Genomic DNA, 461,373 nt, shown 5'->3' with positions numbered 1-461,373 from the left:
GCAGGTGGTATCACGCAGCATATCGGAGCGTACCAAATCGATATTAACGGAAAACCGATCACATTCTTGGATACACCAGGGCATGCGGCGTTTACAAGTATGCGTGCTCGTGGAGCGAGTATCACCGATATCACGATCTTAGTCGTTGCGGCTGATGATGGTGTGATGCCGCAAACGATCGAAGCGATCAACCACGCGAAAGCGGCGAAAGTGCCGATCATCGTAGCGGTGAACAAGATCGATAAACCAGGTGCGAACCCACAACACGTGATGCAAGAATTAAGCGAATACGAATTGATTCCTGAAGCATGGGGCGGCGATACGATCTTTGTTGAGATCTCAGCGAAGTTCAACCAAAACATCGATGAACTATTAGAAATGATTCTGTTAGTTGCTGAAGTGGAAGATTTGAAAGCTGATCCGACACAACACGGAATCGGAACAGTTATCGAAGCTCGTCTAGATAAAGGTAAAGGACCCGTTGCAACGCTATTGGTTCAACAAGGGACGATGAACGTCGGAGACCCAATCGTTGTCGGGAACACGTATGGTCGTGTTCGTGTGATGACAAATGATATTGGTCGTCGTGAAAAATCTGCAGGACCTGCGACACCAGTGGAAATCACTGGGTTGAACGATGTTCCGCAGGCAGGCGATCGTTTTGCGATCTTCGATGACGAAAAAACAGCTCGTGCTGCAGGGGAAGAGCGTGCGAAACGTGCATTGCTTGAACATCGCAGTGCCAGTGCCCGCGTCACCTTAGACAACTTGTTCGAATCCCTTAAAGAAGGCGAATTGAAAGAAGTTAACGTCATCATCAAAGCAGACGTTCAAGGTTCGGCTGAAGCATTAGCGGCATCATTGAACAAAATCGATGTTGAAGGCGTACGTGTGAAGATCGTCCATTCTGCTGTTGGTGCCATCAACGAAAGTGATGTTACCTTAGCTGCGGCAAGTAACGCGATCATCATTGGATTTAACGTTCGTCCGACACCGCAAGCAAAACAACAAGCAACTGCTGAAGAAGTAGATATTCGTTTACACCGGATCATTTATAAAGCAATCGAAGAAATCGAAACAGCGATGAAAGGGATGCTTGATCCTGAATACGAAGAAAAAATCACTGGTCAAATGACCGTTCGTGAAACGTACAAAGTTTCTAAAGTCGGAACCATTGCTGGTTGTTACGTTACTGAAGGCTCGATCCAACGGGACAGCGGCGTCCGTATCATCCGTGACGGCATCGTTATCCTTGAAGGCAAACTTGCAAGTCTGAAACGTTTCAAAGATGACGTGAAGGAAGTCAAGATGGGCTTTGAATGTGGTGCGATGATCGAAAACTTCAACGATGTCAAAGTGGACGATGTTATTGAAGGCTTTGTAATGGAAGAAATCAAACCAAAATAATCTCTGTTTTCTGCTAGCGTGCTTTACCTAGCAGAGCGGAAAACTAACAAAACGAACAAAGGAGCAATCGATATGCCAAATTATCGCGATCGTCGTCTCGCTCAAGAAATTCTGAAAGAAGTCAATGACGTCTTACGGAAGAAAGTTCGTGATCCGCGGGTCCAAGACGTGAACATCACCGATGTTCACGTCACTGGAGACTTGCAGCAAGCGACGATTTATTACAGTTTATTGTCTGATAAAGCTTCAGATAAAGAAAAAGCGCAAGAAGGATTGACGAAAGCAAGTGGCTTGTTCCGTCGTGAATTGGGCCATGCTTTGTCTATCTATAAGACACCGGAATTGTTTTTTGAATTGGACGAATCCGTTGAATACGGTTCTAAAATTGATCAAATGATCCGCAACTTAAATAAAGAATAAATTTGTTAGAACCTGGAAAATTTTTTCGGGTTCTTTTTTGCAATATTGAGTAAATCCTGTTACAGTGTATGATGTTTGTTAGTAATCCTTTTGCTGGATATTGTCAAGGAGGCAAAGTCTAAAATGACTACAGAGTTTGAAGAACGGATGAAGGCTCTTCATAAGGAGTTTGAAAATTTAAGTCCGGAAGAGCGTAAAGCCGTGAAACAAAAAATTAAACGAATCAGTGTTTTGACTTCACGCAAGTTGGAACGAATGAAGCATGAATTGTTACGTATGGAAACGAAACGGGCCCAGCTTTCATTAGATGGTGAATCGAAAGAATTAACGGAGCTTGAGGACCGTATTATCAATAAAAAAAGAGAGTTTTTAAAATTATTATTCAAGGCAAAAGAGAATTGTTCCAAGAGGTGAGTGAATGGGCTTAATTGAGATCATCATCATTTTAGCCATTGCCATAACCTTATCGAATGTTTTAGCAAAAGTTTTTCCGTCTTTTCCGATATTTATGATTCAGATCATTGTTGGGATCATTCTTGGCTTCACCGAAGTCGGCAATTCCATCAACTTTGAACCAGAAGTATTTTTAGTAATGATCATCGCGCCGCTGTTGTTTCGTGAAGGCGAGACGGCAGATATCCCATCGATCTTGAAGCATTTCAAATTGATCTTGGTTCTTGCATTTGGCGGCGTGATTTTCACGTTGTTTGGTCTAGGCTATGTATTGCACGGGATTATTCCTACGATCCCTCTTGCCGCCTGTTTAGCGTTTGGGGCGTCGTTAGGACCAACAGATGCTGTTGCAGTCAATTCGCTGGCTAAGCGTCTAAACATTCCTGAATCGGTCATGCACGTCTTAGAGGGCGAGGGTCTGATCAATGATGCGACGGGTGTAACCGCCTTTCAGTTTGCCGTGGCGGCGTTGCTGACAGGCCAGTTTTCTGCCGCGGATGCGTCGATTTCCTTATTGGAATCGAGTATTGTCGGCGTGCTGGTTGGATTAATGATTATTTGGATCAAAAATGAAATCATAAAGATCATTGAACGAATTTCGGCACAGGATGTTTCGGCGTATTTATTGATTGAATTGATTTTGCCCTTTGCGGCGTATTTCATTGCAGAGCTGTTTCACGCTTCAGGGATCATCGCAGCGGTCGTGACAGGCGTACTGCAGGCCACGGGATTCCGTCGAGTCAATTTATTCGAAGCGCAGTTGTCCAATGTAACAGAAATTTCATGGAACACCATCAGCTTCATGCTGAATGCATTAGTATTTATCTTTTTAGGAATTGAGCTGTCACAAGTATTTTCACCTGTGTGGAATAGCAGAAATTATTCAAATTTCCATCTTTTGGAAATCGTATTGATGCTGACAGTACTTCTCTTTGTTCTTCGTTTTTTATTTGTCAGTAGTTTTTATTTCTTTACACAAGGCTGGAAGAAAAGTCATGAGCAGTTAAGAGATCGATTGTTACTGACTTTTGGCGGAGTAAAAGGGACCGTCAGCATTGCGACGATTTTTATTTTACCAACGTCTATCAACGGCATGGATTTTCCTGAACGATCATTGCTGCTATTCATTACGGCAAGTGTGACGTTTTTGACCTTGATCATCGGGATGATCTTGTTGCCGATCCTCTCTGAAGGGGAGGTCGTTCCTCCTACCGATCCAAAATTAATGTTGATTCTTCGAGAAGTCACCAGTGAGCTATATGGCGACTTAGATACGAAAAAGCTTAGTGAAAAAGAACGCTTTGCTTTGTTGGCCGTTATTGCGAATTATCAAGGACGGATTCAGCAAGTCTTCAATAATTCAATGCCCGAAAGTGCGCAGCAAGAATTTCAGGAGATTCAAGCGTTGATCATTTCCGTCGAACGGGATGGGTTGGATGAAAGCTTTAGAAGACATCAAATCGATTCGGGTGCCTATCGTCTGTATTCTCGTTTTATCTCGAATGTTTCGGAATCTGTGACCACTCAAATGCTTTCTCTGCTTAGTTTTTGGTTGATTTTTGTGCGGCGGATCATCCGCGTGATCATGCATCCGAAAATGTTTTGGGAACGGCGTCAAAAGCGGAAAGAAACCGTGGACAACCAGGATATTTCCTCATTGAGAAAAATATTTATTCGCAATAGTGAAGCAATATTAGACAGTTTGGAAAACTTGAGAGATGTGTATGACGAAGAATTGATTGATTTCTTCGTTGATGAGCGAAAGAATTTGATGCATCAGGTGAGCGGACATGGGTTGTTCGGAACGTATTTGATCCAACAGGACCCATTGTACGCAAAAGAACTGATTCGCGGCTTTTACTTGGAGAGAAAGATCATTGATGAATTCGAGGCGGAGGATGAGATCACCAATATTGCGGCGAATAATTACCGCCATCAAGTGAATCAGTTGGAATCCTATGCGATGCAGCAGCCCTCAGAACCAAGTATTACCTTTGCGATCAACCGTCGACGACAAAAGAAAAAAGCAAAAGAGAAGCATTATTAAGCTCAACCGTCATTTAGCGATGACGGTTTTTTTGCGTTTCAAATGAAAAGTAAATCCTGTTTTTCCTTTTCAAATGTAAAGTTATCGGGTCGAATACCTTTCATTTGGAAAGTGGTTAGAGAAAATCCTTTTCATTTGTAAAAGCAGATAAGCTGTTCAAAAGTCTTTGTGAAGTGTTTTTCTCGCAGCAGGTCTTTATCAGTAGAAAACCTGTTTGCTGCGGTCACGACTTGCCAATTCTGAGATCAGCTATGCTATAATGGGAACGTTGATTATAGAAGGAAATGAGGAAACAGCGATGGACGGTATTTTACCGTTATGGAAAGAGCGCGGTATGACGAGTCATGACTGTGTCTTTAAATTAAGAAAAATCTTACAAACAAAAAAAGTTGGTCACGGAGGAACATTAGACCCTGACGTGGATGGTGTCCTGCCGATCTGTATTGGAAAAGGAACGAAGGTAATCGAATACCTGCAATACAGCGGAAAGATTTATGAGGGAGAAATTACTCTGGGCTTTTCCACTACTACGGAGGATCGCAGTGGCGAAATCGTAGAGAAAAAAGCGGTAGAGGCTCCGTTGACCGCTGAGGAAATTGATCAAATGATGGCGACTTTTATCGGTACCATCACACAAATACCGCCAATGTATTCTGCTGTCAAAGTCAATGGGAAACGCTTGTACGAGTATGCTCGCGCAGGCGAAGCTGTAGAGCGTCCAACACGTGAAGCAGTCATCGACCAGTTTCAGCGAACGACCACGCCAGTATACGATGCTGAGAACCACACGCAAAGCTGGCGCTTCCAAGTGACCTGTGGGAAAGGGACCTACGTGCGGACTCTGGCTGTCGATCTTGGTTCAAATCTTGGATACCCGGCACATATGTCTGACCTGACTCGGCTAGCGAGCGGCGGATTTTCAGCAGGACAGGCAGTCACATTGGCAAAAGTCAGTGAACTGATGGAAGAGGGACGCATTGATCAGGCCTTGCAGCCGATCGAAGAGGCGATGAAAGACTTTCCTCGAATTGACTTGAGCGACGAGGCGTGGCAAAAAGTGAAAAACGGGCAGGTCTTGCCTTTAAAAGCATTCGGCTTAAAAAGCATGCCCGATGAGCTGATCGCTTTTTTCTATCGAAATCAATTAGTTAGTTTATATAAACAGCATCCAGAAAAAGCAGGGCTTTTAAAGCCAAGTAAAGTGATTCGAAATGAGGTATAGCACATGGAAATCGTAAAGCTGCGTCATCCGTATAAACCAGAAGAAATTCCCGCAGGAGACTGCGTATTGGTACTGGGTTTTTTTGATGGCGTGCATAAAGGACACCAAGAAGTCATCAATAGAGGAAAACAAATCGCGCAGGAGAGACAATTGAAGCTTGCTGTAATGACCTTCAACCAGCATCCTGCGGTCGTATTCCAACAGGTTCAAAGCAAGCCGATCCAATATCTTTCTACATTGAAGCAAAAGGAAAAGCGGATGGCGAAATTAGGCGTGGACGTATTGTATGAGGTAGCCTTCACTTCGTCATTTGCAGCTTTGAAGCCGCAAGCATTTGTGGATCAATACATTGTAGGGCTCCACGCGAAAGTAGCTGTTTCAGGCTTTGATTATAATTTTGGGAAAGATCAAACAGCGGATGCCAAAAACTTGCCTAAATATGCGAAGGATCGGTTTGATTCTATTATTGTGGCTAAAAAGACCGAAGAAAATGAATCAGAAAAAATCAGCTCTTCGCGGATTCGACGCTTGCTTTCCGAAGGACGCCTAGATGAAGCGAATCATTTATTGGGCTACGTGTATGAAACGACAGGAACGGTGATACACGGAGAAGCACGCGGCAGAACGTTAGGATATCCTACAGCGAATATCCAGGTTCCAGAGGATATGAAGCTGCCAAAAGAAGGCGTCTACGTGAACCAAATCAAAGTCGGCGAACAGTGGTATCCGGCAATGGGGTCTATCGGACACAACGATACCTTCGGGACCAACCGGATGCTGACAGTTGAGATCAATATTTTGGATTTTAACGAAGATATTTACGGGGAAAAGGTTGTTGTTCGCTGGTACCATATGCTGCGGGGACAAGTGGCCTTTGAATCAGCAGAAGGTCTGATTCGTCAGTTGGAGCAAGATGAACAAGCGACCAGAGACTATTTTGAACATTGAGCAGGGAGTCAACTGTAAAGTATTTTTGATTAGCACTTACTATATGTAAAGCCAAACACCTTTTTACTTTTCAAATGGAAAGTAAAAGAGCGTTTGGCTTTTTATTTGGAAAATCAGATACTTTTGACCTCTGGGTATCCTGAAGACGAGGGAATTTGATATCATAAAATAAAAAGGAGTGTTTCGATGGAAAATCGGTGGTATATCCGCGCGTATCAGAAAGCGGATGAGGAGGCGCTGTTCTCAATGATGAAAAGAGAGACCGATTGGGAGGCGTATTGCTTTGGCGAGGGAAGAAAAAAGTATACACGGGCGTTGCAGACTTCTTTGACCTATCTTCTTTTTGAGGAAGAAAAACTTTGCGGCTATGCACGGTGTCGGGAGGATGATGGGTTCGGCGTGTATGTTTATGATCTGCTGGTTGACGCCTCCTGCCGAGGGAAAAACTTTGGACGCTATTTAATGGAGCAAGTGTGCACAGAGTATCCAGAGCAAACGGTCTATGTCATGAGCGATGTCGATCCGTATTATGAAAAACAAGGCTATCAAAAAGAAGGAACGATCTTTATAGTTATCCCCCGTGAATAAATTTTTTACGCCTCTATCCCCAAAGCCTATGCCGCAACAATAAAATTCATTGAAGCAAACGGGTATGAGATCGCAGGTCCTGTTCGAGAAAATTATATTGATGGCATTTGGAACAAAGACAGTGAGTCTGAATGGCTGACAGAAGTTCAGATTCCTGTAAAGAAAATCGACTAGATAAATCACTTTTTTCACTATATTTACAAATGCGATGGCGATGAACAATTGTTTGTCGCCATTTTTCATGGTAATCTGGCCTTGCTTATAACGTTTTATAACATGAAAGGGGGAGTAAGAAATGGCAAAGGATCGTTTTGTAAAGGTTTATTCTCAAGGGAAATTGGATGCACTCACAATTTTTGTTGATCGGGAGACAGGTGTGAATTACCTATTCAATAAGGTAGGGTACGCTGGTGGTTTAACGCCCTTGCTAGATCAAGAGGGCAAGCCAGTAATCACTGCAATCAATGAAGTAGAAAAGCAATAGAGAGCACTGGGGAACAAGCCCGGACCTCATTCTTATGCTAGACTTTTAATAGAAAGATAAAACGGTCGGGCATGACAAGGAACCTGAATAAGAATGTCTCTTCAAGGTTTCCTGATTGTATGGAAACAAGATCACTTAAATCTTGAGTCATTTTTTGATAGAAAGAGAGTCATTGGATATGTGCCGGTACTTGAAATCTTTTTATGACAAGGAGGAATGAAGATGCACGCTTGGGAAGCTATTCAAAAATCAGTGGATCATATTGAAGACCATATCAAAGAAGACGTAACGATCGAAGAATTGGCAAAAGTGTCTTATTTATCGATGTATTATTTTCAAAAATTGTTTAACCGCTTAGTCGGAAAAACGGTACATGAATACATCAAGGCACGAAGAGTCGCAAAGGCAAAACCGCTCTTAAAGGAAACGAATAGGCGAATTGCTGATATTGCTCTTGAGTATGGGTTCAATAGTCACGAGACATTTACGCGAGCCTTCAAAGAGTTGTACGGGGTAACACCTGAAGCCTATCGTAAGAATAAACTGTTACTAACGGATTTTTTGAAGCCTGATCTCTCGATTCATTATACAGTGGTCGATGAACATGTTCCGCTGATGGTGGATGACATGGTATTGGAAATCACGCAACGGCAGATCGATGAAAAGGAATACTACACAGGGGTATCGAAGCAGGTCGATTCGAAAGAGATGACTCAGGTGGGTGTCAATACGCTGATCGAATTATGGGATGCCTTTCACGAGAAGAAGGCATCAATCCCAAACTTAGTTTCAGAGGGCGTAGAGATTGATTATTTTACCTCCGATACTACACCCGGGAAGGTTCGGTATTTTGTGGGTGGCAGATCGGATAGTAGCAGGATCGATGCCTTCCATTTACTTAGTATAGAGCCGGGCACTTATTATGTATGTGCTTTCGAAGCCGAAAACTTTAAATACTTAGTAGAAGATGCGCTGTATAAGGCAAACCGATATTTCTTTGATACATGGCTCAAAAGACAAGGGATCGAGATGGAGGACATGGAGCCTTTCTTGATTCAAAAATATATAAATGTGACGGATTAACCAAAAATCGAAATCTGGATCAAACCGACAAAAACATCAGTAAATGACTAACAAAAACCTTCGGATCATTAAAAAGATCCGAAGGTTTTATTGTCTTTTTTCTTTGCTTAATGAGACGGGTTGTTCCTTTTGAAGGATATAACCCCAGAAGATCCCCGTCAATTGCGTGATCAAAAAAAGAGCGATCAGCGGGATTGCGGTGGTGAAGGGCGATGAGGAATGGTAAAGGCTGATTAGCGGACTCTTAAAAAGAATCAAGCCGCAGCTCAATAGAATATTGATGATATTGCCGAAAATCAATAGCGTAAGCTGCTGTGTTAGTTTTGCATAAAAGCCAACCGCTACTGTGAGCAATAGGAACAAAAAGATTCCTACGATTGAGTCAAATAAATAATCTATAGCCAATGACAAATGGGTGTAAGGAATCAGGTAAAACAAAAAGGGTAGGCGCATAACGAGTTTCTTTTGCATCACATCCAGCCTCCATAAAACTCTTAGTATGGTTATTTTATGACTGATAAATGGTCAATTCAATGAAGAATCGGAAATTAGCATAAATTATGAAAGTTATTTTATGTGGCTATCAATAAACCGTTACCTGTTTAGAAGAGAACTCTCGCCTTTATTAAATGAAACCTTTTCTTCGCAGACGGAATGAAGAATCCCTCCCGCTTACAGACCGCAAATAGAACAAACGATTAGAGGTGAAAAGAGTTTCCCCTTTGGCAGTACGGGAAAAGAGTGAAGAAATATTTTTTCTTTACTATCTGAGTGATTGTGATAATATGATTAGAAATGGAGGGGTTATATGAATAAATTGCATGATCGATTTAACAAAAATGTGTATGAAATTGCCGTCTCTTTGATTCGTCAATTTGATGAGAAAGTGTCGGGAATTCCGAATATGCTGAAGCTCACACTGGGAGAACCGGATTTCAACACCCCTGAGCATGTAAAAGAAGCAGGGCAGCAAGCGATTAAAGACAATTTCAGTCATTATACCGGGATGTCCGGGTTGATCGATGTTCGGGAAGCAGCGAGCCGCTTCATGTCTGAAAAATACGCGGTTCATTACGAACCGACAACAGAAGTTCTAGTAACGGTGGGAGCGACAGAAGCATTATCTGCTAGTCTGCTGTCGATTTTAGAAGCCGGCGACAAAGTATTACTGCCTGCACCCACTTACCCTGGCTATGAGCCGCTGATTCTATTAGCAGGGGCAGAACCTGTCTATATTGACACGCGGGAAACCGGATTTGTTCTCACACCGGAGCAGATCGATCGGGCGATGGAGGCGCACGGCGACAAAGTCAAGGCCATCATCATTACGTCACCATCTAATCCTACGGGGGTTGCGTACAATGAAGCAGAAGTATCTGCACTGAGCGAAACATTGAAAAAATATCCGATTTTTGTCATCAGTGATGAAATATATAGTGAATTGAATTACGAAGCAGCACACGTTTCATTTGGGAAATACTTGCGGGACCAAACGATTTTGATCAATGGTCTCTCAAAATCACACGCCATGACTGGCTGGAGAATTGGCTTTATCTTCGCTCCGGCAGAGCTGGTTGAGCAGATCATCAAAGTTCATCAATATTTAGTTACGGCCGCTTCGACGATCTCGCAAAAAGCAGCCGTCCGAGCTCTAGTTCAAGGGATCTCAGATGCTGAAGTGATGAGAGAAGAGTACCGTGAACGCCGTGATTTTGTTTATCAAGCCATGACGAAATTAGGCTTTGAGGTCGCTCGTCCTTCGGGTGCCTTCTATATCTTTGCCAAGATTCCTGCGGGACAGCAACAGGATTCCATGGCGTTTTGCGTAGAACTAGCAGAAAAAAATCAACTTGCGATCATTCCAGGGATTGCTTTTGGACCAGAGGGCGAGGGCTATGTCCGAATCAGTTATGCCGCTTCAATGGAAACCTTGGTGGAGGCCATGAATCGCTTAGCTGCCTATATCGAAAAATAAAAAGAACGATCAAATCTGAAAAAGATTTGATCGTTTCTTTTTATTTGTTCAAGTAATTGAATAATCCGCTGATCGTTTTGTCTTCCAAGCTGATTTCTTTTCCATCGACTGTTGCTTCCACAACATGATAATAGTCAGGAAGATCAGGCACTTCTTTTAATTGAGCAGCCACAAAATCATTGGCACTGGCATAGGTTTTTTCTTTTTTTGCATCGTTCATTTCATAAGTAATCACTAACATTGTTTTCGCTTCTCTCATGTGTAATTTTCATTGCAAAGTTATTGTACACCAAAGCTAATATAAAGTAAGTTATTTTGTCTTTACCTAATATTTACAGTTCTTTACGGATCATTTACATCTCTTCAACAAGATATTTACGTTCCATTGGTAAAGTAATCATGTACTAAAGATAAGGAATACGACGCAGTCAAAACGGTCGATTTCTTAAAAAGGAATGCAGTATCTATTATAAGGAGTGTACAGGATGAAAAAAATTATTTTGGCATTGGCTTTTTCAGGAATTCTATTAGCTGGGTGTGGAACCAGCAATGCAACGAAGGATTCTAGTTCAACAAAAGAGGAGACAGCGAAAATTACCGCGGTGGGCTCGACGGCATTACAACCGTTAGTTGACGCGGCTCAAGAAAGCTATACTCAAAATCACCCCAATGTTCAAATTTCTGTTCAAGGCGGCGGCAGCGGGACTGGATTGAGCCAAGTTGAAAGCGGCTCAGTGGAAATCGGAAATTCAGACGTGTTCGCTGAAGAAAAAGACGGTGTCGATGCAAGCAAACTTGTCGACCACAAAGTAGCGGTCGTTGGTTTTGTGCCAGTCGTTAACAAAGATGTAGGCGTGAAAAACGTGACGAAGCAACAATTGATCGATATCTTCACAGGAAAAATAAAAAATTGGAACGAACTTGGCGGAAAAGATGAAACCATCCAAGTAGTGAACCGTGCATCAGGCAGTGGTACTCGTGCCACTTTTGAAAAATGGGGCTTAGACGGAAAAGAACCGATTCAGTCACAAGAACAGGATTCATCGGGAACGGTGAAAAAAATCGTGGCGCAAACACCCGGTTCAATCAGTTATCTTGCCTTATCATACGTAGATGACAGCTTACAAGCGTTAGAATTAGACGGTGTCACAGCGAATGAGAAAAACATCACCACGAACAAATGGCCAATCTGGTCTTATGAACACATGTATACAAAAGGAAAACCTGAAAAAGCATTAGCAGATTTCTTAAAATACATGACTAGCGATGAGGTTCAATCAGGTCCAGTTAAAGAATTAGGTTACCTGCCAATTACTTCAATGAAGGTAGAACGTACTTCAGACGGCACAGTCAAATAACTCTCTTTTTAAGAGTGAGAGAGCAAGCAGTACCCCTTCCCCTAAATAATTGCTATAAAAAGAAAAACGCCTATTTACTTTCTTTATTGAAAGTAAATGGGCGTTTCGCTTTTCATTTGTAAAGTGAGCAGCAATAATTCTTTTTACGTGTTACTTATTAGGAAGCGTAATCGTGAAGGTCGAGCCAAGTTTCGGGTGGCTTTCTACGGCGACTGTGCCACCAAGGATCTCGCTGTACTCTTTGACGATGGCTAATCCTAATCCAGTGCCGCCGGAGTTTCTGGCGCGCGCCTTATCTACCCGATAAAAGCGTTCGAAAATACGTTTTTGATCGTCTTTTGACATGCCGATGCCGTGGTCAGTGACCGTTAGGACCAACTCATCTGCTAGACGATAGCTTAGCGTGATGTCACTATTTTCTGGTGAATACTGCACCGCATTTTCTAACAGATTTTTGATGATCGGTTGGAAGAAGGTCAAGCGTGTCTGGTAGAAGCAATTCTCCGCGCCGTCAATCGTTACGGTGATCTGTTTGTTCTTCAAAAGATGCTGATACAACCCAATTTGCTGTTGTAAGAAATAATGAAGCTCGATCGTTTGGCGATCCTCTGACAAGTCTTCGCTGTCCTTAGATAATTCAATAATGTCTTGGATCAATCGCTGCAAACGTTTCGCATCATTTTGCATGATCGTTAAAAATTCTTCGGTTAATTCAGGGTCGTCCTTCGCCCCATCCAATAATGTTTCCGTAAAACCTAATAAAGAAGTTACAGGTGTTTTTAACTCATGAGAAACATTTCCGACAAAATCGCGTTGAATTTTTTCCAAACGTCGAACATGAGTCAAATCGTAGACGGTTCCCATGATTTGGTCGCCTTTGATCTCATTTTCAATGTAGCGCAAGCGGATATCCAAGTTCATCGAGGTAGGCAGCTTTGCGGAAATTTCTTGATGTACCTGGTTTTTATCCACCAACACCTGTTGGATCAATTGGATAAAGCGATTGTCTTCAATGACTTGCCAATAATAATGGTGTGCAGCACCGCCAATCTGCAATAATTCTTCCATCGCCGGATTCACCATGACAAAACGGCCGTCCATATCAATAATAAAGACACCGATCGTCAATTCATGGAAGAGGGTAGAAAATTGCTCCTCTGTAGAAGTGTAAGCGGCATAGGTCTCATTCAATTGTTCACTGATCTGATTGACCGTCACATAAAGTTCTTGCCATTGTGTCGAATTCTGCATCACGTAGTTGCTCTTTTCAGGCTCCTTCAGCATACGTTGTAAAACAGGCAGCACCGTTTCGATCGGACGGTTGCGTTGATAGATCAGGTAGCAAATGATCAAATAAATAAAAACATAAAATAAAAGCAAGATAATAAAGATCGTACGCTGAAAATTACGTGTTTTCGGTTGAAAAGCGGAGGTTCGTTTTGCGACCCGTAGGATTCCGACGGTTTGATCTTCCGAACGGATAGGCTGCGCAGTATAAAGCAGTTCTGTTTTTAACGTCGTACTGTAGCGAACGGAAGAACCGACAGCGTTACTGTTTAAAACAATTTTTACCTCTGGACGATTCTCACGGCTCCCTGAAAGTGTAGGCTCCGTGCTGTCAAAAAGGATTTTTCCTTGCGCATCGAGTAAGGTAATTCGATCGTGGGCTTCCTTAGAGAATGTTTCAATGGCAGCCCGATTTGTCTCAGAATCCAGCTGATTCAAATCCAACCGATGGATGATCAATTCACCATTGCTCGTCAGAAATTCTTCCTGCTGCTCCAGCAATTCCTTGGTGTAAAAATGATTGGCTAATTTCCAACTGCCGAAAAAGAGCAGGCACAGAAGGACTAGCGGGACAAAATAGTCAAGGTATTTCCGCTTCATTGGACGGGCACCAGGAACTTGTACCCGAACCCACGAACCGTTTGCAAGTATTGAGGATGCTTCGGATCGACCTCGATTTTTTCTCGCAGATGCGACACATGGACATCGACGATTCGGCTTTGACCAGAAAAATCATATTGCCAAATTCTGTCCAACAGTGTATCACGGTCAATGACCCGCTCCTTGCGCTTCATGAAATAGACCAGCAGTTCAAATTCCTTAGGCGTCAATTCGATTTTCGTACCTCGTACAGTGACTTGATAATTTGAAAGATCGGCCTTGATTTCACCAGCGGTCAAAAATTCGTGTTCCTCCTTTTCTTGACGCGGTTCGACGCGGCGAAAGATCGCCTTCATGCGAGCCAATACTTCACGTGGAGAAAAGGGTTTGGTCAAATAATCATCTGCGCCGATCTCTAATCCAAGAATTCGATCAATAGCGTCATCTTTGGCAGTCAGCATCAAAATGGGGGTGTCGATCTTTTCCTGCCGTAATTTTTTGGCGATTTCCAACCCATCCATTGAGGGGAGCATCACGTCCAAAATAATAAAATCAAAATTTTCATTCAAGGCCAGCTCATAACCGTCTTTTCCATCCTCAGCGGTGGTTACCCCATAGCCTTCTTTTTCCAGATTGAAGCTCAATAACTTTACGATTGAAGGTTCATCGTCTACGACTAGTACACGTTTCATAAGTGTCTCCTTTTTTTAAAAACTTTTCATTTGTGAAAGACTATTTCCACACCTGAATAAATGGTATAATGGGAAGGCAGTTTTGTCACCTATTATCTATTAATTTGATGGGAGAATCAATGATGTTAGGTATAAGCGCTTGTTTAGGCGGCGTAGCTTGTCGTTATGACGGCGGATCGAATGAGATCACGGCGTTAAAAAACTTTGTTGAAACAGGGCAAGCAGTCCTGATTTGTCCAGAAGTTCTAGGTGGTTTGCCTACACCCCGTTGTCCGGCTGAGATACAAGGCGGCGATGGCTTTGCTGTGTGGCAAGAGCAGGCGAAAGTTTACGATACTGAGGGGACCGACCTGACGGAAGCCTTTAAACAAGGAGCCATCACCGCTTTTGAAGAACTAAAGAAGTTGCAAATCACGGCATTGGTGCTAAAAGAAAGAAGTCCTTCTTGCGGCAGTCGTTTGATCTACGATGGCAGTTTTTCCGGCAATCGGATCGAGGGTGTCGGTGTGGCAACAGCGTATTTTATCCAACAAGGATTACCCGTTTATTCTGAAGAAAATTGGCAAGAAATGAGGATGACGTAATGGAGATCGAAAAAACGAATCGCATGAACGCGTTATTTGAATTCTACGCGACGCTTTTGACTGAAAAGCAGATGAATTATATGGAATTGTATTACGCCGACGATTTTTCACTAGGTGAGATCGCCGAGGAATATCAGGTGAGTCGACAGGCGGTTTATGATAATATCAAAAGAACAGAAAAAATCTTGGAAGATTACGAGCGTAAATTGCATTTGTTTTCTGATTATATCGTCAGAGAAGAGCAGTTAGACAAATTGGAAGTGTATGTGACGGAGCATTATCCAAAGGATGAATTTTTAGCCGAAGCAATCACAGGCTTGCAGGATTTAGATGAATAGAAGTGCCTCTCGTTTTTAGGTTGGAGCACTGATCGAATGAGTTATCCGAATAAAAAGATGAGCAGAAGACGCAGACAAGAAATTTCTTGAGGGAAATGTGTATTTTAAGAGGAGAAAGGAAAATCATTAATGGCATTTGAAAGTTTAACGCAGCGCTTGCAAGCTGCGATGGGAAAACTACGCAAAAAAGGAAAAATCACAGAAGCTGACGTAACCGAAATGATGCGTGAGATTCGTTTGGCGTTATTAGAAGCCGACGTTAACTTGCAAGTAGTGAAGCAGTTTACGAAAGAAGTGCGGACGCGTGCGTTAGGAGCGGAAGTATTAGACAGCTTATCACCCGCGCAGCAAATCGTCAAAATCGTAGACGAAGAATTAACGAAGACTTTAGGATCAGAAGCCGTTGGTATTGAAAAATCACCGAAGATCCCAACTGTGATCATGATGGCCGGTCTGCAAGGGGCAGGGAAAACGACCTTTGCCGGAAAACTAGCCAATCAACTGATCAAAAATGAAAAAGCGCGTCCGTTGATGATCGCAGGAGATATCTATCGTCCAGCCGCGATCGACCAATTAAAAGTATTGGGTCAACAATTAAATGTTCCAGTCTTTGATATGGGGACGGATGTGAGCCCTGTCGAGATCGTACGCCAAGGGATGGAACAAGCCCGTGAAAACAAAAACGATTATGTGTTGATCGATACGGCAGGTCGTCTGCATATTGATGAAGCACTGATGGATGAATTAAAACAAATCAAAGAAATCGCGCAGCCAAATGAAATTCTTTTAGTTGTCGATGCCATGACTGGTCAAGATGCGGTCAATGTGGCTCAAAGCTTCAACGAACAATTAGGAATCACCGGGGTCGTTATTACGAAGTTGGACGGCGATACTCGTGGTGGTGCGGCGCTATCGATTCGTGCAGTCACAGGCGCACCGATCAAATTCATCGGGTCTGGTGAAAAGCTGACGGATCTAGAAGTCTTCCATCCAGATCGGATGTCTAGTCGAATCTTAGGTATGGGGGATATGCTGACTCTGATCGAGAAGGCCCAACAAGATTACGATGAGAAAAAAGCCGAAGAATTGGCTCGTAAGATGAAGGAAAATACCTTCGACTTCAATGATTTTATTGAACAATTGGATCAAGTAATGGGTATGGGACCTATTGAAGACTTGTTGAAGATGATCCCCGGCATGAGTCAAATGCCCGGTATCGAAAACATCAAAGTAGACCCGAAGGATGTAGAGCGTAAAAAGGCAATGGTGTATTCAATGACCCTTGCTGAACGAGAAAATCCTGATTTGTTGAACCCAAGCCGCCGTCGCAGAATCGCTGCCGGTTCAGGAAACTCCGTTGTGGAAGTCAACCGGATGATCAAGCAATTTAAAGAATCGCGGAAAATGATGCAGCAAATGAGTAAAGGCAGTATGCCAGCCGGAATGGATCAAATGTTCGGCTCCGGGATCAAAGGCAAGATGGGTAAAATGGCGATGAATCGCATGGTCAAGAAAAACAAAAAGAAAAAGAAAAAACGTAAATAATAAAAATAGCGTCTGTCTCAAAAAATGAGGCAGACGCTATTTTTATAAGAAGAAACGCCAATGATAAAGGAAGAATACGCCAGCAAGACTAAGAAGTACATAGATCAATGGTTCTTGTCGTGGGAACGAATGGATTTCCTTCGGCATTTTTTTGAATAAAAGCTGGTAAATTTTCCAGAGTAGGAAGCCCAGCAAAGCTCCTAACGTATTCATTAATAAATCATCAATATCTGTTGCTCGTCTATTAAACAATTGAAGAAACTCGATCAACAAGGAAAACTCAAAACCTAAAAGAACAGTGATCGATAGCTTACGAGACTGTTCCCAAATTAGAGGCACTAAAAACCCAAAAGGCATGAACATGATAATATTCAAGATGTTCTGTATGCCGAATCCAGATGAGAAAGGAAGGACGTTTATTTCTTCTGGTCGGATCACTTCCGGGTAGCTAAGGAGATCTTCGAGTGTACCGATGCCTGTAACGGATACGACTAAATAGAGATAGAAGATAAATGTCCAACGCCAAATCATAGATGTTAGTAGAATGCTTTCTTGCTTCCGCCTCAAAACAAAATATTGATAGATCAGACAGGGGAGGAAGACACAGGCAATTTGATACATAGGAAATAGGATAGCCAAGTCACTCACCCCTTTCGATGAGCGACTTTTTCAAGAGTCTTCACTGAACGACTCGTCACTTCTTGGAAAAAGACGACCAATGCACAAATACAGCCGACGATAAGAAAGACTAGGATGTTTGACATGATTGGAAGCATGATTGAATTTTCAATATGATTGATTCGATTGTTCAAATAGATGATCCAGGGATTAAAGACATTGAGACTAAGAATGAAAGAGGTAAATAGTGTCATTATTGCCCAAATCGGCCAGCGGGATTCCTTGTGAAGCAAGTAAGCATTATCGTTTTCCAAAGATAAGGTCTGATATTTTCGATAAGCCCAAAGCAGCAAAAGAAATCCAAGAGTGATCATCATCAGATTTACCAACAGATCACCGCCAGTTTTTCCAACAGAATCAACAAAAAGAGTTCTTGGAAGCGGATCATCAAAGGTGCCCCGCCAAAGCGTGAGGATGTCTCCAAAAGAGTAAATCGCATTTGGCAACCAGCTTCTTAAAAATAGAAAGACAACAAATGTCAATGGCCCGAAAAACGCATTCCCCACCATTGAGCCGATAAAGGCACTCGCACAAAACAAAAAGAATAGTAAAGAAAAATTGCTAAGGACGGATGTAAATAATTGTCCCAGCGTGGCATTCATATAAGGCGCTGGAATCAATGTATGAATCAGTAGCGCGTATAGAAACTGACCAACCAGTGTGGCTAGCAGAAAAGGCGCGGCGACAAACTGTATTTTTTTTCGGAATAAGTCCTTGCGGGACGTTCCTAATGAAAAAAGAAATTGGTTGAAGCCGGTTTTTTGATCGACAAAGAAAAGCAAGAAGCCCATCAATGGAACGATCAGCAACAGAGCGCTATTGAAATAGGTGGCAAAGTTTGATTGATAGGCAACGGCCTTAGAATAGTCGGAAGCGGTGACTATTTTCGGGTACGATTCATACGACCGATAAAAAATCAGTTGCGCATTTTGATATTCCTTATAAGAAGAAAAAGGAACGTTGTCCTCCTTTTCATCGTCCCAATAGGTGATCTCATGACGATGCTTCTCAAAATTTTCTTTACCGTGGGGATCATTGTAGACACTTTTCCACTGATTGTTTTCAATCACTACGTTAAAAACGCCAACGCCGATCACGAGCAAACACGCAGTAAGCAATACTTTTTTATAGCGCTCCGCAAAAATAGAACGAATCATTTCAATAGCCCCTTTCTACGTGGTTTTAAATTTGCTTCGAAAAGATCTTCCAAGGTCAAAGGCAGCTCCTCGTATACAAGAGGGTCCTGTTCCTTGATTGCCTCTTCAAGTTCTACTGAAAAGTCTTCAAAGACGACAGTGACGACCCGCCCTTGAAAATCAATCAGCTTAGAATGCTCCTTTACTATAGAAGGAACTTTTTTTGTTTTGAACACTAGCTGAAGCTTCTTGGCTTTTTGCCGCATGTCTTCTAAACGATAATCTTTAATGATCGTATGCTCTTTTAAAAGGAGAACGCGATCGATCAAGCTTTCCAACTCTAATAAATTATGAGAAGAAATCAACGCGGTGCGGGAATGCTCACTTAAATGTTCCATCAGCAAACCGATGATTTCTTTTTTTACAATAATATCCAATCCATCAAAGGGTTCATCTAGTAATAAATAGTGTGCGTTTGAACTCACAGCTAAAATGATCTGATACAAGGCTTGCTGCCCTTTAGAAAGCTGCCGATAGTTTTTGGATAAGACAAAGGCGTGCTTGTTCACCAGCTCTGTAAATAAAGTTGTATCAAAGTTTGGATATGCCAATTGATAAAAGGCTGAAATTTTTTTAAGAGAATACGTACGTAGAAAATTTTCTTTTTCATCAATGAAAAAAAGTTCTTGCTTCATTTCTGGATATTCAAAAATGGAGCGCTGGTCAATGGTAATATCTCCGGCATCTGGAAGATAGTGCCCAGCCATCACACGTAAAAGGGTCGTCTTTCCAGAGCCGTTGCGACCAACAAGTCCTACGATTTCATGTTTAGCTAATTCAAGCGTAATATTTTTTAAAACCACACGCTGATCCATTTCTTTATTTATATTCTCGATTATCAAGATGACGAACCTCCTAAGCTTTCTTCTGATTCTTTGACCCAGTGTATTAACTCTTCTTGCGAGATCTGTAAATGACGGGCTTCGATGATGAGTTCATTCAGTGTCTGCTTCAGCTCTTGGACACGAAGCTCATCACGGGGACTTTCTTCGATGGCACGAACAAATGTCCCTTTACCTTTGACCGTGACAAGGACGCGTTCATTTTCTAAGACTTTATAGGCTTTACTAATGGTATTTGGATTCATCAATAGCTGCTTCGCCATTTCTCGAACAGAAGGAATTTTGTCTCCGGGCTGTAAGATTCCGTGTAAAATATCTTCCTTGATCCCTAAAACCAGCTGCTCATAGTAAGCGCGGCTGCTATTTTTATCAATACGCACCATTTTATCACCACTTTCATGTAGGGTGTCTTCGTGTGTACTAGTATACATAGTACACTGAGAATAAGCAATGACTTTTTTTGAGTTTCTGCTATACTAAAGGGGAGCGTACGTTCGTGTTAAAATAAAAAGTAGGAGTGAGGACGATGTATCGATGTCAATGGTCTGGAAATAATGAAAATATGCAGGTGTATCACGACACAGTGTGGGGTGTGCCAGAATATGAGGATCAGCGCCTTTTTCGCAAGTTGATTTTAGACATGAATCAAGCAGGGTTGAGTTGGCAAACGATTTTGAACAAAATGGAAAATTTTGATCAAGCCTATGACCAGTTCGATATTGAAAAAGTAGCACGTTATGATGAAGAGAAAGTGGCATCACTGATGCAAGATGCAGGAATCATTCGCAATCGTCGGAAAATAGAAGCGGCGATCATCAATGCACAGAAAGTGTTGGAGATGCAGGCAGAAGGTCTCAGCTTTTCTGATTATTTGTGGGGCTTCGTCGATCACCAAGTCGTTGATAATAAAATCAGCGCGGTGTCAGAAATACCTGCTAAAACCGAATTGTCCGATACGATCGCAAAGGACTTGAAAAAAAGAGGGTTCAAATTCGTCGGAAGTACGACGATCTATGCCTTTTTGCAAGCAGTGGGAATCGTTAATGACCATGAAACGGCTTGTTTCCGCTATCAGGAGCTAAGCAAGAAAGTGTAACTACGCGACGCTGATTGGTACAATGAGGAGACAAAGAGAAGAGGTGCAGTCGTGGCAAGAGTAGTATTTTACGGAGCGATCAGTTTAGATGGCTACCTAGCAGATAAGGAAGATAGACTCGAATGGTTGTACCACCAAGAAGGCGGGGAACACATTCCCTATGATTCCTTCTATCAAACGGTGGACTATACGATGATGGGCCGCCGAACCTATGACGTGGTAAAGCGCGATGCCGAAATGGAAACCATTTACCCGGAGAAAGAGAATTATATTTTTAGTCATTCAAAAATCAGCGTGGACGATAACATGCAGGTAGTTGATGAAGATCCAGTAGCCTTTATCCAAAATCTCCCAGCAGATAAAACCGTTTGGGTCGTTGGCGGCGGTGCGTTGTTGCAGCCAGTGATCGAAGCAGGTCTCATTGATGAATGGTGGATTCAAATTGTACCGATTCTACTTGGTGAAGGCTTTCCGTTGTTTTTACCGCAAACGAATCAGCAAAAACTGCGTCTGATTGAAACAGAGCAGTTTGGTCAATTTGCGCAATTGCACTTAAAGAAATAAGAAATGGTCGGTAGACAATTACCGCCAAGAAAAAAACCGAACGATTCTCTACTATCCTTTTGCATAGTAAGAGGTCGCTTCGGCTTTTTTTAACGGAAAATTTCTCAATAGACTTTTTCGTCACGCTCATTTACAGCAGCTTCAAATGCTGCTTGGTGAGGGAGGACCCGTTTCTCTTTTTCAGGGAATGTTTGATCGTAGGCTGCTAGACCATCCGGATCAGGATACATTCCTTCTGAGAAAATTATGGTGCCATGCACGTGATCAAGTGCGCCTTCTTTTAAAGGAAGAGCCATGATCCCGGTGTAAAACTGTCCATCGGGCATAGAAATGTTGTATTTCTTTGATCCAACAAAACCATAGGGATGGTAGTGGTAAGGAAAGCCGGCAATAACGATTGCCTCATACCCAAGATTTTTTGCCTCAGCGATGGCGTGCTCAATCAGCATACGACCATAGCCTTGCCGGTGATACTCAGGTGCGATACTGACTGGACCAAAGGAAATCACCGGATAGTTTGTACCAGTCTCATCGACGACTTTTGCCTTGCTGAAAAAAATGCTGCCAATGATTTTTTCATCTATCTCAATGACAAAGGTAAGTTCTGGAATAAAATCCGGGTGCTTGCGGAGCATGTGAGCAATGTAGTGTTCCTCAGCGCCGGGGACATATAGATTCCAAAAAGCCTCCCGTGTGATTTCTTCTACGATTCGATAATCCTTTTCTTCCTCTAATCGGATAGTAACAGTCAAAACATTTCCTCCAATCTCTTTTCTCACTTTAGTATAGCATGGCAGACGTCCTATAAAGAATAAAACAACGACTGCAACATTCATTCAATAATGAAAGCTGCAGTCGTTGTTGTTACGAATTCTATTTAACCAACTTGTTAAAGAATTCGATGTATTTATCTGTAATTGTCTTGAAGAATTCTACCGTTCCATCAGCGATATGACCATCGTTATCTACTAAGTTCATAATGCCGCCAATGTAGGCCTCAGGTTGCTGCAACGTTGGAACATCCAAGAAAACTAATGATTGACGTAAGGCATGGTTTGCACCGAATCCACCAGGGCCGCCAGGAGATACTGTTACTACTAGACCAGGCTTGCCGCCCCAAACACTGCTTCCCATTGGACGAGAGCCAACATCTAGCGCATTTTTCAATGCCGCTGGAACTGAACGGTTGTATTCAGGTGTGACAAAGAATAATCCATCGACTTCGCCAACTTCTTTACGGAAACGATCCCAGGCTTCAGGAACAGCCCCTTCAACTTCAAGATCTTCATTGTAGAAAGGCAGGTCATCGATCTTAATGAAGGTTGATTCAAACCCTTCAGGTAATAATTCTGCAAATTTTTTCGCAACCATTTTGTTGTAAGAATCTTTACGCAGGCTGCCGACTAAAATACCAATTTTTTTTGTCATGATAATTCCTCCTCATTCGATATAGCATTACGTTTGTTATCGTATGAATCTATCTTACAAAAAATAAGTAAAAGGTGCAAAAGATATGCTTTGAAAGAAAAATTAGACTGTAAAGAAAAAACTCTTTACAGCTACTCAAAAGCGTGTTAGACTACATCTTGTGATTAATTATATGGAGGTGTAGTTATACAATGGCAGTTAAAATTCGCTTGAAACGTATGGGTTCTAAAAAGAAACCTTTCTACCGTATCGTTGTTGCTGATTCTCGTTCTCCTCGTGATGGACGTTTTATCGAAACTGTGGGTACTTACAATCCTTTGAAAAACCCAGCAGAAGTCGTATTAAAAGAAGAAGATGTTTTAAACTGGTTACAAAAAGGTGCACAACCTTCTGATACAGTTCGTAACATTCTTTCTAAAGAAGGCATCATGCAAAAACACCACGACGCTAAATTCGCTAAGAAGTAAGGAGGGTCAATCATGCAAGATTTAACGAACCTTGTGTTGACCATTGTTCACCCTTTGGTGACAAAACCTGATGAAGTGAAGTTAGAGATCGAGGAGTCTAAAGATTTCTTGGAGCACAACTTAACAGTTGCACCTGAGGACATTGGCAGAATCATCGGAAAACAAGGCCGAGTAGCCAAAGCGATCCGCACGATCGTGTACAGCGTTCGGACGAATGGCCCGAAAAAAGTTCGTCTCAACATCGTGGATGGTAAATAAAGTTAGAACACTCGAGTCAGTTTGATTCGAGTGTTTTTTTGTTAAAAGTACGGTAAAATTAGGGTGGAGGTGTTTCATGATGAAAAAATTTTTGTTCTTGTTTAGCGCGCTATTTGTTTTAGCTGCCTGTAATTCAGGAAATAATGATTCAAACGATAGCACCACGAAATCGACTGCCACAGCAACTACAAAAAGCAGCACATCACATTCGACAGCAAGCAGCTCAAGTACGAGTAACCAGTCGTCGGCCAATTCAACGACAAAGACACAAGCTAGTTCAACACAAACGGATTCGTCTCACAGCGATCATGCGATGTCTGCACTAGATGAATTGAAGGCCAATTATCCTAACGATCGTTTTCCTGATCCTGCCTCTTTTAGCGGAGGGAAGCCCGTCGGTATTATGGCTTCTGAGGAGCAAGGGACTTTGAAGGTGACATATTATGCTGTTGCTGAGGAGACGCCTTTTAATGATCCCGCTTTAAGTGGACAAACGCCCATCGCACAATTCCAACGCCATACGTTTGATTCAAAAGAAACGGCACAAAATGAAGTTGGTCAGACCTATGACCCGAACGGACAGCAAGTCGATCTCGGTCATAACATCACAGGATATCAAAGTGCCGGTGCTGGTTCTGTCTATTTAGGCTGGAAGGAAGGCAACTGGAGTCTGACTGTACGCGGAAATAATTTGGAACAAGAAGATCCTGTTCCATTGGCAAAACAGACAGTGGACTATTTAGAAGGAGCATTCTTACCGGTCCCTCATGACGCAGGGCAAATCACCCTAAGAGTATCACCCGGAGAGTTTCAAACAAATACAGTCGTTTGGCAGAATAACCAGACTGTCTATACGATCATGAACGGTGATGCAATGACTAGTTTGAAAATGGCTGTATCAATGGCAAAATAGATAAAACAGAAAGAGGAAACTACGTGACTAATTATTATAAAGTTGGAAAAATCGTCAATACACATGGCATCCGCGGAGAAGTCCGGATCATTTCTACGACAGACTTTACGGAAGAACGGTATCAAGTCGGAGAAACGCTTTACTTGTTCCGTGACGGCCAAGATGTTTTGACCCTGACGATCGCCAGCTATCGCAGACACAAGAATTTTGATTTATTGAGCTTTGAAGGGTACCCAAATATCAATGATGTCGAAGCTTTTCGTGACGGTATTTTAAAAATCTCTGAGAAACAGCTAGGGGCACTCAACGAACACGAATATTATTATCATGAGATCATCGGATTGACGGTCGTAGATGATGAAGAGAATGAAATTGGTAAAATCACTGAGATTTTATCTCCTGGCGCAAACGACGTCTGGGTAGTCAAACGCAAAGGCCAAAAAGATGCGTTGATTCCCTACATTGAATCCGTGGTAAAAGACATTGATCTCACTGAAGGTGTCGTGCACGTCGAGATCCCAGAAGGGTTGTTGGACGATGCGAATTGATGTCTTAACACTTTTTCCAAAAATGATCGAAGAACCTTTAGGTGAATCAATCATTGGGAAAGCTGTTGAAAAAGAGTTATTAGAGATCAATGTTCATGATTTTCGCCAATACTCAGATAATAAACACAAACAAGTGGATGATTATCCTTATGGTGGCGGAGCAGGAATGCTTTTGAAAGTCCAACCGATTTACGAGAATCTAAAAGCGATCGAGGAAGAGTCAGGAAATCAAAAGAAACGCGTGATTTTACTTGATCCAGCGGGAAAACCCTTCAATCAAAAAATGGCAGAGGAATTTTCTCAGGAAGAGCAGCTCGTGTTTATTTGTGGACACTATGAAGGCTATGATGAACGGATTCGGTCACTGGTGACAGATGAAGTCTCACTAGGAGATTATGTTCTGACTGGCGGTGAACTTGGGGCAATGGTCATGATCGATGCCACGGTACGCCTCTTGCCAGATGTCTTAGGAAATCAAACATCTGCAAAAACAGATTCGCATTCGACTGGACTATTGGAGCATCCGCAATACACACGTCCCGCGGAATTTGAGGGGATGGGCGTGCCAGAGGTTCTGATGAATGGCAACCATCGTTTGATCGAGGAATGGCAATTGAAGGAGTCTTTACGACGGACGTATTTGCGCCGACCAGATATGCTGGAAAAAGTAACTCTGACACCAGAAATGGAAACATTTTTAGCAGAAATTAAACAAGAAGAATAATTTCTGGGGAAGCCTTTTAGAAATAAGAGGCTTCCTTTTTTGACCTATAGCACTAAGAATGAGAAGCGCGGGAAGTTCCTTGTTTCTATGCCATCGAATCATTTAGCCATGTATACTGCTCAAAATTAAAGTTCCTCTGACAAGAATTTTGTCTTTACAGATAGAACTTCCTCTGTTAGAATATTCAGGTGAGTGTAAAACTCATCTATTATACGATGTTCCGCTGGGGCTTCTGTCCTAAGAATGTTTGGAATAAGGAGAATGATAAATATGAATCCATTGATTCAAGAACTAACTCAAGAACAATTACGTACTGATATCCCAGCATTCCGTCCTGGGGACACTGTTCGTGTTCACGCGAAAGTTGTCGAAGGAACTCGCGAACGTATCCAGTTATTCGAAGGCGTTGTAATCAAACGTCGTGGAGCTGGCATCAGCGAAACTTACACTGTACGTAAAATCTCTAACGGTGTTGGTGTGGAACGTACGTACCCACTACACACACCACGTGTTGCGAAAATCGAAGTTGTTCGTTACGGTAAAGTGCGTCGTGCAAAACTTTACTACCTACGTGCATTACACGGAAAAGCAGCTCGTATCAAAGAAATTAGAAGATAGTCCATTCAGAGATTGTCTGTCGAAGCAAAACTTGCGAAATCCCTTGTATATCAAGGGATTTTTCTTTTACCCTTTTGACTAAAAAATCGTTTTTTAGGTGCTTTTACCCTAGATTGCCTCAAATTGTCCCACTTTGACTACCTATGCAGTCAAAAATGGGTGATTTTTAGGTAGTCAGCTGACTACGAAAGTCATACCTAAAATACCAAAACGATGCTCGAATTGGTTAAGTTTGAAATCTGGTTTAACCAAACCGAGAAAAATACCAAAACAGGTAATGACTATAGTCAAAAGGTACAAAGTCGCAATTTCTATAAATACTTTTATGGAGAGTTTGCTATGGCAGTTAAAGACAATCGAATTATATGGAAAGAAAAAAGTAATTTATTTTTGTTGAACACAATCGAGAATTTCTTGACTAAATATGAAATTAAGACAGTTCGACAATATCAAAAAGAGCTTGGCGATCACCCAAAGGAAGCGCCTAGTCTTTGGTTCATTAACGATACTTTTGGTTCTTGGGACAAGTTGCAATTGGAGTTAGGAAAGAAGCCTTATGACAGATACAGATGGGATAGATTACCTGACCAAGAACTTTTTAACTTGGTTGAAGATTTCATAGTAGAAAATGATATTAAGTCCTATCGTCAATATGAGAAACTGAAAGTAAATAGTGACTTACCCTCCATCTCTACTTTAAAAAAACGATTTTTGAATCTTGATATTTTCTTTAAAGCAAAGAGAGAAAAAGAAAATGCCCGTAGCGATTTTGAATTGTTGTCAGCATTGAGAGATGAGATTATTCGTTTAAAATTAGAGAGCAGCTTATCAAGAACCGCTTTTGAAAAATCTTTTAATCGAAACAATGTTCCAGCACCTCAAGTTCTCATGAGAAGAATGAACAAAACATGGGAGCAGCTATTAAAAGAAATAGGCTTTGATTATCGAGAGGTCAAACTCGATAAGTTATCTAAGAATCTTAAAAATCAAAATTGAATAGGTACTCTATTAAAGGATCAGAAAAACAATCTGGTCCTTTTTTTTGTGTTTTGAAGGGAGTAGAGAAATATTCTAGTAAAAATTCGTTTTCCGCCTTAACGACATTTTAATATCAAGGATAAAAAATCGAGAGGAGAAAAAAATGAATACATCAAAATTAAAAAATTGGCGAGTAGCTGTGGTCGTGTTTACGATCATTCAACTACTCGCTTCTTTTGTTTCTTCAATCGTTGTTCACGCGGATATCAATCATCCCGAACAAGTATCGATTGAATATGGCGTTGGAACTGGGTATCGCTTCAAAGGAAAGAAAGCGAATGGTGAAAACTTTGAAACAATTTCTTCACCGTTGACGGCTGTCAGTGGAGGAAATCGAACACCTGTCTTTTGTATTGAACCTGGTGTTCCGATTAATGGACCATCGAGTGGTGGATACGTGAAGAATCCACTACCGAATATGTCGCAAAAGGCAAAATTAGTTTCTGCTTTATGGAATCAAACGGGAAACAACACGGATTATCAAATGGCTGCACAAGCGATGGTTTGGGAAGAAGTGAACCATTATACCACTGCGGAAATCACAGATTTAAGTTCTGGACGTGTGATTGATTTAAGTGGTATCAAAACAAAAATCAATCAAGCCATTGCGGATTACCAAAAGAAACCAAGCTTTGACCAAGCAACTGCGGAAGTAACTTTAGGCAAATCCATTACGTTAACCGATCAAAACAATAGCCAGTTAGCGAGCTTTGACCATGTGTTGAAAAATACTGCCAATGTGAACTATCAGCTAAATGGAAATAATCTGATTATCACACCAAAAGCTGATTCCAATGAAAGTGGAGAGTTAGTTTTTGAGAAATCCATTCACGCCGGTACACCAGTTGCCTACAAGAAAGCTGGCGAACAAACGGTAATGGCTGGCGCGATTGACCAAACGAATCAATACACCGTGAAAATCAAAGTCCAAAAGAATGGTGACTTGAAAATCGTGAAACGAGATAAGGAATCCGGAGCGTTAGTGCCAAACACTGTCTTCCAATTAGACTTTCAAGGGAAGTTACCAAACAAAGAAGTGACAACAGGCAGTGATGGTTCGGCGACTTTAAAAAACATTCCTCATGGGACAGAAGTCATCATTACTGAAAAATCAGTACCTGCACCCTATGTCATTGATCAAACACCAATGAAAGCAACGATTAAAGCGGGTGAAACGATTGAAGTGACTTCTCGCAATCTGCGAGCCAAAGGACAAATCATTGTCGATAAAGTCGGCAAAGAGACGGGAACGAATCTCTGGAATGAACACTATTCCTTAGCGGGCAATCAATTCGAGATTCATAAAGATAAACCAGATGGTGCCATCGTTCAAACGATTGTGACCAACGAAAAAGGTCATGCCGAAACACCAAAATCACAAGGGGATGCCTTGGAGTTAGGAACTTATTACGTGGTTGAAAGTAAAGCCAGCAATGGGTTTGTGAATACTTTTGAACCAATCAAAGTGGAATTAACTTATGAAAACCAAACTGTGCCATTGGTTATCCAATCCGTAAAAGGCACCAATCAAGAAGTAACAGGTGAAGCGATTCTAACTAAAGTCGATAAAGAGACTGAAGAAGAAACACAAGGATCGGCAACGTTTGAAGGCGCAGAATATACCCTCTATTACGGTGAAGATATCGGAACTCATAAATTAGGTTCACCAGTGAAATGGACGGATAACTTCAAGCCAACTGTATTAAAAGGAACAAAATCTAAAACACCTGTTTCAAAAGATGCCGTGACCTTAGTGATTGATAAGAATCGTCAAGTGAGTGTGGGACATCTTGCCGTGGGAAAATACTTCTGGCTAGAAACCAAAGCACCAGTTGGTTATACAGAGGACCAGACGAAATACACCTTTGAAATTAAGAAAAAGGATGATGTCCCGTCAAATGCGATTGTAACCGAAGCTGTCACAGGTAAAGAACAAGTCATTCGCTTTGGTTTTGATTTTTTCAAATTCGCTCAGTCAAGTAATGGTTCCGCAAGTAGTGGTTTCAATGACCTTGAGTTTAAGCTAACGCCATTAGAAGGCACGAAGGAAATCACTGGCGCAGAAGATACGGCAACCACTCATTGCCATGAAGGACTTGGCTTTGATGGCTATGGGAAGTTTGAACAAATTCCGATTGGGGACTATCTCTTTGAAGAAATTGAAGCGCCAGTTGGCTTTCAAAAGATTCAACCACTAGAAATTCATAGTCGTTTTGAAGAAAACAAATCGGATTACCGTAAGAGTCAGTATATCTTCACCATCACGGAAGTGGACCAAAAAGAAACGATTAAGACCGTCAAAGTCCCTTATGAGAAACTAACAGACAAAGCCTTTACTGTCAGTTTGAATCGTTTAATGTTGTATGACTTACCAGAAGAAAAGAATCAACTCACTTCCCTTGCCACATGGGAAGATGGGGAAAAAGTTCTCGAATCTTTAGAGAAAACCAAAGCCATTGATACCGTCAGCTACAAGTTGACTCAAACAAAAAAAGATTGGTTCTTAGTTTCCCAAGTGATAGATGTGGATGCCACAAAAAAAGCGTTAGAGAAAGATAAAAAAGCAGAACCTGTCGTAATTTCTGAACAATGCCATACACTAGAAAATGAAACCAAAGAAGGCAAATGGGAAATCAAGCAGGAATTGGAGCCGTCAAAATTAAAAGGAAAAAATTATGTGCTATTCAATTTCCTTTACGCTTCTGAAAAAGCCTATAAAGATGGCGAAGACCCTGTTGCGTTGGATAATCGTTTAGACAATCAAGGGCAAATGCTAAAAGTCAATTTAAAAAAATCAGTAGCCATCAATACAAAAGCGCATTTGAAAGATGGGGGCAATACTTTTACCTATGGGGATGTCGTTGATATGTACGATGACGTGGAAATCACTCACAGTGAACTGGATGGCACAAAAGAAGCTTTTGAAACAATTTTAGTGGCACTGTTTCCTGATGGTAAGAGTGAAGAAATTTGGAAGTCTGGGCTTATCGATTATGTGGTGAAAGATGACCTCTTCACCAAAACCATCGTGACGGAAAAGGTAGACACTGGTAAATATCCAAAAGGTACCAAATTCACGTTTAAAGAAATCAACTATGACCAAGAAGGTGAAATCAATGCCAAACACAATGAGGACTTACAAGAAAAAGATCAAACACTCTACCCCAAAGAAGTTGAACAACCGAAAACTCCCGAAACGCCAGATGTACCACAAGAGAAGTCGTTGCCGCAAACAGGGGAACAAGTAAACTCGTTATTCTTAGTGGTAGGAACGGTTCTGATTTTACTAGCAGGTATGGTTTATCTGATGAAGAAACCCACTAAGTAAGTGAAGCCAATGAATCAAAATCAACAGATACGAGCGCCAACATGAAGAGTGGAACCCCAATCAACTAAAAAAAGAAAAGAGGAAATGAAATGGAACTAAAATATGTCGTCCCAAACATGAAAGAAACTTTTGGCAATTTAGAATATGCTGGCGAAGGAAAAGTGACCCAACGCCGCATCAATGGTCGTTTAGCGGTGGTCAGTCGGAGCTATAATCTCTATTCTGACAAGCAACGAGCCGATGATATTGTGGTGGTCTTGCCAGAAAGTGCTGGTGAGAAACATTTCGATTCAGAAACGCCCGTGAAGTTAGTTAATCCACGCATCACGGCAGAAGGCTACAAAATTGCCGAGCGTGGGTTTACCAACTACATTTTAAACGCCGATGATATGGTGAAAGCATAAACGAGGAGGAAACAAGAAATGAGATTAGCAGAAGGTATTGTGATTGATAAAGAAAAAACGTTTGGGGTTTTAAAATTTTCCGCTTTACGTCGTGAGGTTCGTCAAACCAATGAGGATGGCACAGTCAGTGATATCGTCAAAGAACGCACCTATGATTTGAAATCATTGGGGCAAGGTCGAATGATTCAAGTCAGTATTCCCGCTAATGTGCCACTACGAGAATTTGATTATAATGCTGTCGTAGAAATCATTAATCCAGTGGCGGATACAGTTGCCAATGCGACGTTCCAAGGAGCAGATGTTGATTGGTATGTGAAAGCGGACGATTTGGTGTTGAAGAAAACAGGAAATCAACAACCAACACCGAAGCAAAATAATCAACCAAAATAAAACGTCAAAACTAAAAACTAAATAAGTAGATGGACTCAAAATCAGAAACCACGATTTTGAGTCCTTTTTTAATTGGAGGAAACGTATGTTTAAAAACAAAGGCCACCGAATTCGTGCGGGAGATAAACACTTAGTAGTGACCACTTATTCAAGCATCACAATTGGCTTATTCCTAATCTTCTTTATTGGTGTCTATGGGAAATCAATTTTTGATCAAAACTTTAATGCCATTGTCTTGAATGATAGGAGCCTTCTAATCGCACCATCCTTTTATATCGTTCTATTCGTTTGGCTAGTCATCGCACTGTTCCTTTTTTACTGGTTGCGATTCAAACAGGTTGATTTCTATAAGCAACTTCTTCATCGGCAAAAAATGGCGCAAATGATTTTAGAGAATCGCTGGTATGAATCCGAGTCAGTTTCGGTAGAAGGTTTCTTTAAAGACCTTTCCCCTTCCAAGTCAAAAGAACGAATTCTGTCTTTCCCAAAAATCTATTATCGTGTGGAAAATGGGCTGATTCATATCCTAGTGGAAATCCGTATGGGGCAATACCAAGAGCAATTGTTAAAGCTAGAGAAAAAATTAGAGAGTGGTTTGTATTGCGAACTGGTAGAGAAGGAACTGAAAGAAGGTTTCGTGGAATACGTCTTATTCTACGATATGATTGCCAATCGTTTATCTATTGAAGAATGCGAGTCTAAGCCTGGTGCCTTACAACTAATGAAAACTATTTGGTGGGAATACGATCAATTACCTCATATGTTAATCGCTGGCGGAACAGGTAGTGGAAAGTCGTACTTCATTTTGACGTTGATCGAGCACCTTTTAAAAACGGAAGCCACCTTGCATATTCTTGACCCAAAGAACGCCGACTTAGCCGACCTTGCCACTGTCTTACCAGATGTGTATTCCAAAAAGGAAGAAATCATCACGTGCATTGATTCTTTCTATGAACGCATGATGGCACGAAATGAGACCATCAAGCAACTATCAAACTATCGCACGGGGGAAAATTATGCTTATGTTGGACTGCACCCGGAGTTCCTGATTTTTGACGAATACGTTGCGTTTATGGAGCTCTTGAATACAAAGGAAACCGTTGCGGTATTAAGCAAGCTGAAACAAATCGTCATGTTAGGTCGTCAGTCTGGATTTTTTCTAGTCTTAGCTTGTCAGCGACCGGATGCGAAATATCTTGGGGATGGGATTCGCGACCAGTTCAATTTTCGAGTAGCGCTAGGTCGTATGAGTGAGCTTGGGTACACGATGATGTTCGGTGAAACCAATAAAGATTTTTTCTTAAAACGAATTAAAGGTCGTGGCTATGTAGATGTGGGTACAAGTGTGATTAGTGAGTTTTATACGCCACTTGTACCGAAAGGACATGATTTTTTAGCCGTGATTCATGCGTTGTATCAAGCGAGAAAAGAAGAACAATTCATTGAAACAAATGAAAAGGAAGAGGACCAATGACTTTTTTAGATTTATTTGCGGGTATCGGTGGTTTTCGCTTAGGTTTGGAACAGGCAGGTCACGAGTGTCTTGGCTTTTGTGAGATTGACGCCTTTGCCAGAAAAAGCTACAAAGCTATCCATGATATTAGAGGGGAGGTGGAATGGCATGACATCACCACCGTTACAACTGACACTCTTCAACGAATGCGACAGCCCGATATACTCGTTAGCGGATTTCCATGCCAGGCTTTCAGCGTTGCGGGAAAAAGGTGAGGTTTTGGCGATACTCGAGGAACTTTATTCTTTGAGATTGCACGCTTGGCATCTATACTCCGACCTCGGCTTCTATTCCTTGAAAACGTCCGAGGACTCCTCCATCACAACCGAGGGGATACGTTCGAGACAATCTTGCGAACCTTGGATGGATTGGGGTATGTCGTGGAATGGCAAGTGCTTAACTCTAAAGACTACCTTCCCCAAAATCGAGAGCGGGTTTTCATTATTGGACATGCTCGAGGAACAAGTTTCACCCAAGTATTTCCTTTCCAAAGAGAAGACAGCAACCTTCTTGATTCAGAAAAAACAGCGTTAGGAATTCAAACGTTAGGAAATATCAATCCATCTGGAAATGGGATGAGTGGAAAAGTCTATCATCCAGAAGCGTTATCGCCAACGCTAATGACAGGCTCAGAAGTAAAAATTGCGATTCCGAGCAAACGTAGTGAGAATGGCTTAATCGTAGCTGGTAGTCTTGAAGGGAAGTATGCACAAAGTAATCGTGTATTTCGAAAAGAGGGGAATGCCCCAACACTAACCACCAAATCAGATGGACTAAATATTTTAGTGAAGGAAGCCACTAGAAAAGGTTATCAAGAAGCACAACCGGGAGACTCTATCAATCTTTCCCATCCAACTTCTGAAACTAGACGAGGCCGCGTGGGAAAACAACTAACCAATATATTATTAATCAGTGAAGAACAAGCCGTTGTTACAGAGAACCCTCAAATCAGAAGACTCACCGCAAAAGAGTGTTGGCGTCTCCAAGGGTTTCCTGACTGGGCCTATGAACGAGCAGCCAAAGTCAATTCAGAGCATCAACTATATAAACAAGCTGGCAATTCTGTAACTGTTCCGGTTATTTATGACATTGCTAGACGTTTAAACTGAAAGAAGGGCTATTTTATGGCGTTTGATGAAGTCATTTACACGATTTCCTCGATCATTCGACAATCGAAGGATGGGGAATTAAAAGAGAATTTGATGGCGTTAAATTGGGAAGTAAAAAAGAATGGGATTCCTACGTCGTCAGAAGATACGACAGAAACATCTTCTTTTTCACGACTCATTCAAGACCTCGAACAATTGTCAGAACAAGCCAACGACTATTCTGACCGCATTCATCTCAATGAGTTAAAAGAAGAGTTACTCTCTGATGGCATCGAAGTGTCTTAACACTTAACGGCTCCCTCCGCTGGCGGCTGCGGAGCTAATGCCGTCAGTGGAGGGAAAGCCGATTGGAAAGTGGTTTTTGCTTTCCAATCTTTTGTGCCCCCGTTATCTAACAGGGGGGCACAAAAACAGTAAAAACTACCCACTAAACCGCCTCGATACTAGATGGGAGTAAGGAAACAAGCGATAAAAACAACCTGTCCACTTTCTGAGAAAAGTTGACACGATATGGGAGGGATAACTTTTGAGTGCAGTCTTTAACTACCAAAGACTAAAAGAAACACGAGTAGACTATGGCATTTCGCAAAATCAATTAGCTACAGCTTGTGGGATTTCACGACAATACCTCAATAGCATAGAAACAGGTCGCAAAATTCCCTCGCAAGCCTTAGCGATTTATTTACACGACACACTAGAACGATTCAATCCTGATTTACCATTAACGTTATTGATTGACTATGTACGGATTCGTTTTCCAACAACTAATGTTAAGAAAATCATCGAAGAAATCTTGCGCTTGAAGTTTAGCTATATGTTAAATGAAGAGTATGCTTTTTATGGCTACCAAGAACAATTTGTCATGGGAGATATCATCGTGATGTTTTCCAATGATGAAGAGAAGGGTGTTTTACTCGAACTGAAAGGTCGTGGCTGTCGTCAATTTGAAAGTTTCTTACTGGCACAATCTCGAAGCTGGTACGATTTTTTCATTGATTGTTTGGCAGTCGGTGGTGTGATGAAGCGCTTGGATTTAGCCATTAATGACCGAACAGGTATTTTGGATATTCGAGAACTCACGAAAAAATGTCAAAACGAAGAATGTATTTCATTGTTTCGTAGCTTCAAAAGTTATGGCTCTGGTGAGTTGGTTCGAAAACAGGAAAAGGAAGGCATGGGTGAAACCCTTTATATTGGAAGTGTCAAAAGCGAAGTGTACTTTTGCCTGTATCAGAAGGATTACGAACAACTGATGAAGTTAGGCATTCCACTGGAAGAGGCAGAAATTAAGAATCGTTTCGAGATTCGCTTGAAAAATGAGCGCGCCTTATTCGCGGTACGAGATTTGATTCGTTATCGCAATGTGGAACGAACGGCATTTTCGATTATCAATCGTTATCTGCGCTTTGCGGAAAAAGACGAAACCAAGCGACGAAGTCAGTGGCAAACCAATGAACGTTGGGCGTGGTTTATTGGCAAAAATCGACAAGAGCTACGCTTAACCACCGAACCAGAACCTTATACTTTAGAACGAACGATTCGTTGGATTGGTCGGCAAGTGGCACCAACTTTAAAGATGGCGCAAATCTTAGACAAAATCAACGACACGACCATTGTTAAAGATATTATCAAACGAGCAGAATTAAGCAAACGGCACAAAAAGATTATTGAGCAACAAGTCGCAGGGATTGAGAATTTAATTGTTATACCTAATACAAGAGAGGATGGATAGAAATGAATTTTGGGCAGAATTTGTTTAACTGGTTTACCACCAATGCTCAGTCGCTTGTCTTATTAGCGATTGCGATTATTGGTGTTTTTCTTGGTTTCAAACGGGAGTTTTCCAAGTTGATTGGCTTTTTGATTATTGCGGCGATCGCCGTTGGATTGGTTTTTAATACAGCGGGTGTGAAAGATGTGTTGTTGCAACTGTTTAATCGGATTATTGGTGCGTAATAAAAAGAAAATTTAGTTATGATATACTCAGATAAAACGCTATCGGAGGGAAATCATGGCTAAATCCAAAAGAAAAAAAACATCATCAGAAAAAATTATTCCTTTACTTTATAAGAGTATGTTACAAGAAAAAAATGGTGGAAAATTCAAAAAGACCCTATTTCATATTCACACACCTGCTTCACATGATTACATCTTGATTGATGAGCATACTCAAAAAGAGTTAGGGATAAATAAGGTGGAGTGTTGGACTGAACTTTCTGATGACGAAATGTTGAAGATTTTAAGTCATCTGAAAGTTTCAATTTTTAAAGATCATAGTATAGCTGATTTTAATCAACTACTTACAAAAGAGTATACTGACGTAAAGGAATTGTTAGCATACTTAATTTTAGGGCATAGTTTATTGAAAGAGAAAATTGAATTTTGCATTGTCACCGACCACAATAGCATAGAGGGATTCAAAAAATTAGATAAGGCGATTAACATCCTTTTGAGACAACGAGCTGATTATGAAGTAAAAACAAGAATTGAGTTAGGGATAGAAATATCTTGTTCGGATAAAAATCATATCGTTGCAATCCTGGATAAACGGAACAAGCAACAAATTAGAAAATTGTCATTCTGGATAGAAGATAATGTTTTGTCCTCAAAGGATGGTACGATGAGAACTTCATTCGATGTTTTCAAGAAAATGAAAGAAATCGGGGCTATTAGTTACATTGCTCACATTAATTCTTCAAATATTTTCGATAAAAATTACCTATCTGGCACCTATAAGAAAGAATTATTCAACTCGAATCTATTTAATATAATTGGAATCACCGATGTTAGGCAAATCGACTCAATTAAAAAGAACTTGACTACCTATACGAAAAGAAAGTTTGATTTCGTTATTGATAACGATGCGCATTGTATTAACGATATAAGAACTAAATTCTTCTATATAAAAGGAGATAAGCTCAATTTTACAACACTCCAATCAGCTTTAAAAGATTTTGCTTTATCTATTTGTTATGAATTGGTTGAAGAACCAAAACAATTTATTAAGGCTCTGTATGTTGATGGAAACGAGTTCCTCCGAGGTAAAGAACAGGACTATTTAATTGTCAATTTTTCGAGTCAAATGAATTCAATTATAGGTGGCAGAGGTACTGGTAAAAGTACTCTTTTGAATGTATTAGGTTTTCTAGCTTCTCAATATGCAGAAACTAAACTTGATTTAGAAAAAATTTTAGCTCAAGGAACAAGTTGTATGGTTTACCATTATGATTATACAGATTATTATGTTTTTCTTCATTCGACAAATGAAGAAAATAATAAAATTTTTGTGGAAAATTACTTTAACCAAACGCAAAATTATCTTCAAAACACAGAAGAGGATGAAGAAAAAACAAGAAAAACAGCGATTAGCGATAGAATTCAAGTATTCACTTATGACGGGAAAACTATCAGAATACCACGTAACCAAACGGAAATTTTGAAGAATATTCTCACTCGTAAATTTACTATTAATGATTTGGTCCGCATCGCTGGCAGTGAGTATGAGCTAACTGAATTTTTTAATAAAATGTTGTTCGAAAATAAGGATATAAGAAACCGACAAAATTATTATAAATATGGGAACGGATTTGAGGGGCTGTTTAAAAAATACTCTCAAAAGGAAGATATATTAACTAGAAGAAAAGAACAGGTCAATAATTTGATTTACCCTTTTAATAAGACTGAGTTAGGCAAATTGCGTGTAACCTTTTCACAAAAAAATATTGACGATAACTATTTTAATTGGACGGCTGCATTAGGCATTACAAGATATGCAAGAAGCAACTATTTTAAAAAGTATGCAGTTCTTTATAGTGATATAGTTGATTACTTGGCTTCTATATCAAAAAAAGTAGGCGGTTCTATTGAACTACTTCGTCTCTTTCATAATGAAGAGTTTGAAAAAATAATCAACATTGTTCCTATCAGAAAGCTTTTTGTTGAAGCAAGCAAAGAAACGACTGATTTAGAGTTGAAGTTCCTTAAAAATGGAGAAGAAATTTTGGAATTTTATCATATTTTGAGAAATGCTCTTATTACTAAAGCTTGTGAAAAATATGCGAAAGATTTTTTAACTAATTACTTCAGGAATAGTGAGAATTTCTCTTTAGAGTTCAATATCAATAATAAAGAATCTATTGAGACTAGAGCCGTTGATTATAGAGATATATCGACTCTTTCTTTGGGACAGAAAGTAGTAGCAGTTTTATCCTTTCTTTTATCTTATAGTGAATATACTAATGATTATTCGCCGTTCATTGTAGATCAACCTGAAGACAATCTAGATAATCCATATATTTACAAAAACTTAGTAACGGACCTCAGAAAACTGAAGGCAAAACGACAAATTATTCTAGCCACGCACAATTCTACAATTGTAATGAATAGTGGAACTGAACAGGTTATTGTTATGGAATCAAATAATAAAAATGGTTGGTGTGAAACGAGTGGCTACGTATCTAACCCAAGAATTGTAAATCATGTTTTAAATATCTTAGAAGGTGGGAAAAAAGCCTTCTCAGATAAATTCTATTTGTATAGAGAAAAACTTTCGAATAACTTACCAGAAATTACTTCTGATTACCTGCCTGCTAGGGATAATGAACAAAATATTTTAGATTGCATTCGTGAAATTCTGTACTCTAATGTTTCTTTGCAAGATCAAGATAAAATAAATGATATATTAGATGAACTAGGGAAATTACTGTGAGGGATAGTTAAAATTACTATCCTTTTTTATTTGGAGGTGAAAAAATGGCAGAAATGCGTGTCTATATCGCAAATCTCAAAAAACACAACGAAGGCGAACTCGTGGGCGCTTGGTTCACGCCACCTATTGATGAAGATGAAATGGCAGAACGAATTGGGCTGAATGAATCCTATGAAGAATATGCCATTCATGATGCAGAGTTACCTTTTGAGGTTAACGAATACACGTCCATTAGTGAACTTAACCGCTTATGTGAAATGGTCATGGAGCTAGAGGGTTCGCCTATCTATGATGAACTCAAAGAAATTCAAGGTATGTGGTTTAGTTCTCTTGAAGATTTACTTGAACATCAAGAGGATATCATCTGTTACTCGGATTGCGATTCGATGGAAGATGTCGCTCATTATTTCGTAGAAGAAACTGGACAACTTGGAGAAATACCAAGTAATTTACAAAACTATATCGACTACCAAGCACTTGGTCGGGATATGGAAATTGAGGGGAACTTCCTTGTAACTTCTCATGGGATATTTGAATATATTGGATAAGGAAATCAGGCAGATCAATCATGGTCTGCCTTTTTTCATTTTTAGGAGGAAAACATGTACAACTACATCATCAAAAATCCAGAACGTCTGGAAACAGAAATCGACAACTTACTGTCCTTTCAAAATCAGAAAAACTTATTGAAGCACACACTGTTTGCGAAAATCACGGAAGATGCCAAAGAAAATGTTGGGCAAATTACACCAGAACAATTATTTGACCCACAACGTTATGGTGTATGGTTTCATTCAAAGTCATACCCAGCTTTTGCTTCCAATACCGCTCGTTACGACACGTATGTTGGCTATTCTTGCCAACTTGCAGACAATCGCAAAGATGTACTCATCACACTCGAATAGGAGGACCTATGAAAAAAATCAGAAGCTATACCAGTATTTGGAATGTGGAAAAAGTGATTTATGCCATCAATGATTTGCAATTACCCTTTCCGATTACCTTTACACAAATGACGTGGTTTGTGTTGACCTTGTTTCTCGTCATTTTCCTAACCAATGTCCCGCCACTTTCTTTCATCAATGGTGCCTTATTAAAGTATCTAGGCATACCGGGATTTATTGCGTGGTTCATGTCGCAAAAGTCATTTGATGGAAAGAAACCAGTTGGATTTGTCCGTTCGATTTATCGCTACTACACAGAACCAAAAGTCACTTATGCCGAAAAGAAAGTCAGTGAGCAACGAATTGTTCTGCAACCAAGCGTCACGTATGTAAGGAGTGAAATTGTGTGAAATATCCGATTAAATATATTGAAAACAACTTAGTCTTTAACGAAGAAGGGGAATGTTGGGCGTACTACGAATTAATCCCCTACAACTATTCCTTTCTGAGTCCCGATGAAAAACTGAAAGTCCATGACAACTTTCGTCAACTAGTGGCGCAATATCGTGAAGGGAAAATTCATGCCCTACAACTAAGCACTGAATCTAGTATCAAAGAAGTCCAAGAACGCTCCAAAGCAACCGTCAAAGGAAAACTAAAAGAAGCAGCTTTGCAACATATTGACGGACAAACAGAAGCATTAGTCGAATTAATTGGGGAACATCAGGTCGATTACCGATTTTTTATTGGCTTTAAATTATTGCTAACAGACCACGAAGTCAACTTGAAAAATATTTGGAATGAGTTTGTGTTAGGCATTCAAGATTTTGTGCATGGGGTCAATACGAAACTCATGGGGGATTTTGTTCAGTTACCAACCAGTGAAGTGTCTCGATTTCAAAAATTGGAACAGTTGTTGGAGAACAAATTATTACGCCGTTTCAACTTCCGTCCATTAACCAAAGATGATTTTGGCTATCTGCTAGAACATTTACATGGTAATGATGGCATGGCCTATGAGGATTATTCATTTCATTTACCTAGCGAGGAAGTTGAGGGTAATAAGCGAGTCAAACGCTACGATTTGATTAAGCCCACTCGTTGTTTGATTGAACAAAAGCAACGTTACTTGAAAATCACCAATGAAGACAAGGAACTCTTTGTCGCTTACTTTACCATTAACTCGATTGTGGGGGAGTTGGAATTCCCTCAAAGTGAACTCTTTTATTACCAGCAACAACAATTTTCTTTCCCGATTGATACTTCCATGAATATTGAAGTCGTCCCGAATCGGAAAGCTTTGACAACGGTTCGCAATAAGAAAAAGGAACTGAAAGATTTAGACAATCACGCATGGGAAAGTGAGAATGAAACGGCAAACAATGTGGTGGAAGCTTTGGATTCCGTCAATGAATTAGAGTCTACGTTAGATCAAACCAAAGAATCCATGTATAAATTAAGCTACGTTATTCGAGTGACAGCACCAAGTTTGGATGAATTGAAAAAGCGGTGCAATGAAGTTCGTGATTTCTACGATGATTTCAACGTGAAGTTGGTCCGTCCTTTTGGCGATATGTTGGGGTTGCACAGTGAATTTATCCCATCTGCCAAACGATTTATGAACGACTATGTACAGTATGTGACCAGTGATTTTATTTCTTCACTAGGGTTTGGCGCCACCCAAAATCTTGGAGAACGAGAAGGAATTTACGTGGGCTTTAATGTGGATACAGGGAGAAATGTCTTTATCAAACCTGACTTAGCGGCGCAAGGAATCAAAGGCACGACGACTAATGCACTAGCAGCAGCTTTCTTAGGAAGTTTAGGTGGTGGAAAGTCCTTTTCCAATAATTTGTTGGTTTATTATGCCGTTCTCTTTGGCGGAAAAGCAGTCATCCTTGATCCAAAATCGGAGCGAGGCGATTGGCAAGAGGATTTGTTTCATATTGAAGAGGAAGTCAATATCATTAATCTCACCAGTGAGGAAAAGAATCGAGGGTTGCTTGATCCCTTTGTCATTTTGAAAAATGTCAAAGATTCGGAAAGTTTAGCGATTGATACCTTAACCTTTCTAACAGGGATTTCTTCTCGTGATGGGGAACGATTCCCAACTTTACGAAAAGCGATTCGAACCGTGGCGCAATCAGAACAACGAGGCTTACTTCGGGTTATTGACGAATTACGTCAGGAAGATACGACAATTTCTAACAGCATTGCCGATCATATTGAATCGTTTGTAGACTATGATTTCGCTCAACTATTGTTTAGTGATGGGCAAGTCGAGAATACCATCAGTTTGGATAAACTACTGAATGTCATTCAAGTAGCGGATTTAGTTCTACCCGATGCCAATACGACAATGGAAGAATACACCACGATGGAAATGTTAAGTGTGTCCATGTTAATGGTTATTAGTACCTTCGCTTTGGATTTTATTCACTCAGATACGTCCATTTTTAAAATCGTTGACTTGGATGAGGCGTGGAGTTTCCTTCAAGTTGCACAAGGAAAAACCTTATCGATGAAGTTGGTTCGTGAAGGACGTGCCATGAATGCCGGGGTGTACTTTGTAACACAAAACGCCAATGACCTGTTAGACGAAAAGATGAAGAATAATATCGGGATGAAGTTCGCTTTTCGTTCGACAGATATCAATGAAATTAAAAATACGTTAGAGTTCTTTAGCTTGGATAAAGAAGATGAAGGGAATCAGAATCGTTTGCGTAATCTTGAAAACGGGCAAGCGCTGTTCCAAGATATTTGGGGACATACAGGGGTGATTCAATTCGATTATATCTTTGAACACTTGTTTGAAGCCTTTGATACCCGACCACCGATTTATGCTGGAGGTGATTAGGTTGAATAAGAAGAAAGTCTTTAAGCTACTGATGATTCTAGTCGGTATCTTTTTTCTTTTGTCCATCCTATCCACTTCGGTGAATGCGGTGGGTTTGATTGATGAAACGATTGATGCTAGTAAGAACTATTCCAAGTATCCCGTTGATAATTATCAGTTGGATTATTTTGTGGATTCCAGTTGGGATTGGTTACCGTGGAATTGGGGAGATGGTATTGGAAAATCCGTAATGTATGGGATTTATGCTCTTACCAATTTACTCTGGTTGTTCAGTATCTATTTGTCCAACGCCACAGGTTATTTGGTAGGTGAAGCTTATTCGCTAGATTTCATCAGTGACACTACCGAAGCGATTGGGCGAAATATCCAAACACTAGCAGGGATTAATGAACATGGGTTTATGAATCAAGGTTTCTATCCGGGTTTGTTGCTTTTATTGGTTCTAGTGTTAGGAATTTATGTGGCTTATACAGGATTATTCAAAAGAGAAACCACCAAAGCCGTCAGTGCCGTAGTTAGTTTCTTAACGATTTTTCTATTATCCTCATCCTTCATTGCCTATTCCACTAGTTACGTTCGGCGAATCAATGAATTCAGTTCCGATATTAGTAACGCAGCATTAACAATTGGTTCAAAAATGACGGTGCAAGATTCGGGAAGCAGTGGAAAAAGTAGTGTGGATGCCATTCGAGATTCCTTGTTTGAAATTCAAGTGAAGCAGCCGTGGATGATTTTACAGTATGGTGATTCCAATCTTGAAACGGTAGGGAAAGAACGAGTGGAAGAATTGGAAAGTACGAGTCCCTTTCAAAACAAAGGAAAAGATCGCACAGAAATCATCAAAAAGGAAATCAATGATTTGGAAAATGACAATATGACCATCACTAAAACGGTAACTCGATTAGGGGTGACGATTTTCATTATCTTATTCAATCTCTTCATTTCGGTTTTTGTCTTTATTCTGACGGGCATCATGATTTTCTCGCAAGTCCTGTTTATTATTTTTGCGGTGTTTCTACCGATAAGTTTTCTCTTATCCATGATTCCTACCTTCAATCATTTGATGAAAAAGACGATTATGCGCTTGTTTAATGTCATTATGATGCGAGCGGGAATTACCTTAGTGTTGACCTTAGCTTTTTCACTTTCTTCGTTGGTTTATGGCTTAACGGCATCGCAACCATTCTTTATTGTAGCGTTTATGCAGATTGTGATTTTTGCGGGAATTTTCTTTAGACTCAATGACTTAATGGGCATGATGGCTTTAACCAGTGCGGATTCGCAAAATATGGGTAGTCGTGTGATGCGCAGACCACGGTGGATAGCTAATCGAGCAATTCGAAAAATATCTGTTGGTGGATTGTTGCTAAAAGGCTTGGGACATTCTCGTAGTAATACAAAAAAGAAATCGGGAGGAGAAGGTAAGAATAACTCTGAAAATAAACAGACGAATTCTTCAAATAATCGTCAAAAACAAACGGAAACCAAAACGTCCACAGAAAAGAATAAGCAGAAACGTTTAGATAAACCAAAAGAGAAAAGCAAACAGCCTGATTCAAGAAAACCTGATGATAAGCAACAAAAGAAAAAAGCTCTCGAACAAAAGAGTGCCAGTCAACAGAAATACGGGACACCAAAGAAAAAAGTAACAAAACGAGGAGAATCTCGAAAACGGACACTAGGACAACGGAAACAACCGGTATCACCACCATCACCTAAACGACCAAGTAATCCTAACCAAGGAAAGACTTTAAATCATCCACCTAAAAGGCTGATACCAAAAAATCATGAAAATCCTTCATTCCACCAAAAACAAGAGCGCCAACTTCAAAATGGCGAAACCTTCAATCGAAAACTTTATGCAAAACGAACGGTTGAGGAAAAACGACAAGAGAAAAGTAAAGAAGTCAAAGAATTACGTGGCAAAGGAATGAAGCGCCGATGAAGACGATATTTAAGCTTTCAGCGCCAGTGATCGGCTTATTTGGATTGATGTTTTGTTTCTTATTCGGCGTCATCTTAACAGGAGAAGAAGACCAAAGTGCCTCTCCTTCTGTTGAGGTGGGGTTAAATCTTTCCCCAGAAGTGTTGAAGCATCAAGCAATGGTGGAGAAGTATTGTAAGGAATTTGGCATTCCAGAACATGTCAAAACCATTCTCGCCATTATACAAGTAGAAAGTGGTGGAACAGCTGAAGACGTGATGCAAAGTTCGGAGAGCTTAGGCTTGCCACCCAACTCACTAAGTACCGAAGCTTCCATTAAGCAAGGTTGTAAGTATTTTTCTGAGCTGATTCAAGGGATTAAGGCGCATGGTTGTGACGAAAGCACTGCCATCCAAGCATATAATTTTGGCGGCGGCTTTATAAATTATGTAGCAAATCATGGCAAAAAATATTCTTATGAATTGGCTGAAAGCTTCTCCAAAGAAAAAGCTGGTGGGAAGAAAGCTGATTATCCTAATCCGATTGCCATTCCTATCAATGGCGGTTGGCGTTATGCATATGGAAATCAATTTTACGTGAAACTAGTCGAACAATATTTAACCAGCACACCAACTAAATTTGATGATGAAACTGTGCAAAAAATTATGGATGAAGCATTGAAATATCAAGGGTTCCCTTATTGCTTTGGTGGGAGTTCACCGCAGACTTCCTTTGATTGTAGCGGTTTGATTCAATGGTGTTTTGCCAAAGCAGACATCAATCTCCCACGAACAGCACAAGCGCAATACAACGTGACGAAGCACTTACCACTAAGTGAAGCAAAACCAGGTGACTTGGTGTTTTTTCATTCCACCTATGCCACTGCGGATTTTGTGACACACATTGGGATTTATGTTGGGAATAATCGTATGTACCACGCGGGTGATCGTGCGAGACGTTCCTAACTGAAAAGGTTAGGCAGTTACAACCTCGCAAAAACAAAAGTTGTAACGAGAACTGATAATTCGAAAAGTCGAATGACGGAGTAACGCCCTGAAAGGCTTTAGCTAAAACTGCGACAGGCGATAAATTATTAAGGATTTCATGGTCTGGAGCTCGCAGAAGTCGACTGAGAAGACGCCCTAATCGTATTTTGAGAATACGAAAGGAAATGCGAACTAGAGGTAGTCGAGTGTCCGATAGGTCGGGCTTCCATAAAATACTCATGGTAAGAATGTGCGAAAAGCACTGACGAAATTCTGAATGTACGTGTCTACACCGCGAAGTTGTCTAACGGCAGCTACTACAAATCGTAGGGTTTGTGGGGTGGAGTAAAACTGGTCACTATGAAACTCCCTATATCGTTACAGGCGATATCAAGCAAACAGGCACAGAGGGATTACCTAAAAGTATGATGTACGGATAGAATTATCGGAACGTCGTAAGCTGAAAACACGGATACGCTTATTCGTAAATGAAGTGTTTGTAAGGAAAAGCTTTGACTATAACTTACATTAATTTCAGTGAAAGTGGTGGCACAGTACCTACGAAACAGTGATAACAAGCTGTGGAGGGATAGCCACTAGTCAACAGTAATTCAATCTATTTGACTGTTCATGAATTAGGTTCGGGTAAGACTAAGATAGGAAAACTTCATTATTACGGAAGGAACCAACTAATGACAGTCAAAGTTAGTAACAAAAAGGCACTGAGGTTCAATGAGTATTACGATACTCAGAAAATTCAAGACGAACTCTATCAATTATCTGCCGAAGGCAGTCATGTGTTTAGAGATTTAATGAGCTATATCACACAAGAAGAAAATATTTTATTGGCTTATCGAAATATCAAAAGCAATAAAGGCAGTAAAACTGCTGGAACAAATAAAAGAACGATTATTGATGTTGGTGAAGAAAACCCATATCAATTAGTTCAATACGTTCAAAATCGATTTAACAACTTTCAACCTCACTCCATCAGAAGAGTCGAGATTCCAAAGCCAAATGGTAAAACCAGACCGCTAGGAATCCCAACAATTGAGGATAGATTAGTACAGCAATGCATAAAGCAGATCCTTGAACCAATTTTGGAAGCAAAATTCCATAAGCATTCTTATGGATTTCGACCAGAAAGAAGTTCGCACCATGCCATAGCGATATTTCAGCAATGGACATTTAAAGGATTTCACTATGTAGTGGACATTGATATTAAGGGCTTCTTTGACAATGTAAATCATGGAAAATTGCTTAAGCAACTCTGGACAATGAAAATTCGAGACAAGACATTTATTTCAATATTGTCGAGAATGCTTAAGGCAGAGGTAAAAGGCATTGGAAAATCAACCAAAGGAACCCCACAAGGTGGTATTCTTTCTCCTCTTTTAGCTAATGTGGTGCTAAACGAATTAGATTGGTGGATAGATAGTCAGTGGGACGGATTTCCAACCAAAAGAAAATACAGTAGTCTGCTGAGTAAAACTCAATCAATAAGAAAGTATTCAAACTTGAAAGAAATCAAAATTGTCCGTTACGCAGATGATTTCAAAATCATGTGCAAAGATTATCATACTGCCCAGAAAATTTTCCTCGCAACAAAACAATGGTTAAAAGTACGACTTGATTTAGACATAAGTCCTGAAAAGTCAAAAGTAACTAATCTGAGAAAAAATTATTCTGACTTTCTAGGATTCAAGTTGAAAGTGAAAAAAGGAAAAGCAAACGGATATACCAATCGAAGCCGAATGTGTGATAAGGCAAAGATTAATGCGGTAGATAAACTAAAGAACAATATCAAAACAATCGCCGCTAATCCAACTGTAGATAATGTCAATAAGTACAACTCTGTTGTTCTAGGTTTGCATAACTATTATAAAATTGCGACTCTGGTCAACTTAGATTTTGTAGATATTGCTTTCACAGTAAATAAAAGTCTTGATTGTCGAACCAAAAATATTCGCAATAAGCACGGAACGCTAACCAGTACCTATCAAAAATTCTATAAACAATATAACTGGAAGAAACGATTCATAGCGAACATGATTTTATTTCCAATAGCCGGGATAAAATTTACAATGCCAAGAATCTTTCCGAAGGACTGGAATCGATATACGCCTGAAGGTAGGCTGTTTATTCATCAAAGATTAAAGATGGATATGCATACCGTTTATTACCTGCTGGAAAATTCCAATCCGAATAAGTCTGTAGAATTTAACGATAATCGAATCTCTCTGTTCATAGCCCAACAAGGAAAATGTCATGTTAGTGGTGAAAATTTATCAAAAGATAATATGGAAGTTCATCACATTAAGCCGTTATCACTTGGTGGGAATGATAACTATAAGAATCTTGTGATTGTTACAAAAGAAACACACAAATTGATTCATGCGACTAAAAGAGAAACGATAGTTCATTATTTACCTTTGGTATTAAAAAAGGAAAGATCATTAGAAAAGCTGAATAAATTACGTGCTTTAGCTGGGAATAGTGAAATAGAAATGAATTACTGTTGATGGAACGCCGTGTGAGGGGAAACTCTCATGCACGGTGTGAAGCGGGGGAAAAGATGGAGATAACCTCAAAGTCTTACCTATCGCTATCCATTGGTTATACAGATTTAACCGATTCCTATTGGCAAGCTCACTTGATCGGAGCAGGCAGAGTCAACTAACGAAAGGAAATGATAAAAGAGATGAAAACGAAGAAGATTGGATTACGGAGAAAAACAACAACTGGATTATGGCTACTTTTGATTGGTAGTGTCCTTTTTGGTGTGTATAAAAATTTCACCGCCATTGACCAGCATACCATCCACGAAGAGAAAATCATTGAAACCAAAGTCGAAGACACCCATTTGATGACGAGTTTCGTGGAAGACTTTGTCAAAGTTTATTATAGCTGGGAACCGAATAAGGAACAGTTAGAGAAGCGTAACGAGCAGCTTAAAAACTATTTGCCCGAACACCTACAACAATTGAACCAAGAGATGATTCGCTCAGATATCCCCACAAAATCAACTGTAACTAGTATCAAAATTTTGAATGTGACACCGATTAATGAAACAGATTATTCCGTTCGTTATGCATTGAAACAAGCTGTTGAAGAGGACACTGGTAAAAAGAAGGAAAACCGAGAAGTAGCTTCGGCATTTTCAGTCAATGTACGAACCAATCACAACAATCAGATTAGTATTTTAAGTAATCCAGTGCTTTCGGCATTACCAAAAAAGATGGCGATTAAAGAAGAACTTGTTCAAGATGATATGAGTATTGATCAAGAAACTAAAGGAGACATCAAAGAATTTCTAAGCACCTTTTTCAAAATCTATCCAACGGCTAAGAAAACAGAACTGGGTTACTATGTGAAAGATCAAAATATCAAAGAAATAAATAAGTCTTACACCTTTTCGGAAATCCAAACGATTAACTACTTCAAATCAAAAAATGGCGTCAAAGTCAAAGTTGTCGTAATTTACTTGGATAAAGAAACTAAAGCCATTTTACCACTAGAATATGAATTGGAATTACAAAAGGTTGAAAGTAAATGGCGGATCACGAATGAATTTTAGGCTTACAAAATCATCGTCTTGCGGTAGAATAAATGAACGATTAACAGAAGAAAAGGTGACGTTATGACATTTCATTTCTATTTTGCATGGCTACTTACGGGGCTCATCGCCAGCTTTTTTTACCGAAGGCTTCATAAGACACCTAGATGGATTCTTGCACCACTATACTTTGGGTTGTTCTTGCTTTTCGGCGGCTCATTTTTGTTTGGGCTATGTATTGTGTTTTATGAAAAAGTGTTGAATTAAGGTTCTTAAATTACTAGGAATAGTAAACCAAGCGGAGAGAGGGGGATCTTTGTTTGGTTTACTTTTTGTCTTTGAATCTTATGATAAGGACTCAAATCCAGAACTTGTTTGATTTTTTTCCAATCTCTCAATCAAATTCAATCTGTGTTGACAATTACGATAAGGTACTTATATATTCTTTTTTACCTTTAATGGCATTCTTTACTACAAATCTTTCTCGTGATATTTGTTTCTTATACATTTCTATTATTATTAACGATATTTTTATCGGATGTTCCGCTGTTGGTGACACTCTGAAAATCCTAAGTAACCCTGTTGTCTAAAAAAAGGACAATAGTTAGTGGTGCATTCTCATTCTTTATAATTGATCATCAATAAGGCCTTCAAGGAAACCATCTATAATTTTATCTTTACGTGACTTGTGGACTAACATAAATTTATTTTTGACTCTGACTAAAGGGTTATCAATCTTTTCTTGTAGTTCTGTATTGGTGCCCTTAATCAAAGCAATTGCTTGTTGATAGCCGAAATTATTCGTTTCGATTGGACTATAGTGAAGTGTTGTGCTGTACAGTTCAATAGCGCTACCTTTTTCAAGTAAGAATGTCTCCATTAAAGAGGCGTCGTACTGGTTATTTTCAATGTCATATCGATGCCCCACTACTAAAATTGAATCAGTAACTGCAACAATAACTTCGCTTCCTTGATGAAATTCTACAGCTGTAATTGTTTTGTTGTGACCAGCTCCCGAACCAAATTGAATTGGTAATCCGCCGAAAATATTTTTTCTTATCCAATCAAATTCGGGTAGATTCTCAATCGCTGGAACGGAAGCTATATATTGATTTCCAGATTCAGGAATGCTAATCAGATTCTTTTCGATGATTTCATCAATCATTTGTGAAAAATTATGATTTGTAATCACTTGTCCGTAATATTTGAAACTTCTGTGGTTTATTTTTTTCATAATATCCTCCATCTCGACTCTCTCTGCTCCGCTAGTAACTATCCTCTTAACTGAAATCGTTATCAAAAATATTAATCGACGAAAAGTTTGATAATGTTTAATTATTAGCTAATAATACGCAAAAACATTCTTGTCGTCAAACAAAAAAGAACTCAAAGCAACATTTTGTGTTGAATTAAGTTCGATAATGTTTTATCATAGGGGTGTGGAGGGACAATGTATGTTGAAAACAGAGCGTCAACAATCAATCTTAGCCATGTGTGATCGCTATGGGACGGTCACGGTTAAGTTTATTCAAGAGACCTTAGGGGTTTCTGATATGACCATTCGGCGAGACCTAGAGGAACTCGCGCAAAGGAAGCAACTTCTGCGTGTTCATGGTGGCGCGCAGAAAATGAACAATCAGGAAAACGCGACTACTCACATAGAAACAAACGAACTTTCTCATAAAGAGAAGAAAAAGCTACACACTAAGGAAAAGGAGTATATCGCCAAAAATGCGGCGGCGTACATTACCAAAGAAGATGACACCATCTTTCTTGGCTCAGGAACGACTATCGAGCTGATGACGCAGTATATCAACGCCACTTCCTTGCGAATCGTGACCAATAGTCTACCGGTGTTCAATCTATTGAGTGATACCAAAAGCTTTGAGCTGTACTTGATTGGCGGACTTTACCGAGAAAAGACCGGCGCTTTTGTCGGCTCGATTGCCAATGAGGCAGTCCAGAAAATCGGAATTAAGAAAGCCTTTGTCGGTGTGAACGGGCTAAAAGGGACAGAAGTTTCGAATTTCAGTATTGAAGAGGGGACGTTGCAGAAGATTGTGTTAGACAACGCCGCCGAGAAATGTTTGGTTTCCGATGCCAACAAATTTGATCATAGCGATTTTTACACTTTCTATGATTTGCGCAAGATTGATGCACTATTTACGGATACTACTCTTTCAGCCGAACTGAAGAGTTATTATCAGCAATACACCAAGATTATTCAATAAATAGGAGGAACGAACAATGCGTGTAGTGATTGGTTCAGACAGTGATGGAATGAGATTAAAGGAAGTCATAAAGGCAGACTTGCTTGAGAAAGGCTTTACTGTGGTAGATAAAAGTGAAACTGCTTCGGCAGATTTCGTGGAATCGACCTTGGCGATTGCCAATGATTTGAATGAAAACGAAGGGAGCTTAGGTATTGCTATCGATGGCTATGGTGCCGGTAGCTTTATCACGGCGGTCAAGGTAAAAGGTATGGTGGCGGCTGAGGTTTCCGATGAACGTAGCGCCTACATGACACGGGAGCATAACAATTCACGCATGATTACTCTAGGGGCGAAGATTGTCGGTGATGAGCTGGCGTTGAATATCGTCAGTGAATTTTTACAAGCGAATTACGATGGCGGTCGTCATCAGATTCGGGTCGATATGTTAAACAAAATGGCGTAATCAGAAAGGATGAATAAAATGAAAATCGCAATCGGCTGTGACCACATCGTCACAGATACAAAAATAGCTGTGTCAGATTTCTTAAAATCAAAAGGACATGAAGTATTGGATATGGGGACTTATGACTTTACCCGAACCCATTATCCGATTTACGGAAAAAAAGTCGGGGAAGCGGTCGCAAATGGCGCAGCGGACTTAGGTGTTTGCTTGTGTGGGACCGGTGTTGGTATCAACAATGCCGTCAATAAAGTTCCCGGTATTCGCAGTGCGTTGGTTCGTGATATGACCACTGCCATCTACTCGAAGGAACAATTAAACGCCAATGTGATTGGCTTTGGCGCACGAATTACTGGCGAGTTTTTAATTTGTGATATCTTGGAAGCTTTCATTAAGGCAGAGTATCAACCAACCGAGGAAAACCAGAAGCTCATCGCTAAAATTGACCATGTTGAAAAAGCTAGCGAAAATCAGTCCGATCCGCATTTCTTCGATGAGTTTATCGAAAAGTGGGATCGTGGCGAGTACCACGATTAAGAGGGCGGAGCGATGATTCTTACGATTACAATGAATCCTTCAATCGACATCTCCTATCCTTTGGAAGCCTTCAAGCTAGATACAGTCAATCGAGTGAAAAATGTTCGCAAAACCGCCGGTGGTAAGGGCTTGAATGTGACACGTATTTTAAAACAATTAGATACAGAGGTAGTTGCTAGCGGGTTGATTGGCGGAGCCTTAGGTGAAGAAATCAAAAAAGATTTAGACCGCAATGGCATTGCCCATGATTTTCTACCGATTAGCGGAGAGACACGGAACTGTATCGCCATCTTACACGAGGGACAGCAGACCGAGATTTTAGAAAGCGGACCGGTGGTTTCAGCACAGGAAGCCGAGGCTTTTCTGAAGCACTTTGAAAAGTTAGCGGCTCAGGCGGAGATTATTTCCATTTCAGGGAGCCTGCCGGAAGGACTGCCGGTTGATTTTTATCGTCAAATGATGCAGGTGTGCCACGGAAAGCCAGTGGTTTTGGATTGTTCGGGTGAAGCTTTGGCAGAAGTGCTTAAAGGGGACGTTAAGCCATCTTTGATTAAGCCGAACGCTGAGGAGCTGGCGGGGTTATTAGGGCGTAGTATTTCTACCAATGTAGATGACTTAAAAAATACGTTGTCAGATGCAATGTTTTCAGGTATCGAATGGATTGTTGTTTCGCTAGGGAGTGCGGGAGCCTTCGCCAAACACCAAGACAAATTTTACCGTGTAACGATTCCGAAAATAGCGGTCGTTAATCCAGTCGGCTCTGGCGATGCGACTGTCGCTGGTTTGACGGCGGCTATCGCAGAAGCTTGGTCGGCAGAAGCTATTCTCAAACAAGGCAATGTCTTAGGAATGTTAAATGCACAGGAGGCAACGACCGGACAGGTTGAATTAGCCAATTACCAAGCATTATTCGACCAAATTCAGGTAGAGGAAGTATAGGAGGATATGGATATGAACGAAGAAAAGCGTCAATTTATCAAGCAATTATGCAACGAAGAGGGTGTAATCGGTGCCCTAGCCATCGACCAACGTGGCGCATTAAAGAAGATGATTACAAAATTCAAAGGTAGTGAAGCCGAGGATGCAGAGATTGTCGAATTTAAGAAAATCGTTTCGTCTCAATTAACGAAATACGCATCATCGATTTTACTAGACCCAGAATATGGCTTGCCCGCAGCCGAAGTGCGCACGGACAATGCAGGTTTGCTACTCGCCTATGAAAAAACCGGCTACGATGCGTCTACACCGGGACGGTTGCCTGATTTACTGTCTATCTGGTCCGTTAAACGCTTAAAGGAAGTTGGTGCGGACGCCTGCAAGTTCCTGCTGTACTATGATGTGGACGAGGCTGAAGAGATCAATAAGCAAAAACACGCTTTTATCGAACGAATCGGTTCAGAATGTCAGGCGGAAAACCTGCCGTTCTTCCTAGAGCTAGTATCCTATGATGCGACTATTTCCGACGCAACCTCAAAGGAGTACGCCAGCAAAAAGCCCCACAAAGTTATCGAAATGATGAAAGAATTTTCCGACCCCCGCTACGGCGTAGATGTCCTGAAAGTGGAGGTGCCGGTTAACATGAATTATGTTGAAGGCTATGCTACGAGTGAAGTTGTTCATACCAAAGCCGAAGCCGCCAAACTTTTCAAGGAACAAGCCGAAGCAACGAATCTGCCATTTATTTTCTTGAGTGCTGGCGTGAAAGCAGAGCTATTCCAAGAAACACTCCGCTTTGCGAAAAAAGCGGGTTCCACCTTTAATGGTGTACTTTGCGGTCGGGCAACATGGGCAGATGGAGTAGAAAGCTATATTGTTGATGGCAAAGAAGCTGCCGTCGATTGGATGAACACCCAAGGACGTAAAAATATCGAAGAATTAAACGCAGTGCTGAAAGAAACAGCAACTTCATATCAGTTAGATTAGTTATGAAGAAAGATAGTTTATTGAGGTAGATTTTCTTTTCTGCTTTTCTATTTTTAAAAGAGAAGAGAGTGATATATTTGAGCTATTACGTATTGGAAAACCATGAACTAAAAGTAAAGATAGCTAATAAAGGAGCAGAATTAAGAAGTATTAAATCAAAAGTCGATGGAACTGAGTATCTTTGGCAAGCTGATGTTGTTTTTTGGGGACGTCATTCGCCAATTTTATTCCCGATTGTTGGTAAGTTGAAGGAGGATTGTTATAATTTTGAAGAAAAAAGTTATAACATGAATCAACATGGCTTTGCAAGAGACCGTGAATTTTCAATTAGTAAAAACGAACCTAATACCATATCATTTACATTGACTGATGATGATGAAACTCTAAAAATCTACCCTTTCAATTTTGAATTGACGATTGAATATAAGTTAATGAATAATAGTGTGCTTGTAAATTATCTTGTCAAAAATATTTCTGAAAAGAAAGTGATGCCTTTCAGTATTGGGGCTCATCCTGGCTTTAATCTTCCTTTAGATGATAGAACTTCGTTTGAAGATTATTATTTTGAAATATCTCCAAAGAGAACCCGTAAATATATTCCAGTTTCTGAAGATGTATTACTACAGATGAATAACGCTGAACTAGTTTCAAAGAATGTCTATGATTTAAAAAGGGAGTTATTCTCAGAAGGAGTATTGATTTGGGAAACATTGGGTAGAACTCGCATAGCGTTAAAATCAGATAAAACTGACAAGACAATTATTCTTGACTATGATAGTGTACCCTATTTAGGTGTTTGGTCCACTTACCCTCAAGAAGCTTCTTTTGTTTGTATAGAACCGTGGTGTGGTATTGCCGATACCATAGACTCAAATGGCGTTTTAGATGAAAAAGCAGGGATAAACATTTTGAGGCCACATGAACAATTTCAGACTAATTTCAAAATGACTTTTAAGTAAATCTAAGTGAAGGATAGATTCTAGTGTTTATTGATGTCATATCTTTTTTGGCAAAAATAGTAAAGAATGTTACGAACAGATAGTCGATTCACGAATACATCAGGGGAGCAAGTCACATTTTTGATAGGAAAAAATTTTGAAAAAGAGGGACGAAAAGCGTTTACATTTAAGATTGATGATGTTATACTGTGATAGAAATGACACATAAGAGATAACTTTTGTTTGTTGTGGAATGTAACTAATTCGATTAGGCATGACCACAAATCAAAATGCTTTCGGGCGCTTTGATTTGTGGTCTTTTTGTGTCTTCAAAAGGGGGAAAGAATATGTTTGTGATCAAGCAAATTTTCAATAATAATGCCGCTTTAATTCAAATTGATGAACAGTCACAAGCAGTTGCAAAGGGAAAAGGGATCGCTTTTGAGAAAAAAAAAGGGGATTTTGTAGATGTGAAACAAATAGAAAAGTTATTTACTCTAGATTCGGAAACATCAATTAAAAATTTATATTTTTTATTGAAAGATATTCCTATTGATGTGGTTACTGCTACTTATGAAATTATTCAAATGGTACGTGAAGATTATGGAATCAAAGTATTGGATTATATATACATTACCATAAGTGATCATATCTATGGAGTTTATCGCCGATATAAGGATGGTAAGTATCAGGAAAGTATGTTGCCAGATTTTTCCAAGGAGTATCCAACTGAGTATAAAGTAGCAGAAAAGGCACTGAATATCGTGAATAGAAGTCTTGAGATCAGCCTTCCGAAATCAGAAATAAAAAATTTAGCGCTGCATTTCATTAACGCTGGTGGTGAAGTAGAAGAAGAGAGGGAGTTGAACAAACAAGGAGATGCGAAAGCTTTGGTAGATATCGTAAAAACGGTTCTTACAAACCATGGTATCTGCCGAAAAAATTCTAGCGAAGATTATTATGATCGCTTGATGATTCACCTACAATATCTAATTGAAAGAATTCTGGAGAGCAAGGGAACTCAAGCTATGATTAGTTCACAGATTGTTGCAGATGTAAGAAGAAATTATCCTGAGTCCTTTGAGATTGCGACAGAAATCTTCAATGAGGTTAAAGAGAAATTGAATCGAGATGTTGGAATCGATGAACACTTTTATTTCATTATCCATATTCAGCGAATTATCTCAGAGATGCCGTTGAATAACAAAATTTAGTATAACTTGGGAGGAACTAAAATATGACAACAAGAGAAGAAGTATCAATGATTGGATTTGCTATTGTGGCTCATGCTGGGGATGCTAGATCAACTTTATTGGAAGCTATGGATTGTGCAAAGGGAGGTGATTTTACTCAAGCCCGAACATTAATTGAAGAAGCAAACGAATCCATCGTGGCGGCCCATAAAGAGCAAACAAAATTGTTAAGTGAAGAAGCTGGTGGCTCAGATTTAGAAGTATCTTTTATTATGATACACGCACAAGATACATTAATGACTACAATGCTCTTCAAAGATCAAGCCGAGTATTTTATCAATAGCTATGAAAGAATTACACAGCTTGAAGAAAAACTTAAATAGAAAAATATTGTAAAACTATAATAGTTGAATAAGAAGGAGTTACTTAAAAATGTTGAATCGTGTTAAAGAATTACCGAAAGGATTTGTTTGGGGAGCCGCAACAGCTGCTTTTCAAGTTGAAGGTGCAACCTCTATTGAGGGAAAAGGAAAAACAATGTGGGATGATTATTTAATTGAGCAAGGCAGATTTTTGCCAGATCCAGCTTGTGATTTCTATCATCGTTATGAGGAGGACGTGAAACTAGCTAAAGAAAGTGGTTTGGATGCGCTGCGAATCTCTATTGCTTGGTCGCGTATCTTTCCTGACGGTACAGGTGAACCGAATCCGTTAGGAGTCGATTATTACCACCGAGTATTTGCCGCATGTCATGAGAATAGTATTGAACCTTACGTTACACTGCACCATTTTGATTCTCCTAAAGCAATTTTCGATAAAGGAGATTGGTTAAATCGTGAGAATATTGAGGCTTTCGTATACTATGCTGAGTATTGTTTTAAAGAATTCTCAGAAGTTGAAAATTGGTTTACGATTAATGAACTGTTTGCATTGGCAATGGGGCAATATATCACTGGAATTTTTCCACCGTGTCATCACTTTGATGTGACCAGTGCTATTCAAGCACAACATAATGAGTTGTTAGCTCATGCGAAGGCAGTCAACCGTTTCAAGGAGCTGGGGATACCTGGGAAGATTGGCTTGATACACTCTCTACATCCGGTTTATCCGTTAACAGACTCTGAAGAGGATAAACATGCTGCAAAATTAACAGATGCTTTCCGAAATCGCTTTTTATTAGACGGTTCATTTCTCGGTTACTATTCGGAAGATACGATGGAGGCTATCAATGAGATACTATCGTTAAATGATGCCGAACTTGAAATTTTACCAGGAGATTTGGATATATTAGCGAGAGCTGCTATCCAAAATGATTATTTTGGTTTGAATTATTATCAAAATGATTTTGTCAAAAGCTATGAAGGAGAAAGCGGAAATACCTTCAATGGTACAGGAGAAAAAGGGACGTCTTCTGCGCTTCGATTTAAAGGGATGGGGCAGATTGTCAAAAAGCCAGGTATACCGACAACTGATTGGGATTGGAATATTTTCCCTCAAGGAATGTACGATATTCTGAAGGACGTATCTGACAGCTATCCGAATTGTCCGACAATTTATGTGACTGAAAATGGTTTGGGCTATAAAGATGTTTTAAAAACAGATGGCACTGTATGTGATGACGAAAGAATTGATTTCATTGATCAACACGTTGCGGCAATCTTGCAAGCGCGGGCTGACGGAGTAGATGTGGAAGGATATTTTGTTTGGTCTTTGCAAGACCAATTCTCTTGGGCTAATGGTTATAACAAGCGCTATGGTTTAGTGTATATAGATTTTGATACTCAAAAACGCTATTTAAAGAAAAGTGCGTTTTGGTTCAAAAAATTATCTGATACAAGATCGTAAAAAAAATCAGTGCTGAGTAGCACATATCAAATTGAAAAGGAGATGAAATATATGAATGCAATTATTTCACGTATTGAAAAGCATCAAGCGTTTTTTGAGAAAGTTTCTCGAAATATGTATCTGCAATCTGTTAAGGATGGATTCCTAGCAGTTATGCCAATTATTTTATTTTCAAGTGTTTTCTTACTTGTCGCGACACTTCCTAAAGTATTTGGGGTAGAATTGCCAGAATTTTTTACTGTTGGTTTGATGAAAATCTACAACTATACGATGGGTGTTGTTGGAATGATGGTGGCTGGAACAACTGCTAAATGTTTGACTGATTACATGAATCGTAAAATGCCTGAAGGCAGAGTCATTAACGGGACGTCTGTTATGATTGCAGCGATGTGTGGTTTTTTATTGTTAGCGGTATCTACAACTAAAAATGGTAATTTCACGGTAGGAAATATGGGGACAAAAGGCTTATTATCAGCATTTGTTTCAGCGTTCATCATTTCCAATGTGTATCGCTTCTGTATTTCAAGAGATATCACAATCCATATGCCAAAAGAAGTTCCAGGAGCGATTGCGCAGAACTTTCGCGATATTTTTCCGTTTTCTTTTTCCGTATTAGCTTGTGCAGTAATCGATATTCTTGCTCGGAATTTTCTAAGCGTACCTTTCGCAGATATTTTGATTAAGTTGTTCGAACCATTGTATATTGGTGCAGAATCTTATCTAGGGATTACGGTTATCTGGTTCTTGATGTCAATGTTTTGGTTTGTCGGAGTTCATGGACCATCTGTTGTCAAACCAGCAATCCAAGCGGTATTACTTTCAAATACAGCAGATAACATGGCTCAGTTTATTGCGGGGGATAAACCTAGTCACGCCCTGACTGAAAATTTCAGTAATTTCGTAGGAGCGATGGGAGGAACTGGAGCAACGTTTATCGTACCATTTTTGTTAATTTTTTTTATGAAATCAAAACAGCTGAGAACGATTGGTAAAACTTCGGTTATTCCTTGTATTTTTGCAGTGAATGAACCACTATTATTTGGAGCACCAATGATTTTAAATCCATATATGCTAATACCATTTGTGGTGGCGCCAATCGTAAATGTATGGATCTGTAAATTTTTTGTGGACAATTTGATGATGAATGGATTTATCTACGTACTTCCTTGGGCAACACCTGCGCCAATCGGAATTTTCTTAGATACTAATTTCCAGCTGATATCAATCGTATTGATCGTGTTGTTGCTAACATTGGATGCTTTCATCTATATGCCATTTTTGAAAGCTTATGACAAAGTATTGCTAAAACAAGAAGCAGCACGTACTGAAGGTGAGGCTATTTCTGGTGGGATAGTAGCAGAGAAACCTATTGAGGAAATGAAATCAGCTGATCCTGACCCAGAGATTAGCCTACAAATCAACAAACTTTCAGATAGGGAAAATTCTTTAAAAGTATTAGTTTTATGTGCAGGAGGAGGGACCAGTGAACAACTAGCTAATGCGTTGAAAATTGGAGCGGAGGAAACGAAATTCAATTTAGTTTCAAAAGCTGCAGCTTATGGGAATCACTATTCATTATTGCCGAATTACGATGTGGTTGTTTTAGCCCCTCAAATTAAGTCTTTCTACAAAGATATAAAACAAGACACAGATAAACATGGCATTTTATTGATTCCGACAAAAGGTTTTGAATATATTGAATTGACGAGGGAACCTGCAGGGGCTATTAAATTCATTACGGAAAAATTAACAGATTCAAAATTGAAGGACGAGCTAGCGTCGTATCTTTCATAATGGAATCATTATCGATCAATTGTCAGATTACGAAAATTTCAAAAGATAGAAGGAGTTCAAATGAAGATTACGGGATATAAAACGTATATGGTGCCTCCTAGATGGCTATTCTTAAAAATCGAAACGGATGAAGGTATTGCCGGTTGGGGCGAACCCGTTATTGAAGGAAAAGCGGCAAGTGTCGAAACAGCAGTTCATGAGTTTATGGATCAGTTGCTAGGTGATGATCCATCAGCTATTGAAGGCTGTTGGTCAAAAATGTACCGCAGCAGTTTTTACCGAGGTGGTCCCATATTGATGAGTGCTATTGCGGGTATTGACCAAGCACTTTGGGATATCAAAGGGAAAACAATGGGACAGCCGGTCTTTCAATTACTGGGTGGTGCAGTCCGAAATAAAATCAAAGTGTATTCTTGGGTAGGAGGTGATCGTCCTCACGATGTAGGGGCAGCGGCACTAGAAAGAAAAAATTCAGGATTCAAAGCAATTAAAATGAATGCAACAGAAGAAATGCAGATTATAGACAGCTATGAAAAAATCGATGAAGTAGTGCATCGCATTGAGGCGGTCCGGGATGCTTGTGGTCCGTATTTCGGTATAGCAGTTGACTTTCATGGTCGAATCCACAAACCGATGGCAAAAGTGTTAGCGAAAGCTATAGCACGCTTTAATCTGTTGTTCATTGAAGAACCGGTATTGTCAGAAAATAATAAAGCACTAAGTGCGATTACACAACTGGTGGAGACCCCAATTGCGACTGGCGAACGGATGTTTAGCCGCTGGGATTTTAAAAATATTTTAGAGAGCAACAATGTTGATATTATTCAACCGGATTTATCACATGCTGGAGGGATTACTGAGTGTAAAAAGATCGCAAACATGGCAGAAGCGTATGATGTTGCTGTAGCCTTCCATTGTCCGCTAGGCCCGATCGCTTTAGCTGCGTGTCTGCAGCTAGATGCTGTTGTTCAAAATGCATTTATTCAAGAACAAAGTCTTGGAATCCATTACAATGATGGCAATGATCTGATGGACTACATTAAGAATCCAGAAATTTTCGAGTATGAAGACGGTTATGTAAAAATCCCACAGTTACCAGGATTGGGTGTTATCGTGGATGAGGAGTTGGTGATTGAAAAATCAAAAATCCCTCATAATTGGCATAACCCCGTTTGGCGACATGAAGACGGAAGTATCGCGGAGTGGTAGATGAATATATGATAAAAGATATTATTACTATTGATGTAGGAACAACAAATACTAGAGTTAGCTTGTGGCGAGATGAAGAATTACAGGAAGTTTTTGTCTATTCACAAGGTGTTCAGAAAGCATCATTGGCGGGGAATAATGATACGGTGAAAAAAATTTTGGAGTGTTCAATCAAAAAATTGTTCAAAAAATATAATATTTTGGCGGAGAAAACAGTGATTATCGCTTCAGGAATGATAACTTCTGCTTTTGGACTTGTTGAGATTCCTCATTTGAATGCACCAGTAGGAATTCAAGAATTAGCAATATCGATGAAGCAATTTTCATTTCCCGAGGTTTGCCCGCAGCCTATCTGGTTCATTCCTGGTGTAAAAACTCAATGTCAAGACAAGTCACGGCTTTCTTCGATTCAATATGATGTGATGCGGGGAGAAGAAACAGAGGCGATGGCAGTATTTTCATTGCTGAAACCGACGATTTCTGATGAGCATATCTTTGTAATGCCTGGAACACATACCAAGTTTATCAAACTGGATAAGAACGGTAGGATTGTTAAATCAAAAACTGCTACCACAGGGGAGATACTTTCATTATTGACCAAGAAATCGTTGATAGCTACAGATGTTCATCATCGTTTCTATGATGAATTAGATGAGTCATATTTGTTATCAGGATTTCATTCTGCTAGGAGTAACGGTATTGGCAGTGCTGTATTTGATGTACGCATATTGGGGCAAACTCATAATGCTTCGCGGAATCAGCGAGCAAATTATTTGTTGGGGGCCGTACTTTCTTCGGATATCCAACTATTAGAAAATTTTTTAGAACCCAATGAAACAGTAGTACTGACTGGCAAAAAGGAGCTTAGAGAGGCGATACATGTCATTCTCAATGACTTAGATAATTTTAGCCATCCTATCATAATCATTGAAGCTAACGATTTAGCTGGTCGAGGTGCATTATTGGCTGGAAAAAAAAGGGGATTGTTAAGAAAAGAGGGATAAATTAATGGAATTGGAAAATTACCCAAAAGCGACCGCTATCCTGCGTGGATATACTTATGAAGAGGCAATGCTAATTATTCGTGTTCTAAGTGAGTTTAAGCATTTTATAGGAGTCGAAGTTACAACAAATAATAGTGACCACTTAAAAATTATCCATGATGGAAAAAATAGATTTGGGGATAAAATTTCGATTGGTGTTGGAACAGTCGTAACTGTCGAACAAGCAGAGGAAGCAATAGAAGCGGGTGCTGAGTTTATGTTAGGCCCGCAAAAATTTAATGACAAAATTTTTAAACTAGCTAAAAGAAAGGGTGTTCTAACAATTCCTGGGGCCATGTCGCCCACAGAGATATTCAAAATGTTTGAGATGGGTGCTGATATTGTTAAGGTGTTCCCCGCCAACTGTCTTGGACCGGAATATTTCAATCAAGTGCAAGCCCCTTTAGGAAGTTTACCTTTGATGGCTGTAGGAGGGGTAGATCAGACTAATGCACAAAACTATTTGAACAATGGAGCCTCTTATGTAGGAATTGGTTCAAAATTTTTTGAAAAAAGTGCTGTTCACCAACTAAATTACGAGAGGCTAATGGAGTTGGCTGAATCTTTTATAGATAGTTTAAGAGTTGAATAGAACCCATTTGCGGAATACAACTTGTTTTATAATATGGCGTTATCTGTATAAAACATAGTATCACAGTGAATGAGATTGAACTGGTAGATTGATTTTTCGACCAGTTCTTTTTGCGCGCTCTGATGCTTGATATATTCCCAACGAGATAAAAAATCCCCCAAGATACTAAGATGAAGCGTTTATCCAACCTCATACTTAGATAAAAAGGAGGAAATGTTCTGAATGATAAACAAAAATTAGCGCGCACAATTTGGCGATGAAAAAATCATATTGTATTTACGTCAAAATATCACCATCAAATTATTTATGGAAAACATAATAGGCATAAACCCGATTGCTCGGCTACTATGTGGACACAATTATAGTTTTAAAGATAAGTTTCAATTACTTATTTTACACCTCTTCTTTAGGGATAAAACTTTTCCTAACGGTCAATTTTGCGCCGATTAATGTTTTCTTTGATATGTCCCGCGAATATACCAGTTGATCACTTAATAAATCTACACAGGTTTTAGCTATCTCTTCGATATCTATCTTAAAAGTTGTAAGTGGTGGTGCAACGAATTTTGCGATGTCGTCATCATTAATACTTATTACTGCCATATCTTTAGGGATGTTAATACCCAATTCATGGCAGCCCTGAAGAACGCCGGCAGCTATAGTGTCAGATGGTATGAAACATGCTTCGGGCATATCTTCATTTAACTCAGCTTTCATTTTAAGAGATAATTGATACCCTTCGTCAACAGTAAATGATCCTTGGGAGAAAATATACTTTTCATTGAGTAGTCCGCTCTTTTCTAAATGATATCGGAAGGCATATTCACGGCTATCAATCTCTTCTTTACCCGTTTCTAGGTTAAAGAAATTTCCTCCAATAAATCCAATTTTTGTGAAACCTTCATTAATAAAGTAGTTAATTGCTTGTCTGGCCATTTCGTGGAAATCAGGTTCTACAGTATCGAAGTGTTCAGGTAATGGGTTTATTCCTCGGATTACCCCCTTATACCCTTTTTGATTTAAGTAGTACAATTCCTTTTTTGTCAATTGTCCTATTGCGATAAATCCAGTAATATCGTCAGGAATGCTTTTTACACCATCGTTTTTAGAGATGAAAATCAAATCTAGATTAGCTTTTTTACTATATTTTTTCAAATCATCTTTGACATGTTGATAGTAGACATCCTCTTTTAACTGTTCCTCTGAGATCCAAAAAAGAATGGCAATCTTGTACAGAGTAGTCTTAATTTTTGTCAGATCATATCCTAAAGATTTGGCTGTAACGATTATTTTGTTTTTAGTATCAGATGTAATAGAGAGTGACTCATCACCTTTAAAAAGTCTTGATATAGTAGCCGTTGAGTAACCGGATTTTTTTGCAATATCTCTAATAGTAACCATTGTTCATCCTCCTAGGGATATAATAATCCTTTTCTTTGTTAAAGTAAATCGAAACTGCTCTTTTAGTAACTTAAATTACTTTTTCTAGCAGGAAACGAAACTCTGATATTCGCAGAGAGCCTAATCCATTAACAGAGAAGATTGAATCGATAATGGATAGCCACTTGGAGAATGATTAGTAGGTGGGATTGATTTTTAGTGGGAATCAGTCCGTTTTCTTGTTTCGTGTAAATTAAATTAGTAAAAAGATAAATTTATTTTACGAAAAACGTTTACAAAGTGGTTTTTGAATGGTATATTTATTTTACATCAAGGGATATAAGTGCTTGTATATCGCAATAAAATAGATATTCGAGGTCGATTTTTCGTTGTGTAAAAAAATTTACTTATACATGTTAAAATTATGCTGAGGTGATTTATGGATTATTGGCATATTGATCAAACTAATTTTCAAGGAGAGATTAAAATGAATTTTAAAACTTTACCAGAAGACTTTATTATGGGAGGAGCTACGGCAGCTTATCAAGCAGAAGGCTCTACAAAAGAAGGTGGAAAAGGGCAAGTAGCGTGGGATACTTTCCTTGTAGAAAAGGGACGCTATACTGCTGATCCAGCTAGTGATTTTTATAATCAATATCCAGTTGATGCTGAATTATGCAAAAAATTTAAAATTGATAGTATTAGGATGTCTATTGCATGGAGCCGTATTTTTCCAAAAGGCTATGGGGAAGTGAACCAAACAGGAGTTGAATATTATCATAAGGTATTTGCTGAATTGAATAAGCAAGGTATTATTCCTTTTGTAACTCTTCATCATTTTGATACCCCTAAAGAACTATTTGATAATGGAGATTTTTTAAATCGAGAAAATGTTGAACATTTCGTAAACTATGCACAGTTCTGTTTCGATGAATTTTCTGAGGTTCATTATTGGAGTACATTTAATGAGATTTATCCAGTAGCTTCAAATCAATATTTGATCGGATCGTTTCCTCCAGAAGTTCAATTTGATATAGAGAAGACTGTAACTTGTTTACACAACATGATGTATGCGCACGCAAAGACAGTAAACATTTTTAAAGATGGTGGATATAAAGGGGAAATTGGTGTTGTTCACTCGCTAGAGACAAAATATCCAGCAAGTGACAAAGAAGAAGATAAGCATGCTGCGAAATTAGATGATGCGTTATCAATTAAGTTCTTATTAGATGCTACTTATTTAGGGTATTACTCAGATGAAACAATGGCACATATTAAAGAGATTTTAGCAGCAAATGGGCAATCTGCAGATATTGATTCTAATGATTTTAGAGAGATGAAAAAAGCAGCAAATCGAAATGATTTTCTTGGTATCAATAACTATGGTAGCCATTGGGTTAAAGAGTACAAAGGAGAAAGCACACTTCACTACAACACTACCGGAGAAAAAGGTAGCCAAGTCTATTGCATTAAAGGGATTGGCGAGAGAATCGTGCGTGAGGATCTTCCGAAAACTGATTGGGATTGGATCATTTATCCAAAAGGGTTATATGATTTACTTGTACGAATCCAAGACGAATATCCAAATTATAATAAAATATACATTACTGAAAACGGGCTAGGGTATAAGGATAATTTTGAAGATGGGATTATTCTAGATGATGATCGAATCGATTATTTACGCCAGCATTTTAATGCGATTTCCGATGCTATCAAAATGGGAGTTAATGTAAAGGGGTATTTCATTTGGTCATTAATGGATGTTTTCTCTTGGGTTAATGGATACACTAAGCGTTATGGACTATTCTATGTAGATTTCGATACACAAAAAAGATATCCGAAAGAGTCTGCATATTGGTATAAATTTGTTAGCGAAACAAAAACGATAATATAAAAATAGTTAGGAGGACAAGGAAATGGATAGGAAAGAATTGCAATTATTAGGATTTGAAATTGTTGCTTATGCAGGAGATGCCAGAAGTTCATTATTAACAGTGTTGAAGGAAGTGAGAAAAGGTAATTTTGATAATGTTGAACGATTATTAGCGGATGCTGATGAAAATTTAACCTTAGCGCATAACTCACAAACGAAATGTTTAGCTGAAGAAGCGTCAGGGAACGAAATGGAAGTAGGCGTAACTTTTATTCATGGGCAAGACCATTTAATGACAACGATTCTATTAAGAGAACTTATCAATGATTTTGTTGAATTGTACAAAGAAAAATTTGCTAAAGCATAGGAGGAGAAAAATGAATACGATTATTAAGCAAATTGAGAAGGGAAAACCGTTTTTTGAAAAAATCTCACGTAATATTTATTTAGGGGCAATTCGCGATGGCTTTTTAACTGCTATGCCAGCTATTCTATTTTCAAGTATTTTTATTATGATTGCGGCTGTTCCAGAAGTATTTAACGTGACGTTACCAGAGGCATTCTCGACGTGGCTTTGGAAAGTTTATGGTTATTCAATGGGATTAGTTGGTCTTTTGGTTGCTGCTACAACAGCTCGATGTTTAGCTAATTCAATGAACCGTCAATTATCTGATTCAGGTAAGCAGATTAATGAAGTTTCTGTTATGTTAGCGTCAATTTGTGGTTTTGTAATGATGGCAGCTGATCAAATTGATGGTGGGATAGCTACTGATTATTTAGGGACAAAGGGATTATTAGCAGCTTTCGTTTCTGCGTTTGTTACTGTAAATGTGTATAAATTCTGTGTTAAAAGAGATTTGACGATCCGTATGCCAAAAGAAGTTCCCGGAACAATCACACAGATGTTTAGAGATATTATCCCCTTTTCAATTGCAGTATTTATTGCCGTTTTGATTGATACGGGAGTTCGTCAATTTTTTGGAACATCATTTGCAGCAGGTGTAATTCAATTATTGCAGCCATTATTTGGTGCTGCTGATGGATATGTCGGTATTGCAATCATTTGGGGAGCCATGGCAATGTTCTGGTTTGTTGGTGTTCATGGACCATCGATTGTTGAACCAGCGATTGCTGCAATTATTTATGCGAACGTAGAAACTAACTTTGAATTATTTAAAAACGGTGCACAAGCCTCAAAAGTATTAACAGTTGGTCTAGGAAACTTTGTTGGAACGATGGGTGGTACTGGAGCGACACTAGTTGTTCCTTTTCTGTTCATGTTGTTCGCTAAATCAAAACAATTGAAAGCAGTTGGTAAAGCTTCATTTATTCCAGTTTCGTTTGCGGTAAATGAACCGTTACTATTTGCTACTCCTATTATTTTGAATCCGTACTTTCTAATTCCATTTTTATTAGCACCAATCGCTAACGTATGGATATTCAAACTTTTTGTCGATGTCTTGGGGATGAATAGCTTTATATCCGTATTGCCTTGGGCGACGCCCGCACCGATTGGCTTGGTTTTAGGAACCGGGTTTAGTGTGTTGGCGATTGTATTAGCGGTAGTATTGATTGTTGTCGATGCGATTATTTATTTACCTTTTGTTAAGGCCTATGATTCTGAATTAGTAGAACAAGAGTTAAAAAACATTGCTGCAGAAGAAGTAAAAGAAGAATTGGTCGAAGAAATCCAAGAAGTTGGTGCAACTGCGGCAGTTATAGTTGATGAAGCAAAAGCATCGGTTGGTGAAGGAAAGCGCGTTTTAGTACTTTGTGCTGGTGCCGGAACGAGTGCAATGTTGGCTAATGCATTAGAAGAGGGCGCAAAAGAGACAGGTGTTAATCTTTCTGCTAAAGCAGGAGCTTATGGTTCTCATTATGATATGATGAAAAATTTTGATTTAATCGTTCTAGCACCTCAAGTGAATTCCTATTTGGATGATCTCCGTAAAGATGCAGACAAATTAGGGATAAAAGTAATTGCAACTAAAGGTGCAGAATATATCAATTTAACACGTGATCCTAAAGGAGCAGTTGATTTTGTATTGAAGCAATTTTAGAGCTTGCTTAGATTAATAAAGCGCTAGCCAACTTAGCTAGCGTTTTATCTTAAACACAATGGTAAGCGCTATCTTTTTTTGCTATTTAAATTTCGGGTGTTCTTTTTGAGGATAAAAAAATTAAAGTGGTGGTGCCTATAATAGAAATGTCGTAGATCGTGTTTTCAAATTAAAAAAGAAGGAGTTAAGTTAATGAAATTAAAAAAAATACTATCTGTTGCTATATTGTCATCATTGAGTTGTGGACTAATCTTAGGTTTAGGGAAGACGATGGAGGCCAACGCAAATTCTGACGAATTTTATATTGAAAAGGTTGACAACATGCCGGAGGATTTCATTAAGGGAGCAGACATTTCAACCTTAATTGCTCAAGAACAAAGTGGAGTTAAGTATTACAATGAATCGAATCAAGAAGAGGATTTATTCACAATTCTTAGTGAAAATGGTGTAAACTATGCGCGAATTCGTATTTGGAATGACCCCTATAATGCAGAAGGCCAAGGATATGGTGCAGGTAATTGCGATGTAGATAAAGCGATAGAAATGGGAAAACGAGCAACATCTGCCGGGATGAAAGTCTTGATTGATTTCCATTATTCTGATTTTTGGGCAGATCCAGGTAGACAATTAGTTCCAAAGGCTTGGAATGGATATTCTGTAACTGAAAAAGCGGATGCATTGTATGCATTTACTAAAAATAGCTTGGAAAAAATCATTGCTGCGGGTGTTGATGTTGGAATGGTCCAAGTTGGCAATGAAACAACTGGAAGTGGAATATGTGGTGAGTCGGGAAATGGCAGATATGATTTATTCAAAGCGGGTTCAAGAGCAATTCGTGAAGTGGACCCAAACATATTGATTGCTTTGCATTTTACAAACCCTGATCGGACAAGCACTATTTTGAATTATGCGAGAGACTTGAAAAATAATAATATCGATTATGATGTTTTTGCTACTAGCTACTACGCATTCTGGCATGGGTCTTTGGAAAACTTAACTTATGTATTAAAAACCGTTTCAGATACTTATGGAAAGAAAACGATGGTTGCTGAAACAAGCTACGCATATACATTGGAAGATGGTGATGGTCAGAAAAACGTTGTAAATTCAGTTTCTCAGACTACCACTGGTGGCTATGCTGCTTCTGTCCAAGGTCAAGCTGATTCGTTACGGGACGTAATGGATGCTACCGTCAAAGCTGGAGAAAATGCTTTAGGAGTCTTCTATTGGGAACCAGCTTGGACTCCTGTTGGTTCAAGTGATCGTGATGTTAATATGCCTATTTGGGAAAAATTTGGTTCTGGTTGGGCATCAACAGCAGCAATTGGCTATGACACGGCAGTGAATGAATCAAATTATGGAGGGTCTGAATGGGATAATCAGGCATTGTTTGATTTTAACGGAAAAGCATTAGACTCTCTGAAAGTGTTCAAATATGCAGATCAAGGTCTAGGCACGGTACCAAAAGAAGAGAGTCTTTTAAAAAATGGAAGTTTTGAAAATTCTGATTTAAGTGATTATTCGATTTCACAGAGCTATGTCACAAGAAAGGCCGATACGCCCAAATCAGGTAACTATGCACTTCATTTTTGGAATAAGACGGCGGTTGATTATTTGGTAGAGCAAAGTATTGACTTGCAGCCAGGAACATATCGCTTTTCCCTTGCGGTGCAAGGGGATGAGACTGGAGCTTCCGAGGATATTTTCGCCTATGTGAACATCGGAGAAGATACTTTAGGAAAAAGTAATCCATTGCAATTAACTGGACTATCAGAATGGAAGGAAGGAAAGGTCGAATTTACGTTGACCGAACCGACGACTGTTAAAGTCGGATTGAGCGTTAAAGCAGACGCCGGAGCCTGGGGAACAACTGATGATTGGAAATTAGTTGAAATTGAAGCACCCGAAATTGTAGAAGTAGACAGTATTAAACTCAATGTAAATAGCTTAAATATCTTAAAAGTAAATAAATCTATCAATCTATCACCACAAGTACTTCCAGAAACGGCGACAGATAAAACGATAACCTATACTTGCGATAAAGAAGGAATTGTACAGATAGATAGTAACGGCACGTTGACTGCGAAAAAAGCAGGAACTGTTAAAGTGACTGCTTCAAGCATAAATGGAAAAACGGAAAGTTTCACTGTCAGAGTAACAAAATAAGGAGCGTGTACTGAATGGGGAAAATGAAAAATATCTTGGTGACTATGCTGATTTTATTATTTTTTGGTACTTCTCAAATTAGCGAGGCTGCTGGTTATCTTGTATATGAAGTATCTTTCCCTTTAGGGACGTATACTAGTAGTAATGATTCTTCAAAAGAAGAAACCAAAAATGCAGGAGCTTCTCAATCAACTACTGAGGGCTCCGATAAAAAAGAGAATTATTCTAGTTCTGCTTCTGAGGAAATTTCAGCAAACCATAGTACGGAAAGTCCCCATTGTATTGAGGAAAGCAGCTTTTCAGAAATGATAGTGGATTCTACTGTAAGTTCTAGTGACCAGAAAAAAGAGTGAGGATATGAAACTTTTTAGTAAGCTTCTTTCCATAATTTACATTGGAGTAATGCTTTTTTTGATTGCTTTCTTTACTATGATTCAATTAGGTGGAGAATCTTTTCCATTACAGTTAAAAACAGTTCTGTCGGGAAGTATGGCACAAAGTTTTCCTCAAGACAGTTTGATCATTGTAAAGAAGGGAAAAATTAGTAATCTCAAGGTTGGTAACATAATCACCTTTGAGAAAAATCAAGATGAAGTTAGCCACCGAATTACTGATATCAAAAAGAGAGGAAACGAGTATTTATTTGAAACTAAAGGTGATAGTAATTCAGCTATAGATAGTGATCTAGTTGATCCAAAAGCGATTAAGGGAAAAGTATTATTCTCTCTGCCAAAAGTTGGACGTGTTTTGTTGATAATCCAGACTCAAGCAGGGAGAATTGCTTCTGTTTTAACCTTTTTAGATTTAATTTTATTGGAGCAGTTTATCCGTTTACTTTTTGCTTCGCAAAAAAAATCAAAAAGCATTGGAATAAGAAAGGTGAAAAGATGAAAAACAAAAATATCAAATTGATTTTAGCAGGTTTAGCAGTTTTGTTAGTAACAGTTGGAACGACTTACGCATGGTGGACAGCATCTCAAAGTGTTACTCAGAAGGTTACAATGGGAAATTTGAATATCAGTGCAACCTTTGATGAATTAGAAGATCCAATAAATTATGAGCCAGGACTAGATGTTGAACAAGATGGAAATATAGAGAATACTGGTTCTATTGCAGCTATAGTAAAAGTTGAAAATACTTCACAGATTAAGTTTTCGGGGGAGTCAAATTTTCAAGAGGCTGATAAAACAGCAGTACAATTTAGTTTGAAACCTAACGGTGGAGAAGGGTATTGGTATAACGATAATTCAGGAAATGTTTATGTATTGCTAGATCCGGCAGAGAAAGCCAACGTTTCCGGTTACACTTACTTTAATGGTGAGAATATGGGGAATGAGTACATGAATGCAGAAGTGAAAGTTTCAGGAAAACTCAAGGCTACTCAAGTAATAGATGGAGCAATCAAAACAGAATTTGGTATTGATGCGTCAGAACTGAGAGAATATAGTGATCCTTCTTCGCAAGTATTGAATGCTCGTAAAGCAACTACTGCAAATTCGGAAGCGATGAACAAATTGCACGAATTGTTAAATCGTGGAAAATGAGCGATTATTAGCAACGAGTATACTTCTAACGGCATAACGAAATAACAGGAAACTTGTTTATTAATGGACAGTTGTATCAATCACCTGCTTTTGATATTCCATCAATTGTAGATCGAGTTGGTGGCGGTGATGCTTTTGCTTCAGGAGTATTGCATGGACTTTTATCAGACGAGTCACCTCAGACGATTATTGATTTTGCAACCTTGGCAACTGCAATGAAGCATACAGTTCATGGAGACGTCAATCAATTCTCAGTTGAAGAAATCCAACTATTAATGAAAAATGGGACTAAAGAAATTAAGCGCTAATCAAATAAAGGTGTATACTGTGTAATTTGTTCAAAATTTTCTAATGTCTTCTAAAGTGGCGATTCGATGAATTGTCACTTTTTTTTGTATTTTGGTTTCATTTCTATTTTACGAAGTTTACTTATTTATGAAGGTAAACTATGGAAGGAGATATGAAATTGAACATATGTGAAGAAACAGAAATTATTTATAACTTGATGAAAGAAATCATTGCTGAAAGAAGAGAATTAAGTAGGCAATATTATGACCTAAAAAACCGTTTGGATGAACTAAAGAAGCCATCTGTTAGCTCACCAAATCAGACTGCCGAAAACTCAAAAGTAGAAAACAGTCAGGGTGAGAAAGAAAGTGATTTTTTCAGTATAGTTTCTAACCGAACGAAAAAAATGCCGTTTGAAAGAATAGCTTTCTACATTATTGAGATACTTAGAAATTCAACAGAACCAGTTAACAATAAGGATATTATCAGTATTTTATCTAGTGATTACGGAGTTTATCTAAAGTATTCAAATTTAGTTAGTAACATTTTGCCTCGTATGGGCCAATCCAAAGATTTTAAAATTGAAAAAGTTTCAAGGGGTTATTGGCAATATAATGACGGAGGGCAAAAGTGATATGGTTGATGACAAAGGCATAAATTACCGTTTTATTAAATATATCTATCAAGCGATGTTGAATGAAAAGATGAATTATATTCGCTCCTCAAAGAAAAAAGGAATTGTTGTTGTTCATGATAAAACTCTTCTCGAAAATGCGCAGTATCAAAACGAACAGCTTTTGGAACAATTAACAGAAGATCATGCCTTCAACTTAGAGGAATATGTAAATGATGTTGATTTATCCAACTCTATCGCGAAGCTCACGGATAGAGAAAAATACATTGTGTATAAAAGATTTATTGAAGGAGAAAAAGACCCTGCAATAGCCAAAACACTAGGTATTAGTAGCCAAGCTGTATCAAAACAGCGCAGAAAGATTATGAAAAAACTGAAGACTTACTTCGAAATGGCTCCATAAAAGCTTTAACAAAAAATAGATCTCCTCCTTATGCTCAATCAAAATAAGCATAGAGAGGAGAAAGAATGGAAAACTATGTAAATCTATTACCTTTGATTTCTAAAGCTAAGGATGGTGACAATGAAGCAATGGAAAAACTGCTCGAACAGTTTCAAGGAATGCTAATTAAGCTTTCCAAAAATTACTATGGCTTCATTGATGAAGATTGCTATCAAACGCTTGCTGAACGATTTGTTAAAGCAGTGAGACAGTTTGATGTCAATTACAAAAACCAACCAAAGAATTAAATCATAATAGAATAGAGTAAGTTTTTTCGAGTAGCAGCTCGTAGAAACTTGCTTTATTTTTTTATAGTTTTCCAAACTCATTTTACTCCATATTAAGAAAAAGTCACAAAAATTCTCTATGTCTGCTGAGAATAGAATGAGCTTCCGTTTTCAAACTAATTTTTCCTTTTCGTTTTTTCTATATCATATCTGAATTGACGAGCATAATTTTCAATATCGTCCTTCTAGTCAAACCTCCCAAAATTAGTAGTCGTACAACCTTACCACATTTTACAACAAATGAAAAAATCAGAAGTTGGTTTCATTTTCTGAACCAAATGTTTATTTACTATACGAAAGCTACATCGTTCCTTGAAAACTGAATACAATCTGTTAGACACGTTTAATTCCAAGTTGAGCGACAATCAAGCTTACGCCATGAAGTTCAAAAAACTGAGCGAGAATTAAGTTATGATTATCTGCGGGCACGCTACCGTAGAAGCGATGACGCTTGGAATGATAATGATACTTCTGTAAAGCTCGGCGTAAATTGCGGAGAGGTGAGAGTCCTATGTTTCCATTTCAGCAAATGGAAAGTCTAACAGCTAACAAACTTACATCACAAAGGAGAATGACTAAAATATCAGTATTATCGCCTATTACAATTTTCTTTGGAGGAATTATCGGCGTTAGCTTGATGTGTATTATTCAAGTTAGAGATACTTCGGAGAAAGAGTTTTACGCAGAAACAAAGTCTTCAACGGTACAAAATAATAGAGAGTGGTTGTTCTCAAAAGACAAATCTACTCTCTCCAAGTTACAATCTCAGCAGACAAATTTCTATTGGCATACTCAGTCAGTTTAATTGCATCAGTTAGGTTCATTCGTTCTATTGAACGTTCGCCACTTTTCCATTTTTTTATATTGCTGAGACTTATTCCAGTATTATCAGATAGCTTCTTTGCGGTAGATTGTTCCAAAATTTTTTGAATTTTAACAATATCAGCAATCCCTTTATTCATAGGCAATTGCACTCCCTCCTACTTTTCACTAATCATACCACTAGAGTGGCATTTTTAAAATAGGAGAGGGTACTAAAGTGGTTTTTTATGATTTTGAGAGATAGTAATAGATTTATGTGTAAAAACAGTTCCAAAAGTATAGGCAATAAAAAAACAGTAACGTGATGGGAGGAAACCAAGATGAGTATTTTTGGAGGAATTGCACTTTTCTTTTTAGGAGTCTTGTTTGGAGTAATAATCATGTGCTTACTTCAGGTTAGTTCCGCAGCTGATGATCAATATTATGAGCTTGAGGTAAAACGAATTCGAAGTGAAAAAAATGATGAATGAACAACTTGAACTATTTCTAAAAAATGAACTTTATCCCCTGCTTCAAGAGGGTTTAGACAACTACACTGAAAAAATCATTGCTATTCACAAGTTACCTTTAGTCTTAACCAACGAAGATTTAAAAAAGGAATTCCAAATCAGCGAAAGCACATTGAATCGTTTAATGAAGCTAACGGATTTTCCAGAATGTTGGTACGGGATTCGAGGTCACTATTCAAAGGAAAAAGTGTTGCAATGGTATCGAGAAATGAATTATCAAGAGTTTATTGAGAAAAAAAGAGAATTGCGTTCTTTGTAGCGTTTATTTTTCGAAGGGAGCGTATTATAATAGACAGTATAGAATTGCTTCGGCGTCATTTTTTAATGGATTCAGATTTCCTTCGGTAATATTAGGAGGGAAAAATGGAAAAAAAAACAAGATTCAAAAAACAAATAAACTCTTATGGGAAAGTCACATGGTCTTTTCAAGCATTTCGAACAACTAGAAGAGGTTTTAAAACAAAGCGTGAAGCTCAATTAGCTTATTTAGAATTGGAAAAGGTACACCGATCCAGAAAAAATTTGGTCGGCTTTCGAGAAAAATTTTCAGTAGTTGGCGAACAATGGTACAACTACTATCGACTTCTCGATGAACAAAAGGAATCCACATATATTAAGCGTTGGGAAATGCTCCAAATATTAAATAGGTGGATTGGTGATATGGAATTAATCGAACTATCACCAGATTATTTAGAAGAGCTTTTTTTTCAACTGAAGAAAAAAGGAATTGACGGGTCTTCTCAAGGCTATGCCAAAAACACGCTTTATAGTATAAGGCAGACATTGAATATGGTTTTAAAGTATTGTCTCAAAAAGAATATGCTCAATGTAAATCCGTTAAGTGGATTGCCAATGCCTAAGTACAAAAAGAGTGTCGATGATTTAAAACAGTCCCTAGAAAGCCTAGATAACAAATACCTAACTATTGAAGAGCTAAGAACGTTGTTAAACTACTCTACTGTTCATGAAGAATTACCTTTATCCACTTTGTTTTACGTTCTTTTTTATACAGGCTGTCGGATTAGTGAGGCTTTGGCGATTCAGCCAGAGGATATTGACTTTGAAAAAAATGAAATACTTTTCTATAAGCAAACAGCCACTAAAGGAAAGCAAAGTGATTTCAAGATTTCAACAACTAAGACTGATAGTTCAGCAAGAAGAGTTGTTGTCACCCCTCTAGTTATGGAGAAACTAAAAATCTTGATTGATGCTTTAGAGGACATGAGGAAAAAGGTTAACTTTGATGTAGAGAGAACTTATCTATTTGTTTACTTGGAACCAAACAAAAGAGGGCTTCCTTTCCGAAAAGAGTACGTGAATGACCACATAAAGAATTGTGTAGAACGTTGTGGAATTTCAAAACCTTTTCACACTCATTTAGCAAGGCATACAATGGCTAGTTTAGTTGCACCTCATTGTAGTTGGGATGTGCTGAGAGCCAGATTGGGTCACGCTGATAAATCTACATCAGAAATTTATCGTCATTTGACTGCGGATGAGCGGCTTAAACCATTGAAAGCTTTTGCTGAATTGGAGAGCTAAAATAGCCGATTTTTGCAGTCAAAATGTAGTCAGCTAAATAAAAAGGTTGATATATCAGCCTTAAATCGATTTCGCAAGTATCAAAGAAATCCGTCGTTAATTCGAAAGATGTCTTTCGAACCCTTGAGAAATCAAGGGTTTTTTTATACCAAAAGAGCGGCCTAATTCTATAGGACCGCTCTCTTTTTAGCTATTTATCTGGCTGTTGCCCCTCATGAGCAGGCCATTGACAGTCTGTTAGCTGCATTTTTGTAAAAACCGCTTTAAATGAAGAGTCTTCGGGGGAGCAAGCATAGATGCCAAAGCGCACTTTACCATTTCCATTGATCAGATGGCAGATACGCATCTGCTGAAAGTTTTCCCCATCCACAGAGCATTCAATGCGATAATCATCTTCTCGTCTGCTCAATCGGTACCACATGGAGTGGATAGAGGCCTCTATTTCCGTTGTCGCCCAATCGGAATACCCGTTATTCGTCACGACGCTTCCTAAATGCTGATAGGAGTCGTTCTCATATTCGATAGAGCCCTTTAACCAATTTTCGCTGTCTAAATACAGAACGATCCCGCATTGATCAAAGCGATGATGACTTTCTGAAAACTCTGTTTTTACAATAAAACTGAAGTATTTTTCTTCGGTTTCCATTTGGAAAACAGGGGCATTGTCGTTTTGAAAATGATAATAGGTATTTTGCCAAAGGTCTGTGTGAGGCTTTGTGACGACCTCAATCCCCTCTGTTAACAAGGTGAAGCTTTCTGGGAAACGCGTCCAGTTAAAATTTTTTAAATCCATCAAACGAAGCCCTCCTGACAATTGTCTTATTAAAAGGGTAGCAAAAATCGACGCGATTCGCTAAGAAAAAGTTTATGCAAAGTAAGAGAAATCAACCACATCGAGACAAAACTTTGCAAACAATCCGCTAAATGCTATTCTAAGTAAATGGAGAACGGTTATTGGGAAGGGTGGAATGTATGAAGAAAACACGTGTACTCTATTTAGAAGTTGCGGAGAAAATAAAAGAGGATATTTTTTCTGGAACGTATCCAGTTGGAACGATGCTGCCGACCGAAACGGAGCTGGAGCAGCTTTTTAATGTAAGTAAGATCACCGTGAGAAAAGCGATTGAGCTACTGGCAGCAGATGAATACGTAGAGAAGAAAAGTGGAAAAGGGACGACTGTTTTGAGTGAGCGTCCTTATAATAAATTATCGAAAGCGATCAGCTTTACTCAGATTTTGGAAAATTCGAACTTAGCAGTCAAAAAGGTGATTTTGGATGTAAAGAAAGTAGCGTTGACGGATAAGGACAACGCGTTTAAGTATTTCGGCTCAGAGGCGATTTGCTTTCAACGGATGTATTCGCTAGATGGGAAACCGTACATTTATTTTACGCATTATTTGCCTACGGGATTGAAAAGGGTTACTAAAGAAGCGCTCGAGCAGGAATCACTGTATAGAATCCTTTATCAAAATGAATTGGATATTGAACGGTTTATGGATGATTTTGTGGCGATTGCCTTGACGCCAGAAGAGCAGACGCTTCTTCAAACAGAGGAACAGCTTGCGTTGAAAAGAATTCGGAAATCCTACGATTACAATGGAAAAGTGATTGAGTATTCAGAGGGGCTTTATAATACCTCTGATCATGCATACCAAATTGAATACGAGACATAAAACTGTGATGATTGTTCATCACAGTTTTTTTAATCGGATTAAAATCGCGAATATTCTTGTTAAAATGAAGGGCTAAGCGCGGTTGTTTTAGTTATATTCATTCAATATTTATAGAAATAAAATAAAAAATAAACTTGAAAAGCGTTTACAGCAAAAACTGAATATGGTACTATTCGTTTGTAAACATTATAACGTTATAAACGGAGGTTAAAAAATGGACAGATTAGTAAATTCGATTGAACAGAAATTGATGCCCTTTGCGAACAAGATTGGAACGCAGCGACACATGATGGCGATCAGGAAAGGAATCGTCGCGACGATGCCGTTGACGATCGTCGGATCATTCTTCACGATCTTTTTAAACTTCCCAATTCCTTCAGTTGCGGCAATGATTGAACCGTATTTAGCAATTTTAGACATTCCTTTTCGTTATACAGTAGGTATTTTGGCACTTTATGCAACATTTGGGATCGCATCTCAATTGGCGAAGAGCTATAAGGTCGACTCTCTGACAGCGGGCATCTTGTCTGTGATGGCTTTTCTCGTAACAGCGGCTCCGCCGATTCGAGTATTTGACAATGTGGAGGGTGTCATTGATGCAGGACGGTACTTGAACATTGCCAATCTTGGCGCGGCTTCATTGTTTGGGGCAATTGTGACAGCACTCATTTCTGTTGAAATCTATCGTATTTTTATCGAAAAGAACATCACGATCAAAATGCCGGATGGGGTTCCGCCAGAGGTAACGAACTCATTTATGGCATTGATTCCTGGGGGTGCGATCTTAGTTCTATTTTGGGTGATTCGACACATGATCGGATTTGATATCAATGGGTTCTTGAGTAATTTATTAATGCCGTTTAAAGATGTGTTAGCTGGGAATAGTTTGTTTGGTGGTTTGTTGACTGTATTCTTGATTTGTTTCTTCTGGGTGTTAGGGATTCATGGACCAGCGATCATGGGACCGGTTATTCGTCCATTCTGGGAATTATCGATTGCTGAAAATATGGAAGCTTTTGCGGATGGTGCAAGTGCAACTGCAATGCCAAATATCTTTACGGAACAATTCTTACAATGGTTTATCTGGATTGGTGGCGCGGGGACGACCTTGGCATTAGTCGTATTCTTTATGTTCTCAAAATCGAAATACTTAAAGAGTTTAGGACGTCTATCTTTCTTGCCAGGCTTATTCAATATTAATGAACCGATGATTTTTGGGGCGCCGATCGTCATGAACCCGTTATTGGGAATTCCATTTATCGTAGCACCGTTAGTGACAACAACCCTTTCTTATTTCTTAACCATTTCAGGGGTGATCCCAATGATGGTCGCTCGTTATGGCTTTACCATTCCAGCACCGATCGCCGCTTGGATGAGTACGGATTGGAGTATTGCCGCAGCAATTCTGGTCATTGTGAACTTCCTGATCTCCATGGCTATCTATTATCCGTTCTTCAAAGTGTTTGAAAAGCAGCAATTGGCACGTGAAGCGGCAGAATTGGAAGCGGAAGAGAAAGCGAAAAAAGAAAAAGCTGCAAACCTACAGGGTGCAACTTCGAATTAGAAAAGAATTATTCAATCGTAGAAAGGAGAGAGGATGGTCAAAGGACTATCCTCTTCGGTGATACTATGAACTTTATTTATTTAATCTTTCTTTTTCTAGCGAGTCATATTTATCTGGAAAAGGGAAAACTACCAGCAAAACTTGAACAGATGAAACTTCGCTACATTTTACTTGGTTCATTGGCAACTATCCTGTTTGCCGTAGTGCTAGGTGTAGCGCTGAATATTGCGTCTTTCTTAGTAATGACAGTCACTGTTTGTACAGCGTCATTGATTGCGTACAAATACCGGTCAAAAATCGATGAGATGGAAAGAGGAAAAAGTGTATGAAACGTGTATTAGGAATTTCGGTTTATCCGGATCATAGTGATATCAACCAGGATAAAGCGTACATTGAATTGGCCCATAAGTATGGCTTTGGTCGTATTTTTATGAGTATGCTGGAAGTCACTGAAGGCAAAGAGGTCGTTAAAAAGAAATTTAAAGAACTGATTTTCTTTGCGAAGGACTTAGGCTATGAAACGATCTTAGACGTTGCACCGAATATTTTTGAAGAACTAGGAATCTCTTATGATGACATGAGTTTCTTCCATGAATTAGGAGCAGACGGGATTCGTTTAGACTTGGGATTTGATGGAAACAAAGAGGCGATGCTCACATACAACCCATTTGGTGTAGCAATCGAATTGAATATGAGTAATGATGTGGCCTACTTAGATAACATCCTGACCTATGAAGCCAATACGCCTTATTTGTATGGGTGCCATAATTTTTACCCTCAAGAAGGAACCGCACTGCCCTTTGATTTCTTTGTAAAATGCAGTGAGCGTTTCAAAGCTAAGGGTATACGAACGGCAGCCTTTGTGACTTCACAAGTAGGAACGATCGGCCCATGGGACATCAATGATGGGTTGCCAACTCTAGAGATGCACCGCCATTTACCAGTGGAAGTTGCGACAAAACACTTATTTGCGACAAAATTGATTGATGATGTGATCATCGGAAATGCCTATGCCTCCGAAGAAGAGTTGAAGGCAATGGGCGACGTCGATCGTTACCAAACAGAATTTTCTGTCGAATTTGTTGCAGGAATCAATGATGTAGAAAAGCAGATCGTATTGAATGAACAACATTACCGTCGTGGGGATATCACGGATCAAATGGTTCGCTCAACATTCGTTCGTAAAAAATATGGTCAAGAAGCAAATGCTCCCCATGACAATGAGATCGAATTTCAACCGGGGGACATCGTGATCGGAAACGATGACTTTGGCAAATACAAGAATGAGCTGCAAGTGGTGCTAAGCGCCCATAAAGATTCACGCAAAAATAAAGTCGGACAGATTGTTGCAGATGAGCAACTCTTATTACCGTTTATTCATCCTTGGTCAAAATTCAAATTTACAGAAAAGTAGGAACGCGAAATGTTGGATTTAGTTGTACGAAATGGCAAAACGATTGACGGAAAGAAAATGGAAATTGGTATTTCTGATGGCAAAATAGTCGCATTAACAGAAAAAATTGATCAAGAGACCCGCAAAGAAATTGTTTTGACAGACGATCAATATATTTCTGCCGGATGGATCGATGATCATGTTCATTGCTACGAAAAAATGACACTGTATTATGATTATCCAGACGAAGTTGGCGTCAAACGAGGCGTAACGACAGTGATCGACGCTGGAACGACAGGCGCTGAAAATATTGGTGACTTTTGCGAGTTAGCAAAAAAATCTAAATCCAATGTTTATGCATTGCTGAATATCTCGAAATGGGGGATCGTTGAGCAGGATGAATTAGCCGACTTAACGAAAGTCCAACGGGATGCAGTAAGGACTGCGATAGAAAAATTCCCCGAATTTATCGTTGGGTTAAAAGCTCGCATGAGTAAAACGGTGATTGGTTCAAGCGGCATCGAGCCTCTTCGGTTAGCAAAGCAATTTCAACATGAATACGGCGAGTTGCCGTTGATGGTACACGTTGGTTCCGCACCACCTGAATTGTCCGAAATTCTGGATCTGATGGAAAAAGGTGATGTGCTGACGCACTGCTTTAATGGAAAAGAAAATGGTATTTTTGATCGAGAAAAACAGCAAATCAAGGATTTTGTATGGGATGCATATACGAAAGGCATTGTTTTTGATATAGGTCATGGGACAGACAGCTTTAATTTTGACGTGGCGAAACAAGCGTTGCGTGAAGGAATGAAGAGCACATCTATTAGTTCAGATATTTATGTGCGAAATAGGGAGAATGGGCCGGTTTACGATTTAGCAACGACGATGGAAAAACTTTTCGTGGTAGGGTATTCTTGGGAAGAGATTCTTACGCAAGTGACAGAAAGACCTGCTGAAAATTTCCATTTAACTACTAAAGGGAAATTAGCTGTGGGCTATGATGCAGATATGACGATCTTTACGATCAAACATTCAGAAAAAGAACTGATCGATTCCAATGGAAACACGCGTAAGGCGAGTCAGGAGATTCTTCCTATGGAAACGATCATTGGAGGTCAGGTCTATGACAATTAATTTCGACAAACTTGGATTAAAAGAAGTCATCAATGCTTCTGGGCGCATGACGATTTTAGGCGTTTCAAAGGTATCTGAGTCCGTAATGGCTGCTCAACGGTTTGGCGGCGAGCATTTTTTTGAAATGGCGGATCTAAGCGAAAAAACCGGCGCGTATATCGCAAACCTTTTGGATGTGGAGGATGCACAGATCGTTTCTTCTGCTTCAGCGGGAATTGCTCAGAGTATTGCGGCAGTGATCGGTCAAGGAGCGGTCTATCATGCCTACCATCCTTACACGGAAAAAATCACGAAGCGGGAAGTCATCTTGCCTAAAGGACACAATGTGGATTACGGGACGCCTGTTGAAGTCATGGTAGAACAAGGCGGCGGAAAAGTTGTCGAAGCTGGTTATGCAAACGTGTGTTCAGCCGAGCATCTGGAAATGATGATCAGCGAAAACACCGCGGCTATTCTCTATATAAAAAGCCATCACACGGTTCAAAAAAGTATGCTGAGTGTGGAAGAGGCGGCGGAAGTTGCGAAGAGATATCACGTGCCATTGATCGTGGATGCGGCTGCCGAGGAAGATTTATTCTTCTATTATAAAGCAGGTGCTGACCTAGTTATTTATTCTGGAGCAAAAGCGATCGAAGGACCGAGTGCCGGCTTAGTGATCGGAAAGAAAGCACCGATTGAATGGGTTCGCCTTCAGGGGAAGGGGATCGGCAGAGCGATGAAGATCGGCAAGGACAATATCCTTGGTTTTACGCAGGCGATCGAAGACTATTTAACAAACGGCAGCGAATCGGGTAAATCAATGCAGGCACGATTAAAACCATTTACGAAAGCAATCAATCAAATCAATCATCTAACCGCTACAGTCGTTCAAGATAGTGCCGGACGAGATATTTATCGAGCAAGTGTTCACGTATCGGGAGAGCATTCAGCGAAGGATGTAATCGCAGCGTTGAAAAAGGAATCACCAGCGGTCTACACGAGAGAATATCAAGCCAACAATGGTATCATTGAATTTGATATTCGCTCGGTGAACGAAGAAGAAATGAATAAAATCGTGGCGCGTTTGCACGATATCATGGAATAAGAGGGGATCAGGAAATGTCAGTAGAACCAAATTATTTAGAGGATCGAATTTGTTTAAATGTTTTGGCGAATTCTGTTGAGAATGCCAAATCTTGCTATGAAGCGGCGGAAGGACACGTGGTTTTAGGCGTACTGTCGAAAAATTACGAGAGTGATGAAGCAGCCATCAAAGATATGAAAAAATATCAGGAGGCAACGAACAATGCCCTGTCTGTTGGTCTAGGTGCTGGGGACCCGAATCAGAGTCAAATGGTCTCGCGTATTTCTGGTGAGCTTCAGCCGCAACACGTGAATCAAGTATTTACTGGCGTGGGGACCTCAAGAGCGCTATTGGGTCAAGAAGAAACGATCATCAATGGATTGGTTTCGCCAACAGGAAAAGTCGGCTATGTCAATATCGCGACAGGGCCTCTAAGTTCAAAAGGGCCAGAAGGCGTCGTGCCGATCGAAACAGCGATTACGTTGCTTCAAGATATGGGTGGTAGTTCAATCAAATACTTCCCAATGAAAGGATTGGCCCATAAAGAAGAATTTAAAGCAGTTGCGGAAGCGTGCGCCAAACATGATTTCTATTTGGAGCCTACTGGCGGTATTGACTTAGAAAATTTTGAAGAAATCCTTCAAATCGCTGTTGATGCAGGTGTTAAGAAAATTATTCCGCATGTGTACAGTTCGATCATTGATTCTGAAACAGGAGACACACGTCCTGAAGACGTAAAACGATTGCTTGAAATGTGTAAAAAAACATTGGCTTAAAGAAGGAGCAGAAACGATGAAATTTGCGGCTTTTGGTGAAGTGATGCTGCGATTGTCACCACCGGAGTATTTATTGTTAGATCAGACGAATGAATTGCGGATGGATTATACTGGGACGGGTGTCAATATTATGGCTAATTTGGCGCAATTTGGCTATGATTCTTCGTTAGTGACCGTGCTTCCTGAGAACCGTCTGGGACAGGTCGCTAAATCAGCGTTGGCAAAGTATGGAATCAAAACAGAGCTGTTGTCATTCGCCCATCATCATATCGGCAGCTATTTTGCTGAAAATGGGTATGGACAACGTCCAACACACGTTACGTATCAAAATCGTCACCATAGTTCCTTTGGTGTCAGTGATCACACAGCCTATAACTTTGAGAAGGTGGCGGCTGAAAATGATCTGATCCATATTTGTGGAATTTCTTTGAGCTTGACCGATGCTACTCGGGATGCCGCACATACATTAGCACAAGAGGCTGCGAAGGCAGGAAAAAAAGTCTGCTTTGACTTTAATTTCCGTCCCAGTCTGAACACAGAACCGAATAAATTGGCTTTTATGAAAGAACAATACGAGAAAATCTTGCCTTATTGCGCTATTGTTTTTGGCAGTACGAGAGATTTGCTGGACCTGTTACAAGTCCCAAAAACGGGATCAGAGGATGAGATGATTTGGCAATTTATGGAAAAATACGCGATTGATTGGTTTGCCGGGACACGAAGAACGACTGCGGACAGTCGCAAACAAATGCAAGGATTTTTATATAATCGTAAAGAGCGCGCAGTCAGTGCTGTGAGAGACCTGGTTGCTTTGGATCGGATTGGCGCTGGCGATGCTTATGCAGCAGGAATCTTAACGGGATATGCTGAAAACTGGCCCTTAGTCGAGACAGTTGAGTTTGCAACAATGAACGCGGTGTTGGCGCATACGATCCATGGTGATGTGCCGTTGACAACAAAAGAACAGGTTTTCACAGTATTAAAAAATCCTGAAATCGATTTGATCCGATAAACACGAAGTGAATCGTCGGGAAAAGAATGAGTGGCATTTTTGCCAGTCATTCTTTTTTTTTCCTATTAGAAGGATAAAAAAGAAATTTTAGGCTTTTCTAAGGATATTACAGTTTTTTTCCGTAATGATGCGGAAGTTTTAATGTTGAACCGTAACCGTTTACATTCTATTCTTGGAGTGTACTAAGAACGAGAGATAACAAAAATAGGAGCGTGTGTAAGATGAAAAAAGCATTGATTATTTGTGCAGCAGGAATGTCTTCTTCAATGATGGCAACCAAAACAACGGATTACTTTAAACAGAACGGAAAGGACATTTTTGTGGATGCCGTTTCAGCAACAGAAGGCGACAATATGATAAAAACGAGTGATTTTGATTTATTCCTGATCAGTCCTCAAACAACCATGTTTTTGGATAAATTTGTTAAGCTAGGAGATACCGTCGGTAAGCCTGTAGTGAGCATCCCATTTCAAGCGTATGTCCCGATTCCTACTGGGATACAGAAAATGGCTGAGGTTATCGAGGAAAATATTTAGCTGGGAGAGAGTAAGATGAAACAGAAGGAAAAAGCTTTGTTGAATCGTTTGATCGATCATAAGAATGAATTTGTGACCAGCAAAGACTTAGCTTCTGAATTGTCGCTATCCGATCGTACGGTTAGAAATTATTTGCAAGATTTAAAAGTGCTGGTGGAAAAAAATGGAGGAGAAATTCTAGCAAAGCAGGGACAAGGCTATCAATTGAGAATTGTTCATAAAATGGTTTTCGATTTATTTTTGAGTCACGAGAACTTAGTAGATCCCTTTTATAGAAATGCGAGTGAATTTTCCGAAGTGGAGGATCGGCAAAAATATATTTTGAATAAGCTATTACTTGAGGATCGAGTAATTGTTATAGATGATCTAGCGGAAGAACTTTTTATTAGTCGGTCGAGTTTAGCGAAAGATATCCAAGAAATAAAAGAGAAATTACAGGAATATTCTCTCGTGATCGTGTCAAAACACGGCAAAGGGTTCTGGGTAGAAGGTGAAGAAAGAAACAAACGACACTTTATCATGGATACACTTTTCGGCAAAACGTATGCCAACTCAATGAAGGAATATTTAGGAAACAGTCATTTTTTTAATGAAATCACGTTTGAAGAATTGACGATCATTATTTTAGATGAGACGCGAGAGGCAAAGCTAAAAGTATCTGATGTGGTGATCCAAAATTTGGTCTTGCATCTTTCTTTAGGAATCAAACGCATGCGTGAAGGTTTTGAGATCAAAGATTTAGGACTGCAGCAAGATTTATTAGGACGAATAGAGTACCAAGTGGCGGAAAAAATCGTTGAACGAATTGAAACGGTCACCAATGTGGTGTTTCCGATCGAAGAGGTGTCTTATCTAACGATCCATCTGATGGCAAAATCCAACCACGAGGCAACAACAGAGAACCAAGAGCTTTCTTATGAATTAGACAACGTCATCCAAAGCATTTCTCAAGTGATCGGCTATCCGCTGATGGAAGACTATCAGTTAAAAAGCGGGTTGCTGGGGCATTTAGGTCCTTTGCTGATTCGATTAAATCGCGGAATCACCTTAGACAATCCTTTAACGACAGAAATCAAAGAAGGCAATTCAGAAGCATTTGAATTAACGAAGCATTATTTTGCTGAAATGCCGATGCTGAGAAAATTTGTTATAAGTGAGGACGAATGGGCCTATCTTGCGCTTCATTTGCTGGCAGCTTTAGAAAAGGTCAAAGACACACATAAAGTGCGGGCGTTGATCATCTGTGCAACAGGGTATGGCAGCGCACAATTGTTGAAGAACCGAGTCTCGAATGAGTTTGGCAAACATATAACGGTCGTCAATGTGAAGGGCTACTATGAAATCAACGAAGCGACGTTGAAGGGCATCGATTTGATCATCTCTTCTGTGGATCTATCAACCATGGTCTTTAAAGTTCCTGTGTTGCATGTCAGTGTCTTTCTAAATGATGAAGATGTCCATAAAATACGTAAATTATTGGATCGTCTGATTTCACGCCCTACAAGGATCGAAGAAACCCATCGCTTGCCGCTTAATGAGCGGAAACGCTATTTTGAAACGCAATTATCAGAACAATTTTTCAAAAGATACGAAACAGCGCCCACGAAGGAAAGTGTCGTGGATGATTTATTAGATGTGTTAAGTGTGAATGAGGAAGAAAACTATCCAATAAAAATGAAGCAGCAGATTTCGCAACGAGAGATGATGGGACAGATCGTGTTTAGTGACACCGTGGTCGTTCCCCATCCAGCGATTCCAGTAGGAGTGTCGACGAAGATTGCTGTTGCCTTGATTCCTGATGGGATGACGTGGGATGAGAAGGAAACGGTGAATTTTGTCTTTCTGATCTCGCCTTCATATATTGAAAATGAGGGGATCACGGTTGTGACAAAAGCAATTGTTCAGTTGGTCGATCGGCTGGATATCCAGCAGGCAATTTTAGCTGAACCAACATTTGAAAACTTTAGTAATGAACTTATAAAGATTATTTGATAAGGAGGGAGCCATGTGGCTGAACAAATGAATAGTGAAGAATTACAGGTAGCCGCTTTTGAAATTATTCTTCACAGCGGAAATGCACGAACGGTCATTCATGACGCATTCGCTTCGATGCGCAAAAAAGAAGATGAGAAAGCGAAGGAACAATTGGAGGAAGCCAACGAGCAGCTTTTGAAGGCGCATAAAGCTCAGACACAGCTTCTGAAAGAGTATGCCGGCGGAAAAAAAATTGAAATGGAAATAATCATGGTCCATGCACAAGATCACCTGATGACGACAATGACGTTGTTGGAAGTCGCCAATGAGATGCGCTATTTGTATCAGCAGCGCACGGAATGAACGGAGGGACACTATGAATGAGGATAAGAAAAAATTGCACATGGAAAAGCAGCAATTTAGTTTAAAAAATATGTACTTTAACCGTTATTTGATCGTGCGGTATTTGACAGCACTGTTCTTTTTCATCAATCTTTACTGGCTGATCTGTCTGTCATTGTCAAAAAGTATCTGGCTCTGGCTCCCGTTAGCGTTGATCGTCGGAGTGATCCCAGTAGCTGCGGAACAGTTTCAATTGTATCGCAAGCATCAAAATAATGTGCCGAATACAGACCGCTACTTCCTCATTCAAGGAATACTCAACCTCGTTTTGATGTTCGTAACCGTAACGCCGTTGTTTTCTGGATTCTTTCCTTTTATGAATGATGATGGGCAAGGACGTGTGTTTATTTCTGTATTAATGGCTAGCGGATTACTCCTGTGTGTGTTTGTTAGGAGACGCTTAAAAAGAATTCGTACCAATCGTGACAAGCATTATGATCGCATTCAGCAATACGAAAAAGCAGTACAATAAAGAGAGGAGCACAATGAATGTTTAATTTCTTGCAGAAGTATTTAATGGGACCGATGGGTAAAATTGCCCAGTTAAAAATTGTCCGCGCCGTTATGGCGGCTGGGATGGCATCGATTCCCTTCACGATCGTAGGGTCCATGTTTTTAGTTTTAAATGTTTTGCCCGTATCTTTTCCATTTTTAGAGGGATTCTTTAACGCGACATTTTTTAAAATAAGTGATCTCTATATGATCGCCAACACAATGACTATGGGAATTCTTTCCGTTTATTTTGCAATCGTTTTCGCTTATGAGTTAACCTCTATTGAAAGAGATGAACAAAACATCAATGTCAATCCATTGATGGGCGCGTTATTATCAGTATTTGCCTTCTTTATGTGTATACCAGAATTAATTCTCGACGGAGGGAAAATTAGCTTAGTTTCTTCAATGACAGATACAGAAACAATCGTCAGCGGGATTCGTATGGGAGCCTTTGTGGATAGACTGGGGACTTCCGGTATCTTTACGGGAATCATCATGTCGATCATCGCTGTTGAATTGTACTGCATGTGTGTAAAGAGAAATTGGATCATTAAAATGCCGGACGTAGTGCCGCCAGGTGTGTCACGTTCCTTTACAGCATTGATCCCAACATTCGTCATTGCGTTTGTCGTAATGATCATCAATGGCGGTTTAGTTGCTCTTGGAACAGATATCTTCAAAATGATCGCGATCCCATTCAGCTTCGTAACCAATTTGACAAATACATGGCTTGGAATCATGGTCATTTATTTCTTGATCCATGCACTTTGGATCGTTGGGATTCACGGGGCAAACATCATTACGTCTTTCTTAACACCGATCGTGCTGGCAAATATGGCAGCAAATGCAAACGGTGCCAATTTTCCGCTCGCTGGTGAATTTAACAATTCGTATGTTACTGTTGGGGGATCTGGGGCAACATTAGGGCTGATTATCTTTATCGCCTTTATGGCTAAATCGGACCAATTGAAAGTTTTAGGAAAAGCATCGTTGGTTCCAGGGATTTTCAACATCAACGAACCGATCATTTTCGGGATGCCGATCGTCTACAATCCTTATCTAGCGATCCCATTCTTTTTAGCACCTATGGCCTCAGCGTCACTTGCGTATTTCGCAATCAAATTAGAGATCGTTCGACCAATGCTGGCCCAAATGCCATGGCCGTCACCAGTAGGACTCGGTGCCTTTGTTGGTAGCGGGGGCGACTGGAAAGCAGCGGTATTGGCAGTGTTATGTGCGGTATTGGCCTTTGCGATCTGGTTCCCATTCATCAAGTTTTATGACAACAAATTACTTGAAGAAGAAAAAGTAAAAGCAGCAGAACTTGCCGCAAATCAAGCATAATCACTTGTTGCAGAAGCAGCGTTTAAAGATCCTTGGTGAACCAAGGGTCTTTTTTTTATTTCAATTTTTAGTACAGAATTTTTAAAACTGGTGCGCGTCTGCCCCATACTTCTGATACAATAATTATAGACAGACGAAAGCGCTATTTTTAGTGAGAGTTAAATTAGGAGATTGACTATGAAAAGGAAGGAAGTGAAAGGATAACTATTTGTGAAATAAACTACAAATAGAATTTCCGAAAATATGAATCGTAAAGCATTATGGGTTTCGCAAACGGGGGTATTATTAGCATTATTGATCGTTGTCCAGGCGGTGACATCGGGATTAGGCAACACGTTGGTAACAGGTTCTCTCGTAAATTTGATTTTGATTGTTTCTGTCACAACAGGAGGGTTGGCGAGCGGCTTGACCATCGCTTTATTGTCACCGATCTTCGCGTTTATCTTTGGGATCGGTCCAGCATTTCCACAAATCGTTTTCTGTATCGCTATTGGGAATGCGGTCTTAGTGACGATCTGGCATGTCCTCGCAGGCTTCAATACCAAGCAGGCAATCACGAATTTTGTCTTGGCGACGGTTGTCGGCGCAGTCGCAAAGTTTGGTGTATTGTATCTGACGATCGTACAATTTGTCGTTCCTGTTTTGCTTAAAATGCCGGCTCCTAAAGCCGCGATGGTATCAGGGGCATTTTCAGTTCCGCAATTGATCACAGCGTTGATTGGCGGCGGGTTGTCCATTTTAGTCGTTCCAGTCCTTTCAAAGGCATTGCATCTTCAAAGAGTTCGGTAGAAGAAAAGAAGCCTTGATCGATAACTTATCGATCAAAGCTTCTTTTTTATGCATTCACGTCCATGCGGTCGCGATAGCTTGTGTGGAGAATGTGGTGTGCTTTTAAGCTGCCCGGTTTTTCTAAAAACTCTTGATAGATTTTTTGGACGATCGGGCTTTCGTTTGATTTGCGTAAGCCTTTGTCTTTGTCTTCTGAGTATAACGCAGCGGCACGTTTTGTTTTTAAATCAACAAAGTTGCGTACAGAAGCTGGCTGGACAGGTTGACCACCGCCATTGATACAGCCGCCAGGACAACCCATGATCTTGACAAAGTGATAGAATTTTTCGCCAGATTCGATTCGTTCTAACAATTTCTTCGCGTTCCCGATGCCAGAGGCGACCGCAACATTGATGGTTGCGCCGCTCATTTCATAAGTCGCTTCTTTGATCCCCTTCATGCCGCGCACTTCTGTGAATTCTACTTGTTCCAAGGAATGACCGGCCAATGTTTCAGCGGCTGTTCTTAATGCCGCCTCCATCACTCCGCCTGTGGCGCCGAAGATATAGCCTGCACCGGTCGCTTCACCTAATGGATTGTCAAAAGCTTCGTCTTCTAATTCTACGAAACGGACACCGGCTTTATCGATCATACGTGCCAGTTCACGGGTCGTTAATGCGACATCACAATCCGAGTAACCAGCGGCATCTTCGTCCTCCCGTGTGACTTCAAATTTCTTCGCGGTACAAGGCATGATTCCTACCACAAAGATATCTTTTGGATCAATGCCTTCTTTTTCGGCGTACCAAGTTTTCGCCAGCGCGCCAAACATTTGCTGCGGCGATTTACAGGTCGACAGGTTAGGGATCAATTCTGGATGATACGATTCACAGTATTTGACCCAACCTGGTGAACAAGAGGTAAACATTGGGAAGGGGCCATTGTTTCCAACACGTTCTAGGAACTCATTGGCTTCCTCCATGATCGTAAAGTCCGCCGCGACGTTGGTATCAAAGACGCGATCAAACCCGATTCGCCGCAAGGCTGCCACCATTTTGCCTTCGACATTCGTACCGATCGGCATGTTGAAGGCTTCGCCTAATGTGACTCGAATCGAAGGGGCAGTCTGTACGATCACGTGTTTAGTAGGATCTTCTAACGCATCCCAAACTTCTTGGGTCTGATCTTTTTCGTGGATCGCACCTGTTGGACAAACGACGATGCACTGACCACAGGAAATACAAGGAACGTCTCCTAGATTTTGCTCGTAGGCACTTCCAATATGGGTGTTGAAGCCGCGATCATTTGGCCCGATCACTCCGACAGCCTGCCATTTTGAGCACGCGGCGACGCAACGGCGGCAAAGAATACACTTATTGTTGTTTCGGACCATATGCACGGCACTGTCATCAAATTCGTATTCGCAGTTTTCGCCGTTGAAGTAGTCTTCATCCGCGACGTTGAATTCTTTACATAGCTTTTGCAGCTCGCAATTGCCGCTGCGGATACAGGAAAGACATTTCCGTTCGTGGGTCGATAAAATCAATTCCAAGGTAACTCTGCGAGAATCAAAGACTTTCTTGGAATTCGTCGTGATTTCCATCCCTTCAGTGACTGGGTACACACAAGCCGTTACAAGACTGCGGGCACCTTTCACTTCAACGACGCACATACGACAGGCGCCGATTTCGTTGATTTCTTTTAGAAAGCAGAGGGTAGGGATCTCAATATTGTTGATTCGTACTGCTTCGAGAATGGTCGATCCTTCTGGAGCAGTACAGATTTTTCCGTTAATAGTAATCATAACTTCTTTCACTTGCTCCACCTCCTATATGACTGTGATTGCATCATAGCGACAAGTATCAATACACAAGCCGCATTTCGTACAGATCGACTGATCAATTTCATGCACTTGTTTCACTTCGCCGCTGATGGCACTGACTGGGCATCCTTTGGCACAGGCACGGCAGCCGGTACGATCCGGTACTGAATCAAGTTTTTACAGACACCAGAAGGACAGCGTCGTTCTTCGACATGTGCTAAGTATTCCTCTTTGAAATAGCGGAAGGTGGAGAGTACGGGATTCGGAGCTGTTTGCCCAAGCCCGCAGAGTGAGTTTTCTTGAATATGGTGGCAAAGTTCTTCCATTCGATCTAAATCATCCAACGTTGCTTTTCCCATCGTGATTTTATCAAGGATTTCCAATAGCCGTTTTGTTCCGACGCGACAAGGCACGCATTTTCCGCAGCTTTCTTCTACTGTAAATTCTAAGAAGAACTTTGCGATGTCCACCATGCAGTTGTCTTCGTCCATCACGATCAAACCGCCAGAACCCATCATTGAACCGATCTTTTTCAGATTTTCATAATCGATCGGCACATCATAATGCTCTTGTGGAATACAGCCGCCAGAAGGGCCGCCTGTCTGAGCAGCTTTGAATTTCTTCCCGTTAGGAATACCACCGCCGATGTCTTCTACGATCTCCTTAAGTGTAGTTCCCATCGGAATCTCAACAAGACCGGTGTTTTGGATTTTGCCGCCAAGGGCAAAGACCTTGGTTCCTCTTGATTGTTCTGTTCCGAAACCGGCAAACCATTCTGGTCCTTTAAGGATGATTTGAGGAATGTTCGCCAATGTCTCCACATTATTAACGATCGTTGGTTTTCCGAATAAGCCTTTGACTGCTGGAAATGGCGGTCGTGGACGCGGTTCTCCACGGTGGCCTTCGATACTTTCTAGTAAGGCCGTTTCTTCGCCACAGACGAAAGCACCTGCACCTAAACGCAGATCCAAATCAAATGAAAAATCACTGCCGAAGATGTGCTGCCCTAGAACGCCTTCCTGCCGAGCTTGATCGATCGCGATTCGTAAACGATTCACAGCGATCGGGTATTCTGCGCGCACGTAGATATAGCCTTGGTTGGCGCCAATCGTGTAGCCTGCGATCGCCATCGCTTCAATGACCGCATGAGGATCTCCCTCTAAGACGGATCGGTCCATGAATGCTCCCGGGTCGCCTTCATCGGCATTACAAATCACATATTTTTGATCTGATTGACTGGCCTTGGCAAAGGACCATTTCATGAATGTTGGGAAGCCGGCGCCGCCTCGTCCCCGCAGTCCAGAGGTTTCCAATGTTTGCAGCACCTCGTCGCGAGAATACGTATTTACCACGGCAGCCAAGGCTTGGTACCCGTCAAATGCAATGTATTCTTCAATTTTCTCTGGATCGATCCGACCGCAATTTCTCAAAGCAACACGCTTTTGCTTGTGGTAGAAGGGCGTATCCATCAGCTTATTGATGATTTCCTTAGTATCTGCATCATGATAAAGCAATTTCTCGACCAAGTTGCCTTTGATCAAATGTTCCGAAACGATTTTTTTCGCGTGCTTTGGCTGAACTTGATGGTAGAAGACCGCTTCTGGATAGATGATCACGATCGGTCCTTGGGCGCATAAGCCGAAGCAACCGGTTTTTACGATATTTACTTTCTCCGTTAATTGGTTTTTCGCCAATTCTTCTTTTAGTGCATCGACAAAATCGCCGCTTTTAGAGGAGATACAGCCGGTACCCGCGCAGACGAGGATTTCTTTCTCATACTCATTTTCTGAGACCGCATCTTCATCTAACCGCATCATGACCGCGTGACGATACGTGTCTCGAAGTTCTTTTAACGCATTCCAATCTCTCATATTTTTACTCCTGACTCTTGAGGCTTCGTCTGACAACAACAAAATTCCAAAATTCTTTTTAACATCAATAGGAAGGGAATCTTTGGAAAAGGCGGTTCATGATCATTCTTTCTTTTGATACGTAACCAAGACTTTATCGGCTTTTTTCTTTGTCAAACGACCATAGACTTCTTCATTCACCGTCAATACAGGTGCGAGTCCGCAGGCGCCGATACACCGGCAAGATTCTAAAGTAAACTTGCGATCGGCAGTTGTTTCCCCGGGATCAATAGCCAGATCCGTCGCATAAGAATCTAAAATGTCGCCGGCACCTTTAACGTAGCAGGCGGTTCCCATACAGACACTGATGGTATAGTCGCCTTTAGGCACAAAGGTAAACTGTGCGTAGAAGGTCGCTGTGCTATAAAGTTCTTCCATAGGAATAGCTAATTCTGTAGAAAGCCTTTTCATTATTTCGATAGGCAAGTACCCATAAATTCGTTGTACCTCTTGCAGGGCGGGCATCTGGGCACCGCGTTGTCCTTTTAAGTTCTCGATGCTGGATTGAAATTCTTGGTGTTGACTTTCTGTTTCAATAAATTCAAACACTGCTTCAGTATTCATCTGTTTTTATGTCCTCCTTTCTTGCCTCAATTATTCTAAATAATTACAAAGTAACTCCAAAAAAATTATTCTATTTAAAATAAGTATATCAAAAAAAGGTACAAGTTTGTGATTAATTATACAAATGAGAATGAGAACTGTTCTCGAAGTAGAATAGTTAGATGGAAAATAATTAGAAGAGTGTCCCATTCGATTTCTGGCGTCGAATGGTTGTTTCCATAACGTTATAAAAAAAGACAAGGATATGCTAGAACGTTAATTTTAAGCTATTCGTTAAAGATGACGGGTGTTTAGTTGGTTATTTTAATTTTTATGCGTAGAAGGTTCTAATCAAAGAACGTGCAATGAATGCTTTAGGACACACATTCTAAGATAAGAATGGCTGTTGCTGTGGCGAGAAAATGGAGGATGCCCGTCGGTCTCCGTAAAAAAGCGGCAAAAAATAGTTGACATGGGACGCGTCCCATCGTTTATAGTGAATACAGGATCTATAAGGAGGGGAGTTCATTGGTAACTATCCGAGATATCGCTAAGATGGCAGACGTTTCGAAGACCACCGTCTCACGAGTGATCAATAACCATCAATATGTTTCAGAAGAGATTCGGGAAAAGGTCCAACGTGTGATTGAAGAGACAGGGTATGTGGTCAACGGCAACGCGATCAAGCTAAGCAATGGCAAAAATTATACCTTGGGTGTGACGCTGCCTTATAATAGCTCCTGTTATGATCGTCTCGTGAACAGCTTGTTGTTTCATGCTAGAGAAAAGGGCTACCAGGTGCTTCTATTGCCCACCTACTATGATGAGCAAACAGAGAATGATTACTATGCTTTACTGGAAAAGCGGATGATCGACGGCTTGATTTTGGTTTCGCGGGCGAAAGATCTAGGAAACTGGAAAAAGATCAAGTCAAGAGGCAGGATCATTTCTACAGAAAAAGTAGCTGAACCAAAAATACCGATGATCTATCCCAATCGAAAAAGTGCCTATGAACAGGTGTTTAAGGAACTTTCGCAAGAAGGCGTCTCTAAAGTCAGCTTTACGAATAAGCGGCCTTTATCGCAAAGTACCAGTGCTCGCGACAAGGCGGAATGTTATGAACGCTACTTTGGCGAGGTCAGTGAAGGAACCAATTTTTTTACTGGTATAGAGGGCTATGAGGAAGGGTATCATTGGGCAAAAGAAACGTATAAAAAGTTGCCGCTTCCTGAAGTGATCTATGCGAACGCCGATGATACCGCGGCTGGGATCATTCATGGGCTGCAAGAGCTAGGCTTCACTCACAAAAAGGAGTTCCGGCTTATTGGGGAAGGAAATTTACCCTATAGTCAGCTTCTGGAATTCACAACGATTGATTTTTTACCTGATGAGATTGGACCGAAAGTCATTGATTACCTCTTATCGGATCAAGAAACAATAGATCTAGCGCTGGAACCGCGGATCATAAGAAGATAGACGAAGGTTTGAAAAAAGAAAGGATTGTTTAAATATGCATATTGAACATGTAGCAATTTGGACCAAGGATTTAGAAAAAATGAAAACATTTTACGAAACATATTTTCAAGTCAGCAGTACAGAACGTTATCATAATAAGAAGACCGGGTTTATGTCGTATTTTCTCAGCTTCGATTCTGGCAGCCGGTTGGAATTAACCTCCAAGCAGCATCTATCGAATCGTGTGGCTGATAGCTTGGGCTATACTCATTTGGCGATCTCTGTTGGAGGAAAAGAAGATGTCGATCGGTTTGTTGAACAATTTCTTGCCGACGGCTTTCCATTATTGAACGGCCCAAGAACTACAGGCGACGGGTATTATGAAGCGGTCATTCAAGATCCAGAAGGAAATTTGATTGAATTAACAACGGATTAAAGGATAGGGGAGTGTCTCGCATTTTTCGAGAGACTTTCTGTTTGGAAAGTAAATGCCGTTTTTACTTTTGATTTGAAAAGAAAATCCTCTAAAAACTTTACGAATGAAACGTTTGAATAGATCTTAGACAGAGAAGGCAGCGTCCAATAGGCACGCTGCTTTTTTTTGCTTGCGTAGATTTTATAAAAAATAAGTCATTTAGGATTGACTCGCACGCTACGTGGGACTCTATACTATAGGTAAGCTAGCAAAACAAGAAGGAGAGCAGACAGATGTTTAAAATTGGAGAATTCTCAAAACTATCAAATACGACCGTCCGGACACTGGATCATTATGCCGCATTGGGCTTACTGACACCGGAAAAAATTGATGAGCAAACCAACTATCGCTATTATTCCGCAGGTCAGTTGTCCCGCTTGAATCAAATCAAACTGCTGCAGCAAACCGGATTGCCTTTAAAAACGATCAAAGAGATTATTGAAATGAATGATTTAGAGTTTTTAGAACAACATTACAAGCTGCAGGAAGTGCGGGTGCAGGAAGAGTTATCAGAGCTTGTGAAGAAACAGCGCATGATCGCACTTCTCCAGCAGCAAATGAAAGAAGGAAAGAAAATGTTAAACTACCCTGTCGTAGTAAAAGAAATCCCAGAACGAACGATCTTAAGTGTGCGGGAAGTCATTGCTGATTATTCGCTGGAGGGTGACCTGTGGCAAAAGCTGCAGCACAAGATGGAAGCCGCCAAGGCAAAAATGACACAGCCGCCAATGAATCTGACTGTCTTTCATGATGTGGAATACGTTGAGAAAAATGCGGATGTGGAGGTTCAAACAACGATCGTGGATGAAGCTGGAAACGTTGGGCGTGTTGACTATAAGAAGGAGCCAGCTTTTACGCTAGCATCGGTCACCTTCAGCGGCAGCTTTGATCAAATGCCAAAGGTCACACAAACCATTGGGGAATGGCTGGAGGCGAATGGGTATTCGATCGTCGGACCAATGATCAATATCAGCCATGTCTCTCCGGCAGAAGATCCAAATCCAGACAATTGGGTCACCGAATCTGGCTTTGTCGTAGCTAAGGATTAAACAGGCGCGCACGGCGGATTTAAGCAACGCTCAAAAGACCAAGTAAGTTAAAAAAAGGAAGTTCGGAATGGTCCATTATCCGCTCTTCCTTTTACTTATTCATTTAAGTAAGCCAATTGCTTGATCAAGGTATTCATCCTGTATTCTTCGATCTTCTTGCCTAACGCAGTTAAATTTTTAACAGAGGGAACATCCTCCACAACAAATAGCCGTTCCTTGGGTATCGCTGGGGTTGAAAAATTCGTGACGTAAAGATCGGAGCGTAACGATTCCGGTGACTCATTGGAATAAATTTTTTCAGGACGTATATCCAGAGCGACTTTCTCTTGGTAATGCTTCTTTAAATAGTAGGCCAAGAGCTGGGCATGCTTTGCGCCCAAATCGCTGCAGATCTCTGTCGTGACGGGTTTTCTAATGGCGTCTAATTGTTCGGGCAAATCTTCCCAGTAGATGAATAACCTGAATAAGATCAGATGATAAAACATAGAGTACCAAGGAAACTGAGTCTTTGCTTCTTGGTCACGCAGTGTTTTTTCGAGGACTCTGCTAAAAACAGAGAAATCTCTTTGAACATTCAAACTATTGTAAAGGTCTCGGTTGTAGGCAATGTATTTCTCATAAGAATAAGCTTTGTAAGACGCGTAGACAGATTTTAGCAATTGCAGGCAGTTCTCTCGACTCGTGTCAGATATGCCTACGTTTAACGCGTCGATAATAAGATCGAGAATATGATTGCACAGCCGTTCGATGCGCAGCGTCTCCTCAGCATTGTCCCAAGCGAAATCATACCAAAAAATGGTTTGGCACAGATCATCCCGTTCCTTTTCTGTCAACGGTTCTCGAAATTGAGCGACTAATTCATTGAGCGGCTGTTCAAACGCTTCGAAGTGGGCGATCGACAGTTCGTTTTGTCTAAGATGATTGAAAAATCCTTGTTCTTGCCGAATCAGTGAAACTGCCAATAAAAAGGCACATTCAGTCTTTTGATAAAAATTCAAGCTTAAACCAAATTGGTCGTCCAGTTGATCAACGGCTTTAAGAATCCTCTGCTGATCCATTTCAAACGGCCATTCATAGCAATCATAGACCTCCATAAAATAGCCCGCCATGAAAAAGCGAACTTGTCCCTCATCCTCTCCAACAAGCTCCAGATGATTTCGATCGATCTCCAATCCGCGCATTTGCAGCCCTTCATTTAATTTCACGATCCGTCTGTATAAACTTGAAGAACTAAGAAATAATTCTTTTTCAAGATCGGTACGCAATTTCCCCGGTTGAAAAAAAAGCACTTCTAAGAGTTGAAAGGAGGGGGATTCCTTTAGAATATCTGAAAAAATCTCGTGTACGGTGTGGTTGTCTTTTTCGGTGAGATGGAACTCACCAGAACTATTTTTTTCGATTTGAACAATGTCGCTCCATTGGTCCTCGATTTCTTGACAATCGTTGATGATCGTTTTAGGAACGGCGTCTACTCGTGCAGCTAATTTTTTCACGGATACATAATTATTTGCAATTCGCAGCAGTTCAATTAATTCAATTTGACGATTTTTAGTAGAAGATAATGCATGTCTCATGGGAAACCTTCTTTCAATCAATTGATAATATTAGTATAAATCAAAAAAAGTTCACTGAAAATAATAAACATAAAATTATAAGCAAACTATTTTTTAATAAATAGAGATAGTATTGTGAAATCATCTGTGTCATGCTTGTAGTATCAAGGAATGAACGAGGAGAAAGCTATGACTAAAACAGTTGATACCTTTTTAGCAACTAGCTACCGCTTTAGGAGTGCTTTTGGTGATCCCTCTGCTTGTCAGTTATAATGGAAAAAGGGGCTACTCCCCGGAATATCCTCTATTGAAGGAATTCTTGTATCAAGCAATTTTCCAACGGGATGAGAATGCGTTGATTCCCAGATCCGTACTCAATGACCCTTCGATTGCTGTTTATATCCGCGATTTTGGTAAGGAAGAGGACGACCTGTGCTTATGTGCGGAGGTTGAGATGAATGTTATCGGTGCTGTTTAGGTAAGAAACATTGAGGGCTTTGGTTCGATCGATGCCGGTACGCCTGAATTTGCGCTCTCTCTTTATCCGACATATCGAGGATATGGTATCGGAACAGCATTGATGCGGAGAATGCTGGAAAAATTAGAAAAAGCGGGATACGAACAAGCATCATTGGCTGTTCAAAAAGAGAACGCCGCGAAGAACATGTATCTGCGTCTCGGGTTTGAAAGTTGTGATGAGAATGAAGAAGAATTTATTATGGTCTATAGGTTTGGTTGATTGACTTTCTGAAGCGATTCAGAACGTGTAAAAAGAGGATGCCAGTCAAAAAGGGAGAGAATAGCAATGACAAAAAAGCTTATGTTAAGTGTGTTTTTAACGATGGTCGTCGGGTTAGCAGGGTGTTCTGCCCAGCCAAATGAGACTAGTGAGTCGACCACAGCCTCACAGGAAACGAAGCAAACGAAAGATCACCAATCAAACAGTGAAGGGAGTGGCGATCCTAATGTAAAGGTGAGCGTCGAGGAGGCGATCGGTGCTTATCAGGAGGCGTATCCAGACAGTGACATCACATCGATCGAATTGGACACGTCTTTTGGAAAGTATCTTTATAAGATCGAAGGCGTCGGCGACAAAAAAGAGTATGAGCTCCACGTGGACGCGGAGACTAAAAAAGTTTCCAAGGAACACGAAGAAACGCTGGATAGAGACGAGCAAGAGGGCGTAAAAAGAAACGAAGACAAAATAGATGCAACGAATCTCTTGAGCATTAAAAAAGTTTCTGAGATTGCCGCTGATCATGTGGGGAAAGGAAAGGCTTCTGAGTGGACGTTAGAGCAGGAACTTGGCACGACGTATTGGGAAGTCAAGGTAGTGGATGGACAGACTGAGACAGAGGTCAAGGTAGATGCGCACTCTGGCAAAATTTTAGAGACAGAATCAGGCGATTAAGTAGAAGAAGGTCACTTTAAAAGATCCGAAGAACGGCAGTATCGTTCTTCGGATCTTTTTTTGGTTTGGAGGATACCTGCTGAGGAATAAGCTCTCTTAAAAAGCAATAGTAAAGCAAATAGAAAGCAAATAGGAAAAATACATTTCAAATGTAAAGTATTTTCCGCATTTACTTTCTATATGAAAAGTTTTTTGCTCATTTACTTTCCATTCACAGGAGAACTATGAAGTTATCCGTTGGCTTCTTCCTTCAGGCTATCTAGGGTGATTAAGGTGTGTGTTTCACCAACGCCTCGAACCTGCTTTACTTTCGTCGATAAAAAAGTTTCCAATCCAGGAATATCCGCCGCCTCGATCTTCAGTAAATAATCATAGGCACCTGTTACTTTGTGGCATTCCAAAACAGAAGGATATTTAGTGAGGGTATTCTTGAAATTACTGGTGTTTCCTGTACGGTCTATTTTCACTAAGGTAAAAGCAAGGATCGAGCGTCCGCAGCTTCTTCGATCCTTTTTGATCGTGTATTGCTGGATCGTCCCGTTGCTTTCTAATTTCCGTATTCGCTCTGTTACGGCGGGTGCGGTCAAGCCCGCCAATTCACTGATCTGTCGGGCAGACATCCGACTATCTTTTTTTAAAATATCAAGTATTTCCAAATCATGCTTATCCATCTGATTGCTCCTTTTTGTTCGTTTTGTTCACTTACTATGCTATCAAACAAAGGGGCAAAGTACGAATTCAATTTAATAGAGATATTTAAAAAATAAGCGAACCTTTTTTAGAAAAAATACAAATGGACAGTCGTCATCGCTGCGGAAAAATAGGATGGGCAGAAACTTTAATAGTAGGTTAATGTTTCTTATACATTCGGGAAACCCTCCTTCTTTATAGTTGAGATAGAAAGAATGGAAGCGGGTAGGAGTGAGCGGAGATGTTTGGAAAAATCATAAAAAATGATGTACGGGAAAGTAAGCTGATCACGGCTGTGCTGACGATTTTCATTACGGCAGCCGCACTGTTTGTTGCGTTGGCGTCGATATTAAGTGTGAATTTGGCCGGGTCGATTGATACATTGATGGAAAAATCGCAATCTCCTCATTATATGCAGATGCATACAGGAGAGATAGATAGCGAGCGCTTGGCAAGCTTTGTAAAAACACAGGGGAATGTAGAAAACTATGAGGTCACTGAATTTCTAAATCTCAACGGTTCGGACATTGAACTGGGCGGGCACAGTTTCGCGGACAGTGTGGAAGACAATGGACTCGCTGTCCAAAGTACAAAGCTCGATTATTTATTGGATATGAACAATCAGCCAATTCAGCCAAAGCCCGGAGAATTGTATGTTCCGGTAGCCTTCAAAAAGCAAGGAATCGTCAAACTTGGAGATTCTGCGACGATTGCCGGAAAAGCCTTTACCGTCAGTGGTTTTCTTCGGGATGGGATCATGAATTCTCAAATGGCTGGGTCGAAGCGTCTGCTGGTTCATCAAAAGGAATACGACGCGCTGTTTTCTAAAGGAAAGCTAGAGTACATCCTCCAATTCCGTTTAAAGGACCCTAGTAAGCTGAATCAGTTTGAGGCGGATTATAAAAAAGCGGGACTAGAGGTCAATGGGCCAAGCGGCAGCCATCGCTTATTTAAATTAGGTAACGCGATGTCTGATGGCGTGATGATCGGCATCCTTTTAGTGATCAGCTTATTGATCGTTTTGATGACGTTTATGTGTATGCGATTCACACTATTAGCAAAGATCGAAGAGGATTACAGGGAAATTGGTGTAATGAAAGCCATCGGATTGACCGTCACAGATATCAAGAGAATCTATTTAGCGAAATATGCAGCAATCTCAGTGATCGGCAGCGTATTTGGTTACCTGCTTTCCATTCCGGCCAGCTATCTTCTATTGAAAAATATCAAACTTTTTATGGGAGAGAGCAGCAACGAAGGGTTGAGTTGGATAATGGCGGTCGTTGGAGCAGGTGTGGTGATGGCATCAATGATTCTTTATGTATCTGTTCTCTTGAATCGCTTTAAAAAAGTGTCCGCAGTAGAGGCACTGCGCTTCAGCGGGGGAAATGAGAAGATCCATACCAAAACACGGGGAAGCCTGCAAAAATTTTTATTTTTATCTCCCAATGTTCGAATCGGACTTATTGACAGTTTGAATCGAAAAGCGCTCTATGGGACGATGCTGCTGGTTTTTATCCTAGCGACCTTCATAATGATCGTTCCGGCGTTGGTGTATCATACGACGGCCTCTGAAGCATTCGTTGAAAGTATCGGTTTTGGGCGAGGCATTGATATCAGTACCAGCTTGTATCAATCAACGAATACAGACGAAAATCAGAAAAAAATCGAGACCTATCTGGCGCAGGATACCGATGTAGCAGGCTTCAGTAAACTTGTTACGAAAAACATTCAGGTCAAAGAAAAAAATAAAGCAGACAGTGTTCTCGCTGTTGAGTTAGGCGAACATCAAAAATTTCCAGTGGACTATCTGAAGGGAAGAGCACCTAGAACGAAAAAGGAGATTGCCTTATCGACCATCAATGCCGACGAGTACAACAAGAAAACAGGAGATTCGATGGTTTTGGTGGTCGATGGGAAAGAAGAGACGGTCACCGTGTGCGGCATCTACGCCAATCTTTTCAATGGAGGAAAGACGGCGAAGGCTACGTTTGACGATACGACAGCACCTACTATTTGGACGGACATCTCCATCAAATTGAAACACCCAGAAACAGTCCCCAAAAAGCTGGAGCAATACAAACGAGATCTGCCTTTCGCTAAAATGAACAATGCAGAAAAATTTCGTGACCAAACCTTCGGCGCGACGATCCAATCGCTGTTTTTCGTTTCGATCGGGGCCTTGGCTGTCGCACTACTCGTCACCTCATTGATTACAGCGCTATTCATAAAGCTTTTGTTAGCGAAAGATAAAAGGGAGATCGCGATTTTGAAGGCCACGGGTTTCACCAACCAAGCGATCGGAAAACAATACCTTTCCCGCAGTCTGATCACACTTTTTTGCGGAGTAGGACTTGGCACGCTCTTCGCGATGACGGCAGGCACGGCGATGTCCGGTTTTGTTTCCGCCTTGCTGGGAGGTGTCACTATCCAACTTACGGGGAGCGGATTGATCTACCTAGGTTGTCCGTTACTGATGCTGATGGTCACAACGGTCACAACAAAAATAGTCACGGCACACGCAGGAAAAATCAGCCTTGCTGAGAATCTTAAAAACTAAAAAAGGATGTGGAGAAGCATGGCTATGCTTATTGAAGGAACAGCGATCACGAAACATTTTGGCGGTGAGGATCAAGCCGCTGTCTTGAATAGACTTACGATCAACATACCTAAAGGACAATTTATTTCGATCATGGGTCCTTCCGGTTCTGGAAAATCCACGCTGCTGTATGCACTCAGTGGGATGGATACGATTGATTCAGGTACGGTGCGTTTTGAGCAGCAGCGACTCGATCAATTAAAAGAGGAACAGCTTGCGGAGGTGCGCAGAAAACAAATGGGGTTTGTCTTTCAGCAGCCAACGTTCCTGAAGCATCTTTCGTTGATCGACAACATTATTTTACCTAGCCTCAGTAAAAAGAAGCCGATGAAGGTGCTAGTCGATCAAGCAGAACGGTTAATGGAACGTGTGGGAATTCTTGAATTGAAGGATCGAAAAATCACACAAGTGTCTGGCGGACAACTGCAACGAGCGGGAATTTGTCGTGCCTTGATGCATGCCCCCAGCGTTGTCTTTGGTGATGAACCGACGGGCGCGCTGAATTCAACAGCCGCACAGGAAATCATGGATATTTTGCTTCACATCAACGAACAAGGCACGACCGTCGTGCTCGTTACTCATGATGTGAAGGTCGCGGCTCAGAGCGAGCAAGTGTTCTTCATGGAAGATGGTCAGATCAATGAGGAAGTGTATTTAGGGAAATACATTGGACAAAACCTAGAGAAACGAATGGAAATAATCAATTCGTATATGTTGGCAGCCGAAGGGGGAGAATCGCCGACTGTTCTTCAGAAGGGGTATGGTAAAATTAATAGAAAGGATGAAGAAGTCTAAGGGGGCGCATTCGACAGATGGCATACAATATTTTACATGTGGATGATGAAAAGGAAATCATCAAATTACTGAAAATGTACTTAAAAAGTGAAGACATGGTTCATTTTGAGGCAGTCAGTGGACGTGAAGCGCTGGCTATTTTAGCTGCGACTGACATGGATTTGGTGATTGTGGATATCATGATGCCGGAAATAGATGGGTTTGAATTGATTCGCACACTTAGAAAGAGCAGCAATATCCCTATCCTAGTCCTTTCCGCACGAATCGAGGCTTCCGATCGCATCTTTGGTTTGGAGCTCGGTGCCGATGATTATTTGACCAAACCCTTTGATCCTCACGAAGCGATCGCTCGAGTGAAGGCGCTTTTAAGAAGATACCATGACTTAGGTGTTTCAAGCCACGCTCAAAATATGCGTTTAACAGTGGGCACTCTCGAATTGGACACAAAAGCTTGTATTGGGTACGCCGAAGGACAACGCATCGAGCTGACAGCCGTAGAATTCCGCGTGCTGAAGCTGTTGATGGAACAGCCTGGGCGCGTATTCACCAAGGAACAGCTTTATGAACAAGGGTGGCAAGACCCTTTGACCGGGGACAATAATGTTCGCGTAATGATGAGTAAGCTTCGAGATAAAATCGGCACTGAGCGCATCAAAACGATACGAGGATTGGGGTATCGATTGGAGGCCGTTCATGAAACAACTTAGAAATGCTATCATGCGTGCCTTCATTGTGTACTTTTTAGGACTGTCGATCGTTGGAGATGTAACGAACGAGTTGATCACGGAACTGGATAGCTGGTTTTTTGGTGCCGAGTATCAAGTGATTACACCAATGATCGCTGGAATGCTGCAAATCCTGATGGTGCTCTTGTTTTCTTTTTTATTTTACCGCAGCTTGAACAAGAAAATCGAGAAAGAGAGTCAACGGCGGGCAAAAAAGCAAAGCACTTTATTTGCCAATATTGCCCACGATTTGAAGACGCCCTTGACCAGCATCACGGGGTTTTCCAAAGCGCTGAATGAGGATATCGTAGAACCAGAGGAAATCAAAGAGGTCACAAGTATTATTCATCAAAAATCGGTCACGGCGAATGAACTCTTAGACCTGATGTTTCAGTACACCAAATTAAACTCGGCTGACTTTCATTTAAACAAGCAATCCTACGCAGTGAATTTGTTATTGAAAGAAACCGTAGCCGCGTATTATGATGTGATCGAAAAGCACCAAATCAACTTCACCTTTGACATCCCAGAGGAGCCGGTCATACGAGAAATAGATCAGCTTGAGATGCGAAGGGTGTTCTCCAATCTTTTGATCAACGCCTGCAAGCACAACCCAATAAAAACAACGTTAGCGATAACGATGGTAAATAAAGGAAACAAAGCGGAGATCATCTTTGCGGACAACGGAACTGAGATCCCTCAAAAGGATCGAGCGCAGCTCTTTCACCCATTCGTCAGCGAAAATGAAGTGGAACGATCGTTTCAAGGCAGCGGATTGGGGCTGGCAATTGTCAAAACGATCATTGACAAGCATGGATTTACGATCGATCTGCTTGATGACGATGAATACACCAAGAAATTTGTGCTGACGGTCTGATTAAATAAGAATAAGCTGAAACTTAAACGAATGAGATAGGAGATCAAGATGAAACAGTACATTGCCTTATTGCGAGGAATCAATATCAGCGGCAAAAATAAAATTTCTATGCCGTTGTTAAAGGAAGCTTTTGAAAAGAAGGGCTTCTCCGAGGTAAAGACATACATCAATAGCGGAAACGTTCTTTTTTCAAGTGAAGATCGGGATCAAGAACGATTGATCCGTGCCTGTGAAGCCTTGATTGTCGAGGCATTTGATTTAGTTATTCCAGTTGTAGTAGTCGAGGTCGAGGAGTTGCGCCGTTTGCTGGAAGAAGCGCCTGAATGGTGGGATCAAGAGAAGGAAACGATCCATTATGTTATTTTTATGATCCCTCCCATGACGGTATCGCAGGTTTTTGAAGCAGTAGGAGAAATAAAGCCTGAGTATGAAAAAATCGCTCATTCTGGCAACGTGATTTTCTGGTCGGCACCGCGGAAAACATTTAATAAAGCACGCTGGTCAAAAATCGCGAGTTCTTCAGTGAATCCCCACGTGACGATCCGCAATGCAAATACGGTCAATAAGCTGCTGCATCTAAGTACAATAAAATAGTCTTATCACGCAATCAACTAAAAAGCCAAACGCTCGTATACTTTTCATTTGTAAAGTATAAAGAGGTTTGGCTTTTCGCTTGTAAAGTATTTAGTGGAAATGCTTTACATTTAGTCGATGGGGTTAAATGAGGGGAAGAAGCTCATTTTGGATAAAATCAATTCGATCAAAGACGTTTTCTTTGAAGAGTGCGGTGATCGCAACGACAAGCTGCTTCTCATGATCGATGTACAACACGTTTCCGCCATCTCCCATAGCTGCCACAATTGGTTTAGAGGAATCCAAGACCCACCATAGATAACCGTAATCCAACTGTTCTTGCTCCCAATGGCTGTGAGGCTGCTGCATCTGCTTTAACCAATGGTGAGGAATGATCTGCTGCTTGTTCCAGCTTCCTTTGTTTAAAATCAATTGCCCAAGGGTAATCAAATCTCGCGTGGATAATGTTAGCCCCCAGCCTGCGGCATTGAGCCCTGTGTGGTCAGCGACCCAACCGTTTGATGTCAGTGATTGATTAAAGAGCGTTTGTTCCTTCGCGGTTTTTAACTGAATCGAAGGTCCAACAGTTATTCCTAACGGGTCGAACAATTCTTTCTGCGCAAACGTTAGGATACTTTGATGTGTCCTGCGAGTCAGCAGGGCCGACAAGAGATCAGGACCAATCAACGGTGTATAGTAAAACTGGCCCAAAGGCTGTTTGCCGCCTAGTTGTTTTAGGGTGAATGTGGTCCAATCCTTGCTCATAAAATACTTGATATAGGCAAGAGGACCAGGACGGTACGCATAAGGGACCGTCATCGTCAGTAAATTTTCCAGTGTGATTTTTTTGATAGACTCATTTTTCGTTGTGAATTCTGGAAAATAATCCAAGAGCGGTTCTTCAAGCGTATCGATAAATCCCTGTTCCTGAGCGATACCCAGCAGCAAAGAAAGAATACTCTTCGTTATGGAATAAATATGGATCTTGCTGGTTTCTGTGCAGCCGTTGAAATAGTCCTCGTATAGCCGCTGTTTATTTTTTTGCACAATGATCCCTGTGATGTTGGTATGTTCCTGGTTGATTTTTTGCTGGATTGGTTGAAATTTTTCTTCGTTCATTGGTTTCCTCCATTTCCGAAGGCGCCTTCTATCTCTAGAGTAAGGGGATTTAAAATCATAATCAAGTGTTATTTTAAAAATAATGAAACTGCTCATTTTTTATTTTTAATATACTAGATGAAGAAGGGAAGATATTCTCTTTTTTTTCAGGAAAATTGTCTGTTTTAATCGGGAATTTTTAAAATGAAAAAGAAAGCTCGTGTTGAAAGCGCTTGTTAAACTGTGTACAATGTCACTAACGAAGGGGGTTGGGGTAATGGGTAGAAAGGACAGTGTGTATACTTTTTTATGTGAACAAACAGAAATTTTTCTTCAAGATACGGGCGTTCCAAAATTAGAGTCCACCAGCATTTCAGAGGCAACTGGAATCGCTCGCTATAACGTAAGTCGTGATTTAAATCGATTAGCAGAGGAAGGAAAAGTCCTCAAGCTTTCTGGCAGGCCCGTTCGATTTTTGACGAAGGAGCTGGTCGAAGCAGCGATCGGTAAAGGATGTTCCTTGAAGGCATCTTTGACAGTGGAAGAAGTTCGAGGATTGCTGGAAAATAAAGATTCCTGTCCTGGGGACTACCCTTTTACGGAGCTGATTGGGTATGATGGCTCGTTGGAAAATGCGGTGCGACAGGCAAAGGCAGCACTGCTTTATCCACCCTTTGGACTGCATTCGTTGCTGACGGGACCCTCTGGCTCAGGAAAGACGACATTTGCACGATTTATGTACCAATACGCAAAACATGCCGGAAAGCTGCAGGAGGATTCTCCTTATATCGTATTCAACTGTGCGGATTATTCTAATAACCAGCATCTGCTATTGGATCATCTTTTTGGTCACGTTAAGCATGCCTTTACTGGAGCAGAGACCGATAAGGATGGACTGATCGCCGCAGCGAACAATGGCATTCTTTTCTTGGATGAGATTCATCGGTTGCCGCCAGAAGGACAAGAGATGCTGTTTTCGATCATGGACCGCGGGGAATATTATCGCCTGGGCGAATCCTCCAACCCTCGAAAGGTTCGTGTGCTGATTATTGGTGCTACGACTGAGGCGATCGAAGGGAATATCCTGTCTACTTTTTTACGTCGTATTCCATTGAAAATTTTTATGCCGAGTGTAAAGGAACGAGGATTGGCTGAAAAAATCAAACTGATTTATTTTTGTTTTAAGCAAGAAGCTAAAAAGACCGAGCGCAAACTGCAAGTAAACGAAGATGTGATCCGGTTCTTTTTACAATACGATCCAGTCGGAAATATCGGACAAATGAAGAATGATATTCAATTGTTGTGTGCCAATGCGTTAGTCGACAGTATCTCCAATCACTCCCAGGTCATTCAAGTAAAACTGTCCCATTTATCGACCTATTTGATCGACCAGTTCTATTATGCCCATTCTTCTGAGATCAACGCTGAGATGCGAGAAAAACTGAAACTGCTGCAAATTGACGAATTTGTTTTCACACCTGAAGAGGAGCGGGATTCGGACCCATTTCTTCTGGTAGATGAGGAAGAAAGTGTGTCCCACGATGTTTTGGAGACGTACCACAAGTATCTGGAAGGGAAAGGCTCGCTTTCTCCCCTCAAGTCGATCATACAGGGCAAAGCACAGCAGTTAGCAGAAAAGCAAGGCAATCAGCAGCAGGCCATCTTCAAAATCGTTTCTCGTAAAAATTATGAAATCACCGTCAATATTTTAAAACGTGTAGCGCAGAAGAAGCATTATCACTTAGACGACAGCAACATCAAAAGCTTGGCTTTGCATCTGGATACCTTGATCGAAAAAATCACGGAGGGCTATTCCTTTAGAGACAATTCTTTTTTAGAACATAAAAAACCGAACGAATTGGCTATGGAAAAAGAAATCGAAATGGCTGAGCAGATTTGTCGAGAAATCTCTGATCAATTAGAAGTTCAATTGCCTGAGAGTGAAAAATATTTTATTTCTTTGTATTTAAAGGCAATGAATGAAAAGTATACAGAGAAGAAAACTGGTGTTTTGATCTTGATGCACGGGACGACCGCGGCGACAGATCTGGCGAACACGGCCAATCAATTGTTAAATGTCGAGCACGCAGTCGGATTAAATATGCCGCTGTCGCAATCCGTTGGCGATACCTTGGAAAAGGCCACTTCTTTGGTACAAAAGATCGATCAAGGCAAAGGTGTCGTGATTCTTAGCGATATGGGGTCGCTCAATATGTTCGGCGATATTATTACGAAGAAAACAGGCATCCCCACACAAACGATCAAGATGGTGACGACACCAATGGTCATTGAAGCGACGCGTAAATCCCTGCTTCCAAAAATGTCCATCACTAAGCTGTCTGAAGACATCGTCGAACAAAGCGCATATATTGGGAACAGCGTAGAAGACTTTCAAGACAAAGCGATGCAAGACGATACCAATCCCTTCACTGATGATCGACGAAGCAAGATCATCTGTATTTTAGAGGAGAGCTTGATATTTTTAGATGGGGCGACGATCTATGATTTGTTAGAGATCGAAGCGAAGAAAATCGCAGATAGCTATAGCATTGAAAACTTCGAGGATTTTTGGATCAAGTTTCTTTTCCATACAAGCAACATGATCGAACGGTCGATTCGCAAGGAGCAATTTTTACGGGAGGATGCGGAGGAAATCATCCAAAGCGATCCGGCGTTGTACAGCTACTTAAAGGAACTTCTTATCCCTTTAGAAAATCGGTACGCGATCGTGATTGAAGACAGCGAGATCAGTTATATGATGGAACTGATCGAAGTCAACACAAGCTTGATGTATTGACAGCACACTAAATTTTAATTGACAGCACACTAACTAAATAAGTTGTTCATTCAAAAGCATCAAATCATTTCCGTCTGTTTAACGTTGATTTGATGCTTTTTTTCTATTGTTCAGTAAATTGGCACGCTTATTGCAATATATAAAAGCGAGGAGGTGGAAGAATGATCGGTGTATTACTATTGACCCACGGAGAGCTTGCCGCCGGATATCTCTCCGCATTGAGACTAATTACAGGAGAGGCGGAGAATATCGACACATTGGGTCTTTATCATGAGACAAGTATCGAAGCATACAAAGAAGAGGTTGCAGAGAAAATGCTGGAGTTGGAGCAGGGGCAAGGGGTTTTGGTCTTTTGTGACATTTTTGGAGCTAGTCCTTACAATGTGACTGCTCAAAACTACCAGACGCTGAAAGGCAAAGTAGACTATCGTTCTGTAACAGGGGTGAACCTGCCGATGGTGATCGAAGCTGTATGCAGCAGAGAGACGATGGATTTGGACGAATTAACAACCTATATCCAGACAGTCGGAAAAGACGGCATCAAAGAACTTTTTGAAAATTATGGGAAGGATGAATAACATGAGCGAAATCGTATTAACGCGAATTGACGATCGATTGATCCACGGACAGGTAATGACAGCGTGGGTGAAGAAAACACGAGCAAATCAAATTTTGATTATTGACGAAGAAGTCGCAAAAGATGATTTTATGAGTGAGATATTGAAAATGTCTGCTCCTTCAGGCATCGACATCATCGTAAAAGGATTGGAGGATGCGGTCACCTTTTTGAAAGAACAGGAGTCAGAAAATAAACGCCTGATTATTTTAGTGAAAGCACCAGTCACCATTGATGCGCTGGTCAAAAACGACATCGCGATCGATAAGCTGGTTGTCGGCGGTATGGGGGTGAAAGCCAATCGACGCGTCCTTTATAAAAACATTTCGGCATCGGATGAGGAACGTACCACCTTTAAACAACTGATCGACCAAGGGATTCCAGTCGTGATTCACATTATTCCCGATCAAAAAGAAACTGATTTGTCGAAATATTTATAAGCAAGAATTCATTCATTACTAGGAAAAAGGAGGAAAAAAAATGCTTTTATCCGCAATTTTAGTTGCTATTATTTCAACGGTTTGTAATTGGTGGCCGAGTCATTTGATTACGCGCTCGTGGTTGTATCCGATCTGGTCGGGATTCTTGGTTGCTTTGGCTATGGGTGAGCCATTGATAGGGATGCAGGCAGCAGCGTATATCAACTTGGCGTATCTCGGTTGGATCACTGCGGGAGGAACGATGCCGGGGAACTTGCCGGTGGCCGCTGTTTTTGGTACAGCGATGACGATTTTATCAGGGGCAGACCCAAGTTTGGCAGTCACTTTTGCTGTACCATTTAGTCTATTCGGTATTCTGACCTTCCAGTTGACGATGTCGATCAATGCGTTATGGGTCCATCGTGCAGAGAAATTTTTGGATAACGGAAATATTCGCGCGATGCGCATGATGAATTATGTACCTTCGGGAATTTTGAATTTTATCATTACGGGAGTACCTGCGTTTATCTTGGTTTACTTTGGTGCAGAGCCGATGAAAAATCTTTTGAACATGATTCCTGATTCCTTTGTAGATGCGATGCAAGTCGTCGGGGCAATCATGCCTGCATTAGGGATCGCCATGCTGATCAGCTTTATGGGAAATAAAAAGATCATGCCCTTCTTCTTCTTCGGCTTCATATTGGCAGTTTATTTGAAATTGGACGTTATGGCAGTAACAGCGATCGCTGCCATCATGGGCTTTGTGTTCTACAATACTGGATTTCTTGACATGAAACCTGCTGGAAGGGAGCAATCATAAATGGAAGCAAAATTAACGAGAAAAGAATTACTAAAAAACTGGGCGCTGACCTATTCGAGTGAAACGGCTTATAACTATGAACGATTGCAGGCGTTAGGCCAAGCAAATGCGATGGTGCCAGTCATTCGGAAGCTCTATCCGGAAGACAAAGAACGGCAAGTGAAAGAATTGAAAAAATATTTTGTGTTCTATAATACGGAACCGTCCTTTATTGGAACGATGATTCCAGGTGTTGCGGCCGCAATGGAGGAGCAGCGTGCCAATGGCGCGGAAGACATCACAGATGAAACGATCAATTCGCTTCGGACAGGGCTGATGGGGCCTATCGCAGGGATCGGCGATACAGTCAGTCAAGGGATCGTTTATCCGATTTTAGCTGGTATTGCTTGTTCACTGGCAATTGACGGCAGTTATGTCGGGCCAATCTTCTTTGAGATTGCCTACAAGATTTGTTTGATCGGCTTTGGCTGGAACATGTACCGCTTAGGTTATCAAAAAGGAAAATCCTTCATCTTAACAATGCTGCGTGAAGGCACGATCGCTCGTTTGACGGAGATTTTCAGTATGGTGGGATTGATGGTGGTAGGGTGTATGACTGCCTCCCGAGTGAATATTGAGATTCCGTTGATTTTGAATATCAAGGGCGTCAAATTAGGAATTCAAGAGCAGGTTATCAATGCCTTGATGCCAGGGCTCGTTCCATTGGGGATCACCATGCTGGTCTACTGGCTGGTACGGAAAAAAGTAAATATCAATTTGATTATTTTGATCATTTTTGTTCTGGGAATCTCCCTGTCGTATCTAGGCGTTTTAGGGATTCCAAAATAAGTGGGAGTGAAGGAAAACATGAAGGCAGTTGAGTTAAAAGCAATCAATCAGTTGGAACTCGTTGAAAAAGAAAAGCCCGTGCCGAAAAAGGGCGAAGTGTTGGTCCAGGTCATGGCTTGCGGGATTTGCGGCTCTGACATCCCGCGGGTATACGTGACGGGTTCGTATCATTTCCCAACAGTATTGGGGCACGAATTTGCCGGAGAAATTGTTGCTGTCGGAGAAGAAGTCAGTCAAGAATATTTAGGAAAAAAGGCGGCAGTATTTCCACTGCTGCCCTGCAACGAATGTGAATTCTGCCAATCGGGCTATTACGCACAATGTAAAAAGTACAATTACTTTGGCTCAAGAACAGATGGCGGGTTTGAAGAATACTTAGCTGTTCCATTATTTAATCTAGTTCTTTTAGAAGATCACGTGAGCTATGAAGAAGGGGCAATGGTAGAGCCTGCGACGGTTGCCCAGCACGTGATTAATAAGGCCGACCTGAATGTTGGCGACACTATTGTTATTTACGGAGCAGGACCGATTGGTATAATGGTCGCTCAGTGGGCACAAATCAATGGTGCTGGGAAGGTATTGCTGGTGGATATTGATCCGACTAAAGTCGCTTTTGCTCGTGAATTGGGTTTTACGGATGTCTGTAATAGTCAAGAGCAGGATGCGGAAGCCTTTATTTTAGAAACTTTAGCTGGCAAACTAGCCGATGTCGCAATCGAAGCAACGGGTTCCAGTGCAGCTTTTGATCAATGCGCAAAATCGATTCGGACATTTGGTCGGGTGGTCTTATTGGGTAATCCTCATTCAGACATGGTGATGAAACAGAAAACCTACGATCAGTTTATGCGTAAGGAAGGCACGATCGTTGGGATGTTCAATAGTATCTATGAACATTTTCCCAAAAATGAATGGCAGGTTACAGCTCAAGCGATAGCGAACAAACAATTGAATTTGAAGCCATTGGTCACTCATAAAGTTCTGATTGAGGATTTGATTTCAGCGTTCGATATGATTCATGAGAAAAAAGAATTTTACAATAAGGTGTTGATGGTGAATGAGAAGTTATGGTGAGTCAAGTAAAGCTGTAATGGACGAATTGAGCCTGCTGCTAGGAAAAGTTTCTAATGAGGAAATCGAGGCCTATGTAGAGGCATTGCTCGGTGCGCGAGAGGTGTTCTTTGTTGGTGTTGGAAGAGTTCGATTGTCTTTAGAGGCTGCGGTGAAGCGTCTGACTCATTTAGGAATTTCCTGTCATATGGTGGGTGATCTGAATGAGCCGCCGATTACGAGTGACGATCTTTTGGTTGTCGGCAGCGGCTCAGGAGAGTCAGTCATTCCGCTGGAAATAGCAAAAAAGGCTAAAAGCTATCAGGCAACGATCGTCCACCTGACTTCTAGTCCAGAGAGTTCGATTGCGCAGTTGTCCGATTCAGTGGTTACATTTGAAAGTCCATCTAAAAGCAATCAAACCTTTACGTCGATTCAGCCAATGACGACGGTCTTTGAACAAGGACTTTTGATATTTCACGATGTATTGGCGTTACGATTGATGGAAGAAAAACAGATGACGATGGAGGCATTAAAGAGCCGCCATGCAAATCTAGAATAGAGGGAAGCTGAAAAATGAGTGAAGAAAAGAAGGTCGCATTTATCACGGGGGCCGCTGGCGGGTTGGGTACAGCAGTCGTCACGAAATTACTTGCTAAAGGATTCACAGTGTTAGTAAATGACAATAATAGCGAGAATGTCCAAGCTTTGCTAGACCAGTTTAAAAACAAAGAGATCCATGCCTACTGCTTCGATGCAACAGACGAAGACGCGTGGCTGCGTACGGTCGCTGACATCAGCGAAAAATATGGCAAGGTGGATGTGCTGTTCAATAACGCAGGCATCTTTAAAATCGAGACGATCGAGGAGACAAGCGTAGAGCTTTGGAAGAAGACGATGGATGTGAACGCATTAAGTATTTTCTTAGGTGTAAAAACAATGTCGCCACTGTTGGGTGAAGGCAGTAGTGTCATCAATACGAGTTCCATCGCGTCCTTTTTAGGATCGAAAAATCGAATTGCCTATGCTGCGTCAAAAGGTGCGGTATCCGCATTGACAAAAGCAGCAGCAATTGAGTTTGCGCCGCGGGGCATTCGGGTAAATTCAGTACATCCCGCCTACATCAAAACACAGATGGCGGCACATGCAGCAGAGGCTACTGAACGGACGATGGAAGAGATGGGCAGCCGAATTCCTTTGTATCAACGCATCAGTACAGCAGATGAGGTGGCAGATGTCGTAGTTTTCCTAGCTTCAGAAGCATCCCGATTCATGACGGGGTCAGAAGTGGTAGTGGATGGCGGACAATCTGTAAACTAAAGAATTTACGAGGAGAGAGGAACCGAAAATGGTAAAAATTGCTCCATCATTAATGTGTATGAACATTAGTAAATTTGCAGAACAAATTAATTGCTTGAATCAAACGGTGGATTATTACCATATCGATATTATGGATGGGCATTATGTCAGTAATATGACATTGTCCCCTTGGTTTATTGAACAATTAAACAACCACACGACGATTCCGATGGACGCGCATTTAATGGTCACCAATCCAATCGATTACGTAGAACCATTGCTGGATATTGGTGTGGAAGTGATCAGTATTCATGCTGAATTTTTGAATGGTCATGCGTTTCGATTGAGTGAAACAATCAAAAAACGAGGGAAAAAACTAGGCGTTGTTCTAAATCCAGAAACCCCCTTGAATCTGATTTTTGATTACATCCATTTGATTGATATCGTGACCGTAATGACTGTTGATCCGGGCTTTGCTGGACAAACATTTATATCGGAGAGTTTGGAGAAAGTCAAAAAATTAACGGTCTGTCGAAAAGAAAATAATCTTGGGTTTGACATTCAAATCGATGGTTCGTGCAATGAAAAAACCTATCAAACAATGATTGAAGCCGGAGCAGATATTTTGATCGTAGGAACAAGCGGTCTATTCAATCTGAACGAATCCATTGAAAAATCAGTGGAGATTATGCAAGGACACCTTGATGCAGCCGTAAGTGAAACGTAAGATGAACACTAGAAATTTGTGAGAATATCCAAAAAAAGACCTCGTAATGATCCATCATTGACGAAAAAAAATCACGTTTCTGATATATCCCATAAAGGGAGGCACAGCAACGTTTGAAGCATTAGTCAATGGGGAACGGAGGTCTTTTTTAGCGGTGAAGTGTTGATCAAAAAGCGTATTCGCAGAACCCAATCTAGTACAATCAACTGTTAAGCCTTTTAATAAAAAACCCTGCATATGAAAAGTAAAAGAGGAATTTACTTTATAAATGGAAAGTTATTTGTTGTTTGACTTTTCATTTGTAAAGTATCTTTTTGAACACGAAGCGGTAAGCCAGTCAAAAAACACACTAATCTGCACAAAAAACCAGCCAACGGAATCGTTGGCTGGTTTAGTGATTAACGTTTTATGAAATGATGCGGGATGCAGCGTTTCTCATGCTTGTTGAAATAGAAAGCTTCAAAGGCCTTCTTTCCACATTCCGCTAAATGATGATCAATGGTGGAAAAGCCCATTACTTCACTAATCAATTGTTTTTCTCGCCCAATGACCAATGGCTTCTTCCCGTCATAATTCTGCAAGATCGTGGCTGCGATATCGTCGCCAAAGGTCAAGATCCCGTCTACCTTTTGTTTCTCAAAAAAGCGCGCACCTTGAACCCCATCCTCCGCCATGATGCAATCCCAAAAAATATTGGCTTCGTCAAAATCAGGGTAACTCTCCTTCGCTATCCGAATAGAGAGCTTTGAGTTGTGGCTGATATTTTTACTGCGCCCCAAAGTCATTCCTGGTCGTTTGATCCCCTGTTCCTTCATATAGGAAAAAGCTTCCTTCAATGAATTTTTCAAGTTGATATAGACAGTGCTGACATCCGCATCTGGAACCTCTTCACAGAAAATAATCGGACCGTATTGGAAATAGTCAAAAAAGGCCTCGATCGGGTTTGACTTGGTCGTGACGATCAAGCCATCGAATGAACGCGTGGCAAACTCAGCCAAATAAGTCTTCTCCAACTCTTGATTGTAATTTGTGGGCAGCAAACTGATTTGATAGCCATGATCAAAAGCGGCCTGCATGATGCCGCTAAGCATCTGATCGTAGTATTCATGATTGACAAAGGGCAAGATCACACCAATATTTTTGGTTTTCCCATAACTTAAATTTTGAGCAGAGCGGTTAGGGACATAGTTCAACTCCTGCATGACCGCCAATACGCGAGCGCGTTTTTCGTCATCGACGTAAGGATGATTATTGATGACGCGTGAGATCGTAGAGACGGAGTAACCAGTGATTTTTGCGATATCGCGGATATTTGCCATGGGGGACACACCTCTTCACGTTTGATTAAGCGACTAAATGCTCTTTTAAATATTCAATGACAGCAGGGCCAAATTGGTAAAATGTATAGCGGCGATCCCGATAAAAGAAGCTGACGATCGGGCTGCCCATTAATTCGTTGATATATAAATGCTTGATTTCTGTTAGTTGAAGGTTTTGGATCGTCGGACGTCTAAACCCTCGGCTTCTGAAAAGTCTTAGCTGGTCTTCAGAAAAATGCAAAGAAACTTGAAAATGTTCTTGTGTATTTTCTTGCTGAACGGTCACATACGTATTCATAAAAAATTCCTCCTTTTTCTTTACAAGGGAAGTATAAGTTATGAAACGAGTTTCAGAGCAAGCGTTTTAGTTCATTTTTTTTAAAATAATGACAGCTGCTCTCGTTTGTCTTCAAATTCGTGTAAATACTGAAACACGTCATCTGTCCTCCAAAGAATAGCATGTTTTTCGCATGTTTCAATAAAAAGTTTCATGAGCTGTTCATGATTCGGACTATTACAGACATAGCTATCACCAAAAGCATACTGGTATTTTTTCTTCATTCCGGGAAAATGCTTGTCTAATTGCTGATAGAAATAGTCACGATTCCCCGCCCGCATCGTCACGCCAAATCCGAAACACAGAATCCCCTTGACGCCTGCTTGGATACAATAGTCTAAAAGCCCGCGTAAATTCTCCTCGGTATCATTGATAAAGGGTAGGATAGGGGATAACCAGACGACTGTGGGGACACCGACTTCTTTAAAGGCCATCAATGTTTCAACACGTTCTTTCGTTGTAGAAACATAAGGCTCCAAAATTTTACAAACTGTCTCATCGTAAGTCGTCAAAGTCATTTCGACTACCGCTTTCGTTTTTTTATTGATGGAAGACAATAAGTCCAGATCACGTAAAATTCGATTGGACTTCGTCTGGATGGCCACACCGAATTCATAGGTATCGATCAATTCTAATGCGCCTCGAGTAATGTTTAGTCGGGACTCCAACTGGATATACGGGTCTGTCATCGCGCCAGTTCCGATCATGCACGGTTTTCGGCGCCGTTGCAGCTCCTGTTCTAAAATTTCTAAAGCATGGGCCTTTACTTCGATATCCTCAAAAGGATGATTGATCTGATAGCAATCGCTGCGACTGTCGCAATAGATACAGCCATGAGTGCAGCCGCGAAAAAGGTTCAAGCCGTTCTTCGCGGACAAGATCGATTTATATTCTTTATAATGCATCGTGTACCTCCCGAAAACCAGAATTAAGAACAAATGTTCGTATATCTATTATCCCATATTTTTTAGCTGTTAACAATCAAAAGTATCGGTATAATAAGGAATGGAGGTGTTTTCATTGCTGAAAATCGGTGAGTTTTCTCGCTTAGGACAAGTATCGATTCGCACGCTGCGTCATTATGATGAAATTGGATTGCTCCACCCCCAGTTAGTCGAAGAGGACTCTGGGTATCGTTATTATTCAGTAAAGCAGCTGGAGCGGCTCGCACAGATCGTTTTATTACGAGAATTGACCTTCTCATTAAAAGAAATCCAGCAGCTGCTTCAGGAGGACGCGACGAAATTTACTGCGGCGCTGGAAAAAAAGGAGCAGGAAATCGAACAGGAGATTCAACGGGATCGTTTTCGCCAGCAGCAGATCCATCAAATGATGCAGCGGATGCAGCATACCGAGGAATACCCAGTAACACTTAAAAAAATTCCTGCCTGTTCTATCGTCAGCCTAAGAAGGACAGTCAAAAGTTTCTACCATGAAGGATTGCTTTGGGAAGAGTTTCTGACGTTGTTAATTAGTCAAAGCGTTACTTTACCGACAGCAGCGGATCAGTTTTTGACGATTTTCCATGATGAGGAATATTTGGAAGAGTGGGTAGAAATAGAAGTCGCCATTGTTTCCGATCACCCTGTTCAGCCGCCGTTGCAAAAAAGACAGCTTTCCGAATTAGACCCTGCCGCGATCATAATGGTTGAGGGAAACTATCATCAGTTACCAGAGGCGTATCGCTCCTTTGCTAGATGGCTGGAGGAGCATCCTGAGTATGAACTGCTGAAAGCGCCTCGGCAAATTTGTCATGTGGGTCCTGAACACACGTCTAATCCTGAAGACTATCTAACAGAACTACAATTGCCATTGATTCCTCTTGACTCTCACCTAACGTGAGGCTGTATCTTCATATCAGAGGTCGCGACTCTAAAAAAGTCTAGGAGGAGTCATCATGAAAATTAACGAGATCGGTAAAGTAAAGCAAACAGAATCAGGTGTCTATTTGGAGCTGTCTCCTGAATATCAGGAAGGACTGATCGGACTGTCTGACTTTAGTCATTTGTATGTTCTGTATTGGTTTCATCACCTCGATATTACTGAATTACGGGGAACGACGGTTGGCAAGCCGTATGTTCACGGACCAGAAAAATTAGGAACCTTTGCGACTAGGGGACCGGTCAGACCGAATCCTATCGCTTTATCAGCCGCGAAAATCATTAAAATAGAAGAGAACCTTGTTTATCTTGAGTATCTTGATGCGGAAAATGATAGTCCGATTCTGGATATCAAGCCTTATACGGCCAGTTCAGATGTAATTGAAAATTTTGAAGGACCTGCGTGGTGCAGTCATTGGCCGCAAAGCTATGAACGTTCAGGTGAGTTTGATTGGTCGGCGGAATTCAATTTTACTGAATAATGCGAGAAGTCTCAGAAATGAGGCTTCTTTTTTTGGATTTTGATAAAACAATTATTCGTGATGTTTCATCGTTGATAAATTAATAAATTGATGCTATATTAACGAATGTAAGTGATACAGATTTTAAGGAGATGTAATACAGTGAGTAAAAAAGGTGCAGAAATCATTGTTAATAGTTTAGAAAACCATAACGTGCCATTTATCTTCGGAATTCCCGGTGCCAAGATCGACGGCGTATTTGATACATTAGAGGATCATGGGCCACAATTGATCCTAGCTCGTCATGAACAAAATGCGGCGTTTATGGCACAAGCCATTGGGCGTTTGACGGGAGAACCGGGTGTAGTGATCGCCACGAGCGGTCCCGGTGCAAGTAATTTAGCGACTGGATTAGTGACAGCTACAGCAGAAGGAGACCCTGTTCTTGCATTAGCAGGACAAGTAAAACGTTCAGATCTTTCTAAGCTGACTCATCAAAGTATGAAAAATACAGAATTATTCGCACCTATTACAAAATATAGTTCAGAGATTCAAGATCCTGAAATGCTATCGGAAAATATCGCGAACGCCTACCGTATCGCTAAGACCGCTAAAAAGGGTGCAAGCTTCTTATCCATTCCTCAAGATGTGACGGATGGCGAAGTGAAGGGTGAAGCAATCAAACCAATGTCAGCCCCAATTTTAGGGTCTGCCTCTGATGAGGATATCGATGATTTGGTGAAACGAATCCATGAGGCAAAGCTGCCCGCTTTGTTAGTCGGAATGCGCGCTTCAGGTGAAAAGGAAACGGCAGCGATTCGCAAACTTGTTGAAAAAACAGGGCTGCCAGTTGTTGAGACCTTCCAAGGAGCGGGAATTATTTCTCGGGAACTAGAAGATCATTTCTTCGGCCGTGTCGGACTTTTCCGCAATCAGCCGGGAGACATGCTGTTAAAACGCAGCGACTTAGTTTTAGCGATCGGCTATGACCCAATCGAGTACGAAGCGCGAAACTGGAATGCTGAAAAAGATGCGCGTATTGTAGTAATAGATGAAGTGCCGATGGAAATTGACCAATACATGCAGCCAGAAGTAGAATTGGTCGGCAGTATCGCCAAAACGATCGATCGATTAGGAGATGCCATTTCAACGTATCAATTATCAGACGATGCACAACACTATCTTTCAACGCTGCAAGAAAAATTAACGAATGGCAGACAAAAGAGTGAAACGACGGAGGGGCGTGTGCATCCACTAGAAGTCATTGATACGCTGCAAAAAAATGTCACCGATGAGATGACGGTCACGGTGGATGTCGGTAGTCATTACATTTGGATGGCTCGTCATTTCCGCAGCTATGAACCACGCCATTTGTTATTCAGTAACGGGATGCAAACACTGGGTGTAGCCTTACCATGGGCGATTTCCTCCGCATTGGTTCGTCCGAATACACAAATTTTCTCTGTTTCTGGAGACGGCGGATTCTTATTCTCCGCTCAAGAGCTTGAAACAGCGGTGCGTTTAAAACAAAAAATCATCCACTTGATCTGGAACGATGGCAGCTACAATATGGTAGAGTTCCAAGAAGAAATGAAATACGATCGTTCTGCGGGTGTCCACTTTGGACCCGTTGATTTTGTAAAATATGCTGAAGCCTTTGGCGCAAAAGGATTACGGGCGACATCGCAAGCCGAATTAGAAGCAGCGATCCAGGAAGGCTTGGCAACAGACGGTCCCGTGATCATCGATATCCCGATTGATTATTCAGATAATAAGGAATTAGGAAAAACCATTTTACCCGATCAATTTTATTAAGAAATCCGTAGATACACGACAGTCAGAAGAGAGATAGAAGGGGATTGTACATGACAGTGAAGACAAAAAGTTATATCTACCAACACGGTACACTTGGTGGATTGATGCAAGATTTGATGGATGGTACTGAAAAAATCGGTGCCTTGTCCAATTATGGCGATTTTGGCTTGGGCACACTTGAAGGATCAAATGGAGAAGTGCTTTTTCTAGACGGTGTGATCTATCATACAGATGAAACAGGGAAGGTAAGACGACTGACCGGCGACGAATGGACACCTTATGCAGCAGTGACTCGTTTTGATTCAGATCAAGAATTTTCACTTGAAGCAGTGTCTGATGAGCAAGTGAAATCAGAAGTCCTAAAAAAAATCAGCCACAATTTATTTGCGGCTGTTAAAATAGAGGGAACGTTCAAGCACATGCATGTGCGAGTTGCCCCGAAACAAGAGAAACCGTATCCGAGATTCGTAGAGATCGCTCGCAACCAGCCTGAATTTGAAGCAGATAACCTGCGGGGTACCATTGTCGGGTTCTTTACACCAGAGCTGTTCCACGGTGCGGCCTCTGGGGGGTTCCATTTACATTTTATTAGTGACGATGAAACCTTCGGCGGCCATGTATTGGATTTTGAATTAGCCGATGGACGCATTGAATTAATGGAATTAGCGGAATTCCGTCAACATTTCCCAACAGAAAATGCAGATTACTTAAACAATGAAATCAAACTAGATGAAATCGCAAAAGACATTTCAGAAGCAGAATAAAAAAGGTACAGAACAAGAATCAGAATTTCTCTGACCATTGTTCTGTACTTTTTTGTTTTGTTTAAACGCCTAATAGTGGAGCAGGATTAACAAACCCAGACCACAATGCAGTGGAGACACCAAAGTGTAAATGCACACCTGTAGAATTACCAGTTGTTCCCATGCCGCCTAATACTTGTCCAGCGCTAACCTCTGAGCCTACGCCGACACTTGGGGCTGAAACCATATGCATATAGTATGAATAGTACCCATCTGCATGCTGGATCACTACGTGGTTCCCAGCGGACCAATGAAATCCTGACTCAACCACTTTTCCACCTTTAGAAGCCATGATCGGTGTTCCCGCGGCACCGGCAAAATCGACGCCATCATGTTGAGAACCAGATGCACCTGTTGGATCTTGGCGCTGACCAAATGGGCTAGTTACTACTAAGCCGATGGATAGAGGAGAAGCCCAACCGCTGCTTGTTGCAGCAGGAGCTGCTGGTTTTTCTTCACTAGCGCTTGGTGTTGCTGCTGGTGCTACCGGGTTTGTAGTAACCTGAGTAGCACTCGTATCAGTAACAGTCTGAGCTTGTTCTTCTTGTTGTTTTGCTTGTTCTTCTTGCTTCTGAGCTTCCAATTGCGCGATCTCAGCTTCTTGCTTTTGTTTTGCCGTCTCTGCAGCAGCTGCTTGCTTTTCAGCGTCTTCCGCTGCTTTTTGCGCTTCTTCTGCCGCTTTCTTCGCTTGTTTTTCAGCTTCCGCTTGCGCTTTTTCACGGGCTTCCGCTTCTTTTTTACGTTGTTCTTCTAATGCTTTCAACGCTGCTTGTCGTTTCTTTTCAGCGTCTTCTTTTTGCTTTTCAAATTTCTCTTTTTCGCCCTTTTCTGTAGCGATACTTGCTTGGATATCATTGATTTTTACTTGCTGATCTAACTTGGCTTTTACAAGCTGTTCTTGCTTGCCTTTTAGTTCAGCAGTTTTTTTATTGATTACTTGCAGGCGCTGCTCGGCTTCTTTTTCAAGCTTTTGAAGCTCTGCCTTGTCTTTGGTCTGCTGTTCCATGATATTTTTACTAGCTGTTAAAATGGTTGAAACAGCCATGGTTTTCTTCACAGCATCGCCAACAGATTTCGCATTGATCACGACGTCAACGATTGATGCAGAATCGTGTTTTGTCTGCACGTCACGCGCTTGGTTTCTGATTTGTTCGTCACGTTTTTGGATTTTTTCTTGAAGAATAGCGATTTTAGCAGTTAAGTCGCTTAATTTCTTTTCTTCAGTCGTCTTTTCTTTTAAGACTGCGTTGACTTCTTTTTCTATTGCGGCAACTTCTTGCTCTAACGCCGCTTTTTGATCCTCTACAGATTGTTCAGTTTGTTGCAGTTCAGAGATTTTTTTATCCTGATCAGCAATTTTTTGATCGTATTCATCTGCTAAGACGCTTATTGGTGCAGTAGTCAATGTCAAGGCACACAAAGTCAGTGCCGTATATTTTTTCAACTTAATCAATGGTTTCCCTCACTTTTTTCATCTTTCGGATTCAATTATATAAGAAGATATGAGAAAAAAGTTTAAAGTAGTTGATTCTTCATGCAACCGTATATTTTGTAATACGAATGAAATATTAATTAGAAGAATTAAGGCTTTATACCCTTGACAAATCGTAAATAAGACGAATGAAATCGTTCTAATGGCTTAAATAAAGGCTATTTTTAAAAATAGCGTTCTTGCTGTAGTTAGGGTAGAATAAACCAAAAGTTCCTTATTTTCTAATGTTACTCGATGAATGAGGAATTATTATTGGAGGAAAAGACTATGAGTTGGAAAAATCAAGAAGCAAAAGAAGAGGCGTATAAATTATTATTGATGCAGCAAAAAGCACTACTGGAAGGGGAAACAGATCTGATTGCGAATCTGGCAAACTCATCAGCTTTATTGAACCAGACATTGCAAGAAACAGTTTTCGCTGGATATTATTTGTTCAAAGAAGGCGAACTGATTCTGGGACCTTTTCAAGGAAATGTCTCATGTGTGCATATTGCAATGGGAAAAGGGGTTTGCGGAGAGTCTGCTGAGAAGAATCAAACACTGATCGTCGAAAATGTAATGACGCATAAAAACTACATTGCTTGTGATTCTGCGGCGCGATCAGAAATTGTTGTTCCTATGAAGAAAGGGGATCAGTTGATTGGTGTGCTGGATTTGGATAGCTCTGAAGTAGGAATGTATGATCAAATCGATCAATTTTATTTAGAACAATATGTGGCGTTATTGTTAGAAAACGTGGAATAAAATTACGTTCGTTGCTTTAAAAAGAGGCTTATTTAATAAATAACACCTTTAAAATGGTTTTTTACTCCACTTAATGCTACTATATAAGTGTAGTATAAAACATGAATGAGGTGGTTGAATGAATAAAGAAGCGATTATTGTTGGAGAAAGCTATGAATGCCGTAAAACGGATTTTGCTCGGCCGATCATTGGGGAAGTAATACGTAAAGAAAAAAATGGCTGTATTGTAAATGTAGAACGTTTTTACGGGTTGGATGCAGATAGGATTGACCAAGTAAATGGTCAAGTATTAATTAAATATGCGGAAGTAGCAGGTATCGTTTCTAAAGAATGTTTCTTTAGTTAAATCGACCGTCCTATTACAAAGCTCACCTAAAAGACCGATTATCGGCTTTTGGGTGACTTTTTTTGTCTTGATTTGAATATCCATAAAAGGACGGATAATTAAATAACGCAGTTTTTTTCTTATGAAAGCTAAAGAAAATGGGTTCTAGTTCAAGAAATATAAAGTAAAAATCCCTGATGGAATAAGCTCGATCTGCTCTCCATCAGGGATTTTTTAAATAGTTTGAATCAGATACTCTGCGAATTCCGAAGTTGAAAGCGCGTCAATTGCTAACATCTGTGCGAAATCATGTGTCATCTGTTTATTTTGAAGTGCCTCTTCAATGGCTTTTGGAATTTTTTTACCCGCTTCAGACCAGCCGAGATACTCGAGCATCATTGCGGCTGAAAGGAGTAGGGAGCAAGGATTCGCCCAACCTTTTCCTGCAATGTCCGGCGCTGTTCCATGTGTTGCTTCAAAAATTGCGTGTCCAGTGCGGTAATTGATGTTTGCCCCTGGTGAAATCCCGATACCTCCAACTTGTGCAGCTAATGCATCTGAAATATAGTCGCCGTTCAGATTCGTTGTAGCCACTACTTGGTACTTCTCAGGATAAAGCAAGATTTGCTGTAAAAAATTATCCGCGATGACGTCATCAACAATGATTTTTCCATCTCCTTTGGCTTCTTTCAATGCGCTCTCTGCTTTTTCAGGCCCTATTTCAGCGGCGATCTTTTTATAGTCATTCATAGTGAAGGCCTGAGGATAATTCTTTTCAATGAAATCGTAGCCCCAATTTTTGAAGCCGCCTTCGGTAAATTTCATGATATTGCCTTTGTGGACCAAGGTTACTCGTGTTTGCCCTTGATCTACCGCATAATCCAAAGCCGCAGCAATCAGGCGTTCGCTACCTTCTTGCGAGATCGGTTTGATCCCAAGCGCGCTTGTTGCAGGGAAACGTACTTTCGTGACCGATAGTGCATCTGTCAAAAAGGCCAAAAGCTGTGCGACTTCTTTAGAGTCTTTTGCAAATTCGATCCCCGCGTATACATCTTCAGTATTTTCTCTAAAGATAGTCATATTTGTTTTTTCTGGTTCCTTCAACGGAGAAGGGACCCCCTTAAAATAACGAACAGGACGAACGCAAGCATAAAGGTCCAGCTCTTGTCGCAGGGTGACATTCAATGAACGGAAGCCTTCTCCAATAGGTGTGGTCAGAGGTCCTTTGATAGCAACCTTGTGCTCCTTGATGGCAGCTAATGTTTCTTCTGGAAGCCAAGTGCCGGTTTGGTTGAAGGCTTTTTCCCCAGCGAGAATCTCGAGCCAGTGAATCTTTCGACCATCTTCATACGTGGAAGCGACCGCTGCATCAACGACTTTTTGTGTTGCTTGCCATATTTCTGGACCAATACCATCGCCTTGAATATAAGGAATGGTCGGATTTAAGGTAGTTGTCATTAGGCCTGCTCCTTTTGCATTTTTTTATTTATGACTAAAGACAGAATGTCTTTGTTTTTCCAGTAAGCAATATCTGCCTCCGAATCAAAGCGCAGTTTTACTTGGAAATGCTGCTCGTTTTCACCCTTAGCAGTCACAGCGATCAGCTGATTGATCACAGGTTCTGTTGGAAAATCAAACGTATAAGTTTCCAATCCAGTCAGGCCTAAAGATTCGGCAGATTCACCTGGAAGGTATTCGAAAGGAATCACACCCATCATTACTAAATTGCTGCGGTGAATACGTTCATAACTTTCTGCTAAAACGGCTTTGACCCCCAATAAATTTGTTCCTTTGGCAGCCCAGTCGCGAGAAGAGCCCATGCCATAATCTTTGCCAGCAAGAATCACTGTACCGATTTGGTCCTTTTGGTACTGCATAGCGGCATCATAGATAGACAATTCTTCACCATTTGTGGCTAGCTTCGTGTACCCGCCAGTCGTTTCAGGAGTTAATTGGTTTTGAATTCGGATATTTCCAAAGGTCCCTCGCATCATTACCTCATGATTGCCTCGACGAGAACCGAATGAATTGAAGTCCTTATAAGCCAAACCATGTTCTTTTAAATAACGGCCTGCAGGCGATTGCATCCCGATGTTTCCAGCAGGTGAGATATGATCCGTAGTTACAGTGTCACCAAATTTGGCTAGAACGCGCAAGTCGGCCAACGGATTTTCTGTGTTTTCTGTTTGGTCAAGATCCGTAAAGAAAGGAGGATTTGCTATATAGGTTGACGCATCATCCCATTCGTAGCATTCTCCTTTTGAAGTCTCAATTTGATTCCAGCGTTCATTCGATTGATAGATATTTTCATAGGCGGCACGAAAGTCTTGAGGATTTAAAAAGTCATTGATATAGGTATTGACCTCTTCTTGAGAAGGCCATAAGTCTGCTAAATAAATATCCTTTCCCTCGATCGTCGCAAGGGCTTCTTTCGTCAAATCTTTTTTAATCGTACCAGCCAAAGCATAGGCGATCACAAGCGGCGGAGATGCTAAATAATTCGCTTTGATCAAAGGGTGGATTCGCCCTTCAAAATTTCTATTTCCTGAAAGGACAGCGGACACAACCAAATCGCTCTCTTTTAAAGTTGCTTCTATTTCTTCTTCCAAAGGACCGGAGTTTCCGATACAGGTCGTACAACCGTAGCCAACGATGTCAAACCCTAATTCGGCAAGTGGTTCCAGCAGATTGCCTTTTTCTAGATATTGAGTGACGATTTTTGAGCCGGGGGCAAGGGAGGTTTTAATTGTCGAAGGCACCTCAAGTCCCAATTCAACGGCTTTTTTAGCCAACAGCCCCGCGGCCACCATTACAGAAGGGTTGCTGGTATTTGTACAACTAGTAATTGCCGCTAATGCAAGGTCGCCGGTTTCAATGACTTGATCGGTTCCTTTTGTGGTTTCTTTCCGATTCAGCTCATCAGGAGACAATCCGAATCCCTTTGGTCCGCTTGGATTTGTTAGCGATGTTTGGAAGTTTTCAGCAACTTCGGCTAACGGCACCCTATCTTGAGGACGTTTGGGCCCAGCAACAGACGAATGGACCGTCGATAGATCTAATTGGATCACTCGTGTGTAGAGAGGTGTCTCTGATCCATCATAAAAGAGATGATTCTGCTTTGCATAAGCTTCAACTAGTTTGACTTGCTCTTCCTGACGACCTGTCAAACGAAGGTAATTCAAGGTTTCTTCATCAATTGGGCAGAAGCCGCATGTCGCACCATATTCAGGCGCCATATTTGCGATCGTTGCACGGTCAGAAAGGCTCAGGCTCTTATAGCCTGTTCCGAAATACTCAACGAATTTTCCAACAACTTTTTCATTGCGCAAAAGCTCAGTGAGGTAGAGAGCCAGGTCAGTGGCAGTTGCTCCAGGGCTCAAGCTTCCAGTCAGCTCTACACCGATGACTTCGGGAGTCGGGAAATAGGAAGCTTCTCCTAAAATCGCTGCTTCTGCCTCAATACCGCCGACACCCCAACCGAGTACGCCTAGTCCATTGATCATCGTTGTATGAGAATCTGTCCCTTCTAGGGAATCAGGGAATAGTAAATCATCGTCATTTTTTAAAATGACGTCTGATAAATATTCCAGATTGACCTGGTGGATGATTCCTGTTTCAGGAGGAACAACTTCAAAATTATCAAAGGCTTGTTGTGCCCATTTAAGAAATTGATAGCGTTCATGATTGCGCTCAAATTCTTTTTCCGTATTGAAGGACAGGCTTTCCTTTGTTCCCGCGGAGTCTACTTGAACAGAATGGTCAACTACTAAAGTGACGGGAATTTCCGGATTGATTACTTTAGGGTCTCCCCCTAACTTAACGACTGCATCTCGCATCGCTGCCAAATCCACGACTGCTGGAACGCCAGTAAAGTCTTGTAAGACAACCCGTGAAGGGCGGAAAGGAACAACGCCTGCAGGTTTTTTTGCATCGAATGCTATCAAGTTCTCCAAATCTGCGTGCTCTTGATGGCGTGCCAAGCTTTCTAATAATACGCGAATGCTGTATGGATAATCAGTAATATTTTTTTTATACGTATCGACAATCGATGAAAGATCAAAGTATGTATAATGTTCGTCATTGACGACAAGCTCTTTTTTCCAGTTCATTCCAAAATCCCTCCTGAATACGTTATCGTTTAAAATCAGATGGGTTTATTATACGAATAAAAAAAAAGAAAGTAAATGAAATTATTAAAAGTATTTCATTTTACGCCAATGGTGTTATAATGTTTCTTGACTCGATTGTTAAACAAATGATGGTTAGGAGGACACAATGATGTTAGATTTGAACCAAATGGCTGAGATATGCCGAAAAGAGGACTATTTAGACGCTTCTTTATATAGGAAACATAATGTTAAAAAAGGACTGCGAGATCTTGATGGTAAAGGCGTTTTAGCTGGTTTGACCAATATCTCCACGATTCATCCGCAAATTATGGATGGAGACAAAGTCATCTCTAAATATGGAGAATTGCGGTATCGCGGTATTGATATCAATGAGCTGGTGAACGGGTTTGTATCCGAAGGGCGTTTAGGGTTCGAAGAAATCAGTTATTTGTTATTATTTGGCTCGCTTCCGACCCAAGAAGAGTTAGTGGAGTTCAACACTTTAGTAGGTAAAAGACGAACACTCCCAACCAACTTTGTACGTGATGTTATCATGAAAGCACCTTCGCATAATATTATGAATATGATGTCTCGAAGCGTTCTTACATTAGGATGTTATGATAAGAAAACGGATGACGTCAGCATTGAGAACGTATTAGATCAATCATTGTCGTTGATCGCTACATTTCCGATGATCGCGGTCTATTCCTATCATGCTTATAATCATTACACTAAAGGGGAGAGCATGTACATTCATCGTCCAGATGAGAGATTGAGTACAGCAGAAGCCATTCTAACTATGCTGCGTCCTGATAAAAAATACACATTTCAAGAAGCACAAACGCTGGATATGGCATTGGTTTTACATATGGAACATGGCGGGGGAAATAATTCGACGTTTACGACTCGTGTAGTTACTTCTAGTGGTACAGATACCTATTCAACCATCGCAGCGGCATTAGGGTCTTTAAAAGGACCAAAGCACGGTGGCGCAAACATCAAAGTGACCCGTATGATGGAAGATTTAAAAGCGACTATCAATGATTGTGAAGACGAGAACGAGATACGCGACTACTTAGAAAGAATCTTAAATAAAGAAGCCTTTGACAAACAGGGATTGATTTACGGAATGGGCCATGCTATTTACGCGGAATCCGATCCGCGGGCAGAAATATTCAAACGCTATGTGGAAAAATTAGCAGCTGAGAAAGGATCAGAAGCTTCAGCAGAGTTTAATTTGTACCGCAAAGTAGAGCGGTTAGCTCCTGAGATCATTTCTGAAAAGCGTAAAGTTTATAAGGGCGTTAGTGCCAATATCGATTTCTTCAGCGGGTTTGTTTATCATATGTTAGATTTGCCGCCAGAATTGTATACCCCTATGTTTGCGATTGCTCGAATCGTAGGGTGGTCGGCGCACCGCATTGAAGAACTGGTCAACGTGCAGAAAATTATACGTCCGGCATATATGGAAGTCTCTACGGATCAAAACTATCAGACAATCAACGAACGTTAAAAAAATTCCGCCAAGAGTTATTTGGCGGAATTTTTTTATTCGGTGATCAACCCTAACTCAACACAGGCATTCCAGATGCCATTGTCTGATACGGAAGAGGTGATATGGGCAGCTTTTTCCTTTAGTGCTGGCGCTGCGTTCCCCATAGCAACAGGAAATCCGACTGCTTCAAACATAGTGAAGTCATTTTCTTCGTCTCCAAATGCCAAAGCTTGTTCAGCTGTGATCCGCATGGACGCGCATATTTTGTGGATACCTTCTGCCTTCGTGCCGGTTTTCAGATGAATATTGGCTGCGACAGGTGCTACCTTTTCAGCAATTAACGGGGAATGTGGATCTAGTTTAAAGTCTATCTCTTCTGTCCAAGGAACAATCAATTGAAGAACGTTCTCAGGTAAAGGATCATTTTCCTTTAGAAAAGTTTTTTCTGCGGGATGGTCTCCATGATATTTATTACTTTCATAGCAATAGATACCACGAGAAGTCTCAATTAAAAATTCGATGTCTTGCTCTCGAAGATGGTCGACGAGCTGAGTCAGTAACGTTGGCGGGATACTATTTTCATGGATCATTTGGCCACGATAATGGACGCAATTGCCATTCGAAGAAATAATGCTGTCTACGCCAAGTGTTTCGGCTAATTGAGTGATCGTCTGATAATGACGGCCGGAAGCGATGACCGGTTCAATATTCTTTTCTTTTAATTTTTTCAAAGCAAGTTTTGCTGAATCGGGGACACGCTCAGCGAAAGGCAAGTGATGGGGCAGATGATTATCTGCTAAAGTACCATCAATATCAAAAAAAGCAACACGATAAGTTTCCATTTCAACACTCCTAAATGAATTCGATTACACTAAGTATAAAAGAAATCGCTGAAAACATCATTACAATTTTGAAGGAAAGTGCATTTGGTTTCATTGTAAGATAAACTCTCAAGACCAAAACGAACGATCAAGAATGCGTCTTTATTTTCTATTATATGAAAGAATAGCTGCCAGCGGCGGTGTTTTTAGAGTAGTTCCTTTCCATTCGGTACGAAATTCGCTAAAATGAGTAAAAAGACAGTTGGAGAAGCACGGATGAAAAAAATCACGATTAAAGAGGTTGCCGAAGAAGCAGGTGTCTCAAAAACAACAATCTCTCGATATTTAAATAATAACTTTGGAAATATGTCAAAAGAGACAAAAGAAAAAATCGCTGAGGTCATTCAACGGCTGAATTATCGGCCCAGTCGACAAGCACAGGCGTTGAAATCAAAGCACAGCTATTTAATTGGTGTAGTCGTAGCCGATATTTCTAATATGTATTCGTCATTGCTTCTAAAAGGCATCGGTGAAGTATTGGAACGAAGTGGTTACCAAATGATCATTATGGATGCCGCAAATTCAGTGGAACAGGAAAAGCATCTTTTAGAAAAACTAGTGGATCAGAGTGTTGAAGGGATTATTTTGCAGCCGTCCTCTCGCCAGTCAGCCAACTATGTGTATATCTCAGAGCGAAACATTCCTCTTTTATTAGTCGATCGGCAAACAGAGCCGGAACAATGGTCATCCGTTTTAACGAACAATCGCGCTGCGACCAAAGAGATTTTAGAAAAAGCATTGGCGCAGGGCTACGAGAAAGTGGTCGTTGTGAGTGAACCAATCAAAGATGTCAGCACGCGGGAGTTGCGTTACGAGACAGTAAACAAGGTCGTAAAAGCTGCTGGAAAAGAGTGCCGATTGCTGGAACTCCAGCATGAAGATCAATTAAGCCGCGACTTAGCAGAGATTCTGAACAATGATCAGACACGAACACTGCTCTTTGCATCAAATGGACGTACACTAATGGATGTCCTATCTTGGTTGATCCATCAAGGAATAAACATTCCTGAACAAGTAGGCGTGACAGGATTCGATGACTGGAATTTGACTGAACTTGTTGGGCCGGGGATCACGAGTGTTGAGCAGCCATCCAGAAAAATCGGAGAAGCGGCAGCGGAACACCTGCTTGAAAAACTTGCACAACCTTCAATGGAAACGGAAGAGGTCATCGTTCCGTCAACTATACGTTGGAGAAATTCTGTTTAGAACGTTATTAAATGAAAAAAACAAAACAAAAATAAGCGCCATGTGGAAACCGGTTTCCATGTGGCGCATATTTTTTTATAGCTCGGCAATGTTTTTTAATTATGAAACCGTTGACAATTCATGGAAACCGGTTTACTATTTGTTTTATAGAAACCGGTTAACTAATTGAAGGGACGGGTATTATGAGTGATGATAAATTAGTGCTAAATTTTTTAGTTTTTTCCGATAAAGTAGAAAGCGGAGTGCTTCAAAGCGACTTGTTGCAGGAATCAGCAGATTTAGGATTTCAACAAGTAGAAGTTCGACGTGAGTATTTTAAGGATCTTGAAAATGAGATTCATGTTATTCAATCTGAAGCACAGCGATTAGGGCTGACGTTGTTTTACAGTGTCCCTGATGACATTTATGTAAATGGAGCCCTGAATCCTAAATTAATGGCTTATTTAAAAGAAGCAAAACAAATGGGAGTGAAGCATATTAAATGGAACATCGGGGACTTTGATGGAGAGCTTCATGAACAAGAATTGAAAGCGCTTGTTGACGAGGGAATAGAAATATCTATCGAAAATGATCAAACGCAGACCTCCGGCACGATAAAGGCAATCGATGCTTACATGAAGGCTGTGACAAATGCTGGAATAGCGATCGGTTATGTGTACGACTTAGGGAACTGGCGCTTTGTCGGTGAGAATGAAGTACGAGCTGCCGAAACATTGAGAAACTATGTTCATTATATTCATGTAAAGGATGTTCGATATGAGGGGCATCAGCCGCAAGCTGTTGGTTTAGATCATGGTGAAATTGACTGGCGAAATGTGCTAAAACAACTGCCGCAGAATGTTCCAGTTGCCATTGAATATCCAACGACCGAAAATGCGGAAATAGTAGAAGCAAAAGAATTATTGGAGGGTGAACTCTAATGACAGATCAACAAACAAAAATCGATCCTGAAACATTTGCGTATCATTTTATGGAAACGATTCATCGACCTGAGATCGATAAGGAAAATATGGAAACTGCTGCGAAAGAAGCATTAGCAGCGTATTTAACTGGGTATTACCTCATTCAAAAATTTAACCACATGGAAAATGATTTCTTTGTGGAGGACCATGCAAAACCAGTGTCAAAATATCAACGTATTTTAAGCGAGTTGAATAAATACTAGGAGGTGAACAAGCATGGGGAGTGCGATAACAGGGATTTTACTAGCAGTAACCTTTATCATTTTTGTTTTATACGCGATGAAAGGTGGAAACTTAACCGTTGGCTTCTTCGTAATGGCAATTTTGTGGACGATCATCGGAATGGTACCCTTTAACACCGCTGTAAAGGAAATATTTACTGAACCGGTTCTGAATTATGGGAAGACAGCGGCCTATATTATCTTTGGTTCTTGGTTTGGCCGAGTCCTAGTAGATACTGGAATTGCAGGAAGTATCAGTCGGAGAACTGAAAAGGTTGGGAAAAAGAGTCCCGTATTGGCAACAATTCTAATCGCTCTTGTAATCGCTTTAATTTTTACGAGTTCTTACGGTGTTGGGTCAGCCATCGCTGTTGGGGTCATCTTATTTCCGATTATGTTCTCGATAGGCGTACCAAAGAATATTGCCGTTTCGATTTTTACGCTTGCCATTGGTGCTGCAATGTACGTAAACAATGTACTGTTTGTCCAATTTCAGGTGTTCTTTCCTAAAGTAGAATGGGGTCCTCATTATCAGCGCTTCGGCTTCGTTGCAATGGGTGTCCAAATGGTCATCTTGATCTTGTTCATTTTATTTAATGCGAAGAAAATTCGTAACGGGAAACCTGAGATCGTAGAAAGTGATACGGAAGAAGAAATTGTAGATGTTCCAATGTGGACCTACATTTTGCCAGTAATGCCTGTAGCACTAAGTATTTTTGCCAAATGGGATGCCGTACCGGCCCTTCTTCTTTCAACGATTATCGCATTTGCGGCGACTGGAAATATGAAACGCTACAGCAAATTTGTCACGATGATGAACGAAACCGCTAAACATGCGATTAGTGATATTGCAGGATTATTGATCATGTTGTTCGTCTTAACGATGTTCCAATCTGCAGCGGTACATGCGATGTCTGGATTTACCAGCGTTTTCCAAGCAATCATACCTGATAGCAAACTTGTGATGATCATTATTATCGCCATCATCGCTCCGCTATCTTACTTCCGTGGTCCGTTGATGCTTTATGGAGCAGGGGCTGCCACCGCAGCGATCTTAGTTGGAACAGGGATGTTTGACCAATATTTCTTGTATGGGTTACTAGTTGTTCCATCCATGATGGGTGTCTCTGCGTGTATCACGCAATCTTGGAATTTATGGTCTGTACAATACGCGGGATTGGATACAAAAACATTTCTACTCACTGGCTTGCCATGGGCGTGGGCCGCAACGGTATTGAATTTGATTGCTGCGTATATCTTACTTTAACGAAAAAATACATTAAATTGAAAAAGGAGTAGTGAACATGAGTGAATTTTTAACGATTGGTGAACCGATTGCTTTGTTTGGATCAGAGGAAGTAGACAAGTCTTTGAAGGATGCGTGTCATTTTCAAAAATTTTTAGCTGGAGCGGAGGTTAATGTGGCTGTTGGGGTTTCTCGATTAGGACATAGCAGCGAATACATTACACAAGTGGGAAAAGATCCCTTTGGTGAATTTATCATTGACCGTCTGCACGAAAATGAGATCGGTACTGATTATATCTCAGAAAGTGCTGATTTTTGGACAGCTTTTCAATTGAAGGATCGTGTCAGCGAAGGCGATCCAAGTATTTTCTATTTCCGCAAGGGTTCAGCAGCGGCACATTTCGACCAATCCGTATTAGATACGATTGATTTTTCGGATGTTAAGATGGCCCACTTGTCGGGGATTTTCCCGGCGATCTCGAAGGAAGCGCGTGAAGCTTTCCGTTATTTGATCCGTTTATTGGAAAAAAATCACATCCGTACAACTTTTGATCCTAACTTACGCCCTCAACTGTGGGTAAGTACAGAGGAAATGGTAGAAACAATCAATGAACTGGCTGCTCATGCGGAAATTGTTTTGCCTGGCATCAATGAAGGTGAAATTCTGATGGGCAGTCGTGATCCAGAAGCCATTGCAGATTTTTATTTAAACAATGGCGAAGCGACACAAACTGTGATTGTTAAATTAGGAACGGAAGGCGCCTATGTTAAGCAAAAAGACGGCACACAATTCACAGTTCCAGGTTTTAAGGTTGCTAAGGTAGTAGACACAGTCGGTGCAGGAGATGGGTTCGCTGTCGGATTGATTACTGCTTTAATAGAAGAAAAAACGTTGAAGGAAGCAGTAGTGCGAGCAAACGCGATCGGAGCGATGGCAGTCCAATCACCCGGCGATAACGATGGCTACCCAACACAGCAAGAGCTGGAAGCTTTTTTACAACAACAGGAAGTGAACGCATGAAATTACAAGCAGCAATCGACCGTGTTCCGCTAGATGACGCAATTGCATTAGCGAAACAATTAAATGGAAAGACAGATATTTTAGAGATGGGAACATCACTCGTCAAAGATTATGGGAATTTGGCGATTGAGAAATTGAGTGCGGTCTTAACAGAATCGCTTCTACTGGTAGATAGCAAAACTATTGATGAAGGTGCTTATGAGTTTCGTCAGGCTTTTCGTTATGGTGGAGAGATCGTCACTGTGATGGGGGCAGCATCTGTAGATACCTTAAAGGCCTGTTATGACGTAACTCAAAAAGAAAACAAAACAATGATGATCGATTTACTTGAAGTGACCGATGAGAAAATTGAACAGATCAAAGACTTTCCAGAAGCGATCTATGCATTGCATCATTCGGTTGACCGAACAGATCAGTTTGATGCGGCGGCAAGCGTAGAAGCCTTTCGCCAAAAGTATCCGAGTATCAAGCGATTGGCGATCGCTGGCGGAATTGACTTGAAACAGGCTGAAGCTTTGGCTGAGCAGGGGATCATAGAAGTCATTATCGTAGGATCAAAAATAACAAAAGCGGAAGATCCGCTCAAAGCAGTAAATGAATTTATGGGAGCTGTTCACAAATGAAAACAATCAAAACGATTATGGAAGAAATCAACCAAGTAATGGCGTTAGTAGATGAAACGGAATTGGAGGAAGCATTACCGCTGTTTCAAAAAGACAAACGAATCTTTGTCATAGGTGCTGGTCGCAGCGGATTTCAAGCGAAGGGATTTGCGATGCGTTTGATGCATATTGGCTATACGGATTACGTAATGGGGGAAACCATCACTCCTTCTATTCAAAAAGGGGACACGTGGGTTGCGATCTCCGGCTCGGGTACGACAAAGGGAATTGTCGCAGATACAGAAATAGCGAAGAAATTAGGTCTGGATATTGTTGCATTGACTAGCGATAAGAATTCGCCATTAGCCAAGCTTGCAGATCAAGTGATCGTGGTTCCGGGTGCTACAAAAACGGGTGCTGGAATCAGCTCCGTCCAATTATTATCGAGCCTATTTGATCAGACCGTGCACATTACGTTGGATGCCTTGACCTTAAAACTCGCGCAGCGGGACCAAACATCAAATGAAGATGCCCTTCATGAACATGTCAATGTCGAGTAGGTCGATCAAATGAAAAAGGTGGATGTATTAAACCGGATAGAAAAAGCAGGAATCGTTGCAGTGGTTAGAGAAGCATCGGAGGAACAGGCTCTTCAAGCGGCGGAAGCTGTTATTAAAGGCGGGATCAAAGGAATCGAGGTCACATTTTCTGTTCCTCATGCAGATCAAGTGATTGCAGAACTGAAAAAGAATCATGAAGCAGACGCTGCTGTAATTATCGGTGCTGGAACGGTTCTTGAGGCAGTCACAGCGCGCTTAGCGATCTTGGCTGGAGCGGAGTTTATTGTCAGCCCCTGTTTCGATCAAGAGACAGCGGAATTGTGTAATTTGTACCAAATCCCTTACATGCCAGGCTGCATGACAATTACGGAGATGCGACAGGCAATGAGAAGCGGAGCGGAGATCGTCAAATTGTTCCCAGCAACTAGCTTCACGCCACAAATGATTCAATCAGCAAAGGCCCCGTTGCCACAAGTAACCATTATGCCGACTGGCGGAATCAATTTGGATAATTTGTCAGAGTGGAAACAAGCAGGAGCACTCGTTGTGGGTGTGGGCGGCAATTTATTTAAAGGTGTAGCAGCCAGTGATTTTAACTTGGTGACAAAAACTGCGGAGGAATATATGAAAAGATGGGACGAACAATAATCCTCGCTTGAAAATAGTTTTCCTGGGTCCTTCTGGAGACCAGGAAAACTATTTTTTTGTTATATGAAAAGGTGTCTTGACTATTTAATAAAAATTCGCTGTATTTTTATCTAGCAATGAAGAAATTTCTAAAAAATTCCTATCTATTTATTTTGTAAATAAAAATTAATAATTCTGTTTTTTTATTTTTTAGAAACCCTGTAGCGATGAGGTGAAATGTGCTATTATTTATTCAACAAATCATTTTATTCTTTAGGGGAGGAAAATATGAAGAATTTTGCAGAAAATTTGTTAAGGGCAATTGAATCAAAAAAGGAGCGCATGATTGAGATCCGACGTTATTTACATGCGCACCCGGAGTTATCTTTTAAGGAACAGAAGACGGCTGCATACATCACGGATTTTTATCAAGACTTGGAATGTACAGTGAAAAAGAATGTTGGCGGTTACGGGGTGGTCGTGGAGATCGACAGCGGCAAACCAGGGAAAAATCTTGCTTTGCGCGCGGATTTTGACGCATTGCCGATCCAAGAGGAAACGGGGCTCCCGTTTTCATCTGAAAATCCTGGAGTGATGCACGCGTGTGGTCACGATGCTCACACTGCTTACATGTTGATTTTGGCAGAAAGCTTGATTGAGCTGAAGGATCAATTGACAGGAAAAGTAACGATTCTGCATCAACCTGCGGAAGAAACACCACCAGGGGGAGCGATTCAAATGATCAAAGATGGCTGCCTTGAAGGGGTAGATCATGTGATTGGGTGTCATGTGATGTCAGGCTTTGATCTTGGCACGGTCTATTATCATGCCGGTCCTACTCAAACGGGGCGTGCGACCTTCAAATTGAAAGTGCAAGGAAAAGGAAGTCATGGCTCTATGCCTAACGCCGGGATTGATGCGGTTTTAGTCGGCAGCCAAATTGTCGTAAACTTGCAAAGCATCGTAAGTCGTCGCGTGAACCCATTCGATATGACGACATTGACAGTGGGATCTTTTGATGGAAAGGGATCTGCCAATGTCTTAAAGGATGCCGTTTATTTGGAAGGGGACATTCGCATGATGGACGAAGCCAGTCGTCCTATTATCAAAGAGGCCTTCGAGAGTGTCGTCAAAGGGGTTTGCGAAGCTTATGGCGCGACTTTTGATTTGGATTATGCAGATGATTATCCTGTTTTAATGAATGATCAAAAACTGACTGAATTTGTTGCGAATAGTTTACAAGAGCACTCATTTTCTGAATTAAAAGCAGTTGTTGACAGCGGCCCGATCGCTCCATCAGAGGATTTTGCCTATTACTGCCAAGAACGGCCAAGCTGCTTCTTTTATATTGGTGCGACTGGAGAGGGACAAGTTTCTTATCCCCATCACCATCCGAAATTTGATATTGATGAAGACTCTATGCTGATTGCTGCGAAGTCGATGGGAACGATCGTGTCAGATTATTTTGGTCAGGAGAGCTAATATGAAAGAAAAGAAGCTGTTTTATGGATGGAAGGTCGTTTTTGGGTGTGTTTGTATCACCGCGACGATTGTTCCGATGGTTATGTCTTTAGCCAATGTCTACTTATTATCAGTGACCGACGATTTAGGGATTTCTCGTAGTGCATTTACCCTGGTCAACACGATCACGCAATCAATGGGGATCATTTTTTCGCCTTTTGTAGCGAAAAAATTAGCGACAGGAAATTTGAAGAAAATACAAACGATCGCCTTACTGTTTTTCATTGCGGCGTATTTCAGTTTTTCTTTTGCTACTGCGGCATGGCAATTGTACTTGCTGGCGATTGTATTAGGAATTGCGTATACGAGCAGTACCTTGATCCCAGTCAGTATGATCATCACCAACTGGTTTGAAGAAAAGCGCGGCTTAGCGATGAGTATCGCTATGGCGGGGATTGGTCTGGGCGGATTTATTTTCAGCCCGGTACTAAGCTATTTATTAGCAAACTTCGGCTGGCGGGCATCTTACCGGATGATCGCGTTCCTTTTGCTGATCATCACGCTTCCAATTTCATTATTTGTTTTGAAGAAAAGTCCTGCCGAGATGGGCTTAAAGGCTTATGGTGCAAGCAACCTAGCTAGTCCGACAGAAAAAACGGAACAAAAGACGTCATTGAACATCCAACAGTTAATCAAACAACCGATCTTTTTGATGTTGGTTATTGGAATTTTTTGTAATGGGCTGTTGAATTCCGGTTCTTTAGGACAATTTCCTCCTGCTTTAGAAGAAATGCACGGAGTCGTGGTGAAATCTTCCATCATTTCCTTGTATTCGTTGGTAGGGATTTTTGGTAAATTGATTTTAGGCTGGATCGATGATCGCTTTGGTACGGTGAAAAGTACCATTTTCGGTTGTGGATTCATGACGCTGGCATTTATTTTATTGTTAAATGGTCATCAACTGGTGATGATTTATTTAATGGCTTTCTGTTTTGGATTGGGGACTCCGATCGGGACAGTCTCGCCTCCATTGATCACTGCGCGTATTTATGGAAGAGAACACTACGCAGAAGTCTATGGGATCATTAGCAGTATTACCCAAGTCGGATTGACACTTGGCTCATTGATGATCGCCACTATTTATGATCAGACCGGTTCTTATCAACTAGGATGGCAGCTCTTGATTGCGCTGACAGTCATCACAATGGTGACGTGGATTTTCTCTATGAAAATGGCGAGAGGAAAGAGCGGCGTTTTAGAAACAAAATAATTCTTATAGAATGAAGCAACCCTCGAACACAGTCCTTACGTGTTCGAGGGTTGTTTGTTAATCAATTTGAATGACCTTTACGCCCGCATTCCTAATTTCATTTACTATATTTTGCGAAGAAAATTTGTCCGTAATCAAGTAATCAAAAACTGAGATATCAGCGATTTTAAATTTTGAGGTCAATCCAATTTTTCGATGATCCGCAACTAAAATTTTACATTTGATGGTTTTATTGATCATCATTTCATTGATGGTAGATTCGTTTAGGATCTTTGTAGTTACGCCATTTTCTAAACTGACGCCGCTGCAGCCGATCACACAGACATCCGCATTCATCGAAGAAATGGTGTGCAGAGCAATATCTCCAACGAGTGCTTCTTTTGGAAAACGCATTTCCCCACCTGTCAATATGTAGTTGCAGTTGTCTTTATGGGGAGAGTAATTAACTTTTACATTATTTGTCACGACGGTTAAATGATTCGAATGGATAAAATCGAGTGTTTTTAGTGCAGTCGAGCTTGAGTTGATAAACAGAGTGTCGTAATCACTCACATATTTACTAGCTTCTCTGGCGATCGCCTGCTTGATCCGCTCTGGGCCAGACTGATCAAAGTCCGTTTTGTTCTCATAATTGTAGGAACAGTAACCATAGTTTCGAATAATCTCATTTTTTTCTTCCAATAAATTTAAATCTCTTCGAACTGTACTGATGGATACGTCTAAGGCTTTTGCCAATTCATCAGTCGTCATTTGTTCGGTCAATTGCAGTAGTTCCAAAATATTCTTTTGACGTTTATTGATATTGATGAGCGAGTTCTTCATTATTTGACCTCCTAAAGGAATGTTCCGTTGAATAAATGATTGTGTTTAGCGAAAAGTTCATTTAAAATTCTTTAACCGCTTACATTATACTAAGAAAATCATTAAAAATGGATAGAAAATCATATAAACTGTAGAAAGTCATATAAAAGGGTTTTCATAATGTCGAATACGCTTTAAGATTTAATTGTAAGTCATATCAAATTTATGTGAGGAGCAATTATAATGGGCAAAACAGTCAATGACGTAACGAAAGAAAGCTGGGTATTAGATACTTTTCCTGAGTGGGGTACCTATTTAAATGAAGAGATTGAAGCAGAAAAAGTGAAGGAAGGCACCTTCGCAATGTGGTGGTTAGGCTGTACAGGCATCTGGCTAAAGAGTCATGAAGGAACCAATATTCTATGTGATCTGTGGTGTGGCACTGGAAAAAGAAGTCACGGAAACGGCATGATGAAAAAGGGACATCAGATGATGCGCATGAGCGGTGTTCAGAAGATGCAACCAAATTTACGGACACAGCCCTTTGTGATTGATCCATTTGAAGTGAAAAATGTGGACGCGTTGGTAGTGACCCATATTCACTCGGATCACCTTGACATCAATACCGCTGCTGCGGTGCATCAAAATTGTCCAGAGGCTAAATTTGTAGGGCCTAAGGAAGTTGTCAATACGTGGTTAAAATGGGGAATTCCAAAAGAGAAAACGGTGATCGTTAAGCCAGGGGATGAAATCAAGATCAAAGATATCAACGTGGTTGCCTTAGAAGCTTTTGACCGGACCGCTTTGGTTACTTGTGAAGATCCAGAGGTCACTTTAAAAGGAAAGATGCCTCAAGACATGGATGAAATTGCGGTGAACTACTTGTTTGAAACCTCTGGAGGCAGTCTTTATCATGCAGGAGATTCTCACTATTCAAATATGTTCGCGAAGCATGGGAACGAGCATAAAATTGATGTTTGTTTGGGAGCCTACGGGGAGAATCCAAGAGGTATCACGGATAAGGTAACGTCGGTCGACATGCTGCGGATGGCGGAATCTTTAAATGCGAAGGTAGTTATTCCTGTTCATTATGATATCTGGGCGAACTTCATGGCCGATCCAAAAGAAATAACAGAAATTTGGAAATTTAAAAAGGATCGATTGAAGTACGCGTTTAAACCGTACATTTGGCAAGTAGGAGGCAAGTTTACGTATCCGACAAATAAAGATGATCTTGAATTTAATTTCTATCGCGGCTTTGAAGATGCCTTTTCTGTAGAAAATGACACCCCATTCCCATCATTCTTATAAAAAGAAAGGAGACTCTCATGCTTAACTATTTTTATGACAACGGATTGATCAACTATTCCGACAAAGAGATCACGGATTGGCGAGAAGCGATTGCGGAAAGCTGCCAATTATTATTGGATAAAAAAATCATCGATCAAACGTACGTAGACGAAATCATTCGATGTGTCGAAGAACATGGGCCGTACATTGTTATTGTGCCAGAGGTCGCTATGCCGCATTCCTCGGAAGAAAGCGAAGGCGTCTTCGGAACAGCGATCTCATTTACGAAAATGAAGCATTCGGTGTCCTTTGAAAGTGCCGACGAAGAAAAATCTGCGGTCTTATTTTTCACTTTAGCAGCCAAAAATCCAGAAGAGCATATGGAAAACATTCAAAATTTGTCTGAATTATTGATGACGGAAGGGCTGATCGAACGGTTAGCAGAAACACAATCAATCGAGGAGTACAAAGCTGTGATGAAAGAGTTTAACGTATAGGAGGAAAAAGGAATGGGTGACTTTTTGTTAAGTATTTGGACATATTTTGCGACAAACATTTTGACACAGCCGGCGTACCTGATTGGATTTATCGTGTTGCTGGGGTACATTTTGTTAAAACGGCCATTGTATGAATGTGTCGCGGGTTTTCTGAAGGCGACCGTTGGGTACTTTATTTTGACGGTTGGTTCAGGCGGCTTAGTAAACAACTTCCGACCAATCTTAGTTGGATTAAAAGAACGGTTTAACTTGAATGCGATGGTAACCGATCCCTATTTCGGACAAAATGCGGTGGATGCTGGATTGATGGAAACCTTTGGTCGAACCTTTGGCGATGTCATGATTCTGCTATTGATCGCCTTTGTCATGAATATTTTGCTGGTTCGTTTCCAGAAATACACGAAGCTGCGTTCTGTTTTTACGACAGGAAATGTGCAGATTCAACAGTCGGCGACAGCCTTTTGGATTCTCCTGTTTTGCTTTCCTGATTTAGGCAGAGTGCAGGTATTGATTTTCATGGGATTGATCCTAGGCTGTTATTGGGCAGTCGCTTCCAATTTAACTGTAGGAATTACGCAGGAGCTGACCGAGGGCGCGGGTTTTGCCGTTGCCCATCAGCAAATGTTTGGAATTTTCATCTTCGCAAAATTAGCGGAGTGGATGAAGAAACGCGATGAAAAGAAACACAAGTCTGAAAAAATGGACAAAAAACTTGAGGATATCGAACTGCCAGGGTTCTTATCGATATTCAATGAGAACATGGTGGCGACTTCGTTACTGATGCTGTTCTTCTTTGGAATCATTCTATTAGTATTAGGTCAGGATTACCTTGTACAGGCGAAGTTTATGGAGGAAGGGCAAAGTTTCTTATTTTACATTATGACAACCTCGCTGAATTTCGCCGTGTATCTAGCGATTTTACAATTAGGCGTGCGGACCTTCGTGGACGAATTGACACAGTCTTTCCAAGGGATATCCAATACGATCTTACCTGGTGCGGTGCCTGGGATCGACGTGGCTGCGACCTTTGGGTTTGGTTCGCCAAACGCTGTAACGATCGGCTTCCTGTTTGGTGCTTTAGGACAATTCTTAATGATCGGGTTATTGATCTTATTAAAATCACCAACGATCGTCATTGCCGGATTTATTCCATTGTTCTTTGACAATGCGGTCATTGCCGTCTTTGCGAATAACCGCGGCGGATTTAAAGCGGCTTGTCTATTTCCCTTCTTATCAGGGATTATCCAAGTGGGGGGGTCGGCATTATTTGCCACATGGATCGGTATGTCAAAATACGGCGGCTACATTGGAATGTTCGACTGGGCAACTGCTTGGCCGGTGTTCGCCGTGATCATGAAGGTTCTCGGATATGTTGGAATCGCAGTGGTAGTAATTGGGCTCCTGATCATTCCGCAATTGCAATACCGCAAGAATCCAGATGGCTACTTCATGATCGTAGAGGATTACGAACAGTATGCAGAAAAATACCAAGAACAACAGTAATTAGTTAAGACAAATAAGGAGGAAAATATAATGAGAATATTAGTATCTTGCGCGAATGGCTCTGGAACAAGCTTGATGATGATGAGAAGTGTGGAAAAGGCGATGAAGGAATTAAGTGTCCCTATTACAAAAATCCACCATTGTGCGATCTCAGAAGGAAAAAGCTCTGCAACGCAATACGATGTGGTTTTTACACCTGTAAACTTTCTTAATATGTTCACTCAAGCGGAGAAAAAGGGCGTGACGGTTATCGGCATCAAAAATGTCATGTCAGCGAAGGAAATTGGTGAAAAATTTTCGGAATCAGCATTGTATCAAAAAACTAAGTAAAAGAGGAATTCAAGATGAGCAGACCGAACTTACAGATTGCATTGGATCATAACGATTTGGAACATGCGTTGGCGGACGTTTTTAATGTTGGCGCGATCGTTGATATTATTGAAGTGGGAACGATTTTGTGTTTACAGGAAGGGCAAAAAGCCATTCGCTGCATTCGCGGGATGTACCCTGAAAAGAAATTAGTCGCGGATACGAAATGTGCGGATGCTGGCGGAACCGTGGCGAAAAATGTCGCGGATGCAGGTGCGGATTTCATGACAGTGATTTGCTGCGCGACGATCCCGACAATGGAGGCCGCAAAAAAAGAAGTAGAAGAATTGCAAGTTGAATTGTATGGTGATTGGACCTATGAACAAGCAGCGGCGTGGCGTGAGATCGGCATCAAACAAGCGATCTACCATCAAAGTCGGGATGCCTTACTCTCTGGTGAAACCTGGGGAGAGAAGGATTTATCCAAAGTAAAAAAACTGATCGACATGGGATTTAACGTTTCTGTTACTGGCGGATTGGATGTGGATACCTTGAAGTTGTTTGAGGGGATCGATGTTTATACCTTTATTACAGGTCGTGGCATTACCGCAGCGAATGATCCAGTGCAGGCCGCTCAAGACTTCAAAGATGAGATCATTCGTATTTGGGGGCAATAATATGGCTCAAATCGGTATTTATGAGAAAGCTTTGCCTAAGGATCTTTCATGGAAAGAACGGTTTGCCTTGGTGAAGGACATGGGGTTTGATTTTATTGAGCTGTCGATCGATGAGACTGACGAACGGTTGGCGCGTTTAAATTGGACTGAAAAGGAAATCCAAACGCTGAGAAATGAGATGTTCGAAGCGGATGTTCGAATCAACTCTATTTGTTTAAGCGCCCATCGCCGCTTCCCCTTTGGTTCCCGTGATTTGGAAAAACAGCGAATGGCTCACGAGATCATGCAAAAAGCGATTCATCTGGCGCATCAATTGAGTATCAAAGTGATCCAAGTTGCTGGTTATGATGTCTATTATGAAGAAAAGTCAATGAATTCGAGGGAAGATTTCATTGCAGGAATGAAGGAAAGTGTGAAGGAAGCTTCTAAATACGGCATCATTCTCTCCATCGAGATCATGGATGATCCTTTTATGAATTCTATTTCAAAATTTCTAGAAATCAAAAAGCAGATCCACTCGCCTTATCTGCAAGTCTATCCCGATCTGGGGAACCTGTCGGCTTGGCCGGAAAATGATCCAGCGCACGAGTTGGAAAAGGGAATCGACTGCATCACGTCGATCCATTTAAAGGATACGTACCCTGTAACGGAGGAATCCACTGGGCAATTTCGAGATGTTCCCTTTGGCAAAGGCTGTGTTGATTTTCTCGGATTGTTAAGAAATCTAAAACGATTGGATTATGACGGGACCTTTTTGATCGAGATGTGGAGTGAAAAAAGCCAAGATTTTCGAGCTGAGATCCAACAGGCAAAAGCCTATCTATATTCAAAACTAAAGGAGGCAGGGTATGATGTCGCGTGAAGAAATAATCAACGCAATGAAGCAACGCGTTTTTGAAGCGAATGTGGAACTGCCTCAATACGGGCTAGTGAAGCTGACGTGGGGCAATGTCAGTGAAATCAATCGTGAGTTGGGCGTTATCGTTATCAAGCCCAGCGGTGTAAAGTACGAAAACATGCAGGCTGATCAAATGGTCGTAACAGATTTAGCAGGAAAGGTGCTTGATGCCCAGAGCTTAAATCCATCATCCGACTTGCCGACCCACGTCGTCTTGTATCAGGCTTTCGAGGAAGTGAAGGCGATCGTTCATACACATTCGACCCATTCGGTGATGTGGGCGCAAGCGGGACGTGACTTGCCTGCATACGGCACGACACACGCAGATGCTTTTTATGGAACCATCCCCTGTACACGCCAGTTAACGGAGACTGAAGTCAAAGAGGCTTATGAAATCAATACGGGACATGTGATCGTTGAAACCTTTAACGAGAGAAAGCTGAAGGCAAGCGAAGTGCCGGGTGTCTTGGTGTATGGGCATGGACCATTTACGTGGGGTGAGTCGCCAATGAAAGCAGTCGAAAATAGCTTGATCTTAGATGAGATTTGTTTGATGGCGAAAGAAAATGAGCAGATCAATCCCGATATTTGTGAGATTCCTCAATATTTATTAGACAAACATTATTACCGTAAACACGGTGCCCACGCCTATTATGGACAAGGGTGATCCTTGAAAAAATGCACAAATCAGGATAATGAAAAAGAAAGTCAAAAGGTGAAATACTTTCCATTTGAAAAGTATTTCTTGATTTGACTTTCTTTTTGTATTGTTTTTTTGCTAAATACTTTCCAAATGAAACGTCATTTGTCTTCGAAAAGTTTTTTGAACAGGCGTTGCTCTCTCTTTTCGCTCAAGCGATAAAAGACATTAAAAACACTGATCGCTAAGACAAACACAACCGCGATGACCAGTCCCCATACAGAGAGATGTGGGAAAAATTGTTCTATCAGCGCATGAGTCGCTGCGATTCCTCCCAATAGTCCTGCCAAGGAGACAAAAAACCAGGCGGTTGCTCGATCGAAAAAGAGCAGCATTTGCTTCATTTGCTGCTGACTGAGTGCGGCATGACGCATGATGGTCAGTGCACGTTTTTTTTCTAAGGATAGTTTCCAAAGCGGCAGCAGCCAATACCAGGGTGAGACTTTTTTATAGTCTGAATTTTGTTCCGTAAGAATGTCGATCGTATTCGCTTGTTCCTTCATTTCAAGACATCCCTGAAAAAGTGGAAACGTAAAAAGCAGCCAGTTGCCAAAAAAAGAAAAGAATAGCATTAAATTGTCCATTTGCAACACCTCCTAGCAAGGGCAACTATTATTCATAAAGAATGCTGTCCTTATAGATACCGTCACCCCAGATCTCGGCTTCCGAAAGAGTCGTTTCAATCAGCTCGATGGGTTGCTGGTTCACTAAAATCATGGCGCAGCGGTAATCAGCGAAGGGCTGGTACAAAGGCATTAAGATTGTTTGTCCGACCAATGCTTTGTCAATATCGCTGACTTTGAATGCGACATGGGGTTCCTTTTGGATCAAGGGGTCAAGAGTAGAATTTGGTCCGAAAGCATGTAGCTCAATCGGTAAAGAGAGGTCATTCTTTTTATCCAAAGAGTACATATCAAAGAGCGGACTGTATTTTACATCCGGGTGGTTCTTAAGTTGTTCCAGAGGGACAGGTTTTCCAATATGGTGAAAAGATAAGTGAGCATCGTTCATTGTCATTCCTCATTTCTTGAAAAATAGTGTACCAGAAGACGGAGAAATAGAAAAAGGATAACCAATCGCATCTAAGGAATCACCATTGACAAGCAGCCGCTTCTTTGCTATTTTTATAACAATCGATGAAACGCAGTGAGAAAGAAAGTAGAGTAATTACATTTGCCAAAGAGAGTTCCCGTCTGGTGAAAGGGAATGCAGATTGATTAGTTGAAAATGGCTTTTGAGCGGATTTCCCGAACGTTTAAGGGAATACGGATGCCCCCGTTAGCAAGGCACAGTCTCCGAAATCTCTATTTTGGGTACTGATTGAGGTAAAGTCTGCGAGGATTTTACGTATAAAGGTGGTAACGCATGTTAAATGCCCTTAGCAATTTTTTGCTGAGGGTATTTTTTTGTGTCTGCACTCAAGCGATTGCGTGGATTCGAGGAACAATGTTTAAAAAATCAAGTTGGAAGGTGGAAAAGTTATGGCAGGTTTTTTAGTAGTTCAAACGGATTTTGGTTTGCAGGATGGTGCGGTGAACGCAATGTACGGGGTGGCGTATCAAGTGGAGGCCTCATTGACGATCAACAATTTAACCCATGAGATCGAGCCCTATAATATCCACGATGCAAGCTACCGGTTGTTACAGGCAGTGACCTACTGGCCGGCAGGAACGGTTTTTGTGTCAGTGGTTGATCCTGGTGTGGGCTCAACGCGACGCAGTGTGGTTGCAGAATTGCAGGGGGGACAATATGTGATTACCCCTGACAATGGCACATTGACCTATCTGGCACAATATGTGGGAATCAAAGAAGTCCGTCAAATTGATGAGGAAACGCAGCGTTTGCCGGGATCATCAGAAAGCCACACATTCCATGGGCGTGATGTCTATGTTTACAATGGCGCACGACTTGCCAGCGGAAAAGTACGATTCACAGAATTGGGTTCGATTATTCCAACGAATGAGCTCGTAACGTTCCCATTGATCGCACCGATGCAGAATGAAAATAAGATCGCTGGGACGATCGATATCACAGATATTCGTTTTGGCTCGCTATGGACGAACATTCCCGTGGACTTTTTCAAAAAATGGCATGTTGAATATGGACAAAGCCTGCTAGTAAAAATATACTATCAAGGTGTGGTGCGTTATCAAGATGACGTCGTCTTCGGACGGTCCTTCGCACAAGTGGCGCCAAAAGAAGCGGTATTGTATATCAATTCATTATTAAATGTAGGGTTAGGGATCAATTTGGATTCATTTTCTACAGTGTACAAGATCGGAACGGGGAATGATTGGACGATCGAGTTCACGAAGATTCAGCAATCATAAATGCAGCATGTTGTAGTTTAATAGAAGAAAAAAATAAGAGTAACAAAAAGGAGTAGGACAAATGAATAATAAATTTACAGTAAAACACATTGTCGCGATTGGTATTGGTGCAGCAGTCTTCTTTATTTTGAAGCGTTTCGTGACGATTCCAACAGGTATTCCAAATACAGACATTGCAACAGCATACCCATTTTTGGCTTTGTTGGGTGTCGTATATGGTCCGGTCGTAGCTGGTCTGGCCGGCTTTATCGGACACGCATTGGGTGATTTGACCACTTACGGTGCTTGGTGGTCTTGGATCGTGGCGTCAGGAGTCCTTGGCGTTTTCTTCGGTCTGCTTGCGAAGCGTATCCCGATCGAACAAGGAATATTTGGCAAGAAGCAAGTCACGACATTTTTAATCGGAGAAACGATTGCTAATTTGATCACCTGGATCATCATTGCACCGATCGGAGATATTCTGATCTACGCGGAAGCACCGAGCAAGGTCTTTACTCAAGGCGTCGTAGCGGGAATCACGAACTCCGTGGTTACAGGGATCATCGGATTTATTTTATTGAAGGCTTACGCACAGACGAAAACGAAAAAGGGCAGTCTGAATAAAGAAGCCTAGAACGTGAGGGCATAGAATGATCGAGTTTCGTGAGTTTACATTTCAATATGATAGTCAAGCAGAGCCGACATTGAAAACTATCAATCTGACCATCGAACAAGGGGAAAAAGTGTTGATCATGGGTCCAAGCGGTTCTGGGAAATCAACGTTAGGAAAATGCTTGAATGGGATCATTCCGCAGAATGAGAAAGGGAGCTTCACTGGAAGTTTGACGATCAACGGCAAGACCTTCAGTGAGGCGTCGATCTATGACCTTTCGTTAGATGTGGGAACAGTATTGCAAGATACCGATAGTCAGTTTGTCGGCCTGACCGTCGCAGAAGACATCGCGTTTTCTTTGGAGAATGAGATGGTAGCGCAAGTAGATATGCGAAAGGCCGTTAATTATTGGGCTGAAAAAACCGATCTGGCGACACAACTGGAAAAACGGCCGCAGTATCTTTCTGGTGGACAGAAGCAGCGCGTAACGATGGCGGGGGTTCTGATCGATGAAACGCCGATCCTGCTGTTTGATGAACCTTTAGCCAATCTTGATCCTCAGACTGGGTATGAGGCGATCCAAATGATCGATCAATTGTACCAATCGCAAAAATTTACCACGATCATTATTGAGCATCGGCTAGAAGAAGTATTGGCCGCGCCCATTGATCGAGTGATTTTGATGGATGAGGGGACGATCATTGCGGATATGGCACCGACCGATTTGTTGAAGAGCGATCTTCTGGCAGCCTATGGCATCCGCGAACCTTTGTATATCACAGCGTTAAAACGAGCGGGGATCTCGCTTGCAGATATTCCAGATTTAACACAAGTGGATCAATTGGTCTCACCGGAAATCTCCGCGGCTTTAGCACGATCACGGGGAACATTCAAGGAAGCTTTGCAAAAAGAGCAGCCGCTGCTGTCATTAAAGCAGGTTTCTTTTGGTTTCGGGCAGGAGCCTGTCATCAAGATGATCGATGTTACCCTTTACGAAGGAGAGATGGTCAGCTTAGTCGGACACAACGGTGCGGGAAAATCCACATTGTCTAATTTGATCACAGGATTCTACCCATTGCAGACGGGGGAATTGCTTTGGAAGGGTGAGTCGATCGCGAAGGAGAGTATCAAAGAGCGGGCGGATAAAATCGGCTACGTTCTGCAAAACAGCAATCAAATGCTGTCTAAGAACATGATTTTTGAAGAAGTCGCTTTGGGGCTGGAAAATCGTGGAGTTGACCCCGAGCGTATCCAAGAAAAAGTCTTTGATACATTAAAGGTCTGCGGACTTTATGAATTTCGCAATTGGCCGGTCTCAGCTTTGAGCCATGGACAAAAACGACGTGTGGCAATCGCCGCAATTTTAGTGCTGGAGCCTGAATTGCTGATTCTCGATGAACCTACAGCGGGGCAAGATTATTACCATTACAATGAAATGATGCTGTTTTTGCGCAAATTAAACCAACGAGGGATCACTATTCTGATGATCACTCACGATATGCATTTGATGCTGGAGCACACTGAAAGAACCCTTGTTTTGAAAGAAGGGCAGATTCTCGCAGACGAAACACCTGCAATGGTATTGTCTTCGGCGGATTTAGTGGCTTCTGCCAGTTTGCGCGAGACGAGCCTGTATCGTTTGGCTGAAAATAATCAGCTGCCGGATGCCACAGGGTTCGTGTCAGCATTTATCCAACATGAGGAGGGACCTTATGGCGGACAGTAATCTAATCGGCTATTTGCCGAAACATACACCGATCCACCAACTGAGCGGCTTTACGAAATTGCTGTGCTTCTTGATGATCTCAGTGGTAGGAATGATTTCCTATGACACGCGATTTTTACTTGTATTGGCGGTCTTTTCCGTCATTCTGTTCCGAACAGCAAAAATCAGTTATCGAGAGATCTCATTCGTCGTGAAATTCATCGCGTTCTTCTCCATCTTGAATTTGTTGACCGTTTATCTGTTCGCGCCGGAATATGGGGTAACGATCTACGGAACGCGCCACGTGATTTTTGAAGGCATTGGCAGGTACACGCTCACGCAAGAGCAATTGTTTTATGAATTCAATTTGCTGATAAAATATTTTGTAACGATTCCGCCGGGTCTGATATTCATTTTGACCACAAATCCTAGTGAGTTGGCATCCAGTATTCATCGGGTGGGCGGTTCTTACAAGATCGCATACGCTTTTTCCTTGGCGTTACGCTACATTCCAGACATCCAAGAAGATTTCCGAACGATCTCAAAAGCGCAACAGGCTCGAGGAAACGAACTTTCCAAGAAAGCGTCATTGATGAAACGTGTCCGAGGGAGTTTAACGATCGCGATTCCATTGATTTTTTCAAGTCTGGAACGAATCGAGACGATTTCTTCTGCGATGGAGCTTCGACGCTTCGGAAAGAAAAAGGGACGAACCTGGCTATTGGCTAAGCCATTGAAGCGCAAGGACTACATCGCCTTGTTCCTCGTGCTTCTGCTCTGTTCAGCGGGTATTTTATTATTAATAGTCAATGGAGGACGGTTTTATAATCCGTTTCGCTAAAAGAAGAAGTACTCGAAGCTTTATTGAAAGGCTACAAAGAGTATAAGCAAAAAGTTTCCTATAAGCTGATTCCACTGATTATTGAGTAATTTTTTAGCACACAAAAAAAGCTCTTGGCTTGCAAGCCGAGAGCTTCTTTTGATATCTATTGTTCATGATCTTAGTTGTTCAACAAAAGACCAACGGATTTATTCAGTGCGATTCGCAATTCCAGGGATAAATTTTAAACAGTAAAGCGCACATAGTCCGACCACGATGTAAATAATTTTAGCAAGGATCGCTGTGCTTCCACCAGATATTGCTGCAACTAAATCATATTCAAAAAGACCTACTAATAACCAATTAATGCCACCGACAATCAACAATATAAGCGCGATAATATCTAGATATTTCATCTGTAAACCCTCCCTTCTGATTGGTTCAACAGTACCACAGTTACTAGAAGCGCCATATTCATATGCTCATAATAGAAATTTTTTTATTTTATAAGACAAAAAACCGCAGAAAAGTTATGAGAGACTGCTGTTGTCCTTTGGTCTAAAAGGCTTTTATCTCATTTGCGGCAAAAAAGGGCGGTGGTACTGCTGTTTTTTATGAGGTCACGAGAAATAAAAAATCTTTTATTTAATAAAACGTACTTTTTTTAAGAAATGAAATGTTCGGCTGTCTTCGCGGGTATAATGGAGGTAAGAAAAGATACGAAAGAAAGGGAGCGACGAAAATGCTGAATCCATTTATCAATGCTGGTTTGGAGGTTGCTTTAAAGGAGTTGTTTCACGGGAACCCTGGAACGGAGCAAGTCTATCCAGCACTTGCAACAGATGTCTCCAAAGAACGGTTGATTGTGTATGTTTCTCCCCATCAGCTGCAATTTTTCTTCGTAGAACTAGAACAAGAGGTGCTGCAGGAAGTTGAAGAATAACGTATTAGAAAGAGCAACGAAGGCGTGTTTAAAGTAAGAGACCTCATACAAGAGCCGAACAACCTAGCTGTTGTTTGGCTCTTGTTTCGTAAACAATCCAAAATAAAAAACGATCCGATCCCGAGTAGCAAAGGATCTGAATCGTTTTGAAATGGATCGAACTCTTTAATGGAGACGGCGGGAGTCGAACCCGCGTCCAAACACATCGACACCTAAAAATCTACGCTCATAGTCATACTATTTAAATTTCGCTTTGCCCTCTGCCGCATGACAGGCCGCGGACATTGCTAGTCTGATAGGCTCTTTATCAACTTACAGACGGAAAGTTGATACGTATCCCACTTAGAATAGGACCCTTACTCGAGCACATGGGCGATACCGAGAGGATCTACGCTAACTGTTTTTAGGCAGCTAAAGCGTAAGAGTTATTGTTGTTTTTAGCAGTTATATTTAACTGTAACGTTTTTACGTAGACGTAACCTACGAAGCGCAATTCAGGCTCAAACTATGCCTGTCGAATCCGTAACGTCCCCTTTATGAATAATTTTACTGCAAGAGAAAGTATACCATCCCGTTATAAAAAATGCAAAGATGTAAATGATTCAAAAGAAATTTTTCAGATTCCTGTGAAAAAATTGAAGAAAAAACAAATTGTTAATGAAGATACGGGTAAGGTAATGGTTGAAAAAAATGAAATAGAGTATACTTATAATGAGAATCAGACGATATCAGGGGGTTAATGTATGAATATTTTAATGATCGAAGACAACGAGTCCGTTTCTGAGATGATGCAGATGTTTTTTTTGAACGAAGGTTGGGAAGCAGAATTTAAATACGACGGAAAAGAAGGGCTAGACACCTTTAAAGCGGACCCTGAAAAATGGGATATGATCACGCTTGATCTGAATTTACCAGGGATGGACGGCATGGAAGTCGGTCGTGAGATTCGCAAAGTTTCTAAAACAGTGCCGATCATCATGCTGACAGCAAGAGATTCTGAAAGTGATCAAGTCATTGGATTGGAAATGGGCGCGGACGACTATGTCACGAAGCCGTTCTCACCGCTGACATTGATTGCACGAATCAAGGCGTTGCACCGTCGCAGTGAATTGACGTCAGAGCCGCAAAAAGAGTCCGCGACATCAAGCGACAGCTTTGATATCCAGACGGATCATTTTAAAATGAATTTAAAAACTCGGGAAGCCTATTTAGATGATCAGCCGATTGAAGGGCTGACACCGAAAGAATTCGACTTACTGTATACGATGGCGAAAAAACCGCGGCAAGTATTTACCCGTGAACAATTGCTTGAGCTGGTTTGGGATTATCAGTACTTTGGTGACGAGCGTACAGTGGATGCGCATATCAAGAAATTGCGTCAAAAAATTGAGAAGGTCGGTGCACAAGTCATCCAAACTGTTTGGGGCGTAGGCTACAAATTTGATGACACCGAGGTTGGTCGATGAAATACCTTTACCAACAATTGCTGGCTTTTGGCGGGTTGATCCTATTGATTTTGCTGACGCTGGGGCTGTCGTTTACGCAGTTCACCCGCAAGACGCTGGAGGACAATAACTACAAGGAATTGCTGGGCTATGCGGAATCGATGGAGAAGAATAACAATTCCTTGAGTCGAGACATTCGTTTTGAAGGCATGTCCAGCAATGAAATCTTCCAATTTGCGATCGGCGTGACTGAATCAAGTCTTAATCAACAGGATGTTTCCTTTGTTTTTATCGATAAGGATCGGAACGTGCAATACCCTGAGAAATCGGGGAAAGTCAATCAGCATTTGGTAAGTGACGAACAATGGAAGGCATTGAAGGTCGGGCAGCAGCAGAAAGAGACGAGTTCAAAAAATGTCATGGGGCAGAATCAAACAACGTCCTATGCCATGGTGCCGTTTTTTACAAACGGTGAATTTTTCGGTGTTCTACTGGTGAGTCAGCCGGCGATGAATGTCGAGTCGAGTGTCAACTCGATCGTGACCGATTTGTTCAAGGCGTTTATCATCGCCTCGATCATTGCCATCATAGTTAGTTATTTCTTTGCCACGCAGCAGGTGAAGCGGATCAATCGGATGCGCTCGGCAACAAAAGAAGTGGCATCAGGAAACTTTGACGTGATCGTTCCGAACCGAAATCGCGATGAGTTTGATGACTTGGCGGATGATTTCAATCAAATGACGGTCTCTTTGAAGGCGTCACAGGAGGAAATCGAACGTCAGGAAGAACGTCGGAAGCAATTCATGGCGGATGCGTCTCATGAGATGCGCACCCCGTTGACGACGATCAATGGGTTATTGGAAGGATTGCAATACAATGCGATTCCTGAGAACCAAAAAGAGAAGGCTATCAAACTGATGCAAAACGAAACGTCTCGGCTGATCCGATTGGTCAATGAAAATCTGGACTATGAAAAAATACGCACCAACCAGATCAGTGTTGTCTTGCAGAAATTCAACGCGACGGAGGCCGTCTCTACACTAGTTTCTCAATTGCATGGGAAAGCGGAGGCTTCAGGGGATGAATTGATCTTACAGGCGGACGCGCCGATCGATGTGTATGCAGATTATGACCGGTTTGTTCAGGTGCTGGTAAATCTGATCCAAAATGCGATCCAGTTTACCACGAATGGAACGATCACTGTGGCCATCAAGAAGCTGGAAAAGGCGACAGAGATCAGTATTGCAGATACCGGCATCGGAATGACGGAGAACCAGGTGAAAAATATTTGGGATCGTTATTACAAAGCCGATCCGTCACGGAAAAATACAAAATACGGGGAATCGGGGTTAGGATTATCCATCGTACAAGAGCTTGTTCGCCTCCACAATGGAACGATCGAAGTGGTGAGTGCTTTGGACAAAGGAACGACGTTTACGGTCGTCTTTCCAGATAAACCTGAGGACACGGATCAAAATGAAGAGAAAAAAGAATCGTCACCCGCTTAATGGGAGACGATTCTTTTTTTGTTTGTAAGGATGTTTCTCTACAGAATTGCTAAGATGATAAAGTTCATGATGAATAAAATATCTACGACCCAAAGAATAGGCGAAATTTCTTTTGTTTTTCCTTTGATCACTTTAACGATGGTGTAGAAAATGAAGCCGGCAGCGATCCCGTAAGAGATGCTGTAGCATAATCCCATAAAGACACTGGCAAAGAAAGCAGGAACCGCTTCTTCTAAGTCTAACCAGTTGATATCAGCGAAAGAAGCCAGCATCATGACACCGACCAAGATCAATGCAGGAGCAGTTGCTTGCGCCGGAACTACGGCGATCAGTGGTGAGAACAAGCTGCTTAGGGCAAAGAGAAGTGCAACGACGATCGACGTCAGACCAGTCCGTCCGCCAGCGCCGATCCCAGCAGCCGATTCAACATACGTTGTCGTGTTTGATGTTCCAAAAATCGCACCGATAGATGTTGCGATCGCATCTGCGAATAAGGCTTTATCCATTTTCGTTTTAAACCCGCGAGAGTCATTTTCAAGTGCGTTTTCGTCTTCTTTTGAGAAGATTCCTGTCCGACGGCCCGTACCGATGAAGGTTCCGATCGTATCGAAAGTATCAGAAAGACTGAAGGCCAAGATCGTCATTAACACTTGCGGTAATTTTGCAGAATTTGAAAACAGAGAACCCATACCTTCAGAACCAAAAGCGGCACCAAAGGTCGTCCCTAATTCTTGGATCGAGCTGCCTAATGAATTGGCGTGCCAATCAATTGCGCCTAATTGAACCACACCCATAGGAATTCCTAATAAGGTCGTGACCACGATCCCAATCAAGATCGCTCCACGAACGTTTTTTACGACTAAAATAGTTGTCAGCACCAAGCCGATCACAGCTAACAAGATCGGTGCATTGTTGAAGTTTGCTAACGCAGGAACGATTCCGCTGTTGATAGTCACATTGGTCGCTTTGCCGCCTTCAACAACACTGCTGGTAATAGCAGAAGAATCAGCACTAAAGGAAAGAAGTCCCGCATTTTTGATCCCCACATAAGCGACAAAGATCCCGATCCCACCGCCGATTGCATGCTGCATACTTTCTGGAATTGCATGAATGATCAGTTTACGAATCTTTGTAACAGTGATCAAAATATTAATGATCCCACAGATAAACACCATTGCTAACGCTTGTTGCCACGAATAACCTAGTCCGAAAACGACGGTATAGGTGAAGAACGCATTCAATCCCATACCGGGTGCTTGTGCGTAAGGAACATTGGCAAATAGTCCCATGACTAACGTGCCGATGACCGAAGCGATGATCGTTGCCAAAAATACTGCTTGGAAAGGCATCCCTGAAGCAGACAAGATGGTCGGATTCACGAATAAAATATAACTCATAGCAAAGAATGTAGTGATTCCTGCCATTACTTCAGTGGAAATGTTGGTGCCGTGCTCTTTCAATTTAAAGAATTTCTCCATTATAATTAAACGCTCCTTAAGAATAAGTTCATTATATCGGTAAAAACCGAATACTTTTTTAGTATAATGAAGGAACGATCGACTTTCAATCATAACTTTTAGTAAAGAACAAATTTAAAGGCGAATGTTCGTGTTTAACGGACATTCGCCTTTTTGAAGGAAGTATTTATCAGATAGAAGGAGAGGATCAATACGCAAAGAGAGAGAAAGATATAAGAAACAGCTTTGAAAAGCGAGACGAAGAATAAATCCAGCAATGTCGTAGAAGATAATTCAAACGAAAGAGAGGAACGGATCGAATAGGCAATGCCGCTCGTCCCATTGCTTAACACAAAGTTGGGCAATTCTTTCATCTGGTTTAACGCCTGATGGTAGAACGATTGCAGAATCGTTTGGTAAAGTGGTTCAAAAAGAGTAAACAGCAAAACGAGACAAATCGTAGCGATCATCAGACCGATGAAGAATTCCAAGCCAATCGCATAGAATATTTTCTTTTTCGGAAGGGGCTCCTTTTTTTGTTGGTGTACTCTGTAGCCAAAGAAGGCCAGCAAGAGTACAAAAAGAATAAGCCCACTGATCAGCAGGCGGTCAGAAAAATACCGCTGCAATTGATCAATTTCTTTTGCTGTAAATAATTGAATTTGATTGGAGGAATCTAATTGATACAAGACCAATTTCAACATACTGAAGCTCGTCAGCACAAAGAGAGCGACCAGACAGATCACCCAAGATAGTGAAAATTGCAGACGATGCCGTTTAATTGTTGAAAGTGTCGTTGAAATAAGTTCCATAGAATGCCACCTCTTAAGAATAAGTATAAAATCCTAATTTGAAAGAAGTATGAATTCTATCGGAAGAAATACGTGCAGATAAAAGAACCCCCTTCACATCTAGGTGAAGGGGGTTCGAATTCAACTTATTGTTGTGGAGTTTGTTCTTGGTATTGCTTGTATGTCTCGGTTTTGTAAAGATCCTGTGTGGATTTCTTTCCGTGCTGATCAAAGATGCTGGTTGATTTGTCACCTAGTTTGTTTTCGATTTTTTCCATCTTATTCAATCCGTCTTTGTAATCAAATTGAGAGGCATCGATTGGTTTCAAACCACTAGCTGAATAGAAGCGGAGCAGGTCGCCATTGTTGATATTGTCTGACGTATGCAATTGCTTGGAGACAGCTTCTTTCCAACCGTCAGCTTGTCTTTGAAGGATCTCGCTAGGTTCAGAGATCGGCATGCCGTTTTTATTGTCATACAAGTTTCCGCTGTAATACGTGTAGTTCGGTGTCACATAATCCCCATCACGGAAGGCAACGATTTGGCTATTGTCTTTAGACAACAAATCTTGTCCTAGCTGGATGTACTTGCTCGTGTCTGTTCCTAACAGATGAAGCAACGTTGGCAAGGCATCGACTTCACCACCATAGGTATGGTTGATGCCGCCTTTTTCTTGACCAGGAATGTGAACCATATAAGGCACACGCTGCATTTGTGCGTTGTCAAAGTTTGACCACGTTTCTTTAGACTTGCCTAGTAATGGTGCCAAATCAGGATTTCTTGAATTCGAGATCCCGTAGTGGTCGCCGTACATAACAATGATCGAATTATCATACAAACCAGAAGCTTTTAGATAATTGAAGAATTCTTCGACAGCTTTATCTAAATAGTTCGCTGTGGCAAAGTAGCCGTTGATTGTTTCATCGCTCGTGTTTGCCATAGGGAATCCAGCTTCGTCATTCTTGAATTCACTGTATGGATAGTGGTTCGATACGGCGATAAATTTTGAGTAAAATGGCTGTTGCAGACGTTCCAAGTACTTCACAGATTGTTGGAAGAAGGGTTTGTCATGCAAGCCATATTGGAATGAATTTTCGTCATTTACATCATAGTAAGAAGAATCAAAGAAATAGTCGTAGCCGAGATTTTTATACGTTTCTGAACGGTTCCAGAAGCTTCCTGAGTTCCCATGGAATGCCGCACTCGTATAGCTTTCTGTCTGCTTCAAGATATCTGGAGCTGCTTGGAAGGTGTTTTTCCCGCCTAATTGCGAGAACAGCGAGCCTTGGTTCAGCCCAAACAATGAATTTTCCATCAGGGTCTCAGCATCGGAGGTTTTTCCGGCTTTTACTTGGTGGAAGAAATTGTCAAAGGCAAACGTGCTGTTGCTATGGAAAATACTGTTCAAGAACGGTGTAACTTCATGTTCTTGTCCGTTTTCATCCTTCAATTTGTAGTCGATCACAAATTGCTGCAGGCTTTCTAAGTGGATCGTGATCACGTTGCGTCCTTTAGCAAGTCCAAAATACTCACTATTCGGTGCCGCATGATGTTCTTTTACATAATTCTCAACTTCTTTTAAGTCATTCGGACTTGCTTCGGCGCGGACTTGGTTGGTCTTATACGTTTGGATACCGTCATAAACAGTGAAGGCATTAACACCAAGATATTTGATCAAATAGTCGCGAGAGAAGGTACGAGTCAGTAATTCTGGACGATCTGCTTCGGCTAAGAAAAGATTTCCTGAGAAGATCATGATCGAAAGAGCCGTCATTGCGAAGGCCATTCGTGCACGAACAGGACGTTCTTCTTCTTTGATTTTTTTACGCCACAATAGAATCGGTAAAATCACGATATCGATCAGGTATAAAAGATCAAACGGACGAAAGAGTCGAACCGCGCTTTCACCTAGACCGCTGGCAACTTTCCCAGCGCCTAAAAAGGTGTTGACGGTGATGAAGTCGGTAAATTCACGATAATATACGACGTTAGCAAACAATAAAATACTTGCCAGTGCGTAAATGATCATCATCGTTAAATAGGATGCTTTCGAACGTCGAACATATAAAGCGATCGACAGTAGAAACATTGTCGATGCGATCGGATTAATAAAAAGGATGAAATACTGTGTCAGACTTTCGATCCCTAAATTGAATTCAAATAAGTATGCAAAAATACTTTTCGCCCATAATAAGAATGTCAGTAACGCATAAAAGCCGAGACGTTTATTCAAAAATGCAGGAGCTTTTAGTTTTTTCAATAGTAACTTCCTTTCTGCCGCAAAAAAAGCGGAATGTTCACTTGTTAACAGTTTACTCGCTTCCATCAACCCAGTCAATTCATATTAAAAAGAGAGCAATGATGCTTAAAGAAAACTTTATAAGCGAAAAATACAATTTTTTTTTGCTATACTAGATAAGAAAGCAGGGATGAGAGTGAAAATTGAAGTAACAAACTATGGAATCAAACGAATTCGACAAGGAAATCCACTAATCAAAGAGGAAGATTTAGCAAAGAAACCAAAGGAGCTTCCTTTAGAGTGGGTCGAGTTTGTTGATCAAAAGCAGGCCTACGTTGCTACCGGATACTTGGGAAAACAAAACAAAGGGATTGGCTGGGTCCTTGACCAAACGAGACGGCCCATCGATCGCTCTTTTATAAAGGAAGTCTTTCTTCAAGCCATTCAAATGCGGCAAGCTTTTTTTTCAGATGAAGGAACGAACGCATTTCGTTTATTTAATGGCGAAGGGGACGGCTTTGGCGGTGTCACGGTGGATTACTATGCGGACTATTTGGTGATCTCTTGGTACAACGAAACCATCTATCATTTTCAAAAGCTGATCGTTGACAGCTTGCTAGAGGCGTATCCTCATGCAAAGGGCGTCGTTGAAAAAATCCGCTTCAAGAGCGAATTGAAGGAGAGTCGCTGGCTGGCGGGAGAAAAACCGGAGGAACCGTTATTAGTAGTGGAAAATGGCGTTTCATATGCCGTATACTTAGATGAAGGCTATATGACTGGAATTTTCTTGGATCAAAAAGACGTGCGCGGGCGTTTGACGGAGGGTCTAGCAGCAGGACAAAGGGTCTTGAATATGTTCAGCTATACGGGGGCCTTTTCCGTAGCGGCAGCGTATGGTGGCGCGCTTGAAACGACCAGTGTTGACTTGGCGCAGCGGAGTTTGCCAAAAACGCAGGAACAATTTGAAGTAAACGGACTGCCTTTGGAACAACAGAAAATTAGAGTAATGGACACTTTTGATTATTTCCGCTATGCATTAAGAAACAACTTAAGTTATAATTTGATTATCTTGGATCCGCCAAGCTTTGCTCGGAATAAGAAAAAAACATTTTCTGTTGCGAAGGATTACGGGCGGTTGATCGAAGACAGTGTGGACATTCTCTCAGATGAAGGAATGATCATCGCTTCCACCAATGCGGCGAATTTACCGATCAAAAAGTTTAAGCAGTCGATCGAAACGGCTCTGAAGAACAAAAAGGTCGCGTATCAATTAGTAGAAACGCACCGGCTGCCGGCTGATTTTCCTAGCGGCAACTTCGAAGAGAGCGATTATTTAAAAGTATTGTTTTATCAAATAAGCAAGGCGTAGCGAACGCGCCCTATGGTTGTTCGTGAAGCTGAGATCAGAAAAAAATGTCATAAAGAAGAAACTGACAAAGGGACTTTACGAATAAAAAAATTGGAAAGCGGGATGGGATGCTTATGATGGATATTCAAGTAAGAGAGGTGCGCTTTGATGCAGGAAAACCTAAAATCTGCGTGCCGATTGTTGGAAAGACTTTCGAGGAAATCATCGAACAAGCGAATGAAGCGAAGAAGATCGCTGAAGTGATCGAATGGCGCGCTGATTATTATGAAGACGTGTTGGACGACGACAAGCTGAACTCTACGCTGTTGGCTTTACGGGACGAGATCAGGAACATTCCCTTGATCTTCAATTTGAGAATGGCAGAATCTGGCGGAGAGATCGACATTACTCTCAATCAGTATCGCCATGTCAACGAGTTCGCGGTATCTTCACGCGCGATCGATTTAGCGGATGTAGAAGTATCGATCATCGACCAATTATCCACGACCTTCATTAAATGGATGCAGGCCTTGGATGTGCGGGTCATCTTGAGCTACTATAATTTTGAAGAAACGCCAGAAGACGCAGTGATCCTGTTCCGTTTGAATTTGATGGAGCATTGGGGTGCGGATATCGCAAAAGTAGTGGTCCAACCGCAAAATGAAGCGGATGTTCTACGTCAGATGGAGATCGTCATGAAGGCCCAGACCTTCGTTTCACTGCCTGTGGTATCGGTCTCGTTGGGACGATTGGGCAAGTTTTCGCAGGTCAGCGGATCATTAGACGGGTCTTGCATGACTTACGGCTGTTTAGAAAACCATCCTTCTCCTGATGCACAGATCGAGGTAGAGAAATTGGCTTTGATGATCGACGTACTGAGATAATGTTTACTCATTGAACAAAATCAAAAAGAAAGCGGATCGCTGCGAAACTATCGATTTGGATAGTCAACGAGCGATTCGCTTTCTTTTTGTAAAGAATTTCCTGAAAAAACTTTACACTTGCTAATTCGTGGTTACTTCATGACATCAATGTCAAAAACCTCAATGTTGTCTAGGCCACCGTAAATTTCATACCAAGGCTTAGCATATTTGCCTAAGATGTCATTTAATTCATTGATATTTTCACGGCCTTGCGTATCCAGCCAATCGATCAAAGCGTCTTTGCCGCCGTCAGCATATACTTGAACACCGTCGCGCCAAGTTGCACGACCTCCGAGGATGCCGCAGTAATTTGCACCATGCTCACCAGCGAAAGTCAGTTCTTCACGGAAAACATCCGCAGGCACACCCGCGCTCAAATAGATAAAAGGTCGTGTCGCTGCTTCTCCTGCTTCTTTGAAGTAGGCGGCCGCTTCTTCTTGCGTGTAAACGACAGGATCATTGCCTTTGTTAAAGCCTTCGACATACTTAAAGAGAACAGGAACTTCTACTTTCAAGACATCGATATGGTATTTATCCTTCGTGAATTCCTTAATGGTGTCGATCACCTTTTGCGGTTTGATCTCTGCGAATTCAGGGGAGTGATCGTCAGTGATTTTCGTATCGTAGACGATCGGTTCAACGAATACAGGAATGTCCGCCGCAAGGGCTTCTGTCCCTAAACGTTCTAAGAAAGCGTGCTTGACGTCCAAAATTTCTTTTGGTTCATCTGGATCATAATAGACGAGAACCTTCGCTGCATCCGCGCCTTTTTCTAATAAGCGATCCAACGATTCGTTTGGCAACAATTCTGGGAGACGACCGGGGGTATTGGCATCGTAGCCGGTTTTTTCATAAGACAGAATCAATCCGCAGCTTGGGTCTTTTGCTTGGATGCCCTTGAAGCCATATTGTTCGTCTAGCAGGATCGCGCTAACGTGTTTTGTCAATTCTTGTGAGACGAGCTCTTTGAATTCGTAAACTTGATCCATTGAAAACTTGTCTTCACCGACAGCCGTTTGCATCATCTTTTTCATAGAGCCTCGTTGATCGATCGCTAAGGCCGCAATGACACCTTGATCATTTGACAATTGTTGCATCTTCTCAAACTTTCCTCTTGAAATTCTTTTCATGATGAATGCATCCTTTCTCGTACAAATTCAGTGTAGAACTTTTAAGAAAAAAGACCAAACAAAACGACCGATTTGTCTCACTTTCGCTTTTTTGCTAGACTTTAGAAAACAAATGAAGTGAGGGATTGATTTGGCTAAGAAGAAAATTCAAAAGACCAATGCGGTTCGTTTAGTGGAGCAAAAGAAAATTGCTTATAAGGAACATGAATACGCATGGAGCGAGGATGACTTAGGGGCAGGGCATGTCTCTGAACAGGTCGCGATCGCTCCTGCGCGCATCTTTAAAACACTGGTGGCTGTTGGAAACAAAACAGGTCCTGTCGTAGCGGTCATTCCCAGCGATCATGAATTGGACTTGAAGAAAATTGCGAAGGCCAGCGGCAACAAAAAGGTGGAGATGCTGCATCTGAGGGATCTGGAGGCAACGACAGGGTACATTCGCGGCGGCTGTTCACCGATCGGGATGAAGAAGCTGTTTCCAACTTTTGTGGACGCTTCAGCTGAAAATTTTGAGGAGATCGCCATCTCTGCGGGCCGCAGAGGGCTGCAAATAGAAATTGCCCCCGACGCCATCGTAGAGCTGACGCGAGGACAATTTACTGAGCTGACACATTAACCAAATGCGTGATAGGCAGCATTTGTACCTGCCACATAGCCGGTACAAAAAGCCGTCGTAATGTTGTACCCGCCTGTATACCCATTGACATCTAGCACTTCCCCGGCAAAATACAGGCCGGGGATTTTTTTGCTGGCTAATTCCTTTGGATTGACCTCTTTTAGCTCGACCCCGCCGCCGGTCACGAAGGACTTTTCCAAGCCGAACGTCTTGTTGGCGGTCATCGTCCAGTTCTTACAATAGGAAACAAAGGTCTCTATATCCTCTTTTGATGTTTGCGCATACGTTTGTTCGCTGATCCCGATCTGTTCTAAAAAGAAGAGCAGCAAGCGCTCTGGTAAAAAGCCGGTCAAGGCATTCTTTAAGTGTTTTGTAGAGGATGCGGCGCGTTCGCGAATGTCCGCCATTAAGTCAGAGGCCGAGGTTTCAGGGAAACAATCAAGTGTTAAGGTTGCTGTTTCTTGTGTGCGCAATAATTGGTTTACAAAGCTGGAACAGCGTAGAGCGGCTGGTCCTGAGACACCGAAATGCGTAAAGAGCAGATCCATCTCATGGCTGGTCACACGCTTGTTTTTAGCGTCGAGCACAGAGAGCCGAACGTCTTGCAGTGAAAGACCTTGCAGCGTTTTTTCTTCAACGAAAGCATCCGTCAGAAAGATTGGAGACTCTGTCGGGTATAACGGCGTGACATGATGTCCGACACTCTTAGCAAAGCGATAGCCGTCGCCTTGTGAGCCGGTGGAAGGATATGTGATGCCTCCGGTCGTAATGATCACGCTTTTAGCGGAGTAATCGCCTTCTGAAGTACGGACACCCTGAATGGCAGCACCGTCACTGATGATTTTTTCAACGGGTTCTTTAAAGTGCAGGGAGACGTTTAATGTTTCCAGCTCTTCTTTTAATGTATTGACGATGGTGGCAGATTTGTCCGAGACAGGGAAGATACGCCCGTGATCCTCTTCTTTCAAAGCGACCCCGCGTTCACTGAAGAAACGCATGACATCTTGGTTGTCGAATTGCGAAAACGTACTATATAAAAAGCGCCCGTTGCCGGGAATATGGACGATCAAATCATCCACGGATCGATTATTGGTCACGTTGCAGCGGCCGCCGCCCGTCATCAATAATTTTTTTCCAAGTCGTTTATTCTTCTCAAAAAGAGCCACCTGAGCCCCGTTCATTGCGGCAGTGATTGCGGCCATCATCCCAGAAGGGCCCCCGCCGATCACGATGACATCGAATTTTTTACTCATTTAGTTATCCTCATTTATCTGTAAATTTATAGTTTCTATCTTACTTTAAATCCGAACGATTGACATTCAACTTGCAGTGTATCATGAATTTCTTTCCACTTTTATTAAAAAATGATGTAAACTATGAGTATTAACTGTGAGGAGGAATTTGATGGAAGTAAAAGAATATGTTGAACAGGTTCAGAAAAACTTAGAGGCAAAAGATCCGAATCAGGAAGAATTTTTACAAGCGGTGGATGAATTTTTACCAACGGTGATCCCGTTTCTTGAAGAGCATCCAGAATATGTAGAGAAAAATATTTTAGGCATGATACTGGAGCCGGAACGTATGGTCCAATTTCGTGTGCCTTGGCAAGACGATGAAGGAAATTGGCAAGTCAATCGCGGCTACCGTGTCCAATTTAACTCAGCGATCGGCCCATATAAGGGTGGTCTGCGTTTCCACCCAAGCGTAAACTTAAGTATTTTAAAATTCTTAGGTTTTGAGCAAATCTTTAAAAATAGTTTGACTGGCTTGCCGATCGGCGGCGGTAAAGGCGGATCGGATTTTGATCCAAAAGGAAAATCTGATTCAGAAGTGATGCGCTATTGTCAAAGCTTCATGACGGAATTGTCGAAGCATATCGGGCCAAATCTGGACGTACCAGCAGGAGACATCGGTGTTGGCGGACGCGAGATTGGTTATTTGTTCGGTCAATACAAGCGTCTGCGTGAATACGACATGGGCGTGCTGACTGGTAAACCTTTAGGCTTTAATGGCAGCCTTGGACGGACGGAAGCGACAGGCTACGGGGCCGTTTACTTTGTGAAGCATCTATTGGAAGACCGCGACGATTCTTTCGAGGGCAAAAAGGTCCTTGTTTCAGGAAGCGGGAACGTGGCGATCTATGCGATTGAAAAGGCACAGGAATTAGGTGCAACAGCGATCACGTGTTCAGACTCGAATGGCTATATCTATGATAAAGACGGCATTGATGTGGCCTTATTGAAAGACATCAAGGAAGTGCGTCGTGAGCGTTTGACTGAATATGCAAAAGAGCGTCCAAATGCGGAATACCATGAAGGTTCTGTCTGGGCGTTTGAAACAGAAGCAGACATCGCGCTGCCATGTGCGACACAAAATGAGATCGATGATGAAAAAGCGGAGATCTTAGTGAAAAATGGTGTGAAAGTGGTCGCTGAAGGCGCGAATATGCCTAGTACGAACGGTGCAGTGAAATTGTATCATGAAAATGGCGTGCTTTACGGACCAGGAAAAGCAGCGAATGCTGGGGGCGTAGCAGTATCTGCTCTAGAAATGAGCCAAAACTCGCAACGTTTGGCTTGGACCAAAGATGAGGTCGACGGAAAATTAGACGACATCATGAAAAATATTTATGAAACCTGCCGCGATACCGCAGCAAAATATGCTGATAAAGATAATTTTGCAGCGGGGGCAAATATAGCTGGTTTTGAGAAAGTCGCTGCTGCGATGTTGGCGCAAGGAACTGTCTAATATTTAATGGTTTACGCTTGAAAAATAGTCAAAAGAAACGTAAAGTATAGATTGTTATGAACTGACTTTCAAGGAGGAAAAACAATGGCACACATACATTTCGATTATTCGAAAGTAGCACCATTCGTGAGCGAACATGAAATGGACTACATCAAATCTGAAGTAGCTCTAGCTCACAAAGAATTACGCGAAGGAACTGGCGCAGGAAATGATTTCCTAGGCTGGATCGACCTTCCAGTAAACTATGACAAAGATGAATTTGCTCGTATCAAAAAAGCAGCTGAAAAAATTCAATCTGATTCTGAAGTATTAGTCGTAATCGGAATCGGTGGTTCATACCTTGGAGCTCGTGCAGCAATCGAATTCTTACACCAAACGTTCTTCAACGTGTTAGACAAAGAAGATCGCAAAGCACCGCAAGTATTCTTTGCAGGAAACTCAATCAGCTCAACATATATCGCTGACTTGATCGAAGTGATCGGCGACCGTGATTTCTCAGTTAATGTGATTTCTAAATCAGGAACGACGACTGAGCCAGCAATCGCATTCCGTGTCTTCAAAGAATTATTGATCAAAAAATACGGTGAAGAAGAAGCAAACAAACGTATTTATGCGACAACAGATAAAGCCCGCGGCGCAGTTAAAGTTGAAGCAGACGCAGCAGGTTGGGAAAGCTTTGTCATTCCTGATGATGTTGGCGGACGTTTCTCTGTATTAACAGCAGTGGGTCTATTACCAATCGCAGCCAGCGGCGCAGACATCGACGCCTTGATGAAGGGTGCAGCGGATGCTCGCGAAGCTTACTCAAGCGAAAACTTAGACGAAAACGAAGCGTATCAATATGCCGCTCTTCGTAATATTCTATACCGTAAAGGGAAAGTGACTGAAATCTTGGTCAACTACGAACCAGGTATGCAATATTTCAACGAATGGTGGAAACAATTATACGGCGAATCAGAAGGAAAAGACTTGAAGGGGATCTACCCATCAAGTGCCAACTTCTCAACAGACTTGCATTCATTTGGACAATATATCCAAGAAGGCCGCCGCAACATCTTTGAAACGATCGTGAAAGTGGAAAACCCTCGTAAATCAGTGGCGATCCCTTCACAAGAATCTGACTTAGATGGCTTAGGCTACTTAGAAGGCAAAGATGTTGACTTCGTAAACTCTAAAGCGTACCAAGGAACGTTATTAGCACATACAGATGGCGGTGTTCCGAACTTCGTATTGAACATCCCTACAATGGATGCTTACACTCTAGGCTACGCAATGTACTTCTTTGAAATCGCAGTGGGTATCTCTGGCTACTTGCTAGGTGTGAACCCATTCAACCAACCAGGCGTGGAAGCATACAAGAAAAACATGTTTGCTTTGCTTGGCAAACCAGGATTTGAAGAGTTAGCAAAAGAATTGAACGATCGTCTGTAATCCATTAAGGAAGAGACGCACGTTAAATGAAACTAAAAAGCACCGCCGCTATCGGGATACGTCCGGACAGCGGCGGTGTTTTTGCGCAGCTCAATAATAATTAGAACAGTTCCTCACAAAGAAAGGACTGCTTTTTTTCCAGAAATTAAAACTTTAGCAAAAGAAATGGGTTTAGATTTGTCGCAAATCAGGAGGAATCTGGGTGGGAAAAGAGGCGCTTTTGATTGGTATACTAAAAATAATGTGTGACTAATCAAAAATAATGATTAAAAGCATAAGTATCGCACAATGAAATCGTTTTTAAACAAATAAAGATAAATAGAAAATGAACGTAAGATTAAAAATAACCGCAGTTGTTTAAGTTGATGTTTTACGAATTTTCTAACTATTGTGACATCTCCCTTGCTACAAAAGCAAAAAAAGTAATAAAAAACGTTTTCAATTTTTTCTCATTGTGTTATTATAAAAACGTAGAATTAAAGGGGGATTTATTATGGAAACTATTGAAATTGGTCTTACTTATCAATGCCGAGCGATCGGAATAGAGAAAGAAGTTGTAGGGGCGGTCGAACAACTCTACAATAATACCGTTTTGATCAATGTCGTGACATGTGATGCAGCAGATCGCGCGACAGTCATCGAACTACAAAATCGCTTATTAGTGAAATACGAAGATATCTTAAGCTGTATCGAAATCGAATGTACAGCATAATCGTTTGCAAACATGTGAAAGAATTATTTTGACAGGAAGGAGACCCGAATCATTTTTTGATTGGGGTCTTTTTTTGAAACAAAAAAACTGTGAAGAGACTTTCAGGGAGGCTCTTCACAGTCGATTTGCTTAATTGAATTGTAGAATACTGGCAGTTTTTCCTTTTATATCGTCTCCGTAGTGGGACAAAAGGCGAAGGTCATCTGTCAGAAGCCCATTGACGTGCAAGTATGGGTAAATAGACGCTTGCTGCTTGGAATGGATCGACCAGACATATACTTGTTTCTTTTGGTGCTGCAAATTCCGAATGAGCTCACCGTTGGCAGTCCGCGCTTCGATGTTCACGAAATCCAAGTTGTTCTTTGGTGCGCCTAAGAGATCAAAGGGCAAGATGTAGCCGACCTTCCAAGTAGGGAAGCGTTCCTTTAGCTGATTGGCAATGTCTAGATCCATACTTTGCAATTGATGATCCGCGAGCTGCTCTTTTAAAGGCAGCAGCTGTTGAAGGATCGTCGCCTTCGTTTTATCGGTGACTTTCAGCTCGATCAGTAGTTTCTGGTTGATCTCGTTTGCCGCCGCCAGATAGTCGGAAAATAGCGGGATGTCGCTCGTATACCCGTTCTCTTCTAAAGTGAGCTCCTTTAATTCTGCCCAAGTCGCCTCGTCGACACGAAGCTTCTTATGGGCGAGTGCTTGCAGGTCCTCATCGTGCATCACGACCAATTGGTGATCTGCGGTTTCCTGTACGTCCATTTCAACAAGATCAGGATGGTACTGGCTGCTCGTCTTTTGCAGCGCGGCGATGGAATTTTGGACACCGTTTCGTCCTGAGACGCCCCGATGAGAAATCGATATAGGCGTATTCGGGCGTTGCGTCGTGAAGGATTGCATGTATTGCAGCGTATAAAGACCGAGACAAGCAAAAACTGTCAAACTCAACCAGACGATGGAGGCCTTATTTGGGGCTTCCTTGTCTACGACCTTCTTGTCGGAGGCCGCTAAATAAAGGAAAAAGAGCGCCCAAAGGGAATTTTGGACCACGCGATAAAGCAGCAGCAGGCACATCGCACCGCTTTGACTGACTAATAGACGCGTCAGACCAATAAAACCGAGCTTAACGAGCAGGCTCGTTGCTAAAAATGCGAACGGGATCAGGAAAAAAATGAGCAACTGTTTGACTGGTCGCTTTTTCGTTTTTTCCCGACTGAGCTGAATACTTTCCTTGAGCGTCAGTCCTCGTTTCAAATATCGTGGCACCAAGATCACCCGATAAAGACCATAGAGCAGCAGCACGTATAAAAGCAGCAGCACAGGTAAAATTTTCCAGCGATACAGGAACAGAAAAGAAAGGACATCTGCTGGAAGCGGGCGCCACACTAGCAGCAACTGATAAAAACGAAAGAAAAAGAGGGGTGACAGCACGAGCCAAAACAGAAAGCTGACAAATGCCCCCTTTAGAGAAAAATTCTGAAATAGTTTTTCATTGGATTGCAGTTGACTAAAAAAGTTCCCATAAAGGAAAACCAAGGCTAAAAAAAGCACGAAATAAAATGGGTGATAAAGCGAATTCAATAGGCTTTGCCTAAAAAATAAAAAGAGACTCTCCGATAAAAAAGGGAGACCAAAGGCAAGCAGTAAAAAATTATAAATAGAGAACGTACTAAAAAAATGCGTGATCCGTCGACGTAAATAAGTCATAGTTCCTCCTGTGGTTCGATAAGCAAATATACGATATAAAATAAAATCCTGTAAAAGTGATTGTTTGCGAATTTTTTTATGGTTGGGTTTTCCCAACAGCTAAAGAAAGTATCCCTTATTATTATCGAACTTTCAAATGAAAAATGTGTGAATTTTTCTGCTGGAAAAGTCAGAATTTCCAACTATGCCTAAAGAAGGAGGAATTTTCGCAAAAAAAAAGCCCACTAAAATTAGTGGACGAGTAGGTGAGAGAGTAACGTGCCGCCTTGCAGCAAAGCCAAGCTGTATAAAAAGATGGAGGCAGGTTTTGCTAAAAAGATGATCGCACTGTATTTTTTAAAGGACATATTCGTTAAACTAGCCATCAAACAGAGGGCATCGTCTGGTGCGACTGGCAAGAAAATCGCGAGTGCGAACCATTTGTCGAAGCGCGGATCATCCAGCCAATGCTGGTATTTCTGGTAGATCTTGTCGCTGACAAGATGCATGATCAGAGGCTTGCCGTAATGTCTGCCCATTAAGAATAAAATCAAGGAACCGATCACGATTCCGATGTAGTTGTAAGCAAATCCCCAATAAGGGCCGAAGATCAAGACGCCAGCCGCAAGACTGATGCCCCCCGGAATGATCGGGATCACCACTTGGATGATTTGGATCAATACGAAGATGAGCGGTCCGGCAATTGGTGACAGCCCGACAAGTTGTCGCAGTGAATTCATATCGTTGAATACGCCTAAGCGATAAAAATAGACAGATAAACTGATCGTTATAGCAATTCCCATTATCGAAATAAGGTTTAATAGTCTCCTGGATTGAACGACACTCATTTAATTCATCCCCTTTGTCTTTCTAAAATGAAGTATAAAGGATAAATTCACAAAATGCATACGTCTGAGGTTGTAATTTGTAAATTTCCTGTGAAACTTAAAATTTACTTAGAAATTAGCTGGGAACGCTTGCATTCTTTTATGAATAAAAAGCAGGAAATAGACTCCTGCTCCTTCGAGTTACTTTGTTCTAAAGTTCGAGCGTGTCCGTTTTAACGCCCGCTCGATCAGGTTCGTGAACATGAACCCGATGGCGATCGCTCCCGAAGTAACCAGAACAGTCACGACTTTTTCCATGGATTCAGTGAACTCCTGATTCATCATATGACGAACGGCCATATAGGCGGGGCCCCCCGGAACCAACGGAACCAAACTCGGAACGTTAAAAACGATCACCGGCATGTGCATCATACGAGAGAAAAAAATACTAATAAGACCGATCATCAAGGCGCCTAAAAAATTCGAGATCCCAATATTTTGATGAAAATACGTTTGCAAGATCCAAAAAGTCATCCAACCAGCCGCACCAGTCAGGCCGCAGGCTAAAAAAGCACGGCGCGGAATATTCGTGATGACGCTGAAGGCGATCGTACTGAACATGCTAAAAAGAAAATTGATAAGAAAATTCATGAGAGACCTCCAAGTATAGTTCGTTCTATTAAAAGAAATTAAACGCGACGATGATACCGCCGCCGATCGCACCAGCAATGAATAAAGCTTCTGTGCCACGGGCAACGCCGCTGATCAAATGACCCGCCATGATATCGCGAAAGGCGTTTGTGATAGCCAGTCCGGGCACGAGGGGCATGATGGACCCAATGATCAAACTGTTGACCTCAAGTGCAGCAGAAGAAGAGACCGCCAATAAGGATAAGCTGCCGATGACCAATGCGGCAACGAAATCATTTAAAAATTTCATATGGAGCTGGTTGCCGAAAAACGTATGGACGGCAAAACCAATCATTCCGATGACAAAGGTTGGGAGAAAATCAAACCAAGTCCCATTCAAAATGATCATAAGTGTGCTGCTGACGACACCAGCCGCAATGATTTTCCACAGGTACGGAAAATCCGGTGTAACTGAATCGACTTCCTCTAAATAAAGATAGAAGTCTGGCAAAGAAAGCTCCCCATCAGCGAATTGGCGCGAGCCCTGGTTGACCGCGGTCACTTTTTCTAGATTGATGGATTGCGGTGTGATTTGAACCACTTGGCTGTTCTGCTCCGAAGGGAATCCGACGATCAAGCCTGTGGCGGTCACATAGGTTTGTATATCATCAAGGCCTGCATTGAGAGCGATTCGTTTCATCGTGTCTTCCACTCGATAAACTTCTGAGCCGGATTCCATCATGATCTTCCCAGCTTTCAAGCAAGTATTTAAAACAAGTTGTGCGTAGTTTTGCTGTTCCATTCAGTTCCTCCCCTTTACTATTTCTATACTATAGTAGATAAAATAAATAAATTAGACAAGAAAAAGAATAATGATTGTCACTGAAGGCTCAAGAAAGTATAATAAAGTAACACCAAAATTTTTTAATGAAGAGACTCATTTTAGTTTAAAGAAACAAAAATGTCTTCAAATGTATAACGATACTTTCGTTTTTTAGTGAAATAAGTTAAAATTTACAGAAATTATAAAACGGTTCCACTCTCTTTGTAAGATAAAAACGAAGGATAACACTTCATATTTGAAGAAATATCCACTAAATTTAGATAACATCTTGCATAAGGGTTGCAAAACTAATCAGTTTTTGATTAAAATAAAATGACGATAAAAATAATAACATTCTGGGAGGAATCAAAATGAGAAGAAAAGTTTACACAAAAGACCAGATTCTAAAGGCTGCCTATGAAGTTGTCGAAAATGAAGGTTTTTCTGGATTTACTGCACGTAACATCGCCAAAAAAATGGGAATCAGTACGCAACCGATCTATTTAGAATTTAAAAATATGAGTGATCTTAAGAACACATTGTTAGATGAGATCTGCAATCACCTATATTATGATATTTTCCCAGAAGTTCGTACAGGTGATACCATCATCGACTTAGGCTTGAATTATGTTTATTTTGCAAAAGAGCAAGGCAATTTGTACAATGCGCTGTACGTTCAAGAATACGGCGGCGGGAAGAAAATGCACGACTTTTCTTACAACTACTTCCACCAATTGATGCTTGAGCATCCTAAATACAGCCAATTATCTGAAAAACGCATCAACGCATTGCATGTAGGAACGTGGATTTGTGTGACGGGGATCGCGACACTGATGTCTTCTGGTATCATTGAACCGACGCAAGATGAAATCGTTCATTTGATCAATCGTACGATTAACAATATCTTAGAAGAAGAAGACACTTCTGTATTAGATTCATTATAAAATCTTGACATTTAAACGAAAAAAGGTAAGATAAATGATGCGGAAGGTTGGCAGAGTGGTAATGCACCGGACTCGAAATCCGGCGAGCCGCAGTAATGTGGTGCACGGGTTCAAATCCCGTACCTTCCTTTTATCTTACCTAAGCCCTTAGAAATTAACGTTTCTGGGGGCTTTTTTTATTTTGACCCAGACATTGACCCAGAATTGATGTAGTCAGTCATTTGGTCGACTGTTTCACGTTTCCTTTTTTCTGTGATATGCAGATAGTGAGCGCTAGTAACAGATATATCAGAATGACCCAATCTATCTTGAATATCTTTTAAGGTAGAACCAGACTCTAGCATCATTACAGCTCCGCTATGGCGCAAACCATGAATAGTTATCGTTTTTAGGTTTTCTTGTTTTAAAATCGTGAGAAGCCATTTTCTAGGTTTGGACAATTGAATAAATGAGTTATCCAGCGCTGACGAAAAAACAAGCTGATCTGGTTTCAATGAATTGTGACCAGTAATCAAGAGTTCTTTTCTTTGTTTCTTGCGCCATTTTTTCAACCAATCCATTGTAATCTGATCCAGTGGAATATCTCTAGCTGAGCTATTCGTTTTAGGTTCTTCCAAGTAAAGCCGTCTATTTTTTCCTCTAGCAAGCGTTTGAGTGATAGATATATAATTATCCTCAAAATTTACATATCGCCATTCAAGCCCTAAAATTTCGCCCATACGAGCAGAAGACATTGAGAGCAATCTAAAGAATGTTGCTATCTTCATATTTTCGTGCTTCTCTAAAGCATTCAAGAAAGTTAGCATTTCATTCCTTGAAAAATAGTTTTCTCTCTTTTTGCTGCCAATATCTTTTTTTGCTTTTGGAATCGTGATAGATTTACAAGGGTTATTATGAATTAATCTAAGTTTGATGGCATAGTCAAAAATTCGTGAAGTGTTACTAACAAATTCACGATAGCGAGCAAACTTATTTACTTTTTCATTTGCGAATTGTTGTACCATTGCTGGAGTAATTTTTGAAATCAATGTATCCCCGAAAAATGGTAAAATGTGAACTTTGTATTGCTCTGTTTGTTTCACAAAGGTAGATTCCTTAACCGTAAGCTCATAATTACCAACCCACAAATCATAGACTTGTTGGAAGGTAAGTTTGTCAGTTTTTTTGAATCCATTTTTGCTAATGTCAACTTTTAGACGGCTCAACTCTAGTTGGGCTTCTTTTTTTGTCTTAAAACCACGTCTTGTAGTAAAACGCTGCTTTCCTTCTGAATCAATACCTAAATAGGCTTTGAACATCCATGCTTTTGATCCATTTTTCTTTTCGTACTGTTTAATCATAATCTTTCCTCCATAGTGTAACAAACCGTGGGGGCGGTAGGAGGAGGCGAAAGTTAACTTAAAAAGTTTCTTACATCGTTTTGAATATTTTGAATTAATGTATTTAATTCTTCTCTTTTCAAATTACTTGGTAATTTATCTAGAGTGTCAAAAATACTGTTATACATGTAAAGATAATCATCATTATAATTTGCTTTCAGAGGTTCAATTGCAGAAGAAAGATAAATTAATTGTATAACTGATAGCTGAGAAACATCTAAAGAACTAAAAAAAGAAATCACTTCATCTTTAAAGGTGTTTTGAAAAACCGAATCAAGATTAACTGGTGAAGGACTATTCCCTCGTCCTTTTATATAGTCATCAAGTTCTTTGTTCGGAAAAAGGTCTTTAATCGTTTTTTCTCCTTCTAATAAATACAGAGTAGAAACATGAAATTTATCAGAAAGTGTCTTGATTCTTTCATTGCTAGGAATACTGATACCTTTTTCCCATCTTGACACTATACTTTTGCTTGCGGGTGGATTAAATAATTCTCCAAATTTTTGCATAGTTAGACCATTTTTAGTACGTATGGCTCTTATCCGTTTGCCAATTTCTTTTTTTTGATTTTCGTCCAAGATAACCCTCCTTTTGAAAAAAGTTTCGTGATGTTACTTGACATTAGTTTAAATCAGTTTTAAAGTATAATCAAGATGTTACGCAAAGTAACGTCTAAAAAAATAAATATAGGTTACGCAAAGGGACGTAAAAGGAAGGAGGATATAAAAATGCAATCAATGGAAGAAACATTAGCGACTTGGCGCAAAGAAGAATTTAGCCAAGCGTTAGGAATGATGAAACGCGCAATTGAGGTTCTATCTGACGAACGAGATATTGTCAAGCAAGGCGAAGCAGCAAAGTATTTTAACGTTTCAGTAAATACATTGAAAGATTGGGTGCTGCAAGGTGCACCAGAAATTCGGTTAGATTCTGGAATGCCGCTCTATTCGAAAAAAGCAATTACAGAATGGTTATTATCAAAACAAAAGTAATCACATGCCGTGGGGGCAAAGGAATTAATAGGAGGAACTGAAATGAAAGAATCATCAAATTATAAACAAGTCATTAATTTATTAGATAAAGCGCACGACGAGGCAGACGAAAAAACGGCTAAACTTTTAACTTGTGAAGCATCCAGTCGCTTAGATGATTATTTGGAACAAAAATACAATGTTAAACAACCAACGATCACTGAGCTTGTCCGAAGTATTTTTGAATTATCAAATATAAGTTTAGTCGAATCGGACCTTAACATTGACGATTTGCAAGACTTAATAAATCGAGATGTATGGTTACTTAGTGAAATGTTAGGAATCAAACTATGAGCAAAAACTATGATCGAGAACAAAGAAAAAGCCTTATCCATAACAGTCTTGGCGGACTGGATAAAGGCAACTTAATTGGGATAAAACCCGATATTCTTTGATCCGATTATACCATAATAAAAAATCGGAGGGAATCATTATGAAACGAAACTTAATTATCGCAAGTATATTAATCGGCGGAATTTTCGGCTTATTACCAGAAATCATTAAAATAGCCATCTTTACAGGTCTAGCGGTGTATCTATTCTTCAAGTATGACGAATGGTCTTACAACTATGAGCACAAGGTCGGAGGTGCTGAATGATGAGTAAGGATGAATTAATTAGAGAAGCCAATCATTTGGAAAATTCCTTAATTGGGCTGGAGGAATACGTCTCCGATAGATGTTCAATGAGTAGTTCAGTTACAGCAGATGATCTTAGTGGATTAAACGGATTGGTAGTTGCTATCAAAGCCTTGTCAGAAAAGCATGCAGAACATTCCATTAATTATTTGGAGGTGTCCGAATGATTTATATAGGAATATTATCATCTAAAATTTTGGAGCGAGGTGAAAGTGCATGAGTAAAACTTTACTGGAAAAACAATATGATCCGACAGGCAAGCCAACTGGACGAATACTTATGGTGGATCGCTGGGGCTTCAAGGAAATTCCTATCGATACACCGATATTATCTCATGGGGCTACGGTTGGAGCTGGAAATGATATAGATAGAGAAAATACTATTTCTGTTTTAACGGATGTGGATGGTGATAGTAATCCACGATGGATCAGTTTTGAAGCCCAACAGGTGTGGCTCGTGTTTAACGATCGATTTAATGAAGATGGCACACCAAAGGCAATTTTTGCTAGTTAGGGGAGGGAAGTTTATTGGCATTATTAGCAACCGATAAAATACGTGAACCAGTTTGGGAAAACATTCCGGATGAAATGAAAAAATACAATCACTGGCTTTGTTGGAAGGCTGTTCCTGATAAAAAAGAACCAGAAAAAATGAATAAAGTCCCTGTCGATTTAAACGGGCAATTTTTATATGGGTGGCAAGAAAGGAAGCTTTTTGAATTTTCAGAAGTGAAGCGAGCTGCCAAAGCTGATTATGCTGATGGTATCGGTTTTTCTCCAATGAATACACCTTTTCAATGTGTGGATTTAGACAATGATAAAGGCATTGAATTCATCAGTGGAGAACTTCAAGCAATCGCCAACTCTAGCTATGCTGAAAAAAGTCCGTCTGGACGTGGATTACACGTTTGGGTAATTGGAAACGTTCCTAGTGATATTGGACGTAAACGCAAAACAGCGAACGGTGAAGAAATAGAATTTTTTACTAATACTGGATGGGTGACAGTCTCCGGAGATCGCTACAACGATTTAGAACCACAGAAAAGCCAAAAAATGATTGATTTTATAATTAAAGAATATGGTTTTAAAAAAGAGAAGCCAAAACCGCAACCGATGATTGTAAATTATGAACCTAATAATTTAAGTGAAGCTGAAATTATTCGAGTAATGAACCAATCAAAAGCAGGTAGCAAAATTTCTTCTCTAATGCGTGGAGATATTAGTGACTATAACGATGACCGGTCATCAGCAGATCAAGCATTAGCAAATTATTTAGCCTTTTTCTCTAAGAAAGATTATGGAATGATGGACACCATTTTTAGACAGTCGGGGCTATATCGTGAAAAATGGGATAAGAAACACCGAGGCGACGGCGCTACCTATGGACAAATTACATTAGAAAAAGCGATTGCAGATACTACAAACGTTTATGATCCTAAAAAGAAAGATAGCTATTCCATATCATTGCCAGGGCTGACAGCAGAAACTCATGAATCTATTCATATTAATAACGAATTAAGCGAGATTACTAAACAATCTGAAAAAATTATTGATCTGGAAGAAAGATCTGCTTTTGTAGAAGGTGCCACAAATCGATTGAATAATGACACACCTAAATGGTTTTGGATTTCCCCAAATATTAAAAAAGATAAAGATGGTCATGCAAGTAGCGCAACTTTTAAATATGGATTTAATCATGAGGTAATGGGAAATCTAATTATCCAAAGGCACCATTTACTACGATTTCCTAAGTTGTTAGAAGGTGCTGTTTATGAATCAGAAAAAGGTGCATGGCGGTATTTTGGTAAGAACGAGCTGGTAATGTTTGCTGAGAAAATTTGTCTTGAGGAGTTACAAATTTGGGGTTTTTACAATCAAAAATATATATCACCAGTTAAAACATATGTAAAACAAAAAACGTACGATCCTAGTTATTCAAATAGATCACCTTTTGAAGATAGTAACCCAGCGTTAGTACCATTCAAAAATGGAACGTATAACATTTTGACCGATGAAATAAGTTCCCATAATCCATTGAATTATATCCTTATCTCTTATGATTACAACTTGGATATGTCGGATAAAGCAACAAAAGCAACTGATAGATTTTTTAATGATTTCTTTGGTGAGGCAGCATTATTCATGAAACAGTTCATTGGTTATACATTCTATCGAAGTCATGCACCAGCCCAAGATTTAGTGTTTTTATACGGTGAAGGTGGGGAAGGAAAATCAAGTTTTCTGAATATGGTGGCTGAATATTATGTTACAAAAGAAAACCGTACAGCGCTAACACCGCAAGAACTAACCGAAGAAAAATTTTCGATAGTAGAATTATTGGGTAAAGCCTTCAATATTAGTGGAGATATTGATGATGACTACATTAGTCAGACAGGGATTTTGAAACGTTTAACAGGATCAGACGCTGTCAAGGGTGAATTTAAAGGGATTCAAGGGTTTACTTTTATAAGCCACGCTAAGCACATTTTTAGTATGAATGCCTTCTTTCATTTTAAAGATATAAGCCCAGGGTTTGCTGATCGTCTTACAGTTGTACCAATTACTATTGGTAATCAACGAAAAGAAGGTGCAACTTTTTGGAAGAATCAAGACTTGGAACAGATTGAGAAAGAAGCGCCTGCATTTGTCTATGAATGTATTAAAGAATTTAGAAAAATATTCGATGGCAAGAAAGCTACTTTCTCACGGTCCGAGGGTATGCGACAAACTAAAGCCGAATGGTTGTTTGATAATGACCGAATAGGGCAATTTGTTTTTGAATGCTGCAAGATTGATAATGCCGAAAATAGAGGGGAAATTGCGACTACTGTTTACTTAGAATACAAAGCGTTTTGTATGCAGAATGGATTTAAGCCGCAAAGTAAGATTGAGTTGACTAAGTACCTAAATAAAAAGTTCGATGTACCTAGAAAAAAGCATACTAGAGGTTTTAACGATGGTGGCAGTCATAAAGAACGGTATACAGGATTGAAATTAATTTCCACATACCACATAACTAATGAATAATTGTCCCTATTCTGTCCGATTTTTTTCTCTATTTTGTCTGACAGAAAACCTTATGTATCAAAGGGTTGTCCCTATTGTCCCTATTTTGTGCTAATTCTTTTAAAAAAATAAAAAAGCAAAAAAGTATCAGTAATATTTTATATAAAGAAGTAGCGTAAAAAGTCGGACAATAGGGACAATCGTTGATATACCAAGCTTTAAAAAAGTTGAACTACGGACAATGAAGGGAAAAAAGACAGACAAGCTAAACAGGAGGAAACAAATGCTAAATTTCATATCTACTAACAAAGCACCGAACTTTCAATATACAAAAGAAATCGGTCAAGTATTAATGAACACCTTATCGTTCAGTGTGGCATTGCAAACGAAAGATTATTCTACCTTTTCCCCCGAAGTGTTGGAGCAAATGGAGAGAGAACCTGAATGGTTGTATGATATTACTAATTGGCTGCAAGTGACAATCGTTAATTCTTTATTGCAGAGTGATAACTACGATAGCATAGATGAGATCGTGAGAGAGTTTAATTGTTTATTAAGCCTTTATGATGTGGCAAGACAACGCGAATTTACACCAAGTGAGAATCATTTATTTTTAAACATTCACGATAAGTTCTTGGCGTTGTTACTGACTGATGAAGAATTAATAACTTATTTATTGGAGGTAGGATAATTATGTATATGGAAAGTATTAAATACTTCAATGGTGAGAAACACATTGAGTATTCAAACACTCAAGAAGATGTAGACTTTATTAATTTTGAAGAAGATAAAATCGCTAAAGTTAATTTTAAAGATGGAACATACTTAAAGATAGTTTCGCCTTATATTGAATACAAATCAAAATGGGAACAAGATGGTTCTGACGAACGAGATCGCTTTGGTTGGTAATCTATGCCAGTTAAAAAACAATGTAATCATGCTGGGTGTAAAGTATTGGTCGATTATAGGCAAAAGTATTGTGAGAAGCACAAAGCGGAACAAACAACGGTTAAACGTGAAGAAAGAAAGCAAAGCGAAGGTAAATATTTTCAATTCTATCAAAGCAGAACATGGCGAAAAGCTTCATATTTGTATCGATTAAATCATCCAGTGTGTGAAGATTGTCTAGAAGAAGGTCTGATAAGAAAAGCTGATGTTGTAGATCATATAATTGAGATAAAAGATGATTGGACTAAGCGGCTTGATGAAAGTAATTTCCGTTCACTATGCCATACACATCATAATACTAAAACAACTAGAGAAAGAAGAAAGCGTAAAAGTGACTCCCTTTAGTTATAAGGGGGCTTGTGTGAAGTCTGCTGACAATCGATGCCTACTCATTTTGGTACAAATAACCATTGTAAAAAGGCATAAGGGTAATTACAAATAACGATTACAGTTGTAACCATAAATGAAAGAGTATATAATGAAAGTAGGAGATTTAGTGGAAAATACAGTTGTCATTACTGATGAAACAGGAAAACAACGTACCGTCACATTACCGCATTTTGGACAGGTAACCATCCAAATGCAGAACGGAAAAATCATTTATATAGATAAATTAGACAAAGAAAAATTCTGATCGAAAAACGAAGGAATGTTGGCTTAATTGCTGGCGTTCCTTTTTCTTTTGTCTGAAAGGAGGACAACATGGGACACCCAAAAATATTAGAAGATACAAAAGGCAATATATCAAGTGAAGAAAAGGCTGTCCGTGTGGACGCTAGAGAAGAATTGTTCAAGCAACAACCGTTAATAAATATCACGCCCCCCGATTGGATGGCAGCGAGCGCTAGAAGTGAATGGAATCGTGTCATCGTGGCATTAAAAAAAGATTATCCATTAAGTGAAACGGATTATGGGTCATTGGTCGCTTACTGTTTAGCTTTTTCGAGAATCAAAACAGCAGAAGCTGAGATAAGAAAATCAGGAACGTTTATCACATGCGAAAACGGAGTAAAGAAAGCTAATCCAGCAGTTCGGGTTCAATCTCAAGCTATGAGTGATTTGAAGAAGCAAGCAACTTCATTAGGTATGACTTTAGAATCACGATCAAGACTAGCTTTGAACAAGGTTAAAAATGATGAACCCGAAGACCCATTCAAAGAGTTGATGAGTTCATGAATGAATATATAGAAAAAGTCTTATCAGGCAAGCTGATTGCACCAAAAAAGATTATCCAAGCGTGTGAACGCCATATAAGCGATTTAGAGCGTTCCAAATCAGATAGCTTTCCTTATGTGTTTGATGAAGAACAAGCCAACAAAGCAATTAGATTCATTGAGTTGTTACCTTCTACGGACGGCAAAGGGATCAAGATGTTGGGTTTTCAAATGTTCATCATTGGCAGTCTTTATGGCTGGCGTACTAAAGAAGGGAATTACAGGCGATTTAATCGAGCGTTTATCAGTAAATCACGTAAAAATGGGAAGACGTATATCGCTAGTGGCATGGCTGCTAATGCGTTGATAGTGGAACAGGAGCCAGCAGAAGCAAGGCAAGTATTGTTTGTATCAAATGCTTTAAAACAAGCTAAATTGGGCTATGATATGCTGTCTAATTCACTTAGAAACGTGGTTAAATCTAGTAAGTTTTTAAGACCACAACTAAAAATTATGAACTCAAAAATTCAGCATTTACCTTCTAATTCATTTGCTATGGCACTAGCTAGTGAAACCAGTACGCTAGATGGTTTTGCACCAACAACCGCAATTCTTGACGAATGGCACGAAGCAAAAACTCGTAAAACTTACAACGTCATTAAATCAGGAATGACCCAACAAAAGAATGGTTTATTGTGTGTTATTAGCACCGCTGGGCTTGATTTAAACGTTCCTATGTATGAAGAATACGTATTGTTAGATCGGGTGTTAACGGGCGAAGAACAAGCTGACAGGTACTTCATAGCGATATGGGAATTAGATGATCCAGAAGAAATTCACGACCAAGAAAAATGGATCAAAGCAAACCCCATTTTTGAAAGTGAAGAAATCAAGAAAGTAATGATTCCAACTATTCAAGATGATGTGAACCTCGCTTTGAAACAAAACAATCTTAATTCTGTACTGGTCAAAAACTTCAATTTATGGAGACAAGCTTCAGAAGATAGCTATATGGCTACGGAAGACTGGCAAGCAACCGAAGTAGAACCACAAGATATTACAGGAAAGCCCGTTTATATCGGAGTGGATTTATCGAAAACAGATGATTTAACCAGTGTTTCATGGATTGTACCTCTAGATAACGGCGAGCTTTATTGTGATTCTCATAGCTTTGTAGCCACTAAATATGGGCTTCAAGACAAAGAAAAGCGTGACGGGTTGCCTTATAGGGAACTAGAAAAAGTTGGTGAGTGTTCCATTACTCAATTAGAAAGCGGGATTGTGGACTATGACCAAGTATTTGAGTTTATCCAAAGCTTAATCGAAATGAACGACTTAGAATGTATGGGAATTTGCTATGATCCGTATAACGCTAACAGCCTAATTTCTAAAGCTGAAAAAGCGAACTACCCAATGTTAGAAGTAAGACAGGGAACGATCACTTTAAACGTTCCGACTCGAACGCTTAGGGAACAAGTCTATGAAGGCAATGTTATTCATAATAAAAATACAATCCTCACTCATGCAGTGAATAACGCTATTTTAAAAACAGATAACAATGGGATTCAGATAAATAAATCGAAGAACAGCAACAAAATTGACCCGATAGCAGCACTTATCAATGCCTATGTATTTGCAATGGATTATTTCACCACAACGGAGGGAGCAAAAGCAGACAATGTTTTCTATACAAGTGAAGAATTTTCTTTCTAATAATATTCATACCGTCCTTTTGTTACTTGGGTTGGTGTGTATCTTAATCGCTATCACCTTACTAACAAATGTCTATTATGGCTTGTTAGCGCTGGGCGTAGTGCTTATTGGGATAGCGATTATGCTAAATATAGGACAGAAGGGAGGTTAAAAGATGGCGTTTTTTAGAGCGAGACAAAATACAATAGGAGATCCTTTCCTGGATCATGTGTTATCCATCCAATCAGATGATTACACCACCAATTTTACAAGCGTTCGTGCATTAAGAAATAGTGATGTGTTTGCAGCTATCCGAATCATTGCCAGTGATATTGCTTCTAGCCCGATTCAATTAGTCAAAAACAATATGCCACAAACAGATAATGCACTGGTGAAGGTACTAAACGAGAAACCTAATTCAGAAATGGACGGTTGGCACTTCAAGTTTGCTTTGGCGGTCAATATGCTGCTAAATGGGAATAGCTTTGCGGAGAACAAACGCAACGGTGAAAAAGTGGAAGAACTTCACTTGTTGCCTAATTCAAATGTGACAGTTACTCAATTAGATAATGGCAACTTGTCTTATCAGATTGGTGATAAAAAAAGACGTGTGAAGTCTAGTGATATTTTACATTTTAAATATTTCACCCAAGATGGATTGACAGGATTGCCACCGCTTTATGCGTTACGTGATGAAATGAAGATACAACAGGCTGGTAATCGAACATTACACAATTTCTTTGCTCGTGGTGTCAGTGGGTCAGGAATATTAAAGGTTCATAAATCAGATTTAGATGGATCAGCTAAAAATGCGATACGTGAAAAATTTGAAGAAGCCAACGGTTCAAGTAGCGGAGATAATGCACTAAGAACAATCATTCTTGATGAAACGATGGATTATAAATCTTTAGAAGTAAACACAGATGTTTTGAAGTTGGTCAATTCGAGTGATTGGACAACGAAACAAATTGCTAAAGCGTTTGGTGTACCGATTGAGCGTTTAGGCGTTGAAAATGAACACTCTAGCACGGTTCAAAGTAACTTGCAGTATATACAAAGCACGCTAATTCATTACTTTAATGTGTTTGTGAGTGAATTGGATACGAAACTTGAAACCAATATCCGTTTTAATTCCGATCAGTTGCTAGAGACTGACCCCGAAACGAAAGTTAAAAATGTGTTGGAGCAGGTCAAAGGGTCGCTACTCACAATTAATGAAGGACGTTCCAAAATGGGACTACCTCCAATGAATGGTGGGGATCGTTTACTCGCAAGTTTGAACTTTACTTACTTAGATACATTGGAAAAATATCAGCTAAAAGAACAGGAAGGAGTTACACCAATTGAATAATGAAGAAGAAAAAGAAAAACGTTTGACGGAACAGGCTGGACTATCCACAGATACCAAAGAAAATGAGCCGCCAAAAGAAGGTAAACAGACTGATAAGGGGAAAACTGTGTCAGGATATGCTTTTAAGTTCGGACAACCTTCAAAGGATTTAGGCGGATTTGTGGAAGTTATTACACCCGAAGCCTTAAAGGAAGTTGACTTGTCTAATGTGTTCTTATTATATGGACACGATTATTCAAAGCCACTAGCTAGTGTCAAAGCAGGTACGTTGAAATTGAATGTCGATGATACAGGATTACATTTTGAAGCAGAGCTAACCGACACGACCTATTCAAATGATGTGTATGAGAATATCTCAAAAGGGGTTGTTGATTCTATGTCCTTCGGGTTCGTGCTTGGATTAGATTCATTCGACAAAAAAGAAGACGGCACAATTGAACGATCAATAGATAAAATCAAAGCACTTAATGAAATTAGTATCGTGACCGTTCCTGCTTATGATTCATCAAATGTCCAAGTAAATAAGCGTTCTTATGAATCGTTTATGAGTAACTACCAAGCAAAAAAAACAAACAATAGCTTAGAATCCACTTCTAAAGCGCAAAAGGAGAGTAATAACATGGAAAAAACTTTAATCGATAACGAAAAAACAGAAATGCGTGGGTATGAAGAATATATCCGTTCACAAGGGGAAGTTCGTGATGGTGTCACTACTGTAAATGCGGCGGCAGTTGTTCCTGAAGAAGTAATCGGTGAAGTCTTTGACTTGAAACGTTCAAATTATAACTTAGCCCAATATGCAACAGTCAAAACAGTATCCAATGGGCAAGGAAAATATCCAGTAGCAACCAACCAACAAGCAGTGTTAGCAACAAAAGCTGAACTCGCTGAAATTGGAGATATCGACGCTGAAATGTTCACGCAAGTTGAATATAAAGCCGAAACACGGGCTGGAAAAATCGCCTTGTCTAATGAAGTTGTGGAAGATTCAGCAGTAAATATTGTACAAGAAGTTAAAGAACAGTTAGCAAAATTGGTTGAAAATACCGATAATAAGCATATCGTGAATTTATTGAAAACATTCACCAAGAAAACGGCTGCTACGTTGGATGATTTAAAACAACTTTATAATGTGGTACTTGAACCAGCGTTAAATAAAATGGTGATCTTGAATCAATCAGGCTATAACCACCTAGATACGCTGAAAGATTCAGATGGACGTTATATCTTACAACCGGATGTGACTGCTCCAAGTGGGAAATCATTGTTCGGCATGCCAGTGGTATTGATTGCAGATTCGTTGTTTGCCAATCCTAAAGCTGGAACATTCCCTATGGTTATGGGGGATATTGCACAATCCGTTTTTGTGGCTCGTAGAAATCAAGTGACGACTCAATGGGAAAAATTTGATTACTATTCTCAAGGTTTAGCGGTGATCGTTCGTAACGACTACAAAAAAATTGATGAAAATGCTTCAGTCTACATTGAATTTACACCAGTTGTAACACCAGAAGGATAGAAAAATATTGGGCGGCGGTTTATCCCGCTGCCTTTTTCATTAGGAGAGATAGAATGGTAAATTTGGAAAGCATAAAAAATAGCATGCGAATCGATCATACTATTGATGATTTCTTTATCAAGCAATTAATTGACACGGCAGGCGAATATATAAAAAGCGCCATTGATAGTAGCGCAACGGATAAAGATATGGATAATTATCAGCAATTTGATTTGGCAGTGTCTTTACTTGCTCAACATTGGTATTTGAACCGTCAAGAAGCCAACAGTGAACGGATACCAGTAACGGTACAAGCGTTGATTCAACAAATAAGAGGTGCTTATTATGCCGATCATTAAAAATGTAAATGAGCTGACCGAGAGAATAGCCTTTAAAAAAATGGAACGTGTGAAAGATGAAGATGGACAAATGGTGGAGAGTGAAGTAACTGTATTTGAATGTTGGGCTAATGTGCGTTCACAGTTGTTGAAAGATGTACTTGCTTCAATAGGAACCGTATTGGAAGGAACGTTGACGTTTATTATTCGATACGATCAAGATTATGAACTAACAAACGATATGAAAGTAGCTTGGAAAAACAAAAGTTATAAAATTATCTCAATTAATGAAGGAACGGCTTATAAAGACTTTACGACCATCATAGCTAAACTGATTTCTTAGACTGATTACAGTTGTAAACGTTGTAAGAATTTAGTATAATAGAGGTAGTAAATGAAGGGGGTAGCTGCCTAGATTTTGCAAGACTTAGCTAGTCGAAAGCTATTGTTGGACTGAAAATTGTAGGTGTGGTTGCAAACATGCTGGACTAGGAAAGACGATAGGTTATGAACGTTCTAAAATAGTCTACTTGAATGGTTAGGTTATTGTCTGGCGATTCAGGTGCGCTCTTTATGTAGAAATCAATTTTAGAACACGTCCTTTGTGGCGTGTTTTTTTGGTATAATAACATGAGGTGATTTAATGGATAAAGTTCAGTTTTCAAATTTTTATTGGAAATACTATCTACACTTGGAAAATGAGTTTATTAATACCACAGAATTTGTGATGCTAGATGAGAATAATTTCGAAACATTTTCTATTGAATATCAAAAGCTACTATTAGCGATTGGATCAGAATGTGAAATCATTTTTAGAGAACTTTGCGGATTTGATAGTGATGATACAAGTAAGAATATTGTTGATTTTAGAGATGAAATTAAATCAAGCAATTTAATGGATTTGAACAATCAGGTTCATATTATGGGAGTCTCTTCATTAAGCTTGATAGAACCTTTTGGGGAAACGTGGCCAAATCAAACACCAACATGGTGGAGAGAATATAATAAAGTAAAACATGGTCGTACTTTGAACTACAAAAAAGCAAACTTGGAAAATGTTTTGTATACTTTGGCAAGTCTATATTTATTAGAAGAATATTTGCATAGGAAAGTAAGAAAACAAAATGAGGAAGATTTTATAAGACCCGAATCAACTTTATTCGCACTATCGTGGGAAAGAAAATATTCTTCTATGGATAAAGTTACGCTTGAAGAAGTTGATCCAAGTTTTGTAGCTCCAATGCTTGATTATAAAAAATAAAAGAAAATTGACCCCCACGGCTTATTGAAGTTTTTGACCAGTCAGTGACCCAGACATGTTTGAAAAACGTTGATTCTGACTGATTCTATTATTATCTGAAAGGAATCCTTTTGCTTTCAAATAAGGGAATATGACAGTGTATTCAATATTTCTGTGATTCCCGTACCTTCCTTTTTATCTTACCTGTAAGCGCGGCTTTCACCGCGCTTTTTTTGTGCGCTGTTTTCAATTGTTTGCATCAGCAAGTCTCGTCTTGCTGGAGAGACTCTGTGTATTCCTTCAGCAGAGGGGCAAAATATTTTTCTTCGGCGGCTTTGCGCGCTTCAGCGGCTTTTTCGAGTGTTTTGAAGGTGCCTAGATAATATCTTTTGCCTTGGCAATCGATCCTCGCTTCATAGTGGTTGGATTTTTTATTGATCGTGACACCACGAACGCCTGTTTTACTGGATCTTGAGGGCTTGTTCGTGAGTCGGGAACGATTGTCTCGCTGAGGATTGTTCTTTTTTGCTTTGCTAGTGTCTTTTTTGGTCTTTTTCTTCGGAGCGGCTTCTGAAGGCGGCAACGTATGCCCATGGGCTCTAAGAAACGCTCCATAGGTGTCGTAGGTAGTTCTGATGGCTTTATAGTGTTTGAATTCGTTGGGCTGCGGGATGCGCTTATGTTCCGCAATGAAGGCGTCCAGTCTCTTCGCTAATTTCTCCTCTAAGGGTTGCGTTTTCCGTCCGGGAGTATTGGGCGGGAATCCTTGGCTGTGAAGAAACGCGTTATAGGAACCGAATTTTCTAACGATGGTCGTGTTCTGACCGAATTCTGTTGACGTTGGCGTCCGTCCATGTCTAGTAACGAAGACATTCAATTTGTCGATCAAGGCCTCTTTAGAAGCGGGATGGTTTCTTGAATCGAGGTAAAGAGAGGCGTAGCCACAGACTTTGATAAAGTTGATGTACGAGCCATAGTATTTATACACGTGACTGGCGAAGCCGAATTCGACGGATTTAGGCGTGCGCTTATTTTTATTTACAAATTCGTGAAGTCGTTTCTCTAGTTCACTTTTTGTCGGATGTGCAATGATTCTCGTTTTGCCAAAGCCTTGGCTTTCGAGGAACGCTGTATACGAGCCAAAAAATTTATGTATGATGCCATAATGACCGAACTCCTTTACTTTTGGGACGCGACCATTTTCTGTTACAAAGCTAGCTAGTTTTTGTATCAAATACTCTCTTGTGATTGCCACGGATGTGTCCTTCTTTCTTTTTTATTTTAAAAAACGTTATTTTATAGATTGTTGATCGACTGGCTTTTTGCTATAAGAAGACGATAGCACAAATAACCAGAGAAGACGTTGCCAACTTTTTTCTGATTTTTAATAGAAAAAAATAGTTCTTTTATTAGGTCGGCTAGTTGAAAGGAGCGTTGAATTCGCGAATCGGTACTTTTACGCGGCTTCTGCTATACTGAATAAAAGGTTTCAAAAAGGAGTGAAGGAAAATGGAAGAAACAGTATTCTTTAATTTGGGGAATGCTCTTGCTGCTAAACGGGACCCTAAAGAGCTGATGAAAGAGGCTCAGATCGTCAAAGACAACCGTGATCCCCTTGGAAAATTGGTGATCGTCGAAGGCGAGGGAAAGGAAGCCCTTATTTTGTTCGACTTGGCCGATCAAGAGGCGCCTTCTGAAAAGACCGAACCATTCAAAGTGAAAAAAATTATTGATTGATTTGACCTGTCCTCGTTGAAAAACGGGGCTTTTTTTGTCGGAAATCACCCCTTTTTACAATTTTTTTCACCTAATTATTGTTATTGATTAAGGCGATCAGGGTTGATGGGACAACAAATAGGGGAAAACTATTTTTATCTATTTTTTTTATTAAAAAAGTTGATAATGAAATATTTTAGGTTTTGATTTATCGTTGGGAGGTAGATATCTCAGACAGACAAGGAAGGAGGAAAAAGAATGGATACACAAGAGTTGACGCGGCAAAAATTGTTTGCGCTTTCTCGAAAAACATTGGAGAAACGAATCCGCAGCTATTACTTTCAAACAAACGATGGCAAGGCCACCATCGAGATGTTGATCACGCTGCAGGTTCGCGAAGAATTGACGAAGACAGATTTTCATATGGTACTGCGGTCACTGGTTCAGCGTATTTTTCTCAAGACACGTTCAACCGCCGCCATGCGCCGCTATTATCTTTATTTTTCTGATTATTTTACTAAGCAAGATTGGCACTTATTAACGGTGAAATTATTTCCCGTATTATCCTATAGCGAAGAAAACGAAGGACTTTCAGGACAAACGGTTTATGCCGCTTTAGCAGGAGCAGCCGAATCATGACAAGAAAAAGGGGAAGGAGCGTGACACTTAAAGAGAGAGGAGAAAACAGATGCACGTAACAACGACATTAGATGCGACATTCGCGCGAGGCGATGGCAAAAACCATCATTTTCGCTTAAAGGATTTTGATACAAGCAAAACCGCGGAAGACGTGAAAGCGTCTCTGACGAAATTAACGAAATTGGACTTATTTGAAAAAGACGGTGTTCGTCTGTTCAAGGAAGTTTTAGGCGCTAAGGAGATTCTCAAAAAGGTGACACCGATTTTTGATTCGGGCGCAAAAACAAAAAGAAAACCAAAGGCAAAAGATCCGTTGACACAGTTGATGGAAGCAGCCGGTGTGACGTCACAGGAAATCGCACCAGAAATAAGACCGGTTTCTGTACCGGAGAAACGTGAGAGACAGGGAAATGAGTTGGCGGCGGGTCCAGCAGCGATCGCCAACATTCGAATCCCAGAAGATCTGTCCATTGTCGAAGAGCGGCCAAAACCGGGCTGGCTGATCCAAAAGATCGCACTTCCAGCAGGTGCCGATCCGCGGGAGCTCACGGAACAGCAGGCGTTTATGCTGATCCTGGGGTGCTTGCCGCCGCATGCCTCCTTAGAGGACGTAGATGTGGATGATACTACGACTCCCGTCAGACTCCTCGTAACTGCCAAAGTGGAGGAGCCGCAGAAAATCAGTATTTCTGCAAATAAGGACTCGCCAACAAAGAAGTCTAAGAAAAAACGAAAGCGGTTACTCGATCGCGTACGTCGACGAGAATACGCATAAAGATGGCCCACGCTCCTGAAAAGTCCAACGTTGGCAGGAGCGGGGGAGCCGCAGAAAGTATTCTTGAGAGTAAAGCTTATTTAGGCTGGTTAGAAAGGCTTGATACAGGCAAATCATTCGACGCAGACCGCTTTTTTCTCTATGCTTAAAGAAAAAGATTTGAGGGATCGTCGATGATTCAGCTAAATGTAGAAATAGAGCAACACGTGACTACTGTTCGCTTTGGTGAACGAGGGGTAATGAACATTTATCGTGACTTGAAAGAACTGCCGAAACTTGAAGAAACCGAACTGCTGCTATATTTTAAGGGACGTGAACCGCAGGCGATCGACTACAGTCCAACGATCGATCCTGCGTCTCTAAAAAAAGCGGATAGTCTGGTGAAGATCTCGGTGCCGTGGGAAGTAGAAGGTCGTGACTTAGCCCAGCAAATGTTGGATGTGTGGCAGGAGAACGCGCTGAAAACGGCCGGGTTATTTGAGACGCAGAAAATTGCTACCAATCATTTTCCAACAGTGTCAGAACAGCAAAAAGAGCTCTTTGCTATTCTGGCAGCCTTTGGCTATGAAAACAAAAAAATCAAAGCCAAACCTGCGAAGGCGCAGCATCGTTGGAATAAAAAGGTCAGTGAAGTTTCTTTTTATGTGGATCACAAGGATTCAAAGGCTGAGGTGATTTGGCAAAAGCGCAATGAAATGCTGGTGAAGGCTGGTGCGAAGCTGACGCGGGAGATCCCTCTAAAAAAGGATGGCTCGATCGGATTTGACGGGCGTTTTGGGGAAAAGCTGAGGGCCGATCACGCAAAGCAATTCTCAGAGTTTACGACGACGGAAGATATCATTTTTAAAAGTGTGAATGAGACAGGACTCTTTCTTTACTTTGGCGGAACCAATGGGTGGCTGGTTCTGAAGGACAAAGATGGAAAGACGATCGACGAATACACAGTAGTGAATTAGTTCGAAAGGGGCGGCTTCTTTAAGAGGCGGCTCTTTTTTTGTAGTTGAAAAGGCCGCGCATTAAGGCGTACTATCGAAGAAAAGGGTAAAGGAGCGGTTCTTATGAAACTGGCAGTAATTTACTACAGCAAGACTGGGCAGACAAAGGAGATGGCGGAGACTATCGTAGCAGGAATGGAAAAGGCAGGCTGTGAAGGACGGCTCTTTTCAGTGGAGGAGCCTGTGGATGCCGCTTATTTGAAGGAATCCGCAGGCATTGTTTTTGGGTCCCCCACCTATATGGCGACGAGCCACTGGCGCATGACGCGTTGGCTGCTGGAGGAAAGCAAGGGAATTTCCTTTGCTGGCAAGCTTGGCGGAGGATTCGCGACTGCTCATTATGCGCAAGGGGGAAGTGACACTGCGATTCTTTCAATGCTTGGGGTTTTGCTGGTAAAGGGGATGCTGGTGTATTCCAGCGGTTCAGCCTTCGGACAGCCCTTTATCCATCACGGACCGGTGGCGTTGGATGCCGTGGGGGATCATTATGAGGAATCGAAGGCGATCTTCGAAGTCTTTGGGCAGCGCTTTGCTGAAAAGGCCATCGAATTGTTTGGAAAATAAAAAACTATGGAAGAGAATCAAAGGATTCTTCCCATAGTTTCTATAAATCAAGGTATTTCGTCAAATAGTCTGCCATACCGTCTTCGGTATTCGGCTTTTCGGTAATGTCGTTCGCAACGGATTTCAATTGGTCAGTTCCGTTTGCCATCGATACGCCCCAGCCGGCAAATTTCAACATATCGACGTCATTGTGTTCATCGCCGAAAGCAATGATGTCTTTTTGATTCATGTCGAGAGTGTCGATCACGCGCTTCAATCCGTGTGCTTTGTGAATGCCCTTAGCTACGACTTCCAAAATAGGATTTGGCCCGCCCCAAGTATTCACTTCCACCTCGTGTCCATACTGCTGCTTCAATTCTTCAGAAACGCTGCCGACATTTTCAGGCTGGCTCCGTAACAAAACAGAGGTTGGATTGGACTGCAAGGTATTGACGGTCAACAAATTCTCGTTCGTAGCAAAGTCGCTGGCGAAGAAATGCTGATCAAAGAAGTTCAAGTCGTCAATAAAGAACGTGTCGCGATTTTCCGCGGCGATAAAGTCCAATTTTAAGTTTTTCTTTTCCGACATCAGATCAAACACGATGCTCCGATTGAAGGATGTTTCTTGCTCGCCGATCCATGATTTTTCTGGCAGGTGAACGAGAGCGCCGTTAAAGTTGATCATCGGCGTAGTAAGCTGCAATTCTTGATAAAAGTTTTTACTCATGCGATAAGGGCGTCCTGTGGCGATCACAACGGAGTGACCATCCTCAATCGCGCGGCGCAGAGTTTTGGCGGTTTTATCAGTAATTTTTGAATCTTGATTCAGTGTCGTTCCATCTAAATCAATCGCGATCAATTTTTTCATAAAATCCCCTACTTCGTATTAGTGTATTTATTCTTTCAATGAAGAATAAGAATCGTTCTAAGCGTATATTTCATTCTGTAAAATGAAACAGAAAGCTTGTTTTCAATTTGTTTCAGTCTAGCACATCCATTAGAAAACGCAACCGGGGCGCTTAAAATTGATGAAAGTATTAATATTTTGTCCCGTTTGATAAGGGAAGAGAAAAGTTTTTTCTGTCTGATTCTGCTATAGTATAGAAATGAAAGAGGTAAGAAAGGGGATACAGAAGATGAAAATCAATTGGCGAAGAAATCTCTTGATTTCATGGATCGGTTGTTTTTTTACTGGTGCGAGCTTCAGTTTAGTTATGCCTTTTTTGCCAGTCTACATTGAAGAATTAGGAACACCCAAGTCGCAAGTAGATTTGTTTGCTGGACTAGCGATTTCAGTGACCGCCTTCTCTGCTGCGATCGTGGCACCTTTGTGGGGGAATTTGGCAGACCGCAAAGGCAGGCGGTTGATGATGGTCCGTGCCGCTGCTGGAATGACGATCACCATGGGCTCGTTGGCCTTCGTCTCAAATGTTTACTGGCTGTTGATCATGCGCTTCATGACTGGCGTATTGTCGGGGTATATGCCGAACGCGACGGCCTTGATCGCTTCACAGGCACCTAAGCAAAAGAGCGGCTGGGCACTGGGGACATTGGCTACTGGCGGAGTCGCCGGGAATTTGATCGGTCCGTTGATCGGCGGTCTATTGGCACAATGGTTTGGATTGCGAAATGTCTTTATCATTACGGGGATCATTTTGCTGATTTGTACGATTTTGACAGTCACGATGGTCAAGGAAGACTTTCAACCAATCGAAAAAGCGGATGTTATCAGCATGAACGAATTGCGCAAACGAATCAACTACATGCCGATTTTGATCGGATTATTCATTAGTTCATTGATCTTGCAGGTGGGTGTCACCAGCATCAGCCCTATCTTGACGTTGTACATTCGTGACCTGAGCGGCAGCAGCAGTAATGCCCTTGTCATCAGCGGGATGATCGTTTCAGTAGCTGGCGTATCGGCGATTGCTTCCTCACCAACATTAGGAAAAATCGGCGACCGCATCGGAAATCACAAGGTATTATTGGCGGGTCTCGTCTTGTCGCTGGTCTGCTTCATTCCGATGGCCTTTGTTAAAACACCCTTCCAGCTCGGTGTATTGCGCTTTTTCTTAGGCTTCTCAACCGGCGCGCTGATGCCGTCGATCAATACGTTGATCAGCAAAATCAGTCCGCCAGAAGGCGTGAGTCGTATCTTCAGCTATAATCAAATGTTCAATAATTTCGGACAAGTCATCGGGCCGATGCTAGGTTCGACGGTGGCGCATTCTCTCGGCTATCCCGCCGTCTTCTTAGTAACGAGCGCCTGTGTATTGGGCAACATTATCTTAAGTACCTTCAATTTCCGAAAATTGCTGTTAACGAATACTAAAATTTAGCTTTTGATTAGTAATTTTACTGAGGCTGTCCAATTTAGGGCAGTCTTTTTTTGTAAAAAATGGACAAAACCTGCTAATTTTTAGAGATGCATCCTAAGAGGGTGTGCGGGTGCTATACTTTAACTTGAGGACTATAAAAATTCTGGATGTATCAAAATGGGAGTGGGAAGCGATGAATAAAAAAAAGTGGTACCATCTTTTTTGGAAATCCGGCTACCAATGGATAGGCGGTGTAATTTTTCTGCTTTTTACGGATTTTCACTATAACCAATTGGTTTCGGCTGTTTGGTTCATAGTCGCAGGGATCAATTTGTATAGAGGTTTTCAGTGGTATCGAGTAGATCGTTGAGTTCTTTGGTTACATCGTTATAGGAATGATATCAGCGTCGCTTCATTCTAAACTGAAAAGCAAGCTGATTAATGGAGCGGGTAAGAGATGAAACATCGCTTATAACTTTCACTAACTCTAAATTTGAAATAAACAAAAAACCAGTTACAATAAAGTAACTGGTTTTGTTTAGGCATTGCTTTTTTTAGGAGACACAAAACGCGCAGCGATGAGCGCGATCACGCCGACAATAAGTGAAATAATCGTAGATAATTCGAAGTTATAAGAACCGCTTTGCAAGGCGCCGCCTAAATAACAAACGGCTTGTCCAATTGCGAAAGCCCAAAATAATGTCACTAAATATTTCATCCAGAGCACCTCTTTTCGCAGGGAATTCTAGGTTCAGTTTAGCATTTTTTTTGAAAATGTAAAGAAAAGACTGATGAAAGAAACTAGAAAAAAAGCGAACGATTATTTTTAAGTATAGAAAGCCATTCTGGCAGTTATTGTTCTGTTGTATAGTATGATAGACTGACAGAAGAAAGAGAATACCAGTTCTCCTTTCCTTAGCACTATGGGAAAGCAATGACACAAATACGAAGTAGGAGGAACTCATGCAAATCCCACAACTTTATACGAAAACTTCCTATTCTTTATTGAAAAGTACGTTAACGATCAGCGACTATGTGGCGTCAGCGAAAGCGCGCGGGTATACTGCTGTCGCGATCACTGATGAAAATGTGTTATACGGTGCGGTGGAGTTTTTCCAAGCGTGCCAAAAAAATCAAATGATAGGGATCATCGGGCTGGAATTGGATTTTTATTATGGGGAATCCACAGAGCGCGTGGTACTTTATGCCAAGAATGTGGCTGGGTATCAGGAATTGATGCGTTTATCCAGTACACGTATGATGGCGGAAAAACCGTTACCTTTGCAGGAATATAACTTAAACGGGGAAAATCTAATCACCGTTCTTCCCGTTGACGGACTATCTAATCCAATGGACGCTGTTTTTTCAGCCTTCGGGGAAATAGGCGAGGGTCAAAGGTATTTAGGCATCTCCCCTGCCACAAACCTGTCGTCGCTGCCGAAAAGCTTGCCGAAAATCGCGATCCATGAAGTCGCCTATTTGGAAACGACGCAAGCTTTTGCGATCAAGGTCATGAATCATATTCAAAACGGGAATCAAATTCCGCGGGAAGAACTGACCAATCAGCTCGGAGACAATTATCTGCTGGAGATGCAGACACTGGCGGACAGCTTCGAGGAGGAAGAAGCGGTGAGGCATGCGCAGCAATTAGTCGAGCAGTGTCAATTTGAGTTGCCGCTGCATCAAAAATTATTGCCTCATTATCCGGTTCCTACACAGCAGACGGCAGACGCCTATCTGCAAGAGCTTTGCTGGCAAAAGCTGCCGGAACGAATCGTCGACGTCACCGATGACTATCGCCAACGTCTGACCCGTGAATTGGGCATCATCCATAATATGGGGTTCGATGACTATTTCTTGATCGTTTGGGACGTGATGGATTATGTCCATCGCAGCAAAATCGTGTCGGGTGCTGGTCGTGGATCAGCAGCAGGCTCCTTGGTCGCGTATGTCTTGAGCATCACGGATGTTGATCCGATCAAGTATGACCTATTGTTTGAACGTTTTTTGAATCCCGAACGAAACAGCATGCCGGATATCGATTTGGATATTCCTGATAACCGCCGGAGTCAAGTGCTGCATTACGTCCACGAAAAATATGGGCATTTCCATGTCTCACAAATCGCGACATTTGGGACGATGGCAGCGAAAATGGTGCTGCGGGATGTAGGTCGTGTGTTCGGCTTATCCCAAAGTGAAGCCAATCGCTGGTCCAAAGCCATTCCCAGTCAGTTGAAAATTACCTTGCGAGAAGCCTATGACAAATCCGAACCGCTAAAACGATTGGTCGCCAGCGATGAACGCAGTGACCTGCTTTTCCAAACGGCTCTGACGCTGGAGGGCTTGCCTCGACACGTATCGACGCACGCAGGGGGAGTCGTGATCAGTGATGTGAATTTGATGTCCGTCGTGCCATTGCAAAACGGGTCTGAAGATATCCTGCTGACACAATTCACCATGACAGACGTTGAAGCGATCGGGCTTTTGAAAATGGATTTCTTAGGCCTGCGAAACCTCTCGATCATTGACAATGCGCAGCAAAATATTCGACGAGTCTACCGTGAGGAATTGAATTTAAAAAATGTCCCATTAGACGACCCGGAGACTTTGGTCTTGTTCCAACGAGGAGAAACTAGCGGTGTGTTCCAATTTGAATCGGCTGGTATCCGCAAAGTGCTGCGCAATCTCCATCCGACCTCTTTTGAGGATATCGTGGCGGTCAACGCATTGTATCGACCAGGACCGATGCAAATCATCGACCAATTCATTGCACGGAAAAATGGACGAGAACAAGTCACGTATCCAGATGTTTCTGTTGAAAAGATTTTGGCGCCGACCTACGGGTTTATCGTCTATCAAGAGCAGATCATGCAAGTCGCGGCTCAGATGGCGGGCTTTACTCTAGGGGAAGCCGACATCTTGCGTCGTGCCGTCAGTAAGAAGAAAAAAGACCTGTTAGATGAAGAAAGACGTCATTTTGTCAGTGGTGCCGTTTCCCGCGGACACAGTCAAAAAAGTGCGGAAGAAGTCTATGATTATATCGAGCGCTTTGCTAATTACGGCTTCAACCGGTCGCATTCTGTCGCGTATTCCTTTATCGGTTACCAAATGGCCTACATGAAGGTCCATTATCCGGGGGCTTTTTACACGGCGCTCATGCAGTCGGTGCGAAACGACCCTAAGAAGCTGCGGGAGTATATCGCAGAAGCGAATCGAGCAGGGGTCAAATTATTGCCGCCAGACATCAACCGCAGCAGCTACAGCTTTACTCTAGTAGAGAAGGACGTGATCCGATTCGGGCTGGATGCCATCAAGGGCATGCGACGGGATTTTGTCAGCGACGTCATCACCACTCGGAAAGAAGAGGGAGCCTTCAAATCACTGGACGATTTCCTGTTGCGAATCGAAACCCGCTGGCTGAAGAATGAATACGTAGCCCCGTTGATCTATGTAGGCGCCTTTGACGCACTCCATGCCAATCGAAAAGAGTTGGCAGATGGGCTGGAAGGCAAGATCCAAAACGTGCAATACAGCGGCGGGAGTATGTCCTTGCTGGATGTCATGAGTTTGAAGGAGCGTCCTTCCGACGATTTCTCGTTGGCAGAACGTCTGGATTACGAGGAACAATACCTCGGGTTGTATGTTTCCGGCCACCCGACTGAAAACTACCCGAAACTATTGAAGCAAAAGGATCTGCTGCCGATCACGGAGCTCACGGTGGGAAATCACGGAAAGATTCTCTTCTATTTAAAAGATATCCGTGAGATCCGCACCAAAAAAGGGGAGCAGATGGCATTTCTAACAGGGAATGACCAAAGCGGCGAAATCTCCTTGACCATTTTTCCGCAACCCTATCGACGCCTCCGCAACGAACTAGAGCTGGAAAAGGTCTATTATGTGCAAGGCAAAGTCGAACGCAGCCGGTATGACCAGGCACTTCAACTGTTAGTAGAAGAGTTGGTATTGGCACAGACGGCAGAAGATGCGATCAGCGACCGGACCCTCTATTTGAGAGTACAGGCGGAGCAAGATTCGCCTGGAATCCAACAAGGAATTGCCGAAAGATTGCAATTGGCCCCCGGAAAAGTGCCCGTAGTGATCTATTATGAAAAAAGCAAACGGAAGATTGTGCTGGATAAAAAGTTTTGGGTGGGGGTTAATGACACCCTCTTAAATGCTTTAAGTGACATATTAGGGGAACAAAACGTCGTAATAAGATGATTTCTTGTAACTTTCAAAAACTTTTTTCAAAATACGCGCTTTTCCCATAGACATCCCAAGACTTTTGGGATGTTTTTTGGTAGAATGTACCATGAATTACACGATGTATGTTTTTTGAGAATACTTATGAGGTGAGAAAATGAAACGCATTGGAATTTTAACAAGTGGAGGAGACGCTCCCGGAATGAACGCTGCTGTTCGTGCAGTGGTTCGTAAAGCGATTTTTGAAGGCATGGAAGTTTATGGCATCAATTATGGTTTTGCCGGTTTAGTCGCTGGTGATATCCGTCGTTTAGACGTTGCAGATGTCGGCGATAAGATCCAACGAGGCGGAACTTTCTTATATTCAGCTCGTTACCCAGAATTTGCTACAGAAGAAGGGCAATTAAAAGGGATCGAACAATTAAAAAAATTCGGTATCGAAGGCCTAGTTGTTGTCGGTGGTGACGGTTCTTATCACGGAGCGATGGCGTTAACAAAACACGGCTATCCAGCGGTTGGTATCCCAGGAACGATCGATAATGACATTCCAGGAACAGACTTTACTGTCGGGTTCGATACAGCGATCAACACCGTGCTAGAATCTGTCGACCGTATTCGTGATACAGCGACTTCACACGTTCGTACGTTCGTTATCGAGGTTATGGGACGTAATGCAGGCGATATCGCTTTATGGTCAGGTGTTGCTGGTGGTGCTGACGAAATCGTCATTCCAGAACACGAATTCGACATGGCGAAAATCGCGAAGAAAATCCAAGCAGGCCGCGACCGCGGGAAGAAACATTGCTTGATCATCCTTGCTGAAGGTGTGATGGGCGGAAATGAATTCGCGGATAAATTAGCGGAATACGGCGACTTCCATACACGTGTCAGTGTATTAGGTCACGTTGTTCGTGGCGGCGCTCCAAGTGCACGCGACCGTGTCTTGGCAAGCAAATTTGGTTCATACGCTGTTGACTTGCTTTTAGAAGGCAAAGGCGGATTGTGTATTGGTATCAAGGACAATGAAGTGGTTGCTGCTGATATCGTCGACGCATTAGAAAACAAAAAACACAAACCAGATCTTTCTTTATATGATCTAAACAACGAAATCTCATTTTAATCTCGTTAATAATAGTGAAAGCTATATATTATAAACAATCAAGAATGGAGCGTATTACGTAATGAAAAAGACGAAGATCGTTAGTACATTAGGACCAGCAAGCAACACGGTTGAAACAATCTCAGAATTAATTGAAGCTGGTGCTAACGTGTTCCGTTTCAACTTCTCACACGGAGATCACGAAGAACAATTATCACGTATGCACATGGTTCATGAAGCAATTGAAAAAACTGGTAAAGACGTTGGTATTCTTTTAGATACAAAAGGTGCTGAAATCCGTACAACTGTTCAAGATACAACAGAAGCAGACTATGGTCGTGCTGGATATATCGAATTTAACGTAGGCGACAAAACACGTATCTCAATGGATTCTGAATTGAAAGGTACAAAAGAAAAAATCGCTGTTACTTACCCTGGCCTATTCGACGATGCACATATCGGCGGACACATCTTATTCGATGATGGCTTGATCGACATGGAAATCGTTGACAAAGACGATGCAAACCGTGAATTGATCATGGTCGTTAAAAATGCAGGTATGCTAGGTTCACGTAAAGGGGTAAACGCTCCTGGAATCTCAATCAACTTACCTGGTATCACTGAAAAAGATGCAGACGATATCCGTTTTGGTTTGGATAACGACATCAACTTCATCGCTGCAAGTTTTGTACGTAAAGCACAAGACGTTCTTGATATTCGCGAAATTTTAGAAGAAAAAAATATGACACACGTGCATATCTTCCCTAAAATCGAATCACAAGAAGGAATCGACAACATCGATGAAATCATCAAAGTTTCTGATGGTATCATGATCGCTCGTGGAGACATGGGTGTTGAAATCGCTCCTGAATTAGTACCAATGGTTCAAAAGCGCATCATCAAAAAATGTAACTATGCAGGCAAACCGGTTATTACAGCCACTCAAATGTTAGAATCAATGCAAGAAAACCCACGTCCAACACGTGCGGAAGCATCTGACGTTGCCAACGCTGTATTTGACGGAACAGACGCTACAATGCTTTCTGGTGAATCTGCAAATGGTAAATATCCAGTTGAAGCTGTTGGCACAATGGCTCGTATCGACATGGAAGCAGAAGCTGCTTTGTCAGAACTAGGTTCATTCCAAATCAACGAATTTGACAAATCAAATGTGACTGAAACAATTGGTTTATCTGTTGCACGCGCTGCGAAGAACTTAGGCGTTAAAACAATCGTTGCTGCTACTGAATCAGGCCATACAGCTCGTATGATCTCTAAATACCGTCCAGATGCTGACATCTTGGCTGTCACATTCGACGAACATACAAAACGCAGCTTGATGGTTAACTGGGGCGTCTTCCCAACAGTTGCTGAAAAACCAACAACAACTGACGAAATGTTCGACTTAGCTGCTCAAAAAGCAGTTGACTTAGGTTTCGCATCAGAAGGCGACTTGATCTTGATCACTGCTGGTGTACCAGTTGGTGAACGTGGAACAACCAACGTTATGAAAGTTCAAATGATCGGTTCTAAATTATTACAAGCACAAGGAATCGGCGAATCAACAGTCGTTGCCCATGCAGTCGTAGCAAAATCTGCTGACGAAGCAATCAAAAATGCAAAAGACGGTATGGTCTTAGTTGTACCAACAACTGATAAAGACTATATGCCAGCGATTGAAAAAGCTGCTGCATTGATCGTTGAAGATGGCGGCTTGACTTCACACGCTGCAGTTGTCGGTATCGCTCAAGATATCCCTGTGATCGTGGGTGCGAAAGACGCAACTTCAACAGTTGTTGACGGCGAATTAGTCACTGTTGACCCTCGTCGCGGTATCGTTTACCGTGGACAAACTACAGCCATCTAAACCATTAGATCGTTGTTTTTAAAGGAAATGTGGGGACTGCGACATATTTATGTCACAGTCCTTTTCTATGAAGAATACAGAGGATGGCGCATTGTCGATATTTCTATGATACCTATAAGCTCAGCTAGCTCAGTAATAAGGTGAGAATTTTTCTGACGTAAAATTCTTTTTGTTTTCGTACGCATACCATTTTTCTAATCACGCTAAAGCGTGAAGAAAAACTGGCAAAGCTGACTAAGCTCATAAAGCTTTTAAGGGTGTCAAGAAAATTTCATTGACAAAGGTTTTTTCCACCTGTATAATATCGATTGTTGCTTAGAGGTGATGAATGATGAAATGGTCGATTGGCGAATTGCGCCGCTATAAAGAAGAAGCACTAAATTTTTCAGAAACGATCGATGTGAATGAGGCATTGACAGCCCGGGATAACGAGGTCTTAGCAGTAGCTCCGGTTGCTGTAGAAGGAATCTTATCTGTCGGAAAAAATGAATATATTTTACATTATCGTTTGAAAACTGTTGTAACTGTTCCTTCAGCCCGCTCCTTGGAACCAGTTGATCTGCCACTTGATCTTTCAGTGGACGAAGTATTCATGACACGGGAGCAATGGTCTTCTATGGAAGAAGAACGGGATGAAGAGATTCTTGTCCTAGACACGGATACGATCGACTTGACCGATTCTATCGAAGACAACATTTTATTAGCGATTCCGATGCAAGTTTTTTCTGAAGAAGAATTACGCACGACTGATTTGCCGAAAGGAAACGATTGGGAAGTCGTCAGTGAAGAAGACTACTTACAGAAAAAAGAAGAGGTCGCTGAAACAATTGATCCTCGTCTTGCGAAATTATCTGAGCTGTTCAACGAATCAGAAGATGACAAGTAAGATTGGAATAAAATGTATCACTAATGATACTTCATTTTATAAGGAGGTGTAACACCCAATGGCAGTACCAGCTAGAAAAACATCAAAAGCTAAAAAGAACAAACGTCGTACTCACTACAAATTGACCATTAAAGGATTAAACGAATGTCCTAACTGTGGCGAAATGAAGAAGAGCCATCACGTATGTGCCAACTGTGGCTACTATGATGGAAAAGATGTTATGTCTAAAGAAGCATAAGCACTTTTTAATAGAGAAAGTCAAAACCTCAAGACTAACCATGGAGTCTTGAGGTTTTTTTCTTAGATTTTCAAGCGTCAAGCGCAGGCGATGCGAAAAGAACAGTCCACTCGTTGGGCATTCTGATCAGCACCGTCTTTACTGGGTGAAAAGCCCGAACTTGTCAAATTTCGTTAAAGCCTTGGAAAAACATGGTGAAAAAAGACAAATAAAGCTTGCTTTTCTCAAAAAAACACTATTCATTTTCCATTCTCACTTTCTTAGGATATAATGAGAAACGTATTGAATAAATAAGTTGACTATGCACAGTTCCAATAAAGGAATCACTGTTTATATGAATTGTTCAAATAGTCGCGCATTTGACCTGTGGAATCATTCAGCGAGTTTACGTGGAGAAGCCATAGGGAGGATCACTCTTATTTTTTCCAATGGGAATTACAGCATGAACTAGGAGGATAACTATGTCAAAACAACAATTCGGCGTCGTAGGTATGGCCGTGATGGGAAAAAATCTAGCCTTGAATATTGAGAGCCGCGGATATTCTGTCGCTTTGTTCAACCGGACTGGGTCTAAAACTGAAGCGGTAGTCGCAGAGCACCCTGACCGTAACTTAAAAGCAACATTCTCAATCGAGGAGTTTGTAGAAGCGATCGAGAAACCACGTCGTATCCTTTTGATGGTGCAAGCAGGTCCAGCAACCGACGCAACTATCCAATCGTTGTTGCCGCATTTAGATAAAGGCGATATTTTGATCGACGGAGGGAACACCTTCTTCCAAGACACCATTCGTCGGAATGAAGAATTGTCGACTTCAGGAATCAATTTCATCGGTACAGGCGTTTCCGGTGGGGAAAAAGGCGCACTCGAAGGCCCTTCAATGATGCCGGGCGGACAAAGAGAAGCCTACGATTTGGTTGCGCCGATCTTTGAACAAATCGCTGCGAAAGCAGAAGATGGCGAACCATGTGTCACGTATATCGGTGAAAACGGTGCGGGCCATTATGTAAAAATGGTGCACAACGGTATCGAATACGGGGATATGCAATTGATCGCTGAATCCTATGATTTGATGAAACATTTGCTAGGTCTTTCTGTTGACGAGATGGCAGAAGTCTTCTCAGAATGGAACAAAGGCGAATTAGACAGCTATCTGATCGAGATCACTGCGGACATTTTGACGCGCAAAGACGATGAAGGATCAGACGAGCCGATCGTTGATATGATCAAAGATGCTGCAGGAAATAAAGGTACCGGTAAATGGACATCACAAAGCGCCTTAGATTTAGGTGTGCCGCTGCCATTGATTACGGAATCTGTTTTTGCTCGTTTCATTTCTGCCTATAAAGAAGAACGTGTCGAAGCCAGCAAAGTTCTTTCTGGACCAGCTCCTTATAAATACGAAGGCGATAAGAAAGAATTAATCGAAAAAATCCGTGAAGCCTTGTATTTCAGTAAAATCATGAGCTATGCGCAAGGGTTCTCTCAATTACGTGTTGCATCAAAAGAATACGACTGGGACTTGCCATTCGGCGATATCGCGAAAATCTGGCGTGCCGGCTGTATCATTCGTGCACGTTTCTTGCAAAAGATTACAGATGCTTACGACAAAGATGCCGATCTTGCGAACTTGATGCTAGATGACTACTTTAAAGAAATCACTGAAAAATACCAACAAGCCGTTCGTGAAGTTGTGGCGATCGCTGTACAAGCAGGGGTCCCTGTACCAACATTCTCATCTGCTATTACGTATTATGATTCTTACCGTGCGGAACGGTTGCCAGCAAACTTGATCCAAGCACAACGGGATTACTTCGGTGCCCACACCTATGAACGGATGGATAAAGAAGGAATTTATCACTATAGTTGGTACCACGAAGAATAGCAAAAGTTATTTATAACATTTAGTGATAACTAGCTATAGCTTTTTGACAGGTTTAGCCCTATAATAATAGAGGTTTAATGAAATTCAACTTGGAAAGGAACTAAAAAAATGAGTAATATTCTGATCATTGAAGATGAGAAAAATCTAGCTCGTTTTGTCGAACTAGAATTGAAACACGAAGGCTATGATACAGAAGTTCATTATAATGGTAGAACAGGACTCGAAGCCGCTTTAGAAAGTGACTGGGATGCAATCTTACTTGACTTGATGCTTCCTGAATTGAATGGTCTGGAAGTTTGCCGCCGTGTTCGTCAGGTGAAAAACACACCGATCATCATGATGACAGCCCGTGACTCTGTGATCGACCGCGTTTCTGGATTAGATCACGGTGCCGACGACTATATCGTCAAACCTTTTGCGATCGAAGAATTATTGGCGCGTTTACGTGCGTTGCTTCGTCGAATTGATATCGAAGGCGATAAGAATGTTGCTAAACAAACGACGATCACTTATCGTGACTTAACGATCGAAAAAGAAAATCGTGTCGTACGTCGCGGAAATGAAATCATTGAATTGACCAAACGTGAATACGAATTGCTATTGACGCTTATGGAAAATGTCAACGTTGTTCTTGCCCGGGATGTTTTACTTAACAAAGTTTGGGGTTACGAAACAGAAGTAGAAACCAACGTAGTGGATGTATACATTCGTTACTTGCGGAATAAAATTGATGTACCAGGCGAAGACAGCTATATTCAAACCGTCCGTGGTACTGGTTACGTTATGCGCTCATGAGAAAATTTATCAAGAAACAAAGAGAACTGAAGGGGCCCTCACTCACCATCAAGTGGGCCTTTACAAGTTCTTTCTTTATATTCGTCGTTTTTACGATCTTCGCTGTGATCACGTATAAATCCTCCGTGAATTTGATCGTCACTAAAGAAAGAACAAACGTCGAGCGAACGATCTCTGAAGTGACTTCTCGTCTGGCAAATGCGGATGAAGAGCTGACACTTGTCAATACGTATCGGACATTGACGGAAACAGACGCGCAAGACAATGCGATGTACGATCAAAACATGACATTAGAAGGCAACATGATGCGCATTGATGACTTTATTTCTGAACTCGGTCAGCGTCAATTATCTCTGGATATCTACAATTTAGATAAGAAACTGATCTTTAAAACACAAAAGGATTACCAGCCCTTAGTTCAAACGAAGCACAAAGCGCCTACGATCGTTACCGTGGATGAAAAGAACGGCTTTTTATCTGTAGAGCCGATTTATTCTAAAAAGACTCGGGAAAAGATTGGTTATGCTCAAGTCTTTTATGAGCTGTCTGATTTTTACGAGATGCGCAGCAAACTGCTGCTGACGCTGATCGTCCTGGAGATCGTTTCGCTATTGTTGAGCAGCTTTTTAGGGTTCCTGTTATCTTCCTATTTCTTAAAACCTGTGAAGATTTTACGAGACACCATGGAAATCATTCGACAAGACCCTCAAGCCGAGGTGCATGTGCCTGAAATTACAACCAATGATGAGTTATCTGATCTGGCGGTGATTTTCAACGATGTGATTGATCGCATCCGCATGTACATCGAGCAGCAGGAACAATTTGTTGAGGATGTCTCTCATGAATTGAGGACACCTGTGGCAGTCATCGAAGGCCATTTGAATATGCTGAATCGCTGGGGCAAAGACGATCCGGAAATTTTGGATGAATCGATCCAAGCCAGCTTACAAGAACTGGTTCGTATGAAGAGTCTTGTGCAGGAGATGCTTGACCTGTCTCGGGCAGAACAAGTCGATGTCTATTATGGAAACGAAACGTCGAAAGCAAAAGAAGTGACGAACCAAGTATTCAATAACTTCAAATTACTGTATCCTGAATTTACATTTACCTTGGACGACGATCTAGATGGTGAGAAGATCCTCAAGATTTACCGCAATCATTTGGAGCAAATCATGATTATTATTCTAGACAACGCTGTAAAATACTCCACAGATCGAAAAGAAGTTCATCTTTCTGTTTCATCTACTCTAAACAAGTTTGAAATCGCGATACAAGATTTCGGTGAAGGAATTCCTGACGAGGACATTGATAAAGTCTTTAACCGTTTTTACCGTGTCGATAAAGCACGCGCGCGGACCAAAGGCGGGAATGGCCTGGGACTGTCAATCGCCCATAAACTTTTAGAGAGCTACAAAGGAAGTATCAGTGTCGAAAGTTCAGTTGGTAAGGGAACTATTTTTAGAATTTTTATCCCAATGATGGAAGAAAAAACAGCCGAGTAATACTTGGCTGTTTTTTTATGCGAAAGTTGCAAAGGAATTCAAGATAAGATAGCGTTATTTTTGTTTTAAAATCGAACGTTATTTTGGAGTTTCAAATGAACGTTCGAAAAATAAAAAAGATTGAAAAAAATCACAAAAAATAGTTGCATTAATGGTTGAAGATTGCTATATTATTAAATGTTCCCAAGAGATAAAAACATCTCGAAAAAAGTTAGAAATAATTGTTGACGGATGGGAAATCTTGTGGTATTTTTATAAAGTCGCTTGAACGAAACGCGAAGCAAATTTGTTTTTTTATCAAAAAGTTTTTAAATAAAAGTTGTTGACTTTTAAATAAAAACCTGATATGATATAAAAGTTGCTGAAACAAAGCGACAAACAACGTAGACCTTTGAAAACTGAACGAATAAAACAAACCAAATGTGTAGGGCGCTTCTATTCTATAGAAGCAAACAACATAGCAAGCAATATGCTAGCAAGTCAATTATTAAATTGAGCTTAACAATCGCAAGATTGTTTCAAACACTTTATATGAGAGTTTGATCCTGGCTCAGGACGAACGCTGGCGGCGTGCCTAATACATGCAAGTCGAACGCTTTTTCTTTCACCGGAGCTTGCTCCACCGAAAGAAAAGGAGTGGCGAACGGGTGAGTAACACGTGGGTAACCTGCCCATCAGAAGGGGATAACACTTGGAAACAGGTGCTAATACCGTATAACAATAGAAACCGCATGGTTTCTATTTGAAAGGCGCTTTTGCGTCACTGATGGATGGACCCGCGGTGCATTAGCTAGTTGGTGAGGTAACGGCTCACCAAGGCAACGATGCATAGCCGACCTGAGAGGGTGATCGGCCACATTGGGACTGAGACACGGCCCAAACTCCTACGGGAGGCAGCAGTAGGGAATCTTCGGCAATGGACGAAAGTCTGACCGAGCAACGCCGCGTGAGTGAAGAAGGTTTTCGGATCGTAAAACTCTGTTGTTAGAGAAGAACAAGGATGAGAGTAAAATGTTCATCCCTTGACGGTATCTAACCAGAAAGCCACGGCTAACTACGTGCCAGCAGCCGCGGTAATACGTAGGTGGCAAGCGTTGTCCGGATTTATTGGGCGTAAAGCGAGCGCAGGCGGTTTCTTAAGTCTGATGTGAAAGCCCCCGGCTCAACCGGGGAGGGTCATTGGAAACTGGGAAACTTGAGTGCAGAAGAGGAGAGTGGAATTCCATGTGTAGCGGTGAAATGCGTAGATATATGGAGGAACACCAGTGGCGAAGGCGGCTCTCTGGTCTGTAACTGACGCTGAGGCTCGAAAGCGTGGGGAGCAAACAGGATTAGATACCCTGGTAGTCCACGCCGTAAACGATGAGTGCTAAGTGTTGGAGGGTTTCCGCCCTTCAGTGCTGCAGCTAACGCATTAAGCACTCCGCCTGGGGAGTACGACCGCAAGGTTGAAACTCAAAGGAATTGACGGGGGCCCGCACAAGCGGTGGAGCATGTGGTTTAATTCGAAGCAACGCGAAGAACCTTACCAGGTCTTGACATCCTTTGACCACTCTAGAGATAGAGCTTCCCCTTCGGGGGCAAAGTGACAGGTGGTGCATGGTTGTCGTCAGCTCGTGTCGTGAGATGTTGGGTTAAGTCCCGCAACGAGCGCAACCCTTATTGTTAGTTGCCATCATTTAGTTGGGCACTCTAGCGAGACTGCCGGTGACAAACCGGAGGAAGGTGGGGATGACGTCAAATCATCATGCCCCTTATGACCTGGGCTACACACGTGCTACAATGGGAAGTACAACGAGTCGCGAAGTCGCGAGGCTAAGCTAATCTCTTAAAGCTTCTCTCAGTTCGGATTGTAGGCTGCAACTCGCCTACATGAAGCCGGAATCGCTAGTAATCGCGGATCAGCACGCCGCGGTGAATACGTTCCCGGGCCTTGTACACACCGCCCGTCACACCACGAGAGTTTGTAACACCCGAAGTCGGTGAGGTAACCTTTTGGAGCCAGCCGCCTAAGGTGGGATAGATGATTGGGGTGAAGTCGTAACAAGGTAGCCGTATCGGAAGGTGCGGCTGGATCACCTCCTTTCTAAGGAAATAGTTCATCTTAGATGAACGTTACGGAAACTACACAGGCTTGCTTTTATTCGTTCAGTTTTGAGAGGTCTACTCTCAAATCGTTCATTGAAAACTGGATACAGAAACAAAATGTTAAACAAACCGAGAACACCGCGTTGAATGAGTTTTTTAATAAGTTCAATTGCTTATTTATTACTAAGGAACATGATCGCTCATGGAAATTAGTAAGACCCTTGACGCAAGTCAAGATAAGGTTAAGTGAATAAGGGCGCACGGTGGATGCCTTGGCACTAGGAGCCGATGAAGGACGGGACTAACACCGATATGCTTCGGGGAGCTGTAAGTAAGCTTTGATCCGGAGATTTCCGAATGGGGAAACCCAGCATCTTTTATAGGATGTTACTTTTCAGTGAATACATAGCTGAATAGAGGTAGACGCAGAGAACTGAAACATCTAAGTACCTGCAGGAAGAGAAAGAAAAATCGATTCCCTGAGTAGCGGCGAGCGAAACGGGAAAAGCCCAAACCAAGAGGCTTGCCTCTTGGGGTTGTAGGACTCCAATATGGTAGTTCAGTGAGATAGTCGAAGGACCTGGAAAGGTCTGCTAGAAAGGGTAAAAGCCCCGTAGACAAAATTTGACTGGCACCTAGGAGGATCCTGAGTACGGCGGAACACGAGGAATTCCGTCGGAATCCGGGAGGACCATCTCCCAAGGCTAAATACTCCCTAGTGACCGATAGTGAACCAGTACCGTGAGGGAAAGGTGAAAAGCACCCCGGAAGGGGAGTGAAATAGATCCTGAAACCGTGTGCCTACAACAAGTTAGAGCCCGTTAATGGGTGATAGCGTGCCTTTTGTAGAATGAACCGGCGAGTTACGATTACTTGCGAGGTTAAGTTGGAAAGACGGAGCCGCAGCGAAAGCGAGTCTGAATAGGGCGAATGAGTAAGTGGTCGTAGACCCGAAACCATGTGATCTACCCATGTCCAGGTTGAAGGTGCGGTAAAACGCACTGGAGGACCGAACCCACGTACGTTGAAAAGTGCGGGGATGAGGTGTGGGTAGCGGAGAAATTCCAAACGAACTTGGAGATAGCTGGTTCTCTCCGAAATAGCTTTAGGGCTAGCCTCAGAGTAAGAATGATGGAGGTAGAGCACTGTTTGGACTAGGGGCCCATCTCGGGTTACCGAATTCAGATAAACTCCGAATGCCATCCATTCATCTCTGGGAGTCAGACTGTGAGTGATAAGATCCATAGTCGAAAGGGAAACAGCCCAGACCACCAGCTAAGGTCCCCAAATAACTATTAAGTGGAAAAGGATGTGGGGTTGCACAGACAACTAGGATGTTGGCTTAGAAGCAGCCACCATTTAAAGAGTGCGTAATAGCTCACTAGTCGAGTGACCCTGCGCCGAAAATGTACCGGGGCTAAATAGTTTACCGAAGCTGTGGAGCACACCATGAGGTGTGTTGGTAGGAGAGCGTTCTAAGGGCGTTGAAGGTAGATCGTGAGGACTACTGGAGCGCTTAGAAGTGAGAATGCCGGTATGAGTAGCGAAAGACAGGTGAGAATCCTGTCCACCGAATGACTAAGGTTTCCTGGGGAAGGCTCGTCCGCCCAGGGTTAGTCGGGACCTAAGCCGAGGCCGAAAGGCGTAGGCGATGGATAACAGGTTGATATTCCTGTACCCGTTGTTTTTGTTTGAGCAATGGAGGGACGCAGGAGGCTAAGGAATCAGACGATTGGAAATGTCTGTCCAAGCAACAAGTCTTGATGTGAGTCAAATGCTTACGTCTCTAAGGACAAGTTGTGATGGGGAGGGAAATATAAGTACCGAAGTTCCCGATGTCACACTGCCGAGAAAAGCTTCTAGTAAGAAAACAATGGCCCGTACCGCAAACCGACACAGGTAGTCGAGGAGAGAATCCTAAGGTGAGCGAGAGAACTCTCGTTAAGGAACTCGGCAAAATGACCCCGTAACTTCGGGAGAAGGGGTGCTGATCTAACGATCAGCCGCAGTGAATAGGCCCAAGCGACTGTTTATCAAAAACACAGGTCTCTGCAAAATCGAAAGATGACGTATAGGGGCTGACGCCTGCCCGGTGCTGGAAGGTTAAGAGGAGTGCTTAGCGTAAGCGAAGGTACGAATTGAAGCCCCAGTAAACGGCGGCCGTAACTATAACGGTCCTAAGGTAGCGAAATTCCTTGTCGGGTAAGTTCCGACCCGCACGAAAGGCGTAACGATTTGGGCACTGTCTCAACGAGAGACTCGGTGAAATTTTAGTACCTGTGAAGATGCAGGTTACCCGCGACAGGACGGAAAGACCCCATGGAGCTTTACTGCAGTTTGATATTGAGTGTTTGTACCACATGTACAGGATAGGTAGGAGCCGTAGAAGTCGGGACGCTAGTTTCGACAGAGGCGCTGGTGGGATACTACCCCTGTGTTATGACCACTCTAACCCGCACCACTAATCGTGGTGGGAGACAGTGTCAGATGGGCAGTTTGACTGGGGCGGTCGCCTCCTAAAGAGTAACGGAGGCGCCCAAAGGTTCCCTCAGAATGGTTGGAAATCATTCGCAGAGTGTAAAGGCACAAGGGAGCTTGACTGCGAGACCTACAAGTCGAGCAGGGACGAAAGTCGGGCTTAGTGATCCGGTGGTTCCGCATGGAAGGGCCATCGCTCAACGGATAAAAGCTACCCTGGGGATAACAGGCTTATCTCCCCCAAGAGTCCACATCGACGGGGAGGTTTGGCACCTCGATGTCGGCTCGTCGCATCCTGGGGCTGTAGTCGGTCCCAAGGGTTGGGCTGTTCGCCCATTAAAGCGGCACGCGAGCTGGGTTCAGAACGTCGTGAGACAGTTCGGTCCCTATCCGTCGCGGGCGTTGGAAATTTGAGAGGATCTGTCCTTAGTACGAGAGGACCGGGATGGACTTACCGCTGGTGTACCAGTTGTCTCGCCAGAGGCATCGCTGGGTAGCTATGTAGGGAAGGGATAAACGCTGAAAGCATCTAAGTGTGAAGCCCACCTCAAGATGAGATTTCCCATTTCTTTAAGAAAGTAAGATCCCTGAGAGATGATCAGGTAGATAGGTCAGGAGTGGAAGTGCAGTGATGTACGGAGCGGACTGATACTAATCGATCGAGGACTTAACCAAAAAAATTGATTCACGGTAGTTTAACCGTTTCTGATCCAGTTTTGAGTGAACGACGTTTACTCAGATAAAGCATAGTGTGGTGGCGATAGCGGGAAGGATACACCTGTTCCCATGTCGAACACAGAAGTTAAGCTTCTTAGCGCCGATTGTAGTGAGGGGTTGCCCCTTGTGAGATTAGGACGTCGCCACGCGTTGTTATTCCGGCATAGCTCAGTTGGTAGTAGCGCATGACTGTTAATCATGATGTCGTAGGTTCGAGTCCTACTGCCGGAGTTTCTCATAAGAGAAATAAGAGTATTGGGCCTTTGTGCTCCTATCTTGGAGAGTTGTCCGAGTGGCCGAAGGAGCATGATTGGAAATCATGTAGGCGGGTATTCCTGTCTCAAGGGTTCGAATCCCTTACTCTCCGTAATATCTTTTTTACTGGCCCGTTGGTCAAGCGGTTAAGACACCGCCCTTTCACGGCGGTAACACGGGTTCGATTCCCGTACGGGTCATTTAATTAAATACCATGGGGGTTTAGCTCAGCTGGGAGAGCATCTGCCTTACAAGCAGAGGGTCAGCGGTTCGAACCCGTTAACCCCCATTCGGTTCCGTGGTGTAGGGGTTAACATGCCTGCCTGTCACGCAGGAGATCGCGGGTTCAAATCCCGTCGGGACCGTTTTGTTTAATTAAAAACTTTAAACTATTTATATATGGCGCGGTAGCTCAGTTGGTAGAGCAACGGATTGAAGCTCCGTGTGTCGGCAGTTCGATTCTGTCCCGCGCCACCATGGAGGAGTAGCGAAGTGGCTAAACGCGACGGACTGTAAATCCGTTCCTTAGGGTTCAGTGGTTCGAATCCACTCTCCTCCATTTGTTTCAGGGGCATAGTTTAAAGGTAGAACAGCGGTCTCCAAAACCGTTAGTGTGGGTTCAATTCCTGCTGCCCCTGTTCTTTTATTAATATGGCGATCGTGGCGAAGTGGTTAACGCACCGGATTGTGGCTCCGGCATTCGTGGGTTCGATTCCCATCGTTCGCCCTTGTAATTATTGGGGTATAGCCAAGCGGTAAGGCAAGGGACTTTGACTCCCTCATGCGTTGGTTCGAATCCAGCTACCCCAGTTTTCTTAGAAAAGTTTCAGGAAACTCTCTTGAAAAATACTTGTTCTAAGGGGAAAACAATAGTATAATGGCGGTATAGCCAAGTGGTAAGGCAGAGGTCTGCAAAACCTTCATCACCGGTTCAAATCCGGTTACCGCCTTAGTACTAGAATATTTATTGACATGCCGGCGTGGCGGAATTGGCAGACGCGCTGGACTCAAAATCCAGTGCCCTCACGGGCGTGCCGGTTCGACCCCGGCCGCCGGTATAAAGAGCTAAGATGTTATTTCATCTTAGTTTTTTATTTGAAATTAAATAGGGTAATGGCGATCGTGGCGAAGTGGTTAACGCACCGGATTGTGGCTCCGGCACTCGTGGGTTCGATTCCCATCGTTCGCCCTAGCGAAAGACTTAGCAGAAATGTTGAGTCTTTTTTTTGTTGTCCAGAATAGGAAATTTGTCTGTTTCATCTTGGAAGCTGCTTGAGTGAACAGAAGGGGAGGATGATCACAAAAACGGCGCTTCTCTCTTAAATAGAGAAAACGCCGTTTCTATAGAGGAGATTATCCTTTGAAGTTATACAATGGACGAATCACTTCATGTATTTCCATTGTTTCATCTAAATGCGTGAGGAGCTGTTTTTTAGATTTATAGGCTTTGGGCGCCTCGTCTAAGGTCTTTTTTGACACAGAAGTCGTCCAAACGTGCCGCATCATGTGCTGGTAATTCTCCAGATTGATCGAAGCTCTAGCTTGTGTCCGGCTCATCATGCGACCAGCACCATGAGGACCAGACTGATTCCATTCTGGATTGCCTTTGCCGACCCCAAGGAGGGAGCCGTCTTTCATGTTTAATGGAACGATCATTTTTTCATTCTTTCTAGCCGAAGCGGCTCCCTTGCGCAAGATCATCTGATCGGTATCAATGTAGTTATGGGGACTGTCAAAGCTCTCAATGATCTGCTTTTCCCATTTCATTGCTTTTAAAATCGTCAGCGCCATGGTTTGTCGATTGAAGGCAGCGTATTGTTGCGCGACCTTCATATCTGCTAAATAGTTTGCCAAATCATTTTCTGCAATGAAAGAAAATTCGTAAGGAATCTCCAATTCATTCAGTACATCGGCGAGGGATTGCTTCTCTAGACTAGTGCCGGCAGCTTTTAGTTGTGCGTGTATCTCTTGGCGTGCGTCAGTGAGCTTTTGATAGGCGATCTCTTGGTGATAGTCTGCAATTTCTTTTCCTAAAATTCGACTGCCACTGTGAATGACCAGATATATCCCGTCCTTGCCTTCGTTGACCTCGATAAAATGATTGCCACCGCCTAATGTTCCGATACTTCGCAATGCAGCACCCCGATGGACAGGTGCAAGCACGTGCTCCAAATTGAAAGCATATTGGGGTTTGCTGTGGGAGTGATGGCCGCTGGGAATCCGATTTCGAATGACCCGATCGAGTTTATCAAAATTTTGTTTGATCCCTTTTTTGATTTTTGTCACATGGACGCCGCAGCCAATGTCGACCCCCACCAAGCTAGGAGCTACTTTATCCGTTACCGTCATCGTCATTCCAATGACACAGCTCGCGCCGCTGTGGGTGTCCGGCATCACTCGAATCTTTTGGTCTTGTGTAAAGGGTTGATTACAAAGAGTCATAAGTTGCCCTCTTGTACTTTCTGTCAGTGCCTCTGTGTATACAGTAGCAGAGGTGTATTTTCCTTTTATTATTTTCACTATTAATCCTCTCATAGAGGAATCGAATTGTTCCTCTGGTTTAGTTTATTCTTCTTGGTATCCTTTCTTATTCCACTCATAGGAAGCACCTCCGTCGATTATTTATTAAAATCCATACAAAAAAACTGTCAACCGAATGATTGACAGTTTGCTAAATACGCTTTATTTACGAATAAGCAGAGAGTCGGTTGAAAAAGTCCCTCTATTCGAGTAAAACGACACAGCTAGATCAATCATTTGTAGGTTGTTTACTTGGTTAGTCTTAATCATTGCGCTCTCTCCCTTCGTTAGTTTTCATTTCATCCTATCATTTTAAAACACAGGGTGTCAAGGTGTTTTGTTTTACAGTATTTCGTATCATTTGTTTGGTCTATAAATTCTATTCAATCTTTTTTGTCACTGGAATCAATACTTCAAATACCTGATCCTCAGGATGCTCCGATGTGGCTTCATCTTGCCAGAGTAATTCCCAGATATCTCCATTTAAAATCAAGTGATGTTCCTTTAAATAGTTTTTAAAACGATTATTAAAGGTATTGATATAATGAATCTCATCTTTGATAAAACCAGAAACATACTCACCAGCGGGGCGTTTGATGACGCGATGTTCATCATATAGGTGTATTCGGTCTTCAGGGATTTTCACGAGGGCACGATACGGCGCATCATGAAAGTTCTCTTCGTAGAACGCCGCACCGTCGACTAAAAAGCCGATGGGGTAACCGCTAAACAGATCGCTGCTCTCTACGTAGGAATAAAACCGTCCATATACTTGAAAGGAATCAATATCATCGAAATTTTCAATAGTATCAGAAATAACAAAGGACTCTGCTTCACGGTAGGAACAAGTGATAGACTCCAAGTCAAAGTTTTTTAACGTCGTATACCGTTCGATATAGCTGTCTAGAGTTCCGCGAATGCCCTTTAACTTGTTGATTTGTTCGTCGACTTTTTGTTTTTGCCGCATGAATCCATCTAAAACATAATCCACGTTTCGATTCTTCAAAAAGGCATGAATCTCCTCTAATGAAACATCGAGGTTTTTTAATAAGAGAATGACGTCTAATTCAAAATACTGATCAATGCTGTAATAACGATACCCATTTTCGCCAATTTTTACTGGTTTGAAAAGATGGATCTGATCGTAATAAATCAGCGTTCGTCGACTGATGCCTGCGTATTTTGCTAGTTCACTGATCGTTAAATATTTTTTCATAGAAATCCTCATTTCTTGCTTGACTGTGACGTTACGTTGCACTTTATTCTAACATAGGAGAAGGAGGGAAAAAAAGATGAAACTATTCAAAATCTTTTTCAAAGAGTATCAAACGATGTTCTTGGGCACCTTCATCTTAATGATCGTGCAGGCGGTTGGAACACTTATGATTCCTTACTATGTTGCTGAAATTATTGATGAAGGTATTTTAACGCAAGATCAAGGAGCGATTTGGCGAAATGGCGGATTGATGCTGGGGATCGCTGTGTTGACGGGGATCGTGTCGATTATCGCAAGTTATTATTCAGCGATTTTGGCTGGACGCTTCGGCTATTTTCTGCGGAAGCAGCTAGTCAGCAAAACACAGCAGTTGTCCATGGCTGAAATGGATGAATTCGGGACCCCCACGTTACTTGCTCGAACAACCAGTGACATTACAAATATTCAACAAATTTTAATGATGGTCTTCCAAATGATTATTCCTGCGCCGTTGATCTGCTTGGCGTCGATTGTTTTGACAGGAATGATCTCGTGGCGCTTTGTCTGGATACCGATCGCATCGATCGTTTTATTTTCGATCGTTTCGTTTATCGTTATCAAGAAGGCTGTTCCTCTTGCAGATGTGATGCAGCAGCGGATGGACAAGATGATGCAGATTCTAAGAGAATTTTATACAGGTGTGCGAGTGATTCGCGCATTCAATAAAACGGATTTTGAAAAAGAACGTACAGACAAAACATTCTTTAACTATTCTGATGTTATGATCCGTGTCAATAAATTATTTGCTGTTTTGAATCCGACAGTGAACTTAGTCATGGGCTTAGGAATGACTGCTGTCTTAGCATTTGGCGGATTATTAGTTGTTCAAGGAAATGTACCGATCGGCAGTCTGACTGCGATCAGTGAGTATACGATCTTGAGCTTATGGTTCTTGACGATGGCAGCGATGGTGATCGTAATGATCCCGAAGGCGTTGGCTTCTTTGGAGCGTATCGGTGAAGTTTTGGATAAAGAAGAAGAAATCGTCGATGGTCCGAAGACCTCGTTTGCTAGAGTAACGGATACGCCGATTGCTGTTTTCGATCACGTTGATTTCACGTATAGCGGTGCGGAAGAAGCCGTCTTATCCGACATCACGTTTGACATTCCAAAAGGGGTGACGGCGATTGTCGGGGGAACAGGATCAGGTAAAAGTACGATTGCAAAAGCCCTTTTACGTCTACGAGATACGACCAAGGGTGAGATTCGTTTCTTGGATGAACCGATTCAAGGGGTGACACAAGAAGCCCTCAGAGATCGAATCAGCTATGTCCCGCAGAAAGCATTTTTATTTAGCGGCACGGTCAGGGACAATTTCCTCTTTGGAAATCCTGAGGCAACTGAAAAAGAAATGCAGGCGGCTGCAAAAGCTGCTCAGGCAGAAGACTTTATTCATCAGTTAGATGGACAATATGATGCGTTTGTCGCTCAAAAGGGGAATAATTTCTCTGGGGGACAAAAGCAACGGTTGAGTATTGCCAGAGCCTTGATCAAGCCAGCAGATCTTTATTTCTTTGACGATAGTTTCTCAGCACTGGATTATCAAACAGACGCGAAATTACGGAAGGCCTTGAAAACGTATTTGTCCGAGGCGGCGATCGTGATCGTTGCGCAGCGTCTTTCAACGATTAAAGATGCGGATCAGATCATTGTTTTAGAAGAAGGACGAATCGTGGGGAAAGGCACCCATGAAGAGCTGCTGACAACCTGCGGCGTGTATCAAGAATTTGCCAAATCTCAAGGAATGGAGGAGAAAAAGCATGAGCATCAAGCAAGTTGAGGAAAAAGAAGTGGTAACTGAAACACCAAAAGAGCTTAAAAAGACCAGCATTCGTCTGTTGAAGCTCTTGATGGAACAAAAAGGTCGATTTGTCATAATTGTTTCTTCGGCAGTTTTTTTCGCGGCTTTGATGGCGATCACTCCGCTGATTTTAGGTCAGGGATTGGATGCGATCATCTCCTTGATCCAAACAGGTCAGGTAACAGTCGAGAGCTTATTTAATGCACTGGTCCGTCCAGTGGCACTGCTCTTTTTGTCATGGCTAGGCGTCTCCTTGTTTTCATTGCTGCAAGAATACACTATGGCAAGTGTGGCTGAAACGTTAACACTGCGACTGAGAAAGCTGTTAACGGAAAAGCTTAACCGCTTGCCGATGAATTTCTTTGATCAGTATAAAACGGGGGATGTGTTGACACGAGCGACACTTGATTTAGACAAAGTATCTGAGGTTCTGCAAGTAGGGTTGATGCAAATGATCTCCGCTGTCCTGTCGATCGTGATTGGTTTAGGCTTGATGATTTATTTAAGCCCGCTGCTTACCTTGGGGATAGTGATCATTCTACTGATCAGTCTCTTTTTGACAAACCGTCTGGCTCATAAAAACCAAGAATATTTTTCAGAGAATCAAGTTGCTTTAGGAGCGGTGGGAACGAAAGCCGAAGAGGATTACTCAGGAAACTTGCTGATCAAGTCTTACAATCGACAAAAAGAAACGATGGAAGATTTGGATGCATTGAACGAAGCGCAATTCCAAGCCTTCAAAAAAGCACAGTTCGTCAGCTTCGCGATCAATCCTTTGATTCGGCTGATCAACCAGCTAGGCTTTGTGACGAGTGCGGTCGTTGGCGGTATCATGGTGATCAACGGCCAATTATCGATTGGTTTGGTCCAGGCCTATTTACAATACGTCAATCAGGTCTCAGAACCAATCACGCAGGTTTCTTATGTGATCAACAGTTTGCAAAGTGCATTTGCTGCACTGGAGCGAATCTTTGAGATTTTAGATCAAGAGGAAGAAAAGGAAGACGCGATCCACATTCCTGTTCCAGAAACGCTGCGGGGTGAAGTAAACTTCAAGCATGTTTCCTTTGGGTATTCTTCGGACCGTTTGCTCATGGAAGATGTGAATTTCAAAGTGAAGCCGAAGCAGATGGTCGCTATCGTAGGACCGACCGGCGCTGGAAAAACAACGATGATCAACTTGTTGATGCGTTTTTACGAATTAACCGGCGGTCAGATCGAAGTTGATGGAAAAGACGTCAGTCATTTTTCACGAGCGGCCATTCGACAAAAATTCGGAATGGTGCTGCAGGATACTTGGCTGTTTGAAGGAACTGTGGCAAATAATATTGCATACGGCAATCCTGATGCCACCAGACAAGAGGTGGTCCAGGCGGCGAAAGATGCTCAATGCCACCATTTTATTCGTACGTTGCCTAACGGGTATGACACCATCATTTCTTCAGACGGCAGTCAGATTTCCCAAGGACAGCAACAGCTGCTGACGATTGCACGGGCCATTTTAGCCGATCCGCAATTACTGATTCTGGACGAAGCGACATCAAGTGTCGATACACGGACAGAAGGGATGATTCAGCAGGCTATGGATCAGTTAACGGCAGAGCGAACAAGCTTCGTCATTGCCCACCGTTTGTCGACCATCAAAAACGCGGATTTGATTTTAGTCATGAAAGACGGGGCGATCATTGAACAAGGCAGTCATCGCAGTTTAATGGAAAAAGGCGATTTTTATGCCGCTCTTTATGATAGTCAATTCGCCGCTTAAGCTCGACACCTCGTGTCGGGCTTTTCGTTTGTAAAGTCAAAGGAACAATGACTTTTCATTTGTAAACTTTAAATGGGTTTGGCTTTACAAATGAAAAGTATCCAGGTTAAAACCCTAAAACAATTTAATTAGAAAATATTCTGAAAATTCATTGACTTTTAATCTTATGAACTGTATAGTATAAAAAAATGATTAAGATATTATTAGAAAAACGAGGAGCCGATTTTTATGCGCAAGAGTAAATACAATAATTTCGATGGCATCGTCTTATTAATTATTGAGTTGAGGACTTAGAACGCGGGAGAGTATGAACCGTTCGTTTGAGTCCTGTTTGCGTTACAAATGGGATTCTTGCAAGAGCATCCCATTTTATTGATGGGATGCTCTTTTTTTGATGGCAGGGGAGATGTGACTATGAGAAGTGATCAGATTAAAAAAGGAATTGATGCAGCACCGGCTAGAAGCTTATTGTATGCGACTGGCCAAGTAAAGAATATTCACGATATGGATAAACCGTTTATTGCGATTTGTAATTCATACATCGATATCGTTCCTGGACATGTTCACCTGCGCGAACTGGCAGATGTGGCAAAAGAAGCGATTCGTGAAGCCGGCGGGATTCCCTTCGAATTCAATACGATCGGTGTCGATGACGGCATCGCGATGGGACATATTGGGATGCGTTACTCCCTACCGAGTCGCGAATTGATCGCTGATGCAGCAGAGACAGTGATCAATGCTCATTGGTTTGACGGCGTGTTTTATATTCCGAATTGTGACAAGATTACGCCGGGAATGATTATGGCCGCTGTCCGGACGGACGTCCCTTCGATCTTTTGTTCTGGCGGGCCAATGAAGGCGGGAATCGATCCATTGGGACACCAAACAACGTTATCCTCGATGTTTGAAGCGGTAGGAACGTTCAAAGAAGGTAAAATGACCAAAGAGGATTTCCTATTCATGGAACAAAATGCCTGCCCGACCTGTGGTTCCTGTGCTGGGATGTTTACGGCGAACTCCATGAACTGTCTATTGGAAATATTGGGTCTTGCATTACCTGGAAATGGTACGATCTTGGCGGTTTCAGATGAACGCCGGGAGCTGGTAAGAGAATCTGCCAAGCACTTGATGAATCTTGTGAAGAAACAGATTAAGCCAAGAGACATCGTCACGAAAGAAGCGATTGACGACGCCTTCGCATTGGATATGGCGATGGGCGGTTCAACGAATACTGTTCTTCATACCTTAGCTATCGCCAATGAAGCCGAGATTGATTACGATCAGTCTGATATTAATGAGATTGCCAAAAGAGTTCCTTATCTTTCAAAAATTGCGCCGTCCTCCAGCTATTCGATGCACGACGTTCATGAAGCCGGCGGGGTTCCAGCGATCATCAACGAACTGGTCTCTATCGACGGAGCGATCCATTCAGACAGGATCACCGTTACCGGCAAAACGTTACGTGAGAATGTCGCTTCAGCGAAAATCAAGAACGAAGAAGTGATTCATCCGAAGACGGCACCTTATAGTGCGGTTGGCGGCCTGTCGATCTTATACGGGAATATCGCACCTGAAGGCAGCGTGATCAAAGTGGGCGGGGTAGACCCGAGTATCACTGTCTTTAAAGGAACAGCGATCTGCTTTAGTTCTCATGATGAAGCAGTGGCTGCCATCGATGATCACACTGTCACAAAAGGACATGTCGTTGTTATCCGATACGAAGGACCAAAAGGCGGTCCGGGAATGCCCGAAATGTTGGCACCAACATCTAGTATCGTCGGCCGCGGATTAGGAAAAGACGTTGCGCTGATCACAGACGGACGTTTTTCTGGAGCAACGCGGGGCATCGCTGTCGGACATATTTCACCAGAGGCAGCAGCCGGCGGACCCATCGCTCTGGTTCAAGATGGAGATGAGATTACGATTGATTTGACAGATCGTACATTGAACGTCGCTGTTTCAGAAGAAGAATTAGCAAAACGAAGAGAGCAATTAGTAAAATTCCAACCAAAAGTCAAAAAAGGCTGGTTGGCTCGTTACTCAGCGATGGTGACTTCCGCGCACACTGGCGGAGTCATGAAACTACCAGAGGAATAGGGGGATCGTGATGGAAGAAATGAAGCAAAAAGCAGACGCGGAAGAGCTGTATAGCGGCGCAGATCTATTGATCAAGTGTTTGGAAAATCAAGGAGTCGAATTGATTTTCGGGTATCCTGGCGGGTCCGTTTTACCGCTGTATGACTCCCTTTATGATGAATCGATTCCGAATATTCTTACACGGCACGAGCAAGGTGCCGTGCACGCCGCAGAGGGGTACGCGAAGGCGACAGGCAAACCTGGAGTAGTTATTGTAACCAGCGGACCTGGTGCGACCAATGTAGTCACGGGGATCGCAGACGCGATGATCGATTCGGTTCCTTTGGTCGTTATTACAGGTCAAGTAACCACACCCGGCATTGGAAAGGATGCCTTCCAAGAAGCGGATATGTTGGGGATCACCGTTCCCATTACCAAAAATAATTATCAGGTTCGAGACATTGAAGAGCTTCCCCGGATCATCAATGAAGCCTTTCATATTGCGACGACAGGAAGAAAAGGACCAGTGCTGATTGATTTGCCGAAAGACATTACGACATTGAAAGCCAATCCAGCCATTAATAAGGTCGTTCATTTAGAGAGTTACCAGCCGACGACAACACCCTCTATTTTACAAATCGAACGGCTGATGACGTTATTGAAACGAGCAAAAAAACCGCTGCTTCTTGTTGGGGGAGGTGTCGTTGCGGCAGATGGCGGCAACGAATTGCGACAATTGGTAGAAAAATACCGGCTGCCGACAGTAAGCACCTTGTTAGGGCTAGGCCTACTGCCGCATGATCATCCTAATTTTCTAGGTATGGGCGGCATGCATGGAACATATGCCGCAAATATGGCTATGATGGAATGCGATTTACTGATCAACATTGGCAGCCGGTTTGACGATCGTCTGGCCTGTTCATCTGAAGCATTCGCGCCTCATGCCAAAATTGCCCATATAGATGTTGATCCAGTAGAAATCGGAAAGATCATCAAAACAGATATCCCGATCGTCGGTGATGCAAAGATCGCGCTAAGTCAAATGCTGTCGACAGAGAGTGACGCGCCAGAATGCGAAGAGTGGCGGATGCTGTGTAAGGCACGGCAAGAAAAATACCCATTGAAATACACCTGGGATGAGAAAGTCATCAAGCCGCAAGAAGTCATCGAGATTGTTGGACGGATCACCGAAGGGCAAGCTTATGTGGCGACTGATGTAGGTCAGCATCAAATGTGGGTAGCGCAATTTTATCCATTCAAGTTTCCAAAACAATTAATCACCAGTGGCGGGTTAGGGACCATGGGGTATGGAATCCCAGCTGGCATTGGGACGAAATTTGGCAAACCAGAGGAATCAGTGGTCGTCTTTGTCGGAGATGGCGGCTTTCAAATGACCAATCAGGAATTCGCCATTTTGAATCAAAATAACTTGGATATTAAATTCATTTTGATGAACAACCAATCCCTAGGAATGGTTCGTCAGTGGCAAGAAAAATTCTTTAATGAACGCCGTTCGCAATCTGTTTTTCAAGAGCAACCGGATTTCATGAAGATGGCGGAAGCCTACGGGATAGGCAGTAAAAAAATTACTGATCCACATACGTTGGAAAAAGAATTGCAAGCAGCGTTTGCGACACCTGGCCCTATGCTGATCGAGGTGATGATTTGCACGAAAGAGCACGTATTGCCTATGATTCCGGCGGGTATGCCAAATGATCAGATGTTGGGGGTAGATTAGATGAGACGAATGATCACAGCGATGGTTCACGATCAGGCGGGAGTACTGAGTCGCATCACCAGCGTGCTAAACCGCAGACAGGTAAATATGGATAGTGTCTCTGTCGGTCGAACGGAAAGAGACGGAGAGTCGCGCATGACGATCATTATCCAAGCGGACACTTTAGCAGACGTGGAACAAGTAACGAAGCAGCTAAATAAGCAAATCGATGTTGTGAAAGTCTCTGATGTAACGGATGAGCCTCATTTAGAAAGAGAATTGGCATTGGTCAAAGTCAGTGCGCCGGCTGCGATCCGTTCAGAGATTCAAGCGATGATCGATCCGTTTCGCGCAGATGTCGTGGATGTAGGATTAAAAACGATTGTCGTACAGGTCGCAGGCTCGACGGAAAAGGTCAATGCCTGTATCGATGTACTTCGACCGTATGGTATCAAGCAGTTAGCCCGAACAGGAGTAACTGGATTTAGCAGAGGTTAAACGCAAAATAAATTTCTTGTTTTGCTATTAATATAGTTTAATAAATTGGAGGAAAAATGATGGTTAAAGTTTATTATGATGATGCAGTAGCGAAGGATGCTTTAGAAGGAAAAACAATTGCTGTAGTGGGTTATGGGTCACAAGGACACGCTCATGCACAAAATCTACGTGACACGGGTCACCAAGTCGTGATCGGTGTGCGAGAAGGAAAATCCGCTGAGGCTGCTCGTGAAGATGGGTTTGATGTATTGTCAGTAGCTGACGCAGCTAAAAAAGCCGAAGTAGTCATGATTTTAGCTCCAGATGAGATCCAAGGTGCGCTCTATGAGAATGAAATCGCACCAAACTTAGAAGAAGGCGACGCGTTAGTTTTCGCCCATGGATTCAATATTCATTTTGATGTAATCAATCCGCCGAAAAACGTGGATGTCTTCTTAGTGGCACCTAAAGGCCCTGGGCATTTAGTTCGTCGGACGTTTACCGAAGGATTTGCCGTACCTGCCTTATTCGCGGTTTATCAAGACGCAACAGGAACTGCTCAAGAATTAGCGCTGTCTTATGCTAAAGGAATCGGTGCGACACGAGTAGGTGTCTTGGAAACAACCTTTAAAGAAGAAACTGAAACCGATCTGTTTGGTGAACAAGCCGTGTTATGTGGCGGGTTAACCAGTATGATCGAAGCAGGATTTGAAACCTTAGTAGAAGCGGGCTATCAACCTGAATTGGCATACTTCGAAGTCTGTCACGAAATGAAGCTAATCGTTGATTTGATCTATGAAGGCGGCTTTGGAAAAATGCGGAATTCTATCTCCAATACTGCGGAATACGGGGATTATGTTTCAGGACCTCGCGTTATTACGGATCAAGCAAAAGCAGGAATGAAGGAAGTCCTAACAGATATCCAAAATGGAAAATTTGCGCAAGGCTTTATTGATGATAACAAAAACGGCTTCCCAGAGTTTAAGAAGATGCGTAAAGAAAGTGCGGGTCATCAAATTGAAGAAGTAGGTGGCGAATTACGAAAAATGATGCCATTTGTCAGCCGTAAAGATTAGTGGGAGGTGCAGTGATGGATTTGATCAAAGACACCGAGGTTCGCAGTGCTTATCAATTACTGAAAAATTCGGTCAATCATACACCATTGCAATACGATCGTTACTTATCTGAAAAGTATCAGGCAACCGTTTTACTCAAGCGAGAAGATCTGCAAAAAGTTCGTTCGTTTAAATTACGCGGGGCCTATTACGCCATAAAAAAACTTCCAGAAGCGGAACTAAAAAAGGGTGTTGTTTGTGCAAGCGCGGGGAATCATGCACAGGGAGTGGCGTATACATGCCATGAATTAAGAACGAAAGCCGCGATTTTTATGCCGACTACGACACCACAGCAAAAAGTCTCGCAAGTAAATTTTTTTGGTGGCGAATTCGCAGATATTCATTTAGTTGGAGATACCTTTGATGCTTCTGCTTCTGCAGCAAGAGCGTATTGCGAAGAAAATGGCATGACCTTCATTGATCCCTTCAACGACAGGAACATCATTGCCGGTCAAGGAACACTGGCTTTAGAGATGATGACCGATGCAGAAAGTGAAGGCTATAAACCAGATTATGTCATTGCAGCAATCGGCGGCGGCGGCTTGATCAGCGGCGTATCATCGTATGTGAAAAATACATCTCCGATGACAAAAGTAATTGGTGTGGAGCCAAAAGGGGCTGCATCGATGCAGGCAGCTTTTGAAAAAGAGCAACCAGTGAAATTGGCAGAGATTGACAAATTCGTTGACGGTGCAGCCGTTCAATGTGTAGGTGAAATAACGTACCTCCACAGCAAAGAATATGTAGATGAGCTGATGTCGGTGGATGAGGGATTGATTTGCTCTACGATTCTTGATCTGTACGGCAAGCAGGCCATTGTAGTTGAACCCGCGGGTGCGTTGAGTGTTGCTGCTTTGGATTTAATGAAAGAAAAAATCAAAGGAAAAACAGTGATCTGTGTCATCAGCGGTGGAAACAACGACATTAATCGAATGGCAGAGATCGAGGAACGTTCGCTGATTTATCAGGGATTAAAACATTACTTTGTCGTGAATTTTCCGCAACGTCCGGGCGCACTCAAGGAGTTTGTGTCCGAGGTATTGGGTGAAGGAGACGACATCACTCGATTTGAATACACGAAAAAAAGCAATCGCGGGACCGGCCCAGTAGTGATCGGCGTGTTGTTGAAGAAGCCTGAGACACTGCCAAGCTTATTGAAGCGATTAAATGAATTTGATTCTACCTATATCGAGTTAAGTCAAAACAAAACACTGTACAATTTGCTCGTATAGATAAATGACCTCCAGAAGATCCCTTTTGGAGGTCGTTTTGTGTTCATTTTTAGGAAATCAACTGGTAATCGTCATTAAAGTAATCTTTATAAGCAAAATACCCGGCAATGATCGCTCCCAAACTTGTAGCAGAGAGCAGCATGAAGGTCACCATGATCTGATATTTGATGGCATGGACGGGATCAAGGCCCGCAAATATCAAACCGGACATCATTCCCGGCAGACTCACAAGTCCTACCGTTTTAGCAGAATCGATCGTCGGCTGCATGGCCGTTTTGATACTTTGCTGCAAAATAGGCTTAGAGGCCAAGTTGATTGAAGCGCCTAAAGCTAATTTTTCTAATGTTTGTTGCCTCAAATCATGGAATTGGGTATTCAACGTGCGGTAACACAGACCAATCGCTACCATGGAATTGCTCGCAATCATTCCTGTAATAGGCACAATCTGCGAGGGAACAAATTTGATCGCTCCAGAAAAAATCAAGACACCCAGCGTCACATAGGTACTGATAAAAATAGCGGCAAAAGAATGGCGGTATTTCTTACGTGAACCAGGATTTCTCTTATGCGCATTCCAAGCCGCATTAAACACGATAAACAGGCTCATCGCCACTGTTAAGAAACCATTGTTTACTTGGAAAATGTATTTTAGCAAATAGCCTACTAGGATCAACTGAAGGATCGCCCGTATAATACTAAGAAAAATATCTTTAGATAGATGAAGCTTTTCTTTTGAGCTAATAAAGACAGCAATCAAAACCAAGGCAAAAGCGAGTACGAAGGAGAGGTCATTCACAGCTAAAGAATTCATTTTTTTAATCTCCCTTCTTGGAGGATCAGCAGTTCTTTTGCTGCCTGAATTTCGGATTCATCATGCGTCACCTGCATAATGGAGCAGCCTTGTTGCTGCAATTGCTGGACGAGTCGATGGATGATCCCTTTTGTCGATTCATCTAAACCGGTCGTCACTTCGTCGAGCAATAAAATTTTTGGTAAAAATAAAATGTTCCGAATCATCGCGACACGTTGGCGTTCACCGCCAGATAATTCAGTGATCTTTTTTGAGATATAGTTTGAGGGGAGATCAACTAAATTGAGGGTAGTTGCCATCTTCTCCTTATCTGGAAAAAGAGATCGGACGAAATAAGGGAAAGCTAAATTGTCTTCAACAGTATCACCGAACAAAGCAGGCTGTTGGAAGCAATAAGAAACTTGTTGACGATAGTCAGTATAGTCATAGGAACGTTGCTGCTTACCGCTGAAGAGCAGCTCCCCGTTCGTTGGCGATACTAACGAAGCGATCACGCGTAATAGGGTGCTCTTGCCACTTCCAGAGGGACCAGTGATCGTCAAAAAGCACCTTCTTCTAAATTGAAGGAAAGGTGATCCAAAATGGTATTCTGTCCCGCTTGATAACTGACATCATGTAACTCTAAAAGTGCCATCTGATTATTGTTCCTCTCCAGCAGTATAAGGAATCACGACAAAAAGATCCGGCCGTTCATCGACTACTAATTGCTTCAAGGCGAATGCTGGGTGCCTAATGATCTGGCTCTCTTGATCAAACCGTTCAATAAAATAGTCTTTAATTTGATCATCGGTCCATTGTCTGGCAGGAAAGTGCCAATAGTGATCCTTCTCCTTAACAAACACAAAACCAACACTCCAAGCTTCCTTTACTTCATCTGGAATTTGAGCCAACAACGCTTGAAAATTTTCCATAACTTCTTACCTCCATAGTGACTTATCAGGATTCTTTTGTAAATGTACTCTATTATTAAACCAATAATCCATTTTTCTGTACACTCTTTGGTTTTTATTATAGCCTATAATCTCTCATCTAAAGCAAAGTATTTAGCAACAGAAACGATGAGAAGACCGAGTTATTCCTGTCCTCTTCATGACGAGAAACATATCATTTGGAGTTTGACCAATTCTGATGTATTATACTCTCGGATGGTTACTTACAAAAAGTAAAAGTGTAAATCTTTTTCATTTCATTCAAAATGATTTACACTGTATCCGTAAGAATTTTTTAGGAGGTTTGTTTATTATGGCAAAAGAACATTATGATAGAAGTAAACCACACGTTAATATTGGTACCATTGGTCACGTCGACCACGGTAAAACAACATTAACTGCAGCAATCACAACGGTATTAGGTAAGAAAGGTCTCGCAAACCCTCAAGACTACGCTAGTATCGATGCTGCACCCGAAGAACGTGAACGCGGAATCACTATCAATACCGCTCACGTAGAATACGAAACTGAAAAACGCCACTATGCCCATATCGACGCTCCAGGACACGCGGACTATGTTAAAAACATGATCACCGGTGCTGCTCAAATGGACGGTGCGATCTTAGTAGTATCAGCTACTGATGGCCCTATGCCTCAAACACGCGAACACATTCTATTATCACGTCAAGTAGGTGTAAAATACTTGATCGTCTTCTTGAACAAAGTAGACTTGGTTGATGACGACGAATTGATCGATTTAGTAGAGATGGAAGTTCGGGAATTGCTTACAGAATATGGTTTCCCAGGCGACGATATTCCTGTTCTTAAAGGTTCTGCTTTGAAAACATTAGAAGGCGATCCTGAACAAGAACAAGTCATCCTTGACTTAATGGATACTGTTGACGAATATATTCCAACACCAGAACGTGATACTGACAAACCATTCTTGTTACCAGTCGAAGATGTGTTCTCAATCACAGGACGCGGAACTGTAGCTTCTGGTCGTATCGACCGTGGTGAAGTCAAAGTCGGTGATGAAATTGAAATCATCGGGATCAAACCTGAAGTTCAAAAAGCAATCGTAACAGGTCTTGAAATGTTCCGTAAAACATTGGATTACGGGGAAGCCGGCGATAACGTTGGTGTGCTTTTACGTGGGATTACTCGTGATGAAATCGAACGTGGTCAAGTGTTAGCTAAACCAGGTTCAATTACACCGCATACAAAATTCAGCGCAGAAGTATATGTATTGTCGAAAGAAGAAGGCGGACGTCATACACCATTCTTCAACAACTACCGTCCTCAATTCTACTTCCGTACGACGGACGTTACAGGTAATATCATGTTGCCAGAAGGCACTGAAATGGTTATGCCTGGCGATAACGTAACAATCGACGTTGATTTGATCCACCCAATCGCTGTAGAAAAAGGAACAACTTTCTCTATTCGTGAAGGCGGACGTACTGTTGGTTCAGGTATCGTTACTGAAATCGAAAAATAATTTAGACTTACTAAGCACGCAGCGTAAAAAGCTGCGTGCTTTTTTTATCATGCTGGGAAGTTTTCTTGCACCGATTTCAGCAAGTTGCTATGATAAATCAAAAAGGAGACCGCTATGGAAAAATTTTTTGCGAGTCCGATGGCTTATCGACAGGGAAAGAATGTTCTTTGGGCCCATATAGAGGATATTTTGTCTTTTGGAGAAAGAGGATTACTAGTAACGGATGCGTTTGTCTATCAAATGGTCGGAGAAGGGCTGATGAAGGAGCTGGTAAAGCAAGGGGGACAACTCACTGTCTGGTTAGTAGAAGAGGAACAGCCGACTCTGAGTTTTGATTATGTCATCGCTTTGGGTGGCGGAAGAGCGATCGATTTAGGAAAAGCATTGGCTTTTAATACGAAGAGCCGCTGCATTGTTGTCCCCACCTCAGCAGCAACCGATGCCCCTACTTCTCGAATTTCGGTGGAGTATCGAGAGGGATATTTTGAAAACTATGCCTATTATACTAAAAGCCCCGATTTGGTCCTGGTTGATACGGAGATCTTGATCCACAGTCCGGTCCACTTTTTAGCCGCGGGAATCGCAGACGGATTGTCAACGTCAATTGAAGCAAGAACAGTACGAGAAAATAATGGGAAGAATACCTTAGGAGCGGCACCTACCTTAGCAGCAGGAGCCATTGCGGAGAAGTGTCGCGAAGTGTTGTTGGAGCATGGGGAGGCAGCGTTAGAGGCCAATAAAAGACAAGAAATCACTCAATCCTTTGAAGCAGTAGTCGAGGCAAATATATTATTAAGCGGTATTGGGTTTGAATCAGGCGGATTGAGTATCGCCCATGCCTTGCACAATGCGATGGTCAGTTTGTGGGGGAGAGCGATAAAAGGCAGCCACGGACAAATCATCGCGTTGACAACGTTGCAGCAATTGCGAATCGAAGGACGAGAAGAGGAGCTTGCACAATATCAAGCGTTATTCGAAAAGTTCGGGTTGCCGATCACCTATGAAGCGTTGACCATTTTTCCCTCCGCGAGTGAGCTGAAAACAATCACCGATCTTGCATTTTCACCAGAGGACGGGATCGTTCGCAGCGGATCACAAGCAACAAAAGAGGAAGTATATAGAGCGCTAATGACATTTAGAAAAACCCGTGAAATCTAACATGATTTCACGGGCCTTTTTTAAATATTCAAAACTTTGTTCAAGAAGTCTTGTGTTCTTGGGTTGTGGGGATTATTGAAGACTTGTTCTGGTGTCCCATCTTCTAAGATTTTTCCACCATCGGTAAAGATGACACGGTCAGCCACTTCTTTAGCAAAACCCATTTCATGGGTTACGATGACCATGGTCATACCTTGCAGTGCCAAGTCCTTCATAACCTTCAAAACATCGCCAACCATTTCTGGGTCAAGAGCGGAAGTCGGTTCATCAAACAGCATCACATCAGGATTCATCGCCAACGCACGAGCAATAGCCACACGTTGCTTTTGACCACCCGAAAGGCTATCTGGATAATCATCTTTCTTCTCAGCTAAACCTACTTGCTTCAGCAATTCAACACCGCGTTTTTGTGCTGCGTCTTTTGATTCACCCTTTAGATCAAGGGGAGCCAACGTAATGTTTTCCAAAACAGTCAGGTGAGGGAACAAGTTGAAATGCTGGAATACCATACCGATATGCTGACGCACCAAGTTGATATCTGTATGTTTGTCCGTCAGGTCTTGTCCGTCAATGATGATCTCGCCAGATGTCGGTTCTTCCAAATGGTTCATACAGCGTAAAAAGGTACTTTTCCCGGAACCAGATGGACCGATGATACATACGACTTCACCTTCACTGATAGTGATATTTAAGTCATTTAAAACAGTGTTGTCGCCGAATTTTTTAACTAAATGATTTACAACGATTTTATTGCCTGCATTCTTTTCCATCTATTTCACCTTCTTATCTAAACGATTCGCTAACTTAGTCAAGATCGTGATCAAGATTAAGTACATGATTGCAATGATCAAGTAAACGTAAGAGCTTTGTGTTGTACGTGCAACGATGATCTTACCGGTTTGCAGCAATTCTACCACGCCGATTGCTGAAATGATCGTCGTATCTTTCAAACTGATAACAAACTGATTGATGAAAGAAGGGATCATGATTTTTACAGCTTGCGGTAAAATAATTTTTTGCATTGTCCGATTGTACGACAATCCTAAACTACGTGAAGCTTCCATTTGACCGACCGGAACGGCGTTGATACCGCCACGTACGATTTCCGCGATATATGCACTGGCATTTAAGGTTAAGGTTATGATCCCGGCTGCGAAGTCAGGAATTTTGATTCCTGTGATCCCTGGTAAGCCGAAGAAAATAAAGAAGGCCAGTACCATCATTGGAATACCACGGATAATATCGATATAAACACCCGCTAGCAAACGCAAACCACGTACAGGAGATACACGGAACAACCCAAAGATCACTCCTAAAACTAAGGCTAAAGCAAACGATACTAATGCTAATACGATCGTTTTCCATAAACCTTCTAACAACGATTTATAATTGTTTTTCAACAATCCGGTAATCGTGGATTCGTCCACCGCGTCTTTCTTTTCTTCCTGACCGGAGCCGATGTATTTATTGACGATTTCATCGTATTCACCGGTACGTTTCATTTCTTTCAATGCTTCAGTAAACATTTCGCGAAGTTCAGGATTTTCACCCTTCTTCACGGCAAAGCCATATTCTCCGCCGACTTCACGTTTAATTGGTGTTTTTAACGCTTGGCCTTGCTTTACAGCGTAGCCGATTACTGGATAATCGTCCATCATGGCGTCGATTGATCCAACTTTCAAAGCATCATACAATTGATCAGCGGCATCGAAGCTCTTGATCGTGTAGCCATACTCGTCTTTATGTGCTTCTAAGAAATCAGCACTCTCAGTGCCCACTTTTGCGCCTACAGTTTTTCCTTTTAGATCTTTGTAGGCTTTAATATCGTTATCGTCTTTCGCAACGGCTAATTGAATGCCGCTTTGGAAGTAGGGGTCAGAAAAATCATAATTGGCTTTTCGTTCGTCCGTAATAGTCATTCCAGCGATCATACCATCTGCTTGACCAGATTCTAAGGCCTGCATCGCAGAAGAGAAGCCAATGAATTTCATATCTAATTTGAAGCCTTGAAGATCTGCGGCACGTTTCAACAAGTCGACATCGATTCCCTTGTATTCACCATCGCTGTCCTTATATTCAAAAGGAGCAAAGGCGGAATCACTGGCAATAACATAAACATCCTTTTTAGGTTCGATTTTCTTCATGTCACCAGATGCGGCTTTATCACCTGAACCGGTAGAGATGTATTTGCTGACGATTTTATCGTACTCGCCATTCGCTTTTAAGTCTTTTAAGCCTTTATTGAATTTTTCCAACAATTCTTTATTTTCACCTTTTTTAACGGCGAAACCGTAGGAACTGCCTTTTTCTGGATCACCAATTAATTTAAAGGGCTGGCCATTCGTTACAGCATAGCCGAGAACAGGGTAGTCATCGAAGATAGCTTCCACATTCCCGTTAGTCAACGCATTATACATAGCGTCTGCGGCTTCGTACTGCTTGACCTCATAACCGTATTTATCTTTATTGTTATTTAAAAATGTGGCACTTTCTGTCCCAATTTTCGCAGCAACTGTTTTTCCTTTTAAGTCATCGTACCCTTTGATATCTTTGTTGTCGTTTTTAACAGCCATTTGAATACCGCTGTCGAAATAAGGATCTGAAAAATCAAATGTTTTTTTGCGCTCATCTGTGATGCTCATTCCGGCAATCATACCGTCCAATTGATCAGACTGTACTCCTTGGATTGAACTGTCGAAGCCCAATGGACGCAGATCCACTTTAAAATTTTGATCTTTCGCAATTTGATTCAGTAAATCAACGTCGATCCCCACGTATTCACCATCTGAGTTTTGAAATTCAAACGGGGCAAAGGTTAAATCCGTCCCGATTTTATATGTTTTTTCCGCAGCATGTGTCTTGCTGGCAAAGCCAAGTGTGAATAGACTTGCCATTAAGAAAACAACAAATGGAATTAATTTGGTTTTTCTCATAATTATCCTCCTAATTACTTATCGTTTGTTTATTATATGTTAGTTTAAGGATAAAATACAAGTAGGTTCATTGTGAGATAGAAAAAAAGCGAAATATTCATAACATGGTATGTTAAAAAAGCTAACATGATGCTTTTTAAGAACTTCTTATGGTAAGAACAATAAATGGCGAAAATATGTTCGGTATGCTATAATTTTTGATGGAAAATAATTGCTTATTTAAATCAAAAAAGGGGGATTTTGTATGATTGAAAGAATGATGGACAATACGTTCGACCTTCATTCAAAATATCAGCCTGCTGGCGATCAGCCTGAGGCCATTTCACAATTAGCTGAAGGAGTCGTTGGCGGTAAAAAGGCACAAATCCTTTTAGGTGCTACCGGTACAGGGAAAACGTATACGATATCGAATGTTATAAAGGATGTAAATAAGCCCACTTTGATAATTGCCCACAATAAAACATTGGCTGGACAATTATACGGGGAATTTAAAGAATTCTTTCCTAACAACGCGGTGGAGTATTTCGTGAGTTACTATGATTATTATCAACCCGAGGCTTACGTGCCTTCTAGTGATACGTATATAGAAAAGGATTCAAGTATTAATGATGAGATCGATAAGCTGCGACATTCGGCAACAAGTTCATTACTTGAAAGAAATGATGTCATCGTCGTCGCTTCCGTCTCATGTATCTTTGGTTTAGGTTCACCGAAGGAATACTTAGAGCAAGTAGTTTCATTACGCGTGGGGATGGAGATGGACCGAAATCAATTGCTGCGCAATTTGATTGATATTCAATTCGAGAGAAATGATATTGATTTTCAACGTGGTCGCTTTCGTGTTCGTGGGGATGTCGTGGAGATCTTCCCAGCATCACGTGACGAGCGCGCTTTACGTGTCGAATTTTTTGGAGACGAAATTGAGCGAATTCGAGAAGTTGACGCTTTGACGGGGGAAATCACAGGCGAAACAGAACATGTCGCCATTTTCCCCGCGACCCACTTTTTAACCAATGAAGGTCACATGGAAGTGGCAATCAGCAATATTCAAAAAGAGCTAGCTGAACGTTTAGAGGTTCTTCGCAACGAGAATAAACTGTTGGAAGCACAACGCTTGGAACAACGCACTAATTATGACATTGAGATGTTGCGGGAAATGGGGTATACCTCAGGGATCGAAAACTACTCACGTCATATGGATGGGCGTAAAGAAGGCGAGCCGCCTTATACCTTGATCGACTTCTTTCCAGAAGACTTCCTATTAGTAGTCGATGAATCCCATGTTACGATGCCTCAGGTCCGTGGAATGTACAACGGAGACCGTGCGCGTAAGCAGATGCTTATAGATTATGGGTTTCGATTGCCTTCAGCCTTGGACAACCGTCCATTGCGCTTAGAGGAATTTGAAGAACGGGTGAACCAGATCGTTTATGTTTCAGCCACTCCAGGGCCTTATGAACACGAGCAGACGGATACAGTAGTAGAACAAATCATTCGTCCAACAGGTTTATTAGACCCAGTCATTGAAGTAAGACCGATCATGGGTCAAATTGATGACTTAGTTGGAGAAATCAACGAACGTTCGGAGCGTAATGAACGAGTCTTTGTTACGACTTTGACAAAGAAAATGTCTGAAGATTTGACAGACTACTTCAAAGAGTTGGGGATTAAAGTCAAATACCTTCACAGCGATATAAAGACTTTGGAACGGACTGAAATCATACGGGACCTTCGCTTAGGGAAATTCGATGTGCTTGTCGGTATCAATCTTTTACGTGAAGGGCTTGATGTTCCTGAAGTTTCATTGGTTGCGATATTAGATGCCGACAAAGAAGGCTTCTTACGTAGTGAGCGGTCATTAGTACAAACGATCGGACGTGCTGCCCGTAATTCAGAAGGCAGAGTAATTATGTATGCCGATAAGATCACGGATTCAATGCAGCGGGCGATGGATGAGACATCCCGTCGTCGTGGAATTCAGCAGCAATATAACGAGGAACACGACATTGAGCCGAAGACGATTATCAAAGAGATTCGTGATTTGATCTCAATTAGTAAAGTCGCTGAGGAAACGGAAAAATACGATGCGACATCCTTTGAGGAACTATCAAAATCGGAACGTAAAGAACTGATTGCGAAGATGGAAGATGAAATGCGTGAAGCCGCCAAAACACTTGATTTTGAAACGGCTGCGACTTTACGTGATACGATTTTAGAACTCAAAGCAGCAGAATAGACAAAATTGATTCGTAAGAGTATTCTAATTCCACTTTTTGCACCGGTATTCAAGCGGTCGTAAAAAGTGGAATAATAGTATTAATAAATAAGAACATCCTCTTTTTGTTCAGAAGAAGTGGATGCAGTAAATTGAAATAGGAGAAATAAATGGCGAATGATAAGATAGTAATTCATGGAGCGCGTGCTCACAATTTAAAAAATGTTGATGTGACGATTCCTCGTGACAAAATGGTGGTTGTTACTGGTTTGTCTGGTTCTGGAAAAAGCTCACTGGCCTTTGATACTTTATACGCAGAAGGTCAGCGTCGCTATGTAGAAAGCTTATCTGCTTATGCACGTCAATTTTTGGGTCAAATGGATAAGCCTGATGTTGACAGCATTGACGGTCTAAGTCCCGCAATCTCTATTGACCAAAAAACCACAAGTAAAAATCCGCGGTCAACTGTTGGTACAGTAACTGAGATCAATGATTATCTACGTCTGCTTTATGCACGTGTGGGTCATCCTATTTGTCCAAATGATCACATTGAGATTACTTCACAATCCGTTGAACAAATGGTAGACAAGGTTTTAGAATTGCCGGAACGTACGAAAATTCAAATTTTAGCACCTGTTGTCGCTAAGAAAAAAGGGCAGCATAAAAAAGTATTTGAAATGATTCAACGGGAAGGGTACGTTCGGATGCGTGTCGATGGTGAGTTGTATGATGTTTCCGATGCACCCGAATTAACGAAAAATAAAAAGCATGACATTGAAATCATTATCGACCGAATCGTTGTCAAGGAAGGCATTCGCTCACGCTTGTTTGATTCCTTTGAAGCCGCTTTGCGGTTAGCAGAAGGCTACGCTGTGGTTGATGTTATTGGTGAAAAGGAAATGCTCTTCAGTGAACATTATGCTTGTCCTTATTGTGGCTTTACGGTTGGCGAACTTGAACCTCGACTGTTCTCATTTAACGCGCCATTTGGGGCTTGTCCTGATTGTGACGGACTAGGTGTGAAACTAGAAGTGGATATGGATCTTGTTATTCCAGATCCAAGCAAGACCTTGCGAGAAGGGGCGTTGCTTCCGTGGAACCCAATCAGCTCACAGTACTATCCTCAAATGCTAGAGCAAGCGTGCCTAAGCTTCGGGATTGATATGGATACTGCCTTTGAAGATTTGCCTAAAGAGCACCAAGAGATTATTTTGAATGGTTCAAATGGCGAGAACTTTCATTTTCATTATGAAAATGATTTCGGCGGTGTACGGGATGTTGAAGTTCCTTTTGAAGGTATTATCAATAACATCAATCGTCGTTACGCGGAGACAAATAGTGATTTCACTCGTGATCAAATGCGTTTATATATGACAGAATTGACTTGCCAGACCTGTCACGGGTATCGTTTGAACCCTCAAGCTTTGTCTGTGCAAATCAATGGCGAGAATATCGGTCAAGTGAGCGAAGACTCGATCAATGGCGCACTGGACTTTTTTGAAACAGTTGCTTTAAGCGAACAAGAAAAAGTAATCGCTAAACCAATTTTAAAAGAAATCGGAGATCGTCTGAGCTTCCTGCGAAATGTGGGTCTAGATTACCTGACATTAAGCCGAGCTTCTGGGACTTTATCTGGTGGTGAAGCACAACGTATCCGTTTAGCTACTCAAATTGGTTCAAATTTATCTGGCGTTCTTTACATTTTAGATGAACCTTCCATCGGCCTGCATCAACGAGACAATGATCGATTGATTGATTCGCTGAAGAAGATGCGTGATCTAGGAAACACGTTGATCGTAGTCGAGCATGACGAAGATACGATGCGTGCAGCTGATTACTTAATTGATGTCGGTCCGGGCGCTGGCGATCAAGGTGGTGAAATTGTCGCTGCTGGTACTCCTCAAGAAGTTGAGAACAATCCAAATTCTTTGACGGGACAGTATTTATCTGGAAAACGGGAAATCGCTGTTCCAAAAGAACGACGTAAGGGCAACGGCAAAAAAATCAAGGTCACTGGAGCAACAGAGAATAATTTGAAGAACATCGATGTAGAGTTCCCACTAGGAAAATTTGTTGCAGTGACAGGGGTTTCCGGTTCAGGAAAATCAACGTTAGTCAACCAAATTCTCAAAAAGGCACTTGCTCAAAAATTGAATCGCAACTCTAATAAACCAGGGAAATACAAGAAAATCACTGGCTATAAAACGATTGAGAAGTTGGTAGATATTGATCAAAGCCCGATTGGACGAACGCCACGGAGTAATCCAGCGACCTATACAAGTGTATTTGATGATATTCGCGATTTGTTTGCACAAACAAATGAAGCGAAAATCCGCGGCTACAAAAAAGGACGTTTCAGCTTTAATGTCAAAGGCGGACGCTGTGAAGCTTGTCGTGGCGATGGGATCATCAAAATTGAAATGCACTTTTTACCAGACGTATACGTGCCATGTGAAGTTTGTCATGGGAAACGCTATAATTCTGAAACGTTAGAAGTACATTATAAAGGAAAGAACATTGCCGATATCTTAGAAATGACGGTAGAAGATGCAGTCGAATTCTTTAAACATATTCCTAAAATCCATCGTAAATTGAAAACAATCGTCGATGTAGGATTAGGTTATGTAACAATGGGACAACCGGCAACCACATTATCTGGCGGGGAAGCGCAACGGATGAAACTAGCTAGTGAGTTGCATAAGAATTCTAACGGGAAAAATTTCTATATTTTAGATGAACCCACAACTGGATTGCACACAGATGATATTGCACGTCTGCTGAAAGTCTTGGAACGATTTGTAGATGCTGGAAATACCGTTCTTGTTATTGAACATAACTTGGATGTGATCAAGTCCGCGGATTATGTGATCGATCTTGGGCCAGAGGGCGGCGATGGCGGAGGGACTGTTTTAGCTACAGGAACTCCAGAAGAAATCGCGGAAGTAGAAGAAAGTTATACCGGATATTACTTAAAGCGCGTCTTAAAAAATAAATAACTGATAAAGCGTGATGCAAGCAAAGGATTCTCCTTTGCTTGCATTTTTCTTTATGGTATGATTATCGTTGATTTAGAATGAGAAGGTGTAAGAGAATATGAATGAAAAACAAAAATTTGTTCCAATTTTGTTAGGAAGCGACATCAACGTTTATGGTATGTCACGTTCTTTTCATGAAGCCTATGGAATCGTTTCTGAGGCTTATGCCGGCTTGCAACTGGCGCCGACAAAATATAGTAAAATAGTAAATGTACACGTTGTACCAGGATTTGATAAAGATCCTGTATTTATTGAACGAATGCGTGAGTTAGGGAAAAATACGTATAACGCCCCAGATACGAAATATTTACTAATTGCTTGTGGTGATGGGTATGCAGAGTTAGTTTCACAGCATAAAGAAGAACTTTCTGAGTGGTTTATCTGCCCTTATATTGATTTTGATTTGTTACAACGATTAATCAGTAAAGTGAGCTTTTATGAAATCTGCGAAAAATACGAGTTGCCTTATCCAAACACATTTATAATCACTGGAGATATGCTTGAGGCTGGAAAATTAAAACAAGATTTGCCGTTTGACTTTCCTGTCGCATTGAAGCCTGCGAATAGTGTGGAATGGCTGTCTGTGGACTTCGAAGGCCGTAAAAAAGCGTTTATTTTAGACACTCGAGATGAGTTTGATACTATCATAGAGCGTATTTATGAGGCGGGTTATACTAGTGAAATGATTGCTCAAGACTTTATTCCGGGTGATGACAGTCATATGCGTGTGTTAAATGCCTATGTTGATAAAGATCATCAGGTGCGCATGATGTGTTTAGGGCACCCTCTTTTAGAAGACCCTTCACCGGAAGCAATTGGGAATTATGTAGCAATCATGCCTGAATATAATGAAAAAATTTATCAGACGATTAAAGAGTTTTTAGAAAAAATCAATTACACTGGTTTTGCGAATTTCGATATGAAGTATGACCCGCGTGATGGTGAATACAAATTATTTGAAATTAATTTGCGTCAAGGACGCAGCAGTTTCTTTGTGACGCTAAACGGATTTAATTTGGCACAATATGTCACAGAGGATCGCGTATTTGAGAAACCATTTGATGAGACGATTTATGGCAAAGCTGATCCGGCTACTTCTATGTTATGGATGGGTGTACCAAAAGGTGTATTTGAAAAATTTGCAAGGAATAATGCAGATAAAGAAAAGGCCTTAGAACTAATCAAAAAGGATCAATGGGGGACGACCGTCTTTTACAAAAAGGATATGTCTTTGATGCGATGGATTTTAATGAAGTATATGTTCAGCAAATATAAAGGACGGTTTGATTTATTCTTTAAAGAGAAAGAAGGATAAAGATGGAAAATTTTTTCAGTATTCTTGGCGGCATGGGAACAATGGCTACAGAAAGTTTTATTCGGATTTTAAATCAAAGGACTCAAGCCCACAATGACCAAGAGTATTTAAATTATGTGATGTTCAATCATGCGACCGTTCCGGATCGAACAGCGTATATTTTGGATCATAAGCAAGACAATCCTTTGCCATATTTATTAGACGATATAAAGAAGCAGAATGTATTAAAGCCTGACTTCATAGTTCTGACATGCAATACCGCCCATTATTTCTTTGATGAGCTACAGGGAGCAACAGAAATTCCATTATTGCACATGCCCCGTGAAGCAGTAACAGAGGTGGAAAAGCATCATCAACCTGGTGAAAAGATTGCTGTTCTAGCCACCGAAGGAACTATAACGGCGAAGGTATATCAGAATGAGCTAGAAGCGAAGGGATTTGAAGTTCTCGTTCCTGATAAAGAACTTCAAGGAAAAGTGAATCACTTGATTTATCAAGATGTGAAAGAAAATGATTATATCAACAGTGAGCTTTACTTGGAAATTCTTTCAGATGTGTTTGAAAAATATGGTTGTCAAAATGCAGTCTTAGGGTGTACCGAACTTTCTTTAGTTCAAGAGCTGACAGAAAATGTCCCTTATTCCGTGATTGATGCACAATCGATATTAGCAGACCGAACAATTGAGTTAGCATTAAAAAACAGATCTTCTATCTAGAAGGTCTGTTTTTTTATCATGTTCAACTCTCTTATGAAAAGGTAAAGAATGACAAATAAGTAGCAAAGACACGCCTGGAATGTTATAATTTTTAAGAGGCAAAAGAGAATTGCCTTTTTTTAACGCTTAAATCAAACTTCGAAGTATTCAGTTTTTGCAAGAAGAAACGAGGGACTAAAAATTTTTATACAAGTATTTTAATTAGTGAGAGAGGAGTGACACAAATGACTGAAAGCTTACATTTGGTTGTCATTACAGGGATGAGTGGCGCAGGAAAAACAGTTGCCATTCAAAGTTTTGAGGATATGGGGTATTTCTGCGTGGATAATATGCCGCCAGGTTTGATTCCTAAATTCTGGGAGTTGATTCGAGAATCTGGAAAAGTTACAAAAATTGCTTTGGTAGTCGATTTAAGATCGCGCTCATTTTTCGAAGATATTCAAAACATGCTGATCGAAATTGAAAATACTGGATTCATTGATACAAGTATCTTGTTCTTGGATTGTTCGGATGAGGAGCTTGTTTCTCGCTATAAAGAAACTCGACGTGCGCATCCCCTTGCGATGGATGGAATGGTTTCGGAAGGCATCCGCAAAGAAAGAGCTATCTTGGAGGACTTAAAGACGCGAGCGACCTTAATGATCGATACGACCGATTTGACTCCAAGACAATTACGAGAAAAAATCAATCAATCGTTTAAGCAGCAGGACGACGTTGGGTTTCACGTTGAAGTGGTTTCTTTTGGATTCAAATACGGACTGCCGATTGATGCCGATATAGTTATGGATGTTCGCTTTTTGCCGAATCCGCATTATATACCTGAGTTGCGTCCGCAAACAGGATTGGATAAGCCCGTTTATGACTATGTAATGTCCTTTCCTGAAACAGAGAGTTTTTATACAAACTTTGTCCGATTGGTCATGGATATCTTGCCAGGGTATATTAAAGAAGGAAAAAGTTCATTAACAATTGCGATTGGGTGCACAGGTGGTCAGCATCGCTCCGTTGCATTGACAGAACGTGTTGGTAAAGCCATCAAGGATGCGAATTATAAGGTGAACATTACGCATCGTGACAAGGACAAGCGGAAAGAGACGGTGAATCGTTCATGAAAATGAAAACGTACCGTATCCGTAAGCCGAAAATTGTTGTGATTGGCGGAGGCACAGGTCTTCCCGTTATTTTAAAAAGTTTGCGAAACCAAAGCGCGGACATTACAGCTGTAGTAACGGTTGCGGATGATGGCGGCAGCAGCGGTGAATTGCGCGACTCGATCGACATGGCTCCTCCAGGAGATTTAAGAAATGTATTGGCGGCTTTATCGGATATGCCGAAATTGTATGAAGACCTGTTTCAATATCGGTTTCATGAAGATGACAAATTTTTAGCAAACCATACAATCGGAAATCTATTGATCGCTGCTTTATCTGAAATGCGAAATAGTACCTATGAAGCAATCCAGTTACTTTCCATGATGATGCACGTTGATGGGCATATTTATCCCTCATCTGAAACGCCATTGGTCTTGCATGCTGATTTTGATGACGGGACGAGTGCAGTTGGGGAATCTAAAATCGCCCTTGACCGAAAGACGATCGAAAAAGTATACGTGACTGAAAAAAATGGTGAAAAGGCTGTTCATGCCGCACGCAAAGTTGTCCATGCGATCCATGAAGCCGATATGGTGGTCTTAGGTCCAGGATCACTATTCACAAGCATCTTGCCTAATCTTGTCATTGAGGAGCTAGGTGAGGCTGTACGTACGACAAAAGCCGAGGTTGTTTATATCTGTAATATTATGACTCAAAAAGGCGAGACGGAACATTTTAGTGATGCAGATCATATTCGCGTACTGCATAAGCATCTCCAAAGTAACTTTATCAATACCGTTTTAGTCAATACTGAAAAGGTTCCTGAAGATTACATGGACCCTGAGATTTATGATGAATATTTAGTACAAGTTACTCATGATTTCAACGGCTTAAGAGAAGAAGGCTGCCGCGTTGTTTCCACTGACTTTTTGAAATTAAGAGACGGCGGTGTGTTCCACGACGGAGATAAAGTAGTGGATGAATTGTTCCGAATCGTTTTCGGAGCAAAGATTTAAAATAGAAAAGAAATAAGGAGGGCTCGTCATGTCTTTTGCAGCTGATGTAAAAAAAGAATTAACGAGTCTGACAGTCCAAAGAAATCTCGCGCAAGCGGAGCTGGCTGCGTTGATCCGCATGAACGGCTCGCTCAGCTTGAGCAATCATCAGTTTGTTTTAAATGTTCAAACGGAGAATGCGGCGATTGCTCGTCGGATATTTACGTTATTGAAAGAACATTATGATGTGCGTAGTGAGTTGCTGGTACGTCGGAAAATGAAGTTAAAGAAAAACAATGTCTATATCGTTAGACTAAAGCAAGAAACGCAGAAAATATTGTTGGATCTCGATATTATGGACGGGTTAATGTTTCAATCGCATATTGCCGATGAGATAAAGCAGTCGGACGAGAAAACGCGAGCCTATTTAAGAGGCGCCTTTTTAGCATCTGGCTCGGTGAATAATCCTGAAACAAGTCGGTACCATTTAGAAATTTCTTCCATTTACGAAGAACATAATCAAGATATATGTGATTTGCTAAATCAATTTGATCTGAATGCACGAACGCTCGAGCGGCGAAATGGATATATCACCTATCTAAAAGGCGCTGAGAAAATTGCCGACTTCTTAACATTGATAGGTGCAACGAATTCAATGCTCAAATTTGAAGACGTACGTATTGTGCGGGATATGCGAAATTCTGTGAACCGTCTCGTCAACTGTGAGACGGCTAATATGAATAAAACCATCGATGCGGCATCAAAACAGATCGAGAATATCCATTTTATTGAAACGACAGTCGGACTACAATCGTTACCCGAAAAGTTACAAGAAATCGCCGAATTAAGAATTCAAAACCCAGAAATCAGTTTAAAAGAGTTAGGCGAGATGATTCCCTCAGGAGCAATTTCTAAATCGGGAATCAATCACCGAATTCGTAAAATCAATGATTTCGCTGATAATTTGCGAAAGAAAACCGTTTGATTCTAGTCAAACGGTTTTTTTCTTATTCAGCGATATAAGCTAGTAATGTTTTTTCATCAATCGATTCGTCAAAGATGTGTTCCTCTAAAACGATGGTTGGTACAAATTTGATGTTGGCTTGCTCAGCTTCGTTGCGAATCTCAATTTGCAAGTTTTGATTGGCTTGTTGAGTAAAATGCAAGGTTTCTTCAGCGTATTTGGCAACTGCTTCAAGCCCTAAATTTCCCCATGTTGCTTGAATTTCAAATGCTTGTTGAAGCTGTATTAAAGTCTTTTTAGGATCTGCACTAATATACTCGTGCATGATGTTCCCAGGTTGCAAACTAGTCTTATCTTTATCTAATAATTTGATTACTCGTTGAACCTTTTCTTCAGCTACTGCTGTATTCAGCGTATCATAGGATTCTTCAAACCACTGCTTGCAATAGGGACACCGCAGATTAATAAATTCGATTAATCGTTTTGGCGCTGAATCTGAACCTATTTTGATGCCATTAAAATCATTCACTAAGTTTCCTTTTATAACAGAAATATCCATGTAAACAACACGTCCTTTCCTTTATTAGTGTACAAAATTTTAATGAGAAAACAAACTCTTTTCATACAAATAAGTAAAAAAGGTCCAACTCTTTATTGAAAATAAAAGTAGTTAGTTTATAATGAATCCGTTGTTATAAAGAGTATAAGAATGCCGATCCTTAATTATTGTAAAGAAATCGGAATTTTTTATTCAAAAAGAAAGTTGTTTTATAAAGGAGGAGAATTATGCGTAAGAAAAAAACGATGGATGGAAACACAGCTGCTGCTTATATTTCCTATGCATTTACAGAGTTAGCCGCAATTTATCCAATCACTCCTAGCTCGACAATGGCTGAACTTGTGGATCAATGGGCTTCACAAGGGAAGAAGAATATATTTGGTCAACCAGTGTCAATCACTGAGATGCAATCGGAAGCAGGGGCTGCTGGTGTCGTCCATGGTGCGCTAAAAACAGGCGCATTGACATCGACGTATACTGCTTCACAGGGATTGTTGTTAATGATTCCGAATATGTATAAGATTGCTGGCGAATTACTACCGGGTGTTTTCCATGTTGCTAGCCGTGCCGTAACTACAAATGCACTAAATATCTTTGGGGATCACGGCGATGTAATGGCTGCTCGTCAAACGGGCTTTGCTATGTTGCAAGAGAGCAGCGTCCAAGAAGTAATGGACCTGTCTGCTGTAGCTCACTTGGCTGCAATAGAAGGCAGCCTGCCATTTATGAACTTCTTTGACGGGTTCCGTACAAGTCATGAAATTCAAAAAATTGAAGTATTAAATTACGAAGAATTGGCACCCTTGATTGATCAAGAAAAATTGAAAGCATTCCGCAAGCGCAGTATGAATCCCAATCATCCAACGATCAGCGGGACAAACCAAAATCCAGATGTCCATTTTCAACAACGGGAAACGGTCAATCAATACTATGATGAATTACCTGCAATTGTTCAAAAATATATGTTTGAGATCAATAAACTACGTGGAACCAGCTATGATTTAGTTACCTATTATGGTGCAGAAGATGCTGAAGAAGTGATCGTAGCAATGGGCTCTGTCGCTCAAACGATCGAACAAACAGTAGACTACTTGAATGCAAACGGCCGTAAAGTAGGTTTTTTGAACATTCATTTGTATCGTCCGTTCCCAACGGAAAACTTTTTAGAAAAATTGCCTGATACGGTGAAGTCGATCGCTGTTTTAGACCGCTCCAAAGAGCCGGGTGCAGATGGAGAACCACTTTTGTTGGATGTCCAAGGGGTGATGTATGAAGCGGATGTTCGTCCTAAGATTATTGGCGGTCGTTTTGGACTGGGTTCAAAGGATGTAACACCTGATCAAATAATCGCTGTGTATGATGAGCTGTTAAAAGATAAGAAAGAAGCGAAAAAAAGATTTACGATCGGTATTGTTGATGATGTCACCCATATGTCGCTGGCGACAAAAGGCATTCTCGATTTGACCAGTCCAACCACGTTCCAAGCAAAGTTCTGGGGATTTGGCTCGGATGGAACGGTGGGTGCAAACAAGTCTGCGATTAAGATTATTGGAGATCACACGGATAAATATGCTCAAGGGTATTTTAGCTATGACTCTAAAAAATCTGGTGGGTTAACAGTTTCACATTTACGCTTTGGAGATACACCGATCCGGTCGACCTATCTAGTGGAAAGTGCGGATTTTATTGCCTGTCATACGCCTGCTTATATTCATACGTATGATCTATTAAAAGGGTTAAAACCAGGCGGCACCTTCTTAATGAATACGATGTGGAACGATAAACAGATTGATACGTTGCTTCCGGCGAAAATGAAACGCTACATCGCTGAAGACGACATTAAGTTTTACACTATCAACGCAGCAAAACTTGCGATGGATGTCGGGCTCGGATCTCGCATCAACACAGTTATGCAGACGGCATTTTTCAGTTTGACAGGCATTATTCCTTTTGATGAAGTATTAGGTATTTTGAAGGATGAGGCAGATAAGAGTTACCGTCGCAAATCGTTGGAGATTGTAGAAAAAAATATCGCAGCGATTGACCAAACGATTGAATTGCTGCATCAAGTGGATGTTCCGCAAACATGGAAAATGCTTGAAGTTCCAAATCCTGTGCGCAAGTCTCCTGTTTCTCAATATGTGGAACAAATCGTAGAACCAATTAATTCTCAACAGGGAAATGATCTAACTGTTAACGATTTAGTAGCCAATGGCATGACGGATGGGACTATACCGACGGGGACAACAAAATTTGAGAAACGCGGGGTTGCCTTAGAGGTACCTCATTGGATCAGTGACCGTTGTACAATGTGCAACGAATGTTCATTTGTTTGTCCACATGCGGCGATTCGTCCATTTTTAGCAGATGATGACGAAATGGAAGAAGCACCAGAAGGCTACATTGTTCGTGAAATGCGCGGTGCTGATGGCTTGAAATATCGCATCCAAGTATCTGTTGAAGATTGTACAGGCTGCGGCCTTTGCGTTGAAGCGTGTCCGGCAAAAGGGAAAGCATTAGTGATGAAACCCTATGAAGAGGAAAAAGAGCAGGCAATCAACTGGGCGTTCTCTATGACGTTAAAACAAAAAGCTAATCCAGCGAAAACCAATTCTGTTTTAGGCTCTCAATTTAACCAACCGCTGCTTGAATTCTCAGGCGCCTGTGCAGGCTGTGGGGAAACCCCTTATGTTAAATTGATGACACAAATGTTTGGCGATCGAATGATGATCGCAAACGCAACAGGTTGTTCTTCTATATGGGGGGCTGCTGCTCCTGTAAGTCCATATACAACTAATGAGCAAGGCCAAGGCCCTGCATGGTCTAACTCCTTGTTTGAAGACAATGCTGAGTATGGATACGGAATGTTTTTAGCAAATCAGACACGGCGGAAAGAATTAGCTGACAAAATGAATGAGGTACTAGACACGGTTTCCGTTGATTTACGAGAGTTAATGGAAGACTGGATGGACCACATGTTTGAATCGGAAGGAACGCAGCAGCGTGCGACGAAATTAACAGCAGCGCTTGAAGCGGAGGACTTATCCGACACTAAACTAGCAGATATCTACGAAAATCGAGATCTTTTTGTCAAAATCAGCCAATGGATGTTCGGTGGAGATGGCTGGGCGTATGATATTGGCTTTGGTGGGATCGACCATATTTTGGCAAGTGGTGCTGACGTGAACATCTTAGTAATGGATAATGAGGTCTATTCCAACACAGGCGGACAAACATCCAAGGCAACGCCAGCTTCAGCTATTGCGAAGTTTTCTGCTGGTGGGAAATACCAATCGAAAAAAGACTTAGGTATGATGGCGATGACTTACGGCAATGTGTATGTGGCTCAAATTGCTTCTGGTGCAAACCAAATGCAAACCATCAAAGCGTTAGAGGAAGCTGAAAAATTCCCTGGACCATCATTGATCATTGCCTATACGCCATGTATCAATCATGGTTTGCGTGGTGGAATGAGTAAAACACTGCAAGAAGCAAAAGAAGCAGTCAATTCAGGTTATTGGTCATTGTATCGTTACAATCCTTTACAACGTGAAAAAGGAAAAAATCCTATGACGTTGGATTATAAAAAACCAAATTTTGACGAAATGATTGGTTTCATGAAACAACAAACGCGATTCTCTGCTTTGGAAAGAATTCAACCAGATGACGCGCAACGTCTATACCATAAGACCGTTACTGATGCACAGACACGTTTTTATAACTATGCTCGTTTGGCAGGGCAAGAGGAAAAAATTCGTGCAAAATTAGAAGGATCAACTGTGGAGGTTGAGCAAGCAGCAGTCGCTGCAAAGCCAAAGCGTGAACGGAAAGTTGACCCAGAGGCGGAAGCTCGGCGTGCAGCCCGAAGAGCAGCTCGTGCAGAAAAACGGAATAAGTAAAATTAAAGAGTCTCAGGTTGCTGAGGCTCTTTTTCCTGCTTTATTTTATACTAGACCTTTACCACTGTGGTATAATTGTAGAGAATTTTGGATAGAAAGAGAGGTTATCTATGCCTAGTCGTCTAATAGAATTATTCAGACCGGAATATTGGCTTAGCTTTTTTTCTGAGAATCTTTCAACATGGGATATCATCGTCAACCTTTTAGATATATTTGTAGTTTGGTTTTTGATTTATCGTTTGTTTGAACTTGTTCGCGGAACGAAGGCCGTCCAATTAATTAAAGGTGTGGCGATTTTTATCGGTATCCGAATCGTGGCTGAGTTTATAGGCTTGCATACATTGTCATGGTTGATGAATCAGATCATCACTTATGGTGTGATTGCAGCGATTGTTATTTTTCAGCCAGAAGTCAGACGAGGCTTGGAGCATTTAGGTCGGAGTTCCTTCTTTAAAACAACAAAAAAAGAGGAACGCGATGACGAACGAATGATCTTGGCTTTTGACAAGGCGATTCAATACATGTCAAAAAGAAAAATCGGCGCGCTAGTAACGATTCAACGATTTACAGGATTAGAAGAATACATAGAAACAGGTATTCCTTTAGATGCTGATATTACCGGAGAGCTATTGATCAATATCTTTATACCGAACACCCCATTGCATGATGGTGCCGTTATCGTAAAAAATGGGAAGCTTGCAGTTGCTTCAGCCTATTTACCGCTTTCTGATAGTATGTTGATACCAAAGGAATTTGGGACTCGTCACAGAGCCGCAGTTGGGATCAGCGAGGTCAGCGATGCCTTGACATTTATCGTCTCTGAAGAAACCGGCGGCGTCAGTATCACTTTAAACAATGATTTCTTGCATGATTTATCACAAGAAGAATACCTAGCGGTGATGCGTAGAGAATTATTACCTGACGAAAAAAATGCTGGTAAAAAGAGCCTTTTACAAACCTTTTTAGAGGGTTTGACTAAAGGAGGCCAAAAATGAGAATCCGATTCAAAAAAAGCAATGTGCCCTATATGCTGATTTCTTTAGTATTCAGCTTGATTTTGTTTTTTAATGTAAACAGTCAAAATTTCAGTCGTTTGATCTCTTCTGAAACAAGCTATGAGGAATCCATTCAAAATGTACCAATTACAGTGCTTTATGATTCAAACGAGTATTTTGTTCACGGTTTTTCTTCTAATGTGTCCGTAAAATTGAGTGGAGCAAACCGCATTCAATTGAACAAGGAAATGGATCCCGACACGCGAGACTTCAGCGTGGTCGCGGATTTAAAAAATTTAACCTCTGGGACACATGAAGTTCGCTTAAAAACGAGAAATCTTTCAAGCTCACTTTTTGCAACCATTGAACCGGAAACAATATCGATTACAGTCGAGAAAAAAGTAAAAAAACAATTTGATATATCGCCTATTTTAAGCAGCAATACCAGCAATAACGGATTAAAAGTAGGAGAAATGACGACACAGCCGCAAAAAGTGGAGATTACTACTGGTGAAGATACAATGAAAGAAATTGATCGTGTCGTAGCCTCTGTAGACAGCAATAAGTTGACTGCAAGTCAAGATAGCTTTCAAGCACCGGTTCAAGCATTGAATGCAAGTGGAGAAGCGTTGCCTATTCAATCAGATCCGCAGAATGTGACAGTCAATTTTGAAATTCAAACCCCAAGTAAAGAGGTTTCGCTTTATCCTATTCAAGAAGGTGATCTGCCTTCAGCGGTAGAAAGTGTAAAGATTGATTTGAATCGCACGAAGGCTACAATTACTGGCGCTCAGTCTGTAATTGATCAAATAGACAGTATCGGTATTCCAGTCGATGTAAGTCAGCTTCAAGGAACAGTGAAGAAGTTTATCGATATACCAGTATCTGGTGAGTATCAAGTAAATCCTAAGACAGTAAGTGCGCAGGTGACACCTGCCTTTAAAAAATCACAAGAATCAGAAACAAGCAGTGCAAATCATCCTAGTTCGTCGACAGAAACGAGCACTCATCCGGCTAGTTCCAGCAAGTCTTCAACGACTTCGGAAACAACTAGTACTCAAAGTGACAGCGTTCAAGAAGAATCGACCAATCAATCTACAAACTAGATGAAGAAGGGAAATATAATTAAATGGGTAAATATTTTGGAACAGATGGCGTACGCGGAATTGCGAATAAGGAATTAACACCTGAACTAGCGTTTAAATTGGGTCGTTGCGGCGGGTATGTATTGAGCCAGCATCATGAAAGCGAAGAGCGCCCTCGCGTGTTGGTAGGGCGAGACACGCGGATTTCAGGAGAATTGTTGGAAACAGCCTTAATTTCAGGGCTGTTGTCAGTAGGGATCGAAGTTTTCCAATTAGGCGTTATTTCAACGCCAGGTGTCGCTTATTTAACAAGATTACAAAAAGCGTCAGCGGGAGTCATGATTTCGGCTTCACACAATCCTGCTGAAGATAATGGAATTAAGTTCTTCGGTGGAGACGGCTTCAAGCTAGTTGATGAACAAGAGGCTGAAATCGAAGCGTTGATTGATGCTGAAGAGGATACGCTGCCTCGTCCATCTGCGGAGGGATTAGGAACACTCGATGAATTCCATGAAGGACTTTTGAAGTATTCACAATTTCTAGTTCAAACGATTTCCGGTGATCTTTCTGGATTGATCGTTTGTGTCGATGCAGCAAATGGGGCCACTTCAACAAGTGTGAATCGTTTGTTTGCTGATTTAGAAACAGACTTTTATACTATGGGGACCTCTCCAAACGGCTTGAACATTAATGCGGGTGTAGGATCAACGCATCCAGAAACACTAGCGAAAATGGTCGTTGAAAAGGGCGCCGATGCTGGTTTAGCATTCGATGGTGATGGCGACCGAGTGATCGCAGTCGATGAATTAGGGAATATTATCGACGGTGATCGTATCATGTTTATTTGTGCGAAATATTTAGCAGGGCGCAAACGATTGAAAAAGGATACTGTCGTAACCACGGTTATGAGTAATCTTGGCTTCCATAAAGCAATCGAAGAGATTGGATTAGAAGATGTTATCACACAAGTTGGCGATCGTTACGTTGTCGAAGAGATGCGTAAGAATGATTATAACCTTGGAGGCGAACAATCAGGACACGTGTTGTTCTTAGATTACAATACGACTGGCGATGGCATGCTGACAGGTGTTCAATTGTTAAACATCATGAAGCAAACAGGGAAGAAACTTTCTGAATTAGCTTCAGAAGTAACGATTTATCCGCAAAAACTTGTTAATATTCGTGTGAGTGACAAGTATGGTGCGATGGACGTTCCTGCAATCAAGCAAGCTATTGAAGAAGCGGAAGCAGAAATGAACGGCGATGGCCGTATCTTAGTCCGCCCTTCAGGAACGGAGCCTTTATTGCGAGTAATGGCTGAAGCACCTACAGACGAGAAAGTCGATTATTATGTAGAAAAAATTGCGGCAGTTGTACGTGAAGAGATTGGATTAGATTAAAACTAAAGCACTCGGGTCTGAAGTGAGACCCAATAGTTAGACCATATACCGACTGGAAAAACTGGTCGGTATATTTTTATGCTGTCATTCGCTCTCGGTACTGAACTGGACTACAACCAAGCCGGGTTTTAATTCGACGATGATTGTAGTAATCTATCCAGTCCTCAATTGCCTGTTTTAAGTGCTCAAAACTTGTATATTCGACACCATGATACATTTCTTGCTTTAATAAACCGAAGAAGTTTTCTATCAGTGAGTTGTCCAAACAGTTGCCCTTTCGGGACATGCTTTGAAAGATACTCTTATTCGATAATGGTTTTCTATATTGCTTCAACTGGTAAGCCCAACCTTGGTCAGAGTGGAATGTCCGACGATAGGGACAATCTGCAGTGTAGTCAATAGCTTCTTTTTGACCATCAAGAATGGCCTTTAACGTTGGTGCCTCTGAAATTCGGTAGGACAAAATTTCTCCATTAAACATATCAAGGAACGGGTTAAGGTACAGTTTTTTGATTACTACTCCCCCCGTATTGTCCCGTTCGAAATACTTGAATTCAGAGGTATCTGTAGTGATTTTTTGATGAGGAACCGATGTATAAAAACGGCGGTGAATCCGATTTTTCGCCACTTGTCCAACAGTTCCTTTGTAAGAACAGTACTTACGAGATTTTCGTGTGAACTTCGCGCCTTTCAGTCCAAGCTTACGCATCAATCGACGGATTTTCTTTTGGTTCACTTTTAGTCCGCGTTCATTCAAGGCAATTTGAATGCGACGATAGCCATAATTCCCATTATTTTCTTCGAAAAGTTCTGTAATAATTTTTTCTAATGCGGCGTCTGGATTTTCACGATTGAAGCGCTGTTGCCAATACATATACGTTGCTTTAGGAAATTTCGTCGCTTCAAGTAGAATTCCTAATCGGAACTCTTTTCGGAGTTCGTGGATGATTCGTGCGTCTCGTTCTTGAGTCGATCCGGGATAGTCATCCCTAAAGCTCGGAGCTTTTTTATGAATGCTAGTTCTGCACGAAGTAGTTCATTTTCTCGTTCCAGCTCCTGCTCGCGCGTCAACGGTTTCTTTGGTGTTTTCTTCTTTTTCTTCGTCATGGAAGGTCTTCCTTTCGGTTTGGGTGAAAGACCTTCCATGCCTTCGCGGAGAAATGCTTGATGCCAGTGCTGGAGTAAATCTCCAGATGGCAATCCATAGTTCAACGCAACATCAAGGTAAGAGTCACCACTAGTCAAATAATAGTGTATGACATCTTGCTTGAATTGAGAAGAATAAGTTTGTTTGGCTTTTCTTCGATTTAGAGCGCTAAAGCCAAGTCTTTCAGCGGTTTTCACCCATTTTTCAACTAACGACATAGCTGGAATACCAAAGCGCCGAGCCAACGTTCGATAGCCACCTTCACCATTTTGATACGCTTCTACAACGATTCTTTTGAACTCATAATCATATTTGGCCATTAAAAAACCCCTTAAGTTAGATTTTCTGGTCTAACTTAAGGGGCGCACTTCAGTCGTGTTTAGACCGAGTGCCTTTTTTGTGTTTTTAAATATAAAAAAAGGTTGAGAGAATTCTCAACCTTTATAAAGCTATTCTACTGTTACTGATTTTGCCAAATTACGAGGCTTGTCAACATCATACCCGCGCAATAAGGTTGCATAGTAAGCAATCAGTTGTCCAGGAATCACAGAAACAAGAGGACGTAAGAATTGATGTACAACAGGTAAGATGATTTGATCGCCATCTTTGCTCAATTCTTCTGACACAATCACTAAGGTGTGTGCTCCGCGACTTTCAACTTCACGAAGATTTCCGCGCGTATGTGGTGCGGTCACTGCTTCAGTAATGATACCTATCACTGGAGTTCCTTCCTCTACAAGGGCGATGGTCCCGTGTTTCAATTCACCGGCAGCAAAGCCTTCTGCTTGGATATATGAAATTTCTTTCAATTTCAAAGCAACTTCCATTGAAACGTAATAATCTTCTGCACGTCCAATATAAAAGGCATTGCGAGTAGTTGCTAAATACGCCTCGGCAATCTCTTCGATCGTTGCTTTTTCTGCGATCATGACATCCATAGCATTCGCAGCGATTCCCAATTCTTTTGTCAAATCAAATTCTTTTGCAGCAGAAATGCCTTTCGCTTCGCCAACTGCTTTCGCTAAAACAGTCAAAGCAGCGATTTGTGCAGTGTAAGCTTTAGTTGACGCAACAGCGATTTCTGGTCCCGCATGTAAAAGCATAGTGTAACTTGCTTCACGAGATAGGGTGGAGCCCGCTACATTCGTTACTGTAAGGGAAGGGTAGCCTAAGTCATTTGTCTTAACTAGCACTTGTCGACTATCCGCAGTTTCGCCACTTTGTGTCAGGTAAATGAAAAATGGTTTTTCTGAGAGCAAAGGCATGTTATACCCAAATTCGCTGGATAAATGGATTTCCACTGGAATGTTGGCTAAACCTTCAATGATTTGCTTGCTGGCCCAGCCAGCATTATTACTTGTGCCGCATGCAACGATATAAATTCGATCGCTTGCTAGTAAACTTTGCAGTAGTTCGTCTTCGATAACGACGGTTCCTGTTTCATCTGTGTATTCACTGATGATCCGACGCATCGTAGCAGGTTGTTCATCAATCTCTTTCAACATATAGTAAGGGTATGTGCCCTTTTCCATATCTGAAAGATCAATTTTTGCTTCGTAAGGGGCACGTTGAATTTCGTTGCCGTTCTCATCTTCAATCTCAACATGGTCTTTTGTGACAATGACCATTTCGCCATCATTGATTTCAACAAACTGATTTGTTTGTTCTAACATGGCCATCGCATCACTGCAGACAACATTGAATCCGTCACCCAAACCGATGAGCAGAGGGCTCTTGTTTTTTGCAACATAGATTGTTTCACGGTCTTCTTTATCAATTAATCCAAACGCGTAAGAACCATGAATTTCTTTCAAAGCTAAACGTAAAGCTTCTTTAGTAGAAACCCCTTGATTTGCAAAGTGTTCAATTAAATGAACAACGATCTCAGTATCCGTTTCACCATAAAAAACATCGTCTGCTAAATATTTCTGCTTTAATTCGTCATAGTTTTCGATCACGCCATTATGGACCAATATGAATCGTTTGCTCTGTGACGTGTGGGGATGCGCATTTTCTTCGCTAGGCTCACCGTGTGTTGCCCAACGCGTATGACCAATCCCGATCGTTCCATGAACACCTTCATTGATTTTTTCTGCAAGTTCTTTGATTCGTCCTTGGGACTTTACTAAGAAGTCCTCCTTCTGATCTGCAACAAAAATGCCTGCTGAGTCATATCCGCGATATTCCAATTTCTCCAAGCCGTTCACTAAAATATCTGTTGCTTGCTCATTTCCTACAATCCCTACAATTCCACACATAATGCTTTCCTACTTTCCTATCATTATATGTTTCCGAGCTGTCTGATCACTTTTTTGTTCTTTTATCAAGTTTTTGTAATGATCTGTAGAGCACAGCTGCCCTGAAGCCACCCGCCGAATAATTCGATAAGCTTCTTCCTCGTCACCTTTAAAAAGGTCTGGCGCTATCTTATTGGTCTAATTAAGATTTTTTTGTTTTAATACCGGAAACAATGACTAATATAATATAAACCAAGAGGATAGTCAAATATTTTTTTATTTATATGTAATTGGTATATATGTAATTTGTGAAAAGTGAGAGCATACAGTAAATTTGCTTCTGCATTTCATCTCTCTTGATAATAAGGTAAAATAGAGAAGTATCATTCAAAAGCGCCGTTTTTTAGTTTGTTTGATATGTTTGCCAAGAAAGGCAGTCTCTTGTGAGGACCATTCTCACGGAACAATCGAGGAGGAAAGCAGAATGAATCAACCAAACAATTTAACAGTCGGTGAATTACGCAAGTTTTTAACAGAACTCGATAAAAATAAGGAAATCACTGATGAAACAAAAATTTTCTTAGATACTGGCTGGGATAGTATTCAAGAAATTAATCCGGACGCGTTAAGTATAGAAGACGCACAGGCATTTAAAATCGAGGACCCTTTAACGAAGGAGCTGTTCGGCGGCTATGCATTGCTGGAAAAAGCAGAGAAAATGAAGGGCGAAGGGCCTATCGAAAAGGTATTGATCATCAGAAATCTCTACTGATAGTTCAATGGTAGATCTTATCAAGTACGTTTCAAAGTACAAACTATAGAAAGTAGTATTATTATCGAGGAGGAAAAAGATGAATAAAAGACGTTGGATTGCAGTGGGTATAGCGGTAGTGTTAGTAATTTTTTCGGCACTATCTTCAACAATCAATAAAAAAGAAGCAAACAAAGAAGAGCTTAGCCAAGTAAATGAATTGTTATATGGTACAGGAGAGCCTCAAGAAAAAGTAGAAGAGGCTGGATCAAGCAAGGACAAGATTGCTAAATTAGTAGTAGAAGGAGCAATCATTAATGACGGTACCAGCGGATTGTTTTCAACTGGAGGCTACAATCATGCTTCTTTTATGCAACAATTAACTAAAATAAAAAATGATTCCGATGTAAAGGGGATCTTATTGGAGGTTAATTCTCCAGGCGGGGCCGTATATGAGACCGCAGAGATCACTCGAGCACTGAAGGAAATCCAAGAAGACAGAAAGATTCCAATTTATACTTCCATGGAGAGTCAGGCCGCTAGTGGAGGATATTACATCTCTGCTAATTCGGATCGCATTTTCGCTGCCGAAGATACAATGACCGGATCGATCGGGGTCATCATATCTAGCATGAATTATTCAGGATTAATGGAAAAACTGGGTATCACTGATGCTACGATCAAGAGTGGCGCTCTAAAAGATATCGGTTCTACGTCACGACCTCAAACAAAAGAAGACAAAGAAGTACTCCAAGCATTTGTAGACAGCATGTATGGTCGCTTCGTCAAGGTAGTGGCAACGGGCCGCGGCATGGACGAGAAAAAAGTGAGAGAATTAGCCGATGGCAGAATTTACGATGGGGCTCAAGCAGTTGAAAATGGATTGGTGGATGCGATTGGTTACCCAGACGAAGCGCTGGCTGCTTTACGAAAAGATAAAAAGCTGGAAGATGCGAAGGTAATTTCGTATACCGATGGCAGCACGAATTTCATGAATACATGGTTAGGAAGCAGCCTAGCCGACCTTCAAGGGATTAAACCTTCCCAAGAAGAAGTGGTTGCCAATATCGTTGAGAGTATTGGTACGCCACAAGCGCCTAAAGCGATGTATCTCTATGGAGGTGAGTAGAGATGACTGAAGAGACACCACAAAGACCTGCGGTAGGTCCAGTAACACAGTTGCTTGAGAAGAAAAGACAAAGTCCTCAGTTTCATGACTATCCAAATTATTTTTATGCAGGTTTCTGGATTCGTTTTTTTGCCTATCTTGTAGATCTGATCTGTATTTCAGCCATTACAGGAATTGTCACACGCATACCAATAGCTGTATTCGGCTTAACCAAGAGTAATGAATTGCTTAGCGCTTATGGACTAACTGCAGTGATCCTCTATTTAGCCTATTTCATTTTGCTGACGAAGTTAAACCATGGGCAAACCATTGGGAAAATGATTTTTGGCATTCGTGTGATCTGCTTTATAGAAGAGCAGCTGTCGTGGAAAACTGTTTTAGTCCGTGAAGGAGCATGCCGATTTATTCTGCGAGGCTCGTTTTTTATGCTAGGTTATCTTGTCACGATTTTTACACCTACGAAACAGCACATCGGTGATTATTTTTCAGACACAAGTGTAGTAACATTAAATTTATTAACAGCTAGAGAGGATTTTAAGTAAGGATGAATCCGATAGATTTTCCAAACAACGATCACTATTATTTATCACTTGCGGAAGAAGCATTTTCAGCAGGTAATTATTCTAAAGCATTAGACAACTATAAGCGTGCGTATCAAGAAAACCCTTCACCAAAGCTGAATCGGTTAATCGCAAGTTTAGCTTTGGAGCAAGGAAACTTCTCCGAGGCGTTAGAATATGCGCAAGAGGAGTCAGACAGTTATCTTGAGACACCGGAAACAATTGATTTGTTTTTGCAGATTCAATTGTATGCTCAGAATTTCTTCTCAGCGAGAGAATTCTTTTGGCGAGTGCAAAAAGGAGATCGTTTAACGAAAGAACAAAAGAATCTTTGGTTGATGCGAATCGATGACCAAGAGAGCTTTTATCAGCGTCAACAGCAGGCTCTCATGAAAGAATTAGAAAGAGAACTGAGCGAATTGCCTTCATTGATACCGATGGAGCAGTTGGTTTTAGTCAGAAAAGCGAAAGAACTTCCAGAGGAGCGTTTAAAAGTCGTTGCTGAGGCTTTTATGATCGACTCCGAAGTCGCACCTTTAGTACGCAGTTACTTATTTGAGAGTTTGGCTCGGGTCGGCGTGACTGAAAAAGTCCGCTACTTGACGATCTTAGATGAAATAATCGAGCTGTCTCCAGCAGACTCAGAGTTTGACGAGACTCTGCAATATCGGATCGAAGAAAAGCTAACTGAAAAATTAGAAGATGAAGATCCCGTCCTCTTGTCCAATCTCTTAGAGCAAGTCAAGTTGGAAATGGCCTTTGTCTATCCGATGCAACGCTCTTTCATGAAACCTGAGGCTTGGGCAGCGAGTTATTTATCAGAGTATTCCGTTCAATCAGAACCATTGGATGAAGGGATTGAATTTATTCGCCATAAGATTAAACAACGGATGTTCGATTATCATTAAAAACTGCCGAGAGTAAAAGCTTTATATTTACATTTCACAATCAGTAGTGTAATATTTAATGGTATGTAAAATGCAAGTATATTAGTATTCGGAGGGAACAAAAGTGACTGCAAATTTTGAAAAAACAGGCGCCAACGATGGTGTGTTAACTTTCTCAATTGAACAAACTGAGATTCAAAAAGGATTAACAAATGCATTCAACAAAGTAAAGAAAAATCTTAACGTACCTGGCTTCCGTAAAGGGAAAGTTTCTCGCCAAGTATTTAACCGTATGTACGGTGAAGAAGCGTTATATGAAGATGCTTTGAACGACGTATTACCAGTTGCTTATGAAGCAGCTGTAAAAGAAGCGGGAATCGATCCAGTTTCTCAACCAAAAATCGATGTAGACAGCATGGAAAAAGGCGAAACTTGGGTGATCAAAGCAGAAGTAACTGTAAAACCTGAAGTGAAGCTAGGCGACTACAAAGAATTAGAAGTTCCTAAACAAGAAGTAGAAGTATCAGATGCAGATGTAGATGCACGCTTGAAATCAGAACAAGAATCTCAAGCTGAATTAGTCATCAAAGAAGACGAAGCTGCTGAAAACGAAGATACTGCAGTAATTGACTTTGAAGGTTTCGTTGATGGCGAAGCGTTTGAAGGCGGCAAAGGTGAAAACTATTCACTTGAATTAGGTTCTGGTTCATTCATCCCAGGCTTTGAAGAACAATTAGTTGGTCACAAAGCAGGTGAAAACCTAGATGTAACAGTTACTTTCCCAGAAGACTACCAAGCAGAAGATCTTGCTGGTAAAGAAGCTGTATTCAAAGTAACTATCCATGAAGTAAAAGCAAAAGAATTACCTGAATTAGATGATGACTTCGCAAAAGACGTGGATGAAGAAGTAAATTCTTTAGATGAGTTAAAAACGAAGTACCGTGATGAATTGACAAAACAAAAAGAAGAAGCTGCGAAAGAAGCAAAAGACGAAGCTGCAATCAAGCAAGCCGTTGAAAATGCTGAAATCGTTGAACTTCCACATGTAATGGTGCACGACGAAGTTCACCGTTCAATGGATGAATTCTTAAACAATATGCAACGTCAAGGAATCTCTCCAGAAATGTATTATCAATTAACTGGTTCTACTGAAGAAGATCTTCATACACAATTTGAAGGTGAAGCTGAGAACCGCGTGAAAACAAATCTAGTGATGGAAGCAATCGTTGAAGCTGAAAAAATTGAAGCTTCTGAAGAAGACATCGCGAAAGAAATCAAAGATTTGGCTGAAATGTACCAAATGCCTGAAGACCAAATCAAACGTGTATTAACAGAAGATATGTTAGAACACGATATCAAAATGAAAAAAGCTGTAGAATTAGTAACAGGTACAGCAGTAGAAAAATAATCAACGAATGATTTTAAGCATGTAGCGCGTTTTGTGCTACATGCTTTTTTGTGTCTAAAGGCTGTAGATTGGGAGCCCATCAAGGGACAAAATTAGTTTTCTCTTTTTTATCGATAATTATAACGAATAACTTCAAAAAATCTCTTAAATTTGGTAAAATTGAATTATTAATGACTTTTGTTAATTGGTAATTTTATACTTTTCGAACTATTTGTGCTTTATACCTTAAGGAGGAGAAAATGAAGAAAAAAATTCTTGGATTAAGTTTTTTAACTATTTTGTGCTTAAATTTCTCAGTATCAGTCTTGGCTGAGGAAAATAAAATAGAGAGTAGTACTCAAACTACAGAAACAGTTCCTGTGGTTGATTCAAGTTCTGAGAACACACAAGAGAGAGACTTGGGGTCAACAGACTCGACAGAAAGTAGTTTGGAGCAAGACGAGGCAACCGAACAAACAGAAGAGGAGACAGCAGCTCCTGAGAGACAGATAGATACGCCGGAAGGGACGATGAACTTACCGACTGGACGCTCAGATCTTTATCCGTCGATTCAGCTATTTGCTTCATTGCCTTCAGTTTCAGCGACAAATACCAATACACCGAGTAAAAGCTTCGTAGATATTTCCTCTCATAACGGAAATATTTCTGTAGCGAATTTCCAAAAAATGATGAGTTATGGTGTTACCGGTGTAGTTGTAAAATTGACAGAAGCTACAAGTTACACAAATCCAAATGCACAATCTCAAATTAATAACGCCATGGCAGCTGGAATGAAAGTTTCGGCATACCATTACAGCTGGTTCACGAGTGATGCTCAGGCAGTAGCAGAAGCAAATTATTTTGCTGCGGCAGCGAAAAGATTTGGCTTGAGTGGCGGAACAGTCATGGTTAACGATATTGAAGAGCCTAAGATTTTAGGCAAAGGAAATCATACGAATAATTCACGAGCATTTGAAAATCGATTGAAATCACTAGGATATGGAAATGTTCGTCATTATGTTGGTTTGAATTGGTTGAATACGGGGAAAATCAATGCTGGAGTAATTGGAAATAAAAACATCTGGGTTGCTGCCTATCCGTATAATCTTTCGACAACGAATTTCTATACGCAATATGGTGCTTGGCAGTGGTCCTCTCAATTATCTTTCCCAGGCGTGAACGGGAATTTTGATATCAATGCTGATTACACCTCTACATTTAGTAATCCAACACCCAAGCCGCCAGCAAATAGTATCCAAATGTACCGCGTCTATAATCCTAATAGCGGAGAACATTTCTATACACAGAACGTTGCTGAAAAAAACAACTTGGTTTCTAAGGGCTGGAGATATGAAGGCATAGGTTGGAACGGACCGACCTCAGGCAATCCGGTGTACCGTTTATATAACCCGAATGCTGGAGACCATCATTACACACTTCATGCCTATGAGAAAGATAACTTAATCAAAAAAGGCTGGCGCTACGAAGGAGTTTCTTGGTATTCCGGTGGGCCGAATGCCTTGCATCGCTTGTACAACCCAAATGCTAAAGCAGGCTCGCATCACTACACGTTGAATACAAACGAAAAAAATAACTTAGTTAAGCATGGCTGGAGATATGAAGGATTAGCTTGGTACGCAAAATAGATCAAAAGTTCTCGATTTTTCGAGAACTTTTTTCTTTAAAATTCCTTTCTAATTTCTTTTGGATTCTTTGTGTTTTCAACGCTTTATGTTATTATAGATAAAGACTGCAATCGTGGAAACACTTGTAGAGAAAGAAGCAAGAGGTGAAAGCCATGTATGAGAGCACAGGCGCAGGTGAAACAGTCCGCTGTTCATTTTGCGGAAAGACCCAAGAAGAAGTAAAAAAAGTTGTCGCGGGTCCAGGAGTATACATTTGTAATGAATGTATCGACCTTTGTAAAGAGATTATAGATGAAGAATTCCATGAAGAAGCGATTCGTGAATTTATTGATGTGCCAAAACCAAAAGAACTATTAGATGTGTTAAATCAATATGTGATCGGTCAAGATCGTGCGAAAAAAGCATTATCTGTTGCTGTGTATAATCATTACAAGCGGGTAAATACTGAAAACGACGGCATTGATGAAGTTGAATTGCAAAAGAGTAATATTTGTTTGATTGGGCCTACAGGGTCAGGTAAAACATTCTTAGCTCAAACATTGGCAAGAACCTTAAATGTGCCATTTGCTATTGCGGATGCAACGAGTTTGACTGAAGCCGGCTATGTCGGTGAAGATGTTGAAAATATTCTATTGAAGCTGTTGCAAGCTGCAGATTACAATGTTGAACGTGCTGAAAAGGGAATCATCTACATTGATGAAATCGATAAAATCACACGTAAAAGTGAAAATGTTTCGATTACTCGGGATGTTTCCGGCGAAGGTGTTCAACAAGCGCTCCTTAAAATTCTTGAAGGAACGGTTGCCAGTGTTCCGCCTCAAGGTGGACGTAAGCACCCTCATCAAGAATTTATCCAAATCGATACGACAAATATTCTATTTATCGTTGGTGGTGCCTTTGATGGGATCGAAACAATCGTTAAAAACCGTTTAGGCGAAAAAACGATTGGATTTGGTAAAAACAATAAAAAGATCAATGAAGAAGAAAGCATGATGCAAAAGATCATTCCTGAAGATCTTTTGAAATTCGGGCTGATCCCTGAATTCATTGGGCGTTTGCCAGTGACCACAGCGTTGGAAAAACTGACTACTGAAGATTTGGTTCGTATTTTGACTGAACCAAAAAATGCATTGGTCAAACAATACCAAAAGCTGCTTTCTTATGACGACACAGAATTAGACTTCGACGCGGATGCTTTAAGTGCTATTGCGGATAAAGCTATCTCTCGTAACACGGGAGCACGTGGATTGCGTTCTATCATTGAAGATGTCATGATGGATGTTATGTTCGATATTCCTTCAGATGAATCCATTGAAAAAGTTGTTGTGACAAAAGACTCTGTTGAAGGAACAGGAAAACCTATCATTGAGTACCACAACGACAAGAAAAAAGCAGGTTAGTAAGTGAGGGTTCACAAAGTCATTTGTGAACCCTTTTTGAAAGGCGTGAAAGAATGAAAGTCCATAATGCAGAGATCGTTATTAGTGCGGTCTCACCAAAACAATACCCTGAGACGGAGCTGCCGGAGATCGCTTTGGCAGGTCGTTCAAATGTTGGAAAGTCTTCTTTTATCAATACATTAATTGATCGTAAGGATTTAGCACGGACTTCCGGCAAACCCGGAAAGACACAAACGTTAAATTTCTATCTGATTGAAGATGCGCTGCATTTTGTAGACGTGCCCGGTTACGGATACGCAAAAGTTTCTAAAACGGAACGTGCAAAATGGGGAGAAATGATAGAGACCTATATTACCAGCCGTAAGCAATTACGCGCGGTGGTCTCGTTGGTAGATGTTCGCCATGATCCTAGTAAAGAAGACGTACAGATGTATGAATTTTTGAAGTACTATAATATCCCAGTAATCGTGGTTGCTACTAAAGCGGACAAAATCCCTCGTGGAAAGTGGAACAAGCACACGAGTGAAATCAAAAAGAAATTGGACTTTGATCCCGATGATACATTCATTCTTTTCTCTTCCGAAACAAAAAAAGGAAAAGAAGAGGCATGGCAAGCGATTGAAGCAGCAATTGAAAAGGACCAGGCTTAAGCCTGATCCTTTTTTTTATCATTCTGTTCAGTTTTTGGTTTTAAGAACTTTTGAATATCTTCATCTTTTTGCACATCTTTAGTAGGATCTACGACAAATGATTCAAACAACTTGTCTAAATCATCGGTTTTTTCAAATTTTAAGCCCATTTGAACACCTCCATTTTAGTTTTAACACAATCCATTATAGTATACAATTTTTTTCTCCTTAGTAATCAATTTCATAGGGTTTTTTAAATCTTTAAGATATACTTATAATAGAGAGATGAGAAAGGGGAAAGCAATGGAAAACAATCAGAAAATTTATAGTGTCAGCCAGCTTTATGATTTGAAGCAAGCCGATATCCAATCGAAAACCAATGATTGGTTAACGATGAGTCGCCTATTGCTGGAACCAGACATGATGATTATTAACGGGAAAGAGCAGGCGTTTGACTCGATTCAATTGAAACAAAAGATTGATGGTTTTGGTGAAAAAGAGGATTCCTGGCTTCAATTGAAAAATGCGGAAGAAGAAACCACGATCCATGTATTGGGAGATACGTTGTTTGAGAAGGCTATTCTTAAAGAAAAAAATTTCTATTTTTGGGAAACTGTTTATTTGGATTACTTAAAGACGCGATTGATAGAATATGGCTTCTTTTCATACATTCGGTCGTATGAAGAATATTTGTACCACAATACGAGTGATTTGTCTAAACGTCGATCATTTGAAACCGCTGAAGAGACGAATCTTCTGCCTAAAATGAAAGGGCTTAATGGAGATGTGGTCATAGATTGCAATGCATTTCCTGGATATGATGTCTTTTATAAAGGTGTATGCTTAACCGCGTGCTGGTGGCTGTTCCTAGGAGCACCCTATAAAAAACTATTTGCAAAACAATTATTATTAGAGATCCAGCAGGTGGAACGAGTGGAGGCGCTTGGTGAGGGAGTTTTCTTCGAGCTATATAAAGATCCTTTCCAATGGAAGGAAGAAGCGAATCTAAGATTTCAGCAGCTATTTCGGGCGCAATTGGGGATCTCGCAATTGTCTTATACGAACGGCGTCGGATTGTTGAAGCAGCCGTATATCGAGTTTGCTTTTGAGGATACTGTCGTTCAAACGGTGCAATACCAAAATGAGCAGTTTCAGCCAACCGAGAAAAGCGAGGCATCCTACTTTGTGACTCGTACCTATAATTTTTTAACCAATCAATACCGCGTCAATCGCATGAAGGGTGGATTGAACGCACTGGCATATTTTCCTTGGATCGATGATGAAAGTGAACGAATGATGAATTATCATATTCTCTACCCGGAGCTGACCTTGGACAAAGGATTGGCCGCGTTTGAATACTACATTCGTGATTCCATCGAATTTGAAATTCAAGATATGCGTTATAAAGATTACACCGCTGTTTTACAATTATTTATCCCTAAAAAAGCTTTTCTGGATTTTCCTTTAGAGGAATTAAAATCGGTATTGAAAGATATGACGATTCATCAGGTTAGCCGAAAAAATGATTCTTTGACTTTTTCTTTAGAGAAAGAGGCGAAGCATTTAACCGTTTCGTTTATTGATCAAAAGAAAGTTTCTGCGAAGAATCAATTAGACATTCTCGAGATTTAAACGAGCAGTGTTTAAAAAGTATTTATAGTTGTAGGAGAAGTTCTTGTTAGGATAGATAGTTTGAAAAGTCATTCTTTAGTATGAAAAAAGGAGAGGTTAGTTATGGATCTGAGATACGTCAAAATTATGAGTAGTTGTTTACTGATTGTCGGAATGATTTTTGCTTTGCCCCTTTCGTCACTAGAGATTCCTTTAGCCATTTTAGTTTTCTTTATTGGGATGATCCTTTTTACGATCAAACCCAAACCGCAACCTGTTCGCGTTCATAGAAAAGATCGTTGGATGTAATGAACAAAAACCCCCCGCACTCTCATTGAGAATGCGGGGGTTTTGTATTTTTATTGTGCGACAGGTTTTTTAACTAAACCATAGATAACGCCTGAAACGATTGCGCCGATGGCAATGAACAGAAGGTATAACAATGGGTGGCTTAACAATAGAACCACGAAGATCCCACCATGAGGAGCAAGTAGTTTGATGCCGACAGCACCAACTAATCCGCCAGCTAAAGCAGATCCGACAACGAAACTTGGAATCACGCGAATTGGATCGGCAGCAGCAAAGGGAATGGCTCCTTCAGTAACGAAGGAAAGACCCATAACGATATTTGTCAGACCAGCATCCACTTGGCTCTTTTCAAATTTGTTTTTGAATAAGCGAGTGGCAACGAAAATAGCTAGAGGTGGAACCATCCCACCGGCCATAACAGCAGCCATAACGATCGATCCGCCTTGTGCGACAGTAGAAGCTAGCGTTGCAGTACCAAATACATAAGCTGCTTTGTTGATAGGTCCGCCTAAATCGACAGCCATCATTCCGCCAAGTAGAGCACCTAACAAGATTGCATTTGAACCGCTAAGACCAGTTAAGAAACCATTTAAGCCATCATTGATTGCTTTCATTGGAATATTGACTAATAACATCAAGAAACCAGTAATCATCAAGCCAAAGAATGGGTAGAACAAAATGGCTTTGATTCCTTCAAGTGACTTAGGCAAGTTCTTGAAGATTTTTTTCAAGAAAATAATGACATAACCAGCGACGAAACCACCGATCAATGCACCTAAGAACCCAGCACCACCAGCATTTGCTAAAGCACCAGCAGCAAAACCAGCGATGAGACCAGGACGATCAGCAATACTTGACGCGATAAATCCAGCAAGTACAGGAAGCATAAAGCCGAATGCTGCGCCGCCGATTTGGTTGAACCAGCTAGCTGCTTGGTTGTAATTCCCCAGGTTAGCAAGTTCTGATTGCGGAACACCCATAAATTGGTCGATCATGAATGACAACGCGATCATGATCCCGCCGCCGATAACGAATGGCAACATATGAGAAACACCGTTCATTAAATCTTTATAGATGCGTTGTCCAACAGTACCGTTATCACTTTTTTCTTCATTTGATGCGCTTTCTTCGCCGCTTCCACGGTAGATAGGCGCTTTGCCGCTTAATGCTAAATTGATCAATTCTTCTGGCTTACGAATCCCATCACTCACGGGACGATTCACCAATTCTTTTCCATTAAAACGATTCATTTCGACTTTTTTATCGGCTGCAACGATGACACCATCTGCTCGCGCGATTTCTTCATCTGTCAAACGATGTTTGATCCCTTCGGAGCCGTTTGTTTCAACTTTGATGTCTACGCCCATTTCTTTTGCTTTCTTTTTCAAAGCATCTTCAGCCATGTACGTATGTGCGATTCCGGTAGGGCAGGCTGTTACTGCGACGATGTACCGGCGATTGGTGTCTTTGATTTCTTCTTCTGCCGCCGCTTGCGCTTCGGCTTTTTCTTCCGCTTCTTTTGCTTTTTCTGCTTCTTCAAAAGTCGCTTGTACTTGATCCGGTGTTTCAGCAGATTTTAATTTAGCAACAAAGTCTGGATCGATCAAAAGTCTTGATAAGGCAGCCAATGCTTGCAAGTGCGTATCGTTCGCGCCTTCTGGAGCGGCGATCATGAAGAACAGGTAAGTGGGTTGACCATCTAATGATTCATAATCAACACCATTTTTGCTTTTTGCGAATAAAACAGTCGCTTCTTTTACAGCGCGATTTTTAGCATGGGGCATCGCGATCCCATCGCCTAAACCAGTTGAGGTTTGCGCTTCACGGTTTAAGATACCTTCTTTGTAAACAGCAATATCTGAGATTCGGCCAGCGTCGTACATTTTTTGAACCATTTCATCAATTGCAGCTTTTTTTGTGGTTGCTTGCAAGTCCATGATCATGGCATCTTTGATCAACAAATCTTTAATATCCATTATAATTCCTCCAAATTCTAAATTGATACATATTTTTCAACAGAAGGGAGATCCTATTACTTAACTTTAGTGATCTCTACTTCTGGTAATAATTCTTGAATAAATTCTGCAGTGGCTAGGTCATCTGAAAAGGTAGTTGCACTACCGCAAGCAACGCCCCATTTAAATGCTTCAACAGGATCTTGACTCTTCGTATAGTTGCCGACGAAACCGGCGATCATGGAATCTCCTGCGCCAACAGAATTTTTAACGGAGCGTTTCAATACGTTGGAGCGATAGATCCCGTCTTTAGTAAAGAGCAACGCGCCATCACCAGCCATAGAAACTAGCGCATGCTGCGCGCCTTCATCCAATAATCTTTGGCCGAATGGGTAGATATCCTCAACGGAGTTAAAGGTTGTTTGGTAAAGATCGGCTAATTCATGGTTATTTGGTTTTACCAATAGAGGTCCTTTTTCTAACGCATCCATCAAGTCGGCCCCGGTGGTATCAATGACAAAAGAGGCGCCTTGAGACTTGATGATCTCGATCAATTCTTGATAAAAGCCGGTTGGAACACTCGCAGGCTTGCTGCCAGATAAAACAACAATGTCTTCGGAGGATAAATGAGCCAATACTTTTTTTAGTTCATTCATTTCTTCCGCAGAAACTACTGGGCCTTGACCGTTAATCTCTGTCTCCTCTTTGGCTTTTAATTTGATGTTGATCCGTGTGTCATCGCTAACAGGTGTGAAGTTTGTTTGGATTGTTTCTCGTTCCATCCATTCTTCGATGAAGCGTCCGGTAAAGCCGCCAAGAAATCCTAGCGCGGTCGAATCATTATCAATACGCTTCAAGATTCGGGAAACATTGATCCCTTTTCCGCCGGGTAGCTTAAAATCAGTTTTCATTCGATTGACGTCGCCAATCGTAAGTTTATCAACGTGAACGATATAGTCGATAGATGGGTTAAGTGTCACTGTATAGATCATACAGAAACCTCCTTCAGGGTAGTTTGTTCTGTGATTTGATCATGAATAACCAAAGGACAGGTATCTGTGAGGATTGAAGCCGCAGACAATGGAGCGACACTGACAAAGCTCGTTTGGTTGAATTTACTATGGTCAACTAAAACAAAAGCTTCTTCAGATTGTTGAATGGCTGTCCGCTTAAGGATCGCTTCTTCAGGATCGGGCGTAGAAAATCCGCTATCGAGATGAATACCATTCATTCCCATGAAGGCCTTATTGAACCGGTATTGTTTCAACTGTTCTAAGGCTTGGGAACCAACAACGGCATCTGTTGTCAATTTTATTCGACCGCCTAAAACGATGGTTGCGATTTGCAATTCAACGAGCCGGGCAGCAAGACCAACGGAATTCGTGACGACAGTGATTGCTCGGTTTGTCAAATAGGGAATCATCTCAGAAGTCGTGGTGCCAGCATCCAAATAAATGACGTCACCTTCAACGATACATTCTGCTGCTAGTTGAGCAACAAGTTTTTTTTGTTGGACGTTTTTGGATGATTTTTCAAAAATCCCCAATTCTTGTTCCAAATGTTGAGGTCGCTTTGCGCCGCCATGAACGCGTTCCAAAGTTCCCAAATCTTCCAACTCTTGCAAATCACGTCGTATAGTTGATTCAGAAGCGTCTAAATACTGGATCAAATCTTGTGATTTCACTAATCCATCACGTTCAAGCCATTCGATTATTTTACGGTGTCGTTCTTCTGTAAGCATTTTCAATCCTCCTTCACCTGAAATACTATCACAATTATTTTCTTTTTTCAACCATAAACAGCCACAAACAGTCAAAAACATTTAAAACGGGTATTTAGGGCGTCATATTTTGAAGGATCTTTCACTTTCGGTATGATAGATATGGAGGTGAAGGTTATGAGAAAACAAACAATTTTACAAGGATTTGAATGGTATCTTCCTGCGGATGGAAAACACTGGAAAACACTGGCTGAAAAAGCAGAAGAATTACGCAACTTTGGTATCAATGCGATCTGGATGCCCCCGGCCTACAAAGGCTCAGAAGGTGCTAATGATGTAGGGTATGGAACTTATGATCTTTATGATCTGGGCGAATTTGATCAAAAGGGAAGTATCGCCACGAAGTATGGAACAAAAGAAGACTATTTGAGCAGTATTGCTGCATTAAAAGAAGCTGGCTTAAAGACTTATGCGGACATTGTATTTGATCATTTTATGGGGGCGGACGAAACGGAGGTTGTTTCGGCAGTATCTTACCACTTTGATGATCGAACCAAGCCAAGCTCTGGAGAAGAAGAAATCGAAGCGTGGACAAAATTCACATTTCCTGGCCGCAAGGGGAAATACAACGACTATCAGTGGAATTGGAAAAATTTTTCTGGTGTCGATTACGACGCACGTGAAAAGGATCATGCGATCTTTAATTTCGCCGATAAGGGCTGGGAGCCAAAAGTAGATGATGAAAACGGCAATTTCGATTATTTGATGGGGTGCAACCTCGACATGGAAAATCCTGAGACCGTTGAGCAGTTGGACAAATGGGGGAAATGGTACCAAGAACTAACAGATATGGATGGGTATCGTTTAGACGCGGTCAAGCATATTCGTTTTGATTTATTTGTTGATTGGCTATTGCACCGCCGAGGGGAAAAGGGAGAAGACCTTTTCGTGGTAGGGGAATATTGGTCGGATGAATTGGATAAATTGCAGGATTATCTAGATTCATCAGGGAATTTGATTTCCCTTTTTGATGTTCCGCTGCATTTTAATCTTTTCCAGGCATCGTCTACGATGGGAGAGTTTGATATGCGTCAGATTTTCTCAGGGACATTGATCGAGACGCGTCCAGACTGGGCGGTCACATTTGTTGATAACCATGATACTCAGCCCGGTCAAAGTTTAGAATCCTGGGTTGAAGGTTGGTTCAAACTTCAGGCGTACAGCTTGATTTTGTTGAGAAATGAAGGAACGCCCGTAGTATTCTGGGGAGACTTATATGGAACAGATAAAACGGAAGCCGTTGGTAAGGGATTGAACCGCCTAATTAAATTACGCGATACAGCGAATTTTGGAAACCAAGCGGATTATTTTGATGACTCGAATGTCATTGGCTGGACCTTGACAGGAGCGTTTGACGATGAGGATTCTGGTGCCGCGGTTATTATGACCAATGCGACAGGCGGAGAGAAAGAAATGACGATCAGTGCTATCCATGAAGGCAAGACCTTCGTAGACCTGTTAGGCAACAACGACGCACGGGTGACCTTGGATGAAAATGGACAAGGTGTATTCCCTGTCAATGATGGTCAAGTTTCTGTGTACATCAACGAAACCTTAGCCAAAAAGTTGCAGGATTGATACAAAAATAAGAAGATCTGTATTCACTTATAAAATACAATTGAAAAGTCAAACGATAATTTACTTAACAAATGAAAAGTAAAAAGTCGTTTGGCTTTTCATTTGTTAAGAATTTTATGGATTTGCTTTCGATTCAATCGCTGATTGCTTTGTCTTGTTTCTTGGCAATTGCTGCATCGGATCGCTCACGAATTTGTTTCTTGATTTTCTGGGTATACCCTTCATCCGTTAAAATCATAAGCAGGTCGCCGACTTTCATCACGGTATCTCCATGAGTGAGGATTTCAGAAGAGCCTCGCCGAATCGAGATCAACAGCATTTCTTTCGGCCAGTTGAAATCTCTTACCATGGTGCCATCTAAGGTGCTTTCTGCCGTTACGGGAAATTCAATGATCGTCTTGTTTCCTGTGATGCTTGGAAGGAGCCCTTTTAACAGCCGCTCAAGTAACGATTCATAAATCGGATTTCCGCCTAACAAATCATTCACTACATATGCAGTAAGGGAACACACAGCTAAAGGCATCAGATGAGTGATGTTTCCAACCATTTCTGTCACTAAAATAATTGCCGTCAGCGGAGCTTTCCCAATCGCTGTAAAATACCCAGCCATTGCAAAGATCGCGAAGTCCCGAATAAATTGGGCATCTAGTCCGGCCCACTGATGAAGCATTGTTCCATAAATTCCACCAATCAACGCGCCTAATGTCAAAATAGGAAGAAAAATACCCCCAGGAAGATTCGCACCATAGGACACCATTGAAAAAATGAAGCGCAATAAAAATAGAAAAATCAATAAATTCAATGAAAGATTGCGTTCACCAAGTGCTAGAACAATTTGATTCCCGCCGCCCAAATAATGCGGAAAAAAGAAGGCGATAGGAACGATCAATAAGAAAGGAACGATCCCATAAAGGTATTCTGGAAGATGGGTATGTTTATACCAACGCGGCAGAGACAACAAAACTAGTTGATAGACATAACCTAAAAGTCCCAGGAGAACCCCCAGTCCAATTAGCCACCCATATTCCTTCAACGGCAAAGACGGGACATTTGCGATAAACAGGACAGGTCTTAATCCAAAAAAGTTCAATGAAATTAAATTCGCTGTTAAGGCGGCAGTCAGAGATGTCAGCCAAATCAAAGGAGAAAAATGATGGTGGACCTCTTCAATTACGAAAAGCAATCCAGCAATTGGCGCGTTAAAGGCCGCACCTAGTCCAGCCGCAGCGCCGCTAGATATGAAAATCTTTTTTTCAGAAGTAGAGGCCTGCGTAATTTCGCTAAACCCTTGCCCAACCATCGCACCCAGTTGGATCGAAGGCCCTTCTCGACCTAAAAAGAGGCCTGAACCCACAGATAAGATCCCTCCGATAAATTTTTTCCACAAGACCGAAAACCAGCGCAACGAAATTTCTCCTTGAAGCGTTCCTTCTACTTGGGGGATACCGCTGCCTTTAATATCGGGTTCTGATTTGATCAAAAGCCCAACGATACACGCGAAGCTCAGCATTACGAGAATCCATGGGATCAGCCATAAAGGATTTTCTCGGAACCATAGATAAAAGGTCACTATATGAGCCATCATTTTCTCGATTGCGAGACGAAAAAGACTGACGATAATACCGGCAATCCCTCCGATAAGAATGCCTTTCAAGATAAAAATAACTTTCGTGCTATCTAAACGTTTGATTTCATGTTCTTTTTTCATGCTGTACCTTCTTAAGATGATTGTTTTTTTATGCCATAAAAAGTATAATTTCTGTTTACACCATTAATTAATTTAGCGCGATTTCACATGAAAAACAAGTATGAATGAATGAATCCGTTTTTTTAAATTGTTGCTAGTGTCGCGAAACTTTCCGAGATGCTATAATAAAAAAGATTGAATAGAGAAAGGACGTTTTGCATGCCAAACAAACTGGACTTGTTAGCAGGACTAAACCCTAAACAAAAAGACGCGGTTCTTCATACAGAAGGCCCGCTATTGATCATGGCGGGAGCAGGAAGTGGAAAGACACGGGTCTTGACGCATCGCATCGCTTATTTAATAGAAGAAAAAAACGTGAACCCTTGGAATATTTTGGCGATCACCTTTACAAATAAGGCAGCTCGAGAGATGAAAGAGCGGGTCAATGGTATTCTTGGCAAAGGCGGCGAAGATGTCTGGGTATCAACGTTTCACTCAATGTGCGTGCGCATTTTGCGACGTGACGTGGATGCGATCGGTTATGATCGGAATTTTACGATTTTAGATGGTTCAGACCAGCAAACCTTAATGAAAAGAATCTTAAAAGAATTAAATATTGATCCAAAAAAATATGATCCTCGATCCATCTTAGGTGCGATCAGCAATGCAAAAAATGAGTTGTTGACACCTGAAACTTATGCAGAACGCCAAGGCTCATTTTTCGAGGAAATTGTTGCGCATTGTTATGATGCGTATCAGAAAGCGTTGCGGAACAATCAAAGCATGGACTTTGACGATTTGATCATGAACACGATCCGATTGTTTGAAGACAACGCAGAAGTATTGACGTACTATCAAAACAAATTTCATTATTTGCATGTGGACGAGTATCAAGATACCAACCATGCACAATATACGCTAGTAAATATGCTGGCTGCTCGTTTCCGAAATTTATGTGTCGTGGGAGACGCGGATCAAAGTATTTATGGCTGGCGCGGCGCGGACATGCAGAATATTTTAGACTTTGAAAAAGACTATAACGATGCGACAGTTATTTTATTGGAACAAAATTACCGGTCAACAAAGAGTATTCTGGATGCGGCCAACCAGGTGATTCAAAATAACAGCAATCGCCGTGACAAAAACTTGTGGACGGACAATCAAGCAGGGGAACAAATCACGTATTATCGTGCGGATAGCGAGAGAGATGAAGCACAATTTATCGTGAGTAAGATCAAAGAGGAAATCCAAGCCAACAACCGCAGCTATAACGATTTTGCTGTATTGTATCGGACAAATGCGCAATCCCGTGTAATCGAGGATACCCTCGTGAAATCAAATGTGCCCTATACCATGGTTGGAGGTCATAAATTCTATGATCGTAAAGAAATCAAGGATATCATCGCTTATTTGAATATCATCAATAATCCTCGAGACGGCGTCAGCTTTGAACGAGTGATCAATACACCAAAGCGTGGGATCGGTGCAGCTTCTGTTGAGAAATTACGTAATTTTGCAGCGATGCATGATTGGTCGATGGTGGAAGCCTCGCAAAATGTCGATTTAGCCAATATTTCTGGAAAAGCTGGTCGGATGATCGGTGAATTCGGTACGATGATTTCGCAGTTTCAAGAAATGATCGCCTATTTACCTGTGACAGATCTTGTGGATCAAGTTTTAGAACGAACTGGCTACTTGGATGAATTGAAAAATCAGCGAACGCTTGAAGCAGAATCCCGTTTAGAAAACTTAGAGGAATTCCGTACTGTAACGAAAGAATTTGATAAGCGGAATGAGACGCAAGAAGACGATGCAGCAAATGCACCAGAAGAAAAATTGGCGATTTTCTTAAACGATTTGGCGTTAGTCTCCGATTTAGACGATTACCAAGAGGATAGCGCACAAGTAACATTGATGACCTTACACGCGGCTAAAGGCTTGGAGTTTCCAATTGTCTTTCTAATTGGGATGGAAGAAAAAATCTTCCCATTGTCTCGGTCTTTAATGGAAGAATCTGAATTAGAAGAAGAGCGTCGATTGGCTTATGTCGGGATCACCCGTGCGGAAGAAAGCCTGTATCTGACCAATGCATTTTCTCGGACGCTTTATGGGAAGACGCAATACAATCAGCCTTCTCGTTTTGTGGCAGAGATTGATGACAGCTTGTTAAATGCTGTGGGGATGCAGCCGCAGCCTAAAGCGACGTTTAGTAATCCTTTCAGTACAGCTACCACTCCTATGAAGCCTAAGTATCAGCATGCTACCCGAGAACCCAAAATGGATAAAACTGCCTCTGGCGGGGAGAACGAAAGCTGGAACCCTGGCGACAAAGTTCAACACAAAAAATGGGGTGTCGGTACTGTGGTGAAGGTCAGTGGGAATGCAAAAGATGTGGAGTTAGATATCGCGTTTCCTCAACAAGGGGTCAAACGATTGCTTGCCGCTTTTGCACCAATTGAAAAAATACAAAAATAATAATAGAAACCAATTTTAGGAGGGATATTCTTGGAAGCTATGACTTTTCAAGCAGCGGAAAAACGTTCAGCCGAACTTCGAGATGAACTAAATCAGTATTCCTATGAATATTATGTACAAGATCAACCCTCAGTGGAGGATTTTGTTTACGATAAGAAATATCAAGAACTTGTTGAAATCGAGACTGAATATCCTGACCTTATCACCCCAGAATCCCCTACACAACGCGTGGGTGGGAAAATTTTAGAGGGATTTGAAAAAGTGGTGCACGATATTCCTCTATACAGTTTGAATGATGTTTTTAACAAGGAAGAATTGATCGCTTTTGATGAACGTGTGAAAAAAGCAGTGGGACATCCGGTTTCTTATTGTGTGGAATTAAAAATAGACGGGTTATCGATCTCATTGAAATACGAAAATGGCGTGTTTGTTCAAGGGGCTACTCGTGGTGATGGCACTGTGGGCGAGAATATCACTGAAAATTTAAAAACGGTCAAGTCCATCCCCCTACGTCTGAAAGAACCCTTGTCCATTGAAGTGCGTGGGGAATGTTATATGCCTAAAGCCTCTTTTGTCAAACTCAATCAGCAACGAGAAGAGGAAGGAAAAGAAGTATTTGCCAATCCTCGAAACGCTGCTGCTGGAAGCTTACGGCAATTAGACACTCGTGTCGCAGCCAAAAGAAATTTGAGTACCTTTTTATACACACTGGCAGATTTTGGTCCATTAGAATCAACAACGCAGGATCATGCGCTCAATGAGATGTCCCGTTTAGGATTCCGAACAAATCCTGAGCACCGTGTCTGTGAGACTATTGATGAGGTTTGGGAATACATTGAGAATTTCCACGAAACAAGAGAGCAGCTAGATTATGAAATTGACGGTATCGTCATCAAAGTGAACGATTTTAGCATTCAAGATGATCTAGGTTTTACGGTGAAGGCACCACGTTGGGCAACAGCCTACAAGTTTCCGCCAGAGGAAGCACAGACAACATTGTTGGACATTGATTGGACGATTGGTCGGACGGGTGTGCTGACACCTACAGCAATTATGGCGCCGGTTCGTCTAGCCGGCACCACTGTTGGCCGGGCCAGTCTTCATAATAGTGATTATATCGAGAAGAAAGATATACGATTAAAGGACACTATTTTAGTATACAAAGCAGGGGATATTATCCCTGAGGTTTCTCGGGTGATTCTGGAGAAACGGCCATCTGACAGTGAACCCTACCCGATTCCGACGCACTGTCCGATCTGCGGCAGTGAACTGGTTCATTTAGATGAGGAAGTTGCTCTACGATGTATCAATCCAAAATGCCCCGCACAAATCAAAGAGGGGCTCAGCCATTTTGTGTCTCGGAATGCGATGAATATTGAAGGATTAGGGCCTCGCGTGTTAGCACAAATGTTTGATAAAGGGTTGGTTTCAGACGTAGCCGACCTCTATTCTTTAGAGAAAGAACAGTTACTCACATTAGAGAAGATCAAAGATAAATCTGCAGAGAATATCCTACAGGCCATTGACGCCAGTCGTGAAAATTCAGTGGAACGCTTAATTTTTGGCCTAGGAATTCGCCATGTTGGCGCAAAAGCCGCGGGTATATTGGCAGAGCATTTTGGCAGTCTTGAAGGTGTCAGTCAAGCGACGAAAGAAGAAATTGTTGGACTGAATACGATTGGAGAAACGATCGCGGACAGTTTAGTGACGTACTTTGAGAACGAAGAAGTACATGAATTGATGCAAGAGCTGAAAGATCGGCATGTAAACCTTGAGTACAAAGGCATCCGTGCTAGCCAATTAGCAGAAGTGGAGTCTCCATTTAAAGATAAAACGATCGTGCTCACTGGAAAACTCGTAGACTACACAAGGGAAGATGCAAAGGAAAAGATTCAACTGCTCGGTGGAAAAGTTACTGGCAGTGTATCTAAAAAAACAGATATCGTGGTAGCTGGGGAAGAAGCCGGAAGCAAGCTGACGAAAGCACAAAATCTTGGAATTGACATTTGGGATGAGAAACAAATGATTCAAGCAATCGAAGAAAGTCATACAGATTAAGTATTTTTGTCTAAATGACGATTGACGATTGGATTCACGAACGGGTATGATAAAAAGCGTTACATCTATTAGAAGCTGTTTTATTTGTGTTTTATTGATAAGAGCGATTTTTCAAAAAATTTCAGGAAAAAAACGTGAATTCTAATAGAGTTATGATAAAATGATTGAAAATTGACAAAAGAAAGAGGGATATTATGGCAATCAATGAAGAACAAGTGAAACATGTCGCGAAACTTGCGAAGCTTTCTTTTTCAGAAGATGAATTGACCGGTTTTACGGATCAATTAGGCAAAATAATCGACATGGTCGAACAACTTGGGGAAGTTGATACAGAAGGCGTGCCATTTACTTCCAATGTATTAGAAACGATCAACGTCATGCGCGAGGATGTAGCTGATCAAGGCTGGTCGCGTGATGAGTTAATGAAAAACGTTCCGGAACACGAAGATGGCTTTATCAAGGTTCCGGCGATCATTGACAATGGAGAGGCTGGTGCATAATGGAAAAATTATACGATAAATCAATCGAAGAATTACACACTCTTTTGGTTTCAAAAGAAATCACGGCAACGGACTTAACAAACGAAACATTCGACCGGATCAAAGAGACTGAAGAGAAAGTCGATGCGTTCATTACTTTAAATGAAGAAAAAGCATTAGAAATGGCTAAAGCGATCGATGCAAAAGGGATCTCTGATGAGAATGCCTTAGCGGGTATTCCAATCGGTATCAAAGATAACATCGTGACAAAAGGACTCTTGACGACCGCTGCATCGAAAATTTTATCTAATTTTGATCCTATTTATGATGCAACAGTCATGGAGAAGGTTTACAGCTCTGACTTGATTCCAGTAGGTAAACTCAACATGGATGAGTTTGCAATGGGAAGTTCGAGCGAAACATCTTACTTTAAGAAAACGAAAAATGCTTGGGATCAAACAAAGGTTCCCGGAGGTTCTTCAGGTGGTTCTGCCGCAGCAGTGGCTGCTGGAGAAGTCCCTGTTTCTTTAGGGAGTGATACGGGTGGTAGTATTCGCCAACCGGCAGCATTTAATGGGGTTGTCGGTTTAAAACCAACTTATGGACGTGTCTCTCGTTTTGGTCTGATTGCATTTGCTTCATCGTTGGATCAAATTGGACCCTTTACCCGCACCGTGAAGGATAATGCGTTAGCGTTAAGCGCGATTAGCGGCTACGACCCTAAAGATGGGACTTCCGCCGGTGTCTCTGTTCCTGATTTTGCGGCTGGTTTAACAGGAGATATTAAAGGAATGAAGATCGCTTTGCCAAAAGAATTTATGGCAGAGGGAATCGAACCGGGCGTCAAAGCAGCAATTACGAAAGCAGTAGAAACCTTTAAAGCATTAGGGGCAACTGTTGAAGAAGTTAGCCTGCCGCATTCAAAATATGGGGTAGAAGTCTATTACATCATCGCTTCATCCGAAGCAAGCTCTAATTTGCAACGCTTTGATGGTATTCGCTATGGGTTCCGTTCTGAAGACGTTCAAAACTTAGAAGATGTGTATGTCAACACTCGGACTGAAGGTTTTGGTGATGAAGTGAAGCGTCGGATCATGCTAGGAACATTCTCACTTTCTGCTGGATATTATGATGCATACTTTAAGAAAGCTGGACAAGTTCGGACATTGATCAAACAAGACTTTGATAAGGTCTTTGCAGATTACGATCTGATCATTGGTCCAACCTCACCAACTGTGGCATTTGGCATTGGTGAAAATATCAATGATCCGATCACGATGTATTTGAACGATATTTTGACGATCCCTGTGAACTTGGCAGGATTGCCAGGTATGTCTGTTCCTGCCGGATTCTCTGAAGGATTGCCGGTCGGTCTGCAAATCATCGGCAAGCATTTTGATGAGTCAACGATGTACAAAGCCGCCTATGCCTTTGAACAGGCAACGGATTTCCATAAGCAAAAACCAGTGATTTTAGGGGGGGACAAATAATGAACTTAGAGACAGTCATTGGACTTGAAGTCCATGTAGAATTAAAAACAAACTCTAAAATCTTTTCACCTGCGCCCGCTCACTTTGGTGCGGAAGCAAATACAAATACAAGTATCATCGATTGGGGCTATCCAGGTGTGCTGCCAGTTATGAATAAAGCAGCAATCGAATTTGGGATGAAAGCGGCCCTGGCGTTAAACTGTGAAATTTCAAAAAATATGCATTTTGACCGTAAAAACTATTTTTACCCAGATAATCCGAAGGCCTACCAAATTTCTCAATTTGATGAGCCGATCGGCCATGATGGCTGGATCGAGATCGATGTCAACGGGAAAAAGAAAAAGATTCGTATCGAACGCGTCCATTTAGAAGAAGATGCAGGTAAAAATATGCACGGTATCGGTGGCTATTCCTTTGTCGATCTAAACCGTCAAGGCACGCCGTTGATCGAAATCGTATCTGAAGCAGATATGCGTTCACCGGAAGAAGCAAATGCTTATTTAGAAGCATTGCGTTCAATCATCCAATTCACTGGTGTTAGTGATGTGAAGATGGAAGAGGGTTCTATGCGTTGTGATGCCAATATCTCTCTACGCCCCTACGGACAAGAAGAATTTGGTACAAAAACAGAGTTGAAAAACTTGAACTCTATCAGCTTTGTTAAAAAAGGCTTGACCTTTGAAGTACAACGCCAAACAAAAGTATTGTTATCTGGCGGAACGATCCAACAAGAAACACGCCGCTATGACGAAGGAACGAACAAGACCATCTTGATGCGTGTCAAGGAGGGCTCTAGTGATTATCGTTATTTCCCTGAGCCAGATATTCCCCGCTTTGAAATCGATGACGAATGGATTGAAAAAGTTGGGAAAGCATTGCCTGAGATGCCCGCTTCGCGTCGCAAACGCTATGTGGAAGAACTTGGGTTGCCTGAATACGATTCTATGGTCTTAACGTTAAGTCGCGAAATGTCTGATTTCTTTGAAGAAACATTAGCAGAAGGGGCAGATGCGAAACAAGCATCCAACTGGTTAATGGGTGAAGTTTCAGCCTACTTGAATAGTGAAAAGTTGGAATTAGCTGAAACTAAATTAACACCAAATAATTTAGCAGGTATGATCACGTTGATCTCTGATGGAACAATCAGTTCTAAGATCGCGAAGAAAGTCTTCCGTGAATTGATTCAAAACGGCGGCGAGGCCAAAGAAGTCGTTGAGGCGAAAGGACTTGTCCAATTATCTGATCCTGCACAATTACTTCCTATGATCAATGAAGTGCTTGATAACAACGAACAATCAGTTGAAGACTTTAAAAATGGGAAAGACCGAGCTGTTGGTTTCCTTGTTGGACAAATCATGAAAGCAACTAAAGGGAAAGCAAACCCTGGTGTTGTAAATAAATTACTTCAAGAGGAATTAGCGAAACGGTAAGGGGCTTGAACATGAGAAAAGCACGACTGATTTATAATCCAGTATCTGGAAAAGAGATCATGCGCAATAATTTGGCAGATATTTTGGATGCCATTGAAAAAGCAGGTTATGAAGCAAGTGCCTTTGCGACGACCCCTGAACCGAATTCAGCGAAAAATGAAGCGACTCGTGCCGCAAAAGCTGGTTTCGAACTAGTGGTTGCGGCAGGGGGCGACGGAACGATCAATGAGGTAGTCAATGGGATTGCCGGGTTAAAAAAACGGCCTAAAATGGCGATTATTCCTGCCGGAACAACAAATGATTATGCGCGCGCGTTAAAAGTGCCTCGCAACAATGTTAAGGCAGCTGCAGAAGTTATTCAAAAACAGCAAACAGTCAAGATGGATATTGGGAAAGCCGCGGAGACGTACTTTATCAATATCGCTGCTGGCGGCTCTCTAACGGAATTGACCTACGAGGTGCCATCTGAATTAAAAAGCATTTTTGGTTATTTAGCTTATTTGGCTAAAGGAGCTGAAATGCTTCCCCGTATTAAGCCAACAAAGATGCGCTTAGTCTATGAAGGCGGCGAATACGAAGGAAATGCATCGATGTTTTTCCTTGGGTTGACCAATTCTATCGGTGGCTTTGAGACGATTGCCCCCGACGCAAAACTGGACGACGGAAAATTCTCGTTGATCGTAGTGAAAACGGCGAATCTATTTGAAATCGTTCGTTTAATTACGCTTGTTTTGAATGGTGGAAAGCACGTCAATGACTCAAAAGTACTGTATGTTAAAACGAGTTTTTTAGATGCTAGTCTAATTGATACGGATAAAAAAATGATGATCAATTTAGATGGTGAATACGGCGGCGATGCGCCAATGCGTTTTGAAAATCTTCATCAGCACATTGAATTTTATGCCAACACGGATGAAATCAATGATGACGCAATTTTAGGTACAGGTGACCAAGACGATCAAAAACGCGAAGCAGGCATCGAGCTCGTGAAAGAATACGAAAAGATCCAAGACGAAGATCTAGAGAAATAAGACAAAAACGTTTCTGTCAAAATGGATAGAAACGTTTTTTGTTTGCAAGAGTATTCACTGTAAGAAAGTTATTAGTCGCTTATGCAACTCTTAAGATTATAACTCTCGGTGTTACCTTGCTTTTTCTAGTAGAATTCATTAGAATAGGTGAATCAGCCTTGAAGGAGAATATAATGACCACAGTAGAAAAAAATAAAACATATACGGTCTCAATCGACGATTTGTCCCATGAAGGACTCGGTGTCGCTCATATTGATGGCTATCCCCTGTTTATCGAAAATGCTTTACCAGATGAAGAAATGACAGTTAAAGCAGTTAAAGTTGGAAAGAAATTTGGTTACGGAAAAGTAATCGAACGATTCACTGCAAATCCTGAGCGTCAAGATGTAAAAGATTTAGACTTGTTGAGAAGCGGAATTGCACCGTTAAGTCACATGACTTATGACTATCAATTACGATTCAAGCAACAGCAGGTTGAAAAAGTATTGAAAACAATTGCAAAGTTGCCGGATTTGTCCGTTGCTCAAACGTTAGGAATGGATAACCCCTTTGAGTACCGCAATAAAGCACAGATTCCTGTACAAAAAGTCGACAATCAATTAATGACGGGTTTTTACCGTAAAAATTCACATAACTTACTACCGATTGAAGATTACTTGATCCAAGATCCAAAAATTGATCAAGCGATTCTAGCTGTTCGTGATATCTTACGACGTTTCAATGTGAAAGCTTATAATGAACGTGAAAATACGGGCTTTATCCGCCACATTATTATTCGTCGTGGGCACTACAGTCATGAAATGATGGTCATTCTGGTAACAAGAACCGAACGTTTCTTTAAAGGAATGGAAATCGCTGAAATGATCAAAAAAGAGTTGCCTGAAGTAGTTTCAGTGATCCAAAATGTAAATCCAGAAAAAACCAACGTGATCATGGGACGAGAAGAGAAGGTATTGTTTGGGAAGTCGACGATCAACGATACATTGTTAGGCAAGACATACCGCATCTCTCCTCAATCATTTTATCAAGTAAATACGCAGCAAACAGAAGTACTCTATCAAACAGCAATTGATTTTGCGGAGTTAAGTTCAGAAGATATCGTAGTAGATGCATACTGCGGAATTGGAACAATCGGTCTGTCACTAGCAGAAAAGGTGAAGCATGTTTATGGGGTTGAGGTTGTCCCTCAAGCAGTTGAAGATGCAAAAGCCAATGCAAAAATGAATGGTATCGAAAATGCGAACTATGAAATCGGAAAAGCTGAAAAAATTATGTCTCGCTGGGCACGCGAAGGGATCGAACCTTCTGTAATTTTTGTTGATCCGCCAAGAAAGGGACTAGATGAAAAATTCATTGAAGCTTCTGTTGCGGTAAATCCTGAAAAAATCGTCTATATTTCTTGTAATCCAGCGACATTAGCTAGAGATTTGAGACGATATGAGGATCTTGGCTATCATGCTGTGAAAGTTCAACCAGTGGACATATTCCCACAAACTTATCATGTGGAATCAGTGACTCTACTGGTAAAGGCGGTGTAAAAATGAATCAAAAAGAAAAAATGCTAGAATTAATAAAGAAGAAACAAGGCGGCGGTCGTTCGGAAAAAATGGAAAAACCGAAAAACGATCGTAAAAATATGCGTAAGGGACCAAAGATTTACAACAAGTAATTTTTTTAGAAGGGAGCTTCTCCATTGGGAAATATCTGGATGCAGCGAGTAACGAAGCTTTATCAAAAATATGCACATTTCATGCGTGGGCGCTACGGTCGTTTCGATCAAATCAATAAAGCATTGTTGGTTTTATGGGCTATAATGATGATTTTAGATCGTTGGATCCCGTATTATATTGGAAACATTTTGGCAGTCGCGGCATTTGCACTCGTACTTTATCGATTTCTTTCAAAGAAAATCTATCCACGAAGCAATGAGAATCAGAAATTTATTCAATGGATTGCTCAAATGAAAGACGTTTTTAAAGGGAAAAAAGCTACCTATAGCTATTTTAAGTGTCCAGAGTGCAAACAGAAAATGCGTGCTCCAAAAGGACGAGGAAAAATCAAAGTGACGTGTAAAAATTGTCATACGCAATTCACGAAAAAGGTCTAGTTTTTAAAACTAGGCTTTTTCTGATATCCTTACAATAAGAGGGTGAGAGAATGAAGTTGATTTTAGTTCGTCACGGAGAGAGTGAAGCCAATTTTCAAAATTACTGGACAGGTTGGTTAGATGTAGATTTGACCGAGAAGGGCATAGAACAGGCAAAAAAAGCTGGCAAAAAAATAAAAGATGCAGACCTGTTCATTGATGTTGCGTACGAGTCCGTATTAAAACGTTCGATCAAAACAGCAAAAATGATCTTGCAGCAATCAGATGCAAGTTTTGTTCCTGAATTTAAGACATGGCGCCTAAATGAGCGTCACTATGGTGCATTAGTTGGAAAAAATAAAGAGACTATCGCCCAGCATTTTGGAAAAGAGCAAGTAAAAAAATGGCGAAGAGGGTTTGATGAAGTGCCGCCATTGACTAAGGACAATCATTTTGATCGCCGCTACGACCAATTAGATCCTCGACTGATACCGACAGGAGAAAGTCTGCATATGACGTTGAAGCGTGTAATCCCTCTCTGGCAGGAGTGTATCGCTCCAGATTTGTTGGATAATAAGACTGTTTTAGTTTGTGGTCACGGCAATAGCTTGCGTGCATTGGTTCAGTTTTTAGAAAATGTGCCAACAGATCAAGTGGATCAAATTGACATTCCTAACGCCGCTCCAATGGTTTACACGATGGACGCACAATTAAGAATTATAAAAAAAGATATTTTATAAAATTATTATGTTTACTTAGAAAGGTTTACGATGAATTATATTTGGGATTTTGATGGGACACTGTATGATACATACCCGATTATGTTGAAGGCATTGATGAAAACTTTTAACGATTTTGATCTTCAAAAAGACGAAAAACTTGTATACAAGAAAATAAAGGAAGAGTCTATTCGTCAATTGATTCTTGATTGGAAGTTGCCTGCACCGGAATTTGATAGAGTCTATCATGCTTATGAGGCGCAGGACAATAAAGATTCCTATCCTTTTGAAGAAACGAAAGACATGCTAAAAGAATTACAAAAAAAGGGCGGGCAACATTTCATTTTGACACACCGAACCGTGGACTCCACTTGGGATTTGTTGAAACGCGATGGGCTGGATTCTTTTATTGTGGATATTATTGGGAGTGACTCCGACTTCCCTAGAAAACCGGACCCGTCTTCCATTAAATATTTTTTAGATACTTACCAGCTATCTCCGGAAAAAACGGTAATGATCGGGGATCGAAAATTAGACGTAGAGGCTGGAAACAACGCAGGTGTACAAACCGTTTTCTTTGATATCGATCACTTCAATCAAGCAATTCATGCCACTTATTTTATAAATAATTTAAAAGAAATGGTACAAAAATTCTAAGCAAAAAGCTATAATTAAGATAAGCAATAGAAATTTATTTGAGAATCATGCAGACATTAATAAATATTTGAAAATTGATGGATTATTTCTTATGAATGAGGAGTTATGAAATGGAATTACAGCGTGATCCGGAAGTCGTAGAGTCGTTTAATTATGGACTTCCTCCAAAAGACCAAGTGGTCAAACAAAAATTATTGATTAATTTCAGTCCGTTGGAAGCAGTTGATCCAGGGTACCCGGCTGGAAATAGCATCATGGGTGTACGAATTGAATTCGTTATTCCATTTGAGAAGTTCATTATCGGTGGGGTGTTTTCGCAGGTGATCCACGTCATTGGACGAGAAGTCAAACAGCAAAGCGACCTAACTGAAGCAGAAGCGAACGAGATGATCCGACCAATCTTGCGTTTAATCGAACGAATGGTTTACGAAATAACCGAGATTGCCTTAGATCAACCTGGTGTAAAAATAAACTTCTCTTCCAACACCATCTAACTGTTAAAAACCTCCATTTTTAAAATGGAGGTTTTTTTATGAATATCATTATGAAAATTTCTATGGAATAGTGCAAATCATAAGACAGATTATTTTTTCTAAGTTATAATTTAAAGGTCACTAAAATTTAGGAGTCGCGCAGCTATATTTTAGGGTAGGTCGCTGAAGAGCGGATACCGGGAACCTTTACTTCCTTTGACAGACTTGTCATTATAGAAAGTTATTTTAAGGAGGAATACAATGACAACTCTGTTCACTGTATTAGTGATCTTAGCTTTCGTTGCCTTGCTTGTAGTTTTCTACCAAATGCAAAAGAAACATGTGAAATTTTCTAATCGTGTATTTGCAGGATTAGGAGCCGGGATTCTTTTTGGCGGTATTTTACAGCTTCTTTTAGGAAATGGTAGCAAAGTTATTTCTCAAGCGATGGAATGGATCGGGATCGTTGGTAATGGTTATATTTCATTATTACAAATGTTGGTTATGCCGTTAGTTTTTATTTCAATCGTCGGTGCATTCACCAAGATGAAATCAAGTAAAAAACTAGGGAAGATCAGCGCCAATGTATTAGTTACTTTATTAGCAACAACAGCAATTGCTGCGTTGATCGGAATCGTTGCAGTGATGGTCTTTGGCCTTGATGGTGCAACATTCACCAAGGGTGCGGCTGAAACTGCTCGAATCAACGAGTTGGCGGAACGTCAATCAATGGTTCAAAACTTTTCGATTCCGCAACAAATCTTATCGTTTATTCCAACAAACGTATTTGCTGATTTTGCTGGAACACGCCCAACAAGTACAATCGGCGTGGTAATTTTTGCGGCCTTTGTCGGCATCGCCTTCTTGGGTGTACGCCGGAAAGCACCAAAAGAAGCAGAATTCTTTTCTAATTTAATTGAAAGTCTTTATAAAGTTATTATGCGTATCGTGACTTTGGTCTTGCGTCTAACACCTTATGGCGTGTTTGCTCTGATGACAAATGTTTTAGCAACAAGTGATTTCGAAGCAATCGTTAACTTAGGTAAATTTATTCTGGCTTCTTATAGTGCGTTGATCGTTGTACTATTGGTTCATTCGTTGATATTGCTCGGCGTCAAAGTAAATCCAGTTACTTTCTTCAAAAAGGCTTTTCCAGCTTTAAGTTTTGCTTTTACTTCTCGTTCAAGTGCCGGAACATTGCCAATGAATATTGAAACGCAAACAAAAGCATTAGGCGTTGATGAAGCAACGGCGAACTTTGCGGGAAGCTTCGGTATTTCAATTGGTCAAAACGGCTGTGCGGGTGTTTATCCAGCGATGCTTGCAACAATCGTGGCGCCAACAGTCGGGGTAAACGTATTTGACTTGAAATTTATCATCATGTTGATCGCAATTGTGACTATCAGTTCCTTTGGTGTTGCAGGTGTCGGCGGTGGGGCAACCTTTGCTTCATTGATCGTCCTTGGAGCTATGAACTTGCCGGTTGCTATCGTAGGATTGGTCATTTCAGTTGAACCTTTGATCGATATGGCACGTACCGCGGTTAATGTTAGCGGCAGTATGGTCGCTGGTGTTGTAACGAGCGAACGTATTCATGAATTGGATCGAGAGATGTTAAAAGACGAGAATGCTTCAATCGAAGTGAATTCTTAATCATAGAAAAGACTTGGCTAGCGCGACCAAGTCTTTTTTTGTTACACTCACTATAACAGCGCAACTTTGTGCAGATTGTTTTTAAGGCTTTGAATTAACAGTCGCTTCAAAAGCTTCTTTTTGTTATATTAACTATATATTTTTAGAAATTTTTCGAGGAGTGGATACCGTGTTCAATGAACAAGTAAAAGTGATTTTGTATGCAAACGATGTAAAAAAAGCGAGCGCATTTTGGCAAAGTCTTGGTTTTGTCGAGATTAGTTTTGAAGAATTAGATGGCTCGCAGGTTGCGGAAGTAGCGATGAGTAAGGAGAGTACGACGCATTTAGTTATTTATGATCGCGCGTTTATTGAAAATAATGACGACGAACTATCTGAACCAGCACCTGCACTGATTTTCGGAAGTGACGATGTTGTTTCACTATATAAAAAATTGCAAGAAGTGAATGTTCAGTTGGGAGATCTAGCGCAAATCGGTGAAGAATATGTCTTCAATTTTGTCGACACCGATGGAAATTATTTTGTCGTTTCTGGAAGTTAAGATAGTCCTTGGTTGAAGGGGGCAAATAAAATGGATCAAGTTTTTGTAATTGGTGATATTCATGGTGAGTATGAAATGTTTCAACAAGTATTGAAATATTTTCAACCTGAGAAGCAGCAGCTCGTGCTGATTGGGGATTTGAATGATCGTGGACCTAAGAGTAAAGACTGCTGGCTTTTAGGTATGGAACTGGTTGAAAAGTATCAAGCGGTCTACTTAAGGGGAAACCATGAACAATACTTTTTAGAGTTTATGGAAAAACCGGAAGATTGGTTTCCTAGTTATCTTTATAATGGTGGAAAAGAGACCATCGAGAGCTTGCTTCATAAAGGAGCGACAGATGAGTATTCCCCGACCGAAATCGCGATGATGATCCGCAGCCGCTATCGATCATTGGTTTCTTTTTTATCCGAACGGCCTTTTTATTACGAATGGGGCGACTACCTTTTTGTACATGCGGGAATAGACTTGACGAAGAACTGGAAAGAAACTTCGGAATTTGATTTTCTATGGATTCGTGAGCCTTTTCATGAAGGAAAAAATCGCACAGGAAAAACAATTGTGTTCGGACACACGATTACTCCTATGCTTTACGGCGACATGCAAACGACCTCTCTGTGGGAATCAGATGGAAAGATCGGTATTGACGGAGGGGCTGTTTTTGGAGGAAGCCTGCATGGCGTAGTTTTTGACACTAAAGGCATTGTTCAAGATTATGAACTTCCAAATGAGCATGGGCCGTGGCAGCCTGATTTTTAGCAGCTAAGTGAGATTCGACTAGAATCTCACTTTTTTTTGAATTTTCTTGCATGGTCATTTCTTAAATGGCATAGTGGTTAAGTATACAGAGATCAAATGAATTAAAATATTACAACTGATTGAAAGAAGGAGGGAAAGAATGTCAGAGACGGTCAAAGGGCATTTATCCGCAAGTGTAACGGTCATGATTTGGGCATTAACATTTATCTCTACGAAAGTATTGCTAAAGGACTTTTTACCTATTGAAATTCTTTTTATTCGTTTTTTGATCGGTTTTTTAGTTTTGACGGTTGTTTCGCGTAGGCGACTTTCATTCAATGGATGGTCAAAGGAAAAGTATTTTATGATCGCTGGTTTATTTGGTATTTTCTTGTACTACTATTTGGAAAATGTCGCGTTGACCTATACGCTAGCAATGAATGTGGGGATCATAGGCTCGGTCAGTCCCTTCATGACTGCGCTGATTAGCCGATTTGTGCTGAAACAAGGAACGATTCCAAAAATTTTTGTTTTAGGATTTATCTGTTCCATGATCGGCATTTCATTGATCAGCTTATCGGGGACACTAAATGTTGACCCCATTGGCGATGGGCTGGCTTTAATAGCAACAGTTTGCTGGGCGTCCTACTCGCTAATCGTTAAAAAGATCAGTACTTTTGGTGAAGGAACGATTGCAACAACGCAGCGAATATTCTTTTATGGACTGTTATTCATGCTTCCTGTTCTATTCTTGTCGATAGATTCTTTTGATGTTTCTAGATTTGCTCAACTAGGAAACTTTAGCAATTTATTATTTTTAGGCGTGGGTGCATCTGCGTTGTGTTTTGTCACTTGGAACTTTTCAGTCAAAACCCTCGGCGCCGTTCGAGCAACAGTTTATATTTATACGATTCCTATGTTAACAACGATCGCGTCCGTAGCCATATTAGGCGAAACGATCACGATTAAAACAGTTTTTGGCATTTGATTAACTTTAACCGGACTGATTTTATCAGAATTACCAAACCTATTGAGGCAACGAAAGAATATCATTTCTAAATGACCCTTCACTGCGGATGAACGTGAAGGTTTTTCTATGGATGGATAGAAGCAAAGTTCGCTGAACTATGATAAAATAGATAAGATTTTGGATGAAAAGAGGAATGGAAATGGCAGAAGGTTTAAACCAAGAAATCATTCAATTACTGAATAAAGAATTAACGGATTACCGTCCACAGCAAATCACTGTTGTTTTAACTTTATTGACAGACGGAAATACGGTGCCTTTTATCGCCCGTTACCGAAAAGAAATGACAGGCAGCTTGGATGAAGTCCAGATTCGCGAAATCGAAGAACGTTATAATTATTTAGAGAACCTAGAGAAGCGCAAACTGGAAGTGCTGCGTTTAATTGATGAACAAGGAAAATTGACGGAAGAACTAGCACAAAAAATCCAAAAAGCAGTCAAAGTACAAAAAGTAGAAGATTTATATCGTCCGTATAAACAAAAACGTCGGACAAAAGCAAAGATCGCCAAAGAAAATGGATTGGAACCTTTGGCTGAGTATTTAGTAAGCTTTCCGCAAAACGGGGATGTTTATGCAAAAGCGGAAGAATTTATCAATGAGAATGTCGCCAATGCAGATGAAGCCTTGCAAGGCGCGCATGAGATCGTAGCCGAACAAATCAGTGACAATCCGGATTTTCGTACATGGATTCGCACCTTCACGAAAAATAAGGGCGTCTATCAAAGCAAAGTCAAAGATGCTGAGAAGGATGAAAAGGGCGTCTATGAAATGTATTATGATTTCGCTGAGCCTATTAATAAAATGGTCTCCCATCGTGTATTAGCGTCTAATCGTGGGGAAAAAGAAGAGGTTCTAAAGGTTTCGATCGTCGTTGAAGAGGACAAAGTCTTTGACTACTTGGAACGCCAACTAGTACAAAATAGTCGTTCAATCACCGCAGAATTTGTTCGAGAAGCCTATAAAGACAGCTACAAACGGTTTATTGGCCCGGCTATTGAGCGAGAGATTCGAAATGAATTGACCGAAGATGCCGATGAACAAGCCATCAATATCTTTGGCGAGAATTTACGCAACTTGCTTTTGCAACCTCCTTTAAAAGGAAAAGTCGTGTTGGGCTTTGACCCCGCGTACCGTACTGGATGCAAATTAGCAGTCGTAGATGAAACAGGGAAAGTGTTGGCCATCGAAGTGATCTATCCCCATAAGCCAGCACCTCAAGCCAAACGCCAAGCAGCCGGCCCAGCCTTTCAAGCGTTGATCAAAAAGCACGGCGTCGAAATGGTTGCTATTGGGAACGGGACAGCAAGTCGTGAATCTGAATTGTTTGTGTCAGAGCAGTTGAAACAAATACAACAAGAAGTGTTTTATGTCATCGTGAATGAAGCAGGGGCTTCCGTGTATTCTGCCAGCGATGTAGCACGCGCAGAGTTTCCAGAATTACAAGTAGAAGAGCGCAGTGCCGTCAGCATCGCGCGACGCTTGCAGGACCCTTTATCGGAATTAGTGAAGATCGATCCAAAGGCGGTAGGTGTAGGGCAATACCAACACGATGTTTCGCAAAAACGGTTATCTGAACGTCTTGATTTTGTCGTTGAAACAGCCGTTAACCAAGTGGGTGTCAATGTCAATACAGCGAGTCCGCAGTTGCTGCAATATGCTTCTGGATTAAATAAGACCACTGCGCAAAATATTATGACGTATCGTGAAGAAAATGGCGCGTTTACATCACGTCCGCAATTAAAAAAAGTGCCCCGTTTAGGACCAAAGGCTTATGAACAAGCTATTGGATTTTTACGCATTCCCGATGCAAAAAATATTTTGGATACAACAGCGATCCATCCGGAGAGTTATGCTAGTGCGAAAGAGATTTTGGCTCTAGCAAATGTGGAGCTTAAATCTTTAGGCTCTGAAGAAGCAACAGAGAAAATCAAAGGGTTGCAGTTAAGCCAATTGCAGCAAGCGCTCGAAATCGGAAAAGAAACAATCAAAGATATTCTTCAAGCGCTGCTTCAGCCTGGTCGTGACATGCGTGATGAAATGCCCGCACCGTTATTGCGCCAAGATGTTTTGACAATGGAAGATTTACAAGCTGGGATGGAACTGCAAGGAACCGTCCGCAACGTAATTGATTTCGGTGCATTTGTCGATATCGGCGTAAAACAGGACGGGTTGGTCCATATTTCTAAATTGAGCAAAAAATTTGTTAAACACCCAACGGACGTTGTCTCGGTTGGAGATGTGGTAACTGTCTGGGTTGAAGCGGTGGACGTCAAAAAAGGCAGAATCAGTTTGACAATGGTTCAAAGTGATAATCATGACTAATCAAGAGTTACAGGTTCTCGTCGAAAAAATTTCTCAGGAATTTTTTCGACGTCCCTTTTGTCATCGAGCAACATTTAACAAGCGATTAAAAACAACAGGTGGTCGTTACCATCTAAATAGCCATGATTTGGACTTCAATCAGTTGGTCTTTCAAAAATACGGGGAAGAAGAATTGATCAAAATCATCAAGCATGAACTTTGTCATTATCATTTGCATATAGCTGGACGAGGGTATCAGCACAAGGATAGAGAATTCAAACAACTGTTGAAGCAGACAGGAGGTTCACGGTTTACACCGCCGTTAGCTGTGAAAACGTATCAAGTGTACCAGTGCTTAAAGTGCCAACAAGAAGTCATTCGTCGTCGAAAACTCGACACGAAAAGGTATGTATGCGGAAGATGCCAAGGGGAACTAAAATTTTTGAAGATGATTGAAAAATAAGGAAATAAAAACAGCTTGAAGAATAAAAGATTGCTATTTTTACGGATTTATATGATAATGTGAACCGCAAACAATTTTGTACATATAAGGAAGAGGATTAAATGAATAATAAAGATACACTTTATCATTTTGTTGGAATCAAGGGTTCTGGAATGAGCTCATTAGCTTTAGTTTTACATGAAAAGGGCTATCGTGTACAAGGTTCCGACGTTGAAAACTATTTCTTCACTCAACGTGATTTAGAAAAAGCTGGCATTACTATTTTGCCATTTAGTAAAGACAACATTAAAGAGGGTATGAAAATCATTCAAGGAAATGCGTTTCCTGATACCCATGAAGAAATTGCCCGAGCGAAAGAACTAGGTCTGGAAATCGTTCGTTACCATGATTTTATTGGAGAATTTATCCAGCCTTACACGAGTATCGCAGTAACAGGGTCACACGGAAAGACGAGTACAACAGGCTTGCTTGCCCATGTATTAAATGGATTGGCGCCTACGAGCTATCTAATCGGTGATGGGACTGGACACGGTGTACCAGATGCGACCTTCTTTGCGTTTGAAGCCTGCGAATACCAACGCCATTTCTTGGCCTATGCACCAGATTATTCCATCATGACGAATATTGACTTTGATCATCCTGATTACTTCAAGAGTATCGGTGATGTGTTTGAAGCTTTCCAAACATTGGCATCACAAGTTAAAAAAGGTATCTTTGCTTATGGTGATGATGAATACCTGCGTAAACTAGAAGCGGATGTTCCTATTTATTATTATGGACTGTCAGAAAATGACGACATCCAAGCACGGAATATCGTTCGTACGACGAATGGTTCTGCATTTGATGTGTACCATAAAGAAAAATTTATCGGACGTTTCTCCGTTCCTTCATTTGGAAAACACAACATTCTCAATGCGTTGTCAGTAATCGCTGTTGCCTATTTCGAAGGACTGAACATGGACAAGGTGAGAGATGAGATGCTGACTTTCTCTGGTGTGAAACGCCGATTTACTGAAAAGAAAGTTGCAGATATGATCATTGTTGATGATTATGCGCATCATCCTGCTGAAATCAAAGCGACGATTGATGCCGCTCGTCAAAAATACCCTGAAAAAGAATTGATCGCCGTGTTCCAACCACATACATTCACACGGACGATTGCCTTAATGGACGATTTTGCTGAAGCGCTGGATCGTGCGGATAAAGTATATCTATGTGATATTTTCTCATCTGCCCGCGAAGTTGCTGGAGACGTGAAAATTGAAGATCTAGGCGCGAAAATTCAAAAGGGCGGACAAGTAATCAAAGAAGAAAACATGTCGCCGCTTTTAGACCATGAAAATGCAGTAGTTATATTTATGGGCGCGGGGGATGTACAAAAATTTGAACGTGCTTATGAAAACCTATTAAGTAATACGACACGCAACGTGTTATAGTAAGCGGCCCTCGGCAAACCATTGTCGAGGGTCCTCTTCTTTTTTTAATCTTCGCAAAAAATTAATACAAAAAAGGTACAAGCTTGTGTTTTACTTGCTTTCTGATAAAATAATGAGTAGAACAATACACGGAGGGAATGAATTTGTATACTATGAAAGCTCGGAAAATAGGCAAATCGATTGATGAAATTGAGGAAGGTGACTCGTTATCGTTAACGGAATCAATCGAAGATAATCAGATTCTTTTATATTTAGGATTAACAAACGATGCCAATCCTTTGTATATCCAACATGATTACGCAAAAGAAACTGAATATGAACAACCACTTGTCCCATCGGTTATGTTAATGGGGATCATAACAAGTGCGATTTCAAAACATTTACCAGGACCGGGTTCTCATGTCGTGAATTTTTCTATCAATTTTATTGATCCAGTTTTCCATTATGAAACGTTGACCTTTGAGTTTGAAGTGATCAAAGTGGATAAAATGAAAGATGTTGTTACGATCTCTGTTGAAGCGGTGGAGTCCACCGACAATGAAGAGAAACGCATTTTAGATGCAGTGGTAATGGTGAAACCGCCACAGGCACATATAGGAGATGATTTGAATGAATAATCAAGAAACACAAGTTTATGGCTTGAATCGTTTTTATGGAAAGATTTACGCCTTTCTAGCGATGGGAATCGGTATTAGTGCAGTGATTTCATATATGACATTGAATGTTTGGAGCAGTCAAGTCGAACACTTTATCAATAATTTTCCGCTAGGTTTTTGGGGAATCTGGATCGCTGAGATCGCCTTAGTTATCTTTTTAGGTGTGAAAGCACAAAAGAATCCCACGTTAGCAATTGGTGGATTTATCGTTTATTCTGCGTTGAATGGATTGACGCTGGCAGTTACTTTGGCAATGTATGATATTGGTACCGTCACTCAGGCATTCGTTACAGCATCTGCTACATTCCTAGTGATGTCACTGATAGGTTCATTTACTAAACGTGATTTATCGGGCGTTGGACGAGCAGCATTGAGTTGTCTGTTCGGGATTATTATCGCCATGCTGCTAAATGTGTTTGTATTACGTAGTGGTGCGGTAGATTTCTTCATTTCCATTTTAATGGTAGTGGTTATGTCAGGGATCACGGCGTATGACAATCAAATGATTCGAAAGATTTATCAAGGGACGAACGGTGAGGCAGGAAATGGTGTGGCCGTCTTTATGGCGCTACAGCTTTACTTAGATTTCATTAATCTGTTCATTTCATTCTTAAGAATTTTTGGAAGTAGTAAATAGAAAGAGACGAGCGATCGTCTCTTTTTTTTGCATTAAAGAAAGAATCCGAGAAAAAATGGCTCCATTCTTTTCATTTCATAGATTACTTTGTTAAAATGAGGGGTGGAAGATCATCGCCATAGAAAAGTGGCTGGAACATGATGACTGATGTGCTGAAAAACGCATTTATTTTGTAAAAATCAACTACATTAATAGAAATTAGGGGTCGAGTATATGAGTGAAAAGAAATTATTATTAGTAGACGGCAATAGTGTTGCGTTTCGTGCCTTCTTTGCTTTACACAATTCTTTGGAGCGTTTTAAAAATAAGAATGGGTTGCACACGAATGCGATCTACGCGTTTAACAACATGTTTGAAAATGTAATGGATCGAGAAAAACCGACACATGTACTAGTAGCTTTTGATGCGGGAAACACGACGTTCCGTACAGCTATGTACTCTGACTACAAGGGTGGGCGATCAAAAACACCGGGAGAATTCCGAGAACAGATGCCCTATTTACGTGAATTATTAGTAGGCTTAGGAGTAAAGCACTACGAGCTCGATAATTATGAAGCGGACGATATTATTGGCACACTCGCGCATCGCGCAGCCGAAGAGGGATTTGACGTAGTTGTCCTATCTGGTGACCGCGATTTGACTCAGTTAACGACGGATAAGATCAAAGTAGATATCACTGTTAAAGGGGTAAGTGAAATCGAATCCTACACGCCTGAGCATGTAGCTGAAAAATATGATGGATTAACGCCTCATCAAATTATCGATATGAAGGGCTTAGCGGGAGATACTTCCGATAATTACCCTGGTGTAACGAAGGTTGGAGAAAAGACAGCGATCAAGTTGTTGAAGCAGTTCGGTAGTGTTGAAGGCGTTTATGAAAATATTGACGAATTGAAGAAAAGTAAAATGAAAGAAAATTTGATCAATGACAAGGATCAGGCGTTTCTTTCTAAAGAATTAGCGACCATCAAACTAGATGCACCTGTGGATGTTTCGATTGATGATTTAGCGTACAACGGGAAAGATTTAGACAAGTTGATCCCATTCTTCAAGGAAATGGATTTTAAAGGCTTTTTGAGCAAATTAAATGTTGAAGAAGAAGAAGTTGAATTAGAGGACATAAAGTTTGAAGTGGTTGATGAATTTACAGAAGAGATGTTCACAGCTGATTCAGCTTTGTATGTAGAAATGTTAGAAGAGAATTATCATCTATCGGATATTGTAGGTGTTGCTTGGGGAACCAAAGAAAAAATATATGTGACCGACGAGTTGGCGCTTTTTGAGAGCGATGTGTTTAAAAAATGGCTGGAAACTGCAAATGGTAAAAAAGTTTATGACGCAAAACGCACGTATGTTGCATTAAATCGTTACATTACTAAAACAGAAGGAATCAATTTTGATGTTTTACTAGCGGCGTATCTTTTAGATACCAACGATAATAGCAATGACATCGCAGGAGTCGCTCAATATTATGGCTATACTGAGATCCAAACAGACGAACAGATATACGGAAAAGGCGCTAAAAAAGGTCTCCCTGAAGATCGTGAAGTCTTCTTTGGACATTTGGCACGGAAAATCAAAGCGATCCATTTCTTAAATGATAAATTGGAAAAAGAATTGGAAGAAAAGAAACAGGATGATCTGTTTTATCAAATGGAACTGCCGCTTTCACGTATTTTGGCTGAAATGGAAATTACAGGGATCACTGTTGACGCACAACGGTTGCAATCGATGCGTGGGGAGTTCTCCAAACGTTTGCAAGAGATCGAAAAAAAGATTTATCAAGATGCGGGAGAAGAATTCAATATTAATTCACCGAAACAGCTGGGCGTTATTTTGTTCGAAAAAATGAATCTGCCAGTAATCAAAAAAACAAAGACCGGTTATTCCACAGCAGTCGATGTGTTGGAACAATTACGGGAGCAAGCGCCAATTGTGGAGCATATTTTAAACTATCGTCAGATTGCTAAGATTCAATCAACTTATGTAGAGGGTCTTTTGAAAGTGATTCAAAGCGACAACAAGATCCATACTCGTTATATTCAGACATTAACGCAAACGGGACGATTGAGTTCAGTTGATCCGAACTTACAAAATATCCCGATCCGTTTAGAAGAAGGAAGAAAAATTCGTCAAGCGTTTGTGCCGCGAGATGAAAACTGGTTGATTTATTCTTCTGACTACTCTCAGATCGAGTTACGCGTTTTGGCACATATTTCTGGAGATGAACATTTGAAGCAAGCCTTCCGTGACGGAATGGATATTCACACGAGTACCGCGATGCGTGTCTTCAATGTTTCTGAAGATGAGGTAACACCGAATATGCGCCGCAATGCAAAAGCAGTGAACTTCGGTATCGTTTATGGGATCTCTGATTACGGCTTGTCACAAAATTTAGGAATCACCAGAAAAGCAGCTCAAGAATATATCGATACGTATTTCGAAAATTATCCAGATGTAAAACGGTACATGGAAGAAAGTGTTCGAGAAGCAAAAGATAAAGGCTATGCGGCTACCTTATACAATCGCCGACGGTATTTACCAGACATTAATGCCCGCAACTTCAATCTTAGGTCCTTCGCTGAGCGAACGGCGATCAACACACCGATCCAAGGAAGTGCTGCAGATATTTTGAAGTTGGCAATGATCGAAATGGCAAAACGTTTGAAAGAAGAAAAATTGCAAGCAACGATGCTGTTGCAAGTGCACGATGAATTGGTATTTGAAGTCCCTGAGAGTGAATTAGAACAGTTAGACGCACTCGTAAAAGAAGTGATGGAAAATACTGTCCAATTAGATGTGCCGCTTTTGACGGACAGCAATTGGGGCAAAACATGGTATGAAGCAAAATAGTGAAAAGCTGGAAGAAATTCCAGCTTTTTTACTTCATTTAAATTGCTGCGGGCATGTTAGAATAAGAATGATTGCCTGTTCTTTCTAGAGAAAACAAATTATTTTTCGCTTTTTTAGAAAAATGGTACCGTTAATACGAACTTGCGCCTTTTTTGCGAGATAAAGATACGTACCGCTTCACTGTTAATATATCCAGAGATGTGAAGGGCGTACCTGGCTCAAGCAAGTTCATAAAATCGAATAAAAGAATAGAGTTAGGATGATAGATATGCCAGAATTGCCAGAAGTTGAAACAGTAAGGAAGGGGCTAGTTTCTTTAGTCAAAGGAAAGACGATCGCAAAGGTCGATGTTTATTGGCCAAGAATCGTTGAATTCCCAGAAGTAGAAATTTTCCAGCAGCAGTTGATCGGGGAGTCCATTGAAACTGTCGAACGTCGGGGGAAGTATTTAATTTTTCAGTTTACTCATTATGAAATGGTTTCCCATTTAAGAATGGAAGGCAAATATGAATACTTTAAACAGCCGACGCCATTAGATAAGCACAGCCATGTACGCTTTATTTTTTCAGATGGGTCAGAACTGGTCTATCATGACGTTCGAAAATTTGGCCGAATGGCGCTGCTAAAAAAAGGGACAGCCAAGGAGTACAAAGGTTTGGCCCAATTGGGACCGGAGCCGACAGATGAAGACTTCGATCTAGCGCTTTTTAAACAGCAGTTAAAAAAATCCTCAACCATGATCAAGCCATTATTATTAAATCAAAAAGTGGTGGCAGGTTTAGGGAATATTTACGTGGATGAAGTGTTATGGCTGGCAAAGATTCATCCAGAGCAGCCTGCTAATACATTAAGTGCGCAATCTGTTCGTCGTTTACGAGAAGCCAGCATTGAAGTGATTGGAAAAGCCAAAGAAGCAGGCGGCACCACTATTCGGACGTATTTGAATGCGCTGGGAGAAGCAGGTCATTTCCAACAAGAGCTGCATGTCTATGGACAAACGGGGATGCCTTGCTCTCGTTGCGGCACACCAATTATAAAGATCAAAGTTGCTCAGAGAGGAACGCATCTCTGCCCACATTGTCAAAAATTGAAGAAGGTGTAAAGATGAGCTTTGTTTTAGGCATTACTGGAGGAATCGCTAGTGGAAAATCGACGGTGGTAACTCTTTTTAAAGAGCAAGGATTCCCTGTTGTCGACGGGGATATTGTTGCTAGAGAAGTGGTTGAACCGGATACGGAAGGACTTCATGCTCTAAAAAAAGTTTTCGGCTCGGAAATCATCAAAGAAAATGGCGCGCTAGATCGAAAAAGATTAGGAACGATTGTTTTTCAAGATGAAGAGCAGAGAAACCTGTTGAATCGAACATTAGATTCCTTTATTCGGAAGGAAATTACGAAACAAACAGAAGAGGCTAAGCGCGTAAGCCCCCTTGTGATCGTGGACATTCCTTTATTATATGAAGGAAAGTATGAAGCGATGATGGATCAGGTCGCGGTAGTGTATGTCACTCCAGAAATACAATTGCAACGGTTGATGATGAGAAATGATTTTTCAGAAAAAGAAGCCTTGGAACGAATCAACAGTCAGCTTTCTTTAGAAGAAAAGAGAAAACGAGCAGATGTGGTCATTGATAATTGTTCCTCGAAAGAAACAACGCAGCGGCAAGTCCTTGATTGGCTAAAAAAAAATAAATTTGTTTCTTAAAGAATTCGGCGTCGTAGCAGTACGACGCTTTTTTTAGCACGCTGGTTATGGTAAACTCATGTTATATAAACAAATAAATTTAATGTCACAGCGAATCGTTGTTTTTAAAAAATTGTTCTATATAACAAAATATATTTCACAAAATCAGTGAATTTAACTAAACGTAAGAAAGTGTGGGTGAAGCAATGCGTTGTCCAAGATGTAATCATAATAATTCTCGAGTGATCGATAGTCGACAAACTGATGACGGACGAGCGATTCGCCGTAGAAGAGAGTGCGAAAGCTGTGGGTTTCGGTTTACAACCTTTGAGCGGATCGAAGCAGCTCCTTTATTAGTTGTTAAGCGAAACGGGGATCGTGAAGAGTTCAGCCGTGATAAAATTTTACGCGGATTGATCCGTTCGGCGGAAAAACGCCCAGTCGCGATGGAACAAATGGAACAAATCGTTGATCACGTGGAAAATCGGGTCCGCAGCATGGGAGAAAATGAAGTTCCAACGAGTCAGGTTGGCGAATTTGTCATGGAAGATTTGATGGAAGTGGATGAAATTGCGTATATACGTTTTGCAAGTGTATATCGACAATTTAAAGATATGTCTGTGTTCTTGAAGGAATTACAGGAGATCGTTGATAAAGCGAAATCAACGGATGAAGAGTAGGAGGCTTTTTAGTGGCAGAAGAACTAAAACCCAGCACCTTTTACACGGTCTTTGGAGAGCCACAGCTTGATCAAAGTAAGCAAGAGGCGTTGCTTTATTTGTATCAGCCGATCATTGGCAGCGCCGCATTAAGTCTCTATTTAACCTTAGCAAGTGACATTACCATCGAAGGAAAAAGTCCTAGTTTGATGCATACAGACTTGCTGGCTGCTGTCGATACTGGACTGATGAATTTGATCAAGGCACGAGAACAGCTTGAAGGAATAGGTCTGTTAGACACGTACCAGCAAACGGATGATGAGATAGGATTGAGTCTGCTGTATCATTTAAGGACCCCGATGTACCCAGTTAAATTTTTCCAAGATCCATTAATGGGTTATTTATTATTAGAAAAAATTGGTACGCGACGGTATGAACGGTTGGTGGAGCGTTTCAAGCCAAAGGATTTTGACACAACCACTGCTAAAAATGTCACGAAGCGTTTTCGCGATGTTTACCGTTTTGATGAGAAAATCTTTGACAGCCAGAGTGAGCTGCTGGAAAAAACACAGGATGATTTTTCAGATTCCAGAGACTTTGATTGGTCATTGTTTAGCCAACAATTGAAACGATTCAATCTTATTTTATCTGTTGATGAACGTGAAAAATTACAGACCTTCCAGACTCTTTATGGTTTGGGGGAACTGGACCTTGCAGAATATGTTGCCAAAGCTGCGGCGGGTGAGAAGACAGGCGTTAATTTTACTTATTTGCGACAATTGATCAATAAAGAGAAGCGGCCGATTATTCCTACTGCTTCACCGGAAGCTGTTACTGAAAATAAAGAGACAACGGGGACTTTTTCACCGCAAGAGTTAGAAATTATTACACAAAGCAAAAAAATCGCGCCGGTCACTTTCTTAAGAGCGATAAAAAGAGAAAAAGGCGGATTTGAAACAAATACGGAAGTTCGATTGCTAGAGGAATTGATCGGTAGAAATTTACTCCCTAAGAGCGTCATCAATATCATCATCAATTATATTTTAGTGATCCAAAATCAAGCTGTAATCAATGCGAATTATTTAAATGCGATCGCCAACGATTGGGCGCAAAAGAAAATCACAACGCCGGAAGCAGCAATCGCGCATGTCCGACAGAACAATCAAAAATTGGTTCGTAAGACTCAACCCTCGCGTTCAAATTACCAAAAGCGTGGAGCGGGTCGTAAAGAGGCATTGCCGGAACATATCAAGCAACCGCCAAAAGAAACAAAATTGACGCCAGAAAAAGAAGCGGAATTGAACCGTAAATTAGCAGAATATTTGAGTAAAGAAGGTGACGATTGATGGAAGATGTAGGAAAAGAATTGAATCGCATCATTAGAAGCCGCGGAGTTGATGGCCGTTACCGTCAAATGATGGAAGAAGTTTTGGCTGATCCGGATGTTCGTCAATTTATTGAAGAACACAAAGAAAAATTAACGCAAGAGGACATTGAAAAATCTTTTGCAAAGCTTTACGAGTTTGTTCAAGAAAAGAAAAAATTCTTGGCCTCTGATCCAACCATGATCGCACCAGGCTACGAACCGCAATTAAGCTTGAATTTTCATTTTATTGACGTTACTTATGTACCTACCGATGAGTTGTTGCGTTTGAAGCGCGAGGAGGAAATCCGTAATCGAGTGAATTCTTTGGATATGCCTAAAGATATTCGTAAAGCCTCTATCCGTACTTTTGAAGTCACTTCAGGACGAAGCGAAGCGCTGGAGGCTTCCTTAGATTTTATAAATCAGTATGAGGGCAGCCCTAAGTCGTTTCATAAAGCGTTGTATTTAGTGGGGACATTTGGTGTAGGGAAAACCTACTTGTTAGGAGCCGTGGCCCATGAACTGGCTGTCAAAGGATTCGAAACCACGCTGTTACATTTTCCAACCTTTGCTGGAGAAATGAAACAAGCAATTTCAAACGATAAAGTGGGCCCTAAATTGAATGAAGTGAAGCGTGCGCCAATTTTGATGATTGATGACATTGGTGCCGATTCTATGAGTGCTTGGATTCGTGACGAAGTTCTAGGTGTTATTTTGCAGCACCGTATGCAAGAACAGCTCCCAACATTCTTTTCTTCAAATTTCAATATGGATGAGTTGGAAGAACATTTGTCTGTTACACAACGCGGGGATGAAGAGCCGTTAAAGGCCAAAAGAATCATGGAACGTATTCGTTATTTGAGTAAGGAAATATTCGTGATTGGTGAAAACCGTCGAAATGGTTAAAAAGCGAAAAGTTTCTTAGAAAAAGAGAAACGCCCTATTAAAAAGCGCTGTCATTTAGCTCTTTTTAAGGGCGCTTTTTTTAAGGAGTGTTATAATTATTTTTAGGATGTGAAAAAATGAACGCGAAAGATTTATCCCTTCGTTTACAAAAAGCGGCGGAATTTGTTCCGCAAAATGCCCGATTAGCCGATATCGGCTCGGACCATGCCTACCTTCCAGTGGCGCTGATGCTTCAAAATAAAATTTCTTATGGTATTGCCGGGGAAGTGGTTGTAGGTCCCTATAAATCCGCTCAGAAGCAAGTAGCAAAAAACGGATTAGAAAATAAAATTGATGTCCGACTTGCAGATGGACTGGAAGCCGTAAAACTGGAAGACCATGTTTCAGCTATTACTATCTGCGGTATGGGCGGTGTATTGATCCGCGATATTTTACAACGGGGAAAAGAAAAAAATCGTTTATCTGGAGAAGAACGACTGATCTTGCAGCCAAATGTTGGTGAACGTCAATTACGAAAATGGTTAGTAGATGAGAAATATACGATTACTGACGAGTCGATCCTCGAGGAAAATCAGAAGGTCTATGAGATAATCGTCGCAGAAAAGAAAGAAACCATTCCAGAGTACACGGAAAAAGAGTTGTTCTTTGGGCCGATTTTGTTGAGAGAAGAAAATGAAGTATTTCTAGAAAAATGGCAATATAAATTATCTAAGAGTGAGAGAATTTTGAACAGCTTACATCAAAGTGATCAAGATGTAGCCGAGAAAATCCGTGAAGTCGCACAAGAAATCGAATGGATCAAGGAGGTACTTGCACATGCAGGGAAATAAATTTATTCAACGATTCAACGAGTATTGTCCTGAGTGGTTAGCTGAAGATGGCGATCCTGTTGGCTTGCATATCGGCACCTTAGATAAAGAAGTCGATCGTATTATGATGAGTCTGGATGTTCGTCCAAATGTTGTTGAAGAGGCAATCGCTAAAAAAATTGATCTGTTGATCGTGAAGCACCCTCCGATATTTCGTCCAGTTTCTCGCTTGACGACGGATGAGGTGCAAACGAAGATGTATGCAGATTTACTTAAGCATGACATCGCAGTCTATGCGGCACATACCAATATGGATATTGTTTCTAATGGATTGAATGATTGGTTTTGCGAAGCCTTGGATGTTTTCAATACGAGTCATTTGGTCCAAACGCACACGATCTCCATGAAAAAAATGGCTGTTTATGTTCCGCAAGAAAACGCAAAAGAAATGCGTCGAGCATTAGCTGAAGCTGGTGCGGGGGAACAAGGGAATTATCAAGCAACCTCGTTTACAGTAAATGGGACAGGTCGTTTTACACCAACGGAGGAAGCGAACCCGGCAATTGGATCGAAAAACGTGCCGGAACAGGTTCAGGAAAGTAAAATCGAAGTTATTTTTCCTGAAACGAGACAAGCAGCGGTTGAACAAGCAATGCTCGCTGCGCACCCCTACGAAGAACCGGCTTATGATATCTACTCGTTAGATAATCTCACCGAGAAATTTGGGATCGGCCGAATTGGTGAGTTGAAAGAAGCACTACCGACGGAAGATTTCATTGAGAAGGTAAAAGAAACATTTCAATTGGACGGATTACGGGTCGTTTATCCTCATACGGAGAAGAAAACAATCAAGCGAGTGGCTATTTGTGGCGGAAGCGGTGAAAAATTTTATCGCGATGCTTTGGCTGCGAAAGCGGATGTTTACATTACTGGAGATGTCTATTACCATACCGCGCATGATATGCAGGAAACAGGGATGCTGGTGATTGATCCGGGCCATTATATTGAGTCATTGTGCAAAGAAAAGATGGTGGCTCTATTTGAACAATGGAAAAATGAAGAAGAATGGACAGTCGATTTCTTCGTGTCTGAGACGTCCACGAATCCTTTTTCATTTAAATAAATAAGCATTAAAGGAGAGAGTAAGATGTACGAAAATTTATTACCACGTTTTTTAGACTATGTGAAGACAGAAACTCGTTCTGATGCGACAAGCACCACAACACCCTCAACACAAACACAGGTAGCATTTGCCAAAGAGCTGATGAAAGAATTAGAAGAAATCGGCATGAAGGATGTTGCTTATAATGAAAATAACGGCTATGTGATTGCTACTTTGCCAAGCAATCTTGACAAAGAAGCGCGGACGATCGGCTTTATTTCTCACATGGATACCGCTGACTTTAATGCAGAAGGCGTCAATCCTCAAATCATTGAGAAGTATGATGGCGAATCAACGATCAAACTTGATGCTGAAGGCAAATATACATTGAACGTAAAAGATTTTCCTAATTTAAAAAATTACAAGGATCAAACCTTGATCACAACGGACGGATCGACGTTGCTTGGCTCTGACGACAAATCTGGGATCGCTGAAATTATGACAGCAATGGAATATTTGATCGCTCATCCTGAGATCAAACACGGTGAAGTTCGTGTTGGTTTTGGTCCGGATGAAGAAATCGGTATCGGTGCGGATAAATTTGATGTAAAACAATTCAATACGGACTTTGCTTACACGATGGATGGCGGGCCAATTGGCGAATTGCAATATGAAACCTTTAGTGCGGCTCAAGCAGAGATCACGATGCACGGCAAAAACGTGCACCCAGGAACAGCGAAAAATACCATGATCAACGCGTTGCAAATGGCGATTGATTTCCATAATCAATTACCAGAGAGTGATCGTCCTGAAAAAACAGATGGACGTGAAGGGTTCTTCCATCTATTAGCATTAGATGGTAATGTGGAAGAAGCGAAAATGACCTACATCATTCGCGACCACGACCATGATAAATTTGAAGAACGCAAACAAATGATTACGGACATCCAATCAAAAATGAACAGCCAATTTGATCAAGAACGTGTGGAAATCAACATGTACGATCAATACTACAATATGGGTGAAATCATCAAGAAAGACATGAGCATCATTGATCTAGCAAAGCAGGCGATGGAGGAAGTAGATGTAAAACCTGTCATTGAACCTATCCGCGGAGGAACAGACGGTTCGAAGATTTCTTTCCTAGGAATTCCTACACCAAACATCTTTGCCGGAGCAGAAAACATGCACGGGCGCTATGAATTTGTTTCATTACAAACAATGGAAAAAGCGGTCGATGTGATTGTGAAGATTATTGAGAATAACGCAAAATAATTTTTTTCAGAGAAAAGCTTTGAGGAAACTCGAGGCTTTTTCTTTTTTTGGTTACGTGCATGTGTTAGGGTAGAACAATAAAGATAAAAATGAGGCTAAAAAATGAACGTACCAATCAATCGTAAATTGATTTTAAATATCCTATTGTTTGTTGTGATGATCGGCATTATCATTTTTGTGATCCGTGATTCCTTAAGCGATATTTTTACTGAACTTGGAAAGACATCCTTGCCGGTACTTATCGGTGTAACAGGTCTAGGGATCGTCAGTCAGATCATTGAAGGCTACACAATCAAAAACATTGCTGGAGAATTCAATCCAGACTTTACCATCCGTGATGGGTTCTTTGCTCCCGCCTATTCGACGTTTTATCGTGTCATTACGTTTGGTACAGGTTCGATCGTCGCGGAGGTAATTTATTACCACAAAAAAGACTTGAAATATTCAGAAGGCACAGGGAGCAGTGCCTTACGCATGATCACTTATAAAATGGCATTGATCGTGTGGGGCGTCTTCTTTTTGATCGTTAAAAGCGATGCGATTCAAGATGTTATTGCAAACGGCATCTTTTGGGTATTAGCGGGTATGCTGGTCACGTTACTGATTATGGCTATTTTGTTACTTTTAAGCTTGAATATCAACGCGCAAGTCGTATTGGTGCTGATTTGTAATCGCATATTTAAACGGCAAAAGCTTCGCGACATTGTTGATAAGGTGAACAATCAGGTCTATTCGTTAAGAGGCGCGATCCAAACATTTATTCGTGATCGAAAAGCAGTGATTCGTGTTTTTTTCTCAAACATGGCAAAGTTGGCAGCATGGTATTTTCTGCCTTACTTTATTCTAGTTCAGGATTATCCGGATATTGATATTTGGTTAACTGTGGCGCTGATCAGCTTTACGGTGATACTCGGGGGGATCTTACCCGCTCCGGGAGGGATCGGAGGCATTGAATTTGTCTATGTGTTATTATTCAGAAATGTCGTAGGCAGAGTAGATGCTGTATCTTCATTGTTGCTGTACCGGTATGCCACCTATTTGCTGCCATTTCTGATCGGAATGGTTTATGTACTGTTTAATAAGCAAAAAGAAATTAATCATGAAATAAAAGAAGCAAAAAAAGAAGTGAACGATTGAATTCGTTCACTTCTTTTTTAGTAATGTACGACAAGTTTGCCGATCATATTGTTTTCTTCAACAAATTGATGCGCTTGATAAAAAACATCTGGTGAGAATCCTGGGATAATTTTGGTCAACGTGCTTTTGATTTTTTTCTCTTGAAGCAGGTGAATCATCAATGCTAAAATTTCACCTTGAGAAGCAATGTTGTAGTCGTAATCTGTCTTAGCGAACATGTACTCCCAATCAAAGCTGCCGGATTTATTTTTTAACTTAGCAATATTCAGATCCTTACTGGATTCTACGATGGAGCCTAAGTGTCCGAAGGGTTCAAGCAGGTCACTCATCTCATCAAAATAACGGTCTGTAGAATGAAGAATCATGATATAAGGCAAAGAATTGTAGTTGATTTTTTTTAATTGCTTTGTTAAATCCTTATGATGGTCGATAACATGATCAGCCCCCATTTTTTCGGACCACTCTTTACTCTCTTTACGTGAGGCAGTAGTGATCACTGTCAATCCAGCCCATTTCGCTAATTGGGTCGCCATTGAGCCAACACCACCCGCGCCATTGATGATGAGAATGGCACCGTTGTTTTGGTTTTCTTCGGGGACCAACTTCATTTTTTCGAAAAGCAGTTCGTACGCCGTCAAAAAGGTCAAAGGCATCGCGGCAGCTTCGTCCGTTGAAAAGCCGTTTGGTAATTTCGCAACGATTCTTGAATCGACCACCTGGCTTTCGCTGTAGCTGCCGAATCGTTTTGTTGTGCCTGCGAATACCACGCGATCACCAATCTCGATAGCGGAAACTTCGCTGCCGACCTGAGTCACAATGCCAACGCTATCAAAACCTAACACGTGAGGCTGTGGCGTGCCTTTTCCAGTTTGTCTGAGCTTTGTATCTACTGGATTGATGGAGACCGCCAGATTCTTTACGACAAGGTCAAATCTATTTAATTTAGGAAGCATTACTTCGTATGTTTCAAAATGGTTTCCGTTCGAAAGGGGGAACCCTTTTTCGAACCCGATGACACGAGAAATCATTGAATCACTCTCTTTCTGATAATGAGAAAATTGTAGCATTTTTTTGTTTTTCTTCATAATAATAAACGTTGATTTTGATGAGTATATCGTTTGACCTTTACTGACCAAAAGGATATACTAGTAGATGTAAATGAATAAATCTGTCGGAGGTATGACTATGAATATCGAAAAAATGACGACAACTTTACAAGAAGCAATTGCGGAAGCGCAACAAATTGCTGTAACAAGAAAACATCAAGAAATCGACATTGCGCATCTATGGAAAATATTTTTGCAACCCAATCACTTTGGGCGCAACTTTTATACGGATGCGGGAATCGACGTTGATCGATTCGAGCAAGAAGTAGACAAGGCATTAGATGACTACCCAACGGTTAGTGGTGGTAATGTCCAATATGGGCAAAACCTTAGTCAAAATTTATTTAACCTGCTGAATGAGGCAGACAAACTACGCGAGAACTTTCAAGATGATTTTCTATCAACGGAAATTGTCATATTAGCATTGATGCAATTGAAAAATTATTCCTTGACGAAATATTTGATTGCGCAGGGATTAAATGAAAAAGAAGTACGAAAAAACATTGAAGACATACGAGGAGGAGATCGAGTGACCTCACAAAATCAAGAAGAAACCTACAAAGCGTTAAAAAAATACGGTGTGGATCTAGTCCAGCAAGTAAAAAATGGAAAACAAGACCCTATCATTGGCCGAGACGAAGAAATACGAGATGTGATTCGGATCCTCTCACGTAAAACTAAGAACAATCCTGTCTTGATCGGCGAGCCAGGTGTCGGTAAAACGGCAATCGTTGAAGGTCTTGCCCAACGAATCGTAAGAAAGGATGTACCAGAGAATCTGAAAGATAAGACGGTCTTTTCTTTAGATATGGGTTCCTTGATCGCTGGAGCGAAATTCCGGGGAGAGTTTGAAGAACGTCTGAAAGCTGTATTGAAGGAAGTTAAAAAATCAGATGGGCGAATTTTATTGTTCATCGATGAGATTCATACGATCGTCGGCGCTGGAAAAACAGAAGGCAGTATGGATGCTGGAAACATATTGAAGCCTATGCTGGCTCGCGGTGAACTTCATTTGATCGGCGCTACAACATTGGATGAATACCGTCAATATATGGAAAAGGATAAAGCGTTGGAGCGTCGTTTCCAAAAAGTTCTTGTTAAGGAACCTACTGTTGAAGATACGATCAGTATTTTGCGTGGGTTGAAGGAACGCTTTGAGATCCATCACGGTGTGAACATCCATGACAATGCACTGGTGGCAGCCGCTACTTTGTCTGATCGGTATATTACGGATCGATTTTTACCGGATAAAGCAATCGACTTAGTGGATGAGGCAAGCGCAAGTATTCGTGTTGAAATGAACTCGATGCCAACGGAATTGGATCAGGTGACGCGCCGGCTGATGCAACTTGAAATCGAAGAAGCTGCTTTGAAAAAAGAAAGCGACGATGCAAGTAAGAAACGTTTGGCTAGCTTGCAAGAAGAGTTGGCAGATCTCCGTGAAGAGACCAATGCCATGAAGTTGCAATGGGAAACGGAGAAAGAGGAAGTAAATGTTGTTTCGAATAAACGGGCTGAAATCGATCAAGCCAAGCATGAATTAGAAGATGCTGAAAACAATTACGATCTCGAACGTGCAGCAGTACTCCGTCACGGCACCATTCCTAATTTAGAAAAAGAACTGGCCGATCTGGAAGAAAAAAATCAAAAGAATGACATCAGAATGGTTCAGGAAGCGGTGACCGAAAACGAAATCGCGCAAGTCGTCGGACGTTTGACTGGTATTCCTGTGACAAAATTAGTCGAAGGCGAGAGAGAAAAACTTCTAAGCTTGAATAGTACGCTCCATAAGCGTGTCATCGGACAGGAAGAAGCAGTGGACGCAGTAAGTGATGCAGTCTTACGTTCACGTGCAGGCTTGCAAGATCCTAATCGCCCCCTAGGCTCGTTCCTATTTTTAGGACCAACAGGGGTCGGAAAAACAGAGCTGGCAAAAGCGTTGGCAGAAAACTTATTCGATTCAGAGGATCATATGGTACGAATCGATATGAGTGAGTACATGGAAAAGCATTCGGTGTCTCGTTTAGTAGGAGCGCCTCCAGGCTATGTCGGTTACGAGGAAGGCGGCCAATTGACAGAAGCGGTTCGTCGCAACCCGTACACGATTATCCTATTAGATGAAATCGAAAAGGCCCATCCAGATGTATTCAACATTTTGCTTCAAGTCTTAGACGATGGTCGTTTGACAGATTCTAAAGGACGTTTAGTGGACTTTAAGAATACTGTTTTGATCATGACCAGCAACATCGGGTCACAGGTATTGTTAGAGGGTGTGACGGCAGATGGAGAAATTCCAGAAGCGACGAAAGAGCAAGTACTAAGTCTATTACGCGGACATTTCAAACCAGAATTCTTGAATCGGATTGATGATACGATTCTCTTTACACCATTGAGCTTAGAGGACGTAAAAGGGATCGTTGAGAAAATCGTTCAGCATTTGTCTCAGCGATTGGAGGAACAAGACATTCAATTGGCTATTACGGAAGATGCGAAAAGCTGGATTGCTGAAAAAGCGTATGAACCGCAATACGGAGCGCGTCCTTTAAAACGGTTTATAACGCGTGAAGTAGAGACACCTTTAGCAAAAGAAATAATTGCGGGGCGTGTCATGCCGAAAACAAAGGTCTCCATCGAATTATTCGATGACCAACTAGTCTTTCAAAATGAACCAATAAACGACTAAGCGTTATACAAACGACGATTAAAAGAACAACAGGAGCGAATCATCGAGAAATGATATCTTGATGATTCGTTCTTTTTTTTTATAACTAGACAGTTATAAAAAAAGCAAGTGTATTCAAACAGAAATATAACAACTATTTCATTACGGATGTTACGAAGTAATGACAAATTAGTGAATTTATGGTGTTTAAATTGTTTGTTAATTGTGATTGCATTATACTTTTAAAGTAACCAAAAATGAGGAGCTCTGCAAAAGTTTCCTGGAGGTATATAATGAATCAATATAAAACACGTACCGAAAAGTATAATTATATAAGAACGCAGCAAAAGGAAAAACGGATAAAGACTGCCAAAAAAACAGTGCCGTTATTAGGAACAGCCATGATTCTTTCTCCCGCTGTTTTAACGATGAATACCGTGAAAGCAAATGCTGCTGAGATGGGTCAAGTACAAAACCAATCAGCATTCATCGAGCAGCTCGGCGCTTCTGCGATGCAAGTGTCTGCATCCAGTGATCTCTATGCGTCGATCATGGTAGCACAGGCATTAGTCGAAACAGGCTTTGGCTCTTCTCAATTGTCTTCTGCGCCGTATTACAATTTGTTTGGCGTTAAGGAATATAGCGGCGGCCCTTCTGTTACCATGAGCACGAAGGAATATTTAAACGGCCAATGGGTCACAATGAATGAACCTTTTGCCGTATATAGCAGTTATGCGGAGTCTTTCCAAGCACATGCCAGTCTTTTAGCGAGTTCGTATTACGCTGGAGCGTGGAAAAGCCACACGAACAGCTATCAAGATGCCGCTGTCTACTTAACGGGTCGATATGCGACAGATCCAGGTTATGCAGGGAAATTAATTTCTTTGATTCAGACGTACAACCTGACTCGCTTTGACACACCAGGAGCCGGGACAGCAGTCCAAACGACCGATCAAGCACAATCGGCAGCGACTCAAAATACGGCTCAATCAGCAGAAACTGCCAGCACATCGCAAGCAAGTGGTCAATCCTACACGGTACAATCTGGAGATTCGATCTGGGGGATCGCAGAGAAATTTAATATCAGTGTAGATCAGTTATTAGCAGATAATGGTTGGAGTTCTGATTCAACGATTATGCCTGGTGACACGATCGTCATTTAATCAATTAGAGATGGAGCAGCTTGCTCCATCTTTTTCTTGCATCAATTTTGTCATAAAAATCAGTATATTTTCTGTTAAGATTCAGAATAGCTCTTCTTTCTTTCTGAAAAGCGAAAAAATCGAAGGGATTCACAATTTTTAAAGGCGAAATTCTCGCTTCTTTGCCCATTATTCGTTAGTATAAACTTACATAAGGTAAGGAATGGAGCGAGGAAAAAATGACAAAAATTTATAATTCAATTTTGGATACCATCGGTGAGACGCCTATCGTAAAACTCAGAAATATGACGACGGATGATATGGCGCAGGTTTATGTTAAACTGGAATCATTTAATCCTGGCGGAAGTGTGAAAGATCGTATTGCTCTGAGAATGATCGAAGACGCAGAAAAATCAGGAAAATTAACACCAGGTATGACGATTATCGAGCCTACGTCTGGAAACACAGGCATCGGGTTGGCGATGGTAGGTGCAGCTAAGGGCTATCCTGTTACACTTGTTATGCCCGAAACCATGAGTATTGAGCGTCGCAAATTGATGAAGGCTTATGGTGCTGATCTTGTCTTAACACCTGGTCCAGAAGGAATGAAGGGCGCAATCGCAAAAGCGTCGCAATTAGCAGAGGAAAATGGTTGGTTTGTGCCAGCTCAATTCGACAATCCTGCGAACCCAAAAGTGCACGAACAAACGACAGCGAGAGAAATCGCCAATGCATTTGAAAAAAATGGATTGGATGCTTTTGTGGCTGGTGTGGGCACCGGCGGAACAATTACAGGTGTCGGTAATGAACTAAAACGTATGTATTCAAACATCAAAATTTACGCGGTCGAACCTGAAGAATCTCCAGTTTTAGAAGGCGGCGCACCAGGTCCCCACAAGATTCAAGGAATCGGTGCAGGATTTGTTCCGAAAATTTTAAATACTGACATTTATGATGACGTGTTGCCGGTTAAAGCTAGCGATAGTATGGAAACGGCACGAGAGATCGCCAAAAAAGAAGGGATTCTTGTAGGGATTTCTTCAGGCGCAGCATTGTTTGCAGCGATCGAAGTAGCGAAGAAGATGGATCGTAATCAGAAGGTATTGGTTCTGTTGCCAGATAATGGCGAACGTTACTTGTCTACCGAGTTGTTTGAATAAAACCAATATGTTTATGAAAGTCATTAATTTTTGAATCCAACTAGTATTTCCCCTCAGATAATAGTATCATTTTAATAGATAATCCAAACAGGAGGGGCTTATATGGTAAATGAGGCAGTAGATCAGGCGGTCAGAGAGTTAAAGACCGGCGGAGTTCGTATTACGCCACAACGTTATGCCATTTTGGAGTATTTAATCCAGTACCGTAATCATCCGACAGCTGATGAGATTTTCCGTTCGCTAGAAAGCCGCTTCCCAAATATGAGTGTGGCTACAGTGTACAACAACTTGAGAAAGTTCGTAGAGATCGGCATCGTTCAGGAAATGAATTACGGGGATGCAGCAAGTCGTTTTGATTTCACGAACAAGCAGCATTATCATGCAATTTGTACAGAATGTGGAAAGATTGTTGACTTTTTCTATCCTGGATTAGAAGATGTAGAAATGGCATCAAGTAAATTGACAGGTTATCAAATCAATAAGCATCGTTTAGAAGTTTATGGTTTGTGTCCAGATTGTCAAACAACGGCTGAGGAATAATTCCTCAGCCTTTTTTTTCATTCAAATGCACGATTCAAATGATTCAACAAATGAGAAAAATCACACAATAAAGTGCAAGCGATTGCACGTTTTTTTATTAAAAGAACTTTTTAAAGAGAATAAAAAAATACAAAATGAAAGTATTCTTATTTAAGAATGCTTATTTAACAGTGTTATAAGAAAAAAATAGTCGGTAAAATGAACGGGGTTATTGAAAAAATGAGATATCAATAACACTTGAGTCGTGTTTGTTGTTTAAAAAAAGCATTGTGATATATTAAACATGTTCTGAAGTTAAAGAACTTCAATAATAATTTTGTAGGAGTGATTTACTGTGAAAATCGGCGTAATCAAAGATCCAAAACAAGGTGAAGCTCGTGTAGGTATGACACCTGAAAATGTAAAAATATTAGTAGAAGCAGGCAACGAAGTATTGGTCGATGACCATGCGGGTGCTGGTTCAGGTTTTACTAATGAACAATATGTTGAAGCTGGCGGAAAGATCGTAGACACAGATACAGCGTGGACAGCGGATTTAATCGTAAAAGTAAAAGAACCAATGGAAAGTGAATATCACTATTTCAAAAAAGGTCAAATCATATGGGGCTTCTTGCATTTAGCTGCAAATAAAGCCTGTGTTGAGAAAATGATGGAAGTTGGCGTGACCGCTTTATCTGGTGAAAACATCTCAATCAACGGTGTATTAGAATTATTGAAACCAATGAGTGCGATCGCTGGACGACGTGCAGTAAACTTGGGTCAATATTATTTAGAAAAACAACACGGCGGAGAAGGCATCTTGCTTCCTGGTATCGAAGGTGTTGAAGCAGGAACTGTTGTGATCTTAGGTGGCGGGAACGCTGCAGAAAACTCAGCAGATATGGCCGTTGGGATTGGCTGTCACGTCATCATTCTTGAAGTCAACGAAAACCGCATCAAACAATTGCAAGAGCGCTACAAAGATCATAATGTAGATGTACTTGTTTCAAATACTGAAAACTTGGAAGAAAAAATCAAAGAAGCAGATGTATTTATCTCAACAGTCTTGATTCCAGGAGCAAAACCACCAAAATTAGTTAAAGAATATATGGTTGAATCGATGAAACCAGGTTCTGTGATCGTGGATATCGCGATCGACCAAGGTGGTACAGTTGAAACGATCGACAAACCAACGAACCATGCAGATCCAGTATTCACGAAACACGGAGTCATCCATTATGCAGTTCCAAATATGCCAGGTGCTACACCAAGAACAGCAACGATCGCATTAGCGAAAGGAAATATTTCTTTCCTTAAAGATGTTAGTGTGAAAGGCTTAGAAGAAGCATTGAAATCAGATGAATCATTAGTATCAGGATTAAGTGTTTATAATGGAAAAGTTGTTTCCAAAGCGTTAGCAGATTCAATTGACGTACCTTTTACTGAAATAGGAGATGTTTTATAATGACGGACACAATGACAAAGCTGCCTGTATCTATCGAAGATATTCATGAAGCAAAAAATGTCGTAAAACAATATGGACGTGTCACACCGTTGATTCAATCAATGTTCTTGACTGCAAACACTGGCGGACAAGTATTCATGAAATTAGAGAACATGCAATTAACAGGGTCCTTCAAATTCCGCGGGGCGTTTAACAAAATCGCCCATTTGACACAAGCGGAAAAAGACAAAGGCGTTATCGCCGTTTCGGCTGGGAACCATGCACAAGGCGTAGCATTGACATCTAAATTATTAGGAATCGAAAGCACGATCGTTATGCCGGAAACTGCACCGAAAGCGAAAGTGGAAGCAACAGAAGGCTACGGCTCAAAAGTGATCCTTCACGGCTCTGGTTTCGACGATGCGAAAGCTTATTGCGAAAAAATCGTTGAAGAAACTGGCGTAACCTACATTCCTCCTTACGATGATGAATATGTCATGGCTGGTCAAGGAACTATTGGTCTTGAAATTTTGGATTCAATTTGGGATGTGGACACTGTTATCGTACCTGTCGGCGGTGGCGGCTTGATCTCTGGTATTGCAGTAGCAATGAAAACATTCAATCCAAACATCAATATCATTGGGGTCCAAGCAGACAATATCCATGGGATGACTGCTTCATTCCGAGCAGGGAAAAAAGTTGGCTATAAAAAAGCCGCAACGATCGCTGACGGCTGTGCAGTAGAATTTCCAGGAAACTTGACGTTTGAAGTTGTTGAAGAGTTAGTGGATGATATGGTTACTGTATCTGAACAAGAAATCGAAGTAGCGATGAAAGACTTGATCCAACGTACAAAAATTGTCGTTGAGGGCGCGGGCGCTTTAGCAACGGCAGCGATTCTTTCTGGAAAAGTAGACAAGTATGTAAACGGCAAAAAAGTGGTTGCTGTCGTATCCGGCGGGAATGTAGACTTGAACCGTATTACAGACGTTATTGGACACTTCTCAGTAGCGAACGAATTGAAATAGAAGAAACCATTAAAATTTAAGTGTAAAGTTTTTTAGCGAAATACTTTACAAATGTAAAGCCGATCGACGATTTACTATGTTTTTGAATAGTAAAATGCCGATCGGCTTTTTATTTGATTTTATAACCTAGGGATCAGTCAAGCATCGTAATCTTTTTTGAACAAGTAAACGCCGCTGACAATGGAGACGATCAATGCTAAAAGGACGACCATGATTGAGCCTATTTCAGAATCATGCCATAGGAGTCCGCCTGTATTGATCCCCCATAGACTGAAGATAAGTGTGGGCAGTGCGAGAAGCAAAGAAGCCGTATTTAAAAACTTCATTAATTGGTTTAGTCGGTTGTCCATCATGCTGTCGATCAAGCCGCTGATCGAACTCAGCATTTCGCGATAGATTTGCACAGAAGTGGTTGCTTGCTTTGTCTGCAATTCGATTTCGATCGCTAAATCTCTATCGGAAGAGACAAGACGTGAATCTAGTAGCTGGTTAATGGTTTTCCGCTGCTCTTTTAAGAGGTTGTCGATATAGACAAGATTTTTCTCAGTATGCGTCGTTAATTCGAGAATGTTTTTATTGGAGCCGTTGGAGGTCCCTTGGCTGATTTCTTCGATGGTTTTTCGTTGTTCCTTCAAAAATGTCAGATAGTGCTGGTTGATGGTTTGCAGCAAGTGAAGGATCAGCCCAGCCTTAGTAAAGATTTCCGATTGATAGGACTGCAATACTTCATCCATCAGCGATTGTTCACTCACGGTGATCAAGACATCCGAAGTGAGGAACACGGTAACGGTCGAAGAGAGGGATTCTGGTTCGTCGATAGACTCAATATTAACAAACAGCATCAAGCAGAGAGGGGTATCATTTTCTGTCTGGAATTTCTTGAAAAAGGACACATTGGAATACTTTTCACCCAATGAGAAAAAGTTTCCAGGCAGGTTATAGTCCTTCCGCAAACGGTTTCTTTCTTCGTCTGTAGGATTGGAGACAGATAACCAATTTTTTTCGGTGGTACTTTCTTGTATGCCTTTATTTGAAATGGAAAAGAAATCAATCAATGGAAAAGCCTCCTTGTCTCTTTCTGATAGTGATCTAATCATCTCAAATTGAGGAATGAATGCCAATTATTTTGAATCGATTCCTTGTTTCACACGTCTTTCTTCCATCAAAGAATAGGAAAACACTTTTTTTAAAGTGAGACAGTCATGGAATTCAACTATCAATCTTCTCATTTAAAGCAATTCCAGTTTACAGATCGTTTCAATCTGCTATAATATTTTCATATTTCATAAACTTCAGTGAAAATTTTCATTAGAAGTGAACTTATATATCGTCATAATATGGATGACAGTTTCTACCTTGTGCCGTAAACGCAAGACTATAAGTAAAAATCGTACGGTTACGTACCTTTTTTGCTTTGCAGATGAGGTGCGTTTTTTGTATTAATCAAAAAACGACAAGAAAAGGAGAAATAATAATGAGAGAATTGACAGATCGCATCAAGGAAAATGGCCGCGTTTTAGGTGAGGGCGTATTGAAAGTGGATGAGTTTGTGACACACCAAGTTGACCCTGAATTGATGGATGCCATGGGCAAACGTTTAGCAGAAGTGTTTGAAGAGAAAAACATCACTAAAGTAGTGACGATCGAAGCTTCAGGGATCGCACCTGCTGTATACGCCGCTCAAGCATTAAAGGTGCCAATGATCTTTGCTCGCAAATCGAAAAGCTTGACGATGGATGAAGAGCTGCTGACAGCTTCGGTTTATTCATTTACAAAACAAGTAACCAGCACGATTTCGATTTCTCGTAAATTCCTTTCTGCAGAGGACAATGTCTTATTAGTCGATGATTTTTTAGCCAACGGACAAGCCGCTAAAGGATTGATTGAACTGTGTCAACAAGCTGGAGCAACTGTTGCCGGAATTGGTATTTTGATTGAAAAATCCTTCCAAGACGGCCGTCAGCTGATTGAAGACATGGGCATCCCAGTTGTTTCCTTAGCGAGAATCGCTTCCTTACATGACGGTAAAGTAACGTTTATCGAGGAGGACGCATAGAGTGACAAGTGAAACAGGAAATGGAAAATCAGCAGTTTTAGGTTTGCAGCATCTTTTAGCCATGTATGCTGGCGCGGTCGCAGTACCCCTTTTGATCGGAACAGGTTTGGGATTCAATGAAGCTCAAATGACGTATTTGATTTCGATCGATATTTTTATGTGTGGCGTAGCAACGCTCTTACAATTAACAGTCAACAAGTTTTTTGGGATCGGCTTGCCAGTTGTTTTAGGATGTGCGATTCAAGCAGTTGCGCCGTTGATCCTGATTGGTCAAACACATGGAGTAGGAACGGTATACGGATCGATCATCGCCGCAGGGGTATTCGTTGTTCTAATTTCCGGTTTCTTTTCAAAGGTAGAAAAATTATTTCCGCCAATCGTGACGGGTACGGTCATTACGACGATCGGGCTAACATTGATTCCCGTAGCAATCACTAAAATGGGCGGCGGCGATGCTGCGGCGAAAAGTTTTGGTGATCCAACAAACTTGATTTTGGCATTTGTAACGATCCTATTGATTTTAGCCGTGCAAGTCTTTGGTCGCGGATTTATCCGTTCGATCGCTGTATTGGTGGGATTAGTCGGAGGCAGTGTTTTAGCTGCGCTGTTAGGTCAAGTGGACCTGACCGCTATCGGACATGCGCCGATGTTCCATGTTCCTCAACCTTTTTATTTTGGCACACCCAAATTTGAGCCATTTTCTATTTTATTAATGATTATTATTTCAATCGTAAGCATGGTTGAATCAACTGGGGTGTACTTTGCATTAGGAGATATCGTCGGGAAAGAAGTAAAAGAAGACGATTTGAAACGCGGCTATCGTGCTGAAGGATTGGCTGTCATTTTAGGTGGGTTATTCAATACCTTCCCGTATACAGGCTTTTCACAAAATGTGGGATTGGTTCAATTGTCTGGCATCAAAACACGACGTCCCATTTATTTCTCCGCCATCTTTTTAATTATCTTGGGACTTTTCCCGAAAGTCGGGGCATTAGCTCAAATCATCCCTGAGCCTGTTTTAGGCGGGGGCATGCTGGTCATGTTCGGTATGGTAGCTGTTCAAGGAATGAAAATGCTATCGAAGGTCAATTATAATGATGAAAAAAATCTCTTGATCATCGCCATCTCCATTGGATTCGGCTTAGGCTTCAACGCTATGCCAATGTTGTTTTCAAAACTCCCTGAAACAGTTCAAATGTTTACTGGGAACGGCATCGTGATGAGCAGCGTATCTGCCATTGTTTTGAATTTGCTCTTTCATGGCTACAAAAGAGAGAAAAACGACTGAATAAAACACAGCTTCGGCTGTGTTTTCTTTTATCCGATAAAAACACGAACAATATATTAAAAAACTCTATTAATATTCGAATTGTCTTTTGACTTCATACATTGGACTTGCTAGAATAAACGTGAATAATAAAAGAACAATTGCTTATCGAGTCTCTTATTTTGATCTGTCAGGAAAAGTGAATGACAGGAAGTGAAGTAAACAGCTCGGAGCAGGTAGTTAGTGACTAGAAGGGAGCAATTTATGAAGCCGGAAATTGCAGTTATTATGGGGAGTACCTCAGATTGGGAAACAATGAAGCACGCGTGTGACAGCTTAGATGAATTGGAGATCTCTTATGAGAAGCGTGTTGTTTCAGCGCATCGCACACCCGACTTAATGTTCGACTTTGCGGAAAAGGCACGAGAACGCGGCATCAAGGTGATTATTGCTGGAGCAGGGGGCGCCGCTCATTTGCCAGGAATGGTCGCTGCAAAAACAACCTTGCCAGTGATCGGTGTGCCGGTTCAATCGAAGGCGTTGAACGGATTGGATTCCTTATTGTCTATCGTTCAAATGCCTGGAGGCGTCCCCGTGGCTACCACAGCGATCGGAAAAGCTGGTGCAACAAACGCAGGACTACTTGCGGCTCAGATGCTTTCAATGTATGATAAAAAAGTAGCTGATCGTTTAGAAAAAAAACGTCAGCAAATGACAGAAACTGTATTGGAAAGTAGTGAGCAACTTGGTTAAATCGTTAAAACCAGGCTCTACGATTGGTATCGTAGGCGGAGGACAATTAGGCCGAATGATGGCTATCAGCGCAAAGGAAATGGGCTTTCGCACAGGAGTGATCGATCCGACGGAGGATTGTCCGGCTGCGCAAGTATCCGATTGGCACATTGTGGCCGATTATGATGATCAGATGGCATTGGAAGAAATGGCCCGCAGATCACAAGTAATTACGTATGAATTTGAGAATGTGGATGTGGATACGATCAACCATATTCAACATTACGCAAACATTCCTCAAGGGACAGATTTGTTAGCGATCAGCCAAGATCGTTTAATGGAAAAATCCTTCTTGGAAAACAACAATATCGTTATCGCACCGTATGCAACAATTATTAGTCCAACGGATATTCAAGATGCTATTGAAGGAATCGGTTATCCTTGTGTCCTAAAAACGACGCGCGGCGGATATGACGGCCATGGACAATATGTCTTAAAAAGTACGGCCGATTTGGCTCCTTCAATGAACCTTTTGCGTCAAGGAACCTGCGTCTTGGAAGCATGGATCCCTTTTGAAAAAGAATTGTCTGTCCAGGTAGCAGGAAATAATATTGGCGATTACGTCACATTTCCAGTAGTTGAAAATGTCCATCGAAACAATGTTCTCCATGAAACGATCGCACCGGCTGGGATCGATGCAGCCGTTGCAAAAGAGGCGAGCCGAATCGCGAAAGTAATCGCTCGTGGGGTAGATCTTGTAGGAACGCTTTGTGTGGAGTTTTTCTTGACCAAAGCAGGCGCGTTGTATGTAAATGAAATCGCCCCTCGTCCACACAATTCAGGACACTACACGATTGAAGCCTGTACCATGAGCCAATTTGATGCGCATATTCGCGGGATCTGTGGGTGGCCTTTAAGCGAACCAAAATTATTATCAAACGCTGTAATGGTCAATGTCTTAGGCGAGAATCTCTTGAAAACCTATGAATTGATCGATCTATGGCCAGACTGGCACTTTCATTATTATGGTAAAGCCATGCCGAAAAAGGGTCGTAAAATGGGGCATGTCACTATCTTGACTGAAAGCATCCAACGAACACTAGACGACATCAAGAAAACGGAAACGTGGGATTAAACCAGTTGTAAAAGGATTACGAACGTTACGTAAGAAAAGTATCGAAATAACAAGTATGTTAAAAGGGAGAATACAATGATAGATCGCTATACAAGAGCTGAAATGGGAAATATCTGGAGTGACGAAAATCGCTATAAAGCATGGCTGGAAGTTGAAATATTAGCCGACGAGGCATGGGCAGAGCTTGGTGAGATCCCGAAAGAAGATGTTGAAAAGATTCGCGCAAACGCGGGGTTCGACATTGATCGTATCTTAGAGATCGAGCAATCGACAAAACATGATGTCGTTGCCTTCACACGTGCCGTTTCGGAAACATTGGGCGAAGAACGGAAATGGGTTCATTATGGATTGACCAGCACCGATGTCGTGGATACGGCGTATGGTTACTTGTATAAACAAGCCAATGATATTTTACGCCAAGATTTGCAAGACTTTTTGACTATTGTCGGCGAAAAAGCGAAAGAGAACAAAAACACAGTAATGATGGGACGGACCCACGGTGTTCATGCTGAGCCAACTACGTTTGGTCTGAAATTAGCGACGTGGTATTCAGAGATGAAACGCAATATCGAGCGTTTTGAGCATGCGGCTAAAGGGGTAGAAGCTGGGAAAATCTCAGGGGCTGTAGGAACATTCGCGAACATCCCGCCTTTTGTTGAAGAATATGTCTGTGAAAAATTAGGTATCCGTCCGCAAGAAGTATCGACTCAGGTATTGCCTAGAGATTTACACGCGGAATACTTTTCAAGCTTAGCTTTGATCGCTACGTCAATTGAGCGCTTTGCGACAGAAATTCGTGGTCTGCAAAAATCTGAGACCCGTGAAGTGGAGGAATTTTTCGCAAAAGGACAAAAAGGTTCTTCTGCTATGCCTCACAAGCGCAATCCGATTGGTTCTGAAAACATGACTGGGTTGGCCCGTGTTGTAAGAGGTCACCTGATCACTGCCTTTGAAGACGTGGCTTTATGGCATGAACGCGATATTTCACATTCATCAGCAGAACGGATCATTACTCCAGATACAACGATTCTTGTGGATTATATGCTGCATCGCTTTGGTACGATCGTTAAAAATCTGACCGTTTTTCCAGAAAATATGAAGCGCAACATGCAGGCGACATTCGGGTTGATTTATAGCCAACGTGTGCTATTGAAATTGATCGATAAAGGAATGACTCGTGAAGAAGCCTATGATCTAGTACAGCCGAAAACAGCTTACGCATGGGATCATCAAGTGCAATTCCGTCCGTTGCTTGAAGAAGATGAGAAAATCACGAAGGTATTGTCTGAATCTGATTTAGACGATGCATTTGACTATAATTATCATTTGAAAAATGTCGATCGCGTATTTGAACGTGTAGGTCTTAAATAAAAAAAATCTCTTGCCGAAGGGCAAGAGATTTTTTTGTTTCACGCATAAGAGTAAACATCTACGAAACAACTTTCATGAAGTTCCTGTAATAAGCAATCCACCAACTGGTACTCATAAGAATGGGTGTTTAATAGAATCTCGATCCGATAAGAATTCTTCAAAAACGAATGATCCTTAAATTGTTTGATCACTAAGGTATCTTGTGCTTGATTAGAGAAATTTAAACATTGCATCGCTTGAGATTGCTTTGGATGCAACATTTTTTTTAAATTTCGGTATGAGTAAAAACTGGTTCCTTGATTGAGATTGTGTGTAGTATCTAGTCCCAATAAGGCATTTAGCAATTGTTGTTTTTCTGTTTCTTCCATTGAATTAAGAAATGTATGAGCTGCTGCACCCGCGTCTAGCATAAGCGATTCCTCCATCTAATTCATTCGAGTTTAATATAGCATCATTTGCTTAAAATGTAAACGCTATCTCTTAGTGGTTAAGATAATTCCAATTGATACGACTAGCTAAAACACGAACGTTATACAGTTTTTGTGATTATAATATCCGATAAAGCGTTGAAAAAGTGAGGGGCAGTTGTTACACTAAAGATGAAGTTGATAAACGAACGATTTGAACATTATGTTTCATAATGTTCAGAAAAAAGGGGCGCGCTAACGTGGAAAAAACGACTTTATTGTATGAAGGCAAAGCAAAAAAATTATTTAAAACAGACGATCCAGCGATTGTTTGGGTCGAATACCTCAATCAGGCAACTGCTTTAAACGGTGCAAAAAAAGATCAAATTAGCGGTAAAGGCGAACTTAATAATCAAATCACTGCTCAAATCTTTAATTTTTTAAAAAGTAAAGGAATCAACAATCACTTTATCGAACTACTGTCGGAGAAGGAGCAATTGATTCAGACGGTCGAGATCATTCCATTGGAAGTAGTGGTAAGGAATGTGGCAGCGGGAAGTTTTTCAAAACGATTGGCTATACCAGAGGGAACCCCACTGAATAGACCCATCGTAGAATTTTATTATAAAAACGATGCGCTGGAAGATCCAATGATCATTGAGGACCATATTGAATTCCTGCAACTTGCAACGACGGATGAGATTGCCCAGTTGAGAAAAATGGCTTTAGAAGTCGACGAAGCGTTGACGGCGCTATTTGACTCGATGGATATTACGCTGATTGACTTTAAATTAGAGTTTGGTCGTCAGAAAGATGGGTCGATTTTACTAGCAGATGAAGTTTCTCCGGATACTTGCCGTTTATGGGACAAGAAAACGAAGGAACATTTAGACAAAGATATTTATCGTCGTGACTTAGGAGATATTATCCCGATATACCAAGAAGTACTAAATAGATTAGAAAAGCGAGGAGAATAAGAATGTATTTTGTGAAAGTTTATGTTACGTATAAGGATTCTGTGTTAGACCCCCAAGGAGAAGCAGTAAAGGGTGCGGTTCATCGTTTAGGCTATGATGAGATCGAAGAAGTACGTATCGGGAAATATTTTGAAATCAAAGTGGCGAAAAATGACCGCCCTGTAGAAGAAATGATTGAAGAAGTTTGTGACAAATTATTAGCCAACGTAAACATGGAGACGTATCGCTACGAAATTTTGACAGCGGAGGAAGTGTAGCATGAAATTTGCAGTCATTGTATTTCCCGGTTCAAATTGTGATTTGGATATGTACTGGGCAATGAAGGAAATCATGGGAGCAGATTGCGAGTATGTTCGATATGATTCCGACAGTCTAGAAGGGTTTGATGGCGTATTGCTTCCAGGCGGATTCTCTTATGGAGACTACTTACGCTGCGGTGCAATCGCTCGGTTTGCGGCGATCATGTCGGAGGTTATTCGGTTTGCTGAAGAAGGAAAGCCTGTTTTTGGGACCTGTAATGGGTTTCAGATCTTGACAGAAGCTGGTCTTTTACCTGGTGCGCTGCGTCGCAATGATTCCTTGAAATTTATCAGCAAGATCACACCACTCACTGTTGTGAATAACCAAACAAAATTTACTTCTGAATATGAAGCGAATGAAACGATCCAAATTCCTGTTGCCCACGGTGAAGGAAGCTATTATTGCGATGAAAAAACTTTGGCTGAGCTAAAGGCGAACGATCAAATCGTCTTCACTTATGAAGGTGAAAACATCAACGGAAGTGTCGCAAATATCGCAGGGATCACGAACAAGGCAGGAAATGTCTTAGGAATGATGCCGCATCCAGAACGAGCAATGGAGACATTACTGGGTTCTGATGACGGAAAGAAATTCTTCGCTTCAATACTAACTAATTTTGGAAAGGTGACTGCAAACTAATGATGAAAGTTGAACCTACAGCTCAAGAGATCAAAGATCAGCGCATTTATGCTGGATGGGGGTTGACTGATGAGGAATATCGCCTGATTTCCGAGGACATCCTTGGCCGCCTTCCGAATTATACAGAAACGGGCTTATTTTCTGTTATGTGGAGCGAGCATTGTTCGTATAAAAATTCGAAGCCTGTATTACGCAAGTTCCCAACAGAGGGGGCGCAAGTGTTGCAAGGACCTGGAGAAGGTGCTGGGATCGTGGACATTGGTGATGGACAAGCGGTTGTTTTTAAAGCAGAAAGCCACAATCATCCTTCCGCAGTCGAACCATATGAGGGGGCAGCAACAGGTGTCGGCGGGATCATTCGCGACATTTTCAGTATGGGTGCCCGTCCGATCGCTATTTTAGATTCATTGCGTTTCGGTGAGTTGACTACCGCTCGTACGAAGTATTTATTAGAAGAAATCGTTGCAGGAATCAGTGGTTATGGGAATTGTATCGGTATTCCGACTGTCGGCGGAGAAGTGGCATTCGATGCTTGTTATGAGGGAAATCCATTAGTCAATGCGATGTGTGTGGGCTTGATCGACCATAAGGATATCCAAAAAGGCCAAGCAAAGGGCGTTGGCAATTCGATCATGTACGTTGGGGCTAAAACGGGTCGAGATGGTATTCATGGCGCAACGTTTGCTTCTGAAGAATTTGTTGAAGGGGAAGAACAACAGCGTTCGGCCGTTCAAGTAGGCGATCCCTTCATGGAAAAACTTTTATTAGAGGCATGCTTGGAATTGATCTTAGAGCATTCAGATATTTTGGTCGGAATCCAAGACATGGGAGCGGCCGGCTTGGTTTCTTCTAGTTCAGAGATGGCTTCAAAAGCCGGCTCTGGGTTAAAACTGTACTTGGATGATGTCCCGCAACGAGAAACACAGATGACCCCTTACGAAATGATGCTTTCGGAATCACAGGAGCGGATGCTGATTTGTGTGGAACAAGGGCATGAAGAGGAAGTTGTTGCATTGTTCAAACGCTATGAGTTGGATGCAGTGACTATCGGTGAGGTAACGGATGACGGGATGTACAGCTTGTATCATCACGGAGAGGAAGTCGCGAATTTGCCCGTTGATGCATTGGCTGAAGATGCGCCTGTGTATGAAAATGAAAAACGCGAACCCGCACGTATCCAAGAATTCGCAGCGATGGCTGATTTTGAACCAGAAGTTTCCGATGGAACAGAAACATTATTGGCGTTATTGCAGCAGCCGACGATCGCTTCAAAGAGAATGATCTATGAGACCTATGATTCTCAGGTTCGAACAAATACGGTTGTCAGACCCGGGAGTGACGCGGCTGTTTTACGGGTTCGTGGAACAAATAAAGCCTTGGCGATGACGACTGACTGTAATGCCCGGTACTTGTATTTGAACCCTGAAGTAGGCGGTCAAATCGCAGTTGCTGAAGCAGCACGTAATATTATTGCTTCTGGCGGACAGCCTTTGGCGATCACGGACTGTTTAAATTACGGTTCTCCAGAAAAACCAGAAGGCTTCTGGGAATTGTGGACTTCGGCAGACGGTATTTCAGCGGCTTGTCGTACATTGAATACACCAGTTATTTCAGGAAATGTGTCCATGTACAATGAGACGAACGGGAAAGCGATTTACCCAACACCAATGATTGGTATGGTGGGCTTGATCGAGGACTTAGCTCACATTACGACTCAGGAGTTCAAGAATGCGGACGACTTGATCTATATTGTTGGCGAAACAAAGGACGATTTCAATGGAACTGAAATTCAAAAAATGCAAACAGGAAAAATTGAAGGAAAATTGATGGACTTTGATCTCGCTGTCGAAAAAGCAAATCAAGACTTCGTTCTTGCTGCGATCAAAGCGGGTCTCATTGAAAGTGCTCATGACTGTGCAGAGGGCGGATTGGCAGTAGCCATCGCTGAGTCAGCATTCACGAATCATTTAGGTGTTGAGATTGCTGTTGATATGCCTATCGAAACCCTTTTTGCAGAAACTCAATCTCGTTTTGTTCTATCGGTAAATCCAGAGAAGCAAGCGGACTTTGAGGCTTTAGCAGGGAAGAAAGCTTTGAAGGTCGGCAAGGTGACGAATTCCGGGAACCTACGCATGAGCGCTGTGGGCGGTGAGATCACAGTCGCTACAGAGGAAGCTGAAAAATTATGGGAGGAAGCCATTCCATGTCTAATGAAGTAAAAAGTTTAAATGAAGAGTGTGGCGTTTTCGGCATCTGGGGTCACCCAGATGCTGCACGCGTCACTTATTTTGGCTTGCATAGTTTGCAGCACCGTGGTCAAGAAGGTGCTGGAATCGTTAGTAATGACAGCGGCAAATTAATGAGTACTCGTGGTCTAGGATTGTTGTCTGAAGTCTTTAAAGATGAGCGTCAATTAAACCAGTTAACAGGGCAAGCAGCGATTGGTCATGTGCGCTATGCGACGGCAGGAAACAGCAGTGTCGATAATATCCAGCCTTTTTTATTCAATTTCTATGATGGGGATTTTGCGTTAGCTCATAATGGAAATTTGACCAATGCAAAAAGTTTGCGAAAGGAATTGGAAATTGATGGAGCCATCTTCCATTCAAACTCTGATACTGAAATTTTGATGCACTTGATTCGCCGCAGTCAAAAGGAAACATTGTGTGAACGAATGAAGGAGGCCCTAAACACGGTCAAGGGCGGCTTCGCTTACCTGATGCTGACAGAAGAATCGATGGTGGCGGCACTTGATCCTAACGGCTTTCGCCCGTTGTCTATTGGACAAATGGTCAATGGCGCGTATGTCGTAGCATCGGAAACGTGTGCGCTGGAAGTCGTTGGCGCCACGTTTATTCAAGATGTGAATCCAGGCGAGATCATCACGATCAACGATGAAGGCCTAAAAGTCGAACATTTTACGAAAGAGACACAACACGCCATTTGTTCAATGGAATATATTTATTTTGCCCGTCCCGATTCAAACATTGCTGGCGTGAACGTTCACAGTGCGCGCAAAAACATGGGGCGCATTTTATCACAGGAAGACGGCATTGACGCAGATATGGTGGTGGGTGTGCCAAATTCATCCTTATCAGCGGCAAGCGGCTATGCAGAAGAATCAGGCATCCCCTATGAAATGGGGTTAGTAAAAAATCAATATGTCGCCAGAACGTTTATCCAGCCAACTCAAGAATTGCGGGAGCAAGGGGTGCGGATGAAGCTTTCGGCTGTCCGAGGTGTCGTTGAGGGCAAACGAGTTATTATGGTGGATGACTCGATCGTCCGCGGGACAACGAGCCGTCGCATCGTAAACTTATTAAAAGAAGCAGGTGCGAAGGAAGTTCACGTGCGCATTGCTTCGCCTCCTTTGCGCTATCCTTGTTTTTACGGGATTGACATACAAACCCGCAAAGAGCTGATTGCGGCCAATCATTCAATTGAAGAAATTCGCGAACTGATCGGTGCAGATTCTCTTTCTTTTTTAAGTGAAGAAGGACTGATCAACGCTATTGGGTTACATTTTGACGCACCCTATTCAGGGTTGTGCATGGCCTATTTTAACGGAGACTATCCGACACCGTTATACGATTATGAGGCACATTACCAAGCAACACTGAAGGAAAAGACTTCGTTTGTTTAAAGCGGCTGATATCAAAGGCCCAGGCGCATGATAGATGCGGTAAAGGGTCTATAAATTTTCTGTTTTTCTAAATGAATCAACAAAAACGAATAAGGGGCGAAACGAGTGGGAAATGCATATTCCAGAGCTGGTGTAGATGTTGAGGCCGGTTATGAAGTAGTGGAGCGTATCAAAAAGCATGTGAAAAGGACCGAAAGATTAGGCGTCATGGGTGCCATCGGCGGATTTGGCGGCTGTTTTGACTTGAGCCAATTCGATGTAAAAGAGCCTGTTCTAGTCTCAGGAACAGACGGGGTCGGAACAAAATTGATGGTAGCGATTCAGGCGGACAAACATGATACGATCGGGATCGATTGTGTCGCTATGTGTGTGAACGATATCGTAGCACAAGGAGCAGAACCGTTATACTTTCTAGATTACATCGCAACAGGAAAAAATATACCCGCGCGATTGGAACAAGTGGTTGCTGGTGTTGCGGAAGGCTGTGTGCAAGCAGGAGCAGCCTTGATCGGTGGAGAAACTGCTGAGATGCCGGGAATGTATGGTGAAGACGATTATGATCTTGCAGGTTTTACAGTGGGAATCGCTGAGAAAAGCCAAATGATCACCGGCGAGAAAATTTCGGAGGGCGACATCTTAGTTGGTTTGCCTTCTTCAGGAATTCATTCAAATGGCTACTCCTTAGTTCGGAAAATTTTCTTCGAAACGAATCATTTTTCATACGACGAGAAGCTGCCGGAGCTTTCTGGCACTCTCAGCGATGAAATTTTGACACCAACAAAGATTTATGTTGACGCAGTAATGCCTCTGATCAAAAAGGAATTAGTGAATGGGATCGCCCATGTGACGGGTGGCGGCTTTGTAGAAAATTTACCAAGAATGCTGCCGGACGCATTGGCCTGCGAGATCCACTTAGATGCGTGGCCTGTTTTACCGATCTTTGACGCGCTAGCAAAGTACGGAAAAATTCCTGAAATGGAAATGTACGAAATTTTCAATATGGGGATTGGAATGGTCTTGGCTGTTTCTCCAGAAAAATTAGACGCTGTCAAAGCGGATCTCACTGAACGAAACGAAGCCTTCTTTCTAATCGGCAAAGTGACGAAAAAAGAGGAAGCAGCGATTCTTTTCAAAGGGAAAAAAATATGAGAATAGCCGTTTTAGCTTCAGGAAATGGGTCGAACTTTGAAGTGATCGCTCAGGCCGTCAAAGATAAAGAGATCCCGGCCGAGTTGGTTTTGCTGTTTTCTGATCATCGCGATGCCTATGTGTTAGAACGAGGAAAGAAATTTTCGATTCCTTGTGAGAGCTTCGAGTTGAAAGAGTTTCCTGATAAGAAAAGTTACGAAGCAGCCCTGTTAAAGAAATTGAAGGATCACGAGGTTGAATTGGTCGTATTAGCGGGGTATATGCGCATTATCGGCGAAGACTTGTTAACAGCATTTCCGAATCGAATCGTCAATATCCATCCAGCCCTGCTCCCTGATTTTCCAGGTTTACACGGGATCAGAGACGCCTATGAGGCAGGGGTAAAGGAAACAGGCGTGACGATTCACTATGTCGATCGCGGCGTGGACACAGGACCGATCATTGCTCAAGGGAAAGTATCTGTTGCTGAAACAGACAGCTTGAGTGATTTAGAAACGAAGATCCATGCAGTTGAACACCAGCTTTACCCTCAGGTTTTAGCAGAAATTGTAAAAGAATCTGACAACTGAGAAGTTTACACATACTAAGCGAATCGCTCTAAAACTTTACAAATGTAAAGAAAAAGCGAGAAAAACTTTTCAATTGGAAAGTCAAATGCCTAATTGCTTGGTATTCGATATACGTATTTAGTCGTTCACAAACAAAATGAATTCATTACTATGAATAAGGAGAATCATAATGACAAGAGCATTGATTAGTGTTTCAGATAAAACCGGAATTGTAGAATTTACTAAAGGATTGATTGACGCAGGGATTGAGATTATTTCTACGGGCGGGACTAAAAAAGTACTAGACGATGCCGGACTATCGACCTTGAGTATTGACGAAGTTACTGGTTTTCCAGAAATGATGGACGGCCGCGTGAAGACGCTGCATCCAAAAATCCATGGTGGGTTATTAGGCCGCCGCGATCTAGCAAGTCATTTAGAGGCAATGCAGGCGCAGGATATTCTGCCGATTGATTTTGTTTGCGTAAATCTCTATCCATTTAAAGAAACGATCTCTAAAGCAGACGTCACGGAGGCAGAAGCGATTGAGAACATTGATATCGGCGGGCCAAGCATGCTTCGTTCCGCTGCGAAAAACTTCGCATCGGTAACGGTCGTTGTTGATCCAGAAGATTATTCACTTGTGTTAGCAGAAATGAAAAGTAATCAGGCGACTACGTTAGAAACGCGGAAACGTTTAGCGGCGAAAGTTTTCCGTCACACTGCGGCCTACGATGCCTTAATCGCAGAATACTTAACGAATCGTGTAGAAGAGCTGGAACCAGAAAAAATGACGTTGACCTATGAGCTGAAGCAAACGCTGCGGTATGGGGAAAATAGTCATCAAACGGCTGCTTTTTATCAAAATGCCCGACCGGTTTCTTATTCGATTGCCAGTGCGGAACAATTACACGGGAAAGAATTGTCCTACAATAATATTAAGGATGCCGATGCGGCTATTCGTATTGCCAGAGAATTTTCCGACCCTACTGTAGTGGCACTGAAGCATATGAATCCATGTGGGATCGGTAGCGGCCGAACGATTGCAGAGGCGTATCAATTTGCATATGAGGCAGACCCTACTTCTATCTTTGGCGGTATCTTAGTCGCAAACCGCGAAATCGACCTAGAAACAGCAGAAGAAATGCACAAGCTATTTTTAGAAATTATTATTGCTCCAAGCTTCAGCAAGGAAGCCTTTGACGTATTATCAAGCAAGAAAAACCTGCGCTTAATGACGTTGGATTTCAGCAACACGAACAGCGATCAGCAAGAAGTGGTGTCTGTTCTAGGCGGCTTGCTTGTTCAAGAGCAAGATGTTGTGACAGAAATTCCAGAAGAATGGGAAGTAGCTACAGATCGGAAACCAACAGACGAAGAGCTGAAGGCATTGGCATTTGCTTGGAAAGCCGTGAAGCATGTAAAATCGAATGCGATCGTTGTCGCAAACGCTCATCAAACTGTCGGCGTTGGTGCAGGTCAAATGAATCGAGTAGGCTCCGTAAAAATTGCTCTTGAAGAGGCAAAAGGCCGGATGGAAGGGGCAGTTTTAGCGAGTGATGCTTATTTCCCAATGGATGACAGTGTAGAATACGCGGCACAGCATGGAATCAAGGCGATTGTTCAGCCGGGTGGAAGTATTCGTGACAAGGATTCAATCGCGATGGCTAATAAATATGGTGTAGCGATGGTCTTCACTGGCGTTCGTCATTTCAAACATTAATTTGAGGAGGATTCAATGAAGGTATTAATTATTGGCAGCGGCGGACGTGAACATGCGATTGCGAAAAAAATGCTGGAAAGTCCAAAGGTAACAGATGTCTTTTGTGCAAAGGGCAATCCTGGCATGAAAAAGGACGGGATTCAGCGCCTCGATATTGCAGAAGATGATCACGAAGCGCTGATCTCATTTGCAAAAGAACAGGGCATCGCTTGGACCTTTGTAGGACCTGAGATTCCGCTATTAAATGGGATCGTGGATGATTTCCAAAAAGCTGGATTAAAAATATTTGGTCCGAATAGAGCAGCCGCAATGATCGAGGGTTCCAAGGAATTCGCGAAAAAACTCATGGTGAACAATCAAATCCCGACGGCGGAGTACGAAGCCTTTACTGACTATGAGGCAGCGTGCGCGTATGTCAGAGAAAAAGGCGCACCCATCGTCATCAAAGCGGATGGGTTGGCAGCGGGCAAAGGCGTTACTGTTGCACTCACCTTAGACGATGCGTTGCAAGCATTGAAAGAAATGATGACGGATCATCGCTTCGGTGAGAGTGGTGACAAAGTCGTGGTGGAAGAATTTTTAGCGGGGGAAGAATTTTCACTACTCGCATTTGTAAAGGACGAAGAAGTCTATCCAATGGTCATCGCTCAGGACCACAAACGTGCTTATGACGGCGATCAAGGTCCAAATACTGGTGGGATGGGGGCCTATTCACCAGTCCCTCAAATTTCTTCAGAGATAGTAACGTCTGCGTTAGAAAAAATAGTCAAGCCAGCAGCTTTAGGAATGATCAAAAACGATACGCCCTTTACAGGAATCTTATATGCTGGACTGATCGCGACAGAAAAAGGGCCAAAAGTCATTGAATTCAATGCTCGCTTTGGTGATCCTGAAACACAGGTTGTCCTGCCTCGACTGACAAGTGATCTTGCACAGATCATTGATGATCTGCTGAACAATTGTAAGCCAGAGCTGACTTGGAGCGAACGAGCGTCCGTGGGCGTCGTATTGGCGGCAGAAGGCTATCCGAATGACTATAAAAAAGGGATGGATATACCAACCTTTAATGACCAAGTGACCGTTTATTATGCAGGAGTCGCTGATAAGAATGAAGCAATCGTGGCTTCAGGCGGACGAGTACTCTTAGTAGAAGCAGAAGCCGACACGATTGAAGCAGCGCAAAAGAAAGTATACCAAGCGTTGGATGAAGCTACTACCAAAAACTATTTTTATCGCCGGGATATTGGTGATAAATCAAAATAATTAAAAAAGGCCGATGGGTCTTTTTTTTTTTTTTTGGTTATAGGAGTAACCGGATTAAAAAAATGACAGTTTTCATTAAAAATGGTAAACTGAATATGAAAAAAACGTTAAAAGAATATATGAAATTGAAGAAAAATAAAAAGAATTTAACTCATACAACCATTGCATTAGTTAGAATTATTTTTCGTTCCACAGCGTATTGAAAGAGGCGAGGACTATGGAAAGAAAACGATCCAAGGCTGATGATGAAAAGAGAGAACTCCAGACGATCTTATCAGGATTGCCAAATTCCCAATATCTAAAAATCTTATTAGCTCAGATCATGAGACATTATGATCCGAAAATCACATACATATTCCAAAAAAAATCAGGCTGGCAATTAGTGATCGAGCAATACAACGGTCTACTTTGTCAAATCAAGATTCATGAAAACTATTTCTCCGTGAGCACTCCCTTCCCAGATTTTGGTATAAGCTATTTGACTCCGATGGTAAAGGTGATGTCGAAGGAGTTTAAGGAAAAATTTGAAGACGTGTCAAAAAAAACGCAGAAGATCGAAATGAATGTGACAAACGAAGAAGAAATGGAAGATGTTATCTTTTTAATCAGTCTACAGGCGAAAAAATTAAGAAGTGCTTTAGTATAAAAAGGTAATGTTCGTGTTTTTTGCGATAAAATTTAAAATCAGCTTGCTTTTTAACCGGATATGTTGTAAATTACATAGGGCGATACTGCCCTATGTTTTTTTATCGTTCGCGATTTACACGTATCAGGTACTGTTAAGAGGGTGTGTATGCATCGGTTGACAGTTGTAACGTTTGTTTTGTGTAAAGCTTCGCGCGACGAGAACACGGTCATTTTTCATAAGTAAAAAAATGACGAGAATAAAACGAGATAGCTATGTTATCCATTGGAGGCCATTTATGAAAGTATTTGATTATGAAGATATTCAGTTGATCCCCAACAAATGTATTGTGAACAGCCGATCAGAATGTGACACGACTGTTAAATTAGGGAAATTCAGTTTTAAAATGCCTGTTGTACCAGCCAATATGCAAACGATCATCGATGAAACGATTGCTGAATTTTTGGCAGAAAATGGGTATTTCTATATTATGCATCGCTTTTATGAAGAGGAGCGAATTCCTTTCATTAAAAAAATGCAAGCGCGCGGGTTGTTTACATCAATCAGTGTCGGCGTCAAAGGCTACGAATATGATTTTGTAAAACAGTTGGCTGAAGAGAAGTTGAACCCTGATTTTATCACGATCGATATTGCTCATGGTCATTCAGATGCGGTCATCAATATGATCAAACACATAAAAACATACTTGCCGGAAACCTTCGTTATCGCTGGAAATGTCGGCACGCCAGAAGCTGTACGTGAATTGGAAAATGCCGGAGCTGATGCGACAAAACTAGGAATTGGACCGGGGAAAGTATGTATTACTAAAATTAAAACAGGCTTTGGTACGGGTGGATGGCAGTTAGCTGCGTTAAGCTGGTGTGCTAAAGCAGCACGGAAACCAATTATTGCAGATGGCGGGATTCGTACACATGGCGATATTGCGAAATCTATTCGCTTTGGTGCAACGATGATCATGATTGGTTCTCTATTTGCTGGACACGAAGAATCTCCTGGGGAAACAATGGTGGAGGAAGGCGTTGTATACAAAGAATACTTCGGTAGTGCTTCTGAATTCCAAAAAGGCGAAAAGAAAAACGTGGAAGGTAAGAAAATTTGGATACCTTATAAAGGTTCTTTAAAAGACACTTTAGTAGAAATGCAGCAGGACTTGCAATCCTCTATCTCCTATGCTGGTGGCAATGACTTAGAAGCCTTGCAAAAAGTAGATTATGTCATCGTTAAAAATTCGATTTTTAATGGTGATACCATTTAAAAGATTTTAAAAAGACTCCTGTCGTTTGCTTGGCAGGAGTCTTTTTCTTTGTTCAATTGACATGAAAATATAATTGGATTAATGTTAAATCATCCAATTATAAACGGGGGATGACCATGTGGGAACTAGCAGAAAATAAGTCTACGCCGATTTATCAACAAATCATTGAACAAATTATTACGTATATCCAAGAGGGAACCTTGAAACCAGGCGATAAATTACCGGCAGAACGGAAGCTGGCAGAACATTACCAAGTGAATCGGTCAACCGTCGTTCACGCATTGGATGAGCTAGTCAGTCTTGGCTGGATCTTGCGTCGGCAAGGCAGTGGAACAGTGGTGAATGAAGGAAATTGGGGACGCAGTACGACTCCCCGGGTCGATTGGCGCCGTCTATTCACGCAGGAATCGCACCCTAAAGAGTCTTTTCTAGAAAAAATCCACCCCTTATTATCTGATCCTGAGGCAATTGATCTTTACTCAGGAGACCTGCCCCTCAATTTGATCCCTGATTTTCGATTTCCCTCTTACACGTGGGAAGAATTACTGTTAGAGGAACAGAAGCAAAGCCCTCTTGGCTACCGGCCGTTGCAGCAGATTATCTGTAAGCGAATTAAACTAGAACAAAAAATCGACGTTTCGGCAAATCAAGTCTTGATTACTTCGGGCGCACAACAAGCGATGTTCTTATTGCTGCAGGTGATGTTACAAAGTGGTGATAGCGTGGCGATTGAGGACCCTTCTTTTTTATACTCACTACCAATCTTCGCAAGTGCCGGTGTTAAATTGTATGGCGTAGAGATGGATCAAGAAGGGATGCGTATCGATAAGCTGGAGCAGCTCATCCTGACTAAGAAAATAAAATTGATCATTCTGAACCCGACCTTTCAAAATCCGACTGGGACGACCATGTCAGAAAATCGACGAAAAGAATTGATTGCACTTAGTCATAACTATCAGATACCGATCGTGGAAGACGAAGTGTTTAGCGAAATGAATTTTATCGATCTGCCGCCGTCTTTAAAGGAGCTAGCACCACATCAAGTCATCCACTTGGGTTCACTCTCTAAATTGTTGGGTTCGTCCATCAAAATTGGCTGGGTCGTTGCTGATCAAGATCTGATTCAACGGTTGTCCGAGGCAAAACAAATGATGGATTTTTCGATCAGTATTTTCCCCCAAGTAATTGCTCATACAGCATTAACAGACGCGCACTTTGAAAAAAATCAGGAAGCGCTCGTGGCAACCTTGAAGCAAAAGGCTCATGACTTCGCTGCGGCATCGGATCAGATCGCAGACGATTGGGCAATATCTAAAATCGATGGCGGCATCTATGTGTATTTGACCTGGAAACATCAGCGTTTGACGAGAAAAGATTGGGAGATTTTTCTAAGAGAAAAAATAGCGATAGCCCCCGCATTCCTTTTTAGTAATGATACAATGGCAATGAGGGTGAATTATACTCGGCTGACGAAAAAAACACAGAAACAGTTTTTTGATCAGCTAAAACGTATTTCAAGAGAATTAAGGAGGAGTTAAATGGAAGCATTGGAGATTTTAAATCAGCACCGGACCTATAGAAGCTTTGATGAAACGTATCAATTATCAGAGGAGGAACTGCACAAAATCCTAAACGCAAGTCGACAAGCGCCTAGTTGGATGAACGGTCAAATGTATAGCATTGTCGTAATTAGAGATCAAGAAATAAGAAAACAACTGGTAGCGATGAATCCTGGAAATCCTCATATGCTCCACAGTTCGGCCTTTTTAGTTTTTGTAGCAGATTTAAAACGCACGGAGAAAGTTGCGCGCCATTATGGCACCGATTATCCTATTGATTCCGGCTTAGACCCATTGATAACGGCGGTCACAGATACAGCATTGGCATTAGAAAATGCCGTGATCGCAACAGAGGCCTTGGGATTGGGATCTGTTGTTGTCGGCTCCATCCGAAAAGATATTTCAGAAGTCAGCAGACTATTAAACTTGCCTGATTACGTGATGCCTGTGGCTGGACTAAGTATCGGAAAGCCAAACGTAGAAATGAGAATCAAACCACGTTTACCGGAAGAGGCAGTTGTCCATTATGACACTTACCAAGAATACGACTATGGATTGATCGAAACCTATGATGATACGATGGAGAAATTCGCGGAAGCTCGCGAAACAAAACGTTGGAGTAAAAAATTCGCCGACTATTTTGGTGCTGCACCTAATAAAAAAGTAGATGAATTTCTGAAAATGAACAAGTTTTTTCAGCCAAATATTTGACACTTCGTTTTAAGTACCCTATAGTGAGAATGTAAATAAGAATAATTGTTAGGTGAGGCTCCTATATGGACACAGGCTACTGCCCAAAAATGTCGAGAGACGCCAATGGGTAGAACAGGGATCATCGTGAAGGTGATTCATAACGTAGCTGACAACTTTTGTCTACGCCCTATAGTGCTAAAGCTCGACGATGAACATGAATGATTTTTCGCGCGTGCTCATTTTCGAGCACGCGCTTTTTGCGAGTTCTACTACGCGCTTCAGCGCGTTAGTAGAATCGTATGCGTACGAAAATAAACGTATTTTTCGCTCTTCGAAAAATACGATCCAAAGATATGAGCTAGCGGCGAGTTCAACCACAAATTTCAGCGCGTTACTAAAATCATATGCGTACGAAAATAACCGTATTTTTCGCTCTTCGAAAAATACGATCCATAAATATGAGCTAGCAGCGAGTTCGACCACAAACTTCAGCGCGTTAATTTCAGTGAATGAATAGATTCCTTCACGCAGGCTTATTATAGAAGCATTTGTAATGGATGAACAATTATTGCGCACATGGACATGGCTGCGGCAGCTAGTCAAAATGTTGAATCTCTATACGTTTCACTTAGGCAAAAATATAAGATCGAAAGGATGTGAGGAAGATGGATCATGAGGATAGTCGACCGAAAAGCAAATACGATAGGACTACTTCGATTGTCCTGAATTTTAGGAGGAACCATTATGATGAACAAAAAAAACCTTCTTGCTCGCAAAATCAATAAAGATCAAGAATTAAAAAAACTAGCAATTTTACCTGACCGTGACCTTTTTCTAAACTTGCGAACATCTTTACAGGGCTTATCCGAAGAAGATGCGAAAAGTCGTTTGGAAGAATACGGTCCAAATGAGGTTTCCTCACAAAAGCCGACGCCTGGCATGTTATTATTCCTTCAATCCTTTAACGATCCATTTGTCTACGTACTGGCGCTATTAGCAATTGTTTCTTTACTGACGAATGACCTAGAAGCCGCAGTTGTAATGACGATCATGATCTTGGCCAGCGTCTTGATAACCTTTATTCAAGAATACCGTTCGCAAAAAGCGAGTATCGAATTAAAAGAAATGATTGAAAACACCGCAGCAATCACGCGGAACGGAGAAACAAAAGAAATTCCGATGGATGAAATCGTACCTGGTGACATTTTGACGTTAGCGACTGGCGACATGATCCCAGCAGATGCCGTGTTGATTTGGACGAAAGACCTTTTCGTCAACCAATCATCGTTAACGGGAGAATCAATGCCCGTTGAAAAATACCTTGCAGAAGAAAACGAAGTAACAGAAGAAACAACGGCATTGGACTTAACGAATCTGGTATTTATGGGAACAGATGTGTTGAGTGGTCAAGGAAAAGCAATTATTTTAAAAACCGGACAACAAACATTTTTTGGAGATATTGCCAGAAACGCGACCTCAAAGCGTGGAAAAACGTCCTTTGATATTGGGTTAGCTAAGGTCAGCAAGCTGTTGTTACGGATGGTCATGGTTTTATTCCCGCTTGTTTTCTTGATCAATGGCTTAACAAAAGGGGATTGGAGCAGCGCTTTCTTCTTCGCGATTGCCGTAGCTGTCGGTTTGACTCCAGAGATGTTGCCAATGATCGTCAGCTCTAACTTGGCTAAGGGTGCTTTGACACTTTCAAAACACAAAGTGATCGTAAAAGAATTAGCCTCTATTCAAAATTTAGGAAGCATGGATGTCCTCTGTACAGATAAGACAGGGACGATCACTGAGGATCGCGTGGTTCTTGTAGAGCATCTTGATCCATTGGGAAATGAAAATGAACAAGTCTTAGATTTAGCATTCATGAATTCCACCTATCAAACAGGTTGGAAAAATCTGATGGATATCGCTGTTATTAATTATTTTGAAGAACAAGACCGTCAATTGCCGTATCAAGCGGTTCAAAAGATCGATGAAATCCCCTTTGACTTTTCACGCCGTCGCTTAACGGTTGTCATGAAAACAGATGATCATCAATTAATGATCACTAAGGGTGCCGTGGAAGAGATGGCGGAGATTTGTAAATATGTAGAAATTAATGGAGAGATTTTGGAGCTTACTTCTGAGATTCGCCACCAATTGCAAACGGTGAATGAAAAAATGAACCGTCAAGGAATGAGGGTCATCACTGTGGCTGTTCGTCGTGACGCACATGATGAAGCTATCTATTCTACTGAAGACGAAAAAGATATGATCTTGATCGGCTTCATGGGATTCCTGGACCCAGCGAAGGCTTCCGCAAAACCAGCCATCAAATCCCTTCATCAGCATGGGGTAGTGGTGAAAGTCTTGACTGGAGACAATGCGATCGTCGCGCAAAAGGTTTGTCAGGATGTAGGGATCTCAGCAGATGATTACCTATTAGGAAACCAAATAGACGACATGTCGGAAGATGAATTGTATCAAGCTGCAGAAAAAATCAATTTATTTGCGAAACTAAATCCTATGCAAAAATCTCGGATCATTGAATCGTTGCAAAGTAAAGGTCATACTGTGGGCTTTATGGGAGATGGAATCAATGATGCTCCTGCTTTAAGAAAAGCGGATGTAGGGATCTCAGTGGATACAGCGGCGGATATTACAAAAGATGCCAGCTCGATTATTTTACTAGAAAAAAGTTTGGGTGTTCTTGAGAATGGTGTCATTGAAGGCCGCCGTGTCTTCAGTAATATGATGAAATACATCAAGATCACGATCAGCTCGAACTTCGGGAATGTGTTCTCTATTCTGATCGCAAGTGCCTTCTTGCCATTCTTGCCTATGCTGTCGATCCAATTGCTATTGCAAAATTTAATCTATGATTTCGCGCAATTGACGATTCCTTGGGATAATGTGGACGAGGAAGAATTGCAAGTACCAACGAAATGGGAAACAAAAGGTCTCTTGAAATTTACTGTGTGTATCGGTCCGATCAGTTCCGTTTTTGACATCATTACGTTTTTAGTTATGTGGTTTGTTTTTGGTGCCAATACAGTTGGGACACAGAACCTGTTCCAAACAGGATGGTTCATGATCGGGTTAACGACACAATCATTGGTCGTTTTGATGGTTCGGACGAGAAAAATTCCATTTATCCAAAGTCGGCCAGCACCTCAAGTGTTCATTAGCTTGCTGATGGCAGTAGTTGTAGGAATACTTGTCGTATTAACCCCGATCGCTGAACAATTTGATTTTGTACATTTGCCAATTACTTATTGGTTCTGGTATGTCGGAATCGTGATCGTTTATATGTTAGCCACGCAATTAGGAAAAGTTCTTTATATCAAACTTGCTAAAGAATGGATCTGAACTATAACAGAATAGCCTGTGTTGCTATTCTGTTTCTTTTATTGTGAAAAAAGGCAACAAATCCAAAGACTTGAGGAGCGATCCTTGAGTCTTTTTTTGACTTTCCAGACAGGAAGTATCGGCTGGTTGACCAAGAATTGCTGTTCTTTTGGAGTATCCAACTTTATTTGAAATTTATAAGAAGAAAATCCGCTTAAAAACAGGCTGAATGGTCTTTCACATGGCTAAAAGGTGAAACGCTTCAATTCGTTCAAAACCAGTGAGCAAGTTTGTTGTCATTTGACTATAAAAATGCTAATTTAGAGAAGAAGGGGCAATAGCAATAATACAGATTGACTTGCTGTTGCACTGATAACAAGACTGAATTTACTTAAGAGAGGAAAGTGTGACACCATGGCAGAAAAAAAGTTAACGATTGATTTTGAAGCCTTACTAAAAGATGTAAACGCGGATTTCCCCGTGTACCAAGCGCTAGATGAAGACGGAAAGATTGTGAATGAGAATCTAGTTCCTGACTTGTCGGATGACGAACTTGTTGAATTAATGACTTCAATGGTTTGGTCGCGTGTTTTGGACCAACGTTCAACGGCATTGAACCGTCAAGGACGTTTAGGATTTTTCGCTCCAACTGCTGGACAAGAAGCCAGCCAATTAGCGAGTCACTTCGCATTTGAAAAAGAGGATGTTCTATTACCAGGGTATCGTGATGTGCCTCAATTGATCAAACATGGTCTGCCGCTAGCAGAAGCCTTCTTATGGTCTCGTGGTCACGTTGCTGGGAACAACTATCCTGCTGAATTACAAGCATTACCACCACAAATCATCATCGGAGCTCAATATGTACAAGCTGCCGGTGTCGCATTAGGATTGAAAAAACGCGATAGTAAAAATGTTGTTTTCACATATACAGGTGATGGCGGTTCTTCACAAGGTGATTTCTATGAAGCGATCAACTTTGCAGGGGCTTATCATGCAAACGCTGTATTCTACATTCAAAACAATGGCTTCGCGATCTCAACACCTCGTGAAAAACAAACTGCTGCGAATACATTGGCTCAAAAAGCAGTTGCAGCCGGAATTCCTGGTATCCAAGTGGATGGAATGGACCCATTGGCTGTTTATTATGTATCTAAGAAAGCACGTGAATGGGCAGCAAACGGCAACGGTCCAGTATTGATCGAGACATTGACGTACCGTTATGGTCCACATACTTTGTCTGGAGACGATCCAACACGTTACCGTTCAAAAGAAATGGATGACGAATGGACAAAGAAAGACCCATTGGTTCGCTTCCGTAAATATTTAACGGAAAAAGGTTTATGGTCAGAAGAACAAGAAGAAAAAGTGATCGAAGCAACAAAAGAAGAAATCAAACAAGCGATCACAGATGCTGACCGTGTACCGAAACAAAAGGTTTCTGATTTCTTGAAAAATATGTATGAAGTACAACCTCAAAACATTAAAGAACAAGTTGAATTCTATGAAGCGAAGGAGTCGAAATAATCATGGCACAAAAAACAATGATCCAAGCAATCACAGATGCCTTAGCTCTGATGCTTGAAAAAGACAAAGAAGTTTTAATTTTCGGTGAAGACGTTGGTAAAAATGGCGGAGTATTCCGTGCAACTGAAGGTCTTCAAGAAAAATTCGGCGAAGATCAAGTGTTCGATACACCGTTGGCTGAATCCGGTATCGGCGGTTTGGCTTTCGGACTTGCTTTACAAGGCTTCCGTCCAGTTCCAGAAATCCAATTCTTTGGATTCGTCTTTGAAGCGATGGATGAGATCGTCGGACAAATGGCTCGTACACGTTACCGTATGGGAAATACACGGAATTTACCAGTAACGATCCGCGCACCGTTTGGTGGTGGTGTTCATACACCAGAACTTCACTCAGACAACTTAGAAGGCTTGATGGCTCAATCTCCAGGCTTACGCGTGGTGATTCCTTCAAATCCTTACGATGCAAAAGGTTTGTTGATTGCATCAATTCGCAACAATGACCCAGTTGTATTCTTAGAACACATGAAATTGTACCGTTCATTCCGTGAAGAAGTACCAGAAGGAATTTACGAAGTACCATTGGATAAAGCTGCCGTTACAAAAGAAGGCTCGGATGTTTCGATCATTACCTATGGTGCGATGGTCCGTGAAGCGATCAAAGCAGCAGACAACTTGGCAAAAGAAAACATCAATGCAGAAATTATTGACCTACGTACTGTAGCGCCGCTTGATGTAGATACGATCATCAAATCTGTTGAAAAAACAGGACGTGTAGTCGTTGTCCAAGAAGCACAAAAACAAGCAGGTGTCTCTGCACAAGTAATCTCAGAAATTTCTGAACGTGCGATTCTTTCATTGGAAGCGCCAATCGGACGTGTTTCTGCTCCAGATACGATTTTCCCATTTGGACAAGCAGAAGGTATCTGGTTGCCGAACGCAGCAGATATTGAAGCAAAAGTAAAAGAAATCGTAGCATTTTAATTGTCAGGTTTACGAGTCTATTTTAGTAGATTCGTAAACGGGCATGCATCTGAGACTATTGAATTTTATATAAGGAAAATTCATTACTAGCAAGCTAGCTTAAATGCTGGCAAATAGAAATAAGGAGCGAAAATCATGGCTTACCAATTTAAATTGCCTGACATCGGTGAAGGCATCGCTGAAGGCGAAATCGTCAAATGGTTCGTCCAAGCTGGCGACACAATTAATGAAGATGATACATTATTAGAAGTACAAAACGATAAATCAGTGGAAGAAATTCCCTCTCCAGTAACTGGAACGGTTAAAAAAATTATTGTAGACGAAGGAACCGTAGCGAATGTCGGTGACGTATTAGTGGAAATCGATGCGCCGGGACACGAAGACAATGAAGGCGACGCAGGTGTCGCAGCAGAATCTCAAACACCGGAAGCACCAGCAGCAGAACCAACTGTCGAAAGCGGATCAAGCGAAAGCAATAGTTCTGACAATGGCGGCGGCGTTTTCCAATTCAAATTACCAGATATCGGTGAAGGAATTGCAGAAGGTGAGATCGTTAAGTGGTTTGTTAAAGCTGGCGACACGATCGAAGAAGACGATACATTGCTAGAAGTACAAAACGATAAATCAGTAGAAGAAATCCCTTCTCCAGTAACTGGAACAATCAAAAAAGTCATCGTAGACGAAGGTACAGTCGCTAATGTTGGCGATGTATTGGTCGAAATCGATGCACCTGGACACAATGATGCCAGTGCTTCTTCAAGCGAAAGCTCTGCACCTGCAGAAGCGCCAAAAGCAGAAGCAAAAGGTGATTCTTCCGTCGTCGAAGCAAGCAACCCTGACAAACGTGTGTTGGCTATGCCATCTGTTCGTCAATATGCTCGTGAAAAAGACGTTGATATCTCTCAAGTAACAGCTACTGGTAAAGGTGGACGTGTGACAAAAGAAGACATCAACACATTCGTTTCTGGCGGCGGACAAGCTGCACCAGCGAAAGCAGACGAAAAACCAACAGAAACAACGACGTCAACTTCAGGTGCTTCAGCGAAAGCGGAAAAACCTGCGCAAGCATTTAGTTCAACTATGGGCGAAATGGAAACTCGCGAGAAATTGACACCAACACGTAAAGCTATTGCCAAAGCAATGGTCAACAGCAAGCATACTGCTCCTCATGTAACGTTGCATGATGAAGTAGAAGTGTCTAAGCTTTGGGATCACCGTAAGAAATTCAAACAAGTGGCTCTAGACAATGGCACAAAATTAACCTTCTTGCCTTACGTCGTTAAAGCGTTGACTGCGACTGTGAAGAAATACCCAGTCTTAAACGCATCGATCGATGATGCGGCACAAGAGATCGTTTATAAAAATTACTACAATATCGGTATTGCAACGGACACCGATCATGGATTATATGTACCAAATGTGAAAAATGCGGACACTAAAGGCATGTTCAAGATCGCTGATGAAATCAACGAAAAAGCGGCCTTGGCACATGATGGGAAATTATCAGGAGACGATATGCGTAATGGAACTATTACGATCTCAAATATCGGTTCAGTGGGCGGCGGCTGGTTCACACCAGTCATCAACTACCCTGAAGTTGCGATCCTTGGCGTTGGTACGATTGCGCAACAACCAATCGTCAATGACGAAGGCGAATTAGCGGTTGGCCGTGTGATGAAACTTTCATTAAGCTTCGACCATCGCATCGTTGATGGGGCGACAGCGCAAAAAGCGATGAACAATATCAAACGTTTATTAGCTGACCCAGAATTATTATTAATGGAAGGATGATAAAATCATGGTAGTTGGAGATTTCGCCATTGAATTAGATACAGTTGTAATCGGTGCAGGACCTGGCGGCTACGTAGCCGCTATCCGCGCCGCAGAAATGGGACAAAAAGTAGCGATCATTGAACGGGAATATATTGGCGGCGTTTGTTTGAACGTCGGCTGTGTACCCTCGAAAGCCTTGATTTCTGCTGGACACCATTACCACGATTCACTTGACTCGACAATGTTCGGCGTGACAAGCGAAAACGTGAAGTTAGATTTTGCTAAAACGCAAGATTGGAAAGAAAACGAAGTCGTTAATAAATTAACGACAGGCGTAAAATTTTTACTGAAGAAACACAAAGTGGAGATCATCGAAGGCGAAGCGTTTTTTGTTGATGATCAAACATTACGGGTGATTCATCCGGATTCAGCACAAACGTATTCATTTAACAATGCCATTGTCGCAACAGGTTCTCGTCCAATCGAGATCCCAGGCTTCAAATTTGGCGGACGTGTGTTGGACTCTACTGGTGGATTGGCTTTAGAAGCTGTACCAGAAAAAATGGTCATTATTGGCGGAGGCGTCATCGGTGCGGAATTAGGCGGCGCATATGCGAACCTTGGTGCGGAAGTGACGATCCTTGAAGGAACGCCGCAAATCCTGCCAACCTATGAAAAAGACATGGTTCAGCTTGTCGAAAAAGATTTCAAACAAAAAGGTATCAAGGTCGTGACCTCTGCAATGGCACGTGAAGCTGTAGATAACGGCGACAGTGTTACAGTACGCTATGAAGTAGACGGAAAAGAAGAAACGATCGATGCAGACTACGTGATGGTCACTGTCGGACGTCGTCCAAACACGAATGACATGGGCTTGGAACAAGCCGGTGTCGAAATGACGGAACGCGGATTGATCACTGTAGACAAACAAGGACGTACGAATATCCCTAGTATTTATGCTATTGGTGATATCGTTCCTGGCGCAGCGTTGGCCCATAAAGCCAGCTATGAAGCAAAAATTGCCGCTGAGGCGATTTCTGGTAAAAAAGTAGCGGTTGATTACAAAGCAATGCCGGCTGTTGCTTTTACTGATCCAGAATTAGCTACAGTAGGTATGACGATCAAAGATGCGAAAGAAGCGGGTCTGGAAGCGAAAGCATTCAAATTCCCATTCTCTGGTAACGGTCGTGCCTTGTCATTAGGCAAAACAGAAGGCTTTATCCGTTTGGTTACAACAGTCGAAGACAATGTGATCATTGGCGGGCAAATTGCCGGTGTTGGTGCTAGTGATATGGTTTCTGAGTTGGCGTTGGCCATCGAATCAGGAATGAACGCGGAAGACATCGCATTGACGATCCATCCGCACCCATCATTAGGTGAAATTGTAATGGATGCCTCTGAGCTAGCTTTAGGGATGCCGATCCATATTTAAAACGATGTTTTTAAAAGCCAAAATCCTCTAGAGGGGATTTTGGCTTTTTTTGAGTGAACTTCACACAGGCTATAAGAAATCTAAAAGTCATTTAATGCTAAAAAAGTAGGGAAATAAGAGGGAGACAAGGTATCGTTTACGGCATTTTCCGACTAAAGAAACGTGTTTGTGAATCCAAAAAAGCGGGTAAGAATCATTTTATGTTAAACTGTTTTTGAATGGAGCGTGGGAAAGTGGCAAATTATAGTTATCCAATCGATGAAGACTGGTCACACGATGAAATTACAACCGTGATAAATTTTTTCAATTTAGTCGAAGAAGCTAATGAGAATGGAATAGACAAAGAACGATTTCTAAATGGCTACAAAAGATTTAAAACAGTGGTTAAAAGTATTGGCGAGGAAAAGCGATTAGGGCGAGAATTTCAAGAAGTGAGTACGTATTCGATCTATCATACAGTCAAGAAGGCCAAAGAAACGCCGTCTAAGCGGTTTAAAATGTAGTCAGTGTATCAATTGCTTCTGGCGGGACAAAAGCGCTATAAGTACAGCGAGAATCGATTTTTAAGGAGAGATGAAGATGGAGAATGAGATCATTCAATGGATCTATGAAGCAGCGAGTAAAATCAGGACAGGATTGGGCGATGCCTTGAAGGTCGATCAAAAAAACGGTCGCACCGATTTAGTAACGAACGTAGATAAAGAGGTACAGGATTTCATCGTCAAAAAAATCAACGAATATGATCCAGAGGCGCTGATATTGGGCGAGGAAAACGGGCAGGATCAGACACCGATCGACAAAGGGCGTGTCTTTGTGATTGATCCGATCGACGGGACATTGAATTTTGTGATGCAGCAGGAAAATTTCTGCATTATGATCGCTGTATATGAAGAAGGCGTCGGCCAGCTTGGTTTTATTTATGATGTGATGCGGGATGAGCTTTTTTGGGGTGGCCCAAAAGTCGGCAAGGTCTTCTTTAATAAGAAGGAAATCGACGCGCCTGAGAACACTTCTTTGAGAGCAGGGCTGATCGGAATGAATGCGGCTCTTTACCGAAAAAATGCGTTTCATGCACAGGAGATTGGGCTTGAATCCATGGGCATCCGTGTTTTAGGCTGTGCGGGCTTAGATTTTATCGCGATTTTGAAGGGGACTCAAATTGGATATATCAGTATGCTCAGTCCGTGGGATTATGCTGCCGGAATGATTATGATGGATCAATTAGGAATGGTCAGCTATGGGGCGAATAGGCAGCCGCTGACTTATCAAGGAAGAGAATTTTTCGTTGGTGCGACACAGGCAGCAATGGTGGAGATTCAAGCCTTTGACCAGTAAAATCCTTAAGAAAAAACTTTTTCTGAAAAAATGAAAATGTTTTACTAACACTCTTAGGGATTTTCTGTTATAATTGTCAATCGAGTGAGTCTCGCGTTACAAGAAAAGGAGCAATTAAAATTGAATTACAGAGAAGATATCCGCAACGTGGCTATTATTGCCCACGTCGACCATGGTAAAACAACATTAGTAGATGAAATGTTAAAACAATCCGATACCCTTGATAGTCATGTAAACCTACAAGAACGGGCAATGGATTCAAATGCATTAGAAAAAGAACGTGGTATCACGATCTTAGCGAAAAATACCGCAGTAAACTATAAGGATTACAAAATCAACATCATGGACACTCCAGGGCATGCTGACTTCGGTGGTGAAGTAGAGCGTATCATGAAGATGGTTGATGGCGTATTGCTTGTTGTAGATGCCTATGAAGGTACGATGCCGCAAACGCGCTTCGTATTGAAAAAAGCCTTAGAACAACATTTAACACCAATCGTTGTTGTAAATAAAATCGACAAACCTTCTGCACGTCCAGAAGAAGTGGTAGATGAAGTATTGGAATTATTTATCGAATTAGGAGCAGATGACGATCAATTGGATTTCCCAGTGATCTATGCTTCAGCAATCAATGGAACATCTAGTTTATCGGATGACCCTGCGGAACAACAAGAAACAATGGCTCCTGTTTTTGATACGATCGTTGAAAAGATTCCAGCTCCCGTTGATAACAGTGACGAACCGCTGCAATTCCAAGTATCATTACTAGATTACAATGACTATGTTGGACGTATCGGTATCGGCCGTATTTTCCGTGGAAAAATGAAAGTCGGCGACCAAGTTTCTGTTATGAAGCTTGACGGTTCGATTAAAAACTTCCGTGTAACGAAGATCTTTGGTTTCTTCGGCTTGCAACGTTTGGAAGTTCAAGAAGCAAAAGCCGGCGATTTGATCGCTGTTTCTGGGATGGAAGACATCTTTGTTGGGGAAACAGTAACACCTATCGACCATCAAGATGCATTACCAATCTTGCACATCGATGAACCAACATTGCAAATGACATTCCTTGTAAACAATTCACCGTTTGCTGGTCGCGAAGGTAAATACGTGACTTCACGCAAAATTGAAGAACGCTTGATGTCAGAATTGCACACAGACGTTTCTTTACGTGTTGAAAATACAGAGTCTCCTGATGCGTGGACTGTTTCTGGTCGTGGAGAATTGCATTTGTCGATCTTGATCGAAAACATGCGTCGCGAAGGCTATGAATTGCAAGTATCACGTCCAGAAGTTATCGAACGAATGGTTGATGGCGTTAAATGTGAACCGTTTGAACGAGTACAAATCGACACTCCAGAAGAATACATGGGTAGCGTGATCGAAGCTTTAGGTCAACGTAAAGCAGAAATGCAAGACATGATCCATTCTGGTAACGGACAAGTTCGTTTGGTCTTCTTAGCTCCTGCTCGCGGCTTGATCGGATTCACTACTGAATTCTTATCAATGACTCGCGGATACGGCATCATGAATCATACATTTGACCAATACTTGCCAATGATCCAAGGCGTGATCGGCGGACGTCGTAACGGCGCGTTGGTTTCTGTTGATACTGGTAAGGCTACGATGTACTCAATCATGAGTGTAGAAGAACGTGGAACGGTCTTTGTTGAACCAACTACTGAAGTATATGAAGGCATGATCGTTGGTGAAAACAGCCGTGATAAAGACTTAGGTGTAAATATCACGAAGGCAAAACAAATGACAAACGTTCGTTCAGCCAACAAAGACCAAACATCTGTAATCAAAAAACCACGTATTCTGACTTTGGAAGAATCTCTAGAATTCTTGAACGATGATGAATATTGTGAAGTGACACCAGAATCTATTCGTTTGCGTAAACAGATCCTAAACAAATCTGAACGTGAAAAAGCAGCGAAAAAACGTAAAGTTGCAGCAGAATAATTTGTACTTCCAGACCTCACTGATGATAGTGAGGTCTTTTTTTTGTTGCATGAGCGATCGTTGATAGAAGGAATTGTTTGTTTGCTCTTCCTAGTTAAAAATTATTATCTGATATTTTTAAGTTATTTTTACAGGGGGTGAGCGGGATGAATCGGCGATTATTAAACTATTTGATTATTATAATTTATTTTTTATGAATAATTCGGATTGGACTTTCCGAAAGAATAGCAGTAATTTTTTCGTGTAGATATCTGATAAGAATTCTTATCAAAAGGAGGAACTATGAGCGATGGAAGAATACGGATTGACTAGACAAAAACTATTTACTTTAAAACGCGGGACCCTAGAGAAACGCCTGCGCACATATTATTATGAAACTAAAAATGAGAAGGCTACCATCGAGATGCTGATCGCGCTGCAAGTCAGAGATGAACTGACGAGTGAAGCAGATAATTTTTCTCATATGCTGAGAAGCGTTGTGTCTCGCATTTTTTTGCATAGACGTACGACGAAAGCGATGCGTCGTTTTTATCATTATTTTACAGAATACTTTAGCGAAAAAGACTGGCAATCATCAGTAACGAAATTATTTCCTGTATTGACTTATAACGAGGAAACAGCTGAGGAATTCGTCTCGCAAACGTCTGGGGAAGATATTCTAAGAGTTGCGGAGTCATGATCGACTGAACCAACAAGAACAATGAATGGGTGGAAAGGGGAGAGTGAGATGGATACAAGCACAACGATCTTATTGGATGCTAAATTTATGAAAAGCAATGGGAAAAAGCATCATTTCCGCATGAAGGGCTTTGATCCAACCAAGCCGGCGGAAAAAGTAAAAGCAGCACTGAAAAAATTAACCAAGCTGGATATTTTTGAAAAAGACGGCGTTGGCTTATATAAAGAAGTTCTGGAAGCGAAAATGGTAGAAGTTAAAAAGACGGTTCTTTTTAAGGACCATCAGAAGGATAAACCCAAAAAGGAAGAAAAAGACTTATATACGCAAATCACAGAAATGGCGTCTGCGATGGGGTACTCGCTGGATGCGTCCTTCGACATCTTAGATACCCTCAAACTGCCAGAGGAGTTAACGATCATAGAAGAACGACCGAATGCTGAGACACTGATCCAGTTGATCCAACTGCCTAGCGGATTCGATCCAACGGAGTTGTCAGAACAGCAAAATTATCGTGTGGTTGCTTCCTGTTTGCCAAAACATGCGACGTTAAAAGATATTTACCTCGATGATGAAACGACACCTGCCAAACTGCTTTCCGTTTCATCAATCGAAGTGGAAAAAGAGGACACGTCAAGTGCCGCTTCAAAGGCGTTGGCAGCAATCAAGTTGCCAAAGGATTTGACGATTATCGAAGAACGGCCGAATCCAGAAACCTTGATTCAAAAAATTGGATTGCCAAAAGGAATTGACCCAGTAGCACTGTCGGACAAGGACAATTATCGAATCGCTGTGTCTTGCTTGCCTGTGAACAGGATATTAGAGGAGCTCCTCATTGACGATGGGACAACGCCGGCTAGACTACACTCGGTGTCAAGAGCAGCTAATACTGCTCCATCGATCCCCTTGATCGAGAATGCGAGCGCAAAACCAAAAGAGAGCATAGAACCAAGGCCAGTTTCGGCCAGCCCGCCGAAACGAACAGCGGGAGAAAGTCCGCCCAAGCCATTAAAAATAACCAGCCATAAGCGGCGCCATCGACTGATTGAACGTATAAGAAGTCGGGAATAACGAATTTGAATGGTTAACCAAATCTAAATCCAACGTTGGTAAATTGAACTGCTCTTATACAAAACATTTTTATAGAAAATAATAGCTCGCTTAAATCAGCGGGCTATTTGTCGTGGGTGGAGATAAGTGGCCCATAAAGGGCTAGATAAGGAGCGATGAAAAGGATGCGCGCATTTTTAATGAAGAGGCGCGTCAGGGATCGATAAGTAAATTATAGAAAAACGTTATGTTTCATATTTCTTATTTGTTTCACGGAGCAACTGTTCAAAAGGATTGATTTTCTGCGTTTTTATCTAAAGTTTTTGGTTTGTAATCTTTATGTAATATTCGATCAGCTGTGTAAAAGTCAAAACCCGAACGAAGTGTTTAGAAAAAGCTTAGTCTCACGTATTTTTTCACTTTTTGAAATTTTTCTATGTTATAATGTTGGAATCAAGATAGGAGGGAAGCAAAATGGAAAATATTTCTTCTGATTTTGCCGTTAAAGTGTTGCAAGAAGATGCTGACAGGATTAAATTGTTGATTCGTAATCAAACAAATAGTCTGTGTATCTCTCAATGTAAAGCTTTTGAGGAAGTCGTTGATACACAAATGTATGGCTTCTCACGTCAAGTATTCTTTGCTGAAAAGGTAGGTATCTTGAAGCGCGGAGAAGGACAGCAAATGCTTAGCGATCTAGAAGCTGAGTTGAATCGTTTATATACGGAATTGTACGAAACTCGTCAAGATTTGACGGATGCCGGCTGGGAGGCTTAACACTTGCCAACGAAGATAAAAAAACGTCATTTTTTAGATTATAGTATTTTGATTCCTTATTTGATTTTGACCGTGATCGGTTTGATCTTTGTTTATAGTTCAACATCTTATATATTAATTACGAATGATAGAAGCCCAACAAGTCTGGTGATGAACCAGGGAGTCTTTTGGGTTTTAAGTTTGATTGTGATTAGTTTGATGTATAAGATGAAGACAGATGTATTGAAGAGCCAGCAATTGATCATTTTTGCTACATACCTCATTTTTATTCTGCTCATTGTCGTCATGTTCATCGGTGATGAGATCAATGGGGCCAAGGGCTGGATTCGAATTGGTTCCTTTACGATGCAGCCAGCCGAATATTTGAAAATAATGGTCGTCTGGTATTTGTCTTATATTTTATCGAAGCGTCAAGAAACCATCCAAGACAATTTCGTGAATGACATGAAGCGCCCCTTAATGCTGGTTTTCGCTATGATCTTTCTGGTTGCGATCCAACCGGATATGGGGAACGCGGCGATCATTACCTTATTAGCTGTCATTTTGTTGTTAGCAAGCGGGGTCAATTGGTTGTATAGTTTGATCATCGGCGGGACAGGTATAGCAGGTAGTTTCTTAGCAATTGAATTTATGACTCATTTCGGTGAGGCGATTTTGCCTGAAAGGCTGCAATACATTACTAGCCGTTTTGAAAGTTTTAAAAACCCCTTCAAATATGAATTGGATCAAGGTCATCAAATGGTCAACGGCTACTACGCCATGTTCAATGGCGGTTGGTTTGGCCGGGGATTAGGAAATAGTATCGAAAAAAAAGGATTTTTAAGTGAAGCTCATACCGACTTTATTTTTTCTATCGTAATAGAGGAAGTTGGTTTGATCGGCGCTTTAATTATATTAGCAGTATTGATTTTTATGATCGCGCGAATCTTCTTAGTTGGGATTCGTTCGAAAAAACCTTTCAATTCATTGATATGTATCGGAATTGGAAGCCTGTTGTTATTACAAGTTTTTATTAATCTTGGTGGTATTTTAGGAATTATTCCATTGACAGGGATCACATTCCCATTTCTGAGTCAAGGAGGAAATAGCTTACTTGTGTTGTCAGTAAGTGTCGCCTTTGCATTGAATATCAGTGCGGATGAGAAGCGAACGAAACTTGCAATCGAGTATGAATACTTAAAAAGTCAGGAGTGAAGTGCATGAAAAAGGTATTGGTAGCAAATAGAGGTGAAATTGCAACGCGGGTGTTCCGCGCGTGTAGTGAGTTAAACATTAAAACGGTAGCGATTTTTGCAGAGGAGGATCAATACTCCGTACACCGTTTCAAGTCAGACGAAGCTTATTTGGTCGGCAAGGGAAAGAAACCGATCGACGCATACCTGGATATTGAAGACATTATTCGTGTGGCGAAAGAGGCGAACGTGGATGCCATTCATCCAGGTTATGGGTTTCTTTCAGAGAATTTAGGCTTTGCGAAGCGTTGTCGCGAAGAAGGATTGATCTTTGTCGGTCCTGATTTGCACCATCTAGATATTTTCGGCGATAAAATCAAAGCGAAAGCAGCAGCATTGGAAGCGGGGATTCCGTCAATTCCTGGTTCAGATGGTCCAGTAGACACGATCGAAGGTGTACTGGAATTTGCAGAATCACATGGCTATCCGATCATGATCAAAGCAGCGTTAGGCGGCGGGGGTCGTGGAATGCGGGTTGCTCATGATGAAAAAGAAGCACGTGAAGGGTATGATCGTGCGAAAAGTGAAGCCAAGGCCGCTTTCGGAAATGACGAAATTTATGTCGAAAAATATGTTGCCAATCCTAAGCATATCGAGGTCCAAATTTTAGGAGATACTCATGGAAATGTTCTGCACTTATTTGAGCGCGATTGTTCTGTTCAACGTCGCCATCAAAAAGTTGTAGAAGTCGCTCCATGTATTTCTTTAAACGACGAACAACGGGAAAGAATTTGTCAAGCAGCGGTTCAATTGATGAAACACGTGGGCTATGTGAATGCCGGAACAGTGGAGTTCTTAGTGGAAGGGGATAACTTCTACTTTATCGAAGTCAATCCGCGGGTCCAAGTAGAACACACGATCACTGAATTGATTACGGGTGTTGATATTGTTACGTCACAGCTATTGATCGCTCAAGGCAAAGATTTGCATAAAGAAATCGGCTTGCCAGAACAAAAGGATGTCCAAATGTCTGGTGCCGCGATCCAATGTCGTGTCACAACGGAAGACCCATTGAATGGCTTTATGCCTGATACAGGGAAAATCGATACGTACCGTTCCCCGGGTGGTTTTGGTGTGCGTTTAGACGTCGGAAATGCTTATGCAGGAGCGACGGTAACGCCTTACTTTGACTCATTGCTGGTAAAAGTGTGTACCCATGCATTGAATTTTGATCAAGCGATCGAAAAAATGCAGCGTTGTTTGATCGAGTTCCGTATTCGCGGCGTTAAGACCAACATTCCGTTTATGCATAACGTGATCAGTCACCCTGTCTTCCAAAGTGGAAATGCAAAGACGACGTTTATTGATAATACGCCTGAGTTATTTGAATTCCCTCGTGTCCGCGATCGTGGAAATAAAACGATGCGTTACATTTCTGAAATCACGGTAAACGGCTTCCCAGGCATCGAAAAGCAAGAAAAACGTTATTTTGAAACACCACGTGCACCAAAGATTGAAAAACGTGAACTTCTTACTGCTAAAAATGTTTTGGACAATGAAGGCCCTGACGCAGTCTCAAAATGGGTGAAGGCGCATGATTCTGTCTTATTGACAGATACGACCTTCCGAGATGCGCATCAAAGCTTACTGGCTACACGAGTGAGAACCCATGATTTATTAAATGTTGCTCAAGCAACGGGAGAAGGAATACCAGAACTATTCTCAAGTGAGATGTGGGGCGGTGCGACCTTTGACGTGGCCTATCGTTTCTTAACCGAGGACCCTTGGAAACGATTGAAATTATTGCGTAAAGCAATGCCGAACACACTGTTACAAATGTTGTTCCGCGGCTCAAATGCAGTAGGCTATTCTAATTATCCAGATAATGTACTGGAAGAGTTTATAAAAGAAGCGGCGCATTACGGGATCGATGTTTTCAGAATTTTTGACAGTTTGAACTGGATTCCGCAAATGGAGAAAAGTATTCAATACGTACGTGATGCAGGGAAAATCGCTGAAGGAACGATTTGCTATACCGGCGATATTTTGGACCCAGATCGTACAAAATACAATGTACAATACTATAAAGAGATGGCGAAAGAATTGGAAGCCATCGGAGCGCACATCATTGCGATCAAGGATATGGCTGGTTTATTAAAACCGCAAGCCGCATTCCAATTGATCAGTGAACTTAAAGAAGCGACGGATCTTCCTATTCATTTACACACCCATGACACGGCAGGAAATGGGATCATTACTTTATCTGCTGCTGTAAAAGCGGGAGCAGATATTGTGGACGTGGCAACAAGTGCCATGAGTGGTGCAACTAGTCAGCCAAGTATGAGCAGCTTATACTACGCATTGCAATACGGCGATCGTACACCTGAACTGAATTTAAAAAATGTGCGTCAGATCAATCACTATTGGGAAGATGTACGACCATACTATGCCAGCTTTGAGAATGGCATCATGGCTGCACAGACGGAAGTTTACGATCATGAGATGCCTGGTGGACAATATTCAAATCTGCAGCAACAAGCAAAAGCGGTTGGCTTAGGCGACAAATGGGATGAAATCAAAGAAATGTATCAAACGGTCAATTTGATGTTTGGCGACATTGTTAAAGTAACCCCATCTTCTAAAGTTGTTGGTGATATGGCATTGTTCATGGTTCAAAATGATTTAACAGAACAAGATATCTATGACCGTGGAGATGAGTTAAGTTATCCAGACTCCGTAATCAGCTTTTTCCAAGGCGAATTAGGGCAGCCTGTTGGCGGATTCCCTGAAAAACTACAACAGATTGTTTTACAGGGTCGTCCAGCGATGCAGGAGCGTCCAGGTAAGTTTGCGGAACCAGTGAATTTTGAAAAAGTAAAACAAGAGCTGCAAGAATTGATCGGCTTTGAACCAAGCAAAACAGATGTCTTAAGCTATTTGATGTATCCGCAGGTATTCTTGGATTATCAAAAATCGTATGGACAATTCGCAGATGTAACATTGCTTGATACGCCGACCTTCTTCTCAGGTATGCGTCTTGGTGAAACGATCAATGTTCAGATTGAAAAAGGGAAGACATTGATTATTCGTTTGGATGAAATTGGCGAAGCAGATGTCGAAGGAAATCGTACCCTGTTCTTCAACTTAAATGGTCAACGTCGTGAAATCGTCGTGAAAGATGCATCAATCAAGAGTGCCGTGCAAACAAAACGCAAAGTAGAACCAACAAATCGCGAGCAAATCGGCGCGACAATGACGGGCTCTGTTTTGAAGGTATTAGTTAAAAAAGGCGACCATGTTGAAAAGGGGCAACCATTGCTGATCACTGAAGCGATGAAGATGGAAACATCGATTGATGCTCGATTTGCAGGAGAAGTCGCTCATTTATATGTTGAAGAAGGAGAAAGTATTTCTTCTGGTGATTTATTGATTGAAGTGAAAGAAAAATAGTAGTTGTAGGAGCGTTGCCGTGTGAAAAGAGTGATCGGATTTTTTAGTATCTTGTTTTTGGTTTTGGTTGGTTACTATTTACAGCCGGTTCTCTTTCCACCTGCGCAAAAAAATATCCCTATTGAGCATAAAGATCAAACGGTTCGCCACAAGGCGTTAAAGCATCAAACAATTAAGGCGGAAGGGTATGCGACTTATATTTCCCAGCCCATCGAATCCTTTGAAGAGAAGTTTGGTCAACCGACTAAGATCGAAGAGAGCGGATTTTTCTTCCAAACGCGGGATTATGCGTTGGAACAGGGATTATTAGAAGTGAATGTTGAATCCGGCAAAATCAGTACCATCAAAGTAATGGCGAAGAAAAATACTGAAGCAAAGCCATTCAAATTTGGGATGACAAGCAAGCAGCTCTCCGATCAAATTAATTTATCCGCGGATTTTGCTTTGGCTTATGATGAAGAACCGGTAGCAATTGAATTGAGCGAGAATGACATGCGTTTCCGTCCATTAGTCGCATTCGATAACGGGACCTTCGCAATGCTCTTTTTTAATGGTGACAGTGAAAAATTGATCGGTACCGTTTATTTGGACATGGAAAACCTGCTGCGGCTGATGCCTTATCAGATCAACAGCGGCAACCCGTTGGCAAACCGTGTCCAAGAAAGCAATCTCGATTGGAATCTATTGAATCAGCAAAAGCAGACTAGAATGATTGAAGCGATTAATCGATACAGAAGCTTGCAAAAATTGCCCGTTCTTTCCACGTCGACGAAAAGCTCAGAGAATGGCGAAAAGCTGCTAAAAAGTTTCTTAACAACGCCTAAAAGGGTTCTGTCAAATGAGCGTTTAGAAGAATGGCAGACGGATCAAGGGGCTCACTTGAGTAATTTATCTTTTGAATTATCTGACACAGAGTTCAAAGATCTAGCTAAATCTGAGAAGATCGATTATCAGGAAGGCTTCTTCTATTTTCCTATGGTAGACCCTTTATTTAATTTATTTAATTGGATCAGTCGCGATCATTTGAACGAGCTTTTTGATGGGCCTAAATCAGAGCTCGGCGTTGCAATCAATCAAGAAAGTGTGCTAGTCTTGTTACAAGAACCTGAAAAAACAAAGGATAGTGACTAACTTGATTATTAATGATGCTTTCTTTCAGTTGGAAGATCAGAACCAGATCTTGGTTCAAGCGATATTAGCAAGTCAATGCTATAAAAACTATCTGCAGGCGAAAGCACAGATGAATGCTTGTGATGACGTGGCTAAACTGAAAAGAAATTTTCAAGCTGAAAAGGAAAAGTTTGAGCGAATCGCTGCATATGGCGAATACGCGCCAGATTACCGTCAGCAACAGCGGAGTGTCCGTAAGAGCAAGCGTGCGCTTGATTTAAATGAAAAGGTGGCCGCTTTTCGTGTAGCAGAGACAGATTTTCAACGATTATTGGATGATATCGGGCAACGATTGGCAAATACCATTTCTTCAGATATCAAAGTTGATGCTGGAAATCCCTTTTTTGAAACAGGGAATCATAGTTGTAAGGGGAATTGTCATGGATAATACAGAATTTGTAATGCAACATAGACGAGGAATGATCGTTTGGGTCTATTCGTTAAAACAATTGAAAACGTTGAAACGCTTTGGATTGGTTCATTTCGTTTCTAGAAAAATGAAATACGTCGTCTTATATGTGAACGAAGAGGCCGCAGATGAAACAGAAGAAAAACTTCAAGGACTTCATTTTGTGCGCCAAGTAGAACGTTCATACCGACCAGATATTGAAATGAATTTTGCGGATCGCATTGGAACAAAAGCCGCTTATCAGGTGAAAGACGAGGAAGAATTGGATGTTCTTGAGGCCAATACGAAGATTCGTTTAGCGGAAACCGTTTAATTAAGGTGAAAAATGTCTGATTTATTCAAACATTTTTCATCTTTTTCTTTGATAATAACGATATAAATCTCCTTTTTTGCTAGCAATGATCGTTTATCATTCGCAAAACTGGAAGCATTTAGAGAGGGGCATGCACTCATGCGGGTAGTCGCAGGCGAATTCGGAGGTAGAAAATTAAAAACATTGACGGGAAGCAATACGCGACCGACAACCGATAAGGTAAAGGGAGCGATCTTCAATATGATCGGCCCGTACTTTGATGGAGGAAACGCACTAGATTTGTTTTCTGGCAGCGGATCGTTAGGCATAGAAGCAGTTTCGCGGGGAATGGACCAGGCTGTTTTAGTAGAAAAAAACTATCGAGCGATGGAAATCATTCGGGAAAATGTCGCCATGACTAAAAAGGAAGCGGCTTTTCTACTTATGAAGATGCCTGCCAATCAAGCAATCCAGAAGTTAACAGATAACGGACTGCAATTTGATCTGGTTCTGTTGGACCCGCCCTATGCGAAACAAGAGATCGTCAAACAGATCGAAATGCTGCTGCATAATGACTTGTTAACGTCTCGTGCGACAGTTGTCTGTGAAACAGATAAAGAAGTGATTTTACCTGAAAAAATAGGGACGTTAAAAGAACGTAAACGTCAAGATTATGGTATCACCGCCATAACGATTTATGATTGGGAGGATTAAGATGACACGCATTGCGCTTTTTCCCGGAAGTTTTGATCCATTAACGATGGGGCATTTAGATACAATTGAACGGGGTGCGAAATTGTTTGATGAATTGATCATCGGCGTTTTCGTAAATACAAATAAGAAAAGTTACTTTACCTCTGAAGAAAAATTAGCTATTGTGGAGGAGTCTGTAAAACACTTGTCGAATGTTCGGGTGGTGGGTCAAGAAAATGAATTGACCGTCAACGTGGCCGAAAAGCTCGGCGCAACCTTTTTGCTACGGGGAATCCGAAGCGTGAAGGATTATGAGTACGAAAAAGAGATCGCCTTGATGAATCACCACCTAGACCAGGGCTTGGAATCAGTCTTTTTGCTAGCGGATCCGAAATACAGCCACATTAGTTCATCGATTTTGAAGGAAGTCTGGACGTTCAATGGAGATATAAAAGAATACTTGCCTGAAGCAGTCTATCGGGCATTGGAAGAGAAGCGTGAGAATAGTGAAAAATAATAAACTTGTCAAACGATTACTGCTTATTTTTTTAGCCTTAATAGTCGTCGCCTGTATAATTGTGCCGATCCCTTACTATATTGAACAGCCCGGCGAGACCATCAACTTAAAGGAATTGATCACGGTCAATGATAAGAAGGACGAGCATAAAGGCTCCTTCAGTCTAACCTCTGTTGGAATTCGTCGAGCAACAGTATTTACGGCGTTACGATCAAAAATGGAACCCTTTAATGAAATTATTTCTGCAGATGAATTGACTGGCGGTGCCAGTGATGATGAATACATGCAGATTCAAAAGTTCAATATGGAGACGTCGCAAAACTTTGCGATCGAGCAGGCATTGAAACTTGCGAACAAGCCTTATAAGATGGAATACAAAGGTGTATATGTGCTAGGTGTAGAAAAAAATTCAAACTTCGCTGGAAAAATCAATGTTGGCGATACCGTAACCAAAGCGGACGGCAAAACTTTTACCAGCAGTGAAGACTTCATGAAATATGTCAAATCTCAAAAAGTAGGTCAAGAAATGAAAGTGACCTATGTCCATAATGGCGAGACCAAGGAAGCGACAGAGAAATTGATCAAGCTTCCGACTGACAAGAAGCCGGGAATCGGTATTACACTGACGGACCACACAGAGATCGATTCACAGGAAAAAGTGAAAGTCGATGCAGGTGACATTGGCGGTCCTTCCGCAGGCTTGATGTTCACATTAGAAATTTACGAACAATTGATCGATAAAGACCTGCGTCATGGCGAAAAAATTGCCGGAACCGGGACTATAAACGCCAATGGCGAAGTTGGCCGGATTGGCGGGATCGATAAAAAAGTCGCCAGTGCAGCCGCAGATAAGAATAAGGTTTTCTTCGCTCCAGACGATGAGATCACGAAGGAAATGAAAGAAGCACAGCCAGGAATCAAATCAAACTATCAAGAAGCAAAAGCTGCGGCTAAAAAAATAGACACAGAAATGAAAATTGTTCCTGTAAAAACAGTAAAAGACGCCTTAGATTATTTAGAGACGATGAAATAAAAAAAGCTGAACGTGTCCGATTGAAAAATCGGGCACGTTTTTTGTATTTCATAGAAAAAAAGAGAAGCAGCCATGCCATTTCTCTTTTTTGTTGCGTATGTTAAACGAAAAGGAGGGTGTTATGAAAGATTATTTGAAAAAGTATCCTATTTTGTTTGCTTTGCCTCTCGTACTGCTTCCGATCGTTTTTTTCTTTCTTACAAGAGAACCTGACAATGAAATCTCAGACCCAGCATTGTTTTCTACAGAAAGCAGTGCGTCGCTAGATACGAGTGAATCCAAAGATCAAGAATGGTATGTTGACGTAAAAGGCGCAGTAAAAAAAGCAGGAATGTATCGTATTAAGCAAGGCATGCGTTTGATGGATGTGATCGATTTGGCCGGCGGGTTTATGGAAGAGGCAGATCAAAACCAACTAAACTTTTCAAAACTAGTAATGGATCAGGAAATAATTTATGTTCCTAAAGTTGGAGAAGAGATTCCAACTATTCAAGAAGAACCTTCAGAAGGGGGCTCAGGAACTCCTGAAGCAGAAACAGCAAAAGTCAATATCAACACAGCAGATGCAACCGAATTGCAGCAATTGAGCGGGATCGGAGAGAAAAAAGCAGCAGATATTATCAAGTATCGCGAAGAAAATGGCAGTTTTCGCGCGATCGAAGACTTGACGAAAGTATCAGGAATTGGTGAAAAGACGCTTGAAAATTTAAAGGACTCGATTACAATATAAGAAAGATCAAAAGAGAGGACGAATAATGGATGACTGAAAGAATCCCTTGGGATCAATATTTTATGGCGCAAGCCGTTTTATTATCATTAAGAAGTACCTGTACACGTTTAGAAGTAGGAGCAACCATCGTGCGGGATAAGCGAATCATCGCTGGAGGGTACAATGGCTCAGTCAGCGGAGATGTTCATTGTATGGATGAAGGCTGCTATGTGGTTGATGGTCACTGTCTTCGGACGATTCACGCGGAGATGAATGCGCTGCTGCAATGCGCAAAGCTAGGGATCGCCACAGATCAAGCGGAGGTCTATGTCACTCATTTTCCGTGTCTCGCCTGTACAAAAGCATTGCTGCAAGCAGGGATCAAAAAGATCCATTATTTGAAGGATTATCACAATGATCCGTATGCGATCGAGTTGATCAAGCAAGTGGGTGCTAGCATGCATCAAGTACATCTCGAAAGTAAATACTTCACTAAACTACAATTAGGAGAAGATGCTGCCACATTGCCTGAAGGATAGCTGCTGTTCGCAACTACTTAATTTTACCGATCTTGGTTGCTGTATTATCAGGAAGTCTGATCTATCAAATGAATTTATGGCTTCTAGTAATTCTTATCGTTTTGTTTTTACGGATTCTCTGCATGAAAAATCATCGGCTGATACTGCTGGTCTTTTTGTGCAGTTTTTTTCTTTGTTTACGAACGTATTATTATGTAAACCAAAATCAATCACCACAAAAAGAATTCACGAATCAAACGATCGAAATACAACCCGATTCAATAAAAGTTGATGGCGATTTTTTAAAGTTTACAGGAAAGATGAAGAAGAAAAAATACTTACTTTATTATGTGCTGAAAACGCCAGCAGAAAAAGCTCTTTGGACGAAAAGAAACGTGCCGGATACGGCCGTGATCAGTGGAGAAACTGCTTCGTTTGAGGGCCCGCGAAATCTGAACGGGTTTGATGAAAGAAAACATTATAAAAGTTTGGGATTTAATCAAAAAATCCAAGTTGAGTCTATGAAGCCCTATAGACAGAATAAAGTGTCATTAAGCCTTCTACGCCAGCAATTGATCTGGAAAGTCGATCAGCGCTACTCCAAACGTCTAAGCAGTTATGTAAAGGCGTTAGTGCTGGGGTATAAGGATGAGCAGTTCACGGAATACACAGCTGCCTACAAAACTACCGGATTGCTGCACTTGTTTACACTGTCTGGCTTGCATATTCAATTTTACCTCGGGGGTATTCATTTGCTGCTTAAACGTCTGGGGCTGATAAGAGGAACACGCTTGTGTGTACTTACTTTGGTGGGATTGCTTCTAGTATTTTTAACAGGCGGCAGCTATAGCACCATCCGAGCGGTTATTAGTTTCTTACTTGCGTTTGGTTGTCTTACGTTTGAGCGATCATTATCTAAGCTGGATCAATGGAGCCTCATGCTTTATATCTTAGTCTTTTGCTTCCCCTTGGTTTTTTGGTCAGTGGGTGCTCAATTAAGTATTTATTTTGCTTTGATGCTCCTCTTTCTTAATGATCTATCTTTTAAAAATTGGCAGCAAATGTTCATGTTTTCAGCACTGGCTTTGCCTTTGCTGATCTATAGCTTTAGCGAGTGGACCGTTGTTGGAGGGCTACTCACGTTGTTGTTGTTTCCATTATTCGAATGGCTGATTTTACCAGGTTCGGTGGTATTATTTTTTGGTTGCTTCATTCCTGTTTTATCAATAGCTGCACCATTGTTTGACGGACTGTTTAGCCTCTTGGAAAAAGGGTTGGCACTTGTCGCCTTTCCCAATATAGTCATTGGTCACCCAAGCTATTTAACGTTGCTGTGCCTCATCCTATGCGTTCTTCTCCTGATCGACCGCTTGGCCTATCAGCAGCCGATTTATTGGATCGTTTGCGTGTCCCTATTCTTTTTAGCAGCGACTGCTTTTTCTGCGAATGGCCTAGTGGCGTTTGTCGATGTTGGACAAGGAGACAGTATCTTCATCAAACTGCCCTTTAAGCAAGAAACATTTTTGATTGATACGGGTGGACGATTGCATTTTAAACGAAAGAAGTGGCAAACGCGACAACTGAAGAATCCCTCTGATTACAATTTAGTGCCTTTTTTAAAGTCTGTGGGATGCCGCTCGATCGACCATGTGGTGATTACTCATAATGATGCGGATCATATGGGGGAGTTAGGTCATCTATTAAATGAGATAACAGTAAAAAATCTCTATCTAGCCAAGGGGTCACAAATGGAACTAAAAAAGATTCTTCAGCCTATCAATGACACAGCCATCCATTTAATAAAAAGAGGGGATACGGTTGGCGATCACTTGAAGCTTCAAATACTCTCTCCCCAAACTAGCCAAGGAAAAAATGATGACTCGGTAGTGGTCTATTTTGTGGTAAACAAGCAACGCTTTTTATTGACGGGTGATTTGGAAACAACTGGGGAAGAAAAAATAGGTGCCTATTATCCGAAATTAACAACCGATTTTTTAAAAATAGGGCATCATGGAAGCAACACCTCGACTGGAGAAGCTCTGCTAAAGCAACTGCAACCTAAATATGGGATTATTTCAGTCGGGAGAAGAAACCGATACGGCCATCCCACGATGGAAACACTGGATAAATTAAAAAAATATCAGATCATGACTTATCGAACAGATCACCAAGGAATGGTTTATTATCAATGGTCTGCACTGTCGAAAAAGGGAAAAATCAAAGTCTTAATAGATTTTCCTGAGTAATCGTGGTAGCATGAAGAGTCAATGTGTCAGGTGATTTTGGCAAAGACCCTACGTATACCATTCCCCATGAGGATTAGTGATATACTATAGAAATTCAACTTTAATTACTACTGAATTAGGAGTATGACATGAATACACAAGAAGCCCTTCAACAGATTAGAACTGCACCGCTAAAACCGGTTTATCTAGTGACAGGAACAGAAGATTATCTGATTCAAGAAATCCGGCAAGCATTTATTGACCGGATGAAAAAAGATGACCTCGAAGAATTGAATTTCATGTCTTTTGATATGGAGGAAAGCGGTCTAGGCGCAGTCATCGATGAGGCAGAAACGATGCCTTTTTTTGGCGATTACCGGCTCATTTTTATTGAGAAGCCTTACTTTTTAACTGGAGAAAAGAAAAGTAACACGCCAGAGCAGGACACGGATGGTTTGGTGGACTACCTCAAGCGACCGTTAGACACCTCGATCGTCGTTTTTTGGGCGAATTATCCTAAGCTGGATGCCCGCAAAAAAATCACAAAGGCATTAAAGAAAACCGAGATCATCGATGCCGCTCCGCTTCAAGAGCGAGAATTGCGTAATTTTCTGCAGCGTTATATCAGCAATGAAAATGTAAAAATATCAAAAGAAGCATTTGACTTATTTTTACGATTAACAGATTTTGATCTTTCAAAAGCAATGAATGAAATCGAAAAATTATTGTTACTTGCGGGTGATGGAGGGACAATCACCCTTCAATTAGTCCAAGATTTGGTTCCAAAAACCTTAGAGCACAACATCTTTGAACTGACGGAACAAATTTTAAAAGGCGACACGGCAAAAGCTTATCAAACATATGAAGAGCTGCATTTGCAAGGGGAAGAAACGATTAAATTGACCGCGATTTTGATTGGTCAGATTCGTCTGCTGCTACAAACCAAAGTCTTGCAGAAAATTGGCTATCAGCAGGCCAATATCGCGGAAACATTAGGTGTCCATCCATATCGAGTGAAATTAGCGATGCAGCAGGTTGCGAAATTTCCACTCAATCTACTTGTCTCAATGTATGATGAATTAGTCGAAAATGATTATGAAGTTAAGACGGGTCAAGCCGATAAGGAGATCAACTTTCAGCTATTTATCTTAAAAACAACAGAAAAAATAAAAAAATAGTTTTATTATTGAAGAGAAGCCATCGAATCATCGCGTATTCGATGGTTTTTTTATGTGTTTGCGAAGTAAAATTTCAGAAAATCGATTAAAAGCGACAAATTAGTTGAGATGGAAAAATAAAGTTAGAAAAACAAATAGTATCGACTTTTTCAAAAAAATTTAGAATAAAAATCTCTCAGCAATGTTTAATAATTCACATTTTTGAGGTATGATTAAACAAAGGTGTTGAATACCTAAAAATAAGCTTGTTAAGCGCTTCATAATGAAAATAAAGACCTTTAACCGTGTACTCATTTTACTTTTTTTAAAATGCTGCGTGTAATTTTTCTCAATCGATAATAGTCAGCGTCGCTGGCTTTATATATGCAACAAAAATGTATAAAACCATAAAAGAAAGGATGAACAAAATGACATTAGCAAAGATCGTTTATGCAACAAACACAGGAAACACAGAAGGAATCTCTGAAATTCTGGAGGATGCTTTTGAAGAAATCGGGATCGACGTTGAACGCGTGGATGCGGATGAGGCAGAAGCAGATTTTTATGAAGATGCGGATATCTGTGTCCTAGCTACTTATACTGATGGGGATGGGGAATTGCCTTTCGATTTGGAAGACTTGCATGAAGAATTACCTGAGGAAGATCTATCAGGAAAAATCTACGGTGTCGTAGGAAGTGGCGATAGCGAGTTATATCCAGACTATTTCTGCCATGCAGCGATCGCATTTGATGAAGCTTTTGCCAAAACAGGCGCTAAAAAAGCAGCGGAAACTGTGAAAATCGAAAATGAAGCAGATGATGAGGATGAAGAAGTATTGAAAGCATTTGTGAAAACTTTGGTAGAAGCAGCTGAATAAGGATTACCTTGGAGGAATGGAGTGAGATTTTGTTTAAAGTATTGGAACGCAAGGAATTGGCGCCAACGGAGTATGAAATTTTAGTAGAAGCGCCGCGAATTGCCAGCAAGGCACAGCCAGGGCAGTTTGTGATCTTGCGAATCGACGAACAGGGTGAGCGGATTCCGTTGACAGTCGTCGATACTGACAAAGAAGCGGGTTGGGTACGCTTAATTTTTCAAGTAATCGGAAAGTCGACCGCGCAACTGGCCACCGTCATGGCTGGAGAAGGGTTGTCAGATATCGTTGGTCCTCTTGGAAAAGCAACAGACATTGAAAATTATGGTACCGTTCTCCTCGTTGGAGGCGGTGTTGGGATAGCTGCTTTGTTCCCGATCGTTAAGGGATTAAAAGAAGCAGGAAACCGTGTAATTACCGTTCTCGGTGCAAAAAACAAAGAGTTATTGATCTTAAAAGAAGAGTGTGCTGAGTATTCGGATGAGCTGATATTGATGACAGACGATGGTTCTGTTGGCCAAAAAGGATTGGTCACACAAGCAATGGAAGAGGTCTTTCAGCGTGAAACGATCACGATGGCTTGGGCTATCGGACCGAGTATCATGATGAAGTTTTGTACTCTGACTGCGCAAAAGTATGACGTGCCGATCTATGTCTCGTTGAATCCTATCATGATCGACGGAACAGGCATGTGCGGCGGCTGCCGGGTGACTGTGGCCGATTCTATCAAATTTGCTTGCGTGGATGGACCAGAATTCTTAGGCGAAGAAGTCGATTGGAACGAATTTGTCAATCGAATGCAGCAATATCGACCGGAGGAAGTACTGGCCAACGAAAGATACGAAAAGCAGGTGAGTTCAAATGGCTAAACGCAGTTATACGAAAACTCCTATGAAGGAACAAGCGCCGGAGATTCGCAATCATAACTTTGATGAGGTCGCTTTAGGCTACACGCTAGAAGAAGGACAGCAAGAAGCAAGCCGCTGCCTTCAATGCAAAAATGCGCCGTGTATCGAAAACTGTCCAGTTATGATCGATATTCCTGGATTTATCAAAGCAATTGAGGACGGCGAAATGCCATTAGCTTATGAAATTTTAAGCAAATACAGCAATCTGCCAGCCATCTGTGGACGAGTGTGCCCACAGGAAAAACAATGTGAGATGGTTTGTCGATTAGGACGATCGAAGAAATTCGAACCGGTTGCCATCGGAAAGCTCGAACGTCTTGTTGCAGACTGGGCGTTGGAACAGCCATTTGAAGCAAAGGAAGCTTCAGGAGAAAAAGGCCGTGTGGCAGTTATTGGTGCCGGTCCTTCTGGACTTACTGTCGCAGGAGATTTGGCGAAATCAGGCTATGATGTCACTGTTTACGAAGCGCTGCATGCGCCAGGTGGCGTATTGACATACGGGATTCCAGAATTCCGTTTGCCAAAGCGCATCGTTAAAAAAGAGATCGACCGGATCGTCGCACAAGGCGTGAAAATCGAAACGAACGTGGTCGTCGGAAAAACGATCACGATGGATGAGATCATCAGCGACTTTGATGCCTGCTATCTTTCTGTAGGCGCAGGTGCACCAAGATTCCAAGGAATCAAAGGGACTTCATTAAATGGGGTCTATTCTTCCAGTGAATATTTAACGCGTGTCAATTTGATGCACGGGTACGAGTTTCCTAAATACGATACACCTATTCAAAAATCAAAAAATGTCGTTGTTATCGGCGGCGGGAATGTTGCGATGGATGCAGCACGTTCTGCTAAGCGTTTGGGTGCTGAAAAGGTATCGATCGTTTATCGTCGGTCATTAGAAGAATTGCCTGCCCGAGAAGAAGAGTATCACCATTCGGTAGAAGAGGGCATCGAGTATCACTGGTTGACGAATCCAATCGAATATATGGACGATGGTGCCGGCCGCCTAAAATCAGTTAAATGTGTCCAAATGGAATTAGGGGAACCGGATGATTCAGGTCGTCGTCGACCAATCGTGATTCCAGGCAGCGAATTTATTATCGAAGCAGACACAGCGATCGAAGCAATCGGGCAAGGGGCCAACAAAGTGCTATTAGATACATTCCCTGAGCTGGCTCTGAATAAATGGGGATACATTGATGCAGATGAAGAAACCTGTGCAACGTCGATACCAGGAGTGTTTGCTGGGGGAGATATCGTAACGGGTGCAGCAACAGTCATTTTAGCAATGGGCGCTGGGAAAATTGCAGCAAATGAAATTGATCAGTACATTCAAAAGACAAGACAGGAGCAATTGGTTTAAGCGAGGTGCAAATGATGAAAACGATGAAGACAATGGATGGAAATACTGCAGCAGCACATATATCTTACGCATTCACTGAAGTTGCAGGTATTTATCCGATCACCCCTAGCTCAACAATGGCAGAAGTCGTTGATGAATGGGCAGAACAGGGCCGCAAAAATATTTTCAATGAGACAGTAAAGGTTGTTGAGATGCAATCAGAAGCAGGAGCCGCAGGGACAGTGCACGGGTCATTAAAGACCGGTGTATTGACCACGACGTATACCGCTTCGCAAGGGCTGCTTCTCATGATTCCAAATATGTTCAAAATCGCAGGTGAATTACTGCCGACGGTGTTTCATGTAGCAGCGCGTGCAGTTTCTACGAACGCCTTGAGTATTTTCGGCGACCACAGTGATGTGATGGCTGCTCGACAAACAGGATTTTGTATGCTCGCTGAAGGCGGCGTACAGGAAGTAATGGATTTGTCCGCCGTTGCCCATTTGGCGAGCATCGAAGGCAAATTACCATTCATGAATTTCTTTGATGGCTTCAGAACCAGTCATGAACTGCAAAAAATTGAAGTTCTTGATTATGATGATCTAAAAGCGATGGTGAATTGGGAAGCGCTGGAAGAATTCCGTAAACTAGGGATGAATCCAAATCGTCCGAATGTATCTGGAACGGCTCAAAATCCAGACATTCATTTCCAACAAAGAGAAACAGTCAATCGTTATTACGACGAAATGCCGGCGATCGTTCAAAAATATATGCAGAAAATCAACGATCTCCGTGGAACCAATTATGATTTAACGAATTATTATGGAGATCCAGAAGCGACAGAAGTGATCATTGCGATGGGATCTGCTTCACCAACGATCCAGCAAACAGTGGATTACTTGAATGCCAATGGCCGTAAAGTCGGTTTTATTGATATTCATCTATACCGTCCTTTTCCTGCTGAAAATCTATTAGAAAAATTACCTGCAACCGTTGAGAAAGTAGCAGTACTTGATCGTACGAAGGAACCAGGATCAGATGGCGAACCGTTATTATTGGATGTACAAAGTGTACTGTACCGTCACATGAACCGTCCAATCGTTATTGGCGGCCGTTACGGAATTGCTTCTAAAGATGTTACGCCAGATCAAATCGTGGCTGTTTTTGACCATCTTTTAGTACCGATAAACGAAATGAAGCAACGCTTTACGATCGGGATCAATGATGACGTGACAAATCTGTCCTTACCAATGGGTGAAGTATTGGATTTGACACCGACATCTACCTTCCAAGCGAAGTTCTGGGGACTTGGTTCTGATGGTACAGTGGGGGCGAATAAGCAAGCGATTAAAATAATCGGGAACAACACGGATTATTATGCGCAGGCGTATTTCTCCTATGATTCTAAAAAATCAGGCGGCTTGACGAATTCCCATTTACGTTTTGGTAAAGAACCGATTCTTTCAATCTATAACGTAGAAGCTGCTGATTTTGTGGGATGCCATAACAGCGCCTACATCCACCAATATGATTTAGTTAAAGGGTTAAAAGATGGCGGGACATTCTTGCTTAATACGGTTTGGACAGAAGAAAAAGTCAAACAGTTATTACCAAGCAGAATCAAACGCTATTTAGCGGAACACAACATCAATTTCTACATTATCAATGCAATGGAGATCGCGCAAAAGACAGGCCTTGGCGGACGGATCAACCAAGTAATGTCCACAGCCTTCTTTGAATTGACAGATATTTTGGATCATGAGACGTATTTGCCGCTGCTTAAAGCAGAAGTAGATGCCGCTTATGGTAAAAAATCTAGAACGATCGTTGAGCGCAATTGGCAGGCGATCGACGCGACAGTCGCTGAGTTGAAAAAAGTAGAAATACCGGCTGAATGGGCAGAGATTGAAGTAAAACCGCTGTTTAATAAGGAAGATCAAGAGAAACCTGCCTATATTCGCAATATCTTAGAGCCAATCAACCGTCAAGAAGGCAATGCGCTTTCTGTCAACGACCTGATTGAAAATGGTATGTTGGGCGGCGTGATGCCTTCAGGAACAGCAGCGTATGAGAAGCGCGGAATTGCACTGGAAGTGCCTGAATGGATTCCAGAAGCCTGTACGATGTGTAACGAGTGTGCCTTTGTTTGTCCTCACGCAGCGATTCGTCCATTCCTTGCAGACGAAGAAGAGATGGAGGCGGCGCCAGAAGGCTTTATTACTCGTGATATGCGTGGAAAAGACGGGTTCAAATATCGTATCCAAGTATCGTTGGAAGACTGTACAGGATGTGGGCTTTGTGTAGAAGCGTGCCCTGCTAAAGAAAAAGCGTTAGTTATGAAATCCTATGAAGATCAGAAAGATCAAGCAGTTAATTGGGCTTTCGCGATGACGTTGCGTCAAAAAGCCAATCCAGCGAAGAAGTTTTCTGTTAAGGGCTCTCAATTTGAGCAGCCATTATTGGAATTCTCTGGCGCATGTGCGGGCTGTGGGGAAACACCATATGTGAAGCTATTGACCCAATTGTTCGGGGACCGCATGATGGTGGCAAACACGACTGGATGCTCTTCTATTTGGGGCGGTTCTGCACCAGCGACACCATATACTGTTAACGAAGATGGCAGAGGACCTGCATGGAGCAATTCACTTTTTGAAGACAACGCAGAATACGGTCTAGGTATGCACATGGCAAACCAAACCAAACGAAATCGTTTAGCCAATAAAGTGATGAAGGCTTTGGAAAATGGCGTTGGGTCAGAGGATACAAGGGCCCAGTTACAGGACTGGATGAACCACATGTTAGATGGCGAAGGCAGTCAACAGCGTGCGGCAAAATTACGTGCCGTATTAGGTGAAGAAACAGACGAAGACTTGCGTTCAATTCTCGCGGATCATGAGATGTTTGCGAAGCCTAGTCAATGGATCATCGGAGGCGATGGATGGGCCTATGATATCGGCTTTAGCGGTATTGACCACGTCTTAGCTTCTGGTGAGGATGTCAATATTTTGGTTATGGACAATGAAGTCTATGCAAATACCGGAGGTCAGATGTCCAAAGCGACCCCTTCAGCAGCCATTGCGAAATTTGCGGCCGGCGGGAAGAAAACGAAGAAAAAAGATCTGGGTATGATGGCAATGACGTATCGGGATGTTTATGTCGCTCAAGTCGCGATCGAAGCTAATCCGACGCAGGCATTGAAGGCGATCCAGGAGGCAGAAGCCTACCCGGGACCATCATTGATTATTGGGTATACACCGTGTATCAACCACGGGATTCGAGGCGGAATGAGTCAATCGATCGAAGAATCGAAAGAAGCCGTTGAATCAGGCTACTGGCCGCTTTATCGCTACGATCCTGTCCGTGCACAAAAAGGCAAGGACCCAATGCGGATCGACTTTAAGAAAGCAGATTTCAGTAAAATGAATGCTTTCCTTGAAGGTCAGACACGCTTCTCTGCACTGCACAACATCAAAAAAGATGATGAGCTAGTAGAAGAGATGCTGACACAAACCGTCGATGATATGGAAGAACGGGCGAAAAGTTATACGGAATTGACGAACAAATAAAAAATAGCGTTGATACCAATGGTATCGACGCTATTTTTGTATCCAGAGGACAAAATAAAAAACCGATCAAACGATCGGTTTTTATTATTTCGCTAATTTTTTAGCAAGACGCGCTTTGTCGCGGTTTGCTTTGTTTTTGTGGATCAAACCTTTTGATTCAGCCATATCGATTGCTTTAGCAGCTTCTTTATAAAGGTCGTTCATATTTTCAGCGCCAGCATCAGCAGCCTCTTCAAATTTCTTAACAGTAGTACGCATTGCGCTCATTTGTGATGAGTTTTTAGCGTTAGCAGCTTCGCTAGTGCGAACACGTTTGATTGCAGATTCAATGTTTGGCATGGATTTCACCTCCGAATTCAGTCTTATACGGTTATTTCCGTACAATTCAACATTACTCATTATACATAAAGCCGCTTTTCAATGCAATAAAATCGTGACAAGTTTTTTTCCTTAACAGAAAATAAATATATAAGAAGGCAACAGCGTTGATTCATGTGCCCGATTCTATTTTTATGAACAGAAGGGTATACCCGTCCGATCCGATTCTTAATTGGCTGATTTATATAATGGGCAAGCCGTGCATTTTGTCTCATCCAAGTGTTTCGGTTCTTTTAGAGGTAGGAGCATCCGCAACCCATTTATAATCACAAGTATCGTACTTCCTTCATGTCCGATCACGCCAAAGGGAAGAGTGAGAAATTGTAAGAAATTGCTCGCAATCAGCACACAAATGACGCTCAAGGAAAATAGGATATTTTGTCGAACGATGCGCTTCATTTTTTTGGCTAGACGATGACTGTACATTAATTTGGTCAAATCATTCTTCATTAGAACCATATCGGAAACTTCCATCGCAACATCGGTTCCTTCACCCATAGCAACCCCGATGCTTGCAGTCGCCAAAGCGGGAGCATCGTTGATTCCATCGCCAACCATTGCGTTGACGTGAAACGCCTTTTGCTGCTGTTTGACTAATTCTGTTTTATCAGCGGGCAGACAGCCGCTGTGATAATCATTTAATCCCAATTGATGGGCAATGTAACTGGCTGCTCCATAATTATCGCCGGTGAGCATGACGGTTTGCACGTCTTCCTCCTGAAAATAGTGGATGACCTCTTTCGTGTAGGGCTTAGGCAAATCCATCAATCCTACTAATGCGACGATCGTCTCATTGTTACTGAGGACGACCACGGTCTTTCCCTCATCATGCCACTGCTTGATCAAAGGATGCCTCTGCTCGTCTTTCGGTTTGCCCAACTGCCACCGTTCATCTTGATAACTTGCTTCTAAACCGAAGCCCGCCCGTTCTTCAATGGAGAGGTCGAGTGTCTCTTCATTTTTGAAAAACTTCGTAATAGCCGCTGCCAGCGGATGAGCAGATTGGCGTTCCATAGAATAGAAGAGCCGAGGAATCACTGGGTCTTCGTAAAATGTATGGTAATCCGTAACACGCGGTTTTCCTTGTGTCAGGGTTCCCGTTTTATCGAAGGATATGGCCCGCAAATCGGCGAGTTTTTCTATTGTTTTGCCAGATTTAAATAAAATCCCTTTCTTCGCTCCATTAGAGATCGTTGCCAGCGCTGCGGGAGTGGCAGAAGCGACTAACGCACAGGGGGAGGCTACGACTAATAACACCATGCCGCGATAAAAGCTCTCTGTCATACTCCAACTCAATACGAAATGGGTCAGTAGAATCATTACTGGTACGGTAATAAGAACAATTTTGACGTATACATTTTCAATTTGTTCAATGAATGTCGCTGTTGCACTTTTCTCATTTTGAGCATTTTCGACCAATCGCAATATTTGAGCGAATAACGTATTATTGCTTGTTTTTGATACTTCCAATGTAAATGGCTGACCTAAATTGATGGTTCCGCCAAAGGCATCATCATTGACCGCTTTTTCAACCGGAACAGATTCACCAGAGATAGCAGATTCATCGATTGACGAGGCATCGAGCATTCGACCATCAATCGGTACAGCTTTCCCCTTAGGCACAAACACAAGATCTCCCACTTGTAATTCTTCTACGGGAACTGTGAGGTGCTCACCCTCAACAATTTTCAACGCCTCATTGGGGGCAACATTCATTAGCGCGGTGATTTCTTTTGTGCTCTTATTGGTCGCATATTCTTCCAAGGCGCCACTCAAACAAAAAATAAACGTCAACATCGCACCCTCAAACCAATTACCGATCAAACAGGCACCGATTGCTGCTAAAGCCATTAATAAATCGACGTTTAATGTGCGATCCTGTAAGAGCTCACTGAAACCTTCAAAGGTTTGCTTCCATCCACCACAGATAATTGCCAAAACGAAAAAGAGTGGAGAAACAGGCAGGGAGAAGCCGCTTGAAATTTTTCCAATCATCAAAAATACGAAACAGAAAAGGGTAGAGAGAAAGGCATTACGTTCTTCTTTACTCATCACTTTTCCTCCTTTCTAAATACAAAGAAATCTATCAGAACCAATCACTCACAACTGATGAGATGTGCGGGCACTGTTTCTTTCAATTTCATAGTATCATAGCAATCCGCATAATTGATAATTTAAATCGCTAATTGAGAACGAAAGTAATTATCAATTACCATTGAGAATGACTATCATTAGCTTTTAAAATGTTTTTCCGCAGTATACCAACAAAAAAATGAAAATAAACGATAGTAATCCTTATTTAGAATAACTATCGTTTATTCAAGTGTCAGAAAAAAATTTGCAAAAAAAAAGACCTGCAAAAATACAGATCCTACATAGCGATCAGCCAATAGCCGATCAAGATGATACCCAGAACGATTCGATACCAGCCAAACACGGTAAAGTCATTCCGTTTAATATAATCCAATAAGAACTTAATCGCAATGATCGATACTACAAAGGCAGTGACCATGCCCACCAATAATACGATAATTTCTGAAGCACCAAAAGTGTTCCCATGCATCAAAAATTTAACGATTTTTAATCCACTGGCCCCAAACATGACGGGAATTCCAAGGAAGAAAGAAAATTCTGTTGCAACATAACGAGAGCTTCCGATAATAATTGCTCCCAGGATCGTCGCACCCGAGCGGGAGGTTCCAGGAATCAAAGAAAGTAATTGAAAGCCACCCACGATCAATGCGGCTTTATAGGTGAAATCATTTAAATTCGTGCATTTCGGTGTTTTATTTTTATTCATCCGTTCCACCACGATGAAGGCGATCCCGTAAACAATCAACATGATAGCAACTGGTAGAAATTTATGGAAATGTTCATCTAGAAAGTCATCTAACGGCAAGCCAATGACTGCTGCGGGTAAGCAGGCAATAATGACTTTGAACCACAATGTCCATGTTTCCTGTCTCTCTTTATGATTTTTACTAGGAGCGAAGGGATTCAATTTGCTGAAAAACAAGACAACTACGGCTAAAATCGCCCCCAATTGAATCACCACGTTGAACATTTCAATAAAGGCAGGACTCATATTCAGCCGGATGAATTCATCCGCTAATATGAGGTGTCCTGTGGAAGAAATTGGCAACCATTCGGTGATTCCTTCGACGATCCCAAGAATAATTGCTTTAAAAATATTGGCAATAAGCATGAAGTTATACGTCCTTTCAAGTTAATAACAATAATCAGTATACCGTTTCAGCTTTGAAAAGACCATCTAAAAATGGCTAAGCTTTTTTAAAGAAAAAAACTGCCAGCGCTTGCTGACAGTTTGCGAACTATGCTTCTGAATGATCAGAGATCGATTTTCCACGTTCCATATAGCTGATATCATTGATAGCGCGAATGGAGAATTCTCCATTTTCATAACGCAGACGATTGATACTGCCGTTCAACAAGTTGGCACGTACCGGCTGTTTTGAATCAATCAAGCTTAATAAGAAGGCGATCGTCAAACCATGGGAGACGATCAAAACATTTCCTCCGCCTTGTTTTTCACGGCTTTGAGCGATGTCTTCAAAACCATTCCATACGCGATCACGCAATGTTGAATAAGGTTCGGCCCAATTTGCGGTATCCGCTCCTTCGATCGCATTGGCGATTTCTTCAAAGCTGACATCTGTAGCAAACAGGTCATCTTCTGTTTTAAAATTCAGTACACGTGGCAAAACGCCCCACATTTCTGCATCGTAGGCGCCTTCTAAGGAGCCAAAGCACCATTCACGAATACGAGGATCGACGTGATAAGGAATATTTTTTCCTTCAGGGTGTTCATTTAAAAGAATTCGCATCGTTTCGATCGCTCTCCCAGAATCACTGGAGTATGCCTCTTCGAACTTTGTATCTTGCAAGCCCAAGCCGACGTAATGAATCCCGTCACGTCCGCTCTTTGTTAACGGTGTATCACACCAACCCTGCACACGAGCTAACGTATTGAACATTGTTTTACCATGTCGAACAATATAAAGATTTGTTTCTGCCATATTTATAACCTCCAAAAAGTTGATTAATTAAAGAATGGGTTTGTGTCGACCTCGCGACCGATCGTTGTTGCCTCGCCATGTCCTGGATAAGCCGGAAGCTCATGGGGAAGGGTAAACAGGTACGTTTTGATACTGTACAACAATTGTTGCATATCCCCCGTATACAAATCTGTGCGACCAATACTGCCTCGGAAAAGTGCGTCCCCTACAACGACAAAGTCATCAAAGATGAAACTGACACTGCCAATCGAATGACCAGGTGTCGGAACTACTTGAAAAGTCATACCGCCGATAGTGTATTCCTTCATTTCAAATTCGTATTCTGCTGGCTGAAGGATTAAATCCGGCATATCGTCATGACGTCCTAAACCAGAAAGATTTAAGATAGGATCGCCTAACCATTTTTGTTCTAGCGGGCTTACATACACTGGAATGTTGTAGTTATTCCGAATCTGTTCGACCGCCCCAATGTGATCGTAGTGAGTATGTGTTAATAAAATCGCTTGCGGTTTTTTTCCGATGCGGTCGATTTCTTTTACAAGTCGATCACCCTCTGAACCTGGATCAACGACCAATAAGTTTTTTTCATTATGAATCAAATAGCAATTTTCTTGCGCGATTCCGGTAACAAAGCCCTCGATTTGAATCATTATTTTCCTCCCTGAAGCACTAAAAGTAGTTTTCATTGACGTGATTTGTTTTACTAAAAGTCTCAAATGATTTTTTTCTATCAGTAATAAAACGCACGATCACTTAATTCTTCTCTATTATACCTTAAAAGTAAAAAAATTGTGGTTTCCCTGAACGATTTTGGCGATTCTGCTTCCTGCTTGTTATGGAAAGCTAGGATTGCCCAGCGTAGACTAACACTTGACGAGCTACCGAAAATCTTCTATGGTGAAAAAGCAAAACGATTTTAAATGATCGCATATGCAGATACAAGAACGAGGTGAGAAGGTGGCAGTAAAAAGAATCGCGATTCGTGAGTTAGTTGAATTCATCCTGCGCAGCGGGAGCATCGACGAAGGAAAGAATAGCAATCACACACCTCAAGAAGGTGCACGAATCCATCGCCAGCTACAAAAAGAAGGCGGTTCTGGCTACCAGAAAGAAGTCTGGTTGAAGAAACCCGTAGAAATTGCCGATACAGCCGTTCAAATAGAAGGACGTGCCGACGGTATTTATATAGAAGAAGATCACGTGTTTGTTGACGAGATCAAAACATCAGAGATACCCTTTGAGGAGCTGGAAGAAGGGATCATTGACCTTTATTTTTATCAAGCAATGGTTTATGCCTATATTTATAGTGAGCAAGAGAATCTCGCTGAAATCGGTACACGGTTAACCTATTTTCAAACAACAGAGGAGAAGATCACGCGACAAATTCGAACGTTCACTTTCGAAGAATTGGACGCTTTCTTCAACGATTTGATCAAACGCTATGAAAACTGGCTGGTATTTCAGATAGAGTGGCGGGAAACACGAAATAATTCTCTAAAATCCTTAGAATTTCCTTTCGATACGTATCGTGCGGGGCAAAGAGAGTTGGCTGCCGCAGTATACAAAACGATCCACGCGCAACAAAAGTTGTTTGTCGAAGCCCCCACCGGTACAGGAAAAACAATGTCCACCCTTTTCCCTACGTTTAAAGCAATGGGAGAAGGGTTGGGTGAAAGGATCTTCTACCTAACAGCAAAGACGATCACGCGCCAAGTGGCCGAAGAAACGGTTACTAAAATTACTAAAAACGATGAACGGGTAAAAAGTGTGACGTTGACCGCCAAAGACAAGATTTGCTTTTTGACGGAACGAAATTGTACTCCTGAGCACTGTCCTTTTGCGAAGGGCTACTATGATCGCGTCAACGATGGTCTATGGGATATGCTGAATAGTGAGGACCAGTACACACGCCCAGTAATTGAAAAATACGCGAGAAAGCATGAGCTTTGTCCATTTGAACTTTCGTTGGATGTGAGTCGTTTCAGCGATCTTGTTGTCGGTGACTATAATTATTTATTTGATCCAACCGTTTATTTGCGTCGTTTCTTTGAGGAAGAGAATAAATCAAATCTAGTGTTAGTTGATGAAGCTCATAACTTAGTCAATCGCTCGAAAGAAATGTACTCTGCCAGTATCTCAAGGGAATCACTCGCTCAGATGCAAAAGAATTTGGATACCTCTTTTAAAAAATTGCACAAAGCATTTACGCGAGTGGACAATGAATTTGAATTGATCCATCAATCATTGGATGGAGAAGCCTACCATCACCAGCAGGCAGCACCTGAAAATTTGATCAATAGTTTGTTCAAATTACAGGAGCAAATCAAAGAATGGCTAGCAGAGAATCCAGACAATCCGGCGCAACAGAAGATGCTGCCTGTTTACTTTGAAATTATACGCTTTACTCGTATGAGCGAATTTTATGACGATCATTATCAGACAACTGTTGAACATAAAAGCTATGATCTGATTGTCAAAGAGTATTGTATTGATCCGTCTTGGTTTTTAGAGCAGACCATGGATAAAGTTGGGAGCAGCATTCTCTTTTCCGCAAGTTTTTCACCATTGGATTATTACCAAGAAGTCTTAGGCGGAGGGGAAGAGAGTCTTACTTATCGCCTTCCGAGTCCTTTTCCAAATGACAATCGCCTAGTGATGGTGGATGCCAGTATTCAAACAACGTATCAAAGGAGAACGCAAAGTATTCCGAAAATCGCTGCCTCTATTGAAGGGTTGGTGAAAACGAAAACGGGGAATTACTTAGTCTTCTTCCCATCATTTCAATACTTAGATCAAGTAGCAGACTATTTCCATGAAGTATATCCAGAATATGCGATTCAAATTCAAGGATCAAAATTAAACGAAACAGAGCGAGAGGATTTCCTAGCTGCTTTTGTAACAAATCCAAAGAAAACATTGATAGGTTTTTGCGTATTGGGGGGGATTTTTTCTGAAGGGATCGATTTAGTCGGTGAACGATTGATCGGTACAGTCGTGGTCGGAGTAGGACTGCCTCAGGTAAATCACGAACAAGAGCTGATTAAAGAATATTATGACGAAAAACGCAATCAAGGATTCAGTTATGCCTACCAATTGCCAGGAATGAACAAGGTGATACAAGCAGCGGGGCGTGTCATTCGTACGATGGAAGATCGAGGGATCATTCTTCTCTTAGATCAACGCTACACAAATCCTCATTATCAAAGTCTTTTACCCGTTAATTGGTCAGACCGAAAAGTGATTTATGGACCAAATGAAGTGGAACGAATGGCAAATGAATTTTGGCAACAAGAAGTCAAAAGCAAATAAGAGATAGAAATATCGCAAGTGAAATGTTTGCCCCAACTCCTACTAAACTACTAAATAAATAGGCTGAATGATTCAATTACTATCAATAAAGGCAGTAAAGAATCATTCATCCTATTTTTTGTATCTCGTAAAAAATTTATTTCTTTATTACTATCGGTAGTTGATAAACTGAACATCGATCGGTAAATCGATTTCTTTTACTAAAGCAATTACTTGTTGGAGGTCATCTCTATTTTTTCCAGTAATTCTTAATTGGTCTTCTTGAATTTGCGCCTTTACTTTTACTTTGCTGTTTTTGATAGCAGTTGTAATTTTCTTGGCACTTTCTCTATCAATCCCGTTTACAAGTTCAGCTTGTTGTCGGGCGTTTCCTCCTAAGGCGTGCTCAGAAGTAGAGAATTGGATATTTTTTAACGGCACACCACGTTTGATCAGTTTACTAAACAGCACATCTTTCACTTGTTCGATCTTGTAGTCATCTTCAGCTTTAATCACTAATTGATTGCCTTCTAATGTAATGTCGAAGGTACTTCCCTTAAAATCAAAGCGATTTTTCAATTCCTTCAGGGCGATTTGAACCCCATTTTTGACTTCTTCCTTGTTTAACTCTGAAACAATATCAAAGCTCGCATCTTTTGCCATAGACATTCTCCTAATTTACTCCAAATACAGAATCATTCAACGCAATAATTTACAGGAAAACGTGTTTTTGTTTTAGAAAACAAATCCCTTCAGCAAATTAGGATGAATAAAATCAGTATCCGAAAGCTTTTTCTTTAGTTTATCAAAAAATGCTAAGAAAGCCATGATTATTCTCAAATAAGTGATTGAAAACGATTGATTAATATTCATGGAACCTGTTACTCTATTATAGGTTTGAATTAAAGGGGGAATATCGGATGCAGAAGGTTATGAATTATACATCCAAGGATTTGGCAAAAAAAATCCTTGTCATTTTATTTACTGGTTTGACCGGAGCGGTTGGTTTAAATCTTTTTTTGATCCCAGCAAATGTCTTTTCAGCAGGGATGACCGGGATCGCCCAAATTGCCGAGCACTTATTATCAAATGTAGGTTTATCTATCGACACCGGAATATTGATTTTTCTTCTGAATGTTCCAGTATTCGTCTTAGGATTCATAAGACTGGGAAAATCAGCAATGATTTTGAGCTTTGCAAATGTAATTTCCATGTCTTTTTTTACGACATTGGTTCCGGTCGGTCAAGTGACTGATAATGTGTTAATGAATGCGATCACCGGAGGGGTCATGCTCGGAATCGGTGCGGGCCTTTCGCTAAAATTTGGGTTTACGACGGGCGGCTTAGACGTCGTATCCTTATTATTATCTAAAACAACAGGGCGTACAGTTGGAAACTATATGATGCTCCTAAATGGTGTGATTGTAATAGTTGCTGGTTTCTTTTTCACTTGGGAGAGCGCGCTTTATACGATCATCACGATATTCACAATGAGTACTGTTGTCGACTATGTCCATACGAGTCATCAAAAAATGACGGCGTTCATCAATACTGGAAATAGTGCAGTCATGATTGAAGTCCTGAGCAGAGAATTATTGCGTGGGCTGACGGTAATTCCTGCGCGAGGAGGATTTAGCTCTACTGAACGAGAAGTCATCATGGTTGTTTTTACTCGTTATGAATTGTATACATTAAAACAAGTCGTCGCTGACGTAGATCCGAATTCATTTACTAATATCGTTGCAACAGATTCAGTTGTTGGTTCATTCTTGACCCAAGACGAACAGAATTTATTAAAAAAATCACAAATCGCTAAATAATAGTTCTTAAATGAGAATAAGAGGGATTCAATTCTCATTTACAAACACTAAAAGATAGAGTAAAATACTCTTGAAACTCGAAAGGAGTGGAACAAGTGGAAGAGAACACACAAAAATGGTCCGATGCAGAAGTAGCAGAGATTAAAGAAACTATTTTAACTGCTTTAGAATCAGTCATTGACCCTGAGTTAGGAATCGATATCGTTAATCTTGGTTTGATCTATGAAGTAGATTTTGAACAAACAGGAAACACGGTAATTAAAATGACATTAACGACTATGGGATGTCCATTGGCAGATATCTTAACTGATAATATTCAATCCGCTTTAGGCGAGATTCCAGAGGTCACGAATGTAGAAGTGAAGCTTGTTTGGTATCCAGCATGGACGACCGATAAAATGAGCCGTTATGCACGGATTGCTTTAGGTATCCGTTAATTAAATAAGATCGTAGTCTCCTCTTTCATTAAGAGGAGACTTTTTTGTATAATAATCGAAAGGAGTTGTTTAGGTTGGATAACTATGGACTAACTGACTATTTAGCTGCAAAAAAATCGTTACTGTCAACATTACACAAAATTGAGAAAGCGCTTATTTCGTTAGAAGAAAAACAATCTCTTGGGAAAAATAGAAAAGCACAAATTACCTTATCTGAAGAAAGAATCAAAGCGTTGAAGCTCTCCTTGTTATTGATTGATAAGGAAATCAGTAGACTGTCGCAAGACTGTCGCAAAATGAAGTGTAACTATTGATTACCTATTTTCTTTTTTTATATGACAGCTTGTTGTCGTATTACTGTTGATATAGTAGTCATCGAAAGGAAACAGGAAAATGCAGATCGAACGATTGATTAAACTGATTTTTTATCTTGTCAGGCACAAACGAGTCACTGCCAAAGAATTGGCAGAATATCTTGGTGTGTCGACACGAACGATTTATCGAGATATCACGACGGTGTCATTAGCGGGCATTCCAATTCTTTCAAAAAAAGGATTCGGAGGAGGGCTCTCGTTGATGGATGGTTTTACCTTAGATGAATCGTTCCTGACATCTGATGAAAAAATGTACGTCTATCAAGGACTTCAGATTCTCGATGCAGCAAACTATCCTGAGACGGAGCATGTATTAAATAAAATTGGCGCATTATTTAATCAGCCGCCGACAGAGGAATGGCTAGAGATTGATTTTAGCTACTGGGGCAGCGAAGAAACGGAAAAGTAACACTTTCCGAATTACGAAAAGAGATCACTGAAAAGCATCTTTTGACATTCGATTATTTTAATTCTGAATTAACGAGTTCTAAACGAAATGTCGAGCCGTTGCGCTTACTTTTTAAATCTCATGCCTGGTATATTGTTGGTTACTGTCATTACAGTCAAGCAATCAGAATTTTTCGGTTATCTCGTATGAAAAAATAATCGTTTTATCAAATACCTTTGAACGGTCATTACCTAATGATTTTTCCTTAAACACTAGGAAAGATGATACGGAGTGGATAAATTTTACGTTGCTTTTCTCAAAAAAAATAGCCCATCGATTGTTTGATGAATTTCACGAGCATCAAGTTCAACACCTTTCGAATGACGATTATTTGGTGAATGTTCAGTATCCATTGAGCGAATGGACGTATCTTAGGCTGTTGTCTTACGGTCCCTACGTTGAGGTTCTTGAACCTAAAGAAGCTCGTGAAGAATTGAGAATGCGGGCATTAAAAATCACAAAAATATATGAATAAAAGGAGGAAATGCATGAAGGAGTGGGTATACGTCATGATGATAAAAAAAACAAAGGAGTACCGGCGCTTAAACAAAGCTGGTGTCATTGAGCACGTTGAAAATTTGAGAAGTTTAGACGAGGAAAACCATATTGAGCTCGCTGGAGCATTCAAGGGTTATCCCGGAATGGCAGGTATGTTTGTTTTTAAGGCAGCTAGCTATGAAGAAGCAGAGGCACTTTGTCAAAAGGAACCATTGGTTGTCTTAGGATATGCTACGTATGAGCTGCATCGCCTACAACTAGCCACGAAGGAAAATAATTATCTATTATAAAAAAGAAACGACTTTAACGGTCGTTTCTTTTTTAAATGGCTTGAAAAAGGGCCAGCATGTTTTCAGTTCGAGTACGAGAGCGTTCATTCAATGTACTTAATTCTTCAGAAATCTCATCGTGTGATGCTTCTTTTAGCAACAGTAAACGATAAATCAAACGCAAATCTTGGCGACGAACTTTCGGGAAATGCTGCATCAATACTTGATTAAAATCAGCATTCATTTGATTGATGCCAAGCAATGGGTCTTTTTGAATGGTGTAATTGATCAAGTAGCGTTCAAAATCCTGTAATGCGGAGGCGGCTTTTTCAGGGACGAAACCGTTAGCCCAGCTTGCTGTCAATAAGATAAAGCTATCTTCGTCAGATAAATCTTTTTGAAACCCAATAATTGTAGCATTCAACACGTTTTCTTGCAATGCTTCAAAAACTGCGGGTTCATTTTGTTTGATTCGTAGGAAATAATTGGTAAACCCATCACTGTTTAATAGATTTAAGTCAATTGCCTTAAACCAATTGTAATGATGGGAATTTAAATAGGAATAGGTTTTTTCTTGCTTTTTACGTTGGATATTTTCCAATTCTTTCATTGTTTTCATCTTTTTATCGCTTCCTTTACTAAGAGATCTTTATTATTATACTACTTTTACTCAAGCCAATCTTTTTGTCTCCCTTTTTGATTAAGTTATACTGAGAACAGGTCATACTATTGAGAGGATAATTTATGAATGAATTAATCAATACATTTAGTGAAAGAAAAGAAGAGCTATTATCAGCAATTTTTGAACATTTAGCCATTTCTTTGAGTGCATTGTTGATTGCGATCGTCATTGCTATTCCATTGGCGATCTTGTTGAGTCAACGAAAAAAAATGGCGGAAGTTGTGTTACAGATAACGAGTATTTTACAGACGATTCCATCACTTGCGTTACTGGGATTGCTGATCCCTTTTGTTGGAATCGGTACAGTTCCAGCATTGATCGCATTGGTCGTTTATGCGCTACTGCCGATCTTCCAAAACACGTATATCGGTCTAGCAGAAATTGATCCTTCTATTGAAGAGGCTGCAGACGCTTTTGGAATGTCTCGTATGCGCAAATTGATGAGAGTAGAATTACCCATGGCAATGCCGGTCATTATTTCTGGTGTACGTACAGCACTAGTACTAATTATCGGGACAGCGACATTGGCTGCCTTGATTGGTGCCGGTGGTTTGGGTACGTTTATTTTACTTGGGATTGATCGAAACGATCCAAACTTGACTCTTATTGGGGCCATTAGTTCCGCATTACTTGCGATTATTTTCAGTACGCTGATCCGCTTTTTACAAAATCGCAGTGGGAAAGTGACTTTGATTACTCTTGGAATCATTTGTCTAAGTATTGGCGGCATTTTCTTTGCTCAAAGGAACCCCATCGGAACAGAAACAGTCACCATTGCCGGAAAACTTGGTTCCGAGCCAGATATTTTGATCAATATATATAAAGAGGTCATTCAGGATGAGGATTCTTCGGTCAATGTAGATTTGAAGCCAAACTTCGGGAAGACAAGTTTCTTGTTCAGCGCGGTAGAAAGCAATCAAATTGATATTTATCCCGAATTTACTGGAACCGTACTAGAAAGCCTGGTTAAAGTACCGAAGAATATGCCAGATGAATTGTCACCCGAGAAAACATATCAAGAAGCAAATAAATTATTGGATGCTCAATTCGACATGCGCCTATTGAAACCAATGGCGTATGAAAATACGTATGCTTTAGCGATGAAGAAAAGTGAAGCTGAAAAACGCGGTATAACGAAGATTTCCCAACTACAAGCGCAACAAGATCAACTAAAAGCCGGATTTACATTAGAATTTATTGACCGGCAAGATGGGTATCGCGGGATTCAAGAAAAATATGGAGTGAAGTTAAGCTCTGTACAAAGTATGGAACCAGCCTTGCGCTATCAAGCCATCAACAACGGGGATGTCGATGTGATCGATGCCTATTCAACAGATAGTGAGATTAAACAATATGACTTAGTGACGCTAGAGGACGATCTGCATCTTTTCCCACCTTATCAAGGAGCACCTTTGATGAAAAAAGATTTCGCTGATGAACATCCAGATGTTGTTAAGGCGTTGAACCGATTGTCTGGGAAAATCACCGAAGATCAAATGATCGAAATGAACTACCTAGTCAATGTGAAAAAAGAGCAGCCTGCGAAAGTTGCCCATGACTTCTTAGTGAAAGAGAAAATCATTGGGGAGGAGAAATAGATGGAATCGATTATAGAGTTTAAAGACGTAAGTAAAGAATTCGAAGGAAATGTTGTTCTAAAAGATTTAAATATCTCTGTTAAAAAAGGAGAGATATTTGTATTAGTTGGTCCATCTGGGAGTGGGAAAACGACTTCCTTAAAAATGATCAATGGATTGATCGAACCAACGAATGGCGATTTGTACTTCAAAGAGAAGCGAATCAAGGATTACAATATTCAAAAATTACGTTGGCAGATTGGCTATGTCCTTCAACAAATCGCGCTGTTTCCAACGATGACTGTCCGAGAAAATATCGAAGTCATCCCTGAAATGCTTGGATGGGATAAAGGTCGTCGTACGAAACGAGTGGATGAGCTGCTGAAGGAAGTCGATATGGACCCAGAATTGTTTAGAGATCGGATGCCTAGTGAATTATCAGGTGGACAACAACAACGAATTGGGATCATCCGTGCGCTTGCTTCAGAACCAGACATAGTTTTGATGGATGAGCCCTTCAGTGCACTTGATCCGATTTCTCGTGCAAGTTTGCAAGATCTTGTTTTGGAACTACATCGGAAATTAGGGAATACCGTGATCTTCGTTACACATAACATGAAGGAAGCAATGAAAATCGGCAGTCGGATCGCTGTGATGCATGAAGGAAAACTGATTCAGTGTGATACGCCTGAAGAGATTCAGAAACATCCTGCGAATCAGTTCGTGGAAGAATTCTTTGATGAAACCACCGACGAAGTGTATACCCAAACCTTAGAAGCGCTGTATAACGGCGGCTATTACCAGCAATCAGAAGTGGCTGATCCTACACTCACGGCATTGACCGTTGATACTAGCTTGAGCGAAGTTTTTGACTTGTTAGCTGGCCATGATGCTTTCGCCATGAAGCGAGAGGGAAAAATAATTGGGATAATCAATCGGAGTGATGTCTTCCGATTCTTGAGTCAGGAGGGATAAGGAAATGGAAAACTATGAAGTAATCGTGATCGGCAGCGGTCCAGCAGGAAATACGGCCGCCTATGCGTTAAAGGAACAAGGAAAAAAAGTTGCCATCGTTGAGTCTGATTTGTGGGGAGGAACTTGTCCGAACCGCGGATGCGATCCAAAGAAAATGCTAATGAGCGGTGTTGAAGCACAAAAAAGAATTGAAACAATGATCGGAAAAGGGTTCGAACAAACACCTAAAATCGTTTGGGAAGACTTAATGACTTTCAAGAGGAGCTACACCGACTCTGTTCCGCAAAATACGAAAGAGGGATTGGATTCGGCAGAAATTACACGTTATCAGGGGCAAGCTAGTTTTATTGATGCGCATAAAATCATTGTTGATGACCAAACCTTAACAGCAGATCAATTTTTGATTGCTACCGGGCAGCGGCCAGCGGTTTTGCCGATCGAGGGACAAGAGTTATTGCAAAGCAGCGCAGATTTCTTAGAACTCGAGCATCTGCCTAAACGAATTGCTTTTCTCGGTGCTGGATACATTGCTTTTGAATTAGCAATCATCGCAAATGCAGCCGGTTCAGACGTTCACATCATTCATCACAACGATCGTCCGTTAAAAGGCTTTGATCAAGAACTAGTCAGTGACCTGGTCGAGCATATGAAAGCTGATGGGATCACGTTCCATTTTAACGTGGACACAAAAGCAGTAGAATTGATGCATCCAAACTATCGTGTTACAGGAGAAGATTTTGAATTAATCACGGATATGGTGATCGGTGCTACCGGACGTATTCCAAATGTCGAAGGATTGAATTTAGAAAATGCCGGTGTCGAATATGACAAACGAGGCATAAAAGTCGACGATCATTTACGAACAACAAAACAAACGATTTTTGCTTGTGGCGATGTTGTAGCAAGATTCCAGCCTAAATTAACGCCAGTTGCTGGCTTTGAAGCAGGGTATGTCGTCGGCGCGATGAGTGATGAGCAAAAAGCCATCGAATACCCATTGATTCCTACCATCGTTTTCGGGGATCAGCGCTTGGCAAGGGTTGGTTTGAGCGAAAAGGAACTCGCTGATCATCCAGAGAAATACCATTCACAGACCACTGACTTGTCTAGCTGGTATACGTATCACCGGATTAACGATCAAGGAGCAAAAATAAAAATCGTTTACGATGAAGAAGAAAATATTGTAGCGATTAGTTGTCTCAGTCAGTTAGCAGATGAAGTGATCAATTATCTTTTAGTCATTTTAACGAAAAAAATGACACATGAAGAAGTTGAAAAATACATTTTTGCTTATCCAAGTCCAGCTAGTGATCTTTCATATTTTATTTAAAACAGAGGGTACCCTCTGTTTTTTTTTGTGGAGTTATGCTAAAGTTTACGAAAATACGTTCCCATGGTGAGAAAATGAAAACAACATTGACACAAAAAATCGAAAACGCACTTTACTATTATTGCATGGATCTTGGCGGGATTGTCGTTGAAGAGGTGACCATGCCTGATGAACAAGGAATCGTGGATACGCTGGCTTGTTTTTTTAAACCTGGTGAGATGGAATGGCGCTGTTATGAGCTAAAAATAACTAAAGCTGATTTTTACTCTAAGGCAAAATTATCTTTTATTGGACACTATAATTACTTCGTTTTGACTGAAGAGCTGTATCAGAAAGTCCAAGACGATATCCCCAAAGAGATCGGCGTTTTAGTCTATCGTCCCTATACTCAAGCAGAAGACCTACCCGCTGATGGAACATTTATTATCGCCAAAAAGCCAATGAAACGCGCGCTTCAGGTAGAGGAATCGGCATTAACGCAACGATTCATGGCCTCTTTGTTCCGAGAAGTCCGAAAAGCAAAACGGATGTCTTATGGGACAAGCTTTTTCTCAACGGAGCAGCTGTATAAGGAATTACGGCGCCGCTTGGATGAAAAGGATAGCTTACAGGAAAACAATTATTATCAGCGTTTCATCGAGGATGTCCAACAGGCGCGAATTGAAAGTCTTGAAGAGGAATTACGGGCATTAGAACAGGATTATGAATTTTTACGCCGAGAACGTCATGTTCGAAGTCGGCCGACTGAGCCATTGGAGTGAGTGAATGTACTATCCATACTTAAGAGGGAAACAGTTTGATTTATTAGCGGTCTCTACATTGATCCAGGAGAAACGTTGGTCGAGCAGAATCCGACCGATCATTGAACCTGTTAGAGATTCCCCTACACTGAAAAAAACACTTGAATTATTCGATAAAAAAGAGCTGATTTGTTATTTGATCATGAATCCGCAGGTTGGCACAGCAAAACTATTCGATGAAAAAAGATTCGATTGGCCGGTACAGGAAAATTCCAGCGTTAAAAAAGCAGAAATTATTACACAGGATAATCTTTTCCAGGGGGAACTGTATCTATTTAATAGTCATTCACCAAGAAAGATCGAAAAGCTAAAAACTAGCGACGATGCGTTATCTATTATCCCTGATCAGGGCAGATTTAGAGTTTTAGAAGTACCAAATAAAATATTACTCAGAGAAGCCTTTCAATCACAAAAAAATGTTGCAGATTATGGAGAAAAGATAGATGATTTTTATAGTGACGAGCATCTCTATTTAAGAACAAATTCAAAAGGTTTTAGTGATTATACTATTGAGGGCAGCCGCTATTTTGATAAAGGTGGACCTAGTCGTGCGATTGCTATACACATAAGCTATTTTGATGCGTATCTTAATTTAAGAGTAAAGCACTTTGTATCCGATAGTAATGAGAATGCACAAGATCAGGCAGGGAAGTTTTTTGAAGCATTGGAGAAATTTTCAGAGTGGTATTCGAGAAATCAAGATCAGTTGTTACTGACTTTAGGAATGGAAGAATTATTGCACTATCGGGAAATGAAAAAATTTCCGGGATTGGGCACAATTAAAAAGTGGTCCTTGGCGCATCACTTGGAATTGGTTGGCGCCTTTTTGGAAAAAGGAGAACATTGGCAGAGGGGATGGAAAACATATGGGATACGAAGATGAAGATTTTATTGTTAGACAAGCAAAACAAATGGGAGAACTCTTAGGTGGGTTTTTAGGGAAAAAAGATGCCAAAGCGATCTTGTCGTTTGGCGATGAAGCAAAGACAGATGAACCAACGCATCCCGCGTTTGTTTTGCGTCCAAGCACGTTGGAGGACATTCCTGCGATTAACGCAATCATTCAACAGGCAAAGAACTATTTGAAAGAGCAGGGGTCACCTCAATGGCAAGATGGTCATGAGCCTCATGAAGCTGTAATACGTGAAGACATAAGAAAAAAAGCCAGCTATGTACTGACTTTAGAGGAAGAAATCGTAGGTACTGTCGCATTAATTGCTGAAAAAGATCCTATTTATGAAGCAATTGAAGGCGAGTGGCAAGGAAACAACCCTTATGTTTCTTTGCATCATGTAGCAGTCACTCAAAAACACCGCGGAATGGGACTGGGGAAAGCGTTATTGGATTCAGCAATTAAACAAGCGCAATTTCTAGGTTATGGCGATGTTCGCATTGATACCTATCCAGCTAACCAGCCGATGCTGAGGTTGATTGAGAAGTGCGGATTTACCTATTGTGGAATGATCCATTTCCCATTTGAACATGGAGAACGAAAAGCATTTCAGTTACTTCAACGCCTGTCTTAGTTGGCTGAGCATACTATCTAGTGAGGTTTCGCCATCAATTTCAATTAGATTGGGAAACTTTTTTAAACGTTCTAAACTTTCCTGATCCTCTTGGAAAATCGCTAAACGACGTTCTAAGTCTCCGGCAGAAGCTCTTTTTTCTAGGCGAGTAATCATGGTTTCTCTAGAAATATTGATCCAAATTGGGACCATTTGTTCACCAAATACACGATATAAATTAATAAATCCTGTCGTTGTGATGGGATCGTAGCAGTCACCGATCGCTAAAGCCTCGCTTAACGTTGACTTGGCAATGCCGTAAAAGTGGTCGTCATAAACATCATATTCAGCAAATTGATCGTGATTGACCATTTGCTTAAATTCTTTTTTCGAAACAAAATAATAGTCGCGGCCGTGTTCTTCATTTTCACGAGGAGCACGTGTAGTGTAAGAAATAATTTTTTGCTCTGGATTAAAGGCTTTTTCGGCTAATGTGGTTTTTCCAGAACCACTTGGTCCAATAAATAAGTAACAATGATTCATAAAGTAACACGTCCTTTTTTACAGTATAAAGAAAGAGGACAAAAGATGCTAGGGAGGGAACTCTTTTATGGAGAGAAGCACACGTAAGAAACAGAAAATGAACAAATGGCCAATCATTATTATCAGTATCCTTGTATTACTCGTAGTTGGATTTTTTGGAGCCCGCGCCTACCAAGCGAGTCAAGTGAAAAAGCAAGGCCAAGAAACAGTAGAGGCTTTTGTTAAAGAGTTAAAAAAAGGGAATTATAAAGAGCTAACAAATAATTTAAGTGCGGATTCACTGAAAAATAGTGGTTATACAAAAAAAGAAGTAGAGGAAAAATACCAATCAATTTATTCGGGAATCAATGCGTCCAATATTAAAATGAATGATCTGAAGGTAGAAAAAAAAGGCGGGGATCTTCAATTTTCTTATAACTTATCCGTTAATACTGGATTTGGACAATTAAAAAACCAACAATATTCTGGAACATTAACAGACGGTGGAAAAGAAATCAATTGGAAGCCAAACTTAATTTTCCCTGGTATGTCTGGTAAGGATAAAATCAATTACTTAGTTGATCCTGCAAAGCGTGGTGAAATTCTCGATCGGAGTGGGCAAGGTCTTGCGACCAACGGGACAGTGTTCCAATCAGGGATCGTGCCTAAAAACCTTGGCAGTGGAGAAGAACGTACTGCGAAAATTGATGCGATCGCTAAAAGCTTAGACCTAACTGCTAAAGATGTGGATGCCGCTTTATCTCAAGGGTGGGTGCAGGAAGACTTTTTTGTCCCTTTGAAAACGACTGCGGAGGCGCCTAAAGAAACGCCGGATGGTTTAGAAGTCAAAGAAACGACCGGCCGTACGTATCCGTTAAAAGAGGCCGCAGCTCAATTGATTGGCTATGTCGGCAAGGTTACCGCAGAGGATATGAAGAAAAACGATGATCTTGCCAGCGATAGTTTGATTGGTCGAAGCGGATTAGAAATGGCCTTGGATAAACAGCTAAGAGGAAAAGATGGCGGCTCTTTGGCAATTACAGATAAAGATGGAAAAGAAAAGAAAGTGCTGCAGACAATTGAAAAGAAAGATGGCGAGAACATCAAACTGACCATCGATAGCCGTGCACAACAGATTGCCTACAACGGATTAAATGGTCATGCAGGTTCAAGCGTTGTTATGGCACCGAAAACAGGCGATCTATTGGTTGCTGCCAGTTCGCCAAGTTTTGATCCTAATAAAATGACCAATGGTATTAGCCAATCGGATTATGATGCGTATAGTAATGATAAAAACCAACCCTTTATGAGTCGCTTTGCCACGGGGTATGCACCTGGGTCAACATTTAAAACAATCACGGCGGCGATAGGATTGGATGCTGGAACGTTAAACCCTAATGAAGAATTGGCGATTAACGGATTGAAGTGGCAAAAGGACAGCTCTTGGGGTTCTTATCAAGTCACACGGGTCTCAGATGTTAGTCCTGTGAATTTAAAAACGGCATTGACTTATTCTGACAATATTTATATGGCTCAAGAAACACTAAAAATGGGCGAAAAAACATTCCGTGAAGGCTTGAATAAATTTATCTTTGGAAAAGCGTTAGATGTACCGATCGCCATGGATAAAGCACAGATTTCCAGCAAAGAGAGTTTTGACTCAGAAATATTATTAGCAGATACAGGATATGGACAAGGCCAGTTGCTATTGAACCCTATTCAACAAGCGGCTGCCTACTCCGTCTTCCCAAATAAGGGAACGATGGTGTATCCAAAGCTACTTGCTGATAAGGAAACGAAGAACGAGAAGGATGTCATTAAAGCAGAGTCGGCAGAAACGATTACAGGAGACATGCAAGCCGTTGTAAGTGATCCGAATGGGACAGCTCATAGCTTGGCAGCATTGAATATACCGTTAGCAGCAAAGACTGGGACTGCTGAAATTAAGCAAAAGCAAGATGAAAAGGGACAAGAGAACAGCTTCTTATATGCTTTTGATCCCGAAAAGCAAAATTATTCTGTGTTGGAATTTTTAGAGAACAAACCAGAAGGTACTTCCGCGACAGATCTTTCTAAAGACTTGTTGACTTACTTAAACCAAACCTATCAATAAAATACTTGTCTGAATGACCGATGCTTGGTAAGATATCCAAGAAGGACGGTGTCTTATGAACAAGCGACAACGAAAAAAACAAGCCTATAAACAATACATTCGGGCAATTTTCGAAGGGTATGAAAAAATGCTGGAGGATTCTAGTATTAAGGAATTACACTTCACTTATTTAAAAGAAACGACATACTTAGAACGTGACGATCAGGACAAGATTCATTTCACGACTAAGGAAAAATAGGTTTTAAAGAACTTTCCAATTATTTGTGTTGGAAAGTTCTTTTTTGTAAAGCATAACTAACCGGCAGATGCCTCCTACCTTAGACTGAGTAAAATATTAAGAGAGTTTAAGGTTGGTAAATAATTGCTTAAAGAAAAGGTTCTGATTAAGCAAAAGAATGAAAATCAGCTAGAATATGACTATCAAGATACAGGAGGCACGATAATGAAATTATATAAATACGCAATATTAGCAGGCATAGGACTATCATTGGGCGTTGGAATGTTCAAGCAAACAACTGCCCATGCAGAATCCAATGATGGTGCAATCAATGAGCGTTGGGGCAAACCAACCTTTGTGGCCGGAGCTGGATTAAATCAACAACAACTAAATGAAACAATGAATAAATTAAGCATCAATCAAACGAACGTGAAGATGGAAACTGCCACAGGAGCAGATTTAGTCAAATACTTAGGCTATGGCAGTGGGGATGACAGCGTGATGTTGAGCTCGGTAGTTGTCAATCGCGAGGATCAAGGGAAAGGAATCGATGTTCAAATTTTGACCCCGCAAAACATCACACAAATTACGGCCGATCAATACAAGAATCCTCTGGTTACAGCAGGGATCACTGATGCGACCGTTAAAGTAGCCAGTGTGGTAAAGGTAACGGGAGAAAGTGCTTTGACGGGCGTTTATAAAGCCTTTGAGTCAAATGGGGAAACCGTTGATCCGCAACGTGCTCAGCTGGCACAAACTGAATTGGACACGACCTCGGATGTCTCACAATCTGTCGTGAATAAAGCCAATGAGCAAAGCCAAAATCAAAACTTATCAGACAGCGAAAAGGAAAAGGCGGATGAAGCATATAAGGCGCAATTAAATCAGACGTTGGTCGATATAAAAAAAGAGCTTGCTGATTTGAAAGAGAAGCAAGGTGAATTAGCGACAAAAGCTGATGTTGAAAAAATCGTCAATGATGCACTGGAAAAAAATAATTTGTCTCAATACGTCACAAAGGACGACATCAATAAATTGGTTGGATTGGCTCAAAAATACCAAACAACAGACGGTGTCTTAGATAAAGAATCTATCGAACAATTGGACAAAATCAGCAGCGATTTTAAAGGAACAGTCAATAAAGTATCGGATCAATTAGGGAAGTTTGGAGATTCCTTAAAGGGGACGTTGGAAGACAATCAAGGATTCTTTACAAATCTATGGCAACAAATCAAAGGATTTTTTAGTGGATTAACAAATTAATTAAAAAGATTGTGTCATTTTTTAACAAGGACACAATCTTTTTTTACTTTCTCTAACAGTTTATACTTATCATTACGGTCATGCTAGGGTAAAATGGAGGAGTGGGTTTCAATTCTAACATGAAAATGGCGCTTCATTTCTGTTTCGAATTGAATCAAGAATAAATATGGTAATATTTATTATATTATTAATCAAAAAAATAAAGGAGGGTCTTAGATGGAGACTCCAGAAAAACAGGAAGAACTTCAAACTGATACATCCTTCGATTCAGTGAAGGAATCTGCTTCCGATGTGTTAGGTGGGTTGATGGGGCAGATCAAGCGATTAGAAGAGGCAATGAAAGCCGAGCACATGGGCGATGTGTATCAAATATATTGGAATGAACTGCCTCCTGCAATTCAACAATCAAGCAATACCAATCATGAAATTGATAATTTCTTGACAAGTAAATTGGATCAGGAGATTCAACGGACGTTCCCATTTATGATCATGCGGGATGTCGTCTCTCCTATTTTGTTAAATTATCAAATGGGCAGTTACTATCGAGATCGTGCAGTACTGCAAGTAGATGCCACACAACCGACGATTAAAATACTCCCTGAAATTCGCGAACAATGGGAACGCGTTTTAAAAGGAGAGTACAAAGAGCGCTTAACTGAGCTTGAAAACCAACAAGATGATTTTGATGCAAAAACGATCGCTGCGCAATCTGAATTGCGAGAACTGAGCGGGAAAATTGCGCATCAGGAAAAACTTAAAGCAGAGCTAGAAGAATCAAAAAGCTTCATGAACCGGAAAAAGATCGAAGAAGAGATTGACGAGATCAATGATAAGCTCGTTGATTTAAAACAACAACGCGGTCAATGGACACCGTTTGTTGGAGATCAATTGTCCGGGGAATCGAAAAAAATCGAAATTAAAAATCGAATTGCGGACCTTTCTTTAGAACAAGCTATCGCACTAAAAGAATTGCGTATAATCAAGAAACGATTTGGTGGATTAGAAGAAATGGATGCTGCACTGGAGAACTTTATCCATGATTTTTTAACTAAGGGGGCGGAATAAATGACTGAAGAAAAAAACAAAATCAATCAAATCTATGACACATTAGTCGATTCCGAGGAGCCCGGGTTGAATATTAAAGAAAAAGAGATTCTCCATCCTGAAGACAGCAACGGTGAAGCAGCCGAGGAATTCAAATCCTCGCCTCAAACGAAGCCTATGAGCGATTCATCCTTGAATTATTACGATAACCGTGAAGAAAATTATCAAGATCTATTGAACTTGATTGATGATGCGGAAAAAGAGATTGCTGATTTGAAATTCAGAAAGGTTTTGATGGAATCTGATTTTCCTACATTACTTGATTATTTTAAGAAAATTTTTATTGAAGAATCACTTTCTGCTTCAGCGATCGCTAAGGGCGCGCTGCTGGAATATTTCACCTTTGAATTGATCAAACCGTTGCAGAACCATGAATTGCATCTTTCCACAAATGAATTTTCAACTTGGGAAAGCAAACATTTTAATCTTTCTTATCGGTTGACCAGTACAAATGAAATCAATTTTAGTTTCATGATGCCGACGTCTGATGGCAGATTCCGCAGTGAAAAGATCAAATTGATGGAAGTATATCCCGCGACCATGAGCGTTCGCGTTCTTAATGATGCGGTTTTAACTTTACTAAAAGATTGCTACAACAAACATATTTATACGAGTGGTCAAAATTCAATGTTCAGTCGTGAGATGAACGATGTCATGGCTCATATGAAGGACCTTGGGTTTGATTTTGACGAAAATCTATTAGACAACAGTCAGCCGCTAGATGTTGCTGTAGATCTTCACCATACGACACCGACCGATGTATTGGACAAAATTTTCATTACTACGATGAACAATGAAAATTATGATTTCAAAAAGATCGATGAAACCAGTTACTTGATTGTTTTAGATGGCAATCAGACAGTAACGATCAACCAAAACAACGAAAATCAGGTGAGCAGTTTGAAATTGAACACCGATCGAAAAAATAAATCCTTGATTGAGTTTTTTGGGAGCTATCCATTCTTAGTTCCGTTGACGATCACTGATTAAATCGAAATGAAACAACGAGTGTTGCGCCAAATAAAAATTGGTGCAGCACTTTTTTGTGTTTCTCTTTTATAAAGAGTGAGAAATAAGTATTTCCCTTTGGAAAAAATTAATTTTTAATGGTGTTTTTAAAGGGAAATTGCGTCAACTCGTGAAACTAATTTAATCCTATGATATACTTTGAAAGTTGATATGAAAGAGTATCAGTTTACCATGTTTGAAAGAGGGTAGAGATTGTGTGTGGAATTGTAGGATTTATTGATCGTTCAAATACAACGCAAAAAGAACAAATTGTTAAAAATATGATGGATACGATTGTTCACCGTGGACCAAATAGTGCGGGACAATTTATTGATGAAGGGGCCGCTCTGGGTTTCCGTCGTCTGAGCATCATTGACCTTGAAGGTGGGACGCAGCCAATCAAAAATGAAGATGAGACGAAAATCATCACATTCAATGGTGAAATCTACAACTATCAAAGCATTCGTGAAGATCTGATTGCTAAAGGACATATTTTTACAACGCATGCTGATACAGAAGTATTATTACATGGGTATGAAGAATACGGAGTGGATTTATTACAAAAAATCCGTGGAATGTTTGCCTTCGTGATTTGGGATACTAAAAAACAAGAACTTTTCGGTGCCCGTGATCATTTTGGGATCAAGCCGCTTTATTATGCTTTGATGAATGGTACGTTTATGTACGGTTCTGAGATCAAGAGCTTTTTACAACACCCAAATTTTGTGAAGGAACTAAATAAGGAAGCTTTGAAGCCATACATGACCTTCCAATATTCTGCTTTGGATGAAACTTTCTTTAAAAATGTTTACCGTATCAAAGAAGGACACTACTTCATTTATAAAGATGGAAAATTAGACATTCAACAATATTGGGACGTGAAAGAACAAGAAACGACTATGACGCTGGAAGAAACGGTTGAATTGATTGATGGTACGGTTGTGAAATCAGTCGAAGCTCATCGAATCGCAGACGTTGAAGTTGGCTCCTTCTTGTCTTCAGGTGTTGATTCGAGTTATGTTACTGCTGTCTTGAGACCAGAACATTCCTATTCGATTGGTTTTGGCGACAAGTCTTATAATGAATCAATCGAAGCAAAGAAATTAGCTGATTTGATTGATTTAAACAATACGTCTCGCGTCGTTACTGGAGACGAAGCGTTTGAATACTTCCCATTGATCCAATATCATTTGGATGAGCCAGACTCAAACCCTTCGTGTGTCCCATTGTATTTCTTGGCAGAACTTGCTAGTCGAGATGTACGTGTCGCACTAAGTGGTGAAGGGGCAGATGAATTATTTGCTGGTTATCAGGCGTATGGGATGAATACGAAGTCAAAAGCAGTGAAAGTCGTTGCTGAAGGATTGAAAAAATTACCAAAGGGCATGCGCTACTCGATCGCTAAGGGATTAAAAGGCAAAACCTTTAAAGGTGCGTTGCACTTGTATACCTCTTTAGCACCGGCCGAAGAATTCTTTATTGGTCAAGCCAAAGTCTTTGAAGAAGACGAAGCAGTGGCATACTTGCAACCAGAATTCCAGCAAAGTCCTACGATCAAAGACATCGTGGATGTGCATTATGAAAAAGTTCAGGACATGTCTGAAATCAAAAAAATGCAGTATCTAGATATGCACCAATGGATGCCAAAAGACATTTTATTGAAAGCTGATAAATTATCCATGGCTAGCTCTTTGGAAGTTCGGGTACCATTATTAGACAAAGAACTAATGAAGGTGTCTGAAATCGTTCCTACAAAATATTTGATCAATGCTGAAAATACAAAATACGCATTCCGTCAGGCTGCTGCGCGTCATTTACCAGAAGAATGGTACAATCGTGAAAAACTTGGCTTCCCAGTTCCTATTAAAGACTGGTTGCGTGAAGAGAAATATTACAAGGTCGTACGTGACGTGTTCACTCAAGAGTTTGTAAAAGAATTCTTCGATCAAGAAAAAATCGTGAAACTATTGGATGACAACTTCGCTGGAACAGCGGATGGCCGTCGTAAGATTTGGACGATCTATACCTTCTTGACATGGTACCAAGTATACTTCATCAATAATGGGCTAAAACCAGTACCGGCAACGATCGTGTAAAGCTTCAGCCAATTTGACAAATTTAATTTGTCACGTTAGACTGATTATAAGGAAACTTAATAATCATTATGAGGTGTCTTGGTGAGTGTAATTATTTAATTTGGAGTAACTTAATAGCGAAAAATTTCTGTTCGTACAGGTTTATTTCGCGTGCCAAATTAGATGATACCTATCAACGCTGCTGATATTGAACTCAAGCTGTGAAGAGGAATCTTCACAGCTTTTTTTGCGACTTCCGATGTGCGGTCTAGCATATCCAGTGGGACTGTTAACGTAAGAGGATGATGGAATCTTTACGTTAGAAGAATTAGTTGCTTTTAAATGGAGTGTTCAGTTCAATAATATTCCTTATTAAGTTTCCTAGCTGGAATAGGTATCTCTTCGATCGAAAGGAAGAGACGAATGACAAACGAAACATACATTAAAACACAATTTACCGATATTAAACATCAACTAGGCAGTTACGCCATCAGCAGCTTTGGGAAAAGACGAATTGCTGACACGCAGCCGCATTCAAAGTTGTCTGTTGTAGAAAAAAGATTGACGGAAACGACGGAAGCTAGGCAATTGCTCGATAGTAATCTCCACGTGCCATTTATGGGACTGCAAAGCATCGAACATGTGACCAATCAACTTGAAAAAGGGTTTGTTCTTACGCCACAGGAGCTTATGGAATACGCAGATTTTTTACGTAGTCTACGCTTGATTCGGCAATTCTTTGAAAAAAATCAAAGCATTGCTCCGCTGTTAAATCGTTATGGTCAAGGACTGAATGACTTTCATGAGATTGAAGAAGAGATCTATCAGGTGATTCGAAATGGTCGAATCATTGATGACGCAAGCAGAGAATTAAGAAGAGCAAGACGCGATATTGCTGAAACGGAAGACAAAATTCAGGACCTGCTGAAAAAATTTGTTCGCCAAAATAAAGAAAAATTACAAGAAGCAATCATTACAAAACGAAATGACGTATTTACTATACCGATCAAATCGTCCTATAAGAAGCAAGTTAAAGGAACCATTGTTGAGCTTTCTAGTAAAGGGACTACGGCATATATAGAGCCTAACAGTGTTAGTCGCTGGAATGAGCAATTGGTTTATCATAAGATGATAGAAGAATCCGAAGTTTATCAAATCTTAGCAACGTTAACAGGTATTCTGTCAGAAGCTTTGCCTGCGATTCATCAAAATATTGAGATCATTGCAGAGTTTGACCATATTTTTGCTCGAGGAAAATTCAGTCGAGAACTAAAAGGGATCACGCCTAAACTAAATGACGATGGCTATATTTATTTACGTGCGGCAACTCATCCATTAATTGAGAAGGCTGTGCCTCTTGATTTAGCGATTGGGAAAACATATCGCGGCTTAACGATCACTGGTCCGAACGCAGGGGGAAAAACAGTCGTATTAAAGACTGTTGCACTCATGAGTCTGATGACGATGATCGGCTTGCAGATCCCGGCAAAAGAGGGCACAGAAATCGCAATTTTCGATCAACTATTCGTTGACATAGGTGACGCCCAGAGTATAGAAAATGCTTTAAGTACATTTTCTGGTCATATGCAAAACATCTCTGAGATTCTTCGAGTGACTCGAAAAAATAGTTTGATCTTATTGGATGAGCTGGGCAGCGGAACAGAACCAAATGAAGGGGCTGCACTCGCGATTGCGATCATGGAAGAGTTCTATCAAAAGGGCAGCATATTGATCACGACGACGCACTATGGTGAGATTAAACGATTTGCAGAGCTGCACCCAGATTTTATTACAGCAGCTATGGATTTTGACGCAGAGCATTTAACTCCGAAGTATCGGTTATTGATTGGCCAAACGGGGGAAAGCAATGCGCTATGGATTGCGAAAAAAATGGCTATTTCCGATCAAATTCTCGGGAAGGCACAACGTTACTTTTCAGATCGTACGTATGATCTGAATAAAATAAGCGTGAAAAAGAAACGTAATACTAAAAATGAAAAATCAGAGACCGTCGAAAAAAGTTATTACAAAGGAGACAAGGTATTTTTATTAGAAAAACAAACATCTGCGCTAGTTTATCAGGAAATGCCTCTCTCGGAGAACGTAAAGGTGTATCTCGATGGAGAATTTATTGAAGTTCCGAAACGACGAATCGCACTTGAATTTCGAGCGGCAGAACTTTATCCGGTAGAATATGACCTTGAAACCCTATTCGAAGATTTCCACGTTCGGAAGGAACGACGAGACATTGATCGTGGATCAAAAAAAGCACAACGCAAATTGAGAAATGAAGCGCTGAAAAGACAACAAAACTAAAAAACAGACCTCCAATAAAATTTGGAGGTCTGTTTGAATTATTCGTATTGCTGATAGGTTTTCGTCTTATAAAGACCATCCGTTGACTTTTGATTGTTTTCACTATACAGACTAGAAGAATTTGCTCCCTTTTGGCGCTCGATTTCTTCTAATCGGGCTTTTTGATCACGGTAGTCAAAGTCATTTGGATTAATAGAGGTCAATCCGCTATCTTGGTAATACCTTAACAGATCACCATTCGTGATTTTATCAGAAGTGATCAATTGCTGATCAACATCTTGATTGAGCTCGACAAATAATTTCTCCTGCTCAGGAGTTGGTTCGCTAATGACTTGAGCGGTTTGATTGTCATACACTTTGCCGCCATAGAATGTGTATTCAGGGGTAACAAAATCACCATCACGAAAAGCAACGACCTGCTTGTGGTCTGCCGAGAATAAATCTTGCCCTAATTGCAAATAATTTTTCGAATCAAGACCTAATAAATGAAGCAGAGTAGGGAGTGCATCGACTTGGCCGCCATAAGTATGATTGATACCGCCATTTGTCACACCAGGTACATGAATCATAAAAGGAACACGCTGCAATTGCGCATTGTCATAATCAGTCCACGTATCCGAATCTTTTCCTAATAACGGCGCCAAATCTTTATTTCGTGTGTTAGAAATTCCGTAATGATCGCCATACAGTACAAAGATCGAGTCGTCATATAGACCGCTGGCTTTCATGTAATCAAAGAATTCCTTTAACGCTGTATCTAAATAGTTGGCTGTAGCAAAGTACCCATTGATGGTTTCATCCTTCGTATTCGCTAATGGGAAGCCGTCTTCTTCATTTTTAAAGCGAGAATAAGGATAGTGATTTGAAACCGTAATAAATTTGGCATAAAAAGGCTGCTGTAGATGCTCTAAATATTGAACAGATTGATTCAAGAATGGTTTGTCATGCATGCCATACTGAAACGAATTGTCATCGTTGATATCGTAATAAGAAGAATCAAAGAAATAGTCGAACCCTAAATGCTTGTATGTTTTGTCGCGGTTCCAGAAAGAAGCTGAATGACCATGGAACACGGCTGACGTATAATCCGCTTTTTGTTTTAAAATATTCGGTGCTGCTTCAAAAGTATTTTTATCGCCCATTTGCGTAAATAATGCCCCTTGGTTTAGACCAAACAAGGAATTTTCCATCAACGTTTCAGCGTCAGATGTTTTACCGGCTTTGACTTGATGGAAGAAATTATCAAAGCTATAGGTACTTTCCCCGTGATAAAGACTATTTAAGAAAGGGGTCACTGTATGATTGACGCCATTTTCATCCGTAAGCTGATAATCCAGTAAAAACTGCTGGAAGCTTTCCAGATGGATGTAGACAACATTCTTTCCCTTAGCAACGCCGAACATGGAATCATTCGGTTTTGCATAATGGTCTTTCACATAACTCTGTACTTCCTTCAAATCATTTGGGCTAGCTTCTGCGCGGATTTGGTTATTTTGATATGTTTGGTAACTGTCATAAAGGGTAAAGGCATTTACACCTAAGTATTTTACTAAATATTCGCGAGAAAATTGCCGACTCAGCAGGCCAGAGCGATCGATCTCGGCTAAGAAAATATTTCCACTTCCGATCAAGAGAGAAAGGGCTGATAAAGCCGCCGCCTGTCGAAATCTTGGATAATCGTCTGTTATAGGAATCTTCTTTTTGAACAACAGAAGTGGGATTACAATCAAATCTAAAATGTAAAACACATCATACCAACGAAAGAGACGAACAGCACTTTCACCTAAACCGGTGGAAACCTGACCCGCGCCCAACATCGTATTGATCGTAATGAAATCTGTAAATTCACGGTAATACACTGCATTTGAAAAGAGCCAAATGGTCAGCAGCGCATAGATGACAAAAAGGGTTCCATACGCGACTTTCGATCGTTTGATAAACAGGCCAATGCTGAGCAATAACATAGAGACGCTCAATGGATTTACAATCAAAATAATAAATTGCATAAGACTTTGTATGCCTAAATGAAAATCAATGACATAGGCAAACATATTTTTCAGCCATAATAAACCAAGCAATAAACTGAAAAAACCAATTCGTGTTTTAATAAACTGACTATATTTTTTTAAATGAGACATTTGCATGCTCCTTAGAGTTATTTTCCATATTCTTAAATAGTTTATCGGTTTTTCGAGTGAAGGTCAAACTGAACCCAGTCAAAAATGCTGATATATCAATATCCCAAACAGATTCTAATCCGAATATAAATAATTCTTAAGAATCAATGACTTTTGAAGAATTTCTTTAGTCTTTTGAAGGTGAGAGCTTCCATTTCACTGAACGATTTTCAAAATGATATAATCAGCGAATACAATAAAGGGGGATGCTCTAATGCCGTTAATGAAAATCGATATGATCAAAGGACGCACAGATAAGGAGATCAAAGAAATCCTGGATATCTCTTATCACGTGATGTTAGAAACGTTTCACGCACCATCGGGGGATCGCTATCAGATAGTTACACAGCATGAACCTCACGAAATGCAAATTTTAGACACGGGGTTAGGGTTCGATCGGACGAACCAAGTACTTGTTTTCAGCTTGACGACTCGACCACGAACAACAGAAGAGAAAAAAGCCTTCTATTCAGAATTAGTTCGGGAATTAAATGAACAGGTCGGAATAAGAGCTGAAGATGTCATGATCAATTTGACAGTCAATTCAGATGAGGATTGAAGCTTCGGTTTTGGGAAGGCTCAATTTTTAACAGGTGAATTATAAACACAATATTTATAGAGAAGGAGGAGTCTCTTGAAAAAAATATTAGCAATTACAGCTTTATTATTCGTTTTGAGTGGCTGCCAACAAGCATCACAAAATAATAACGCAGCAAATAGCTCATCATCTGCTGAAAAAGCAGTTTCTAAATCAACAACAACGAAAGATTCTACCTCGTCACTCGTTTCTTCGACGAACACAACACAATCAAAGGAGGAACAGTCAATGACAAACGTACCAGGAAGCCTGATTCAATCCGTATCAGCAAATGATACAGCAAAAGTGACCGAAATCTTAAAATCAAGCCCAAATATGATTGATGAAGTGAACGCGAATGGAGAAACCCCTTTACTGATTGCGGTTCATAATAATCAAATCGATCTCGCAAAACTCTTGATAGACGCTGGAGCTGATGTCAACAAGCAGGATGCTAAGAAAGACAGCGCGTATCTTTATGCTGGCGCAGAAGGTAGAACTGAAATTTTGTCATATATGTTGTCACATAGTCAGCCGAATCAACAAATCACAAATCGTTTTGGTGGCAATGCGTTGATTCCAGCTGCTGAAAAAGGCCATCTCGAGAATGTAAAATTGCTGTTAGCGGATGGAAATGTGAATATCAATCATCAAAACAACTATGGATACACAGCATTGATTGAAGCTGTTGCATTAAGAGACGGTTCGCAAGTTTACCAAGATATTGTCTCAGAATTACTTAAACACGGGGCAAATCCAGATATCAAAGATAATTATGGCAAATCCGCAAAAGATTATGCCCATGAGTTGGGTTATGGCAATATGTCCAAGATGCTGCAAGAAAGCAAACGATAAACGGATTCATTTCTATTACTAGATTTAAAGCTGACTAAATTCAGTCAGCTTTAAATTTTTTATTTTAGTTTACATAATATACATTAAACAAAGTTAAATAGTATAAAACTATCAGTTCATATCTAATTAAGCTCCTGATTCAATCGATTTCCGACTCCAGATCATTTTAGTCTTCTTTTTAGTTTTTACATGTATTTTTTAAGTTTCAATCATTTTTTACTTCTTATTACTAGATTTTTCTAAATGACTTTATTTAGATTCGATCGACATTTAATTCGTTGCCGGATTTTTTATTATCAAATCATTTTTATCTTTGATTCATTTACTTATTTTTTAAAAGTGATCGTTGATCATTTTGATAATGCCATTTATTTTAGATTTGATCGCATCATGGAAATTCTTGAGTTAAGATTTTGCCCTCATGTGAAATTTAAAACAGATTCTCTGCATGCTTGCTTATACTAGTTCTCAAAATGACAAAACAAAAATAGCCATCTACGCGTTCATTCTGCGCAATTGGCTATTTTTTTATTTTTGAGCGCAAGGCTCTTATCTTTTCTAGTGAAAGTATTTTTGGCTGTTCTTCTACTGGATGTTCAGCTGCTTCTTCCTTTTGCTGTTGGACAAGTTTGATTCCTCGATACTCAGCCCGAAAAATGGTGCGCTTGATTTCTTCGACCTGCGCCAACTTATCTATTGCCTCGGGAGCATGTTTCAACAGCTCGGTGGTCTTCTTTATATGGATTCGTTCAGTAACTTTTTCATCAAAATAGCTTGCTATTGCCAGATTAATAACTAAACCGATCAATAAAAAATTATCTGTCACACTGGAGCCATTTATATAGCCATTATTGAATAACCATAGAACAAAACAAATCAAAGCGATTGTACTGAAAACTTGATAAACTCTCAACGCTTTTTCTTTTCTGCTTCGATCAGCGAACAAAGGCTTGGCTTCATTGAACAAAGCAAGGTATGTATTGCGTGCTTGAACAAATTCAGGTTGTGTTTTTTTCGCTGTCTCGTAGGCTTCTTTTTTAGAAAACCCCTGTTCCTTCATATAGTATTTCGCAATTTTTCTTTTTCGAATCATTTGAACCCCCTCTTCGATCGTGGAATCATGGATATGTTGAAGATTCATAAGGCTTCTCCTTAATCAACGAATTCTAGTTTTAGCAGTCTCTATTTTATCATTAAGTTAATAGAAAAACTAAGAAATTATTTAATATTTTTCGCCTCGTCTGAATAATGCAAAGAGAAAACCACTCAGATAGGCGTTCTGTCTAAGTGGTTTTATTTCTTTATAATGATTCGATGGCTTCTTTAATGGGTGTGTTTCCGTCCCCCATCAAAATTACTTTTTTAAAGGTGTTTTCTTGTTCAAGCAACTCTGCTAAAACCGCCGATACATTTTCAAGGGCGTTTTCGGTTACTTCTTTGACATTGGTTGTTATTTTTCCGCTGCCAGGAATTTCTTTTAAGCTGCCTGGTTGTAAAATCGTGTAGTTCAAGTTTGTATTGTCGATCAACCAGTGGTCAGAGAAGAATTTTGAGATGTTATAGTCAGTCAATGTGTCGCTCCATTTGTCAGGTTGCAAAGCGAAAAGCGAACTCAAATGAATGTAGCGTTTGATCCCCTTTTGCTCCACGGCTTGCATTAATTTTACAGCGCCGTATAAATCAGTTTGAAGCAGGTCCTTTCCTCGTGATCCAGCAACGAAATAGACGGCTTCTGCATCTCCCAGGGTATCGGCGATTTCATCAACACTACCGTGTAAATCTAAATGAACGGGTTTTACAGAAGTGCTGTCATCAAGCGTTTCCTCATGACGTGCCCCCGCATAAATAAAGTGTCCTTGTTTCACTAAATAGTTGATTAATTCTTCGCCAACTCTTCCAGTGGCGCCAGCTACAAATATTTTCATAAACATGATCCCCTTTCTCATCCACATGCTAACGTATTTCTTTTCGCGGAACAACTATTTGCACTTAGAATTGGATGAGCTAATAAACAACCAATTGGCTGTTTATTTTTATCCTCACCCCTTTATAATTGAAATCATTAAAGATGTCCCTTTAAGCGGCATACCAATAATGACAAAAAACATAAGGAGCTATTCTATGACAAAAACCGTGTTGACTATTGCAGGGTCAGACACGTTAGCTGGCGGCGGCTTACAATCTGATCTAAAGACATTCGAGAATTACCAGCTATTTGGGTTGACAGCGATCACTTGTATAGCAGTCGAGAAAGATGGGCACTTTGAGATAAATGATCTGCCATCTGAATTGCTCCGTGATCAGTTACAGTCAATAGAAAAAAACGTTGCATTGAACGGTGTGAAAGTTGGTCTAGTTCACCAGTTGGAATCTTTAGAAATCGTGAAGGCCTTTCTGCGTGCCTTCGATGGACCAATTGTTTTAGACCCTGTAATGGCTTTTAAGGAAACCGACGATGTTTACAATGGCAGTTATCGAGCGAAGTTAATCGAGCTCTTCCCTTTTGCCTCCATTGTTACGCCGAATTTGAAGGAAGCAGAACTATTGAGTCAGCAAACCATTCGAACCTTGGAGGATATGAAGCATGCAGCAAAAAAAATTCTTTCCTTAGGTGCACACTCAGTGGTAATCAAAGGCGGTGAACGTTTTTCTGGAGCGTTTGCGTCAGATTTATTTTATGATGGAAATGAATTCCATTCCTTCACTAAACCTAAATTAATCACTCCGACTATTAATGGCGCCGGGTGTACATTGGCCTCTGCCATCACAGCGAATTTAGTGTCAGGCAAACCAATGATCGAAGCGATTGAAAATAGCAAAGACTATGTGTATCGAGGAATCGAAAAAGGCCTCCCCCTAAAAAACGGTGAAGGAAATGTCTGGTTCGGAGAGCGCATTGAAACGGAGGTCTTCACATGAAAACAAAAGAGCTCACTAAGCTTGCGATGATGATTGCATTGACGGTCACTCTCTCACTACTATTCATCATTCCAATTCCTGCTACAAAGGGATTTGTGACACTTTGTGAGGTGGGAATTTATGCTTCTGCCTTGCTTTTCGGACCGAGTGGCGGTTTTCTAGTTGGCGCCCTGAGCGGTGGTCTGATCGACATGATTTCAGGTTATCCAGAGTGGGCAATTTTTTCAATTATTATTCACGGTATTCAAGGATTTATCTTAGGGTACCTCTATAATAAATACCCGAGTAAAAGAAGCCTTGCAATTGGATTTTTATTGGCGAGCGTATTTATGATCGCTGGCTACGCGTTCGCTACGGCTCTCTTATTTGGCTGGCCTGCTGGATTGGCTTCGATACCAGGAAATAGTATTCAGAATATCTTCGGTATTGCAGTGACGGTTCCCCTTTACCATGCCTTACAAAGAGTTTTGCGTCATCCTCAATTTAAATAGAAAGAAGTTATCTAAAATGGAAAAAGAAAGTATTCAACAGCAACTGAAGACAATTACCAATGATGTGCTTGATGCTGCGAATCTAAGAGCTGGCGATACCTTCGTGCTAGGCTGTACTACAAGCGAGATCGTTGGCGGAACAATTGGAAAGAACTCAAGCCAAGAAGTGGGCCAATGGGTCATTGAAGCTTTAAAAGAAGTTCTTGATCCTAAGGAAATTTATTTAGCGGTGCAAGGATGCGAACATATTAATCGAGCGGTGGTTGTCGAGCGCGCGCTTGCCGATAGAAAAGATTGGGAGATCGTTTCAGTTAAGCCAGCATTGCATGCTGGCGGCTCTTGTTCTGTCGCTGCTTTCGAGCAATTCAATGACCCGGTTGAAGTGGAGCACATCGTTGCACAAGCAGGAATCGACATTGGCGACACCTCTATCGGCATGCATGTAAAATATGTACAAGTTCCTGTTCGTCCATCGATTAAGGAATTAGGCGGTGCACATGTGACATCTTTGCGGAGTCGACCTAAGTATATTGGTGGGCCGCGTGCCACTTATGAATAAGCCGCAACATCAAAAATAACACAACGAGTGAATTAGAGACTCGTTGTGTTATTTTTTTATTATACAAATCGCGCGATCAATTGAAGAAGTTGTTGAGGCAATGTCGAAATATCAGAAATATCAACGAAATGATTGTCGCCGTACAGATCTCTTAATTGTTCCTTATCTTCTCCTATCGCACAGGCAATGAATAAGATACCCTTTCGTTCATAGTCGTCTAATACGTCTTGAATATCCTGCTTCGCTTTATTTCCTGTATAATCAGGCAATGCTTTCGGTTGCCCGTCACTGATTGAAAGCAGCACTTTTGTATCGGCAGATTGGTGACTTAATTTTTCTGCTAATACTTTTAAAGGGACACCATCGCGGTTGTTTTGCCGCGGCTTCATAGTGGAAATTTTAGCGGCCATAAAGTCATAGCCATCATCAAACTCTTTGTATGAATAAATGGATGTTTTTTCTCGTTGACTAAGGTCTGCCGAATCACCATAGAGCATCAAAGGAATCTTCGTTCTTTCAGCGAAAAGACTTAGAGCTACAGCAGCCAACTTCGCATTTTCGATCCGGTCATCACGCATCATTGATCCCGATTCATCTACTCTGACCGCTAAAGCCAACGAAGGCTGCTCATCGGGAGGATTCTTCTTATCAAAATTACGTAAATCACCATAAGCCACGTGACTAGCGTTGAATCGCGATCCATAATACTTGTTGCTGGCATAATCATTGCTGACCTCTTTATTTAATAAATCATTGATTACACGGCTGAGGCTATCGACTTCAGGCAAGACCTGTTTCGTTAATTCTTGTCCTTGTTGGATCGCTTCCTGATTGATTGCTGGGCGATGAAGAATCGTTCCTTCTTTTGCGTGAATTGTCTCTTTCAAACTTTCACGAATCTCACGATTTAGTTCTTTACGTTTATTCCTATCAATCTCTGCCATTTCTTCAAGCGACATTGCAGAACCTATTTTTTCTTCCTCATCCATTGAAGCAGTTGTACTTTGGGCTTCCGCATCCTCACGTTCAGCCTCTTCGGCGATCGTTCCTGCCTCTGGTTGCTCTTTTTCAATAGAAGCTATTTCTTCCGCTTCCTCTATTTCCGGCTCTTTAGGAAGTGAAGCTTCTGTAGGCTCACTTGTCAGTGTTGCCTCTTCCGCTTCTTCTAAAATATTTCGTTGTTCCGCTTCGGATTGACTGATTTTTCGACCTTTTGTCAATTTCTTTTGATTCTTAACTTGCTGTAGTTCTGTTAAAAGTCTGCTTTGTTCCAAGGCCTCTTGCAAAATTTTTAACTCTGTTTCGTCCGTTGTTAATTTATAAAGTACTTTTGGAAAAATACTTTCTAATGGATCTTGTCCTTGTTTTAAGCTATTGACCCAAAAGAAATAAGAGCGCATACCCGCGACGCCTTTGATTGCATTCGCCTTTGCTGTTTCATCCAGCAAGCGAATGATTTCCGCCATAATTTCTAAATAATCCTGGTCTGCGAAATTGGTTTTGGCGATCGCCCGCGCAATCATTACCTCAATGGACGGCAGATCCATTTTTTCTGCGTGTTGCATTCGGTCTCTTAGTGATTCATTTAATGGACGATTTCCTTGATAATTTCGATTTGTGGTAATAACGACAACACAATCAGAGTGTCTGCGAATGATTCCAGTTGGAATATTCAATAGCCCATTTGGTTCTAATGCGGAATTCAAAGCGACTAGCACAGAAGCATCTCGTATCACTGTCGGTTCTTGAATTTCTAACAAATAGCCTTTTTGCATCGCACGAACGATCTCAGAAGGATAAAATTTGTACTCCAAAGTGGTCGAGCTCTCTATATGATCTATTCGTTCAATCAATGTACTTAATCGCGCTCTTGCTTGATCGCTGTCAATTTGAAAATGTTTTTCAATGACAGACAATACTTCTTGCAATGAATCCGTTTGATAAATTGCTTCTAACAACTCTTGATCGTCCTCATCATCACTTCTCACAACAGGCAGCAAGGCACCGAAAACATCTGTCTTATCCATATCCGCAAAACAAGTTACTTTTGTGTAAGGCAACTGCAAATCATCCGAAAGCGCGCGTGCAAGCTGTGTTTTACCAGAACCCGCATCTCCTTCTAATAAAACATTCATAATTTTCATTTCAGGGTCAAGCCAGTTCAGCTTGATTTCCGAAGCAATTCGCAGTTCTTCTTGGCTAGTTTTATGACTGGCTGGTTTGCGCCAGATCATTTGTTTTTCGACTTTAGTGAATCTCCGTCCTTCTGTTATTACAAAAGGCATTTCCATCATAACTCACCTCATTGTTTGATTTAGTAACCCAATTCGTCTAATAAACGTTTCAATGTACGATAACGTTGAGCTATCAGGTCGCCGTCTTTGTTCATCGTGTCATTGAATAAGACGATGTCTTCATCAATTTTAGGATTTTCAGTATCCACTTTTACTTCCATTCGTCCGCCTTGAAGCCCAAGAATCTCTACTTTTGGATTTTCTGGATCATAAAATTTTTCATATCGATATGCATCCTGAAGATAAATGCTAGATTGAGCAACTAAGATAGCCAGGTCTAATATACGGGTAATAGGTAATTCTTCTGATTGACGTGACCATTTTTCCCCTGTGTGACGCCAGACTTTCCCTGAGATATCCACGCGACCACGGTCGTTCCACTGTGCCAATCCTAATGTAAGACCCTTGGCATCACTGTCCCAGGCGTTATGGCCATCTATTTTATCGTAATCCTCCACGAGAAAAACAGGTTTATGCTTTAAATTTGTTGGTATTTTCATACGATATCCTCCTCACAATAAGTACTCGTTTAGTAAATTACTAAACTACTAATGATGCCAGAATACGCAATTCTTCTCATTTTTGCAACTAACTTACATTCAAACACTTGCTTACTGGCTGTAAAAAAAACTCACTAAACAAAGTTAGTGAGTTTTTTGCTATTTCGCTACGCCAAGGGCAATAGCCTTATCTCCTAAATGAGTCCCGATTACCGGTCCAAATGTACCGATATCAATACTTGCTTCAGGATATTTCTGACTAAGTTTCTCATATTCTTGTTGTGCGAGCTCGGGGTTATTCCCGTGGATCACGAAAATACGCAGCTCTTTTTCATTTTCTTGACGTCGTTCTTCAATGATCTCTTCTGTACGTTGTAAGGCTTTTTTCAAAGAGCGAATTTTTTCAGCAAGAACGATTTTTCCATCTTCAAAAGTCAGGATCGGTTTGATTTTTAATAATCCACCAATGATCGCCGCACCATTCGTTAGACGTCCGCCACGAACTAGATTGTCTAAATCATCCACGATAATGTAAGCGTTGGTCGTGTCTCGGATATCGTCGATTGCTCGCAGTGTTTCCTCCAAAGATTCGCCATTATCGCTCATTTCCAGCGCTTTTTCCACCATATAGCCCATTGGAACACTGGTAATTTTTGAATCATAAGGAATAACTTGCAGACCTTTAATATCTTCTTTGATTGCGGTCAATGTACGGACAAAGCCTGAAATCCCTTCAGATAAATGAATACTAATAACTGTATCATAGCCTTGTTCTTTTATGGAGCGATATAATTCGTAAACTTCTCCCAAAACAGGTTGTGAAGTTTTAGGAAAATCTCTGCTGCTTTTTAATTTTTGATAAAACTCTTCGTAGCCGATATCAATGCCTTCTTCAAAAGGCTGCCCGTCAATAATGACAGGAATCGGGATAACAAATAAGTCTTTATGATTGCGGATGCGTTCATTCAGATAGGCGGTACTATCTGTCACGATCGCTAATTTCATAATCGTTTCCTCGTTTCAATCAAAATTTACAATAATTATAATATAGCATACTCTCAGTTTCATTGGAATTAGAATTGTGTTACTTACCTAAAAACTCCTGAGCCTTTTGCGCATTTACAGCAGTATCGACAGCTAACGCACTCCCAGCGTTACTCGTATCGATGTAAGACCATGAGCCATCGACGGGCAGTGTCAACCGATCAATTCCGCCAACAGCTTTCGCGAAATTAAAGAGATTTCCCAATACAAACGTATTTGACATATCTGTTGATAAATATCCCCAAATTTTCCCTGCAGCGTATGGTCCACGTAATAAAACTAACGGATTAGCCACTTGACCAAAGACAGATTGCATAACCTGCTGTTGCCTACGGACACGACCAAAATCTCCTTCTTCGTCCATACGGAAACGCGCATAATTTAGCAGTGTATGCCCGTCCATTCGTTGAGGTCCTTTACTAATTGGTGCATCAATATAGGAGCTCATATCTTTTTCGGCATCAATGGATACACCACGAGGAAATAGCGCATCTACCCCTTTTTCAAAAGTCTGAAAATCAACCATGGCATAATAGCGGCAGTCAATTCCAAAATTTTGCTTTAAAGTTTGTCGGACCAGATCGGCTCCGCCATAAGCATAAGCGGCATTTAATTTATTTTGACCGACTCCGGGAATGTCCACGTACATATCTCTCATGAAGGAGACTAGTTTAGGCTTTCCCCAACCGCCCAATTGCAGAACCATCATGGAGTCAGAACGCCCGCTGATGTTATCACGTGTGTCACTGCCTAAGAGCAAAATATTTTTCTTCCCATTTTCCGAAGTCGCACCATTAAATTCCTGTGTATCCATTTTCGGCATAGAAGAATCATGCGTTGCGGCAAAATTTCCTACGCCAAAAGCAACGACAGAATAACCTAAAATAGCAACTAAAAGAATGACAACGATACGACGCCAGCTTTTTCTTTTCTTCTTCTTTGGCTGCTGGTCATAGGAATCTGTTGGATATTTTTGTTTACGTTTGAAAGGATTTTTCACCGTCGGAAATTTAATACTCAATCGTTTCTTTTTAGGCTCTTGATAATGATCTTCGTAATAAAACTCCTCCTCAGGTGTATAAGAGGAGTTCTTGGGTTCCTCATTGAAGGTTTCTTGATGATCGGACCGGTTCGATTCGACGGGGTGGTCCTTTGTAACCTCACGACGAAAGCCCAAAGGTTTTTTCTCTTCCTTTTGACTTTCATCGTGAATCTTTTTATATTTGTCCATTCGGCTCATAACGCACCTCTTCATCTCATTACTATTAGTATAAAAATAGCAAATCCTCTACGCTTTGTCTTATTTTTCTCAAAAAAAATTAGAAAACCTTAACTACTAAGATTTTCTAACTTTTGGAAGGTACGTCGGATAGTCGCCAATCAGCGTCACTTGAAACTGCTGCCTCGCTAGTTTTTCCAGTACATTAGTCAATTTTGGTTCTTTTGGAGTTACGAAATCGATGATGAAAAAATATTCACCCAATTTTGTTTTTTGTGTACGAGATTCGATTTTTGTTAGATTGATTTCTTCAGCAGCAAAAATTTCTAAGCATTGATACAAAGCCCCAGGATGATCTGAAGCTAAATCGAAAAGTATCGTCGCCTTATTTGGCCCCTTTGGTAGTATGCTAGACAATGCGTTTTCGCCAAGTACCCAAAAACGCGTTTCATTTTCACTGATTGATTGCACGTTTTCTTGAACAACGACTAATCCGAATTGCTCCGCTGCCGCTTTGGGCCCAATCGCTGCATATTTTTTATCAGGGTTCTCTGCAACCTTCTGAGCACCTTGCGCAGTGGAGCCAATTTGCTCGATATCAACTGTCGGAAAATGATTCATTATAAAAACTTGTGATTGCGCCAATGCCTGCTGGTGGCTGCAAATCAGTTCTATTTCTCGCCAGGCATTTTTATGCACAGGATGGACCATCAGCTGCTGCTGAATCGGTAAAACTATTTCCGCTTGAATCGTCGGCAACGTTTGGAAGATCACATCTAATGTTGGCAGCACCGACCCCTCAATCGTATTTTCGATCGGTACCACACAATAATCCAAAGCTCCTTTTCGCTGTGCTTCTAATAATGCAGTCAACGATTCGTAAGGAAGCAATGTCTCTTCCTTAAAAAAATTGACAGCCGCACTGTAGGTAAATGAGCCGCGCGGTCCTAAATAGCCAACTTTCATTAGGAAGCGACCTCTACCTGATGGATAATTTCATTGACGATTTCCGCAGGTAATTTCTGAGAAGTATCTACTGTGATCTTCGCCAATTTCTCGTATAATTTCTCTCTAGAGAAGAATAGGCGTTTTAAGTCACCATCATCGTTCTTGATCGCCAGTGGGCGGACATTTACTTTATCTTCCCGAATACGTTGGACTAATACATTGGCATCTGCCTTTAAGTAAACGACTAGCTTATCTGATAACACATGCTGATTTTCTTTTTGCAAAATGACGCCTCCACCTGTAGCGATAATGGATTCTTCATTCAATGCTTCTTTTAAGAGATTGGTTTCGTGTTGTCGGAAAGATGTTTCCCCATGTTCATCAAAATAATCGCTGATTGGCTGACCGATCCGTTCAACCAACACATCATCCATATCCACCACACGGGCATTTAACGTAGCGGCAAGTTCTTTACTAATAGTAGTTTTTCCAGCTCCCATGAAGCCGATTAAGACGATTGATTCCATTAGACATTCTCCATTCATTTTTTAATTTTTATTAATAAGTAAAAATCCCGATTTTTTCTAATCATAGAAAAGGTTAAATTAAAGACGCTAGATCAGTGAAAAAGTTTGGATAAGAAATATTGATTGCTTCTGGATTGGTTAATTCAACAGTCTCTTCTGTTAATAACGCAGTGATTTGAAGCATCATTCCAATCCGATGATCTCCGTGACTATCTACAACACCGCCATGTAATTTGGTTGGTCCATGAATAATCAAACCATCCTCTGTAGGCTCTACATTAGCCCCTAATTTATTCAACTCTTGGGCAGTCGCATCAATCCGATTTGTTTCTTTCACTTTTAGTTCTTGCGCATCACGAATGACAGTCGTTCCCTGTGCTTGAGTTGCTGCTAAAGCAATAATCGGCAATTCATCAATCAATCGAGGAATGATCTCGCCACCGATTGCAACACCCTTTAGCGGTGCTGCTTTAATTGCCAAGTCTGCCGCTTGATTTTTTTGATCAATCGCTGTTTCTACGATATCTGCTCCCATTTCTTTTAAAACATCTAAAATTCCTGTACGAGTAGGATTGACTCCAACATGCTTTAAATGAAGGTCACTGCCGGCTATCAAACTGGCTGCCACAAGGTAGAAAGCTGCTGATGAAATATCTCCTGGGACAGTTACTTCTTGTCCTGTAAGCTGTTGTCCACCGGGTACAGTGATCGTTTTATCATTAACAGAAATAGTGCCGCCAAATTGTTTGATCATTTCTTCAGTGTGGTTTCGTGATTTTTCTTTCTCAATAATCTTTGTTGTTCCCGTTGCTTGTAGTGCTGCAAAAAGGATCGCGGATTTTACTTGCGCGCTAGCAATCGGCATTTCATAGGTAATCGATGATAGCTTTTTCCCTTGTATATCAATAGGTGGAAATTCACTGCCTTCTTGTCCTTGCAGCTCCCCTCCCATTGATCTAAGAGGCCCCATGACACGTTCCATCGGGCGCCGATTCAGCGAAGCATCTCCAGATATTTGTGAGTGAAAAGGCTGACCCGCTAAAATACCTAAGACTAAACGCATCGTTGTGCCGGAATTTCCAGCATCTAAGTTTTTATTCGGTGCTTTTAGCTGTTGAAAGCCGACACCTTCAACATGAATATCTTGTCCAACTTCTTTAATCTTAACACCCAGTTCTTTGAAAACGGCGACAGTACTCATACAATCCTCTGCCCTCAAAAAGTTGTGGATCGTTGTTTTCCCATGACTAATCGCTCCAAACATGATACTGCGATGAGAGATCGATTTGTCTGCGGGGACAGTTAGCGTCCCCTTTAAGCCTGCTTTTGTTTTCAGTAGTTTCATTTGTTTAGCTCCTTCTGCGACAACGAAAATCTGCTTGTTCAATTAATCTTTGCCCTTTTTCCAAGTCTTTTTGATTTTTAAAGGATAATTCTAAAACGCCAAAAATATCTTCCCGTGTTTCTTGAATCTTCAAGTTGATAATTGAGATATCTGCCTCGCTGATGATTGTCATTACCTTCGCAATTGCCCCAGCAATATCAGGAATATCGATATAAAGATCATAGAATGCTGGAATAACACCCTGATTTTTTGTTGGTAACGTATCTCGGGATTGTTTCGCTTGGCTGAAGAAGTCATAAATTGCTGGCTGGTCTTCTTCTATTAAACTTTTTTGTATCTGAGACATTTCCTCTTGCCAACCAGTCAGCAAGTCCAACAAGGTAGAGCGGTTGGTCAGTAAAATATCGGTCCACATTTGTGGATCTGAGGAAGCAATTCGTGTGATATCTCGAAAACCGCCTGCAGCAAGTTGTGTTGCTCGAGGATGGTTGTCAGATAATTGATCACTCATTCTCACCAAACCTGATGCCACGATATGAGGCAAGTGGCTCAATACGCCAACGATCTCATCATGAGAGTCAGGTTCGATCACAACAAATTTTGCTCGAGTCGGTTGTAGTACCTCCATCAATGGTTCAACATTTGTTCCTTCTGTTGGTGTCAAAATATAGTAAGCTTCTTCAAAGAGATTTGGATTGCCTGCTTTTACACCTGATTTATGCGAGCCTGCCATAGGATGCCCGCCAATAAAAGTAAAAGGGAGCGTTTTAGCTAGCTTCATTACTTCATGTTTTGTACTGCCAGTATCTGTTACGATGACAGATTTTTTTAATGGCAAACGTGCTAATTCATGTAAGTAATGCAAGGTAGATAAAATCGGGACGGCTAAGATAATGATATCCATCTCAGATGCTCTTTTAATAGAAGCAATGTGATCAACCAACCCAACTTTGCGAGCAATCTCTCGAGTTTCTTCTGAGTAATCCCATCCGTATAACTCGATCGAAGGATTCTTGATTGCTTTGCAAAGGGACGCGCCGATTAATCCTAGTCCTAAGACGAACACTTTTTTTCTCATAGACGTCCCCTCTTCCTTAAAAATTTTTAACTGCTTCACGGTATTCTGCCACTGCTTGTTTTAATTCATCCATTGTATCAGATGAAAATTTTTCTAGAATTTCTTGAGCTAGAACTGTGGCAACGACATGTTCTGCAACAACTGAAGCTGCTGGAACGGCCGTGCTGTCAGAACGCTCAACGCTTGCTTTATAGGGTTCCTTTGTATCGATGTCTACACTCATCAATGGCTTGTACAATGTCGGGATCGGCTTCATGACCCCACGAACGATAATCTGTTCCCCGTTAGTCATCCCACCTTCGAATCCTCCAAGATGATTGCTTGTTCGACTGTATCCTTCATCCCAAACGATTTCATCCATAACGGTTGATCCAGGCTGACGAGCAGCTTGGAACCCCATCCCGAATTCCACCCCTTTAAAGGCATTGATGCTCATCATAATTTGAGCGATTTTCCCATCCAGTTTGCGGTCCCATTGAACGTAGCTGCCTAGCCCAGCTGGCACATTGTCTGTCCGCACCTCTACGACTCCGCCTATGGTATCTCCTGCTTTTTTCGTCTGATCAATCAAGTTCTTCACGTCTTCCTCAATCGTTCCATCAACCATATTGACTTCCGAAACAGACGTTTTCTCTTTAATTTCTTTAACACTTAAATTCTCAGGTACCGAAGCTTCCAAGCCTCCAAGTATCACTACATGACTTGCAATATCAATATCTACTGCTGCTAAAATTTGTTTAGACAGTGCGCCCACTGCAACGCGCATGGTTGTTTCGCGAGCGGATGAACGCTCTAAGACATTTCTCAAATCGCTATGGTGGTATTTCATCCCGCCAACTAAATCAGCATGGCCTGGCCGTGGTTTTGACACTCTGCGTAATTTTTCAGCTTTTTCTTCTACTGCCTCCACAGACATTACTTTTTGCCAATTTTTCCAGTCACGGTTTTCTACGATCATAGTGATCGGCGACCCTAACGTTTTGCCATGACGCACACCGGAAGTAATACGTACTTGATCTTTTTCAATCTTCATCCGTCCACCTCGACCGTATCCACCTTGCCTGCGCGCTAATTCTTCGTTGATTTTGTCAACAGAGACTATTAGTCCTGCAGGAACCCCTTCGATGATCGTGGTTAATTCTGGTCCGTGAGATTCTCCAGCTGTTAAGTAACGCATAAACTACTTCCCTTCTAATAAAAAGTCTTTGATTTCTGATAACTTAATGTTCTGAATGTAGGCTTTTCCGATTTCTTCAAGTAAAACAATATTCAAATGACTGCCTCGTGCTTTCTTATCATGAGTAATCGCAGTATAAAATTTTTCAGTTTCCCAAGGTTGGTATGCGATAGGTAACTGGTATTTTTGATTCATGTCTTTGATTTTTTCAGTAAGACCTACGGGTGATAAGCCTTTATTTTCAGCTACTTGTGATATCTGTGCCATTCCTATCGCTACTGCCTCACCGTGGCTGATTTTTCCATAGCCGACAGTATTTTCGATCGCGTGTCCAATCGTGTGTCCGAAATTTAATAATAATCGCGAACCATTATCAAACTCGTCTTCTTCAACGACTGCTTTTTTTACATTTAGTGCTTTTGTGATGATGCTTTCACTATGTGTTAAGAGATCTTGGATTCCTGTTAGTTTCTCAAGGTCTTCCCATAGTGAAGCATCACTTATCGCACCGCATTTGATGATTTCTGCGACCCCTTCACGTACGCGAGCGTCTGGTAGAGTAGATAATGTTTCTCGATCAATCAAGACACCATCCGGTTGAGCAAATGTTCCGATCATATTTTTAGCTCTGCTTGAATTGACCGCCGTCTTACCACCAATGCTCGAATCGACTTGTGCCAACAAAGAGGTGGGAATTTGCACAAATGCAATTCCCCGCATATAGGTTGATGCGACGAAGCCAGCTAAATCACCGACAACACCACCTCCTAAAGCAATAATCGCATCACTGCGAGTAAACTGATGATCCGCTAAAAATTCATAAAGGACAGTTGCCATTTCCAACGATTTGCTGCTTTCTCCTGCTGGCACGTTGTAATGACAGACCTCATACGCGGTTAATTGTTGCTGGATCTTTTCTCCGTATAGCGGGAAGACATTTTCATCACTGATAATCGCGATTTTTTTATTTTTCCAAAGTGAAGCGATCCACTCTCCAACGGAATCTAGTGCATTTCGCTTCACAACGATCTCATAAGTTTTATCTGCCAAAACAATTTCCATGAAAATCCCTCCCGATTCAGATAAGTGAAGGTTCTTTAGTTCCTTCATTGATTTTTTTCATCGCTTCGACCATAATCTCCACTTCACTCATCATCGTTAAGTAGTTTTTCTCATTTAATGATTGTTCGCCATCAGACCATGCATGCAAGGGGGCAGGATGAATCTCAACGATCATACCATCAGCTCCAGCAGCGACCCCCGCACGAGCCATTGGCGCAACTAGATCCCATACACCCGTTCCGTGACTTGGATCAACAATGATTGGGAAATGACTCAATTTCTTGATCAATGGAACAGCGCTTAAGTCAAATGTGTTTCGTGTGGCAGTCTCGTAAGTACGAATCCCTCGTTCGATGAAAATGATATTCGAATTGTCCTGCACGGCGATGTATTCTGCCGCATTCAACCATTCTTGGATCGTTCCTGAAATGCCGCGTTTTAACCCGATTGGTAATCCTGTTTTCCCAACAGCCTCTAATAAACGGAAATTTTGCATATTCCTTGCGCCAATTTGAATGATATCTGCATATTGAGAAACGACATCGATATGGGCTTCATCCATTACTTCAGTGATTACTTTTAACCCATGAGCATCTGCTGCTTTGCGCATGATTTTTAACCCTTCTTCTCCCAATCCTTGGAACGCGTATGGGGAAGTGCGAGGTTTGTATGCCCCGCCGCGTAGGATTTTTGCGCCACCAGCTTTTGCCATCCGAGCGGTTTCCATGATCTGTTCTTCTCCTTCAACAGAACAAGGACCAGCCATTGTTACAAAACTACCGTCACCAATCTTTACTCCGTCGACATCCACAACAGTATCTTGTGGGTGGAATTCTCTTGATGTTAGCTTGTAGGTATTTGAAATAGCAACTGCCCGTTCAACAACACTGTATGCTTGGAAAGGGACATTTTGAATGATTTTCGGATCTCCTAACAATCCTAAAACTAGACGATCTTTCCCATGATTGATTTGTACGCCTAGCCCCTCTTCTTTAATGCGGGATAAAATGGGTGACAATTCTGACTCTTGAATTCCTTTTTTTATAATTAAAATCATCGTAATAACTTCCTTCACTTTTTATTTTTTGATTGTTTCTTCCAATAACGGTTGGATTTTTTCAACAGGCATTTCTTTACCTGTCCATAATTTGAAAGCTGCGGCACCCTGATATAGCAGCATGTCTAAGCCGTTGATTGCTTTTGCTCCAGCTTCTTTTGCATCTTTTAATAATTTAGTCTCACTTGGATGATAGATCACATCGAAGACAGGTAAGTCGTGTCTTAATAGCGATGCTTTAGGTAGTGGCGACTGCTCTGTTTCAGGAGCCATTCCAATTGTTGTCGCATTAACCAATAAGTCACTGACCGCTAAAGAGCTACTTAGTTGTTTTTCATCTGCCAAGTCATGCAGGTGGATCTGACAATGGGTTTCTTTAGCGATCATTGCTAACTTGGGTTCTATTTTTTCATAAAACGCATCTTTTCTATTAAATACGTCAATGGCTTTTACGCCATCAATTGCTGCTTGTGTAATAATTGCAGTTGCTGCGCCACCGGCTCCCAGAATCGTCATTCTTTTGCCGATGATCTCAATCCCATTCTGTTTTAAGCTTTCCATACAGCCGATCCCATCTGTAATATGTCCAACCAACTTTCCATTTTGATTTACGATAGTGTTGATTGCGCCAATCAAACGCGCGGCTTGACTTAACTCATCGACATACTTGGTGGCTTCCATTTTGTGAGGCATCGATAAATTGATTCCTAACATTTCAAGATCTCGAATCGCTTGAATACTTTGCTCCAGTCTTTCTGGTTGAACATCAAAACTTAAATAGACGGCATCAACCCCCGTTGTTTGGAACGCTGTAGTATGCATCAATGGTGAGAAGCTGTGCCTGGCAGGCAAAGCATACAAACCAGATAAACGCGTTCTTCCTGAAATTTCATTTTTCATCTTTCCTCACTCTCCTTCTTCATCTTCATTTTTTGTTACCAGGTAAAACCTGTAGCTATCTCTAATAGAGAATAGGGATAAACTGCAATAAGTTGGACTAAAAGCTGCCTTTTGAAATATTTGACTTTTATTGAAAATAGAAGTCGAAAAAAGGCCCACTGTAGAAAATCTACAATGCGCCTAGTCTCCTCCAAAAAATATCAAAAGAAAAAGCCACTATAGATTTTCATCTATGTGGCGTTAAGTCGAACTTAAAATCCTTAGCCATCATAGATACAAACTGGTGTCGTTTGCATCCATGAACCATGAATACAAACCTATCTAAAATAGCTAAAGTAATAGTTATTCAGTTGTGTGTGCGTACTCTTCATTGTGTTCATAAAAACCGCTCCAAACTGATTTAAGATTGAACTAAGTATAGATTTGTTTTTCTGATAAGTCAACCCACTATTTTATTTTTCTGTAAAAAAAATTTATTTACATTACTTCAGCTACTGTCTCACCCTCTTCGAAAAGTAGGAATAGATCGGCCAACGTCATATGTTTCTTCTCGTCGCCGCTGATATCTTTAATGATTTCTCCCTTTGACATCACAATGACTCGGTCACCATAATGCAAAGCATCCTCCATTTTGTGAGTGACCATGAGACATGTGAGATGCTCTTCTTTGATTCGCTGGTCTGTGAGCAGCATTAGCTGTTTGGCTGTTTTCGGATCAAGTGCAGCTGTATGTTCATCAAGCAATAGTAAATCTGGCTTAGTAATTGTTGCCATTAATAGACTCAACGCTTGCCGCTGCCCGCCAGAAAGAAATCCTGTGGGTGTATCTAAATGATTTTCCAAGCCATTACCAACTAATCGGCAAAGCTCTTGATACATTTCTTTCTTTTGGTGGAGCTGACGTTGACGCAGACGCCGCTTCTGTCCGCGTTTTTCTGCCAATCCTAAGTTTTCTGCAACAGTCAGTCGTGGAGCCGTGCCCATTTTTGGGTCTTGGAAAACTCGGGAAATTGATGTCGCCCGCTGTTCTTCAGAAAGCTTAGTCAAATTTTTCCCCATTACAGACACGGTACCGCTATCTAATTGAAGACTGCCAGAAATACTATTGAAAAGTGTACTTTTACCAGCACCATTTCCTCCAAGTACCGTGACGAATTCACCCGGAGCAATCGTTAAGTCTACATGATTTAAGATTCTACGCTTATCGCTGATCCCGTTTTTAATGGTTTTACTAGCTTTTTTTACTTCTAAAGCATTCATACACTTACTCTCCCTTTTCCAATCCAGTCTTCAAGTTCAACGTTTCCTTTAAACGAGGAATCATCAAGCACAATGCTAAAATGATCGAAGAGAAAATCTTCAAATACGTCGTATCCAACCCAGCTTTGATAATAATCAAAATCAATAATTGATAAATAATGCTGCCTAAAACGATTGCCACCAACCGTTCAACAAAGGTTACTTCCCCGTATAGGACTTCTCCAATAATGATTGATGCCAGACCAATGACGATAACACCGACACCTTTTCCGATATCTGCATAGCCGTCATTTTGTGCAATCAACGCGCCAGACAGAGCAATAACACCATTTGATAACGTCAAACCAATGACTTTCATGCGGTCTGTATTGATTCCGATAGAACGTGCCATGTTTTCATTATCACCAGTAGCAATGTACGCTTGTCCAAAATCAGTAAAAAAGAAAAACAACAGCAAACTAATAATAATTAAGATAGCAATCAAGCCTAACAGGACAATATCAAAATGATTCGGCAAGTTAAGATTTGTAAAGAAATCTTGGATCTTTGGTTGTTTTAGTAATGAAAGATTCGGTGTTTGCATGATAAACAGCATCACCGAGTTCAGGCCTGACATAACGAGAATTCCAGCTAGGATTACTGGGATTTTTCCTTTTGTATAAAGCATGCCCGTGATAAATCCCGCGCACATGCCCGCGATGATCCCTAACATTGTTGCGAATACAGGAGACACGCCGTTAGTAATAGCTGTCACACAAACGGCTCCTCCTAAAGGAAATGATCCCTCTGTTGTCATATCTGGAAAATTTAAAATTCGGTAGGTCATGAAGATTCCTAACCCTAATATCCCCCATAAAAAGCCTTGTCCTATTGCTGAAATGATCATCTGTCTACTCCCCTTTAATTACTTCTGCTTTTTCTTTGATTTTATCTGGAATGGTAATTCCTAATTCTTTCGCTTTATCTTCATTAATAATCATATCTCCATAGTCGACGACGTTAACCGGTGTATCTGCTGGTTTGGATTTCCCACTTAAAACATCTGCGGCCATTTTCCCTGTTTCTACGCCTAAGTCAAATTGATTTTGCCCCACAGTGGCAATCCCACCTTCTTTAGCCATATTATCTACTGAAACGAAAACGGGTGTTTTTGTTTTATCTGATTCGCTGATCAATGTTTGAAACGCACTGGCGATCGTATTGTCTTGCGGGATATATAAGAAATCAGATTCTCGGCAAGCTTGTTGTGTTACCGCGGAAATATCATTGCTCGAAGTAATCGCATAGGTTTTCACTGTTAGACCATCTTTAGTTGCCCGTTTTTCAGCACGCGCGACTTGCGATTTTGAATTTTCTTCCGAAGATGAATACACGATTCCCATTGTTTTTGCATCTGGGAACATTTCTTCAGCCATGTCCAATTGTTGATCGACCGGTGTTAAATTGTTTACGCCAGTGACATTGCCTCCCGGCTTTTTCAAGTCCTTTACTAATCCAGCACTGACAGGGTCGCTGATTGCTCCCATGATCACAGGAACATCTGAAGTTGCGTTAGCTAATGCTTTTGCTGCCGGTGTTGCCACACCAACAAGGACGTCTGATTTTTTTTCTAATAATTGTTGGCTCATACTATTAAATTTACTTTGATCTCCTTGTCCATTAAGAAATTCGATCTTGATGTTTTTTCCGTCTTCATACCCTTCTTGCTTTAATCCTTCTACGACACCATCCTTAATTTGATCCAAAGATGGATGACTGATGGTCTGCAAGATTCCTACAGTCTTTACTTCTTCTTTTTGTTCAGTTGCCGCACCGGTTTGACGCGAACCCATTTGATAAGCAAAAACTCCGATTAAAACAACAGCTAAAGCGATAATTGATCCAATAATTCCCTTATTTTTCATGATTGATTCCTCCGATTTTTGTTTTTAGTGGTATTAGTATGTTGAAAATTCATTTACTAATGATAGGTGAACTTTCCCTTAGAAATTAACGAAAAAAGACATAAATTGCAAAAAAAGACAACTACCCAAATGTTCACGGTAGTTGTCAAAAGAAAACAAAAACCGCATAGATAGTCTCTATGCGGGAATAAGCATGAAAAATATCCAGCATAGATACAAAATTTAGAAGTTGTCTAAACGTTGTATCTATGAGTGAATTCATAAATACAACTTATCTACGCCAGTTTTGCCAGCTATTCAATTGATTAGATAAGTTTACTTGTTTCATGAATGTCACTCCTTCTACATTTTTAAGAACTTGTTTTTAGTGTTGACGTTAGTTTATCGAATAAAAATTCGACTGTCAACTCTTTTTATTAAAAAAAACTCATTTATTTTATTCGAAATCTCATTTTACCTTTTGAGATTCCACATCGGCAATCGATTAAGTTCAGGGATGAATTCATTGTTTAGGTCTTTCAGACTTTCCACAACAAAGCGGTTCTTTTCCTTGCCATTGTGAAAAAAGATGAATGTTACTTGGCGTGGATCAAGATTATATTTATCAGCAATTGTTTCACTGTCGTAAACAATCGGATAATAATAAAATTTACGATTTAACATCGTCTTTTGGTTTGGGTCGTCTAAAACGGTCATAACATTTTCAAAGGATGTCCCGTTTGGCTGACTAAACATGATCGAGATTGCTTTTGTATCTTTTATTTTTTGATCGACCATTTGATAATTCAATGGTATCAAATGGTCTGATTTTAAAGAGTCAAAGACTAACTCATCTAATTGATCTTGACGAATGGTTCGTTGAGCCATGACAGCCGAAGCTGAAAAAAGAAAAACAAAAACTACTAAACTCGCAGCAATAATCAAGGTGCGCCGCTCATTTTCAGAAGCGATAGTTATGAACCTTCGCCAAAATATAAGTATTTTATTTTTCACAATCGTTAAATATTGGTCCATAATCATGCCTCCTTCTTATCATTATATTATTTATATCTTAAAATCGCTACCATCAAGATGCTTAATTGATTTTTTGCAGGGTTACGTGAACCAAATCATGTTCTGTAATTGATTGTTCGTGTTTTATTTTAATGCTATTATAATGATGAGAACTTATTTAAGGAGGTTTTTTGATGAGCAGTATTGAACATTTTCCACGTCAAGAGATAACAAAATCGAATCGGTTGTTTTCCAGCATTCGTAGTGTCATTGAGACAGCATTTTATGGAAACAATGTCTCACGAATACGTCACCTTACTGATGCTTACGCTTTAGCCAAAGCTAGTCCAGGAACAATCACGACAGATCTGGATGTTGCTTATACGAGTCGACTTCAATTGCCCACGGATGCAAAGGTATTGGTAACAAATGATGGAAACATCGTCGGACGGACTGCTGCCGCTCGTCGTATCATTGGACAAGAAGGTATTGATAGTGCTTTTTACAGCGAGCTATTAAGAGAAGCTGTTTTTAATGCGCGAAGAAAAACATTTTATTCAGGGGAAGTCATCGTTGGCCTTGATGAAGAGTTCACTATCAAATCGCATCTTATGCTGCCTGAAGAATATAGCCCTAATCTTTACTCCTATCTGTTAAATTTTCAAATCGGTGATGCAAAACATCTTTTTTACCAACAATCAGATAGTATCCATACAGGAGACATCTTTATTTTCGCTGATCCTGATTGGAAACACCCAGACTTTCCTGACGGCGTTGTTGTTATTGATCCCTTGCATAATTGTGCCGGCATTTTGGGATTGCGTTATTTTGGTGAGCTGAAAAAAGCTACGCTCACTTTGGCCTGGGCTACTGCTCATCGGAATGGATTTATTGCCTGTCATGGTGGAATGAAGCAATATTTATTAGAAGAAAAAAAATATACGATGGCCGCTTTCGGGTTATCAGGGTCTGGAAAATCGACGATCACCTTGGCGAAGCCAAAAAACAAAGGTGATGTTCATGTGCTGCACGATGATGCTTTTGTTATATCAAAGAAAAAAGGCTCTACTACTGCTTTAGAACCAGCTTATTTTGATAAAACACAAGATTATCCTATGACCAGCGAACAGATAAAATATATTGTGACTGCGCAAAATGTCGGTGTCACACTAGATGATGAGAATAAGAAAGTATTAGTCACAGAAGATATCCGCAACGGGAATGGCCGAAGTATCAAGAGTCGTTACGCAACACCGAACCGAGTGGATCATATTGAAGAAAAAGTTGACGGACTCTTTTGGATTATGAAGGATGACAGTCTTCCACCGTTGATCAAAATCGAAGATCCGTCATTAGCCGCTGTATTCGGCGCAACGTTAGCAACAAAACGTTCAACGGCAGAAAATGTGGTTGGTGAAGTAAAGGATCAATTAGTTATAGAACCGTTTGCTAACCCATTCAGATGCTACCCATTACAAGAAGACTATCAAGATTTTAAAGATTTATTCCAAAAGCAAAAAACTGCCTGCTATATATTGAACACTGGAGAATTCAAAGGACGAAAAGTCACACCAGATGAAACGTTGGGAAGTATCGAACAAATCGTTGACGGTACGGCAAAATTTAAATCGTTTGGACCGTTGAAAAAAATTACCTACTTACCTGTGAAGAAACATGAGCCGGATTTTAACAGTCATCACTACCTGCTCCATTTGATAACTCGACTTGAAACGCGATTGGCATTTGTACAGTCTCGCAAAACGTATCAAGGAGGATACGACCGTCTGCCAAACGAAGCCGAGCAGCTGCTGTTGCAGTTGCTTGATGAATTACACATTTACCAAGAATCCTTAAGCGTTTAATTCAATTTCTCTTACTTCAGTGACTTAGTTTGGTCATTGGAGTTTTTTTGTTTATAATGAACATATTATGAATAGAAATGAGGGATAAAACATGTCCTTTGACGGAGTTTTTACCCATGCTATGGTACGGGAATTAAAGGAACAGCTCGTTACCGGAAGAATATCAAAAATCCATCAACCGTATGAAAATGAAGTTGTGTTAGTTATTCGAGCGCAGGGAAAGAACCGACGCTTGCTTCTTTCGGCGCATCCTAGTTATGCACGGATTCAATTAACAGAAATTGCTTATAATAATCCTGACAATCCGCCGAATTTTGTTATGATGCTGCGAAAGCATTTGGAAGGTGCTATCTTAGAAGATATCCATCAAGTAGAAAATGATCGTGTCGTTCATTTTACCTTTACTAAGCGAGACGAGTTAGGCGATTTGCAAAATATTGTTTTGATTGTTGAGCTGATGGGGCGTCACTCCACGATTGTCCTGCTTAATAAGCAAACTGGAAAAATACTGGATGCTATTAAACACATTGGTCATTCGCAGAACACCTACCGTTCTATCTTGCCAGGCAGCGACTATATCGAACCTCCAAAGCAAGAACAACTGAATCCTTTCCATGCATCTAAAGAACAAGTATTTACCATTTTATCTACTGCCGAAACATTAGATGGACGTTATTTGCAGCAAAATTTCCAAGGGTTAGGACGCGATACTGCGGAAGAATTAGCTTTTCGCTTCTTAGAACGGCAAAATGAAAAAATGGGCGTTTGGAACGACTTTTGGCAAATGATCCAAGAACAATTAACTCCAACTATTGGTATTAAAAATAACAAAGAATTCTTTGCGCCTCTTGTCTTTGATACGTTTGAAGAGACGATGACTTATGAAAGTTTGAGTCAATTATTAGATACGTATTATGGAGAAAAAGCGGAAAAAGACCGCGTGAAACAATTGGGCAATGAATTGATTCGTAAAGTCGAGAATGAAATCAAGCGGAATCAAACCAAATTGGCAAAGCGCGAAAAAACGCTTCAAGATTCTGAGAGTGCGGAAGATTTTCGTCGCGATGGCGAATTGTTAACGACTTTTATGTCACAAGTTCCTCGTGGAGCAGAACGCGTTGAGTTAGAAAACTATTATGAAGAGAATCACCCAATCACTATTAAACTGAATCCAGCATTAACGCCTAATCAAAATGCGCAGAAATATTTCCAAAAATACCAAAAATTAAAAAATGCAGTAAAATTGATCTATGACCAAATTGCAGAAGTGAAAGAAGAAATTGCCTACCTTGAATCTGTGTTAGCACAATTAGAAATTGCTGGTCCGATGGATATCGAAGTAATCAAAGAAGAACTTATTGCCAGTGGGTATTTAAAGCAAAAACGCAATAAAAAAAATCGCAAACAGTCCCCTTCAAAACCTGAACGCTTTGTTGCGAGTGATGGTACAGAGATTTTGGTTGGAAAGAACAACCTGCAAAATGATCAACTGACATTGAAGCAAGCACGTAAAACAGATATCTGGCTTCATGCAAAGAATATTCCTGGCTCCCATGTCATCATAAAAAATGAAGATCCAAGTGAAGAAACCTTGTTGGAGGCCGCTGAATTAGCCGCCTACTTCTCAAAATTTCGACAGTCCGCACAGGTACCCGTAGACTATGTAGCAGTCAAGCATGTCCATAAACCAAACGGTGCTAAACCGGGATTCGTCATTTATGAAAACCAAAAAACTTTATTCGTAACCCCTGAAGAAGAAGTTGTAGAACAATTACGAAAAAACGGAACAGCCTAATCCGGCTGTTCCGTTTTTTTTGTTTTTTTGGTAGCTATTTTTACACCTAAGATTTCTAAAAAGAAATTGAAGATCGGGATACCTACGATCAATCCCCACACGCCAAGAAACTTTTCACTGACTAGCAAAATAACGAACGTATAGAAGATCGGCAGCTTCGTCCGACTCGACATGAATTTCGGATTTAGGATGTATGCCTCGACGCAGTGAACGATCACGATCAGAATTAAAACATAGATAACTGTCTGAATACCGCCTGTTGAATAAGCAATCAGAGTTAACGGGATACAAGAAAAAATCACTCCTGCAACAGGAATCAGACTTAAAAAGAAAATCATAATTGCTAGGGTTGGCAATTGAGTAAAACCAATGAACCCCAGTCCTATGGTAGTAATGACGGTGTTAACGATAGCTATTAGTAGTTGTACCTCCAGCACGACACCAAACGTATTCACAAAAACTTTCCCAAAATAAAATAAATCTTGGAAAAACCACGCATAGTTGCTGCTTAGAAAATTCTTTGAAAACAATACGGTCTTTTCCTTTTCTACCATAAAGAAAAAACTCAAAATAAAGGAAACGACAAAGGCGACTGCCAATCGTCCTACATTTTGTAATTGTTCTAAAATAATCCCCGCACCACTCTCGACTTTGTCTTGCCAATTATGATTTTTAAAATAGTTAGAAATAAAATTAGTCACTAGATCCGAATCGAAATCTTTGTGCTGATAAAAATGAACGATCGAGTTATATGTCGATACGACCTGATTAATCAGTATCGTCGAATATCTGGAGATCAATAAATACAAAAGCCAAAGTTCTACGATGTATAGAACCGTCGCCAGTAAGAAGGTTGGCAATTTAATATACCTTTGAATGAACTTGACGATTTTGACAGAAATCAATGTAAAAATAAATGTCAGCAATATAGGAGTCATAAAATCTTTAATTAAAAATAAAACAAAGATAACTAATGCTAAAACTGTGAATCTTCTCAAACGGGTATTACTTAAAAAATTCTCATACATTTTATAGCCTCTTTTCAAAAAAACTTCTGAAAATAATATACCATTAAAAATCCTTTTCGGCTTCTAATATACTTCTTTAAAGACAAATTTTTTTCACTAAAAAATAAACCCTTGACTATTAGAATATTTCTAACAAACAAGGGTTTATTTATTCGAATCATTTTTAATTATTCAGCCAGTTTTCAGGATCTTTGCGCCATTTTTTTAATAATTCAAGTTGCTCATGATTGATATAGTCTTCTTTCAACGCAGCTTCAATCAAGGTAGAATAATTTGTTAAAGTTATTAATGGCATCGCTGCTGCCTCAAAATTATTTTTTCCTTTAGCCAACTCGTAAGTAAAGATTGCTGCGACGCCTAAAACGTCTGCTCCTTCACGCGTTGCCGCTTCGGCTGCTTCCAATACGCTTCCGCCAGTTGAAATTAAATCCTCGATCACAACCATTTTCTGCCCTTCTGTAATCCGACCTTCAATTTGATTGCCGCGACCGTGATCTTTGGCTTTGCTGCGGATGTAAACCATTGGCAGATCAAGAATTTCTGCAACCCAAGCTGCATGGGGAATTCCTGCTGTTGCTGTTCCAGCAATAACCTGTACATTTGGGAATTCTTCTTTAATTTTCGCAGCTAGCCCTTGTGCAATTGCGCGACGAACTTCTGGATAGCTCATAGTTACTCGATTGTCACAGTAAATCGGTGACTTCAAGCCGCTAGCCCACGTAAATGGTTCATCAGGACTCAAGGAAACTGCTTCAATTGATAATAAATCTTTAGCGATTTGTTCTGCGATCATTTATGCTTCACCGTTCCATTCTTGTTTAATTTGTAAATAGCTCTGGTAAGGGTCCTCTGCTTGAGTGATAGGTCTTCCAACTACGATATAATTTGAACCAATTTCACGCGCTTTTGCAGGAGTCATTACGCGCTTCTGGTCCCCTACGCTAGTGCCCTGTGGCCGAATTCCTGGTGTTAGGCAGATAAACTGTTGATTGGTTTTCCCATGGATTTTTTCCACTTCATGCGCTGAGCACACGACCCCATCCAATCCTGCTTTTTCTGCACATTCCGCGTAATGAAGAACACTCTCATGCAGACTAACGTTGATTAATTGATCTTCATGCATTTGTTCTTCACTAGTAGAGGTTAACTGCGTCACCGCAATCAGCTCAGGTATTGCTTGATTTTCTTTTGTTCCCTCTGACAACCCTTGTTTCGCCGCGCGCATCATTTCTACGCCTCCAGCTGCATGAACATTTGTAATTTTGACCCCCATTTTAGCAATACCACGCATCGCTTTTTGGACCGTATTTGGAATGTCATGCAATTTTAGATCAAGAAATATATCATGCCCTTGTGAACGTAAGTCATGAACGATCGTTGGCCCTTCTTGATAAAAAAGTTCCATACCGATCTTCGCAAATAATTTTTCATCCTTTGGAAAATGCGTTAAAAAAGCATCAATTTCGTGTTTTGAAGCAAAATCAAAAGCGATAATTGGTCTTTTCTCCATTAGAAACCTCCTCGAACTTCTTGCCGTAACTGTTCCAATGAGTCGATGCCTAGCTCTGCCATCCGAATTGGCAGCTCTTTAATCAATTTTGGGCAAATATAGGGATCGGTGAAGTTCGCTGTTCCAACTGCAACAGCACTAGCTCCAGCCATATACATTTCCAGCACATCGTCTACGGTTTGAACCCCGCCCATTCCGATGATCGGCAGTTCACTGATTGCAGCTACCTGATTGATTAATCGAATCGCAACTGGTTTGATTGCTGGACCAGATAGTCCGCCAGTACGATTTGCTAAGATAGGTTGACGCGTCTTCAAGTCAATCCGCATACCTAATAAGGTGTTGATCATGGTAAAGCCATCTGCTCCACCCTTTTCGATTGCCTTGGCAATTGGCACGATATCCGTAACGTTTGGACTTAATTTGACGTAAATTGGCACACTAGCGACTTCTTTGACTGCCTTTGTCAAACGATAGGCGACTTCTGGATCAGTTCCAAAAGCGATCCCGCCATGCTTAACGTTTGGACAAGAAATATTCAATTCGATTGCTTTAACATTCGGCGCATCACCTATTTTAGCGCATACTTCCACATAGTCTTCCTCGCAAGCCCCGGCTACATTTGCAATGATAGGAAGTTCTGCATATTTTTCTAAATCGGGTAAAATATCTTTCAACACGACTTCCATACCCGGATTTTGTAATCCAATCGCATTCAACATCCCGCTGGTTGTTTCAGCCACACGAGGCGTTGCATTTCCAAAGCGTTGTTTAGGTGTGGTCGCTTTAATCATGATGGCTCCTAGCTGGTTCAAGTCGTAGTAGTCCGCGTACTCTTTGCCGAAGCCGAAACAGCCACTTGCTGGCATAATAGGATTTTTCAAGTCTAATCCAGGTAATTTTACTGCAATACTCATTAAAAAATGACCTCCCCTGCTTTGAAAACGGGCCCGTCTTCACATACTTTAACACTTTTATTTTCATCCTCAGGAACATGACAGACACAGGCGTAACAGGCTCCCATTCCGCATGCCATCCGAGATTCTAATGAAAGCTGAACATTCTCCACTTCGGAGTAAAGTTGTTCGACTGTTTTCAATAAGCCGTTATTTCCACAAGCAAAGACCGCATCTGGCTGATCTTCTTCTGACAACAGTAGATTTCCTACATTCCCCTGAATACCAAATGTGCCATCGTCCGTAGAAAAACGTGTTTCCCCTAATTCTTGGAACTCTTCAGCAAAATAAACCACTTCTTGTGTTCCGAAACCGAGAAAATGAATGACTCGAACCCCTTTTGCCGTCAACTCCTTCGAGAGCTGGTACAATGGCGGAACGCCGATTCCTCCTCCAACAACAAACGCGGTATCTCCAGCATTTAGATCATTGATTTCAAAGCCATGCCCAAGCGGACCCATAACATCTAGCTTCATACCAACAGCCATTTCAGAAAAATATTTTGTACCGTCACCTTCAACACGATAAATGATTGTGCATGTTCCTTTTTCTGAATCATACTGATTGATACTAATAGGTCGACGCAATAGTAAATCACTTCTCGGCACACGAATATGCAAGAACTGACCAGGCATCGCCATCTCTTTGACTAATTCTCCTGCTAAAACCAGCTCATAGATTCTCGGTGCTAATTCTTGTTGACGAACGATCGTCATCATTTCCTGCTTCATAATGGCCCTCCTATAAATCGGCAGAGTGAAGCCATGCCCCACTCTGCAAGAATTAAATTTCTTGGATTGAAAATGCGCGTGATTCCATCACTCGTAAAATAGCATCTGCTGTATCTAGGGAGGTGAACAATGGAACTCCGTGCTCCACAGCCTCCCGACGAATGATGAAGCCGTCCTCTGATGCATTTTGTCGATTCTTATCCATCGTATTGATGACTACCTGTGCTTCCCCGGTGCGAATTAAATCAATCACATTGTGTTCGTCTGATTCTGATATTTTATCGATCGTCTTAGCGTTCAGCCCATTCTCAGCTAGGAATTTTGCTGTTCCGGCTGTTGCAATCAAGCTATAACCAACATCCTTGAACCGTTTTGCTAATTCTAAGGCTTCAACTTTGTTCTCGTCTGCGACAGTGAACAGGACAGCCCCAAAATCTGGCAAGTGCAGACCTGATGCTGCGAAAGCTTTGTAGAGTGCTTTGGCTAGACTGCGATCAGACCCCATCACTTCTCCTGTTGACTTCATTTCAGGGCCTAAGTAAGTATCAACCTTTTGCAACTTCGTGAAGCTGAAAACGGGTGCTTTCACATGGACCATGTTGCTTTCAGGATACAGTCCATCTTCGTATCCTAATTCCTTCAAACGCTGTCCTAAAATAGCTTTTGTTGCAATTTGAGCCATTGGGATATTCGTGATTTTGCTCAAGAACGGCACCGTACGGCTAGCCCGAGGGTTTACTTCGATGACGAAGACCTCATCGTTGTGAATAACGAATTGAATATTCATCATTCCAATACAGTTCATACCTAATGCCAAGCGTCGTGTATATTCCTCGATTGTCGCTTTTAGCTCTTTAGAGAAGGTTTGTGGCGGATAAACAGCCATCGAATCTCCCGAATGGACTCCAGCTCGTTCGATATGTTCCATAATTCCTGGGATCAAAACCGTTTCACCGTCACAGATCGCATCAACTTCGCACTCTTTACCAATCAAATAACGATCGACTAAAACCGGATGTTCAGGAGAAGCCTTTACTGCATGCGCCATGTAATCTTCCAAATCCGATTGATTTTCAACGATCTCCATCGCCCGACCGCCTAGGACATAACTTGGACGGACCAATACCGGATAACCAATTTTTTCAGCAATTATCACCGCTTCTTCAGCACTTGTCGCTGTATCCCCTGGTGGTTGTGGGATCGATAAACTTTGTAAGACTTGTTCAAATTGATCACGATCTTCCGCTCGGTCTAGATCCTCGATCGTTGTTCCTAGAATTTTCACACCATTCTTAACTAAAGGCTCTGCTAAGTTGATTGCAGTTTGTCCGCCAAATTGTACGATAACGCCGATCGGCTGCTCTAACTCCACTACGTTCATCACATCTTCCAGAGTCAATGGCTCAAAGTAGAGCTTATCTGAAACAGAGAAATCTGTGGATACTGTTTCTGGGTTACTATTCATGATGATTGCTTCGTAGCCCGCCTCTTGGATTGCTTTTACCGAGTGAACCGTTGCATAGTCAAATTCTACTCCCTGTCCGATACGGATGGGCCCCGAACCAAGAACTAAAACAGATTCCTGTTCTGAGCGGACACTTTCATTTTCAAACTCATATGTGCTGTAGAAATAAGGTGTTTGAGATTCAAACTCCGCTGCGCAGGTATCAACCATTTTATATACAGGAAGGATTTTTTCTGCAGTTCGAAATTTCCGAACGTCACTTGCGGTCATATCCCAAAGTTGGGCGATCTTTATATCCGCAAAGCCATTTTGTTTGGCTTTTTTTAGTAGGTCGACATCTTTTTTATTCTTTGAGAGGGCGTTTTCTAATTCCACCACGTGAAGTAATTTATCTAAGAAAAACAAGTCTACTTTTGTCAGTTCATTGATTTCTTCGATTGAGTAGCCACGTCGAATTGCTTCTGTTAGATAAAACAGACGATCATCCTGAGCTTTGACCATTTTTTCTGTCAGCTCATCGTCTGTCACTTCGCTTAACTCAGGTAATTCTGCATGGTATGTTCCAATTTCAAGCGAACGGACAGCTTTCAGTAGAGATTCTTCGATGTTACGACCGATCGCCATCACTTCGCCGGTTGCTTTCATCTGTGTGCCAAGCACTCGTTCGCCGCTTTCAAATTTGTCGAAAGGCCAGCGGGGGATTTTGGCTACCACATAGTCTAAGGCAGGTTCAAATTCCGCGTATGTCGTTTCGGTAACTGGATTTTTCATTTCATCCAGTGTTAATCCTACTGCGATTTTTGCAGCGAGCTTCGCGATTGGATAACCTGTAGCTTTACTTGCTAAGGCTGATGATCGAGACACGCGGGGATTCACTTCGATTACATAATAATTAAAACTGTGAGGATCGAGTGCTAGTTGAACGTTGCATCCGCCTTCGATTTTTAAAGCTCGGATAATTGATAATGATGCGTCTCGCAACATCTGATATTCATAGTCAGACAACGTTTGACTGGGGGCAAATACGATGGAATCACCTGTATGAATACCAACCGGGTCGAAATTCTCCATGTTACATACTACGATTGCGTTATCAGACGAATCTCTCATTACTTCGTATTCGATTTCCTTAAAGCCGGCAATCGATTTTTCTATTAAACATTGAGTTGCTGGAGAAAGCTTAAGGCCATTTTCTGCAACTGTCCGAAGCTCATCCTCATTGTCACACATGCCGCCGCCAGTTCCGCCCAATGTAAAGGCTGGACGGACGATGATAGGATAACCAATCGTGTTGGCAAAAGCGACCGCCTCTTCGACAGTGTTGACAATCTCTGATTCAGGGATTGGCTGGTTCAGCTCTTCCATTAATTGCTTAAACAAATCACGGTCTTCAGCTTGGTCGATAGCTGACAATTTTGTTCCTAGCAGTTCGATCTTCAACTCATCTAAGATGCCTGAGTCGGCGAGCTCCATTGCCATATTTAAGCCTGTTTGTCCGCCAAGTGTTGGCAGAATCGCATCAGGCAGTTCTTTACGTAAAATGCGGGAGACAAATTCTAAAGTAATCGGTTCAATATAAACGCTATCCGCGATTTCTTTATCCGTCATGATCGTTGCTGGATTCGAGTTGACCAAGACAACTTCGTACCCTTCTTCTTTTAGTGCTAAGCAAGCTTGTGTGCCGGCGTAATCAAATTCCGCGGCTTGTCCGATCACGATTGGTCCAGAACCAATCACCATGATCTTATTAATATCTGTCCGTTTTGGCATTTATGCTTGCTCCTTCCATGCATCCATCATTTCCATAAATTCATCAAATAAATGTACACCGTCGTGTGGACCGGGCGCAGCGTCTGGGTGATACTGAACACTGAAGGCTGGATAGTTGCGGTGACGAACACCCTCGATCGTCCCATCATTGACTTCCACATGGGTAACCATTAATTTTTCTGGATCGATCGTTTTTTCATCTACTGCAAATCCGTGATTTTGAGAAGTGAAGTCGATTCGTCCAGTCGCGATTTCTCTTACAGGATGATTTAATCCGCGATGACCGAACTTCATCTTATACGTATCCGCACCGTTTGCTAATGAGAATAGCTGATGTCCGAGGCAAATTCCGAAAATAGGCACTTTTCCTTGAATTTGTTTGATCATCTCTATTGCTTCAGGGACGTCTTTAGGGTCTCCTGGTCCGTTCGTCAGCATGACACCGTCTGGGCAAAGATCCAAGATCGTCTGTGCATCCGTGTTATAGGGCATTACTGTTAAATTGCATTCTCGGCGTGACAATTCTCTCAAGATACTATGCTTCAATCCAAAATCAATGACCACAACGTTGCGACCGACACCTGGACTTGGATAAGGTGTGACTGTTGAAACCTGTGCAACTTGATTCGTTGGTAAGACTGTTGCTTTTAGTTGATCAAAGGAGTGTTCCAATTGATCGGCTGGGTCAACGATACTGCCTTTCATTGTTCCAACATTGCGCAATTTCTTTGTTAACGCTCGTGTATCGATACCTGCAATGCCAGGAATTCCTTTACGTTTCAAAAATTCGTCTAGCGTCATTTGTTTCCGCCAATTACTGGCTAGTCGCGCATGTTCCTTTACAATCACGCCTTTGCAGGTTGGTGCGATTGATTCATAATCATCACGGTTTACACCATAATTTCCTACCATAGGGTAGGTAAACGTAATGATTTGTCCGTTGAAACTTTGATCGGTGATTGTTTCCTGATACCCTGTCATACTAGTGGTGAAGACGACTTCGCCTACGACATTGGCTTCCGCACCAAATCCTTCACCTTCGAATACTGTACCGTCTTCTAAAATTAAAAGTCTTTTCAACGTTTTAGTCCTCCTTGTTGTATACCAACTGACCATCCACGAAGGTCATCAGTGTTGCACCCTTGACCGGCCAGCCAGTGAAAGGAGTGTTCACTCCTAGTGATGCAAATTTTTTGTCATCGATTTCTTCTTCATGACTTAGATCAAATATCGCGATATCTGCTGGTTGTCCGATGTTTAGTGTACCCGCAGTCATTCCAAATATTTCAGCCGGTTTGACTGCCATCCAATTGATCACTTGTTCCAATGTAAAGCGTCCTGTTTCAACAAAGTGTGTGTAGATTAATTGGAAGGCTGTCTCGCTGCCGACAATCCCGAATGGTGCTTTCAAGAAGCTTTGATTTTTCTCTTCAAATCCGTGTGGTGCGTGATCTGTGGCGATACAATCGATTGTTCCGTCAAGTAAGCCTTCAATCAGAGCTTCACGATCGTCTACACCTCGCAATGGTGGGTTCATCTTCCAATACCCATGGTCCTCAGGGATATTCTCATCGATTAAGATCAAGTGGTGAGGAGAAACTTCCGCTGTTACATGAACACCTGCTTTTTTGGCATCGCGAATTACGCGGACACTTTCTTTTGTTGACACATGGCAGACATGATAATGCACACCGGTTTCTTCCGCCAAAATCAAATCTCTGGCAATTTGAGAAGATTCGGTGGCGCTTAGTATTCCTGGTAGATCTAATTTTTCACTGATATCTCCTTTGTGCATCACACCACCGAACAACAGAGATTCGTCCTCAGTGTGTGCAACTAGCGCCATGTTGTTGGTTGCGGCTTCTTTCATAGCTAAGTACATTGTACCCGCTGTCTGAACCCCCACACCGTCATTAGTAAAGGCAAAAGCGCCAGCAGCCTTCAGCCCCTTTTGATCCGTCAGCTTCTCACTGCGAAGCTCCTCGGTAATCGGCGCATATTGAAGGACTTTAACCACCGCATCTTTTTCAATAATCGCTAATACTTCATTGAATTTTTCTACCGTATCTGGGACAGGATTCAAATTAGGCATCGCACAGACTGTTGTGTATCCACCTCGAGCAGCTGATTTTGAACCATCCTTGATTGTCTCCTTATACGTAAAGCCAGGTTCTCGTAAATGAACATGTACATCAACTAAGCCTGGTGTAATTAATTGATTGTTTGCATCGTACTCTTGATCAAACGTGATTTCTGAAAAGTCTTTTCCGATACCCAAGATGATACCATTCTCTAACCAAAGATCGCATGCCATCATTTGATTGTCTTTCGTTACGATTTTTCCATTTTTAATTAATGTTTTCATAGTGTCTGCCCCTTTACGATTTTCCTCTTAGTACTGCCTCTAAAATAGCCATACGAATAAACACACCATTCGTCATTTGCGGAACGATTCGCGATTGCAAACTTTCTACTAAGCTATCCGCAATTTCAACGTCACGATTGACTGGTGCAGGATGCATAATAATTGCTCGGTTCTTTAAACGTCCTCCCCGCTCAATCGTTAATCCGTATTTTTCGTGATACTCTTCTTTAGAAAAACTTTCTTGCCCGTCGTGCCGTTCGTGCTGTACCCGTAGAAGCATCATGACATCCACCTCAGGAACAAGCTCATCTAACGGTCGATAGGTGCCGTACACATCAAAGCTCTCGTCATACCATTCCTCTGGACCAGAGAAAAAGACCTCTGCACCTAGCCGCTTTAGCATTTGCATGTTTGATTTGGCAACTCGAGAATGGGTGATATCTCCAGCAATTGCTACTTTCAATCCATTGAATCGTCCAAATTCTTGGTAAATCGTCATCAAGTCAAGTAGGCACTGTGTCGGATGCTGTCCGCTGCCGTCGCCCCCATTGACGATGGAGCATTGGATCGTTTTGCTTTGGATGAGCTCATCATAATAATTTTCATCCCCATGGCGAATGACCGCCACGTCAACACCCAATGCGGACATTGTTAAAACTGTGTCGTATAATGTTTCCCCTTTTTGAACAGAGCTGGTTTTGGCATCAAAGTCAATGACATCCAGTCCGAGTTTTTTCTCTGCCACTTCAAAACTCTTATGCGTCCGTGTGCTATTTTCAAAGAAAAGATTAGAGACAAAGTATTGATCCTTATGGGGTGTCCATCGTGCGCCTTGCTTAAACTGCTGTGCTCTGTGAATCAGACCCATCACCTCTTGGTCAGTGAGCGCTTCGACCGTCAATAAATGCTTCAGACTAATTTCCTCAGACTGGATGATCATGAATTTTCCTCCTTTAATTCCTAAGTAACGTGAGTTGATTCTTTATTTTTCACTGCGTGCCTGATCCGGTAAAATCAGGTTCAAGATAATTCCTAAGACTGTTGCAAGAGCCATTGCTGACAAAGTGAAGGTTCCCGCCTCGAAGACCAATCCACCAATCCCGATAACTAAAATTGTTGAGGCAATCAGCAAATTCTTCTTACGGTCAAAATCGATTTTATTCTCAATTAAGATCTTCAATCCACTTGCAGCAATAACTCCAAACAAGATGAAACTGATTCCTGAAATAACTGGTCCAGGAATACTTAATATCAACGCACTCAGTTTTCCTACAAATCCTAGTAAGACTGCGAACACAGCTGCGCCTCCGATAACGAAGACACTGTGTACTCGAGTAATCGCAAGCACACCGATATTTTCTCCATAGCTTGTTACTGGAGGACCGCCAACAAACCCCGCAACGATTTGGGCCAATCCATCTCCCATCAAAGTGCGATCCAGACCCGGATCATCAAAGAAATTTCGTTTGGTCAATTTATTTAATACCATCAAGTGTCCGATATGTTCTGTCATGGTTACAAAGGCGATTGGTGCCATCGTGGTTATCGCGTTGATATACAATTTGGGCTGATAGCTGACAAAAGGCACACTGAAAGCTGGCATCGCCAACCACTTTGCGTCAATAATCGGCTGGTAATCAATGATGCCGAAAATCATGGCTGTGACGTACCCCCCGATGATACCTAGAAGGATCGGAATCAAGCCTAGAAATCCTGTAAAGAACATGTTGAAGAATATTGTCAAAGCTAGAGTGATCAAGGCCACCATCACGTATTTAAAACTGTATACCCCGTTATTGTACATAGCGTTTTGTGCAGCATTGCTGGCTAACCCTAAACCGATGACCATTACAACAGGACCTACAACAATCGGCGGCAAAATTTTATCCAACCAGCCAGAACCGATTTTTTTTATAATGAAGGAAACGATCAGGTAAACCAATCCGCAGGTCAATGCACCTTGTGCTACTGCCGGATATCCATCACTTTTCATCAGTAATTTCATCGCCGCAATAAAGGCAAAGCTGCTGCCTAGATAAGCAGGGATTTTTCCTTTTGTCACTGTCAGATAGACTATCGTTCCTAATCCTGAACTTACCAACGCGATGCTAGGGTTTATTCCAACCAAAATCGGTACTAGAACCGTTGCGCCGAACATTGTGAATAAATGCTGAATACTTAACCCGACCCAGTGCCCCGCACTTGGACGGTCGTGAATATCTAATACAACGTCATCATTGTGAAACTCTTGCATGAAAACTTCCTCTTTCTAGTGTCTAACCTGTAATTTTAATCTTCTTTTTTTTGAATCAAAATACGATCCTGTCCGTCATTCTCTTCCATTTCAACGATAATTTCTTCCGTTAAAGCGGTAGGAATATTCTTTCCGACATAATCAGCTCGAATCGGTAATTCGCGATGACCTCGGTCCACTAAGACTGCCAATGAGATCCGGTTAGGACGTCCCAAATCAATAACTGCATCCAGTGCTGCCCGAATTGTTCTGCCGGTGAACAATACGTCGTCAACTAAGATGACTTCTTTTCCTTCAATCGAGAATGGAATATCTGAAGAATGCAATTCTGGTTCATCTTCTTGCGCTTTTTTGTCGTCACGATATAACGTGATATCTAGTTCGCCGACAGGCACTTCGATATGTTCTAATTGTTTCAACCGTTCAGCAATACGCTGAGCAATAAAGATTCCTCTAGTTTTAATCCCAATCAAGACGATATCTTGAACCCCTTTGTTGCGTTCGATGATCTCATACGTGATTCGAGTTAACGCGCGTTTCATTGTTACTTCATCTACAACCTCTTTTTTGTACATCCTGTTTCCTCCTTATTTTTACAATAAAAAAACTCCTACCCGTAATTAGGTAGGAGGAATGTTATCGACTTCGTCAAAATGATAGTGTTCACCTAGGCGCACCTAGTTCAAACGACTATCTACTTCCTTCTTAGCCTCACGGGACTACTCTTAAAGGATCTCTATTCAGTTATTTATTTCTTACTACAGACACTATACTATTCCTCATTTGAGAAATCAATCTTTTTCTTGTAACTGTTTCAAAGTTTTTTTGAAAATCTCAGGAAGCGGTGCCTCAAAAACCATGTTTTCACCTGTTGTAGGATGTTCAAACCCCAACAATTTAGCATGCAAGAACTGACCGTTGCCTTTTAATGTCTTTTTCGGTCCATATAATGGATCTCCAGCAACAGGATAACCAATATAATTCATATGAACACGAATTTGATGCGTACGTCCAGTTTCCAGTTGCAGTTCAATCAAAGTATACCCTTCAAATCGTTTTAAAACCTCAAAATGGGTAACTGCGGATTTGCCTCCCTCAATCACCGCCTGCATTTTGCGATTCACCTTTGAACGACCAATAGGTGCTTCAATTCGTCCTTTTTCGTGAGGAATCTCGCCGTGGACTAGCGCGACATATTTTCTTAAAGATGTTTTATCCTTTAATTGTTGAGCTAAAGATTCATGGGCACGATCGTTCTTCGCCACCATTAGTAATCCAGAAGTATCCTTGTCGATACGGTGGACGATCCCTGGACGAACAACATCATTGATCGTAGAAAGGTTTTTGATTTGATATAGCAGCCCATTAACCAGTGTGCCGTTAGGATGGCCTGCCGAAGGATGAACCACCATGCCTTGTGGTTTATTCACCACGACGACATCTTCATCTTCATAAACGATTTCCAGATTCATATTTTCAGGTACAAGGTCTAAGGTTTCAGGCACAGGGATTTCAATCAATACGTGATCCCCAGCACTGACTTTGTAATTCGCTTTGATGACTTTTCCGTCGATCGACACATGCTGCTCTTTGATCCATTGCTGAATCTGCGACCGTGAGTAATCAGTCAATCGTTCGTTCAACACCTTATCAATTCGGCCCTTTTCTTCTTTAACAATAACTTCGATTTGATTATCCATTTTTCTTATCTCTCTCATCTATTAAAATATAAATAAAAATCATGATTACGCCGACGACCAATGCCATATCAGCGATATTAAAAATTGGAAAGTTAATAAAATCCAAACGGAACATATCTACGACATATCCCAAGCGAAAACGATCAATAAAATTCCCAATAGCTCCGGCTAAAAAGAAACTCAATCCGAAAGTCAGCCACTTGCTTTCATTTAAATGCTTCACTAAATAATAGAGAACGGCAATTACTGCAACGATTGTGATTACAATAAAAAATAGTTGCTGTCCTTCAAATAAACTAAACGCGCCTCCTGTATTTCGTATGTGCGTTAAAGATAACACATTAGGAATGATGGTTTGACTGTCTCCAAAGTTAAACTGAGTTACGATCCACCACTTGAACCATTGATCCAGCGCGATGATTCCCGCGCTGATTAATAAGTAAATAACTAACAAGCCTATTGCTCCCCTTCTTGTATATAAATATCACGTGGACGGATGATTCCCAAGAGATTGCCATCAGAATTTCCATTTTTCGTGATTAAAATTGCTTCTAAAAGGCCTTCTGTATGAAACATTTTTTCCACTTCAGAAACTTTTGTGTCACCAGAAACGAACTTAAAATTGGATCGTTTGCCATTTCCCAACAATAGATCCTCAGCTACTCGTCCCTCAAGTGTTAACGATCCATTTAAGCTAGCTTGAGCAAAATAGAATCCAATGGTCCGAAGTGTGATCAGCCCCATAAATTCTCCTTTATCATACACTGGGAATTGAGAAAATCGTTTCTCAGTGATGATTTTCATGATCTCTTTAAGTGGAAGATTTCGTTCAAATCCCGTAACATTTTTTTCGAAGCGCGGTAAAACTTTTTCAGGACGCAAGAGATTTTCTTCGATTTGCTTAATACGTGTGACCGCCCATTCATTTGGTTCTGCAATGACAAAGTCATCTGCGACCTGGTCATGAACGATGGCATTACGCAGCTGTGCCAATTGAAGCAAATCATTCTCACTGTCTCCTATCAAATTGTCATGACGCTTTGACAGCCGGCGCACCGCTTCGCTGAAACCCATATTTGCCGGATTTCCTAATTGTCGTTTCAATTCCTTTTCAATCCGATTGAAGGTACTCAAAAAGATCTCTGCTCGTTCGCCCATTCAGCTGCTCCTTTTCTTTTAAAAATCCGATAGCTCCAGTATAAGTGAAAAAAAGGCCATTGGAAAGTCTGAGGCATAAGAAATCAAGAATGTTCTTTTAACACAGTTAAGGATATCCATACTTTAGTCTCGAATTCTGTGAACCTGCAAATAAGGTCAGACAAGTAGTTGTAAAGAGCACCGGTCATCAAAAGATACTTATTTAAACATACGAAAAGCAACTTCAGTATTTTGAACGGACTGAGGTTGCTTTGATAGAAAGTATTTTTATTAGGATTGATTCAATACAGAATGAATGATCGTTATACCATCCGCCAGTTCCTCTTGAGAAATCGTTAAAGGCGGTAATAAGCGTAAAACATTTTTTCCCGCTTTAATTGCTAGCAGGTTTTGCTTCTTTAATTCTTGTATTGCCCACTGCAGCGTTTCGGGAGTATCAAGCTCAATGCCTACCATTAAGCCTTTCCCACGTATGTCGAGTACCTTGCTCGAATGCTCTTTCATCGAACACAATGCTTCCATCAAAAAATTGCCTTTTTCCACTACTGAATTTAAAAAGTTGGGTTGACCAATTTCCGACACGACTGCATTTGCGACGTTCATGGCTAAATTATTTCCGCCAAACGTTGTCCCATGAGAACCCGGGCCAAAAGCTGTGCCAAGTGTTGCTTTTCCTAACATTGCACCTACAGGGATACCATTGGCTAAGGCTTTGGCAATAGTGATGATATCTGGTTCAATCTGATACTGTTCAAACGCGAAAAAGGTTCCTGTTCTCCCCAACCCTGTTTGAATCTCATCAATGATCAATAGGCTGCCGTTTTCTTTGCACAGACGCTCTACAGCTTGCAACCATTTTTCCTCAGCTGGTACAATGCCTCCTTCACCTTGGATAACCTCTAGCATGACTGCGGCAACATTTTCGTTCAAGTGTTCTTTTAAGGGCTCAAGCTGATTGTAAGGAAGATAATTAAAACCTTCGACGATTGGAAAAAAACCTTCTTGTAACGCCGGTTGACCTGTCGCGCTCAATGCACCGTATGTACGGCCGTGGAAAGACTGTTCAAAACTTAAAATATTCGGTCGTCCTGTCGCTTTTCTAGCTAATTTGATCGCTGCTTCATTTGCCTCAGTTCCACTATTGCAGAAAAAGGCTAAGTAATCTTTTTCAGCTGTCAGCTTTTCAGCAAGAGATTCTTGTAAATTGCTGGAATAGAGATTAGAGCTATGCCAAATCTTATCCGCCTGATCCGCCAACGCCTTTGTGACTACCGGATGCTTATGACCAAGATTGCTGACGGCGATGCCACTCATAAAATCTAAATACCTGTTTCCTTGTTGATCGTACACGTAACTGCCTGAGCCATCAACAAGATCAATTGAATCACGAGCGTAGTTGGGAAACAAATGACTCATGCAAAAACCTCCTCCTTTGTGATCACTGTACCGTCCTTTTCGATGCAGTTTGTAATATGAACTTTTGATACACCATTTTCAAGAGCATTAATAGCACTCTCAAGTTTAGGGATCATTCCGCCTGAAATGACTTTTTCTATCTTTAATTGTTCAATATCAGAAACAAATAGTTTTTCAAGCCATTGATCAGAGTGCTTCACACCTGGAACATCCGTTAATAGAAAGAGTGCATCAGCACCAATTGCTTCCGCGATCTTGCATGCAGTATCATCCGCATTAACATTCAACCATTGCCCACCAACTGTCATCCCTAACGGAGCGATAATCGGAATATAATTTTTGTTAAGGACGTTCTCGACGGAAGCAGGATTGACATCCGTAATTTCACCGACATAGCCTAGCTTTTCATAATCGATAACTTGCCCTTGAATCAAATTATCACAAGAAGCGTTGAGTCCAATCGTAGCAAATCCATTCTGCTGGAACAAAGTCGTAATACCTGGCTGTACTTGACCAATCAAGACCATTTGAGTCACTTTTAGCGCCTGTTCCGTAGTAACCCGTAGACCATCTTTGATCAATACAGGAATATTTAAGCGCTCCATCATTTCTGTGATGTAATAGCCGCCACCATGAACAATGATGATCTCATGCCCTTGTGTCTCCCACTGCCGAATCTGTTTAAAAAAATCGGTCGTTAGATTATCACTGGCGACACCGCCAATCTTTACGACAATTTTACTCATTCTACTCGCTCCTTTATCCCTTTAAGATCTTTGTTTGCTTATGTATGGTACAAAGCGTTGACTTCTACATATTTGTACGTTAGATCGCAACCCCAAGCTTTTCCCATCGCTTCGCCAATCGTCAAATCCACAGTAATGCAAATTTTTTCTTGTTCCAACGTTTTCTTCATAGCAACTTCGTCGAATTCTTGTGGCTGACTATGATTCAATAATTGCTGCTCTCCGATCCACATATTGATCTTTTCCGGATCAGTATGCGATCCGGCATACCCTACAGCACAAATGATTCTGCCCCAGTTGGGGTCTTCACCAAACATCGCCGTTTTTACTAAGCTTGAACCGACTACTTTCTTCGCTACTAGACGAGCTTCACTGTCGTTCATCGCACCTTTTACTTGAACTTCAATCAGTTTTGTTGCCCCTTCGCCATCTTTTGCGATCATTTTTGCTAATGTCTCGCTCACTAATTGAAGCATCGCAACGAACTTTTCGTGAGCATCTGTATTTTTTTCAATAACGGGATTTTCTGCTAATCCATTTGCCATAACTAAGACCATATCATTGGTAGAAGTATCACCATCCACAGTAATCTGATTAAAGGTTGTCTCCGTTTTATCTGCTAAAATTTCCTGTAGAAGGTCACTGGAAATCTGTGCATCTGTCGTAATAAAGGCTAGCATTGTTGCCATATTCGGATGAATCATTCCTGATCCTTTTGCCACACCGGCCATTGTGACGATCTGACCATTGATTTCTTCTTCCACTACGATTTCCTTTGTACTTGTATCCGTCGTCAAGATTGCCTCATGAAAGGCATAGGGGTCTTGACTTTCTAGGTCAATTTTATTGATTCCCGCTTCAATTATTTCCATCGGTAATTGCTTACCAATGACGCCAGTCGAAGCAACAGCGATCGTTTCCTGGGGTATCTTAAGATGAGTTCCTGCAAACTCTTGCATCTTCTTTGCGTTTTCCAGTCCGATTTTCCCAGTACAAGCATTGGCAATCCCGGAATTGACGATGACTGCTTGGATTTGATGATCCAACATTGCATCTTTCGTAACATAAATCGGCGCTGCTTTAACTTGATTCGTCGTATAGACCGCCGCAGCATTTGCCGGTATCACTGAATAAATCATAGCTAAATCTTTCTTTTCTTTTTTTAATCCTGAGTGTAATCCAGCAGCTAAAAATCCTTTTGGGCTGGCGATTGTTCCTTCAATGACATTCATATTTTCACTCTCCGACTTTTTTAAGGGTAAATAGGGACTAGTTTCAATCCAGTCGTTTCTGGCCAGCCCGCTAAATGATTGAGATTATGAACAGCTTGTCCAGCCGCTCCTTTAACCAAGTTGTCTAAAACAGTGACAACAGTAATGATATTCGTGACTTCGTTGTAAGCGACCCCGATATCACAATAATTTGAACCGATAATTTGACGCAAATTAGGATAACTATTTTGCTCTTGCATTCGAACAAAAGGTTTCGATTGATAAAATCGTTGAAATAAGTTCAAAAGCGTTTCTTGGGTCAGTTTTTCCTTACTCTGTGCGTAAGTCGTAATAAAGATTCCTCGCGTCACTGGAATCAATGAGGTTGAAAACTGAATAGCTGGGATATGCGTGTTCCATTTCTTTAGTTGCTGCATAATTTCCGGAATGTGCTGATGACTATTCATTTTATAAAGTGTCATATTTTCATTGCTGTTTACGAAATGGCTTGATTCCGATAAATTTTTCCCTGCCCCCGATAGGCCCGACTTCGCGTCCACGATGATGGAGTTTTCCTCAATGATTTCCTCTTGCACTAATGGGGCTAATGAAAGTAAAGTTCCTGTTGCATAACAACCAGGATTAGCAATCAAGTTTGAAGAGGGACTTGCATAAAAATCTGCCAATCCGTAATGAGCGTCTTGTAAAAGTTCGTAGGGTGCGCTTGAATTTTTATACCATTTTTCATATTGCCCATTCGCCTTTAAACGAAAATCCCCTGAAAGATCGATCACTGGAAAATTTGCTTCTATAAAAACTGTTGCAATTTCCTTCGAAATCCCTGAAGGAGTAGCAAAGAAAACAAGGTCAGCCTTTTCCATAATTTTAATAGGATCTATAGGTTCTAAAGGAAGGTCCAATAGACGATTAAGATGCGGCAAATATTCATCAATATCTTTACCGTTTTGAGAGTGACTGTGAATCGAACTGATTGTTACATTTGGATGCTGTAGTAGGATGCGTACCAATTCTATACCACTATAGCCTGTCACCCCGATAATCGAAACGTTCATATTAATCCCTCCTTGCAGTTGCATAATAATACGATTAGAACACTGCTATTTCTGATGATTATACGTGGAGTGTTTATACAAGTCAATGGTTTTTTATAAATAATTTCGTCTATTTTTGATATAATATGCAATAACGGAGAATAATATACAAAAAAAGAGCAAATACTCATTAGAAAGGAGTGTTTGCTCTTTTTATCAAATGAAAAATCTAGAATAAGCCAACGGCATTGCCGTCATTGTCAACATCCATATTTAATGCTGCGGGTTTTTTTGGTAATCCAGGCATTGTCATAACATCACCTGTCAAAGCCACAACGAATCCGGCACCGATTTTAGGTACGAATTCTCTGATCGTTACATCAAAATCGATTGGCGCGCCTAATTTACTTGGATCGTCTGACAAAGAATACTGTGTTTTAGCCATACATACTGGCAAACGGTCCCAGCCGTATTTCTTAAAGCTGGCTAATTGCTGTTGGGCTTTCTTGCTATAGATTACGTCGTTTCCGCCATAGATTTCACGTACAATCGTTTCAATTTTCTCGCTAAGATCATCATGGTCTCTGCTGAAAATCGAATGAAAGTTGTTTTCTTCTTTGGCAATAGTCTCTACTACAGTCTCAGCTAATTCGATGCCACCGTCTGGACCTTTTTCCCATACGCTTGCTAACTCAACCTTAACATCTTCTTGCTGGCAAAGCTCTTTCAGTAGCGCAATCTCTTTATCTGTATCACTGATAAATTCGTTGATTGCTACAACAACCGGCAATCCGTACTTTCTCATGTTGCGAATATGCTTAGCCAGATTACTGAAGCCTTTTTTCAATGCATCCAAATTTTCAGCACTTAAGTCTGTTTTAGCCACCCCGCCATGCATTTTCAGTGCACGTATTGTGGCAACGATGACCACAGCGTCTGGAGCTTTCCCTAAACTTGGAACTTTGATATCTAGGAATTTTTCACCACCAAGATCAGCACCAAACCCTGCTTCAGTGACAACATAATCGCCGCAATGTAGTGCAGCTCGTGTCGCTAAAATACTGTTGCATCCATGAGCGATATTAGCGAATGGGCCACCATGAACAAAAGCAGGTGTCTGATAGATTGTCTGTACGAGGTTGGGTTTGATCGCATCCTTTAAAACAAGCGCCAAAGCTCCTTCGACTTTTAAGTCTCCTACCGTAATCGGTTCGCGATCAAATGTATAGGCTACAACAATATTTGAAAGACGACGTTTTAAGTCATCGATGCCTGTGGAAAGACATAGAATTGCCATGATTTCACTAGCAACTGTGATGTCAAAACCGTCCTCACGAGGAACTCCATTGATCGGCCCACCTAAGCCAACAGTGATGTGTCGTAACTCACGGTCATTAAGATCGACGACACGTTTCCAAATCACACGACGCGCGTCGATATTCAATTCATTTCCCTGGTGAATATGGTTATCCAATAAGGCTGATAAAGCATTATTGGCCGTTGTGATTGCGTGCATATCTCCGGTAAAATGCAAATTGATATCTTCCATTGGCAGCACTTGAGCATAGCCGCCGCCAGTCGCTCCCCCTTTGATCCCCATAACTGGACCTAAGGAAGGCTCACGCAATGCAATTACTGTTTTTTTACCGATTTTATTTAATGCATCTCCTAAACCAATTGTTACTGTTGATTTCCCTTCTCCGGCTGGAGTAGGGTTGATAGACGTCACAAGGATTAGTTTTCCTTCTGGGTTCTTTTTCATCCGTTCTAAAGCATCAAACTCAATTTTTGCTTTATATTTACCATGTAGTTCAAGATCATCAAAGGATAAATTGATTTTTTCCGCAACTTCAGTTATTGATGCTAAAGTTGTTGCTTGAGATATTTCGATATCAGATTTCATAAAAACTCCCTTTCCCGAACGTTACTCAGAAAAACACACTTTTTTATTCGTTCCTTCTTATTATAACGAATTTTTTCGAGAAAAACAGCACTTAGATCTGGGAATCTTATTGATTCGCAATTTTCGTTTCCATCACGTATAATAAAACCAGCAATGACAAAGGGGTGTTGTTTAATGAATAAAGGCACTGTAAAATGGTTTGATGAGAAAAAAGGGTATGGATTTATTACCTATGAAGAAAATCAAGAAGTTTTTGTTCACTTCACCGCTATTGAGGATGAGGGAATCAAAACGTTGGAACCTGGAGACGAAGTTGAATTTGTGATTGTAGAAGGTGCTCGCGGAATGCAAGCAGCTCACGTAAAAAAGAAATAAACGAAAAGATCAGTTGCGGCTGATCTTTTCGTTTATTTAGTAATGCTAGCTATCTTGTTAATTCAATAAATTTACGAGCCGTTAGCTTTCAGTATGTTCTTTTACCTCGATCTCAGGATAGAATGCTTTAAAGTCTTTGATAAATGCTGTCCTTCTTTTTTTTCGCATGGCGAAATGAAAAGATGCACCACTGAGTCCTTTTCGTTGGATGATCACACCATCTTTACAAAGAGTTAGATAATCGATGTGCTCTCTAAGAACGGTCTCACGACGCCAGACTCTGGCAAAGCGAATTTTTATACCCGATTCGTCCATCGTTAAATAGCGATGAAGACCAACAACGCCAAATAAAAGAAACAGTCCGATGAAAATATTACCCTTTAGATAAGGATGCGTTTTTTCCAAGGTCAAAATTAATCCATAAAAAAGAATGATAAAAGTGATTGACCAATAAATAATGCTAATTGATAGCTCAGGCTGCCAAAAATAGCGTTTTTTTTTCATTTGTATACTCCTACTCTAAAAAAAGGATGATAATAATGTTAAAAATTTTTACCGATGCAGCCACAAATTTAGAAAGAAGCGGCGGCGGCATCGTTATTATTTCTGATAAACAAAAACAGTTGGCAATTCCAATGACAGAAAAAAATAACCATCAGGCTGAGCTTGCTGTCATTCTTTACGCATTGAACTATTTAGTTGATCATCAACTAAATGACCAATCTGTTTTGCTCTATTCAGATAGTAAAACCGCAATAAAAATTTTAGACCAAGGACAAACAAAAAACAAGCTCTTCTTACCATATTTATCAGAGTTTAATGAACTTGCGCCACTTTTTCCATTATTGATTCTTCAATGGATTCCTGAAGCCAAAAATAAAGGGGCGGACAATCTTGCCCGCCAAGGTTTACGTAAAGAGTTATAAAACGGGTGATAGTAAGCGAGAGAAACGTTGCTTGAAATTCAACCAGTGAGATTGATTGGCAATCATTTCATCTGTTAATTCGATACAATCTTCCATATCCTCTTCAAAAATTTTGCGAAATAACTGCGCAATTTCTGGATCATAGATGAAGCTGCTCACTTCAAAGTTTAATTCATAGCTACGAATATCTTGGTTTGTTGAACCAAAAGTGGCTAATTCATCATCAACAACAATTGTTTTAGAATGAATGAATCCATCTGCATAATGGTAGATCTTTACGCCGCGCTGGTGCAGATAATTCGCATAATACTGAGTTGCGCGATAAATAAATGGATGATCCGGCATGTTAGGAATCATAATTCGAACATCAATGCCCGAGCGGACAGCAATTAAAATCGCTGAAATCATCGTTTCATCAGGTACAAGGTACGGGCTTTGAATCCACACGCTTTTTTCAGCCGCTAAAATTAAGCGAACAAAGCCATCTTTGATAATCTGTTCGCTCGAATCAGGACCATCTGCTACAATCTGCATTGGGACGCCTTTTTTAATTTGGCGTTGGGGCAGCATAAAATACTCCGGCAAATAAGCCATCCGGTCTGCTTTATTAGAGACAGATGCATTCCAGTCACGAATGAAGACTTCCTGCAAAGTGAAGCTCCCCGTTCCTTCAATTCGACCATGTGTATCCCGCCATTTACCAAAACGCTCTGACTCCCCCAAATATTGATCGCCTACGTTGAAACCACCGGTCCATCCGATTTGTCCGTCCACCACCACTATTTTTCGATGCAAGTGATAGTTTAAGCGAGTTTTAGCTAAAATATTTTTAGAGGTGATAAACGGTGTGACTTTTCCGCCATTTTGAATCAGCGTTTCAAAAAATTTTTTATTTGTCTTTGGCGAGCCCCATGGATCATAGATCATTCGTACTTCAATACCTTCTGCTGCTTTTTCTTCCAAAATACGCATAAAGCGATTTCCGATTCGATCATTAAAAAAAGCATAGTATTCAACGTGGATCGAGCTTTGAGCCTTGCGTAAATCCTGAAACAAGTGCTCAAATTTTTCTGTACCATCTAAGAAAAATTCAACCTCATTTCGAATCGCAAGCGGCGACTCATCTAAGTTTTTAAAGTATTTGACTAGCGACGTTGCTGCTGGATACAATTGTTCGGGCTCGTTGTAGTCCACGTGACGGTTGTCTTGCTGGATGATTTCGTTGATTTCTTTTATCTTTTTTTCATCCTCTTGTTCAAAACGGTACATCGTTTCCCCGTCAATTCCTCGCCCACAAAAAGCGTAAATCAAAAAACCAATGACCGGTAAAAAAATCAAGGTCAAAAGCCATGCCCAAATTGTAGTAATATTCCGTGGTTTACGGAAAACGGTGATAATCGCCCCTATAGCATTGGCGATAAAAATAAGAAAGATAATTTGCTCAATAATTCCCAAGTGGTCCCCTCTTTTCAAAAAAAATAAATCTTCCTTTCGATTATACATAATCGTGGAATACTTTAAAAGAAACACGCTGTCTAAACACGATTTTTTTCAGTTTCACGTGTTCATCCCATTAAAAAAACACTTTTTTTATAATTTAAACCATTTAATTTCAAATTTCATCTACTTATAGGCCAATAAAATTCTTGTTAAACGGTGAATGATCGAAAAAAAACAGACAGCATTCATAGAGTGCTGTCTGTTAAACTTTTAAATAATTAAGCTAGCCAGTTGATTACTTCTTCTAACGCGTCGGACAAACCTGCCGGGTTCTTACCGCCCGCTTGGGCCATGTCTGGACGACCGCCGCCGCCGCCGCCAACTTTTGGAGCGATTGCTTTAATCAAGTCGCCAGCCTTCAATCCCTTTTCATTTGCAGCTGGACTCATAGCAGCTAATAGGTTTACTTTTTCGCCTTGAACAGTTCCAAGTACTAAAACATCTGATAAGGCTTTTTGTTTCCATTGGTCTGCTAATTGACGCAATTGATTCATGTCTTTTACGCTAACTTGAGCAGTGATTACGGAAGTCCCGTTGATTTCCTTAACATCCTTGAAGACATCGCCGGCTTGTTGATTAGCCAATTTTGTCGCCAATTGTTCGTTTTCCTTTTGAAGTTCTCTTAATTGCTGTTGGAGTTGCTCGGTCTTGCTGACTACCTCTTTAATTTGAGGAGACTTCACGATTTGGGCAACTTGTACCAACTGTTCTTCTTCTTCACGGAATGCTAGATAGGCTTCTTTGCCTGTTAAAGCTTCAATACGACGAACGCCAGCACCAATTCCAGATTCAGATACAATCTTAAAGAGCCCAATATCTTCTGTATTGATGACGTGTGTGCCCCCGCATAATTCAATTGACCAGTCGCCAATATTTACTACACGAACGTCACGACCGTATTTTTCACCGAATAAGGCCATTGCCCCCATATTTTTAGCAGTATCAATGTCAGTTTCGATCGTCACAACAGGAATGGCTTCCCAAATTTTTTGATTTACAATTTTTTCCATTTCTTTCAATTCATCCGTTGCCACTTGTCCGAAATGCGTGAAGTCAAAACGTAAATGCGTATCCGTTACTAACGAACCCGCTTGATTTGCATGATCGCCTAAAACTTCCTTCAAAGCCTTGTGTAAAACGTGGGTAGCCGTATGATTTTTGATTACTTTATTCCGGAATGCCGCATTGACTTGCAAGAAGTAGGTTGCTCCTTCTTCTAGTGAAGCAAGAACGTCCACAGTGTGCAATGCTTGACCATTCGGTGCCTTTTGAACATCTATTACGTTTGCAATGATATGCCCTTCATTATCAACAAGCACACCTTTGTCAGCAATTTGACCACCCATTTCAGCATAAAACGGCGTTTCAGCAAAGATTACTTGTGCTTCACCTTCTTTTACAGAAGAAACAAGCTCATTGTCTTTTAAAATTACAAGTAATTTACTTTCAACCTCTAAATGATCATAGCCAACAAATTGACTGTCTACCTTGATATCGCCTAACAAAGCTGTTTGAACACCCATTGATTTTTCTGTTGTACGAGCAGCACGCGCGCGTTCTTTTTGCGCCTGCATCTCTACTTCAAACCCTTCGTGGTCCACTTTCAACCCTTCGTCTTCTGCTACTTCTTCTGTCAGTTCCACCGGGAATCCAAACGTATCATATAGTTTGAAAATCACTTTACCGTCTAGAGTCGTTTCATTTTTCTCTTTTAAGTCAGCCAATACATCATTCAACATGGTCAATCCATCATTAATTGTTTCATGGAAACGTTCTTCTTCCGTACGAACTACTTTCTCGATAAACGCTTCTTGCTGTTTAACTTCTGGATAGTAGCTAACCATTATTTCACCAACGACTGGTACTAATTTATATAAGAAAGCCTGATCAACACCTAGCTTTTTACCATGCATCACCGCACGACGCAACAGACGGCGAAGCACGTAGCCACGACCTTCGTTTGAAGGCAATGCACCATCGCCGATCGCAAAGGCCAATGAGCGAATATGGTCCGAAATTACTTTAAAAGAGATATCCATTTGCTTATCAGTACCATATTTTTTACCGCTTAGCTCTTCCACCTTACTGATGATAGGTAGAAATAAATCTGTTTCAAAGTTCGTAGGTGCATCTTGAATAATTGAGACCATCCGTTCTAGTCCCATACCAGTATCAATGTTTTGATGAGGCAACGGTTCATAAGTATCTTGTGGAGTATGATTGAATTCAGAAAATACCAAGTTCCAAATCTCTAAATAACGTTCGTTTTCTCCACCGGGATAATTTTCTGGGTCGTCTTGGGCTAAATCATTGAATTCTTCTCCACGATCATAAAAAATTTCTGAGTCAGGACCACTTGGACCAGCACCGAGATCCCAAAAATTGTCTTCAATCTCCACTACATGATCCGCAGGGATTCCTACTTTTTCTAACCAGATACGTTTAGCTTCCTTATCTTCTGGATAGACAGTGACATAAAGTTTGTCTGGCTCAAAACCAATCCAGTCTGGTGATGTTAAGAATTCCCAGGCCCATTCGATTGCTTCGACCTTAAAATAGTCTCCGATAGAAAAATTGCCTAACATCTCGAACATCGTATGATGACGGGCAGTCTTCCCAACATTTTCGATATCATTTGTCCGAATCGATTTTTGTGCATTCGCAATCCGAGGATTTTCGGGTACAACACTTCCGTCAAAGTATTTTTTCATGGTAGCGACACCTGAATTGATCCATAGTAACGTCGGGTCATTTACAGGGACAAGTGATGCACTCGGTTCAATCATATGTCCTTTGGTTTTAAAAAAATCTAAAAACATTTGGCGCACTTCAGCGCTGGTTAATTTTTTCATTTGTTCTCCTCTTTCCTCAAAAAATAAAAACTACCATTGCATTCAAGGACGAAAACTCGCGGTACCACCTTGATTGCAATGATAGTTTGATCATTACCTCTTCAGCTCGTTAACGCTGAGCAGCGTTGATTTTTCAATCAAAATGTGATGGGAGCAATTTATTAAACGCAGCATGCATCTTTCAGCGATCGTGCACTTTCTGTGGAAGCGAGAGTAATAAACCTTATCCTTTTTAGAGTATAGAAAAAACTCTGTCAAAAGTCAAACTAGATCTTAATCAAAATCGCTTTACGATATAAATAGTCGCTCGGCGAGAGTACTTCTTCGTGGATCATAGTCGTTGTATTACTAAAATATGTCGACAAAGGTAGAAAATCGACGATTGGGATACCAACATTGTTCTTTTTATTGGTCAATTTCAATATGCCTGGATCTTCAGTGATCTCAAAACGTTCCATTGAAGTGTCAAAAAAAAGTCCAAACATGTTGGCGCATGCCATCATTTTGCGAACATTTTTTCCACGATAAGGGTCCTTCACATTCAGATCATTTCCCCAACGAAACAAACGTCGACTACCAGCACCGTTGATATATTCCCATTGATCTTCTGTCAGTAAATCAAAATTCTTCCTGCGTATTTTTTTTCGTAAACTTGTATAGGTATGTTTTTCATGGCTAAATACATAATAGCTGTCAGAATGAGGAATCATTTCTATATACCACCGGTTCTCCTTCACAATATTATTCGGGAAAGACCAAGTCAGACTTTCTTCTGGCGTTAAGTTTGGCGATAAAACTTCTTTGATTTCTTCTTCAAAAGACGAAAATTGGTCTGCTTCACCAGAAAAGCTTCCCGTCACAGCATCATAAATGCCTAAATAATTGGTTCCAGCGGGTAAAGCGTGACGCTGTACAAACATTGGCGGAATTTGTACTTTTCGCAAGCTCGTTGTTTTATCATTAATCAGTTCACCTAATGAATCCACGTCAAAAAAGTTGTATTTTCCACGCAATTCTTGCGGAATCGTAATTTCTTGCGCATTTGGGGCTGTTTCCAAAAGGGATAATCCTTTTGTTCCTAAATTCCAACCTAAAATAGCGTCTTTATTGCCTGGAATGAAAACAAACTCTTCTTCGTCGATTAGCAATTGAAAAGTTTGGCACTTGATACCGTATAATTCGAAATCTTTTAATTCAATATCTGAAATCTTCATTAGGGGACTCACAAAATGAAGCAAAACCTGACTCAATAAAGTACGCTTTTCTTTAGGATTCAGTCGTTTCCAATAGGACCAGTCTAATTGATCTAATAAGTTCATAAATCTTTCTGCCTCCTCCAACACTCATATGCTAGAATTATACCATTATCATATAGAAATGAGGAAAAAGATGAAGGAATATTTTGGCGCTTTACCAGAGACACAAGCAGCTGCTTTCTATTTGCGTTATCAAGTGTTTGTTTTAGAGCAAAAAATTTCTCCAGATTTAGAATTTGACCTTCTTGATACACCCGATCGAAAATACCTAGTTTTTTTTAAAGAAAATATTCCTGTTGGGACGATTCGATACCAAAAAATTGATGCGCTTACACTAAATCCTGATCGATTATGTGTCGGTAGAGACTATCGTAAACAAGGATTAGGCAAAAAACTTTTAAAAAGAATCGAAGAACAAGCAATTTCAGAAGGATGTATCCATTCGATTCTTTCAGCAGAAGTTAGCGCACAGTCATTTTATGAAAAATTATCGTATCGTGTAGTATCAGATGTTTTTGAAGAAGACGGTATTCCTTGTGTCAAAATGCAAAAGGACCTTGTATCTGCTAATTAGCAGATACAAGGTCTTGAATTATGAATTTGAACGCTTTTTATTTTTACGTACGCCACGTTCTTCTTGACGACGTGCTACACGACGTTTTTGTTTGTTTGATTCTGAAATAGCTCGATCAATTTTTTTCTTGTAGCCTGGTTTGATTTTTTTCTTCTTTTTCTTTACCAAACCAATCAATGTTGGATCAAGTTCATCTTTAGATTTTTCGCGCTTCTTTCGGCGGTTTCGATCATAGGTGGTTACAATCTCACCATTTTTGATTTCTTTTGGTTGGAAGGTGACTCCAAGATTTTCGATCAAGCTAACGTC

Annotated in this window: 430 protein-coding genes, 14 tRNA genes, 3 rRNA genes, 1 other RNA gene, 4 pseudogenes, 2 riboswitches and 1 other annotated feature (2 of these 455 running past the window's edge); of the genes and pseudogenes, 335 read left to right on the top strand and 117 right to left on the bottom strand. The window is 41.1% G+C overall.

Annotation, left to right across the window (positions count from 1 at the left end; all coding sequences use genetic code 11):
- The 10 genes from infB to I592_RS09745 form a co-directional block, all read left to right on the top strand.
- Positions 1-1,407, top strand: partial view of a translation initiation factor IF-2 gene (gene infB / locus I592_RS09785; RefSeq protein WP_016250192.1) — the 3' portion only. Its footprint begins 1,344 nt before the window's first position; 1,407 of the gene's 2,751 nt are visible here — the last part of the coding sequence; its start codon lies beyond the left edge, outside the window; it ends in the stop codon at positions 1,405-1,407.
- 72 nt (positions 1,408-1,479) lie between these two features.
- A complete protein-coding gene (rbfA, locus tag I592_RS09780) occupies positions 1,480-1,827 on the top strand; it encodes a 30S ribosome-binding factor RbfA (protein ID WP_010780372.1) in 348 nt (115 codons plus the stop codon).
- A 123-nt stretch (positions 1,828-1,950) separates the two neighbouring features.
- The gene (locus tag I592_RS09775) at positions 1,951-2,241 is read left to right on the top strand and encodes a hypothetical protein (RefSeq protein WP_010780373.1); all 291 of its coding nucleotides are present in this window, start codon (positions 1,951-1,953) and stop codon (positions 2,239-2,241) included.
- Positions 2,242-2,245: 4 nt separating this feature from the next.
- A complete protein-coding gene (locus I592_RS09770) occupies positions 2,246-4,327 on the top strand; it encodes a cation:proton antiporter (RefSeq protein WP_010780374.1) in 2,082 nt (693 codons plus the stop codon).
- A gap of 298 nt (positions 4,328-4,625) precedes the next feature.
- Positions 4,626-5,549: a tRNA pseudouridine(55) synthase TruB gene (truB, locus tag I592_RS09765; protein ID WP_010780375.1), complete on the top strand. Its 924-nt coding sequence runs from the start codon at positions 4,626-4,628 to the stop codon at positions 5,547-5,549.
- Between the two features lie 3 nt (positions 5,550-5,552).
- Entirely contained in the window at positions 5,553-6,497 is a 945-nt protein-coding gene (gene ribF, locus I592_RS09760; RefSeq protein WP_010780376.1) for a riboflavin biosynthesis protein RibF, read from the top strand.
- A 186-nt stretch (positions 6,498-6,683) separates the two neighbouring features.
- Entirely contained in the window at positions 6,684-7,085 is a 402-nt protein-coding gene (locus I592_RS09755; RefSeq protein WP_010780377.1) for a GNAT family N-acetyltransferase, read from the top strand.
- Entirely contained in the window at positions 7,086-7,259 is a 174-nt protein-coding gene (locus I592_RS22235) for a GyrI-like domain-containing protein (RefSeq protein ID WP_081633639.1), read from the top strand.
- A gap of 121 nt (positions 7,260-7,380) precedes the next feature.
- Entirely contained in the window at positions 7,381-7,569 is a 189-nt protein-coding gene (locus I592_RS09750; protein WP_010780378.1) for a DUF6440 family protein, read from the top strand.
- Positions 7,570-7,791: 222 nt separating this feature from the next.
- Positions 7,792-8,652 (top strand): helix-turn-helix transcriptional regulator, encoded by an 861-nt coding sequence (locus I592_RS09745; RefSeq protein ID WP_010780379.1) that lies wholly within the window; start codon positions 7,792-7,794, stop codon positions 8,650-8,652.
- Positions 8,653-8,739: 87 nt separating this feature from the next.
- Here the strand turns inward: I592_RS09745 and I592_RS09740 are convergent, their stop codons facing one another.
- Complete coding sequence (locus I592_RS09740) at positions 8,740-9,123, bottom strand: hypothetical protein (protein WP_010780380.1); 384 nt, start codon at positions 9,121-9,123, stop codon at positions 8,740-8,742.
- A 337-nt stretch (positions 9,124-9,460) separates the two neighbouring features.
- Between I592_RS09740 and I592_RS09735 the strand changes: the two genes are divergently transcribed.
- Complete coding sequence (locus I592_RS09735; RefSeq protein WP_010780381.1) at positions 9,461-10,627, top strand: pyridoxal phosphate-dependent aminotransferase; 1,167 nt, start codon at positions 9,461-9,463, stop codon at positions 10,625-10,627.
- A gap of 40 nt (positions 10,628-10,667) precedes the next feature.
- Here the strand turns inward: I592_RS09735 and I592_RS09730 are convergent, their stop codons facing one another.
- Positions 10,668-10,868: a hypothetical protein gene (locus tag I592_RS09730; protein ID WP_010780382.1), complete on the bottom strand. Its 201-nt coding sequence runs from the start codon at positions 10,866-10,868 to the stop codon at positions 10,668-10,670.
- A 244-nt stretch (positions 10,869-11,112) separates the two neighbouring features.
- Between I592_RS09730 and I592_RS09725 the strand changes: the two genes are divergently transcribed.
- Positions 11,113-11,985, top strand: coding sequence for a phosphate ABC transporter substrate-binding protein PstS family protein (locus I592_RS09725; RefSeq protein ID WP_010780383.1), 873 nt, complete (start codon positions 11,113-11,115; stop codon positions 11,983-11,985).
- Positions 11,986-12,135: 150 nt separating this feature from the next.
- Here I592_RS09725 and I592_RS09720 read toward each other — a convergent pair whose 3' ends face one another.
- Entirely contained in the window at positions 12,136-13,872 is a 1,737-nt protein-coding gene (locus I592_RS09720; protein ID WP_010780384.1) for a sensor histidine kinase, read from the bottom strand.
- Entirely contained in the window at positions 13,869-14,564 is a 696-nt protein-coding gene (locus I592_RS09715) for a response regulator transcription factor (RefSeq protein WP_010780385.1), read from the bottom strand. Before I592_RS09715 ends, I592_RS09720 begins: the two co-directional genes overlap by 4 nt.
- A gap of 122 nt (positions 14,565-14,686) precedes the next feature.
- Here I592_RS09715 and I592_RS09710 point away from each other — a divergent pair, with 122 nt between their 5' ends.
- From I592_RS09710 to ffh, 3 genes are all read left to right on the top strand, one after another.
- Positions 14,687-15,148, top strand: a complete 462-nt coding sequence (locus I592_RS09710) for a 2-thiouracil desulfurase family protein (protein WP_010780386.1) — start codon at positions 14,687-14,689, stop codon at positions 15,146-15,148.
- Entirely contained in the window at positions 15,148-15,486 is a 339-nt protein-coding gene (locus I592_RS09705) for a putative DNA-binding protein (protein ID WP_010780387.1), read from the top strand. The genes I592_RS09710 and I592_RS09705 overlap by 1 nt, the downstream gene beginning before the upstream one ends.
- 129 nt (positions 15,487-15,615) lie before the next feature.
- Positions 15,616-17,031: a signal recognition particle protein gene (gene ffh / locus I592_RS09700; RefSeq protein WP_010780388.1), complete on the top strand. Its 1,416-nt coding sequence runs from the start codon at positions 15,616-15,618 to the stop codon at positions 17,029-17,031.
- Between the two features lie 42 nt (positions 17,032-17,073).
- Here ffh and I592_RS09695 read toward each other — a convergent pair whose 3' ends face one another.
- The 4 genes from I592_RS09695 to I592_RS09680 are packed head-to-tail and all read right to left on the bottom strand — an operon-like array spanning position 17,074 to position 20,130.
- Positions 17,074-17,679, bottom strand: coding sequence for a VanZ family protein (locus I592_RS09695; protein WP_010780389.1), 606 nt, complete (start codon positions 17,677-17,679; stop codon positions 17,074-17,076).
- On the bottom strand, positions 17,676-18,866 hold the full coding sequence (locus I592_RS09690; protein ID WP_010780390.1) for an ABC transporter permease: 1,191 nt from the start codon (positions 18,864-18,866) through the stop codon (positions 17,676-17,678). Before I592_RS09690 ends, I592_RS09695 begins: the two co-directional genes overlap by 4 nt.
- Positions 18,863-19,747, bottom strand: a complete 885-nt coding sequence (locus tag I592_RS09685) for an ATP-binding cassette domain-containing protein (RefSeq protein ID WP_010780391.1) — start codon at positions 19,745-19,747, stop codon at positions 18,863-18,865. The genes I592_RS09690 and I592_RS09685 overlap by 4 nt, the downstream gene beginning before the upstream one ends.
- The gene (locus tag I592_RS09680) at positions 19,744-20,130 is read right to left on the bottom strand and encodes a GntR family transcriptional regulator (RefSeq protein ID WP_044926204.1); all 387 of its coding nucleotides are present in this window, start codon (positions 20,128-20,130) and stop codon (positions 19,744-19,746) included. The genes I592_RS09685 and I592_RS09680 overlap by 4 nt, the downstream gene beginning before the upstream one ends.
- Before the next feature lie 143 nt (positions 20,131-20,273).
- Between I592_RS09680 and I592_RS09675 the strand changes: the two genes are divergently transcribed.
- Both I592_RS09675 and I592_RS09670 read left to right on the top strand, forming a co-directional pair.
- On the top strand, positions 20,274-20,843 hold the full coding sequence (locus I592_RS09675; protein ID WP_010780393.1) for a DNA-3-methyladenine glycosylase I: 570 nt from the start codon (positions 20,274-20,276) through the stop codon (positions 20,841-20,843).
- A gap of 51 nt (positions 20,844-20,894) precedes the next feature.
- Positions 20,895-21,407 (top strand): dihydrofolate reductase family protein, encoded by a 513-nt coding sequence (locus tag I592_RS09670; protein WP_010780394.1) that lies wholly within the window; start codon positions 20,895-20,897, stop codon positions 21,405-21,407.
- A gap of 104 nt (positions 21,408-21,511) precedes the next feature.
- On the opposite strand, the gene I592_RS09665 is transcribed toward I592_RS09670, so the two are convergent.
- Together I592_RS09665 and I592_RS09660 are read right to left on the bottom strand one after the other, a co-directional pair.
- Positions 21,512-22,159, bottom strand: coding sequence for a GNAT family N-acetyltransferase (locus I592_RS09665; protein ID WP_010780395.1), 648 nt, complete (start codon positions 22,157-22,159; stop codon positions 21,512-21,514).
- A gap of 121 nt (positions 22,160-22,280) precedes the next feature.
- Entirely contained in the window at positions 22,281-22,835 is a 555-nt protein-coding gene (locus I592_RS09660; protein ID WP_010780396.1) for an NADPH-dependent FMN reductase, read from the bottom strand.
- 191 nt (positions 22,836-23,026) lie between these two features.
- Between I592_RS09660 and rpsP the strand changes: the two genes are divergently transcribed.
- The 24 genes and pseudogenes from rpsP to I592_RS09535 all read left to right on the top strand — a co-directional run bounded on the left by rpsP (position 23,027) and on the right by I592_RS09535 (position 49,081).
- On the top strand, positions 23,027-23,302 hold the full coding sequence (gene rpsP / locus I592_RS09655; protein WP_010740297.1) for a 30S ribosomal protein S16: 276 nt from the start codon (positions 23,027-23,029) through the stop codon (positions 23,300-23,302).
- Positions 23,303-23,314: 12 nt separating this feature from the next.
- A complete protein-coding gene (locus I592_RS09650; protein ID WP_010780397.1) occupies positions 23,315-23,560 on the top strand; it encodes a KH domain-containing protein in 246 nt (81 codons plus the stop codon).
- A 76-nt stretch (positions 23,561-23,636) separates the two neighbouring features.
- The gene (locus I592_RS09645; protein WP_010780398.1) at positions 23,637-24,473 is read left to right on the top strand and encodes a membrane lipoprotein lipid attachment site-containing protein; all 837 of its coding nucleotides are present in this window, start codon (positions 23,637-23,639) and stop codon (positions 24,471-24,473) included.
- 23 nt (positions 24,474-24,496) lie between these two features.
- The gene (gene rimM, locus I592_RS09640; RefSeq protein ID WP_010780399.1) at positions 24,497-25,021 is read left to right on the top strand and encodes a ribosome maturation factor RimM; all 525 of its coding nucleotides are present in this window, start codon (positions 24,497-24,499) and stop codon (positions 25,019-25,021) included.
- On the top strand, positions 25,011-25,745 hold the full coding sequence (trmD, locus tag I592_RS09635; protein WP_010780400.1) for a tRNA (guanosine(37)-N1)-methyltransferase TrmD: 735 nt from the start codon (positions 25,011-25,013) through the stop codon (positions 25,743-25,745). Before rimM ends, trmD begins: the two co-directional genes overlap by 11 nt.
- Before the next feature lie 270 nt (positions 25,746-26,015).
- A complete protein-coding gene (rplS, locus tag I592_RS09630) occupies positions 26,016-26,363 on the top strand; it encodes a 50S ribosomal protein L19 (RefSeq protein ID WP_010740291.1) in 348 nt (115 codons plus the stop codon).
- Between the two features lie 339 nt (positions 26,364-26,702).
- The gene (locus I592_RS21255; protein ID WP_016250191.1) at positions 26,703-27,359 is read left to right on the top strand and encodes a hypothetical protein; all 657 of its coding nucleotides are present in this window, start codon (positions 26,703-26,705) and stop codon (positions 27,357-27,359) included.
- A gap of 145 nt (positions 27,360-27,504) precedes the next feature.
- Positions 27,505-30,729 (top strand): MSCRAMM family collagen-binding adhesin EcbA, encoded by a 3,225-nt coding sequence (ecbA, locus tag I592_RS09620; protein WP_010780402.1) that lies wholly within the window; start codon positions 27,505-27,507, stop codon positions 30,727-30,729.
- 89 nt (positions 30,730-30,818) lie between these two features.
- A complete protein-coding gene (locus I592_RS09615; RefSeq protein WP_010780403.1) occupies positions 30,819-31,133 on the top strand; it encodes a YdcP family protein in 315 nt (104 codons plus the stop codon).
- A gap of 18 nt (positions 31,134-31,151) precedes the next feature.
- Positions 31,152-31,523: a YdcP family protein gene (locus I592_RS09610; RefSeq protein WP_010780404.1), complete on the top strand. Its 372-nt coding sequence runs from the start codon at positions 31,152-31,154 to the stop codon at positions 31,521-31,523.
- Between the two features lie 85 nt (positions 31,524-31,608).
- Positions 31,609-32,997: an FtsK/SpoIIIE domain-containing protein gene (locus I592_RS09605; protein ID WP_010780405.1), complete on the top strand. Its 1,389-nt coding sequence runs from the start codon at positions 31,609-31,611 to the stop codon at positions 32,995-32,997.
- Positions 32,994-34,145 (top strand): annotated as a pseudogene (locus I592_RS09595) (DNA cytosine methyltransferase). Before I592_RS09605 ends, I592_RS09595 begins: the two are co-directional and overlap by 4 nt.
- Positions 34,146-34,160: 15 nt before the next feature.
- Complete coding sequence (locus I592_RS09590) at positions 34,161-34,430, top strand: hypothetical protein (protein WP_010780408.1); 270 nt, start codon at positions 34,161-34,163, stop codon at positions 34,428-34,430.
- A 241-nt stretch (positions 34,431-34,671) separates the two neighbouring features.
- Positions 34,672-35,877, top strand: a complete 1,206-nt coding sequence (mobT, locus tag I592_RS09585) for a MobT family relaxase (RefSeq protein ID WP_010780409.1) — start codon at positions 34,672-34,674, stop codon at positions 35,875-35,877.
- Between the two features lie 2 nt (positions 35,878-35,879).
- Positions 35,880-36,101, top strand: coding sequence for a hypothetical protein (locus I592_RS09580; RefSeq protein WP_002333934.1), 222 nt, complete (start codon positions 35,880-35,882; stop codon positions 36,099-36,101).
- A 55-nt stretch (positions 36,102-36,156) separates the two neighbouring features.
- Positions 36,157-38,853, top strand: coding sequence for a Spaf_1101 family AAA-like ATPase (locus I592_RS09575; RefSeq protein WP_010780410.1), 2,697 nt, complete (start codon positions 36,157-36,159; stop codon positions 38,851-38,853).
- A 44-nt stretch (positions 38,854-38,897) separates the two neighbouring features.
- Positions 38,898-39,401, top strand: coding sequence for an antirestriction protein ArdA (locus I592_RS09570; protein WP_010780411.1), 504 nt, complete (start codon positions 38,898-38,900; stop codon positions 39,399-39,401).
- A gap of 54 nt (positions 39,402-39,455) precedes the next feature.
- Complete coding sequence (locus I592_RS09565) at positions 39,456-39,758, top strand: hypothetical protein (protein ID WP_010780412.1); 303 nt, start codon at positions 39,456-39,458, stop codon at positions 39,756-39,758.
- Between the two features lie 8 nt (positions 39,759-39,766).
- Positions 39,767-40,147, top strand: a complete 381-nt coding sequence (locus tag I592_RS09560) for a conjugal transfer protein (RefSeq protein ID WP_010780413.1) — start codon at positions 39,767-39,769, stop codon at positions 40,145-40,147.
- Entirely contained in the window at positions 40,144-42,594 is a 2,451-nt protein-coding gene (gene tcpF / locus I592_RS09555) for a conjugal transfer ATPase TcpF (protein ID WP_010780414.1), read from the top strand. The genes I592_RS09560 and tcpF overlap by 4 nt, the downstream gene beginning before the upstream one ends.
- A gap of 31 nt (positions 42,595-42,625) precedes the next feature.
- Positions 42,626-44,539, top strand: coding sequence for a CD3337/EF1877 family mobilome membrane protein (locus I592_RS09550; RefSeq protein WP_044926525.1), 1,914 nt, complete (start codon positions 42,626-42,628; stop codon positions 44,537-44,539).
- Positions 44,536-45,465 (top strand): annotated as a pseudogene (locus tag I592_RS09545) (bifunctional lytic transglycosylase/C40 family peptidase); the annotation flags it as partial. The gene I592_RS09550 and the pseudogene I592_RS09545, both read left to right, overlap by 4 nt.
- 731 nt (positions 45,466-46,196) lie before the next feature.
- Positions 46,197-48,026 carry a group II intron reverse transcriptase/maturase gene (gene ltrA / locus I592_RS09540; RefSeq protein ID WP_002335621.1) on the top strand — a complete coding sequence of 610 codons (1,830 nt, stop codon included), beginning with the start codon at positions 46,197-46,199 and terminating at the stop codon, positions 48,024-48,026.
- Positions 48,027-48,205: 179 nt separating this feature from the next.
- Positions 48,206-49,081, top strand: coding sequence for a conjugal transfer protein (locus I592_RS09535; protein ID WP_010780418.1), 876 nt, complete (start codon positions 48,206-48,208; stop codon positions 49,079-49,081).
- Between the two features lie 604 nt (positions 49,082-49,685).
- Here I592_RS09535 and I592_RS09530 read toward each other — a convergent pair.
- A complete protein-coding gene (locus I592_RS09530) occupies positions 49,686-50,294 on the bottom strand; it encodes a DUF4867 family protein (protein ID WP_010780419.1) in 609 nt (202 codons plus the stop codon).
- Between the two features lie 220 nt (positions 50,295-50,514).
- On the opposite strand from I592_RS09530, the gene I592_RS09525 reads away from it, so the two are divergent.
- The 13 genes from I592_RS09525 to I592_RS09465 all read left to right on the top strand — a co-directional run bounded on the left by I592_RS09525 (position 50,515) and on the right by I592_RS09465 (position 62,807).
- The gene (locus I592_RS09525) at positions 50,515-51,291 is read left to right on the top strand and encodes a DeoR/GlpR family DNA-binding transcription regulator (RefSeq protein ID WP_010780420.1); all 777 of its coding nucleotides are present in this window, start codon (positions 50,515-50,517) and stop codon (positions 51,289-51,291) included.
- A gap of 16 nt (positions 51,292-51,307) precedes the next feature.
- Positions 51,308-51,736, top strand: a complete 429-nt coding sequence (gene lacA / locus I592_RS09520; protein WP_010780421.1) for a galactose-6-phosphate isomerase subunit LacA — start codon at positions 51,308-51,310, stop codon at positions 51,734-51,736.
- A gap of 18 nt (positions 51,737-51,754) precedes the next feature.
- Positions 51,755-52,270 (top strand): galactose-6-phosphate isomerase subunit LacB, encoded by a 516-nt coding sequence (gene lacB, locus I592_RS09515; protein ID WP_002333921.1) that lies wholly within the window; start codon positions 51,755-51,757, stop codon positions 52,268-52,270.
- 12 nt (positions 52,271-52,282) lie between these two features.
- Positions 52,283-53,209: a tagatose-6-phosphate kinase gene (gene lacC / locus I592_RS09510; protein WP_010780422.1), complete on the top strand. Its 927-nt coding sequence runs from the start codon at positions 52,283-52,285 to the stop codon at positions 53,207-53,209.
- A 12-nt stretch (positions 53,210-53,221) separates the two neighbouring features.
- A complete protein-coding gene (lacD, locus tag I592_RS09505; protein ID WP_010780423.1) occupies positions 53,222-54,193 on the top strand; it encodes a tagatose-bisphosphate aldolase in 972 nt (323 codons plus the stop codon).
- A gap of 68 nt (positions 54,194-54,261) precedes the next feature.
- A complete protein-coding gene (locus tag I592_RS09500) occupies positions 54,262-55,152 on the top strand; it encodes an aldose 1-epimerase family protein (RefSeq protein ID WP_010780424.1) in 891 nt (296 codons plus the stop codon).
- Between the two features lie 326 nt (positions 55,153-55,478).
- Positions 55,479-56,345, top strand: coding sequence for a PRD domain-containing protein (locus I592_RS09495; RefSeq protein WP_010780425.1), 867 nt, complete (start codon positions 55,479-55,481; stop codon positions 56,343-56,345).
- 23 nt (positions 56,346-56,368) lie between these two features.
- The gene (locus tag I592_RS09490; protein WP_010780426.1) at positions 56,369-56,707 is read left to right on the top strand and encodes a PTS sugar transporter subunit IIA; all 339 of its coding nucleotides are present in this window, start codon (positions 56,369-56,371) and stop codon (positions 56,705-56,707) included.
- A gap of 49 nt (positions 56,708-56,756) precedes the next feature.
- The gene (gene lacG / locus I592_RS09485) at positions 56,757-58,169 is read left to right on the top strand and encodes a 6-phospho-beta-galactosidase (protein WP_010780427.1); all 1,413 of its coding nucleotides are present in this window, start codon (positions 56,757-56,759) and stop codon (positions 58,167-58,169) included.
- Between the two features lie 51 nt (positions 58,170-58,220).
- Positions 58,221-59,963, top strand: coding sequence for a PTS transporter subunit EIIC (locus I592_RS09480; RefSeq protein WP_010780428.1), 1,743 nt, complete (start codon positions 58,221-58,223; stop codon positions 59,961-59,963).
- A 60-nt stretch (positions 59,964-60,023) separates the two neighbouring features.
- The gene (dgoD, locus tag I592_RS09475) at positions 60,024-61,172 is read left to right on the top strand and encodes a galactonate dehydratase (RefSeq protein WP_010780429.1); all 1,149 of its coding nucleotides are present in this window, start codon (positions 60,024-60,026) and stop codon (positions 61,170-61,172) included.
- The gene (locus tag I592_RS09470; protein ID WP_224813458.1) at positions 61,166-62,176 is read left to right on the top strand and encodes a 2-dehydro-3-deoxygalactonokinase; all 1,011 of its coding nucleotides are present in this window, start codon (positions 61,166-61,168) and stop codon (positions 62,174-62,176) included. The genes dgoD and I592_RS09470 overlap by 7 nt, the downstream gene beginning before the upstream one ends.
- Before the next feature lie 4 nt (positions 62,177-62,180).
- Positions 62,181-62,807: a bifunctional 4-hydroxy-2-oxoglutarate aldolase/2-dehydro-3-deoxy-phosphogluconate aldolase gene (locus tag I592_RS09465; protein WP_010780431.1), complete on the top strand. Its 627-nt coding sequence runs from the start codon at positions 62,181-62,183 to the stop codon at positions 62,805-62,807.
- A gap of 393 nt (positions 62,808-63,200) precedes the next feature.
- Here the strand turns inward: I592_RS09465 and I592_RS09460 are convergent, their stop codons facing one another.
- Positions 63,201-64,208, bottom strand: coding sequence for a LacI family DNA-binding transcriptional regulator (locus I592_RS09460; protein WP_010780432.1), 1,008 nt, complete (start codon positions 64,206-64,208; stop codon positions 63,201-63,203).
- 466 nt (positions 64,209-64,674) lie between these two features.
- Between I592_RS09460 and lacG (I592_RS09455) the strand changes: the two genes are divergently transcribed.
- From lacG (I592_RS09455) to I592_RS09405, 11 genes are all read left to right on the top strand, one after another.
- The gene (gene lacG / locus I592_RS09455; protein WP_044926197.1) at positions 64,675-66,081 is read left to right on the top strand and encodes a 6-phospho-beta-galactosidase; all 1,407 of its coding nucleotides are present in this window, start codon (positions 64,675-64,677) and stop codon (positions 66,079-66,081) included.
- A gap of 22 nt (positions 66,082-66,103) precedes the next feature.
- Positions 66,104-66,427, top strand: coding sequence for a PTS lactose/cellobiose transporter subunit IIA (locus I592_RS09450; RefSeq protein ID WP_010780434.1), 324 nt, complete (start codon positions 66,104-66,106; stop codon positions 66,425-66,427).
- Between the two features lie 10 nt (positions 66,428-66,437).
- Positions 66,438-68,120: a PTS lactose transporter subunit IIBC gene (locus tag I592_RS09445; protein ID WP_010780435.1), complete on the top strand. Its 1,683-nt coding sequence runs from the start codon at positions 66,438-66,440 to the stop codon at positions 68,118-68,120.
- 192 nt (positions 68,121-68,312) lie between these two features.
- Positions 68,313-70,286, top strand: a complete 1,974-nt coding sequence (locus I592_RS09440) for a glycosyl hydrolase 53 family protein (RefSeq protein ID WP_010780436.1) — start codon at positions 68,313-68,315, stop codon at positions 70,284-70,286.
- Between the two features lie 14 nt (positions 70,287-70,300).
- Complete coding sequence (locus I592_RS09435; protein ID WP_010780437.1) at positions 70,301-70,639, top strand: hypothetical protein; 339 nt, start codon at positions 70,301-70,303, stop codon at positions 70,637-70,639.
- 4 nt (positions 70,640-70,643) lie between these two features.
- Positions 70,644-71,177, top strand: a complete 534-nt coding sequence (locus tag I592_RS09430) for a signal peptidase I (RefSeq protein WP_010780438.1) — start codon at positions 70,644-70,646, stop codon at positions 71,175-71,177.
- Positions 71,174-71,830 carry a TasA family protein gene (locus I592_RS09425; protein WP_010780439.1) on the top strand — a complete coding sequence of 219 codons (657 nt, stop codon included), beginning with the start codon at positions 71,174-71,176 and terminating at the stop codon, positions 71,828-71,830. Before I592_RS09430 ends, I592_RS09425 begins: the two co-directional genes overlap by 4 nt.
- 53 nt (positions 71,831-71,883) lie before the next feature.
- Positions 71,884-72,138, top strand: coding sequence for a PfkB family carbohydrate kinase (locus tag I592_RS09420; protein WP_002333900.1), 255 nt, complete (start codon positions 71,884-71,886; stop codon positions 72,136-72,138).
- A 140-nt stretch (positions 72,139-72,278) separates the two neighbouring features.
- Positions 72,279-72,752: a hypothetical protein gene (locus tag I592_RS09415; protein ID WP_010780440.1), complete on the top strand. Its 474-nt coding sequence runs from the start codon at positions 72,279-72,281 to the stop codon at positions 72,750-72,752.
- 1 nt (position 72,753) lies between these two features.
- Positions 72,754-73,155, top strand: coding sequence for a sigma-70 family RNA polymerase sigma factor (locus tag I592_RS09410; RefSeq protein ID WP_010780441.1), 402 nt, complete (start codon positions 72,754-72,756; stop codon positions 73,153-73,155).
- Positions 73,156-73,220: 65 nt separating this feature from the next.
- Positions 73,221-73,442, top strand: coding sequence for a helix-turn-helix domain-containing protein (locus I592_RS09405; RefSeq protein WP_002333897.1), 222 nt, complete (start codon positions 73,221-73,223; stop codon positions 73,440-73,442).
- A 782-nt stretch (positions 73,443-74,224) separates the two neighbouring features.
- On the opposite strand, the gene I592_RS09400 is transcribed toward I592_RS09405, so the two are convergent.
- On the bottom strand, positions 74,225-74,443 hold the full coding sequence (locus I592_RS09400; RefSeq protein ID WP_010780443.1) for a hypothetical protein: 219 nt from the start codon (positions 74,441-74,443) through the stop codon (positions 74,225-74,227).
- Positions 74,444-74,623: 180 nt separating this feature from the next.
- Here I592_RS09400 and I592_RS20975 point away from each other — a divergent pair, with 180 nt between their 5' ends.
- The 3 genes from I592_RS20975 (at position 74,624) to I592_RS09390 (ending at position 76,354) form a co-directional block, all read left to right on the top strand.
- Positions 74,624-74,773, top strand: coding sequence for a DUF3789 domain-containing protein (locus I592_RS20975; RefSeq protein WP_010780444.1), 150 nt, complete (start codon positions 74,624-74,626; stop codon positions 74,771-74,773).
- Positions 74,763-75,071, top strand: coding sequence for a hypothetical protein (locus tag I592_RS09395; RefSeq protein WP_010780445.1), 309 nt, complete (start codon positions 74,763-74,765; stop codon positions 75,069-75,071). The genes I592_RS20975 and I592_RS09395 overlap by 11 nt, the downstream gene beginning before the upstream one ends.
- 104 nt (positions 75,072-75,175) lie before the next feature.
- Positions 75,176-76,354, top strand: coding sequence for a tyrosine-type recombinase/integrase (locus I592_RS09390; RefSeq protein WP_010780446.1), 1,179 nt, complete (start codon positions 75,176-75,178; stop codon positions 76,352-76,354).
- A gap of 190 nt (positions 76,355-76,544) precedes the next feature.
- On the opposite strand, the gene I592_RS09385 is transcribed toward I592_RS09390, so the two are convergent.
- On the bottom strand, positions 76,545-77,147 hold the full coding sequence (locus I592_RS09385) for a DUF1349 domain-containing protein (RefSeq protein WP_010780447.1): 603 nt from the start codon (positions 77,145-77,147) through the stop codon (positions 76,545-76,547).
- A 179-nt stretch (positions 77,148-77,326) separates the two neighbouring features.
- On the opposite strand from I592_RS09385, the gene I592_RS09380 reads away from it, so the two are divergent.
- From I592_RS09380 to I592_RS09315, 14 genes are all read left to right on the top strand, one after another.
- A complete protein-coding gene (locus tag I592_RS09380; protein ID WP_010780448.1) occupies positions 77,327-78,028 on the top strand; it encodes a GntR family transcriptional regulator in 702 nt (233 codons plus the stop codon).
- 214 nt (positions 78,029-78,242) lie between these two features.
- Positions 78,243-79,592, top strand: coding sequence for a PTS sugar transporter subunit IIC (locus I592_RS09375; RefSeq protein WP_010780449.1), 1,350 nt, complete (start codon positions 78,243-78,245; stop codon positions 79,590-79,592).
- Between the two features lie 65 nt (positions 79,593-79,657).
- Positions 79,658-79,921: a hypothetical protein gene (locus tag I592_RS09370; protein ID WP_010780450.1), complete on the top strand. Its 264-nt coding sequence runs from the start codon at positions 79,658-79,660 to the stop codon at positions 79,919-79,921.
- On the top strand, positions 79,918-81,006 hold the full coding sequence (locus I592_RS09365) for a DUF871 domain-containing protein (protein WP_010780451.1): 1,089 nt from the start codon (positions 79,918-79,920) through the stop codon (positions 81,004-81,006). Before I592_RS09370 ends, I592_RS09365 begins: the two co-directional genes overlap by 4 nt.
- Before the next feature lie 9 nt (positions 81,007-81,015).
- Complete coding sequence (locus I592_RS09360; RefSeq protein ID WP_010780452.1) at positions 81,016-82,122, top strand: amidohydrolase/deacetylase family metallohydrolase; 1,107 nt, start codon at positions 81,016-81,018, stop codon at positions 82,120-82,122.
- The gene (locus I592_RS09355; RefSeq protein WP_010780453.1) at positions 82,112-83,206 is read left to right on the top strand and encodes a DgaE family pyridoxal phosphate-dependent ammonia lyase; all 1,095 of its coding nucleotides are present in this window, start codon (positions 82,112-82,114) and stop codon (positions 83,204-83,206) included. The genes I592_RS09360 and I592_RS09355 overlap by 11 nt, the downstream gene beginning before the upstream one ends.
- A gap of 14 nt (positions 83,207-83,220) precedes the next feature.
- Positions 83,221-83,961 (top strand): 2-dehydro-3-deoxy-phosphogluconate aldolase, encoded by a 741-nt coding sequence (gene dagF, locus I592_RS09350; RefSeq protein ID WP_010780454.1) that lies wholly within the window; start codon positions 83,221-83,223, stop codon positions 83,959-83,961.
- Positions 83,962-83,977: 16 nt separating this feature from the next.
- Positions 83,978-84,973, top strand: a complete 996-nt coding sequence (locus tag I592_RS09345; protein WP_010780455.1) for a sugar kinase — start codon at positions 83,978-83,980, stop codon at positions 84,971-84,973.
- Between the two features lie 221 nt (positions 84,974-85,194).
- Positions 85,195-85,509: a PTS cellobiose transporter subunit IIB gene (locus tag I592_RS09340; RefSeq protein WP_010780456.1), complete on the top strand. Its 315-nt coding sequence runs from the start codon at positions 85,195-85,197 to the stop codon at positions 85,507-85,509.
- 15 nt (positions 85,510-85,524) lie between these two features.
- Positions 85,525-87,501, top strand: coding sequence for a BglG family transcription antiterminator (locus I592_RS09335; protein ID WP_010780457.1), 1,977 nt, complete (start codon positions 85,525-85,527; stop codon positions 87,499-87,501).
- Between the two features lie 15 nt (positions 87,502-87,516).
- Entirely contained in the window at positions 87,517-87,846 is a 330-nt protein-coding gene (locus I592_RS09330) for a PTS cellobiose transporter subunit IIA (protein ID WP_010780458.1), read from the top strand.
- Positions 87,847-87,859: 13 nt separating this feature from the next.
- Positions 87,860-88,357 (top strand): hypothetical protein, encoded by a 498-nt coding sequence (locus tag I592_RS09325; protein ID WP_010780459.1) that lies wholly within the window; start codon positions 87,860-87,862, stop codon positions 88,355-88,357.
- A 17-nt stretch (positions 88,358-88,374) separates the two neighbouring features.
- Positions 88,375-89,724: a PTS cellobiose transporter subunit IIC gene (celB, locus tag I592_RS09320; protein ID WP_010780460.1), complete on the top strand. Its 1,350-nt coding sequence runs from the start codon at positions 88,375-88,377 to the stop codon at positions 89,722-89,724.
- 243 nt (positions 89,725-89,967) lie between these two features.
- Positions 89,968-90,513, top strand: a complete 546-nt coding sequence (locus I592_RS09315) for a hypothetical protein (protein WP_010780461.1) — start codon at positions 89,968-89,970, stop codon at positions 90,511-90,513.
- A gap of 46 nt (positions 90,514-90,559) precedes the next feature.
- On the opposite strand, the gene I592_RS09310 is transcribed toward I592_RS09315, so the two are convergent.
- The 4 genes and pseudogenes from I592_RS09310 to I592_RS09300 all read right to left on the bottom strand — a co-directional run bounded on the left by I592_RS09310 (position 90,560) and on the right by I592_RS09300 (position 94,788).
- Positions 90,560-92,308, bottom strand: a complete 1,749-nt coding sequence (locus tag I592_RS09310; RefSeq protein WP_010780462.1) for an NADH-dependent [FeFe] hydrogenase, group A6 — start codon at positions 92,306-92,308, stop codon at positions 90,560-90,562.
- A 12-nt stretch (positions 92,309-92,320) separates the two neighbouring features.
- Positions 92,321-92,449 (bottom strand): annotated as a pseudogene (locus tag I592_RS21985) (4Fe-4S binding protein); the annotation flags it as partial.
- Positions 92,410-94,185: a NuoF family protein gene (locus I592_RS09305; protein WP_010780463.1), complete on the bottom strand. Its 1,776-nt coding sequence runs from the start codon at positions 94,183-94,185 to the stop codon at positions 92,410-92,412. The gene I592_RS09305 and the pseudogene I592_RS21985, both read right to left, overlap by 40 nt.
- Positions 94,186-94,287: 102 nt before the next feature.
- Complete coding sequence (locus I592_RS09300) at positions 94,288-94,788, bottom strand: NADH-quinone oxidoreductase subunit NuoE family protein (protein ID WP_010780464.1); 501 nt, start codon at positions 94,786-94,788, stop codon at positions 94,288-94,290.
- A 507-nt stretch (positions 94,789-95,295) separates the two neighbouring features.
- Between I592_RS09300 and I592_RS09295 the strand changes: the two genes are divergently transcribed.
- The 3 genes from I592_RS09295 (at position 95,296) to I592_RS09285 (ending at position 97,746) form a co-directional block, all read left to right on the top strand.
- Positions 95,296-96,243 (top strand): LacI family DNA-binding transcriptional regulator, encoded by a 948-nt coding sequence (locus I592_RS09295; protein WP_010780465.1) that lies wholly within the window; start codon positions 95,296-95,298, stop codon positions 96,241-96,243.
- A 34-nt stretch (positions 96,244-96,277) separates the two neighbouring features.
- The gene (locus I592_RS09290; RefSeq protein ID WP_010780466.1) at positions 96,278-96,658 is read left to right on the top strand and encodes a VOC family protein; all 381 of its coding nucleotides are present in this window, start codon (positions 96,278-96,280) and stop codon (positions 96,656-96,658) included.
- 272 nt (positions 96,659-96,930) lie between these two features.
- On the top strand, positions 96,931-97,746 hold the full coding sequence (locus I592_RS09285; protein WP_010780467.1) for a MerR family transcriptional regulator: 816 nt from the start codon (positions 96,931-96,933) through the stop codon (positions 97,744-97,746).
- Positions 97,747-97,841: 95 nt separating this feature from the next.
- On the opposite strand, the gene I592_RS09280 is transcribed toward I592_RS09285, so the two are convergent.
- Positions 97,842-99,320 carry an AcpB/EbpR/MafR family transcriptional regulator gene (locus I592_RS09280; protein ID WP_010780468.1) on the bottom strand — a complete coding sequence of 493 codons (1,479 nt, stop codon included), beginning with the start codon at positions 99,318-99,320 and terminating at the stop codon, positions 97,842-97,844.
- A 226-nt stretch (positions 99,321-99,546) separates the two neighbouring features.
- Between I592_RS09280 and I592_RS21980 the strand changes: the two genes are divergently transcribed.
- The 3 genes from I592_RS21980 to I592_RS09270 all read left to right on the top strand — a co-directional run bounded on the left by I592_RS21980 (position 99,547) and on the right by I592_RS09270 (position 100,710).
- Positions 99,547-99,777: a hypothetical protein gene (locus I592_RS21980; RefSeq protein WP_010780469.1), complete on the top strand. Its 231-nt coding sequence runs from the start codon at positions 99,547-99,549 to the stop codon at positions 99,775-99,777.
- Between the two features lie 9 nt (positions 99,778-99,786).
- Positions 99,787-100,038 (top strand): GNAT family N-acetyltransferase, encoded by a 252-nt coding sequence (locus I592_RS21975; protein WP_341853249.1) that lies wholly within the window; start codon positions 99,787-99,789, stop codon positions 100,036-100,038.
- 66 nt (positions 100,039-100,104) lie between these two features.
- A complete protein-coding gene (locus I592_RS09270; protein WP_010780471.1) occupies positions 100,105-100,710 on the top strand; it encodes a PepSY domain-containing protein in 606 nt (201 codons plus the stop codon).
- Between the two features lie 230 nt (positions 100,711-100,940).
- Here the strand turns inward: I592_RS09270 and I592_RS09265 are convergent, their stop codons facing one another.
- Positions 100,941-101,381, bottom strand: a complete 441-nt coding sequence (locus I592_RS09265; protein WP_010780472.1) for an Lrp/AsnC family transcriptional regulator — start codon at positions 101,379-101,381, stop codon at positions 100,941-100,943.
- Positions 101,382-101,641: 260 nt separating this feature from the next.
- On the opposite strand from I592_RS09265, the gene I592_RS09260 reads away from it, so the two are divergent.
- From I592_RS09260 to I592_RS09240, 5 genes are read left to right on the top strand one after another with little or no spacing between them, the layout of a single operon-like run.
- Positions 101,642-103,960: an ABC transporter permease gene (locus tag I592_RS09260; protein ID WP_010780473.1), complete on the top strand. Its 2,319-nt coding sequence runs from the start codon at positions 101,642-101,644 to the stop codon at positions 103,958-103,960.
- A gap of 18 nt (positions 103,961-103,978) precedes the next feature.
- Positions 103,979-104,794, top strand: coding sequence for an ABC transporter ATP-binding protein (locus I592_RS09255; RefSeq protein WP_081633619.1), 816 nt, complete (start codon positions 103,979-103,981; stop codon positions 104,792-104,794).
- Positions 104,795-104,811: 17 nt separating this feature from the next.
- On the top strand, positions 104,812-105,501 hold the full coding sequence (locus I592_RS09250; RefSeq protein ID WP_010780475.1) for a response regulator transcription factor: 690 nt from the start codon (positions 104,812-104,814) through the stop codon (positions 105,499-105,501).
- Positions 105,488-106,396 carry a sensor histidine kinase gene (locus I592_RS09245; RefSeq protein WP_010780476.1) on the top strand — a complete coding sequence of 303 codons (909 nt, stop codon included), beginning with the start codon at positions 105,488-105,490 and terminating at the stop codon, positions 106,394-106,396. Before I592_RS09250 ends, I592_RS09245 begins: the two co-directional genes overlap by 14 nt.
- A gap of 48 nt (positions 106,397-106,444) precedes the next feature.
- Positions 106,445-106,990, top strand: a complete 546-nt coding sequence (locus tag I592_RS09240) for a DUF1697 domain-containing protein (protein WP_010780477.1) — start codon at positions 106,445-106,447, stop codon at positions 106,988-106,990.
- A gap of 123 nt (positions 106,991-107,113) precedes the next feature.
- On the opposite strand, the gene I592_RS09235 is transcribed toward I592_RS09240, so the two are convergent.
- The gene (locus I592_RS09235; protein WP_010780478.1) at positions 107,114-108,088 is read right to left on the bottom strand and encodes a serine hydrolase domain-containing protein; all 975 of its coding nucleotides are present in this window, start codon (positions 108,086-108,088) and stop codon (positions 107,114-107,116) included.
- Between the two features lie 256 nt (positions 108,089-108,344).
- Between I592_RS09235 and I592_RS09230 the strand changes: the two genes are divergently transcribed.
- From I592_RS09230 to alsE, 9 genes are all read left to right on the top strand, one after another.
- The gene (locus I592_RS09230; protein ID WP_010780479.1) at positions 108,345-110,864 is read left to right on the top strand and encodes a sigma-54-dependent transcriptional regulator; all 2,520 of its coding nucleotides are present in this window, start codon (positions 108,345-108,347) and stop codon (positions 110,862-110,864) included.
- Positions 110,865-111,025: 161 nt separating this feature from the next.
- Entirely contained in the window at positions 111,026-111,442 is a 417-nt protein-coding gene (locus I592_RS09225; RefSeq protein ID WP_010780480.1) for a PTS sugar transporter subunit IIA, read from the top strand.
- Position 111,443: 1 nt separating this feature from the next.
- Positions 111,444-111,920 carry a PTS sugar transporter subunit IIB gene (locus I592_RS09220; protein ID WP_010780481.1) on the top strand — a complete coding sequence of 159 codons (477 nt, stop codon included), beginning with the start codon at positions 111,444-111,446 and terminating at the stop codon, positions 111,918-111,920.
- Between the two features lie 40 nt (positions 111,921-111,960).
- A complete protein-coding gene (locus tag I592_RS22160) occupies positions 111,961-112,719 on the top strand; it encodes a PTS mannose/fructose/sorbose/N-acetylgalactosamine transporter subunit IIC (protein WP_010780482.1) in 759 nt (252 codons plus the stop codon).
- Complete coding sequence (locus I592_RS22155; RefSeq protein ID WP_010780483.1) at positions 112,720-113,547, top strand: PTS system mannose/fructose/sorbose family transporter subunit IID; 828 nt, start codon at positions 112,720-112,722, stop codon at positions 113,545-113,547.
- Between the two features lie 18 nt (positions 113,548-113,565).
- A complete protein-coding gene (locus tag I592_RS09205) occupies positions 113,566-114,618 on the top strand; it encodes a galactitol-1-phosphate 5-dehydrogenase (RefSeq protein ID WP_010780484.1) in 1,053 nt (350 codons plus the stop codon).
- Positions 114,602-115,156 (top strand): 6-phospho-3-hexuloisomerase, encoded by a 555-nt coding sequence (gene hxlB, locus I592_RS09200; protein WP_010780485.1) that lies wholly within the window; start codon positions 114,602-114,604, stop codon positions 115,154-115,156. The genes I592_RS09205 and hxlB (I592_RS09200) overlap by 17 nt, the downstream gene beginning before the upstream one ends.
- A gap of 14 nt (positions 115,157-115,170) precedes the next feature.
- Complete coding sequence (locus tag I592_RS09195) at positions 115,171-115,914, top strand: SDR family NAD(P)-dependent oxidoreductase (RefSeq protein WP_010780486.1); 744 nt, start codon at positions 115,171-115,173, stop codon at positions 115,912-115,914.
- Between the two features lie 28 nt (positions 115,915-115,942).
- Complete coding sequence (gene alsE, locus I592_RS09190) at positions 115,943-116,620, top strand: D-allulose 6-phosphate 3-epimerase (protein ID WP_010780487.1); 678 nt, start codon at positions 115,943-115,945, stop codon at positions 116,618-116,620.
- 398 nt (positions 116,621-117,018) lie between these two features.
- Here alsE and I592_RS09185 read toward each other — a convergent pair whose 3' ends face one another.
- The 3 genes from I592_RS09185 to I592_RS09175 form a co-directional block, all read right to left on the bottom strand.
- Positions 117,019-117,939 carry a LacI family DNA-binding transcriptional regulator gene (locus I592_RS09185; RefSeq protein ID WP_010780488.1) on the bottom strand — a complete coding sequence of 307 codons (921 nt, stop codon included), beginning with the start codon at positions 117,937-117,939 and terminating at the stop codon, positions 117,019-117,021.
- 25 nt (positions 117,940-117,964) lie between these two features.
- Positions 117,965-118,237, bottom strand: coding sequence for a hypothetical protein (locus I592_RS09180; protein WP_010780489.1), 273 nt, complete (start codon positions 118,235-118,237; stop codon positions 117,965-117,967).
- Positions 118,238-118,317: 80 nt separating this feature from the next.
- On the bottom strand, positions 118,318-119,181 hold the full coding sequence (locus tag I592_RS09175) for an SPL family radical SAM protein (protein ID WP_010780490.1): 864 nt from the start codon (positions 119,179-119,181) through the stop codon (positions 118,318-118,320).
- Positions 119,182-119,296: 115 nt separating this feature from the next.
- Between I592_RS09175 and I592_RS09170 the strand changes: the two genes are divergently transcribed.
- The 4 genes from I592_RS09170 to budA all read left to right on the top strand — a co-directional run bounded on the left by I592_RS09170 (position 119,297) and on the right by budA (position 123,196).
- Entirely contained in the window at positions 119,297-120,118 is an 822-nt protein-coding gene (locus tag I592_RS09170; protein ID WP_010780491.1) for a MerR family transcriptional regulator, read from the top strand.
- Between the two features lie 55 nt (positions 120,119-120,173).
- Positions 120,174-120,638: a tRNA (N6-threonylcarbamoyladenosine(37)-N6)-methyltransferase TrmO gene (tsaA, locus tag I592_RS09165; protein ID WP_010780492.1), complete on the top strand. Its 465-nt coding sequence runs from the start codon at positions 120,174-120,176 to the stop codon at positions 120,636-120,638.
- Between the two features lie 141 nt (positions 120,639-120,779).
- The gene (alsS, locus tag I592_RS09160; RefSeq protein ID WP_010780493.1) at positions 120,780-122,432 is read left to right on the top strand and encodes an acetolactate synthase AlsS; all 1,653 of its coding nucleotides are present in this window, start codon (positions 120,780-120,782) and stop codon (positions 122,430-122,432) included.
- Positions 122,433-122,482: 50 nt separating this feature from the next.
- Entirely contained in the window at positions 122,483-123,196 is a 714-nt protein-coding gene (budA, locus tag I592_RS09155) for an acetolactate decarboxylase (protein ID WP_010780494.1), read from the top strand.
- A 61-nt stretch (positions 123,197-123,257) separates the two neighbouring features.
- Here budA and I592_RS09150 read toward each other — a convergent pair whose 3' ends face one another.
- Complete coding sequence (locus tag I592_RS09150; protein ID WP_010780495.1) at positions 123,258-124,688, bottom strand: peptidoglycan DD-metalloendopeptidase family protein; 1,431 nt, start codon at positions 124,686-124,688, stop codon at positions 123,258-123,260.
- Between the two features lie 306 nt (positions 124,689-124,994).
- Here I592_RS09150 and I592_RS09145 point away from each other — a divergent pair, with 306 nt between their 5' ends.
- On the top strand, positions 124,995-125,471 hold the full coding sequence (locus tag I592_RS09145) for a GAF domain-containing protein (protein WP_010780496.1): 477 nt from the start codon (positions 124,995-124,997) through the stop codon (positions 125,469-125,471).
- Positions 125,472-125,589: 118 nt separating this feature from the next.
- Positions 125,590-125,817 carry a hypothetical protein gene (locus I592_RS09140; RefSeq protein WP_010780497.1) on the top strand — a complete coding sequence of 76 codons (228 nt, stop codon included), beginning with the start codon at positions 125,590-125,592 and terminating at the stop codon, positions 125,815-125,817.
- A 213-nt stretch (positions 125,818-126,030) separates the two neighbouring features.
- Here I592_RS09140 and icd read toward each other — a convergent pair whose 3' ends face one another.
- The gene (gene icd, locus I592_RS09135; RefSeq protein WP_010780498.1) at positions 126,031-127,254 is read right to left on the bottom strand and encodes an NADP-dependent isocitrate dehydrogenase; all 1,224 of its coding nucleotides are present in this window, start codon (positions 127,252-127,254) and stop codon (positions 126,031-126,033) included.
- Positions 127,254-129,905, bottom strand: a complete 2,652-nt coding sequence (gene acnA, locus I592_RS09130; protein ID WP_010780499.1) for an aconitate hydratase AcnA — start codon at positions 129,903-129,905, stop codon at positions 127,254-127,256. The genes icd and acnA overlap by 1 nt, the downstream gene beginning before the upstream one ends.
- Before the next feature lie 166 nt (positions 129,906-130,071).
- Between acnA and I592_RS09125 the strand changes: the two genes are divergently transcribed.
- Positions 130,072-131,418 carry a citrate/2-methylcitrate synthase gene (locus tag I592_RS09125; protein ID WP_010780500.1) on the top strand — a complete coding sequence of 449 codons (1,347 nt, stop codon included), beginning with the start codon at positions 130,072-130,074 and terminating at the stop codon, positions 131,416-131,418.
- 35 nt (positions 131,419-131,453) lie between these two features.
- Here I592_RS09125 and I592_RS09120 read toward each other — a convergent pair whose 3' ends face one another.
- A complete protein-coding gene (locus I592_RS09120; protein ID WP_010780501.1) occupies positions 131,454-132,242 on the bottom strand; it encodes a Cof-type HAD-IIB family hydrolase in 789 nt (262 codons plus the stop codon).
- A 255-nt stretch (positions 132,243-132,497) separates the two neighbouring features.
- On the opposite strand from I592_RS09120, the gene I592_RS09115 reads away from it, so the two are divergent.
- The 10 genes from I592_RS09115 (at position 132,498) to I592_RS09070 (ending at position 141,457) form a co-directional block, all read left to right on the top strand.
- A complete protein-coding gene (locus I592_RS09115) occupies positions 132,498-133,487 on the top strand; it encodes a LacI family DNA-binding transcriptional regulator (protein ID WP_010780502.1) in 990 nt (329 codons plus the stop codon).
- A gap of 182 nt (positions 133,488-133,669) precedes the next feature.
- Entirely contained in the window at positions 133,670-134,407 is a 738-nt protein-coding gene (locus tag I592_RS09110; protein WP_010780503.1) for a sugar phosphate isomerase/epimerase family protein, read from the top strand.
- A complete protein-coding gene (locus I592_RS09105) occupies positions 134,407-134,652 on the top strand; it encodes a hypothetical protein (RefSeq protein ID WP_010780504.1) in 246 nt (81 codons plus the stop codon). Before I592_RS09110 ends, I592_RS09105 begins: the two co-directional genes overlap by 1 nt.
- Before the next feature lie 13 nt (positions 134,653-134,665).
- The gene (locus I592_RS09100; protein WP_010780505.1) at positions 134,666-135,937 is read left to right on the top strand and encodes a hypothetical protein; all 1,272 of its coding nucleotides are present in this window, start codon (positions 134,666-134,668) and stop codon (positions 135,935-135,937) included.
- Positions 135,938-135,974: 37 nt separating this feature from the next.
- The gene (locus I592_RS09095) at positions 135,975-136,937 is read left to right on the top strand and encodes a sugar kinase (protein WP_010780506.1); all 963 of its coding nucleotides are present in this window, start codon (positions 135,975-135,977) and stop codon (positions 136,935-136,937) included.
- Positions 136,934-137,560, top strand: coding sequence for an orotidine 5'-phosphate decarboxylase / HUMPS family protein (locus tag I592_RS09090; RefSeq protein ID WP_010780507.1), 627 nt, complete (start codon positions 136,934-136,936; stop codon positions 137,558-137,560). The genes I592_RS09095 and I592_RS09090 overlap by 4 nt, the downstream gene beginning before the upstream one ends.
- Positions 137,557-138,099, top strand: a complete 543-nt coding sequence (hxlB, locus tag I592_RS09085) for a 6-phospho-3-hexuloisomerase (protein ID WP_010780508.1) — start codon at positions 137,557-137,559, stop codon at positions 138,097-138,099. Before I592_RS09090 ends, hxlB (I592_RS09085) begins: the two co-directional genes overlap by 4 nt.
- Positions 138,100-138,108: 9 nt before the next feature.
- On the top strand, positions 138,109-138,747 hold the full coding sequence (locus tag I592_RS09080; RefSeq protein ID WP_010780509.1) for a bifunctional 2-keto-4-hydroxyglutarate aldolase/2-keto-3-deoxy-6-phosphogluconate aldolase: 639 nt from the start codon (positions 138,109-138,111) through the stop codon (positions 138,745-138,747).
- A gap of 267 nt (positions 138,748-139,014) precedes the next feature.
- The gene (locus I592_RS09075; protein WP_010780510.1) at positions 139,015-140,208 is read left to right on the top strand and encodes a M20 family metallopeptidase; all 1,194 of its coding nucleotides are present in this window, start codon (positions 139,015-139,017) and stop codon (positions 140,206-140,208) included.
- A 1-nt stretch (position 140,209) separates the two neighbouring features.
- A complete protein-coding gene (locus I592_RS09070) occupies positions 140,210-141,457 on the top strand; it encodes an MFS transporter (RefSeq protein ID WP_010780511.1) in 1,248 nt (415 codons plus the stop codon).
- 57 nt (positions 141,458-141,514) lie between these two features.
- On the opposite strand, the gene I592_RS09065 is transcribed toward I592_RS09070, so the two are convergent.
- Positions 141,515-142,279 (bottom strand): DeoR/GlpR family DNA-binding transcription regulator, encoded by a 765-nt coding sequence (locus tag I592_RS09065; RefSeq protein WP_010780512.1) that lies wholly within the window; start codon positions 142,277-142,279, stop codon positions 141,515-141,517.
- Positions 142,280-142,501: 222 nt separating this feature from the next.
- On the opposite strand from I592_RS09065, the gene ulaG reads away from it, so the two are divergent.
- The 7 genes from ulaG to I592_RS09030 are packed head-to-tail and all read left to right on the top strand — an operon-like array spanning position 142,502 to position 148,099.
- Positions 142,502-143,569, top strand: coding sequence for an L-ascorbate 6-phosphate lactonase (gene ulaG, locus I592_RS09060; protein WP_010780513.1), 1,068 nt, complete (start codon positions 142,502-142,504; stop codon positions 143,567-143,569).
- Positions 143,570-143,586: 17 nt separating this feature from the next.
- Positions 143,587-144,045 carry a PTS sugar transporter subunit IIA gene (locus I592_RS09055; RefSeq protein WP_010780514.1) on the top strand — a complete coding sequence of 153 codons (459 nt, stop codon included), beginning with the start codon at positions 143,587-143,589 and terminating at the stop codon, positions 144,043-144,045.
- A 12-nt stretch (positions 144,046-144,057) separates the two neighbouring features.
- The gene (locus I592_RS09050; RefSeq protein WP_010780515.1) at positions 144,058-145,548 is read left to right on the top strand and encodes a PTS ascorbate transporter subunit IIC; all 1,491 of its coding nucleotides are present in this window, start codon (positions 144,058-144,060) and stop codon (positions 145,546-145,548) included.
- Positions 145,549-145,578: 30 nt separating this feature from the next.
- Entirely contained in the window at positions 145,579-145,878 is a 300-nt protein-coding gene (locus tag I592_RS09045; protein ID WP_010780516.1) for a PTS sugar transporter subunit IIB, read from the top strand.
- A gap of 14 nt (positions 145,879-145,892) precedes the next feature.
- The gene (locus I592_RS09040; protein WP_010780517.1) at positions 145,893-146,534 is read left to right on the top strand and encodes a 3-keto-L-gulonate-6-phosphate decarboxylase UlaD; all 642 of its coding nucleotides are present in this window, start codon (positions 145,893-145,895) and stop codon (positions 146,532-146,534) included.
- 1 nt (position 146,535) lies between these two features.
- Complete coding sequence (locus I592_RS09035) at positions 146,536-147,396, top strand: L-ribulose-5-phosphate 3-epimerase (protein ID WP_010780518.1); 861 nt, start codon at positions 146,536-146,538, stop codon at positions 147,394-147,396.
- Positions 147,386-148,099 (top strand): L-ribulose-5-phosphate 4-epimerase, encoded by a 714-nt coding sequence (locus tag I592_RS09030; protein WP_010780519.1) that lies wholly within the window; start codon positions 147,386-147,388, stop codon positions 148,097-148,099. The genes I592_RS09035 and I592_RS09030 overlap by 11 nt, the downstream gene beginning before the upstream one ends.
- Positions 148,100-148,233: 134 nt before the next feature.
- Here I592_RS09030 and I592_RS09025 read toward each other — a convergent pair whose 3' ends face one another.
- Both I592_RS09025 and I592_RS09020 read right to left on the bottom strand, forming a co-directional pair.
- Positions 148,234-148,716 (bottom strand): hypothetical protein, encoded by a 483-nt coding sequence (locus I592_RS09025; RefSeq protein WP_010780520.1) that lies wholly within the window; start codon positions 148,714-148,716, stop codon positions 148,234-148,236.
- Positions 148,717-148,744: 28 nt separating this feature from the next.
- Complete coding sequence (locus I592_RS09020) at positions 148,745-149,143, bottom strand: hypothetical protein (RefSeq protein WP_010780521.1); 399 nt, start codon at positions 149,141-149,143, stop codon at positions 148,745-148,747.
- Positions 149,144-149,269: 126 nt separating this feature from the next.
- Positions 149,270-149,515: a binding site (T-box leader), on the top strand.
- A gap of 98 nt (positions 149,516-149,613) precedes the next feature.
- On the opposite strand from I592_RS09020, the gene I592_RS09015 reads away from it, so the two are divergent.
- The 4 genes from I592_RS09015 (at position 149,614) to I592_RS09000 (ending at position 153,600) form a co-directional block, all read left to right on the top strand.
- Positions 149,614-150,462 carry an SAM hydrolase/SAM-dependent halogenase family protein gene (locus tag I592_RS09015; protein WP_010780522.1) on the top strand — a complete coding sequence of 283 codons (849 nt, stop codon included), beginning with the start codon at positions 149,614-149,616 and terminating at the stop codon, positions 150,460-150,462.
- A gap of 61 nt (positions 150,463-150,523) precedes the next feature.
- Entirely contained in the window at positions 150,524-151,075 is a 552-nt protein-coding gene (locus tag I592_RS09010; RefSeq protein WP_010780523.1) for an ECF-type riboflavin transporter substrate-binding protein, read from the top strand.
- A 16-nt stretch (positions 151,076-151,091) separates the two neighbouring features.
- Entirely contained in the window at positions 151,092-152,780 is a 1,689-nt protein-coding gene (locus tag I592_RS09005) for an ABC transporter ATP-binding protein (protein ID WP_010780524.1), read from the top strand.
- Positions 152,767-153,600: an energy-coupling factor transporter transmembrane component T family protein gene (locus I592_RS09000; protein WP_010780525.1), complete on the top strand. Its 834-nt coding sequence runs from the start codon at positions 152,767-152,769 to the stop codon at positions 153,598-153,600. The genes I592_RS09005 and I592_RS09000 overlap by 14 nt, the downstream gene beginning before the upstream one ends.
- A gap of 188 nt (positions 153,601-153,788) precedes the next feature.
- On the opposite strand, the gene I592_RS08995 is transcribed toward I592_RS09000, so the two are convergent.
- On the bottom strand, positions 153,789-153,995 hold the full coding sequence (locus I592_RS08995) for a DUF378 domain-containing protein (RefSeq protein ID WP_010780526.1): 207 nt from the start codon (positions 153,993-153,995) through the stop codon (positions 153,789-153,791).
- A gap of 326 nt (positions 153,996-154,321) precedes the next feature.
- Here I592_RS08995 and I592_RS08990 point away from each other — a divergent pair, with 326 nt between their 5' ends.
- Complete coding sequence (locus I592_RS08990) at positions 154,322-154,522, top strand: hypothetical protein (protein WP_010780527.1); 201 nt, start codon at positions 154,322-154,324, stop codon at positions 154,520-154,522.
- Positions 154,523-154,688: 166 nt separating this feature from the next.
- Here the strand turns inward: I592_RS08990 and ssrA are convergent.
- Positions 154,689-155,055, bottom strand: a transfer-messenger RNA (tmRNA) gene (gene ssrA / locus I592_RS20970).
- A gap of 3 nt (positions 155,056-155,058) precedes the next feature.
- Here ssrA and I592_RS21400 point away from each other — a divergent pair.
- Genes I592_RS21400 through I592_RS08975 form a run of 3 tightly spaced genes read left to right on the top strand, consistent with a single transcriptional unit; the run spans position 155,059 to position 157,475 of the window.
- A complete protein-coding gene (locus I592_RS21400; RefSeq protein WP_044926188.1) occupies positions 155,059-155,262 on the top strand; it encodes a hypothetical protein in 204 nt (67 codons plus the stop codon).
- 3 nt (positions 155,263-155,265) lie between these two features.
- On the top strand, positions 155,266-155,988 hold the full coding sequence (locus tag I592_RS08980) for a response regulator transcription factor (RefSeq protein ID WP_010780528.1): 723 nt from the start codon (positions 155,266-155,268) through the stop codon (positions 155,986-155,988).
- Positions 155,985-157,475, top strand: coding sequence for a sensor histidine kinase (locus I592_RS08975; protein WP_010780529.1), 1,491 nt, complete (start codon positions 155,985-155,987; stop codon positions 157,473-157,475). The genes I592_RS08980 and I592_RS08975 overlap by 4 nt, the downstream gene beginning before the upstream one ends.
- 38 nt (positions 157,476-157,513) lie before the next feature.
- On the opposite strand, the gene I592_RS08970 is transcribed toward I592_RS08975, so the two are convergent.
- From I592_RS08970 to I592_RS08960, 3 genes are all read right to left on the bottom strand, one after another.
- The gene (locus I592_RS08970) at positions 157,514-158,953 is read right to left on the bottom strand and encodes an NCS2 family permease (protein ID WP_010780530.1); all 1,440 of its coding nucleotides are present in this window, start codon (positions 158,951-158,953) and stop codon (positions 157,514-157,516) included.
- A gap of 134 nt (positions 158,954-159,087) precedes the next feature.
- Complete coding sequence (locus I592_RS08965; RefSeq protein WP_010780531.1) at positions 159,088-159,744, bottom strand: hypothetical protein; 657 nt, start codon at positions 159,742-159,744, stop codon at positions 159,088-159,090.
- 125 nt (positions 159,745-159,869) lie between these two features.
- Positions 159,870-161,984, bottom strand: coding sequence for an LTA synthase family protein (locus I592_RS08960; RefSeq protein WP_044926186.1), 2,115 nt, complete (start codon positions 161,982-161,984; stop codon positions 159,870-159,872).
- A gap of 175 nt (positions 161,985-162,159) precedes the next feature.
- Here I592_RS08960 and I592_RS08955 point away from each other — a divergent pair, with 175 nt between their 5' ends.
- The gene (locus tag I592_RS08955) at positions 162,160-163,332 is read left to right on the top strand and encodes a class I SAM-dependent rRNA methyltransferase (RefSeq protein ID WP_010780533.1); all 1,173 of its coding nucleotides are present in this window, start codon (positions 162,160-162,162) and stop codon (positions 163,330-163,332) included.
- Positions 163,333-163,448: 116 nt separating this feature from the next.
- The gene (gene aroD / locus I592_RS08950; protein WP_244265164.1) at positions 163,449-164,195 is read left to right on the top strand and encodes a type I 3-dehydroquinate dehydratase; all 747 of its coding nucleotides are present in this window, start codon (positions 163,449-163,451) and stop codon (positions 164,193-164,195) included.
- Positions 164,196-164,326: 131 nt separating this feature from the next.
- On the opposite strand, the gene I592_RS08945 is transcribed toward aroD, so the two are convergent.
- Entirely contained in the window at positions 164,327-165,364 is a 1,038-nt protein-coding gene (locus tag I592_RS08945; RefSeq protein ID WP_010780535.1) for a tagatose 1,6-diphosphate aldolase, read from the bottom strand.
- A 130-nt stretch (positions 165,365-165,494) separates the two neighbouring features.
- Here I592_RS08945 and ybaK point away from each other — a divergent pair, with 130 nt between their 5' ends.
- Positions 165,495-165,980: a Cys-tRNA(Pro) deacylase gene (gene ybaK / locus I592_RS08940; RefSeq protein WP_010780536.1), complete on the top strand. Its 486-nt coding sequence runs from the start codon at positions 165,495-165,497 to the stop codon at positions 165,978-165,980.
- Here the strand turns inward: ybaK and I592_RS08935 are convergent.
- Entirely contained in the window at positions 165,977-167,233 is a 1,257-nt protein-coding gene (locus tag I592_RS08935) for a BaiN/RdsA family NAD(P)/FAD-dependent oxidoreductase (protein ID WP_010780537.1), read from the bottom strand. The genes ybaK and I592_RS08935 overlap by 4 nt on opposite strands.
- A 151-nt stretch (positions 167,234-167,384) precedes the next feature.
- Here I592_RS08935 and gdhA point away from each other — a divergent pair, with 151 nt between their 5' ends.
- The 3 genes from gdhA to I592_RS08920 all read left to right on the top strand — a co-directional run bounded on the left by gdhA (position 167,385) and on the right by I592_RS08920 (position 170,871).
- The gene (gdhA, locus tag I592_RS08930) at positions 167,385-168,728 is read left to right on the top strand and encodes an NADP-specific glutamate dehydrogenase (RefSeq protein ID WP_010780538.1); all 1,344 of its coding nucleotides are present in this window, start codon (positions 167,385-167,387) and stop codon (positions 168,726-168,728) included.
- 84 nt (positions 168,729-168,812) lie between these two features.
- Positions 168,813-170,159, top strand: coding sequence for a glucose-6-phosphate isomerase (locus tag I592_RS08925; protein WP_010780539.1), 1,347 nt, complete (start codon positions 168,813-168,815; stop codon positions 170,157-170,159).
- Between the two features lie 493 nt (positions 170,160-170,652).
- A complete protein-coding gene (locus I592_RS08920; protein WP_010780540.1) occupies positions 170,653-170,871 on the top strand; it encodes a hypothetical protein in 219 nt (72 codons plus the stop codon).
- 129 nt (positions 170,872-171,000) lie between these two features.
- Here the strand turns inward: I592_RS08920 and I592_RS08915 are convergent, their stop codons facing one another.
- From I592_RS08915 to I592_RS08900, 4 genes are all read right to left on the bottom strand, one after another.
- On the bottom strand, positions 171,001-172,569 hold the full coding sequence (locus tag I592_RS08915) for a glycerophosphodiester phosphodiesterase family protein (RefSeq protein WP_010780541.1): 1,569 nt from the start codon (positions 172,567-172,569) through the stop codon (positions 171,001-171,003).
- A 230-nt stretch (positions 172,570-172,799) separates the two neighbouring features.
- Positions 172,800-173,396, bottom strand: a complete 597-nt coding sequence (locus I592_RS08910) for a TVP38/TMEM64 family protein (protein ID WP_010780542.1) — start codon at positions 173,394-173,396, stop codon at positions 172,800-172,802.
- Positions 173,397-173,576: 180 nt separating this feature from the next.
- On the bottom strand, positions 173,577-174,026 hold the full coding sequence (locus tag I592_RS08905; RefSeq protein ID WP_010780543.1) for a threonine/serine exporter family protein: 450 nt from the start codon (positions 174,024-174,026) through the stop codon (positions 173,577-173,579).
- Between the two features lie 28 nt (positions 174,027-174,054).
- Positions 174,055-174,807 carry a threonine/serine exporter family protein gene (locus I592_RS08900; protein ID WP_010780544.1) on the bottom strand — a complete coding sequence of 251 codons (753 nt, stop codon included), beginning with the start codon at positions 174,805-174,807 and terminating at the stop codon, positions 174,055-174,057.
- A 392-nt stretch (positions 174,808-175,199) separates the two neighbouring features.
- On the opposite strand from I592_RS08900, the gene I592_RS08895 reads away from it, so the two are divergent.
- Positions 175,200-175,772: a TetR/AcrR family transcriptional regulator gene (locus I592_RS08895; protein WP_010780545.1), complete on the top strand. Its 573-nt coding sequence runs from the start codon at positions 175,200-175,202 to the stop codon at positions 175,770-175,772.
- 41 nt (positions 175,773-175,813) lie between these two features.
- A tRNA-Ser gene (locus I592_RS08890) sits at positions 175,814-175,901 on the top strand.
- A 47-nt stretch (positions 175,902-175,948) separates the two neighbouring features.
- Here I592_RS08890 and I592_RS08885 read toward each other — a convergent pair.
- On the bottom strand, positions 175,949-177,112 hold the full coding sequence (locus I592_RS08885; protein WP_010780546.1) for a site-specific integrase: 1,164 nt from the start codon (positions 177,110-177,112) through the stop codon (positions 175,949-175,951).
- A gap of 53 nt (positions 177,113-177,165) precedes the next feature.
- Positions 177,166-177,729, bottom strand: coding sequence for a helix-turn-helix domain-containing protein (locus tag I592_RS20715; RefSeq protein ID WP_010780547.1), 564 nt, complete (start codon positions 177,727-177,729; stop codon positions 177,166-177,168).
- Positions 177,730-177,879: 150 nt separating this feature from the next.
- Here I592_RS20715 and I592_RS08875 point away from each other — a divergent pair, with 150 nt between their 5' ends.
- The 18 genes from I592_RS08875 (at position 177,880) to I592_RS08805 (ending at position 190,066) form a co-directional block, all read left to right on the top strand.
- Positions 177,880-178,143, top strand: a complete 264-nt coding sequence (locus I592_RS08875) for a hypothetical protein (RefSeq protein ID WP_010780548.1) — start codon at positions 177,880-177,882, stop codon at positions 178,141-178,143.
- A 42-nt stretch (positions 178,144-178,185) separates the two neighbouring features.
- On the top strand, positions 178,186-178,476 hold the full coding sequence (locus I592_RS08870; RefSeq protein ID WP_010780549.1) for a hypothetical protein: 291 nt from the start codon (positions 178,186-178,188) through the stop codon (positions 178,474-178,476).
- Positions 178,477-178,615: 139 nt separating this feature from the next.
- The gene (locus I592_RS21620; RefSeq protein ID WP_010780551.1) at positions 178,616-178,780 is read left to right on the top strand and encodes a hypothetical protein; all 165 of its coding nucleotides are present in this window, start codon (positions 178,616-178,618) and stop codon (positions 178,778-178,780) included.
- The gene (locus I592_RS08865) at positions 178,777-178,986 is read left to right on the top strand and encodes a hypothetical protein (protein WP_010780552.1); all 210 of its coding nucleotides are present in this window, start codon (positions 178,777-178,779) and stop codon (positions 178,984-178,986) included. Before I592_RS21620 ends, I592_RS08865 begins: the two co-directional genes overlap by 4 nt.
- A 49-nt stretch (positions 178,987-179,035) precedes the next feature.
- Positions 179,036-179,332: a hypothetical protein gene (locus I592_RS08860; protein WP_010780553.1), complete on the top strand. Its 297-nt coding sequence runs from the start codon at positions 179,036-179,038 to the stop codon at positions 179,330-179,332.
- Between the two features lie 14 nt (positions 179,333-179,346).
- Positions 179,347-181,845 carry a phage/plasmid primase, P4 family gene (locus tag I592_RS08855; RefSeq protein ID WP_010780554.1) on the top strand — a complete coding sequence of 833 codons (2,499 nt, stop codon included), beginning with the start codon at positions 179,347-179,349 and terminating at the stop codon, positions 181,843-181,845.
- A gap of 262 nt (positions 181,846-182,107) precedes the next feature.
- A complete protein-coding gene (locus I592_RS08850) occupies positions 182,108-182,515 on the top strand; it encodes a DUF3206 domain-containing protein (RefSeq protein ID WP_010780555.1) in 408 nt (135 codons plus the stop codon).
- A gap of 2 nt (positions 182,516-182,517) precedes the next feature.
- Positions 182,518-182,733, top strand: coding sequence for a hypothetical protein (locus tag I592_RS08845; protein WP_010780556.1), 216 nt, complete (start codon positions 182,518-182,520; stop codon positions 182,731-182,733).
- A gap of 3 nt (positions 182,734-182,736) precedes the next feature.
- Entirely contained in the window at positions 182,737-183,117 is a 381-nt protein-coding gene (locus tag I592_RS08840; RefSeq protein WP_044926182.1) for an HNH endonuclease, read from the top strand.
- Positions 183,118-183,250: 133 nt separating this feature from the next.
- Positions 183,251-183,406 carry a DUF2292 domain-containing protein gene (locus tag I592_RS20965; protein WP_010780558.1) on the top strand — a complete coding sequence of 52 codons (156 nt, stop codon included), beginning with the start codon at positions 183,251-183,253 and terminating at the stop codon, positions 183,404-183,406.
- A 68-nt stretch (positions 183,407-183,474) separates the two neighbouring features.
- The gene (locus I592_RS08835) at positions 183,475-183,948 is read left to right on the top strand and encodes a phage terminase small subunit P27 family (RefSeq protein WP_010780559.1); all 474 of its coding nucleotides are present in this window, start codon (positions 183,475-183,477) and stop codon (positions 183,946-183,948) included.
- The gene (locus I592_RS08830; RefSeq protein WP_010780560.1) at positions 183,945-185,639 is read left to right on the top strand and encodes a terminase large subunit; all 1,695 of its coding nucleotides are present in this window, start codon (positions 183,945-183,947) and stop codon (positions 185,637-185,639) included. The genes I592_RS08835 and I592_RS08830 overlap by 4 nt, the downstream gene beginning before the upstream one ends.
- Entirely contained in the window at positions 185,605-185,790 is a 186-nt protein-coding gene (locus I592_RS21970) for a hypothetical protein (protein WP_010780561.1), read from the top strand. The genes I592_RS08830 and I592_RS21970 overlap by 35 nt, the downstream gene beginning before the upstream one ends.
- 3 nt (positions 185,791-185,793) lie before the next feature.
- On the top strand, positions 185,794-186,969 hold the full coding sequence (locus I592_RS08825) for a phage portal protein (protein ID WP_010780562.1): 1,176 nt from the start codon (positions 185,794-185,796) through the stop codon (positions 186,967-186,969).
- Positions 186,962-188,488 carry a phage major capsid protein gene (locus tag I592_RS08820; RefSeq protein ID WP_010780563.1) on the top strand — a complete coding sequence of 509 codons (1,527 nt, stop codon included), beginning with the start codon at positions 186,962-186,964 and terminating at the stop codon, positions 188,486-188,488. The genes I592_RS08825 and I592_RS08820 overlap by 8 nt, the downstream gene beginning before the upstream one ends.
- 53 nt (positions 188,489-188,541) lie before the next feature.
- A complete protein-coding gene (locus I592_RS08815) occupies positions 188,542-188,826 on the top strand; it encodes a head-tail connector protein (RefSeq protein WP_010780564.1) in 285 nt (94 codons plus the stop codon).
- Positions 188,813-189,148 carry a phage head closure protein gene (locus I592_RS08810; RefSeq protein ID WP_010780565.1) on the top strand — a complete coding sequence of 112 codons (336 nt, stop codon included), beginning with the start codon at positions 188,813-188,815 and terminating at the stop codon, positions 189,146-189,148. Before I592_RS08815 ends, I592_RS08810 begins: the two co-directional genes overlap by 14 nt.
- A gap of 300 nt (positions 189,149-189,448) precedes the next feature.
- On the top strand, positions 189,449-190,066 hold the full coding sequence (locus tag I592_RS08805; protein WP_010780566.1) for a hypothetical protein: 618 nt from the start codon (positions 189,449-189,451) through the stop codon (positions 190,064-190,066).
- A gap of 238 nt (positions 190,067-190,304) precedes the next feature.
- On the opposite strand, the gene I592_RS08795 is transcribed toward I592_RS08805, so the two are convergent.
- Positions 190,305-191,300: a homing endonuclease associated repeat-containing protein gene (locus tag I592_RS08795; protein WP_010780567.1), complete on the bottom strand. Its 996-nt coding sequence runs from the start codon at positions 191,298-191,300 to the stop codon at positions 190,305-190,307.
- A 254-nt stretch (positions 191,301-191,554) separates the two neighbouring features.
- Here I592_RS08795 and I592_RS08790 point away from each other — a divergent pair, with 254 nt between their 5' ends.
- The 5 genes from I592_RS08790 to I592_RS08770 all read left to right on the top strand — a co-directional run bounded on the left by I592_RS08790 (position 191,555) and on the right by I592_RS08770 (position 194,734).
- A complete protein-coding gene (locus tag I592_RS08790) occupies positions 191,555-191,782 on the top strand; it encodes a hypothetical protein (RefSeq protein ID WP_010780568.1) in 228 nt (75 codons plus the stop codon).
- Positions 191,783-192,019: 237 nt separating this feature from the next.
- Positions 192,020-192,400, top strand: a complete 381-nt coding sequence (locus I592_RS08785) for a hypothetical protein (protein ID WP_010780569.1) — start codon at positions 192,020-192,022, stop codon at positions 192,398-192,400.
- A gap of 49 nt (positions 192,401-192,449) precedes the next feature.
- Positions 192,450-193,175 (top strand): DUF2922 family protein, encoded by a 726-nt coding sequence (locus I592_RS08780; RefSeq protein ID WP_010780570.1) that lies wholly within the window; start codon positions 192,450-192,452, stop codon positions 193,173-193,175.
- Between the two features lie 173 nt (positions 193,176-193,348).
- Positions 193,349-194,131 carry a DUF4357 domain-containing protein gene (locus tag I592_RS08775; RefSeq protein ID WP_010780571.1) on the top strand — a complete coding sequence of 261 codons (783 nt, stop codon included), beginning with the start codon at positions 193,349-193,351 and terminating at the stop codon, positions 194,129-194,131.
- A gap of 102 nt (positions 194,132-194,233) precedes the next feature.
- On the top strand, positions 194,234-194,734 hold the full coding sequence (locus tag I592_RS08770) for a flavodoxin family protein (RefSeq protein ID WP_010780572.1): 501 nt from the start codon (positions 194,234-194,236) through the stop codon (positions 194,732-194,734).
- Positions 194,735-194,774: 40 nt separating this feature from the next.
- On the opposite strand, the gene I592_RS08765 is transcribed toward I592_RS08770, so the two are convergent.
- The gene (locus tag I592_RS08765; protein ID WP_010780573.1) at positions 194,775-195,581 is read right to left on the bottom strand and encodes a Cof-type HAD-IIB family hydrolase; all 807 of its coding nucleotides are present in this window, start codon (positions 195,579-195,581) and stop codon (positions 194,775-194,777) included.
- 268 nt (positions 195,582-195,849) lie between these two features.
- Here I592_RS08765 and I592_RS08760 point away from each other — a divergent pair, with 268 nt between their 5' ends.
- Positions 195,850-197,052: a multidrug efflux MFS transporter gene (locus I592_RS08760; protein WP_010780574.1), complete on the top strand. Its 1,203-nt coding sequence runs from the start codon at positions 195,850-195,852 to the stop codon at positions 197,050-197,052.
- 172 nt (positions 197,053-197,224) lie between these two features.
- Positions 197,225-197,401, top strand: a complete 177-nt coding sequence (locus I592_RS08755) for a hypothetical protein (RefSeq protein ID WP_010780575.1) — start codon at positions 197,225-197,227, stop codon at positions 197,399-197,401.
- Positions 197,402-197,569: 168 nt separating this feature from the next.
- Here the strand turns inward: I592_RS08755 and I592_RS08750 are convergent, their stop codons facing one another.
- Entirely contained in the window at positions 197,570-197,749 is a 180-nt protein-coding gene (locus I592_RS08750) for a YjzD family protein (RefSeq protein ID WP_010780576.1), read from the bottom strand.
- Between the two features lie 245 nt (positions 197,750-197,994).
- Between I592_RS08750 and I592_RS08745 the strand changes: the two genes are divergently transcribed.
- The 24 genes from I592_RS08745 to I592_RS08630 all read left to right on the top strand — a co-directional run bounded on the left by I592_RS08745 (position 197,995) and on the right by I592_RS08630 (position 216,231).
- On the top strand, positions 197,995-201,252 hold the full coding sequence (locus I592_RS08745) for a DNA polymerase III subunit alpha (protein WP_010780577.1): 3,258 nt from the start codon (positions 197,995-197,997) through the stop codon (positions 201,250-201,252).
- Between the two features lie 139 nt (positions 201,253-201,391).
- The gene (pfkA, locus tag I592_RS08740) at positions 201,392-202,354 is read left to right on the top strand and encodes a 6-phosphofructokinase (RefSeq protein ID WP_010780578.1); all 963 of its coding nucleotides are present in this window, start codon (positions 201,392-201,394) and stop codon (positions 202,352-202,354) included.
- 61 nt (positions 202,355-202,415) lie between these two features.
- Complete coding sequence (gene pyk, locus I592_RS08735; RefSeq protein ID WP_010780579.1) at positions 202,416-204,200, top strand: pyruvate kinase; 1,785 nt, start codon at positions 202,416-202,418, stop codon at positions 204,198-204,200.
- 331 nt (positions 204,201-204,531) lie between these two features.
- Complete coding sequence (locus I592_RS08730) at positions 204,532-205,086, top strand: YceD family protein (RefSeq protein ID WP_044926513.1); 555 nt, start codon at positions 204,532-204,534, stop codon at positions 205,084-205,086.
- A gap of 58 nt (positions 205,087-205,144) precedes the next feature.
- The gene (gene rpmF, locus I592_RS08725) at positions 205,145-205,324 is read left to right on the top strand and encodes a 50S ribosomal protein L32 (RefSeq protein WP_010740070.1); all 180 of its coding nucleotides are present in this window, start codon (positions 205,145-205,147) and stop codon (positions 205,322-205,324) included.
- Between the two features lie 461 nt (positions 205,325-205,785).
- Positions 205,786-207,207, top strand: coding sequence for an NADP-dependent phosphogluconate dehydrogenase (gndA, locus tag I592_RS08720; protein WP_010780581.1), 1,422 nt, complete (start codon positions 205,786-205,788; stop codon positions 207,205-207,207).
- 108 nt (positions 207,208-207,315) lie between these two features.
- Positions 207,316-208,002: a response regulator transcription factor gene (locus tag I592_RS08715; RefSeq protein ID WP_010740068.1), complete on the top strand. Its 687-nt coding sequence runs from the start codon at positions 207,316-207,318 to the stop codon at positions 208,000-208,002.
- Entirely contained in the window at positions 207,999-209,504 is a 1,506-nt protein-coding gene (locus I592_RS08710) for a HAMP domain-containing sensor histidine kinase (protein WP_010780582.1), read from the top strand. Before I592_RS08715 ends, I592_RS08710 begins: the two co-directional genes overlap by 4 nt.
- A 527-nt stretch (positions 209,505-210,031) precedes the next feature.
- Positions 210,032-211,590, top strand: a 16S ribosomal RNA gene (locus I592_RS08705).
- A gap of 242 nt (positions 211,591-211,832) precedes the next feature.
- Positions 211,833-214,745 (top strand): 23S ribosomal RNA (locus I592_RS08700).
- A gap of 75 nt (positions 214,746-214,820) precedes the next feature.
- Positions 214,821-214,936: ribosomal RNA gene (gene rrf, locus I592_RS08695) — 5S ribosomal RNA — on the top strand.
- The 16S, 23S and 5S rRNA genes sit together here with 13 tRNA genes alongside, the layout of an rRNA operon.
- An 8-nt stretch (positions 214,937-214,944) precedes the next feature.
- Positions 214,945-215,018: transfer RNA gene (locus tag I592_RS08690), tRNA-Asn, on the top strand.
- Positions 215,019-215,065: 47 nt separating this feature from the next.
- Positions 215,066-215,154: transfer RNA gene (locus I592_RS08685), tRNA-Ser, on the top strand.
- 16 nt (positions 215,155-215,170) lie between these two features.
- A tRNA-Glu gene (locus I592_RS08680) sits at positions 215,171-215,242 on the top strand.
- 16 nt (positions 215,243-215,258) lie between these two features.
- Positions 215,259-215,331 (top strand) — tRNA-Val (locus I592_RS08675).
- 3 nt (positions 215,332-215,334) lie between these two features.
- A tRNA-Asp gene (locus tag I592_RS08670) sits at positions 215,335-215,407 on the top strand.
- A 36-nt stretch (positions 215,408-215,443) separates the two neighbouring features.
- Positions 215,444-215,519 (top strand) — tRNA-Phe (locus tag I592_RS08665).
- Between the two features lies 1 nt (position 215,520).
- Positions 215,521-215,601 (top strand) — tRNA-Tyr (locus I592_RS08660).
- An 8-nt stretch (positions 215,602-215,609) separates the two neighbouring features.
- A tRNA-Trp gene (locus I592_RS08655) sits at positions 215,610-215,680 on the top strand.
- 16 nt (positions 215,681-215,696) lie between these two features.
- Positions 215,697-215,769, top strand: a tRNA-His gene (locus I592_RS08650).
- An 11-nt stretch (positions 215,770-215,780) separates the two neighbouring features.
- A tRNA-Gln gene (locus I592_RS08645) sits at positions 215,781-215,852 on the top strand.
- A 69-nt stretch (positions 215,853-215,921) separates the two neighbouring features.
- Positions 215,922-215,992 (top strand) — tRNA-Cys (locus I592_RS08640).
- Between the two features lie 24 nt (positions 215,993-216,016).
- A tRNA-Leu gene (locus I592_RS08635) sits at positions 216,017-216,100 on the top strand.
- Positions 216,101-216,158: 58 nt separating this feature from the next.
- Positions 216,159-216,231: transfer RNA gene (locus I592_RS08630), tRNA-His, on the top strand.
- Between the two features lie 164 nt (positions 216,232-216,395).
- Here the strand turns inward: I592_RS08630 and I592_RS08625 are convergent.
- Both I592_RS08625 and I592_RS08620 read right to left on the bottom strand, forming a co-directional pair.
- Positions 216,396-217,562 carry an RtcB family protein gene (locus tag I592_RS08625; protein ID WP_010780583.1) on the bottom strand — a complete coding sequence of 389 codons (1,167 nt, stop codon included), beginning with the start codon at positions 217,560-217,562 and terminating at the stop codon, positions 216,396-216,398.
- A 379-nt stretch (positions 217,563-217,941) separates the two neighbouring features.
- Positions 217,942-218,778: a MerR family transcriptional regulator gene (locus I592_RS08620; protein ID WP_010780584.1), complete on the bottom strand. Its 837-nt coding sequence runs from the start codon at positions 218,776-218,778 to the stop codon at positions 217,942-217,944.
- 76 nt (positions 218,779-218,854) lie between these two features.
- On the opposite strand from I592_RS08620, the gene I592_RS08615 reads away from it, so the two are divergent.
- The 7 genes from I592_RS08615 (at position 218,855) to ilvA (ending at position 229,000) form a co-directional block, all read left to right on the top strand.
- A complete protein-coding gene (locus I592_RS08615) occupies positions 218,855-220,597 on the top strand; it encodes an ABC transporter ATP-binding protein (RefSeq protein ID WP_010780585.1) in 1,743 nt (580 codons plus the stop codon).
- On the top strand, positions 220,578-222,383 hold the full coding sequence (locus tag I592_RS08610) for an ABC transporter ATP-binding protein (protein WP_010780586.1): 1,806 nt from the start codon (positions 220,578-220,580) through the stop codon (positions 222,381-222,383). The genes I592_RS08615 and I592_RS08610 overlap by 20 nt, the downstream gene beginning before the upstream one ends.
- A 414-nt stretch (positions 222,384-222,797) precedes the next feature.
- Positions 222,798-224,480, top strand: a complete 1,683-nt coding sequence (gene ilvD / locus I592_RS08605; RefSeq protein WP_010780587.1) for a dihydroxy-acid dehydratase — start codon at positions 222,798-222,800, stop codon at positions 224,478-224,480.
- A gap of 10 nt (positions 224,481-224,490) precedes the next feature.
- Positions 224,491-226,197, top strand: coding sequence for a biosynthetic-type acetolactate synthase large subunit (gene ilvB, locus I592_RS08600; RefSeq protein ID WP_010780588.1), 1,707 nt, complete (start codon positions 224,491-224,493; stop codon positions 226,195-226,197).
- A complete protein-coding gene (gene ilvN / locus I592_RS08595) occupies positions 226,198-226,674 on the top strand; it encodes an acetolactate synthase small subunit (RefSeq protein ID WP_010780589.1) in 477 nt (158 codons plus the stop codon).
- 59 nt (positions 226,675-226,733) lie between these two features.
- On the top strand, positions 226,734-227,729 hold the full coding sequence (ilvC, locus tag I592_RS08590; RefSeq protein ID WP_010780590.1) for a ketol-acid reductoisomerase: 996 nt from the start codon (positions 226,734-226,736) through the stop codon (positions 227,727-227,729).
- A 14-nt stretch (positions 227,730-227,743) separates the two neighbouring features.
- Entirely contained in the window at positions 227,744-229,000 is a 1,257-nt protein-coding gene (gene ilvA / locus I592_RS08585; RefSeq protein ID WP_010780591.1) for a threonine ammonia-lyase IlvA, read from the top strand.
- Between the two features lie 49 nt (positions 229,001-229,049).
- Here ilvA and I592_RS08580 read toward each other — a convergent pair whose 3' ends face one another.
- From I592_RS08580 to I592_RS08570, 3 genes and pseudogenes are all read right to left on the bottom strand, one after another.
- The gene (locus tag I592_RS08580) at positions 229,050-229,811 is read right to left on the bottom strand and encodes an ABC transporter permease (RefSeq protein WP_010780592.1); all 762 of its coding nucleotides are present in this window, start codon (positions 229,809-229,811) and stop codon (positions 229,050-229,052) included.
- Positions 229,808-230,445, bottom strand: a pseudogene (locus I592_RS08575) (ABC transporter ATP-binding protein). The gene I592_RS08580 and the pseudogene I592_RS08575 overlap by 4 nt, the downstream one beginning before the upstream one ends.
- 4 nt (positions 230,446-230,449) lie before the next feature.
- A complete protein-coding gene (locus I592_RS08570; protein WP_010780595.1) occupies positions 230,450-230,722 on the bottom strand; it encodes a hypothetical protein in 273 nt (90 codons plus the stop codon).
- Between the two features lie 331 nt (positions 230,723-231,053).
- Here I592_RS08570 and tuf point away from each other — a divergent pair, with 331 nt between their 5' ends.
- Together tuf and I592_RS08560 are read left to right on the top strand one after the other, a co-directional pair.
- Entirely contained in the window at positions 231,054-232,241 is a 1,188-nt protein-coding gene (gene tuf, locus I592_RS08565; RefSeq protein WP_010780596.1) for an elongation factor Tu, read from the top strand.
- 114 nt (positions 232,242-232,355) lie between these two features.
- On the top strand, positions 232,356-233,399 hold the full coding sequence (locus I592_RS08560) for a glycerol dehydrogenase (RefSeq protein ID WP_010780597.1): 1,044 nt from the start codon (positions 232,356-232,358) through the stop codon (positions 233,397-233,399).
- Positions 233,400-233,419: 20 nt separating this feature from the next.
- Here I592_RS08560 and I592_RS08555 read toward each other — a convergent pair whose 3' ends face one another.
- Positions 233,420-234,169 (bottom strand): amino acid ABC transporter ATP-binding protein, encoded by a 750-nt coding sequence (locus tag I592_RS08555; protein WP_010780598.1) that lies wholly within the window; start codon positions 234,167-234,169, stop codon positions 233,420-233,422.
- Positions 234,170-236,332 carry an amino acid ABC transporter substrate-binding protein/permease gene (locus I592_RS08550; RefSeq protein WP_010780599.1) on the bottom strand — a complete coding sequence of 721 codons (2,163 nt, stop codon included), beginning with the start codon at positions 236,330-236,332 and terminating at the stop codon, positions 234,170-234,172.
- Positions 236,333-236,576: 244 nt separating this feature from the next.
- Between I592_RS08550 and uvrB the strand changes: the two genes are divergently transcribed.
- The 7 genes from uvrB (at position 236,577) to whiA (ending at position 246,684) form a co-directional block, all read left to right on the top strand.
- Positions 236,577-238,568: an excinuclease ABC subunit UvrB gene (gene uvrB / locus I592_RS08545; RefSeq protein ID WP_010780600.1), complete on the top strand. Its 1,992-nt coding sequence runs from the start codon at positions 236,577-236,579 to the stop codon at positions 238,566-238,568.
- Between the two features lie 149 nt (positions 238,569-238,717).
- On the top strand, positions 238,718-241,543 hold the full coding sequence (gene uvrA / locus I592_RS08540) for an excinuclease ABC subunit UvrA (RefSeq protein ID WP_010780601.1): 2,826 nt from the start codon (positions 238,718-238,720) through the stop codon (positions 241,541-241,543).
- Between the two features lie 97 nt (positions 241,544-241,640).
- A complete protein-coding gene (locus tag I592_RS08535; protein ID WP_010780602.1) occupies positions 241,641-242,897 on the top strand; it encodes a carboxylate--amine ligase in 1,257 nt (418 codons plus the stop codon).
- 2 nt (positions 242,898-242,899) lie between these two features.
- Positions 242,900-243,613 carry an amino acid racemase gene (locus I592_RS08530; protein ID WP_010780603.1) on the top strand — a complete coding sequence of 238 codons (714 nt, stop codon included), beginning with the start codon at positions 242,900-242,902 and terminating at the stop codon, positions 243,611-243,613.
- Positions 243,614-243,837: 224 nt separating this feature from the next.
- Positions 243,838-244,725, top strand: coding sequence for an RNase adapter RapZ (gene rapZ / locus I592_RS08525; protein WP_010780604.1), 888 nt, complete (start codon positions 243,838-243,840; stop codon positions 244,723-244,725).
- Positions 244,722-245,720: a gluconeogenesis factor YvcK family protein gene (locus tag I592_RS08520; protein WP_010780605.1), complete on the top strand. Its 999-nt coding sequence runs from the start codon at positions 244,722-244,724 to the stop codon at positions 245,718-245,720. The genes rapZ and I592_RS08520 overlap by 4 nt, the downstream gene beginning before the upstream one ends.
- A gap of 28 nt (positions 245,721-245,748) precedes the next feature.
- Complete coding sequence (gene whiA / locus I592_RS08515) at positions 245,749-246,684, top strand: DNA-binding protein WhiA (protein WP_010780606.1); 936 nt, start codon at positions 245,749-245,751, stop codon at positions 246,682-246,684.
- 22 nt (positions 246,685-246,706) lie between these two features.
- On the opposite strand, the gene I592_RS08510 is transcribed toward whiA, so the two are convergent.
- On the bottom strand, positions 246,707-247,222 hold the full coding sequence (locus I592_RS08510; protein ID WP_010780607.1) for a thioredoxin domain-containing protein: 516 nt from the start codon (positions 247,220-247,222) through the stop codon (positions 246,707-246,709).
- 227 nt (positions 247,223-247,449) lie between these two features.
- Between I592_RS08510 and nifJ (I592_RS08505) the strand changes: the two genes are divergently transcribed.
- The 4 genes from nifJ (I592_RS08505) to glmM all read left to right on the top strand — a co-directional run bounded on the left by nifJ (I592_RS08505) (position 247,450) and on the right by glmM (position 254,601).
- Positions 247,450-251,121 carry a pyruvate:ferredoxin (flavodoxin) oxidoreductase gene (gene nifJ, locus I592_RS08505; protein WP_010780608.1) on the top strand — a complete coding sequence of 1,224 codons (3,672 nt, stop codon included), beginning with the start codon at positions 247,450-247,452 and terminating at the stop codon, positions 251,119-251,121.
- Between the two features lie 110 nt (positions 251,122-251,231).
- On the top strand, positions 251,232-252,116 hold the full coding sequence (gene cdaA / locus I592_RS08500; RefSeq protein ID WP_010780609.1) for a diadenylate cyclase CdaA: 885 nt from the start codon (positions 251,232-251,234) through the stop codon (positions 252,114-252,116).
- Complete coding sequence (locus I592_RS08495) at positions 252,113-253,222, top strand: CdaR family protein (RefSeq protein WP_010780610.1); 1,110 nt, start codon at positions 252,113-252,115, stop codon at positions 253,220-253,222. The genes cdaA and I592_RS08495 overlap by 4 nt, the downstream gene beginning before the upstream one ends.
- 23 nt (positions 253,223-253,245) lie before the next feature.
- Complete coding sequence (glmM, locus tag I592_RS08490; protein WP_010780611.1) at positions 253,246-254,601, top strand: phosphoglucosamine mutase; 1,356 nt, start codon at positions 253,246-253,248, stop codon at positions 254,599-254,601.
- A gap of 76 nt (positions 254,602-254,677) precedes the next feature.
- On the opposite strand, the gene I592_RS20955 is transcribed toward glmM, so the two are convergent.
- The 3 genes from I592_RS20955 to glmS all read right to left on the bottom strand — a co-directional run bounded on the left by I592_RS20955 (position 254,678) and on the right by glmS (position 258,006).
- Entirely contained in the window at positions 254,678-255,616 is a 939-nt protein-coding gene (locus I592_RS20955) for an IS3 family transposase (protein ID WP_244265186.1), read from the bottom strand.
- Positions 255,517-256,068, bottom strand: a complete 552-nt coding sequence (locus I592_RS21965) for a helix-turn-helix domain-containing protein (protein ID WP_010780613.1) — start codon at positions 256,066-256,068, stop codon at positions 255,517-255,519. The genes I592_RS20955 and I592_RS21965 overlap by 100 nt, the downstream gene beginning before the upstream one ends.
- 129 nt (positions 256,069-256,197) lie before the next feature.
- The gene (glmS, locus tag I592_RS08475) at positions 256,198-258,006 is read right to left on the bottom strand and encodes a glutamine--fructose-6-phosphate transaminase (isomerizing) (protein WP_010780614.1); all 1,809 of its coding nucleotides are present in this window, start codon (positions 258,004-258,006) and stop codon (positions 256,198-256,200) included.
- A 463-nt stretch (positions 258,007-258,469) separates the two neighbouring features.
- On the opposite strand from glmS, the gene I592_RS08470 reads away from it, so the two are divergent.
- From I592_RS08470 to yihA, 8 genes are all read left to right on the top strand, one after another.
- A complete protein-coding gene (locus I592_RS08470; protein WP_010780615.1) occupies positions 258,470-258,757 on the top strand; it encodes a hypothetical protein in 288 nt (95 codons plus the stop codon).
- A gap of 79 nt (positions 258,758-258,836) precedes the next feature.
- Positions 258,837-259,865, top strand: coding sequence for a signal peptide peptidase SppA (gene sppA, locus I592_RS08465; RefSeq protein ID WP_010780616.1), 1,029 nt, complete (start codon positions 258,837-258,839; stop codon positions 259,863-259,865).
- 2 nt (positions 259,866-259,867) lie between these two features.
- On the top strand, positions 259,868-260,407 hold the full coding sequence (locus I592_RS08460; RefSeq protein WP_010780617.1) for an RDD family protein: 540 nt from the start codon (positions 259,868-259,870) through the stop codon (positions 260,405-260,407).
- 2 nt (positions 260,408-260,409) lie between these two features.
- Positions 260,410-261,333: a tetratricopeptide repeat protein gene (locus I592_RS08455; protein WP_010780618.1), complete on the top strand. Its 924-nt coding sequence runs from the start codon at positions 260,410-260,412 to the stop codon at positions 261,331-261,333.
- A gap of 103 nt (positions 261,334-261,436) precedes the next feature.
- Positions 261,437-262,720: a trigger factor gene (tig, locus tag I592_RS08450; protein WP_010780619.1), complete on the top strand. Its 1,284-nt coding sequence runs from the start codon at positions 261,437-261,439 to the stop codon at positions 262,718-262,720.
- Positions 262,721-262,959: 239 nt separating this feature from the next.
- Entirely contained in the window at positions 262,960-264,345 is a 1,386-nt protein-coding gene (locus tag I592_RS08445) for a GH25 family lysozyme (RefSeq protein WP_010780620.1), read from the top strand.
- Positions 264,346-264,497: 152 nt separating this feature from the next.
- Positions 264,498-265,745 carry an ATP-dependent Clp protease ATP-binding subunit ClpX gene (gene clpX / locus I592_RS08440; protein WP_010780621.1) on the top strand — a complete coding sequence of 416 codons (1,248 nt, stop codon included), beginning with the start codon at positions 264,498-264,500 and terminating at the stop codon, positions 265,743-265,745.
- A gap of 53 nt (positions 265,746-265,798) precedes the next feature.
- On the top strand, positions 265,799-266,395 hold the full coding sequence (gene yihA, locus I592_RS08435) for a ribosome biogenesis GTP-binding protein YihA/YsxC (RefSeq protein ID WP_010780622.1): 597 nt from the start codon (positions 265,799-265,801) through the stop codon (positions 266,393-266,395).
- Here yihA and I592_RS21615 read toward each other — a convergent pair.
- Complete coding sequence (locus I592_RS21615; RefSeq protein WP_010780623.1) at positions 266,392-266,544, bottom strand: SPJ_0845 family protein; 153 nt, start codon at positions 266,542-266,544, stop codon at positions 266,392-266,394. The two genes, yihA and I592_RS21615, sit on opposite strands and share 4 nt — an antisense overlap.
- A gap of 133 nt (positions 266,545-266,677) precedes the next feature.
- Here I592_RS21615 and I592_RS08430 point away from each other — a divergent pair, with 133 nt between their 5' ends.
- Positions 266,678-268,006: a beta clamp domain-containing protein gene (locus tag I592_RS08430; protein ID WP_010780624.1), complete on the top strand. Its 1,329-nt coding sequence runs from the start codon at positions 266,678-266,680 to the stop codon at positions 268,004-268,006.
- Between the two features lie 102 nt (positions 268,007-268,108).
- On the top strand, positions 268,109-268,294 hold the full coding sequence (locus I592_RS08425) for a hypothetical protein (protein WP_010780625.1): 186 nt from the start codon (positions 268,109-268,111) through the stop codon (positions 268,292-268,294).
- Between the two features lie 50 nt (positions 268,295-268,344).
- Here I592_RS08425 and I592_RS08420 read toward each other — a convergent pair whose 3' ends face one another.
- From I592_RS08420 to I592_RS08410, 3 genes are read right to left on the bottom strand one after another with little or no spacing between them, the layout of a single operon-like run.
- Entirely contained in the window at positions 268,345-270,270 is a 1,926-nt protein-coding gene (locus I592_RS08420) for a PTS fructose transporter subunit IIABC (RefSeq protein ID WP_010780626.1), read from the bottom strand.
- Positions 270,271-270,326: 56 nt separating this feature from the next.
- Entirely contained in the window at positions 270,327-271,241 is a 915-nt protein-coding gene (gene pfkB, locus I592_RS08415; RefSeq protein WP_010780627.1) for a 1-phosphofructokinase, read from the bottom strand.
- Complete coding sequence (locus I592_RS08410) at positions 271,238-271,990, bottom strand: DeoR/GlpR family DNA-binding transcription regulator (protein WP_010780628.1); 753 nt, start codon at positions 271,988-271,990, stop codon at positions 271,238-271,240. Before I592_RS08410 ends, pfkB begins: the two co-directional genes overlap by 4 nt.
- A gap of 156 nt (positions 271,991-272,146) precedes the next feature.
- Here I592_RS08410 and I592_RS08405 point away from each other — a divergent pair, with 156 nt between their 5' ends.
- The gene (locus tag I592_RS08405; protein ID WP_010780629.1) at positions 272,147-273,607 is read left to right on the top strand and encodes an alpha-amylase; all 1,461 of its coding nucleotides are present in this window, start codon (positions 272,147-272,149) and stop codon (positions 273,605-273,607) included.
- Positions 273,608-273,740: 133 nt separating this feature from the next.
- Here the strand turns inward: I592_RS08405 and I592_RS08400 are convergent, their stop codons facing one another.
- Positions 273,741-275,315, bottom strand: a complete 1,575-nt coding sequence (locus I592_RS08400; protein WP_010780630.1) for a ClC family H(+)/Cl(-) exchange transporter — start codon at positions 275,313-275,315, stop codon at positions 273,741-273,743.
- A gap of 198 nt (positions 275,316-275,513) precedes the next feature.
- Here I592_RS08400 and pcrA point away from each other — a divergent pair, with 198 nt between their 5' ends.
- From pcrA to I592_RS08245, 31 genes are all read left to right on the top strand, one after another.
- Complete coding sequence (gene pcrA, locus I592_RS08395) at positions 275,514-277,769, top strand: DNA helicase PcrA (RefSeq protein WP_010780631.1); 2,256 nt, start codon at positions 275,514-275,516, stop codon at positions 277,767-277,769.
- A 39-nt stretch (positions 277,770-277,808) separates the two neighbouring features.
- A complete protein-coding gene (gene ligA / locus I592_RS08390) occupies positions 277,809-279,827 on the top strand; it encodes an NAD-dependent DNA ligase LigA (protein ID WP_099046858.1) in 2,019 nt (672 codons plus the stop codon).
- A 194-nt stretch (positions 279,828-280,021) separates the two neighbouring features.
- Positions 280,022-280,327, top strand: a complete 306-nt coding sequence (gatC, locus tag I592_RS08385; protein ID WP_010780633.1) for an Asp-tRNA(Asn)/Glu-tRNA(Gln) amidotransferase subunit GatC — start codon at positions 280,022-280,024, stop codon at positions 280,325-280,327.
- Positions 280,327-281,796: an Asp-tRNA(Asn)/Glu-tRNA(Gln) amidotransferase subunit GatA gene (gene gatA / locus I592_RS08380; protein ID WP_010780634.1), complete on the top strand. Its 1,470-nt coding sequence runs from the start codon at positions 280,327-280,329 to the stop codon at positions 281,794-281,796. The genes gatC and gatA overlap by 1 nt, the downstream gene beginning before the upstream one ends.
- The gene (gatB, locus tag I592_RS08375) at positions 281,796-283,226 is read left to right on the top strand and encodes an Asp-tRNA(Asn)/Glu-tRNA(Gln) amidotransferase subunit GatB (RefSeq protein WP_010780635.1); all 1,431 of its coding nucleotides are present in this window, start codon (positions 281,796-281,798) and stop codon (positions 283,224-283,226) included. Before gatA ends, gatB begins: the two co-directional genes overlap by 1 nt.
- 11 nt (positions 283,227-283,237) lie before the next feature.
- Positions 283,238-284,257, top strand: coding sequence for a diacylglycerol kinase (locus tag I592_RS08370; protein WP_010780636.1), 1,020 nt, complete (start codon positions 283,238-283,240; stop codon positions 284,255-284,257).
- Positions 284,258-284,430: 173 nt separating this feature from the next.
- On the top strand, positions 284,431-285,795 hold the full coding sequence (gene rlmD, locus I592_RS08365; RefSeq protein WP_010780637.1) for a 23S rRNA (uracil(1939)-C(5))-methyltransferase RlmD: 1,365 nt from the start codon (positions 284,431-284,433) through the stop codon (positions 285,793-285,795).
- 2 nt (positions 285,796-285,797) lie between these two features.
- Entirely contained in the window at positions 285,798-285,926 is a 129-nt protein-coding gene (locus tag I592_RS22150) for a hypothetical protein (protein ID WP_010780638.1), read from the top strand.
- A 24-nt stretch (positions 285,927-285,950) separates the two neighbouring features.
- Positions 285,951-286,364, top strand: a complete 414-nt coding sequence (locus tag I592_RS08355) for a hypothetical protein (protein ID WP_174293643.1) — start codon at positions 285,951-285,953, stop codon at positions 286,362-286,364.
- 50 nt (positions 286,365-286,414) lie between these two features.
- Positions 286,415-287,083 carry a 2,3-bisphosphoglycerate-dependent phosphoglycerate mutase gene (locus I592_RS08350; protein WP_010780640.1) on the top strand — a complete coding sequence of 223 codons (669 nt, stop codon included), beginning with the start codon at positions 286,415-286,417 and terminating at the stop codon, positions 287,081-287,083.
- A gap of 30 nt (positions 287,084-287,113) precedes the next feature.
- Positions 287,114-287,719 carry an HAD-IA family hydrolase gene (locus I592_RS08345; protein ID WP_010780641.1) on the top strand — a complete coding sequence of 202 codons (606 nt, stop codon included), beginning with the start codon at positions 287,114-287,116 and terminating at the stop codon, positions 287,717-287,719.
- A gap of 110 nt (positions 287,720-287,829) precedes the next feature.
- Positions 287,830-288,213: a DUF1149 family protein gene (locus tag I592_RS08340; protein ID WP_010780642.1), complete on the top strand. Its 384-nt coding sequence runs from the start codon at positions 287,830-287,832 to the stop codon at positions 288,211-288,213.
- A 240-nt stretch (positions 288,214-288,453) separates the two neighbouring features.
- A complete protein-coding gene (locus tag I592_RS08335; protein ID WP_010780643.1) occupies positions 288,454-289,845 on the top strand; it encodes an L-cystine transporter in 1,392 nt (463 codons plus the stop codon).
- A gap of 169 nt (positions 289,846-290,014) precedes the next feature.
- Positions 290,015-290,386 carry a VOC family protein gene (locus tag I592_RS08330; RefSeq protein ID WP_010780644.1) on the top strand — a complete coding sequence of 124 codons (372 nt, stop codon included), beginning with the start codon at positions 290,015-290,017 and terminating at the stop codon, positions 290,384-290,386.
- 30 nt (positions 290,387-290,416) lie between these two features.
- A complete protein-coding gene (locus tag I592_RS08325; protein ID WP_010780645.1) occupies positions 290,417-291,145 on the top strand; it encodes a metallophosphoesterase family protein in 729 nt (242 codons plus the stop codon).
- A gap of 139 nt (positions 291,146-291,284) precedes the next feature.
- On the top strand, positions 291,285-292,112 hold the full coding sequence (locus I592_RS08320) for a DMT family transporter (protein ID WP_010780646.1): 828 nt from the start codon (positions 291,285-291,287) through the stop codon (positions 292,110-292,112).
- Between the two features lie 181 nt (positions 292,113-292,293).
- The gene (locus I592_RS08315; RefSeq protein WP_010780647.1) at positions 292,294-294,474 is read left to right on the top strand and encodes a Tex family protein; all 2,181 of its coding nucleotides are present in this window, start codon (positions 292,294-292,296) and stop codon (positions 294,472-294,474) included.
- Positions 294,467-294,916, top strand: a complete 450-nt coding sequence (locus I592_RS08310) for a SprT family protein (RefSeq protein ID WP_010780648.1) — start codon at positions 294,467-294,469, stop codon at positions 294,914-294,916. Before I592_RS08315 ends, I592_RS08310 begins: the two co-directional genes overlap by 8 nt.
- Before the next feature lie 101 nt (positions 294,917-295,017).
- Entirely contained in the window at positions 295,018-296,352 is a 1,335-nt protein-coding gene (gene murC / locus I592_RS08305; RefSeq protein ID WP_010780649.1) for a UDP-N-acetylmuramate--L-alanine ligase, read from the top strand.
- A gap of 137 nt (positions 296,353-296,489) precedes the next feature.
- Complete coding sequence (locus I592_RS08300; RefSeq protein WP_044926163.1) at positions 296,490-296,969, top strand: MaoC/PaaZ C-terminal domain-containing protein; 480 nt, start codon at positions 296,490-296,492, stop codon at positions 296,967-296,969.
- Positions 296,962-297,645 carry a Bax inhibitor-1/YccA family protein gene (locus I592_RS08295; RefSeq protein ID WP_010780651.1) on the top strand — a complete coding sequence of 228 codons (684 nt, stop codon included), beginning with the start codon at positions 296,962-296,964 and terminating at the stop codon, positions 297,643-297,645. Before I592_RS08300 ends, I592_RS08295 begins: the two co-directional genes overlap by 8 nt.
- Before the next feature lie 213 nt (positions 297,646-297,858).
- A complete protein-coding gene (gene polA, locus I592_RS08290) occupies positions 297,859-300,498 on the top strand; it encodes a DNA polymerase I (protein WP_010780652.1) in 2,640 nt (879 codons plus the stop codon).
- A gap of 268 nt (positions 300,499-300,766) precedes the next feature.
- Positions 300,767-301,600 carry a DNA-formamidopyrimidine glycosylase gene (gene mutM / locus I592_RS08285; RefSeq protein ID WP_010780653.1) on the top strand — a complete coding sequence of 278 codons (834 nt, stop codon included), beginning with the start codon at positions 300,767-300,769 and terminating at the stop codon, positions 301,598-301,600.
- Between the two features lie 2 nt (positions 301,601-301,602).
- Positions 301,603-302,202, top strand: a complete 600-nt coding sequence (coaE, locus tag I592_RS08280) for a dephospho-CoA kinase (protein WP_010780654.1) — start codon at positions 301,603-301,605, stop codon at positions 302,200-302,202.
- A 185-nt stretch (positions 302,203-302,387) separates the two neighbouring features.
- The gene (gene nrdR / locus I592_RS08275) at positions 302,388-302,861 is read left to right on the top strand and encodes a transcriptional regulator NrdR (protein WP_010780655.1); all 474 of its coding nucleotides are present in this window, start codon (positions 302,388-302,390) and stop codon (positions 302,859-302,861) included.
- A gap of 11 nt (positions 302,862-302,872) precedes the next feature.
- Positions 302,873-304,186 carry a DnaD domain protein gene (locus I592_RS08270; RefSeq protein ID WP_010780656.1) on the top strand — a complete coding sequence of 438 codons (1,314 nt, stop codon included), beginning with the start codon at positions 302,873-302,875 and terminating at the stop codon, positions 304,184-304,186.
- Positions 304,186-305,112: a primosomal protein DnaI gene (gene dnaI, locus I592_RS08265; protein WP_010780657.1), complete on the top strand. Its 927-nt coding sequence runs from the start codon at positions 304,186-304,188 to the stop codon at positions 305,110-305,112. The genes I592_RS08270 and dnaI overlap by 1 nt, the downstream gene beginning before the upstream one ends.
- A 116-nt stretch (positions 305,113-305,228) precedes the next feature.
- Positions 305,229-305,942, top strand: coding sequence for a tRNA (adenine(22)-N(1))-methyltransferase (locus tag I592_RS08260; RefSeq protein ID WP_010780658.1), 714 nt, complete (start codon positions 305,229-305,231; stop codon positions 305,940-305,942).
- Positions 305,923-307,044 carry a Nif3-like dinuclear metal center hexameric protein gene (locus I592_RS08255; protein WP_044926161.1) on the top strand — a complete coding sequence of 374 codons (1,122 nt, stop codon included), beginning with the start codon at positions 305,923-305,925 and terminating at the stop codon, positions 307,042-307,044. Before I592_RS08260 ends, I592_RS08255 begins: the two co-directional genes overlap by 20 nt.
- Positions 307,045-307,068: 24 nt before the next feature.
- Entirely contained in the window at positions 307,069-308,298 is a 1,230-nt protein-coding gene (pepT, locus tag I592_RS08250; protein ID WP_010780660.1) for a peptidase T, read from the top strand.
- 102 nt (positions 308,299-308,400) lie between these two features.
- Complete coding sequence (locus I592_RS08245) at positions 308,401-309,435, top strand: lysylphosphatidylglycerol synthase transmembrane domain-containing protein (protein ID WP_010780661.1); 1,035 nt, start codon at positions 308,401-308,403, stop codon at positions 309,433-309,435.
- A gap of 17 nt (positions 309,436-309,452) precedes the next feature.
- On the opposite strand, the gene I592_RS08240 is transcribed toward I592_RS08245, so the two are convergent.
- The gene (locus tag I592_RS08240; RefSeq protein ID WP_010780662.1) at positions 309,453-310,463 is read right to left on the bottom strand and encodes a zinc-binding alcohol dehydrogenase family protein; all 1,011 of its coding nucleotides are present in this window, start codon (positions 310,461-310,463) and stop codon (positions 309,453-309,455) included.
- A 157-nt stretch (positions 310,464-310,620) separates the two neighbouring features.
- On the opposite strand from I592_RS08240, the gene clpB reads away from it, so the two are divergent.
- The 6 genes from clpB (at position 310,621) to tdcB (ending at position 318,496) form a co-directional block, all read left to right on the top strand.
- Entirely contained in the window at positions 310,621-313,224 is a 2,604-nt protein-coding gene (gene clpB, locus I592_RS08235) for an ATP-dependent chaperone ClpB (protein WP_010780663.1), read from the top strand.
- 272 nt (positions 313,225-313,496) lie between these two features.
- Positions 313,497-314,366: a glucosaminidase domain-containing protein gene (locus I592_RS08230; RefSeq protein WP_010780664.1), complete on the top strand. Its 870-nt coding sequence runs from the start codon at positions 313,497-313,499 to the stop codon at positions 314,364-314,366.
- Between the two features lie 218 nt (positions 314,367-314,584).
- Positions 314,585-315,505 carry a cysteine synthase A gene (cysK, locus tag I592_RS08225; RefSeq protein WP_010780665.1) on the top strand — a complete coding sequence of 307 codons (921 nt, stop codon included), beginning with the start codon at positions 314,585-314,587 and terminating at the stop codon, positions 315,503-315,505.
- 102 nt (positions 315,506-315,607) lie between these two features.
- Positions 315,608-316,045, top strand: coding sequence for a Fur family transcriptional regulator (locus I592_RS08220; RefSeq protein ID WP_010780666.1), 438 nt, complete (start codon positions 315,608-315,610; stop codon positions 316,043-316,045).
- 334 nt (positions 316,046-316,379) lie between these two features.
- Positions 316,380-317,489: an alanine dehydrogenase gene (gene ald, locus I592_RS08215; protein ID WP_010780667.1), complete on the top strand. Its 1,110-nt coding sequence runs from the start codon at positions 316,380-316,382 to the stop codon at positions 317,487-317,489.
- A complete protein-coding gene (tdcB, locus tag I592_RS08210; RefSeq protein ID WP_010780668.1) occupies positions 317,489-318,496 on the top strand; it encodes a bifunctional threonine ammonia-lyase/L-serine ammonia-lyase TdcB in 1,008 nt (335 codons plus the stop codon). The genes ald and tdcB overlap by 1 nt, the downstream gene beginning before the upstream one ends.
- A gap of 137 nt (positions 318,497-318,633) precedes the next feature.
- Here tdcB and I592_RS08205 read toward each other — a convergent pair whose 3' ends face one another.
- Entirely contained in the window at positions 318,634-319,593 is a 960-nt protein-coding gene (locus tag I592_RS08205) for a magnesium transporter CorA family protein (RefSeq protein WP_044926512.1), read from the bottom strand.
- 203 nt (positions 319,594-319,796) lie between these two features.
- Positions 319,797-319,894: riboswitch (purine riboswitch) on the top strand.
- Positions 319,895-319,970: 76 nt separating this feature from the next.
- Between I592_RS08205 and I592_RS08200 the strand changes: the two genes are divergently transcribed.
- From I592_RS08200 to purB, 5 genes are all read left to right on the top strand, one after another.
- Positions 319,971-320,552 (top strand): xanthine phosphoribosyltransferase, encoded by a 582-nt coding sequence (locus I592_RS08200; RefSeq protein WP_010780670.1) that lies wholly within the window; start codon positions 319,971-319,973, stop codon positions 320,550-320,552.
- Position 320,553: 1 nt separating this feature from the next.
- On the top strand, positions 320,554-321,840 hold the full coding sequence (locus tag I592_RS08195; protein WP_010780671.1) for a nucleobase:cation symporter-2 family protein: 1,287 nt from the start codon (positions 320,554-320,556) through the stop codon (positions 321,838-321,840).
- 243 nt (positions 321,841-322,083) lie between these two features.
- Positions 322,084-322,572: a 5-(carboxyamino)imidazole ribonucleotide mutase gene (gene purE, locus I592_RS08190; protein ID WP_010780672.1), complete on the top strand. Its 489-nt coding sequence runs from the start codon at positions 322,084-322,086 to the stop codon at positions 322,570-322,572.
- Positions 322,565-323,686: a 5-(carboxyamino)imidazole ribonucleotide synthase gene (gene purK / locus I592_RS08185; protein ID WP_174293644.1), complete on the top strand. Its 1,122-nt coding sequence runs from the start codon at positions 322,565-322,567 to the stop codon at positions 323,684-323,686. Before purE ends, purK begins: the two co-directional genes overlap by 8 nt.
- Before the next feature lie 75 nt (positions 323,687-323,761).
- A complete protein-coding gene (gene purB, locus I592_RS08180; protein WP_010780674.1) occupies positions 323,762-325,057 on the top strand; it encodes an adenylosuccinate lyase in 1,296 nt (431 codons plus the stop codon).
- A gap of 38 nt (positions 325,058-325,095) precedes the next feature.
- On the opposite strand, the gene I592_RS08175 is transcribed toward purB, so the two are convergent.
- Complete coding sequence (locus I592_RS08175; protein WP_010780675.1) at positions 325,096-325,467, bottom strand: hypothetical protein; 372 nt, start codon at positions 325,465-325,467, stop codon at positions 325,096-325,098.
- Positions 325,468-325,724: 257 nt separating this feature from the next.
- Here I592_RS08175 and purC point away from each other — a divergent pair, with 257 nt between their 5' ends.
- The 40 genes from purC to nifJ (I592_RS07970) all read left to right on the top strand — a co-directional run bounded on the left by purC (position 325,725) and on the right by nifJ (I592_RS07970) (position 374,737).
- Positions 325,725-326,441 (top strand): phosphoribosylaminoimidazolesuccinocarboxamide synthase, encoded by a 717-nt coding sequence (gene purC, locus I592_RS08170; RefSeq protein WP_010780676.1) that lies wholly within the window; start codon positions 325,725-325,727, stop codon positions 326,439-326,441.
- A 2-nt stretch (positions 326,442-326,443) separates the two neighbouring features.
- On the top strand, positions 326,444-326,698 hold the full coding sequence (gene purS, locus I592_RS08165) for a phosphoribosylformylglycinamidine synthase subunit PurS (RefSeq protein ID WP_010780677.1): 255 nt from the start codon (positions 326,444-326,446) through the stop codon (positions 326,696-326,698).
- A 1-nt stretch (position 326,699) separates the two neighbouring features.
- Complete coding sequence (gene purQ, locus I592_RS08160; protein ID WP_010780678.1) at positions 326,700-327,380, top strand: phosphoribosylformylglycinamidine synthase subunit PurQ; 681 nt, start codon at positions 326,700-326,702, stop codon at positions 327,378-327,380.
- Positions 327,380-329,599, top strand: a complete 2,220-nt coding sequence (gene purL, locus I592_RS08155; RefSeq protein WP_010780679.1) for a phosphoribosylformylglycinamidine synthase subunit PurL — start codon at positions 327,380-327,382, stop codon at positions 329,597-329,599. Before purQ ends, purL begins: the two co-directional genes overlap by 1 nt.
- A complete protein-coding gene (gene purF / locus I592_RS08150) occupies positions 329,584-331,023 on the top strand; it encodes an amidophosphoribosyltransferase (protein ID WP_010780680.1) in 1,440 nt (479 codons plus the stop codon). The genes purL and purF overlap by 16 nt, the downstream gene beginning before the upstream one ends.
- A 105-nt stretch (positions 331,024-331,128) precedes the next feature.
- Positions 331,129-332,172, top strand: coding sequence for a phosphoribosylformylglycinamidine cyclo-ligase (gene purM, locus I592_RS08145; RefSeq protein ID WP_010780681.1), 1,044 nt, complete (start codon positions 331,129-331,131; stop codon positions 332,170-332,172).
- Positions 332,169-332,741: a phosphoribosylglycinamide formyltransferase gene (purN, locus tag I592_RS08140; protein ID WP_010780682.1), complete on the top strand. Its 573-nt coding sequence runs from the start codon at positions 332,169-332,171 to the stop codon at positions 332,739-332,741. Before purM ends, purN begins: the two co-directional genes overlap by 4 nt.
- Before the next feature lie 169 nt (positions 332,742-332,910).
- Positions 332,911-334,443, top strand: a complete 1,533-nt coding sequence (gene purH / locus I592_RS08135; protein ID WP_010780683.1) for a bifunctional phosphoribosylaminoimidazolecarboxamide formyltransferase/IMP cyclohydrolase — start codon at positions 332,911-332,913, stop codon at positions 334,441-334,443.
- Positions 334,444-334,458: 15 nt separating this feature from the next.
- Positions 334,459-335,706 carry a phosphoribosylamine--glycine ligase gene (gene purD, locus I592_RS08130; RefSeq protein WP_010780684.1) on the top strand — a complete coding sequence of 416 codons (1,248 nt, stop codon included), beginning with the start codon at positions 334,459-334,461 and terminating at the stop codon, positions 335,704-335,706.
- 217 nt (positions 335,707-335,923) lie between these two features.
- Entirely contained in the window at positions 335,924-336,352 is a 429-nt protein-coding gene (locus tag I592_RS08125; RefSeq protein ID WP_010780686.1) for a DUF3788 family protein, read from the top strand.
- Positions 336,353-336,629: 277 nt separating this feature from the next.
- Positions 336,630-337,607 carry a GMP reductase gene (guaC, locus tag I592_RS08120; RefSeq protein ID WP_010780687.1) on the top strand — a complete coding sequence of 326 codons (978 nt, stop codon included), beginning with the start codon at positions 336,630-336,632 and terminating at the stop codon, positions 337,605-337,607.
- Between the two features lie 116 nt (positions 337,608-337,723).
- On the top strand, positions 337,724-339,145 hold the full coding sequence (locus tag I592_RS08115; protein ID WP_010780688.1) for an aminotransferase-like domain-containing protein: 1,422 nt from the start codon (positions 337,724-337,726) through the stop codon (positions 339,143-339,145).
- The gene (locus I592_RS08110) at positions 339,146-339,877 is read left to right on the top strand and encodes a nitroreductase family protein (protein WP_010780689.1); all 732 of its coding nucleotides are present in this window, start codon (positions 339,146-339,148) and stop codon (positions 339,875-339,877) included.
- A 37-nt stretch (positions 339,878-339,914) separates the two neighbouring features.
- Positions 339,915-340,079, top strand: a riboswitch (M-box (ykoK) riboswitch).
- Between the two features lie 527 nt (positions 340,080-340,606).
- Entirely contained in the window at positions 340,607-343,213 is a 2,607-nt protein-coding gene (gene mgtA / locus I592_RS08100) for a magnesium-translocating P-type ATPase (protein ID WP_010780690.1), read from the top strand.
- 393 nt (positions 343,214-343,606) lie between these two features.
- A complete protein-coding gene (pdhA, locus tag I592_RS08095; protein WP_010780691.1) occupies positions 343,607-344,716 on the top strand; it encodes a pyruvate dehydrogenase (acetyl-transferring) E1 component subunit alpha in 1,110 nt (369 codons plus the stop codon).
- A 2-nt stretch (positions 344,717-344,718) separates the two neighbouring features.
- Entirely contained in the window at positions 344,719-345,696 is a 978-nt protein-coding gene (locus I592_RS08090; RefSeq protein ID WP_010780692.1) for an alpha-ketoacid dehydrogenase subunit beta, read from the top strand.
- A gap of 135 nt (positions 345,697-345,831) precedes the next feature.
- Entirely contained in the window at positions 345,832-347,487 is a 1,656-nt protein-coding gene (locus tag I592_RS08085) for a dihydrolipoyllysine-residue acetyltransferase (protein WP_010780693.1), read from the top strand.
- A 7-nt stretch (positions 347,488-347,494) separates the two neighbouring features.
- The gene (lpdA, locus tag I592_RS08080) at positions 347,495-348,901 is read left to right on the top strand and encodes a dihydrolipoyl dehydrogenase (RefSeq protein ID WP_010780694.1); all 1,407 of its coding nucleotides are present in this window, start codon (positions 347,495-347,497) and stop codon (positions 348,899-348,901) included.
- Between the two features lie 233 nt (positions 348,902-349,134).
- Positions 349,135-349,404, top strand: a complete 270-nt coding sequence (locus I592_RS08075; RefSeq protein WP_010780695.1) for a UPF0223 family protein — start codon at positions 349,135-349,137, stop codon at positions 349,402-349,404.
- A gap of 76 nt (positions 349,405-349,480) precedes the next feature.
- On the top strand, positions 349,481-350,236 hold the full coding sequence (locus I592_RS08070; RefSeq protein ID WP_010780696.1) for an inositol monophosphatase family protein: 756 nt from the start codon (positions 349,481-349,483) through the stop codon (positions 350,234-350,236).
- 120 nt (positions 350,237-350,356) lie between these two features.
- The gene (gene typA, locus I592_RS08065; RefSeq protein WP_010780697.1) at positions 350,357-352,198 is read left to right on the top strand and encodes a translational GTPase TypA; all 1,842 of its coding nucleotides are present in this window, start codon (positions 350,357-350,359) and stop codon (positions 352,196-352,198) included.
- A 289-nt stretch (positions 352,199-352,487) separates the two neighbouring features.
- Positions 352,488-352,877 (top strand): hypothetical protein, encoded by a 390-nt coding sequence (locus tag I592_RS08060; protein ID WP_010780698.1) that lies wholly within the window; start codon positions 352,488-352,490, stop codon positions 352,875-352,877.
- A gap of 48 nt (positions 352,878-352,925) precedes the next feature.
- Positions 352,926-353,945, top strand: coding sequence for a DUF2922 family protein (locus I592_RS20710; RefSeq protein WP_010780699.1), 1,020 nt, complete (start codon positions 352,926-352,928; stop codon positions 353,943-353,945).
- Between the two features lie 453 nt (positions 353,946-354,398).
- Complete coding sequence (locus I592_RS08050) at positions 354,399-354,701, top strand: Fpa/YlaN family protein (RefSeq protein ID WP_010780700.1); 303 nt, start codon at positions 354,399-354,401, stop codon at positions 354,699-354,701.
- A gap of 3 nt (positions 354,702-354,704) precedes the next feature.
- The gene (locus tag I592_RS08045; protein WP_010780701.1) at positions 354,705-355,895 is read left to right on the top strand and encodes an FtsW/RodA/SpoVE family cell cycle protein; all 1,191 of its coding nucleotides are present in this window, start codon (positions 354,705-354,707) and stop codon (positions 355,893-355,895) included.
- A gap of 5 nt (positions 355,896-355,900) precedes the next feature.
- Positions 355,901-359,323, top strand: a complete 3,423-nt coding sequence (locus I592_RS08040) for a pyruvate carboxylase (protein WP_010780702.1) — start codon at positions 355,901-355,903, stop codon at positions 359,321-359,323.
- 21 nt (positions 359,324-359,344) lie between these two features.
- On the top strand, positions 359,345-360,454 hold the full coding sequence (locus I592_RS08035) for a CAP-associated domain-containing protein (RefSeq protein ID WP_010780703.1): 1,110 nt from the start codon (positions 359,345-359,347) through the stop codon (positions 360,452-360,454).
- Between the two features lies 1 nt (position 360,455).
- Positions 360,456-360,881, top strand: coding sequence for a YlbF/YmcA family competence regulator (locus tag I592_RS08030; RefSeq protein WP_010780704.1), 426 nt, complete (start codon positions 360,456-360,458; stop codon positions 360,879-360,881).
- Positions 360,868-361,215 (top strand): YlbG family protein, encoded by a 348-nt coding sequence (locus I592_RS08025; RefSeq protein ID WP_174293652.1) that lies wholly within the window; start codon positions 360,868-360,870, stop codon positions 361,213-361,215. Before I592_RS08030 ends, I592_RS08025 begins: the two co-directional genes overlap by 14 nt.
- A gap of 138 nt (positions 361,216-361,353) precedes the next feature.
- Positions 361,354-361,908, top strand: coding sequence for a 16S rRNA (guanine(966)-N(2))-methyltransferase RsmD (rsmD, locus tag I592_RS08020; protein WP_010780706.1), 555 nt, complete (start codon positions 361,354-361,356; stop codon positions 361,906-361,908).
- 1 nt (position 361,909) lies between these two features.
- Positions 361,910-362,404, top strand: coding sequence for a pantetheine-phosphate adenylyltransferase (coaD, locus tag I592_RS08015; protein WP_010780707.1), 495 nt, complete (start codon positions 361,910-361,912; stop codon positions 362,402-362,404).
- Positions 362,394-363,437 carry a SepM family pheromone-processing serine protease gene (locus I592_RS08010; RefSeq protein ID WP_044926157.1) on the top strand — a complete coding sequence of 348 codons (1,044 nt, stop codon included), beginning with the start codon at positions 362,394-362,396 and terminating at the stop codon, positions 363,435-363,437. The genes coaD and I592_RS08010 overlap by 11 nt, the downstream gene beginning before the upstream one ends.
- A gap of 121 nt (positions 363,438-363,558) precedes the next feature.
- The gene (locus I592_RS08005; protein WP_010780709.1) at positions 363,559-364,167 is read left to right on the top strand and encodes a helix-hairpin-helix domain-containing protein; all 609 of its coding nucleotides are present in this window, start codon (positions 363,559-363,561) and stop codon (positions 364,165-364,167) included.
- A 29-nt stretch (positions 364,168-364,196) separates the two neighbouring features.
- On the top strand, positions 364,197-364,685 hold the full coding sequence (locus I592_RS08000) for a ComE operon protein 2 (RefSeq protein WP_010780710.1): 489 nt from the start codon (positions 364,197-364,199) through the stop codon (positions 364,683-364,685).
- A gap of 122 nt (positions 364,686-364,807) precedes the next feature.
- On the top strand, positions 364,808-366,910 hold the full coding sequence (locus tag I592_RS07995) for a DNA internalization-related competence protein ComEC/Rec2 (RefSeq protein WP_010780711.1): 2,103 nt from the start codon (positions 364,808-364,810) through the stop codon (positions 366,908-366,910).
- A 128-nt stretch (positions 366,911-367,038) separates the two neighbouring features.
- Positions 367,039-368,067 carry a DNA polymerase III subunit delta gene (gene holA, locus I592_RS07990; RefSeq protein WP_010780712.1) on the top strand — a complete coding sequence of 343 codons (1,029 nt, stop codon included), beginning with the start codon at positions 367,039-367,041 and terminating at the stop codon, positions 368,065-368,067.
- Between the two features lie 407 nt (positions 368,068-368,474).
- Positions 368,475-368,924 (top strand): flavodoxin, encoded by a 450-nt coding sequence (locus I592_RS07985; RefSeq protein WP_010780713.1) that lies wholly within the window; start codon positions 368,475-368,477, stop codon positions 368,922-368,924.
- A gap of 29 nt (positions 368,925-368,953) precedes the next feature.
- Positions 368,954-369,790, top strand: a complete 837-nt coding sequence (locus I592_RS07980; protein WP_044926508.1) for a sulfide/dihydroorotate dehydrogenase-like FAD/NAD-binding protein — start codon at positions 368,954-368,956, stop codon at positions 369,788-369,790.
- Complete coding sequence (gene gltA / locus I592_RS07975) at positions 369,783-371,192, top strand: NADPH-dependent glutamate synthase (protein WP_010780715.1); 1,410 nt, start codon at positions 369,783-369,785, stop codon at positions 371,190-371,192. Before I592_RS07980 ends, gltA begins: the two co-directional genes overlap by 8 nt.
- 11 nt (positions 371,193-371,203) lie before the next feature.
- Positions 371,204-374,737 carry a pyruvate:ferredoxin (flavodoxin) oxidoreductase gene (nifJ, locus tag I592_RS07970; protein WP_010780716.1) on the top strand — a complete coding sequence of 1,178 codons (3,534 nt, stop codon included), beginning with the start codon at positions 371,204-371,206 and terminating at the stop codon, positions 374,735-374,737.
- 84 nt (positions 374,738-374,821) lie between these two features.
- Here nifJ (I592_RS07970) and rpsT read toward each other — a convergent pair whose 3' ends face one another.
- From rpsT to I592_RS07945, 5 genes are all read right to left on the bottom strand, one after another.
- Positions 374,822-375,076, bottom strand: a complete 255-nt coding sequence (gene rpsT / locus I592_RS07965; RefSeq protein WP_010780717.1) for a 30S ribosomal protein S20 — start codon at positions 375,074-375,076, stop codon at positions 374,822-374,824.
- 207 nt (positions 375,077-375,283) lie between these two features.
- The gene (locus I592_RS07960; RefSeq protein ID WP_010780718.1) at positions 375,284-377,167 is read right to left on the bottom strand and encodes a heavy metal translocating P-type ATPase; all 1,884 of its coding nucleotides are present in this window, start codon (positions 377,165-377,167) and stop codon (positions 375,284-375,286) included.
- A 319-nt stretch (positions 377,168-377,486) separates the two neighbouring features.
- Positions 377,487-378,320: an undecaprenyl-diphosphate phosphatase gene (locus I592_RS07955; protein ID WP_010780719.1), complete on the bottom strand. Its 834-nt coding sequence runs from the start codon at positions 378,318-378,320 to the stop codon at positions 377,487-377,489.
- A gap of 127 nt (positions 378,321-378,447) precedes the next feature.
- Positions 378,448-379,152 (bottom strand): histidine phosphatase family protein, encoded by a 705-nt coding sequence (locus I592_RS07950; RefSeq protein ID WP_010780720.1) that lies wholly within the window; start codon positions 379,150-379,152, stop codon positions 378,448-378,450.
- Between the two features lie 23 nt (positions 379,153-379,175).
- Complete coding sequence (locus I592_RS07945; RefSeq protein ID WP_010780721.1) at positions 379,176-379,802, bottom strand: MBL fold metallo-hydrolase; 627 nt, start codon at positions 379,800-379,802, stop codon at positions 379,176-379,178.
- 307 nt (positions 379,803-380,109) lie between these two features.
- On the opposite strand from I592_RS07945, the gene I592_RS07940 reads away from it, so the two are divergent.
- Complete coding sequence (locus tag I592_RS07940; RefSeq protein WP_010780722.1) at positions 380,110-382,461, top strand: helicase C-terminal domain-containing protein; 2,352 nt, start codon at positions 380,110-380,112, stop codon at positions 382,459-382,461.
- Positions 382,462-382,611: 150 nt separating this feature from the next.
- Here I592_RS07940 and I592_RS07935 read toward each other — a convergent pair whose 3' ends face one another.
- Entirely contained in the window at positions 382,612-383,103 is a 492-nt protein-coding gene (locus I592_RS07935) for a YajQ family cyclic di-GMP-binding protein (RefSeq protein ID WP_010780723.1), read from the bottom strand.
- Between the two features lie 257 nt (positions 383,104-383,360).
- Here I592_RS07935 and I592_RS07930 point away from each other — a divergent pair, with 257 nt between their 5' ends.
- From I592_RS07930 to I592_RS07910, 7 genes are all read left to right on the top strand, one after another.
- Complete coding sequence (locus I592_RS07930; protein WP_010780724.1) at positions 383,361-384,260, top strand: YitT family protein; 900 nt, start codon at positions 383,361-383,363, stop codon at positions 384,258-384,260.
- A gap of 95 nt (positions 384,261-384,355) precedes the next feature.
- Positions 384,356-384,697: a metal-sulfur cluster assembly factor gene (locus tag I592_RS07925; RefSeq protein ID WP_010780725.1), complete on the top strand. Its 342-nt coding sequence runs from the start codon at positions 384,356-384,358 to the stop codon at positions 384,695-384,697.
- A 74-nt stretch (positions 384,698-384,771) separates the two neighbouring features.
- Positions 384,772-385,011 (top strand): hypothetical protein, encoded by a 240-nt coding sequence (locus I592_RS07920; protein WP_010780726.1) that lies wholly within the window; start codon positions 384,772-384,774, stop codon positions 385,009-385,011.
- 79 nt (positions 385,012-385,090) lie between these two features.
- Entirely contained in the window at positions 385,091-385,480 is a 390-nt protein-coding gene (locus I592_RS21960; protein WP_010780727.1) for a helix-turn-helix transcriptional regulator, read from the top strand.
- 41 nt (positions 385,481-385,521) lie between these two features.
- The gene (locus I592_RS22330) at positions 385,522-385,677 is read left to right on the top strand and encodes a helix-turn-helix transcriptional regulator (RefSeq protein WP_244265163.1); all 156 of its coding nucleotides are present in this window, start codon (positions 385,522-385,524) and stop codon (positions 385,675-385,677) included.
- 119 nt (positions 385,678-385,796) lie between these two features.
- Positions 385,797-385,994: a WCX domain-containing protein gene (locus tag I592_RS22325; RefSeq protein WP_482779009.1), complete on the top strand. Its 198-nt coding sequence runs from the start codon at positions 385,797-385,799 to the stop codon at positions 385,992-385,994.
- 13 nt (positions 385,995-386,007) lie between these two features.
- Positions 386,008-386,307, top strand: coding sequence for a YciI family protein (locus I592_RS07910; RefSeq protein WP_010780728.1), 300 nt, complete (start codon positions 386,008-386,010; stop codon positions 386,305-386,307).
- Between the two features lie 31 nt (positions 386,308-386,338).
- Here I592_RS07910 and I592_RS07905 read toward each other — a convergent pair whose 3' ends face one another.
- Positions 386,339-386,905 (bottom strand): hypothetical protein, encoded by a 567-nt coding sequence (locus I592_RS07905; RefSeq protein WP_010780729.1) that lies wholly within the window; start codon positions 386,903-386,905, stop codon positions 386,339-386,341.
- Positions 386,906-387,030: 125 nt separating this feature from the next.
- Here I592_RS07905 and I592_RS07900 point away from each other — a divergent pair, with 125 nt between their 5' ends.
- The 6 genes from I592_RS07900 (at position 387,031) to I592_RS07875 (ending at position 393,176) form a co-directional block, all read left to right on the top strand.
- A complete protein-coding gene (locus tag I592_RS07900) occupies positions 387,031-388,566 on the top strand; it encodes an ABC transporter permease/substrate-binding protein (protein WP_010780730.1) in 1,536 nt (511 codons plus the stop codon).
- Positions 388,567-389,520, top strand: a complete 954-nt coding sequence (locus tag I592_RS07895; protein ID WP_010780731.1) for an ABC transporter ATP-binding protein — start codon at positions 388,567-388,569, stop codon at positions 389,518-389,520. It abuts the gene before it with no gap.
- Between the two features lie 4 nt (positions 389,521-389,524).
- Entirely contained in the window at positions 389,525-390,850 is a 1,326-nt protein-coding gene (locus I592_RS07890; protein ID WP_010780732.1) for a dihydrolipoyl dehydrogenase family protein, read from the top strand.
- Positions 390,851-390,924: 74 nt separating this feature from the next.
- Positions 390,925-391,611 carry a hypothetical protein gene (locus tag I592_RS07885; RefSeq protein ID WP_010780733.1) on the top strand — a complete coding sequence of 229 codons (687 nt, stop codon included), beginning with the start codon at positions 390,925-390,927 and terminating at the stop codon, positions 391,609-391,611.
- A gap of 4 nt (positions 391,612-391,615) precedes the next feature.
- Positions 391,616-392,533 (top strand): sce7725 family protein, encoded by a 918-nt coding sequence (locus tag I592_RS07880; protein WP_010780734.1) that lies wholly within the window; start codon positions 391,616-391,618, stop codon positions 392,531-392,533.
- On the top strand, positions 392,517-393,176 hold the full coding sequence (locus tag I592_RS07875) for a GNAT family N-acetyltransferase (RefSeq protein ID WP_010780735.1): 660 nt from the start codon (positions 392,517-392,519) through the stop codon (positions 393,174-393,176). The genes I592_RS07880 and I592_RS07875 overlap by 17 nt, the downstream gene beginning before the upstream one ends.
- On the opposite strand, the gene I592_RS07870 is transcribed toward I592_RS07875, so the two are convergent.
- Positions 393,156-393,698 carry a guanylate kinase gene (locus tag I592_RS07870; RefSeq protein WP_010780736.1) on the bottom strand — a complete coding sequence of 181 codons (543 nt, stop codon included), beginning with the start codon at positions 393,696-393,698 and terminating at the stop codon, positions 393,156-393,158. The two genes, I592_RS07875 and I592_RS07870, sit on opposite strands and share 21 nt — an antisense overlap.
- A 67-nt stretch (positions 393,699-393,765) precedes the next feature.
- Here I592_RS07870 and pbp4 point away from each other — a divergent pair, with 67 nt between their 5' ends.
- From pbp4 to I592_RS07835, 7 genes are all read left to right on the top strand, one after another.
- Positions 393,766-395,790 carry a penicillin-binding protein PBP4(5) gene (gene pbp4 / locus I592_RS07865; protein ID WP_010780737.1) on the top strand — a complete coding sequence of 675 codons (2,025 nt, stop codon included), beginning with the start codon at positions 393,766-393,768 and terminating at the stop codon, positions 395,788-395,790.
- A gap of 55 nt (positions 395,791-395,845) precedes the next feature.
- A complete protein-coding gene (locus tag I592_RS07860; protein WP_010780738.1) occupies positions 395,846-396,028 on the top strand; it encodes a hypothetical protein in 183 nt (60 codons plus the stop codon).
- 204 nt (positions 396,029-396,232) lie between these two features.
- Positions 396,233-397,270, top strand: coding sequence for a DUF1002 domain-containing protein (locus I592_RS07855; protein WP_010780739.1), 1,038 nt, complete (start codon positions 396,233-396,235; stop codon positions 397,268-397,270).
- Positions 397,271-397,486: 216 nt separating this feature from the next.
- The gene (locus I592_RS07850; RefSeq protein WP_010780740.1) at positions 397,487-398,335 is read left to right on the top strand and encodes a hypothetical protein; all 849 of its coding nucleotides are present in this window, start codon (positions 397,487-397,489) and stop codon (positions 398,333-398,335) included.
- Complete coding sequence (locus tag I592_RS07845; RefSeq protein ID WP_010780741.1) at positions 398,336-399,364, top strand: hypothetical protein; 1,029 nt, start codon at positions 398,336-398,338, stop codon at positions 399,362-399,364. It abuts the gene before it with no gap.
- 233 nt (positions 399,365-399,597) lie between these two features.
- Entirely contained in the window at positions 399,598-401,478 is a 1,881-nt protein-coding gene (gene asnB / locus I592_RS07840; protein ID WP_010780742.1) for an asparagine synthase (glutamine-hydrolyzing), read from the top strand.
- 402 nt (positions 401,479-401,880) lie between these two features.
- Positions 401,881-403,773, top strand: a complete 1,893-nt coding sequence (locus tag I592_RS07835) for an endonuclease MutS2 (protein ID WP_010780743.1) — start codon at positions 401,881-401,883, stop codon at positions 403,771-403,773.
- A 38-nt stretch (positions 403,774-403,811) separates the two neighbouring features.
- Here the strand turns inward: I592_RS07835 and I592_RS07830 are convergent, their stop codons facing one another.
- Positions 403,812-405,911, bottom strand: coding sequence for an LTA synthase family protein (locus I592_RS07830; RefSeq protein ID WP_010780744.1), 2,100 nt, complete (start codon positions 405,909-405,911; stop codon positions 403,812-403,814).
- Positions 405,912-406,164: 253 nt separating this feature from the next.
- Between I592_RS07830 and I592_RS07825 the strand changes: the two genes are divergently transcribed.
- Together I592_RS07825 and I592_RS20950 are read left to right on the top strand one after the other, a co-directional pair.
- Positions 406,165-406,509: a tautomerase family protein gene (locus I592_RS07825; RefSeq protein ID WP_010780745.1), complete on the top strand. Its 345-nt coding sequence runs from the start codon at positions 406,165-406,167 to the stop codon at positions 406,507-406,509.
- A gap of 75 nt (positions 406,510-406,584) precedes the next feature.
- Positions 406,585-407,382 carry an ankyrin repeat domain-containing protein gene (locus tag I592_RS20950; protein ID WP_010780746.1) on the top strand — a complete coding sequence of 266 codons (798 nt, stop codon included), beginning with the start codon at positions 406,585-406,587 and terminating at the stop codon, positions 407,380-407,382.
- A gap of 520 nt (positions 407,383-407,902) precedes the next feature.
- On the opposite strand, the gene I592_RS07815 is transcribed toward I592_RS20950, so the two are convergent.
- The gene (locus I592_RS07815; protein ID WP_010780747.1) at positions 407,903-408,523 is read right to left on the bottom strand and encodes a hypothetical protein; all 621 of its coding nucleotides are present in this window, start codon (positions 408,521-408,523) and stop codon (positions 407,903-407,905) included.
- 160 nt (positions 408,524-408,683) lie between these two features.
- Positions 408,684-409,307, bottom strand: coding sequence for an NAD(P)H-binding protein (locus I592_RS07810; RefSeq protein WP_010780748.1), 624 nt, complete (start codon positions 409,305-409,307; stop codon positions 408,684-408,686).
- Positions 409,308-409,503: 196 nt separating this feature from the next.
- Here I592_RS07810 and I592_RS07805 point away from each other — a divergent pair, with 196 nt between their 5' ends.
- The 3 genes from I592_RS07805 to I592_RS07795 are packed head-to-tail and all read left to right on the top strand — an operon-like array spanning position 409,504 to position 411,351.
- Positions 409,504-410,301 (top strand): bifunctional hydroxymethylpyrimidine kinase/phosphomethylpyrimidine kinase, encoded by a 798-nt coding sequence (locus I592_RS07805; RefSeq protein WP_010780749.1) that lies wholly within the window; start codon positions 409,504-409,506, stop codon positions 410,299-410,301.
- The gene (locus I592_RS07800; protein ID WP_010780750.1) at positions 410,298-410,792 is read left to right on the top strand and encodes an ECF transporter S component; all 495 of its coding nucleotides are present in this window, start codon (positions 410,298-410,300) and stop codon (positions 410,790-410,792) included. The genes I592_RS07805 and I592_RS07800 overlap by 4 nt, the downstream gene beginning before the upstream one ends.
- A gap of 16 nt (positions 410,793-410,808) precedes the next feature.
- Positions 410,809-411,351 (top strand): TIGR01440 family protein, encoded by a 543-nt coding sequence (locus I592_RS07795; RefSeq protein ID WP_010780751.1) that lies wholly within the window; start codon positions 410,809-410,811, stop codon positions 411,349-411,351.
- Positions 411,352-411,410: 59 nt separating this feature from the next.
- Here the strand turns inward: I592_RS07795 and I592_RS07790 are convergent, their stop codons facing one another.
- From I592_RS07790 to I592_RS07715, 16 genes are all read right to left on the bottom strand, one after another.
- Positions 411,411-413,642: an AAA family ATPase gene (locus I592_RS07790; RefSeq protein WP_044926504.1), complete on the bottom strand. Its 2,232-nt coding sequence runs from the start codon at positions 413,640-413,642 to the stop codon at positions 411,411-411,413.
- 23 nt (positions 413,643-413,665) lie between these two features.
- Positions 413,666-414,145 (bottom strand): DUF6530 family protein, encoded by a 480-nt coding sequence (locus tag I592_RS07785; RefSeq protein WP_010780753.1) that lies wholly within the window; start codon positions 414,143-414,145, stop codon positions 413,666-413,668.
- 159 nt (positions 414,146-414,304) lie between these two features.
- Positions 414,305-415,150, bottom strand: a complete 846-nt coding sequence (locus I592_RS07780; protein ID WP_010780754.1) for a DegV family protein — start codon at positions 415,148-415,150, stop codon at positions 414,305-414,307.
- A gap of 79 nt (positions 415,151-415,229) precedes the next feature.
- Positions 415,230-416,429: an LCP family protein gene (locus I592_RS07775; RefSeq protein WP_010780755.1), complete on the bottom strand. Its 1,200-nt coding sequence runs from the start codon at positions 416,427-416,429 to the stop codon at positions 415,230-415,232.
- A gap of 96 nt (positions 416,430-416,525) precedes the next feature.
- Positions 416,526-417,374: a prephenate dehydratase gene (gene pheA, locus I592_RS07770; RefSeq protein WP_010780756.1), complete on the bottom strand. Its 849-nt coding sequence runs from the start codon at positions 417,372-417,374 to the stop codon at positions 416,526-416,528.
- Positions 417,374-417,883 (bottom strand): shikimate kinase, encoded by a 510-nt coding sequence (locus I592_RS07765; RefSeq protein WP_010780757.1) that lies wholly within the window; start codon positions 417,881-417,883, stop codon positions 417,374-417,376. The genes pheA and I592_RS07765 overlap by 1 nt, the downstream gene beginning before the upstream one ends.
- A gap of 73 nt (positions 417,884-417,956) precedes the next feature.
- Positions 417,957-419,228, bottom strand: a complete 1,272-nt coding sequence (gene aroA, locus I592_RS07760; protein ID WP_010780758.1) for a 3-phosphoshikimate 1-carboxyvinyltransferase — start codon at positions 419,226-419,228, stop codon at positions 417,957-417,959.
- A gap of 4 nt (positions 419,229-419,232) precedes the next feature.
- The gene (locus tag I592_RS07755) at positions 419,233-420,306 is read right to left on the bottom strand and encodes a prephenate dehydrogenase (protein WP_010780759.1); all 1,074 of its coding nucleotides are present in this window, start codon (positions 420,304-420,306) and stop codon (positions 419,233-419,235) included.
- Between the two features lie 16 nt (positions 420,307-420,322).
- Complete coding sequence (gene aroC, locus I592_RS07750; RefSeq protein ID WP_010780760.1) at positions 420,323-421,483, bottom strand: chorismate synthase; 1,161 nt, start codon at positions 421,481-421,483, stop codon at positions 420,323-420,325.
- Between the two features lie 3 nt (positions 421,484-421,486).
- Positions 421,487-422,545, bottom strand: coding sequence for a 3-dehydroquinate synthase (gene aroB / locus I592_RS07745; RefSeq protein ID WP_010780761.1), 1,059 nt, complete (start codon positions 422,543-422,545; stop codon positions 421,487-421,489).
- A gap of 16 nt (positions 422,546-422,561) precedes the next feature.
- Complete coding sequence (gene aroF, locus I592_RS07740) at positions 422,562-423,602, bottom strand: 3-deoxy-7-phosphoheptulonate synthase (protein WP_010780762.1); 1,041 nt, start codon at positions 423,600-423,602, stop codon at positions 422,562-422,564.
- 21 nt (positions 423,603-423,623) lie between these two features.
- Positions 423,624-424,502: a shikimate dehydrogenase gene (locus I592_RS07735; RefSeq protein ID WP_010780763.1), complete on the bottom strand. Its 879-nt coding sequence runs from the start codon at positions 424,500-424,502 to the stop codon at positions 423,624-423,626.
- A gap of 477 nt (positions 424,503-424,979) precedes the next feature.
- Positions 424,980-425,762: an ABC transporter ATP-binding protein gene (locus I592_RS07730; RefSeq protein ID WP_010780764.1), complete on the bottom strand. Its 783-nt coding sequence runs from the start codon at positions 425,760-425,762 to the stop codon at positions 424,980-424,982.
- Between the two features lie 4 nt (positions 425,763-425,766).
- The gene (locus I592_RS07725) at positions 425,767-426,648 is read right to left on the bottom strand and encodes an ABC transporter permease (protein ID WP_010780765.1); all 882 of its coding nucleotides are present in this window, start codon (positions 426,646-426,648) and stop codon (positions 425,767-425,769) included.
- 4 nt (positions 426,649-426,652) lie between these two features.
- On the bottom strand, positions 426,653-427,666 hold the full coding sequence (gene trpX / locus I592_RS07720; protein ID WP_010780766.1) for a tryptophan ABC transporter substrate-binding protein: 1,014 nt from the start codon (positions 427,664-427,666) through the stop codon (positions 426,653-426,655).
- A gap of 453 nt (positions 427,667-428,119) precedes the next feature.
- Complete coding sequence (locus I592_RS07715; protein ID WP_010780767.1) at positions 428,120-428,680, bottom strand: hypothetical protein; 561 nt, start codon at positions 428,678-428,680, stop codon at positions 428,120-428,122.
- A 173-nt stretch (positions 428,681-428,853) separates the two neighbouring features.
- Between I592_RS07715 and I592_RS07710 the strand changes: the two genes are divergently transcribed.
- On the top strand, positions 428,854-430,521 hold the full coding sequence (locus tag I592_RS07710; protein WP_010780768.1) for a phosphoenolpyruvate carboxykinase (ATP): 1,668 nt from the start codon (positions 428,854-428,856) through the stop codon (positions 430,519-430,521).
- Positions 430,522-430,612: 91 nt separating this feature from the next.
- Complete coding sequence (gene efbA / locus I592_RS07705) at positions 430,613-432,316, top strand: fibronectin-binding protein EfbA (protein ID WP_010780769.1); 1,704 nt, start codon at positions 430,613-430,615, stop codon at positions 432,314-432,316.
- Here efbA and I592_RS07700 read toward each other — a convergent pair.
- From I592_RS07700 to I592_RS07610, 19 genes are all read right to left on the bottom strand, one after another.
- Entirely contained in the window at positions 432,313-433,344 is a 1,032-nt protein-coding gene (locus tag I592_RS07700; protein WP_010780770.1) for an AI-2E family transporter, read from the bottom strand. The genes efbA and I592_RS07700 overlap by 4 nt on opposite strands.
- A gap of 163 nt (positions 433,345-433,507) precedes the next feature.
- Positions 433,508-434,137: an orotate phosphoribosyltransferase gene (gene pyrE, locus I592_RS07695; RefSeq protein ID WP_010780771.1), complete on the bottom strand. Its 630-nt coding sequence runs from the start codon at positions 434,135-434,137 to the stop codon at positions 433,508-433,510.
- Positions 434,138-434,854: an orotidine-5'-phosphate decarboxylase gene (gene pyrF / locus I592_RS07690; protein ID WP_010780772.1), complete on the bottom strand. Its 717-nt coding sequence runs from the start codon at positions 434,852-434,854 to the stop codon at positions 434,138-434,140.
- Entirely contained in the window at positions 434,854-435,771 is a 918-nt protein-coding gene (locus I592_RS07685; protein ID WP_010780773.1) for a dihydroorotate dehydrogenase, read from the bottom strand. The genes pyrF and I592_RS07685 overlap by 1 nt, the downstream gene beginning before the upstream one ends.
- Positions 435,771-436,541, bottom strand: a complete 771-nt coding sequence (locus tag I592_RS07680) for a dihydroorotate dehydrogenase electron transfer subunit (RefSeq protein WP_010780774.1) — start codon at positions 436,539-436,541, stop codon at positions 435,771-435,773. The genes I592_RS07685 and I592_RS07680 overlap by 1 nt, the downstream gene beginning before the upstream one ends.
- A 52-nt stretch (positions 436,542-436,593) precedes the next feature.
- The gene (gene carB / locus I592_RS07675) at positions 436,594-439,776 is read right to left on the bottom strand and encodes a carbamoyl-phosphate synthase large subunit (protein ID WP_010780775.1); all 3,183 of its coding nucleotides are present in this window, start codon (positions 439,774-439,776) and stop codon (positions 436,594-436,596) included.
- Positions 439,777-440,856, bottom strand: a complete 1,080-nt coding sequence (locus I592_RS07670; RefSeq protein ID WP_010780776.1) for a carbamoyl phosphate synthase small subunit — start codon at positions 440,854-440,856, stop codon at positions 439,777-439,779.
- A 4-nt stretch (positions 440,857-440,860) separates the two neighbouring features.
- Positions 440,861-442,141 (bottom strand): dihydroorotase, encoded by a 1,281-nt coding sequence (locus tag I592_RS07665; RefSeq protein ID WP_010780777.1) that lies wholly within the window; start codon positions 442,139-442,141, stop codon positions 440,861-440,863.
- 13 nt (positions 442,142-442,154) lie between these two features.
- A complete protein-coding gene (locus I592_RS07660) occupies positions 442,155-443,081 on the bottom strand; it encodes an aspartate carbamoyltransferase catalytic subunit (protein WP_010780778.1) in 927 nt (308 codons plus the stop codon).
- Between the two features lie 42 nt (positions 443,082-443,123).
- Positions 443,124-444,395: a solute carrier family 23 protein gene (locus tag I592_RS07655; protein WP_010780779.1), complete on the bottom strand. Its 1,272-nt coding sequence runs from the start codon at positions 444,393-444,395 to the stop codon at positions 443,124-443,126.
- Between the two features lie 35 nt (positions 444,396-444,430).
- On the bottom strand, positions 444,431-444,970 hold the full coding sequence (gene pyrR, locus I592_RS07650; protein WP_010780780.1) for a bifunctional pyr operon transcriptional regulator/uracil phosphoribosyltransferase PyrR: 540 nt from the start codon (positions 444,968-444,970) through the stop codon (positions 444,431-444,433).
- Positions 444,971-445,186: 216 nt separating this feature from the next.
- On the bottom strand, positions 445,187-446,095 hold the full coding sequence (locus I592_RS07645; protein WP_010780781.1) for an RluA family pseudouridine synthase: 909 nt from the start codon (positions 446,093-446,095) through the stop codon (positions 445,187-445,189).
- A complete protein-coding gene (gene lspA, locus I592_RS07640; RefSeq protein ID WP_010780782.1) occupies positions 446,088-446,549 on the bottom strand; it encodes a signal peptidase II in 462 nt (153 codons plus the stop codon). Before lspA ends, I592_RS07645 begins: the two co-directional genes overlap by 8 nt.
- Positions 446,550-446,551: 2 nt before the next feature.
- On the bottom strand, positions 446,552-447,253 hold the full coding sequence (locus tag I592_RS07635; protein ID WP_010780783.1) for a CBS domain-containing protein: 702 nt from the start codon (positions 447,251-447,253) through the stop codon (positions 446,552-446,554).
- 270 nt (positions 447,254-447,523) lie between these two features.
- Positions 447,524-448,669 carry an acetylornithine transaminase gene (locus I592_RS07630; protein WP_010780784.1) on the bottom strand — a complete coding sequence of 382 codons (1,146 nt, stop codon included), beginning with the start codon at positions 448,667-448,669 and terminating at the stop codon, positions 447,524-447,526.
- Positions 448,666-449,415 carry an acetylglutamate kinase gene (argB, locus tag I592_RS07625; protein WP_010780785.1) on the bottom strand — a complete coding sequence of 250 codons (750 nt, stop codon included), beginning with the start codon at positions 449,413-449,415 and terminating at the stop codon, positions 448,666-448,668. Before argB ends, I592_RS07630 begins: the two co-directional genes overlap by 4 nt.
- A 38-nt stretch (positions 449,416-449,453) precedes the next feature.
- Positions 449,454-450,647: a bifunctional ornithine acetyltransferase/N-acetylglutamate synthase gene (gene argJ, locus I592_RS07620; protein ID WP_010780786.1), complete on the bottom strand. Its 1,194-nt coding sequence runs from the start codon at positions 450,645-450,647 to the stop codon at positions 449,454-449,456.
- A 20-nt stretch (positions 450,648-450,667) separates the two neighbouring features.
- Positions 450,668-451,699 carry an N-acetyl-gamma-glutamyl-phosphate reductase gene (gene argC, locus I592_RS07615; protein WP_010780787.1) on the bottom strand — a complete coding sequence of 344 codons (1,032 nt, stop codon included), beginning with the start codon at positions 451,697-451,699 and terminating at the stop codon, positions 450,668-450,670.
- A gap of 208 nt (positions 451,700-451,907) precedes the next feature.
- Positions 451,908-453,581 (bottom strand): formate--tetrahydrofolate ligase, encoded by a 1,674-nt coding sequence (locus I592_RS07610; protein ID WP_010780788.1) that lies wholly within the window; start codon positions 453,579-453,581, stop codon positions 451,908-451,910.
- Positions 453,582-453,755: 174 nt separating this feature from the next.
- Here I592_RS07610 and I592_RS07605 point away from each other — a divergent pair, with 174 nt between their 5' ends.
- The gene (locus I592_RS07605) at positions 453,756-453,956 is read left to right on the top strand and encodes a cold-shock protein (protein WP_010780789.1); all 201 of its coding nucleotides are present in this window, start codon (positions 453,756-453,758) and stop codon (positions 453,954-453,956) included.
- 81 nt (positions 453,957-454,037) lie between these two features.
- Here the strand turns inward: I592_RS07605 and I592_RS07600 are convergent, their stop codons facing one another.
- Entirely contained in the window at positions 454,038-454,460 is a 423-nt protein-coding gene (locus tag I592_RS07600) for an EbsA family protein (protein WP_010780790.1), read from the bottom strand.
- 35 nt (positions 454,461-454,495) lie between these two features.
- Between I592_RS07600 and I592_RS07595 the strand changes: the two genes are divergently transcribed.
- On the top strand, positions 454,496-454,882 hold the full coding sequence (locus I592_RS07595) for a ribonuclease HI family protein (protein WP_010780791.1): 387 nt from the start codon (positions 454,496-454,498) through the stop codon (positions 454,880-454,882).
- Here the strand turns inward: I592_RS07595 and cls are convergent.
- The 3 genes from cls to I592_RS07580 form a co-directional block, all read right to left on the bottom strand.
- Positions 454,877-456,337: a cardiolipin synthase gene (cls, locus tag I592_RS07590; RefSeq protein ID WP_010780792.1), complete on the bottom strand. Its 1,461-nt coding sequence runs from the start codon at positions 456,335-456,337 to the stop codon at positions 454,877-454,879. The genes I592_RS07595 and cls overlap by 6 nt on opposite strands.
- A 263-nt stretch (positions 456,338-456,600) precedes the next feature.
- Positions 456,601-459,234: an alanine--tRNA ligase gene (gene alaS, locus I592_RS07585; RefSeq protein WP_010780793.1), complete on the bottom strand. Its 2,634-nt coding sequence runs from the start codon at positions 459,232-459,234 to the stop codon at positions 456,601-456,603.
- 266 nt (positions 459,235-459,500) lie between these two features.
- Positions 459,501-460,553 (bottom strand): DUF7278 family profilin-like fold-containing protein, encoded by a 1,053-nt coding sequence (locus tag I592_RS07580; RefSeq protein ID WP_010780794.1) that lies wholly within the window; start codon positions 460,551-460,553, stop codon positions 459,501-459,503.
- 70 nt (positions 460,554-460,623) lie between these two features.
- Between I592_RS07580 and I592_RS07575 the strand changes: the two genes are divergently transcribed.
- Entirely contained in the window at positions 460,624-461,064 is a 441-nt protein-coding gene (locus I592_RS07575) for a GNAT family N-acetyltransferase (RefSeq protein ID WP_010780795.1), read from the top strand.
- Positions 461,065-461,082: 18 nt separating this feature from the next.
- On the opposite strand, the gene I592_RS07570 is transcribed toward I592_RS07575, so the two are convergent.
- Positions 461,083-461,373, bottom strand: partial view of a DEAD/DEAH box helicase gene (locus tag I592_RS07570; protein ID WP_010780796.1) — the 3' portion only. It continues 1,059 nt past the right edge of the window; only the last 291 of its 1,350 coding nucleotides appear in the window; its start codon lies off the right edge, out of view; its stop codon occupies positions 461,083-461,085.

It is taken from the genome of Enterococcus gilvus ATCC BAA-350 (genome assembly GCF_000407545.1).
Taxonomy (GTDB): domain Bacteria; phylum Bacillota; class Bacilli; order Lactobacillales; family Enterococcaceae; genus Enterococcus_A; species Enterococcus_A gilvus.
Note: the sequence above shows the minus strand (reverse complement) of the source record. Positions and strands in the feature narration are given on the sequence as shown.

Coding starts and splice junctions, on each gene's coding strand:
- lacB (WP_002333921.1), top strand. CDS start 51,755: ATGAAAATCGCAATCGGCTGTGACCACATCGTCACAGATACAAAAATA.
- I592_RS07605 (WP_010780789.1), top strand. CDS start 453,756: ATGAATAAAGGCACTGTAAAATGGTTTGATGAGAAAAAAGGGTATGGA.
- I592_RS08620 (WP_010780584.1), bottom strand. CDS start 218,778: ATGAAAAAATATTTAACGATCAGTGAACTAGCAAAATACGCAGGCATC.
- I592_RS07995 (WP_010780711.1), top strand. CDS start 364,808: ATGAAAAATCATCGGCTGATACTGCTGGTCTTTTTGTGCAGTTTTTTT.
- I592_RS08110 (WP_010780689.1), top strand. CDS start 339,146: ATGGAAGCATTGGAGATTTTAAATCAGCACCGGACCTATAGAAGCTTT.
- I592_RS08990 (WP_010780527.1), top strand. CDS start 154,322: ATGCTGAATCCATTTATCAATGCTGGTTTGGAGGTTGCTTTAAAGGAG.
- I592_RS09185 (WP_010780488.1), bottom strand. CDS start 117,939: ATGGCAAATATCCGCGATATCGCAAAAATCACTGGTTACTCCGTCTCT.
- I592_RS09025 (WP_010780520.1), bottom strand. CDS start 148,716: ATGGACAATTTAATGCTATTCTTTTCTTTTTTTGGCAACTGGCTGCTT.
- rpmF (WP_010740070.1), top strand. CDS start 205,145: ATGGCAGTACCAGCTAGAAAAACATCAAAAGCTAAAAAGAACAAACGT.
- I592_RS09335 (WP_010780457.1), top strand. CDS start 85,525: ATGAAACAGAAGGAAAAAGCTTTGTTGAATCGTTTGATCGATCATAAG.
- I592_RS07575 (WP_010780795.1), top strand. CDS start 460,624: ATGAAGGAATATTTTGGCGCTTTACCAGAGACACAAGCAGCTGCTTTC.
- budA (WP_010780494.1), top strand. CDS start 122,483: ATGACAGTGAAGACAAAAAGTTATATCTACCAACACGGTACACTTGGT.
- lacG (WP_044926197.1), top strand. CDS start 64,675: ATGAATTTTAAAACTTTACCAGAAGACTTTATTATGGGAGGAGCTACG.
- I592_RS09345 (WP_010780455.1), top strand. CDS start 83,978: ATGAAATTTGCGGCTTTTGGTGAAGTGATGCTGCGATTGTCACCACCG.
- nrdR (WP_010780655.1), top strand. CDS start 302,388: ATGCGTTGTCCAAGATGTAATCATAATAATTCTCGAGTGATCGATAGT.
- I592_RS08570 (WP_010780595.1), bottom strand. CDS start 230,722: ATGGAAAATTTTCAAGCGTTGTTGGCTCAAATTCCAGATGAAGTAAAG.
- I592_RS07900 (WP_010780730.1), top strand. CDS start 387,031: ATGAATGAATTAATCAATACATTTAGTGAAAGAAAAGAAGAGCTATTA.
- ulaG (WP_010780513.1), top strand. CDS start 142,502: ATGGGCAAAACAGTCAATGACGTAACGAAAGAAAGCTGGGTATTAGAT.
- alaS (WP_010780793.1), bottom strand. CDS start 459,234: ATGAAAAAATTAACCAGCGCTGAAGTGCGCCAAATGTTTTTAGATTTT.
- I592_RS09240 (WP_010780477.1), top strand. CDS start 106,445: ATGAAACAGTACATTGCCTTATTGCGAGGAATCAATATCAGCGGCAAA.
- I592_RS08780 (WP_010780570.1), top strand. CDS start 192,450: ATGCACGTAACAACGACATTAGATGCGACATTCGCGCGAGGCGATGGC.
- I592_RS07645 (WP_010780781.1), bottom strand. CDS start 446,095: ATGGATAATCAAATCGAAGTTATTGTTAAAGAAGAAAAGGGCCGAATT.
- I592_RS09580 (WP_002333934.1), top strand. CDS start 35,880: ATGAATTTTGGGCAGAATTTGTTTAACTGGTTTACCACCAATGCTCAG.
- I592_RS09710 (WP_010780386.1), top strand. CDS start 14,687: ATGTTAGGTATAAGCGCTTGTTTAGGCGGCGTAGCTTGTCGTTATGAC.
- I592_RS09110 (WP_010780503.1), top strand. CDS start 133,670: ATGAGTGATGATAAATTAGTGCTAAATTTTTTAGTTTTTTCCGATAAA.
- I592_RS08995 (WP_010780526.1), bottom strand. CDS start 153,995: ATGAAATATCTAGATATTATCGCGCTTATATTGTTGATTGTCGGTGGC.
- I592_RS20975 (WP_010780444.1), top strand. CDS start 74,624: ATGAGTATTTTTGGAGGAATTGCACTTTTCTTTTTAGGAGTCTTGTTT.
- I592_RS08125 (WP_010780686.1), top strand. CDS start 335,924: ATGGAAAGAAAACGATCCAAGGCTGATGATGAAAAGAGAGAACTCCAG.
- I592_RS09610 (WP_010780404.1), top strand. CDS start 31,152: ATGAGATTAGCAGAAGGTATTGTGATTGATAAAGAAAAAACGTTTGGG.
- I592_RS07715 (WP_010780767.1), bottom strand. CDS start 428,680: ATGGACCAATATTTAACGATTGTGAAAAATAAAATACTTATATTTTGG.
- I592_RS08920 (WP_010780540.1), top strand. CDS start 170,653: ATGGAAACTATTGAAATTGGTCTTACTTATCAATGCCGAGCGATCGGA.
- I592_RS08915 (WP_010780541.1), bottom strand. CDS start 172,569: ATGACTTATTTACGTCGACGGATCACGCATTTTTTTAGTACGTTCTCT.
- I592_RS08470 (WP_010780615.1), top strand. CDS start 258,470: ATGAATCAACCAAACAATTTAACAGTCGGTGAATTACGCAAGTTTTTA.
- I592_RS09120 (WP_010780501.1), bottom strand. CDS start 132,242: ATGGAAACTTATCGTGTTGCTTTTTTTGATATTGATGGTACTTTAGCA.
- I592_RS07850 (WP_010780740.1), top strand. CDS start 397,487: ATGGAGACTCCAGAAAAACAGGAAGAACTTCAAACTGATACATCCTTC.
- I592_RS09205 (WP_010780484.1), top strand. CDS start 113,566: ATGAAGGCAGTTGAGTTAAAAGCAATCAATCAGTTGGAACTCGTTGAA.
- I592_RS21400 (WP_044926188.1), top strand. CDS start 155,059: ATGAATAATTTTACTGCAAGAGAAAGTATACCATCCCGTTATAAAAAA.
- I592_RS08000 (WP_010780710.1), top strand. CDS start 364,197: ATGACTGAAAGAATCCCTTGGGATCAATATTTTATGGCGCAAGCCGTT.
- I592_RS07595 (WP_010780791.1), top strand. CDS start 454,496: ATGTTAAAAATTTTTACCGATGCAGCCACAAATTTAGAAAGAAGCGGC.
- I592_RS08340 (WP_010780642.1), top strand. CDS start 287,830: ATGGAATTACAGCGTGATCCGGAAGTCGTAGAGTCGTTTAATTATGGA.
- I592_RS08200 (WP_010780670.1), top strand. CDS start 319,971: ATGAGAGAATTGACAGATCGCATCAAGGAAAATGGCCGCGTTTTAGGT.
- glmS (WP_010780614.1), bottom strand. CDS start 258,006: ATGTGTGGAATTGTAGGGATTGTAGGAAATGAGCAAGCAACAGATATT.
- I592_RS08815 (WP_010780564.1), top strand. CDS start 188,542: ATGGTAAATTTGGAAAGCATAAAAAATAGCATGCGAATCGATCATACT.
- trmD (WP_010780400.1), top strand. CDS start 25,011: ATGCGAATTGATGTCTTAACACTTTTTCCAAAAATGATCGAAGAACCT.
- I592_RS08300 (WP_044926163.1), top strand. CDS start 296,490: ATGAATTTGTATACTATGAAAGCTCGGAAAATAGGCAAATCGATTGAT.
- purN (WP_010780682.1), top strand. CDS start 332,169: ATGAGAATAGCCGTTTTAGCTTCAGGAAATGGGTCGAACTTTGAAGTG.
- I592_RS08710 (WP_010780582.1), top strand. CDS start 207,999: ATGAGAAAATTTATCAAGAAACAAAGAGAACTGAAGGGGCCCTCACTC.
- gatB (WP_010780635.1), top strand. CDS start 281,796: ATGAACTTAGAGACAGTCATTGGACTTGAAGTCCATGTAGAATTAAAA.
- lacG (WP_010780427.1), top strand. CDS start 56,757: ATGTTGAATCGTGTTAAAGAATTACCGAAAGGATTTGTTTGGGGAGCC.
- I592_RS08835 (WP_010780559.1), top strand. CDS start 183,475: ATGGGACACCCAAAAATATTAGAAGATACAAAAGGCAATATATCAAGT.
- ilvB (WP_010780588.1), top strand. CDS start 224,491: ATGGAAGAAATGAAGCAAAAAGCAGACGCGGAAGAGCTGTATAGCGGC.
- I592_RS08550 (WP_010780599.1), bottom strand. CDS start 236,332: ATGAGAAAAACCAAATTAATTCCATTTGTTGTTTTCTTAATGGCAAGT.
- I592_RS08730 (WP_044926513.1), top strand. CDS start 204,532: ATGAAATGGTCGATTGGCGAATTGCGCCGCTATAAAGAAGAAGCACTA.
- I592_RS07785 (WP_010780753.1), bottom strand. CDS start 414,145: ATGAAAATACCAACAAATTTAAAGCATAAACCTGTTTTTCTCGTGGAG.
- dagF (WP_010780454.1), top strand. CDS start 83,221: ATGTCAGTAGAACCAAATTATTTAGAGGATCGAATTTGTTTAAATGTT.
- I592_RS08530 (WP_010780603.1), top strand. CDS start 242,900: ATGGAAAATTTTTTCAGTATTCTTGGCGGCATGGGAACAATGGCTACA.
- I592_RS09090 (WP_010780507.1), top strand. CDS start 136,934: ATGAAATTACAAGCAGCAATCGACCGTGTTCCGCTAGATGACGCAATT.
- pfkB (WP_010780627.1), bottom strand. CDS start 271,241: ATGATCTATACAGTGACACTTAACCCATCTATCGACTATATCGTTCAC.
- I592_RS09285 (WP_010780467.1), top strand. CDS start 96,931: ATGTTTAAAATTGGAGAATTCTCAAAACTATCAAATACGACCGTCCGG.
- I592_RS09095 (WP_010780506.1), top strand. CDS start 135,975: ATGAGTGAATTTTTAACGATTGGTGAACCGATTGCTTTGTTTGGATCA.
- I592_RS09440 (WP_010780436.1), top strand. CDS start 68,313: ATGAAATTAAAAAAAATACTATCTGTTGCTATATTGTCATCATTGAGT.
- I592_RS09260 (WP_010780473.1), top strand. CDS start 101,642: ATGTTTGGAAAAATCATAAAAAATGATGTACGGGAAAGTAAGCTGATC.
- I592_RS08860 (WP_010780553.1), top strand. CDS start 179,036: ATGAGTAAAACTTTACTGGAAAAACAATATGATCCGACAGGCAAGCCA.
- pdhA (WP_010780691.1), top strand. CDS start 343,607: ATGGCAGAAAAAAAGTTAACGATTGATTTTGAAGCCTTACTAAAAGAT.
- I592_RS08175 (WP_010780675.1), bottom strand. CDS start 325,467: ATGCTAGACGCGGGTGCAGCAGCTCATACATTTCTTAATTCAATGGAA.
- I592_RS08615 (WP_010780585.1), top strand. CDS start 218,855: ATGAAACTATTCAAAATCTTTTTCAAAGAGTATCAAACGATGTTCTTG.
- uvrB (WP_010780600.1), top strand. CDS start 236,577: ATGATTGAAAGAATGATGGACAATACGTTCGACCTTCATTCAAAATAT.
- I592_RS07835 (WP_010780743.1), top strand. CDS start 401,881: ATGACAAACGAAACATACATTAAAACACAATTTACCGATATTAAACAT.
- I592_RS08260 (WP_010780658.1), top strand. CDS start 305,229: ATGAACGCGAAAGATTTATCCCTTCGTTTACAAAAAGCGGCGGAATTT.
- I592_RS09045 (WP_010780516.1), top strand. CDS start 145,579: ATGAGAATATTAGTATCTTGCGCGAATGGCTCTGGAACAAGCTTGATG.
- I592_RS08240 (WP_010780662.1), bottom strand. CDS start 310,463: ATGATTTCTCGTGTCATCGGGTTCGAAAAAGGGTTCCCCCTTTCGAAC.
- I592_RS08050 (WP_010780700.1), top strand. CDS start 354,399: ATGGAAAATATTTCTTCTGATTTTGCCGTTAAAGTGTTGCAAGAAGAT.
- I592_RS09525 (WP_010780420.1), top strand. CDS start 50,515: ATGTTGAAAACAGAGCGTCAACAATCAATCTTAGCCATGTGTGATCGC.
- I592_RS09725 (WP_010780383.1), top strand. CDS start 11,113: ATGAAAAAAATTATTTTGGCATTGGCTTTTTCAGGAATTCTATTAGCT.
- I592_RS20710 (WP_010780699.1), top strand. CDS start 352,926: ATGGATACAAGCACAACGATCTTATTGGATGCTAAATTTATGAAAAGC.
- I592_RS09495 (WP_010780425.1), top strand. CDS start 55,479: ATGTTTGTGATCAAGCAAATTTTCAATAATAATGCCGCTTTAATTCAA.
- I592_RS08410 (WP_010780628.1), bottom strand. CDS start 271,990: ATGCTTACAGAAGAACGACACCGTAAAATAATCGAATGGCTTGAACGT.
- rlmD (WP_010780637.1), top strand. CDS start 284,431: ATGACCACAGTAGAAAAAAATAAAACATATACGGTCTCAATCGACGAT.
- I592_RS07800 (WP_010780750.1), top strand. CDS start 410,298: ATGAAAACAAAAGAGCTCACTAAGCTTGCGATGATGATTGCATTGACG.
- mgtA (WP_010780690.1), top strand. CDS start 340,607: ATGAACAAAAAAAACCTTCTTGCTCGCAAAATCAATAAAGATCAAGAA.
- I592_RS08220 (WP_010780666.1), top strand. CDS start 315,608: ATGGTAAATGAGGCAGTAGATCAGGCGGTCAGAGAGTTAAAGACCGGC.
- ilvC (WP_010780590.1), top strand. CDS start 226,734: ATGGTTAAAGTTTATTATGATGATGCAGTAGCGAAGGATGCTTTAGAA.
- I592_RS09070 (WP_010780511.1), top strand. CDS start 140,210: ATGAAAGAAAAGAAGCTGTTTTATGGATGGAAGGTCGTTTTTGGGTGT.
- I592_RS08905 (WP_010780543.1), bottom strand. CDS start 174,026: ATGAATTTTCTTATCAATTTTCTTTTTAGCATGTTCAGTACGATCGCC.
- I592_RS08870 (WP_010780549.1), top strand. CDS start 178,186: ATGAAAGAATCATCAAATTATAAACAAGTCATTAATTTATTAGATAAA.
- rsmD (WP_010780706.1), top strand. CDS start 361,354: ATGCGGGTAGTCGCAGGCGAATTCGGAGGTAGAAAATTAAAAACATTG.
- I592_RS08310 (WP_010780648.1), top strand. CDS start 294,467: ATGACTAATCAAGAGTTACAGGTTCTCGTCGAAAAAATTTCTCAGGAA.
- I592_RS09100 (WP_010780505.1), top strand. CDS start 134,666: ATGGGGAGTGCGATAACAGGGATTTTACTAGCAGTAACCTTTATCATT.
- I592_RS07890 (WP_010780732.1), top strand. CDS start 389,525: ATGGAAAACTATGAAGTAATCGTGATCGGCAGCGGTCCAGCAGGAAAT.
- I592_RS09255 (WP_081633619.1), top strand. CDS start 103,979: ATGGCTATGCTTATTGAAGGAACAGCGATCACGAAACATTTTGGCGGT.
- I592_RS09675 (WP_010780393.1), top strand. CDS start 20,274: ATGTATCGATGTCAATGGTCTGGAAATAATGAAAATATGCAGGTGTAT.
- ilvA (WP_010780591.1), top strand. CDS start 227,744: ATGGATTTGATCAAAGACACCGAGGTTCGCAGTGCTTATCAATTACTG.
- I592_RS07600 (WP_010780790.1), bottom strand. CDS start 454,460: ATGAAAAAAAAACGCTATTTTTGGCAGCCTGAGCTATCAATTAGCATT.
- I592_RS07685 (WP_010780773.1), bottom strand. CDS start 435,771: ATGAGTATTGCAGTAAAATTACCTGGATTAGACTTGAAAAATCCTATT.
- I592_RS07755 (WP_010780759.1), bottom strand. CDS start 420,306: ATGAGAAAAAAAGTGTTCGTCTTAGGACTAGGATTAATCGGCGCGTCC.
- I592_RS09305 (WP_010780463.1), bottom strand. CDS start 94,185: ATGAGAGATTGGAATGCGTTAAAAGAACTTCGAGACACGTATCGTCAC.
- polA (WP_010780652.1), top strand. CDS start 297,859: ATGAGTGAAAAGAAATTATTATTAGTAGACGGCAATAGTGTTGCGTTT.
- aroD (WP_244265164.1), top strand. CDS start 163,449: ATGGATATTCAAGTAAGAGAGGTGCGCTTTGATGCAGGAAAACCTAAA.
- I592_RS07910 (WP_010780728.1), top strand. CDS start 386,008: ATGAAGGAGTGGGTATACGTCATGATGATAAAAAAAACAAAGGAGTAC.
- argB (WP_010780785.1), bottom strand. CDS start 449,415: ATGAGTAAAATTGTCGTAAAGATTGGCGGTGTCGCCAGTGATAATCTA.
- I592_RS09180 (WP_010780489.1), bottom strand. CDS start 118,237: ATGAATACGTATGTGACCGTTCAGCAAGAAAATACACAAGAACATTTT.
- I592_RS09560 (WP_010780413.1), top strand. CDS start 39,767: ATGAAAAAAATCAGAAGCTATACCAGTATTTGGAATGTGGAAAAAGTG.
- hxlB (WP_010780485.1), top strand. CDS start 114,602: ATGAGAAGTTATGGTGAGTCAAGTAAAGCTGTAATGGACGAATTGAGC.
- nifJ (WP_010780608.1), top strand. CDS start 247,450: ATGCGTAAGAAAAAAACGATGGATGGAAACACAGCTGCTGCTTATATT.
- I592_RS09705 (WP_010780387.1), top strand. CDS start 15,148: ATGGAGATCGAAAAAACGAATCGCATGAACGCGTTATTTGAATTCTAC.
- I592_RS08830 (WP_010780560.1), top strand. CDS start 183,945: ATGAATGAATATATAGAAAAAGTCTTATCAGGCAAGCTGATTGCACCA.
- I592_RS09535 (WP_010780418.1), top strand. CDS start 48,206: ATGAAAACGAAGAAGATTGGATTACGGAGAAAAACAACAACTGGATTA.
- argC (WP_010780787.1), bottom strand. CDS start 451,699: ATGAACGTTTCGATTATCGGGGTGACAGGCTATAGTGGTATAGAATTG.
- I592_RS09290 (WP_010780466.1), top strand. CDS start 96,278: ATGCATATTGAACATGTAGCAATTTGGACCAAGGATTTAGAAAAAATG.
- I592_RS22155 (WP_010780483.1), top strand. CDS start 112,720: ATGGAAGCAAAATTAACGAGAAAAGAATTACTAAAAAACTGGGCGCTG.
- uvrA (WP_010780601.1), top strand. CDS start 238,718: ATGGCGAATGATAAGATAGTAATTCATGGAGCGCGTGCTCACAATTTA.
- I592_RS09755 (WP_010780377.1), top strand. CDS start 6,684: ATGGAAAATCGGTGGTATATCCGCGCGTATCAGAAAGCGGATGAGGAG.
- I592_RS07880 (WP_010780734.1), top strand. CDS start 391,616: ATGTACTATCCATACTTAAGAGGGAAACAGTTTGATTTATTAGCGGTC.
- I592_RS09565 (WP_010780412.1), top strand. CDS start 39,456: ATGTACAACTACATCATCAAAAATCCAGAACGTCTGGAAACAGAAATC.
- pyrR (WP_010780780.1), bottom strand. CDS start 444,970: ATGTACAAAAAAGAGGTTGTAGATGAAGTAACAATGAAACGCGCGTTA.
- pepT (WP_010780660.1), top strand. CDS start 307,069: ATGTACGAAAATTTATTACCACGTTTTTTAGACTATGTGAAGACAGAA.
- I592_RS09270 (WP_010780471.1), top strand. CDS start 100,105: ATGACAAAAAAGCTTATGTTAAGTGTGTTTTTAACGATGGTCGTCGGG.
- pyrE (WP_010780771.1), bottom strand. CDS start 434,137: ATGATCGCAGAACAAATCGCTAAAGATTTATTATCAATTGAAGCAGTT.
- I592_RS09735 (WP_010780381.1), top strand. CDS start 9,461: ATGAATAAATTGCATGATCGATTTAACAAAAATGTGTATGAAATTGCC.
- rpsP (WP_010740297.1), top strand. CDS start 23,027: ATGGCAGTTAAAATTCGCTTGAAACGTATGGGTTCTAAAAAGAAACCT.
- I592_RS07790 (WP_044926504.1), bottom strand. CDS start 413,642: ATGGAAATGCCTTTTGTAATAACAGAAGGACGGAGATTCACTAAAGTC.
- I592_RS07805 (WP_010780749.1), top strand. CDS start 409,504: ATGACAAAAACCGTGTTGACTATTGCAGGGTCAGACACGTTAGCTGGC.
- I592_RS08825 (WP_010780562.1), top strand. CDS start 185,794: ATGGCGTTTTTTAGAGCGAGACAAAATACAATAGGAGATCCTTTCCTG.
- clpX (WP_010780621.1), top strand. CDS start 264,498: ATGTATGAGAGCACAGGCGCAGGTGAAACAGTCCGCTGTTCATTTTGC.
- efbA (WP_010780769.1), top strand. CDS start 430,613: ATGTCCTTTGACGGAGTTTTTACCCATGCTATGGTACGGGAATTAAAG.
- I592_RS07635 (WP_010780783.1), bottom strand. CDS start 447,253: ATGGGCGAACGAGCAGAGATCTTTTTGAGTACCTTCAATCGGATTGAA.
- I592_RS07780 (WP_010780754.1), bottom strand. CDS start 415,150: ATGAAATTAGCGATCGTGACAGATAGTACCGCCTATCTGAATGAACGC.
- I592_RS07660 (WP_010780778.1), bottom strand. CDS start 443,081: ATGATCATCCAGTCTGAGGAAATTAGTCTGAAGCATTTATTGACGGTC.
- I592_RS07935 (WP_010780723.1), bottom strand. CDS start 383,103: ATGGCAAAAGATGCGAGCTTTGATATTGTTTCAGAGTTAAACAAGGAA.
- I592_RS08895 (WP_010780545.1), top strand. CDS start 175,200: ATGAGAAGAAAAGTTTACACAAAAGACCAGATTCTAAAGGCTGCCTAT.
- I592_RS09605 (WP_010780405.1), top strand. CDS start 31,609: ATGTTTAAAAACAAAGGCCACCGAATTCGTGCGGGAGATAAACACTTA.
- rplS (WP_010740291.1), top strand. CDS start 26,016: ATGAATCCATTGATTCAAGAACTAACTCAAGAACAATTACGTACTGAT.
- I592_RS09490 (WP_010780426.1), top strand. CDS start 56,369: ATGACAACAAGAGAAGAAGTATCAATGATTGGATTTGCTATTGTGGCT.
- I592_RS08555 (WP_010780598.1), bottom strand. CDS start 234,169: ATGGAAAAGAATGCAGGCAATAAAATCGTTGTAAATCATTTAGTTAAA.
- I592_RS08230 (WP_010780664.1), top strand. CDS start 313,497: ATGAATCAATATAAAACACGTACCGAAAAGTATAATTATATAAGAACG.
- I592_RS07815 (WP_010780747.1), bottom strand. CDS start 408,523: ATGAATCTTCAACATATCCATGATTCCACGATCGAAGAGGGGGTTCAA.
- I592_RS09375 (WP_010780449.1), top strand. CDS start 78,243: ATGGACAGATTAGTAAATTCGATTGAACAGAAATTGATGCCCTTTGCG.
- ribF (WP_010780376.1), top strand. CDS start 5,553: ATGGAAATCGTAAAGCTGCGTCATCCGTATAAACCAGAAGAAATTCCC.
- trpX (WP_010780766.1), bottom strand. CDS start 427,666: ATGAAAAATAAGGGAATTATTGGATCAATTATCGCTTTAGCTGTTGTT.
- I592_RS09075 (WP_010780510.1), top strand. CDS start 139,015: ATGAAGAATTTTGCAGAAAATTTGTTAAGGGCAATTGAATCAAAAAAG.
- I592_RS08085 (WP_010780693.1), top strand. CDS start 345,832: ATGGCTTACCAATTTAAATTGCCTGACATCGGTGAAGGCATCGCTGAA.
- I592_RS09450 (WP_010780434.1), top strand. CDS start 66,104: ATGGATAGGAAAGAATTGCAATTATTAGGATTTGAAATTGTTGCTTAT.
- I592_RS07630 (WP_010780784.1), bottom strand. CDS start 448,669: ATGAGTCATTTGTTTCCCAACTACGCTCGTGATTCAATTGATCTTGTT.
- alsE (WP_010780487.1), top strand. CDS start 115,943: ATGGTAAAAATTGCTCCATCATTAATGTGTATGAACATTAGTAAATTT.
- gltA (WP_010780715.1), top strand. CDS start 369,783: ATGGCTAAACGCAGTTATACGAAAACTCCTATGAAGGAACAAGCGCCG.
- purE (WP_010780672.1), top strand. CDS start 322,084: ATGAAGCCGGAAATTGCAGTTATTATGGGGAGTACCTCAGATTGGGAA.
- I592_RS09340 (WP_010780456.1), top strand. CDS start 85,195: ATGAAAAAAGCATTGATTATTTGTGCAGCAGGAATGTCTTCTTCAATG.
- I592_RS08090 (WP_010780692.1), top strand. CDS start 344,719: ATGGCACAAAAAACAATGATCCAAGCAATCACAGATGCCTTAGCTCTG.
- I592_RS07710 (WP_010780768.1), top strand. CDS start 428,854: ATGAGCAGTATTGAACATTTTCCACGTCAAGAGATAACAAAATCGAAT.
- aroF (WP_010780762.1), bottom strand. CDS start 423,602: ATGATTTTAATTATAAAAAAAGGAATTCAAGAGTCAGAATTGTCACCC.
- I592_RS08900 (WP_010780544.1), bottom strand. CDS start 174,807: ATGGAACAGCAAAACTACGCACAACTTGTTTTAAATACTTGCTTGAAA.
- I592_RS08775 (WP_010780571.1), top strand. CDS start 193,349: ATGATTCAGCTAAATGTAGAAATAGAGCAACACGTGACTACTGTTCGC.
- I592_RS08845 (WP_010780556.1), top strand. CDS start 182,518: ATGTATATGGAAAGTATTAAATACTTCAATGGTGAGAAACACATTGAG.
- I592_RS09325 (WP_010780459.1), top strand. CDS start 87,860: ATGAATGAGGATAAGAAAAAATTGCACATGGAAAAGCAGCAATTTAGT.
- I592_RS09005 (WP_010780524.1), top strand. CDS start 151,092: ATGATCGAGTTTCGTGAGTTTACATTTCAATATGATAGTCAAGCAGAG.
- I592_RS21620 (WP_010780551.1), top strand. CDS start 178,616: ATGAAACGAAACTTAATTATCGCAAGTATATTAATCGGCGGAATTTTC.
- I592_RS07870 (WP_010780736.1), bottom strand. CDS start 393,698: ATGAATCATTGTTACTTATTTATTGGACCAAGTGGTTCTGGAAAAACC.
- I592_RS09265 (WP_010780472.1), bottom strand. CDS start 101,381: ATGGATAAGCATGATTTGGAAATACTTGATATTTTAAAAAAAGATAGT.
- I592_RS07725 (WP_010780765.1), bottom strand. CDS start 426,648: ATGATCATTTCAGCAATAGGACAAGGCTTTTTATGGGGGATATTAGGG.
- I592_RS08115 (WP_010780688.1), top strand. CDS start 337,724: ATGTGGGAACTAGCAGAAAATAAGTCTACGCCGATTTATCAACAAATC.
- I592_RS09740 (WP_010780380.1), bottom strand. CDS start 9,123: ATGCAAAAGAAACTCGTTATGCGCCTACCCTTTTTGTTTTACCTGATT.
- I592_RS08770 (WP_010780572.1), top strand. CDS start 194,234: ATGAAACTGGCAGTAATTTACTACAGCAAGACTGGGCAGACAAAGGAG.
- I592_RS09065 (WP_010780512.1), bottom strand. CDS start 142,279: ATGAAGAACTCGCTCATCAATATCAATAAACGTCAAAAGAATATTTTG.
- I592_RS08745 (WP_010780577.1), top strand. CDS start 197,995: ATGCAAATCCCACAACTTTATACGAAAACTTCCTATTCTTTATTGAAA.
- I592_RS22150 (WP_010780638.1), top strand. CDS start 285,798: ATGAATCAAAAAGAAAAAATGCTAGAATTAATAAAGAAGAAACAAGGC.
- gndA (WP_010780581.1), top strand. CDS start 205,786: ATGTCAAAACAACAATTCGGCGTCGTAGGTATGGCCGTGATGGGAAAA.
- I592_RS08400 (WP_010780630.1), bottom strand. CDS start 275,315: ATGAAAAAAGAACATGAAATCAAACGTTTAGATAGCACGAAAGTTATT.
- I592_RS20965 (WP_010780558.1), top strand. CDS start 183,251: ATGAAAGTAGGAGATTTAGTGGAAAATACAGTTGTCATTACTGATGAA.
- I592_RS07960 (WP_010780718.1), bottom strand. CDS start 377,167: ATGAGTAAAGAAGAACGTAATGCCTTTCTCTCTACCCTTTTCTGTTTC.
- I592_RS09360 (WP_010780452.1), top strand. CDS start 81,016: ATGTTGGATTTAGTTGTACGAAATGGCAAAACGATTGACGGAAAGAAA.
- I592_RS07830 (WP_010780744.1), bottom strand. CDS start 405,911: ATGTCTCATTTAAAAAAATATAGTCAGTTTATTAAAACACGAATTGGT.
- ilvD (WP_010780587.1), top strand. CDS start 222,798: ATGAGAAGTGATCAGATTAAAAAAGGAATTGATGCAGCACCGGCTAGA.
- I592_RS07665 (WP_010780777.1), bottom strand. CDS start 442,141: ATGAAAACATTAATTAAAAATGGAAAAATCGTAACGAAAGACAATCAA.
- I592_RS09105 (WP_010780504.1), top strand. CDS start 134,407: ATGACAGATCAACAAACAAAAATCGATCCTGAAACATTTGCGTATCAT.
- I592_RS07875 (WP_010780735.1), top strand. CDS start 392,517: ATGGGATACGAAGATGAAGATTTTATTGTTAGACAAGCAAAACAAATG.
- guaC (WP_010780687.1), top strand. CDS start 336,630: ATGAAAGTATTTGATTATGAAGATATTCAGTTGATCCCCAACAAATGT.
- I592_RS07860 (WP_010780738.1), top strand. CDS start 395,846: ATGAACAAGCGACAACGAAAAAAACAAGCCTATAAACAATACATTCGG.
- whiA (WP_010780606.1), top strand. CDS start 245,749: ATGTCTTTTGCAGCTGATGTAAAAAAAGAATTAACGAGTCTGACAGTC.
- tuf (WP_010780596.1), top strand. CDS start 231,054: ATGGCAAAAGAACATTATGATAGAAGTAAACCACACGTTAATATTGGT.
- ltrA (WP_002335621.1), top strand. CDS start 46,197: ATGACAGTCAAAGTTAGTAACAAAAAGGCACTGAGGTTCAATGAGTAT.
- I592_RS09245 (WP_010780476.1), top strand. CDS start 105,488: ATGAAACAACTTAGAAATGCTATCATGCGTGCCTTCATTGTGTACTTT.
- I592_RS08520 (WP_010780605.1), top strand. CDS start 244,722: ATGAAAATGAAAACGTACCGTATCCGTAAGCCGAAAATTGTTGTGATT.
- I592_RS21615 (WP_010780623.1), bottom strand. CDS start 266,544: ATGGGCTTAAAATTTGAAAAAACCGATGATTTAGACAAGTTGTTTGAA.
- dgoD (WP_010780429.1), top strand. CDS start 60,024: ATGAAGATTACGGGATATAAAACGTATATGGTGCCTCCTAGATGGCTA.
- I592_RS08810 (WP_010780565.1), top strand. CDS start 188,813: ATGCCGATCATTAAAAATGTAAATGAGCTGACCGAGAGAATAGCCTTT.
- I592_RS08205 (WP_044926512.1), bottom strand. CDS start 319,593: ATGATTAGATCACTATCAGAAAGAGACAAGGAGGCTTTTCCATTGATT.
- I592_RS09550 (WP_044926525.1), top strand. CDS start 42,626: ATGATTCTAGTCGGTATCTTTTTTCTTTTGTCCATCCTATCCACTTCG.
- I592_RS09235 (WP_010780478.1), bottom strand. CDS start 108,088: ATGAACGAAGAAAAATTTCAACCAATCCAGCAAAAAATCAACCAGGAA.
- I592_RS07765 (WP_010780757.1), bottom strand. CDS start 417,883: ATGGAATCAATCGTCTTAATCGGCTTCATGGGAGCTGGAAAAACTACT.
- I592_RS09410 (WP_010780441.1), top strand. CDS start 72,754: ATGGTTGATGACAAAGGCATAAATTACCGTTTTATTAAATATATCTAT.
- purS (WP_010780677.1), top strand. CDS start 326,444: ATGTATTTTGTGAAAGTTTATGTTACGTATAAGGATTCTGTGTTAGAC.
- dnaI (WP_010780657.1), top strand. CDS start 304,186: ATGGAAGATGTAGGAAAAGAATTGAATCGCATCATTAGAAGCCGCGGA.
- I592_RS09690 (WP_010780390.1), bottom strand. CDS start 18,866: ATGATTCGTTCTATTTTTGCGGAGCGCTATAAAAAAGTATTGCTTACT.
- I592_RS09465 (WP_010780431.1), top strand. CDS start 62,181: ATGGAATTGGAAAATTACCCAAAAGCGACCGCTATCCTGCGTGGATAT.
- I592_RS09195 (WP_010780486.1), top strand. CDS start 115,171: ATGAGTGAAGAAAAGAAGGTCGCATTTATCACGGGGGCCGCTGGCGGG.
- I592_RS08805 (WP_010780566.1), top strand. CDS start 189,449: ATGGATAAAGTTCAGTTTTCAAATTTTTATTGGAAATACTATCTACAC.
- rapZ (WP_010780604.1), top strand. CDS start 243,838: ATGACTGAAAGCTTACATTTGGTTGTCATTACAGGGATGAGTGGCGCA.
- cdaA (WP_010780609.1), top strand. CDS start 251,232: ATGCCTAGTCGTCTAATAGAATTATTCAGACCGGAATATTGGCTTAGC.
- I592_RS09035 (WP_010780518.1), top strand. CDS start 146,536: ATGGCTCAAATCGGTATTTATGAGAAAGCTTTGCCTAAGGATCTTTCA.
- I592_RS09660 (WP_010780396.1), bottom strand. CDS start 22,835: ATGACAAAAAAAATTGGTATTTTAGTCGGCAGCCTGCGTAAAGATTCT.
- clpB (WP_010780663.1), top strand. CDS start 310,621: ATGAATATCGAAAAAATGACGACAACTTTACAAGAAGCAATTGCGGAA.
- rbfA (WP_010780372.1), top strand. CDS start 1,480: ATGCCAAATTATCGCGATCGTCGTCTCGCTCAAGAAATTCTGAAAGAA.
- I592_RS09040 (WP_010780517.1), top strand. CDS start 145,893: ATGAGCAGACCGAACTTACAGATTGCATTGGATCATAACGATTTGGAA.
- I592_RS09720 (WP_010780384.1), bottom strand. CDS start 13,872: ATGAAGCGGAAATACCTTGACTATTTTGTCCCGCTAGTCCTTCTGTGC.
- I592_RS08975 (WP_010780529.1), top strand. CDS start 155,985: ATGAAATACCTTTACCAACAATTGCTGGCTTTTGGCGGGTTGATCCTA.
- I592_RS09015 (WP_010780522.1), top strand. CDS start 149,614: ATGGCAGGTTTTTTAGTAGTTCAAACGGATTTTGGTTTGCAGGATGGT.
- pbp4 (WP_010780737.1), top strand. CDS start 393,766: ATGGAGAGAAGCACACGTAAGAAACAGAAAATGAACAAATGGCCAATC.
- I592_RS09175 (WP_010780490.1), bottom strand. CDS start 119,181: ATGCATTATAAAGAATATAAATCGATCTTGTCCGCGAAGAACGGCTTG.
- I592_RS09435 (WP_010780437.1), top strand. CDS start 70,301: ATGGGGAAAATGAAAAATATCTTGGTGACTATGCTGATTTTATTATTT.
- ffh (WP_010780388.1), top strand. CDS start 15,616: ATGGCATTTGAAAGTTTAACGCAGCGCTTGCAAGCTGCGATGGGAAAA.
- I592_RS09315 (WP_010780461.1), top strand. CDS start 89,968: ATGAATCGTAAAGCATTATGGGTTTCGCAAACGGGGGTATTATTAGCA.
- gatA (WP_010780634.1), top strand. CDS start 280,327: ATGGAAAAATTATACGATAAATCAATCGAAGAATTACACACTCTTTTG.
- I592_RS07825 (WP_010780745.1), top strand. CDS start 406,165: ATGCCGTTAATGAAAATCGATATGATCAAAGGACGCACAGATAAGGAG.
- aroA (WP_010780758.1), bottom strand. CDS start 419,228: ATGAAACTACTGAAAACAAAAGCAGGCTTAAAGGGGACGCTAACTGTC.
- I592_RS07945 (WP_010780721.1), bottom strand. CDS start 379,802: ATGATTCAAATCGAGGGCTTTGTTACCGGAATCGCGCAAGAAAATTGC.
- I592_RS08765 (WP_010780573.1), bottom strand. CDS start 195,581: ATGAAAAAATTGATCGCGATTGATTTAGATGGAACGACACTGAATCAA.
- I592_RS08965 (WP_010780531.1), bottom strand. CDS start 159,744: ATGGAACTTATTTCAACGACACTTTCAACAATTAAACGGCATCGTCTG.
- I592_RS09050 (WP_010780515.1), top strand. CDS start 144,058: ATGGGTGACTTTTTGTTAAGTATTTGGACATATTTTGCGACAAACATT.
- ecbA (WP_010780402.1), top strand. CDS start 27,505: ATGAATACATCAAAATTAAAAAATTGGCGAGTAGCTGTGGTCGTGTTT.
- I592_RS09140 (WP_010780497.1), top strand. CDS start 125,590: ATGAATAAAGAAGCGATTATTGTTGGAGAAAGCTATGAATGCCGTAAA.
- I592_RS09415 (WP_010780440.1), top strand. CDS start 72,279: ATGGAAGGAGATATGAAATTGAACATATGTGAAGAAACAGAAATTATT.
- purH (WP_010780683.1), top strand. CDS start 332,911: ATGACAAGAGCATTGATTAGTGTTTCAGATAAAACCGGAATTGTAGAA.
- coaD (WP_010780707.1), top strand. CDS start 361,910: ATGACACGCATTGCGCTTTTTCCCGGAAGTTTTGATCCATTAACGATG.
- yihA (WP_010780622.1), top strand. CDS start 265,799: ATGAAAGTCCATAATGCAGAGATCGTTATTAGTGCGGTCTCACCAAAA.
- mutM (WP_010780653.1), top strand. CDS start 300,767: ATGCCAGAATTGCCAGAAGTTGAAACAGTAAGGAAGGGGCTAGTTTCT.
- I592_RS09715 (WP_010780385.1), bottom strand. CDS start 14,564: ATGAAACGTGTACTAGTCGTAGACGATGAACCTTCAATCGTAAAGTTA.
- I592_RS08610 (WP_010780586.1), top strand. CDS start 220,578: ATGAGCATCAAGCAAGTTGAGGAAAAAGAAGTGGTAACTGAAACACCA.
- I592_RS08040 (WP_010780702.1), top strand. CDS start 355,901: ATGAAAAAGGTATTGGTAGCAAATAGAGGTGAAATTGCAACGCGGGTG.
- I592_RS09395 (WP_010780445.1), top strand. CDS start 74,763: ATGATGAATGAACAACTTGAACTATTTCTAAAAAATGAACTTTATCCC.
- I592_RS08840 (WP_044926182.1), top strand. CDS start 182,737: ATGCCAGTTAAAAAACAATGTAATCATGCTGGGTGTAAAGTATTGGTC.
- I592_RS09530 (WP_010780419.1), bottom strand. CDS start 50,294: ATGAAAAAAATAAACCACAGAAGTTTCAAATATTACGGACAAGTGATT.
- I592_RS08910 (WP_010780542.1), bottom strand. CDS start 173,396: ATGAGTGTCGTTCAATCCAGGAGACTATTAAACCTTATTTCGATAATG.
- I592_RS22160 (WP_010780482.1), top strand. CDS start 111,961: ATGCTTTTATCCGCAATTTTAGTTGCTATTATTTCAACGGTTTGTAAT.
- I592_RS08535 (WP_010780602.1), top strand. CDS start 241,641: ATGAATGAAAAACAAAAATTTGTTCCAATTTTGTTAGGAAGCGACATC.
- I592_RS09430 (WP_010780438.1), top strand. CDS start 70,644: ATGAAACTTTTTAGTAAGCTTCTTTCCATAATTTACATTGGAGTAATG.
- I592_RS09365 (WP_010780451.1), top strand. CDS start 79,918: ATGAAACGTGTATTAGGAATTTCGGTTTATCCGGATCATAGTGATATC.
- I592_RS08925 (WP_010780539.1), top strand. CDS start 168,813: ATGGCACACATACATTTCGATTATTCGAAAGTAGCACCATTCGTGAGC.
- I592_RS07730 (WP_010780764.1), bottom strand. CDS start 425,762: ATGAATGCTTTAGAAGTAAAAAAAGCTAGTAAAACCATTAAAAACGGG.
- I592_RS09405 (WP_002333897.1), top strand. CDS start 73,221: ATGGAAAACTATGTAAATCTATTACCTTTGATTTCTAAAGCTAAGGAT.
- I592_RS09380 (WP_010780448.1), top strand. CDS start 77,327: ATGAAGAAAACACGTGTACTCTATTTAGAAGTTGCGGAGAAAATAAAA.
- I592_RS07845 (WP_010780741.1), top strand. CDS start 398,336: ATGACTGAAGAAAAAAACAAAATCAATCAAATCTATGACACATTAGTC.
- I592_RS07700 (WP_010780770.1), bottom strand. CDS start 433,344: ATGTATGAGAATTTTTTAAGTAATACCCGTTTGAGAAGATTCACAGTT.
- I592_RS08445 (WP_010780620.1), top strand. CDS start 262,960: ATGAAGAAAAAAATTCTTGGATTAAGTTTTTTAACTATTTTGTGCTTA.
- I592_RS08935 (WP_010780537.1), bottom strand. CDS start 167,233: ATGAGTAAAAAATTCGATGTCATCGTGATCGGCGGGGGCCCTTCTGGG.
- pheA (WP_010780756.1), bottom strand. CDS start 417,374: ATGAAAGTTGGCTATTTAGGACCGCGCGGCTCATTTACCTACAGTGCG.
- cysK (WP_010780665.1), top strand. CDS start 314,585: ATGACAAAAATTTATAATTCAATTTTGGATACCATCGGTGAGACGCCT.
- aroC (WP_010780760.1), bottom strand. CDS start 421,483: ATGCGTTACTTAACAGCTGGAGAATCTCACGGACCAGAATTAACCACG.
- I592_RS07735 (WP_010780763.1), bottom strand. CDS start 424,502: ATGAAAAATGAAATTTCAGGAAGAACGCGTTTATCTGGTTTGTATGCT.
- I592_RS09400 (WP_010780443.1), bottom strand. CDS start 74,443: ATGAATAAAGGGATTGCTGATATTGTTAAAATTCAAAAAATTTTGGAA.
- I592_RS08980 (WP_010780528.1), top strand. CDS start 155,266: ATGAATATTTTAATGATCGAAGACAACGAGTCCGTTTCTGAGATGATG.
- I592_RS09425 (WP_010780439.1), top strand. CDS start 71,174: ATGAAAAACAAAAATATCAAATTGATTTTAGCAGGTTTAGCAGTTTTG.
- I592_RS08755 (WP_010780575.1), top strand. CDS start 197,225: ATGAATAAAAAAAAGTGGTACCATCTTTTTTGGAAATCCGGCTACCAA.
- I592_RS08970 (WP_010780530.1), bottom strand. CDS start 158,953: ATGGAGAAATTCTTTAAATTGAAAGAGCACGGCACCAACATTTCCACT.
- I592_RS09020 (WP_010780521.1), bottom strand. CDS start 149,143: ATGAACGATGCTCACTTATCTTTTCACCATATTGGAAAACCTGTCCCT.
- lacA (WP_010780421.1), top strand. CDS start 51,308: ATGCGTGTAGTGATTGGTTCAGACAGTGATGGAATGAGATTAAAGGAA.
- I592_RS09590 (WP_010780408.1), top strand. CDS start 34,161: ATGGCGTTTGATGAAGTCATTTACACGATTTCCTCGATCATTCGACAA.
- I592_RS08245 (WP_010780661.1), top strand. CDS start 308,401: ATGAACGTACCAATCAATCGTAAATTGATTTTAAATATCCTATTGTTT.
- I592_RS07580 (WP_010780794.1), bottom strand. CDS start 460,553: ATGAACTTATTAGATCAATTAGACTGGTCCTATTGGAAACGACTGAAT.
- holA (WP_010780712.1), top strand. CDS start 367,039: ATGAATACACAAGAAGCCCTTCAACAGATTAGAACTGCACCGCTAAAA.
- I592_RS09775 (WP_010780373.1), top strand. CDS start 1,951: ATGACTACAGAGTTTGAAGAACGGATGAAGGCTCTTCATAAGGAGTTT.
- I592_RS08345 (WP_010780641.1), top strand. CDS start 287,114: ATGAATTATATTTGGGATTTTGATGGGACACTGTATGATACATACCCG.
- I592_RS08315 (WP_010780647.1), top strand. CDS start 292,294: ATGGCAGAAGGTTTAAACCAAGAAATCATTCAATTACTGAATAAAGAA.
- I592_RS09680 (WP_044926204.1), bottom strand. CDS start 20,130: ATGGTGCGTATTGATAAAAATAGCAGCCGCGCTTACTATGAGCAGCTG.
- I592_RS09480 (WP_010780428.1), top strand. CDS start 58,221: ATGAATGCAATTATTTCACGTATTGAAAAGCATCAAGCGTTTTTTGAG.
- I592_RS09125 (WP_010780500.1), top strand. CDS start 130,072: ATGATGTTAGATTTGAACCAAATGGCTGAGATATGCCGAAAAGAGGAC.
- I592_RS09000 (WP_010780525.1), top strand. CDS start 152,767: ATGGCGGACAGTAATCTAATCGGCTATTTGCCGAAACATACACCGATC.
- I592_RS09220 (WP_010780481.1), top strand. CDS start 111,444: ATGAGCGAAATCGTATTAACGCGAATTGACGATCGATTGATCCACGGA.
- pyrF (WP_010780772.1), bottom strand. CDS start 434,854: ATGGAGAAAAGACCAATTATCGCTTTTGATTTTGCTTCAAAACACGAA.
- aroB (WP_010780761.1), bottom strand. CDS start 422,545: ATGGAAATTGTTTTGGCAGATAAAACTTATGAGATCGTTGTGAAGCGA.
- I592_RS08425 (WP_010780625.1), top strand. CDS start 268,109: ATGGATCTGAGATACGTCAAAATTATGAGTAGTTGTTTACTGATTGTC.
- tdcB (WP_010780668.1), top strand. CDS start 317,489: ATGACGGACACAATGACAAAGCTGCCTGTATCTATCGAAGATATTCAT.
- I592_RS21965 (WP_010780613.1), bottom strand. CDS start 256,068: ATGGCCAAATATGATTATGAGTTCAAAAGAATCGTTGTAGAAGCGTAT.
- truB (WP_010780375.1), top strand. CDS start 4,626: ATGGACGGTATTTTACCGTTATGGAAAGAGCGCGGTATGACGAGTCAT.
- I592_RS09645 (WP_010780398.1), top strand. CDS start 23,637: ATGATGAAAAAATTTTTGTTCTTGTTTAGCGCGCTATTTGTTTTAGCT.
- I592_RS08320 (WP_010780646.1), top strand. CDS start 291,285: ATGTCAGAGACGGTCAAAGGGCATTTATCCGCAAGTGTAACGGTCATG.
- I592_RS08420 (WP_010780626.1), bottom strand. CDS start 270,270: ATGGATATTAAAGATTTGTTGATCAAAGATGCCATGATCATGGACTTG.
- purF (WP_010780680.1), top strand. CDS start 329,584: ATGTCTAATGAAGTAAAAAGTTTAAATGAAGAGTGTGGCGTTTTCGGC.
- lacD (WP_010780423.1), top strand. CDS start 53,222: ATGAACGAAGAAAAGCGTCAATTTATCAAGCAATTATGCAACGAAGAG.
- ilvN (WP_010780589.1), top strand. CDS start 226,198: ATGAGACGAATGATCACAGCGATGGTTCACGATCAGGCGGGAGTACTG.
- lacC (WP_010780422.1), top strand. CDS start 52,283: ATGATTCTTACGATTACAATGAATCCTTCAATCGACATCTCCTATCCT.
- I592_RS09460 (WP_010780432.1), bottom strand. CDS start 64,208: ATGGTTACTATTAGAGATATTGCAAAAAAATCCGGTTACTCAACGGCT.
- I592_RS09115 (WP_010780502.1), top strand. CDS start 132,498: ATGAAAAAAATCACGATTAAAGAGGTTGCCGAAGAAGCAGGTGTCTCA.
- I592_RS08560 (WP_010780597.1), top strand. CDS start 232,356: ATGGAAAAATTTTTTGCGAGTCCGATGGCTTATCGACAGGGAAAGAAT.
- pcrA (WP_010780631.1), top strand. CDS start 275,514: ATGCCAAACAAACTGGACTTGTTAGCAGGACTAAACCCTAAACAAAAA.
- I592_RS09615 (WP_010780403.1), top strand. CDS start 30,819: ATGGAACTAAAATATGTCGTCCCAAACATGAAAGAAACTTTTGGCAAT.
- purB (WP_010780674.1), top strand. CDS start 323,762: ATGATAGATCGCTATACAAGAGCTGAAATGGGAAATATCTGGAGTGAC.
- I592_RS09230 (WP_010780479.1), top strand. CDS start 108,345: ATGGGTAGAAAGGACAGTGTGTATACTTTTTTATGTGAACAAACAGAA.
- gatC (WP_010780633.1), top strand. CDS start 280,022: ATGGCAATCAATGAAGAACAAGTGAAACATGTCGCGAAACTTGCGAAG.
- I592_RS07775 (WP_010780755.1), bottom strand. CDS start 416,429: ATGAGCCGAATGGACAAATATAAAAAGATTCACGATGAAAGTCAAAAG.
- coaE (WP_010780654.1), top strand. CDS start 301,603: ATGAGCTTTGTTTTAGGCATTACTGGAGGAATCGCTAGTGGAAAATCG.
- argJ (WP_010780786.1), bottom strand. CDS start 450,647: ATGAATGTCATTGAAGGAACAATCGCCAGCCCAAAAGGATTTTTAGCT.
- hxlB (WP_010780508.1), top strand. CDS start 137,557: ATGAAAACAATCAAAACGATTATGGAAGAAATCAACCAAGTAATGGCG.
- I592_RS08405 (WP_010780629.1), top strand. CDS start 272,147: ATGAGAAAACAAACAATTTTACAAGGATTTGAATGGTATCTTCCTGCG.
- I592_RS08430 (WP_010780624.1), top strand. CDS start 266,678: ATGGAAAACAATCAGAAAATTTATAGTGTCAGCCAGCTTTATGATTTG.
- I592_RS09385 (WP_010780447.1), bottom strand. CDS start 77,147: ATGGATTTAAAAAATTTTAACTGGACGCGTTTCCCAGAAAGCTTCACC.
- I592_RS08580 (WP_010780592.1), bottom strand. CDS start 229,811: ATGAATTCTTTAGCTGTGAATGACCTCTCCTTCGTACTCGCTTTTGCC.
- I592_RS09650 (WP_010780397.1), top strand. CDS start 23,315: ATGCAAGATTTAACGAACCTTGTGTTGACCATTGTTCACCCTTTGGTG.
- I592_RS08865 (WP_010780552.1), top strand. CDS start 178,777: ATGATGAGTAAGGATGAATTAATTAGAGAAGCCAATCATTTGGAAAAT.
- I592_RS08750 (WP_010780576.1), bottom strand. CDS start 197,749: ATGAAATATTTAGTGACATTATTTTGGGCTTTCGCAATTGGACAAGCC.
- I592_RS08875 (WP_010780548.1), top strand. CDS start 177,880: ATGCAATCAATGGAAGAAACATTAGCGACTTGGCGCAAAGAAGAATTT.
- pfkA (WP_010780578.1), top strand. CDS start 201,392: ATGAAACGCATTGGAATTTTAACAAGTGGAGGAGACGCTCCCGGAATG.
- glmM (WP_010780611.1), top strand. CDS start 253,246: ATGGGTAAATATTTTGGAACAGATGGCGTACGCGGAATTGCGAATAAG.
- I592_RS07985 (WP_010780713.1), top strand. CDS start 368,475: ATGACATTAGCAAAGATCGTTTATGCAACAAACACAGGAAACACAGAA.
- I592_RS08495 (WP_010780610.1), top strand. CDS start 252,113: ATGAGAATCCGATTCAAAAAAAGCAATGTGCCCTATATGCTGATTTCT.
- I592_RS08350 (WP_010780640.1), top strand. CDS start 286,415: ATGAAGTTGATTTTAGTTCGTCACGGAGAGAGTGAAGCCAATTTTCAA.
- I592_RS09445 (WP_010780435.1), top strand. CDS start 66,438: ATGAATACGATTATTAAGCAAATTGAGAAGGGAAAACCGTTTTTTGAA.
- I592_RS08510 (WP_010780607.1), bottom strand. CDS start 247,222: ATGGATATTTCTGTTATAAAAGGAAACTTAGTGAATGATTTTAATGGC.
- I592_RS07680 (WP_010780774.1), bottom strand. CDS start 436,541: ATGAAGCAGGAAATGATGACGATCGTTCGTCAACAAGAATTAGCACCG.
- I592_RS09010 (WP_010780523.1), top strand. CDS start 150,524: ATGAATAATAAATTTACAGTAAAACACATTGTCGCGATTGGTATTGGT.
- I592_RS09250 (WP_010780475.1), top strand. CDS start 104,812: ATGGCATACAATATTTTACATGTGGATGATGAAAAGGAAATCATCAAA.
- I592_RS09280 (WP_010780468.1), bottom strand. CDS start 99,320: ATGAGACATGCATTATCTTCTACTAAAAATCGTCAAATTGAATTAATT.
- I592_RS09300 (WP_010780464.1), bottom strand. CDS start 94,788: ATGAATACTGAAGCAGTGTTTGAATTTATTGAAACAGAAAGTCAACAC.
- I592_RS08850 (WP_010780555.1), top strand. CDS start 182,108: ATGCTAAATTTCATATCTACTAACAAAGCACCGAACTTTCAATATACA.
- acnA (WP_010780499.1), bottom strand. CDS start 129,905: ATGAACTGGAAAAAAGAGCTTGTCGTCAATGACGAACATTATACATAC.
- I592_RS08790 (WP_010780568.1), top strand. CDS start 191,555: ATGGAAGAAACAGTATTCTTTAATTTGGGGAATGCTCTTGCTGCTAAA.
- I592_RS09570 (WP_010780411.1), top strand. CDS start 38,898: ATGGCAGAAATGCGTGTCTATATCGCAAATCTCAAAAAACACAACGAA.
- carB (WP_010780775.1), bottom strand. CDS start 439,776: ATGCCAAAACGGACAGATATTAATAAGATCATGGTGATTGGTTCTGGA.
- I592_RS07610 (WP_010780788.1), bottom strand. CDS start 453,581: ATGAAATCTGATATCGAAATATCTCAAGCAACAACTTTAGCATCAATA.
- purL (WP_010780679.1), top strand. CDS start 327,380: ATGATGAAAGTTGAACCTACAGCTCAAGAGATCAAAGATCAGCGCATT.
- pyk (WP_010780579.1), top strand. CDS start 202,416: ATGAAAAAGACGAAGATCGTTAGTACATTAGGACCAGCAAGCAACACG.
- murC (WP_010780649.1), top strand. CDS start 295,018: ATGAATAATAAAGATACACTTTATCATTTTGTTGGAATCAAGGGTTCT.
- I592_RS09080 (WP_010780509.1), top strand. CDS start 138,109: ATGAAAAAGGTGGATGTATTAAACCGGATAGAAAAAGCAGGAATCGTT.
- sppA (WP_010780616.1), top strand. CDS start 258,837: ATGAATAAAAGACGTTGGATTGCAGTGGGTATAGCGGTAGTGTTAGTA.
- I592_RS08715 (WP_010740068.1), top strand. CDS start 207,316: ATGAGTAATATTCTGATCATTGAAGATGAGAAAAATCTAGCTCGTTTT.
- I592_RS07810 (WP_010780748.1), bottom strand. CDS start 409,307: ATGAAAATATTTGTAGCTGGCGCCACTGGAAGAGTTGGCGAAGAATTA.
- lpdA (WP_010780694.1), top strand. CDS start 347,495: ATGGTAGTTGGAGATTTCGCCATTGAATTAGATACAGTTGTAATCGGT.
- I592_RS08885 (WP_010780546.1), bottom strand. CDS start 177,112: ATGATTAAACAGTACGAAAAGAAAAATGGATCAAAAGCATGGATGTTC.
- I592_RS09745 (WP_010780379.1), top strand. CDS start 7,792: ATGCACGCTTGGGAAGCTATTCAAAAATCAGTGGATCATATTGAAGAC.
- I592_RS08325 (WP_010780645.1), top strand. CDS start 290,417: ATGGATCAAGTTTTTGTAATTGGTGATATTCATGGTGAGTATGAAATG.
- I592_RS08370 (WP_010780636.1), top strand. CDS start 283,238: ATGAGAAAAGCACGACTGATTTATAATCCAGTATCTGGAAAAGAGATC.
- I592_RS08005 (WP_010780709.1), top strand. CDS start 363,559: ATGAAAGATTATTTGAAAAAGTATCCTATTTTGTTTGCTTTGCCTCTC.
- I592_RS07905 (WP_010780729.1), bottom strand. CDS start 386,905: ATGAAAACAATGAAAGAATTGGAAAATATCCAACGTAAAAAGCAAGAA.
- I592_RS21255 (WP_016250191.1), top strand. CDS start 26,703: ATGGCAGTTAAAGACAATCGAATTATATGGAAAGAAAAAAGTAATTTA.
- I592_RS09770 (WP_010780374.1), top strand. CDS start 2,246: ATGGGCTTAATTGAGATCATCATCATTTTAGCCATTGCCATAACCTTA.
- tsaA (WP_010780492.1), top strand. CDS start 120,174: ATGAAAATTAACGAGATCGGTAAAGTAAAGCAAACAGAATCAGGTGTC.
- I592_RS08945 (WP_010780535.1), bottom strand. CDS start 165,364: ATGAAAAGAATTTCAAGAGGAAAGTTTGAGAAGATGCAACAATTGTCA.
- I592_RS07855 (WP_010780739.1), top strand. CDS start 396,233: ATGAAATTATATAAATACGCAATATTAGCAGGCATAGGACTATCATTG.
- I592_RS09730 (WP_010780382.1), bottom strand. CDS start 10,868: ATGTTAGTGATTACTTATGAAATGAACGATGCAAAAAAAGAAAAAACC.
- celB (WP_010780460.1), top strand. CDS start 88,375: ATGTTTAATTTCTTGCAGAAGTATTTAATGGGACCGATGGGTAAAATT.
- I592_RS07895 (WP_010780731.1), top strand. CDS start 388,567: ATGGAATCGATTATAGAGTTTAAAGACGTAAGTAAAGAATTCGAAGGA.
- I592_RS09390 (WP_010780446.1), top strand. CDS start 75,176: ATGGAAAAAAAAACAAGATTCAAAAAACAAATAAACTCTTATGGGAAA.
- I592_RS09225 (WP_010780480.1), top strand. CDS start 111,026: ATGATCGGTGTATTACTATTGACCCACGGAGAGCTTGCCGCCGGATAT.
- I592_RS08335 (WP_010780643.1), top strand. CDS start 288,454: ATGACAACTCTGTTCACTGTATTAGTGATCTTAGCTTTCGTTGCCTTG.
- I592_RS07955 (WP_010780719.1), bottom strand. CDS start 378,320: ATGCTTATTGCCAATATTTTTAAAGCAATTATTCTTGGGATCGTCGAA.
- I592_RS07885 (WP_010780733.1), top strand. CDS start 390,925: ATGAAAACAACATTGACACAAAAAATCGAAAACGCACTTTACTATTAT.
- I592_RS08295 (WP_010780651.1), top strand. CDS start 296,962: ATGAATAATCAAGAAACACAAGTTTATGGCTTGAATCGTTTTTATGGA.
- I592_RS08455 (WP_010780618.1), top strand. CDS start 260,410: ATGAATCCGATAGATTTTCCAAACAACGATCACTATTATTTATCACTT.
- I592_RS07950 (WP_010780720.1), bottom strand. CDS start 379,152: ATGGCAGAAACAAATCTTTATATTGTTCGACATGGTAAAACAATGTTC.
- I592_RS09370 (WP_010780450.1), top strand. CDS start 79,658: ATGAACTTTATTTATTTAATCTTTCTTTTTCTAGCGAGTCATATTTAT.
- I592_RS07655 (WP_010780779.1), bottom strand. CDS start 444,395: ATGCAAGAGTTTCACAATGATGACGTTGTATTAGATATTCACGACCGT.
- I592_RS09750 (WP_010780378.1), top strand. CDS start 7,381: ATGGCAAAGGATCGTTTTGTAAAGGTTTATTCTCAAGGGAAATTGGAT.
- gdhA (WP_010780538.1), top strand. CDS start 167,385: ATGGAAGTAAAAGAATATGTTGAACAGGTTCAGAAAAACTTAGAGGCA.
- I592_RS08760 (WP_010780574.1), top strand. CDS start 195,850: ATGAAAATCAATTGGCGAAGAAATCTCTTGATTTCATGGATCGGTTGT.
- I592_RS09030 (WP_010780519.1), top strand. CDS start 147,386: ATGTCGCGTGAAGAAATAATCAACGCAATGAAGCAACGCGTTTTTGAA.
- nifJ (WP_010780716.1), top strand. CDS start 371,204: ATGATGAAAACGATGAAGACAATGGATGGAAATACTGCAGCAGCACAT.
- ligA (WP_099046858.1), top strand. CDS start 277,809: ATGACTTTTCAAGCAGCGGAAAAACGTTCAGCCGAACTTCGAGATGAA.
- I592_RS08060 (WP_010780698.1), top strand. CDS start 352,488: ATGGAAGAATACGGATTGACTAGACAAAAACTATTTACTTTAAAACGC.
- purQ (WP_010780678.1), top strand. CDS start 326,700: ATGAAATTTGCAGTCATTGTATTTCCCGGTTCAAATTGTGATTTGGAT.
- I592_RS21960 (WP_010780727.1), top strand. CDS start 385,091: ATGCAGATCGAACGATTGATTAAACTGATTTTTTATCTTGTCAGGCAC.
- I592_RS21970 (WP_010780561.1), top strand. CDS start 185,605: ATGTTTTCTATACAAGTGAAGAATTTTCTTTCTAATAATATTCATACC.
- I592_RS08785 (WP_010780569.1), top strand. CDS start 192,020: ATGGATACACAAGAGTTGACGCGGCAAAAATTGTTTGCGCTTTCTCGA.
- icd (WP_010780498.1), bottom strand. CDS start 127,254: ATGACAACTACCTTAAATCCGACCATTCCTTATATTCAAGGCGATGGT.
- I592_RS08460 (WP_010780617.1), top strand. CDS start 259,868: ATGACTGAAGAGACACCACAAAGACCTGCGGTAGGTCCAGTAACACAG.
- I592_RS09055 (WP_010780514.1), top strand. CDS start 143,587: ATGCTTAACTATTTTTATGACAACGGATTGATCAACTATTCCGACAAA.
- I592_RS07930 (WP_010780724.1), top strand. CDS start 383,361: ATGCAGAAGGTTATGAATTATACATCCAAGGATTTGGCAAAAAAAATC.
- rpsT (WP_010780717.1), bottom strand. CDS start 375,076: ATGCCAAACATTGAATCTGCAATCAAACGTGTTCGCACTAGCGAAGCT.
- I592_RS09355 (WP_010780453.1), top strand. CDS start 82,112: ATGACAATTAATTTCGACAAACTTGGATTAAAAGAAGTCATCAATGCT.
- I592_RS09145 (WP_010780496.1), top strand. CDS start 124,995: ATGAGTTGGAAAAATCAAGAAGCAAAAGAAGAGGCGTATAAATTATTA.
- I592_RS07795 (WP_010780751.1), top strand. CDS start 410,809: ATGGAAAAAGAAAGTATTCAACAGCAACTGAAGACAATTACCAATGAT.
- purD (WP_010780684.1), top strand. CDS start 334,459: ATGAAGGTATTAATTATTGGCAGCGGCGGACGTGAACATGCGATTGCG.
- I592_RS08070 (WP_010780696.1), top strand. CDS start 349,481: ATGGAGAATGAGATCATTCAATGGATCTATGAAGCAGCGAGTAAAATC.
- I592_RS09575 (WP_010780410.1), top strand. CDS start 36,157: ATGGCTAAATCCAAAAGAAAAAAAACATCATCAGAAAAAATTATTCCT.